At 46.6% G+C, this 461,373-nt stretch carries 345 protein-coding genes, 3 tRNA genes, 1 other RNA gene and 1 riboswitch (2 of these 350 running past the window's edge); of the genes, 205 read left to right on the top strand and 144 right to left on the bottom strand.

From position 1 onward, the window contains the following. The 3 genes from HHL16_RS16950 to HHL16_RS16940 form a co-directional block, all read left to right on the top strand. On the top strand, window positions 1–92 hold the end of the coding sequence (locus HHL16_RS16950; protein ID WP_169426364.1) for a hypothetical protein. 553 nt of this gene lie to the left of the window's left edge; the window shows 92 of its 645 coding nt (coding positions 554–645); its start codon lies off the left edge, out of view; its stop codon occupies window positions 90–92. A gap of 115 nt (window positions 93–207) precedes the next feature. Further along, window positions 208–816 (top strand): Crp/Fnr family transcriptional regulator, encoded by a 609-nt coding sequence (locus HHL16_RS16945; RefSeq protein ID WP_169426363.1) that lies wholly within the window; start codon window positions 208–210, stop codon window positions 814–816. Between the two features lie 267 nt (window positions 817–1,083). Beyond that, window positions 1,084–9,666, top strand: coding sequence for a choice-of-anchor Q domain-containing protein (locus tag HHL16_RS16940; RefSeq protein WP_169426362.1), 8,583 nt, complete (start codon window positions 1,084–1,086; stop codon window positions 9,664–9,666). A gap of 78 nt (window positions 9,667–9,744) precedes the next feature. Here HHL16_RS16940 and HHL16_RS16935 read toward each other — a convergent pair whose 3' ends face one another. The 11 genes from HHL16_RS16935 to HHL16_RS16885 form a co-directional block, all read right to left on the bottom strand. Further along, the gene (locus tag HHL16_RS16935; RefSeq protein WP_169426361.1) at window positions 9,745–10,185 is read right to left on the bottom strand and encodes a DoxX family protein; all 441 of its coding nucleotides are present in this window, start codon (window positions 10,183–10,185) and stop codon (window positions 9,745–9,747) included. Between the two features lie 135 nt (window positions 10,186–10,320). Then, window positions 10,321–10,824, bottom strand: a complete 504-nt coding sequence (gene msrA, locus HHL16_RS16930) for a peptide-methionine (S)-S-oxide reductase MsrA (RefSeq protein ID WP_169426360.1) — start codon at window positions 10,822–10,824, stop codon at window positions 10,321–10,323. A gap of 109 nt (window positions 10,825–10,933) precedes the next feature. Beyond that, on the bottom strand, window positions 10,934–12,232 hold the full coding sequence (locus tag HHL16_RS16925; RefSeq protein ID WP_169426359.1) for a DNA mismatch repair protein: 1,299 nt from the start codon (window positions 12,230–12,232) through the stop codon (window positions 10,934–10,936). Beyond that, window positions 12,229–13,572, bottom strand: coding sequence for a DNA mismatch repair protein (locus HHL16_RS16920; RefSeq protein ID WP_169426358.1), 1,344 nt, complete (start codon window positions 13,570–13,572; stop codon window positions 12,229–12,231). Before HHL16_RS16920 ends, HHL16_RS16925 begins: the two co-directional genes overlap by 4 nt. Window positions 13,573–13,579: 7 nt before the next feature. After that, window positions 13,580–15,994: a Gldg family protein gene (locus tag HHL16_RS16915; RefSeq protein ID WP_169426357.1), complete on the bottom strand. Its 2,415-nt coding sequence runs from the start codon at window positions 15,992–15,994 to the stop codon at window positions 13,580–13,582. Window positions 15,995–16,003: 9 nt separating this feature from the next. Further along, window positions 16,004–16,930: an ABC transporter ATP-binding protein gene (locus tag HHL16_RS16910; protein WP_206022452.1), complete on the bottom strand. Its 927-nt coding sequence runs from the start codon at window positions 16,928–16,930 to the stop codon at window positions 16,004–16,006. A gap of 91 nt (window positions 16,931–17,021) precedes the next feature. Further along, window positions 17,022–18,476, bottom strand: a complete 1,455-nt coding sequence (locus tag HHL16_RS16905; RefSeq protein WP_169426356.1) for a RagB/SusD family nutrient uptake outer membrane protein — start codon at window positions 18,474–18,476, stop codon at window positions 17,022–17,024. A gap of 24 nt (window positions 18,477–18,500) precedes the next feature. After that, window positions 18,501–22,073, bottom strand: coding sequence for a SusC/RagA family TonB-linked outer membrane protein (locus tag HHL16_RS16900; protein WP_169426355.1), 3,573 nt, complete (start codon window positions 22,071–22,073; stop codon window positions 18,501–18,503). Window positions 22,074–22,279: 206 nt separating this feature from the next. Further along, a complete protein-coding gene (locus HHL16_RS16895; RefSeq protein WP_169426354.1) occupies window positions 22,280–23,437 on the bottom strand; it encodes a FecR family protein in 1,158 nt (385 codons plus the stop codon). Window positions 23,438–23,541: 104 nt separating this feature from the next. Then, window positions 23,542–24,141, bottom strand: a complete 600-nt coding sequence (locus HHL16_RS16890) for an RNA polymerase sigma-70 factor (protein ID WP_169426353.1) — start codon at window positions 24,139–24,141, stop codon at window positions 23,542–23,544. A 10-nt stretch (window positions 24,142–24,151) separates the two neighbouring features. Then, window positions 24,152–24,814 (bottom strand): alpha/beta family hydrolase, encoded by a 663-nt coding sequence (locus tag HHL16_RS16885; protein ID WP_169426352.1) that lies wholly within the window; start codon window positions 24,812–24,814, stop codon window positions 24,152–24,154. Window positions 24,815–24,992: 178 nt separating this feature from the next. Between HHL16_RS16885 and HHL16_RS16880 the strand changes: the two genes are divergently transcribed. Together HHL16_RS16880 and HHL16_RS16875 are read left to right on the top strand one after the other, a co-directional pair. After that, window positions 24,993–25,862, top strand: a complete 870-nt coding sequence (locus HHL16_RS16880; protein ID WP_169426351.1) for a hypothetical protein — start codon at window positions 24,993–24,995, stop codon at window positions 25,860–25,862. A 146-nt stretch (window positions 25,863–26,008) separates the two neighbouring features. After that, the gene (locus HHL16_RS16875) at window positions 26,009–27,208 is read left to right on the top strand and encodes an AhpC/TSA family protein (RefSeq protein WP_169426350.1); all 1,200 of its coding nucleotides are present in this window, start codon (window positions 26,009–26,011) and stop codon (window positions 27,206–27,208) included. A 93-nt stretch (window positions 27,209–27,301) separates the two neighbouring features. Here the strand turns inward: HHL16_RS16875 and HHL16_RS16870 are convergent, their stop codons facing one another. From HHL16_RS16870 to HHL16_RS16855, 4 genes are all read right to left on the bottom strand, one after another. Continuing rightward, entirely contained in the window at window positions 27,302–28,789 is a 1,488-nt protein-coding gene (locus HHL16_RS16870) for a RagB/SusD family nutrient uptake outer membrane protein (RefSeq protein WP_169426349.1), read from the bottom strand. Window positions 28,790–28,809: 20 nt separating this feature from the next. Further along, window positions 28,810–31,971 (bottom strand): SusC/RagA family TonB-linked outer membrane protein, encoded by a 3,162-nt coding sequence (locus HHL16_RS16865; protein WP_169426348.1) that lies wholly within the window; start codon window positions 31,969–31,971, stop codon window positions 28,810–28,812. A gap of 796 nt (window positions 31,972–32,767) precedes the next feature. Then, on the bottom strand, window positions 32,768–33,751 hold the full coding sequence (locus HHL16_RS16860) for a T9SS type A sorting domain-containing protein (RefSeq protein ID WP_169426347.1): 984 nt from the start codon (window positions 33,749–33,751) through the stop codon (window positions 32,768–32,770). Between the two features lie 43 nt (window positions 33,752–33,794). Next, a complete protein-coding gene (locus HHL16_RS16855; RefSeq protein ID WP_169426346.1) occupies window positions 33,795–35,006 on the bottom strand; it encodes a tail fiber domain-containing protein in 1,212 nt (403 codons plus the stop codon). 312 nt (window positions 35,007–35,318) lie between these two features. Between HHL16_RS16855 and HHL16_RS16850 the strand changes: the two genes are divergently transcribed. The 7 genes from HHL16_RS16850 (at window position 35,319) to HHL16_RS16820 (ending at window position 52,126) form a co-directional block, all read left to right on the top strand. Continuing rightward, entirely contained in the window at window positions 35,319–36,188 is an 870-nt protein-coding gene (locus HHL16_RS16850) for a lysophospholipid acyltransferase family protein (RefSeq protein WP_206022451.1), read from the top strand. Between the two features lie 155 nt (window positions 36,189–36,343). Then, window positions 36,344–36,982 carry a hypothetical protein gene (locus HHL16_RS16845; RefSeq protein ID WP_169426345.1) on the top strand — a complete coding sequence of 213 codons (639 nt, stop codon included), beginning with the start codon at window positions 36,344–36,346 and terminating at the stop codon, window positions 36,980–36,982. A 117-nt stretch (window positions 36,983–37,099) separates the two neighbouring features. Beyond that, on the top strand, window positions 37,100–38,017 hold the full coding sequence (locus tag HHL16_RS16840; RefSeq protein WP_169426344.1) for a YihY/virulence factor BrkB family protein: 918 nt from the start codon (window positions 37,100–37,102) through the stop codon (window positions 38,015–38,017). A 144-nt stretch (window positions 38,018–38,161) separates the two neighbouring features. Further along, window positions 38,162–49,489 (top strand): right-handed parallel beta-helix repeat-containing protein, encoded by an 11,328-nt coding sequence (locus HHL16_RS16835; protein ID WP_169426343.1) that lies wholly within the window; start codon window positions 38,162–38,164, stop codon window positions 49,487–49,489. Between the two features lie 56 nt (window positions 49,490–49,545). Beyond that, window positions 49,546–50,685: a T9SS type A sorting domain-containing protein gene (locus HHL16_RS16830; protein WP_169426342.1), complete on the top strand. Its 1,140-nt coding sequence runs from the start codon at window positions 49,546–49,548 to the stop codon at window positions 50,683–50,685. A gap of 279 nt (window positions 50,686–50,964) precedes the next feature. After that, window positions 50,965–51,633, top strand: coding sequence for a hypothetical protein (locus HHL16_RS16825; protein ID WP_169426341.1), 669 nt, complete (start codon window positions 50,965–50,967; stop codon window positions 51,631–51,633). A 112-nt stretch (window positions 51,634–51,745) separates the two neighbouring features. After that, the gene (locus HHL16_RS16820) at window positions 51,746–52,126 is read left to right on the top strand and encodes a nuclear transport factor 2 family protein (protein WP_169426340.1); all 381 of its coding nucleotides are present in this window, start codon (window positions 51,746–51,748) and stop codon (window positions 52,124–52,126) included. 16 nt (window positions 52,127–52,142) lie between these two features. Here HHL16_RS16820 and HHL16_RS16815 read toward each other — a convergent pair whose 3' ends face one another. The 4 genes from HHL16_RS16815 to HHL16_RS16800 all read right to left on the bottom strand — a co-directional run bounded on the left by HHL16_RS16815 (window position 52,143) and on the right by HHL16_RS16800 (window position 54,878). After that, entirely contained in the window at window positions 52,143–52,409 is a 267-nt protein-coding gene (locus HHL16_RS16815) for a hypothetical protein (RefSeq protein WP_169426339.1), read from the bottom strand. A 135-nt stretch (window positions 52,410–52,544) separates the two neighbouring features. Further along, on the bottom strand, window positions 52,545–53,567 hold the full coding sequence (locus HHL16_RS16810) for an LLM class flavin-dependent oxidoreductase (RefSeq protein ID WP_169426338.1): 1,023 nt from the start codon (window positions 53,565–53,567) through the stop codon (window positions 52,545–52,547). Window positions 53,568–53,748: 181 nt separating this feature from the next. Then, window positions 53,749–54,213 carry a nuclear transport factor 2 family protein gene (locus tag HHL16_RS16805; protein ID WP_169426337.1) on the bottom strand — a complete coding sequence of 155 codons (465 nt, stop codon included), beginning with the start codon at window positions 54,211–54,213 and terminating at the stop codon, window positions 53,749–53,751. A gap of 68 nt (window positions 54,214–54,281) precedes the next feature. Next, window positions 54,282–54,878, bottom strand: a complete 597-nt coding sequence (locus HHL16_RS16800) for a Crp/Fnr family transcriptional regulator (protein ID WP_169426336.1) — start codon at window positions 54,876–54,878, stop codon at window positions 54,282–54,284. Between the two features lie 258 nt (window positions 54,879–55,136). Between HHL16_RS16800 and HHL16_RS16795 the strand changes: the two genes are divergently transcribed. Together HHL16_RS16795 and HHL16_RS16790 are read left to right on the top strand one after the other, a co-directional pair. Continuing rightward, window positions 55,137–56,099: an ornithine cyclodeaminase family protein gene (locus HHL16_RS16795; protein ID WP_169426335.1), complete on the top strand. Its 963-nt coding sequence runs from the start codon at window positions 55,137–55,139 to the stop codon at window positions 56,097–56,099. A gap of 44 nt (window positions 56,100–56,143) precedes the next feature. Beyond that, entirely contained in the window at window positions 56,144–57,181 is a 1,038-nt protein-coding gene (locus tag HHL16_RS16790) for a proline racemase family protein (RefSeq protein WP_169426334.1), read from the top strand. A 45-nt stretch (window positions 57,182–57,226) separates the two neighbouring features. Here HHL16_RS16790 and HHL16_RS16785 read toward each other — a convergent pair whose 3' ends face one another. After that, complete coding sequence (locus tag HHL16_RS16785) at window positions 57,227–58,123, bottom strand: AraC family transcriptional regulator (protein ID WP_169426333.1); 897 nt, start codon at window positions 58,121–58,123, stop codon at window positions 57,227–57,229. A gap of 101 nt (window positions 58,124–58,224) precedes the next feature. Between HHL16_RS16785 and HHL16_RS16780 the strand changes: the two genes are divergently transcribed. Then, window positions 58,225–59,187, top strand: coding sequence for an NADP-dependent oxidoreductase (locus HHL16_RS16780; protein ID WP_169426332.1), 963 nt, complete (start codon window positions 58,225–58,227; stop codon window positions 59,185–59,187). Between the two features lie 100 nt (window positions 59,188–59,287). Here the strand turns inward: HHL16_RS16780 and HHL16_RS16775 are convergent, their stop codons facing one another. Next, window positions 59,288–60,304 (bottom strand): alpha/beta fold hydrolase, encoded by a 1,017-nt coding sequence (locus tag HHL16_RS16775; RefSeq protein ID WP_169426331.1) that lies wholly within the window; start codon window positions 60,302–60,304, stop codon window positions 59,288–59,290. 77 nt (window positions 60,305–60,381) lie between these two features. Between HHL16_RS16775 and HHL16_RS16770 the strand changes: the two genes are divergently transcribed. After that, window positions 60,382–61,062, top strand: coding sequence for a winged helix-turn-helix domain-containing protein (locus HHL16_RS16770; RefSeq protein WP_169426330.1), 681 nt, complete (start codon window positions 60,382–60,384; stop codon window positions 61,060–61,062). A 48-nt stretch (window positions 61,063–61,110) separates the two neighbouring features. Here the strand turns inward: HHL16_RS16770 and HHL16_RS16765 are convergent, their stop codons facing one another. From HHL16_RS16765 to HHL16_RS16750, 4 genes are all read right to left on the bottom strand, one after another. Beyond that, the gene (locus HHL16_RS16765) at window positions 61,111–61,665 is read right to left on the bottom strand and encodes a hypothetical protein (protein WP_169426329.1); all 555 of its coding nucleotides are present in this window, start codon (window positions 61,663–61,665) and stop codon (window positions 61,111–61,113) included. Window positions 61,666–61,814: 149 nt separating this feature from the next. Continuing rightward, a tRNA-Leu gene (locus HHL16_RS16760) sits at window positions 61,815–61,898 on the bottom strand. A 96-nt stretch (window positions 61,899–61,994) separates the two neighbouring features. Continuing rightward, a complete protein-coding gene (locus HHL16_RS16755) occupies window positions 61,995–62,927 on the bottom strand; it encodes a DMT family transporter (RefSeq protein ID WP_169426328.1) in 933 nt (310 codons plus the stop codon). Between the two features lie 37 nt (window positions 62,928–62,964). Next, window positions 62,965–63,777, bottom strand: a complete 813-nt coding sequence (locus HHL16_RS16750) for a 2,3,4,5-tetrahydropyridine-2,6-dicarboxylate N-succinyltransferase (protein WP_169426327.1) — start codon at window positions 63,775–63,777, stop codon at window positions 62,965–62,967. Window positions 63,778–63,891: 114 nt separating this feature from the next. Here HHL16_RS16750 and HHL16_RS16745 point away from each other — a divergent pair, with 114 nt between their 5' ends. Genes HHL16_RS16745 through miaA form a run of 4 tightly spaced genes read left to right on the top strand, consistent with a single transcriptional unit; the run spans window position 63,892 to window position 67,457 of the window. Then, entirely contained in the window at window positions 63,892–64,458 is a 567-nt protein-coding gene (locus HHL16_RS16745; protein ID WP_169426326.1) for an L-threonylcarbamoyladenylate synthase, read from the top strand. Window positions 64,459–64,502: 44 nt separating this feature from the next. Then, window positions 64,503–65,939, top strand: coding sequence for an HD domain-containing protein (locus HHL16_RS16740; RefSeq protein WP_169426325.1), 1,437 nt, complete (start codon window positions 64,503–64,505; stop codon window positions 65,937–65,939). Window positions 65,940–65,981: 42 nt separating this feature from the next. Beyond that, a complete protein-coding gene (locus HHL16_RS16735) occupies window positions 65,982–66,542 on the top strand; it encodes a hypothetical protein (RefSeq protein WP_169426324.1) in 561 nt (186 codons plus the stop codon). A gap of 3 nt (window positions 66,543–66,545) precedes the next feature. Beyond that, entirely contained in the window at window positions 66,546–67,457 is a 912-nt protein-coding gene (gene miaA / locus HHL16_RS16730; RefSeq protein WP_169426323.1) for a tRNA (adenosine(37)-N6)-dimethylallyltransferase MiaA, read from the top strand. Between the two features lie 305 nt (window positions 67,458–67,762). Here miaA and HHL16_RS16725 read toward each other — a convergent pair whose 3' ends face one another. After that, window positions 67,763–69,295 carry a hypothetical protein gene (locus HHL16_RS16725; RefSeq protein ID WP_169426322.1) on the bottom strand — a complete coding sequence of 511 codons (1,533 nt, stop codon included), beginning with the start codon at window positions 69,293–69,295 and terminating at the stop codon, window positions 67,763–67,765. 128 nt (window positions 69,296–69,423) lie between these two features. Then, window positions 69,424–70,323 (bottom strand): hypothetical protein, encoded by a 900-nt coding sequence (locus HHL16_RS16720; RefSeq protein WP_169426321.1) that lies wholly within the window; start codon window positions 70,321–70,323, stop codon window positions 69,424–69,426. A 127-nt stretch (window positions 70,324–70,450) separates the two neighbouring features. Here HHL16_RS16720 and proS point away from each other — a divergent pair, with 127 nt between their 5' ends. The 4 genes from proS to HHL16_RS16700 all read left to right on the top strand — a co-directional run bounded on the left by proS (window position 70,451) and on the right by HHL16_RS16700 (window position 73,253). Next, window positions 70,451–71,929, top strand: a complete 1,479-nt coding sequence (gene proS, locus HHL16_RS16715; protein ID WP_169426320.1) for a proline--tRNA ligase — start codon at window positions 70,451–70,453, stop codon at window positions 71,927–71,929. 154 nt (window positions 71,930–72,083) lie between these two features. Next, window positions 72,084–72,377, top strand: coding sequence for a CCC motif membrane protein (locus tag HHL16_RS16710; protein WP_169426319.1), 294 nt, complete (start codon window positions 72,084–72,086; stop codon window positions 72,375–72,377). Between the two features lie 65 nt (window positions 72,378–72,442). After that, window positions 72,443–72,757, top strand: a complete 315-nt coding sequence (locus HHL16_RS16705) for a DUF2752 domain-containing protein (protein WP_169426318.1) — start codon at window positions 72,443–72,445, stop codon at window positions 72,755–72,757. 10 nt (window positions 72,758–72,767) lie between these two features. Continuing rightward, window positions 72,768–73,253 (top strand): hypothetical protein, encoded by a 486-nt coding sequence (locus HHL16_RS16700; RefSeq protein ID WP_169426317.1) that lies wholly within the window; start codon window positions 72,768–72,770, stop codon window positions 73,251–73,253. On the opposite strand, the gene HHL16_RS16695 is transcribed toward HHL16_RS16700, so the two are convergent. Continuing rightward, complete coding sequence (locus tag HHL16_RS16695) at window positions 73,250–74,005, bottom strand: RDD family protein (RefSeq protein WP_169426316.1); 756 nt, start codon at window positions 74,003–74,005, stop codon at window positions 73,250–73,252. The two genes, HHL16_RS16700 and HHL16_RS16695, sit on opposite strands and share 4 nt — an antisense overlap. Window positions 74,006–74,115: 110 nt before the next feature. Here HHL16_RS16695 and HHL16_RS16690 point away from each other — a divergent pair, with 110 nt between their 5' ends. The 6 genes from HHL16_RS16690 to truB are packed head-to-tail and all read left to right on the top strand — an operon-like array spanning window position 74,116 to window position 80,253. Beyond that, complete coding sequence (locus tag HHL16_RS16690; protein ID WP_169426315.1) at window positions 74,116–75,075, top strand: stage II sporulation protein M; 960 nt, start codon at window positions 74,116–74,118, stop codon at window positions 75,073–75,075. A gap of 35 nt (window positions 75,076–75,110) precedes the next feature. Next, entirely contained in the window at window positions 75,111–75,905 is a 795-nt protein-coding gene (locus tag HHL16_RS16685) for a DUF4129 domain-containing protein (RefSeq protein WP_169426314.1), read from the top strand. Next, entirely contained in the window at window positions 75,902–77,131 is a 1,230-nt protein-coding gene (locus HHL16_RS16680) for a hypothetical protein (RefSeq protein WP_169426313.1), read from the top strand. The genes HHL16_RS16685 and HHL16_RS16680 overlap by 4 nt, the downstream gene beginning before the upstream one ends. A gap of 35 nt (window positions 77,132–77,166) precedes the next feature. Further along, entirely contained in the window at window positions 77,167–78,147 is a 981-nt protein-coding gene (locus HHL16_RS16675) for a MoxR family ATPase (RefSeq protein ID WP_169426312.1), read from the top strand. Window position 78,148: 1 nt separating this feature from the next. Beyond that, window positions 78,149–79,492, top strand: coding sequence for a DUF58 domain-containing protein (locus tag HHL16_RS16670; RefSeq protein ID WP_169426311.1), 1,344 nt, complete (start codon window positions 78,149–78,151; stop codon window positions 79,490–79,492). A 23-nt stretch (window positions 79,493–79,515) separates the two neighbouring features. Continuing rightward, window positions 79,516–80,253, top strand: coding sequence for a tRNA pseudouridine(55) synthase TruB (gene truB, locus HHL16_RS16665; protein ID WP_169426310.1), 738 nt, complete (start codon window positions 79,516–79,518; stop codon window positions 80,251–80,253). Here the strand turns inward: truB and HHL16_RS16660 are convergent. After that, window positions 80,241–82,541, bottom strand: coding sequence for a BamA/TamA family outer membrane protein (locus tag HHL16_RS16660; protein ID WP_169426309.1), 2,301 nt, complete (start codon window positions 82,539–82,541; stop codon window positions 80,241–80,243). The genes truB and HHL16_RS16660 overlap by 13 nt on opposite strands. A 90-nt stretch (window positions 82,542–82,631) precedes the next feature. On the opposite strand from HHL16_RS16660, the gene HHL16_RS16655 reads away from it, so the two are divergent. Then, window positions 82,632–83,363 (top strand): RNA methyltransferase, encoded by a 732-nt coding sequence (locus HHL16_RS16655; protein WP_169426308.1) that lies wholly within the window; start codon window positions 82,632–82,634, stop codon window positions 83,361–83,363. 250 nt (window positions 83,364–83,613) lie between these two features. Here HHL16_RS16655 and HHL16_RS16650 read toward each other — a convergent pair whose 3' ends face one another. Beyond that, entirely contained in the window at window positions 83,614–84,843 is a 1,230-nt protein-coding gene (locus HHL16_RS16650; protein ID WP_169426307.1) for an FtsX-like permease family protein, read from the bottom strand. A gap of 138 nt (window positions 84,844–84,981) precedes the next feature. Here HHL16_RS16650 and HHL16_RS16645 point away from each other — a divergent pair, with 138 nt between their 5' ends. The 4 genes from HHL16_RS16645 (at window position 84,982) to fsa (ending at window position 87,718) form a co-directional block, all read left to right on the top strand. After that, window positions 84,982–86,283 carry a DUF5103 domain-containing protein gene (locus tag HHL16_RS16645; RefSeq protein WP_169426306.1) on the top strand — a complete coding sequence of 434 codons (1,302 nt, stop codon included), beginning with the start codon at window positions 84,982–84,984 and terminating at the stop codon, window positions 86,281–86,283. Between the two features lie 11 nt (window positions 86,284–86,294). Then, entirely contained in the window at window positions 86,295–86,702 is a 408-nt protein-coding gene (locus HHL16_RS16640; RefSeq protein ID WP_169426305.1) for a hypothetical protein, read from the top strand. A 179-nt stretch (window positions 86,703–86,881) separates the two neighbouring features. Further along, an RNA gene (gene ffs / locus HHL16_RS16635) (signal recognition particle sRNA small type) lies at window positions 86,882–86,981 on the top strand. Between the two features lie 59 nt (window positions 86,982–87,040). After that, window positions 87,041–87,718, top strand: coding sequence for a fructose-6-phosphate aldolase (fsa, locus tag HHL16_RS16630; protein ID WP_169426304.1), 678 nt, complete (start codon window positions 87,041–87,043; stop codon window positions 87,716–87,718). A 528-nt stretch (window positions 87,719–88,246) separates the two neighbouring features. On the opposite strand, the gene HHL16_RS16625 is transcribed toward fsa, so the two are convergent. Beyond that, window positions 88,247–88,633, bottom strand: coding sequence for a hypothetical protein (locus tag HHL16_RS16625; protein ID WP_169426303.1), 387 nt, complete (start codon window positions 88,631–88,633; stop codon window positions 88,247–88,249). A gap of 779 nt (window positions 88,634–89,412) precedes the next feature. Here HHL16_RS16625 and HHL16_RS16620 point away from each other — a divergent pair. Further along, entirely contained in the window at window positions 89,413–90,279 is an 867-nt protein-coding gene (locus HHL16_RS16620; protein WP_169426302.1) for a hypothetical protein, read from the top strand. 654 nt (window positions 90,280–90,933) lie between these two features. Here the strand turns inward: HHL16_RS16620 and HHL16_RS16615 are convergent. The 3 genes from HHL16_RS16615 to HHL16_RS16605 form a co-directional block, all read right to left on the bottom strand. Then, window positions 90,934–91,125 carry a hypothetical protein gene (locus HHL16_RS16615; protein ID WP_169426301.1) on the bottom strand — a complete coding sequence of 64 codons (192 nt, stop codon included), beginning with the start codon at window positions 91,123–91,125 and terminating at the stop codon, window positions 90,934–90,936. Between the two features lie 320 nt (window positions 91,126–91,445). Further along, window positions 91,446–91,751, bottom strand: a complete 306-nt coding sequence (locus HHL16_RS16610; RefSeq protein ID WP_169426300.1) for a hypothetical protein — start codon at window positions 91,749–91,751, stop codon at window positions 91,446–91,448. A gap of 211 nt (window positions 91,752–91,962) precedes the next feature. Then, the gene (locus tag HHL16_RS16605; RefSeq protein ID WP_169426299.1) at window positions 91,963–92,382 is read right to left on the bottom strand and encodes a hypothetical protein; all 420 of its coding nucleotides are present in this window, start codon (window positions 92,380–92,382) and stop codon (window positions 91,963–91,965) included. A gap of 150 nt (window positions 92,383–92,532) precedes the next feature. Here HHL16_RS16605 and HHL16_RS16600 point away from each other — a divergent pair, with 150 nt between their 5' ends. The 3 genes from HHL16_RS16600 (at window position 92,533) to HHL16_RS16590 (ending at window position 97,517) form a co-directional block, all read left to right on the top strand. Beyond that, window positions 92,533–93,423: a methylated-DNA--[protein]-cysteine S-methyltransferase gene (locus HHL16_RS16600; RefSeq protein ID WP_169426298.1), complete on the top strand. Its 891-nt coding sequence runs from the start codon at window positions 92,533–92,535 to the stop codon at window positions 93,421–93,423. Window positions 93,424–93,569: 146 nt separating this feature from the next. Then, the gene (gene smc / locus HHL16_RS16595; protein WP_169426297.1) at window positions 93,570–97,088 is read left to right on the top strand and encodes a chromosome segregation protein SMC; all 3,519 of its coding nucleotides are present in this window, start codon (window positions 93,570–93,572) and stop codon (window positions 97,086–97,088) included. A 99-nt stretch (window positions 97,089–97,187) separates the two neighbouring features. Next, window positions 97,188–97,517: a DMT family protein gene (locus tag HHL16_RS16590; protein WP_169426296.1), complete on the top strand. Its 330-nt coding sequence runs from the start codon at window positions 97,188–97,190 to the stop codon at window positions 97,515–97,517. Between the two features lie 49 nt (window positions 97,518–97,566). Here HHL16_RS16590 and HHL16_RS16585 read toward each other — a convergent pair whose 3' ends face one another. The 4 genes from HHL16_RS16585 to HHL16_RS16570 form a co-directional block, all read right to left on the bottom strand. Then, the gene (locus HHL16_RS16585) at window positions 97,567–98,553 is read right to left on the bottom strand and encodes a YCF48-related protein (protein WP_169426295.1); all 987 of its coding nucleotides are present in this window, start codon (window positions 98,551–98,553) and stop codon (window positions 97,567–97,569) included. Between the two features lie 78 nt (window positions 98,554–98,631). After that, a complete protein-coding gene (locus HHL16_RS16580; protein ID WP_169426294.1) occupies window positions 98,632–99,369 on the bottom strand; it encodes an SDR family NAD(P)-dependent oxidoreductase in 738 nt (245 codons plus the stop codon). A gap of 74 nt (window positions 99,370–99,443) precedes the next feature. Beyond that, entirely contained in the window at window positions 99,444–100,001 is a 558-nt protein-coding gene (locus HHL16_RS16575; RefSeq protein WP_169426293.1) for a Crp/Fnr family transcriptional regulator, read from the bottom strand. A 521-nt stretch (window positions 100,002–100,522) separates the two neighbouring features. After that, entirely contained in the window at window positions 100,523–101,971 is a 1,449-nt protein-coding gene (locus HHL16_RS16570) for an aminopeptidase P family protein (protein WP_169426292.1), read from the bottom strand. 289 nt (window positions 101,972–102,260) lie between these two features. On the opposite strand from HHL16_RS16570, the gene HHL16_RS16565 reads away from it, so the two are divergent. Next, complete coding sequence (locus HHL16_RS16565; RefSeq protein WP_169426291.1) at window positions 102,261–102,989, top strand: hypothetical protein; 729 nt, start codon at window positions 102,261–102,263, stop codon at window positions 102,987–102,989. Here HHL16_RS16565 and HHL16_RS16560 read toward each other — a convergent pair. Then, window positions 102,986–103,624 (bottom strand): hypothetical protein, encoded by a 639-nt coding sequence (locus tag HHL16_RS16560; protein ID WP_169426290.1) that lies wholly within the window; start codon window positions 103,622–103,624, stop codon window positions 102,986–102,988. The two genes, HHL16_RS16565 and HHL16_RS16560, sit on opposite strands and share 4 nt — an antisense overlap. 59 nt (window positions 103,625–103,683) lie before the next feature. Next, on the bottom strand, window positions 103,684–104,589 hold the full coding sequence (locus HHL16_RS16555; RefSeq protein WP_169426289.1) for a transglutaminase family protein: 906 nt from the start codon (window positions 104,587–104,589) through the stop codon (window positions 103,684–103,686). Between the two features lie 94 nt (window positions 104,590–104,683). Here HHL16_RS16555 and HHL16_RS16550 point away from each other — a divergent pair, with 94 nt between their 5' ends. Then, window positions 104,684–104,932 carry a GlsB/YeaQ/YmgE family stress response membrane protein gene (locus HHL16_RS16550; RefSeq protein WP_169426288.1) on the top strand — a complete coding sequence of 83 codons (249 nt, stop codon included), beginning with the start codon at window positions 104,684–104,686 and terminating at the stop codon, window positions 104,930–104,932. A gap of 56 nt (window positions 104,933–104,988) precedes the next feature. On the opposite strand, the gene HHL16_RS16545 is transcribed toward HHL16_RS16550, so the two are convergent. Beyond that, window positions 104,989–105,267: a hypothetical protein gene (locus tag HHL16_RS16545; RefSeq protein ID WP_169426287.1), complete on the bottom strand. Its 279-nt coding sequence runs from the start codon at window positions 105,265–105,267 to the stop codon at window positions 104,989–104,991. A 307-nt stretch (window positions 105,268–105,574) separates the two neighbouring features. On the opposite strand from HHL16_RS16545, the gene HHL16_RS16540 reads away from it, so the two are divergent. Further along, window positions 105,575–106,564 carry a glyceraldehyde 3-phosphate dehydrogenase NAD-binding domain-containing protein gene (locus tag HHL16_RS16540; RefSeq protein WP_169426286.1) on the top strand — a complete coding sequence of 330 codons (990 nt, stop codon included), beginning with the start codon at window positions 105,575–105,577 and terminating at the stop codon, window positions 106,562–106,564. A gap of 9 nt (window positions 106,565–106,573) precedes the next feature. Here HHL16_RS16540 and HHL16_RS16535 read toward each other — a convergent pair whose 3' ends face one another. Beyond that, on the bottom strand, window positions 106,574–106,915 hold the full coding sequence (locus HHL16_RS16535) for a response regulator (protein ID WP_169426285.1): 342 nt from the start codon (window positions 106,913–106,915) through the stop codon (window positions 106,574–106,576). A 130-nt stretch (window positions 106,916–107,045) separates the two neighbouring features. Between HHL16_RS16535 and HHL16_RS16530 the strand changes: the two genes are divergently transcribed. Both HHL16_RS16530 and HHL16_RS16525 read left to right on the top strand, forming a co-directional pair. After that, window positions 107,046–107,390, top strand: coding sequence for a hypothetical protein (locus HHL16_RS16530; protein ID WP_169426284.1), 345 nt, complete (start codon window positions 107,046–107,048; stop codon window positions 107,388–107,390). Next, on the top strand, window positions 107,383–107,718 hold the full coding sequence (locus HHL16_RS16525; RefSeq protein WP_169426283.1) for a hypothetical protein: 336 nt from the start codon (window positions 107,383–107,385) through the stop codon (window positions 107,716–107,718). Before HHL16_RS16530 ends, HHL16_RS16525 begins: the two co-directional genes overlap by 8 nt. 10 nt (window positions 107,719–107,728) lie before the next feature. On the opposite strand, the gene HHL16_RS16520 is transcribed toward HHL16_RS16525, so the two are convergent. Beyond that, entirely contained in the window at window positions 107,729–108,160 is a 432-nt protein-coding gene (locus HHL16_RS16520) for a response regulator (RefSeq protein WP_169426282.1), read from the bottom strand. Between the two features lie 179 nt (window positions 108,161–108,339). Between HHL16_RS16520 and HHL16_RS16515 the strand changes: the two genes are divergently transcribed. From HHL16_RS16515 to HHL16_RS16490, 6 genes are all read left to right on the top strand, one after another. Next, a complete protein-coding gene (locus HHL16_RS16515) occupies window positions 108,340–108,633 on the top strand; it encodes a hypothetical protein (protein ID WP_169426281.1) in 294 nt (97 codons plus the stop codon). A gap of 202 nt (window positions 108,634–108,835) precedes the next feature. Further along, window positions 108,836–109,414 (top strand): RNA polymerase sigma-70 factor, encoded by a 579-nt coding sequence (locus tag HHL16_RS16510; protein ID WP_169426280.1) that lies wholly within the window; start codon window positions 108,836–108,838, stop codon window positions 109,412–109,414. Window positions 109,415–109,494: 80 nt separating this feature from the next. Then, entirely contained in the window at window positions 109,495–110,640 is a 1,146-nt protein-coding gene (locus tag HHL16_RS16505; protein WP_169426279.1) for a FecR domain-containing protein, read from the top strand. A gap of 106 nt (window positions 110,641–110,746) precedes the next feature. Beyond that, window positions 110,747–114,148: a TonB-dependent receptor gene (locus tag HHL16_RS16500; RefSeq protein ID WP_169426278.1), complete on the top strand. Its 3,402-nt coding sequence runs from the start codon at window positions 110,747–110,749 to the stop codon at window positions 114,146–114,148. Between the two features lie 19 nt (window positions 114,149–114,167). Further along, window positions 114,168–115,619, top strand: a complete 1,452-nt coding sequence (locus HHL16_RS16495; RefSeq protein WP_169426277.1) for a RagB/SusD family nutrient uptake outer membrane protein — start codon at window positions 114,168–114,170, stop codon at window positions 115,617–115,619. After that, the gene (locus tag HHL16_RS16490) at window positions 115,612–116,733 is read left to right on the top strand and encodes a TlpA disulfide reductase family protein (protein WP_169426276.1); all 1,122 of its coding nucleotides are present in this window, start codon (window positions 115,612–115,614) and stop codon (window positions 116,731–116,733) included. Before HHL16_RS16495 ends, HHL16_RS16490 begins: the two co-directional genes overlap by 8 nt. Before the next feature lie 102 nt (window positions 116,734–116,835). On the opposite strand, the gene HHL16_RS16485 is transcribed toward HHL16_RS16490, so the two are convergent. Then, on the bottom strand, window positions 116,836–117,003 hold the full coding sequence (locus tag HHL16_RS16485; protein WP_169426275.1) for a DUF1328 family protein: 168 nt from the start codon (window positions 117,001–117,003) through the stop codon (window positions 116,836–116,838). A 180-nt stretch (window positions 117,004–117,183) separates the two neighbouring features. Here HHL16_RS16485 and HHL16_RS25075 point away from each other — a divergent pair, with 180 nt between their 5' ends. After that, complete coding sequence (locus HHL16_RS25075) at window positions 117,184–117,354, top strand: hypothetical protein (protein ID WP_240966204.1); 171 nt, start codon at window positions 117,184–117,186, stop codon at window positions 117,352–117,354. 92 nt (window positions 117,355–117,446) lie between these two features. Then, window positions 117,447–118,280: an SDR family oxidoreductase gene (locus tag HHL16_RS16475; RefSeq protein WP_169426273.1), complete on the top strand. Its 834-nt coding sequence runs from the start codon at window positions 117,447–117,449 to the stop codon at window positions 118,278–118,280. Window positions 118,281–118,283: 3 nt separating this feature from the next. On the opposite strand, the gene HHL16_RS16470 is transcribed toward HHL16_RS16475, so the two are convergent. Beyond that, window positions 118,284–119,681, bottom strand: a complete 1,398-nt coding sequence (locus HHL16_RS16470) for a sensor histidine kinase (protein WP_169426272.1) — start codon at window positions 119,679–119,681, stop codon at window positions 118,284–118,286. Window positions 119,682–119,870: 189 nt separating this feature from the next. Between HHL16_RS16470 and rpoN the strand changes: the two genes are divergently transcribed. Genes rpoN through ligD (HHL16_RS25065) form a run of 8 tightly spaced genes read left to right on the top strand, consistent with a single transcriptional unit; the run spans window position 119,871 to window position 129,336 of the window. After that, window positions 119,871–121,283 (top strand): RNA polymerase factor sigma-54, encoded by a 1,413-nt coding sequence (gene rpoN / locus HHL16_RS16465; RefSeq protein ID WP_169426271.1) that lies wholly within the window; start codon window positions 119,871–119,873, stop codon window positions 121,281–121,283. Between the two features lie 45 nt (window positions 121,284–121,328). Continuing rightward, window positions 121,329–122,795 carry a sigma-54 dependent transcriptional regulator gene (locus HHL16_RS16460; protein ID WP_169426270.1) on the top strand — a complete coding sequence of 489 codons (1,467 nt, stop codon included), beginning with the start codon at window positions 121,329–121,331 and terminating at the stop codon, window positions 122,793–122,795. A 3-nt stretch (window positions 122,796–122,798) separates the two neighbouring features. Next, window positions 122,799–124,421 (top strand): ATP-binding protein, encoded by a 1,623-nt coding sequence (locus tag HHL16_RS16455; protein ID WP_169426269.1) that lies wholly within the window; start codon window positions 122,799–122,801, stop codon window positions 124,419–124,421. Window positions 124,422–124,432: 11 nt separating this feature from the next. Beyond that, window positions 124,433–125,881 (top strand): hybrid sensor histidine kinase/response regulator, encoded by a 1,449-nt coding sequence (locus HHL16_RS16450; RefSeq protein ID WP_169426268.1) that lies wholly within the window; start codon window positions 124,433–124,435, stop codon window positions 125,879–125,881. A 49-nt stretch (window positions 125,882–125,930) separates the two neighbouring features. After that, window positions 125,931–126,713, top strand: a complete 783-nt coding sequence (locus HHL16_RS16445) for a Ku protein (RefSeq protein ID WP_169426267.1) — start codon at window positions 125,931–125,933, stop codon at window positions 126,711–126,713. A gap of 25 nt (window positions 126,714–126,738) precedes the next feature. Continuing rightward, entirely contained in the window at window positions 126,739–127,446 is a 708-nt protein-coding gene (locus HHL16_RS16440) for a DNA polymerase ligase N-terminal domain-containing protein (protein WP_169426266.1), read from the top strand. Then, window positions 127,427–128,413: a non-homologous end-joining DNA ligase gene (gene ligD / locus HHL16_RS25070; protein WP_240966203.1), complete on the top strand. Its 987-nt coding sequence runs from the start codon at window positions 127,427–127,429 to the stop codon at window positions 128,411–128,413. The genes HHL16_RS16440 and ligD (HHL16_RS25070) overlap by 20 nt, the downstream gene beginning before the upstream one ends. Then, entirely contained in the window at window positions 128,410–129,336 is a 927-nt protein-coding gene (gene ligD, locus HHL16_RS25065; protein WP_240966201.1) for a non-homologous end-joining DNA ligase, read from the top strand. The genes ligD (HHL16_RS25070) and ligD (HHL16_RS25065) overlap by 4 nt, the downstream gene beginning before the upstream one ends. A gap of 7 nt (window positions 129,337–129,343) precedes the next feature. Here ligD (HHL16_RS25065) and HHL16_RS16430 read toward each other — a convergent pair whose 3' ends face one another. From HHL16_RS16430 to HHL16_RS16420, 3 genes are all read right to left on the bottom strand, one after another. Beyond that, window positions 129,344–129,634, bottom strand: a complete 291-nt coding sequence (locus HHL16_RS16430) for a PLDc N-terminal domain-containing protein (RefSeq protein WP_169426265.1) — start codon at window positions 129,632–129,634, stop codon at window positions 129,344–129,346. 130 nt (window positions 129,635–129,764) lie between these two features. Next, on the bottom strand, window positions 129,765–130,343 hold the full coding sequence (locus HHL16_RS16425; protein ID WP_169426264.1) for a DUF4142 domain-containing protein: 579 nt from the start codon (window positions 130,341–130,343) through the stop codon (window positions 129,765–129,767). A gap of 40 nt (window positions 130,344–130,383) precedes the next feature. Beyond that, window positions 130,384–130,851, bottom strand: a complete 468-nt coding sequence (locus HHL16_RS16420) for a PA2169 family four-helix-bundle protein (RefSeq protein WP_169426263.1) — start codon at window positions 130,849–130,851, stop codon at window positions 130,384–130,386. 207 nt (window positions 130,852–131,058) lie between these two features. On the opposite strand from HHL16_RS16420, the gene HHL16_RS16415 reads away from it, so the two are divergent. Next, a complete protein-coding gene (locus tag HHL16_RS16415; protein WP_169426262.1) occupies window positions 131,059–131,382 on the top strand; it encodes a DUF6496 domain-containing protein in 324 nt (107 codons plus the stop codon). A gap of 86 nt (window positions 131,383–131,468) precedes the next feature. On the opposite strand, the gene HHL16_RS16410 is transcribed toward HHL16_RS16415, so the two are convergent. Then, window positions 131,469–131,939 (bottom strand): low affinity iron permease family protein, encoded by a 471-nt coding sequence (locus HHL16_RS16410; RefSeq protein ID WP_169426261.1) that lies wholly within the window; start codon window positions 131,937–131,939, stop codon window positions 131,469–131,471. Window positions 131,940–132,050: 111 nt separating this feature from the next. After that, window positions 132,051–132,695 carry a ferritin-like domain-containing protein gene (locus HHL16_RS16405; protein ID WP_169426260.1) on the bottom strand — a complete coding sequence of 215 codons (645 nt, stop codon included), beginning with the start codon at window positions 132,693–132,695 and terminating at the stop codon, window positions 132,051–132,053. Window positions 132,696–132,758: 63 nt separating this feature from the next. Then, window positions 132,759–132,861: riboswitch (TPP riboswitch) on the bottom strand. 297 nt (window positions 132,862–133,158) lie between these two features. On the opposite strand from HHL16_RS16405, the gene HHL16_RS16400 reads away from it, so the two are divergent. Together HHL16_RS16400 and HHL16_RS16395 are read left to right on the top strand one after the other, a co-directional pair. Further along, entirely contained in the window at window positions 133,159–133,665 is a 507-nt protein-coding gene (locus HHL16_RS16400) for a hypothetical protein (protein WP_169426259.1), read from the top strand. A gap of 222 nt (window positions 133,666–133,887) precedes the next feature. Further along, the gene (locus tag HHL16_RS16395) at window positions 133,888–135,528 is read left to right on the top strand and encodes a hypothetical protein (RefSeq protein WP_169426258.1); all 1,641 of its coding nucleotides are present in this window, start codon (window positions 133,888–133,890) and stop codon (window positions 135,526–135,528) included. 5 nt (window positions 135,529–135,533) lie between these two features. On the opposite strand, the gene HHL16_RS16390 is transcribed toward HHL16_RS16395, so the two are convergent. From HHL16_RS16390 to HHL16_RS16360, 7 genes are all read right to left on the bottom strand, one after another. Then, the gene (locus tag HHL16_RS16390; protein ID WP_346766845.1) at window positions 135,534–137,834 is read right to left on the bottom strand and encodes a BamA/TamA family outer membrane protein; all 2,301 of its coding nucleotides are present in this window, start codon (window positions 137,832–137,834) and stop codon (window positions 135,534–135,536) included. Continuing rightward, complete coding sequence (locus tag HHL16_RS16385) at window positions 137,824–142,896, bottom strand: translocation/assembly module TamB domain-containing protein (RefSeq protein WP_169426257.1); 5,073 nt, start codon at window positions 142,894–142,896, stop codon at window positions 137,824–137,826. The genes HHL16_RS16390 and HHL16_RS16385 overlap by 11 nt, the downstream gene beginning before the upstream one ends. Window positions 142,897–143,072: 176 nt before the next feature. Beyond that, complete coding sequence (locus HHL16_RS16380; RefSeq protein ID WP_169426256.1) at window positions 143,073–144,191, bottom strand: lipase family protein; 1,119 nt, start codon at window positions 144,189–144,191, stop codon at window positions 143,073–143,075. A gap of 88 nt (window positions 144,192–144,279) precedes the next feature. Further along, entirely contained in the window at window positions 144,280–144,465 is a 186-nt protein-coding gene (locus HHL16_RS16375; RefSeq protein WP_169426255.1) for a hypothetical protein, read from the bottom strand. Window positions 144,466–144,521: 56 nt separating this feature from the next. Further along, complete coding sequence (locus HHL16_RS16370; RefSeq protein WP_169426254.1) at window positions 144,522–145,001, bottom strand: NUDIX domain-containing protein; 480 nt, start codon at window positions 144,999–145,001, stop codon at window positions 144,522–144,524. Window positions 145,002–145,020: 19 nt separating this feature from the next. Further along, a complete protein-coding gene (locus HHL16_RS16365; protein WP_169426253.1) occupies window positions 145,021–145,959 on the bottom strand; it encodes a magnesium transporter CorA family protein in 939 nt (312 codons plus the stop codon). A 140-nt stretch (window positions 145,960–146,099) separates the two neighbouring features. Further along, a complete protein-coding gene (locus HHL16_RS16360) occupies window positions 146,100–146,306 on the bottom strand; it encodes a YqaE/Pmp3 family membrane protein (protein WP_169426252.1) in 207 nt (68 codons plus the stop codon). A 44-nt stretch (window positions 146,307–146,350) separates the two neighbouring features. Here HHL16_RS16360 and HHL16_RS16355 point away from each other — a divergent pair, with 44 nt between their 5' ends. Further along, the gene (locus HHL16_RS16355; RefSeq protein WP_240966199.1) at window positions 146,351–146,956 is read left to right on the top strand and encodes a DUF1415 domain-containing protein; all 606 of its coding nucleotides are present in this window, start codon (window positions 146,351–146,353) and stop codon (window positions 146,954–146,956) included. A 15-nt stretch (window positions 146,957–146,971) separates the two neighbouring features. On the opposite strand, the gene dapF is transcribed toward HHL16_RS16355, so the two are convergent. Beyond that, the gene (gene dapF / locus HHL16_RS16350) at window positions 146,972–147,763 is read right to left on the bottom strand and encodes a diaminopimelate epimerase (protein WP_169426251.1); all 792 of its coding nucleotides are present in this window, start codon (window positions 147,761–147,763) and stop codon (window positions 146,972–146,974) included. Window positions 147,764–147,767: 4 nt separating this feature from the next. After that, window positions 147,768–148,643, bottom strand: a complete 876-nt coding sequence (locus tag HHL16_RS16345) for a nucleoside phosphorylase (protein ID WP_169426250.1) — start codon at window positions 148,641–148,643, stop codon at window positions 147,768–147,770. Between the two features lie 63 nt (window positions 148,644–148,706). Between HHL16_RS16345 and HHL16_RS16340 the strand changes: the two genes are divergently transcribed. The 5 genes from HHL16_RS16340 to HHL16_RS16320 all read left to right on the top strand — a co-directional run bounded on the left by HHL16_RS16340 (window position 148,707) and on the right by HHL16_RS16320 (window position 154,162). Then, window positions 148,707–148,777 (top strand) — tRNA-Cys (locus HHL16_RS16340). Window positions 148,778–149,069: 292 nt separating this feature from the next. Further along, window positions 149,070–149,579 (top strand): AraC family transcriptional regulator, encoded by a 510-nt coding sequence (locus HHL16_RS16335; RefSeq protein ID WP_240966197.1) that lies wholly within the window; start codon window positions 149,070–149,072, stop codon window positions 149,577–149,579. Between the two features lie 74 nt (window positions 149,580–149,653). Beyond that, complete coding sequence (locus HHL16_RS16330) at window positions 149,654–150,079, top strand: response regulator (protein ID WP_169426248.1); 426 nt, start codon at window positions 149,654–149,656, stop codon at window positions 150,077–150,079. Window positions 150,080–150,168: 89 nt separating this feature from the next. Beyond that, window positions 150,169–150,627 carry a response regulator gene (locus HHL16_RS16325; RefSeq protein WP_169426247.1) on the top strand — a complete coding sequence of 153 codons (459 nt, stop codon included), beginning with the start codon at window positions 150,169–150,171 and terminating at the stop codon, window positions 150,625–150,627. Between the two features lies 1 nt (window position 150,628). Further along, window positions 150,629–154,162: a chemotaxis protein CheB gene (locus HHL16_RS16320; protein WP_169426246.1), complete on the top strand. Its 3,534-nt coding sequence runs from the start codon at window positions 150,629–150,631 to the stop codon at window positions 154,160–154,162. 154 nt (window positions 154,163–154,316) lie between these two features. Here the strand turns inward: HHL16_RS16320 and HHL16_RS16315 are convergent, their stop codons facing one another. The 18 genes from HHL16_RS16315 to HHL16_RS16230 all read right to left on the bottom strand — a co-directional run bounded on the left by HHL16_RS16315 (window position 154,317) and on the right by HHL16_RS16230 (window position 175,766). After that, window positions 154,317–154,958 (bottom strand): hypothetical protein, encoded by a 642-nt coding sequence (locus HHL16_RS16315; protein ID WP_169426245.1) that lies wholly within the window; start codon window positions 154,956–154,958, stop codon window positions 154,317–154,319. Further along, window positions 154,955–155,533 carry a hypothetical protein gene (locus tag HHL16_RS16310; protein WP_169426244.1) on the bottom strand — a complete coding sequence of 193 codons (579 nt, stop codon included), beginning with the start codon at window positions 155,531–155,533 and terminating at the stop codon, window positions 154,955–154,957. Before HHL16_RS16310 ends, HHL16_RS16315 begins: the two co-directional genes overlap by 4 nt. 6 nt (window positions 155,534–155,539) lie before the next feature. Then, window positions 155,540–155,752: a hypothetical protein gene (locus tag HHL16_RS16305; protein WP_169426243.1), complete on the bottom strand. Its 213-nt coding sequence runs from the start codon at window positions 155,750–155,752 to the stop codon at window positions 155,540–155,542. 73 nt (window positions 155,753–155,825) lie between these two features. Beyond that, the gene (locus tag HHL16_RS16300; protein ID WP_169426242.1) at window positions 155,826–156,524 is read right to left on the bottom strand and encodes a hypothetical protein; all 699 of its coding nucleotides are present in this window, start codon (window positions 156,522–156,524) and stop codon (window positions 155,826–155,828) included. Between the two features lie 373 nt (window positions 156,525–156,897). Beyond that, window positions 156,898–157,782, bottom strand: coding sequence for an RteC domain-containing protein (locus HHL16_RS16295; protein ID WP_169426241.1), 885 nt, complete (start codon window positions 157,780–157,782; stop codon window positions 156,898–156,900). 494 nt (window positions 157,783–158,276) lie between these two features. After that, window positions 158,277–158,975, bottom strand: coding sequence for a hypothetical protein (locus HHL16_RS16290; RefSeq protein WP_169426240.1), 699 nt, complete (start codon window positions 158,973–158,975; stop codon window positions 158,277–158,279). 62 nt (window positions 158,976–159,037) lie between these two features. Beyond that, on the bottom strand, window positions 159,038–159,292 hold the full coding sequence (locus tag HHL16_RS16285; RefSeq protein ID WP_169426239.1) for a hypothetical protein: 255 nt from the start codon (window positions 159,290–159,292) through the stop codon (window positions 159,038–159,040). Between the two features lie 420 nt (window positions 159,293–159,712). Beyond that, window positions 159,713–159,889, bottom strand: a complete 177-nt coding sequence (locus HHL16_RS16280; protein WP_169426238.1) for a hypothetical protein — start codon at window positions 159,887–159,889, stop codon at window positions 159,713–159,715. A gap of 481 nt (window positions 159,890–160,370) precedes the next feature. Next, a complete protein-coding gene (locus HHL16_RS16275) occupies window positions 160,371–160,547 on the bottom strand; it encodes a hypothetical protein (protein WP_169426237.1) in 177 nt (58 codons plus the stop codon). A 354-nt stretch (window positions 160,548–160,901) separates the two neighbouring features. Further along, a complete protein-coding gene (locus HHL16_RS16270) occupies window positions 160,902–161,231 on the bottom strand; it encodes a DUF6572 domain-containing protein (protein ID WP_169426236.1) in 330 nt (109 codons plus the stop codon). Window positions 161,232–161,523: 292 nt separating this feature from the next. Next, the gene (locus HHL16_RS16265) at window positions 161,524–162,123 is read right to left on the bottom strand and encodes a hypothetical protein (RefSeq protein WP_169426235.1); all 600 of its coding nucleotides are present in this window, start codon (window positions 162,121–162,123) and stop codon (window positions 161,524–161,526) included. Window positions 162,124–162,372: 249 nt separating this feature from the next. Continuing rightward, window positions 162,373–163,086 (bottom strand): hypothetical protein, encoded by a 714-nt coding sequence (locus tag HHL16_RS16260; protein ID WP_169426234.1) that lies wholly within the window; start codon window positions 163,084–163,086, stop codon window positions 162,373–162,375. A 4-nt stretch (window positions 163,087–163,090) separates the two neighbouring features. Then, complete coding sequence (locus tag HHL16_RS16255) at window positions 163,091–163,348, bottom strand: hypothetical protein (protein ID WP_169426233.1); 258 nt, start codon at window positions 163,346–163,348, stop codon at window positions 163,091–163,093. Window positions 163,349–163,438: 90 nt separating this feature from the next. Further along, complete coding sequence (locus HHL16_RS16250) at window positions 163,439–163,927, bottom strand: hypothetical protein (protein ID WP_169426232.1); 489 nt, start codon at window positions 163,925–163,927, stop codon at window positions 163,439–163,441. A 357-nt stretch (window positions 163,928–164,284) separates the two neighbouring features. Then, window positions 164,285–164,584 (bottom strand): magnesium and cobalt transport protein CorA, encoded by a 300-nt coding sequence (locus HHL16_RS16245; protein ID WP_169426231.1) that lies wholly within the window; start codon window positions 164,582–164,584, stop codon window positions 164,285–164,287. 3 nt (window positions 164,585–164,587) lie between these two features. Beyond that, a complete protein-coding gene (locus tag HHL16_RS16240; protein ID WP_169426230.1) occupies window positions 164,588–171,664 on the bottom strand; it encodes a DUF6443 domain-containing protein in 7,077 nt (2,358 codons plus the stop codon). Window positions 171,665–171,700: 36 nt separating this feature from the next. Continuing rightward, on the bottom strand, window positions 171,701–175,579 hold the full coding sequence (locus tag HHL16_RS16235) for a DUF5977 domain-containing protein (protein WP_169426229.1): 3,879 nt from the start codon (window positions 175,577–175,579) through the stop codon (window positions 171,701–171,703). A 28-nt stretch (window positions 175,580–175,607) separates the two neighbouring features. Further along, on the bottom strand, window positions 175,608–175,766 hold the full coding sequence (locus HHL16_RS16230) for a hypothetical protein (RefSeq protein WP_169426228.1): 159 nt from the start codon (window positions 175,764–175,766) through the stop codon (window positions 175,608–175,610). Between the two features lie 613 nt (window positions 175,767–176,379). On the opposite strand from HHL16_RS16230, the gene HHL16_RS16225 reads away from it, so the two are divergent. The 11 genes from HHL16_RS16225 to HHL16_RS16175 all read left to right on the top strand — a co-directional run bounded on the left by HHL16_RS16225 (window position 176,380) and on the right by HHL16_RS16175 (window position 193,018). Next, window positions 176,380–176,949, top strand: coding sequence for a sigma-70 family RNA polymerase sigma factor (locus tag HHL16_RS16225; RefSeq protein ID WP_169426227.1), 570 nt, complete (start codon window positions 176,380–176,382; stop codon window positions 176,947–176,949). 79 nt (window positions 176,950–177,028) lie between these two features. Beyond that, window positions 177,029–178,225: a FecR family protein gene (locus tag HHL16_RS16220; RefSeq protein WP_169426226.1), complete on the top strand. Its 1,197-nt coding sequence runs from the start codon at window positions 177,029–177,031 to the stop codon at window positions 178,223–178,225. Between the two features lie 233 nt (window positions 178,226–178,458). Further along, a complete protein-coding gene (locus tag HHL16_RS16215) occupies window positions 178,459–182,232 on the top strand; it encodes a SusC/RagA family TonB-linked outer membrane protein (RefSeq protein ID WP_169426225.1) in 3,774 nt (1,257 codons plus the stop codon). A gap of 10 nt (window positions 182,233–182,242) precedes the next feature. Further along, window positions 182,243–183,748 (top strand): RagB/SusD family nutrient uptake outer membrane protein, encoded by a 1,506-nt coding sequence (locus HHL16_RS16210; RefSeq protein WP_169426224.1) that lies wholly within the window; start codon window positions 182,243–182,245, stop codon window positions 183,746–183,748. A gap of 34 nt (window positions 183,749–183,782) precedes the next feature. After that, entirely contained in the window at window positions 183,783–184,754 is a 972-nt protein-coding gene (locus HHL16_RS16205; RefSeq protein WP_169426223.1) for a hypothetical protein, read from the top strand. Window positions 184,755–184,766: 12 nt separating this feature from the next. After that, window positions 184,767–185,441 carry a sigma-70 family RNA polymerase sigma factor gene (locus HHL16_RS16200; protein WP_169426222.1) on the top strand — a complete coding sequence of 225 codons (675 nt, stop codon included), beginning with the start codon at window positions 184,767–184,769 and terminating at the stop codon, window positions 185,439–185,441. Window positions 185,442–185,548: 107 nt separating this feature from the next. Beyond that, window positions 185,549–186,469 (top strand): ABC transporter ATP-binding protein, encoded by a 921-nt coding sequence (locus tag HHL16_RS16195; protein WP_169426221.1) that lies wholly within the window; start codon window positions 185,549–185,551, stop codon window positions 186,467–186,469. Window positions 186,470–186,477: 8 nt separating this feature from the next. Beyond that, window positions 186,478–188,823 carry a Gldg family protein gene (locus tag HHL16_RS16190; RefSeq protein WP_169426220.1) on the top strand — a complete coding sequence of 782 codons (2,346 nt, stop codon included), beginning with the start codon at window positions 186,478–186,480 and terminating at the stop codon, window positions 188,821–188,823. Between the two features lie 11 nt (window positions 188,824–188,834). Then, entirely contained in the window at window positions 188,835–190,175 is a 1,341-nt protein-coding gene (locus tag HHL16_RS16185) for a DNA mismatch repair protein (protein ID WP_169426219.1), read from the top strand. After that, the gene (locus HHL16_RS16180) at window positions 190,172–191,671 is read left to right on the top strand and encodes a S41 family peptidase (protein ID WP_169426218.1); all 1,500 of its coding nucleotides are present in this window, start codon (window positions 190,172–190,174) and stop codon (window positions 191,669–191,671) included. The genes HHL16_RS16185 and HHL16_RS16180 overlap by 4 nt, the downstream gene beginning before the upstream one ends. 30 nt (window positions 191,672–191,701) lie before the next feature. Next, window positions 191,702–193,018: a DNA mismatch repair protein gene (locus HHL16_RS16175; RefSeq protein ID WP_169426217.1), complete on the top strand. Its 1,317-nt coding sequence runs from the start codon at window positions 191,702–191,704 to the stop codon at window positions 193,016–193,018. A 59-nt stretch (window positions 193,019–193,077) separates the two neighbouring features. Here HHL16_RS16175 and HHL16_RS16170 read toward each other — a convergent pair whose 3' ends face one another. Further along, a complete protein-coding gene (locus tag HHL16_RS16170) occupies window positions 193,078–196,263 on the bottom strand; it encodes an ELWxxDGT repeat protein (RefSeq protein WP_169426216.1) in 3,186 nt (1,061 codons plus the stop codon). 530 nt (window positions 196,264–196,793) lie between these two features. Here HHL16_RS16170 and HHL16_RS16165 point away from each other — a divergent pair. The 10 genes from HHL16_RS16165 (at window position 196,794) to arsN2 (ending at window position 207,369) form a co-directional block, all read left to right on the top strand. After that, window positions 196,794–197,393, top strand: a complete 600-nt coding sequence (locus tag HHL16_RS16165) for a TetR/AcrR family transcriptional regulator (protein WP_169426215.1) — start codon at window positions 196,794–196,796, stop codon at window positions 197,391–197,393. A 5-nt stretch (window positions 197,394–197,398) separates the two neighbouring features. Continuing rightward, window positions 197,399–198,790, top strand: coding sequence for an aldehyde dehydrogenase family protein (locus tag HHL16_RS16160; RefSeq protein ID WP_240966195.1), 1,392 nt, complete (start codon window positions 197,399–197,401; stop codon window positions 198,788–198,790). Window positions 198,791–198,837: 47 nt separating this feature from the next. After that, a complete protein-coding gene (locus HHL16_RS16155) occupies window positions 198,838–201,600 on the top strand; it encodes a carboxypeptidase-like regulatory domain-containing protein (RefSeq protein WP_169426214.1) in 2,763 nt (920 codons plus the stop codon). A gap of 18 nt (window positions 201,601–201,618) precedes the next feature. Further along, complete coding sequence (locus tag HHL16_RS16150) at window positions 201,619–202,893, top strand: parallel beta-helix domain-containing protein (RefSeq protein ID WP_169426213.1); 1,275 nt, start codon at window positions 201,619–201,621, stop codon at window positions 202,891–202,893. Between the two features lie 26 nt (window positions 202,894–202,919). Beyond that, entirely contained in the window at window positions 202,920–204,017 is a 1,098-nt protein-coding gene (locus HHL16_RS16145; RefSeq protein ID WP_169426212.1) for an SO2930 family diheme c-type cytochrome, read from the top strand. A gap of 58 nt (window positions 204,018–204,075) precedes the next feature. Then, the gene (locus HHL16_RS16140; protein WP_169426211.1) at window positions 204,076–204,405 is read left to right on the top strand and encodes a metalloregulator ArsR/SmtB family transcription factor; all 330 of its coding nucleotides are present in this window, start codon (window positions 204,076–204,078) and stop codon (window positions 204,403–204,405) included. A 59-nt stretch (window positions 204,406–204,464) separates the two neighbouring features. After that, window positions 204,465–205,310 carry an arsenite methyltransferase gene (locus HHL16_RS16135; RefSeq protein WP_169426210.1) on the top strand — a complete coding sequence of 282 codons (846 nt, stop codon included), beginning with the start codon at window positions 204,465–204,467 and terminating at the stop codon, window positions 205,308–205,310. Between the two features lie 62 nt (window positions 205,311–205,372). Next, the gene (arsB, locus tag HHL16_RS16130) at window positions 205,373–206,470 is read left to right on the top strand and encodes an ACR3 family arsenite efflux transporter (protein ID WP_169426209.1); all 1,098 of its coding nucleotides are present in this window, start codon (window positions 205,373–205,375) and stop codon (window positions 206,468–206,470) included. Beyond that, window positions 206,470–206,883, top strand: coding sequence for an arsenate reductase ArsC (locus HHL16_RS16125; protein WP_169426208.1), 414 nt, complete (start codon window positions 206,470–206,472; stop codon window positions 206,881–206,883). Before arsB ends, HHL16_RS16125 begins: the two co-directional genes overlap by 1 nt. 54 nt (window positions 206,884–206,937) lie before the next feature. Then, window positions 206,938–207,369, top strand: coding sequence for an arsenic resistance N-acetyltransferase ArsN2 (arsN2, locus tag HHL16_RS16120; RefSeq protein WP_169426207.1), 432 nt, complete (start codon window positions 206,938–206,940; stop codon window positions 207,367–207,369). A 136-nt stretch (window positions 207,370–207,505) separates the two neighbouring features. Here the strand turns inward: arsN2 and HHL16_RS16115 are convergent, their stop codons facing one another. Next, window positions 207,506–209,005, bottom strand: coding sequence for a peptide MFS transporter (locus HHL16_RS16115; protein WP_169426206.1), 1,500 nt, complete (start codon window positions 209,003–209,005; stop codon window positions 207,506–207,508). Window positions 209,006–209,199: 194 nt separating this feature from the next. After that, window positions 209,200–210,504 carry an O-acetylhomoserine aminocarboxypropyltransferase/cysteine synthase gene (locus tag HHL16_RS16110; RefSeq protein WP_169426205.1) on the bottom strand — a complete coding sequence of 435 codons (1,305 nt, stop codon included), beginning with the start codon at window positions 210,502–210,504 and terminating at the stop codon, window positions 209,200–209,202. Window positions 210,505–210,693: 189 nt separating this feature from the next. Between HHL16_RS16110 and HHL16_RS16105 the strand changes: the two genes are divergently transcribed. From HHL16_RS16105 to HHL16_RS16085, 5 genes are all read left to right on the top strand, one after another. Then, window positions 210,694–211,233, top strand: a complete 540-nt coding sequence (locus tag HHL16_RS16105) for a sigma-70 family RNA polymerase sigma factor (RefSeq protein WP_169426204.1) — start codon at window positions 210,694–210,696, stop codon at window positions 211,231–211,233. A 70-nt stretch (window positions 211,234–211,303) separates the two neighbouring features. Continuing rightward, on the top strand, window positions 211,304–212,302 hold the full coding sequence (locus HHL16_RS16100) for a FecR domain-containing protein (protein ID WP_169426203.1): 999 nt from the start codon (window positions 211,304–211,306) through the stop codon (window positions 212,300–212,302). A gap of 12 nt (window positions 212,303–212,314) precedes the next feature. Further along, the gene (locus HHL16_RS16095; protein WP_169426202.1) at window positions 212,315–215,701 is read left to right on the top strand and encodes a TonB-dependent receptor; all 3,387 of its coding nucleotides are present in this window, start codon (window positions 212,315–212,317) and stop codon (window positions 215,699–215,701) included. A gap of 22 nt (window positions 215,702–215,723) precedes the next feature. Continuing rightward, window positions 215,724–216,563: a DUF4397 domain-containing protein gene (locus HHL16_RS16090; RefSeq protein ID WP_169426201.1), complete on the top strand. Its 840-nt coding sequence runs from the start codon at window positions 215,724–215,726 to the stop codon at window positions 216,561–216,563. Between the two features lie 14 nt (window positions 216,564–216,577). Then, on the top strand, window positions 216,578–218,275 hold the full coding sequence (locus HHL16_RS16085; protein WP_169426200.1) for a hypothetical protein: 1,698 nt from the start codon (window positions 216,578–216,580) through the stop codon (window positions 218,273–218,275). Between the two features lie 31 nt (window positions 218,276–218,306). Here the strand turns inward: HHL16_RS16085 and HHL16_RS16080 are convergent, their stop codons facing one another. From HHL16_RS16080 to HHL16_RS16070, 3 genes are all read right to left on the bottom strand, one after another. Further along, a complete protein-coding gene (locus tag HHL16_RS16080; protein ID WP_169426199.1) occupies window positions 218,307–220,106 on the bottom strand; it encodes a cytochrome c peroxidase in 1,800 nt (599 codons plus the stop codon). Between the two features lie 130 nt (window positions 220,107–220,236). Beyond that, entirely contained in the window at window positions 220,237–221,679 is a 1,443-nt protein-coding gene (locus HHL16_RS16075; RefSeq protein ID WP_169426198.1) for a hypothetical protein, read from the bottom strand. Between the two features lie 157 nt (window positions 221,680–221,836). Then, the gene (locus tag HHL16_RS16070; protein WP_169426197.1) at window positions 221,837–222,241 is read right to left on the bottom strand and encodes a hypothetical protein; all 405 of its coding nucleotides are present in this window, start codon (window positions 222,239–222,241) and stop codon (window positions 221,837–221,839) included. Between the two features lie 171 nt (window positions 222,242–222,412). On the opposite strand from HHL16_RS16070, the gene HHL16_RS16065 reads away from it, so the two are divergent. Then, a complete protein-coding gene (locus HHL16_RS16065) occupies window positions 222,413–223,354 on the top strand; it encodes a hypothetical protein (RefSeq protein WP_169426196.1) in 942 nt (313 codons plus the stop codon). Window positions 223,355–223,427: 73 nt separating this feature from the next. On the opposite strand, the gene HHL16_RS16060 is transcribed toward HHL16_RS16065, so the two are convergent. Both HHL16_RS16060 and HHL16_RS16055 read right to left on the bottom strand, forming a co-directional pair. After that, on the bottom strand, window positions 223,428–223,997 hold the full coding sequence (locus HHL16_RS16060; RefSeq protein ID WP_169426195.1) for a dihydrofolate reductase family protein: 570 nt from the start codon (window positions 223,995–223,997) through the stop codon (window positions 223,428–223,430). A 76-nt stretch (window positions 223,998–224,073) separates the two neighbouring features. Beyond that, window positions 224,074–227,223 (bottom strand): glycoside hydrolase family 2 TIM barrel-domain containing protein, encoded by a 3,150-nt coding sequence (locus HHL16_RS16055; RefSeq protein WP_169426194.1) that lies wholly within the window; start codon window positions 227,221–227,223, stop codon window positions 224,074–224,076. Between the two features lie 513 nt (window positions 227,224–227,736). Between HHL16_RS16055 and HHL16_RS16050 the strand changes: the two genes are divergently transcribed. After that, a complete protein-coding gene (locus HHL16_RS16050) occupies window positions 227,737–233,235 on the top strand; it encodes a T9SS type A sorting domain-containing protein (RefSeq protein WP_169426193.1) in 5,499 nt (1,832 codons plus the stop codon). 80 nt (window positions 233,236–233,315) lie between these two features. Here the strand turns inward: HHL16_RS16050 and HHL16_RS16045 are convergent, their stop codons facing one another. From HHL16_RS16045 to HHL16_RS16005, 9 genes are all read right to left on the bottom strand, one after another. Beyond that, window positions 233,316–234,632 carry a DNA mismatch repair protein gene (locus HHL16_RS16045; RefSeq protein WP_169426192.1) on the bottom strand — a complete coding sequence of 439 codons (1,317 nt, stop codon included), beginning with the start codon at window positions 234,630–234,632 and terminating at the stop codon, window positions 233,316–233,318. A 9-nt stretch (window positions 234,633–234,641) separates the two neighbouring features. Continuing rightward, window positions 234,642–235,928, bottom strand: a complete 1,287-nt coding sequence (locus HHL16_RS16040; protein ID WP_169426191.1) for a DNA mismatch repair protein — start codon at window positions 235,926–235,928, stop codon at window positions 234,642–234,644. A gap of 11 nt (window positions 235,929–235,939) precedes the next feature. Beyond that, window positions 235,940–238,255, bottom strand: coding sequence for a Gldg family protein (locus HHL16_RS16035; RefSeq protein ID WP_169426190.1), 2,316 nt, complete (start codon window positions 238,253–238,255; stop codon window positions 235,940–235,942). A gap of 6 nt (window positions 238,256–238,261) precedes the next feature. After that, the gene (locus tag HHL16_RS16030) at window positions 238,262–239,188 is read right to left on the bottom strand and encodes an ABC transporter ATP-binding protein (protein ID WP_169426189.1); all 927 of its coding nucleotides are present in this window, start codon (window positions 239,186–239,188) and stop codon (window positions 238,262–238,264) included. A 34-nt stretch (window positions 239,189–239,222) separates the two neighbouring features. Next, window positions 239,223–239,984: a hypothetical protein gene (locus HHL16_RS16025; RefSeq protein ID WP_169426188.1), complete on the bottom strand. Its 762-nt coding sequence runs from the start codon at window positions 239,982–239,984 to the stop codon at window positions 239,223–239,225. 15 nt (window positions 239,985–239,999) lie between these two features. After that, complete coding sequence (locus HHL16_RS16020) at window positions 240,000–241,448, bottom strand: RagB/SusD family nutrient uptake outer membrane protein (RefSeq protein ID WP_169426187.1); 1,449 nt, start codon at window positions 241,446–241,448, stop codon at window positions 240,000–240,002. A gap of 9 nt (window positions 241,449–241,457) precedes the next feature. Continuing rightward, entirely contained in the window at window positions 241,458–244,862 is a 3,405-nt protein-coding gene (locus HHL16_RS16015; protein WP_169426186.1) for a SusC/RagA family TonB-linked outer membrane protein, read from the bottom strand. Between the two features lie 301 nt (window positions 244,863–245,163). Next, a complete protein-coding gene (locus HHL16_RS16010; RefSeq protein ID WP_169426185.1) occupies window positions 245,164–246,339 on the bottom strand; it encodes a FecR family protein in 1,176 nt (391 codons plus the stop codon). A 51-nt stretch (window positions 246,340–246,390) separates the two neighbouring features. Further along, window positions 246,391–247,023, bottom strand: a complete 633-nt coding sequence (locus HHL16_RS16005; RefSeq protein WP_169426184.1) for a sigma-70 family RNA polymerase sigma factor — start codon at window positions 247,021–247,023, stop codon at window positions 246,391–246,393. An 84-nt stretch (window positions 247,024–247,107) separates the two neighbouring features. On the opposite strand from HHL16_RS16005, the gene HHL16_RS16000 reads away from it, so the two are divergent. Beyond that, window positions 247,108–247,314 carry a hypothetical protein gene (locus HHL16_RS16000; RefSeq protein ID WP_169426183.1) on the top strand — a complete coding sequence of 69 codons (207 nt, stop codon included), beginning with the start codon at window positions 247,108–247,110 and terminating at the stop codon, window positions 247,312–247,314. A 471-nt stretch (window positions 247,315–247,785) separates the two neighbouring features. Further along, a complete protein-coding gene (locus HHL16_RS15995) occupies window positions 247,786–251,277 on the top strand; it encodes a M43 family zinc metalloprotease (protein WP_206022450.1) in 3,492 nt (1,163 codons plus the stop codon). A gap of 231 nt (window positions 251,278–251,508) precedes the next feature. Here HHL16_RS15995 and HHL16_RS15990 read toward each other — a convergent pair whose 3' ends face one another. The 6 genes from HHL16_RS15990 to HHL16_RS15965 form a co-directional block, all read right to left on the bottom strand. Then, window positions 251,509–253,116 carry a SusD/RagB family nutrient-binding outer membrane lipoprotein gene (locus HHL16_RS15990; RefSeq protein ID WP_169426181.1) on the bottom strand — a complete coding sequence of 536 codons (1,608 nt, stop codon included), beginning with the start codon at window positions 253,114–253,116 and terminating at the stop codon, window positions 251,509–251,511. Between the two features lie 31 nt (window positions 253,117–253,147). Further along, window positions 253,148–256,291, bottom strand: a complete 3,144-nt coding sequence (locus HHL16_RS15985; RefSeq protein WP_206022447.1) for a SusC/RagA family TonB-linked outer membrane protein — start codon at window positions 256,289–256,291, stop codon at window positions 253,148–253,150. A 186-nt stretch (window positions 256,292–256,477) separates the two neighbouring features. Beyond that, entirely contained in the window at window positions 256,478–258,052 is a 1,575-nt protein-coding gene (locus HHL16_RS15980) for a SusD/RagB family nutrient-binding outer membrane lipoprotein (RefSeq protein ID WP_346766844.1), read from the bottom strand. 11 nt (window positions 258,053–258,063) lie between these two features. Beyond that, window positions 258,064–261,501: a SusC/RagA family TonB-linked outer membrane protein gene (locus tag HHL16_RS15975; RefSeq protein ID WP_169426180.1), complete on the bottom strand. Its 3,438-nt coding sequence runs from the start codon at window positions 261,499–261,501 to the stop codon at window positions 258,064–258,066. 58 nt (window positions 261,502–261,559) lie between these two features. Further along, on the bottom strand, window positions 261,560–262,582 hold the full coding sequence (locus HHL16_RS25340) for a FecR family protein (RefSeq protein ID WP_169426179.1): 1,023 nt from the start codon (window positions 262,580–262,582) through the stop codon (window positions 261,560–261,562). A 71-nt stretch (window positions 262,583–262,653) separates the two neighbouring features. Then, on the bottom strand, window positions 262,654–263,208 hold the full coding sequence (locus HHL16_RS15965) for a sigma-70 family RNA polymerase sigma factor (protein WP_169426178.1): 555 nt from the start codon (window positions 263,206–263,208) through the stop codon (window positions 262,654–262,656). Window positions 263,209–263,422: 214 nt separating this feature from the next. On the opposite strand from HHL16_RS15965, the gene HHL16_RS15960 reads away from it, so the two are divergent. Next, on the top strand, window positions 263,423–264,259 hold the full coding sequence (locus tag HHL16_RS15960; RefSeq protein WP_169426177.1) for an ion transporter: 837 nt from the start codon (window positions 263,423–263,425) through the stop codon (window positions 264,257–264,259). A gap of 107 nt (window positions 264,260–264,366) precedes the next feature. After that, a complete protein-coding gene (locus tag HHL16_RS15955) occupies window positions 264,367–265,413 on the top strand; it encodes a TlpA disulfide reductase family protein (protein WP_169426176.1) in 1,047 nt (348 codons plus the stop codon). A gap of 17 nt (window positions 265,414–265,430) precedes the next feature. On the opposite strand, the gene HHL16_RS15950 is transcribed toward HHL16_RS15955, so the two are convergent. Next, a complete protein-coding gene (locus HHL16_RS15950; RefSeq protein WP_169425027.1) occupies window positions 265,431–265,661 on the bottom strand; it encodes a hypothetical protein in 231 nt (76 codons plus the stop codon). Here HHL16_RS15950 and HHL16_RS15945 point away from each other — a divergent pair. Beyond that, entirely contained in the window at window positions 265,558–266,484 is a 927-nt protein-coding gene (locus tag HHL16_RS15945) for a DMT family transporter (protein WP_169426175.1), read from the top strand. The genes HHL16_RS15950 and HHL16_RS15945 overlap by 104 nt on opposite strands. Window positions 266,485–266,551: 67 nt before the next feature. Here HHL16_RS15945 and HHL16_RS15940 read toward each other — a convergent pair whose 3' ends face one another. Then, complete coding sequence (locus HHL16_RS15940) at window positions 266,552–269,470, bottom strand: choice-of-anchor J domain-containing protein (RefSeq protein WP_169426174.1); 2,919 nt, start codon at window positions 269,468–269,470, stop codon at window positions 266,552–266,554. Window positions 269,471–269,847: 377 nt separating this feature from the next. Between HHL16_RS15940 and HHL16_RS15935 the strand changes: the two genes are divergently transcribed. Beyond that, the gene (locus HHL16_RS15935) at window positions 269,848–270,513 is read left to right on the top strand and encodes a DUF1345 domain-containing protein (RefSeq protein WP_169426173.1); all 666 of its coding nucleotides are present in this window, start codon (window positions 269,848–269,850) and stop codon (window positions 270,511–270,513) included. Window positions 270,514–270,530: 17 nt separating this feature from the next. On the opposite strand, the gene HHL16_RS15930 is transcribed toward HHL16_RS15935, so the two are convergent. Then, window positions 270,531–271,391, bottom strand: a complete 861-nt coding sequence (locus HHL16_RS15930; protein WP_169426172.1) for a hypothetical protein — start codon at window positions 271,389–271,391, stop codon at window positions 270,531–270,533. Between the two features lie 210 nt (window positions 271,392–271,601). Between HHL16_RS15930 and HHL16_RS15925 the strand changes: the two genes are divergently transcribed. After that, window positions 271,602–272,897 carry an esterase-like activity of phytase family protein gene (locus tag HHL16_RS15925; RefSeq protein WP_169426171.1) on the top strand — a complete coding sequence of 432 codons (1,296 nt, stop codon included), beginning with the start codon at window positions 271,602–271,604 and terminating at the stop codon, window positions 272,895–272,897. A gap of 35 nt (window positions 272,898–272,932) precedes the next feature. On the opposite strand, the gene HHL16_RS15920 is transcribed toward HHL16_RS15925, so the two are convergent. Further along, window positions 272,933–273,310, bottom strand: coding sequence for a helix-turn-helix domain-containing protein (locus tag HHL16_RS15920; RefSeq protein WP_169426170.1), 378 nt, complete (start codon window positions 273,308–273,310; stop codon window positions 272,933–272,935). A gap of 120 nt (window positions 273,311–273,430) precedes the next feature. Here HHL16_RS15920 and HHL16_RS15915 point away from each other — a divergent pair, with 120 nt between their 5' ends. Further along, complete coding sequence (locus HHL16_RS15915) at window positions 273,431–274,183, top strand: SDR family oxidoreductase (RefSeq protein WP_169426169.1); 753 nt, start codon at window positions 273,431–273,433, stop codon at window positions 274,181–274,183. Window positions 274,184–274,277: 94 nt separating this feature from the next. On the opposite strand, the gene HHL16_RS15910 is transcribed toward HHL16_RS15915, so the two are convergent. Beyond that, window positions 274,278–276,173: an endo-beta-N-acetylglucosaminidase H gene (locus HHL16_RS15910; RefSeq protein WP_169426168.1), complete on the bottom strand. Its 1,896-nt coding sequence runs from the start codon at window positions 276,171–276,173 to the stop codon at window positions 274,278–274,280. A 438-nt stretch (window positions 276,174–276,611) separates the two neighbouring features. Here HHL16_RS15910 and HHL16_RS15905 point away from each other — a divergent pair, with 438 nt between their 5' ends. Then, window positions 276,612–278,372 carry a hybrid sensor histidine kinase/response regulator gene (locus tag HHL16_RS15905; protein WP_169426167.1) on the top strand — a complete coding sequence of 587 codons (1,761 nt, stop codon included), beginning with the start codon at window positions 276,612–276,614 and terminating at the stop codon, window positions 278,370–278,372. 35 nt (window positions 278,373–278,407) lie between these two features. On the opposite strand, the gene HHL16_RS15900 is transcribed toward HHL16_RS15905, so the two are convergent. The 3 genes from HHL16_RS15900 to HHL16_RS15890 all read right to left on the bottom strand — a co-directional run bounded on the left by HHL16_RS15900 (window position 278,408) and on the right by HHL16_RS15890 (window position 285,942). After that, entirely contained in the window at window positions 278,408–279,505 is a 1,098-nt protein-coding gene (locus HHL16_RS15900) for a terpene synthase family protein (protein WP_169426166.1), read from the bottom strand. 307 nt (window positions 279,506–279,812) lie between these two features. Next, window positions 279,813–282,926: a DUF5107 domain-containing protein gene (locus HHL16_RS15895; protein WP_169426165.1), complete on the bottom strand. Its 3,114-nt coding sequence runs from the start codon at window positions 282,924–282,926 to the stop codon at window positions 279,813–279,815. A 28-nt stretch (window positions 282,927–282,954) separates the two neighbouring features. Further along, window positions 282,955–285,942 carry a glycoside hydrolase domain-containing protein gene (locus HHL16_RS15890; protein WP_169426164.1) on the bottom strand — a complete coding sequence of 996 codons (2,988 nt, stop codon included), beginning with the start codon at window positions 285,940–285,942 and terminating at the stop codon, window positions 282,955–282,957. 351 nt (window positions 285,943–286,293) lie between these two features. Here HHL16_RS15890 and HHL16_RS15885 point away from each other — a divergent pair, with 351 nt between their 5' ends. From HHL16_RS15885 to HHL16_RS15865, 5 genes are all read left to right on the top strand, one after another. After that, window positions 286,294–289,269, top strand: coding sequence for a TonB-dependent receptor (locus HHL16_RS15885; protein WP_169426163.1), 2,976 nt, complete (start codon window positions 286,294–286,296; stop codon window positions 289,267–289,269). Between the two features lie 18 nt (window positions 289,270–289,287). After that, a complete protein-coding gene (locus tag HHL16_RS15880) occupies window positions 289,288–290,808 on the top strand; it encodes a RagB/SusD family nutrient uptake outer membrane protein (RefSeq protein WP_169426162.1) in 1,521 nt (506 codons plus the stop codon). Window positions 290,809–290,896: 88 nt separating this feature from the next. Then, window positions 290,897–292,258 (top strand): aryl-sulfate sulfotransferase, encoded by a 1,362-nt coding sequence (locus HHL16_RS15875; RefSeq protein WP_169426161.1) that lies wholly within the window; start codon window positions 290,897–290,899, stop codon window positions 292,256–292,258. Between the two features lie 21 nt (window positions 292,259–292,279). After that, on the top strand, window positions 292,280–293,281 hold the full coding sequence (locus tag HHL16_RS15870) for a c-type cytochrome (RefSeq protein ID WP_169426160.1): 1,002 nt from the start codon (window positions 292,280–292,282) through the stop codon (window positions 293,279–293,281). A gap of 363 nt (window positions 293,282–293,644) precedes the next feature. After that, window positions 293,645–294,715 carry an AAA family ATPase gene (locus HHL16_RS15865; RefSeq protein WP_169426159.1) on the top strand — a complete coding sequence of 357 codons (1,071 nt, stop codon included), beginning with the start codon at window positions 293,645–293,647 and terminating at the stop codon, window positions 294,713–294,715. A gap of 61 nt (window positions 294,716–294,776) precedes the next feature. Here the strand turns inward: HHL16_RS15865 and HHL16_RS15860 are convergent, their stop codons facing one another. Then, window positions 294,777–295,622, bottom strand: a complete 846-nt coding sequence (locus HHL16_RS15860; RefSeq protein WP_169426158.1) for a S1-like domain-containing RNA-binding protein — start codon at window positions 295,620–295,622, stop codon at window positions 294,777–294,779. A gap of 429 nt (window positions 295,623–296,051) precedes the next feature. Here HHL16_RS15860 and HHL16_RS15855 point away from each other — a divergent pair. The 4 genes from HHL16_RS15855 to metQ all read left to right on the top strand — a co-directional run bounded on the left by HHL16_RS15855 (window position 296,052) and on the right by metQ (window position 299,891). Further along, window positions 296,052–297,301, top strand: a protein-coding gene (locus tag HHL16_RS15855) for an IS3 family transposase (RefSeq protein ID WP_169426157.1) whose coding sequence is annotated in 2 segments (ribosomal slippage) — window positions 296,052–296,412 and window positions 296,412–297,301 — 1,251 coding nt in all. Because the reading frame shifts where the segments join, the coding sequence is not laid out codon by codon here. 94 nt (window positions 297,302–297,395) lie between these two features. Beyond that, window positions 297,396–298,424 carry an ATP-binding cassette domain-containing protein gene (locus HHL16_RS15850; RefSeq protein ID WP_169426156.1) on the top strand — a complete coding sequence of 343 codons (1,029 nt, stop codon included), beginning with the start codon at window positions 297,396–297,398 and terminating at the stop codon, window positions 298,422–298,424. Then, window positions 298,417–299,070, top strand: coding sequence for a methionine ABC transporter permease MetI (metI, locus tag HHL16_RS15845; RefSeq protein WP_169426155.1), 654 nt, complete (start codon window positions 298,417–298,419; stop codon window positions 299,068–299,070). Before HHL16_RS15850 ends, metI begins: the two co-directional genes overlap by 8 nt. Before the next feature lie 17 nt (window positions 299,071–299,087). Further along, complete coding sequence (metQ, locus tag HHL16_RS15840) at window positions 299,088–299,891, top strand: methionine ABC transporter substrate-binding lipoprotein MetQ (RefSeq protein ID WP_169426154.1); 804 nt, start codon at window positions 299,088–299,090, stop codon at window positions 299,889–299,891. A 31-nt stretch (window positions 299,892–299,922) separates the two neighbouring features. Here the strand turns inward: metQ and HHL16_RS15835 are convergent, their stop codons facing one another. Then, entirely contained in the window at window positions 299,923–301,884 is a 1,962-nt protein-coding gene (locus HHL16_RS15835) for a hypothetical protein (protein WP_169426153.1), read from the bottom strand. Between the two features lie 30 nt (window positions 301,885–301,914). Continuing rightward, window positions 301,915–302,439: a DUF4303 domain-containing protein gene (locus tag HHL16_RS15830; protein ID WP_169426152.1), complete on the bottom strand. Its 525-nt coding sequence runs from the start codon at window positions 302,437–302,439 to the stop codon at window positions 301,915–301,917. A gap of 279 nt (window positions 302,440–302,718) precedes the next feature. Here HHL16_RS15830 and HHL16_RS15825 point away from each other — a divergent pair, with 279 nt between their 5' ends. The 14 genes from HHL16_RS15825 (at window position 302,719) to HHL16_RS15760 (ending at window position 315,734) form a co-directional block, all read left to right on the top strand. After that, the gene (locus tag HHL16_RS15825) at window positions 302,719–303,042 is read left to right on the top strand and encodes a DUF4870 domain-containing protein (protein WP_169426151.1); all 324 of its coding nucleotides are present in this window, start codon (window positions 302,719–302,721) and stop codon (window positions 303,040–303,042) included. An 89-nt stretch (window positions 303,043–303,131) separates the two neighbouring features. Then, a complete protein-coding gene (locus tag HHL16_RS15820) occupies window positions 303,132–303,542 on the top strand; it encodes a hypothetical protein (protein ID WP_169426150.1) in 411 nt (136 codons plus the stop codon). Between the two features lie 29 nt (window positions 303,543–303,571). Beyond that, window positions 303,572–304,117 (top strand): hypothetical protein, encoded by a 546-nt coding sequence (locus tag HHL16_RS15815; RefSeq protein ID WP_169426149.1) that lies wholly within the window; start codon window positions 303,572–303,574, stop codon window positions 304,115–304,117. A gap of 10 nt (window positions 304,118–304,127) precedes the next feature. Next, window positions 304,128–304,874 (top strand): hypothetical protein, encoded by a 747-nt coding sequence (locus tag HHL16_RS15810; RefSeq protein WP_169426148.1) that lies wholly within the window; start codon window positions 304,128–304,130, stop codon window positions 304,872–304,874. 47 nt (window positions 304,875–304,921) lie between these two features. After that, window positions 304,922–305,938: a hypothetical protein gene (locus HHL16_RS15805; RefSeq protein ID WP_169426147.1), complete on the top strand. Its 1,017-nt coding sequence runs from the start codon at window positions 304,922–304,924 to the stop codon at window positions 305,936–305,938. Window positions 305,939–305,948: 10 nt separating this feature from the next. Next, window positions 305,949–306,620, top strand: coding sequence for an SMI1/KNR4 family protein (locus tag HHL16_RS15800; protein ID WP_169426146.1), 672 nt, complete (start codon window positions 305,949–305,951; stop codon window positions 306,618–306,620). A gap of 73 nt (window positions 306,621–306,693) precedes the next feature. Continuing rightward, window positions 306,694–309,039 (top strand): hypothetical protein, encoded by a 2,346-nt coding sequence (locus HHL16_RS15795; RefSeq protein ID WP_169426145.1) that lies wholly within the window; start codon window positions 306,694–306,696, stop codon window positions 309,037–309,039. A gap of 12 nt (window positions 309,040–309,051) precedes the next feature. After that, window positions 309,052–309,699 carry a hypothetical protein gene (locus HHL16_RS15790; protein WP_169426144.1) on the top strand — a complete coding sequence of 216 codons (648 nt, stop codon included), beginning with the start codon at window positions 309,052–309,054 and terminating at the stop codon, window positions 309,697–309,699. Window positions 309,700–309,726: 27 nt separating this feature from the next. Continuing rightward, window positions 309,727–311,427, top strand: a complete 1,701-nt coding sequence (locus tag HHL16_RS15785; protein WP_169426143.1) for a CocE/NonD family hydrolase — start codon at window positions 309,727–309,729, stop codon at window positions 311,425–311,427. A 5-nt stretch (window positions 311,428–311,432) separates the two neighbouring features. Next, window positions 311,433–312,572, top strand: coding sequence for a hypothetical protein (locus tag HHL16_RS15780; protein ID WP_169426142.1), 1,140 nt, complete (start codon window positions 311,433–311,435; stop codon window positions 312,570–312,572). A 31-nt stretch (window positions 312,573–312,603) separates the two neighbouring features. Then, entirely contained in the window at window positions 312,604–313,881 is a 1,278-nt protein-coding gene (locus tag HHL16_RS24865) for a hypothetical protein (RefSeq protein ID WP_206022445.1), read from the top strand. After that, window positions 313,878–314,321: a hypothetical protein gene (locus HHL16_RS15770; protein ID WP_169426141.1), complete on the top strand. Its 444-nt coding sequence runs from the start codon at window positions 313,878–313,880 to the stop codon at window positions 314,319–314,321. The genes HHL16_RS24865 and HHL16_RS15770 overlap by 4 nt, the downstream gene beginning before the upstream one ends. Window positions 314,322–314,435: 114 nt before the next feature. Further along, window positions 314,436–314,945 carry a GNAT family N-acetyltransferase gene (locus HHL16_RS15765; RefSeq protein ID WP_169426140.1) on the top strand — a complete coding sequence of 170 codons (510 nt, stop codon included), beginning with the start codon at window positions 314,436–314,438 and terminating at the stop codon, window positions 314,943–314,945. Window positions 314,946–314,969: 24 nt separating this feature from the next. Continuing rightward, entirely contained in the window at window positions 314,970–315,734 is a 765-nt protein-coding gene (locus tag HHL16_RS15760; protein WP_169426139.1) for a hypothetical protein, read from the top strand. Between the two features lie 68 nt (window positions 315,735–315,802). Here HHL16_RS15760 and HHL16_RS15755 read toward each other — a convergent pair whose 3' ends face one another. Further along, entirely contained in the window at window positions 315,803–317,242 is a 1,440-nt protein-coding gene (locus HHL16_RS15755) for an alpha-L-fucosidase (RefSeq protein WP_169426138.1), read from the bottom strand. A gap of 194 nt (window positions 317,243–317,436) precedes the next feature. Between HHL16_RS15755 and HHL16_RS15750 the strand changes: the two genes are divergently transcribed. The 16 genes from HHL16_RS15750 (at window position 317,437) to HHL16_RS15675 (ending at window position 344,851) form a co-directional block, all read left to right on the top strand. Then, complete coding sequence (locus tag HHL16_RS15750) at window positions 317,437–320,670, top strand: S41 family peptidase (protein WP_169426137.1); 3,234 nt, start codon at window positions 317,437–317,439, stop codon at window positions 320,668–320,670. Between the two features lie 89 nt (window positions 320,671–320,759). Then, the gene (locus tag HHL16_RS15745; protein ID WP_169426136.1) at window positions 320,760–320,984 is read left to right on the top strand and encodes a hypothetical protein; all 225 of its coding nucleotides are present in this window, start codon (window positions 320,760–320,762) and stop codon (window positions 320,982–320,984) included. A 476-nt stretch (window positions 320,985–321,460) separates the two neighbouring features. Then, a complete protein-coding gene (locus HHL16_RS15740) occupies window positions 321,461–324,019 on the top strand; it encodes a zinc-dependent metalloprotease (protein WP_169426135.1) in 2,559 nt (852 codons plus the stop codon). Between the two features lie 251 nt (window positions 324,020–324,270). Then, window positions 324,271–324,852, top strand: a complete 582-nt coding sequence (locus HHL16_RS15735; protein WP_169426134.1) for an RNA polymerase sigma-70 factor — start codon at window positions 324,271–324,273, stop codon at window positions 324,850–324,852. Between the two features lie 54 nt (window positions 324,853–324,906). Further along, the gene (locus HHL16_RS15730; RefSeq protein WP_169426133.1) at window positions 324,907–326,085 is read left to right on the top strand and encodes a FecR domain-containing protein; all 1,179 of its coding nucleotides are present in this window, start codon (window positions 324,907–324,909) and stop codon (window positions 326,083–326,085) included. A gap of 242 nt (window positions 326,086–326,327) precedes the next feature. After that, entirely contained in the window at window positions 326,328–329,849 is a 3,522-nt protein-coding gene (locus HHL16_RS15725; RefSeq protein ID WP_169426132.1) for a SusC/RagA family TonB-linked outer membrane protein, read from the top strand. Window positions 329,850–329,860: 11 nt separating this feature from the next. Beyond that, entirely contained in the window at window positions 329,861–331,333 is a 1,473-nt protein-coding gene (locus HHL16_RS15720) for a RagB/SusD family nutrient uptake outer membrane protein (protein ID WP_169426131.1), read from the top strand. A 14-nt stretch (window positions 331,334–331,347) separates the two neighbouring features. Beyond that, window positions 331,348–332,859: a TlpA disulfide reductase family protein gene (locus tag HHL16_RS15715; protein WP_169426130.1), complete on the top strand. Its 1,512-nt coding sequence runs from the start codon at window positions 331,348–331,350 to the stop codon at window positions 332,857–332,859. A gap of 327 nt (window positions 332,860–333,186) precedes the next feature. Next, a complete protein-coding gene (locus HHL16_RS15710; protein WP_169426129.1) occupies window positions 333,187–334,599 on the top strand; it encodes a TlpA disulfide reductase family protein in 1,413 nt (470 codons plus the stop codon). 81 nt (window positions 334,600–334,680) lie between these two features. After that, complete coding sequence (locus HHL16_RS15705) at window positions 334,681–336,606, top strand: M1 family metallopeptidase (RefSeq protein WP_169426128.1); 1,926 nt, start codon at window positions 334,681–334,683, stop codon at window positions 336,604–336,606. Between the two features lie 87 nt (window positions 336,607–336,693). Further along, window positions 336,694–337,245 carry a sigma-70 family RNA polymerase sigma factor gene (locus tag HHL16_RS15700; RefSeq protein ID WP_169426127.1) on the top strand — a complete coding sequence of 184 codons (552 nt, stop codon included), beginning with the start codon at window positions 336,694–336,696 and terminating at the stop codon, window positions 337,243–337,245. Between the two features lie 65 nt (window positions 337,246–337,310). Next, window positions 337,311–338,360: a FecR family protein gene (locus HHL16_RS15695; protein WP_169426126.1), complete on the top strand. Its 1,050-nt coding sequence runs from the start codon at window positions 337,311–337,313 to the stop codon at window positions 338,358–338,360. 71 nt (window positions 338,361–338,431) lie between these two features. After that, window positions 338,432–341,704 carry a SusC/RagA family TonB-linked outer membrane protein gene (locus tag HHL16_RS15690; RefSeq protein ID WP_169426125.1) on the top strand — a complete coding sequence of 1,091 codons (3,273 nt, stop codon included), beginning with the start codon at window positions 338,432–338,434 and terminating at the stop codon, window positions 341,702–341,704. A 36-nt stretch (window positions 341,705–341,740) separates the two neighbouring features. Then, window positions 341,741–343,549: a RagB/SusD family nutrient uptake outer membrane protein gene (locus tag HHL16_RS15685; RefSeq protein ID WP_169426124.1), complete on the top strand. Its 1,809-nt coding sequence runs from the start codon at window positions 341,741–341,743 to the stop codon at window positions 343,547–343,549. A gap of 28 nt (window positions 343,550–343,577) precedes the next feature. Beyond that, entirely contained in the window at window positions 343,578–344,414 is an 837-nt protein-coding gene (locus tag HHL16_RS15680) for an endonuclease/exonuclease/phosphatase family protein (RefSeq protein ID WP_169426123.1), read from the top strand. A 257-nt stretch (window positions 344,415–344,671) separates the two neighbouring features. After that, window positions 344,672–344,851, top strand: coding sequence for a hypothetical protein (locus HHL16_RS15675; protein WP_169426122.1), 180 nt, complete (start codon window positions 344,672–344,674; stop codon window positions 344,849–344,851). Between the two features lie 67 nt (window positions 344,852–344,918). Here HHL16_RS15675 and HHL16_RS15670 read toward each other — a convergent pair whose 3' ends face one another. The 7 genes from HHL16_RS15670 to HHL16_RS15640 form a co-directional block, all read right to left on the bottom strand. Then, window positions 344,919–345,680, bottom strand: coding sequence for a LytTR family DNA-binding domain-containing protein (locus HHL16_RS15670; protein ID WP_169426121.1), 762 nt, complete (start codon window positions 345,678–345,680; stop codon window positions 344,919–344,921). After that, window positions 345,661–346,680 carry a histidine kinase gene (locus tag HHL16_RS15665; RefSeq protein WP_169426120.1) on the bottom strand — a complete coding sequence of 340 codons (1,020 nt, stop codon included), beginning with the start codon at window positions 346,678–346,680 and terminating at the stop codon, window positions 345,661–345,663. The genes HHL16_RS15670 and HHL16_RS15665 overlap by 20 nt, the downstream gene beginning before the upstream one ends. Further along, window positions 346,677–347,114, bottom strand: a complete 438-nt coding sequence (locus HHL16_RS15660; RefSeq protein ID WP_169426119.1) for an organic hydroperoxide resistance protein — start codon at window positions 347,112–347,114, stop codon at window positions 346,677–346,679. Before HHL16_RS15660 ends, HHL16_RS15665 begins: the two co-directional genes overlap by 4 nt. Window positions 347,115–347,127: 13 nt before the next feature. Then, a complete protein-coding gene (locus HHL16_RS15655; protein ID WP_169426118.1) occupies window positions 347,128–347,901 on the bottom strand; it encodes a DUF1223 domain-containing protein in 774 nt (257 codons plus the stop codon). Between the two features lie 18 nt (window positions 347,902–347,919). Beyond that, a complete protein-coding gene (locus tag HHL16_RS15650) occupies window positions 347,920–348,942 on the bottom strand; it encodes an alpha/beta hydrolase (RefSeq protein ID WP_169426117.1) in 1,023 nt (340 codons plus the stop codon). A 34-nt stretch (window positions 348,943–348,976) separates the two neighbouring features. Then, a complete protein-coding gene (locus HHL16_RS15645) occupies window positions 348,977–349,393 on the bottom strand; it encodes a DoxX family protein (RefSeq protein ID WP_169426116.1) in 417 nt (138 codons plus the stop codon). Between the two features lie 175 nt (window positions 349,394–349,568). Then, window positions 349,569–350,360, bottom strand: coding sequence for an alpha/beta hydrolase (locus HHL16_RS15640; protein WP_169426115.1), 792 nt, complete (start codon window positions 350,358–350,360; stop codon window positions 349,569–349,571). 239 nt (window positions 350,361–350,599) lie between these two features. Here HHL16_RS15640 and HHL16_RS15635 point away from each other — a divergent pair, with 239 nt between their 5' ends. From HHL16_RS15635 to HHL16_RS15605, 7 genes are all read left to right on the top strand, one after another. Continuing rightward, the gene (locus tag HHL16_RS15635; RefSeq protein ID WP_169426114.1) at window positions 350,600–351,862 is read left to right on the top strand and encodes a thioredoxin family protein; all 1,263 of its coding nucleotides are present in this window, start codon (window positions 350,600–350,602) and stop codon (window positions 351,860–351,862) included. A gap of 294 nt (window positions 351,863–352,156) precedes the next feature. Next, window positions 352,157–352,735 (top strand): sigma-70 family RNA polymerase sigma factor, encoded by a 579-nt coding sequence (locus HHL16_RS15630; RefSeq protein WP_169426113.1) that lies wholly within the window; start codon window positions 352,157–352,159, stop codon window positions 352,733–352,735. A 65-nt stretch (window positions 352,736–352,800) separates the two neighbouring features. Beyond that, the gene (locus HHL16_RS15625; protein ID WP_169426112.1) at window positions 352,801–353,994 is read left to right on the top strand and encodes a FecR family protein; all 1,194 of its coding nucleotides are present in this window, start codon (window positions 352,801–352,803) and stop codon (window positions 353,992–353,994) included. Between the two features lie 151 nt (window positions 353,995–354,145). Then, window positions 354,146–357,769 (top strand): TonB-dependent receptor, encoded by a 3,624-nt coding sequence (locus HHL16_RS15620; RefSeq protein WP_206022443.1) that lies wholly within the window; start codon window positions 354,146–354,148, stop codon window positions 357,767–357,769. Window positions 357,770–357,791: 22 nt separating this feature from the next. Beyond that, on the top strand, window positions 357,792–359,207 hold the full coding sequence (locus tag HHL16_RS15615; protein WP_169426111.1) for a RagB/SusD family nutrient uptake outer membrane protein: 1,416 nt from the start codon (window positions 357,792–357,794) through the stop codon (window positions 359,205–359,207). Window positions 359,208–359,231: 24 nt separating this feature from the next. Beyond that, window positions 359,232–360,326, top strand: a complete 1,095-nt coding sequence (locus HHL16_RS15610; RefSeq protein ID WP_169426110.1) for a TlpA disulfide reductase family protein — start codon at window positions 359,232–359,234, stop codon at window positions 360,324–360,326. 12 nt (window positions 360,327–360,338) lie between these two features. After that, complete coding sequence (locus HHL16_RS15605) at window positions 360,339–361,547, top strand: redoxin domain-containing protein (protein WP_169426109.1); 1,209 nt, start codon at window positions 360,339–360,341, stop codon at window positions 361,545–361,547. A gap of 99 nt (window positions 361,548–361,646) precedes the next feature. Here HHL16_RS15605 and HHL16_RS15600 read toward each other — a convergent pair whose 3' ends face one another. From HHL16_RS15600 to HHL16_RS15590, 3 genes are all read right to left on the bottom strand, one after another. Continuing rightward, window positions 361,647–364,088: a TonB-dependent receptor gene (locus HHL16_RS15600; RefSeq protein WP_169426108.1), complete on the bottom strand. Its 2,442-nt coding sequence runs from the start codon at window positions 364,086–364,088 to the stop codon at window positions 361,647–361,649. A 116-nt stretch (window positions 364,089–364,204) separates the two neighbouring features. Further along, window positions 364,205–364,774: a dihydrofolate reductase family protein gene (locus HHL16_RS15595; protein WP_169426107.1), complete on the bottom strand. Its 570-nt coding sequence runs from the start codon at window positions 364,772–364,774 to the stop codon at window positions 364,205–364,207. A gap of 142 nt (window positions 364,775–364,916) precedes the next feature. Then, entirely contained in the window at window positions 364,917–366,743 is a 1,827-nt protein-coding gene (locus HHL16_RS15590) for a T9SS type A sorting domain-containing protein (RefSeq protein ID WP_169426106.1), read from the bottom strand. A gap of 355 nt (window positions 366,744–367,098) precedes the next feature. Between HHL16_RS15590 and HHL16_RS15585 the strand changes: the two genes are divergently transcribed. Continuing rightward, on the top strand, window positions 367,099–367,500 hold the full coding sequence (locus tag HHL16_RS15585; RefSeq protein ID WP_169426105.1) for a hypothetical protein: 402 nt from the start codon (window positions 367,099–367,101) through the stop codon (window positions 367,498–367,500). Between the two features lie 16 nt (window positions 367,501–367,516). Here the strand turns inward: HHL16_RS15585 and rocD are convergent, their stop codons facing one another. From rocD to HHL16_RS15560, 5 genes are all read right to left on the bottom strand, one after another. After that, entirely contained in the window at window positions 367,517–368,752 is a 1,236-nt protein-coding gene (gene rocD / locus HHL16_RS15580) for an ornithine--oxo-acid transaminase (protein WP_169426104.1), read from the bottom strand. Window positions 368,753–369,028: 276 nt separating this feature from the next. After that, the gene (gene ispE, locus HHL16_RS15575; RefSeq protein WP_169426103.1) at window positions 369,029–369,838 is read right to left on the bottom strand and encodes a 4-(cytidine 5'-diphospho)-2-C-methyl-D-erythritol kinase; all 810 of its coding nucleotides are present in this window, start codon (window positions 369,836–369,838) and stop codon (window positions 369,029–369,031) included. 30 nt (window positions 369,839–369,868) lie between these two features. Further along, window positions 369,869–370,480 carry a bifunctional nuclease family protein gene (locus tag HHL16_RS15570; RefSeq protein WP_169426102.1) on the bottom strand — a complete coding sequence of 204 codons (612 nt, stop codon included), beginning with the start codon at window positions 370,478–370,480 and terminating at the stop codon, window positions 369,869–369,871. 92 nt (window positions 370,481–370,572) lie between these two features. Beyond that, window positions 370,573–371,538, bottom strand: a complete 966-nt coding sequence (locus HHL16_RS15565; protein WP_169426101.1) for an electron transfer flavoprotein subunit alpha/FixB family protein — start codon at window positions 371,536–371,538, stop codon at window positions 370,573–370,575. Window positions 371,539–371,583: 45 nt separating this feature from the next. Next, on the bottom strand, window positions 371,584–372,327 hold the full coding sequence (locus HHL16_RS15560; RefSeq protein WP_169426100.1) for an electron transfer flavoprotein subunit beta/FixA family protein: 744 nt from the start codon (window positions 372,325–372,327) through the stop codon (window positions 371,584–371,586). 129 nt (window positions 372,328–372,456) lie between these two features. Between HHL16_RS15560 and HHL16_RS15555 the strand changes: the two genes are divergently transcribed. From HHL16_RS15555 to tilS, 3 genes are all read left to right on the top strand, one after another. After that, window positions 372,457–372,771, top strand: a complete 315-nt coding sequence (locus tag HHL16_RS15555) for a hypothetical protein (protein ID WP_169426099.1) — start codon at window positions 372,457–372,459, stop codon at window positions 372,769–372,771. A 139-nt stretch (window positions 372,772–372,910) separates the two neighbouring features. Further along, a complete protein-coding gene (locus tag HHL16_RS15550) occupies window positions 372,911–374,317 on the top strand; it encodes a S41 family peptidase (protein WP_169426098.1) in 1,407 nt (468 codons plus the stop codon). 30 nt (window positions 374,318–374,347) lie between these two features. Then, window positions 374,348–375,694, top strand: a complete 1,347-nt coding sequence (gene tilS / locus HHL16_RS15545) for a tRNA lysidine(34) synthetase TilS (protein ID WP_169426097.1) — start codon at window positions 374,348–374,350, stop codon at window positions 375,692–375,694. On the opposite strand, the gene HHL16_RS15540 is transcribed toward tilS, so the two are convergent. Together HHL16_RS15540 and HHL16_RS15535 are read right to left on the bottom strand one after the other, a co-directional pair. Next, window positions 375,691–376,338 (bottom strand): rhomboid family intramembrane serine protease, encoded by a 648-nt coding sequence (locus tag HHL16_RS15540; protein WP_169426096.1) that lies wholly within the window; start codon window positions 376,336–376,338, stop codon window positions 375,691–375,693. The genes tilS and HHL16_RS15540 overlap by 4 nt on opposite strands. Before the next feature lie 66 nt (window positions 376,339–376,404). Next, window positions 376,405–376,878: a 23S rRNA (pseudouridine(1915)-N(3))-methyltransferase RlmH gene (locus HHL16_RS15535; RefSeq protein ID WP_169426095.1), complete on the bottom strand. Its 474-nt coding sequence runs from the start codon at window positions 376,876–376,878 to the stop codon at window positions 376,405–376,407. A gap of 204 nt (window positions 376,879–377,082) precedes the next feature. Between HHL16_RS15535 and HHL16_RS15530 the strand changes: the two genes are divergently transcribed. Further along, window positions 377,083–377,156 (top strand) — tRNA-Arg (locus tag HHL16_RS15530). Window positions 377,157–377,464: 308 nt separating this feature from the next. Beyond that, on the top strand, window positions 377,465–377,908 hold the full coding sequence (locus tag HHL16_RS15525) for a hypothetical protein (protein ID WP_169426094.1): 444 nt from the start codon (window positions 377,465–377,467) through the stop codon (window positions 377,906–377,908). 60 nt (window positions 377,909–377,968) lie between these two features. Here the strand turns inward: HHL16_RS15525 and HHL16_RS15520 are convergent, their stop codons facing one another. Further along, on the bottom strand, window positions 377,969–378,961 hold the full coding sequence (locus HHL16_RS15520; protein ID WP_169426093.1) for a hypothetical protein: 993 nt from the start codon (window positions 378,959–378,961) through the stop codon (window positions 377,969–377,971). A 184-nt stretch (window positions 378,962–379,145) separates the two neighbouring features. On the opposite strand from HHL16_RS15520, the gene HHL16_RS15515 reads away from it, so the two are divergent. Beyond that, a complete protein-coding gene (locus HHL16_RS15515) occupies window positions 379,146–379,529 on the top strand; it encodes a Rid family hydrolase (protein WP_169426092.1) in 384 nt (127 codons plus the stop codon). Between the two features lie 48 nt (window positions 379,530–379,577). Here the strand turns inward: HHL16_RS15515 and HHL16_RS15510 are convergent, their stop codons facing one another. Then, on the bottom strand, window positions 379,578–380,027 hold the full coding sequence (locus tag HHL16_RS15510; protein ID WP_169426091.1) for a VOC family protein: 450 nt from the start codon (window positions 380,025–380,027) through the stop codon (window positions 379,578–379,580). A gap of 218 nt (window positions 380,028–380,245) precedes the next feature. Between HHL16_RS15510 and HHL16_RS15505 the strand changes: the two genes are divergently transcribed. Beyond that, window positions 380,246–380,815 (top strand): dihydrofolate reductase family protein, encoded by a 570-nt coding sequence (locus HHL16_RS15505; RefSeq protein ID WP_169426090.1) that lies wholly within the window; start codon window positions 380,246–380,248, stop codon window positions 380,813–380,815. Window positions 380,816–380,881: 66 nt separating this feature from the next. Here HHL16_RS15505 and HHL16_RS15500 read toward each other — a convergent pair whose 3' ends face one another. After that, complete coding sequence (locus HHL16_RS15500) at window positions 380,882–381,268, bottom strand: DUF1801 domain-containing protein (RefSeq protein ID WP_169426089.1); 387 nt, start codon at window positions 381,266–381,268, stop codon at window positions 380,882–380,884. 287 nt (window positions 381,269–381,555) lie between these two features. On the opposite strand from HHL16_RS15500, the gene HHL16_RS15495 reads away from it, so the two are divergent. The 21 genes from HHL16_RS15495 (at window position 381,556) to HHL16_RS15395 (ending at window position 416,287) form a co-directional block, all read left to right on the top strand. Continuing rightward, a complete protein-coding gene (locus HHL16_RS15495; protein ID WP_206022442.1) occupies window positions 381,556–382,503 on the top strand; it encodes a Dyp-type peroxidase in 948 nt (315 codons plus the stop codon). A gap of 96 nt (window positions 382,504–382,599) precedes the next feature. Continuing rightward, entirely contained in the window at window positions 382,600–383,193 is a 594-nt protein-coding gene (locus HHL16_RS15490) for an RNA polymerase sigma-70 factor (RefSeq protein ID WP_169426088.1), read from the top strand. Window positions 383,194–383,311: 118 nt separating this feature from the next. Further along, window positions 383,312–384,535 (top strand): FecR family protein, encoded by a 1,224-nt coding sequence (locus tag HHL16_RS15485; RefSeq protein ID WP_169426087.1) that lies wholly within the window; start codon window positions 383,312–383,314, stop codon window positions 384,533–384,535. Between the two features lie 312 nt (window positions 384,536–384,847). Next, a complete protein-coding gene (locus tag HHL16_RS15480; RefSeq protein ID WP_169426086.1) occupies window positions 384,848–388,276 on the top strand; it encodes a SusC/RagA family TonB-linked outer membrane protein in 3,429 nt (1,142 codons plus the stop codon). An 11-nt stretch (window positions 388,277–388,287) separates the two neighbouring features. Continuing rightward, window positions 388,288–389,799, top strand: coding sequence for a RagB/SusD family nutrient uptake outer membrane protein (locus tag HHL16_RS15475; RefSeq protein ID WP_169426085.1), 1,512 nt, complete (start codon window positions 388,288–388,290; stop codon window positions 389,797–389,799). A 10-nt stretch (window positions 389,800–389,809) separates the two neighbouring features. Continuing rightward, on the top strand, window positions 389,810–390,511 hold the full coding sequence (locus HHL16_RS15470; RefSeq protein WP_169426084.1) for a DUF4843 domain-containing protein: 702 nt from the start codon (window positions 389,810–389,812) through the stop codon (window positions 390,509–390,511). A 37-nt stretch (window positions 390,512–390,548) separates the two neighbouring features. Further along, the gene (locus tag HHL16_RS15465) at window positions 390,549–392,093 is read left to right on the top strand and encodes a PKD-like family lipoprotein (protein ID WP_169426083.1); all 1,545 of its coding nucleotides are present in this window, start codon (window positions 390,549–390,551) and stop codon (window positions 392,091–392,093) included. 25 nt (window positions 392,094–392,118) lie between these two features. Then, window positions 392,119–393,048: an ABC transporter ATP-binding protein gene (locus tag HHL16_RS15460; RefSeq protein WP_169426082.1), complete on the top strand. Its 930-nt coding sequence runs from the start codon at window positions 392,119–392,121 to the stop codon at window positions 393,046–393,048. A gap of 14 nt (window positions 393,049–393,062) precedes the next feature. Beyond that, window positions 393,063–395,357, top strand: a complete 2,295-nt coding sequence (locus tag HHL16_RS15455) for a Gldg family protein (RefSeq protein ID WP_169426081.1) — start codon at window positions 393,063–393,065, stop codon at window positions 395,355–395,357. A 12-nt stretch (window positions 395,358–395,369) separates the two neighbouring features. After that, window positions 395,370–396,704: a DNA mismatch repair protein gene (locus HHL16_RS15450; protein WP_169426080.1), complete on the top strand. Its 1,335-nt coding sequence runs from the start codon at window positions 395,370–395,372 to the stop codon at window positions 396,702–396,704. A gap of 10 nt (window positions 396,705–396,714) precedes the next feature. Further along, on the top strand, window positions 396,715–398,049 hold the full coding sequence (locus tag HHL16_RS15445) for a DNA mismatch repair protein (RefSeq protein WP_169426079.1): 1,335 nt from the start codon (window positions 396,715–396,717) through the stop codon (window positions 398,047–398,049). A gap of 184 nt (window positions 398,050–398,233) precedes the next feature. Then, on the top strand, window positions 398,234–398,788 hold the full coding sequence (locus HHL16_RS15440; RefSeq protein ID WP_169426078.1) for a sigma-70 family RNA polymerase sigma factor: 555 nt from the start codon (window positions 398,234–398,236) through the stop codon (window positions 398,786–398,788). 84 nt (window positions 398,789–398,872) lie between these two features. Next, entirely contained in the window at window positions 398,873–400,039 is a 1,167-nt protein-coding gene (locus tag HHL16_RS15435; protein WP_169426077.1) for a FecR family protein, read from the top strand. 231 nt (window positions 400,040–400,270) lie between these two features. Continuing rightward, on the top strand, window positions 400,271–403,654 hold the full coding sequence (locus tag HHL16_RS15430) for a SusC/RagA family TonB-linked outer membrane protein (protein ID WP_169426076.1): 3,384 nt from the start codon (window positions 400,271–400,273) through the stop codon (window positions 403,652–403,654). A 12-nt stretch (window positions 403,655–403,666) separates the two neighbouring features. Next, window positions 403,667–405,142, top strand: a complete 1,476-nt coding sequence (locus HHL16_RS15425; RefSeq protein WP_169426075.1) for a RagB/SusD family nutrient uptake outer membrane protein — start codon at window positions 403,667–403,669, stop codon at window positions 405,140–405,142. 17 nt (window positions 405,143–405,159) lie between these two features. Next, a complete protein-coding gene (locus tag HHL16_RS15420; protein ID WP_169426074.1) occupies window positions 405,160–405,870 on the top strand; it encodes a DUF4843 domain-containing protein in 711 nt (236 codons plus the stop codon). 22 nt (window positions 405,871–405,892) lie between these two features. Next, on the top strand, window positions 405,893–407,425 hold the full coding sequence (locus HHL16_RS15415) for a PKD-like family lipoprotein (protein WP_169426073.1): 1,533 nt from the start codon (window positions 405,893–405,895) through the stop codon (window positions 407,423–407,425). Between the two features lie 96 nt (window positions 407,426–407,521). After that, a complete protein-coding gene (locus tag HHL16_RS15410; protein WP_169426072.1) occupies window positions 407,522–408,454 on the top strand; it encodes an ABC transporter ATP-binding protein in 933 nt (310 codons plus the stop codon). A 17-nt stretch (window positions 408,455–408,471) separates the two neighbouring features. Then, window positions 408,472–410,778 carry a Gldg family protein gene (locus HHL16_RS15405; RefSeq protein ID WP_169426071.1) on the top strand — a complete coding sequence of 769 codons (2,307 nt, stop codon included), beginning with the start codon at window positions 408,472–408,474 and terminating at the stop codon, window positions 410,776–410,778. After that, the gene (locus tag HHL16_RS15400) at window positions 410,778–413,471 is read left to right on the top strand and encodes a hypothetical protein (RefSeq protein WP_169426070.1); all 2,694 of its coding nucleotides are present in this window, start codon (window positions 410,778–410,780) and stop codon (window positions 413,469–413,471) included. Before HHL16_RS15405 ends, HHL16_RS15400 begins: the two co-directional genes overlap by 1 nt. Window positions 413,472–413,485: 14 nt before the next feature. Continuing rightward, the gene (locus tag HHL16_RS15395; protein ID WP_169426069.1) at window positions 413,486–416,287 is read left to right on the top strand and encodes an insulinase family protein; all 2,802 of its coding nucleotides are present in this window, start codon (window positions 413,486–413,488) and stop codon (window positions 416,285–416,287) included. A gap of 82 nt (window positions 416,288–416,369) precedes the next feature. Here the strand turns inward: HHL16_RS15395 and HHL16_RS15390 are convergent, their stop codons facing one another. Then, the gene (locus HHL16_RS15390) at window positions 416,370–417,086 is read right to left on the bottom strand and encodes a 2OG-Fe(II) oxygenase (protein WP_169426068.1); all 717 of its coding nucleotides are present in this window, start codon (window positions 417,084–417,086) and stop codon (window positions 416,370–416,372) included. A 106-nt stretch (window positions 417,087–417,192) separates the two neighbouring features. Further along, window positions 417,193–418,191 (bottom strand): WG repeat-containing protein, encoded by a 999-nt coding sequence (locus tag HHL16_RS15385; protein ID WP_169426067.1) that lies wholly within the window; start codon window positions 418,189–418,191, stop codon window positions 417,193–417,195. 208 nt (window positions 418,192–418,399) lie between these two features. On the opposite strand from HHL16_RS15385, the gene HHL16_RS15380 reads away from it, so the two are divergent. The 3 genes from HHL16_RS15380 to HHL16_RS15370 all read left to right on the top strand — a co-directional run bounded on the left by HHL16_RS15380 (window position 418,400) and on the right by HHL16_RS15370 (window position 420,909). Beyond that, window positions 418,400–419,110 (top strand): RNA ligase family protein, encoded by a 711-nt coding sequence (locus HHL16_RS15380; protein WP_169426066.1) that lies wholly within the window; start codon window positions 418,400–418,402, stop codon window positions 419,108–419,110. Beyond that, window positions 419,094–420,197 (top strand): AAA family ATPase, encoded by a 1,104-nt coding sequence (locus tag HHL16_RS15375; protein ID WP_169426065.1) that lies wholly within the window; start codon window positions 419,094–419,096, stop codon window positions 420,195–420,197. The genes HHL16_RS15380 and HHL16_RS15375 overlap by 17 nt, the downstream gene beginning before the upstream one ends. Window positions 420,198–420,318: 121 nt before the next feature. Beyond that, the gene (locus HHL16_RS15370) at window positions 420,319–420,909 is read left to right on the top strand and encodes a c-type cytochrome (RefSeq protein WP_169426064.1); all 591 of its coding nucleotides are present in this window, start codon (window positions 420,319–420,321) and stop codon (window positions 420,907–420,909) included. A gap of 75 nt (window positions 420,910–420,984) precedes the next feature. Here the strand turns inward: HHL16_RS15370 and HHL16_RS15365 are convergent, their stop codons facing one another. From HHL16_RS15365 to HHL16_RS15350, 4 genes are all read right to left on the bottom strand, one after another. Beyond that, on the bottom strand, window positions 420,985–422,475 hold the full coding sequence (locus tag HHL16_RS15365) for a flotillin family protein (RefSeq protein ID WP_240966184.1): 1,491 nt from the start codon (window positions 422,473–422,475) through the stop codon (window positions 420,985–420,987). A gap of 25 nt (window positions 422,476–422,500) precedes the next feature. Continuing rightward, complete coding sequence (locus tag HHL16_RS15360) at window positions 422,501–423,070, bottom strand: NfeD family protein (protein ID WP_169426062.1); 570 nt, start codon at window positions 423,068–423,070, stop codon at window positions 422,501–422,503. Window positions 423,071–423,250: 180 nt separating this feature from the next. Then, on the bottom strand, window positions 423,251–423,544 hold the full coding sequence (locus tag HHL16_RS15355; RefSeq protein WP_169426061.1) for a hypothetical protein: 294 nt from the start codon (window positions 423,542–423,544) through the stop codon (window positions 423,251–423,253). Between the two features lie 37 nt (window positions 423,545–423,581). Beyond that, on the bottom strand, window positions 423,582–423,785 hold the full coding sequence (locus tag HHL16_RS15350; protein ID WP_169426060.1) for a hypothetical protein: 204 nt from the start codon (window positions 423,783–423,785) through the stop codon (window positions 423,582–423,584). 364 nt (window positions 423,786–424,149) lie between these two features. Here HHL16_RS15350 and HHL16_RS15345 point away from each other — a divergent pair, with 364 nt between their 5' ends. Further along, window positions 424,150–424,587 carry a DUF2147 domain-containing protein gene (locus HHL16_RS15345; protein WP_169426059.1) on the top strand — a complete coding sequence of 146 codons (438 nt, stop codon included), beginning with the start codon at window positions 424,150–424,152 and terminating at the stop codon, window positions 424,585–424,587. On the opposite strand, the gene HHL16_RS15340 is transcribed toward HHL16_RS15345, so the two are convergent. Further along, complete coding sequence (locus HHL16_RS15340; protein ID WP_169426058.1) at window positions 424,588–424,950, bottom strand: hypothetical protein; 363 nt, start codon at window positions 424,948–424,950, stop codon at window positions 424,588–424,590. A 76-nt stretch (window positions 424,951–425,026) separates the two neighbouring features. Here HHL16_RS15340 and HHL16_RS15335 point away from each other — a divergent pair, with 76 nt between their 5' ends. From HHL16_RS15335 to HHL16_RS15325, 3 genes are all read left to right on the top strand, one after another. Then, the gene (locus tag HHL16_RS15335) at window positions 425,027–425,875 is read left to right on the top strand and encodes an NAD(P)-binding domain-containing protein (RefSeq protein ID WP_169426057.1); all 849 of its coding nucleotides are present in this window, start codon (window positions 425,027–425,029) and stop codon (window positions 425,873–425,875) included. 364 nt (window positions 425,876–426,239) lie between these two features. After that, entirely contained in the window at window positions 426,240–426,926 is a 687-nt protein-coding gene (locus tag HHL16_RS15330; RefSeq protein WP_169426056.1) for a hypothetical protein, read from the top strand. Window positions 426,927–426,966: 40 nt separating this feature from the next. Beyond that, window positions 426,967–427,923, top strand: a complete 957-nt coding sequence (locus HHL16_RS15325; RefSeq protein WP_169426055.1) for a T9SS type A sorting domain-containing protein — start codon at window positions 426,967–426,969, stop codon at window positions 427,921–427,923. Between the two features lie 115 nt (window positions 427,924–428,038). Here HHL16_RS15325 and HHL16_RS15320 read toward each other — a convergent pair whose 3' ends face one another. Then, window positions 428,039–428,839, bottom strand: coding sequence for a hypothetical protein (locus HHL16_RS15320; protein WP_169426054.1), 801 nt, complete (start codon window positions 428,837–428,839; stop codon window positions 428,039–428,041). 361 nt (window positions 428,840–429,200) lie between these two features. Here HHL16_RS15320 and HHL16_RS15315 point away from each other — a divergent pair, with 361 nt between their 5' ends. The 9 genes from HHL16_RS15315 (at window position 429,201) to HHL16_RS15275 (ending at window position 440,989) form a co-directional block, all read left to right on the top strand. Continuing rightward, window positions 429,201–429,524, top strand: a complete 324-nt coding sequence (locus tag HHL16_RS15315) for a DUF6686 family protein (RefSeq protein ID WP_169426053.1) — start codon at window positions 429,201–429,203, stop codon at window positions 429,522–429,524. A 30-nt stretch (window positions 429,525–429,554) separates the two neighbouring features. Next, on the top strand, window positions 429,555–430,631 hold the full coding sequence (locus HHL16_RS15310) for a DUF2891 domain-containing protein (protein WP_169426052.1): 1,077 nt from the start codon (window positions 429,555–429,557) through the stop codon (window positions 430,629–430,631). Window positions 430,632–430,754: 123 nt separating this feature from the next. Continuing rightward, complete coding sequence (locus HHL16_RS15305) at window positions 430,755–431,312, top strand: sigma-70 family RNA polymerase sigma factor (RefSeq protein WP_169426051.1); 558 nt, start codon at window positions 430,755–430,757, stop codon at window positions 431,310–431,312. Window positions 431,313–431,353: 41 nt separating this feature from the next. Further along, window positions 431,354–432,391 (top strand): FecR domain-containing protein, encoded by a 1,038-nt coding sequence (locus tag HHL16_RS15300; RefSeq protein WP_169426050.1) that lies wholly within the window; start codon window positions 431,354–431,356, stop codon window positions 432,389–432,391. A gap of 19 nt (window positions 432,392–432,410) precedes the next feature. Next, window positions 432,411–435,956, top strand: a complete 3,546-nt coding sequence (locus tag HHL16_RS15295; RefSeq protein WP_169426049.1) for a SusC/RagA family TonB-linked outer membrane protein — start codon at window positions 432,411–432,413, stop codon at window positions 435,954–435,956. Between the two features lie 18 nt (window positions 435,957–435,974). Beyond that, complete coding sequence (locus HHL16_RS15290) at window positions 435,975–437,354, top strand: RagB/SusD family nutrient uptake outer membrane protein (RefSeq protein WP_169426048.1); 1,380 nt, start codon at window positions 435,975–435,977, stop codon at window positions 437,352–437,354. Between the two features lie 40 nt (window positions 437,355–437,394). Then, window positions 437,395–438,477: a TlpA disulfide reductase family protein gene (locus HHL16_RS15285; RefSeq protein ID WP_169426047.1), complete on the top strand. Its 1,083-nt coding sequence runs from the start codon at window positions 437,395–437,397 to the stop codon at window positions 438,475–438,477. Window positions 438,478–438,485: 8 nt separating this feature from the next. Then, entirely contained in the window at window positions 438,486–439,745 is a 1,260-nt protein-coding gene (locus HHL16_RS15280; protein ID WP_169426046.1) for an amidohydrolase family protein, read from the top strand. A 122-nt stretch (window positions 439,746–439,867) separates the two neighbouring features. Then, window positions 439,868–440,989, top strand: coding sequence for a T9SS type A sorting domain-containing protein (locus HHL16_RS15275; RefSeq protein WP_169426045.1), 1,122 nt, complete (start codon window positions 439,868–439,870; stop codon window positions 440,987–440,989). Between the two features lie 74 nt (window positions 440,990–441,063). Here HHL16_RS15275 and HHL16_RS15270 read toward each other — a convergent pair whose 3' ends face one another. The 4 genes from HHL16_RS15270 to HHL16_RS15255 all read right to left on the bottom strand — a co-directional run bounded on the left by HHL16_RS15270 (window position 441,064) and on the right by HHL16_RS15255 (window position 449,606). Beyond that, the gene (locus HHL16_RS15270; protein ID WP_169426044.1) at window positions 441,064–442,506 is read right to left on the bottom strand and encodes a SusD/RagB family nutrient-binding outer membrane lipoprotein; all 1,443 of its coding nucleotides are present in this window, start codon (window positions 442,504–442,506) and stop codon (window positions 441,064–441,066) included. Between the two features lie 10 nt (window positions 442,507–442,516). Further along, window positions 442,517–445,768 carry a SusC/RagA family TonB-linked outer membrane protein gene (locus HHL16_RS15265; protein ID WP_169426043.1) on the bottom strand — a complete coding sequence of 1,084 codons (3,252 nt, stop codon included), beginning with the start codon at window positions 445,766–445,768 and terminating at the stop codon, window positions 442,517–442,519. Between the two features lie 410 nt (window positions 445,769–446,178). After that, entirely contained in the window at window positions 446,179–447,684 is a 1,506-nt protein-coding gene (locus HHL16_RS15260; protein ID WP_169425026.1) for a hypothetical protein, read from the bottom strand. A gap of 338 nt (window positions 447,685–448,022) precedes the next feature. Continuing rightward, entirely contained in the window at window positions 448,023–449,606 is a 1,584-nt protein-coding gene (locus tag HHL16_RS15255) for a DEAD/DEAH box helicase (RefSeq protein WP_169426042.1), read from the bottom strand. A 375-nt stretch (window positions 449,607–449,981) separates the two neighbouring features. Here HHL16_RS15255 and aspT point away from each other — a divergent pair, with 375 nt between their 5' ends. From aspT to HHL16_RS15215, 8 genes are all read left to right on the top strand, one after another. Beyond that, a complete protein-coding gene (gene aspT, locus HHL16_RS15250) occupies window positions 449,982–451,679 on the top strand; it encodes an aspartate-alanine antiporter (RefSeq protein WP_169426041.1) in 1,698 nt (565 codons plus the stop codon). A 36-nt stretch (window positions 451,680–451,715) separates the two neighbouring features. Next, entirely contained in the window at window positions 451,716–452,282 is a 567-nt protein-coding gene (locus HHL16_RS15245) for a sigma-70 family RNA polymerase sigma factor (RefSeq protein WP_169426040.1), read from the top strand. An 82-nt stretch (window positions 452,283–452,364) separates the two neighbouring features. Next, window positions 452,365–453,432 carry a FecR domain-containing protein gene (locus HHL16_RS15240; protein WP_169426039.1) on the top strand — a complete coding sequence of 356 codons (1,068 nt, stop codon included), beginning with the start codon at window positions 452,365–452,367 and terminating at the stop codon, window positions 453,430–453,432. Between the two features lie 6 nt (window positions 453,433–453,438). Then, on the top strand, window positions 453,439–457,050 hold the full coding sequence (locus tag HHL16_RS15235; protein ID WP_169426038.1) for a SusC/RagA family TonB-linked outer membrane protein: 3,612 nt from the start codon (window positions 453,439–453,441) through the stop codon (window positions 457,048–457,050). Between the two features lie 17 nt (window positions 457,051–457,067). Further along, window positions 457,068–458,504, top strand: coding sequence for a RagB/SusD family nutrient uptake outer membrane protein (locus tag HHL16_RS15230; RefSeq protein WP_169426037.1), 1,437 nt, complete (start codon window positions 457,068–457,070; stop codon window positions 458,502–458,504). Window positions 458,505–458,524: 20 nt separating this feature from the next. Beyond that, the gene (locus tag HHL16_RS15225) at window positions 458,525–459,658 is read left to right on the top strand and encodes a TlpA disulfide reductase family protein (RefSeq protein WP_169426036.1); all 1,134 of its coding nucleotides are present in this window, start codon (window positions 458,525–458,527) and stop codon (window positions 459,656–459,658) included. A 244-nt stretch (window positions 459,659–459,902) separates the two neighbouring features. Next, a complete protein-coding gene (locus HHL16_RS15220; protein ID WP_169426035.1) occupies window positions 459,903–461,036 on the top strand; it encodes a TlpA disulfide reductase family protein in 1,134 nt (377 codons plus the stop codon). A 121-nt stretch (window positions 461,037–461,157) separates the two neighbouring features. Beyond that, window positions 461,158–461,373, top strand: partial view of an MFS transporter gene (locus HHL16_RS15215; RefSeq protein WP_206022440.1) — the start only. Its footprint extends 1,224 nt past the window's final position; 216 of the gene's 1,440 nt are visible here — the first part of the coding sequence; the start codon lies at window positions 461,158–461,160; its stop codon lies beyond the right edge, outside the window.

The following is a 461,373-nucleotide window of genomic DNA, read 5'->3' as shown; positions in this document are numbered from 1 at the left end:
TCCAGAATAACCTGTACCTGAAGAAAGAAATGATCGATAAAAAGAAGGTAGCAGTGCAGCTCGCGAAATCCAGAAAAGTAAAACCATTATAAATATACAGGCAAATCAAAGCCTTCCGGTTCGAAAGAGCTGGAAGGCTTTGTTGTATTGCCCGGTCCCGGTCCGATTGATTTTGTTTGATCGAGGATAGTATGTTACTTTCGGTCTATGAGCCCTGTTCTACGCCCATCCTCTGAAGAACTGCAACCTTTGCTAGACCTGTTCAATTCTCTGCATCCTATTGGCAGGAGAGTGGAGGTTTACCTGCAGAAAAATCTTTATTGCAACTCCGTGAAGAAAGGAGAGCTGCTGGTGAAAAGCGGGGAGATCTGTGACAGCATCTATTTTATCAAAAAAGGTGTATTGCGTGGCTTTATCGAAGAAGACGGAAAAGAAGTCACCACCTGGCTCACGGTAGAGAATGAGGTAGTTGCTACCATCACCGGCTTCTTACTCCGTAAACCAACGATGGAAAATATTCAGGCCATCGAAGATTGTGAATTGCTGGGCATCCGGTTTGAAGACCTGAACCGGCTATACCTGAAATATCCCTCTTTCAATATTGTGGGAAGAAAGATCACGGAGCTCTATTACGTGTATGCAGAACAGAGAGCTTATATCACGCGCCTGCATGATGCTGAAAAGAAGTATGAGATCTGCATGGAGCTTTACTCCCATTTTCTGAATCGTATTCCATTGAAATATATCGCTTCCTTTCTGGGCATTACCATCGAAACACTTAGCCGGGTAAGGTCAAGAGCATCCGGAAAGAAATAAACCGTTCTTCCCTTCCATTTATTATTTTGATCTGAATCAAAAAAGAGGGGCATGCCAGCCTTTTCCGGATGAATGAGTATTGCTCTGCAATCCTTTACTGGCATCGGTTTCAGAGACCTACCGGAAAAACACCTTTTTTCGGGAAGCCCTTCAGGCATCCGCCACTCCATTTCAATATCATATTACATCGCTTTTCTTTACGTAACCTTTTGCATTATGTAAATCAATAATGCATCCCCTTTTAACCCCTGGAACCCTATTGGAAAAATGGAAAAGATATTCCACAGACTACTCATTACTGCACTGCTTGTTGGACTGACTGTAACCCTTCAGTCACAAACAATCCGTTATATAAAATCAGGAGCTGCAGGAGATGGAAGCAGCTGGGCAAACGCCTCCGGCAATTTTCAGGCAATGATCAATGCCAGTAATGCCGGTGATGAAGTGTGGGTGGCTGCGGGTGATTATCAAACAGCCAGTAATGTGCCGTTGGTAATGAAAGAGGGAGTGAAGCTTTATGGCGGATTTCCCAACACCGGCAATCCCGGCATGGCGGCCAGAAATTATACTGCCAATACGAGCCGTCTCATCGGTAACACCCGCATCATGGGCGGTCCCATGTTCAACAGAGTATTTCAGAATATCAATAATGGTTTAACTGCTGCTGCTGTACTCGATGGGTTTACTCTCTATAACGGATACACCAGCGGCAATGGTGGTGGTATGTATAATGAAAATGCATCACCCACTGTTCGCAACTGTATTTTTACAGGCAATAAAGCAGATTCAGATGGAGGAGGGATGTACAACCATATATCCAGCCCTGCGATCATCGATTGTATTTTCTCCAATAACCTTGCCGGCGCTGAAAATATAGGTAACGGAGGTGGTATTGGCGGTGTGTTTTCCACTGCTGTTATCACCAACTGTGAATTCAATAATAACAGGGTTGGGCATGGAAATCAGTTTTCCGGAGGAGGAGGAATGTTCAATAATCGCTCCACTCCTGTACTCACCAATTGCAGGTTCAATGGCAATAATGCCTATGTGGGAGGGGCTGTTTATAACAATGCTTCCAATCCTCAATTTATCAATACCAGGTTTTCAGGAAATACTGCCTCATTTTCCGGTGGAGCTGTTCATAATTACACCAATGGGATACCCTCATTCAAATACTGCATTTTTGATGGCAACAGTACAGCACAGGGCGGAGCTATCAACAGTGAAAGTTCAGGCGCTGATCTGATCAACTGTCTTTTCTATGGAAATAGTGCAGAGTACGGAGGTGCATTGAGAGGCCTGCGTTCTGCTTATGGTATACTCAACTGCACCATTACCAGCAATACAGCAACCATCAGAGGTGGTGCTATTGAAAGCTCGGAGCTCATTCCGCCCAATGTTCCGGATAATCTGGTTATCCGCAACTCTATCATTGCAGGTAACAGCAGCGGACTGGATCTATACAATAACTGGGGGAAAGTGATAAACAGTCTGATACAGAGCATGACCCCCAATTCAGGCAGTATTGTCAAATTCACATTTTCCAATAATGTGGATATGACGCTTGATCCGCAATTCATAAATCCCTCCGATGCTGATGGTGCGGATAATATCATAGGAAATTCGGATGATGGATTGAGACTGCAGGCTATAAGTCCTGCCATTAACATGGGAAGCAATGCCGAAGTGCCTGCTGATCTCACTTCAGATATAACAGGGGCGCAACGCATACAAGGCAATGTGGTGGATATCGGTGCTTATGAAAGTGTGCATACTGTTTTCTGCGGAAGCACCACCCTGTATGTTGATGGCTCGAAACCTGCATCAGGCGAGGGCGGCAGCTGGAGCACAGCATTCAGAACGCTCGGCGAAGCACTGGATCGTGCAAGAACCTGCCCTAACATAAATACCATCCTCGTAGCGAGAGGTACATACTTTCCTACAGGTGATCAGAGTGGTACAGACAGAGATATGAGCTTCCTCATTCCGCAACGTGGTGGAATAAAAATTTATGGAGGTTACCCGAATGGAGGAGGAGCAAGAAACTATCAGCAGAACCCAACGATCCTTAGTGGTGACATTGGTGCTTCCGGAAATAACAGCGACAACAGCCATCATATCATTGTAATGACGGGTACTTCTTCCGGTGCAGATAGTGTGGTGATCGATGGATTCACCATCACAAAGGCTAATGCGAATGGAGGCCATGTGTTTTATTACAACAGCATCAATACGCATCAGAATGAAGGTGGTGCAGTATTGTTCCGGCAGAATAACAATATCGGAACAAAGCTGGCGCTTCGTAATTGTACAATCACCGGCAACAGTGCCAAAGAGTGGGGAGCAGGCGTGTACTGCATGGAGTCTTCTGCACTGATCAGCAATTGCGTGATTGCAAATAATTCTGATGTCAATAATGGTGGCGGCTTATTTGCCTACAAAACAAATGATCTTCGTTTATCGGGCTCTTTGATTACCGGTAACAGTGCTGTAAACGGGTCGGCTATCTTTTCTCTTGAAGCAACAGTTACAGTAGTGAACTGTACCATTGCTGCAAACGTATCAGGCATCAACAACTCCGGATCTTCCAACTTAAATATACTGGGATCGATACTTTGGAATAATGGCGCCAATAATATACAGAATAGTGCTACCCTGAACATCAGCTACAGTAATGTTCAGCAGGCAAGCGGCGTGTATGCAGGTACAGGAAATATCAATGCAGATCCAATGTTCAGCAATGCAGGTAACCCGGCAGGAGGTGATGGAAACTGGGGTACTGCTGATGACGGGTTTACATTGAAGGTGGGAAGTCCGGCTATTAATGCAGGCATGCCTGATATCATCAGTCTTCCGTTAAGCATATTTGATCTATCCGGTCAATCCCGTGTAATGGCTGGCAGAACAGATATGGGTGCATACGAAAGTACATTCATTGCATGTGGTGAAACTTCCAATGTGATCTATGTGGATGCTTCCGTAGCGCAATCAGGAAATGGAAGCTCCTGGAATAAAGCGGTCAAAACGTTGGCCGAAGCATTTCTTGCAGTGAATACCTGCCCAGCCATCAATACCATTATGATAGCGCAGGGAACCTATTATCCAACTGCAGGGCTTGACAGAGAAGCAGCGTTCATCATCCCGTCAAAAGGAAATCTGAAAATATACGGAGGGTATTCTTCCGGTGGCGGTACCCGTGATATTGAAAATTATCCCACCATACTGAGTGGGAATATTGGCGGCGGTGGCAATACAGATAACAGCTATCACATTATGGTGATTGCAAGTATCAATGCAGCTGCAGATAGTGTGGTTGTCGATGGCCTGGTTTTCAACAATGCCAATGGGAATGGATCAGGAAACACTACGTATAATGGCCTTGCCTATAGCCGTGATATCGGAGCAGGTTTGCTGGTAGCAAACTCAAACAGCCATTCAAAGATAATGATCAGAAACTGCTGGTTCCATGGCAACAGGGCCAGACAGGGAGCGGGGATATTTGTGCTGGCATCATCACCATATATAATCAATTGCAAATTGCAGGGAAATGTATCCACTGATAATGGCGCAGGCATGAGCAATTATTTTGGCTCCGTTCCCACGCTCATCAATGTATTGATCAGTGGTAACCAGGCCATGTTTGGTGGTGGGGTATTCAATGATAACAGCAGCCCGGTGTTCATCAATTCAACTATTGCAGATAACTATGCGGTGAATGCAGGCGGTTCCTTTAATCGTGGAAATGGAGTGAATGTGATCTTCCGTAATTCCATTGTCTATGGTAACAGGGACGCAGCAGCTGCTCCTTCCAATATATACAATAATTCCGGTGGTACGGCCAGTTTCAGCTACTCTATGCTGGAATCTGCAACCGGAACATGGGAAAATGCTTCAGGCAATGATCATGGAAACAACCTGTTTTTTGAACCGAAATTCATCAACAGGAACGATCCCACAAATGGCAATACGCCTAATACTGCGGGCAATTACAATTTGCTGAATTCCAGTCAGCTTATTGACGGAGGAAACAATGCTTTATTGCCTTCCGGCATTGGTACTGATCTTGCAGGAGCCAGCCGTTTTCAACAGGGGGCGGTAGATATGGGAGCTTATGAAAGTCCCTTCGTTAACTGTCTCATGTTTGAGGCAACTGTTACCCCAATCAATATCAAATGTTTTGGAGATAAAGGGAGTGCAATGGCTACTGTAGTTAAAGGAACGGCTCCATTCAAATACAACTGGAGCAATGGAGCGAAGACTCCAACAATCAGTGATTTGCCGGCAGGAAATTACTCCTGCATGGTTATCGATGCCAATGGATGTGCTGTTGATAATACAGTGACTATTACTGAACCGGCATCTGCTCTCGATGCAACTACTGAACAAAGCAATATCAAATGTTATGGAGGGAGTACTGGTACAGCCAAAGTAATTGCATCAGGTGGTACAGCGCCATATGTTTATAGCTGGTCCAATGGCAGTACTGCAACAGAGTTGACCGGGTTATCCGCCGGAACCTATACCTGTACTATTAAAGATGCCGCAGGTTGTGTGATTACGAAAAGCCTCACCATTACTCAACCCGCAGCGGCGCTTTCTGCTGCTACCTCCCAAACAGATGTGTTGTGCTATAATGGAAGTACCGGTATTGCTACGGTTGTCGCAGCAGATGGAACAGCCCCTTATTCTTATTCCTGGTCCAATGGGGCCACCGCGCCCTCAGTATCATCACTGACCGCGGGAATTTACACCTGCAACATCACCGATGCTGCAGGATGTACGCTTGTAAAAACTATTACGATCACCCAACCTGCTGCAGCACTTACTGCTTCAGAAACTCATACCAACATCGCCTGCTACAATGGCAATACCGGTATTGCAACAGCCACTATGAATGGAGGTGTGGCTCCTTACATTTATAACTGGAGTAACGGAGGTTCAACCCAAACCATCAATACTCTCCCTGCCGGAACATACAACTGTACCCTCACTGATGCCAATGGATGTACGGCATCAACAACAGTAACCATTGTTCAACCTGCATCAGCGCTTGTAGTTGATGAAACGCATACGAATGTAATTTGCTTCAATGCCAATACCGGAAATGCAGAGCTGACTGTAAGCGGTGGCGTTGCTCCATACAATTATCTATGGTCGAATGGTGCTGTGAGTAGTACCATCAACAACGTGAAAGCCGGTACTTACACCTGCAGAGTTACCGATGCTGCCGGATGTACTGCGGATAAAACAATCATTATAAATCAACCTGCTTCTGCCATCACTGTTCTTGCCGCCAAAACTGTTGTTGGTTGCTTCAATGGCAACACCGGCGCCGCTGAAGTGGCTGTGAGTGGAGGCCTTGCTCCATATCAGTATGCATGGTCTAATGGTGCAACAGGGCGTCGCATTATAAACCTGACAGCAGGCGTGTACACCTGCACCGTTACAGATGCATTGGGTTGTACTTCAGTAAAAGTCATTACAATTACTCAACCATCCTCTGCATTGAGTGCAACAGTTTCCCATACAGACAATATTTGCTTTGCCGGAAATACCGGTTCGGCAACAGCAACCGCGAGCGGTGGTGAAGCGCCTTATTCCTATAGCTGGAACAATGGCAGTACGGCACAAACCATTAATAATTTATCTGCCGGAACTTATTCCTGCACAGTTACCGATGCCAATAGCTGTACAGCTACAGTGAATGTGGCGGTTGGTCAACCTGCATCTGCACTGAGTGCTACCAGTGATCAAATCAACGTGAACTGTTTCAATATGAATACAGGATCAGCAATGGTTGTTGTGAGCGGGGGCGTTGCGCCATATAGCTACACATGGAACAACGGGAAAATAAGTTACCGCATCGATGATCTGCATGCAGGTGCTTACTCCTGTGTTGTGAAAGATGTGGTCGGATGCTCGGTTACGATCAACTTTGTCATCACTCAGCCAGCAGCTGCGCTGACGCACACATTTGATCAGACCAATGTTTTGTGCAATGGAAACAATACAGGTGCTGCAACTATTACAGTAAGTGGCGGCACTGCACCATATAGTTACAGTTGGAACACTGCTGCTTCGGGATCATCGGTTAGTTCACTTACAGCAGGCAGCTACAATATTCAGGTAACAGATGCTAATGGATGCACAACCGGCAGATCATTCACCATTACTGAGCCTGCTACGTTGAGTGTACAGACAATTAGAAAAACAAATGACTATTGCGGATCTGGTACTGCAGGATCAGTGATATTACAAGGTAATGGTGGCACTGCTCCTTATTCATACATGTGGTCAAACGGAAGCAATGCAGCTTCTGTCAGCGGTCTGTCTGCCGGTACCTATTCCTGCCTGATAACAGATGCGAATAGTTGTACCGTGAATACTTCTGTAAATATTTCCAATCAAAGTTTCAGTGGCAACAAAATTTTTGTAGACAATTCTGTGAGCACATCAGGTGATGGCAGCAGCTGGTCGCAGGCAATAAAAGAATTGAGCGATGCCATGAGTATCGCAACAGTCTGCACCGGAATTGACAGCATTCTGGTTGCAAAAGGGACGTATACACCGGTAGGTTCTTCAGGAAGCCTCGACAGGAACAGCGCATTTGTGATCAGATCAAATGGCGGACTGAAATTATTCGGCGGCTATCCCTCGGGTGGCGGTGCGAGAAATATTACATCGAACAAAACCATATTGAGTGGAGATATTGGTCCCGCGGGATATATGGGCAATGTATACCACGTAATGGTGATCGCCGGTATTTCAGCAGCCGCTGACAGTATTGTAGTGGATGGATTTACTTTTACCCAGGGATTTGCAACCGGCAACAACAGCTACGTATACAACGGTGTGACACTCGCACAGTACAATGCCGGCGCCATCTATCTGCACAATACAAATCATCTTGCCGGCAAGATCGCACTCAGAAATAACAACTTTACAGATGTGTCATGCTCCAATGAGGGTGGATCCATTCACAATGATCAGTCATCACCTGAAATAAGCAATTGCAGGTTCTCTCAGAGCGTAGCCTGGCTGAGCGGCGGCGCTATTGCCAACTACAATGAATCCTCTCCCATCATTTCCCGCTGCGAGTTTGAACAGAATGAAGTGGTTTATGCTGGTGGTGCGGTTCACAATACACAGAATGCCAATGCCAGGATCATCGACTGCAGGTTCCTGAGCAATTTAGCATCAGCAGGTGGTGCCATCTCCAATTTTAATTCAAAACCTGCCATCATCAATTGTTATATCGCCGGAAACGCAGGCAGTGGTGAGGGTGGCGGCGGCATGTACAACGATAATTCAACTGTCAATATCCTCAACTCCTTCTTTATCGGAAATATTGCTGTTCAATTTTATGGTGGTGCAATGCAGAATTTAAATCATTCCATTGTGCAGCTTAGCAATTGCACCTTGTATGGTAACATTGAATTCGGATCTGCTACCATTCATAATTTTGACAGCGATCTCAAAATAACCAACAGCATCGTTACCGGCGATGGCACTGGAATAAAGTCCAGCAACTCCACTGTTGCTGTGAATTATAGTACTGTGTCTTACTGGAGTGGTGGCGGAACAGGTAATCTTGCTTCCAATCTTGATGTGAAATTTGTTGCACCTGGCTGGAGCAATAACAACAGACCATTTACACATGGTGATTACAATCTCAGTGCCTGCAGTCCTGCTATTAATACCGGAACAACAGATACAACCGGATTGAATCTTCCGCTTACAATTATCGGCGGAACGCCCCGCGTGCAATTAGGCAGAATCGATATCGGCGCCAGTGAAGCCAACGCGATAGTGGATTATAATAAAGCTACACTGCCAATGGTGACCACTACCACAAAAGCATGGCAGCTGAATGATGGCACTACTTGGTACGGAACAGATTGCCAGACCCTCATCGCTTCCATAACCGGAAGAGGCGCCAATCCCGTCGGTGGCCATACCACTGCTGCTGTTGAGCTGCTGGCTGCTAATCTTCCCCGATATGTAAAACGTTCCTATGAGATCGTTCCGGAGAATAACGGCAGCACTGCAACTGCTTCGATGGTACTGTATTTCAAACAAGCTGAATTCAAAGAATACAATACCGTGAATGCCAATATCAGGCATCCGCTTCCTGATACAGATGATCCGGATATGAGTGCCAATAATGCCAATATCAGGATACGAAAAGTTTCAGGCGGCGCTGAAACCACCATCACTCCTCAGTTTGCTTTCTGGAACGCATTTGCCGAACGATGGGAAGTTGGATTCGATATTACCGGCTTCAGTAAATTCTACGTATTCACTGAACCCAAATCGCCACTGCCATTGAAGCTCATCAGCTTTACTGCAAAAGCAGAGAAATGTATTGCTCATATTTACTGGACAACTGCTGAAGAATCCGGTGTATCTCATTTTGAACTGGAACAAAGTACTGATGGCACTTCATGGGCACCTGCTTCAATTATCCCTGCAAGAAATATCATCGGAGAAAATAAATATGAATTGCAGATCAATATCAATGCAGCGCTGAATTTCTACCGGTTGAAAATGGTGGACAGAGATGGTACCATAACATACAGCAAGATCATCAGACTCAATGCTCCGGCAGGTTGCAGTGATCAGCCGATCAGGCTCTATCCAAATCCTGTAAGAGAAATACTGTACCTCGAAAATGTACATGCAGGTGATCTGTACAATATTTACGACAATGCAGGAAGGCTTGTGATGCAGGGCAGAATAACAAAAGCTTTGCAGGATATCAGTGCAACAAGATTAATCACCGGAACTTATACAATCAGTATTGTGAACAGAAATGGTGAACTGAAGGCGATCAGGTTTATGAAGAAATAATTTCCTCCACTGATCTTACCAAAAAGAAGGCCCTACACCAAAAATGTAAGGCCTTCTCTTTTTATTACCCAGATTAAATTATCCTGGAAGCAAAGCCGCATCCACACTCCATTTGTAATAGCTTACTTTACTCAATACAAGTGCGGCGCCTGTGAATACGAAAACGGGATATTGAAAAGGAGCGTAGATGCCCAGAAAGATCATCATGCAGATACCGAATGTCAGTGTCAGCAGTGCACTGCCCATCGCCATCGATTTGGTTTTGAAACCGAGTATGAGGCAAATGCCGAAAACAGCTTCAGCAGCAGTGGCAATGCCGCCCATGATACTCGCCAGCGGTCGGCTGAGGAACGGCAATATGCTATTGGTGTAAATGGTGAAATGATCCCAGTCGCCCCAGGCAACGTTTGGTGCTCCGGGCTCACCGAAAAGTCCTAAGCGATCCATTACAGGAAACAGAAACCCTACACCAAGCGCTATTCGCAGAAATAGTTGAGGTATACCCGATGCATTTGTCATGGATAAATGATTTATAGATCAAATCTAACTAAATCCTGATTCGTTGCCGTATTCATTTCTACCCAAAAAAATTGCTGTAAGCTATATCCTTGCGGCACAGCTTACAGCAAAACAATGATCTGCTGATATGTTATGTTATTTCTTTTCAGCCGTCAGTTGCCATTCGGGGCGAACATAATGGCAGGTATATCCAAAAGGATGCTTTTGCAGATAATTCTGATGCTCTTCTTCTGCATCCCAGAAATCCGACGCTGCAGTAACTTCCGTTACAATCGGGCGTGGGTAGATCTTTGCTGCGTTCAGTTCTTCTATGAGGTCTGTAGCTGTTTTTTGCTGTTCCTCATTCAGATAGAAGATAGCCGAACGGTAAGAAGTGCCGATATCGTTCCCCTGCCTGTTACGGGTGGTAGGGTCATGAAGCTGAAAGAAGAACTCCAGTAATTTTCGATACGATACTTTGTCTGCATCGAATCCAATCTTAATTGCCTCTGCATGTGTACCGTGGTTGCGATAAGTTGCATTGGGAACATCGCCACCGGTATAACCTACGCGTGTTTCTGTAACTCCGGGAAATGCTCTGATCAGCTCTTCCACTCCCCAGAAGCAACCTCCGGCCAGTATCGCAGTTTGGTTTGCCATATTTGATGTATTTGCATAATTAGAAGCATCATTCGTGCCATTGGTTGAAACTGGACAGTTTAGCAGGATAACTGCCAGAACGCTGCATTTACAGGAGAATATTTGCCAATCAGCGTATCATGTCCAGTATCTTTTCGTTCCGAATGATGATCATGCCATGCCGGTCGCTGGTAATTCCTTCAGTGAGCTGGTAGGTATACCTCGGAACCGTCCCTTCCATTTTTGTTGGCAGATAGGCGAACTGCAGATTCGAATGGTTTTGTTTCAATGCTTCTCCCACTTCGATTATATGGGTGGAGATGATGAAGAAACAATTCCTGTACTGTGCAAATGCCGTAGTAACTGCTAATGTAGCATCATAGGCATCTTTTACATTGGTGCCTTTGAACAGCTCATCGAAAATTACTATCAGGTTATGCCCGTTGCTTACTTCGGTGGCTACATTTTTTACGCGAAGCACTTCTGCATAAAAATGACTGTACCCCATATTGAGGTTATCCGAAACATTGATCGAAGAGAACAATCCATCCCGCACAGAAAATTCCAGATCAGCAGCTGCCACCGGAAACCCAATATGGGCAAGGTATACAGCAATGCCGAATGATTTCATGAAGGTAGATTTTCCTGCCATGTTCGCGCCGGTAAGAAACAACACATTGTTATTGCTGTGGAGAGACAAGGGATTGGCAACTGCCTGAGCAATAGCCGGGTGCCAGAGCGCAGCAGTTGCAAATCTGTTATCTGTTGCGGGTAATGCTGTTGCATATTGTAATCCTCTTTCACGTGCAACTGCACTTACATGAATGAATACATCGAGCTGATACACGCAGTTCAGAATGATCTCCATCTCCCGTTGCATTGTCTTTCTCAACAGAAGATCGTAACCAGACAATTCCAATACAGAAAAAGAGCCAGCATCCTGCTCTTTTGAAATCCAGCTGAGGCGCGGATCTTCGAGGATCTTTCTGGCGGGCTCCACCAATGGCAAATCGATATTCCGTATCAGTTCGCGAAGGGTATTGAGCATTTCGACAGTGCCTGATAACCCAGTTTGGATCTGTTCAAACTGCTCATCGCGCAGAAACGATCCCATCCATTTCTTACGGAGCAGGCCTATAGTTGCTGTAACGGAATTTCCGGCAACAGCGCTGTTAAGATAATTCTCAACAACGCTGAACGGGGTATGCCGGAAAGGAAATTGAAGCTGCTTTTCATGGAAATACCTGAACAGCTGGCTGCGCTGATTAATGGAACCGGGATCGGTTAAGGGTTTATGGAAAAACTCATCGAGCAGGCGTTCGCCTCCGGCTGTGTGAACTTTATTGAACAGACTATAGATGGAGTGAGGCCTGAACTTGCCAAACAGATTCAGGTCGTCCTGCGTTTGCTTGTCGCTGATAAAGCTCATACAGTAGGTTGTTTTTTGATCCCGGCGTTGAGAATATCTATGATGCCTTCGTTTTGAATAATGATCATGCCATGCCTGTCGTTGGTGATGCCTGCTTCAAGCTGATACGTGTATTCAGGCTGATTGCCACGCATGCGCGTCGGCAGGTAAATGAACCGCACGTTGCTGCATTGCTGCTTCAATACATCCGCTGCTTCCACAATATGGGTGCTGATCACAAAAAGACTGTTCTTCTTTCCTGCAAATGCTGCCGTGATCTCGATGGTGGCTTCGTATGCATCCTTCACATTGGTGCCTCTGAACAATTCATCAAAAACGATGAAGAGGTTTTTGTTGCTGCTCAGTTCGCTGGCCATCTTTTTTACACGCAGTACTTCTGCGTAAAAATGACTGGCGCCCATGCCGAGATTATCCGGCAGATTAATGGTAGTGTAGATGCCGTCGAGCACGGAGAATTCCATCGATTTCGCTGGCACCGGAAAACCCATATGCGCAAGGAATATCGCAATGCTTAACGATTTCATGAAGGTAGATTTACCCGCCATATTTGCTCCGGTGAGAAAGATCACATTCCCTTCGGGCGTAATGCTGATGTTGTTGGGCACTGCATGTTCAACCTGAGGATGATACAGCCCTTCGATTGTCAACGTATGCTGATCGCGTGGTAGCGCCTTTGGAAATGCATAACCTTTCTCTTTTGCAATAATGCCGATGCTGATGTACACGTCGAGCTGATAAACAAACCGAAGGCATTTTTGCATGGTATCACGATGCCGGAATCTTAACAGTTCATCATACATCGCCATTTCGTGCGGCGAAGGTTTTTTTCCTGATGCATTCAGAATGCCCGCGAGATCCGGTTCGTCCAGTAGTTTTGTGATGGCTTCTTTCTCTGAAAAGTAATCTGCTGAGCCTTTCTCCGGAATTGTCTGAATAAATTTCCGGAGTCCCTGCAGAATTTCGATCAACGCCTGAATCCCTTTGTGCAGCATGGTTATGGCATTCTCACGTGCAACGAGATCAGTGAACTTTTGTGTGATGGATAATTTCTCGGCAGACAATCTTGTTCTTTCGTCGTTGTTGTCGAGATAAGGTTCTGCCGAATCGAAGAGCACAGATTGAAAAGGAAAAGCAATTCCCGATGCACCAAAATATTGGAAGATGGCTATACGGCGGTTTATCGCTTCATGGTCCGACATGGGGTACCGGAACATCTCTTCCAATACCGCTGCGCCACCTCTGGTGACGCAGCGATTGAAATTATCGTATATCGAGTTGTCGGATTGCCTGCTGAATATGCGCAGATCTTCCAACGTTTGTTTATCTGTTGTGAATACCATCGTACAATTATTTCCTTTTTCTCCTGATGAGGAATACGCTTCCGCCGATAAGCAGCAATGCAGGCAGTACCCAGATGTACAGGATGCGGCACAGTGCCACCTGTTTCAGTGTCAGGTTGATGCGCTTGTCTTTTCCTTCAGGCCGTGAAGCATCGATCGGGAATTCGCCATTACTTAGCCAGCTGAATAAAGCTGTGTTGAAAGCGAAATTGGCCGTGCGGATGTTGTAGCGCGACAATTCTGCATTGCTCATGAAATCTGCATCTCCGGTGATGATGATATGTTGTTCCAGTCCATTCAGTTTTCTGCTAAGACTCAATGCAGTTGGCAATGCGCCCCTGGTATCTCCATCGGCAGGCGAATAGGAAACGGTGGTTTTCTTCGATGCGTTCTCTCCGTCTGGCCCTCCTCCGGCAGCCATTGCCGGAATAGCCATGGCTACGGCTCCGGGCCCGTCAGCAGTTGGTTCTGCGCTTTCCACAATTTCGAGATCGAGCTTTTGCTTTCTGTTCCAGCTTTGCAGGCTGTCGCTGAAAAGCAGTGGTTTTGTTGTCCAGCCCGGCACTTCGGTGTATGTCAATGCAGCTACTCCCGGCATGGTAATGGGAAGACTATCAGCCGCTTTCAATGCAAGTTGTTTGGTGAAAGTGTTGGCAAATGGTGTAGGTGCAGTAGTGATCAGATCAGGAGAAAAATCTTTGCTCTGCTGTACTATCTGGCCTTCCAGCATTTGAACTCCCAATGGCTGCAGAAGCGGGTTGAGTATGGATTGTCTTCCGGGTTCGCCGGCTATCAGCAGGTTTCCGCCTCTGGCGATGTATTGCTGTATTCTGCTTAGCGCTGCATCACTGAGTGGTAACTTGGGATCTGCAATTACCAATGCAGAAATATCGTTGGGAATATCACGTGTTGAAAGAGAAATGGTATCTGCATCAAAACCCTGATTGATCAGAGAATAGCGGAAGGTTTTCAGATTGGTCAGCGTTCTGTATTGCCTGTCGCCCATCTTTCCGATGCTTCTTTCAAGATGCCCTGTCGCAAAGGCAACTTTCGGAAACTTCGTATCGAGCAGACGCTTGAATGCAGCAGCCACTTCGGTTTCCGACGGCCATACTCTTGAATCATCGAAAACGCGCAGCCAGGTTGTCTTATTTTTCCATTTGAGTTGCATTACATAACGGTTCATCTCTGGTTTGAGATCGATCTCTTTTCTGATTTCGCCGGGTGATTTGATCTCACTCAGTTCAACTCCGTTGGTTTTGGCATACTGTTCTGCTATTTCTTTCAAACTCTTTCCGGGATAGCCTTTCAGCAACCATGGATTGTCGTATGCACTGTCGTAGTATGGTATCGTTTTTAAATGAATATCAGATTTGAAACGCATGTATGGCTCCCAGTTCTGCAGCACCTGATTGTAAGATTCCGGCGCTCCCAGGTACCAGTGATTTCCGAGCAGGTTGTTGTAAGCAGTTATTTCCAACGGCTCGCCTTTCATTTCGGCGATGATCTTTTGCACATTAGGGCTCAGTGTTCTTTTTTGAGTGCTCGTAGCATCGTAATAACCAATGAAACCGGGTATGGTGCTGAGATAACCGATGAAGAGAACAGAAGCAACGATAGATACGTATCTCAGGATCCTTACTGATAAAGGTTTCGACTCCATGCCTCCTTTCAGTTTCAGAATGCTGAATCCTACGAACATGGCAATGATCAGCAGAAAGTAGATCACATCTTTGGTGGTGATCAAACCTGCCAGCATCTTGCTGGTTCGCCCACTCATCGATAAGAAGTAAGTGATGTTGCGAACAAATTCTATTTTCTGCCACAACGTGCCGATATAACTGAGAATGCCGATCATTACGAATGTGCAGATAGCTGCAACGATCTGATAGGTTGTGAGGCACGACATGAAGAGTCCGATTGCCGAGTAAGCACACAACAGCAAAAAGAAACCTAACATGGCTGTCATTAACATGCCTGTTTCCGGAGACTGTATCTGGAACATGCCCGACAACAGAAAGATGAAAACGATGCCAACCATCAGCAGGCTGTAAAGCACCATCGACAAGTATTTGCCGAGAATGATATGTCTTACTTTGATGGGAGATGAATACAGTAATTTGATAGTGCCACTGCTGGTTTCACGGCTGATAAGGCTCATCGTAAGCAATGGGATGTACAGGTACAGATTCTGCATCACATTATTGAACAAACCACCGGAGCCGAGAAATATTCTGTCTGTAAGATTGGCCATGTAGTCGAGCGCCCTGCCTCCGATCTCCTGTTGCATGGCAAGGTCTTCCATGGAACTGAGATAAACAATGCCGCACTGAATCAGAAATACGATCATCAGAAACCAGGCAATAGGGGAGTAGAAGAGTGTTCGCAATTCTGCACCCGCAACTCTGAAAATAGTTTTCATGGAGAAGAATTATTGGGTTGATTGATTGGATAATTGTTTGAATACTTCGTCGAGGGAGGTTTTGTCGAGTCCGATCTCGCGCAGGCGCCAGCCGTTGCGGACGCTGGTCTCCACTATCTTTTCGGTGATGTCCTGATCGCCGGTGAAGTATAGCCTCACCTGTCTTTCTTTCAGAAAATCTGCTTTGGTGATGCCGGGGATTGCCAGTAGTTCTTCGGTGGATGGCGGATTCTCCAGATGGAGCAGCACACTGTGCGGTTCTACGTAGTTGTTGAATGCATCCATACTGTCGGAAAAAACAATGCGTCCGCGATCGATCATCCTGATCTCTTTGCAGAGTACCTGCACTTCGGTCAAGATATGCGAGGAGAAGATCACTGCACGATCGCGTGCGATCTCCTTGATGAGCGAACGAACTTCTATGATCTGATTGGGATCGAGTCCATTGGTTGGTTCGTCGAGCACCACCAGTTTGGGTTTGTGTACGATGGCTTGTGCAATACCTACACGCTGACGATAACCACCTGAAAGATTTCTGATCAGCCGGCTGCTGAAATGTGCTATGCCACAGCGTTCCATGGCTTCTTTGATGGCGGGTTCCATGGTTGCTTTCGTCATTAACCGAAGGCCGGCGCAATAGCGGAGGTATTCAACTACTGTAAAATCCATGTATAGCGGCGGATTTTGCGGAAGAAATCCGATCTCGCGTTTGGCGAGATCGGGTTGTTTACGCATATCGATACCATTGATAAAAACATTTCCTTCAGTTTGGTTCAGGGCGCCACAAAGGATATTCATGGTGGTGCTTTTTCCTGCGCCGTTGGATCCGAGAAGCCCGGTAATGCCGGTTGGTCCGATCTCCAGGTTGATATCACGGATAGCCCAGGCGCTGGTATATCTGTGAGATAAGTTTTCCAGTTTAACGATACTGTTCATAATTGGTTTTTTTTGAAGAGGCATGGCAATGGCATGCCCTGCAGCCCCTTGTGCATGGCTGTTTCTGCTCCGGATTTTGTATGGTGATTACTTATGGATTGTCTGCCATTTCAGGATTGGTGTCGATGATGAATCTTGGGAATTTCATCACCAGCCTGTTTGGTTGTTTCAATGTATAGGTAGATGTGGTTCCATCTGAATTGTACATCGTATGGGTGAATGTAATGGGCGCAAAGAGGGGATCCTGACTGAGCCTCCGCATATCGAACCAACGGTAACCCTCACCTGCAAATTCTCTGGTTCGCTCGTCGATCACGAATCTGATCAGAGCTTGTTGATTGCCTGCAACCGTGCCCGGAACGGCATAAGTGGCGGGCGTCATTCTGTTTTTCCGAAGCATTTCGAGGTCGGCTACTGCGCCACCAAGGTCATTCAGTCTTGCTTTGCATTCTGCTCTGAGCAGGTAGAGCTCAGCCAGCTGCAGCCCCCAGCGGGAATACGATACGCCGTATTTTCTGATGCGCCCTGCTGCATTGGTGGCATTGTTGGGATTGCGATCGGTATAAAACAACAATCGGAAATCGCCCGGTGTAAACAGCGCCTGTGCTTCGGGCGTGAGCACCAGTCCATTGTTGCCGGTAACGTTTCCTACGTAAGATCCGCTGTACCAGACTTTGGAGAGTACCGCCTCGCGGACATCATCTCTGATCTGTCCGGGTGAATTGGGGCCACTCGTATTGTTGATGGGCATAAATGCTCCATTAGGCAGGAACGTTTGGTTGTAATCGTAGAAGCTGGTTTGTCCATTTGCTGTAACATGGCTCACTGCATCGTTCAGGTAGGGCAGCGCTTCGTTGAATTTTCCCATGAACACATATACTTTTCCAAGCAGGCCTTCTGCTGCAGGTTTAGACATGCGTGTTACGATATTCGGTTTTGCAGCAAGATCCGGCAGCGCTTCCTTGAGGTCTTTTATGATGAAGTCATAGAACTCTTGCACGGTACCTCTTGGAAAAGTTTTTGTGTTTACATTCGGTTCCGTGATAATTGGGAAGCCCGGATCTGTGCTTGCTGACACTGCATTGTAGGGTTTGCAGTAATAATTGGCCATATTGAAGTTGCTCCATGCCCTTGTGGCGCGTGCTTCTGCACGAACTCTTTTTTTATTGGCCTCGCTTCCGTCAGTGGAACTCATCACTTCATTGATCACTTTGTTCCAGGTATACATTTGTTCGAGGTGGGCAGAAAGTGTAAACGGACTTTGCTGAGGCAAAGTGTAAATGGAATCCTTCCATTGAAAGAGCCGGTCTCTGATAATGCCAAAGTTGATAAAGAATGGAGTCTCTGCAGCCACTTCATCACCCATTAGCTGCGCTTCGCTCCAGCCGCCGGTTGAAGTATAGTAGTATGCATTATTGTTCATGAGCTTGTCGTAGTCGTCGGTTGTCTTCGCAACACGATCGCCCAACGGAACAATTTCGAGCCAGCTTTTTTTGCAGGAGCTGGTTAATGCTGCTGTTGCCAGTAATAATATGATGTACCTCATGGTGTAGAGTTTTGAAAAGATGAATCAGAATGTCAGGTTCAGGCCAACGCTGTAGTTGTGTTTGGATGGTGGTATGCTTCTGTATCCACCGGTAAAGCTTACGAATTCAGGATCAACACCTTCCTTGTTTGCTTTCCAGATCATAAAATTGGTTGATTGCACATACACGCTTGCCCGCTGGATCTTCAGTGTTGAAAGCAGTTTTGAAGGCAGCTCATACGAGAGAGTGATATCTCTGATCTTGATATAATCTGCCTTTGCAATATTTACATCTGATTTCTCATAGTAATCGGTTTTTCTTCTGCTCCACGCAATACCCTGATCTGTGATATGGGCAGGGATGATGGTGTGGGCTTCGTCTCCGGGTTTCTTCCATCTGTCCAATAAGATGGTAGTGTAGTTTGCACCGCTGAACGAAGTGGATGTTACCATTCTGTCTGTATAGAAACGGCTTACATCTTTTCTCATCACTGCTCCGAAATTGTAGACAAGATTTACTGCCAGTGAAATTCCTCTGCTGGAGAATGTGTTGCTGATACCGCCATACACAGGAGGTAAGGTAACGCCCATGTAATACACGTCTTCCAGTTTTGCAATTTCGGGATCTGAGGAAATGCTTTTGTCTGATAGAACAATCTGCGGGTCGCCCTGATTGTTGAGCCCTGCATTCTTGTAGGCCCAGAGGGCATTGAGGCTGTAGCCGATCACTTCTCTGGCGTTAATTCTTGCCTCGGCAGAATTTGCCCAGGATCCGGGGATTGCATAGTCGATCAATTTGTTTCGGTTGTGACTAAACGTTACACTTGTTGTCCAGCTGAAATTTTTTCGGCGGATATTCTCCGAACGAAGATTGAACTCGAAACCCTGATTTCTCAATGAACCGATGTTGCCGGATGTGCCACTGAAACCGGTGAAACGATTCAAGGGAACACGTCCCAGCAGGTCTACGGTTCTCTTGTGGTAATAGTTTATGGAGCCGCTGAGTCTTCTGTCGAAGACGGAGAAGTCTGCGCCAATATTAAGGGTGCCTGTTCTTTCCCATGAAAGATTTTTGTTGGCAATTCTGTCGATGGCGAAAGCCTCTCCTCCGATGAAACTGCCATCGAAATGCCCTTGACTGATAGAGCTGATTACATCGCGCAGTGTGGCTGCTCCTACAGTGGGGGAATTGCCTGTAATGCCGTAGGTTGCTCTGAGGCCGAGATCATCGATCCATCTTATGGGTTCCATAAAGGATTCTCTTCCGATTTGCCATTTTGCACCGAAGCTGTAAGACGGTTTGTTTTGCATGGAGATATCGTTGGCAAACTGGTTGCTCATATCCTGTCTCCAGCTTGCATCGATGCTGTATTTCTGATTGAAGGTGTAACTGGCGAGACCGAAATAAGAAATGAATCTGGTGCGTGCTTCGTTCAATTCATAGGGCGTAATCCAGAGGGAACCCCAACCGGTTACTGTTCCCGGAATGCCGGCTGCCAGTTTCTTCAGATCGAGCTGCGGCGCTGTGTTCAGCACTTCATCATACCCGAATACAGCAGTTGTGGTGCGGGTTTGAAGACCTTCGTTCGCTTCCTGTCCGGCCTGCAAAGTGAGGCGGTCTCTGCCGGCTCTGAGACCAATATCGTAGATAAGCTGGTTTCTCACTGTCCAGTTACGCTGGTCATTGCTGCCGGATGTTAATCTGCCTCCTGTAGTTGGCACCAGGTATTCCGGAATATCATCAACAGTAGGAGCAATGGTGAGTCCTACCAGTTGTTTGCGTTGATTGAATAATTTGTTGTCTGAATAATATCTCACCGTACCGGGAGATTTCTGATAACCATATGTTCCGTTGAAACTCAGCCCTTCGATAAGTTTAACGTTGATGTTGGCGGTAACATTGATGCTGAGATTATTGTTGTAAGAGCTTTGCAGCTTCTCTTCTTCTGCAGGATAATAATCGAGGTTGATGCGGCTGCGCGAAGCGTAATCGTTTCTCAGCGAATCGGACCATCCGCTGAGGTAGCTCATCGGAAGTCCGTTGCCATCACCATCTGTGAATAACTGATAAGGGATGAAATCGCTACCCACGGTTATTGCGTTCTTTGCACTGCTGATCTGATTTACCAGTGATGTGCTCACCTGCAGTTTTACTCTGCTGCCGAAATTCATCGACTGATTAAGGTTCAGTTTATATGCATCGTTTCGTTCACCGGGGCGATTGCTTTGAATACCGGTATAACCGAAAGATCCGTAAAACGAATAGTTCTGATTGCCGGCAGAAACAGAAAGGGTATGGTTGGTGGTGAGTGCGTTGCGGTAGAATCTGTCTCTTATCTGAGGAAAATTGTCGATCGAAGCGAGACTATCCAGTTTGCGATTGCCTTCTGCATCGGATAGAATGCCGCGATGCATATCGTAGAGGATCTGATCGTGAGGAGCGATAGTGCTGTAGGTAAGGCTTTCCCATGGAACGGCCACCGGGTCGAAGGTTTCGCGGGCAGTCTGTATATATTCTTTGCTGTTCAGATAACGTACTGCACCGAAATCCGGCCTGCCGGCGAAATTGAAGAACCCGTTATAGTTGACGGATAACTTCTGATTCTTATTGCCGTTTTTGGTGGTGATCACAATTACGCCATTGGCGGCTCTTGCACCCCAGATGGATGCTGCAGTAGCATCTTTCAATACAGTGATACTTTCGATATCATCAGGGTTTACTGCGCTGTATTCGGCAACAGGTACACCATTCACAACATACAGCGGATCTGAAGTAAGCTGAATGCTGCTGCTGCCGCGAACGATGCTTTTTCTCGTTGCGATTCCGTTGCCATTTCCGTTGTAAGATTCGGAGCCAACACCCGACTGCACCTGTAATCCGCTTACCTGTCCTTCGAGACGGGCAATGATGTCCATCGTGCCGATGCGTTTGGTGAATACTTCCATATCGGGTTTGCCGAATGAGCCGGTGGCTCTTTCTTTCCGCAATTCCTGATAGCCGGTATTGTATACAACGATGGCCTCCAGTTTTTCTACCTTTTGTTTCATGATGATGTTCATGTAGGTGTCCATTCTGGCAGCCACGGTAACGGTTTCGTAGTTTACGCTGGAGAAAATCAGCGTATCACCATTGCGTGTATTGTGCAGCAGAAAATAACCATGACTATCGGTAACAGTCAAAGCGCCGCTTCTTTTGGCAAAAACAGTTATGCCGGCTATCGGAGCGTTCTTCTGGTCTCTCACAATGCCTTTGATTTCATCAGCGGGAATGGGAATTTCCACGGCTGCCGGCTCATTCAATGGAACTGCAACAGCAACTTCAACGGGTTTTCTGCTGATGAATACAGTAGTTCCCTGAATTTCAAAATCAAGCGCCTGGCCTTTAAGCGTAATTTCCAGCGCGGCCCGCACAGGCGTATTTCTGAATGCAACCGTTACCGGAGATGTCATTGCAAGATCTTCGTTGCTGTAAAAGAAACCATATCCGGTTTGTGCCTTTATGGCTTCCAGTACTTTGGCAATCGGCACGCGGTGGCCGGACCATGTAACCGTTTGTGCATTTGACTTTGCACTGAGTTGCAGTACAGATGCCAGTAAAAAGATGGCGGTCAATTTCATAACTAACAGCGTTTTGGTGGGACCCCTTCTCTTTAAATGGTTTTGAAAAAGCAGGGGTTGGAGGAAATGCTTTGGTTGCATACCTTTACTTGGTTTAAGTTTAACAATAAGCAGTTGCGAAATACTCTTTGCGTTAACATTAATCGAACCGGGGACAGGACGCCAATCTTTGCTCCCGGTTTTTTTATGTTACCTGCAGTCTGTGATTATGGTTGTATCAGTATTTTTCTGTTGTTGATGAATGTATATTTTATGCCGGTAGTGCCGGCGATTCCTTTTAACACTTGTGTGAGTGTTAATGAACGACCGATATCTCCGGTGAAAGTTTTAGCAGGCATTGTACCTGAATAGTCCACTTCTATATCGTACCAGCGCGATAACTGACGCATCACCGTTTTTACATTTGCATCCCTGAAAGAGAACCATCCGTTCTTCCAGGCAACCACTGCATCGGTTTGCACCGTTGTTGGTTTTGACAGTCTGGAAGATGCATCACCACTGTTTTTCACGGCAATCTGTTCTGATGGCTTCAGCAATACATTTTCGACTTTCACACTGCCTTCGAGCAGAGTTACCTTCATGTCCGATTCATCGTCATAGGCATTGACGTTGAAATGAGTTCCTAACACCGTGATGTTGGTATTACCCTTCTTTACGATGAATGGTTGTTTTGGATTCTTCGCCACTTCGAAGTAGGCTTCGCCGGTAACTTCCACATCTCTCGATGTGCCTGAGTTGCTGGTAAAATATTTTACAGAAGATGCAGAGTTGAGCCAGATTCTGGTACCGTCTGCCAATTCGATATTCACTACTTTACTGCCGCGGGGATTTACCAATGTGTTGTATCGCTGCTCAGTTGCTTCACCATTATACACTACATGGCCATTCTTGTCTTTTGTAATAGCTACGCTACCTTGCTGTAATGCAGTAAGGCTGTCGAGCAATACAATAGAACCATCAGCCAGCTGAATATGCGCGTTGGTGGAATTGGGAGCAGGTACGTCGATCTTAGTTTGTACAATTTCAATAGGTGGCTGCTGTCTGTTGAACAGGGTGAAGTAGAGCGCCGCCATCAATACCAATAAAACAGATGCTGCTGCAATCCAGCGCAGACGGCCTTTCCGGCGGATAGGAACAACCGGCGCATCTTCGGCTGATTCAAACAGATTTTGGAAAAAGAGCTCTTTCTTCGCTTCCGGAAATTCATGTTCTCCGCCACTGTTTTCCCAGACGGGTTGTAACAATAGCATCACCTCATCCTGCAGAGCAGGCTCCAGCAGCAGGCCCATCAGTTCAGTTCGCTCCCGAGCATTCAGTTGTCTGGATAAATGCTTCGCGAACAATTCTTGTAATCGTTCTTTCATGCTTTGATCAATTCAGAATAGGAAAAGTAAAATGGTAACAGCAGACGTTCAGTAACTATAAGAGTCTGCACAAAATCGAATGGGGGAGAAAAAAATAAATTTTTCTACAGAGCAGTCAATTCCCAGATAATGAGAATGGCGATTGCCTGTGAACCATATTGTTTGCCGATTTCGGAACGCAGAAATTTAAGTGCATTGGCGAGATGAGACTTCACCGTTTCGAAGCCAATGCCCATGCGCTGGGCAATCTCTTCATATTTGAGTCCTTCTTCGCGGCTCAGCAGAAATACTTCCCGTTGGCGGGGAGTGAGCTGTTCAACCAACGATTGGATAAAATGAGTGATCTCTTTGCTCAGCAAGGGTTTGCCGGCTTCATCCACCGGTGTGCCCTGCTGTTTCAGGTGTTGAAGCACCAGTTCTTCCCTGGCCACTCTTTGCAGGCTGCGATAGACTTTGCTATGTGCAATCCGGTGGAGGTAGGCATTGAAATTTTCAATTTCATGGAGGCGGTGGCGGATATTCCAGATTTCGAGAAATACATCCTGCACTATGTCCTCCGTTACTTCGTGTGAGTTGGTTATTTTAAATGAGTAGGAGTAAACCCGGCGCTGATACTGATCGAACAGTTGTCGGAAGGCCAGTGAATTTCCTTCGGCAACCTGTTGAAGCAGCAGCGGTTCATTGTATGGTGGGGTTAGATCCAAGTACCCGAAATTAGAGGTTTTTTGTTTTTTTCGCCAGCCATTTCTGAGTGGCTTCCACCAGCAGGGGAATCATTTCCTTTTTGCCGGCTTTGAAAGAATGGTCTGCTCCTTCGAATTTCACCAGCGTGGCTTTTTTCAGTCCATCACATACTTCCTCCATCATATCGATATTGGCGAGGGTATCGCGTGTGCCCTGCAGAAAAAGCATCGGTACTTTTACCTGTTGCAGATGTTCTGCTCTGTCGATGCCCGGTTTGCCCGGTTGGTGCAGCGGAAAGCCGAAGAAGATAATTCCTTTTACATCCTTGCGCGGGTTGGCAGAGAGGTATTGGGACGACATCCTTCCTCCAAATGATTTGCCTGCTGCAAATACAGGAAGCTCCGGATACAGGGCAATGGCTTTATCGATGGCGGCTTCGATGGTCTTATGGGCAACAGCCGGAGAATCCGGTCTCTTCTTTTGTTGCTCTGCAAAAGGAAAATTGAAGCGGAGTGTGGCAATGCCGGCCGCTGCCAGTGCAGCCGATAAATTTTCCATGAACACATGCTGCATTCCCGCACCTGCGCCATGGGCAAGCGTTAGGATGCAGGTTGGTTTCGACGGAGCCACGAGAATGGCCGAGACTTTACCTATTTCAGGTGATACGGATATGCTGATCGATTTCGTAGGCATGATTGTTAACTTTTCAATACAGTGGAAAGATAAGTTAAACAACAGAGCTGGCCTGCAAAACGATGAACAAATTGATAATGCCCTCTGTTGAAGAAATCTGTTCCATGCAGCTACGCAGGACAGGATTTATTTTTTAATATTGACAGATCTAAAAAAGCATCTAAAAAACCGGATTTATATGAAAGTTGCACTTGTTGGTTATCAGGAACAGGCAAGGTACTCAGTTGGAGTTACCAATGATGAAAGCCGCGACCTGCTTACGTTTCTCGCAGGCAAAGGACTCGATGTTACTGCAGTGGTTTGGAACGATTCAACTGTTCAGTGGAAAGAATACAATGTGGTGATCATCAAATCACCCTGGGATTATCATGAAAACTTAACCGAATTCATCGAATGGCTCGATATGCTCGAAGGGCTCCATATCAAAGTGCTGAACCCTGTTGAGGTGGTGAAATGGAACAGCAACAAGCGCTACCTGCTGGAGATTGCCGACAAAGGGCTTAAAGTGATCCCGTCTGGTTATCTCGAAAAAGGTTCTACTTTCGACGGCCGCTACTTCGATCAGTTCAATACAGATAAGCTGGTAATTAAGCCTTGTGTGAGTGCCGGCGCAAAAAATACGCTGATTATCGATAAGGCAGATTTGGCTGAGAGGACAAACGAAATTGATGCCCTTATCGCAGAAGAAGATTTTCTGGTGCAGCCATTCATCAAAGAAATAAAAGAAGGGGAGTGGTCGTTTCTGTTCTTCAATGGTGCATACAGCCACAGCGTTTTGAAAACACCGAAACAGGGAGATTTCAGAGTGCAGCACTATCATGGTGGAAGCATCAGCTACCCTGCACCGCAACAGGATTACATCACTCAGGCAGCTGAATATGTTGCGGCAGCACCGGCTCAAACACTGTATGCGCGCGTGGATGGTGTTATCAAAGATGGTGTGTTTCAACTGATGGAACTTGAAATGATTGAACCATACCTGTATTTCGATGGAGACAACGAAAGACTGGAACGATACTACAGCGCACTGATCGCATTAACAGCATAGATAAAAACTTATGCTAATAATAGAAAGCCTTCCAGCTCTATGGGAGGCTTTTTTTATGGTCCATTGCCCCGTCGGTTATTCCGCACCACTCTTTATTTCAGGCGAAGTTTCATCGCCTGAAAAAAACCAAAACCAACCGGTGTATTATGAAATATCTTTTTCTCATAAGCCTGTGCCTGCCTGTATTTGCTGTTGCACAGAAAAAACAATCTGCAGCAACGTTCACCCTCGATGGCAGCATACAACAAGCAGGAACGTTGAATTCTTTCATCTATCTGCAGTTCAAGCAAAACGGAGTACAGCAACTCGACAGCGCTGTGATAAAAAACGGGAAGTATTCTTTCAAAGGCAGGATTGCTTACCCCACAAAGGCTGTGCTTTATGTTGCGGTACCTGATACCACTAAAACGTATTATGATCGTACCCGTTTGCTCAAACCATACGAGTATAATTTTTACCTGGATGCAGGTAAATTGCAGATTGAAACTGCCAATACACTGCGCGCTTCAACTATAAAAGGATCTGCATCACAAGTGGATGCGGACCTGCTGGAACAACTGCTGCAAGTACCTTCCCGCAGAATGGACAGCATCTATCGGGTAGAGGGTAAGGCCGCTTACGATAAAAAAGATTCTCTCGGAATTGCAGCCTATCTCAAAAAATTGTATCAGGCAGAGGATGAGAAAGACTCCATTCGTTGGCGCTTCATGGAAACACACGCAACATCCGGCATTACGCTCGATTTGTTGATAGATGAAACCCGTTCTTTCCTCGATCCTGCAAAAGTAGCTCCTTTGTTCAGCCGCATGCAGCCTGCATTACAGGCTTCCGCCGAAGGCAAGGCATTTGCAAAACGCATTGAAAAAGCGAAGCTTACCGGAGTGGGTGCCGATGCGCCTGATTTTGTGCTGAACGATTCAACCGGACAAGCCATCCGCTTTTCTCAGTACAAAGGAAAACTGGTATTGCTCGATTTCTGGGGCAGCTGGTGCTGGCCCTGCCGCATGAGTAATCCGCATCTGAAACAATTGTATGCCGAATACAAAGAGCAGGGATTTGAAATAGTGGCGGTATCTCATGAACGAGGTGGATCGCTGCAACAACAGCAACTGAAATGGAAGAAAGCCATTCAGGAAGACGGCCTTCATTGGGTGAATCTGATGAACAACGACGGAACGCATCCGGATGATGTAACGAAGCTATACGATGTAACCGCTTTTCCTACCAAACTGCTGATTGGCCGTGATGGCCGCATTATCAGAAGGCTTGTTGGCAATACCACCACTAAACAGGATGCGCTGGAACAATTGATCAAAGAGCATCTGGCAGAGCCGGCTAAGAATTAAGTGCCGGCTAAAAAAATACAGACAAAAAAAGAGCCGCCCGCAGATGCGTGGCGGCCTAGTCTACACGAGAAAAATATATCAGAGGGTGTTATCTTATCTCCATCCTCCATTGGAGGTATTCTTGCCATCTGCTTTTGCTACAGTACCAAAAGTATAGTAGGGTGGTTTTTCACCGAAGGTCTGCAACACTTTGGCAGGCAGCGGAAGATGCAATGGTGTTCCTTTCTGGAGTAAATCGAGTTTGCGCATTTCAAAGTACTGCAAGCCAATTCCGGTGGTGTACAATTCCACGAATCTTTCGTGGTGAATGGCTTCCACCAGTTTTGCGAGGTCGGGCGCAACAACAGGCATTTGTCCTCTGGTAACACGCGTGCCTGTATTGATAAGCGTTGCCGCATCGTTCAATGCTCCTTTATATGCAGCGGCTTCGGCTTTCAGCAGTACGTTCTCCGCAGCAAGTATTACTGGTTTGGGGCCAATGGCGTTTACATAAACATCATCATATCTTTTTGATCTGTAGGTAGAGAAATGATAATAACCGCGACCGGCATTGAACCAGTTGGAAGGCACAAACTCAAAGTCTGATTTCAAACGCTTGTCTATTGGGTTGGTAGATTCAGGTGGGCGTGGAAACGAAGCGCTGTTGTCCCAGTGTGCGGGCTGTGTTACGGGGTCCATCATATTTACGGTATACATATCCGTCATGCCCCATCCATTTGAAGTGAGGTAATCGCCTGCTTCATCATACCAGTTTACTGCACCGTCCATTATTATTGTAAAATCACTGGTGATACCAGCAGCTGCATATGCCTGCACTTTGGTCCAGTCGACAGCGGCCAGGTCAGTTTTGTTTCTTGGCACATAAGAAAGAATCCTTGCTGCCAGGGTGTTGCATAGTTTTTTAAGGTCATCATTGCTGTAATCGTCAGCAGTGCCCAGCCATGCAGCGGGAATTGTAAATTCGGTAGCGCAATATTTAATGGCAGTATCGAGATAAGCAACAGCGGCTTTCGATACCTCCAGATAACCTACAGCCTTGGTAACTGAAGGCTCCACTGTTTTTTTCTCATCTACCAGAAATGCTTTGTCGAACAGCAGGGACAGATTGCCATAAGCAACACCCTGAATGAACTTTGTAAAAGCGCGCACTTTTTCATTGCCGCCTGCTCCTTCAACGTTTACGCCGCTATCCACAGCAAAGTAGATCAGTGATGCTGTGGTGATTGCTGCATACATTTTATTGAAAGTGTATTCTGTAAGGCCTGCATTCGAATAGGTAGGTGAGTTATCCCAGCTATTGTCTCTTGGTTCGAACGACATATCGCGCAAGCCATAGTTTCCCCAGGAGCAGGTTACATTATCCGCAGCAGTAGCCAGCATATTCTTCATGCCGGCAGCAGCATTCTCTCCATCATATACGATGGTGTAAAGGCCGCTCGACAGATTCTCCAGATCCGCACCGGTTTTGTATACCTTTTTATAATCAGGTTGATTGGGGTTGGCTACGTCCAGTTCGCTCTTAGAGCAGCCTGCGGCCAAAGCAATGAAGCACGTCAGCAATATTATATTTATCTGTTTCATCGTTGTTAAGTTTGCAGGTGTTAGAATTCCAGCGTTAATGAGAATGAATAGTTGCGATAGTTGGGGTTCGCATAGATGCCATCATATGGAATTCTGATAGAACCGATCTCAGGATCATACCCTGAGTAATTGGTAAACGTCAGCAGGTTTCTTCCTATCGCTCTGAAATTTGCACCTTTGAAAATATTTTTTCCATTGAACAAATGATTCAACGCCTTGCGTGGGATCGAGTAACCAATGGCCAGCTCCCTCAGTTTCAGATAGCTTCCATCTTCTACCCAGTATTTGTTGGCATCGTTCTTATCGTACAGGCCGGTTGCCCAGTAGTCGTATGCTTTCTTTTTATCCGGAGCTACATTGGTCATGTCCATTCTCTGGCTAACATAGTTGAATGCGAGCCTTTGCTCCTTACCATTGTAGATGTCTCCGCCATTTTTCCAGTCGAGCAGAAAATACAGCGTAAAGTTTTTGTAGTTGAGTGTATTTGAAATACCCATCATGAATTTTGGATTGCCATCACCGATCTTGCCATACCAGTCGGCACCGTTTTCTTTCAGGCGAACCGGCAATTCATTGGGAGTTCCCTGAGATCCTTTGGGCACTACATAACCATCGGAGTTCACTTCATAATCGCCGATGCCTTTGCCGGAAGGAAGTTGCTGGGCCATCTGATCGAGCGTGCGTACAAACTGATAGCCATACATGGCTCCGTATGTTTCTCCTTCTTTGATCCAGATCATTTGCTGATCGCCCAATGAGGCGGAGCCCAGCAGATAAGGCGCTCTTGGCAATGAAGTGATCTTTTGTCTGGTACGTGAGAAAACGATGTTGGAGTTCCAGGAGAAGTCCTTTGTTTTTATCCAGTTGGCACCGAAAGTTGCTTCAATGGTATTCGACTTTACGGTACCTGCATTTTGATATTGTGAAGAAAAGCCATCGTTCAGGAATGTGATCAACGGAATGTTGAGGAACTGATCTTCCGTAACTGAACTGGCGTAGATCAGTTCGAGATTGAATTTGTTGAGGAATCCAACGTTCAATCCTACTTCATTTTCTGTGGTCTTCGATGGTTTCAGATTGGTGTTCCCCTTTTGTCTGGGTTCTGCTTTGCCATTGGCAAGAGAGTAAGTTTCATAATGCCAGTCGAAGCCAGGTCTGATACCGGAGATACCGCGTGCTGCACGGATCTTCAATTCATCAATTCCGTCGATATGGAGATCCTGACTGATGCGGTAGGCAGCTGATATTCTGTAGTAGGGATTCCAGCGGGCATCACTGCCGAACAAAGAAGATCCGTCGTAGCGGAACATTCCATCGAGCAGGAGTTTCCCTTTGTAATCCACACCGAGGATGGCAAAATAGTTTTGTGCCTTCTCGGTTTCTTCATAAGAGTTGGTGCTGATGTTTTTCTGGTCGAAGTTTTTGAAGTTTTCTATCCCGGAGATCTTGAACTTGCTGCCCGACATATAATCGTAACTGTACTTCCGGCTTTCATACAAATAGGAGAGTTTTCCTTTCAGGGAGAAATCTCCGAAATCGCCGCTTAGATTTACTGTTACCTGCGTATTCTGATTATTGGTTTTGGAATTCGCTACGGACATGCCTCCGTCTGTGTACGACATTTTATTGTTGGCATCTGTTCCGCCGGATTGAGTCCAGAAATCTTTGGGAGTGATGATGGTGTATTTGTAGTTCTCCATTTCAATCGAATGGGAAACATCTACATTCGCCCACTTGGTGAGCCTGAGATTCATGGCAAAGTTTCCGAGCCAGCGATTGGTTTTCTCATTTCTCTTTCTTTTGTAGAGATCGTATAATGGATTGGTAGCTTCCTGAATAAACTGATTGGAGCGCAAATAATATGGCTGGCCATCGGGGTTGAGACCGCCGAGGTCTACATCGCGCTCCTGGCGTGCGATAGCGTAGAAGATGCCACCTGCATTGGCTGGTGAAAGTCCATCACCGCTATTGTTTGTGCCGGGGTATTGAACGCTGCGGAGAATGTACAGATTAGACATGCTGAACTTCAGCCAGGGAGTGATTTCCTGATCGAGATTGAATCTGATGTTCTGTCTTTTATAGCCATTGGTTAAAGCGATTACACCGCGTTGCGCATTGTTTTCGAATGAGGCGTAAATATTGTTCCTCTCTGTTCTGTTGGCAACCGAAACGAAGTTGGTGTAGTTGTAGCCACGAACGAAGAACTCCTTCTGCTGGTTTCTGAAAACACCGTAGGGATTGTCTAAGTAATGATCATCATCTATCTTTCTATCTCCTTTGATGCCCAGATTGAACCCGGCTCCCATGTAATCTCCGGGATAGGTAACACCATCATATTTGGTATATCTTCCTTTGGCGCTTTCCCAGTCGCTGGCCAGTTTATAAGGATGTGCATTGGCAACTTTCAGTTCGCTTGCCAGTTGCTGAATGCCATATTCATTTCTAACAGTGATGGCCGGCTTGTTGGCCGCTATGAATTTTCCGCGTTTGGTAATGATGGAAATAACGCCATTGCCTGCTCTCGATCCATACAATGCAGATGCGGCGGCGCCTTTTACTACTTCAATGGATTCAACGTCGTCTGAGTTTACGTCTGCGAGAGATCCGGTCATAATAACTCCGTCGATCAGAATCAATGGTGATGAGCCTACGTTCAGGTTGTTATCGGCTCTCAATTGTATGTCCAGTGATTCTCCAGGCATCCCTCCGAATGAAGTGGCTTTGAGACCTGCTACTTTACCGGTTAATGCAGAGGACAGTGAGTTGGGTGGAACGGCATTGAGTTTGTCTGATGTGATCTTGGTTACCGAAACCGTCATTTTTGCTCTGGAAGTAGCGCCGGCAACGCCTGTTACAATGATCTCCCCTAACACAGATTCATTCGATTTCAGGCTTACGGTATACGTAGTGTTCTGATTTATTTTTATGTCCTTTGTTTCATAACTCACACCGGAAACAGACAACACATCTCCCGGATTCACAGCAATGGAAAATTTGCCATCTGCATCGGAGGTTGTACCGGTTTGTTTTCCTTTGATGATAATGGAAGCGCCTCCAATGGGGTTTCCCAATGCATCAGTTACCTTTCCGGTAACTGTTTTTGTTTGTGCGTAAATATTTCCGGCAAACAGCAACGCCAGAAACACCAGCACACAGTGAAGTAATCTGAAATTTTTTCTCATTGTCAGTTTTGTTTTAATTGAATAACAGTCGTGAAATGCTTCGCAGCATTCAGGGAAATATGGAAAAAATGTAAATGGGCCTTACGAATATGAAATAGGAATATCACCTGCATGGAACAGCCATTCCAGCAAAAGCCGGTTCACAGAACAGTGCTCACCAATGATATTGGCTAAAAAACTTTGGTAATCATGGCATACTGCGTGCGCAGCTTAGAAGAAATATCAACGATCTTCTGCTTATCTCTGAAACAGGAAAGCAGTTTGTTGAGCAGGCTGCAGAGGCCTTCTCAGATCTAGGGTACATGATAAGATTGTAACTCTAATGTACAGATTATTTGGTAAAAACAAGGATAGGTAAAAAATAATTCCGGCACATAGTGTTATGCTTTTTTTTACTATGGGTTGCCTTTTTTCTATGATACGTAGCATGTGTAAAATGAAGGGGATAATGATGCAGTGGATATTTGAAGTCTTTTGAAAGCCTTGTCAGTTCTGGCGTTGATGGAGATTGATTGATGAATAATTGCTGAAGGATAGGAGACGAAATTTGCAGATACACAAATATTAATGGCCAGGAACCTGATCGATGAAACGCCGTTTCCTGTCTATAGAAGGATGGATGTTTAGGCGTTCCGGAAGTGATTTTACAGGATAACTTTATTGGTTGCTATTTTGCACTTTTTCAGGCAGAGGCCGTAAGTGCTACCCTTAGAAAAAGGCGGTGCAATTTTAGTATCGCACCGCCTTCGGCAAGAAAGATTATGTAGAAATTATCATGGTCTGCTATGATGTTCTCCTATCTGATCAGCAATTGACTGGATGTCTCTTTGCCGTCTGCTGTTTTGATCCTCACCAGGTAAGTTCCCGCAGGAACTGAAGTCAGATGATATTGTTCCTGATATCCTTTCCATGTTTTAACCATCATGCCTCCCGAAGTAAATACAGAAACCTGAACAACATTACCGGAAGCTACACCTGCAATGCTGAAATACGATTTTGCCGGGTTTGGTAAGATGGTCATCTGATTGCTCAATCTTCCGGGAGCAACAAGCACTATTTTGGAAATCGTTTGTCTGCCGTCCAGATCGGTTTGCCGTATACGGTAGTACAATGTTCCGGCATATCCGGGACGATCGGTGTGCTGATACGTACTTCTGTTCGATTGATTGGTGGCAGGTATGCGGGCGGCAGCTACAGTCCACTGCTGCGCATTGGTGCTTCGTTCTACATCGAAATGACTCACCTGATATTCCTGTTCGGTGATCCATTGTATGTTCACTGCATCTTCTTTGCGCGATGCAGATACCGATACCCATTGCAATGGGAGTGCAGCTGATGCGGCAAGTATCAGCTCGTTCACCGGCAGATTGGTTAAGCCCGTTGCATCCACGAAATTATTGGTGGCATCGGGTGTACTTGTTCCTGCCAGTTGCCAGGCACTGCCATTCCAGGAAACCACTTTCAGGGTTGATTCGGCCAGCCCATTCAGCTCGCTGTCCGCATATGGAAACCGGATGTTTCCACTAAAAAGAAATGGTGATGGCGCTATCAGAAAAACCCTGCTCACATACGGATCTGTAAATGTGTTGGTCACCGTAGCATTTCTGTTGGCTGATGTATTTGTTAGCGTTACAGGTGATGTAGGATTGAACAATAACCCGTTAAATGAAAACTGAGTTCCCGCATTGATCACCAGTTGTCCGTTCCCGACCACTATTTGCTGTGCAACGGATGCATAACCGGTTGAAAGCAATGCAAGCATTATTTGAATAATTCGCATGTTGATTTTTTTTACACATGAATGGTGTTGCGATCAGGGTGCTCTATCTGGCAGATGCGGAACGGCGCTTTCTGCCCAGCATCAATCCGATCCCAACTCCTGCAATCAGCAGGAACAACGGAATGGACAATCCTGCCTGTTCGTTTTTGCCCGATGCAACAATTTTTTCAAGTGCAGTCAATCGTTGCTGCAGTAATTCATTTTCCGAAGCCAATGTCTTCATGTGTTGTGTATGCAGGTTCGTTCTGGCATCGAGGGCCTGAATGCCTGCGAGTGCAACTCCATCCGCATCCACTGTGCCGATGGCTTTTTCATCGGTTCCCAATCCGAATGCAGCATAGAAGTCCTGAGCAGTAGGGCCGATATGTCTGATCTGATCATTTTCAGTTTTGTAGTTCCAGCTTTTGATCGGCAGTCTGCAGATCCTGGCCAGTATATCATTGTCTGAAATATCCTGAAAATTGCGTTTGCGATGCACATCGGAAGTATTGGTCCATACGCCACTTGTAGAGAGATAAGCTCCGGTGGAGGTGGAGATCACTGCATTCGACTGGCCCCAGTTGCTGACACTGGCACCCGACTGAAGGGTAACGCCTGTACTGAGGTTGGATGCAGTGAATATGCGGAAGCCACCAGATACACGCCAGTTAGCGCTATGGTTAACTCCTGCTCTGAGTGTGTCTACAGTTGAGCGATCGGCAAATACAAAACTTCCCTGCCTTGCATTGGTATGTGCATGATAGCCCATCGCCACGGAAGCCGCGCCACTGGCCGTGTTTTGTTCACCTACAGCGAAGCTGGAGACCTGCGCTGCCACACATCTTTTACCAAAAGCAACGGCGTTATCTGCAGATGCTCTGGTATCTTCTCCAATTGCCAGAGACCATGATCCAATATTGGCATCATCCCAGAAAGTGCCTGTGGTTTGTCCTGCACGGAATGCCGCTTTTTCAGGATACCAAAGCATTCGCGTACCCGCACCTTCTGCCAGAATTTTTCCGGGATTTCCATCGAAGTCTCCGCCAACGAACAGCCCGCCATTTACGTGCAAGCTCATGCGGGTATTGAGTGAGGCATCGCGGAATGCCGCTAAAGTATCCGGTACCTGCGCACGAAGCAATGCAGGAATCAAAAGCATCGCCATCGCTAAAGTGCCAGCCAGGCTGCGATATTGTCTGAAGTAAGCGTTTCTGTTAGGTTTTGCTGAAAGGGCTTTGCGGAATTGGCCGCCATCAAAGCGTAGAGTGTTGCACATAAGCATCAATTGTTTGTTTTTGAATCGGTTTTTTTTACGGAATAACCATTGCCCGGTGACCGGACAACAATACGTATCGCTACTTCAGACTTCAGAGAAAGAAAACAGGACTTACCGATTGTGCAGGGACAATCTTGTGAAAACGTGTAAAAGGACAGGGAAATGAATTCGTTAAGGAAGTGCTATAAAGTTATAAAAAAAGACTGAGTGGAGGCATAATGCATAAAAAAACTGTCCCCGGATTTAGGGTATACTGTCTTCAGGTAGTCTCATATGTATACCGGTTTTCAAACCGGCATTCAAGCTCTGAAAATGAAACAAACTCTGCAGGTATTTGGATATAGAAGTGTGTATGGCCTTATTTATGTGGCGAGTATGATACCTATGTCTGCGCTGTATTCCATGGCCTCTTTTGCGTATTCCCTTGTGTATAAGGTGATCGGATACAGAAAGGCAATCGTAATTCAGAACATTGCGCGGTCATTTCCCGAAATGCGGTACAATGAGATCTGTGGCATCGTTAAAAAGTTCTACGTTTCTTTTGCCGACTATTTTGCAGAAATTATCAAAAGTGTGTCCGTACCGGTTGAAATACTCGAAAAGAGAATCGTATTCGAGAACCTTGAACTCATCGACAGGCATGTGAATGAAGGACGGAATGTGATTGCCTGCCTGGGCCATTGCGGCAATTGGGAGATGCTGAATTTTATGCCGTACAAACTTGATCATCCAATGTATGCAGTATACAAACCGCTGCGTTTCGGGATGATGAACAGGCTGATGATCAAGCTGCGCGGGCGTTTTGGCATGAAGCTGATCCCCGACAGATCGGTGATCCGGCATATGATCACGCAAAAATCATCTCCTTCCGTCTATCTTTTTCTGGCCGATCAATGCCCGCGGATAACAGAAGATAAATTCAAATTCGAATTGCTGAATCAGCAAACCTATGTGTTTTCGGGCATGGAAAAACTGGCGCGGGCCAGCCATTCGGCAGTTGTATATCTGCATATAACGCAGCCTTCAAAAGGACATTACACAGTTAGATGCGTGCCTGTTTGCGAGGCTGCGGAGTTGGCAAAAGAAACAGCCATAACAAAACAATATGTGGATCTGCTGACTGAGAATATCAAGGAAGCGCCCTATGGCTGGTTATGGACACATAAGCGTTGGAAAAGATAAGGCTTACAATTCATCGGCATAATTCAACAGGTCACCAGAAATTCCCATGCCCGGCGCAACTCATTATACATTTTTGTACCCTGATGGTTTGGGATTTATCCCCCGGCAATAGGGGATAAGCCGCTTAAAATTGTTTAATAATTAAACGAAAAGACATGAAGAACTTACAGGTACTTGGCTGTCTTCTGGTGTTGCTGGTACAGTCGCTTTATGCAGGTGTTGCAGGAGAAGGAGAGTATAAACTGGTTAAGAAAGATGAAGTGATTTCTCTGTATGAAAGATGGATACCAGACGGACAGGGTGAACAGGTGCGCGAGATCAAAGCCGTTTTTACAGTGCGTGCAGATGTAGATGCAGTGATCAGTTTGCTCACCGATCAGACAAAAGGAAAAGAGTGGAATATCAATGCCCGGAAATACAACGTGCTGCATGCAGGCAGCCGCACCAGCTGGATCACTTACACAAGATACAGCATCCCATGGCCAGTGGGCGACCAGGATTGCTGCCTGTCTTATTCTGTGCAAAAAGACCTCAGCAAATCCCTCACGGGCAGCATCCATTTTGAAAGCGTAGTGAACAATCAGTTTCCGGTTACGGAAGATGTAACGCGCATCACCGGTACCAAAGGGAAATGGCAACTGGAAGATGCGGGAAACGGGCAGATGCGCGTATCGTATTTCGTATCCACCAACCGCAGCAAGAAAGTGCCCCGCTGGATCTCGGACCCCATTGTAAGGAATAATCTGTTTACTACTATGAGCTCTTTCAGAACATTGCTGGAAAAACAAAAGTAGCAGACACTGTCCGTAATTTGAGCAATTCATTCCCCACTAAGTCAGGCGGTATCGTTTTTGAATTCCCATTGTGCATAATCGATCACACTCAATACAATGGGACTCAAAGCTTCGATAATGAAAATACTCAGTTGCCTGAAACTCGCATTTAAAGGCTGGGACAGCCGAATGCCATTTGCCAGCAGTGCAGTGATTGCGTATTACACCATCTTTTCGCTTCCCGGTTTGCTGGTAGTGATCATCAATATTGCCGGATATTTTCTTGGACGTGAAGCAGTAAGCAATCAGCTGACCACTGAACTCGGAGGATTGATCGGATATGAAGCAGCCGCATACACGCAGAATATTGTTGCAATGGCCAGCAGGAGCAAGGGATCGACATTATCATCGATTATTGGCATTGCTACGCTGCTCTTCGGAGCCACCGGAGTTTTCGTAAATGTGCAACAGATATTCAATAATATCTGGGAGATCAAACCAAAGCCGAAAGGCAAGTTCATTAAGCTGATCCGCGACCGTCTGTTATCTTTCGGACTGGTACTGGCACTGGGTTTTCTGCTGCTGGTATCTTTACTGTTATCCACGCTGCTGAATATTTTGAGCAGATGGATAGAGCAGCATTTGTCGGAAACTTTCCTTGTGTTTTCTACAGTGCTCGACCTGCTGTTGTCGGTAGCTACCATCACCTTTCTTTTTGCTGCGATGTTCAAGTATCTTCCGGATATCAAAATCAACTGGAAGACCGTGCTGCCGGGAGCACTGCTCACTTCCATCCTCTTTGAGATCGCAAAATTCACCCTTGGTCTGTACTTCGGAAAAAGCCAGCCGGGCACTACCTACGGTGCTGCGGGAAGTGTGATTTTGATTATGCTCTGGGTGTCTTACTCGGGATTGATATTGCTCTTCGGTGCAGAATTCACGCGCGTATGGAGCAGCTATACTGGCGTGAAAGTGCCACCATCTGAAGTTGCTGTAAAAACGGATGCCGCACATGCTACAGGACTAGGTAAAAAAGAAGAGAAGAAACCTTCCTGAAATGGCCTCTTTAGTATTTCCCACATCGTATAGAATAACTACTACGATAGAATCGAACTTCATCTATGAATGGAATTTTATATTACTCATAGTTTTATATGTTGACTTGATTCAACCTCGTCTCACTAAAACTATCAGGTTCATATGAAAGCCAAAGCCAGTTTATCCCGGCAGGTCAAAGACCGGCCGGTGCAACCATTATTCTATTCCTTCATCTCAAAAACAACAGTTCTTTCACTTCTTTTGCTGTTTTGTGTTTGCTATGGCAGAGCTGCTGATTTTCTCGTAACCAATACGAATGAATCAGGGCCCGGTTCACTCAGGCAGGCCATTACAGATGTAAATGCAGCTGGTGCAGGGCCACACACTATCAAATTTGCAGTGTATGGTCAGATCACCATCCTCACTTCTCTTCCACAGATCACACAAACAGTTACCATCGATGGGGACAATAAGATCACCATCAATTCGAGTGGTACCAACGGCATTATCAATCCCTTTGATATCAAGGCCGACAATGTGGTGATCAGGAATTTTAAACTCACCAATAATGGTGATATCGATTTCTTCATCCGTGCCAATACAAACGGTGTACTCATCGAAAATATCCGTACAAGCAGCAATACGGGTAATTACCTTAACGCGCTTTTGTATGTGGAAGGCAGCTCCAATGGGCTTACCTTTCGCAATATCTGGTGCTCTGATGTAGAACCGGCCGGCAATGCGTACAACGGTAGGGCTATTAATTTCGTTGGAGGCACGCATACTGCACTGACGATGGACAATATCCATTTGTCGTCCCAGAACAACGCAAGGGCGGGTGAAGCAGTGGTGTTCAGGGATGCAGCTGTTAATGGATGGAACTTCACCAACAGTACCATCCGTGGGTTTCAGAATGGTGTTGTGTTAAGCAATTCCGGCGGAGTTGTAGAAACAGCCAACAATATTGAGCTGAATAATATCACCATCGATTCTACTTACAGTGGTGTTGCCATGGGTTTTTATTCAAACCTGGTAAGTACCGATGTGAGGATAAAAAATTCAACCATTGATCTTGATGTACCGGCCTCAGGTGATGAAGGCGATGCAGGCATCCGGTTTGCGAATACTGCCGATGGCATCACCCTTGAAAATCTTACATTAAAGGACATCGATATCTACAGCATCTGGTTCAATGGTCTGGCAAGCAATGTTACCATGGATCAATGCCGCATCACTCACCCGGCTCCGGGAGTTGGTTATGGTGGCCACTTTGTGCGTTTTGAAAATACGGCCAGCAAGATCACCATCAAAAATTCCGTATTGGATGGCGACAGAACGGGTTCCACACAGGAGGCAGGAGCAGGGGTTGTATTCGTTGGCGCTGCCAATGATATTTTACTCGATAATGTTCTTTTCAATGAATTTGATCAGGATGGTGTGAATGTAAACGCCGCCAGCACCAACTTTCAGGTAAATAATTGTAAATTCACCAATAACCTCGATGGCATTGAATTTTACTCGAATGCACCACGCAGCAATGTTGATATTGTAAACTCTACCTTCAAAGGAAGTACAAGGTCTGGTATTGTTGTACAGGCTGGGAATGCTACTTCAGATATTGATCTTACCGGCAATACCGTGATCAACAATGCCAATCATGGAGTATGGATCTATGGCGAAGCCAATGTTTCGGATATACAGATCACCGGTAACGTGATCCACGACAATGGAGGAGCGGGCATTAACAATGATGCAACCAGTAAAGTATTTATCTCCAATAACTCCATCTACAATAATGCTGCAACCGGCATCAGACTGGTTTCAGGAAACTGTACCTACACTAATGCTGCAGGTAAAACGCCCGTACTGGTATCTTCCACCAGCCTCGGAGGCGGACAATACCAATTGCAACTGACCATTCCCAATATTGCTGCAGGCGCACAATATACCGTTGACATATATGCGAATGATGCAGGTACTTCAGCTACCAGCGGTCAATACTTCGTAACCAGTATCACAGGACTTTCTGCCGGTACTTCTACGCAAACCATCACGTACAATGCTGGTCCGGGTGCAACTGGAGTTGGCTTCTGGACAGCCACATTGCGAATACCCGCCAATAACTGCGGCACTTCAGAATTCAGCAACAGCATACCGCTCGGTATAAAAGCGCCTGCCTGCATCACCAATGGCATCGTTGGATGGTACCGCGCCGATATGGGTGTGAATGGAATGGCATGGGGTGATATCAGCGGCAATGGAAATAATATGACGATTGTGGGAGATCCCGATGATACCACCGCACTCGTGAACTTCAATAAAGCATTCTACTACGATGGCAACGATGGGCACAGAGTGCCTGCCGGTGCTGTAGTTTCGACTGATTACACCATGATGGGACTCGCCAGACTCGAAGGAAGCCAGAACGGCCGCGTATTCAGCAGCTATTCCGGCAACAAACTCTTCGGCTGGTATAACAATGGCGAAAATGGACTGCACATCGAAGGATGGCTGAAAAATCCTACAGCCATCACCAACAATACAAAACTGTACTCACTGAAAAGATCCGTTACCGGCAGCGGCCCTTACGAATTCAAAGGCAATGGAGTACTGCTCAACTCTGGAGCTGCTTCCAATGGCACTGCATGGGGGCTCGATGTGGGTAGTTCGGTTTTCAACGATAACAGTAAAGTGTTTGTTCCGGAAGTATTCGTATTCAACAGAGACCTTACTCCGGTTGAAATACAAAGACTGGAATCTTATATGGCATTGAAATACGGCATTACGCTGAACAATGGCCTTACAGATTATATCGCTTCCGACGGTACTACGATAATGTGGTCTGCTGCTGCCAATACCGGCTATCAGTATCACATTACAGGTATCGGTAAAGATGATTGCACCATGCTGCATCAGAAACAATCACTGAGTGCAGATACCGGCATCATCACGCTTGCATTGGGTAATGCAGTGATGTTATCCAATACTGCCAACACCAACGTGGTAACTGCTGATAAAACATTCTTCTTCTTTGCAGACAATAATGCATCCACCAATCTGGCCACTGTCGTTGCTGGCACCAATGTGAATCAACGGATGGCGCGTGTGTGGAAAGTGCAGAAGTCAGCAGCATGGGCAAATCAGAACATCACGCTGAAAGTGAAAGGCATGAGCGCCAGCAATTACCTGCTAGTTAGTATGGATGCAGGCTTTGGCACCATCACGCAGGAACTGCCTTTCGATGCAAATGGTCAGGTGAGTCTCAACTCTTCTCTGTTGCCCAACGGTGCTTACTTCACCATCGCCGGCACCATCAAAGGGCCCGCCAATGTGAATGCAGGGATCGCACTCTGGTTGCGAGCCGATGACGGAACAGCCAATGGCGCTGCCTGGAATGATGTGAGCGGAAACGGAAAAGGTTCTGTACAATCGGTTACAGACAAACAGCCTTCGGTACTGCCTTCTGTGATCAACTTCAACCCTGTGTTGAAATTTGATGGCATCAACGACAATATGTTCAGTCCATCTTTATTCACCGGACCTGGCGTAAACAATGCCCAGATCTATGTTGTGAGCATTAACGATGAAATAAAACAGGCAAGCCTTTTTTCTGAAGCAACGAGCAACGGACAAGCGGTGAATGCGCATGCTCCATGGAGTGATGGCATCATGTACTTCGATGCTCCTTATACCTACAGGGTGCAGGGAGCGTGGGGAGGAACTGTGGGCTCTCCTTACCTCTGGTCGTTCCTTCGCACCCCATCTTCCATGAATGGGAGCAGGAACAGAACTACAGTAGCGAGCTATGCCGGTCCGCTGAATGCCATACCCGGGAATAACAGTCCCTTCCTGATTGGCTCCTGGCCTGGTGGAGGTTTCTACAATGGCAAATTTGCCGAGCTGATCGTTTACAACAATTCAGCCACTGCCTCCAATACACAACGCCAGCAGATTGAATCTTATCTGGCATTGAAATATGGATTCACCTTATCTCCTGCAACTCCGGTTGATTACCTCGCCAGCGACGCAACCAAATTCTGGGATGCTACCCGCAACAATGGATATAACCTGAATATTGCGGGCATCGGTAGAGATAATGGAAGCACACTGTTGCAAAAACAATCAGTGAGTGCAGATGATAAGTATCTCACCATTGCACTGGGCAATTCCATCGCGGCAAGCAATGCTGCCAACTCTGCAACTATTGCAACTGACCGTTCTTTCTTCGTTACAGGTGATAATAACGGTGCTAAGCAATATTCGGTAAACGTAACCGGCATTACCGGTGTGAATGTGGCCCTGGGACGTATCTGGAAAGTTCAGAAAACCAACTGGACCGATCAGAATATTACCTTGTTCATAGATTCATCGTATGCAACTCCACGTTACCTGCTGATCAGTACAGATGCGAGTTTCGGGGCAGGTGATATTGCATTGCCTGTTACAGGAAGAACCATTACGCTTAATACGAATCAGCTTGCAGACAATACTTATTTCACATTCGCCAATTCGCTCAAAGGACCGGGTGGGGTAGTGAATGGCATCGGTGCGTGGTATCGCGGAGATTATGGTCTTACCAGAAAGATGTGGGAAGATTATAGTGGACGTGGTATCAATCTTTCATCACCCTTGCCGGGCCATAATCCGGGAGTAGCCGGCACGGGAATGAACTTCAACCCAACAGCTACGTTTGCGCCGCCGCAATATTTTGGAGGCGGAAATAATATCGATCCTGCTTTATCTGTATTGGGCAATGGCAATATGAATAATATCGCCGTGTTTGGCGTATCATCGATGGCTGTTGCAAATAATGGAGCGCTGTTCGATCAGATGACCACCAATGCTTACCCGGTAATTGCAAGCATCCATAATGGAGGCAATGCTTTCTGGGATGCGCCATATGGCTGGAGACAAACAGCACCATGGGGCGGAACGCTCAACACACCTAATGTGTGGAGCTTTGTGAAGAGCCTGGATAATATGAGCATTTCACGCGACCGCAATACGCTGGTCACCGATAATATCCACAGGGATTATGGAGTGAACAATGGAGGTAACTACTCTTCCAACATCGGTGTATACCACGGTGTGGAATATTTCACCGGAAATATTCCCGAACTCATCATCTATAAAGACATCACCAATGCGGGAATGCCTGCGGCAGACAAGCTTCGCATCGAATCTTATCTCGCCCTCAAATATGGTGTTACCCTTAATCTCTCAGGTGTGACAGGTTATGCAGCTTCAGATGGTTCGATCTACTGGAATGCAGCCGGCAACGGAGTTTACAACAAACGCATCACCGGCATCGGGCGCGATGATCTCTCCGATCTCAATCAGAAGCAATCATTCAGTGTTGATAAAGGGCTTGTGACAATAGCACTGGGTAATAAAGTTGCAGCAAGCAATGCGGCCAATACCGCCGTGATCACCAACGACAAATCTTTCTTCGTGATCAGTGACGACGGAGCGGCTGCCAATTACCTCACACCGGTTGCTGGTCAGGCAGGCATTACCAAACGCATGACCCGCATCTTCAAAGTTGACAAAACCGGCAACTGGAATGATCAGGATATCACCCTCCGACTCAATAATGGAAATGCCGGTACTTACCTCATCGTTAGTACCGATGCAGTGTTCGACGGAGCAGATGCGAAGTATGCGCTGAATGCAGACAGCACTGTAACACTCAACACCAGTGCGCTTGCTGATGGGGCTTATTTCACATTTGCTAAAGACATAAAGGGACCAAACGGCGTGAACGATGGTCTCAACTTCTGGATGCGTGCCGATGATGGCAACACATCCGGAGGAGCATGGACAGATTTTGCAGGATATGATCATAAGGCATTGCAGCCTGTGATCGCCTCACAGCCAACAGTAGACGCCAAAGCCATCAACTTCAACTATGGATTGAAATTCGATGGAACCGACGATTTCCTCGATATCAACACCACCCGTGTTGATCCTGATAACTCCACCATCTTCGCAGTAGGGTCAGGATCAGGATATGGCACAGGCCGCGATCTGGTGAGCAGTGGCGCAGTAGGCTCGGCCTATGGTATGGAATTCAGAATGGTGAGCACCGGCCTGCTTCAATATCTCGAAAACAATGCAAGCATCGGTTCGGTAACAGGTGTACTCCCTGCAATCGACAACAGGCCTTACCTCTGGAGTGCAACACAAAACAATAGTGCCAATGGGCTGAAGCTCTTCCAGAATAACAGGTTCGATGCGCAGGCTACTGTGTCGTTAAGCGCTGCTGCTACTGCCAATCTGGTATCTATCGGATCGCGAACCATTGCTGCAAGAGGGTTGTACTGGTATGGCAATATCTCTGAAGTGATCGTGTACAATCGCGTACTGAGTGATGCTGAACGCCAGTCGGTAGAATCATACCTTGCACTTAAATATGGTATCACCCTGTATCAGACGCCGGGCCTCAGTTATCTGGCCAGCAACGGAACTGTGTACTGGAATCATACCACCAATGGCATTTACAATAAACGGATCACCGGTATCGGTAGAGACGACAGTACTTCACTGAATACAAAACAATCGCTTTCAGTAGACACTGGTTTTGTAACGCTGGCACTGGGTGCTTCCGTTGCCGTTACCAATGAAAGCAATACCAATACTATCACCAACAACAAGTCGTTCTTTGTATTTGGAGATAACGGATTGAGCGCATCCAACTTCACTGTTACGGTTAGTGGAAGCGCCAATGTAACCCGCCGTATGGCAAGGGTTTGGAAGGTGCAGAAAACGAACTGGAACGATCAGAACATCACGCTCAAAGTGAAACCGCTCGGCGTGGACAATTACCTTCTGATCAGTACAGATCCGAACTTCGCTACCATCAATCAGGAGCTGCCTGTTGCGGCAGATGGAACTGTTACCCTGCCTTCTTCCCTGATGGCGGATGGCATTTACTTCACTTTTGGTGCTCCGCTGAAATCACCCGGTGGCGTGCCGGGCCATGCTGTCTGGCTGCGTGCAGATGTAGGAACGTCAAGCACTGTGAACAATACATTGGTGCGCGACTGGAACGATATGAGCGCATACAGCAATGTTCTTTCACAAACCAACACTGCTGTTCAGCCCCTCTGGCTTAACAATACTGCAGCCAATATCAATTTCAACCCTGTGATGAAGTTTGGTGGTACAGGTTATGTAATGACCGGTAAATCCATTCTGAATACAGGAACCTATACCGGCGCAGCAGCCTTTGCCGTAAACAGTCAGGAAACTGCCCTCAATGCAGTTCTTTTCAATGAGCTGGCACTGCCTTCCGGTTCCGGGTTCAATTTACATGCAACATGGGGCGACAATGTGGTGTATTGGGATCCTGCATTTCCGGCCAACAGACTTACCTACAATGCAGGTAATGTAAATGGTCAGATAAATATCTGGACTGGTCTCAGTGACATTTCACTGGCTGCCAATAAACAGGAGATCCTTAAGAACGGTACCAGTGTGGCAACCGGGAATAACAATTCAACCTTCACGGGTAACAACAGTCCGCTCAATGTCGGCTTTGGTTTCAATGGCCGCTATCCTGAGGTGATCGTTTACACTTCCGCGTTAACTGCAAACGAACGCCAGAGAGTGAATACCTATCTGTCTGTCAAGTATGGCATCACGCTCAACAACGGCAATACAAACTATCTCGCCACCGATGGCTCTACTGTTTGGGATGCGGCAATCAATGCAACGCATAAGAACAATATCGCCGGAATCGGTCGTGACGATGAAGAGATACTCAGGCAAAAACAATCACGCAGCATCAATGCAGGCCTGCAGGTAGCTATCGGTTTGGGTAGTATCGATTCAACCAATACTGCCAATGCCAATGCTTTCACGAATGATAAATCTTACCTCATATGGGGGGATGATAATGGTGCCGTTAATTTCCGAACAGCCATTACCGGTACAACACTCGCCAATTATCGAATGGCAAGGGTTTGGAAAGTGCAGGAGACCGGATCCATCGGTGATGTGCGCGTGGCGATACCTGCCAACGCCCTCGCAAACCCAGGTGCTTCCTATATTGTAGTAAGCAATGATGCTGTTTTTGATGGAACGGATGTGCTGATAAAACTGGCGCCCACCACCATCGACAACAAAGTTCATTATGCTGCCACTGTCGATCTCGCCAATGGACAGTACTTCACATTCGCGAATGATCTGAAGCTTCCCGGAGGCGTACCCGGAAACACACTGTGGCTGCGTGCCGATTATGGCACTTCTTCTGCGGTGGATGGAACACCTGTCAATGAATGGAACGACTTTGGCGCAGACATCAACACTGCTTTGCAACCAACTGCTGCCAATCAACCGGCCTTTGCAAACAACCTCGCTGCCAATATCAACTTCAACCCTGTGCTCACGTTCAATGGCACCAGCCAGCGAATGACCCTCGATGGCACCAAACTGCCACTGGGCACCGCGGGCAGAACCGTGATCGCTGCAACACGCAATGCTGCCATTGCAAACAGAAGTGTTATCAGCTGGGGAGATCAGAGTGCCTCCGGTAACGGAACCAGGTATACGATGGAGATCGGCGGAACACAACGTTCTGTTGAAGCATCCAACAGCCGCTATGGAAATATTGGAAGCAATACGCTTGTTCCCGGCATTACCCTGTTCTCCAATGCCGCCGCTTCCACTACTGCAGCCACACAAATCAGGCTGAATGGTGCAGGTATCACCAACTCACTGATCACAGTCGGTAACCAGAACATCAACACGGCATCGCAGCCTCTTGCCTTTGTCGGCGACAATGCCATGAATGGAGGAGCCAGCTGGTGGTACAGCGGATCGATGGGTGATATTGTGGTATACGACAGAGCGCTCAACGCTACGGAACAACAACGTGTTGAAAGTTATATGGCCATCAAATATGGTGTTTCACTCAGTCAGGCTGTTGCTACCGATTATCTCGCAACCGATGGTACCTCCATCTGGGACGCAACTGCCAACACCATTTATAAGAACAGCGTCACCGGTATCGGCCGTGATGATCTCGAAGGGCTTACTCAAAAGCAAAGCCGCAACAGCGATACTACGCGTATGCGTGTAGCCATCGGTCTGTCTGCGCTTGCAGAAACCAATACCGCTAATGCAAACAACTTCACTTCGGATAAGTCTTATCTGATCTGGGGTGATGACAATGGCGCGGTGAGTTTCAAAACTGCAATGACAGGAGTATCCAATGTAAACTACCGCATGACGCGGATCTGGAAAGTGCAGGAAACAGGTACGGTAGGAGAGGTGGAAGTGGCCATTCCGTTCGATGCGCTGCCAAACCCACGCCAGTCTTATCTCGCAATAAGCAATGATGCCAGCTTCGATAACAGCGATACTTATATTCCGCTGTACGATATCATGCTGAATGGCAGAAAGCACTGGGCTGCAAAGGTTAACTTCAATACCAATCAGTATTTCACCATCGCTGCATTCATCAAGTCGCCGGGCGGAGTAGGCGCCACCAATCTCTGGATGCGTGCCGACCGCGGTATCGCCAACAATACAGATGGCAGTCCGGTGGATCTCTGGATCGACTATGGCAACGAAGTGAACAATGCCACTCAGACAACGGCAGGCTTCAGACCGGTGTACAACAACAATGCAACCGCCAATATCAACTACAATCCGGTACTCAATTTCAATGGAACCGATCAGAAACTGAACCTGGATGTAACCAAACTGCCGCTGGGCAGCGCTCCCCGCACCATGATCGGTGTAGGAAGCCTCAACACCATTGCAGGCAATCATTACATCATCGGTTACGGTACTGCAGCCCTCAACAATGGACAGGGCTTGCTCAGTCTCGACGGAGGTACAGCCATGTACACGGGCTATTCCAATGAGATCTTCACGGGGCCTGGTTTCTGGCAGGTGAACAAACCGAATGAAATGTTCGGCTCCTTTGCCGGATCTGGTGGAACTGCTTCACTGTACAGTAAAATGAAACCGATTGTTACACCGGCCAACAGAGCATGGGTAACCGGCAGCACGGCTGCATCCATAGGTGCCAGCTCATGGGGTGGACCGGAATACTGGAACGGACCTATCACCGAAGTGATCGTGTTCGACAGAACGCTGAGTGATGTGGAACGTCAGCGCGTATCTACCTACCTTGCTATCAGGAATGGTTATACGATGGATCAGACAACGCCATACCGCGATTACCTCAACACCAACAGTACGGTGATCTGGAATGGCACAGCTAATGCCACGCATAGCAACAACATCGCGGGTATTGGTCGTGATGATGTGGAAGGTCTGAGCCAGAAGCAGGCGAAGAGTGTGCAGCCGGGAGCCATTGTGGCGATCGGTCTCGGCAACATCGCTTCGGATAACCTGTCGAACAACAGCAATTTCTCGAATGATACATCCTATATGGTGTGGGGCAGCAACTCCACGGCGCTTACCACCACTGGCAGCAACCTGCCGGCACTGTTCAGTCAGCGTCTCACACAGCAATGGAAACTCAGTCTTTTCAATTTCAATAATCAGATACAGCCTGTTGCCATGGAGTTCGATCTCACAGGCATAACGCATAATGGTAAGAATGCAAATGATTTCACCCTGCTGATCGACACCGATGGAGATGGTGATTTCACAACAGGAAGCATTACGCAGATCGCCGCAGGCGCTTATGCTGGCAATAAAGTGAACTTCGGCAATGTGTCGGTACTCAGCCACAATGCAGTGTTCACGGTAGCTGTAGGGCCGAAGTCGCTCAGACTAAATGCCAAAGCCATTCTGCAGGGCGCATGGAATGGAAGCTCTATGAGTACGGCGTTGAAAGCTGCATCTGTATTGCCTGGCACCGATCCGTACGGACTCGGAACCACTCCTTCTGTAACACCGAATGCAACAACTGCACAGGTGGTAGATTGGGTGAAAGTAGAATTGAGAGAAGCTTCCAATCCGCTTACGGTGATCGATTCAAGGGCGGGCTTCCTGCTCAGCAATGGGGATATAGTGGATAGCAGTTATGCGGCACCGTTATCATTCTTCAATGCACCTTCGGGCAATTACTACGTGGTGATCCGTCATCGCAATCACCTGGGAGTAATGTCTGCCGCTCCGGTCGATTTCAGTACCGGTACCGGAACTATCGACTTCACAAAATCTACCACAGTTACCTATGGCACACATGCACGTAAGGATCTGGGAGGTGGAGTGATGGCGCTCTGGGCAGGGAATGTGAATGCAGATCAAAGCATCAGGCATTCAGCGGCTCCATCGGATGCTACGCCTGTTGCGAATGCGGTACTCAATCATTCCGGCAATACAGCTGCATCGCCTGCTTACACCGGATATGTGGATGTGTACAGTCCGTTTGACGTTAACCTCGATGGCAGGATCTTCTACACTGCCGCGCCATCGGATCATGCGATCATCATCAGCAATGTGAAAACGCATCCGGCCAACGCATTCGGCATAACATCTTACATCATCAGAGAACAATTACCATGATAAACAGACCGGGCGGAAATCAAACGCCGCCCGGTATTTCTTAAATCTGATTATTTATGAAAAGAATTATAAAGAACATATCACTGCTTGCAGGTCTGCTGTTGATATTTCATCAGTTGCAGGCGCAGATGCTGGATGTGACTGTACAGAATACTGGCGGCAATAAAGTGCAGTTCATGGGAGTGGCCACTGCTCCGGGTTTCAGCACAGCGCCTAACAATGCATGGGGGCCGATGAACATCACCTGGCGTATCCCGAAAACTGCTGCTGTTCCGGCTCCGACGGTAGCGCCGCCTGCCACCACTCCCGAAGTAACGGGTGAGTCTACGGCATTCACCGGAGGATCCCCGCGCGATGCCTTCAATGCAGGAACAGATCTTGCGATGTTCGATCTTACTGCTTTCGGATTGGCCGATGATGGTTACTGGTACTTTCAGGTAACAGGTACAACAGAGAACGTGCAGGATATCAGCACAGGCAATACTGTTTTGTTGTACGAGTTCACGCTCCCGGCCGGATGGAAATGCCCGTCCTGTGTGGAAATAATGCTCACCGATGTTGCAGGTTTGCCCATAAGCACTGCCTCATTCATAGACAATACAGGTTTGGGAAGAAATGTACTGAACCTCGTTGCCAATAATGCTCCGCTTCCTGTAAGGTTCATCAGTTTTGAAGCAGCCAGAGCAGGGGATGATGTGAAGCTCAACTGGAAAGTGGCGGATGAAAGAAATGTAAGCGGATATCATGTAGAACGCAGTGCTGATGGCCGCAACTGGACTCCCATCGGTTTTGTACCATTCAATGCTTCGCCTGCGCCGGAAAAATTGTATAGTCTCACGGATCCCGATCCGCTGAGCACCATCAATTACTATCGCATCCGTCAGCAGGATCTGGATGGCAGACAACAATACTCCGAGATCAGGTTTATCCGCTTCGACAGACAGGAGCTGGAAGTAAGGCTCTATCCTGTACCGGTTACCAGCATACTGAAACTGAATATTCAAAGTCCGGTGAATGCCAATGCAGTTATCAGGGTTACAGATCTGCTTGGCCATACAGTGCACCAGAGCAAAACGCAGCTGGTGAGAGGAGGTAAAACGGAAGAACTCAATCTCAGTACACTGCCTGCAGGTTCATACTATGTGGAAGTGATGAGTGCGACGTTCAAGTGGACGGGTAAATTCATTAAGAAATAAGTACAGACAGCAATTCATACAAGTCTGTCAGTAAATGGAAGGTGCCTCAATTGGGGCACCTTCCATTTTTCTCTACAAGTATCATATTAGCCGTAATATTACCTTCGCGCGATTCCATTATGCAACGATTGCATAAAAGAATTGATCTTAACGAAAAAACAACCGATGCGATATCCCCTAACCCCACTGGCAGTAATTTGCTGTCTTATCTTTTCCAGCTGTGTACAACACGGATATTTTCAAAGTGGCCTGCATGGCAGTAATCATAACTATAAAGCAATGCCCCTTACGGCAGACAGTATGAAGTCGGCCACCTACGTGAGTGTTCATGTAATGCAGGGGCTGGCCAATGTGCGGCCACATGATGCATTTGGAGGAGGAAGCCTCTCTATCCATCGTGCACATAATTTCGGATCGTTTCAGGGTTTCTATGCTGCGAACGCCACCATCGGAGGCTACAATGTAAGTGATGGATACAGGCAGGGCGAGAATCCCAATCAATATTACAAAGGAGGAGGCAGGTTCTTCGGAGGTGTGGGTGCATCGGCAGGCATCAATGGCGTATTGCCGTTAGGAGATGCGGAATGGCGCTACCTGGGTGCTGAAATGTCGTGGCAACAGGAGTATGGAGAATATTACAAATTCAGAAAATCACTGCCCGATGCTGCGGTAAGTTATATCGACCGGCACAATCATTATATCACCTGGGGTTTCAATACAGAAATGCTGGGCAGAATATCAAAAACTCTGGTGGGTGGTTACAAAGCAGGCTACTATACCAGCATCAATAAATTATATCGAACCGACGGAGCCAATACACTCAGGCCGGGATGGTTCTCTCAGACACTCCATCTGGGAACACCGCGCCATACTTTTCATGTTCAGATGAATGCCGGTACCAAGATGCTGGGATTCAATATTGGCGCGAGTTTTATGGTGGGGAGGTAATTAGTGCAGTCCGTAACAGATAATAAAACACTTAACTGAGCAAATTGTTTTACCGAATATACTTTTGGAGGGGAGGAGTAAATGCAAATAGCTTTGCGGCAAAATCATAACCATGCAAACTGCAGCAACCAACCCTGGCACAGAAGCCGAAAAACAATTGATTCTGCTCACACTTAACAATTACCTCGAAGGCCGTCCGGCAATAGACATCGAAAGAATGCGGGCCGCCTTTCATCCCGGTGCATTTATCAGAACTGTAATCGATGGAAAATTGGTTCAGTGGGCGCTGCCGGATTACCTCGACCTGGTTGCGAAGGCAACTGTACAGGAATGCCTGCCCGAACTTCTTTCATTTACATGGGATGGAGATACCGGATCAGCACTGGTGCGATTGACTTTTGATACCTTCCGGTTCATCGATCGGTTTAATCTGATTAAGCTGGATGGGAAATGGTTCATCGTAGATAAGATCTCTTACAGACAGGAGTTGTAAATTCAGCTGTATTGGCTTATTCGTTCTGTGCCTCTTTTGATTTCCGTTTTCTCATACTGTAAAAGCTATACAGGAATACTGCTCCTATGATTAAACGCGGGCCATTGCCTGTACCGGCAATACTGTGATAGCTGTCTGCAAAAGAAGGGAAAAACCAGTCGATGATATATCCGCTGCATCCCAGCAGGAATAAGGGAATTCCTACGATGAGCAGTAAAACCCTAATCAGAAAATGATACTGCTTCAATTCGGGTGAATGACTGTTTCTGAATTTTACTTGCATAGAGGAGCAGCGATAGAATAAATAATTTTGATCCGGATGCGCGGCTAAAATAAAAAGCCTTCATGAAAGTGAAGGCTTTTTATTTTAGGTGTTCAGGACTGGATCATAGTGCACGCCATTGAGCGCAACAACGAATCATTTCCATCCTAATCCTGGCGCAACATGCTGCAGGATAGAAGACAGCACATGAACATTATAATCAACTCCTAATGTATTGGGAATAGTCAAGAGTACGGTATCTGCTTCCTGAATAGCCTCGTCTGCGGCCAGTTCTTTGATAAGCTGATCCGGCTCTGCTGCATAACTTCTTCCGAAAATGGCGTTTCTGCCCGGCTCGATCATCCCAATCTGATCAGTGCGGTTGGCTTCCTGTCCAAAGTAACGGCGATCCTGCTCATTTACGATGGCAAAAATAGACCGGCTTACCGATACTCTCGGTGAGCGTTTATGACCTGCTTTCTTCCACGCTTCTTTGTATAATCTGATCTGTTCGGCCTGTTGTATATGGAACGGTTTACCGCTTTCGTCGAACTTCAGCGTTGAGCTTTGAAGGTACATGCCATTTTCAGCAGCCCACACGGCAGTGGCATTGGAAGCTGCGCCCCACCAGATGCGTTCGCGAAGGCCTTCCGAATAAGGTTCCAGCCGAAGCAGCCCCGGAGGATTGGGGAACATTGGATTAGGATTCGGTTGAGCAAACCCGATACCCTGAAGTTTATCGAGAAACTCCAGTGCCTTACGGCGACCCATATCCGAATCTGCTTCGCCTTCTTCCGGTTCGTATCCAAAATAACGCCAGCCGTCAATTACCTGTTCGGGCGATCCTCTGCTGATACCCAGCTGAAGCCTGCCCTGCGAAATGAGGTCTGCAGCGCCGGCGTCTTCCACCATGTACAGCGGGTTTTCATAGCGCATATCAATTACACCTGTTCCGATTTCGATGGTGCTTGTTTTGGCGCCGATGGCCGAAAGCAATGGGAAAGGCGATGCCAGCTGTGCTGCAAAATGGTGCACGCGGAAATAAGCGCCATCCAACCCAATTGATTCGGCTGCTACAGCCAGGTCGATGGACTGCAGCAAGGTGTCGCTTGCGGTTCGGGCTTTGTAGGAAGGGTGATTGGCCCAGTGCCCAAACGAAAGAAATCCTATTTTCTTCATATGTTTTCCTTCAGGTAAAATAATAACGATTACATGCCCTTATGAGATTGGCCGGTGACCGGACAAATTCGTAACCGACAGTAAAGGTGACTGACTATAACAACATAAACAAAGGAATGTTACGGGAAGGGAAATATTTGTATATGAAGAATAGCTCCAGTAAAGTGGTTTCAGAGCAGGATCACTGTTTTCGTGGCAGAAAAGTGGCGTGGAGGGCGAGAAGCTTCCATTCGCCTTGTTGTCTTACATAGGTTTCGGTAGTGCGTTCCCACAGTTCTTCGGGTGCAGCGCCTGCACCGCGAACGATCTTAATGTGCACGAGCGCCGTGAGTATGGCTGTATTTTCATCAATGATCACCTGCTGGTCTTGTGGTGCAAATTCGGGAAACTGCAGCGCAGGGTTCAAAGCAAAGCCGTTGATGAATTTATCCTTGTTCCATAGCTCGGCAGTGGCGGAGGTAAAGATGAAATTACTTTTCAGTGATTCGGACAAGGGAGCACCATTCTTGTCTTTAACAGCTTTCATGATGCTGCGGTGTAATTGAATGATCGTTTGTTGCATGGTAGTGGTTTCATTTTGTGCATGAAGTTGGGATCCGGACAGGAGCAATAATGAAAGGATGAGGGCCGGAATGGCTTGTTTCATAACTATCTTTTTATTGATGTAAGGTAAGCCGGCCGTGGGAGTTGGTTCTATAACCCAGGTTATAATCGTTACACAGTGGTATTGATTTTAGCAAGCCTTTTGCGGATCCTGCTGAGGGAAGGTTGCCTGATGCCGATGTAGGAAGCCAGATGATAGAGTGGTACGCGCTCCAATAAGTGTGGATGTGTTTTGGTCAGGTTGATGTATCGTTCGGCAGGCTTTTCGAGCAGCAACATTTCACTGCGTAGTTGTGAGGCGATATAGAGGTTTTCTGTAGCAATACGTGCAAATCGTTCCCAGGCAGGGCTATTGGCAAACAGATATTGCAGATGTTTGTAACTGATGGTTATCAGTTCTACATCCTCCAATGCTTGTATCCATTGTCTGCTGGCAGTTTGTGTAAGAAAGCTATGGTAGGCTTTGGGCCATTGACCTTCCACATAAAAGGCTGTGTTGATCTCTTCACCGTGCGCCAGATAATAAGAGCGCAGTAATCCTTTTACTACAAACCCTATTTCACGGTATACTTTTCCCTCTTCTACAAAGAAGGTTGATTTTGTTAATGATTTGAAGCCAAGGCCCGGCTCACACAATTGCCAGTCTTTTTCCCCGATGGGACTGATCTTATTGACTGCATCGCGAAATATTTGAAATGGTGTAAGCAAAATGGCAGTTTAAGTAATAAGCATAACCACTTTTCATTGTCGATGTTCGCAAGAGTCAACATTAAACTTTTCGCAATGCAGATACCGCCCCTGCGGGTGTTAGTTTCAGCGACCCTCCCCGGAAAAAGTGTTCTTGCGCAGTTGGATCAATTTCAGCAAATAAACGGTTAACATCGGTGCGAGATCCTGTAGCAATAGTTGATACATTCACACCATTAAAAATATCCGGTTGTACACAACCGGTTTTATGTATTCGAAATGCTGGTATTAAACGATCAGGAAATTGCAGGTCTCCTTTCTTTAGAAGAAGTGATAGCCACCGTGGAGGCGGCGCTCATTGCCTATGAGCAAAACAGTTGTCTCGTTCCAAAACGCATGCACATCGATTGGGGAGAAAATACTTTCCTATCCATGCCCTCCTTCTCCGACACACATTTTGGTACCAAGCTGGTATCTGTTGTGCCCGGAAACAGAACCAGGCAACTGGCTGTAACCAATGGAGCGATGCTGCTGAACGATGCGCAAACCGGTTTCCCATTGGCCATTATGAATGCTGCAAGGCTGACAGCGTTACGTACCGGGGCATTGGGAGGAATAGGGGTTAAGTATATGACTCCGGCTGATATTGATAGCATTGGTTTAATTGGTTGTGGTGTACAGGGTATTCAACAGGCTATTTTTGCCTGTGCTGTAAGGCCTGTGAAAAAAATATATTGCCTGCAACGTTCTGCTGCAGGTATGGAGGCTTTCACCAAAGCGTTGCTGGAACAGTTCCCTTCAGTAGAGGTAATACCTTGCAACGATGCAATCACTATACTGCAACACACCAATGTGATTATTGCCGCCAGCCGTTCTGCTACTCCGGTTTTACCGGATGATGCACACTTGCTGCTAAACAAACACTTTATCAGTATTGGATCCTATAAGCCCGACATGCAGGAATTACCGGATCATGTTTTTCGTTTGTCCGGTAAACTGGCTATCGATTCTGTATTTGCGAAGATTGAAACCGGCGACATTATCAATCCGCTTAAAAAAGGAATTTTACAGGAGCAGGATGTGTTTACCATCGGGAAACTCTTAACCGGTGAAGTGAAGATAGACGTAACTGCCACTACCGCCTACAAATCAGCAGGGATGGCCCTTTTCGACCTGTTTATGGCTAAGGCATTATACGAAGCTGCCAATGCGCGGAATATCGGTACCAACATTCCTTTTTAAGTTGATCTTATCAAAACTTACATCCATCATTAATCTCAGGTTTGATGCAAACATTACTTAACAACTTTCAATGGGAAGCACCTGCCCATTGGTTAAAGATCGAAACGATAGATATGCATACAGGTGGTGAGCCACTTCGTGTTTACATATCCGGATTGCCCGCTGTAGAAGGCGTAACTGTCCTCGAAAAAAGAAGATACTTCAAAGAACACCTGGATTTTATCCGTACCGGTACCATGTGGGAACCGCGTGGTCATGCTGATATGTATGGTGCAGTGATCTCATCTTCCGCAGATGCAGATTTTGATGTTTTCTTTCTTCACAATGAAGGCTACAGCACTATGTGCGGCCACGCTATCCTGGCATTGACCAAACTGGTATTGGAAACCGGTATCATTAAGAAAGACGGGAAACATCCTGAGCTTACCATCAATGTGCCGGCAGGTAAAGTGCATGCCCGCGCTACAGTGGAGAATGGTAAAGTAAGTGATGTGAGTTTCCGTAATGTGCCTTCATTTTTATATTTGGCTGATCAGGAAGTAACTGTTCCCGGCATCGGAAATGTAAAGTTTGATGTGGCTTACGGAGGCGCTTTTTATGCATTTGTAGATGCCGATAGTCTGCACCTGGGTCTGGAGGCTGCGCATTACAATCAACTGATCGATTACGGACGCAGGATCAAATATGCAGTAATGGACAACTTCAGTATAAAACATCCGTTTGAAGACGACCTGAGTTTTTTGTATGGTACCATCTTCACCGGAAAGGCACTGGAGAAAGAGCATCATAGCCGCAATGTGTGCATCTTTGCCGAAGGTGAGGTAGACCGCTCTGCTACTGGTTCTGGTGTTAGTGCACGCGCAGCATTGCATCATGCAAAAGGGGAATTAAAACTCAATGAAACCATTATCATAGAAAGCATTACCGGCAGTACCATGGGGGTAGCAGTGAGAGAGCTGACCACCTTTGGTCACCATAACGCAGTGATACCCGAAGTGAGCGGAACTGCTTTCATTACAGGACGAAATACATTTTATTTTGATCCGGAAGATCCGTTTAGAGAAGGGTTCATTTTCAGATAGATTGAATATGAGAATCAGGTAGTATACCGATACTGGCATTCGAACTTATTGTGTCAGATTTGTGTCGGCATTAGTGGGAGAAAGCGGTAAGGCCCTCTTGGTTTTTCTGAATGCCGTTGGGCTCAATCCTGTATGCTTTTTAAAGAATCTGTTCAGGTGACTTTCGTCCGTAAATCCCAGTTCCTGCACAATTTCACTTACCCGCATTTTACTATACAAGAGGCGGTTCTCCACCAGCTTCATTTTGTAGCCGGCAATATATTGCTGAAGACTTTCGCCCAAATGTTTCCTGAAGTATTCATGTATATAACCTGGTGAGATATTGAAATGGGCTGCTATTTTTTCCGCTTTCAACTGATCGGGAGAATAGATCTGTTCATGGATATAACGGATCATTGCTGCAGCGTGATCATTCCTGGGGGTCGCTTTCCCGGCATTGATCATCCATATATTCCGGGCCACAATGGTGAGAACGGTGTTGACGAGCTGCTGGATTACTTCGCGGTAATATTCATGCTGGTTCACCAGTTCTCCTATGAGCGCATCCATCAATCCGCCGATCAGCGGTTTGTCATTGGCGTTATGCAGAATGCAACCAGGTAAATGGTAATTGCACTGGAGAATGTATTCCATCTTTTGGATCCAGTTGCTCATCATGCTGTGTACATCCTTCACCTGCTGCGCTTTCAGGTAGGTGTCATTGAACCGGATGAATAAAAAAGTGGTCAGTTCCCTGACGTCGAATGAATGCGCATGTTGCGGCAACAGAAGAAACAGTGTGCCTTTCGAGTAATTGAACTGATTTTCCCCCACATGATGCACTCCGGATCCTTTAAGGATATACACCAGTTCAAAGTAGGTGTTTTTATGAATGCCTACAGGACATTCATTGAGTTCCATGTATTCGATCTCGTAAGGTTCAAACAGATTTTGTATCAGCATCCCTTTAAAAATACATAATTAACCCCGGGTTATACAACAGTTTCGGCATATTTCAGGGGAATTTTGGACCATCATATCATTCATAATAAAAATATACGTCAATGAAGGCTGTTGTATTGACCGCTCCCGGTGGACCGGAAAATCTTGTGCTGCAGGATATTGCAATACCCGATATCAAAGAAGATGAAATACTTGTAAAAGTAAAAGCCATCAGTATTAATCCGGTGGAAGCATTCATCCGGAGTAATGAGACCTTCCTCCGGATGATCTTACAGCTGGATAAGAACGACGATAAGCCCTATATCCTTGGCTGGGATATTTCGGGAGTAGTGGAACAAACCGGTAAAGGAGTCACCCGTTTCAGAAAAGGCGATGAAGTATTTGGAATGGTAAAATTTATTGGTCACGGAAAGGCCTATGCGGAATACGTTGCATCTCCTGAGAGTCACCTGGCACTTAAACCAAAAAATATTTCACATAAAGCGGCAGCGGCCGCTACGCTGGCAGCCCTAACAGCCTGGCAGGCACTGGTGCATCATGCCCGTATCAAAGCCGGTGAGAAAGTGCTGATCCATTCGGCAGCGGGTGGGGTAGGCCATTATGCCGTACAGATCGCCAAACATTTCGGCGCCTATGTGATCGGCACTTCCAATGCTTCCAAAAAAGATTTTATTCTGAGCCTCGGCGCCGATGAACATATCGACTATTCAACACAACGCTTTGAGGAGCTGGTGAAAGATGCGGACATCGTGATAGATAGCATCAGGGATGTCGGGCATATTGAGCGCTCGCTCAAGGCAGTGAAATGGGCGGGCAGACTGATCAGTTTGTCGGCCTTCCCCGATGAACGGATCTACAGGGATGCTTTGATGAGCAGGAAATTTTTGTACAGAATGGAAGTGGCGTCCGATCAGGAAGACATGGAAGCAATTGCATCACTACTCGAAAAAGGGCAACTTCGTTCGCATGTGTCGAAGACCTTCCGGTTCGATGAATTGCCGAAAGCGCATCGGCATATCGAAACCGGACATACGCAAGGAAAGATCGTGGTTAAGATGGATTGATAACGCGCCGTTGTCCAATCTTCAGTTAGCAGCAGGCATGCAAGCTGATGACTGATTGAACAAAATAACGCCTCCGCTTTTCTAACGGAGACGTTCTTGTTTATTGCCGCAGGAAATGCAATATTTCCCTGTACAGTTCAAACCGTTCTTTTTCGAGATGAATGATATGCGTGCCATTCGCCAGTACTACATATTTTTTATAGGGAGCATTCACCATCTTTGCCATCAGTGTGCCATAATCTGCATTGCCCGGACCGTCGTCGTATTCTCCTCTGATCAATAAGGTCGGAACTGTGATCTTCGCAGGATCGTAGTAAGGTTTGTTGTGCGCCATTTCCTCGATATCCTGCTGTGCCCCCGACGGAACCATTATACTGTCTTTATTTTCGCCGATGGCCAAAGGGTCGGAAAGTGGCCAGTCTTTTTCGAAATGCTGCAGAAAATCTTTTTCCAGCAGGCATTCCTTTCCGCTGGGTGTCCAGCTTTTCAGTACCACCAGCAGATCGCGGGGAGTCTTCTTTACATAAGTGTAATTGAATTGCTGTGCCATTGAGGAATCTGGGGTAGGAGTGAGTGCAGAATACAGGATCAGCTTTTCTAATTTACCGGGGAATTTTTCTGCATAGAGGGCTGCTACAGAACCACCCCAGGAGTGACCAATGAGGTATAACCTGGATTTGCCGGTTCGCTTCAGAATAAAGTCCACCGCTTTGTCTACATCCTGATAGATATCTTTCGCTTGTCCGATGGCGTTACCCTGTAATTTCTTCGACCTCAATTCCGGATACCGGTCTGAGCTTCCATAGCCCAGATAATCGAGTGCATATGCATCATATCCATTGGAAGATAAGTTATTGAGCCATGAGACACCGCTTAGTTTATAGCCGGAAGATTGCGCTGCGCTGATATAAGATCCATGCAGGATAAGAACGGGCAATTCTTTTCCAGACTTGTTTGGCTGTTGATTCAGCAATGCGATCTGCAGTCCGGGTATGCGGCTTTCAGTTTTAAGTATGGTGTATGTAACAGCAGGTTTGCCTGCCTGTAGTGAACGTTGCTGCGCTGTTGAATGAAAAAGGCACAACCAGGTACAGGTAAACACTAAGAGTTTTCTCATGTCGTGTATATTATATTTCAAATTTCTGAAATCGCTACCTTTAACAGTACAGTCTCCAATGAACTGTATCTGTAAACATGGATAAAGACATACAGCAGGTCACTTCCTTAATCGGCGATCCGGTACGTGCCAGTATTTTATGGGCCCTCACCGATGGCAGGGCCTACACGGCTACAGAATTGTCTGTTACTATCAATACATCACCGCAGAACATGAGCATGCATTTGAGCAAGCTGATCAAAGGAGAATTGCTGACGGTTGAAAGTCAGGGCAGGTATAAATATTACAGAATTGCAAAACCTGAAGTGGCGCATGCGCTGGAAGCAATTGCCTGTCTGGTTCCTGAGGACAAACACAAGAAGAAAACTATTCAGCCGGAAGAAAAGGCCATCCGGTATTGCCGCAGCTGTTATGGCCACCTGGCCGGTAAAGTAGGTGTGCTGGTGAATGAAGCATTGCTGGCACAAAAGATCATTCAGCCGGTTGATAATCTCTATGCTGTAACAAAGAAAGGAGAGGCCTTCTTTGCCGATCTTAAAATCGATATTGCATTGCTGCAAAAACAGCGGCGTATTTTTGCCAAACCCTGTCTCGACTGGAGTGAACGGAAACATCATCTGGCAGGCAGTCTGGGCACTGCATTGCTCAACAGCATGCTGGAGCTGGATTATTTCCGCAGATCGAAAAACTCACGGACGATACTTGTTACCGGCAAGGGACAAACGCAGTTGTTTCAAAAATTGAAGATCTCGGTATAAAAACCCGGAGATCCACTCTTATCCCGATGAGAGGCAGGCAGTCTTTATTCAATGAGCTGTTATATTGAATATCCTGCTTATCTCAGCATACGACTTATGCTGCAACTCTTCAACACTATATCCATTAAACTGCTGCTTATTGATAGTGTTCATGCCGAGTCTCTCTCCTGGAGCGCTTTTGATAACTACTACCCTGAATGCAATGTCTGCAGCACCGGGGTCGATGTTGTCGCTTCTGCTTAATCTTAAAACAACGGCACCTGCCTGAATACCATACAGCAAGTAGCCTGAAGACGGACTTATGACATAAGATAAGGGCAGGGCAGTCCAGGGTTGGCCGGTACGCAATGCTCCATACACAAGCACTGCGCCGTTATTGATAATATTTGCATCGATCTCAGGCATTGCCAGTTGTGCAATCTGGTATTTGATGCCAAACTGTGTTTCAGCCGTCCAGATAATTCCGCTTGCAGGAAAGGTTTTCGATACTACATTGGCATTGTTTGGAGGTCCGGCAGGGCCGGTATCTCCCTTTTTGCATGAATAAAGAATTGTTGAGAGGATGAATGCTGTTAGTACAGCGCGGTAAATTGTGTTTTTCATGTTTGCAGGTTTTATTGTCAAAGACATTACTTCTGCAAAATTTGAATTAATAGTTGTCGGTGGAATGCTACAGTTAGCGATTGACAGAAATGAGTGAGCAAAGGGTGAAAATGAGAAAAGCCTCCACAAACTGTGAAGGCTTTTCGTCGTGCCCAGGACTGGATTCGAACCAGCACACCCTTGCGAGCGCTGCGACCTGAACACAGTGCGTCTACCAATTTCGCCACCTGGGCAGGTGTTAAACCGTTGATTCAAAGTTACTTGAACGTCGCGGTCATCGTGTTCGGGGTTGCAAATATAAAACTAATATTGAACCCGCCAAAAGTTTGTCAGCTTTTTTGTTGGGATGTTTTCCATCCTATCAGTAAAACTCCAATCACCACAAGGGTTGTACCGATTATCTGCTCTAAAAATATTTTTTCTCCGAGTATCCAGTATGCCTGCAAAATGGTGGAAACCGGTCCGATTCCGGAGATGATCGCCACATTATTCGAACCAATCTTTTTCATTCCCAGCGAAATCAGAAACGATGGTATCACGGTTGCGAAGATCGCCAGTATCAACCCATAGATCCAGGCGCTGCCTGCAGTATTCCGCAGCTGCTCAAAATTGCCTGCAATCAGAAAATGCAGGAATATTCCCACGGTGGCAGCAAGCATCGCATATGCAGTGAATCTCGCCGCTCCGATAGATGGAATGATCTGCCCACTGCCCGCGATATACACCGAATACGTAATGGCGCAGAGGAAGATGAGAAAACATCCCCAGAAGAAATTCGGACTGCTTGTATCGAGCTGAAGTTCGCCTGCAAAGGCCAGCCCGATGCCAGCATAAGTGAGCAGCAATGCTAACCATTGCAGCTTACTGATCTTCTGCTTGAAATAATATCCGTTGATCAGTACTGCAAATGTTGGATAAAGAAAAAGTATCAGCCGCTCCAGTCCTGCAGACACATACTGCAGTCCCATGAAGTCGAAAAGGCTGCTGAGGTAATATCCGAATATCCCCAATACAATCACGTAAAGCCATTGCCTGCGTGAGAGGGGTGGGTTTTCTTTTTTCTTCGCCGCCAGTATAGCCGTTACTCCATAGAAAGGCAATGAGAACAGCATGCGGAGCGTGAGAAGGGTAAGCGCGTTTATAGCAACATGAGCGAAGGCCACCTTTATGATGATGGCCTTCGTTGAAAATAATATTGCTCCAAGGAATGTGATCGCAAATCCTGCGAGCGTAATCCCTTTATTTTTTTGTAATTGTTCCATGTATAACACTGAGGGATAGCTGCCGCAGTTCCTGATTCTATACTGATACGTTGAAATCTCTGAGAGCGTCGTTCAGACTGGTTTTGAGGTCTGTACTTGGTTTGCGCTGACCGATGATCAGTGCACAGCTCACTCCATATTCTCCGGCAGGGAATTTCTTGGTGTAAGATCCGGGGATCACCACGCTGCGTGCAGGGATGCGGCCTTTGTATTCAACAGGCTCTGCTCCGCTCACATCGATGATGCGTGTGCTCTGAGTGAGTACCACATTAGCGCCGAGTACCGCTTCTTTTTCAACTCTTACGCCTTCTACCACAATGCAACGGCTGCCGATGAATGCACCATCTTCAATTACTACTGGTGATGCCTGCAGTGGCTCCAATACTCCACCGATTCCAACACCGCCACTCAGGTGAACACCTTTTCCGATCTGTGCGCAGCTGCCCACAGTAGCCCAGGTATCAACCATTGTTCCTTCATCTACATATGCTCCGATGTTTACATATGATGGCATCAGTACTACGTTCTTGGCAATGTATGCTCCGTAACGTGCTACTGCGTGAGGTACTGCTCTTACGCCGAGATCTTTGTAATTTTTTTTCAGGGCCATCTTGTCGTAAAATTCAAATGGCTCCAGCGTCCAGGTTTGCATGGTCTGCGTAGCAAAGTACAGCAGTATGGCCTGTTTCACCCACTCATTCACTACCCACTCATCTCCGGACGGAGATGCTACACGAAGCCTCCCTTTATCTACTTCTTCAATTACTGCCCTTACTGCATCTGTATATTTATTCTCTTTTACAAGTTCCCTGTTGTTCCAGGCTTCGGCTATAAGGCTTTGTAAGTCCATGAGTGAGTTATTTTCTGCAAACTTACTGATTGGCTGCCAAATAAAGTACAGCGAATAACCCTTACAGCCGCTTCTGCCTTTTGGCGCTTCTCGATGATGGATTACATTTGCACCATGGAATTCAACCACGACGTGGAAAAATGTCTCGAAACCCTCCATAGCGGAGGTGTGATACTGTATCCTACCGATACCGTATGGGGTATCGGCTGTGATGCCACCAACAACGAAGCTGTAAAAAAGATATACGAGATCAAGAACAGACCCGGTTCCAAAAGCATGATCGTGCTGCTGGCCGATGAACGCGATCTGCTGCAATACGTTGCCGCAGCTGATCTCGCCATTTTCGATTATCTCGATAATGTTCAGAAACCTACCACCGTTATCTACGATGGCGCTATCGGGCTGGCCGAGAGTCTGGTGAATGAAGATGGCAGCATCGCCATCAGAATTGTAAAGGAAGATTTCTGCAGGCATCTCATCAAGCGCTTCCGCAAACCGATCGTAAGCACATCGGCCAATCTCAGCGGAGAGCCCACTGCACCTAGTTTTGCTGCCATCTCGCCTGCTGTTGTAAGTAAGATGGATTATGTAGTGAAATACCGCCAGAACGATATAACACCGACCGTTCCTTCTTCTGTTGTACGATGGAACAATGGAGAAATCACTGTGATCAGGCCCTGACACAGTTTTAGCCTTTAAGTTTCATTTTTTTACATTTGCATCGTATGGATATTCAATGCTCGGAAAAGGAATTGTTCGTTTTTAAGAAGATCGCCCATGCTGCCGCAGACCTGGGAGTGCCTGCCTATGTGATCGGCGGTTTTGTGAGGGATAAGATCCTCGGACGAAAAACGAAAGACGCAGATATCGTCTGCGTGGGCGATGGCATTACCCTCGCGCACAAAGTGGCCGAGCGATTTCAGCCCAAACCTTCCGTGGCATTCTTCAAAACTTTCGGAACAGCACAGATAAAAGTAGAGGATTGGGAAATTGAATTTGTAGGCGCCAGAAAAGAAAGTTACCGCTATCATAGCCGCAATCCCGAAGTGCAACCCGGCAATCTGAAAGACGATCAGGATCGCCGCGATTTCACCATCAATGCCCTCGCCATCAGTCTCAATGAAGAAGATTATGGCAGGCTCATCGATCCGTTCAATGGCATGCAGGATCTCGAAGCAAGGCTTATCCGCACACCGCTCGATCCGTCGCAGACCTTCAGCGACGATCCGCTGCGCATGATGCGCGCTATCCGTTTTGCCAGCCAGCTCGATTTCACTATTCATCCGCCCGTATTCCAGAGCATCAAAGATAATATGGAGCGCATCCGCATTGTATCGCAGGAGCGCATCACGGATGAGTTGAATAAAATTCTGCTGAGCAACAAACCGAGCATCGGTCTCGATCTGCTGTATCAGAGTGGATTGCTGCATATCATCTTCCCGCAACTGGTAGATCTGGCAGGGGCGGAATATGTGGATGGATTTGGACATAAAGACAATTTCTACCACACACTTCAGGTGGTTGACAATATCTCTAAGCATACCAGAGATCTCTGGCTCAGGTGGGCAGCGCTATTGCACGATATTGCCAAACCGGCCACCAAGAAATTCGAGAATGGCCATGGGTGGACCTTCCACGGGCATGAAGTTGTAGGAGGAAGGATGGTGCCGAAGATCTTCACCAAACTCAAACTCCCGCAGAACGAAAAGATGCGGCTGGTAAGAAAGCTGGTGGAACTGCATCTGCGCCCCATTTCGCTCACCAAAGAAAATATAACAGACTCTGCTATACGAAGATTGCTTTTCGATGCAGGAGAGGATATCGAGTCTTTAATGATGCTCTGCGAAGCAGACATCACTTCCAAGAATAAACAGAAAGTAAAGCGGTACCTCGAAAATTTTGAACTGGTGAGGGCGCGCCTGCACGATGTGGAAGAAAAAGACCGCATCCGCAACTGGCAGCCGCCGGTAACAGGGGAGATGATCATGGAAGTTTTCGGATTGCCGCCTTCCAAACCTGTAGGTGATCTCAAAACAGCTATCAGAGAAGCCATCCTCGATGGGGAGATTGAGAACAATTATGAAGCTGCCTATCGCTATATGATGGAAAAAGCCGCCGAAATGGGGCTTACACCCACAACTCAGGGGGGTGAGAAAATATAGAATATTATCTTATTTTTGGAACGATCATTATACCAAGATATTATGGCTGTACTTAAATTCAGGGTTTATTTTGAAGAAGACGATAGCATTTACAGGGACGTTGCGATCAAGCATACGCAATCATTCCAGCAATTGCACCAGGTAATACTGAAGTCGTATGAGTTCGACAGTAAACATCAGGCTACTTTTTACAGAAGTAATGATAACTGGCAACGCGGTCGCGAAATCAGTTTCGCCAAATACGACAAGTCTTATCAGGTAGAACCCCTGATTATGGCCGATACCACCATCGGTTCCGAGATCAAGAACCCCAATCAGAAGTTCATTTACATTTACGACTTCGTGAAGAACTGGAGTTTTCTCATCGAGATGATCGGCGTTACAAAAGACGAGAATGCCAAACTCGAATATCCTGCAGTGATCAAAACAGAAGGCATTGCTCCTTCACAATATGGCACCAAAGGTCTCATGGGCGATAAGCTCACAGAAGTGGAAGAGAAATACGATCTGCTGCTGGGCGCCGAAGGCTTTGGTGAAAAGAACGAAGATGGTGAAGACATGAGCTCCGGTGAAGAAGGTGGCGAAGCAGAAGGGGACGATTAACACATGGCCAATAAAAGTATCATCATTATCGGCGGGCCAACCGCATCCGGCAAAACAGCACTCGCCATTCAGCTGGCCCGTCACTTCCATACAGAAATCATCTCTGCCGATTCCCGGCAATGTTACCGTGAAATGTCCATCGGTGTTGCAAAACCTTCGGAAGAAGAATTGCAGCAGGCGAAGCATTGGTTCATCGATACCCATTCCATTCACGACGATGTGAATGCGGCTACCTTTGAACAATATGCATTGCAGAAAGCCGATGAGATCTTTCAGCGGCACGATGTGGCCGTAATGGTTGGCGGAACCGGACTATACATCAAAGCCTTCAGTGAAGGCCTCGATGATATGCCGCCTGTAGATGCCGCACTGCGTCAGCAACTCAATGAAACTTTTGAGAAGAACGGACTTGCATGGTTGCAGCAACAGGTAGCCGAACAGGATCCTTTGTATTACAGCAACGGAGAAATTCAGAATCCTCAGCGAATGATCAGAGCGCTGGAAGTAAAACTGCAAACCGGAAAATCTATCCGTGAATTCCAGCAGCAGAAAACTGTTGTAAGGCCATTCAATATAGTGAAGCTGGCCATCGATCTGCCGAAGGAAACATTGCATCAGCGAATCGATCATCGTGTTGATATGATGATGGAAGCCGGACTGCTGAACGAAGTGCAATCACTTCATCCGCATAAACATCTGAATGCATTGCGAACAGTTGGCTATTCGGAGTTGTTCGATTACCTGGATGAGAAAATTTCGTTGGAAGAAGCGGTGCTGGCCATCAAAAAAAATACGCGTTATTATGCCAAGCGGCAGATGACCTGGTTTAGGAAAGACAAGTCTTTTCAATGGTTCGAAACCGGCGATGCAACAGCGGTTACAGCCTACAGCGAAGCAGCTGTCAACCCAATGTGAACAAAAATTAATCCGCGGTTATTTCGTACCCGAAAAAGGTTTTTATAACTTGTAGCGCGAATTCGAATTCCCATATCAATTTCAGTTTCAACGATTACTATACATTACGGCTTGCAGTGCAATAAAAAGTTAAATGCTAAAAATAAATAATGTTTTAGCCGACCTTTGTATTACGCGAATCTCAGGTGATTTTATGTATCCGAATTCAAGAAATTACCAGTCTATGAGATTTAAGTGAAGGGTTAAGGTTTTAGTAAACCTTACAAATCAAAAATCCCGCTTGCCATAGCGGGATTTTGATTTTATCAGATCTTGATTCCAAACGTTAGCCACACATTGCTTGCTCTTTCTCTGAGCGTGGCGAATGTGTTGGCTTTGTCCTGAAGCCGGTATGGAAAATCAACGTTCTTATTTATTTGATGAACATAAGTAACATCAACAAAGAATCCTTTGTGGCGGTAACCAAGGCCACCACTCAAACTCATTTTGTTGGCCTTCAGTTCCGTGTCTCTGTAAGGGTTCATGTAATACGCAAAACCAAGTCTTGCCATCACTACATTGAACTTTAATTCTCCACCCACCTTGAAGTTGAATGTTCCTTTGTAAATGTTTTTGGTAACCTCATTCACCGCTTTGTAATAATCATCGCTCTCTTCTTCTGCAGGCTTGAATTTGGGTGAACCGTAAGTAACGTACTCGATATCTGCTGTTATGAATCCTTTCTGTTTTTTTACATCCTGCTGAGATCCGAACAGGTAAGAACCGCTGATCATGAATCTCCATGGCGAAGTGAAATTGTATTTTATCTGTCCGGATGCACCGTTGTAATAATAGTCTGAATTAACGCTGTCGATGCCTGGTTTGGGGGCGAAGAGTTTTTCGAGATCGGTCACCATCTTGGCATCGAGGTTATCGCGAAGGCCATAGAATGTAGGTGTGTGAATGGCTGCACCAACTCTGAAACTGGGCGCAGGAGCGTAGATAAGACCCAGTTTTACATTTATACCAACTCCTTTTACGGAAGTGTTTTGTTCGTAGCGGCTGAAGTTGAAATTATTGTCCGGGTTGTTGGTGGGATCCGATTCCGTGAACGTGCTCTTTCTTTCGTAATTGAGAATGGGGATGCCCACGCTTCCTCCGATAAAGAGTTGGTTGTTGAGATTGGCGGCATATCCCATGGCTATTTCGGTGACGCCTCCGGTTGTAACGGTCCTTTGTTCCTGAAACACCGCATCGAGGTACTCCGGACGGCCGATTACCTGCTTTTGTCCGCCAATGGTGGCCGTATCGATCAGATAAGTATAGACGGCCATTTTGGTGCCGAGAGACAGGCTGGATTTGTACACATCATCTATAGCAACTCCCGATCCGGCAAATTCTTCCGCAAAAGCTTCCGAATAAGAACTATGATCGTTCAGACCTCTGTAGTAGGTGTTATTGTTGAAATTGGCTGTTCTGCTGACGGCGATGCTGAATGCCGAGCTGGTGGTTTTGCTGTACGGGTTCTGCATTCCGATCACAAAACCTGTTGTTCCCAGCTGAAACTTGTTCAGTTTATCGCTGTTGACATTGGTGCCGCGGAAATCTCCTTTGGTTTTGTAAAACCCATATCCCGGAGTCATCACAAATTCACTGGTCTTGTACAAACCTAAACCCGCAGGGTTTACATAGATTGAACTGATATCTCCGCCGAGGGAACCCATTGCACCACCAATGGCCTGCTGACGGGCTGTTCCGAAAGAAGGGTTCCATGACATGCGTAGCGCATCTTCCGGAACCTGTGCCAATGCAGGTACGCTGAGTGCAAGGAAGATGGCTGTGTAAGCGTGTTTTTTCATAATCGTAGCTGTTGCTTGTTGAGCAATCCTTTGTGGGTATCCAATAAAAAGGAGGAATCAGAATTCAAGCTAACTTAAATCTTGGTTCCTCCTGGTATAGTTCGTTTATGCTGATCAACCAGTAAGTATTAGTTGCGGCTGGGTCTGCTTACAGGACCGCCACCACCGCCGCCACCTGTGCTTCCGCCACCTCCGCTACTGCCTCTGCCGAATGAGCCTCCACTATTGTTGGTGCTCGGAGAAACAGGAGGATTGTAGCTTCTTACAGGACGGTCGTAGCCGCCTCCACCGCCATTGTACCGGCCATTACCACTGCCTCTGTTGGTATTGTAGTAAGAGTTGCGGCCCGAATTGTTGGTAGAAGCACGGTTGCTGTTGTTATATACACTGATGCCTGAAGGCATGGTATAAGAACTGCGGCTACCCTTGCCGTTGTTGATATAGTTGTTTCTGTTATTGTAACCACCGGTGTACGTATTCATATTGAAATTGCGTACTCTGTTGTATGCGCCGGGATTGGTTTTCGGATTTACGATAATTACACCGCCACCACAATAAGGGTTGTAGTAGTTGTTCCAGTAGTAATAGTTGTTCCATCCGTGGTTCCAACCGGTGTAGCCGTACCATGGATTATAGAAACTATTGTACCAGGGATTCATACCAGCGCCATAGAAACCACCGTAACCAAATGATAAGCCGGGGCTGTAGCCGCCATAACCGCCATATCCGTAATCGTTCCAGTAATTATCGAACATGCTCCAGCGATAGGGGTTGCGAACCCTCATGCGCAGGTAGGCATCATCGGGATAATAATCATCATAATATGTATCGTTGTTACGGCTATTGTATCGGGAGCTTTGCCTTTCTCTGACATCCACGTATTCGTCTCCGCCGCCGCCGTTTGCGACTTTCTGATCCTGGCCGGGAGAATAGTAAACGTCATCGGGGGTTTGCCCAGACCGGTATACGGAACAGCTTGTAAAGCCAACGGCTACAAATGCTGCTAATAGGATTAACCGGGACTTCATGATTGTGATTTTAACGTTTTACAATGCGAAGTGCTATTTTTGCTTTCTTCACAATTTAAAATTACAATAAATTGACCGTGACTACCATTAAAATGTTGCGGGGGGAGTGTTAAAAATAACTAGAATTATGAGCAAAGAGATCACTAGTAGAAGCGAAGACTACTCGAAATGGTACAACGACCTGGTTGTTAAAAGCAGCCTGGCCGACCACTCTTCCGTGCGCGGATGTATGGTGATAAAACCTTATGGGTATGCCCTCTGGGAAAACATGCGCGATGCATTGGATAAGATGTTCAAAGACACTGGTCACGTAAATGCATACTTCCCGTTATTTGTGCCGAAAAGCCTCTTCGAAGCAGAAGAAAAGAATGCAGAAGGTTTTGCAAAGGAATGTGCCGTTGTTACTCACTATCGTTTAAAAGCCAATCCCGATAAAAAAGGTTCGCTGATGGTAGATCCCGAAGCGAAGCTCGAAGAAGAACTGGTGGTTCGCCCAACCAGTGAAGCCATCATCTGGAATACTTACAAAAACTGGATCCAGAGTTACCGCGATCTCCCCATCCTCATCAACCAGTGGGCAAACGTGGTGCGTTGGGAAATGCGTACGCGTCTCTTCCTCCGCACAGCAGAATTTCTCTGGCAGGAAGGGCATACTGCACATGCTACCTCGCAGGAGGCTGTTGAAGAAACAGTGAAAATGCTGCACGTGTATGCAGACTTCGTTGAAAACTGGATGGCCGTTCCCGTTATCAAAGGAGTGAAATCCGAAAGTGAGCGTTTTGCCGGTGCACTCGATACCTATTGCATCGAAGCGCTGATGCAGGATGGTAAGGCGCTTCAGGCCGGAACCTCCCACTTCCTCGGACAAAACTTTGCCAAAGCATTCGACGTGAAGTTCTCCGACAAAGAAAACAAACTCGATTACGTTTGGGCTACCAGCTGGGGTGTGAGCACCCGTCTGATCGGCGCACTCGTAATGGCACATAGCGATGATGATGGTCTGATACTTCCTCCTAGAATTGCTCCCCTTCAGGTAGTGATCGTTCCTATTTATAAAGGAGAAGAGAGCAAGGCGGTGATCAATGCCAAAGGCCAGGAACTGGTGGACAGTTTCAAGGCTGCGGGTATCCGGGTAAAATTCGATGATAACGATAATTCAAGACCCGGTTGGAAGTTCGCCGAATACGAAATGAAGGGTGTTCCCGTTAGAATAGCCATCGGTCTGAGAGACCTCGAAAATAACGTGGTAGAACTGGCCCGCAGAGATACGAAAGAGAAAACAACTGTATCACTCGACGGACTCACAGAAAGAGTGGTGGGACTGATGACGGAGATCCAGCAAAGCATTTACAACAAGGCGCTTGAATTCCGCAACAGTCATATCACACGCGTGGATACCTGGGAAGAGTTCCAGAAAACACTCACCGAAAAAACAGGTTTCCTGAGTGCGCACTGGGATGGAACTCCCGAAACCGAGGAGAAGATCAAGGAGCTTACCAAGGCAACTATCCGCTGCATACCACTTGATAATGAGCAGGAAGAGGGTAAATGTGTTCTCACCGGCAAGCCCAGCAAACAGCGCGTTCTGTTCGCTCAGGCCTATTGATCTAAATCAAGTTTTCGTGATGGGAGGTTATAAACCCTTGTGAGTTAATATTTTTTAACATATCAGTTTTTTTCTTTTTCTTGTACCCCAATATTCAAAAACCGCCTATTAAATGGAAAATTTGAGTCAAACCCCAAGCAACCAACCTAAAGCAATGTTGCCTAACGCAACAGCAGTGCTGGTATTAGGTATCTGTTCAATTGTATTCGGATGTTTTTACATCGGCCTGGTACTCGGTATCATCGGTCTGGTGTTAGCTAACAAAAGCCGTAAGATGTATAGAGAGAACCCCACCATCTGGGATGGCTACAGCCAACTCAATGCGGGATGGATCATGAGCATCATCGGTATCGTACTCGGTGCCATCTATATCGTGTACGTGATTGTTATGTTTGCTATTTTCGGAGCATTCATGACGAGCTTCTGGAATATGAGTCAATACAGCTAATTGATAAAAGGTGACTGCTGCCGGCCTCAGTCGGTTTCAGTCACCTTTCTCTTTCAAAAGATCCCATGTATACCTGGCTGGAAAAACATATGTTCCCCTGTTTCTACAAGCAGTTCTTCGGAATCGATTGTCCGGCATGCGGTTTCCAGCGTTCCTTCCTTGCCGCTCTGAAAGGCGACTTCACCGAAAGTTTTTTGCTCTATCCCCCTTTACTCCCTGTTTTAGTACTGTTCCTGCTCATTCCGCTCTGGCTGATTAGTAAAAGAATCGTCAGCAAAAAGTTCCTGGTTACTTATGCCTGGTCTGTGCTGGCTGTAGTGATGCTTAGTTATGTGATCAAGATGATTGCGCTGGCATTTCATACGCATTCCATTACTTAAAATACAATCTATGGAGCATGGTCAAAACAGCCTGCTGGATCTTCAGGTAGATCAGCAGTGCGCAGCTTATTTGCTTGAAACTGCGAAGTGGAACAGATTCCTTGCTATCGTGTGGTTCATTCTTTGCGGACTGATGATTGTTTTCGCACTCTTTGCCGGAACTATGTTTGCCGCCATGTTCAGAACAATGCCGGGCATGGAAAATGCAAGCGGAGCGCTCGGAGCATCGGCCAGCATAATTATTACGGGGGCTTATCTTGTAATGGCCGCTTTTCAGCTTATTCCCAACATCTTCAGGTACAAATTTGCCACTCAGGCTATCAATGCCGTGCGCAGTAACGATCAGGCGCTGTTCAACCGCAGCATCAATAACCTGCGGATCTATTCCAAATTCTGGGGAATCGTTACCATCATCATCATTGCCTTCTATGTGGTGATCTTCATCATTGCCCTGGTAGGCGGAGCAATGGTCAGCCGCGGAGGTTTCGGGAATTAACGGCTCGAATAATAGTTGTAATCTTTCAGCAGGGTATGCAGAAACTGGTAAGAGTCTTCGTCGCTCTGCAGGTTCAGCTTGGCCTTGATACGGTCTGCTATGCGCATGGCCATGGCCATATCGTTGCGCGAATTGATGGTACCCAGTATGCCTTTCAGGGTGTTGATGTCTTTATCCGTCATCTTCATCACTTCGGGGTAACGGGGTTTATAAGTTACTTCTACTTCCTGAAAAATAGTATCGTGGATGGAAGTAACGTTGCGCGTATCTATGAGAATGGTGCCTGCAAGCAGATCGCCGATCCGTTGGGATTTGGGGGTGAGCAAGGTTACCAGTATGCCGGTAAAGATCAGCGGAAAGCACCACCAGGGCAGCAATTGCGCAAAAGCCATCAGCATAAAACCGAAGGGAGAATCCACCAGTCTGAACAGCCAGCGGATGAGATACTGGTTGATGCTGGGCGTTCCGCCATCTTCAGCAATCACTCTGATGCCGATGGCCATCTTACCTAAACTGGCTCCATTGAAAAAGATCTCGCTCAGCAAATGATACAGCAGATAGGGCAGCAGAGCAATGGAATATACCCACGAAAAACTTCCGCCGGCAGCAAAACCTGCCACCGCTCCCATGATAAAGAGGTATATCACACAGGCCGCTCCGTCGATGATCCAGGCCAATAACCGCTTTGCAAACGGAGCTACCGCTATCTCCACTTCTAAATTGAAACCTGTATCGAGTTTGAGTATTGCCATAAACATTCACATCAACAAACAAATAAAACGATAAAATGAATTACCGATTGTAGCGTTCTAAGATTTAACAACTATATTTATTCCGGCATAAATTTATAAACTTCTGACCCGTGAGAGAAGGCCTTTTTCTAAAAAAGAATGTAGAAAAGTGGAAGCAATACCAATATAACCAGAATGCTGACCCTGATGAAACCGCCAAACGTTTCACAGAACTGGTTGATGACCTCGCGTATGCAAAAACTTTTTATCCGCAAAGTAAAGTCACCCAATACCTGAATGGGCTGGCCTCGAAGATCTATCTGGCAATTTACCGAAATAAGCGGGAACAGGGATCACGCATTCTCCGTTTCTGGAAAACCGATCTCCCCCTCGTTGCCTATAAGCACCGCCGCGAACTCTTCTGGAGTTTTCTCATATTTACCGTGATGGCCGTAATGGCGGCCTTCTCCGCAGCGCACGACGACAGCTTTGTTCGTGGTGTTCTCGGCGACGGATACGTAGACATGACCGAAGAGAATATTTCCAGCGGCGATCCATTTGGCGTGTACAAAGATTCCGGGAGAATGAGCATGTTCGTAAGCATCGCCATCAACAATATCCGCGTTGCCTTTCTCGTATTTGTAGGTGGACTCTTTCTCAACCTCGGTTCTGTATGGCTGTTGTTCACCAACGGTGTAATGGTGGGAGCCTTTCAATATATGTTCTTTGCAAAAGGATTGGGCTGGGACTCCGTGCTGGTGATCTGGATTCACGGTACACTGGAGATCTCTGCCATCATCATATCCGGCGCTGCAGGCTTCATTCTCGGCAACAGCATTCTCTTTCCCGGAACACGCAAGCGGCTCGAAAGCCTCAAACAGGGCGCCAGGAACGGCGTTATACTTATCATGGGCCTGGTGCCGGTGTTCATCGCTGCGGCCTTCCTCGAAGGTTTCATCACCCGCCTCACACATATGCCCAAATGGCTGAGCATTTTCATTCTCGCCGTTTCATTTATTTTTATCATCTGGTATTTTGTGATCTATCCCGTAATGGTCAACAGAAAATCACAAGCCCCCGAATTGCAGTAGCCACCATGTTTTCATCGCATTCATATTCTATAAAATTGTTCCGTTGCCTGCTGGTGGCGGTTTTGCTGATGGCTGTACCGGTTGTGCATGCACAGGAGAATACCGATACAACGGTGCTGGCTCCTGAAGTAGACCTGGCGCCTGTTACGGACGAAGAAGTAACCGAAGCTCAGGAGGAAGAAGAAAAAGAAGTGGAGGCCTGGCCACCTACTTTCAGGCAGGTGCCCGATTCCACAGCAAAAAGAATACGTTCACAGAAAGATTTCGAATACGCCAACGACCCTGCATACTGGACACAGAAGAAAAGAAAAGACCGAACATTAAAAGAGCCGACATTCCGCAAATCACCCGAACCTTTTCTCAATTTTTCGGGAATGTCTGGTCTGGTGAGAATTCTGATCATCGCCGGATTCTTTATTCTGCTGGCCTTTCTCGTATACAAACTGTTAGGCAATCGCTGGCCATGGCAGCTCAAAGAAGCTGAACTGAAAGAAGAGGAAGAAGCGGCAGCCGACGAAATGCTCGATCCCAACAGTCTCGAAGCGAAGATCAAACAAGCTGCGGCAGCGAAGAAGTTTCGTCATGCTATCCGCTACACATATCTGCTTACATTGCGAAACCTCGATGCCAAAGGCTGGATTCAGTATCAGGCCAAAAGCACCAACTCCAGCTATGTGAACCAGGTGAGACAATTCGATCCCAAAGGAGTATTCGCTTATCTCACCAACGTGTACGATTACGTGTGGTATGGAGAATTCGAACTCAACGAAGAACAATTCAGCAAAGTGTACAAAGATTTTCAGTCATTCACTAATATCCCTAACCATTGAAACCTGCAATAACATATCAATGGTACTTGTTGTTCCTGCTGGCCGTGGTTACTTTGGTCAGTTGCAATAAACAATCAGAAAAGCGGCTGGACCCACGCGTTACCCTTTTCAGGAACGATAAGATTCCCTACGGTACCTGGTATGCCTACAATAACCTGAAACATATTTTTCCGGATGCAGAAATTGAGGTGAACCGCAAGCAGGTAGCTACTTATGCGCTCGCAACAGAAACAGATAAGAAACTGGTTCTCGAAGGATCGCGTTACGAAGCGATGGTGATCATCTGCAAAAGTTTCACTCCAAACGAACAGGAGGCAGGGGCCTTACATGCCTTCATCCGCAAAGGCGGTCACGTGCTGGTTTCTGCCAGCAATTTCGGCCAGGCCCTGCTCGATACCATGCGAATGAGTGCATCAAACGGGTTTTCGGTAACAGGTGAAGGACCCAAAGGCGTTACCATCGATAATCCTGTTACCAATAAAAGAGATTCATTCTATTATCCCGGCATTCCTCTCACCGGATATTTCTACAATATCGATTCGAGCATCACCACCATACTTGGGCGCGACAGTGAGGGCAATCCCAACTTTGTGAAATTCGATCACAAGAGCGGAGGATCGCTGCAAATGCATATTGCACCACTGGCCCTTACCAATTTCTTTTTGCTGCACAAACAGAACAAGAAATATTATGATGCAGTGATGAGTTACATCCCTGAAAACGTTACTCTCGTTTACTGGGACGATTACTTCAGAGTAAAAAAACGTGAGGAAGAAGAAGACAAACAGTTCTCCGCACTGGGCTGGCTGCAAAAACAACCCGGACTTGCCATGGCATTCTGGCTCACGCTGCTGCTGGCGCTGATCGTTTATCTCTTCGAATCCAAGCGCAGACAGCGTGCCATTCCGCTGCGCAAACCACTGAAGAATGCAACTGTGGAATTTGCACGAACAGTGGGCAGGCTTTATCTGCAACGCAAAGACAATAACAATCTCGCCCATAAAATGGCGGCTATCTTTACCGACAGGGTTCGCCGCCAGTTCAATGTAAGAACCACTATGGACGATGATTTCATCACAAAGCTCGCCCACAAATCAGGATACGACAAGTCGGCACTGAACAATCTGGTGTACCAGCTGAAATACGCACAGGCGCATCCTGAAGTGAGCGATCTCGAATTGCTCGAACTGCAAAAGCAACTCGATCATTTTTATCAAAATACCTGACAAACCAATACATTCATTCAAACGACCTCAAATACATGGAAGAGAATAATATTTTTGAAAGCCGCACCGATCTGGGAATTCTTCACCAATCGGTTCATACCCTCAAAGCGGAGATCGGTAAAGTGATCGTAGGGCAGGAAGAGATGGTGGAACTGTTGCTGGCTGCAGTGCTCGCCGACGGTCACGTACTCATCGAAGGGGTACCCGGCGTAGCAAAAACATTAACGGCTAAACTGCTGAGCAGATGTATCTCGGTTGATTTCTCGCGCATTCAGTTCACACCCGATCTGATGCCGAGCGATGTAATCGGAACTTCCATCTTCAATCCCAAAGACAGCAATTTCCATTTCAAGCGCGGCCCCATCTTCAGCAATATCGTGCTGATCGATGAGATCAACCGTGCCCCGGCAAAAACTCAGTCCGCTCTCTTTGAGGTGATGGAAGAAAAGCAGGTAACTGTAGACGGACATAGCTATGCACTGGAATCTCCTTTCATGGTGGTAGCTACCCAGAACCCCATCGAGCAGGAAGGAACTTACCACCTGCCCGAGGCGCAACTCGATCGTTTCCTCTTCAAAATACTGGTAACCTATCCATCACAGGAGCAGGAGTATCAGGTGGTGATGCAGCATCACCAGAACAACCTGAACGATATGATCACTCAGGTAGGAGCGGTGCTCAGCGGTGCGCAGATCGAATCGCTGCGTCAGCAGGTACGCAAACTGCATGTAGAAGCTAAGCTCATCAGCTTCATCACTCAGATAGTGCAGGCAACGAGAAACAACAAATCCATTTATCTCGGAGCATCACCACGCGCAAGCATCGGCATTCTCAATGGAGCCAAAGCGCTGGCGGCTATCCGTGGCCGTGATTTTATCACGCCCGAAGATGTTCTGCATATCACACCTGCAGTACTTCGCCACAGGCTGGTGCTCACTCCAGATAAAGAAATGGAAGGAGCAGATACAGATGATGTGATCCGCGATATTCTCCAACAAATTGAGGTACCCAGATAGTATGATCAAGCGTCTCATACAACCTTTGTTCTTCGGAAGGCAGTTCTACTGGGCATTTGCAGCCATCGTGCTGTTGTTTGTGCTCAGCTACAACTGGCCCGTGCTCTATCTTGCAGCGCGGTATGCACTGCTTTTTTTCACAGGCCTGGTTCTGCTCGATTTTCTGCTGCTCTTTGTGCGCAAACAGGGCGTGCAGGCAAGCCGTGATATGGCCGACAGGTTCAGCAATGGCGATGAAAATACTGTGAAGATCAGGCTGAAGAATCAATACCAGTTCCGTGTATCGGTTAAGCTCATCGAAGAACTGCCCGTGCAGTTTCAGAAGCGCGATTTTCTGCTGAAAACCTCACTGGGCAGCAGAGAGGAAACCGTACTGCAATACAAACTGAGACCAGTTGAACGGGGCGAATACATCTTCCATTTTCTGAACGTGTTTGTAAAAACGCCACTTGGTTTTGTTATCAGACGCTATCAGGAAGGGGGAGAAGAAACGATGGTGAAAGTGCTGCCTTCTTTCTTAGCCCTCCGTCAGTTCGAACTGCGTGCCATCTCCAACAACCTGGCAGATGCAGGCAACAGAAAGATCAGAAAGATCGGCCATAGCCTTGAGTTCGAGCAGATCAAGGATTATGTTACCGGAGATGATATCCGCAGCATCAACTGGAAAGCCACAGCCCGCCGCGGCGGCCATCTGATGGTGAACAATTTCTCCGACGAAAGAAGTCAGCAGGTGTACTGCGTAATCGATAAAGGACGTGTGATGAAAATGCCTTTCGAAGGCATGAGCCTGCTCGATTACAGCATCAATGCCGCACTGGTGATGATGCGCGTGGCGTTGCTTCGTCAGGATAAAGCCGGCATGATCACTTTTTCCGATACACTCGGACAGTTTCTGCAGGCCGATCGCAAAGCCGGACAAATGAACACGGTGCTCGAAACGCTCTACAATCAGGATACGCAGTTCCTCGAATCGGATTACGAAAAACTATATGCGCTGGTGCGTACCCGCATCACGCAACGCAGCCTCATTATACTCTTCACCAACTTCGAATCGGTATCGGGCATGCAACGTCAGCTGCCTTATCTGCGCAGCATCGCACGCAATCACCTGGTGCTGGTGGTATTCTTCGAGAATACAGAACTGAAGCAGCTTACGGAGCAGAAAGTGAATAATATCGAAAGCCTCTACATGCGTACCATCGCCGAAAGAATGGTGTACGAAAAGCGGTTGATTGTGAAAGAACTGCAGCAGCATGGCATCTCCACCATCCTTACCACGCCGCAGGCTCTCACCGTTGATACCGTAAATAAATACCTCGAACTGAAAGCGCGGCAGGCTATTTAACCGGTGATTGTTATCTTCGCCGCATGGAATCTACACCGGTAAACGTATTTGAGCAGGGACAGGTATTGCTGATCAATAAACCATTAACATGGACTTCCTTCGATGTGGTGCGCAAAGTGCGCAGTCTTATCCGCATCAAAAAGGTTGGGCATGCAGGTACATTGGATCCGCTGGCCACCGGGCTGCTCATTGTGTGCACCGGCAAGTTCACCAAACGCATCAACGATTACATGGCCCGCGAAAAAGAATACACGGGTACCATCACGCTGGGCTCTACTACACCTACTTTCGATCTGGAAAGTGAACCCGAAAACTTCAAAGAATACAGTCATCTCACGCATCAGCAATTGCTCGATGCTACAGTGCCTTTCACCGGCGACATTCTGCAGGTTCCACCCATTCATTCCGCTATCAAAAAAGATGGCAAACGCCTGTACGAAATGGCGCGCAAGGGGCAGGAGGTAGTGCCTGATCCAAGAGCCGTTACCATCAAAACATTTGAACTTACAGCGGTTGAGCTGCCTGTTGTGCATTTCAGAGTGGTCTGTTCAACGGGCACCTATATCCGCAGTCTGGCAAACGATTTCGGTGCAGCGCTGGGAACAGGCGGACATCTCAGCAGCCTCGTACGCACGCGTATCGGCGACTTCACCCTCGATCAATCCATGACCATGGAGCAGGTAGCAACTTATATCGATGTAGTAAAAACGCAGCAGGCAGATCAGGCTGAAAACAATACTTCAACCGATCAGAACGGATAACCGATTCCCAATTGAAACTGTCCGCTGCTTAGTGTGAGATTATGGAACCATCCGGAGTTGATGTTCGAATATGCCGGGTTCTTCAGTTTGTATGCCCAATCCAATCTGATAAGGAAGAAATCAAAATCGAAACGAAGGCTGGTACCTCCGCCAACGGCGAGGTCTTTATACAATCTGCCAATCTGGAAACTGGCATCGGAGATCACACTCTTTGATTTTGGATCGGTTTCGTGGCTCCAGATATTTCCCATGTCGAGGAAGAGTGCGCTGGCCACTTTGATACCTGCAACTGTGGTAACATTGAAGCGATACTCCATGTTGAATTCCAGCTGCATATTGCCGAACCGGTCGATGGCCACTGTATCGCCCTTTGCTTCGTACAAAGTAGACGAACCGGGACCGAGCCTTCTGATCTGCCATGCACGCATGCTGTATGGTCCACCTGCGGTGAAGGCTTTGAAGAAAGGAAGGTTGTATTCTTTCACTATCACACCACCAGTATCGGTTTTGCCATATACGAAGCCAACGCCGCCATAGGCGCGGAGTGCCAGCGACGATCTGCGGAAATTGATATAGTGTTTTATCTCGGCATCCATCTTCACAAACCGGCGGAGGGCGCCGAGCTCCAGCGATTTGATCATCCCGAAAATAGCACCGCTCTCTTCAACGCGCGCACGCAGTACAGTAAGTTTCGGACCTCTCTGAATGGCTGTGCTGGCACTTAGTACCTGGCTGATGATCATACCATCATTGAAGGCAAAACGATAGGCCGGAATGATCTGCTCGAACTTGCGGAGGCTATCCGTTTTCACCACACTGGTATACTCGAAGTTGAGCGGAATGTATTGCCAGTTGATCCTCCTTCTGGGTGTTTCGGAATTGCCGCGGAGGCGTCCGCTGATCCATTCATAACCCCAGCTTGCCTTGAAGCTCGGCACCTTGAAGAATTCCCTTCGGTCGGTATAGCTGGCTTCGAGCGCGAGCACCGTACGGGGATTAACCACCCTTTCCTGATTGAACCTGAAAGGAACAATGAATCTGGGGAAGTTGATATTGTGCGCAAAGCTGGCCTGCAATGTCTGCACCAGCTGAGTTCCCAGCTCTATGCCGAAACGTGCATTGGTACTGGTTTGTATGGCTTCGCGATAAGCGTTTCTGTTGAGCAGTCTGAAGTTTACACCCAGTCCGAAGAAGCGGCCGTTGGATAAGAAGTCGCTCACGTTGCGGCTGGCCTCGAAATCGGTGGTAAGGCTCTGCTTCTTGTTGGGATAGAGTCTCAGTGTGGCATCGAGCAGGGGAACGGAATCGTATCGTTCCGTCATGGTAAGATCTACATTCGACCAGGGCCCCAGCTGATTGAAATTATTGATGGTTCTGTAAAACCGCCGCTGTCTGTACAGCGTGCCCGGATGCAGCGAAATATTATCTGCAATGAAAGGCAGCTTGAATTTGCGGGAGTTGTAGTAGAATTTGTATCCGTTTACAGTGGTGGTATCGCGTCTCGACTCGGTGGAATCTTCGAGAATATACAGATCGGGATACACCGATACATTGCCGATATAGAATTTCGAGATCTGCGTACTGTCTTTCGCTGGTCGTTGCTTAAAAACCACATTGATGGTGGGCTTGTCGCGTTTTCTGCGGAGTGAATCCAGCAGTCGTACCTGCTCGAACGGATCGAGGCTGGGATCGATCAGCGCCGCTACAACGGTATCTACCTGTGCGTATACACTTTCGCGTGTGATCTTGTAATAACCGTTATCGCGGAAGCTGGTAAGCAGGCGGTCGATCTCCTGTGAGATGGCTTCGATGGAATAAGCATCGCCTTTTTTCAGTTTGCTGTTACGGATATTTTCAATGGCCAGCGCCTGCAGTTCGGGCGTGGTAAGGGAGTAGCCGATAGAGTCCATTGTCAGCTGAACACCTGGTTCTACCTTGAATGTGATATAGGTGCGATGCCTTTTCTGAACCGTTCGGATGAAAAAAGTATCGGTGATAGTTGAGTGAAAATAGCCCATCGATTTAAGCAGGGCAGTCATGAAAACTTTGGATCGCCCGATATTGAGCGTATCGAATGCTGGTGGACGCACATAGGTTTTGAAAAGACCGCCATAAGAGATCACACGAACCTTGAGGCTGTCGTCGAGCTGATTCTGGAGCTTGTTGGAGAGTTCCCGCTTTTTGTACATGGGCAGTTTGCCCTTTACCTCGATATTGGTTCTGTACACAAAAGTGCGGCCGATCTGGTTCTTTTTTACGATGGGTATGCAACTTGTAGCCAGCATCATACACAGCAGGCCGAAAAGTACCCACCGTGATAACTTCACAAAAACATTAACTTGCTGGCCGGATAGCATCATCACAAAAATCGAAGCGCAATGTTGGTTAAAACGCAGGTCAAATATATTCAAAGTTTAAGCCAGAAAAAATTACGTGATGAAGAAGGCGTATTTGTAGCTGAAGGACCTAAAATTACAGAGGAACTGCTGGCAGCCGGAAATGTTGACCTGGTGCAGTTATTCGCAGAGAACAACTGGATTCAGAAACAGGCATTTTTGCCGCAGGATGCAGTACAGACGGTTACTTCAGACGAACTGCAACGCATTTCTTTTATGCAGACGCCCAATCAGGTGCTGGGCATTTTCAGAAAACCTGTATTTCCGCCGGCTTTGCTGCTCCGGAATAAAATTTCGTTAATGCTCGATACTGTGCAGGATCCGGGCAATCTGGGAACCATCATCCGCTGCGCGGATTGGTTCGGCATCCAAACCGTTATCTGTAGCCGGGATTCGGCCGATGTATTCAATCCCAAAGTGGTACAGAGCACTATGGCCGGCATTGCGCGGGTGCATGTGGTGTACGAAGATCTGCCTGAGTTTTTACAGAAACACGCCGATATACCGGTGTACGCCGCTACGCTGAATGGCACGCCATTGCCGCAGTTGAAGCAGGTGAAGGAAGGAATTCTGCTGATCGGGAACGAATCGAAAGGCATCAGAGAAGAGCTGCTGGAGATGAGTCAGCATAAAGTAACTATTCCAAGAATTGGGCAGGCCGAATCATTGAATGCCGCTGTGGCCACGGGCATTATCCTTTCCCATATTGTATAGAGAACCTAATCCTGATTATTTATTCCGGTAATTGACCTTCCAGGTAACTGGAGTATCCTCGATATCTATTGAGTTTTCCTGATAGTGTAAGGTCCATAAAGGCTCATCCGGAAAGTTATTCATCTGAAGCCAGCATTCTTCTTCGGGGTATGATGTAGTAATATAGACTGCTTTCTTCCCGACAGCAGCATTCCAAATAAGTGGTTCAAACTGTAAAATGTCAATCTTTCTTAACATACATGCTCTGGTGTTACCTGAACTGAATAGCACGTACTGGTTGAACACGCTTAACAATAATAGTAGGAATCAGCAGCACCAAAAAGCAGATCAGGAAAGTGCCTGCATTCACCAGCGCCACCTGCCACCAAACAATATGCACTTCAATTTTGGAGATGTAGTAAGCGTCTTCAGGTAAGGTAATGAGGCTGTATCGCTGCTGCAGCCAGCAGATCACCAGTCCGATGAGATTGCCGAACAGCAATCCTGAACAGATGATCACGGCTCCGTGAAAGAGAAATATTTTCTGAATCATCCAGTTGCTGGCGCCAAGCGCTTTGAGCAATCCCACCATGCGGATGCGTTCCATCACAAGGATCAGCAAACAGGTGATCAGGTTGAGTGTGGCAATCACCACCATAATTATCAGTACAATGGCGATGGTCTTATTCTGCAACCCAAGCCAGTCGAAGATATTAGGGTAGAGGTTCCTGATAGTAGTGCCACGCATGCCCATGGGCAGAGCAGAGATGATCTCGTAATTCACCTCATCCATTGCGTTGTAATCGTTCAGCATCAGTTCGTAACCGCCGATCTGATCGGGCGCCCAGCCATTGAGGCGTTGCAGCAGTCGGAGATCGCCGATGGCGATCATCTTATCATATTCTTCGATGCCGGTTTTGAAAATGCCCGCCACCATTACTTTTCTTGCACGCGCAGGAGATCCGGGCTGAATGAAATACAATTGCAGAGAATCGCCCGCCTTAAGGTGAAGCCGGTTGGCAGTGAATTCCGAGAGATTGATCTCTTTGGCGTAACTGCTGTCGCCAAACTGCACCCATCTTCCCGAAACCAGAAACTTGCCGAGATTATTGAAATGATAACCGGCTTCTACGCCTTTGATCAGTACACCTTCGATGGTTTCTTCTGTTTTCAGAATGGCGCTTCGCGTAGCAAATGGCTGCACCGATGTTATCTGTGGAAACTGCTTTGGCAGATTGGTAACCGAATCGTTCTTGAAAATGGGCGCTTCTTCCGCAATGGATACCCGCGCGCCGCCGAATCCCTGAATGCGGATATGTCCCCAGAAGCTGAATACTTTCTGGCTGATCGTTTCTTTGAAGCCATTGGTGAAGGCGAGGGTGAGTATCATCACCGCCACACTGATAATGGTGGCACCCACCGATAACCTGATCACGAAACGTGAAAACGATTTCTGGGTATTGAATGCAACTCTTTTGGCGATATAGGCGGCGACGTTCAAAGCGGAATGTGTTTTGTACCGGAACCCTTTTCCGGGTTCGGCGCCTCAAAAATAGCCGCTGCGTTCAAATCTGGCGAAAGTTTTTTCTTTATTTATGTTAACATTGTGTCCAGTACATTTATTCAATAAATAGCCAGGATGATGAAAACCTTGTACCTGCTCTGTTGCATGCTGATCTCTGCCAGTCTGATGGCACAGATTCCTGATGCTGTATATTCGTCCAATATCAAGTCTGTACAGCTGTTCCGGAGTGGCGATCAACTGGGATATCCCATCATCCGCCTTAACAGCGGTGACAGAGTAGAGCTGCATTTCGACGAGATCGGGGGAGGAGTGAAGGCCTATTCTTATACTTTCCAGCTCTGCAATGCAGACTGGACGCCCGCCCTGCTCAGCCAGTTCGATTACATGCGGGGGTTTATGCAGCAGCGCATCAATACCTACAGAAGCAGCAGCATCGCATTTACAAGATATACGCATTATCAGGCGAGCCTGCCCGATCAGAATTGTTATCCAACCCGATCCGGCAATTATATCGTTCGCGTTTTTCTCAATAGCGATACCAGCAAGACCATCATCACCAAACGATTGCTGGTGGTGGATGAAAAAGCCAGTACGCCTGCGCAGATTCAGCAACCATTCAATGGCCAGTATTTCAGAACCGGACAAAAAGTGCAGTTCAAAGTGCAGCTGAGTGAGGGACTGAATGTATCCAATCATCTGCAGCAGATAAAAGTGGCCATACTGCAGAACTACCGTTGGGACAATGCGCATGTGAATCTTCGTCCATCATTCTTCTCACGGAACATACTTGAATACAACACCGAGCAGGATGCCATCTTCCCCGCAGGAAAAGAATGGAGATGGCTGGATATGCGCAGTCTGCGATTCCAGAGCGACCGTATCCTCAATGCAAAATATCTTCCCAACAGTACGGAAATATTCATGCGGCCCGATGCCGACCGAAGCAAACAACGATTCAATTTCTTCCGCGATGTAAACGGCATGTACACCATCGAAACAACGGAAAGTCTCAATCCGCTCTGGCAGATCGATTACGCAACGGTGCATTTCGCATTCGCTCCACCGAACAATATGCCATTCCCTGATAAAGACGTATATCTATTCGGACAAATAACCGACTACAACCTCAACGATTCCGCGAAAATGGTTTTCAATGAGGAGAAAGGCATGTACGAAACCAGTCTTTTTCTGAAGCAGGGATATTACGATTACACGTATGTAACCATCGATCGCAACGACCCCAAACGTCAGGCATCATTCGATTTCACCGAAGGCAATTATTGGGAGAGCGAAAACGAATACCTGATACTGGTATACTTCAGACCAATCGGAGGCAGAGCAGATGAACTGATCTGCGTGGGAAGAGTAAATTCCTATACCGGAAGACAAGGCATAATGCGAGGACAGAGCTACTAAAAATATCAAACATGAAAATTATTCTTGAGCCGGGAAACGGTGTGAACTTATTCAGATTGGGCAATAAGATCGATATATACAAGAGTATATACGCATATGAATTTATACCAGCTGAAGATGATGATGAGTGGGATGGATACGACTTTTTCGATGGCGGTGTAGAAGTGAATGTAGACAAAGAATCCGGAGAGATCGTTGCCATTGCGTGCCGCGACAATTGTTATTACAACGAGGTGAACCTGATCGGATACAATTTTGCATCTTTTCTCAAAATGATCGATCAGCCCGAAGCCGAACTCACCAAAGAAGAGATCTGGTTAACAGATGATGAGTTGCAGACAGTAGTTGAAATAGACGAACTGGAAATTCAGGTTTGGGTAAATTCAGAGGGAAATATTGCCATGATATATGTTGGCTGATACGCCATTCGGCGAACAGAATTTACAATTCTGTGGCAATTGCCCTTGAAATGCAGTGTGGCTGTAATGCAGGCTGCATAAAGGTTTCAGGCTGATTGAAGAAAAAAACTCAGCATTGATTTTCAATATTTTGATCAATTGTGTGCTGAAATCAATTGATTTCTCCCTATCTTTGCGGCCGGCAGGTCTTACACGACCAGCTCCTGCTGAACCCCCCCAGGACCGGAAGGTAGCAAGGGTAGGCGGTTGTAGCGGTGCGATGTAAGTAATCTGCCGATTTTTTTTTCTATATTCCCTCCAATTTATCTCCGTACACAGATATCAAAATTGAATCCGATATGAAATTCTTCATAGATACAGCAAACATTGCACAGATCAAAGAAGCACACGATCTTGGAATTCTCGACGGCGTTACTACCAACCCATCTCTGATGGCTAAAGAAGGTATCCGTGGTGAAGAAGCAATTGCTCAACACTATCTCGCAATCTGCGAGCTGGTAGACGGCGGCGATGTTAGTGCTGAAGTTATTTCTACAGACCTGGAAGGCATGATCGAGGAAGGTAAAAAACTCGCTGCCATCCATCCGAATATTGTAGTGAAAGTTCCGATGACCAAAGACGGTGTGAAAGCGCTGAAATGGTTCTCAGACAACGGTATCAAAACAAACTGCACACTGGTTTTCTCTGCAGGTCAGGCAATTCTGGCTGCCAAAGCAGGTGCAAACTATGTTTCTCCTTTCATCGGCCGTATCGACGACAGCAGCTGGGATGGTGTACAACTGATCGAGCAGATCGCGCACATCTACAGCCTGCAGGGTTTCAAAACTGAGATCCTCGCTGCCAGCATCCGTAACCCGCTCCACATTGTGAAATGTGCAGAGGTTGGCGCTGATGTTTGTACTTGTCCGCTCGATGCAATCCTCGGTCTGCTGAAACATCCGCTGACTGATATCGGTCTGGCTAAATTTGTTGAAGACGCTAAGAAAATGCAGGCTGATACAGCTGCAGTAAAATAAATTCAAACGGGCGTCAGGTATCTGGGGTTAAATGCACCTTGTGCCTGGCTCCTGAAAGGGCAAAGTGAACGTTGGTTCGCTTTGCCCTTTTTTGTTGAGCCGGTTTACCGTCGAGGTGGGGGTTGGTTAAATTGGGTTTTGATTTGGGGCCGTGCCGGGATATGCAGAACCAGTCCTACAACCAGGCCGGACAGGGGTTACCTCCGATGGGGCTTTTGGGGAAGGGGGATTAAGCGGTGGTGCAGAGCCGGACGGTTGAGCAACCTGGTCGAAGGTCCTGGTCAGCATATCCCGCTCCCGGCCCCGGTACCAGCTGAGTGGGCATCTGGTGGAATCCCTGTTTTTAGATTTTTGCATCAATTTGAGAGGGAGGGAGGAGGGGGCTTCTGTGCAACGAGCGGAGTAAAGGCGGTTTTGCTGCTGCAAATACTTCGCGGGTGTCCTGTCTCTCGGTCTCGCGATTGACTTATATTTCTTCGCCGCTGGCGATGTTTTGACGGTTTGGTGTTAGCTGATCTTGGTTTCTAATTATCCTGCAAGCTTGTTGCCGATCGGTATAACTCTACAGGCTGCTTCTGATGCTTCCGGTTCCGGCGTCTTATCCGGGCAGATGATCAGTAAGTCCTTCAGGGCAATCATTCGAAAATGCCCGTTGGCGGCGAAACCGCGTTTCATCAGCCATTTCCCTCTGAATCGGATATAAGGAATATGCGTATCGCGGCCCGGCAGATAAACGCGGCTGGTGCTGAACCTGCGGGAGTACGGAACACCAATAAAATCATGCTGAATAAATACGGATAGAACCGAGCGGAGTTGCTGAACAGCCTCCAGCATTGTTTGAAATTGCGCTTCGTTGGCTGCTTTCTTACCGATACTGATATTCTGAACGGCTTCTTGTTGAGCATTCTTTAACATAAATAAAGAGTTTCATTAGGTTAAGAATAACTACGGCTTAGGGCGGGTTGGGCCGGTAAGGCCATTTTTGTATGTGGCTCTTTAGCACGCAGCTTAGGCTGCGGCAATATTTTTCATTATTGTAACTGGGGCAGGTCAATGGCTGCTTACAGAGGGAGTGCATTGCAATGGCTTTCGTAATACAGCATAGGAATGGATCATCAATCAGGGATGAATTCAGTACAACCGAAGACAAAAAACTGAGGAAGGTAAGAAGGGAACCCTAAGCTGGGGGAATGAATACAACTATAGGGTTGAACCTACCTTACTCCTTTGCAAAACTGGCTTCTGACGGCCCCGCCTTTCGGCGGCCACACCACAAAGGAGCAAAAGTAGGCCCAACCCTATAGTCGTTAGTATAGAGCAACCGGGCGCTACATTTGATCTTGCGATGTGGTTAATTGTCAGAATTATTTTGCAAGACGTTTATGTATAAGCGCACTAAATCGTACAGCTAAAGTAGATAGAAAGAAGAGCATGGCAGCGGGAAAAATAACGCCAGTTTGCGTTTTTTTTCCCGCTGTTATTCGGAGATAATTTTGTATTGGGCTTAACAGAGCTCTTCCGCAATTGCCCGCAATTCCATATCCCGCAATGCAGGTATTCCCGGAAAGGGATAATCGCTGTTTTAAGTAACCACAAATGCAACACCGATACAGGTTTTAACATCTTCTGAATATTTATCGCTGCTTCTCTTTATTAGATTCATATATCATTTCCTAATACATAAACCTTACGTTATGGCTATTCAAACAGGAAAAACAAAATTCACCGGCAACCTCGGCGGTGACCTCATCGGCTACTATCGAAACGGAAAACATTGTCTGCGCAGCATGCCTGAGCATGTATCACAAACTGATGCTACACGCAGTGCAGCGAAGGCATTCGGAGATGCAAGCCATACCGGCAAGCTCATCCGCCAGGCATTAGCGCCATATCTCAAAGGAAAGAAAGATGGCAGCCATGTAAACCGCCTCAACAAAAAACTCATCGAAGAAGGTGTAGAAGGATTACGTGGTTTTCGTTTCAATCAACAAACCCGCATAGCAAATTTCGTATCCTCCCATATGCCCGACACTGACAATATCCTCCGCATCAGATACATCCTACCTCCCAGGCTGTTGCGTGTTACGCATATGGAGATCAAACTTATTGCCATGAGGATCGATCTGGCAACAGGCAAAGTGAATAACCTCAGGGAGCATGCGTTCACCCATGAATTTACAGCAAAGAATGAAGATAAGCCACTGGAAACTCCCCTGCTATTCGATGCGAATGTTCCCGGCAAAGGCACACTGATGGTAGTGTTGCAGGCCAATCCTTATCAGGGCAAATATCCTTTGTACGATAAAAGATTCCACTGTACGGAGATCATCAAGGTAGAAGTACCGCCTATAGATACGCTCAGCAAAAAACAGCGCAGACAACTTCGTTACAAACAACGTCAGCAACAGCAGCAAAAACAACAGGTAAAACAACCTGCCTCAAACGCAGTACTGGCACAATATTCGCGGCAATCTGATAGTGAAGAAAGCATGCAGCAGATACCTGATGCAATACGCAACGGATTATCTCACGATACTCGTCTGAAAGAACAAAGAGAATAGCACATTGCTTTCTCTCAGCACTTCGTTGAATAATTAAGCGAAGCATTTTAGGGCGAACCGATTCAATTTTTCTCTCCGGAGCAAGCCTCCAAAAACCCTTATTATCTCAACCATCGTTTTTTGATCTATTCCACCCGAAATCTTCCCGAAATGTCATTGCATTCATCATCCATTTTACTCCAACAGCTGCTGTATGCATCATGCAATAGCAAAGCTGTCCTTCCAAACACCTCCGCAAAGACGTTCACCTCAATTCCAGCTCGCTTCCAGATCAAGTCCACGTCATATCCACGTTGCTCCGGACCTCACTCAGTACTTACTCTCTCCTTACTCCGTTAGTGCTTCGACTCCTATTCATGGTCTATCCATGGTTATAGTATGGTATGCTCGTGGTCCGCAGGCATAACTCTTCTTCAGAACGGCCATTGCCAACAACAAAACTGCCGGCTGAATCTGATTCAGCCGGCAGTTTTGTTGTTTAATAAGTTCTTTAAACAGACTTTACTAATATCACTTTCATATGTCATTTCCCCAGTTAGTTCGGGGGTTATTTTTTGAGAGAGTTCCATACTAAGTTAATTTCTTCTATTGACGCAGCTTTCATTGGTTAATACTTTGGTTATTTGAAGTCTCCCTGATCTTTGATGTAAAACGCTATTGCCGCGATTCGGGTAAGAACGGCTTCTCTAACACTAACTTTCCTTCGAACCATAGTTCAATTAGTTTGTGACCACGCTTCCTGGCCTCATCAATCGTAAGTAATCTTTCGCCAGAAATTTTGCGGCTCTTAGGGCGCTGCAACTCTTTTTTTAGCGGAGCGTGTTTCTTGTTAATATTTGTTTTCATAAGACCGGTATTTTTCTAGTTATACAATTTTTTTATATTCAATAGAACGTAGCTTCAGAGCTATTTTCGGCGTTTTCTGCGCTCTTGAGAACCCTGAGGTTTCACTATTTCCTCTACAGTTTTTAAGAACATCGGGATCCGGCAATTTTTTCATAAAAATTGTTATCGCCTGTCTCTTTGTAAAATTCTCTTTCAGCACAGTAATCACCACCACGCTATCTATATGGGATGTTCAATTGATGCACCTTGTGCTTGGCTCCTGAAAGGGCAAAGTGAACGTTGGTTCGCTTTGCCCTTCCTTGTTTAGCCGGTTTAAATCATTACTTGCTGACGAGATACTTCGTTACAGCAAAATCGCTGACGATGATCTCGTGGAGGAGATCCAGATAAGCTACTGAGTATTTTTTTCTGAAAGTGGCGCAACGGTAGTTCTTTTGGCGCCAGTTAGGGAAACTGCAAAGCCTGTGAGTGACTCTTTTTTCTGAAAGGCCTGAAAAGAGATCGAAAATGTCGTTGATAAACTTCAGGGCAGTTTGGGCCAGTCCCTGGTTTTTGATAAAAGATGCAATTGCTGAGATGTGTTCAATAACACGTCGATGGATGGAGACTTCTTTTCTGCGGACCATTTTTCATAGAGTTTTAGCGCAAGCTCTCTTCCTTCCTCTACCGTTAGCTTTCTATCGGTAGAAAGTTTGAGCCGTTTAACGGACTGCAACTCTTTTTTCAGAGGAGCTTGTTTCTTGTGGATATTTGTTTTCATAGATCATGTTTCACCGAAATTACATCTTATTTATATTCGTTCAAATTTTTTTATTCCGCTGTAACCCTTGCCCCGCGCTAGTTTCGCCTTCTTTTGCGTCCTTGAGAACTCTGAGGTTTCATTATTTCCTCTACAGTCTTCAGTACATCAGGATCCGGCATTTTTTTCATAAAAATTGTTATCACCTGTCGCTTCTCAGAATTTTCTTTCAACACTGCAGTCACTACCACACTATCCGCAGTGAATGTCGAATCGAAGATCAGATTGCAGCCCTCGAACCGGCCTCCTGTGCTGCTGAATTTTATTTCCTTGTCGGAGAGTGGGAGCCATTGTCCGCTGGCAAGTTTTGCATCTACATTGATGTAATTGTAAACGCCTCCTTTTTTGAGGCTGTCTGTGTAAAGATGAAAGGCGATGCTGTCGATCTTTGGTTGCTGCGCACGCAGCTGAGCAAAGCCTGTGAAAAAAAGTACGGTTGTTATGAGGATGTATTTCATATGTTCAATGTTGCGCGGCTACAAGTTAGCAAATTTAAAGGGAGCCGCCCGCCTGTTCTCACTCAGACGGCTTCAGCAAGAAACGGGTTGCCACCTCTCTGCAATCGGCTCAAATTTGTATCATCATTCATCAACAAAAACCTTTGGTATATGTTACTGAATACAAAACTTTACGAGCCATTGACATCTGCACAGCATCAATACGAAACCATTGCGAAGGCAATTGAATACCTGTACGAACATTTCAGGGAACAACCCGATCTCGAAGAAGTGGCGGCGCAGGTGCATGTAAGCCCTTTCCATTTTCAGCGCATGTTCACCGACTGGGCTGGCATCAGTCCCAAACGTTTCATGCAGTTTCTTACAGCCGATTACCTCAAACAGCGGATGCGCAATTTCACCAGCATCGCCGATGCAGCAGATGATGCAGGCCTCAGCAGCCAGAGCCGCGTATACGATCTATTTGTAACCCTCGAAGGTGTTACACCGCAGGAATACAAAGAAAGCGGGGGAGGAATTACCATTGCCTACGGATTTCATGCAACGCCATTTGGTGAAGTGATCATCGGCGCTACCAACCGTGGCATCTGTCATCTTCATTTTGTACCGGATGGTCAACATCAAATGGCTATCGCGCAATTGCAGGCGAGCTGGGAGAATGCAGTACTGCTTCATCAGCCGCAAAGGACAGCAGCCTATGTGGAAACGATTTTCCATTCATCCGGTAAAAACGAAAAACTCCACGTATTGGTGAAGGGCACCAACTTTCAGGTGAAAGTCTGGAATGCATTACTGAAGATCCCGGCCGGAACCGTAACCACTTATCAGGATGTTGCCAGAGAGATCGGCAGTCCGCGCGCCATGCAGGCCGTAGGATCTGCTGTGGGCGCCAATCCCGTTGGTTTTCTCATTCCATGTCACCGTGTGATCCGCAAAAACGGCGCACTCGCCGAATACCTCTGGGGTCCCGAAAGAAAGAAAGCCATTCTCGGATGGGAGCTCTCAAGAGGCATTATTGTGCCCGAAACGCCCATTTTATAGCCATTTCCGCTCTTTTTATCCCCATGAACTGCACAAGTGAAGTAATGGTGCATAAGTAATTACCCCAAAAAAAGCAAGGATCAAAACCCGCACGTATTTTGTACCTAAATGCTGTTATATTTGCTGTCCTTTAAAAAAATTGACACGTGCGATTAAAGAGTTTAGAAATTAAGGGCTTTAAAAGTTTCGCGGATAAAACCGTGCTGAACTTCGATACCGGTATCACGGGGGTTATTGGCCCTAACGGATGCGGAAAGAGTAATATCATCGACTCCATCCGCTGGGTGATCGGTGAGCAGAAGATCAGCCATCTTCGAAGCGAAAACCTCGAAAGCCTGGTTTTCAATGGCTCCAAAACCCGCTCTGCCAGTGGGCTCGCGGAAGTAAGCCTTACCTTCGAGAACACCAAGAATCTCCTCCCCACGGAATTCAACACTGTTACCGTAACACGTAAATTCTATAAGAGCGGCGAATCTGAATACCGCCTGAACGATGTTCAGTGCAGGTTGAAAGATATCCAGAACCTCTTCATGGATACCGGTGTGAGTACCGACAGCTATGCCATCATCGAGCTCGGCATGGTGGATGAGATCATCAAAGACAAGGAGAACAGCCGCCGGCGCATGCTGGAACAGGCCGCCGGAATCACCATTTACAAAACACGTAAGAAAGAAGCCAAGCAAAAGCTGGATGCCACTGAGCAGGATCTCAACCGTATCGAAGATCTGCTCTTTGAAATCAACAACCAGCTGAAGAGTCTGGAAAACCAGGCCAAGAAGGCTGAAAAATATTACGAGATCAAGAAAGAGTATCGTGAATACTCCATCGAGCTGGCAAAAGCCTCCCTCGAAGGATTCAACCTTACCTACCGCGATCTCAACCAGCAATCTGAAACTGAAACCGATAAGAAGATCCGACTCGAAGCCGTGATCGCCAACGAAGAAGCCGGCATCGAAGCAGAAAAAGTAGGTTTCATCGAAAAAGAACGCGCCCTGCAAAGCATGCAGCACGAGTTCAACGATCTGCTGGGCGCTCTCCGCACCAAGGAGAACGACAAAAATCTTGCTTCCCAGAAACTCAATTTCCTCAAAGAAAGAGAGGCAAGTCTCGTTGAGTTCCTCGACAAAAGCGAAGGAACCCTCAAAGGCCTCGAAGAGAGCATCGAATTCACCAAATTGCAGGTAGAAGAAGAAGAAGGCAAACTCGAAGGGCTGCAACAGCAACTCGAAGACCTGAAAGATTCTTCCGAAGAGAAACGCAGCATCTTCGATCAGAAACGTGTGCATGTAGACGGTCTCCGCAGCGAGAACCTCAGCATGCAGCGCAATCAGTTCGAGGCCGAGAAGAAAGTAGCCGTAGCGGATACTTCCATCAACAACCTGCAGAACAGCATCGCGCAGATCGAAGAAGAGAAAGAAGCCCGCCGCAGTCAGCTTAAGCAGCTCGAAGAAGAAATGATGACGCGTGAGCAGGAACTCGAAAGCCGCAAACGCGATCTGCAGCAACTGCAGGAGCATCACGAGCGTACCAAAGAGCAGATTCTGCAAACGCAGTCCGAAATGGAAACACTGCGTCAGCAACTCGCCGAAGAAAACCGCAAACTCGATAGCAAACGCAACGAATACGATCTGCTGAAAAGCCTCATCGATTCGATGGAAGGTTATCCTGAGAGCGTGAAATTTCTCCATAACAATCCCAACTGGAACCATACTGCACCCATTCTTTCCGATATCATCTATGTAAAGGAAGAATACCGCGCAGCTGTGGAGAACGTGCTGGAACCGTACCTCAACTACTACGTGGTGAACAACCTCGAAGAAGGTATGCAGGCCGTTCATCTCCTCGACAACAATAAAAAAGGGAAGGCCAACTTCTTCCTGCTCGATAAGCTCGCCCATGGCAGCGAACAGCACGGAGCACCCACCGATACCATCCCTGCCATGCAGGTGATCGAAGTGGATGCACAATACCGTCAGCTGGCCGAGCACCTGCTGGGCAATGTGTTCATCGCAGAGAACGAATCTGCCCTGAACAACAGCAACGGCGCAGTGATACTCGAAAAAACCGGTAAGTATGTAAAAGGGAAATTCTCCCTCACCGGTGGTAGCGTAGGGATCTTTGAAGGAAAGAAGATCGGCCGTGCCAAGAACCTCGAGAAATTATTCGAAGAGATCCAGGCGCAGGAAAAGATCGTGAACGAGTTGAAAGCCGGCATCCAGGCCAAGCACAACGAAGTGATCGGTTACAACGAGCAACTGAAAGAAACCGCCATCAAACAGGCGCAGGAAGATATCAACCGCCTCACCAATCAGGTGTTCTCATTGCAGAACAAGATCGAGAGCCTGCACGGATTGCAGAGTTCTTCGCAGAACAGAATGGAAAGCCTGCAGGAGAACCTGCAGAACACTTCTGCTTCTATCGAAGGAACCCGCAACGAGTGGATGCAGCTGGTAGACAAACTCAATGAGATCCGCGAAACATTGCGCGTAGCGGAAGAAGAATACAAATATGCTGAAAGCCAGTACCAGCAGGCTACTGCATCGTTCAACGAATTCAACCTGCAGGTAACCCGCCAGCATAGCCGCATCAATCAGCTGAAGCAGGAACTGGAGTTCAAAGGCAACCAGCTCCGCGATCTCCGCACACAGATCGAAAGCAACAACACGCAGCTGAAAATGACTGCCGAAAATATCACCGAGAATGAAGCCGTACTCGCCAGTGCAGAGAATGGCCTCGTGGATATGATGCGCAAAAAAGAAGAAGAAGAAAAACGTCTCAACGAAGCCGATCAGGCTTTCTATAACATGCGCAATGCGCTCAATGAGAAAGAGTCCGAGCTGCGCGCCAGGAACAAAGAGCGCGAACAACTCGAACACCTGCTCAGCGAGATCAAAGACAAGCTCACCGAGCTGAAGCTGCAACTCGCAGGTATGAAAGAAAGGCTGAACGTAGAGTTCCGCATCGATCTGGACGAGATCATCGATCAACCCAGATCAACAGAAATCCCTACCGAAGAGCTGCAGGAGAAATGTGATCGCATGAAGAAGCGTCTGGAAAACCTCGGCGAGGTGAACCCAACCGCTATCGAAGCCTTCACCGAAATGAAGAAACGTTATGAGTTCATCCTCGAACAGAAGAACGACCTCGTAACTGCCAAGGAAAGTCTGATGCAAACCATTCAGGAAGTAGAAGCCACTGCCAACCAGCAGTTCCTCGATACTTTCAATGCGGTGCGCGAGAACTTCCAGAAAGTGTTCAAGGCGCTCTTTACGGAAGACGATACGGCGGATATGATTCTCGTAAATCCGGAGAACCTGGCCGAAACAGGAATCGATATCGTGGCGAAGCCCAAAGGCAAACGTCCAAGCTCCATCACACAGTTGAGCGGTGGTGAGAAAACCCTCACTGCAACAGCGCTGCTGTTTGCGATCTATCTCATCAAACCAGCTCCGTTCTGTATTCTCGATGAGGTGGATGCTCCGCTTGATGATGCCAACGTTGGCAAGTTCACCCAGATGATCCGCAAGTTCTCCGAAGAGAGCCAGTTCATCATCGTAACGCACAATAAAATGACCATGAGTGCGGTGGACGTTATCTACGGGGTAACCATGCAGGAGCCGGGCGTGAGCAAGCTGGTACCGGTGGATTTCCGCGGTCTCAATTAAGTTACTAACGTTTACATATAGATCGTGATATAGAAGCCCGTCATTGCACGGGCTTTTCTTTGCACAGCAAAAAAACATCATTCAGAAAGCAGTACGATAATGAAAACAATACTCTTACTGGTTCTCTCCAATATTTTCATGACCATCGCCTGGTATGGCCACCTCAAGAATACCAATGTACCACTCTGGAAAGCCATCATCGTAAGCTGGGGCATTGCCTTCTTCGAATATTGCCTGATGGTGCCCGCTAATCGCTGGGGCTTCACCAATGGTTTCAATGGGTTTCAGCTGAAGATGACGCAGGAAGTGATCACGCTGGTGGTGTTCACTGTTTTTGCAGTGGTGTATCTGAAAGAGCCCTTCCACTGGAAATACCTGGTGAGCTTTGCGTTTCTGCTGGGAGCGGTCTACTTCATGTTCAAGAAATAAAAAACGGGCAACCATTGGCTGCCCGCAATATGTTTTGCTGAGTATGTTTTTAATAGATCAGCTTAGACACTTTGCCATCTCCGGCAAGGAAAACAGATCTGCCTGTTTTGCTGCGTTTCACCGCATTGTAGCTGTCTTTTGAAATCTGCGTCCAGTGCATGCCGATATCACCTGAAATATCTACACCTGTTGTACCGCAGCAGATGAGCTGTCCGGCAGCGATGAATTCAACACCGCTCATGTATCCGCTGGGTGGAGCAACCGGCGTGCGGAACGAACCAGGCTGCGACAGTTTAAACATCACACAGTTGCCGGCAGTTTCCTTTGGAGCCATATAATCTCCGCCTACCACAGCCACCTGATCTTTGTAGATGGCAAATGAATATGCACCGGTGGTTTCTTTTCCTTTTGCCATTGGCAGTTCCACTGCAGAACCGGGTTGCAGCAATCTGGAGATGGTGCCGCCGGATACTGCGATGAATTTATCTTTTCCCTGTAAGATGATATTGGTGCCGCTGGCTGCAAAGAATGCTTCGCCTTTTTGTACATTGATGGCATCACCTTTATAGGGTGCCCAGGAGTTGCCGCCATCTTTTGTAACGCGGAGATATACCTGTCCGTTTATCGGATCTCCCACTACAATGCCATTCTTCGCATCTGAGAAATCCATGGCATCCAGAAATACGCCTTTAGTGGTATCGGTGAAAACAGTTGTCCATGTTTTACCGCCATCAGTTGTTTTGAGAATATTGCCGGGTTCGGCCACTGCGATGATCACGGCTGTGTTCTCATCGAATGCTTCGATGTCGCGGAATTCGCGTTTTTCAAATCCGGGTACTGTTATCCAGTTCCAGGTTTTTCCTCCGTCGAGGGAACGGCCTACTGTGCCGCCGCTTCCGCTCACCCAAACGATATTGTCGTTCAGCACGCTCAGTCCGCGCATGCTCGATTTAACGCCTGTAGCAACGGTTTCGATAGTCTGTGAAAATACAGAACAGGATAGGAGTAAGCTAGCCACTAACAATCTGATGCGCATAATGCAAATGATTTAGAAGAACTAAAATAAGCATTATTTACTGTAACGGTAATCCCCGCAAACCAGTAGAAATTTTCACTACCAGGGAATCTCTCCTGTAACCGGGTTGTATTCTTCGCTGAAGAATTTTCCTGTTGGACCGTTTTCATCCACTATGGCATACTTCACAACTCTTGCAGCTGCATCTTCAACAGTGCCTGTACCTCTGTGATTATTGAAATCGGTTTTGGTGAAACCTGGGTCTACAGTATTTACTTTGAAGGCAGTATCGCGCAGGTCGTACGCCAGTGTGATGGTATACATATTGAGCGCAGATTTGGACGGAAGATAGGCTGCGCCTTTCAGGTCGTAGTACGCAAAGGCAGGATCGCTGTGCAGTGTGAGCGAACCCATGGCAGAGCTTACATTCACGATGCGCGGAGCAGGTGCATTGCGCATCAGGTCTACAAAAGCCTGTGTAACGCGGATCACACCAAACAGGTTGGTTTCAAAAACTGTCTTTACCGTTTCGATATTCACGTTGGTAGCGCTTTGCGGGAATCCTCCGGACATGCCTGCGTTGTTGATCAGCCCATCCAGTACTTCCGTTTTCTGTCCAAGTATTTCGCGTGCTGCTTTCACGGATGTTTCATCTGTAACGTCGAGCTGAATCACTTCGGTATTGGAGTATCCTTCTGCCCTAAGTTGTGCTGCTGCTTCCAGCCCGTTCTCAACACTGCGGCTGCCGAGATAAACGAAGTATCCAAGTTGCAGTAGTTGACGTGCTGTTTCTAGTCCGATGCTTTTGTTGGCTCCTGTTATCAGTGCGTGTTTCATTTGTATCATTTTTAATTCGATACAAAGATGAAATGGGGCAGGAAGAAAAAAATTACCATATGGTAAATATCATTTCACCGGATATTCCTTCTGATGCGGCTCAGTGATGTTTGTGTGATACCCAGATAGGAAGCGATATAGGCCAGTGGGATGCGATTAGCCAGTGTGGGATATTTCTCCAGAAACTCGGTATAGCGGGTAGTGGCGTCCTGTGAAACCAGCGGACTTACTCTCGCGAGCTTTTCTGCCAGCGCTTTGGTGATTATCTTTTGCAGCATAAGATCAAAACCAACAATGGTTCGGGTGATCTCTTCCCAGTCCTTATTGGTAAACAGCACCATTCTGCAATCGGTAGCAGCCTGAATGTACTCCGACATGGGAAACCCATCTGGTTTGAAGATGAGGTGATTCTCTTCGATAAAGATCTTGGTGATCTCATCTCCTTTATTGGTGTAGCAGCAAACCCGCAGAATGCCTTCGATGATAAAACCTACCTGCCTCAGTTCTTTCCCCGCTTCCGCAAAGTAGTCTTCTTTACGGAATGTTTTCTCAAAGCCCTTTTCCGTTATCAGGTCGATCTGTTGCTGATTAAGGCTTCCGAAGCGGAGAAGGAAATCGATAAACTCTTTCATGAGATGAAGGTAGGGCAAATTCAATGGCGTAAAAAAAGAAAGCCTTGGCTGAGTAATCAGCTAAGGCCTTTTTGTTTCAGTCGATCTGCAAATAAATTTTCCTAAGTATTGGATCTTTCGGTCGAGTGGCTGTTAAAAAAGCCGGGGTTTTAAGGATATCGACTGAGTAATTCAACGGATGATGGAACAATTAGATTTTCACTGATATTGAACACGGTCGGCGGTTTTCCAGGACAATTAGGTTTCCTATAGGGTTTTATGCTAAAAGGGACCAGGTTACTGTACTGTGGGATATTGGTTTACGTGTGCACTTTTCAGTGATATTGGACAAGTTGGATGGATTCTGAGGATATTCAGAAGGATATTAGATGGATTCGTTTAACAAAAATAACTAATGCAAATTTCTTGACATAGCGCAATAATGCCCTTTTTTTACTGTTCAGTTATTACGTTAACAATAGTATAAAATACAAATTTGCCTTCAGAATATACGATGATAATATTCGTATAATTACGATTGTTTAGAAACCTTTCTTACCAGATTGAAGCGGAGGAAGCACAAAATTATCGAACACACTCTTCTCTGCAATGGTCTTTTCTATCTCTTCTGCCTTACGGGGAGCATTACGTGACAATAATTCATAATCCTTCTCCCTGATGAGAATATCGTCCTCGATGCGAACCGCAATGGTCCACCATTTGGGATCGCAGTTGCTGTTCTTCGGAATGTAAATGCCCGGCTCGATAGTAATTACCATTCCTTTTTTGATGAAACCGTAACTGCCACGGTCGTGCACATCGAGTCCTATATGGTGTCCGAGTCCATGGGGATAGTATTTTCCGGCTTCCGTTTTGTTCTTCGCGATGCCGAGTTTTACCAGTCCGTCGAGGATCACTTCGCGGGATACTTTGTCGAGATCCTGCCAGCTTGCACCGTCTTTACTGATCTTGAATGCTGCTTCCTGCGCTTCGTACACGAGGTTGTAGATCTGTTTTTGTTCAGCCGTGAATTTGCCGCTGGCTGGGATGGTGCGGGTTACATCGGCAGTATAGCCGTGGTACTGAGCGCCAACATCCATCAGCACCATGCGGTTTTCTACGCGGAGATCGTTGTTCTCCTGATAATGGAGTACGCAGCCATTATTGCCTGCACCCACTATGGAAGGATAGCCTACTTCTTCAGCGCCGTATTTTTTATGAACAAACTCATGCAGTCCCTGAATTTCGCGTTCAGACATATCAGCCCTTACTGCCTTCATCACTTCTACTTGTCCGTTGCAGGAGATTTCCACGGCTTTGCGCAACAGCAGCATTTCTTCTTCTGTTTTGATCTCGCGGAGCTGAGTGGTGAAATTAAAGTACGGTCCGGTTGCGAATTTCGCTTTATCGGCATCGGTGCCAGTAAAACCGGCCTTTGTTTTGAACTGATTCATCAGCGTGTACAGCCCGTCGCCCTTGGTGGCTTTGAGATCGATATCGGCAGGAAAGGGGGCCATGATGATCTGTTTGCAACCTGCAAAATTGATAGGAAAGTTGCCGAATTCAGCGGCATTATAAGCATGCGAGAACTTCAGTTTCGATTTGGCGCCTTCCACACCCAGGCGGATGCCTGTCCACTGTTCGGCCGTAGCATCGCGGCGCTGCACAAACAACAGCTCTTTATAGGTGCTGCCATCTTCGGCGCGTTGAGGTTCTTTAAAAACCAGCAACACCGAATTGGGTTCGGTATATCCTGAAAAATAATACAGATCGGGATTGGGATGATACACATAGTCCACATCATTGGAGAATTTTCTAACGGGATAAGCGAAAACCACCGTTACCGAGCTATCGGGCATCAGCTGGCGGAGGGCTTCTCTTCTTCCTGCATGGAAATCGGCAGAAAGATAATCCTGCGGAAGATTATTTTCCTGAGACAGTGCAACGCTTGCCATCAGCAGCAAGGTCATAACAGATAGGCATATACGCATATGTATGATTTGAAAAGGTTCAGTTAGTATAAATATAACGAAAAGAAAGCCGTGTTGCCACTGCTATACGTAGGTGGCAGAAGTGCAGTCTAGCAGGCCATTACAGCAGTTGAGCGGTAGACATTGAAGGGACAACAGTGGTTATCCTCGTATTAGCCATGCTGCTGAACGTATTTATTATTCAATTCATCGTATTTTATGCAGGATTTGCGGAGTACAATTACTGAAATATTAAATGTGTACAATATTTGTTGCAAGTTCAACGCTTTTGTACTGTAACGAAAGAGCAGTGAAAAATCAATTATATCAGGTGATATCAGTGCTGACGGTCGTGGCTTATTTTCTGCCCATTGTGATCGTAGCAATCAGGAAACTGTGGAAGGAAACTCCTTTGATGCTTTTTGCTCTTTACTGGGCGGTTGGCGCAACGGTGAATCTCTGCGACCTGCTTCCCGGCATTTCAGAAAACGCCATGGTCAACATCAGCGTTATTTACAATATGCTCGATATGCCCATTGTGATTGCCATCATCTGCTTCACCACAAAAATCAGGGGCATCAGAAATCTCACCAGAGTGGCGCTACCCATTTACCTGCTGGCATTATGTATAAATCCATTTATTCAGGGCTTCAATTTCGATGCGCTGAAATACTTGCTGGGCGTGGGTTTGATATTGGTTCACCTGATCATTATCTGGGATGTTGTTTGCCAGCTGAGAAAACTGCAGCATTCCAACCGCGAAAAAGCCATGCTGCTGATCAATGCAGGACTGCTTTTTCAGTACGGAACGTATGTGATCATTTATATCTTCGATTACTTCTATACGCAGGTCTCGAATACCACAGATAACTATATTCTGTACTATATCTCCAGCATTGTAGGTGTATTGGTTGGCAGCGTTGCCTACCTCATCATCAGAAGAACCGAAGCCGGCAGAATCCGCAGCCGAAACAGCGATATCGATCCGATGGACGAACCGCGTAAAAAGGAAGCAGACTCCTTCTTCTCCGCTTACTAATTATTGCTGCCGGAATATTTACCTGTATTGTAAGATTGAATGATGGCTGCTGCAAATGCCGCATTGCGCAGCATGTTCACCATATTATGTATCAGCAGTCCCGCATTGATGGGATTGTGAATGGTGATGAAGTAAAAAAAGTTGCCCGCCAGATAGAGCAATGCACCGGTCACCATCCAGAACTCTACCCGGTTTTGAATGGGCTCGAAGTTTTCGGCCGTGATCCATTCCAGATAAAAGAACATGATATAACTGATCAGCAGTATCACAGAAATGCCACGGATGCTGCCAAAGAAAGAAGTTCCCCACTGAACCCATGCGATACATGCCATTACTGCAAAAATGCCCGAACCTGCCATTACCCATCGCAGATTGCGCTTCTTCTGCAATACGATATACATGAAAGTGCTGAGCAGCGCATACTCCAGCAGTACAAATACAAATGAGATATGAAACTGAATGCCGCGAATGGCATTGAGATCCTGCAGGCGGTCCGAACTGAAGAGGAGTAAAGAGTAAACCAGTATCAGCCAGTGAACATGCTGTAGCCGCTGCGGCCGCAGTACAAGAAAGAGCACAGGAATAACCAGTGTAGACCAGGAGGAAATGATTCCTGTGATTTGGGTTACAAGCATGTTAGCGGCAGAGGGTTGAAACAGTAATTTACTAATTATTCTGTTTCAGTCAAGCCCCCTTACAGGTCAATTATAGCAAATGCTTTTTCACTGAGGTAGGGACCACCGGGATATTTCGCCGTATAATCGAGGTTTATCCAGTATTGACCATCCTGTTCGTGATAGAAAATATTTTCAATCGGCTGATCGCTGAAGAGGTGAATGATGGCCTGCTGCATTCTTTCAAATGCTTTATCATCTCCCACATATAATTCAGGATAGAGATGCCCTTCGGTGAGCACCATTCTGCAATGTCCGCCAATGGCCTTGAGCGCTGAGGTCATCAGTATGGTATGATCATCGCAGTCGCCTCCCATTCCGTTGAGAATGGTTTCGCGTGCAGTGGCGAAGTATTCATCGCGCTGCGAATCGGACACATATTTGAAATTGGCATTGATGTATTTGAACAGCGAGAGCTGCCTTACAATAGGGCCGTATTTTGTGTGATAATCGTCGAAGAATTCGAGTGAATGCTGTACAGAGAAATTGCGAACAATGGAATCCTGCGAATCTACTTTCGATTGTAATGCCTTCACTGTTTTGGTGAGCGGGCCTTCGAAGAAACCGGGATTTAAAATGAGGTCGGTTTCCTTCTGTCCTTTTCGTCCCCAGTTCTGCTCTACCATGGTTTTGTAATCGCTCATGATGCTTTTGAAACCGTATCCGTTGGTGAGCTGATTGTACAGCAGCACCAGCACCAGCAGTGCCACAGCGGGAATGAGCAGAAAGCGAAATAAACGAAGTATCAGCCAGGTGAGCACAGCAGCTACAGCGATGGAAATGGTGAGATCGAGGTTCCAGTTTCCGATCATGATGGGCGGAATATACCGGTTGATCAGCGGAGCCAGGGGGAGTACCGTAAGCGCGCTGATGATCACCAATAGCCATTTCTTTGTAGAGCCGTACTTATCCTCAGGATAGTTCATTGAAATATTTTATATGACGATCGGGAAACGATATATTGCAATATAGAACGGAATTTGTGGGTAGAGATATTTTTACCAATTAAATCTGAATTGTATGCACTTTTTATGGTTCATTCTGATCGGCGCCATCGCCGGATGGCTCGCTGGTCTGATCACTAAAGGCGGAGGTTTCGGATTGCTGGGAAATATTGTAATCGGAATCGTAGGAGCAGTAATTGGTGGATGGCTTGCAAGAACACTGAACATCAGTGTTGGCGGAGGTACATTCGGCAGTCTGCTGGTTGCCACCGGAGGAGCAGTGGTATTGCTCGTTCTCATTGGAATGCTCCGGGGCAGCAGATAAAATTGATTACATAGAAATGAAGTGGCAGCGGGGCCATAAGACCCCGCTATGATTTTTTATTCATCATCCTCTTCGTAGTACGCATCTTCATCGTTGTATACGCTCTGCCATTCCTGCACTTTATCGTCACTCAGTAATTCCAGTATATCGAAAATGGGATCATTCTTTTTCTTCCATTCCATAACCGGACTTTCTGCGTAGCGCGTAACGTACAGACAATGGTCCGTATCAACAGTAATCTTGATAAGGGTAACAGGACTATCTTCTTTCTCCTGTACCAGGTAATAACAGCCAGTCTCTAACAGAGCATAAGAATACATACGGATCTCCTCCACTCTTTTAAAAGTTTACAAAAAAAGAAGAATTAATGGTAGTAAGTCAGTTGGCTTCCCGTTTAACCGGGGGTAGAATTTAATGAGCCTGGTAAGGCGAAAAAACGTAGGTTGGTTTGAGCGATTTCCACAGGATCAGGTCAGGTCAAATGTAAGACAATAATAGATTCCGAAAAGCACCAACCATCTACCGCTGGTAAATTTTAGAAATTGTTAATTTTTCGTCCTTGATTATCAGTTGTTTACCGATTTACCGCATTTAGAAAGTCAGGTTCAGCTATATTTGCGCCTGCTTTAATGTAAGAAACCTATGCGAATAGCCATCAATGGGATGGGCAGAATCGGTCGCCTGCTTTTCCGCCGTCTGGTTAACCACCCCGAAATAGAACTGGTTGCAGTAAATGACATCATGGAACCTGCCAACCTTGCCTACCTGCTCCGTTACGATTCGGTTTATGGTACATTTCCGTCGTCTACTGTGCTGGAAGACAATCACTTGCAGGTAGATGGAAAATCCATCGCCGTATTCCGCCAGCCGGATCCCTCCAAATTGCCCTGGAAAGAGCTGAAAGTAGATGTGGTGCTCGAATGTACCGGCATGTTCAGCAACAAGGCCGGAGCCAGTATCCACCTCGAATCGGGAGCCGGAAAAGTGCTGTTGTCTACAACCGGATCAGCCGACATTCCGCTGATGATCTATGGCTTCAATCAGCATGCCCTCAGCGCCGATACCCGCATTATTTCGCCGGGCGGCTGCATGACCAATTGCTCCACTCACATTCTCTATATCCTCAATGCCATTGGCATCGAATCGGTTCAGCTGAATATTCTGCATTCCTACACATCGCGTCAGGCGTTGGTAGATGCACCACATAGTCAGTTCCGCCGTGGCAGAGCCGCCGCAGAGAGCATCATCCCTGTAGAAATCGATCTGCAAACATCGCTGGAGAAACTGTTCCCCATGATGGGCGGAAAGATCGCTGCAGTTTCCACCCGCGTACCCGTAGCCAACGGAGCACTCGCAGATTTTACGCTGCAGCTCAGCAATAAAGTGAGCAAAGAGCAGATCAATCAGCTCTTCCGCACAGCCGCAAAGAACGAGTACAAGGGCATTCTCGAATACACGGAAGATCCGCTGGTATCGCTGGATATCAAAGGCAATACCCATTCTGTGATCGTAGACGGAACCCTCACCACCGTAGTAGGCAATCACCTGAAACTGATCACCTGGTTCGATAACGAATACGGCTATACGAGCCGCATGATCGACTGGCTCAGCTACATGAAACAACTGGGATAACCATTGTTTTTACAACTGATGATCGAGATCCGAGAATGAAATAGGCTTGGTAAGTAAAGTGTATTGCACCCCTTCGATATGGGGCGCTTCAGGCTGAAATCCGCTCATGAGATAGAGCTTCAGGTCTGGATTTATCTGCATGAAATACGCAACCTGTGCCCAACCTGTACCGTCTGGTAAATTGTTGTCGAGAAAGAGAATATCGGGGAGAAAGTTTTTCATAGCTTTCACGCCATCTCCCAGTGTATGGGTGATTTCTACGAGATAACCGCGCCGGAAGAAATACAATTGCAGCAGGCGGCAAAGGTCTTGCTCATCGTCAATGATCAATATTTTTCTGCGGTTTCCCAATTCTCCTTTATTGAACTAACGTAATGTTGGCTTGTTAAGTTGTTCGATGGTGGTCAGCATTTATTTCTTCAACAGGTAAGGCACTGTTTTTTAGTAGAAAATATCGTTCCAGTAACTAAAAATCAACAATATGCCCGAAGCAGCAGAAAGAACGGAAACCGACCAGTTGGCAGATGATGTGATCGGTCTTGCCCAGACTTACTACAAACTCACCATGGTGAACGCTGCCAAAAAATCATCTACCCTCATTGCATGGGCGGGCGTATGGCTGAAAATAGCCAGTCTATGGGGGCTCGCAGTTTTCTTTCTCGGTCTTGCATTCGCGTACTGGTTGGGGAAGAAACTCAACGATCCCGCACTTGGCTATCTGCTAACCGCTGCATTGTTTGTATTGCTCGCTGTTATTGTAGTACTGGCCAGAAAACCAATTTTCAACTGGATAAGAAATAGCATCATCCGCAAAATATATGAGTAAGCAAAACATACAATCCTACGATGATCTGCTGCGCGAAGAAGCGATGCTGCGTCGTCAGCTGGCCTTGCAGCAGGAAGTAGTGGCCGAAAAATGGGCCGTGATGAAACAACAGGTAGCGCCAGCTGCAAAGCTGATCAGCACCGTCGGCAAATTCACATCAGGTGGAGGAAAAGGACTTATTGCAACCGGCCTGAACCTCGCACTGGGACTGCTGCTCAGAAAAACAGGCGCACCCATGATCAGAAATCTTGCTACAGGTTATGTAGCAGAAAAAGCAGCGGGTCTGTTGTCAGGATTATTCAAAAAGAAAAAAAGAATATCGCAGTAGCGGGTAATGGTTATGCAGGAACTGATGCTGTATTGAACCAGTAATTGCGTAATTCGCGGATTACATTCACCAATGCCTCAAAACTCACGGGCTTCACCACGTAAGAGTTGGCGCCTGCTTCATAACATCGTTTAATTTCATTTTCATTCTTTGCGGTAGTGAACACTACCACAGGAATCTTCCGCAGCTCAGGATGCTGCTTTATTTCTTTCAAAACTTCCCTTCCGTCTTTTTTCGGCAAATTCAGATCGAGCAGTATAAAACCCGGATAGTTCATATCCAGTGTTTTGTTTTGCAAAACTTTGTCGAGGTATTCCATCAATTCGATGCCGTTCTCCACAAATTCAAGTGGATCTGTAAGACCGTTCTCTTCAAATGCTGTCTGGAGGAGAAAGCGGTCATCTGCATCGTCTTCCGCAATGAGGATAAAGCGCTTTTGCATGTGGGTTTGTAACGTTTACACTAGAATAATCCCCATGAAGATAAAAAAATAATGGCGGAATCTCCTCAGTTGTTCACTGAATTGCCTGCACAATACATAACCGGCAACAGGTATGGTTTTTTTATAGATAGAGCAGAGCACCTCATGTATCTAAATGTTGAACCATTAAAACAAAATGTATGAACAAGCAAGAAGATCCGAAAACGCAGAGCGGTCAAAATCCGAACAAGCAACAGGATAAGAATCAGGGTAATCATGGTAATACCGGAAATACCAATGAGAATTTCGACAAGGGCCACAAGCAGAGCGGTTATCCCGAAAAGGAACCCAGGCAGAAACCAGATCAGAGTGGCCAGCAGCCTAAGGTTACCAATGAAGACAACGACATCACCAACTCTGATAAACCCGAAATCGATACGCCCGTGCAGATTCCTGAGAAGACAGAGAAAAAGATTCCGTCTGGCGGAAAATAATTCAAGGAAAGGGCTAACTGAATTACAACAGCAATAAGGCGGTATATCTTCTGTGAAGAATTGAAACCGTGCAGCAAGATTTTGGGGCGGTCGATGATTGGTTGAAAACCCCACCGGAAAGGTGGGGTTTTTTGTGCGCGTTTATTATTGGTATTTTGTAAATTGGCCGGAAATTGACCTAACACTAACCGGCTTGCACCCCATGGCTGAATATGAGTACCTGCACGATCATGAGCTGGCAGCGAAGCTGTCAGAAGGCAGTGATGCTGCATTTGCCGCCATTTATCAACGCTACCATCTCAGACTCTTTCTCTTTGCATTCAAAAAACTCGGCAATCGTGAAGAAGCCAAAGATGTGGTACAGGAAGTATTCACCAAACTCTGGAACAGGCATGCCGACTATAACATCAGCACTTCACTGAGCAGCTATCTCTTCACTGCTGTTCGCAATGCAGCCTTCGATCTCTTTACACATAAAAAGATCGAAGCAAAATACATCGATTCACTGCAGCATTTTCTCGATAAAGATCCTGTTGCCACCGATCATCTCGTAAGAGCACGGGAGATGAGTCTACAGATCGAAAAAGAAATTGCCGCGCTTCCTCCACGCATGCGCGAAGTATTCGAGCTGAGCAGAAAAGAACATCTCAGTCATCTGGATATTGCAGAGAAACTGCAGATCTCGGAATCCACTGTAACCGGACAAATCAAAAAAGCCTTGCGCATACTGCGTTTGCGGCTCGGAAGTTTATTCCTGTTCCTGCTCTTTATGCAATCCTGAAAAAATATTTTCCAACCTCATACCCCCTGCATGCCAGTTAACCGTCACATCAATTACCAGTTTAAGGAGGATACTTCAATATGAAGACAAAAGATGCAAATGACCTTCTGGAACGTTACAGGGCAGGCAACTGCACAGAAGAAGAGCTACGTTTACTCCGTAACTGGTTCGATACCCTGGGGGAAGAGGAGAAGGCGGAGTTTTCAGCCGCAGAGTTGAACAGCATATCTACCGAAATGTGGAGCGCTGTGCAGCCCCGGAGAAAACAATCCGGAAAGCTTCGTCGCATCAGTTATGTATCTGCTGCCGCAGTGGTGGCCCTGCTGATTGTGTCTGTTTTTGCTGTGAGACTTTTTATGAAGCAGCAACCGGAAGTGCCGAAGGTGGCCATAACAGAACAATTGACCGACACAGCTTTTGCTGCTGCGCCCGGTTCACAACAGGCAACACTTACACTGGCAGACGGAAGCATCATCTCACTCACCGATGCAAAGAACGGCGCCATCGCAGAACAGTCTGGTGTATCCATCTCCAAAACAGCTGATGGAGAACTGGTGTACACCATCACTGCAAATGCAGCTGCGCAAAACAATGCGTGGAATACCATCGCCACACCGAGAGGCGGACAATACAAAGTATTGCTTCCCGATGGCAGTGTGGTATGGCTGAATGCAGAATCATCCCTTCGCTATCCTCCCGTATTTGCAGGAAGCGAAAGAAAAGTGATACTCACCGGCGAAGCTTATTTCGATGTGAGTGCGCACAAAACCATGCCCTTTGTAGTATCCACCAGCAAACAACAATTGACCGTGCTCGGCACGCAATTCAATATCAACGCGTATCCTGAAACAGACAACACCATAACAACTTTGCTCACAGGAAGCGTAAGGGTAGCCCTTGCAGACAGTACCGGTACGGCTACGCTGAAACCAGGGCAGCAATCATCGGTAAACAGTACCATCAAAGTAGTAACAACAGATCCGAACGATGCCATCGCATGGAAGAGCGGATACCTGCTGCTGGAGAATGAAACATTTGAAGTGATCATGAAGCGGATAGCGCGCCGCTATGATCTCGATATCATCTACCAGACCAAACCAGCAGCATTGCAACTCGGCGGACGCATTTCTATGAACCGTCCACTCGAAGAAGTATTGCAGGCGCTGGAACTGGGTACACACCTGCATCTTAGAGTATCAGGCAAACAGCTCATCGTTTCGGAATAAAATACTGCTGTTCCACAGCCATAGGGATCAAACCAAATCCTTTGTTCATCATTGTTCACAACACGTTGTGCAGCCATCGCGCTGTACAGGTAAACTTCTATTGCTTATGAAATTGATCTTTTCGCTTTTGCTGTTCTGCACCCTGCAGGCCGGCGCTCATGCAAATGCCCAGAGCATTACCCTTCACATGAAGCGCGCAAAGCTCCAGGCTGTTTTCAAAGAACTCTGGACGCAGAGCGGTTACGACTTCGTGTACGATAAAGCCCTGCTGAAATCCGCAACCGAAGTGGATATCAGCGTTTCCAACGTTTCGCTCGAAACAGCGCTCGAAGCCTGCTTCGCATCACAACCACTCACATGGGAAATAAAAAATAAACTCATCATCGTTAAAAGAAAAGAGGCGTCAGCCGTTACTGCTCCGCAGGATATCGATGTGCGCGGTCGCGTGCTCGACGATAAAGGCGATCCTCTTGCCGGTGCTTCCGTAAAATCGAAAAACACCGGCGCTACTGTAACTACCGGTACCGACGGAACTTTCGTGCTCAATAATATCGATCCGAAAGATCAACTGGAGATATCTTATGTTGGATACAAAACCATTACGCTGTCTGCTAAAGCTGATCTCGGCACCATCAAACTCGCACTCGCCAATGCCAAACTCGACGAAGTGGTGGTAGTGGCTTATGGTACACAGAAAAAACAAGGCCTCACAGGAGCCATCTCTTCTGTGAATACCGAGCAACTCGGCAAACAACAGATCACTTCCGTAACGCAGGGATTGCAGGGGCTCACCACTGGTGTGCTGGTGCTCAATTCATCTGGTCAGCCAGGTACTGCACCTGTTATCCGTGTGCGTGGCGTGAGTTCTATCAATGCTTCTTCTTCGCCATTGCTGGTGGTGGATGGTATTCCTTACGATGGAAATATCAACACCATCAATCCTGCCGATGTAGAATCGATGAATGTTTTGAAAGATGCGAGCGCTGCTTCGCTCTATGGATCACGCGCAGCAAATGGGGTGATCATGATCACCACAAGAAAAGGTAAAGCAGGGCAGGAGCCTGTCATCAATGTTACTGCCAGCTACGGTATCAGTGAACGCGCTATCAAAGAATATAAGTACATCAGCTCTGAGAACTATATGAAGCTTGCCTGGGAAGCGCAGAAGAATTTTGCGTTATCATCCGGCATTACTGCTGCAGGCAAATACGCCTCCGATAACCTGATCACAGGAAACAGCTATGGATTGAAATACAATCCATACAATGTGGCTAATCCCATCGATACAAACGGCAATCTTGTTTCCGGAGCATCGCTGCTCTGGGATACAGACTGGGAGCGCGAAGCGCGCAGTTCCAGCATCGCCAGAAAAAATGTTGGAGTAAGCTTCGCAGGCGGCAATGAAAAGTATCGCTACTTTATTTCCGGCAATTACCTCGATCAGGATGGCGTAGTGCTTAAGTCGAACTACCGCCGCTTCACCACAAGATTCAATGGCGATGCCAATCTCAAAAGCTGGTTGCGGGTAGGTATCAATACCACTATCGCATCCAGCAAGGATAACACACCGCGTCAATCAGGAGGTCCATACAGCAACGCTGTGCAGTTCTCGCGTCTGGTGAGTTCTATCTATCCGCTCTACAGAAGAGATGCGACAGGCCAGCTGGTGGATGATGCTGCCGGCAAACCCATCTACGATTACGGTAGTGGTGTAGCCGGACAAACCATCAATGCTTCGCGCCCGACAGCGGCAGCGGCAAACTCAAACGCCATCTCCACGCTTGTGCTCGACAAGAACACCGGCTCTGGTTTGCAAACATCTCTCAACGCATTTGGTGAGATCAGTTTCACACCTCATCTGAAATTCAGATCGAATATCGGTGCAGACCGCTTCTACACAGAAACTCTCGGTTACACCAATCCACTCTACGGCGATGCAGCACCTGTAAAAGGAAGAGTGCGCAGAGATCAGTCATTCACCAGCTCTTGGACATGGAACAATATGCTCACCTTCGATAAAACCTACGGCGATCATACATTCGGAGCCATGGCCAGCATGGAAGCCTACGACCTCAACGTGAGAACCACTGCAGTAGGCACCACCGGATTTCCGGTGCCCGGTCTCGAAGAAGTAAGTGCAGGTGCTACCAAAGAAACCACCGAATCCAATACACTCCGCAACAGACTCACCAGTTATCTCGGCAGGCTCACCTATAGCTACGACAACCGGTATTTTTTTGAAGGAACATTGCGTACAGACGGAAGTACCCGCTGGAACAAAAGCAAGCGCTGGGGCGTGTTCTATGCACTCGGTGGATCGTGGGTAGTGAGCAACGAAGCATTCATGAAAAATCAGCACATCTTCGATCAGCTGAAACTGCGTGCTTCTTATGGCGAGCTTGGCAATCAGGCGCTTTCCGATTACTTCCCTTACCTCACCGTATACACCACTGGTTACAATGATCTTTCTTATCCCGGCATCTACAATGCTGCGATCGGCAATGATAATCTCAGCTGGGAAAAACTCGGTACATGGAATGTTGGACTGGATATGGCCTTCCTCAACAACCGCATCGATCTCAGCATCGAATATTTTTACAAGAATACTTTCGACCTCATCTTCACCAAACCCAAAGCAGGTTCTACAGGAGTGCAGGGTATTATCGACAATATCGGTAAACTCCGCAACAGCGGTATCGAATTATCCATCAACAGCCGCAACATCGTAACGCGCAACTTCAAATGGAATACAGGCTTCAATCTTACCACCGTTAAGAACAGAATTGCAGCGTTGCCGCAGCAGTACATCATTTCAGGCAACAAACGTCTCGAAGTAGGAACCAGCTACAACGAGTTCTGGATCTACGAATGGGCGGGCGTAAACCCCGATAATGGTAAACCGCAATGGTATGCCGATGATCCTGCGAACCCCGGAAAAACTATTGTGGTGAATCAACTGGGCGCATCCGGAGGATTGCCTGCTGCAAGAAGATCTTATCAGGGAAGCAGCATTCCAAAGATCACCGGCGGTTTCTACAACAGTTTTACGTTGCAGAATTTTGATCTCTCTTTCCTTTTCAATTATGCGTTCGGAGGCAAAGTGCTCGACACCGATTATATCAGACTGATGCATGGATTCTCCCGTCTCGGCGCTTCGCTCAGCACCGATATCATGAGCCGCTGGCAGAAACCCGGAGATGTAACGGATGTTCCTAAACTTGGTTTCGCTACCAACGAATGGGATGGCAACCCCAGCACACGCAATCTGTTCAGTGGCGATTATATCCGTCTGCGGAACGTAACACTTGGTTACACGCTTCCTGCAAGTGCATTGCGCATGAGCAATAACGTGATCAAATCTTTCAGGGTATTTGCACAGGCAGATAACTACTTCACCTGGACTCGCCTCAAGAAGGGCACTGATCCTGAGCTCAGTATCGATGGTACCACCAGCAACAGTTCATCTTCCTTCAAAACCATCAGCATTGGCATCACGGCCGGTTTCTGATCAAAAACTGCATTACGTTATGAAAAAAATAATTCAATCACTTTGTTATGTTGCAGTGCTGCTGCTGTTCAGCTGCAACAAGAATTTTCTCGATGAACCACAGCCTGCAGGTTCGGTTACTGAAGATGCGGTGTATGCTACTGAAACCGGTGTGCGTTCATTTTTCAACGGCATCTATCGTAACCTGAGAACGCAATGGAGCAGCCCTTCAGATGTGTACGGCATTGTATCGGTGAACCTGGCACGCGAAGTGAAAGGCTTCGACGTGAGCATGCCGAATGGTGATACCTATGTGAACGACTACGTGCATAATTTCAGGCTGGCCACTTTCAGAAGAAGCAGTTTCACCTGGAATTTTTTCTACAGTTTCATCAACTCTGCCAATACATTGATCGGAGGTGTGAAGAAGAGCACAACACTCTCTGCCACTGCAAAAACACAGTTCGAAGCGGAGGCCCGCGCCTTCCGTGCATGGTGCTATTTCGAGCTGGCACGCGAGTTCGCGAGGTCTTACCGTGAAAACCCCGATGGTCCGGGTTTACCGATCTACACCGAGCCAACCACTGCCAGCACAGAAGGGAACCCCAGATCGAAACTGTCTGAAGTATACAAACAGATCACCGACGATCTGCAGTTTGCAGTAACCAATATCCCTGTAACCCGCGCCAATGGCGGACTGAAAGATATCATCAATGTAGATGTAGTGAAAGGATTGCAGGCAAGGGTATTCCTCGAAATGGGAATGGCAGATGCCACGTATCTCAATAAGGCGATCACTGCTGCGCAGGAAGCGCGCGCCAATTATCCGCTCAATGCAGCAGAGCTGGCCGGCACCATCACATCGGACTTCGCTACCAAAAAAGAAGTGCTCTGGGGATTTCCGCAGGCAGCAGATCAGACCATCTACTACGGAACGCCATCCACATTTTATGGTGTTTCAGGTATCGGACCATTCAACTTTTTTGTAGACAGCAACTTTGTGAAACTGTTCTCTGACACTGATATCCGCAAAACCAAATTCGTAGTGCCCGGATCAAACACCGGCCTCACAAAATGGAAGACCATCAAGTTCGGCAATACCACCAATTTCAGTGATTTTATTGTGATGATGAGATCGCCGGAGCTCTGGCTCATCGAGGCAGAAGCAAAAGCCAGATTGAATGATCCTACAGCCGGCGACGCATTATTCGCCGTGCAGCAGAACCGTGACCCTAATGCAGTGAAATCCGGAAATACAGGTGCGGCGCTGATTGCAGAGATACTGAAAGAAAAAAGAAAAGAACTGTTTGGTGAGATCGGCATCGGCTTCCTCGACATCAAACGTGCAGGATTGCCTCTGAAACGCAGCGATGGCCATCCGCTCAACGGCATTATCACTATCGCGGCGGATGCACCTGCATTCACTTTGCAGATTCCTCAGACAGAGTTTGATGCCAACAAATCATTAAAACCAGCTGATCAGAATGAGTAATCGAAAATATATCGGCAGCATTGCATTGATTGTTATGCTGTTTTTTCTTCCTGCAATTGGCTTTGCACAACAGCAGGGCTATAACATAAAAGGAAGCATCGGTAAGTTGTACAACGGGCAAACGATCTGGTTAACATTCAGAGAAGGAAAGAACTATGTGCATGATTCAGCGATCATCCAATCCGGCAAATACGCCTTCAGTGGTTCATTGAACGATGGTGCTGCAGCAACGCTCACGCTGAAAGGGCAGGAGCTGAAATTCTTTCTGCGCAACGAAGCCGTTTCCATCACTGCAAAAGATTCTTTGCAAAAGGCCGTTGTGAAAGGCGCCAGTCTGAATGCTGCATACAAAAAATATGATGCGTATGTTTCAAACGCAGAAGAAGCCATCGCGTCGGTGAGCAGGGATTATCGCAATGCGCCTGCATCACAGCAGCAGGATGCAGAATTCCGTGATGCGCTCGATAAGCGATACGCAAAAGCTGTTGCAGAGAAAGAAGCAGGGCAATTGAAATACATCCACCAGAATGGACATCCGTATTTCAGTATGATGGCATTGAAAGAAATGCTGGCCCGTGCCGCTGATATTCCTGCCATCGAAGGAGCATTCAATACACTGGATGCCGATACAAAAAATTCAAAGGAAGGAAAACAACTGGCTGCTGAAATCGAATCGGCGAAGCTGACAGCTATTGGCGCCATCGCGCCTGAGTTCACTCAAAATAACGTAGACGGACAACCCGTTAGTCTGTCTGCTTACCGTGGCAAGTACCTGCTGCTCGATTTCTGGGCCAGCTGGTGCGGTCCCTGTCGGGCAGAAAATCCCAATCTGGTTAAGCTCTACGAAACCTATGAGCATAAGGGTTTCACTATTCTGGGAGTTTCGCTCGACAGGCCCGGAAAGCACGATGCATGGGTGGAAGCCATCAAAGCAGACAAACTTGTCTGGACGCAGGTTTCCGATCTTCAGTTCTGGAACAATGCCGTGGCTAAACAATATGGTGTAAAATTCATTCCACAGAATTTGTTGCTCGATCCCACCGGAAAGATCATAGCGAAGAACCTTCGCGGAAAAGAACTGGCGGCAAAACTGCAGGAGCTTTTTTCTCAGTGATTCTTTAGTTAGTGATTAACATTTCAAACACAAAAGCCAGGCTATCGACAGACGCCTGGCTTTGTAGCTTCAAATTACCCGTTGTATATGATGAAAAGAAAATCAGTCCACCCTACTTGGTTTACCTACTATAAGACTAATAATAAATAACGCAAGAAACAGGAAGAATAAAATTTTGGCGATCCCCGCTGCACCTGCTGCGATACCACCGAATCCGAAGATGGCGGCTATGATCGCTACTACCAGAAAAATAACTGTCCAGCGTAACATAGGCTTTGTTTTATTTCAACTGTTTAAAATATTGTGCCAGCAGACTGTGTGGAAGTTTACTATTTGTAACTCAATAAGAATACGTCTATTGGGGAGCAAATAAAAGCCTCCTTCCTCATCCTGAGCAATTTTTTCTCATCAGAATGAGTGGGCTGATGCCGGTATGCAATCAGTCGGTCAATGATGATGATGACCATGTACGAAATTCCTGGCCACCAGACTACCGATAAACAGTGCCATGCCCACAAAGAAGCACACCTGAGCAATGCCCTGAATATGAGTAGGAACTCCGGCAAAACCGAGAACTCCACCAACGATGGCGATCAGAATAAAGATTATCGACCAACGTAACATATGATTGTGATTATACTTGATTAGCCGGAAATATTGTGCCAGTCTCGCCACAGGTATGGAATTTTCATACCTCATTGAAACAGAATTCTATGGCAAAATCATCTGCTGCCATTTCGGCTGAAAAGAAGGCGCTGAACCAAATTCAGCTCATCATCCGGGAAGATTACACAGGTTCGGGAAAGCTCAAAAACAGGGTGGCTGTGATCACCGGCGGGGATAGTGGTATTGGCCGATCCGTGGCTGTTCTCTTCGCGCGCGAAGGAGCCGATATCGCCATCGTGTACAATAGCAGCGATAAGGATGCTGCAGCAACAAAAGCGCTCGTAGAAGCTGAACATAGTACCTGCCTCGTTATCAAAGGAGATCTCACTGAAGAGAAATTCTGCAGAAAGATGATCCGCGACGTACACAAACATTTCAACAGATTATCCATACTCGTCAACAATGCCGGTACGCATGAGCCCGATGATGATTTCATGAAAGTGAGCAGCCGTCAGTTCCATCACACCTTCGATGTAAATATGTATCCTTTCTATTATTGCTCTCAGGAAGCGCTGAAGTTTATGGATGCAGATGGATGCATCATCAACACCGCGTCGGTAGTGGCTTTCAGAGGAAGCGATCACCTGATCGATTATGCAGCCAGCAAGGGAGCTGTAGTGGCTTTTACACGTGCCCTCGCAAAGAATCTCGCCGGCAAAGGCATCCGTGTTAATGCAGTGGCGCCGGGGCCTGTTTGGACGCCGCTCATTTATGCCAGCTTCTCCAAAAAACATATCAGTGAATTTGGCAAGAAAACGCCGATGGGGCGTGCAGGATTTGCTTATGAGCTTGCACCTGCCTTTCTGTTTCTTGCATCAGCAGATGCCAGCTATATCACCGGACAAGTGATCCATGTAAACGGAGGTGAGATAGTTGATTGATGTTTATCTGTTGTGCACAGGGAAGTAGAGATAGAACACAGCGCCGTTGCCTACCGACCCGGAGGCAGATACATTCCCTCCGTGATTGATCATGATGCGCTGCACCATGGCAAGTCCGATTCCCTTACTCTCGCGCTGCGGCGACTCCAGCTTTTCAAATATGCCAAAGATCCTCTCCGCAAATTCATTGCTGAAGCCCATGCCATTGTCGGTTACGCTGATCTTATAGTACAATGTGCCGCCGAATACAGAGAATAATTTGTCGCTGATGGATTTGCCCACCGTTTCTTCAAACCGAACGGTTATCAGCGGCGGTACATCGCGGCGGGCAAACTTCAGAGAGTTGTCGATCAGCTGCTCAAATAATATCACCAGCTGTGCCGGAATTCCTTTGATGATGGGAAGACTATTGATCACCGAAAGACTTGCATGCTGCATGGTAAGCCTTGCATCAACATGCTCTGCTACTTTGAACAGCACGTAGTTGAGGTCTGCATCCTGCAAAGCTTCTTTGTTGGTGATCAGATTGCTGTACATGGCCATGTCTGCCGTGAGGCCATGCATATGCTCTGCAGTAGTGTTGATCTTATCGAGCATCACACGCATTTCATCGGTAAGGGTAGAACTATGTTTGGTGAGCAGTCTTGTGGTAAAGGTTTGGATCTTCCTCAATGGCTCCTGCAAATGATGCGAGTGGGTATGTGTAAGCTGCTCCAGCTCTGCGTTTGCGCGGTTCAGTTCTCCCACCTGCTTCTGCAATGCCTGCTGAAAAGTTAATCGCTTCCGCATTTCTTTATTGATGAAGAGAAAGCTCAGTATAAAAATGATGGTAGCAAATACGAATATCGCATACAGCAGTTTCGGAGTAAGCTGCTGCGAGGAATCTTTCTGAATATTCCGGAAGAGCAGCAGGCTTCTTTCTTCACTTTCAATTTTTCGCAGTACATCATTGTAATCGTTCATCAGCACTTTCGACTGAAGCATCCTCAGATCGAGATTGCTTCGTTGTTTAAGTGCTGCCTTGTTTACATTGGTGCGTATCTGGCTGAGCCTTTCCGATACAATACGTTTGAGGTTATTGATATTGATCTGCTGCTTGTTGTTGTCGAGGGTGAGACTGCGCAGGCTGTCTATGAGTGTATGTATATGTGATCCACGGGTGATCAGTGGTTCAAGCATGCTACTGTCGCGCGTGAGAATGAATCCGCGCTCACTGCCGATGATATCTTTCAGTGTGCCGTCTACACGCTCCAGAATATAGAGCTTCTCATACGTATGCTCCACTTCATTGGAATAACGTTGTGCATTCATCAGACGCTGATAGAACATAACTGCCAGCACTGTGAGTATCACAAACGAGAGGATGAAGGCTGTGTAGATATATTGAAATCGGAATTTCATGGAGATCATTGCTCTTTTTGTGGAATATATTCTACAGGTTCAATTACTACGCCAAAATACGACGATAAAATTTGATTTCGCTGAAAGGCTGTATGCACAAGCATTATAACTGCATTAAAAAGAAAATGCATAAAAAAACATTTTTTGGTTTAAGCCTTGTTATATAAGCAGTACACCTAATCGATTGCCATGATCTATCAACATCTTACTCAGAAACAGCAGGTGCGTATACTGCCGCAGCAGATTCAGCTGCTCAACCTGTTTCATCTGAATACGCTGGAGCTGGAACATCGCATTCAGCAGGAGCTGGAAGAGAACCCGTTGCTGGATGAAACACCTGCAGATGAACCAGACTCAAAAGAAGAAGCAGAAGCCGTACAGGATTTTGCAGACTGGGAGGAATTCGGTTACGACGATATTCCCGATTACAAAACCGAGTACGCCAATTACTTCTCCGGAGAAACCATTCCCGATAAACCACTTGCTCAGGTGAACGATTTCCGTCAGCAACTGAAAGAACAGTGCCGTTTATTGTTAATGGACGAAAAAGAGTACACAAGAGCCTGCTATCTCATTGATTCTCTCAGTGAAAATGGCATGCTCGATCAGTCTTTGAGCTCCCTGGCCGAGGATATGAGTTTTAAATTTGGAAGCTGGATCGAAAGTACCGAACTTGAAAGGCTGCTCGCCGTGATACAGGGGCTCGATCCCGCTGGCGTAGGCGCCCGCGATATCCGCGAATGCCTGCTTTTGCAGCTGACAAGAAAAAATACCAATCGCCCCGATGTGGCCGCAGCCATTCGCCTGGTGCAGGATCATTTCACCGATCTCAAAAACCGCCAGCTCGATAAAATTATGGCCGGCATCGGCCTCGAAGAAGACGAGTTGCGCATTGTGCTCGAACTGATCGCAGCCATGCCCATGCAGCCCGTAGCCTCCGTAACCGAAGAAAACGGAAACCTCAATTATATAGTGCCTGATTTTATAGTAGCGGTTGAAAGTGATGTGATAGAAGTATCACTGGCACGTCAGCGTTCATCTTCCCTCCATATCAGCAATACCTGGATGGAATCTGTGAAGAGCCAGTGCAACAAAGAAGACAAGGCAACGGGCCAATATCTCAAGAGCAAGCTGCAGGCAGCCGAATGGTTTATTTCGGCTATTCAGCAACGTGAAAGCACCATGCTCCGCGTAATGCGTACCATCGTGAAATGGCAGTACGAATATTTCAAAGAGGGAGACCCGTTACTGCTTCGTCCCATGATTCTGAAAAACATTGCACAGGAAGTAGGCGTAGACATTTCTACCGTAAGCCGTATCACCAGCAATAAGTACGCAGCCACCCCATTTGGAAACATATTGCTGAAAGATCTTTTCTCCGAAGGGCTCGCCAATGAGCAAGGGGAAGTGGTAAGCAACCGCATCATTCAACACGCTCTCGAAGAAGCGATTAAAGCGGAGGATAAGAAAACGCCGTTTACCGATCACCAGCTTGCGGTGATCCTCGCGGGAAATGGCTACAAAATTGCTAGAAGAACTGTGGCGAAATACCGCGAACTGCTCCGCATTCCAACCGCTCAGCTAAGAGCGATGTGGGGTTAGGAAAACAGATTAAACCATACTAATCAATCATAAAACCTGCCAGCTATGCCAAAAGTCTTAGTCATTGACGATGATCGCGATATTTGTTTTCTGATGAATAAGTTCCTTACGAGGCATGGGTATGAAACTCTGGAGTCTTATTCTCCCAAAAAAGCCCTCGAGGTGCTGGATGAAACTCAGAACATCGATATCGTTCTCTGCGATTACCGGATGGAAGGAATGGATGGAAAAACCATCCTGCTGAAGATCAAGGAAAAATATCCTGCCATGCCTGTGATCATCATCACCGGATACAACGATCTTAAAACTGCCGTGGATGTAATGAAACTCGGCGCATACGATTATGTGACCAAACCGCTCTATCCCGAAGAAATACTCAATACCATTCAGACCGCTTTGCAGCTGCCTCCCGAAATGCAGACCGTTGCAGCATCTTCCAATGGTACCACGGAGGCCACCGCCAAAATAAAGAAAGCCAACAACGGAAACGGTGGGTATATCTTCGGAAACAGTCCGGTGTTTCAACACCTGATCGATCAGATCTCACTGGTAGCACCCACCGATTACAGCGTGATCATATACGGAGAGAGCGGAAGCGGAAAAGAAGCCATTGCACAGGAGATCCATAAGAAGAGCAAGCGCAGCGCTTTTCCGTTTGTAGCCATCGATTGCGGCTCTCTCAGCAAGGAACTGGCAGGCAGCGAACTCTTCGGCCATGAGAAGGGCGCGTTTACCGGCGCAATCAATCAGAAGATAGGTAATTTTGAAGTAGCCAACGGAGGCACTATCTTTCTGGATGAAATAGCCAATCTGCCCTACGATATTCAGGTATCGCTGCTTCGTGTGATTCAGGAAAGAAAGATGCGCAGAGTGGGAGGAACCAAAGACATCGATCTCGATGTGCGCATCCTCATCGCCAGCAACGAAAAGCTGTGGGATGCAGCACAGAAGGGAAGATTCAGAGAAGATCTTTTCCATCGCTTCAATGAATTCACCATCGAGCTGCCGCCACTTCGCCAGCGAAAAGATGATATCATGGTATTTGCACAGCACTTTCTCGAAAAAGCAAATGAAGCATTGCAGAAAAATGTGAAAGGCTTTTCTCCGGAAGTGGAAGACATCTTCAAAAACTACGTGTGGCATGGCAACCTGCGCGAATTGCGAAACGTAGTAAAAAGATCGGCCCTGCTCACCGATGGCGATCTGATTGAAGTACGTAGCCTTCCATTCGAGATCAGCAATTACAGAAAGCTTCAGTTCGAGAACAACGGAGAACAATACGTGGGCGCACCGCCTCCGCAACAGATGGCTCCCGATACCATGCGAACCGTTCGCAGGCTTCCTTTCGAGAATAGTCTCAAAGAAGCCAGCATCGATCTCGAATACGAACTGATTCTGAAAGCCCTGAAAGAGACCAATTTCAATAAAAGCAAGGCAGCGAAGTTGTTGAACATCGATAGAAAAACTCTGTACAATAAGATAAAGCTCTATCAGGAACTTAATAACAGATAGCCTATGAGACGCGAAGAACCCATCGATAATATCCCACGACTGAAAATGATCAAGAATAACGATGATCCGGAATTGACTTCGGGTAAGACCGGGGCAGAAGTTCAAAACATCAGAGAAGTCTTTGATGACATTGAAGGTCTCCTTTTGTTTGGTACCTGGCAGTGGGATGCTTTTTCAGGAAAGGTCACCTGGTCAGACGGAATGTACCGCATACTTGGTTACGACAGAGAATCTACCCAGTTGCGGGTTACGGATGATTTTTACCTGCATCACCTCGATTTCGACGAAGCAGCCCAATTCAGAGAGTTCAGGGCAAGGGCTATCGCAGATAAAACACCTTTTGAATATACCTACCGGATCACCACCAACGATAACCGTTCGCGTGTGATCACCACCAAGATGAAATTTGTGTACGATCAGAATGGACAGGTGCTGAAAGGCGTGGGCTTCAACAGAGACGTTACAGAAAAAACGCAGATGCTCCGCGACCTGATGCACTACAAAAAAATGGTGGAGCAGAAAGAAGAATTCCTCAATATCGGAACCTGGGATTTCGATCTTCATACCGACAAGCTCAATATGTCTGATGGCATGATGCGGCTGATAGGCCTCGGTGCAGGCCAGCCAGGCGAATTGCCGGACCTGCTGGGCTTTTACCGGCTTTATCTTACAGCCAATGACAACCGAAAGTTGGTAGATGTGGTGTACAATGCCGACAGGGAAGAAACCTATGTGCGCCAGTCGGCCATCACAACAGGTACCGGAGAAACAAAAATGCTGGAGACCTTTGGCAAGATCCAGCGCGATGCATTGGGCAATCCCATTAAGATCGCCGGCATTACACACGATGTAACCAAACTCAAGCAATACGAGCAGGAACTCGAAGTAAAAGTGGATGAGCTGAACCGCTCCAACCACGAACTCGAAGAGTTTGCCTATGTTGCTTCACACGATTTGCAGGAGCCATTGCGCAAGATCAGCACTTTCGGAGAAAGACTGCAAACCCGTTGCGGCGACCAGCTTTCTGAAGAAGGCATAGCCTATCTCAATCGCATACTCGCCTCAGCAGAGAATATGCGCGGACTGATCAATAACCTGCTCGATTTCTCACGGGTTACCAGAATGCAGCATGCCTTTGTAAAATCCAATATCCGGCAGATAATATTGCAGGTTCTCGAAGAACTCGATCTCAGTATCGAAGATTCGCATGCCATGATAGATCTGCAGGCAATGCCCGAAATAGAAGTGATACCCGAACAGATCAAACAATTATTCAGGAATCTGCTCTCCAACGCACTTAAATTCCAACGGGCGGGTATTCCGCTGCAAATCAGTATCAGCCATCAATTGATGAGCAGAGAAGAGAAAGAAAAACAAAAATTAAGACATTCCAGAAGATACCATAAGTTCATTGTTACAGATAATGGCATTGGGTTTGAAGAAGAATATGCTGAAAGGATCTTCCAGCTGTTTCAGCGATTGCATGGGAAGTCTGAATATCCGGGATCGGGAATCGGACTGGCCATCTGCCGGAAGATCGCAGACAATCACCACGGAATGATCTCTGCCAGCAGTCAGCCCGACCACGGCGCTGCATTCACCATCATTCTGCCGGATACACAATAACACATTACCCGATGCTGATCATTCATGAACCGGTACGTATACTCATCATCGACGATGATGAAGATGATTTCTTTCTCACCAGCACCCTCATCAAAGAAACCGGTGGCAACTTTGTAGTGCAATGGAGCAAAAACTACAAAGAAGCCCTCGATCATATCTGCCATAAACGGTTCGATCTTTACTTCATCGATTATTTTCTCGGCGCACGTACAGGGCTCGATCTGCTGAAAGAAGCCCTGCAAACGCATTGTGAAGCGCCCATGATTCTGCTTACCGGCAAAGGCAATCACAAAGTGGATCTCGAAGCCATGCTTGCCGGCGCTTCGGATTACCTTATCAAAAGCGATCTCAATGTAGAAAAGCTGGAGCGCAGCATCCGGTACGCACTGGAAAAAGCTAAAACTCTCAAAGCCTTGCGGGACAACGAACAGAAGTACCGCAGCATCTTCGAGAAATCGAAAGACGCCATCTTTCTCGCCGATACCAGCCTTCAATTCTTTGCTGTAAATAATGCCACTACGCAGTTGCTGCAATTCAGCGCAGAACAGCTCAGCGCGCTTACGCTCTACGATTGCATGCCCAACAAACAATCCGTTGCATTGCTCGGAAAACTGCTGGCAGAACATGGCGAGGTGGAAGATCTTGAAATAGAATTGCGCAACAGCCAACAGCAGGAACTGCATTGCATTTTTTCCGCCACATCCGTTGAGCGGCCCGATGGTACAAAATATCTCCAGGGCATATTGCACGATATTACCTCACTCCGCAAAGCAGAAAAAAATCTGCTGATGAGTGAAAAGCTCGCAGCCACCGGCCGTCTCGCACGAACACTCGCGCATGAGATCAGAAATCCGCTCACCAATATTCATCTCTCGCTCGATCACCTGCGGCAGGAGTTACTGTCCGAAGATCATCTGAATTATCATCAGATCATCCTTCGCAATGCCAAAAGAATCGGCGCCATCATATCGGAATTGCTCGATACCGCCAGACCCACTGAAATTATCCTGCATAACAACGTATTGCAGGATATACTCGACGAAAGTGTGGGGGCAGCCATGGACCGCATTCAGCTGAAACAGATTCAGCTGAATATCAACTATCCCGAAACAATGGTTGAAGTGGCGGCCGACAAAGAGAAGCTGAAGATCGCTTTCCTCAATATCCTCATCAACGCTGTGGAAGCCATGGAAGAGGGAAAGGGCGTGCTCGACATCGATCTCAATATCCTGCGCAATCATTACGAAGTGAGGATCAGCGACAACGGTATTGGCATCCCTCCCGAAAACCTGCACAGGTTATTCGAACCCTGGTTCACTTCCAAACGGAATGGCCTCGGACTGGGGCTGGCAGCCACGCTCAATATTTTGCAGGCACATCAGGCGGGAGTGGATGTTCAGTCTACTCCCGGCTGCGGCACCATGTTTGTACTCACTTTCCGTAAGCAGAAAATTGAGTAACTTACTATACTCTCCCTTAGGCCGTAGCTCATAAAAAAACCTACTTAGTATGAGAGCAATCTGGTCGGGCGCTATTGGCTTCGGGCTGGTCAATATTCCCGTAAAACTCTACAGTGCTGTTGAAGACAGTGGCCTTGATCTCCATATGCTCGATAAGAAAGATCACGCCAGCATCAAATTTCAGCGTATCAATGAAAAGTCGGGCAAAGTAGTGCCATGGGCCAACATCGTGAAGGCCTATGATCTCGACGGACAGTACGTGGTGCTCGATGATGCAGACTACGAAAAAGCGATGCCCGAAAAAACCAAGCAGATAGAGATCGCCTCCTTCGCGGAAGAATCTGAAATCGATTCGATGTTGTTTGAAACTCCCTACTACATCGAGCCCGAAAAACAGGGCGCACGCGCATATGCATTACTCTGGTCTGCCTTATACAAATCAAAACGCGTAGGTCTCGGAACATTTGTACTCCGCACCAAAGAAACCATCTGCATCGTGAAAGCAGAAAAAGGCGTGATGGTGTTGCAGCGGCTTCGCTTTCAGCAGGAAGTGAGAAGCCATTCCGATCTCAATATTCCCTCACTCACCTCCACCACCGTAAAACCAACAGAGTTGAAAATGGCCATGAGCCTGATAGATCAGCTCAGTGAGCCATTCGATATTTCTGCATGGAAAGATACCTACTCTGAAAAACTGATGAAGCTCATCAAAGCAAAAGCGAAGGGAAGAAAGATTACCACACCGAAACTGAAAGTGGTTCACTCGCGTTCAAGCGATCTGATGGCACAACTGAAAGCCAGCCTGGGTTCGAAGAAAAAGAAAGCCAGCTGATCTGTTCATCATAAACTGATCTCTCATGCTGAAAGAATATAATGCTAAGCGTAATTTCAAGAATACGCCGGAGCCATCGGCACGTAAACACACGATGGGCGATCATTTCCGGTTTGTTGTGCAACGCCACGATGCAACCAGACTGCACTACGATTTTCGGCTCGAACTGGGCGGTGTGCTCAAAAGCTGGGCAGTTCCCAAAGGTCCTTCCATGAATCCCAACGATAAGCGATTGGCAGTGCATGTGGAAGATCATCCTTCGGATTACATCACTTTCCATGGAACAATTCCCGAAGGCAATTACGGAGCAGGAGAGGTAGAGATCTGGGATAAAGGAAATTTCATTCCGGTGAATGCGAATATCGAACCCATTTCCGAACGGCAGGCATTGCAGGCGCTCAAAAACGGAGAACTGAAATTTGTGATCCAGGGAAATATACTTGCCGGAGAATTCGTGATCGTCCGATTGAAAGATGATGATAAGAACTGGCTGCTCATCAAACACAAAGATGAGTATGCTGTGAAGACTGTTTTCAATCCAGAAAAATTCAGAAAAGACAAACCAGCAAAAGCCACGAAGAGCAAGGCCGGCAAAGCAGCTCCGAAAGCTGCTGCCAAAGCGCCGCGCAAGTCTGCATCCAAAACAGTCCGTAAGTCAGCCAGCAGAGCCACTTCCAAATCCGCCCCGAAAAAGAAAGCAGCCACACGAACTTATGCCGGTAAAAAAAGCTGATACCGCCAAGGCCAACAAAGTTGACAATACCCGGAAATACACGCGGTACATCAAACCCATGCTGGCTACGCTCGTTGATGAACCTTTCGACGGCCCCGACTGGCTGTTCGAGATCAAATGGGATGGATACCGCGCTGTGGCTGAATGGCAGGATAAAAAACTGAAACTCTATTCACGGAACGGACTTTCGTTCATGCAGAAATATCCGCTTGTAGTGAGCGCTATCATGCAACTGAAACACAACTGTATTCTCGATGGAGAAATAGTAGTGACTGATGAAAAAGGAAGATCCCGTTTTCAATTGCTGCAGGAGTACGACCAACATCCGGAGCTTCCGATCCGATATTACATTTTCGATCTGCTTTCGCTGAATGGCGAAGATATTCGTCATCTGCCACTGATCAACCGGAAGGAACTGCTGCAAAATCTATTATCGAAGTACAAGGGAGACATTCTACAGTATTCCGATCATGTGGAAGCAAAAGGTAAACAGTTCTTCAAACATGCTGTGAAGCTCGATATGGAAGGCATCATAGCAAAGAAAGCCGACAGTGAATATGAGGCAGGCACGCGTACACGCAACTGGCTCAAGATAAAGAACCATAACAGTGAAGAAGCCATCATTGCCGGATACACGTCTCCCAGAGGCAGCCGAAAATATTTTGGTGCATTGATCCTCGGAAACTACAAACGCAACAAACTGCAATACATCGGGCATACAGGTACAGGTTTTACATTTTCCACACTCAAAGAAATGTATAACCAGATGCAGCAGCTGAAGCAGGCTGAGAGCCCGTTTGAAGAAAAGATAAAAGTAAATGCACCTGTTACCTGGCTCAGGCCAAAACTGGTCTGCGAAGTGAAGTTCACCGAGAAAACGCGGGAGGGGATACTCCGGCACCCGGTATTCCTCGGACTTCGAAGCGATAAATCAGCCAAAGAAGTGATCAAAAACAACGACAAATGAAAGCATCCACAGAAAATACATCTGCACTCGTAACGGTAGATCGCCATCAGCTTACGTTGAGTAATGTGAACAAGATCTATTTTCCCAAAGACAAGATCACCAAAGGCGATGTGATCGCATATTACGATATGATGGCGCCCGTAATTCTGCCTTATCTCAAAGACAGGCCGCTGAATCTTTTGCGTAATCCAAATGGCATCAATGAAAAAGGATTCTATCACAAAGATGCCGGCGAGAATACGCCCAAATGGATCAAGACCTATCCTGAATTCTCCACTTCTTCCAATAAAACAGTGGACTATATCGTCTGCAATAACAAGGCAACGCTGATCTATCTGGCTAATCTGGGTTGCATTGAAATGAATCCGTGGAACTCCACCACACGCAGTCCGGAGAAACCTACTTACCTGATCATCGATATCGATCCGTCACCTAAAAATACTTTCGATCAGGTGATCACAGTTGCACAGGCAGTGGAAGAAGTGTTGTCCAGAGCAGGCGCAGTCACTTATGCCAAAACCTCTGGTGCAACAGGTATTCACATTTACATGCCACTTGGCAATAAATACGAGTATGAGATTGCGCGTGAGTTCGGAAGGATAGTAGCCACGATGGTAACGGAGATGTTACCCGGACTCACTTCCGTTGAACGATCGCTCAAAAAACGCGGCAATAAGATCTATGTGGATTTTCTGCAAAACTCAAAAGGACAAACACTGGCGTCGGCTTACAGCATTCGTCCACGTGAAGGCGCCACTGTTTCAACGCCACTTCTCTGGAAAGAAGTAAAGGCAGGATTGCATCCCAGCCAGTTCACCATTCACAATATCGAAAAGCGGGTAAAGAAGCTGGGTGATATTTTTTACATGGTACTGAAAGAAGGAAATAATCTGAAGACCTGTCTGAAGAATATCGAAAAGTAGAAAGAAATCATGTAACGATCTTTCCTTTTTTCTGATGCATCATGTAAAAAAGCATTCCTCCCATAACCGGTACAGATACGGTGAGGATGAGCCAGAAGGTTTTCTGAAATCCTTTGAGATCATCGGCGAAGATCACATCCCATATTGACCATATCCAAACAATTCCTGCTACGATAAATCCGAAGTACATGATGTATTCACCATAATAGTAGTCTTTCTGCATCATGGATAATCCTAAGAAAATAAGTATGGTGCTGATGATGCCGATGATAAATCCCGTTTTGTTTAGAATTTTCATATGTAGCCTTTTGTGTACCGGTACTAATGTTATGCCAGGAGCATTGAACAAACAGGGCAAAAAAACTGAAGGGGCTGGTAGAAACCAGTCCCTTTTCTATAATCCAATGTGCCTTGGTAAAATGTTCAGTTTACTTTTTGATCCTTGTATTCATGGCCATTAATTTATCGTGGTGCGTTCTGATCTTCGGGAGTACGATATTGATCCAGTTCTGAATATCCGGATCGGTTACTGTGCCGAGCGCTGCTTCATAATCGCTGATGGTTTGCTGGTGTTTCTCCATCAGTTGGCTGGTCCACGATTTATCGAACTCTGTCGGTTTTTCATTAGTGAGTTTCTGCAACTGATCTTTGGCTGCATCAGTCAGTTCTGCAGGGATGCTGATGTTCTTTCTGGAAGCGATGGTTTTAAGATCGTTCAGCGCGGCAGTGTGATCATTCACCAGCATCTTGGCTATTTCTTTTATTTCCGCATTGGGAGATTTTTGTACAGCCAGTTCTGCCAGCTGAATTTCAGCGAGGTTGCCGGATGCAGCGTTCACCACAAATTGTGCATTGTGCTCGCTGGTGTCTGTATTGAATTTCGCTTCATTCTGTTTCTCTGCTCTTTCTTTGCTTTCGGGCGACTGACGTTGTGCAGATTCGCCACAGGAACTCAGTATTGCCATTGAGAGAAACAGACCGATAGAAATATAAGAGAGTGCTTTCATATTATATGCTTTTTTGAACAATTGATTTAGTGTTTGTGTTTCAGATAGCTGCCCGCATATTACGGTACTTTTTGATCAGATCATGTGACTCTTTGAGGGTGTTTTTTTGTTTGGTGATGAGAAGCCTGACGTTGGCACCGGCAGTTGCTTCATCTTCAAGTGCCTGCTGATATGCTTTCTGAGCGGCATCTTCACCGAATTCGCAACTGGCCAATACACTATGTCTGTCTTTGCCGGTGAATGTTGCTTTTACACCCATCCATGCACGATAGATCTTTCCGGATGCAGTGGTACCATCTTCAACCGGATCGCCTCCTGTTTTTCTTACTTCCTGCGCCAGCTCTGTTTTGTGTTGCTGGCTTTCGTTGATCATTCTTCTGAAAATTCCTTTGAGGTCTTCATCGGCATCCTTTACTTCTTTGATGGCGTTTTCATATCCATTTATTCTGTCGTTGTTGATTCGGATGAGGTCGTTGAGAACATCCGCCAGGTCCTGATTATTTTGCATAATGTTTGTTTTTGCGTTTGTAATATGAGTAAGATTAAAAAAATGATACCACCGCTCAATTTGTTGGGATGCAGGTGTGGTGTAGAGTTTGCTACACGCTCTCCGTTTGCATATGGTGATAAAGCTGAACCGGGGCCTGGCACAGGAATTACAGCAAATAATCTCAGTTGCATGAGAAAAATATTTATTGACTAAAACATTTACATCATGCCCAGCTATTCAAAAGGCGCTTCCAAATCTGTGGAAAGCGCTATGAAAAGAAAGAACAAAGGAACATTGCGCAGCGGCCCCGGAGGAAGGGGCGGAAAAGTAACCAGTGATAAGCAAGCCATTGCTATCGGATTATCTGAAGCAAGGGAGAAAGGTGCGAAAGTGCCTCCACCTAAGAAAAAAGCGGCATCGAAGAAGGCTGCTACAAGAAAGTCTGCGACGAAGAAATCCGCTACAAGAAAAACGGCCGGAAAAGCTGCGCCACGCAAGAAAGCTGCTCCTCGCAAACGCGCTGCCAGCAGTTCCAAGCGCAGCATGTAAGATCGAATGGCATAAGTATTCTATACAGGTAATCGCTATGAAGACTACCATAAAGCTGTGTCTATCTTCGCGGGAAGAGACACAGCTTATTTTTTATTGACCACTGAAGGGCTGTGCTTCAGTTTTCGTTGCTGGTTATCGGTGGCTTCGTCGAGGCTGTGCGTAGCGTGCAGGTTGGTTTCTTTTTCAGCCAGTTTAGACAGCTTTATGTAGAACTTCTTGATCACTGCGAGCTCTTCTTCCGTGAGATCTTCAATATCCACCAAACGGTTGCTGGCGGCGGCGTTGCAGGCGATCAGCTCATTCAATTTAAGTTGAATGGCCGTTGTATCTCTGTTCTGCGACTGCTGAATTACAAATACCATCAGAAATGTGATGATGGTTGTTCCGGTATTGATCACCAACTGCCAGGTATCGGAGTAGCCAAATACAGGGCCGAGCAAGGCCCATATGATGATCACCACAAAAGCGGCGAGGAAGGCATATGGACTACCAGTTGCTTTGGTGACTTTAGAAGCGATGCGTGCAAAACGTTTTGATTTATTATTCTTTTTCATGACAGAACTTTTGAAGTGCAATAAAAAAGTCAGACCAAACTGATCTGACTGTTTCTCTATTCAAGCCCATAACCTATAGCGAGTTGAGTGGATAGTTGGCGGATGATGAAACTATGCTTCTTCTTCCTGTGCGGCTTCCATGTTGATATTGTTCTCTGCAATACTGGTAAGCGTTTCATCGGCGGCTTTTTCTTCCTCAAGCGTCTGATGCAGCAAGGAGGCTATTTTTTCCATACCGAATGTTCTGGCGAGTTGGGTGAGGCAGCCGTAAGAGGCGATCTCATAATGTTCTACTTTTTGTGCAGCGATAATGATGCCTACATCGCGGGTAAAAGATCCTGCTTCTGTATCAGCAACAATGCTGTCGGCTTCTTTCTTCAACCCATCCATGGCATCACATCTTTTGGCTTTTGCCTGTTTGCCCAGTATATCAAAAACCTTTTCAAGCCTTTTTACATGGGTTTCTGTTTCTGCCTGGTGATCTGTGAGCGCATCTTTGAGTTCTTCAGTAGTGGCAGCTTTGGCCAGTTTATTCAATGATTTTGCCAGTAGCTTTTCAGCATAGTAAATGTCGCGCAGCTGATCGATGAACAGTTTGCTCAGCATTTCATCCATCTTTGGAGCCTTCGTTGCTGAGTTGTTTGCTGATTTCATTTCGCTACCTGGTTTTCCGTTACTCCTTGATTTTGCAAGTGTAGTGTCTTTACCGTTTTCTGAAGAATGCGAAGCTTTATTGGCTGAATTTTTCTTTTCCATTTGAGATTGTTGATAAAATAAATAAGTGGAAGACAAGCCTCCGCTTTCACGGAGGCTTGTACATATTTTCTCCTTGTATCTTCCTTCGCTGGCATTATCCAGATCAGGTTCTTTCAGGTTTACTCTCAGATCACTTCTTGCGTTGTGAACACCCTGGTTGAAAGAGAAATTATGCTTTACACAATCATTAAAAATTCAATGCCACGGCTGCTTTGGAGACTAAGTAACTGTACTTACATCAGTTACATTATTTATCTCAAAGTGGGGTGTAGATAGTTGTCTACGAACAAGTGTGCATTACTGTCACAATGCCATTTTTTACGGATACAGATACCAGCAAAAGCAGTACCACTGTAATGAGCATATTCCTGTATCAGGCACTGTTAGCTTCGGAAAATACCATTTAGTGGTAACTCAAAAGATTGGGCATGCCTTTTGAAAAGTATACACTAAAGGAACGGTTATGGTAAGTGAAATTCAACAACTGGATTTTCTCCGGGATCGCATCCATGAGATCCGGAGTGCATTATTTGCCAACACCAGCAATGAAGCTTTTAAATTACCTACCTGTATCATTTCCGCGCTGAATATAGACAATGAAGGACAGGTTTGTTTCTTCATTCACCGCCCGGATTTATATATGGAAGAGTACGACATGGAGTTTCCTGCAAAGCTGGATTTCTATCGCAAAGGCAAACCATTCTTCCTGAAGATATCAGGACTGGCGCAGATTGTCGCCGATAAAGATGAAATGCTCAACTATATCGGATTGCCTGGCAACGTAGATCTTCCATCTCTGTCGAAACTACTGCTGGTAAAAGTAAAAGTGGAACATGCCGAGTATTTTGAATCGAAACACAAACACCACCGGCAATGGAACAACTGGTGGAAAGAGATGTGGCACTTCTTTTCGGGAACCAAATCAACACCACGTCCACATCACGCTCTAAACCTTCGGCCCGCGGCATAATTTTACGCTACTCAATTCCCTTGTCGGGAAAAATATCCTGTGTAAATTGCCACTATGGCAATCTGATGCCTGCCAATGGCAGCAGCGATATTGTACTGCCGGTTTGACAACCTAATTGTCTGCAGGATTCATCAAAATTTAATCTTTTCTGGCGGCTATGATGCCAACGATAAGCCCGGAGGATGGCCTTCTCCGGGTATTTTTTTACCTTATCTTTTACCTATGCTGTCGAAGAAAATATTTACCTGGATCATTGTGCTGTTTGCTCTTATTGCCGTGCTCTTTTCAGGATGGAGTTACTACAAGAAGCACTATCTGCGGTCTACTTTGCAGGATGCCGTGGATGGAAAATCCAGAGGTATGTACGCCATCGTATTCGATAAACTAGATATCGACGAAGTAGGAGGTAATTTAACGGTTACACAATTGCAGCTGCAACCCGATACGGTTCGTTACAATGAATTGGCGCATTCTGCCAATGCACCATCCGTAATTGCAAAACTTGATTTTCCTTCCATGAAAGTTACGGGCATCAAAACGCCGAAGGTGTTACTGCAAAAAGAAATTGTAGCAGGGAAAGTGCTGATCGAAAATCCACAGATAGAAATTTTCTTCACCAACAAAGGCGCGGATTCACTCAAACGTGTTCCTGATAAAGAAATGTATGAGCAGCTGCTGGGCAATCTTGTAAAGATTGCTATCGATACAGTTTCGATTGTAAACGCCACCGTTATCACGCGAAACCTTTCCGATGGCAAACAGCTGATGCAATTCGATAGTGTGGCCATCAATCTCTATAACGTTGCTGTAGACAGCATACACAGCAAAGACACTACGAGATTCATCTTTTCAGAATATGCCGAACTGCTTTGCAAATCGGCCAGCTGGAAGGATAAGAAAGAGTTATATGATTTCAAGCTTCGTGATATCGATTTCAATACCCGCGGCCAGCGTGTGGGTATTGCCAAATTTGATATTCAACCCCGGCTATCCGAAACAAAGTTTTTGCAGCAATTCAAATATGCCACCGACAGATTCGATATCAGTCTAAAAGATATTCGACTGGTGAATCTGAATATGGCTTCGCTCATGCGCGAATCCTTCCAGGCAGATTCAATGATGGTGGGAGGAAGCCAGATCCGCATCTATCGCGATATCTCTTATCCCCACGATGGCCGCAATCGCCTGAAAGATTTACCACATCAGCAACTCATGACACTTGCACTTCCGATGAACATTAAGTTTGCAAGCTTCAGCAACAGTTATATCGAATACAAAGAACGCAATGCAAAAAGTGAAAAGAGCGGGAGTGTGCAATTTCATGCGGTGAGTTTGCAGGTGAACAATCTTACCAACGATACGGCAGTATTGAAAAAGTCACCTGTATGTACGGTGCATTTTCAATCGAAGTTTCTGAATCAGGGGCCACTTAAAGCGTCGATACGTTTCTATCCGCTGGATGCGCAGGGCAAATTCAGCATTGAAGGATCGCTCGGCAGCATGCCGGCAACAGCCGTGAATGTACTGGCAGTTCCGATGGGACTAGCGAAGATCGAGAGCGGCACTATCCGCAGTCTGAAGTTTGCGTTTACAGGAAACGACTACCGGACTGATGGCCCCGTAACCATCCTCTACGATGATCTGGATGTGGCCCTCCTGAAAAAAGATGAAGAGGACAAAACCCTCGATAAGAAAAAGCTCGCCAGCTTTGTGGCAGGCATCGTAATCAAAAAATCAAACCCCGGAAGGAAGGGAGACGTGAGAACAGCGCAGGTGCATTTCGAGCGCGATACGCATCGTTCTTTCTTTCATCTCATTTGGAAATCTATCTTCACCGGTGTGAAAGAAAATGTAGGGATGTAAGTGGCTTAGAAAGGATATCCGATAGCGATATTGAATACGAGGTTGTCTTTCCTCCAACGGCTGTCTCCAAGCGTTACCTTATCAATTACCCAGCGGTTGCCTTCGGGCAGCCATGGTTTGCGCAGCGGGAAGGCTACATCCAATCTCAGTACAAGAATGGACACATCTACACGAAGACCAATACCGGCGCCTACTGCGAGTTCCTTGATGAAATTTTTCGTGAACTCTGCGCCGATCTTTTGTTTGTTGGGACGATAGAGCCAGATATTGCCTGCATCCACGAAAGCTGCGCCACTGAAGATGCTGTATAATTTGGTTCTAATTTCGGTATTCAGTTCCAGTTTGATATCACCGCTCTGATCGAGCACCAGATCGTGTGTTACGTCTTTGTAGGAACCAGGGCCTAACGCACGCGTGCGGAATGCGCGGATACTGTTGTTGCCTCCGATGAAGAATTGTTTCACATAGGGCATCTCACGCGAGTTGCCATATGGATATCCAAAGCCCACCAGTATTCTGTTTGCCCAGGTGCTTTTATCTCCAACCCTTCGATATACGCGGAAGTCTGCTTCCGTTTTGATGAATTGGGAGAACCCTTTTCCGAAGAGCTGGGAGGGTTTATCCGGGCTGCCGCCTCTGGAAATCAATCCGGCTACATTGCCCGCCACATCGATGGTTCCGCTGAAGTACAGTGCATTGATATTTCGGCCTTCAACAATGCCGTTGTAGGTGAAGTTATAAGTGGAACCAAGTATGAATTGTTTCTCGATCACTTTTGCCATCGGCTGGCTGGTGTCTGCACCTGCCTGATACTCCGGACTCACGTACAGCGGCTGCACATAGTTTACGCTGATGGGGTTGAGGGTATGTTCCTTTCTGCTCGTTTCTTTCCAGGTGTATCCGTAAGATGTACGGAACGAATTCATGGTATAGAGCCTTGCCTTGTTCAGCAGATCGTAAGCCAGTGTGATGGTGGTTCTGGGAACGAAGCCCCCTTTCTTTTCGATCTGCCAGAACGGAATCAGAAAACGGGGGAAGGCGAGCGATGCTTCCAATCCACCGCGATATACGTTGTATCCTTTCTGTGCGGCACTGTACTGCACTTCCGCACCACCATATGCACTGATGGTAAAGAGTTCTCCTGCCCGGAAAGTGTTTCGGTTCCTCCAGGAAAGAGTGAGTTGTCCACCTGCAAGGTTGTTCGATTTTGTAGTGCCTGTTACTTCGAGCCTCAAAGATTTTTTAGGATTGGGCGTGAGGTAGTAGAATGCATTGAGTTGAGAGAATGGTCCACCTGCCACTTCAAACCGGTTCTTCACAAATTTGAATACGCCGAGGTTTACCAGTCTGGACAGGGAAAGATTATGCGCTTCACGATTGTACACGTCGCCCTGCTCGAACTGCATAGACTGCAGGAAGAGTTTCGGCTTGTAACGTTTGGCCTTGTCGTAGACATAGTAGCCGTTGTAGAGTATGGCGTTCTTCTTACTGGTATCGTCGGTGTTGGTGGCGTTCAGGCGGTAATTGGTGTAGAGATACACATCTTTGATGGTGTAGAGTTCGCGCGCATTCTTCGGTGTGTTGTTTTTCAGTGTTACGTAGAGATTCACTTTGTGACTGCCGATGGTGCTGTCTGCATCGATGAGCAGAAAATCCGGACTGAAAAAGTAGAAGCCATTCTCTTTCAGCATAGCATCGATGCGTGTGCGTTCATCTTTGATCATTTCGAGATTGAAAGCCCTGCCCGGTCTGAGCAGACTTCTGCGTGCAGTACTGCGGATATTGCTTCCCACAAAGCTGAGACTGTCTGTGTCGAACTCCACTTTGTTGATGGTGTATTGCGGCGCTGCCTGCACTTTGTACACAGCAGTGGCTTTTCTGTTCTTTACAATGGTATCGAAAGTAACGGTACTGCGGAAGTATCCGCGATTGTCGAGTGTGTTGGCGAGGATGGCTGCATTCTTTTCGAGCGACACATCACTGAGTACAACAGGAGGCTCACCGAATTTGTATTTCAGTTTGCCGAACATGCTGGTTTCTTTTTTAGGATTGCCGGCCAGGTTGTAGGCCAGCAGCCGGATGCGCATGCCCAGAAATTTTCGGTTGGGCCTTGGGCGGGTAAGCGCTGTGAGATCCGATTCAAGTACTTTACGTTCTTTTCTTTTTAGGGTCGGTCCTTCTACTTTTACCGTAGCACCAACATAAAGGCTTTCTCCCGCAGGCAATTTTTTTGTATTGCTGCAGCTGGCCAAACTCATGATGAAGATGGCGAAGCCCAATGCCTGTATGATCTGTTTATTGTTCACCCGGTTCTTGTGTATTTGGTTTCGATTCGGCAGGGTTGTTTTTTTCCGCCGCTTCTTTCTCTGCTGCTGTTTTCCTTCGCTGCTCACGTTCCGTGCGCTGTCTTTCTCTTTCTTTCTTTGATCTGAAAATATTCCGGAAGCGGTTGTAGTCGAGTGTGATAACAACACCTACGCCCGTTTCGATGATATATCCTTCGAGTACGCCTTCGTACTGGTTCTTGCGGTAGGCGCGCAGCATGTATCGCCCGTCGTTGCTGAGTTTGTAATCGAGCGCCACGTTCTCGGCCAGGTTGGTGGCTTCGCGGTTGGCATTCGGATTCTCCAGTGCAAAGTTGCTGCCAACGGTTACGGTCAGGCGATCGTTGAGCAGTTTTTTGGAGAAGTTTACATTGAGATCGGTGCGGTTTCTCTTTTCTCCGGTGGTGTAATCTTCGGAAGATGCGAGATCGAAATTGATATCCACTCCCGCGATAAGATTAGCTGCCAGTGCATTCAGTTGTTCGGATAAGAGTTTGCTCACGCTCTGGCGGGCGAAGCCTTCGGCCGTCATGGCGCTGTTGCCGGAGGCAAATGGATTATCACCAATGAAGTGATTGAGCAGCAGCAGGGCAAACACCTGCTTGTTCATCTCGGCAGATTCATTGCGGAGCTCCGCCAGTCTGGAGTTCGCTTCGGAGATGATGCTCTTGTCTACATTATAGTTTTTGTCTTCGGGCAGTTTGATGTCGAATTTGATATCGGGTTTCATCAGCTTGCCGGTGAGCATCAGGTTCACTTCGAAGGGCAGTCGCTGACGATACATATTCCGTTTGGTATCGGTTACATCTGTAAGTTGTTTTTCCACCAGATCGAGAGGAGCGGTGTTGGCGATGTACAATGCAGTGATGTTCACATCGGCCATGGTTGGCTCTCCCTGCCAGGTGATCTTACTGCCTTTCTGGATAAGGAATTTCCGTTTGAGGAAGTTCACCGATAGGTCGTAGCTGCCTTCGCTGAGTTCGTAGGTGCCGGTCATGGAGATCTTTCCGCTCGGATCGATGGCAGTGGAGAGATTGGCTTCTCCCTTCACTTTCAGCAGATCGCCATTGGCTTCGTCTACAATGAGATTGAAAGTTGCATTCTTATCTACGGTGAGGTTCACGCTCACGTCGAGATTGCGGATGGTAGATGTGTTGAGGGAATCGTAACCGGTGTTGGCGAGCAGCGAATCCAGTGGAATGCTGTCGCGGTCGATAAATCGAACGATACCTTCTCTGTCCTGCACCGCCGGATCTTCCTGCGGAAGAATTACAGTGAGCTCGGTTTTATCGTTCACCTTAACTGTTCCGTCTACGATCGGATGCAGATCGGTTCCTTTGATATTGAGCCGGCTGTCGAAATAGAGTTTGCCGAAGTATAGTTTGTTGTCTTTTTTGGTGGTGTTGAGCGCCTGAAAATTATCGGCGTCGAACGTGAGGCCGAAACGGAATTTGGTATAGTCGGTGGTGAATACCGTTCCATCGAGTACGGCTTTGTTGTTCACCGAATCGGTGATGGTGAAATTACGGAATGATACCCCTTGCGGCGTAGCCCTGATGCTCTGCTGATCGATGTTGATATAGCTGTTCATCAGCGCAGGCATCAGCTTCGCTTTGTCGAACATCAGTTGTCCGGATACGGATGGTTTGCTGGCAGTTCCTGAAATGTCGAATGCACCGTTGACTGTACCTGATGAATTGCGGAGGTTGCCCATCGTTAACCCATCGATGGTTCGGAGTTGCAGGGTACGGATATCGAGGCGTGCCTTGAACGTGCCATCTGCATTGGGGTTGGTGAAGTAATTTCCTTTCACCTGCAAATCGTTACCCTGACCGGTAAGCGTGATGTCCGCTTCGTAATTGTTCTGTTCGGGATTGCTCACCATCAGCTTCAGGTTACCGAGTGTGTCTTTGTTGAAGCTGGCATTGTCTACGGTGAGATCGCCGATGAACTTCGGCGATTTCATGATGTCGCTGACTGTAACATGCCCATTCAGTTCTCCGTCTGCGATGGCGGAATCCGGCTTCACAAAGTGGAGCAGGGTACTGATGCGGAATTTGGAGAAGTCTACATCGAGTGGCTGTCCGGGTTTATCGCGAAGCGTTGCAATCAGCAGTCTTTGTTCTCCTTTGCTGATATTGAAATTATCAGCGAATATATTGGTGCTGTCGATAACGATTTTGTTGTTGCGGTCTACATTCCATGGTTCGGAGTTGAGCAGCAGCGAATCTGGCTTCAGAGAAAAGAGGTAGCTGCCGCCGGGCTGCATGGCAAACAGACCTTCGAGATGGTAATTGGTAAGGTTTTTCTTATTGCGGGTATTGATGGCGAAATCGATATTGTTATGGGCGATATCTGCATCGATATTGGTGTTGTAGATATTGAGGCTGCTGCCGAGACTGAACCTGTCTACTGTGCCGCGGGCCTGCAGTACATTATTTTTTGTATCGGCCGTTAAACGCAGGCCGCTGATATGATTGGCGCCGTAAGTAAGTACCGGAATTTCGAGCAGTGCATCGATGCCTCCGCCTCCGGAAAAATGACCATCGAGGTGAATGCTGTCCAGCGCTTTGAGATCAGGCAGCAGCATCTGCCACTGTTTGGAATTGTTGACTACAGCATGTATCCTGAAATCATAATTGGAATCCGCTTTCACGGAATCGGGCAGTATATCGAAGTATGGATCGATCGTCCTCTGGAAAATAGTCCCCGCCTGTGTAAGCCTGTACCTGCCGTACATGCTGGCATTGATGAGACTGCTGTTGAGTGTGAGCGCCTGCCCGGTATCCGAAACGCTTGCATCGAGACTGATGGTGTCGATGCTGTACCGGTCTGCGCTATCGAGCAGGATGCTGCGTGTGATGTAGAGTTTGCCAATAAGGCTATCCGGATTGGTACTCGCGAAGTTGCCGGTAAGATTTCCCCGGTACACGAAGTTCTGCGGCGTGAGACCAAGTTCTTTTGTTTTGATGCTGTCGATCTGAAGATTGAATTTGCCCGCAGGCCATTGTCCTGCAAGACTTCCATCAGCATTCAATCTGAAATGGATCGGTTGATTCTGTATGCCCGCGTTGATAGTGAAGAGCTGATTGTCTAAACTGCCATCGATATCGAATGCACGATAGGTATAGCCTTTGTATGTGGCGCTGTCGATCACTCCCCTGATATTGGCAACCATGGTTTCGGGTTTGCGTCCATGCCCCTGCGCATGCAGATGCAGCGTGGCTTTGCCGAGATCGGGTTGTTTGAGTAAACGTTGAAGGTCGAGTGATTGGGTGCTCAGGTTGAGATCGTATTGCAATCTGCTGGCATCATCCGGATACTGTACGGTGCCTTTAACAGCGGCTGAGCCGAGTGAAGTGCGCAGCTTCAGATCGGTACGCATACGCTGGTAGGTTCCCGCGAATGATCCGCTGAGCTGCATACTCGCGGGCAACGTAATGTTCGAAGGCAATGTGTTTTTGGGAAGTATGCTGATGATGTCTTTGTCCGAACTGCTCAGCTCGCGGATAACGAGATTGCTTTGCAGTTTTTTTATATCCGGAAGGCCTTTGATAGTACCGCTGAGATCGGCCCGGGTATTGCCGAGGCCGCGTATTTTGAGATCATCGATATTGAGATCGTTCACAGCGCCACGCATTTTGCCACTGAGATACCAGGTGGCATTGGGTGATGTGAAACCGGGTGTGGTACTGAGCATGGGTGCGAAAGTGAGCACATCGCGCACCAGTACTTTTCCGTTTTGTATATCGAGGTTCAGTTTGAGTTTGCCGATGTCCTTGCTGAGCGATGCGATCGATGGATACTGAATGGCAATGTCTCTTTCGAGATGAGTGCCGGGAGTTTCGATCACCAGGTTTTTGAGATAAGCCTGTGTGCCCGTGTAAAGGAAGTTGGTGCGGAGTGTGTTGAGACGGAAGTCGCGTTCCTGCAAACTGCCTTTGGTTATTTTGCCGGCGATGGAATCGGTTTGATACCATACGTCGCTGGCGGCGAGGGTAAGTTGTTTTACATCGAGGTGCATGTAGTCCATGCCGGTCTTTGTGCGTGGGCTGCCATCATCATCGAATTTGATATTGTTGTTGGCGAGATCGAGGTTCTGTACGGCGAAGATCCATCCGCTTTCCGCGATGGCTTCGGCTTCCTGTTTTACTTCCTTCTTTACAATTTTTGCTGCCGGTTTCTTACCGAGCCGGATAGCTGCTGTTGTGCCAAGCAGTTGCAGTTTGCTGAGTTCGATGCGTTGTTTTCCGAGATCGAGTTTTTCTGCGTCTACGTTGAGGTTGCCGAGGTTGAGCAGGGCATAGAGCGCAGATACATCATTGCCATAATTGAGGTAACAATCTTCGAGCGATACGCGTTTTACATCGAGGTTGAATGCAGGTGGAGTCTGTGCATCTGCAATATCTTTTTCGGGAGGTTCAGATTCGAGCAGCGGTTTGCGCTGCGCGATATTTGCCCGAAGTCCTTTCAGTTTCAGCAGCGGTACTGCATAATTGTTATGCGTAGGATCGAATGTTTTGATATTGGTTTCGAGCTGCGCAAATGAAACCACCATGTCGTTGCCGGTAACAGTGTCTTTGAATGTTGCACGGATATCTTCGAGTAGCAAATGATCGAGATTCATTTTCAGCGAGCTGGTATCGGTGCTCGGTGCAGATGGTGTTTTGGATGCGAAGGCATCAACGATGAACTGGAAATTGAATGCTGTATCCGGCAACGTACGTGTTACATTGGCATTTACCTCCTTCAAATAAATATCCTGAATAGATATTTCTCCGGAGATCAGTTTCCACATATTCAGTTTTACGCGGAGCTGTCCGGTATAAAGCAGGGTGTCTTTCTGTTTGTCTTCGATGTAAACTTTTTCGAGCAGTACCGAACTGGGGATGCGGATGAAGAGTTTATCTACCTCCACTTTCGTGTTCAGTTTTTTGGAGAGCCAGCTAACGGCTCTATCCTTTACGAAGTTTTGAACCGGAGCAGTTTGAAGCAGGATGAATACGATCACGATAACGCCCAACAGAATGAGGATCGTCTTCAAAACGATCCTTCCGATTTTCCTGACCCAGAAAAAAAGCGGTTTGGGCTGCTTCACAAATTACGTGTATTGGTATCCTTTAATTATTCAAAAACTAATCCATTTGCATTTGATGCAAAGCATATTCTACGGGGCTGGGTTGAATAAGGGCAGTGAAAACGTGGAGTTTATGCTACAATCTACGGGTTTTTTCCATAAATCTTCTGCGTCAGCAGGTAGTAGGGCCATAATCCGTGATGGATAAAGATCCGGTTGCCACTGTCGGGATATTTCTGCAGGTATTCGGCATCGGGTTGCAAAACAATGGGTACGCCGGCTCTCGTGAAATTTACGGTGGGGGCGTAGTCGGGCTGTTTCAGTTGCGGCATGGCCTTTTTTATCTGCGAGCCGATGGTTTTTCCGAGGTATTTGGTGAAAACGCGTTGCGATTTGCTGGTCTTGCGGTTCATTCTTCCGTATACCCGTTTGAGGTAGAGCCTTACGAGGAAGCTTTGTTTTTTCAGTTGTTTTTCTACGTCGGTAAATGGATTGAGGTTGTTGAAATCGCGGAGGGTTTGAATGGAGAAGGGTGTTTCGGGTACCCAGTCCAGTGCATTCACAATGGTGAAGCCCCATCCGTTGCGGGTGATGTGATCGTAGTCGTATCCGTAATAGAGATTGCCGGGTTTGGGTGCGGCGCTGTTGTAACTTTTTATGATGAGATCGGCCGGCAGATGTCCTGCTTCTTTTTCGTAATGCAGATAAGACCGAAGAAGAAAGGCGAGCGCTCCACCCTGACTATGACCTGTTACAATCAGCTGTTTCGTGTGGTGCTCACTGTTGAAGGCTTTGATCTTTTGCATCATTTCGGGGGCCATGGTACCAAGACCGATGGTCCAGCCCACGTGTACAGTGGCTTTGGGATCAGCAGCGAATTTATAATTGAAAACGGTACTGTCGTTCAGTTGAACGGAACCGGTTGCGGGCACCATGGCGCTGTAAAAGTTTTCGAGCCAGCTGATGGATTTCTGCGTGGTGCCTCTGATGCTGATCACCATGATGGATCTGCTTTTGTTGGTCCAGAGTTCCCATCTGTTATCGAGTGGACCTGGGTTGGAGCGAAACTCCATGGTGTATTGCTCCGGCGCGGGGAGGCTGTTCTTCTGAACGGAGTCTACCTGCCGGGAAGTGATGCGCAACATTTCGAGGTATTCCTCTTCGTCGAAGCCGGATTTGAGATCCTGTGCTGTGGACTGCAGGAAAGCAGTAGCCAAAAAGAGCAGAAGCACTGCCCGTCCGATGAAGGATTGCCGTTTCATTTGCTGCGCTGATTTAGTTATGGGACTGTTCAACTAAAGTAGCACAAAATTCCAATCAAACGGCAGATTTACAGACTGTTCTGTGTTATTATTTCTTTGAATGCGGATGTTTGTTACTGTGAGGCTTTTTGTTGTGCGTGGTATCATCTCCCTTGAACTCCTGTTCTTCCCCTTCGCGGCTGTCGAGATTGTCTTTATTCTCAGGCCTTTTTACTGATGGATTGGGCTGTTTGGGCTGCGATTGCGGCTTCGGTGTGTTTGTTTTCTTCAGCATAACCACTGTTTCGGATATGCCTGAAAACCTGATGCCAGCAGTGTGGGGATATTATGCTACCATTTCCCTTCGAGATAGCCCTGCTTTACCATGGTGGATACGATCTTGTCGATCGGCAGGGTAACATCTTCCGCAGAGAATGTATCGAGGCTGATATACCGGAACGATTCGCTCTGTCCTTCAGCGAAATATTGCTGCATATTGCCGGCTTCGAATGGCTCCGATGCTGTGCGAACGGGCACCTGCACAGGTTCCAGCGCTTCAACGAAATAGTAGATAGAGATGATCTGATCGCCGGGTTTGAAGACGCTTTCCTGATAGAAGTCGGTGGTGTAGATATGATCGGTGACTTTTACTTCGAGATTCATTTCCTCTTTGAATTCCCTCTTGAGGCAATCGCGTGTGCCTTCTCCGAATTCGAGTCCGCCACCGGGAAATTTGGTGAAGTATGCGCCACGGATCAGTTCATCGGCTACCAGAATTTCTTTGTTTGGTGTGAGCAGGATACCGTATACTCTGATATTGAAGCCAGCCATAAACTTGCAGGGAATGAGGTTAGAATATTTTTTTCTTGAGGAAGAAGTATCCGATTGCGAGGGAGATCACAATGGACAATCCTACCGGAATATAGAAGGCGTAGGGCGAATTGGCGTATGGAATGGGCACGTTCATGCCGTAGATGCTCGATACCAGTACCGGCAGGGTAAGTACGATGGTGATCACTGCCAGCCGCTTCAATACCTGGTTCTGGTTATTGGCGATGATGCTGGCGAATGCATCGAGCGTACTGCTGAGGATGTTGGTATAGATGTTGGCCATCTCGAGGGCCTGTGAATTGTCTACGATCAGATCCTGCAAAAACTCTTTCTCGGTTTCGTTGAGTGCAAGGAAATTGGTGCGCTCGATCTTCATCAGCAGCATTTCGTTTGCGCGGAGCGCAGTAACAAAATACACCATGCTCTTCTGAATACGCATCAGTTGCAGCAGCTCTTCGTTACGGTTGGCGGCATAGAGTTTCTGTTCGAGTACATTCCTGCGCTGATTGATCTCTTTCAGATGCTCCATGTAAGTCTGGATGATCTTCTCGAAGATCTTCAGCACCATCATCTTTCTGTTGTCTGGATGACGGTTCTGGAAAGTGTGCAGGAATTTTTTGATGGCGCCGTTCTCGAAAGAGTTTACCGTTACAATCTGATTGTGGGTAAGGATGATACTGATGGGGATAGTGATGTAGAAAGCATCGCTGTCGTTGAAAGAGTTGTTCTCCGTGGGCGTTTTGATCACAATGAGCTTCACGTTGTCGTCTTCCTCGAAGCGGGTGCGTTCATCGATATCGAGCGAGTCGGTAAGGAAGTCGAGGGGAATATCGATCTCTTCGGAGAGCTCGGAGAATTCCTCCTGCTTCAGTGGCGGCAGAATATTCACCCACGCGCCATTTTCAGGCTTGTCGATCGCAACCGTCTGATGGTTGATATTTTTGAAGTATTGTATCATCGGCGGCGCAAAGGTAATCTTGCTAATTGAAACGCAATACTATTTTTTACTACTTAACAAGCAGGAAACAATGGGATGATTATCAGTGAGTGGTGCTGAAGGGTAAATGGGTATTGGCAGTGATGGATGTGCGGCTGAGATCAGCGGCGGCCGGCGGCCTGGGTAGCCCGGATGATCCGATCGGCACGTCTGTCTTCCCGTGCATTCTGCAGGGAGATCACCGCCCAGATAGCAGCAGGGATCCAGCCGATCAGGGTGATCTGAAGCAAAAGGCAGAGAATGCCGGTAAGTATACGGCCTCTCAGCAAAAAGGAAAGCCAGGGAACAAGTATTGCGATGAGTGTCATAATTGTACTTGGGTTACCAATAATCTGTCGCATTACCTGCTGCTTTGTTACAGCCAGTACTTGCGTTTTTACCCGGAAAGGATAGTAGCTTTGCCGCCATGAACATGCAGCCCGATAAGCAAAAGGTGATTGAGCAGACCCTCAACTGGATCAGAGAGGTAGTGATCAAATGTAATTTCTGTCCATTTGCGGCAAAAGAGGTAAAACGCAACAGTATTCATTATGAAGTGATCATGCAGGCAGACCGGAATGCTGCTGTGGAAGCTTTTCTCCGCGAATGCAAACGCCTGGATGCCGATGCGGCTATCGAAACCACGCTGCTCATCTTCCCCCAATCTTTTGGTGGTTTCAAAGAATATTTGGAGCTGGTGAAGTTTGTAGAACGCGCAGTTCGCAAGAACGGTTATGAAGGAGTGTATCAGGTAGCTACTTTTCATCCTGATTATTTCTTTGCAGGAGCGCCGATGGATGATGCGGCGAATTTCACCAACCGAAGCATCTATCCCATGCTGCATATTCTGCGCGAATCGAGCATTGAAGCGGTGCTGGAGAAATATGCCGAGCCGGAGCGTATCCCCGAAGCGAATATGCGTTTTGCAAGAGAGCACGGAGCAGCTTACATGAAGATGCTCCGCGACAGTTGCTTATAATTTCAGTGAATTTTACTACAGATCGGGAACGCTGATGGTTCCTGCAAAAACCAGTTCTGCGGGTCCGCAGAGCCATACGTTGTTGAAGGTGTCTTCTTCGATTCTGTCGAATTCTACGGTGAGTCTTCCGCCCTTGGTGTGCACGGTTACGTCGTTGAATCCGCGTTCATTGTGGTAGCAGACGAGTGCAGCCGCAGTAACGCCGGTTCCGCAGGAATAGGTTTCGTCTTCCACGCCGCGTTCGTAAGTGCGAACGATTATTTCATCGTCTTTCTTCTGCTCAACAAAGTTCACGTTGATGCCTTCCTTTGCAAACTGATTGCTGTACCGGATATCCATTCCTTTTTTATAGACATCGAGCTCCATTACGTCGGATACGATTTTCACGTAGTGGGGAGAGCCGGTATCGAGAATGAAATCGCCGTGATAATCTTTGATGCTGGCTACGTCTTTCATCTTGAGGCTAACGGTGCCATCATCATCGATCTCGGCATCGTGATCGCCGTCGGCAGCGATGAATTTGTAGAGTGGTTTGCGGATGCCCTGATGCCAGGCGAATTTCACCAGGCAGCGGCCGCCATTGCCACACATGGTGCTGGGGCGACCGTCGGCATTGTAGTACTTCATTTCAAAGTCGTACCCGGCGCGGGTATTGAGCATCATCAGTCCATCTGCACCAATGCCGAAGCGGCGGTTGCAGATCCAGTTTACCTGTTGGTTGGTGAGAGCGTCGTATTGTCCGTTCCGGTTGTCCAGGATCACGAAGTCATTGCCTGTGCCCTGGTATTTGAAAAACTGTAAGTCCATGCTATTATAACCCTTTAAGAATGTCAATTGTTGTGGTGATCAATTTTTCCATGTTGCTGGCCGCATCTTTGGAAAAGGTCTTGTTTACCCGGTTGGCCACAATGGCGCTGAGGGAGAGGCAGTGATGCCCTAACAGTTTTCCTAATCCGAAAATAGCGGCAGTTTCCATTTCAAAGTTAGTGATCCGATGCTGACCAAACGAATATTCTGTGAGGCGATCGATAAGATCGGGATGGCTGAGGCCGAGACGAAGCACACGGCCCTGTGGTCCGTAGAAACCCGGACAGGTAACCGTGATGCCATGATGGAAATTGTTCACGAAATGTTTCAGCAGGCTACCCGCGCAGGAGCTGATGTATGGTTGCGAAATGCGGTTACCCAACTGGGTTTGAGTGATGAAACTCTGCAGGAGCTGTCTTTCTTCTTCATTTTCTTCAAAACGATAGAAGTTGAGCAGATTGTCGATGCCGAGCCCGTGCGTGCTGGCCACCCAGCTGTCTACGGGAATATCTGCCTGCAAAGCGCCGGAAGTTCCGATTCGGATAATGTTGAGGGCGGTATGTTCGGGCCTGATGGTGCGGGTTTTGAAGTCGATATTCACCAGGGCATCGAGTTCGTTGAGCACAATATCGATATTATCCGGACCAATACCGGTAGAAATAACAGACAATCTTTTGTTGCCCACATAGCCGGTATGGGTTACGAATTCGCGGTGTTGCGCGCGGTGTTCAATCCGGTCAAAGTGGCTGCTGACCTTGCTTACACGGTCGGGATCACCCACGGTGATGATGGTGTGAGCGAGCTCTTCAGGTAAGAGATCGAGGTGGTAAATGGCACCTCTTTCGTTGATAATCAGTTCAGATTCTTGAATTGTTCCCATAAAAAAGTATCGATAGTTCTTGGCAAATATCCGATAATTATCATACTTTTGCACTCCCTCAACGGTTCCGTGGCCGAGTGGCTAGGCAGAGGTCTGCAAAACCTTTTACAGCAGTTCGAATCTGCTCGGGACCTCAGAAGAGAAAAAGGATCACCAATTGGTGATCCTTTTTTCATTTTATACAGCTTTACATTAGAAGCTTGATCTTCAGGTAAGAGGGGCATGTGTAGAAAAGAATTCCGTTTTCGCTGGAGGTGTCCTGCTCAACAAAAGGCCCGGTTACTATAAATTTCACCTACCTTTCTGATACAGAATCAGTAAGCGATCATGCCGGGCCTGTATCAGCATCTGGCATAATATTTAACTGAAATAAGCAAAGCTTAGATGTATTTATATATTAAGAATATGGTTTGCGTACGCTGTATAATGGCAGTAAGAAGCGTACTGGAATCCCTTGCTATTTCATATACCTGCATTGAATTGGGAAGAGTGCAACTCACAACAGGCCTCAATGTATCCGATCTTGACAGACTGCGCATATCATTACAGCATTATGAATTGGAATTGATGGAGAACTCCAAAAAAGCGCTCGTTGAGCAAATAAAGATAAGTATCGTAGAGTTGCTTCACTCCTCTGATGGGGAAGGGGCATTGAAACTTTCCGTGTATTTGAGCAAAAAGTTTCATCACGACTATACCTTCCTGTCTAATGTTTTCTCCTCTGAAGAAGGAAGTACCATAGAAAGGTTTTACATTTTTAATAAGGTGAAACGAATTAAAGAACTGCTGGTATACGATCACCTGACAGTAAAAGAAATTTCTTTTCAATTGAATTATAGCAGTGATGCACATCTTTGTTCGCAGTTTAAGAAATTTACGGGGGTAACTCCCACTATGTTCAAAAAGAAATGGGAATCTGAGCAATGTGCCTTATAAATCTGCATTATTCAATGAGTTCATTTTGAGGGTATCCCTTAGCTATATTCGCTAATAACCGGAAATAATACATCATGCCAGACTATAAGCGTTTATTGATTATTGATGATGACTATGATGATAGCATCCTCTTTATGAATGCCGTTAAAGAGGTGGATGATACAATAGTATGTTATGAGGCCAGAGATGGCCGGCAGGCATTGGAGATGCTGAATAATATTGATAACCCCTTACCGGATTTTATTTTTCTGGATCTTAGAATGCCAGGATACAGTGGTGAAAAATGTTTAATTGAAATAAAGAACCGCGAAAGACTTAAAAATATACCCGTGATTATTTATACCACATCAAAAAATGTGGAAGAATCAATACAATTAAAGGCTATGGGAGCCTGTCATTTTATGACCAAACCCAGGAACTCCGCCGAAATTTATTACATGGTTTCCATTGTATTGGAAGAAGAATGGGATTCGTTCAAAAACAAAAATATCTTACAGTAACCTTGCTCAGAGGGCATTTAATGACTGCTGTTACAGCTGATTATGACACTTTTCAAATAGCAGTTCAATGTTTCTTATATTTAGCCTAAATGAGTACATACCACTTTCATCTTTTACTTGCGGATGATGATAAAGATGATTGCCTGTTTTTTAAAGAGGCTTTGGAGCAACTTCCTTATTCCACGGAGCTGAAAGAGTTTCATTTTGGTGATCAACTCATGCAATGGCTAACTGGTACTGAAGGCCTTCCTGATGCGCTTTTCCTCGACCTTAATATGCCGCGGAAAAATGGATTCCAATGCTTATCGGAAATAAAAAATCATGAAAAACTTAAAGCGCTCCCTGTTATTATACTTACGACCTCTTATGAAAAGGAAATTGCTGACAGACTTTATGCAGGAGGGGCATCTTTCTATATTCGCAAGCCACCTGTGTTATCAGCATTGATCAAAGCGCTGGATGAAGCGCTAACATTTATTGCTAAGCACACGCTCAGTCAACCCGACAAAGAAAAATTTGTACTCACCGGCAACCTTAATAAGCGGTGAAATGAAAAAAAATACTACCAGAATCACACAACCCGCAAAGAGCGCTAAAAGAAAGGCATCGCCTGCATCTAGTACTCCGTCCTTTCCTATAGTTGCCATTGGAGCTTCTGCGGGTGGACTGGAAGCCATCAATAAATTGCTGCAGAATCTTCCCCCGGATACAGGTATGGCTTTTATCTACGTGCAGCATCTTAGTCCTGATCACGAAAGCATGTTAAGTTCCCTGCTGGCCAAAAGTACCAAAATGAAGGTGCAGGAGGTGAAAAATGGCATGACAATAGCGCCTAATAATTTATATGTGATACCTCCTGATAAGGAAATGAAAGTAACAGACGGGTATATGCGGCTATCACCCCGCCCGAAAAAACCAAAGTTCAATTTACCCATCGATAAATTTTTCACCTCGCTCGCTTCTGCGCATAAAGAAAATGTAATAGGTATCATTCTTTCCGGGAGCGCTACAGATGGTACGCTTGGCCTGAAGGCAATCAAACAGGAAGGCGGCTTAACCATGGCGCAGGATGATTCTGCAAAATTCAGCAGCATGCCGGAGTCTGCTATAGCGGCAGGCATCATTGATCTGATTTTGTCTCCCGATAAAATGGCATTGGAGCTGGCGCAGATGAGTCGTCATCCTTTTATAAGATCCAATGGCCATAAAGAGATTAGAAAAGATGATATAGACGATGATAGTCCTGATCTGAAAATGATCCTTACGCTTTTACAAAAAGCATCCGGTGTTGATTTCAGGCTGTACAAAATGAACACCATCAAAAGAAGGATCTCACGCAGGATGGTATTGTATAAGCTAAAAACACTGAAAGAATATGTAAATCTGTTAATCGAACAAAAGGGAGAGACGGACATACTTTTTCAAGACCTGTTAATTACCGTCACCAATTTTTTCAGGGATGCAGAAGCCTGCACTTATTTAAAAGCCACCTTATTGCCGCGTCTGTTTAAAAATAAGTCTCCCGGCGACGCCTTGCGCATCTGGATCCCGGCCTGCTCTACCGGAGAGGAAGCTTACTCCATGGCCATGATCATACTGGAAATGCAGGATAGTAAATTCCAGAGTATTCCTGTACAAATTTTTGCTACCGACCTGAATGCCCAGGCCATTAGCAAAGCCCGCATAGCCATTTATTCCAAACAGGAAGTTGAAAATGTTTCTCCAAAACGTCTTCAACGTTTCTTTACCAGATCGGATGGGGGCTATCGTATAGCTCAATCTGTGCGGGATATCTGTGTGTTTGCCCCCCATAATGTTCTGAGCGACCCTCCATTTTCGCGTATTGATCTGGTCAGTTGTTGCAATCTGATGATCTATTTTGATACGGCTGCGCAAAAAAGAGCGATGGCAACCTTTCATTATGCTTTGAACCCAGATGGATATCTCCAGCTAAGCAAAACTGAAACCATTGGTGGCTCCACGGAGCTTTTTGCACATCTCAATAAAAAGTTTAAGATCTATTTGCGGAAGAAAACATCCCGCAACTGGATGCTGCCTCCCAAAGAGACCCGATATACCGAACAGCCTGCCCAGCAGCCAGGAATAAAAAAATTGACAGGAAATACCATCTACCGGCCTTCAAAAGCACTGTCTGCGGAGGCGACCAGCTTTATTAATACTATTGATTCGTTATTGCTTTCCCGCTATGTGCCCGCCAGTGTAGTGGTTAATCAGCAACTGGATATTTTGCAGTTTCGCGGCTTAACAGACCCCTATCTGGCACATCCTGCAGGTAAGGCTACGTTGAATGTATTAAAAATGATACGCCCCGAAATTGCCTTTGAGTTGCGCAATGCAATTACGAAAGCCTTCAAAACAAAGCAGCTGGTGCGTAAACAGGGAATTGAAATAAATGGAGGTGCTGCCATCATCACCCTGGAAGTGTTGCCCCTGACTTCAGAGTGGAATGAATCCTTGCTGCTGATCGTTTTTATGCAACAATTGCAGGATGAAAGACTGGTCAAAGGAAAAAAGGAAACAAGTGCAACCCAGAATAACCGGAGAATAAAAAAACTGGAAGAAGAAATAGCTGCTTATCAGGACGAACTGCGGATGATGTCGCAAAATCATGAAGCAGCGATGGAAGAATTGCAAAGCGCCAACGAGGAAGTGGTGAGCAGCAATGAAGAATTACGAAGTATCAATGAAGAGCTGGAAACCTCCAAAGAAGAAATTCAATCTGCCAGTGAAGAACTTGCCACCTCCAATCAGGAACTGCAGACCCGCAATGAACTGCTTAACGAATCTTACCTGTATTCCGAGGCGATAATTGCTACCATCCATGAACCGATGATGATTCTCGACAAACAACTTCGCGTCAAAACGGCCAATAAGGCATTCTATAAAAAGTTTGCTGTAAATGCAGGTGCCACTGAAGGAATATGCCTGTACGACCTTGGTGATAAACAATGGGACGTTCCTGTTTTGCGGGCAATGCTGGAGGATATCCTGCAAAAAGGTACATCCTTTTATGATTTGGAGATTGAACAGTCGTTTCCGGGTATCGGGAAAAAAATATTACGCCTGAACGCCAAGCCTATCATACAACCTACACATAGGGAACAACTTATTTCGCTGGCTATTTACGATGTTACAGAGATCATTACGGTACAGCGGAATGAAAAAAGAATGCTGGAAGATCGGATTGATGTACAAAAGAAAACTGCTGAGGAAAGCAAGAAAGCAGACGATCATATTATACAGGAGCAAAAAGTACAGTCCCATAAATTTGAGCAGGCAGTTCAACTTAGAACAGAAGAACTGCACCAGGCCAATGAATTATTGGAAGAAAAAAATAACTCTTTAAAGAGCATAAATAAAGAACTGGAAGCATTTGCTTATGTTTCAAGTCACGATTTGCAGGAACCCTTGCGAAAAATACAAACATTTGCTCATCTGATCACTGAAACAGAAAGCAAAACCCTTTCACCCAAGGGGAAACATCACCTGGACCGAATGATTATTGCATCCGGACAGATGCAAACGCTTATTGAAGATCTGCTTGCTTTTGCCCGTATCAGTATCGGCGAAAGCCAGATAGAAACAATTGACCTGTCTCCAATAATGGAATCAATAGTTATTTCTCTTAAAGAAGTTATTGATGAAAAGAAGGTAACCATGGAAGTGAAAGAAATGTGTAAAGCGAGAATAATACCATTTCAATTTCAGCAACTCATGCGCAATCTCATAAACAACTCCATCAAATTTGCCTCCCCCTCAAGGTCTCCGCATATTATTATAGAAGCCACCCTTGCTAAGGGTAGCCAACTAAACATCAAAGATCTGCTGCCTCAAAAAAGTTATTGCCATCTCAGCATTACAGATAACGGGATAGGTTTTGAACAGGAGTTTGGCGAACAGGTTTTTGAAGTATTCCAACGGCTTCATAGCAAAGAAACTTATCCGGGAACAGGTATAGGACTGGCCATCGCAAAAAAAATTGTCGAGAATCATCATGGCATTATTACTGCCACCAGTGAATTAGACAAGGGAGCCCGTTTTGATATATACCTGCCGGGATAATAGTTCGTCTGCAACCATTGAATCATCTCCAGCCTAACCGGCTCACCGATACCCTCCGTGTAGCTTAGCGAGAAGCTTAGGCGCCTTACGGCGCCCCATATACGAGAAAAGTATCACCAATTGGTGATACTTTTCTCGTTATCAGCCATGCTGGTCAGGCAAGATACCTCTTGCAAAGCTCGTAATACTTTAGCCTGTCCTGCAATCCATTGAATCCTCCGTTGATTCTTTCGATTATCCGTTTCATTTCATCACGCAATGCTTCATCATTCAACCCTTTAGAGATGGAGAATATCCAGCAGGCTGAATGCATGCCTGCATAGGGATCGGTTCTCACCAGTTTTGCCCATTCCTGTTCTGATTTGTTGATGCCAAACTTTCGGTCCATCCAGCTCGCAAAAAGAATAAAGTTGCTTTTGCCCGTCATTTGAATAGGCCCTGACCCTCTGAAATCCCATCCATCCATAGGTGCAGTATTACCCATTCTGCCATTGTAAACCTTTATGGCCAGCTTCTTCGGTTGATACGCACAGTTTAATGCTTCCTGTAATGTTCTGAATCGAAGTGGCCAAACCTCCATCAGTCGTTTGGCAGTATAATTGAGGTCTTCTTCATATTGGCGGAACTCATTCGATTCATGCAGCACATTAGCAAGAAATTCATGTAATACTAAAGTGCTGATACCATACAACGGACAAACCTTGTTGATCACTTCTGCCAATGTACCGGCATCAGGGCAGCCTGTCTTCCAGCACACGCGCTTCAGCGCAATTGCTGAAATGAGTGGCGTACTCATGGCTCAAAATTTTGCCATGGTCGTATTGCAGCCCTGTTTTGCCGGATCCTGTTTCCAAACCAGAAGCTGAATGTAACAGTAACAGCGCTACCTGCCCACACATACCATGGAACTCCTGTTTTTCTGACCATCTGCCGGTGTTGCAGCCGTCTTTGCTGCGCAGCTTCATTCAACTGAAATGCCTGATCTGTCTGTGAGGTGCTGCGTTTCCGCAAACTATCCCGCCCGGATAACTGTTGAACAGAGCGTTCCTTCCTTTGCTCCCGCTCCCTGATCTTGCGCGTTGTTTTAACAACCTTGTTGCCACCTCCGGAAATCAGACTGTCTTTTCGGGGAACACTGAATTCAAGAACCTCTTCTTCAATCAGCCTTTCGATGCCATTATCTGATCTGGAAACAGCCGCCATATTGGTGAACTTCACCTGTGATGATTCCTGTAATTTTTTTTGTGCAGTATTTTGGGCTGCACTCACTGTACGTTTGTAATCAGTAAACTGATCTTCCGTTGCACGTTGCACCGTTCTGCAACTGAACAACAGCAACACCAGTACTGATGTGATGAGGATCGTTTTCATAACTGATTAATTTTTTGTTTTTGAATTTTGCCGGTACAGCCATCCGAAAATGCCGGCCACGATAGCGCCTTGCAACTGGCCGATGTAATAGGTGGCTATTTCCTTATTTTGTTCGGGTAATCCTTTGAAGAAAAGGAGAAAGCCGATGGCGTTGAGGGTAACAATGCAGATCATGGCAATAACCACCTGTACCGATACCTTGTTTATTTTCTCCCACATCGTATAGATTTATTGGGTGAAAGAATCATTGAATTGCTACTAACCGAGCCTGTAACCGATCAGCCTGCGTCAATTAAGCCACGGCACTTTCTGCATGAATCACATTCAGCGGGTTGTGTTTTTCATCTTTCAGAATATACTTTTTCCCGTTCACATCCTGATAGAACTCGATGCACAGCACCATCAGCAATGCTTGTTTTGTGTTGGCAGTAAACTGATTCTCGATGTCCGGAATGGCAATCTCTGTTTTCCCCAGAAGGATATAATCAGACTGAGCTTCAGTTACAATCCTGGTATTGTTGACAAGATCCAGTTCAACTACTGCCGTCACAATTCTTACATGCGAAGCAGATTTTGTGGCTGATACTTTTTTTACCGGGATGAATGGCTGCACTTTTACAGTGAGCTTTCCGCTGCCTCTGTCAGCAGTAACCGAATACACTGGAAAGAAGATGTTCTCAAGTCTCGACATGGTATTGAACTCGAAACCTTTCAGAAGGCTCAGGTCTCCTTTGGCAACCTGCCGCTCACCGCGGTCACCTATCGGATCGCTTTTGAGTACTTCCATCATTTGCTTCAATAAACGCCCTGGCAGTGTTTTGCCGGCACTGGCATTCTTTATCAATTCCTTGAGGGCATCGCGAAGTTGTGTACAAGCCTGAGCAGCATTGTCGAACTCCTGCATGTTCTCGCGGGTGCGATCAAATTGACTATCAGACATAACTCTTTCTTTAGTCAGCTTCTTTGAGCTGACAGATTGATTCTTTGCCATAAAAAATGATTTTAAAGTGAATAAATGGTTGACCGGTTCAACTATGATGATTCCTGGAATGTGTAGAAATGAAGAGACGATGCGACTGCCTGTGACCAGAAGCAACAACAACGTGGGCTCCCACCAAAAATGCTGTGTAATGGCACCGTACTGGCTGAAAACCCCTTGAAAACAGCAGAAAAAGCGCTGAAGAATGGCTGAATAATGGCTGAAATCATGCTCAGCGATGGCTGGCTGAAGGTTGGTTTGATAAAGTTGCTGACCTGTGCGCATAAAAAAATCGTTGTGAGCACAAAACTGCGTCGCTCACAACGATTCGTTTTCATAGGTGTATACGAGTCGTATAAAGTTTCTTACCCTTTAACTTTTTCTTCTAAAGCTTTCCGTACCTGGACTTATCTGGTTTTTCAGTCTGATTATCGTAACTCTGGAGTAAACAAGTTCTCATCTGATCGGTGTATTTAGTTGGTTCAAGTTTACGCAACTTCAGGTGGTATATAAAGTCATAAATAGAATTGTAATTGATCTCCACATTGAATATGTTACAGATCACAGTTGCCAGCGCTTTGATTTCGCAATTACCTCCGTTAACAGCACGGGTAAGATATACTGCGTAGATCACTTCCATTAGTGCACTCTTACTGGCAGTCCAGGTTAACCCGGATGCCGGGGTGGCCCTTGAGTGCTTCTCCTTAGACGATTGAAGCTGCACCAGCTGCTCATGCAGATATGTCCTGAACAAATTATTGGCTATTACTCTTGCAACCAGCAAATCTTTAGGAGTATTGAAACTGGGGTCTGTCCCACATATCAGATGTTCCGGAGATGGCTCTACATCCTGCTGTCCCCGCAAAAAATAAATATTGTCGAGGTAGATGCTGTCGGCACTGTAATAACAACAGAACTGATGATTTTTTTTGAAAAAACGTCTGATATGATTCAGTTCTTCTTCCAGATAAAGCTGTTCTGTCTCAACATCTCCCTTCGGCCAGGAATAATGAAGGCGGTATTGCAACACATGAAAAAGATATTGGCTCACAAACTGTGGCTTTATGTACCTGAAGAAATGTATTTCCTGATCTCTGGGAACATTGCGATAAGCTTTCAGGTGCTTTCGTAAAATGCGAACGTGTTCGAGGCAAACGGGAATGGCAGCTTTGGATTGAAGGAGAGGAGTTGATTGGGTTGCCTTTGTTGCAGCCAGTTGCTCATGGAGAGTACTGAGCAATAGCTCGGAGGATTGTAATAGAGATTGCATAAAACAGGTGATTTGAATTAGGAAATGATGATGCTATCATTGCTACTCGAATGTCAGATACCTGCTGCTAATCCTGGGGCTGGGTATGTATATACAGTTTTTTGAGAACCTGAGCACAAATTTGATCCGGATGTAATACAAAAAATGTTTGCTGCGGCAGAGAAGGCGTCTTTTTTGCTGAATACAGGTAAAATTTACCTATTTCGTTCAGAATCCTGTGTCGCACAACAAATATGAACAGAAAAGAAATATAAACAGAAGTGCCGTTAGGGGAGAATGGGTAATATACCGGATGTTTTGGATTTCATTAACGATGTTAGTTTCAAATAGGGAATAGGGGTTGTGTATCGCTTACTCTAATTACAGGGAATTATGCTACGGCGTTGCAACAACAAGTCGGTTTTGTATAAAACATTCTGTCTGCGATGGCAAACAATTTCTCTATCTCATTGCATAAATAAATAATGTCGGCATTATCAACCTGCAGGTCTTGCTTATACCGGTAATGTATATATGATTTCTTCAGTAGATTTATCCGGGCCCTTTCTGCCGCTTTGAATGGTAAAAACAGTAGCAGCATCCTGATAATAAAAACGCGCATGTTGCAGTAATCTGTCCAGATTATGCGAGCCTACTTTAAAACCAACTGCTGTTTGAATCAGAAAGATCAATAACTGCTCTGCCACCTGGTGTAAACAGAATGCAGCCATTCCATATTCTCCCAGCCTTTGCTGGGCCTTTGCTGTCTGGTAAAACGTGCCAGCCCGTTTATACCATAGGTCAGAAGCTGGTATTCCGGTTGAAGCTGCCGGGCTTTCGTTGGTTGCAGCTGTGCTGGCATCAGTTGCCTGATAAAGTAACTGATCCGATCCCAGAATGCTGGCAGAGAATTCACTCTTTATAGCCACCTGATGTGAAAATTGTTCGGCAGACAACAGCAGAATGGTAGTGGGTATTATATGTCTGCATTTTTGCTCGATTTTTTCAATGGTAACAGCCCGGTATTGGCCAGCGCTTTTCCCTACAACCAACAGATTGAGTTCAATAGGGTTTTTCATTTCAAAGTGTCTGTCTCTGAAAACAGAGTAGGGGATATGGTTTTGATCAATGTAGGCGAGTAATACTATCTTTTCTGTTGCGAGAACTTTGTGAATGGCGTTGACTACCTTATGCAGTATAGGATGTGATTTCATGAGAATTTTTTTGAATGATTGGTATAGCGTTTATGCAATCCATCCAAATTCCCTAGTGCGATCTATTTTAGCGAAATCGCATAGGCTGTACCAATCAGCGTTTCAATTCTCTTTATGAAATCAATCATAAACCATTTGTCTCCTCTGTCGAGCTCGCCATAACTTTCTGTGATCAGTGTTTCCTTCAGCTGCGCAAGTTCATGTTGAACCTCTTCGGCAGGTTGACCGTTGAAGAATTGTTGTAGGTTTTGTTTCAGGTCTGCCGGAATGGAGATAGGAGATAAATCGAAGTTTGTCGTAGATGCAGTTGAGTTCATAAGAATAGTTTAAATGAATGAATAGAGTGGAAATAAATAGGCGTGGGTTAGTTTCTACCTCAACTGAGGGCTACGACACCCTTAACACGAATAGAAACGCCCACGCCATATGGTGAGCGATTTACTCTGTTTCTCGTGTTATTGAAGGTCGTAGTTTCAGTAGAGAGAAAAAAGTAAACACGCTATAGTGACATTATGGTCGGAAGAACAACTAAGAAGAATTAAACCGTCTTTTATTCATAAGGCAAGAATTTTCGATTGTTCAATTACTATAAACAAATATAAAAATTATTCAATCAAAAACCCTGCACAATTTTAATATTGTGTACAATTATTCTTTACCGTTAGTAGTAGTCTTGTTTAGTGTAATACCGGATGACGCAACAAAAAAAACGGGACTGTTTAGCCCCGCTTTTTCATTTATGGTTTATCTCTGCGAAGTTCAGGAGGCCAATATATAACCTTGCTGAGCATTTCTTCTACCTCAGCGTGCTCTTTAGGAAACATAGGCCCATCGAAAATCTTTAGCGAATCAGGATAAACCACCACGGTGTAACCGAGTTCTTCAATTCGTTTAAAATGTTCATTGTTTTCCATACAATAAATTTACAGTTTTTTTTTGATCAGATAACCTCCATAATTTACCATCGTATTGAAATTATCCACAAACTGGTAGCTCTTACAAAGAGTAAGCCCGAAAATGTAAACTCATAATGGTCATGATGCATATTCTCATGTGATTTCCCTTACAACAAAAAACGGTGTTTTTTTTACTAGTCGGGTAGCAACTTTTTTTTAAAAAATATAACCAGGATCCACAACCGGTTTAAGCAGAAGAAAATTATCCGTGTATGTTTTAAAATAGAACGTAGAGCGATAATCAGTTTATAATTTAAGCCAGCAGCAAAGCTGGTAGCAACTATTGGCTGTTCCTGAAATCATTGTATTCATGAAAGAGCAGGCAGGTTTATGAATCCGGAAAAATAAGCAGCGTGTTGAGAGGCGTAAGGTAACAATAAATGATAGGCAGCCAGAGCAGTGCCAAAAAAAGCGGGACCGTATAGCCCCGCTTTATCGTTTATGATTTTTTCTCCTGTAGTTCGGGAGGAAAAAATATTCCCTTACTGAGCATTTCATTCGTTGTAGCCAGCTCTTCAGGAAACATTGGTCTTTTGAGCAGCTTCAGCGACGCAGGATAAACCACAATTGTGTAACCCAGTTCTTCCAGCCTCTTAAAAGGATTCTTCTCTTTCATACAATAAATTTAAAATTTCTTACCAGATAACCATCATAATTTTCAGTACCATCGAAGTGTATGCAAAGTTATAACCGATTCTTAATTTACTTGTTTTAACAGGCTGTTTCCTTGCTGGATTTTGGTCTTCTGTTCCTATTTATTTCAGAAGATAATGCTCACATTAGTCGTTTAGGGAAAACAAAATACATTACCAAAACAAGGATTAAAAAGAAAATAATAAACATTTCCACAAGGAAAATAATCCTCAGATAAACCCTACCGTTATTCTACCAGTACCTGCTCATGATCCATCTTGCTTTATAAAATATCCTATAATAAATTTCTAAACAGATCATTTATATAACACAGCTGTCAGTCATTCATGTTTAAAATTTTATTTTGAAATTCATATCCACTGGTATTTAAGATTTGTTTTACAGCAGTAAAGAAAACGACAGCATTTTTGTTAGGTTCATACTTATTTACAAGGTGTATTACTATTTGCCTACCTGCTGCATTGGGGTATTGCTCATAGAGATTTCCATTTTCTATAAACTCCAGGTAAACATTTATCTTATTTTGTAATGCAAGTAAGTGTTCATGATCATTTTCCCAAGACAATTCGTCCGAAATAGTAAGAACAACATTTCCCAATAGATCAATGCTTATTGCATCGACAATTTCAAGGTTTAATATTGACATTTGCACACATTTATTAACGTTTCCCCTTTGGAATAAAATGAGGGAAGGAGATAGGTGGTTTTACGATTGGGGCATCCGGTACATTATTTATGTTTATTGGTCTAATAAAATTTACCTAGGTTAGTAGTATCTCATAATTGTATACAAGGTAGGTCAACCGAAAATATTTGGCTTGTAGATTTCTCTGTAAGATTAAATTGGGGGAGCGTTTTTTCAATAGACGTTCTCCCAATTTAGAGCGATTTAAAGAGCTTATACTTTACCAAAAAGGATAAACTGATTTCATTTCATACTACCATTTTTGATTAAGATAGGAAAATTCGATTCTTAACTTATCAGCTTTTACAGGCTGTTTCCTTGTTGGATTTCGGTCTTCAGTTCCTTTACAGAAAAACAGCATGTCTCCCGTAAATATGATTTTTCGCTTTTTAGCATCATACTCGAAATTAAGTCGCTCCGGGCTATATTCCACACAATCATCATCCCGATGATACCCAACTTTCACATCTGAATCTCCTGTTTCTCTGGTGTCGAGTATTCGTTTCAGTCCCTCCGACTTCAGATCAAATATCTGATAGTAGTCAAATTCCCGATAGTTGTAATAACCTCCAACCATCAGACTTCCATTGATGTCGATGAGTTGATTGATTTCAATCGGAAGCAGGAATAATTCATTTTCACTTGTGAATAAAATGAATGAGTAATTGCGTTGTAGTATATTAGGGGCAGCGTTGAATAAAATAACTTTATAAACAGTAACTCCCAATTTTGAAAGATCTGTTTTCTTTAATTCAAATGAATAATCCTTTTGAAGGATTTGCGCTTTGAACCATTGTTTTAAGAATGCTTCATCGACTGTGACGCTCTTATTGAGTTCAATTCTGGCAACCACTGAATCGAAAATGTTTACCGTAGAACTAATTGTCGAAACGTAGTTGGGATTTTTTTGCGGTTGTTCAGAACATCCCGCTATTGACAACCCCAGTACAATGAAATAATTGTGACTTATCATTGATGATATCTGTGTTCAATAATATTCTTGATCAGGGTACTGAAGTGAGAGGCTTATGGTTCGTATATTCCGCCTCTTTGTGCTCCTATTCAAGATCTACCTCAAGAATCATCTGTTTCGTTTCGGGTATTACCAGTCTCCAATTTTATAATGTCCAATAGGTATAAATCTCGAACTATCATAATATAGCGGAATTTCAAACTCCATACCTCTTCGAATCATTTGGATGAGTTTAGGCATGGAACCTTTTTTTTCTGGCAATTCTATCCAGTTCATTCCATCCGAACAAAAAACAATGCCAGTATGATCCCGCCCAATTCTTTGTTCCTCTTCACTCTGATCTTTCAGTATTATATACATACAATGCGGCTCTGTTTCAGCAACTCCGTTTAATCTATATTCATATATTTTTGCCTTTCCCATTTTATGAACATTCTTGTCATAAGATCTAATAAACTTAATGATTGAATGATTCATCACTTTTGTATAATTCCCAGAGTAAAAGTATAAATCCATTAGGTTGATACTGTCAGGGTTATTCAGGTATTGGACACAACCACTATTCACATAAATTTCTTTTTGCTTTTCAAAGCCGGTAACCATCGACATGGCCGAATCATAATTAATATTTTCGTTATTATTGATTCTCTTTAAGAGTTTCTCCAAAGGTTCTTTCATGAATTTTATATCAGAAGGAAGTTTCGACTTGCTGTCTTCTCTTATAGGTTTTACTATGAAGCAATTAACAATCTTAGGGCTTTTGATATTTTTATTACTTTTTTTGTTTCTATTATCGGTGCAACTATTATTTAACAATATTATTAGTAATAGTAAAGACGACATAAATCTAAGGTTGTACATAGTTTTCCCTCTTGGGTATTTGTGCGTTTTTGATCATATTAGTAATTGATGCACCATAGTCTTGTCCATATTTATTGGCTCCTTTCCCATTATAACCATTAACTGCCGAATCCCAGCCTTTAAATGAAAACGTTTTCGCTCCTGTTTTAGGATCATATTCTATTCCTCCTTTAAAACCTTTTGTTGCTAGAATTTTTATCCCCGCATTTAGTGCTTCTCTTATTTCGTTAGTTATATTATTCAAAATAGTGCCCTGTTTTCTATTTCACAAGTCCAATAGTCTGACAGTTTGCATGGTTAATATCGATATCTGCTACTAAATAATATTAGTGTTTTAGAATGTCGGATAGGCTTTAAAATCATATTCACCAGTTCGCATTCGATAAACTATACTTTCAGGATTAATAACCAGCCCAACTTCTGCTTTTTGATTTTCTCCTAATAATTCTCCAACCCTTTTCTGATCTTCATTAATTTTCCACACCCACCAATCTTGGGACACTTTTATTGTAGGGTTTCCATAGTCGCCACTATCTCTAAACAGGATATGATCAGTTCTTCCAACATCTGGTATATTACCTATTAAATTCCAATACCCCATCTTAACTCCCAATTTGGTAATACAATGTGCATAAAACTCCACCTCTCCACTAATGACATCATTTAAATCGGGATTGGAATCAATTGGATATGAGTTTTTGAATACTCTGATTACATCACTGTTTAATTGAGTAATATCACTAATAATGTACTGAAAATATTTCTTTTTATTACTGTTTACTTTAGCAGAAAATACATCACCTATTTTAGTATTTGTTCTCATAGTTCTGCTGTTATTCTCTTAGTAATTGGAGGTACATCAAAAATTCAAATATTACTGGATGTGAAATTTCTGAAGCAGATAATCTTGTTATTCCATACCAAAATGGAGAATTTGGATAAATTTTCTTCTTTTATAAGAGTTTGTTCTTCTTTGTCCTAAAATTAAATATGCCTGGTTACATGATAAAGTTGCCGAACATGCCTGTTCATAAATGCGACAAAGAATACAGGATAAAAGAAAACTGTGATCAATCTCAATATATAGCCTCCTGTAAAACCACTTTTGGAGGGCGTATATAAGACCACAGTTCCTTACTTTCTCAGAAATTCCAAGGAATTAAGTGATTTAAGAAGCCCGCTACTGCGAGCTTTGTTCTTGTAATTTCTCTTTCGTTTCGGTTATTTTTTGCTTTAACTCTTCTGAGGTATAAAAACCTTTAGGATATTTGATATGATCTTCTTCAAATTCAGAAAATCTATCCGAAACAGTGCTTAACTCCGAAAATGCTTTCTTTTCAATATCAGTAAGGGTATCAAGATCAATTTCTAAATCATAAGAATAGTAAAATTCATCACAAAAAACCTTGTCACTAATATTACCTGACAAATACATATCCATTAACTGATATAATCTTCGTTTATCGTTCTTTTCAAACATAGCTTATTTTTTTATTGCAGGCAGAGAACCCAAAGGCTTTTGGGTATATTTAAAGTGCATTATTGTATTAGCTCCTTTATCGTATAAAACCTCTACATTATAAAGCTTGCCATTCTTCCACATTTGTGAATAATGCATTAGTGCCATTGTACCCTGTGGATCTTTAACTACGGACATTGGAGCTTTTATTATTTCATCCATAGTCTGTATTGGAATAGCCCTCGCTTTATCAGCCATTCGACTTGCTGCCTTACCAGTAAAGTTAAATAGTTCTTTTCCCCCCTTAGCGGCATCAGCCACCTCATCTACATGCTTTACAACATCTGCAACTTCATCAGCATGATTTAATACTTTTCCTGCTTTATTGAATTTCCCAAAATACGGAACCACACCCAATAATCTCTGTCCATCTGAAATCTTGTCACCGGTAACTAAATCTTCTCCTGTTCCAGCCTCAATTATACTCTTTGCCTGGCCAACAATAGGAATAAAATCCAGGACCAGGGATATGCCCAGCCCTATGGATGGATTGCTACTATTGGGTTTAATCGCGTTTTCTGGTACTTTCACCTTAAATTTATCTCCAGCAGGTGATTCTCTCCATCCCCATTTGGTGCTGTAATATGGAGCAGCTGGTTCAAGCCCATCCAGGTCAATTGCATTAGGCACTTCATTACCCGCAAATTGATAAGGAGTATAATAAGGATATTCAGATGCTAATCTATCTTCACAGAAAAACCTCCCTATCTGATTATCATAAAACCGATGTTTGTAATCATACCATTCCAATCCATTTCCATCGGAAAATTCTCTTGCCTGCAATTCATACCCATTGTATTTGATCCTGTTATCAAGCCTTCCTGCAGCCTTCGAACTAATCCCCGCCATCGTCAACCCGTACGGATAATAATGGGTTTCTTCCGACATCGGCCCTGTAAAATGCTGCACACTCAGGTTATCAAAGAACACATCCCAGTTCTGGGTTTCATTACTTACATAAATATACAAAAATCCATTCTTTGATATATTTACCGTGCCTGGGGCAAGCGTCGTCAATACATCTGCATTTCCAACGGGCATCGCCCCGCTTCCTGTACTCACATATTTCAGTTGTTCATCCAGCAGAATCCAGTTCAGATAAGCTTTCGGTTTTGCTGGAGGGGTAGGGTTATTGTTCGTCCGGAAACTATTCAACACGCCCAACAATGGACTATTACTGGTATTATTCAGCTGTGGCAGGGTGCCTTTTGTATCGCCGGATACTCCCACAACTCCACCTGCCAGCACACTAATGAGGTCAACAATCGGATCGCTCGTAGATCCGGCTGAACCGCTTCCTCTGTAAAACGATTTCACTGCAAGATCTATCCTATCACCACTCATTACTTTCAACACCAATGATGGGCCTACTTTCTGCCCACTACCATTTACTCTGGCCAGTGAATCATTGGGATTAGTGGTGTTGTCTGCCGGGTAACCTCCTGGCACAGCAGACTTTGGATAAGCCGTTTCGGGTATCTTGAAGAACAGCGCATTTTCTTTGTTTCTGTAGGCCGCTTCCATAGTGGCCATATATGCGGCTGTATCCTTTTGCTCAGTCAGCACCACACGAACATTGCCCAAATGATCTTTCAGGAAATAATCATAGAAATATTTGTAATCATTGCTGCCATTGAGGTAATACTGTTTTGCATACCGGAGGCGGCCTTCCTCGTTCCCAATAAACTGGAGGGTGTCGTTTTCGTAAACGGAGCTTCCGAGATATAAGGTTGTCTTTACAGGAAGACCAGTTTCCTGCACTGTCTTTTTCAATTTTGCACCGGTGGCATCATAGGTATAAGTGATGGTGCCTTTTACGGCGCCACCGGTTGTGCGAACGGTGATCACTGCTGGTAGATTCAGGTGATTATAAACGATGCCATTATTGCTGCCATCGCCGATGTCTTTATTCCTGTCGCGGATCATGTTCCCATTGCCATCATAAACATAATCAACAGCGGCAACTGTTTTGTTATTGCCGAGAGCTGTCATATACAACTGTGAGCTTCTGAAATCTCCCAGTTTTGTTGTTACATCATTGTTACGATCGATTACATTTTGCAGCTTATTACTGTTATTGTAGGTGTACAGCAAACTGTCGATAGTCGCACTGCCACCGAGTTTCCAGCCCCGCTGGCTCATCGACAGGATATTTCCATTGGGATCATAACTCATGTCTTTGAGGGTAAAATCCAGGCCAGCGGAAAGGTCAAATGCTGCTCCGGTATATTGCGTAAAGTTTGCTTTCAGTATGCGATTGGCAGCATCGTATCCGAAATCATACCTGCGTTTTTCACCGTCGCCTTTGCTTTTCCATACTGTACCGGAAATATTTCCATTATACTGAGCTGCAGAATAGGATTGGTTGCCGATCAGGTTATTGTTGGTCTTATCGTAACCAAGATCAAAACCAAAGTAATTATTCTGATGGCTGTCTTTTGCATACGCCCTGTTTGCTCCCAGCATCCAGCCACGGATATTGTATTCGTATCGCATTGAATCAATCACAGGAGAGCCCAATGATTTTTTGACGAGTTGGCCTAAGGCATCATATTCGTTGCTGGCGATCAGCTGTTCGGATTTGGTAACTACTTTGCCATTTATGTTACTGCTCACTGTTTTACGAATGGTAAGCAGCCTGCCCAATGCGTCATAATCCATTTTGGTTACAATTACATGGGGCTGGGGATTGGGAGCAGGTTTCTGTTGTTGCTCTACAATTACCAGTGGTTGCCCACTCCAGCTGTATTGAGTTGTAATAGCAATCGATGCCCCGGTAATGGTTTGAGACCGGGTTTGTATCAGCCGGCCTTTATCATCGTAGAAGTTTGCAGAAGCTGGCATATAAGCAGGCGTTTGATCCAGTACTCTGGTAAGCCCTCCGGTAGCCAGCCCCTTGGTAACATTCGATTTTGTTACAGTTTGCGCAAATGGAAATTGTGTATCAGAGGCAGGTAAAAAGTAAGTACTGGCATAACTGATATCAAAGTCTTTGATGGCAGCTGGCAGGCCGGTCATTTGTGAATAATCATCAAAATAGGCACGGGTTAACTCATCGAAAGTCTGCCCACTCAGGTTAGGGTAACCAACGATGCTGTAAGCCTGCGTTTTATGATAGCTCCTATTTTGAGCATTGGTCCACAATCCGGTGCTGTATTGCCGGTTCAATTGATCGTATAGAGAATAAAGCCATTTAGATTGACTGCGCATCGACGAATCCTGCGTGAGTACAATCCTGTCTCTTGCATCATACACCATCCATACTTCCCCGGCGCCTGGCACTTTCTTTACAACCATTCTGTTCCGTTCATCGTATTCATAGCGGAAGCAGAACTCATTGAGTATGGAGGCTGTCAGCGACCAACTACTTGTCAGGAGCATTTCAACTCCTTTGGGCTGGATAACAAGTCTGAGATTGCTCAGATCATCATACACATAGTAGGTGCATAACCATCCGGAATGCCCGGTAGATGGAGTTGCCGAAAGCTGTACTTTTTTCAGTATTACTCTGCCATCCTTGTCCTTGTATTCAATTGACTTTTGTTTATGTTCGTCGGCAGTAACAGTTTCATATAAGGTTCCTGCGGCGTACATCGAAGTTGAACTCACAACATTGCCTGAGTTGATTCTCCAGATACGCACAGAATCTGACAGGTCGTTTGTGAGATATTGAGTACTGATGCTTCTACGTGTAGTAGCATCAGCATTCGATTCGCTGCCAGCCCAACTATTTCCGGCAGCATACACTTCTGTTACTCTGCTGAGAGGTGATGGTTCGAAATTGGTTTTGCTATAGAAATAGTTTTCTCCGGCGAATTGCTGTTTATTGAATGCCGAATCCTGCTGAAATGGATTGTATTTGAATATGCCATTTGTGATAGATGTATTTCCACCCGCATTGTTGGCAGCAAATGGAAGGTATTTATAGGTTTCTCTTCCAAACGCATCATACACTACCGGCGTTACCAGATCGATAGCTGTTCCACCGGTTATCATCGATCCCTCTTTAATAACTGTCTGCAAAGGCCGTCCCAATCCATCGAAGTATTGTGTAGCCTGTTGCACGTTAGTATAGTCCCGCAAGGTCACATCATTGGGATCAACTATTGGGGCCCTGGGAGACCATGTTCTGATAAGATTGATTGCTACTGATGGGGAGTATGCTGCAGGTGACTGCACGGGTGGAGGTATGATGGAAATAGTAATGAACGCACTGATGGCAGTAATTCCATTGCTTGTTACTTTTCTTCTGAAAGAAATAGCTGTACTAATACTACCCGGATCGTAATCTTTGGCAGTTGCCCCACTGATTACATTCCAGACAACATTGTCGGTTGAGTTCTCCCACTGGTAGGTATATACGCCATTGCCACCACTTGCTGGAGCGCCGCCTACTATTCCGGGGCTCGTACCCGCAATAATTGAAATGCTTCCAGGCGAAAGTTCTCCAGGTAGTAACGTTGGAAATACGGTTATGGTACTCACATTACTACTCTCCGTTACTGAATTGCTGGTCACCTGCCGGCGATAATAGGTAGTGGCGGTAAGATTGCCCGGTGTGTAGTTTTGTGCTGTAGCTCCACTTACATTGGTCCATGTGCTGTTATCAGGAGAAGACTGCCATTGATAAGCATAGGTACCATTGCCACCAGCGGCCACAGTTCCGGAAAGTTGACCGGGAGATGAATTGTAATTGATCGAGAGGGTGACAGGAGTTACGCTGCCTGCCTGCAACTGCGGATATACTGTGATTGTGCTCACATTGCTGTTTACCGTCACGGTATTACTAGTCACCTGCCGACGATAATATGTAGTGGCGGTGAGATTGCCCGGTGTGTAGTTTTGTGCTGTAGCTCCACTTACATTGGTCCATGTGCTGTTGTCAGGAGAAGACTGCCATTGGTAAGTATACGTTCCGTTGCCGCCAGTTGCCACCGTTCCGGTTAGCTGACCTGGTGTAGTGTTGTAATTAATCGAGAGGCTTACAGGCGTTACACTTCCAGCCTGCAACTGCGGATACACTGTGATAGTGCTCACATTGCTAATTACCATTACTGTATTGCTGGTTACCTGCCGGCGATAATAAGTAGTAGTTGTAAGGCTGCCCGGCGTATAGTTTTGAGCTGTTGCTCCACTTACATTGGTCCATGTGCTGTTGTCAGGAGAAGCCTGCCATTGATAGGTATATGTTCCGTTCCCTCCTGTAGCTACAGTTCCGGAAAGCGGACCAGGTGAAGTATTGTAATTGATCGAGAGGCTCGCAGGTGTTACACTACCAGCTTGCAATTGTGCATACACAATAATGGTACTTACATTGCTACTCAGCGTCACAGTATTGCTGGTCACCTGTCGACGATAATATGTAGTGGCGGTGAGGTTGCCCGGTGTATAGTTTTGCGCAGTTGCTCCATCAACATTGGTCCATGTGCTGTTGTCAGGAGAAGACTGCCATTGGTAAGCATAGGTTCCATTGCCACCAGTGGCCACAGTACCGGAAATCTGACCGGGAGATGTATTGTAATTGATCGAGAGAGTAGCAGGTGTTACACTACCTGCCTGCAATTGTGGGTACACCGTGATAGTGCTCAAATTGCTGTTTACCGTTACAGTATTGCTCGTTACCTGGCGACGATAATAAGTAGTGGCTGTGAGGCTGCCCGGTGTATAGTTTTGAGCCGTTGCTCCACCGACATTTGTCCATGTGGTATTATCAGGAGAGGACTGCCATTGGTAAGCATAGGTACCATTGCCACCAGTGGCCACAGTTCCGGAAAGTTGACCGGGAGATGAATTGTAATTGATCGAGAGGGTTGCAGGTGTAACACTTCCAGCCTGCAATTGGGGATACACCGTGATAGTGCTCACATTGCTGTTTACCGTTACAGTATTGCTGGTTACCTGCCGACGATAATAAGTCGTGGTGGTGAGATTGCCCGGTGTATAGTTTTGAGCCGTTGCTCCACTGACATTGGTCCATGTGGTATTATCAGGAGATGACTGCCATTGATAAGCATAGGTGCCATTGCCACCAGTGGCCACAGTACCGGAAAGTTGACCGGGAGATGAATTGTAATTGATCGAGAGGGTTGCAGGTGTTATGCTGCCTGCCTGCAATTGGGGATACACCGTGATAGTGCTCACATTGCTATTTACCGTTACAGTATTGCTGGTCACCTGCCGGCGATAATATGTAGTGCCTGTGAGGCTGCCTGGCGTATAGTTTTGAGCCGTTGCCCCACTGATATTTGTCCATGTACTGTTATCAGGAGAAGACTGCCATTGATAACCATACGTACCATCGCCTCCTGTTGCTACTGTGCCACTTAGCTGACCAGGTGAAGTATTGTAATTGATCGAGAGACTTGCAGGTGTAACACTACCTGCCTGCAATTGTGGATACACAGTTATGGTACTTGTATTACTGCTCACAGTCACAGCATTGCTCGTTACCTGTCTACGGTAATAGGTTGTTGTGGTGAGATTTGAAGGCGTATAGTTCAGAGCCGTTGCTCCACTAACATTTGACCATGTGCTGTTATCAGGAGAAGACTGCCATTGGTAAGCATAAGTGCCGTTGCCGCCGGTTGCTGCAGTGCCACTAAGCTGACCTGGAGAAGTGTTATAATTGATAGATAGAGTAGCAGGCGAAATAGTCCCTCCCTGAAGAGCTACGGCCTGAACATTTACTACCACCTTATTGGATACAACAACAGAACCATTTTCATAAGTGAGTAACTGATAATAAACAGTTGCAGATAATGCCCCCGGCACATATCCGGATCCGTTAGTAGCTCCTGAAATATTCGACCAACTATTATTACCATTGGGAGAAGATTGCCACTGAAATGTGTAAACATATGGATATTCACCTGAGCCTCCGCTAGGGTCCGTGGCAGTAATTGGTGCTGGTATTGAACCACTGGCAATGGTCTGGGTAGTTGGAGAAACCACGCCCGATGATAAGATTTGCCCCATGCTGATAACAGGAAGGCTACAGAAAATCATCACCCCGATAATATATTTAAGAAGATTCTTTGCCATACAAATAAGTATTAAAGCATGCATTCGAATAAGGTATTAGAGCCCATCATTTGCAGAGATGGTGTAATTGGTTCCGGGATTCAGCGTAACATTCCCGGTAGTAACACTGGTTTGCCCAACCGGCTTGCTCCAACCTTGTAGTCCCACTATACCATATACCACAAACGTATTGGTATAAGCAGCCGTCACTTTAAAACGCAATTGGTAAACTCCCGGTAATACAGAAAAACTCACACTGGAGTTATTGGATGCAGGAAATGCCTGTGTGTACATTACACTGCCGTTTTGCAATAACTCCACAGTAGAGCTGGGTATAGTACTTGTCGTAAATTCATTTATTAGTGTAATCTGTATCGGTTGAGGTGTACAGGTACCAATTGAATCTGCATAGTGCTGGCCATTGGCCTGAAGATCCGCGGTTGCTTTCTGATCTGCATCTGCCTGACTTATGATAGAAATATGTTTACCTGCCGGAACCAGATAAGAAACTACTGAACCAGGAACTCCACCAGGGCAATCACCTTTGGTAAAATTGGCGCTGATAGCAGCATTCTTATAAAATAACGGACCACAAATCTCTTCCTTACCCAGGTAATTGTAACAGATTCGCTTGACTATGTTGTTATCCTGATCTCTGATCATTACCAACCTGCCTTCACCATCGTAATCATAAAATATGCTGTTGCCCGAAGGATCGGTCTGCACTATCATATTGGCTTTCCCGTTGTACAGGTAAGAGGTCATCGCTGCATTCGCAGGATATAAACGCAGTTCATCGATCGCGCCGGTTCCGGTAATCGCAACGGAGCTTTGCCCCGTGATGGTATGCTCAAAATAGGTCCAGCCATTGATTGTTTTACCTTGAACTGTACCGGTAGTTCCTGCAATAGCGTACGCTGCCGCATTTCTTGTCCAGTAGGAAACGATGTATTTGTTACCTGGCGATAATCCGGACCTGGTAATGTTATTGGAACCTGTCAGCAGAAAATAATAAGTGCCGGTTCTTGCTGTTTCTGAAGATCCACGGGAAGCAGCATAGATCCAATTACCGGTTCCCTCCGTATCGAATGAAGTATAGGCAATTTCTGTGCTGTCAGCATTTTCGACTTTTGCAATGGGTAATGTTTGAATATATCCCCAGATGAAAGATGTCTGGAATTTTGCTCCACCGGTTTCATTGGAATATAACATCAGATTGCCTTTATTATCATAGCCCGTAAACTGTTTACGGACCTCAGCATTGGCAGCGCCGATCTTCTCTTCCATTGAAATTGGCTTTATCAATGTATTGCTTTGCCAGAACCCAAAGTTTGTTTTGGACGATCGTAGAAAAACGGGTTGTTGTACGCCTTTGTATTGTTGCTGTTCCACCAGATAAGAAAGTTGATGTCTGTTGATCATGGTGGTATAAGGTTCTGCTCCGGCAAAGTCAACCGGAAATTTAAACTTGAATACCATAGTATCTCCCATGCTATTGATATCGCTTTTTTCAATCTGCAGGCGACTGGTATTGGACTTGTATTTGAAATTGTTGGTGTGAGTAACAGGATTAGCCGGAGAAGCCCCAAAATCTTTCTCTACAATTCGCGTAACAAGGTTATGATAGTGATACATTGCATAGGATTGTATCAGCGTTATCATTTTGCCAGACAAATTGTAGAAACTAAAAGTGCAATACTGCCCAATGCTTCTGGCAGTATCTTTATTAGCATCAGTATTATATTGATACGCTGTAGATTTTCTGAGATTATTGGCATTATCGTACACTTCAGTTGTTAATGGCAATCCTCTTTCATCCTCACGGCTGCTGTAACGATACAATCGCATAAGCTGCTGATTGAAGTTAGTAGTGGAAACTTCCGGTGAAACCTTGTAAGAATCATTGCCAAGAAAATAAGTGTCTGCATTTGTCTCCGGATTGGTGAACAAATGCCTGGTATACCCTTCGCCGTTGATTTCTACCACTTCCTTGTAGGCAATATGTGATTCCTTGTAGTTACCAGCTGTTGCGATATTGTTATCGCTCAGCCTGATCATCCGTTCATTATTTGATATGTAATCCAGGTAATACACTCCGGATGTGGTAAGCAAGCCACTGGAAGGATTATTGGGATTCTGATTGTAGGAGTTTATATACTTGAATGTTGTGGTAGTACCAGGAGTATTTTTGATCTCCCTGATCCTGGCTCCGCCAGCTATTCCATTTACCTGATCCCATACCGGCGTTATGCCGGAGCTTACTTTCCTTTTCAATGCTTTGGAATAAGTATTGCCCTCGAAAGTAAACTGTGTAACACCTCCCGTTGGATAGGTAATGGTATGCAGCATTCCATAGGAAACATAATTAGTATCGGACAGACGGTAAGCTGAAGGATTTGATGGATCGCTTTCGTATTCCGTGGAGGAAGCTGCCGGAGCCAATACCAGATCGGTATTGCCGTTCCGGCCATTGTAATATCCCCACAGATCTATGCCTCTCGTAAGAGCTGAAGGTAAAGAGCCAGTGTTTTTGTATGTGAAGACAAATTTGTCATAATCAGGATAGTTGGCGGGAAAGGGAAGGCCTCTGTTTCTTTGTATTTCTTTCAGAAACATGCGATTCCCATAGTATTCATAAAATAGGTACAATACTCTGTCTTGCTTATAGGTTCCGTATTGGTCCAGACTCGTAAAATTGATGGAGGCTAATCGCTGCGTATACATATTTCTGATCACGCTTCCAAGCGTAGTATTGCCTGCAATAATATCCGAGGGGTTTCCATAAAACTTGGTATTCAGGTCTTTTTCGGCGTAAGAAAATTCTACTTTTTGCAGGCGTGTAACTATTTCTGTGAGATAGGCATGTTTTATCAGTGATAAATAGACAATATCCCGCGTGTTCTCGCTTACCACTGTGTTGCCATTCTGTTGCACAATGTTGATAGAGTGATTGCGAAATAATTTCAACTCCATAAACCCTGCCGGAGTATCTTGCCCGACCTGCGAGTCGAAGAGGCTTTTGATATAATTATAATCAGAAGTGGAGTAGTTCTGGTAATTGAATAGAATTTCATTGCCATCAGGCGAAACTGCTTTGGTGAGATACCATGCATTGATCTGTCCCCCTTTTCGATCCGGTCTGCCCGGGATCTGGGTGGAAGCAAAGCCAATCTCCAGCGTTTTGAACGATCCACCAAAATAGAATGTATATCCATCATCAGAAGTGATCACAATTCTGCTGTATAAGCTGTCATTTAAGCTGTTCACTGTGGTAGTTACAGCTGCAATTGTTGTGAGAAAATCATACTGGGGCTTCAGGTCTTTAAGGTCTACTTTATAATTTCTGTCGCCTGTTACCTGCACTTTGCCGGTGTTATCCATAAAGAACTTCCCTGAATGACCGAGGAAGTTAAAACTGAATACATCCGGAATATATTCGTAATTGAGGTTGTAAATCGGATTGTTGATATCGCTGATAAATCCGATAGTTCTGATATGCTCAGCTGAATAAGTTCCCTTTCCGCTCTGCTGCCCGTAGATATAACCGAAATTGGTATTGGAAATTTCAGCATTGGGATTGTTCTTGTCATCAGGTACTCCATTGACCACTCTCGTAATTGCTCCTCCTGCTATGAGGCTCCAGTTCAATCCTGCAACACCTGCATTTTTATTAGGCACAAAACCGCTGGCATCGTAAGAAAGTGCAATAGGAATATTGAGTCCGTTTTCATTAATTGAATGAAGCGGAATAGATATCTCCGGCACTCCTGTGTAATAATTAACGTTGTAGGTTCCGTATTTGCCCAGTGTTGCAGCATCCGGCGACATAATATTCGGAACCGGATTGAAACTGTTCTGTTGTGCCTGCAATTCGATGGTGGTAATTATTGCCAACAGCAGAATGGTGATTGCCTTCCGGACCAATAATCTATCCATCCCTTGAGCAATGAATGAAAATCTTAAACTAAAATGTAAAAGGTTGGTGTAATTTTTTAGCATGTTCGTATTGATTTTCCCGGTTTTCATTTTGAGCAAAATCTTTTTCTTCCGGGCATAGATTGCCCAGCTGTACAATGGTTTCTTGCTCAGCATTATTATATACAATGCGATGCAGCTCTTTCATTGAGCTGTGCTCTTGCCAGTAATTAAATCTTAACCAGAGTGAGTATTAAAGATCCCCTGATCCTGATGTTCAGGCCTAGGTACACAATGAGTGTGACCTGCCTGGATTGAAGTCAAATGCAGAATACCGCAGATGTATCCTACATCATGAAACTTGCGGAGAGACCTTCAATTTTGAGATGGGCTGATAAACAGGTGAACAATTCGTTTTCCAGGGTAGTGTGCCTAAAGCATTCCAGAAAACCAGAGAGAGAAAGTAACTAACTGACGTAAATCACAAAGGCGATTTTGTAAATGGCGTCAACTATGAAAAGCAAAGTCGAAATGTTCTCACGGTTTGGTTTAATGGTTTTGCTATGAAAAGTTAATGAAAAAATATATAATAAAACAACACTGTTCGCAAAAAATAATACAGAAGGAATTACCCGGTCCTGCCGGTTCGTTTGCTGAAAAATACCTGTCGAAACCTGAAGCCGAAGAATATGAAGTATTAATAATAGCTCTAATGGGTAGTCATATTTTTGCGCCTCATCTGATTTTTTTGCTATAGTTTGTGGACATTAAATGAATTACAATCATTGGTGCCCTGCGAAAAAAATAGCGAAAAAGAAATTATGCAACGCCTGTTCGAAGGCGATGAACAAATGTATCGGCAGGTATACAACCAATACTGGAAGCGGGTTTACGGGGTTGCGCTCAGTTTCCTGAAGTCAACCCAACTTGCACAGGATGCCGTACAACTGGTGTTCGTACGCTTATGGGAAAAGCGCCACAAACTCAAAGACGTTGCTCATTTCGATGCATGGTTTGCAACATTGGCCCGCAATACCATTATCAATGCGCTTGAAAACCGGGCCTTTCAGCTCGCTGCCGGTCCGGCAGATGATCTTACTTCTCCTGATTTTCTTACTCCCGGTTATTTGCTGGAATACAAAGACGCCGTTGCCATGATAGACGAAGCGGTGGCAACCCTTCCTCCCCAGCAGTCTGCTGTATTCCAGCTTAGCAGGGAACAGGGATTAACCTATACTGAAATTGCACAACAACTGAATATAGCACCGGCTACAGTGAAAAGCCATATGGTGCGCGCACTCAATACCATCAGGGAATATATTCGCCTGCATTCCGGCGATGTTTTTCTCACTACCTGGTTGCTGTCCTCTATCCTTGAATATTTTTTATAGTACTCACTGCACCTGTTCCTTTTTGTAACCTGTCTTATGTACTTACCGGGGTCTTTTCAACGCCCGTTAAAACCTTATTATGGGATCACCTGACGTATTCGCACGCTTATTGGATAAGTATCTCACGCAAACCATTACTGCTGAAGAGCAGCAGCAACTCTTTGCGCTCATACAAAGTAAAAAGCATACATCGGAACTGGAAGCAGTAGTGGCAGAAGCCCTTGAAGACGATGCTTTCGATGTTGCAGATGATCCCGTTTTACGCGATCTCATTTTTGAACGCATCCTGCAACAAAGAGAAACGCCGGTTCGCCGTATTCCGCTCTATCGCCGCTGGGCATGGGCTGCAGCCGTATTGCTATTGCTTGGCGGAGCCACGTATTTCTATTTCTTCACCGATAAGCACCAGCAGTCTGGTATTGCTGAACATAAAGACGATCATAACAATATTCAACCCGGCTCCAATAAAGCGCTCCTTACCTTATCTGATGGTACTGTGATTGTACTCGACAGTGCAGCCAATGGCGCCATTGCGCAACAGGGCAACGCATCTGTAACCAAGCTGCCCAATGGTGAAGTGCGGTATGAGGTAAACGGCAAAGCTACCAGTAAAGTAATGTTGAATACAATGACCACTCCCAACGGAGGTCAGTACAATCTGGTGCTTCCCGATGGATCGAAGATCTGGCTCAATGCTGCTTCTTCCATCACTTATCCCGCTGCATTTACAGGGAACCAACGTCAGATAAAGATCAGTGGTGAAGTGTATATGGAGATCGCAAAAGACAAGAGCAGACCTTTTATGGTTGATGTAGATGGAAGATCGGTTGTTCAGGTGCTGGGAACCAGTTTCAATATCAACTCTTACACCAATGAAGGAAAGATCAAAACAACATTGATAGAGGGAAGTGTGAGAGTGAGCAACCACGCAAATAACAATCGTACCCAGGCTGCTGGTGTGATGCTTCGTCCGGGACAACAAGCCGTTATCACTGCCAGTGCAGAAGATATCAGCATCCGAACCGCCAATACAGATCATGTACTGGCATGGAAAAATGGCTTCATCAATTTTGAATCGGTGAGCTTTCAGGAAATCATCCGGCAGATAGAACGATGGTACGATATCGACGTACAGGTGGAAGGGCCAATGCCTGCTGTAAAAATAGGAGGCAGAATGGACAGAGGTGTACAGCTTTCAGACCTGACGTTGTTCCTCAACAATTTTGAGATCCGCACAAAACTTGAAGGCAGGAAATTAATACTGAGTCAAAAATAAAAACAATAAAAGCAGGATCTGAAACCAACAGATCCGGAGAAAGACGCTTGCCCAAGAAAAAGCCGGAAGTGCTTGCAACACTGCCGGCGAAAAAGCTTGGGTAACGAAAATAAAATAGTCGTCTCAGACTGGTTATCACATCACCCAAACTACGCGAAAGTATGCAAAAAATGGCTGTTTTTGGCCGGCCTGCCCGTGGGGGCAACCGCCTGTTAACCAAAACTCTGTTAGTTATGAAGCTAACCGTATTCTTCCTGACCGTAGCCCTGATGAATGTTTCGGCTGCGGCTATCTCCCAAAACGTGGACCTCTCGGTTAAAAATGCTCCGCTTAAACAGGTATTCACCCTGCTGCAGCAAAAAACAGGTTTCTCTTTTTTGTACGCACATCAAACGCTCAAAGAAGCGCAGACCGTTACAATCGATGTGAAAGACAAACCACTCACCGAGGTGCTCGACGAGATCCTGAAAGCACAGCGATTGACTTACGTGATCAGAAGCAAAACAATTATCGTTTCTCCGCTTTCTTCACTTGCACTTCTTTTTGATGGAGCACCTCAAATATCCGGAGCCCGCGACATGGCTGCGCTCATTCCGATCAGGCTCAGGATCCTCGATCAGGATTACAATCCGCTTTCCGGCGCATCCATCTCGGTAAAAGGCGCAAAAAACTCAGGAGTGTCAGATGCACAGGGAATGATCACCATCAACGCAGAGATTGGTCAAACTCTCACCATTTCCTATGTTGGCTTCAACAGCATTGGCATCAAAATCACTTCGGCCACCACAATGCTGGTGGTGTCTTCACAAAACAAACCTGTTTCGTCGGGCACCAATGCTGCGCTGAACACAATAAGAAATGGCCTGCTCACCGGCCAGACCATTTCTATCAACGATGACTGCTTTTACATTCCCCTTTCCAAAAAAATGGAACTGATGGAAGAAGCAGTAGTGTACAATGGCTATCAGAAAATAAAACAGAAATACCTCACAGGTTCCGTTACCTCCCTGAAAATGGATTCTGTTCTGCAACCGGGTTTGAACACAGTGGACAAGATGCTGGAAGGCCGGGTTCCCGGTCTCACCTTCATGCAAAACTCAGGACAGGCGGGTGCTGCACCCAAACTGCGCATCAGGGGAACGGCTACCTATCTCGGCTCCAGGGAACCTCTGTGGGTAGTAGACGGAATTGTTCGCACCAACCCCATTCCAATTCCGGCAGAAAGGATCAACGATCCGGATTTTGTAAACCTGCTTGGCAATGCCATCTCCGGAATAAATCCTTACGACATCGATCAGATCGATGTACTGAAAGATGCAACTGCCGCAGCCCTCTATGGTGTAAGAGCAGCCAATGGTGTTATTGTGATCACCACCAAGAGAGGAAGGCCAGGCCCTCCCGTCGTAAACTACAATGTAACAGGAACCTATACCCGCAGACCAAGATATACGGACAGAACTATTTTCATGATGGATTCCCGCGACAGGATCGACGTATCACGCGAAATGATTGAGAAACACCTGCCACTGCGCGGTGGCGCCATGGAAGCCTATGAAAAGGATATTGTGGAGTATTACAACGGCAATATAGATTTTGAAACATTCAAACAAAGAGTAAACAGGGCAGAGGCTGTAAATACAGACTGGTTGGGCAATACGATGCAGGATGTGTTTGCCACCAATCACACACTCAGTGTATCAGGCGGAACCAATTCCGCTTCCTACCGTGCCTCTGTTGGATACCGCACCGAACCGGGCGTGATCAAAAAAGAAAAAAGTGATCTTTACACCGGCATGCTGAACATGCAGATGAATTACAGGAAATTCAAAGCAGAATTCAACATTCAGCTGAGCAGGGAGAAAAGAAAATATACACCCCAGGAAGTAGGTCTGCTCAACTATGCTTATGGTACCAGCAGGGCTATTCCACTCTACAACCAGGATGGCTCACTCTACTTTTACTCAACCGTCAACTCCAATGTGTTTGTGAATGATTTCAAGGATATCAAATCCATGAACATTGTGAACGAAATGGATCAGACCGGCGAAACCGTCGAAAATAACGAGTACAATGCCAGCGTAGATCTCAGCTACGAGATCGCCAAAGGGATCCAGTTCAATACCAAGCTGGCATATACCGGTGGCAACTCCGCTCACGATATCTGGTTTGCAGGCAACACCGAATGGGTAACTGAGCAAAGAAGGATCTCCTACATGGATGGTGTGTATCAACCTATTTCGGATGAGATCCCTTTCGGTGGCGAGCTTCGTACCGAGAATGTGAGGAGGCAGAACTATCTCATCAATGGCCGCCTCAATTTCAGCAGGTTCCTCGATCTGCGTCACAAACATCAGCTCTCGGTGGAAGTTGCTGCAGAGCTATCTTCCAACCAGGCCAATACATACACAGTTAAAAGCAGGGGATATTATCCCGACCGGGGACTTAGTTTCGCAACCATCGACCTGAGCAAGTATCCAGCCTATGCAGGTTGGTTGTCGAGGCAGGGCAAACCCGGTATCCAGGATGCCAGGCAGAACGCTGTTCGTCCTTATCTCACCGCCACCTATATTTTCAATGAACGATATGTGATCACTGCCAATACAAGCCAGGAGTTCTCCAATTCATTTGGTACAAGAAGCAATGAAAAATTCCTGCCCACCTGGGCATTGTCTGGCAGATGGAATATTCATGAAGACCTTCTGCGCAATCAACTCTGGATCGACAATGCAGCACTGCTGTTCTCTTTCGGCGTCCGCGGGAACATACTGCCCGGACAAACGCCTTATACCATTTTCCAGAAAGGTCCTGTCGACCCTTACTACAATGCTCCCTCTTCTACCATTACATCATTTCCCAATCCTGACCTTGCCTGGGAAAAAACTCACGACTACAATGGATCACTGCAGTTCTCTATCCTCAAAGGAAGGATCAACGGATCCCTTGGTTATTTCTACAACAAAACCACCAATGCCTTCCTGCAAAAGAGAGTCTCTGCCGTTAATGGGGTACCTGCAAATGTGTACGTGGTGAATGGAGGAACATTGGAAAATCAGGGAGTGGAACTGAGCCTTAATTTCAAGGTTATCGACAATCTGGGCGGAGGCAACAGAAAGGGATTCATGTGGCGGCTGGATCCTCAGCTGGGACAGGTATTCAACAAACTCATCAACAACAATCTGAGAAGCCGCAACGTAATGGTAGATGCTGCATCGCTCACTTACGAAAATTTCCTCAGTGGCAGTGTACCCGTCAATGGAAAAGCTGTGAACACATTCTATTCCTATCGCTTCAAATCGTTGGATCCGAATAATGGATACCCTGTATTCTATGGAGCAGAAGTGGACAACAAAGCAGCGTTGAGCGAGAAATATAATAAAATATCGAAAGACGAGATCTACAATATCATGATGGTAGAGTCTGGCAGAAGGGAACCTGTTTTGCAGGGAGGGATCAATAATTCTTTCGTATGGGGAAACTGGACACTCAACCTGACTCTCACTTACAGCATCGGCAACAAGATCAGATTGCTGCAGATCGCATCCGGCAAATATGGCACGTTCCGGCCCGGCTCGCAACAAAACCTGCGAAAGGAATTCATTGACAGATGGCGTTATCCGGGAGATGAGAAATTCACCAATATCCCCGCCATACAGGGTGCTCCGGGCGCATCCAACGCCGACGATTACGCCTGGTGGCTAAACCCTCCCTATAATATAACTACTGCCTTTGCCAAAGACTACTATCAGATGTATGATTTTTCGGACCTGCGTGTAGTAAAAGGCGATTACCTCAAGCTTCAATATGTTTCGCTGAGCTACAATTTCGCTGAAGCGATGTGCAGACGATTAGGGATCAAAGGCGCTACTGTGCGGGTTACCGGCACCAATCTGGCCACTTTTGCAGACAAAGCCCTCCGCGGACAGGACCCATCGCAAACAGGCTTTGCTGACAATATCAATCTTTCAATCAGACCGGTATATGCGATCAACCTCAATCTCAGTTTCTAAAATCAACATTATGCATTCAGCTACCAACAGGATATGGATACCTTTGATTTGCATACTGTGCATCAGTACCCTCTCCTGCAAAAAATTCCTGGCCACCTATTCCCAGAATAACAGCTTTATTGAAACAACATCCGATCTGGATGAGATACTGGTAGGAGACGCTTACCTGGATCACTATAATATTTCTACGCCCGACATGCTGTATACCATGGACGATGATGTTAATTTCAACATCCCTTCCTCTCTTGTTAAACAGTATTATGCTCCGGGATTTTATGGCTGGCAGGCACAGCCAAGATTAAACAGCGAAGGGCAGCTCGATAATACTGACCGCCATTTCAACCTTTTGTACAGCAGGATCGCGCGCATTAATACGATACTGCTGAATGTAACAGCACTTAAAGAGAAAGGTCAACCAGAAAATGTACTGAACCGCATCTCGGGAGAAGCCCATTTTCTGCGGGCACTTTATTATTTCATGCTGGTGAATATCTATGGAAAGCCATACAAACCTGCTACTGCAGCCACTGATTTTGGTGTGCCACTTAAAACAGAGGCAGCTATCAAAGAACAGTTTGCTGCACGGAGCAGCACCAAAGAGGTATATGAGCTGATGGTTGCTGATCTCCTGCAGGCAGAGAAAGAACTGGCCGGAGCCAATGAATCGTCCACCATCCGCGCCAACCAGGCGAGTGCGCAGGGATTGCTCTCCAGGATCTATCTCTACATGGAAGATTATCAAAAAGCAGTTCAGTACGCGGACCTCGTGATCAACAAACAACAGTATCAGCTCACTAACCTGAATGTTCATCCCACAGACAAGGACTTCATAAAAAAGTATTCTCCTGAAGTGATATTTACTATGGGTTCAAACCGGGTTGGCGCATATATGGCATCAAGCATGGATATACCGATCATTACTTCTTACAAGGTTTCTGATGATCTGGTGATGGCATACTCACAGAATGATCTGCGCAGGCAGGTATTCTTTAAAACTAACAGCAGAGGCGACATAAGAATTTTCAAAAAGAGAGAGTCCGAGTATTCCGCCATCGACGATGTTTCTGATTGTTACTTGATCCGTTATGCTGAAATCTACCTGAACAAAGCAGAAGCGCTGGCCGCACTGGATCGTTTTGAAGAAGCCCGCAACACACTGCAGTACCTCAGAAAAACCCGGTTCAGACCAGATGAAGTACCGGTAAGTAACGCACAGGGAGAAACCCTTATCAACGAGATCAGAAATGAACGCAGGCTCGAACTCTGCTTTGAAGTTCATCGCTGGTTCGATCTTCGCCGCTATGGTGTGAACAGCAAATACCCTTTCAGCAAAACGATCAGGCATCGCAATGTGATCTACACAGCCAACGGGTATATAGAGAGTGGCTATTTTGAACTGGGCCCGTATGAACAGGACAAAGCGGCTTATATCGTTCCCATTGCCAACGATGAGATCGAGTTCAATCAGGGAATGCTTACCAATGAACCAAGACCCGATCGGCCGGTAAAACATTAACAGCTTCCATCTTTCATCTCAATTACACATCATCATGAAACTGCAATATATCCGCATAACCACGCTTTACACAACAGCGTGCATACTCATAACAGGCCTGTTGTTCACCACGGGCTGCCGCAAGGAGAAAGCCCCCGAACCCAGCAACCTCGATAAAAATTATTTCGTTGTTGAAGATAATCCCAATGATCCCGTTGATCATGCGATCTTCGAATTCTATAAAAGCACCGGTATTCCCGGCTATTGTTCAGATACGATCTACAAGGAAAAGGTCAGCAGGGAGAATGAGCACCCTGTACGATATAAATACATAACACTGTCGTTGTCCTATACTCCTTTGGGAACCAGTTATCTGAACACGATGCCGCTCACCTCACGCGAAGGGATACCTGCTTTGCTGAACCTGCTGAAAACGGAAGTGATCCCAAAACTGCCGCCGGTTCGCCTCTTTCCCGCTATCCTTTTTCTTGATTCATTCTCTGCTTATTTGAACACCAACGTTCAGATCTCACAAGGCTGGACGGCACTCATGGGCTTCAATTCACTTGGGGTAGTGGCAAAAGATGTGGAAGTAATGAGTACGGCCGAAAGAAAAATATATGCAGCCAGCATCCTCGCAGGCATAGGAGAAAAAAGGATCAACGACCTGATGGCCACCCGCGTACTGAAAGAATTTCTCAGCATTTCAAGAGAAGCCACAAAAGACATGCTTCCAAATGATCTGGATATATATATCGGATGGCCTTTCATGTTATTTATGCCGCCCGGCTGGGAACCTCCTCCGCAGGACCTGGGATTTCTGTTCTATCCCCAGATCAGTGTTTACGGAATGCTGGTGAATAATACGCTCATGCAAACAGATGATATCAGAGGATATCTAACAGCCGTATTTTGCTACACTAATGAAGAATTTGCCGCGCTTCATGCCAATGAAACCCTTGTACTGAAAAAGTTTGGCATCATGAGGAATTTCGCCAAAGAAGCCGGGTTTAAAATACCTGAATAAAAATCCTGTGAAATGATGACCACCATTCCCCAATATAAAACTGCACCTTTACATCTCTTCCATTACCAGTTCACCAGCATAGTTCATAACTGGACCACACACCTGCAGTATACTTCCTGGCAGATCACCAGAAACAAACAGGTAGCAGAAGACATTGTACAGGAAGCATTCCTGGCACTCTGGCAACAAAGGGCAAAGATCATCCCCGAAAACCCGGTGGGCTGGCTGATCAAGGTAGTTACCAACCTTTCAGTAAGGTATATACGCGACAGGAATATTCAGGTGCGCATACACAAAACCCTGAGTAACCACAATAATACACACTGCACTCATGTGGAGGAGCATCTCATCGGAAAGGAAAAGCATATGCTGCTCAAACAAATTTTCAATCAGCTTCCTTCGCAGCAAAAAACGGTGCTGCTACTCAGTAAGGAGAAAGGGTTGAATAGAGCTGAGATTGCCGCATTTCTGCAGCTTTCTCCCAATACAGTGAAAGTGCACCTGAACCGCGCGGTGCAATTCATGAAAGAAAATCTCACCTGTATTTGCATAATTCTACTGCTCTTTATCTGCAACAATATTTTTTTCAAAAAGAGTAATACAAAAGACGAACTCATGGAATTGTTCAATAAGAGATATCAGAGCAGTATTATCACGCAGGTCGCAAACAATTCAATAAAACTATAATAGCAGTCTGATTTAAGAAAGGCTGAAAAAACAATCGGATCGATACAGTTTACTGTACCGGTCGGGCCGGCCTATGCTCTTACCTAATATTCAAAAACACTCATTGCATGATCTTAAAAACAGAAAACCTCTCGCACCGTTATGGTAGCAGCTGGGCCATCCGCGATATCAATATCGAGATCGCATCCAACGGCATCATTGGTTTGCTGGGCTCCAACGGAGCCGGCAAATCCACTACCATGAATATCATTTGCGGAGCGCTCAACCAAACTGAAGGGAATGTATTTATCAATGGAGCTGATATTCGCAAAGAACCTGAGCTTGCAAAAAGATCCATCGGATTTCTCCCACAGACGCCACCGGTATACCTCGATCTCACAGTAGATGAGTACCTCACTTACACGGCCGAACTGAGACTGATTGAAAACAGTAAGATCAAAGCTGCCGTAGATGAGGCAAAGGAAAAAACAGGCATAACCCATTTCAGCAAGCGGTTGATCAAAAACCTGTCTGGCGGCTATCGCCAACGGGTAGGCATATCCCAGGCCATCATTCATAAACCCAAACTGGTGGTAATGGATGAGCCCACCAACGGACTCGACCCCAATCAGCTGATAGAGGCCCGAAAACTGATCAGGGAAATTGCACAGGAAAGAACAGTATTGCTTTCTTCCCATATCATGTCTGAGATCCACCTGCTCTGCAAAGAAGTGATCATGATCGAGTCCGGAAGGATTGTGTTCTCCGACTCAATGGATGCCTTCAACAATTACATGCAACCGCAAAGTGTACTGGTGCGTTTCGCCAACCCGCCAACCGTTGGTGAAATACTGCAGATACAAGGCATCACCAAAGCAGAATACACTACAGACAAACAGGCCCGCATCTTTTTCGACGGAGAAGAAGATATTACCGAAAGGATCATCAATGCAGGTGTGCAGAAAGACTGGCGCATCCGTGAAGTGAACTTCGAAAAAGGCTTACTGGACGACATCTTCAAACAATTATCCACTCAATCCCATCAATAAGTTCAGCCATGCGATTAATATTCAAAATAGCGAGAACCGAACTCCGGAACCTTTTCTTTTCTCCGGTGGCCTGGTTCCTCACCATCATCTTCTTTGTGATCTGTGCGCTCTATTATACCAACTTCGTTACAATGTTAGCCAACTGGCAGGATTCCCTTCTGCGCACAACCCCCTCGTTCAAAGAATTTCCAATGGGCATTACCAAAAGTGTGTTCATGGGAATGGATGGGAATGGCTTCATCGGCAATATCTTTTCCAATCTGTATCTCTTTATTCCCCTGCTCACAATGGGACTGATCAACCGGGAGTTCAATAACGGTACAGTGAAGCTGCTTTATTCCTCGCCCGTACAACTCAATCAGATCGTTTGGGGAAAATACCTGGCAATAATGGCCTACAATATGTTGTTGCTGAGCATCATGCTCCTCTTTATGATAGTAGGCGGTTTCAGCATCAGAAATATCGATTCGGGACATTTGGCAACCGGCCTCATCACTTTCTATCTGATGGTATGTTCTTACACAGCCATCGGCATGTTCATGAGCAGCATCACCAATTACCAGATCGTATCTGCCATCGCCACATTCATTCTGCTTTTTCTCCTGCAACGTATAGGAGGTCTCTGGCAGGAATATGATTTTATCCGTGATCTTACCTACTTCCTCGCCATCAACGGCCGAGCTGAAAGAATGGTTGAAGGCCTCATCACTTCGCGCGATATTATGTACTATGCACTGCTCACCTATATGTTCGTAACCTTCAGTTATCTGAGCTTGCGCCATGGAAGGGAGTTAGTTTCGAGAGGAAAAAAAGCAGTGCGTTACCTCACCGTATTTCTTTCTGTAATGGTAGTGGGCTATCTCACCTCCAGACCCGGTTATATCGCTTACTGGGATGGTACCAGAACACAGGCAAATACCATTACTGAAAAAACGCAGGAGATCATCAGCACCATGAAAGATGAGCCACTGGAAGTTACACTCTATACCAATCTGCTCGATCCGGGACAAGGCTTCGGAAGAACCAGACCCAGCGCACGCAATACGTATATCTGGGGTTTCTGGGACCAGTTCATCCGCTTCAAACCCAATATCAGATTCAATTATGTGCTGTATTACGATGTGGTAGACGGAGACAGCACAATGTACAAACGCATGCCCGGTATGACACTCGATTCCATTGCACGGGAATATGCCAAGATGCACGAAACAAATCTCAGCTGGTACCTCAAACCGGCCGAGATCAGAAAGCAGATCGACCTGCAGCCGGAAGGAATGCGCTCCGTCATGCAATTGAAATATAAAGGCAAAAGTATTTTCCTGAGGATGTATGATGATCCCAAATACTGGCCTGATGAAAACCATGTTGCTGCTGCGCTGAAAAGATTATCCAACGACACCATTCCTAAAGTATACGCCACCACAGGCAACTACGAGCGAAGCATTCATAAACTGGGTGAAAGGGAATTCAATTTCTACTCTATTCAGAAACAAAGCAGAGCCGCTCTCATCAATCACGGTTTTGAGTTCGATACCCTGAACCTCAGCATACAGGATATACCTGCAGATGCCGATGCGCTGGTACTGGCCGATCCCAAAGTGATGCTGAACGATACTATCAAAACACGCCTGAAGCAATACATTGATAAGGGTGGCAACATGATGATACTGGGAGAGCCAGGCAAACAACAGGTGCTCAATCCGATCATCAACCCCATGGGTGCAGACCTGATGCCAGGCACCATGGTGCAGATCTCCAAACATGAGACCCCTGATAAGATAACACCATTTGTAACCATGGACCATACCGGGCTGCTTCAACAAAAGAACGCTTTCAGCATCCTGGCCAGAGAGGGGTTGAAGAATGGGGATTCCACCAAAATACTTCACCCTGGCGCGGCTCCGATCTCGTATGGCGATAAAGGTTTCAAAGTAACACGACTGATGGTATCGGGCCCTAAGGGATTGGCATGGGTAAAAGCAGGCCATCTGGTAACAGACTCGGCGGCACCCGTTATGGTGGCCAGTGAAGGCGATTACAAACTGGATTCATTTACTGTTGCACTGGCACTGAGCAGGCAGGTAGGGAATAAACAACAAAAGATCACCATTGCAGGCGATGCAGACTTTGCTTCCAATCTCAGGATCAATTCACAATTCCTTGCCGGTAACTATCTGAGCTGGCTCACAGATGAAGCATTCCCTGTTCATATATTTTCCATACCGCCAACAGACACACTGCTGAGCATCAGCCTTACCACTGCACAAACACAAAAGATCATTCTCGTCTGGATCTTACCTGCCGCCATTCTGATCTTAGGCACAGTGATCCTTCTCAGGCGTAAACGACAATAACACATCACACCATGTACCTGTTAACAGATGAACAAACGATCGAAGATCTGCGGATCTTCGGAAAGCGGGATAGCCAGGGATTGTTCGACCTCTACAATCATTCACATACCCGTGGCGCAGAAATAGTATTGAAAGAGATGTTCACCAAACCGTTGAGTGATCAGCAGGAGATCAACCGCAGAAGCAATATCATCAGAAGTTTCGCCGGCCTGAACATGCGCTTCCCTTTTGAAAGTGCCTTATTCGATATGGCAGAAAAATACCTGGCTGCAGCTGACGAACAAAAGAAACAAGGTTCGCAACATGCCGTGCTCAGTGAAAGAGAGATCAGTAATGGAGTAACTGCATTGATCGGCCTGGTACAACAGGTAAAATCTTTCATCGGATCAAAGGAGATTGTAGCCATGGACTCCTGGGCGATGGAGCGGGAGGCGATTGCCTCCCTTCTTCAGGACCCGGCCTTTGAACCGGTATTGCGCGAACAGCAAAGAGCGAAATTGTCGTATGCCGCCATCACGGCATACGACCTGCTCTTCCGCCACCGTGAACGCAGCAAGATCGAACAGCTGCTGGCAAAGATCTACCAGCTGGATGTATACCTTTCCGTAGCAAGGGTAGCGCAGGAAAGGAAATTCGTTTTCCCCAAAGCGTTAGAAAAAGGCAAAAGCATTCTCCGCCTCAAAGGAGTGTATCATCCGGAGCTCACGAAACCGGTGAGCAACGATTTTTCGATGCATCCGGATCATAATGTGGTTTTTCTAACCGGCGCCAATATGGCCGGCAAATCCACCTTCCTGCGATCTGTGAGTACTGCCGTGTATGTGGCCCATATCGGATTTCCGGTGGCTGCTGAGGAAATGGAATTCTCCGTGCTGGATGGCATTTACACTACCATCAACCTGCCCGATAATCTGGGCATCGGCGCCAGTCATTTTTATGCCGAAGTACTGAGAGTAAAGAAAGTAGCAGCAGAACTGCAGTCCGGCAAATCACTCTTCATCATCTTCGATGAAATGTTCCGCGGCACCAACGTGAAAGATGCACATGAAGCCACCGTAGAGATCACCATTGCCTTTGCAGCAAAGAAGAACAGCCTGTTCATCATCTCCTCCCATATTGTGGAAGCCGGTGAACGATTGCAGCAGATTCCCAATATCGGGTTTCAGTTTCTGCCTACGCGCATGAATGGCAATATCCCCGAATACACCTACACGCTGGAGAGTGGCATCACAGCAGACCGCCATGGCATGATCATCATCCGCAATGAAGGGATACTCGACACTTTGAAGAACGGCCGCAAACGGGCGCCCGTAAAGAATCTTTTCAAACAAAAAAACACAGTAGAATCATGAATACGTTTTTGATAGCAGGTGTTTGCACCATCCTCGCAACCTGCAGCATAGGAGCGGTAGCTCAATCAAGCCATCTGCCGGATTCATTGCCGGAACTCACCAAAGAAGGGCTGATCAAGGATTACAGGCTGGCGATGGATATTCTCATAAAACAACATCCGAATCCTTACAAGTTTGTTGACTCCATCACACTCAACAAAAGGATCGACTCGCTGCTGCAAAAAGCAGCAGCACAAAAGGATGTATTTGCCTGCATGCAATTCTCGCCCATTCAGCTGATACGCGATGTGCATACGAACTTCAACTTCTCCGAGCAGAACACACGTGATGTGGTCAGCAACACCAATTTCTTTCCGTTTCCGGTAATCATAGAACGCGGAAAGATTCTGGTGAATATCAAAGGAAGTACCATTCCGTTTGCTTCGGAACTGGTGAGCATCAACGGCCAGCCTGCAAAGGATATCATTGCATCCATGAGTGCTTCCACTTACAGCGATGGTTTTATCAATACCGGCACAGACAGGGCATTCGGTAATTTTCAGATCTCCCGGAGTATGCGCCAACACAACGCGCAACAATACGAGCTTGAATACATGGAGCCTCAAACGAAGGTGGTGAAGAAGATCAGCATGCCGGCGCTGTCTGCTTCTCCCGGCTTCCATACTACGCGGCAGGCTGTATTCCCCGTGAATCAACTGGCCCGCACTTACTGGATCTTCAGCAGTTATGATGATGCGCGTAAAACAGGTACGCTCACAGTAAATTCTTTCAACCTGCAGGAGGCGTACGCATACAAAGAATTCAGTACTTTCTTCAAAGAAGTGAACAAGCGCGGATTTCAGCATGTGATCATCGATATCCGAAACAATGGCGGCGGCAATCCGGCGATCTCGGCATTGTTGTATTCTTTCCTGTCCACCCAGTCTTTCCCGAATATTTACAACTACCGCACAAGATTAATCGATATTTCCTATCCTGAATATGCGGTGGCAGACGGACAACGAAAACTCAGTGATGAAGATGTCCGCAACAACAGGAACTTCCTCTATCAGCGTTTCAATAAAGACAGCATATCCGGCCGCTACATTGGCAATGAACGCCTGAAAGAAGGAATGCTCGAAAATTATCCTCCCGATAAAGATGCATTCAAAGGAAAAGTATGGGTGCTCACCGGAGGTGGAACAGTGTCTGCCGCTACTTATTTTGCTACACTGGTGCAAAAGAACAAACGTGGACTGATCATCGGAAAAGAGACCGGCAGCGGAGAGCAGTCCACCACAGCGGCGTGGTTTCTCAATTATCTGCTGCCTAATACCAAATCCATTCTCACGGTGCCCATGGCAGAATTGTTCTTCTTCAATTCAACAACAGACAATGGCCGCGGCATTCTGCCCGATAAAGAAGTGCCGATGGACAAATATCTTTCCTATATCCGCCAGACAACAGATCCTGAATTAGCTTATGCGATGGAGCTGATAGGGCAGGAGATTCGATAAGTCTGATCCCGTACAATTCAATCAACAATTATGAGTTTTAATATCGACAGGCAAACACTGGACGAACTGAACCTGCTGGGTAAATTCAGACAGGGATCTGTGTACCATCTGTTCAATGAAGTGAAATCGCGTGGGGGAGAACAACTCCTCGACCAAATGTTCCGCAATCTTCTGCCCGATGCAGCCAGCATCAATCAACGCAGCAGCATATTCAGTTTTTTCCAGCAATCGGGCCTGAGTTTTTCCTTCGATGTACAGCAGATCAGCATCATGCGGGAATACCTCGATACCGGTACCGGAAAGAGTGCTTTCTCCACTGTCAGCAGCATCATCACACAGAAGCTGCTCAGCAAACTCACCCGTGATGAACGATACAAGAAATCTGTGCAGGGGCTGCAGGCTACCATCGTTACATTGAACCGATGTTATGATATGCTGGAAGTATTGCAGCAAATGAAGAGCCCAATGGCAGACCGCATCAACCAGCTGCTTCACCTGCTTTCCGACAAACAACTGGAGAAACTGCGCAATACGGATATCTATGCAGACCTATCGGTAACAACACTGGCGCAATACGATCACCTGCTGAAAAGCCGCTTCCCGGCTGAGATGGACAACCTGTTGCAATTCATCTATGAGCTTGATCTCTACATTGCCGTGAGCAATGTAGCGCGCAAAAAAGGATTTACCTACGCGAAAGCATTGGCGCCGGAAATGAATGTATTGAAGGCTTCCGGACTGGCGCATCCCTGCATCGATAAAGCCATTGGCAATGATATTGTGATGCATGAAAACTCCAATGTAATTTTCCTCACAGGCGCCAATATGGCTGGCAAGAGTACGCTGATGAAATCGATCGGCATCGGTATCTACCTCGCGCATATGGGTTTTCCGGTAGCTGCATCCGGTTTCGAATTCTCTGTGCGTGAAGGAATGTATTCATCCATCAATGTGGCTGATAATATCGGACTTGGCTACAGCCATTTCTATGCAGAAGTGGTGCGGGTAAAACAAGCCGCCGATGCGGCCAGCAGCGGTAAACGCCTTATGCTGATGTTCGATGAGCTGTTCAAAGGCACCAATGTAAAAGATGCTTACGATGGCACGCTCGCAGTAACAGAAGCATTTGCTGAATATCAGGATTGCCTGTTCATCGTATCTACACATATCATTGAAGTGGGAGAGGCATTGAAAGAAACGGATAATATCCGGTTCAGGTATATGCCCACCATCATGGACGGTGCCAGACCAAGGTATACATATGTACTGGAAGAAGGCATCACAGAAGACCGGCAGGGGATGATGATCATCAGAAATGAAGGGATTCTGGAGATGCTTAAAAACTGATAAAGAATGATCAGACCCGGGCCCCTTCAATGTTGGATGAAGGGGCCCGGGCATATGTATCATTTCACAAATCTGAATTGCTGTTCAATCGAATTACCTGAAATAATGAAAAAATAAACACCTGAGGGCCACCCGTGCACATCTACCTGAACAGTTGTGTTGCCTGCTGACAACCGACCTGCGTGCTGGTACATAACCCTGCCTGCATTATCTATCACTTTCCAGTTGAGTTGTTCTGATCGTTGCAGATTGATCGAAAGATTAGCCTGATTTACTACCGGATTAGGATAGAGACTAACAGCGATCGGACTTTTTACGGCCAGCGCGATGGTCTTCGACAAGGTCGATCGATCATCCGTATCCAATTGCCTGAGGCGATAGTAAACTACCGGAGCGGACAATGCTGTTACATCCCGGTCAGTAAAATTATACTGATGCTCGCCCGGTGTATTGAATGCTGTTACTGTGCCTATTTCGGAGAACTTCCGTTGATCTGTACTTCTTTCTACAATAAACCGGCTGGTGTTTGCTTCATTGGTGGTTTTCCAGTGGAGCAAGGCATCCTCCTTGTTCAGGCGGCCTGAAAACGACAGGAAGGTGAGGGGCAGGATACGTATATCGGCAATTGCCCAGAGTTCTGTATCATTACCGGAAGCACTTACAGAAGCAAATAGTGTGTTGCCAATTTGCAGATAGTCTTCATAAAAAGCACTGCCGTATGGATCAATATCCTGTATCATGGCTGTTCCTGCCGCTGTGCCATCGCTATGCCACATTTCCTCACCGTGTACACCATCATCGGCAATGAATATTATCCGGTTATTTACAGTCAGCAAGCGGGAGGAAAAACTAACTGCGTCGTTTATTCCGGGGTTGATGTCTTTCACCATCACTGTTCCGGCAGCAGTACCATCCGATTTCCATAATTCCGTACCTGTTGCAGCAGTATAAGCCACAAAGAAAAGCTGATTGCCGGCTGCCAGCAGATTGCCTGGCGCAGCACCGGAATTATCCTGAGTGATCTCTTTTACGAGTACTGTTCCGGATTGTGTGCCATCAGACTTCCATAACCCCGAAGCACCAGCGCTGTTATGGCTGGCAGTGAAGTACAGGGTGCCATTCCAGTTGACCAGACTACCGGGACTGCTGTTGTCTGCACCGGGATTGATGTCTTTTACCATAACAGTGCCTGCTGCTGTTCCATCACTCATCCATAGTTCACTGCCTTCAGCATCAGTATAGGCTGTAAAGAAAACTGTATTATTCACGGCTGTAATTGAACCGAGAGATATTCCGCCCAGACTGTTGGTGATGTCTTTTACAAGCGTTGTGCCTGCTGCCGTGCCATCGCTTTTCCATAATTGCGAAAACCCGTCATTGAAAAACAACGTACCATTTACGTTGGTGAGGTTTTCCGGTTCGCTTCCGGCAGGAGATGTTTTTATGAGTAGGGTGCCTGCGGCAGTGCCGTCTGTACTCCATAACTCAGATGCAGCACCATTGTAAACTTTGAAGAATAAGTGATTGCCGGCTACCTGTGATTGAGCAAACTGTGTATTGTCAGCACCTGTTGTAATATCTTTCACCAATGTAGTGCCGGCAGCAGTGCCGTCTGTTTTCCATAATTCGGTCCCATAGTCGGGAGATAAAGCAGCAAAATACAAATAGCCGTTGATCACTCCCAGCAGATCGGGATCAGAGGAACCTGTTCCGGGATTGATGTCTGTTACAAGGCTGGTACCGGATGATGTGCCGTTGCTTTTCCACAGCTCTCTTCCGTTGATTGATTCGGTAGCTGCAAAGAAAAGAGTGCCATTGAGGTTGAAAAAATCTTTCGGTATACTGCCTTCTTTAAAATGAGTGTTTGTTACCCTTATAGTTCCGGCTACAGTGCCATCACTTTTCCATAACTCAGTACCGTTCATATTATCTTCTCCCTGAAAAAGAAGGGTGCCGTTTGCATTAAAAATACTGCCGGACAATCCATTGTTTATGCCGGGGTAAATATCTTTCACCATAATAGTGCCTGCTTCTGTACCATCCGATTGCCATAATTCAGCGCCGGAAGCAGCAGTGTGAGCGCTGAAATACAACGTGCCGTTCAATGCAGCCAGCGAATTAGGATAGGTATTGCTGCTGCCTGGATTGATATCTTTCACGGGCACGGTACCAGCCACAGTTCCATCAGTTTTCCAGAGCTCATTACCGAGGTCTGATCTTTCAGCAGTGAAATACACGGTGCTGCCAACTGCCGTAAAATAGGAAGGAGCGCTGCCTGTAACGCCTGGTTGAATATCTTTCAACAGAACAGTACCTGCTGTGGTGCCATCACTCTTCCATGCTTCTTCGCCATTGGCATTATCAGTGGCTCTGAAAATAAGCATCCCATTTGCAACAACCATAAAATCTATAGATGAGCTTGCGGTACCTGGATTGATGTCTTTCACCAGCACAGTGCCTGCAGTGGTACCATCCGTTTTCCATAATTCACTTCCCGCGGCCGGAGAGACAGCGCTGAAATACAATACCCCGTTCAGTTCCGTGAAATTCAGGGGAAAGCTGCCGGCGATGCCCGGATTGATTTCTTTCAATAACACTGTACCGGATTCTGTGCCATCCGATTTGCCCAGCTCCGGTCCAGTGCCGGAAAAGGTACCGGAGAAAAACAAGGTATTGCCGATGGCTTTCATGGTGATGATGTCGCTGCTGGCTGCGCCTGGCAGGATATCTTTTACCATTATCGTACCTGCTGCCGTGCCATCAGATTTCCAGAGCTCCGTTCCATGTGCTCCGTCAGTGGCTTTAAAATACAATACTCCATTCATGTCGGTAAGCGACTGCGGATAACTGTCCCCGGTAGGGTTGATATCTTTTACCATAACGGTGCCAGCTGCAGTTCCGTCGGACTTCCATAATTCAAATCCATTGACCAGATCATTGGCAACAAAATAGAGGGTATTGCCAACAACTGTAAAGAAACGAAGGCTGCTGCCGGGGTTTCCTGTTGCGATGTCTTTTACCATCATGGTGCCTGCTTCGGTTCCATCAGTCTTCCATAACTCATCACCTGCGTTGTCTGATCCGGCAAAAAAAGTTGTTCCGTTCATCATGACGAAATTATCAACCCTGATACCCGGTGCGGGATTCATTTCGGTATTGATGTTCTTAACGAGGGTGAAACGTTGACTATATGCCAGAGGAGAAACAACTAAAAGAAAGCCTATAAGTAAGTAAAAATTTCGCATAACACAATTGCTTTATGATAGCGAATGTATATGCTTATACTTTCTGAAAATGGAAGTGGTTTACATTATTAAGGGTAAAGTTGAATTATACTGGTAAATGAGTATAATCTTTATCCCTGCTTACTTGTAGAAGATCGGAGAGGTGTTGTGCTGTGATGAAAATATTGCTGTCTGCAGTCAGGTAGAACGATCTGATAACGTGAAGAGGTGTTGAAATAGTATGAGTCCGATAGATTTCTTCAACAATTTTTAAGTGATGCAAACAAACTGGTAATTATTTATTCCCTTTTGAATGGCAGGTTTTCCGAATTTAGTAATCATCCTTTTGGGGCAACCACTAGTTTTGCGGCCTTTCCAACAACAAATGAACAAGGTACTGTCGCACAAGATAGTACCTGGCAAAAGTATGGTTGCCAATCCGGGGGTATGTTCTCATGTTATTTCCCTGATTTGATTTTTCAACTTTTTTATTTAAAAGTTTGAAAAATCAAAAAAAGATTTCTAACTTTTAAGAGCCATTGAATTCAATTATGACAAAAAAGGAAGCACTAAAACAAAAGATCCGTGAAGCGGCCCTGCAGTGTTTTACAAAATACGGTCTGGAAAAAACAACACTGGATGATATTGCAAAACTGATCGGGCTGAACAAAGCATCACTCTATTACTACTATAAAAACAAAGAAGATCTTTTTGTAGAAGCGGCACTGGCAGAAGGCAGAACATATATCGAAGCACTGCAACAGAAAACAGTAAAGAAGAAAGGATTGGAAGCGCAGATCTGGTTCTATCTCGATTCCCGCTTCAAATATTATGTGAATGTGCTGAATGTAAGTAAAATCTCTCCCAGCATGCTCACTAAAATGCTGCCCCGCTTTTTTGAACTGTACGAAGATTTCAGAAAACAGGAACAGGAGTTTCTCACAGTTATCCTGAAAGAGGCCATGCAGGAAGGCGTAGTGGCAAAAGGCAATCCAGGCAAGATCGCATCCCTGCTGATCGATATCAGCGATGCTTTGAAACACTATGAAGAACAAAAATCCATTTTGAAAGGAAGCACCTCGGTGGAATATGCAAACAGCCTGCAGAATATCAAACACCTGGTGTCCATAATATTTCATAAGCCTAAATAAAACAGATGGAAACGGTAACCCCACTGGCAGCCCATGGGCTGAACAATATGCGTCGCTTTTTCGAAAGCGGTGGTAGCATTGGATACCGTTTCAGAATGCAACAGCTGGTGGCGTTCCGTGATGGGCTGATTGCCCATGAAGAAGCATTGTACAGCGCATTGTACAGTGATCTGAGAAAAAGCAAAGCAGAATCGTTTCTTACAGAATTCAGCCTGCTGCTGTCCGAGATCAGACTGGCCATCAAAAAATTGGCTGCATGGATGCAGCCCGAACGGGTAAAGACCAACCTGCTCAATTTCCCCTCCTCCAGCAAGATCTATCCGCATCCTAAAGGAGTGGTTCTGATCATTGGCGCCTGGAATTATCCGCTGCTGCTGGGTTTGGTACCTGTGGTTGGGGCGATAGCCGGCGGCAATTGCATCATCATAAAACCTTCCGAACATGCTCCGGCAACTGCAGCAGTGATAGAGAAAATGATCAGACAAATCTTCCGTGAAGATCATGTGCGTGTAGTGCAGGGAGAAGGAAGAATAGTGGTGCCTGCAATGATGGAATCCTTTCGCTTTGATCATGTTTTCTATACCGGAAGCGGCAATGTTGGGCAATCCATTTATGAACTCGCCGCAAAAAAATTAGTGCCTGTCACACTGGAGCTGGGAGGGAAGAGTCCTGCTATTGTTGAAAAAGACGCAGCCATTGCTGTCAGTGCGCGGCGTATCGTATTCGGAAAGTTCATCAATGCAGGACAAACCTGTGTGGCACCTGATTATCTGCTGGTGCAGGAAGATATTCTGGAACCCTTTATCGATGCGCTGAAAGATTGTATCCGTAATTTTTTTGGAACAACTGTGCAGGATAGTGCTGATTATGGCCGCATCATCAATCTTCAGCGGTTCAATGCACTTGTATCATTATTGAAGAATAGCAGTGGCGAAGTGGTCACGGGTGGAGGGTATGATCCGGCCCATCTGTTCATTGCACCAACAATCATCAGAAACGTTTCACCGGATGATGTGGTGATGCAGGAAGAGATCTTCGGCCCTTTATTACCCATCATTTCTTTCCGTACAAGAGAAGAGGCAATGGGTATTGTTGATCAGCATGCCAATCCACTGGCCTTCTATCTGTTCACCACCAATAAACAGACAGAAGAGCAATGGCTGCAAAGCAAAGCATTTGGCAATGGATGCATCAATAACACCATTATGCATCTGGCCAATTCAAACCTGCCTTTTGGCGGAATTGGTCAAAGTGGTATCGGCGCTTACCGGGGCATACATGGTTTCAGGGTGTTCACGCATGCACGTGCTGTAATGAAAACACCCCTGTGGTTCGATCCGGCGATGAAATATCCGCCCTACAAGGATAAGCTGAAGTGGTTAAAGCGATTGTTCTAAGATCAGTCAACGATAGGTCCTTTCTCCCTAACTGCTAAATAACGCGTATGAAAAAACGATTGCTTGCATTATTGATCCCATTGGTATGCGCTGCCGGGTCCGTACATGCACAACGCCAGACCATCACCGGCGTAGTTACCAATGCCGAAACACAACAGCCATTACCGGCGGTATCTGTATCTATCAAAGGCGCCACCGGAGGTACATACACGGACGATCGTGGCCGTTTCCGTTTTACAGTGAATCAGCATTTCCCACTCACCATTGTTTTCTCTTCCATCGGGTTCGAATCAAAAGAAATGACGTTGCAGCAACCGGGTAATCTCACCGTTGCCTTGAATGCAGCCTCCACACTCGGAGAAGAAGTGGTGGTGAATGCAAGCCGGATGGTGCAACGTAAACTCACTGCTCCGGTTACCATCGAGCAGCTTAGCCGGAAAGAAATTCAACTCTCGCCCCAACTCAATTACATCGATGCATTGCAGGGATTGCGTGGTGTGGATGTAACCGTATCCAGCCTCGGTTTCACCAGCATTACAACCCGCGGCTTCAATACAAGCGGTAATACGAATTTTACGCAGATCGTGGATGGAATGGATAATCAGGCACCCGGACTGAACTTCCCGCTGGGATCTGTTATCAGTCCCACACAACTGGACGTTGACAATATCGAATTGCTTTCCGGCGCATCTTCCGCATTGTACGGATCACGCGGCTTGAATGGTACCATGGTCACCAGCAGCAAAAATCCTTTCAAGGACCAGGGACTTAGTTTTCTGATCACACAAGGCATAAACCATATCAATGGTAAGAAGTATGGAGATCCTGTGAAGGCCTCTCCTTATTACGACTGGAGTTTGCGCTGGGCACAGAAACTCAGTGAGCGCTTTGCCTACAAAATGAATTTTCAATATACAAAGGGCAACGATTGGGTGGCCACCGACTCATCCAATAAAAGCGGGCCCGGATCAAAGTATACAGATCCCAATTACAACGGCATCAATTATTACGGAGGAGCCACATCGGTAGACATTGTTCCTTTTATGCAGGGAGCACTGCAAGCGGATCCTTCACTGGCTCCATTGATAGAACCTTTTTTGGCGGCAAACCCCTCTTACTATGTTGCCCGTACCGGGTATGCAGAATATGATTACCTCAATAACAACGCTTATTTATTCAAAGGCAATGCAGAGCTGCGTTACAAGCTTTCAAGTACAATGGAGCTGATCGGTTCCGGTACATTCGGCACAGGAAATATTGTGTACACGAACGACACCCGTTATCAGATCCGTGGATTCAAAGTTGGTCAGTACCGGCTGGAGCTGAAAGCCAATCACTGGTTTGTACGTGGATATGCCACTACCGAAAACTCAGGCCGCACGCTGCTTGCAGGGCCTACTGCACAATATCTCAATGAGGCCTGGAAGCCCAGCTACAACGAAAGTACAGGAGATGGATGGTATCCTCAATACACCATGGGCCTGCTCACTGCAATGGCCGGAGGTGCTGATCTGCAGGCCGCGAATCTTGCTGCCCGCTCTTTTGCGGATGAGGGGAGAGTAATGCCCGGTACCAGTACCTTCAACAGATTAAAAGACAGCATTGCCAACAGACCTATTTCGGAAGGCGGCACTTTATTTCTCGACCGCTCAAAATTGTACAATGCCGAACTGCAGTATAATTTTTCAGAGCTGGTGAAATTCATGAACCTCATCGCGGGAGTGAATTACCGACTGTACCGCCTGAACAGTAAGAACACTTTATTTCCGGATAATGATAAACCCATCAATGTAAACGAATGGAGTGTTTATCTCCAGGCATCGAAGAAACTGATCCACGATAAACTTCAGTTGAGTGCATCTTTCCGGTGGGACAAAAACTCCCTGTTCTCCGATGCGAAAGTAACTTCCAGGCTGAGCTCTGTATTTGAAGTGAACAGGAGCAACTACATCCGTTTCTCTTATCAGAATGCCTATAGTTTTCCGAGCAATATCCAGGCATTGCAAAACACGCTCAACGGTTATAACAGTTATTCTTCCGGTGGCTCCAATTACCTGCTGAATGGCGTATATCATTTCGATCAGTATGCACCTTATACTTTGGAAAGTGTGCGCAAGTATCAGCGTAGCAACGATCCTGCGGTGCTGGAGAAGTTTGCCTACGACGGCATCAAACCTCAGAGTGTAAATGCATTTGAATTGGGATATGCAACCGTGATCAATAAATTCATTCTCATAGATGTGCTGGGATATTACGCCACATGGAAAAACTTCATCGGTTATGCCAACGTAGCCAATTCGCCCGGTACCAATGATGTTGCCGCGTTCAAAGACCAAAGCAGGCATGTGATTTACAATATAGCTTTCAATGGCGCGGAAGGAGTGAAAACCTATGGCTATGCGGCCAGCATCAGCATCGACTTTCTGGGAAGCTTCAGATTCAAGGCCAACTATTATTCTGATCATATCGATAATAAGAACAACAAGCAGGTCAACAATTTCAATGCACCCGATTATCATATCAATTTCGATTTGGGCAATATGGGCTTTGGCCGTAAAAAGGAATGGAGTTTCAATACAACGCTTCGGTATAAGCCCGGCTATTTTTATGTAGTGAATGGCGGTGGCGGACAGGGCAACGTTCCTGCCTCTGCTGTGATGGATGCACAGATCAGCTACAAGCTGCTGAAAGCGCATTCCGGTATCCGTTTGGGAGGAACCAATATCACCAACAAATATTACTCTACAGGTACCGCCAACCCGATGATCGGGGCTACTTATTACATCACATATGCGTACAATATTTTTTAATAACGAATATCAACCATAATGAACAACCTGAAACCTATTCTTGGTCTATGCTGTTTGCTGCTGTTGATGGCTGCATGCAATACAGCGCCTGACACAAAATCATCTTACAAACACACGCTTAGCTTTGGTCCTGGTGAAGAAGCCAAAATAACTGAAGCATTCCTCACCATTAAAGACAGTACCGACATATTGTTGAAAGAAGGGAAGTATCAGTTCGATAACCTGAGCCTGGCCAATGTGAATCATATCCGGGTGAGGGGAGAAGGAACGGAAAAGACCATACTCGATTTCTCTTCGCAAAAAACAGGAGGAGAGGGCATACGGGTTACTTCACTGATTGGTTTCACCATCGGCGATATGACCATCCGCGACTCCAAAGGTGATCTCATCAAGATCAATAAAAGCCGTAATGTAGTAGTGGCCGGTCTGAATGCTGTTTGGAAAACGGCTGATTCTACCAGCGGCGGTTATGCCATTTATCCCGTGCTCTGCAAAAATGTGCTGGTAGAAAACTGCTATGTGGAAGGTTCTTCCGATGCAGGCATCTATGTAGGTCAATCGGATTCTGCCGTTATCCGCAATAACAAAGGAGCAAAAAATGTAGCTGGATGTGAAGTGGAAAACACTACTCATGCAGAAGTATACGATAACGAATTCTACAACAACACGGCAGGTTTTCTGGTTTTTGATTTACCTGGTCTCTCACAAAAAGGTGGCCATATCAAAGCCTGGAACAATCATATCCACGATAACAATTTCAGGAACTTTGCCAAAGCCGGCAGTTTCGGAACAGCGTGGGGTGTAGGCAATGCGCCTCCCGGCAGTGGTGTTATCATTCTGGCCACTTCGAATGTGGAGATCTTCAATAACAGGATCATCAATAACAATACGTCGGGTATCATCATTGCATCGGGCTTTACTGTGGATGATAGTGCAGTGCACAGAATCAACGATCAGTATTTTCCTGTTCCTGCGCATATCAGCATTCATGGCAATACTTTCCAGATGGCTGATGCATTCCCGCAACCTTTGCACGAACATCGTATGGGACCCATGTTCGTTGCTGTTGAAGAGACACTCCGCAAGATCGATCCTGCCATTAAAAGAGTGCCATTCATTTTTTACGATGGCGTTAGTACCAATGTGCTCAGCAATGGCAGTGCAGTCAATCCCGATAGCCTGTGCATAGGACAAAAGGAGCCCAACGCATTTGTAAATGCCAACTTCCTTACAATGTCCAATCCGGCAAAGTGGAAGCCTGATACAAATATTACTCCCTTTGTCTGTAAGTAATGTTCTATACTTAACCAGTGACTACAATGAAAAAAACGTATTGGGTGAGCGGCGTTTTGATGCTGATAGTAATGGTTGCTGCAACCCTTCAACAGGGTTGTGGCAACAACACCAATAATAAAACAGCAGCAACTGCGGAACAGGGGTTTGTTTTTCTGGAACAATTGGCCGACTATGGTTTCTTTTCCGGCGAACTGAAATCATTGAATCCGATAGCTGCTGTAAGACACTATGAAATTGTTACGCCTTTGTTCAGTGATTATACCGTCAAAGACAGGTTCATTGTTCTTCCTGCCGGTAAACAGATCAGGTATGTTGCCAAAGGAATACTTGATTTTCCGGATTCCACTATCATCATCAAGAATTTCGCTTACAGGAATAAAGCGGGGGAGAAGGTAATGATAGAGACACGCCTGCTGGTAAAAGATCCGTTGGATCACCGCTGGAAAGTGATGGATTATTTGTGGAATAAAGAACAGACTGCAGCAAAGAAACATATTACCGGTGCAGTGCTCCCAATTGCATTGGTGGATGAAGCGGGGAATGAAGTGCATACGAGTTATCAGGTACCAAATGTGAACGATTGCAAGCGGTGCCATAACAATAACAATCAGCTGGAACCCATTGGTCCCAAGGCCCGCAATCTTAATTATGTTGTACATGGGCAGCAAAACAATCAGTTGGCTGAATGGGCAGCAGCCGGTGCGTTAGCTGGATTTCCCAATTCCGATAGTGTGGATGTGTTGCCTGATTGGAAAGATGCCAAAAGGTTCACCCTCGATCAACGGGCACGCGCCTACCTCGATGTCAATTGTGCGCATTGCCATAGTGCAGGAGGTGATGCCTCCAATACCGGATTATTTCTGGAGTATGAACAAAAAGACAGGTTCCATGTCGGTATAATGAAAGAGCCTGTTTCTGCAGGTGGTGGTGCAGGTGGACTTAACTATGATATAATCCCCGGTGATCCTGAGCACTCCATTTTTGTTTACCGGATGAACAGCGTAGCGCCCAATATTGCCATGCCGGAACTTGCGCGCTCAGTGATTCACAAAGAAGGTGTTGCATTGATCACGCAATGGATCAGGGAGCTGGCACCGAAACAAAAACAGACGAAGAAGTAATAGTCAATTCAAAAAAATATTTGCAGTTCCGGAAGTATATCGTAATATTGCGATAGATATGGGTCTTACAAAATCAGAAATATTCACGGAAAAGCAGAATAAGCTGGCGCAGATGATGAAAGCATTGGCGCATCCTGCACGCATCGCCATCATTCAGTATCTGGTGAAGGCGCAGGCATGTATCTGTGGTGATCTGGTGGAAGAACTCGGTCTTGCGCAGGCAACTATCAGTCAACACCTGAAAGAACTTAAAAACGCAGGACTGATCACCGGAACCATTGAAGGAACCAGCGTTTGCTATTGCATCGATCCCAAAACATGGAATCAGTACCGTGCTGCCTTCGATTCATTCTTTGTTGCTTACGTAAACAAAGACGGATGCTGCTAAGGCATTTTTTTTGCCCTGATTAATCGCAATATTGCAATAAACCAATAATAAGAATTGTTATGCAAACAACTGAGCAAATAAAAGAAATGGTAAGGCAGAAATACAGTGAGATTGCCTTACAGGATAAAACAGACAACGCAGCATCCTGCTGCGGTTCCGGTTGCTGCTCCATCGAAACAGCCAATATAATGACGGACGATTACACTCAGCTCGAAGGCTACTATCCCGATGCGGATCTTGGATTGGGTTGTGGGCTGCCCACTCAATTTGCGAAGATCAGAAAAGGAGATGTGGTGATCGATCTGGGATCAGGAGCCGGCAACGATGCCTTCATCGCCAGATCCGAAACCGGAGAAACAGGAAAGGTTATCGGCATCGACTTTACTCCTGCCATGATTGAGAAAGCCAGACAGAATGCAGAGAAGCTCGGATTTCACAATGTAGAGTTCAGACAGGGCGACATCGAAAATATGCCTGTATCCGCAAACACCGCAGATGTGATTGTGAGCAATTGCGTACTCAATCTCGTACCCAACAAAGATGGAGTGATCAAAGACATTTTTCGTGTGCTGAAACCCGGCGCACATTTCAGCATCTCCGACATTGTGCTGGAAGGCACATTGCCTCCCGCAATTCAACAAGCTGCTGAAATGTATGCCGGTTGCGTATCGGGCGCCATTCAAAAGCAGGTATATCTCGAACTGATCGAAAAGAACGGGTTCACCAATATTACCATTCAGAAAGAAAAAGCAATTGTGATCCCTGATGATATTCTCAGCGGGTATTTGTCAGCAGAAGAGATCGCTGCATTCAGAAAAGGGAACACAGGCATTTACAGCATTACTGTTTATGCAGAGAAACCAAAAGATGCAGGCGCTTGCTGTGCACCTGGCTGTTGCAGTTAATCCTTTAAAATCAGTTTCGGCTGCGGTCATTTCATGATCGCAGTCTTAGTTAAAAAATATGTATGAGCGCAAACAACTGCAATCCTGCCACTGAAAGAAAACGTCTCGGTTTCTTAGACCGATATCTAACCTTATGGATCTTCCTCGCCATGATCATTGGAGTGAGCGTAGGCTATTTTATTCCGGAGTCTTCGGCATGGATCAATGCGTATTCATCAGGCACTACCAATATTCCGTTGGCCATTGGATTGATATTGATGATGTACCCACCACTGGCCAAAGTGAGATATGAAAAATTAGGAGAAGTATTCAGGAACACAAAAATACTGGGTGCATCGCTGTTCCTCAACTGGGTTGTGGGGCCTGTGCTGATGTTTGTTCTGGCCATTCTCTTTCTGCATGATCTTCCGGAATATATGACTGGCCTTATTCTGATCGGTCTTGCCCGCTGTATTGCCATGGTAATTGTCTGGAACGAACTGGCAGAAGGCAACCGGGAATATGCAGCAGGACTTGTTGCGCTGAACAGCATATTTCAGGTGATCTTTTTTAGCCTGTATGCTTACATCTTCATCACGGTGCTGCCTCCTTTATTCGGACTAAAAGGAATTGCAGTGAATATCACCATCGGCCAGATTGCAGAAAGTGTTGCCATTTATCTCGGTATCCCTTTTACGGCAGGTGTGCTAACAAGAATAATACTGATAAAACTGAAAGGAGAAGAATGGTATCAGCAGCGGTTCATCCCGGTTATTTCTCCGGTTACGTTAATCGCGTTATTGTTTACCATCATTGTTATGTTCAGCCTCAAAGGACAACTGATTGTGAGCATACCGATGGATGTAGTGCGAATAGCCATTCCTCTGGTGATATATTTTGTGATCATGTTCCTGGTAAGTTTTCTCACAGGAAAATTCCTTGGCGCTGATTATTCAAAGAATGCCTCCATTGCATTCACTGCTGCCGGTAACAATTTTGAATTGGCGATAGCAGTTGCGATCGGTGTTTTTGGCATCAACAGTGGCCAGGCATTTGCCGGTGTTATTGGGCCGCTGGTAGAAGTACCTGCATTGATTGCCCTTGTAAATGTGGCTTTCTGGCTTCGTAAAAAATGGTACGGTTCTGAAAATAATGCTGAAGTTTTAAAACAACCCTCATAATGAAAAAAGTATTGGTGCTTTGTACAGGCAACAGTTGCCGCAGTCAGATTGCAGAAGGATACCTCCGTTATTTTGGCGGCAGTAAGGCCGAAATCTATAGTGCAGGTGTAGAAACACATGGTGTAAATCCCAAAGCCATTTCCATCATGGCCGAAGATGGTATCGATATCTCAGGCCATACATCCAACAACATTACAGAATATGCCGGAATAGATTTTGATTATGTGATTACAGTGTGCGACCATGCAAAAGAAAGATGTCCTTTCTTCCCCTCCAAAGCACAGCTGTTCCATGAGAATTTTCCTGATCCGGCAAAAGCCACCGGTACGGAGGAAGAGATCAAACAACAATTTCTGCATGCCCGTAACCTGATCAAAGAATACACAAAAGCCTTTGCTGAAAAGTACCTGTAAGCCAGCTGATTTTTGCTTACATTTATTTACTTATCAACGCTGAATAATTCTGGTATGCACGTTTCCGAAGCCACACCGCAGATGCTCCCTGAAATCACCGGACTATTGCAGTCTCAATCTCTACCTGTAGAAGACCTGTCAGAAGATCTGAATGGTTTTTTAGTGGCAACCGATGGTGGTTCGCTTGTTGGCGTAATAGGAGTGGAGATATATGGAAACTATGGACTGCTCAGGTCAATGGCGGTGCATCCCGATTACAGAAACAGGGCAATTGCCGCAGCATTGGCAGAGGCATTGGAATACCGGGCGAAGAATGCCGGTGTGAAAGCTTTGTACCTGTTAACGGAAACAGCACAGCATTACTTCACTAAGAAAGGATTTTCAGTTATCACGCGCGAAACTGTACCTGATGAAGTAAAAAAATCAGCCGAGTTTAGTCATGTTTGTCCGGTGAGCGCTATCGTGATGACCAAACAACTCATTTAATACCTGATTTCAATTCAATAGAAAGGATCACCAGCAGGCGATCCTTTTTTCGTTTTTCATAACAACACATCTCTGTCCTTTCTTTGAGGGTAATACAGGCACAAAAAATATCATTGATCGAAGTAATATCTACGCGTTATTGCTGCGGCATCATCTTCAGCAGTTTTTTGGTCAGCAGGAAAAGCGTCAGCGAAGCAATACCTGTCATCAATACAAAGAACATAAAGAAGTCGTACAGGTTATTGATGGTATATCCCAACACATAAGTGGCTTTTCCGTTTGCAGGATACAATGCACTCAATACACCAGCTGTTTTCTGTGCCGCAGCAGTGGCCAGAAACCAAACAGCCATCAGCAGTGATGCAAATTTCAGAGGGGCCAGTTTATTCACCAGTGATAACCCGATCGGCGACAAACACAGTTCCCCGGCTGCATGCAAGGCATACATCACTGTAAGCCAGATCATGCTTACCTTAACGCCGGGATGAACATTTTTTACACCTTGTGCAATCCACAGGTAGCCGAGTCCAAGCAATAGAAGCCCGATGGCCATCTTCGCAGGAGAGGAAGGTTGGCGTCTTCCCATCTTCGTCCATAACCACGCAAATAACGGAGCGAGCGATACCAGAAAAATAGAACCAAAAGACTGGAAAAGGCTCGGAGGAACTTCCCAGCGCAGAAAGCCTAAACGCCTGTCTGTTTGTTCATCGGCAAAGAACACCAGCGATGCACCAGTTTGCTCAAACGCGCTCCAGAAAAAGATCACAAAGAATGCTACGATAAAAATTACGGCCACTCCGCGCTTCTCTGCTGCAAGCAGGCTTTTATCGGAAAAAATAATTGCTGCGATGAAGATGGCCGACCCAAGCAGCAGCCAGGGCAGAAAGCTGATCACTTTTGCATCGAAATACAATAACGCAATCATCAGCAATACGTAACCGGCAAGAAAAGTTGTAGCGAAAACTTTAGACGATACGATGGCCGGCGCTCCGGCTGGTTTTGTTCCCAGCAACTTTCCTTCCGGATCTTTAATATGTTTGTTGAAGAAGAAATGAATGATGATCACACTCAGCAGCATAGCGCCACCGGCTGTTAGAAATGCCCACCTGAAATCTGCAGGATTGCCGGTATCACCGGCCAGCGAACAAAGTATCGGACCTAATGCGCCGCCAATATTGATGCCCATGTAGAAGATGGTGTAGGCCACATCTTTTCTGCTGTCTTCTTTTGTATAAAGCTGTCCAACCAGTGTAGAGATATTGGGTTTGAATAATCCGTTGCCCGATATCATGCAACCCAGTCCGCTGAAGAACAACAATCCCGCGAGCTGTGGATTGGTGATGTAAAGTGAGCCTGCAAAAAACAGAATGATCTCACCGGCTGCCATCATCAATCCACCTGCTACGATCAACCGTTTATTTCCCCACCATCTGTCGGCAATATATCCGCCTACAAGCGGTGTGAGGTAAATGAAACCAGTGTAACTGCCGTACAGGTTGCTTGCAAAGGCTTTGTCGAAGAGTAAGGCTTTGGTCATAAAAAGCACCAGTACGGCCCTCATGCCATAGAAACTGAATCGCTCCCACATTTCGATGGTAAAAAGGAGATATAGGCCACGCGGGTGCTTATTGTTCATAATGCATGTTGTTTGGGTTGTCGGGGATTGATATGTATCTGCTCAAATATCATTTTAGCATCTGAATAGTAATTCGCTGTTATTACCCAATGCTGTTCCGATGTTGACCGGGTGTATCCGTAAATGCAAAAAGCAGAAGGATCGCTCATGGGCGATCCTTCTGCTTTTCCACAACTTATTTTATCAGGACTGATCTATTGCAGGGCTTTTTTGAGCGCTGCCGATATATCCTCCTTGATATCTTCGATATGTTCAATACCCAGCGACACACGCAATAAACCCGGTTCTACTCCGGCTGAGCGTTGCTCTGCTTCAGTCAGCTGCTGGTGCGTGGTGGTAGCCGGATGTATGATCAGGGTTTTGGCATCTCCCACATTGGCGAGGTGACTGATCAGTTGCAGGTTGTTCACCAGTTTGTCAGCAACCGCATTGCCACCTTTTACTTTGAAGGATAACACGCCACCAAAACCATTGCGCAGGTACTTCTTCGCAAGCGTGTGATATTTGTTATCTGCCAGTCCCGGATAATTTACATACTCCACGGCTGGTTGCGCCTTCAGCCATTCGGCCAGTGCCAACGCATTGTCCACTGTGCGTTGCACACGCAGACTCAGTGTTTCCAATCCCTGCAAAAAGAGGAATGAATTGAATGGAGATAAGGCAGGACCGAGGCTGCGCAGTCCGGTAACTCTTGCACGGATGATATAAGCGATATTTCCGAAAGGACCATCCGTTCCGAATATGTCCCAGAATTTAAGGTTGTGATAAGCTTCATCCGGTTCTGTGAAGTAACCGAATTTGCCGTTGCCCCAATTGAAATTGCCGGCGTCTACAATCACGCCACCGATGCTGGTTCCATGTCCTCCGATCCATTTGGTAGCAGCTTCTACAATTACGTTGGCGCCGAAATCGATCGGGCGGCAGAGATAGCCTGCGGCTCCGAATGTATTGTCGACGATCAATGGTATCTGATGTTTTTGTGCGATCTCCGCCAGCCTGTCAAAATCTGGAACGCTGAAAGCCGGATTCCCAATGGTTTCCACGTAAATGGCTTTGGTGCGATCGTTGATCTTTGCTTCAAAGTCCGCAGGGTTATCGCCGTCTGCGAATTTCGCTTCGAATCCCAGTCGCTTCAAACTTACCTTGAACTGATTGTAAGTGCCGCCATAGAGATAGGAAGATGCCACGATATTATCTCCCTGCTGCAAGATATTCTGCAGGGCCAGAAACTGGGCCGATTGCCCGGAAGCTGTCGCCAATGCACCCACACCACCTGCCAATGCCGCAATGCGCTTTTCAAAAACATCGGTGGTTGGGTTCATGATGCGCGTATAGATATTGCCGAACTCTTTCAATCCGAAGAGATTGGCTGCATGTTCTGCGCTGTCGAATGTGTAGGAGGTTGTCTGATAAAGCGGTACCGCTCTTGATTTGGTTACGGGATCTGGTGTCTGCCCTGCATGCACCTGCAGTGTTTCGAATCGGAAGTTTTGCGACATGATGGTTGATTTTATTCCCTATAAATTTAGTGGACTAATGGCATATAAGAGAAAAAACGGTAATGTTTTTTTTGAAGCGGCATTCTCAGGCTGGTCCTGGTAAACAACAGTCAGTTGTAAAATTTCGGATAGCCGCTTTCTTAACATTACGGTAATAATTGTTGAGTTCCTTTGCAGCTGATTCAGCCAATGACCTCCCGCCCCCCACACGATACGAATTCTCTACAACACCAGGAACTGTCCAAATTATTTGAACAGCTCTTTCTATTGACCAAAGACAGGCTGTATCATTTTACCTGGAAACTTACCCGCGACCCATCCATTGCAAAAGACATTATTCAGGACTGCTACCTTAAATTATGGCAGAGGATACACACCATCGATACCACGGAGGATGTGCTGCCTTTACTTTTCACCTATGCCCGCAACGGTGTAATTGATAATCTCAGGAAACTGGCTACCAGTGAGCAATACAGCCGGCAGCAGCAATTGAATGAGTCCGAAACGGCAGTTGTTATTCCGCGCTGGATGGAAACGGAGGAAGAAGTGTTGAATCTGAAGTTATCCATCGGGCAGCTTCCCACCAGACGAAAAGAAATCTTTACACTCGTAAAGGAAGAAGGACTTTCTTACAAGGAAGTAGCAGCACAATTGCGCATCTCCGTTGCCACTGTTGAAAAGCAGATGGGGCTTTCCATGAAATTCCTTCGCGATACACTGAAAGGATAGATTGTTACCAAATCATTAACTCGGTTTTTTGCTTACCGGGTATTGCTCATTCATCCGTGATATCATACGAATGGAAAAAGCTTTACTGGAAAAATTCATTGAAGGAGGCTGTACCCCGGAAGAAGCCAGACAGGTTTCCCAGTGGTTGCTGGAACATCCTGATGCGCTGGATACCATCCTGAACAATACCTGGGCGGAGCCCGTTACAGCGCTGATGCCCGCTGATATGGAATCTTCTCTGCGCGTGTCCCTGCCTTTGCAGACTACTGGCACAACTGCGGAAGCTCCGGTGTATCAGCTGCCGCATAACCGTTCGGCGGGCAGGTACCGCTGGTATGCTGCTGCGGCGGTGGTATTGCTGTTAGTGGGTGGATGGTGGATGGCGCGGAGTCTGAACAATGCAGACAACAGTGGTACCAATGCATTGGTGACGGTAACAGTACCGGCAGGAAAAATGTATAAGCTTACATTGCCCGATGAGAGTACTGTGTGGCTGAAAGGCAATACGCAGTTAAAATACGATGCGAAGCAATTTGGTATCATCACCCGCCATGTGGAGCTGATGTCCGGCGAAGCATTTTTTGATGTGCAGCGGAATGCTGAGCATCCATTTGTAGTGGAGCAGGGTGGTGTTCGAACTACAGTATTGGGAACTTCTTTCAGTGTGAAAGCTGCCACTGATAAAAATGCTGCTGTGATCACAGTGGCAACGGGTAAAATTTCGGTGAGCCATCATACAAAGGAGCTGGAAGTGCTTACACAGGGCCGGCAGCTGGTGGTGAATGCGCAAACCGGCCACTACACTGTATCGCAGGTGCCTGTATGGATGGCTTCTGCATTCAAAGATTCAGTGGTACAGCTGAATGCTGCCTCATTCGGAGAGCTTCAGCAGGCGCTGCAACAATTCTGCAACATACAACTGCAAACAAACCAACAGCAGGTAAAACAACAACGCTACACCATACAGTTGAACAGGAGTACGCCGGTAAAGGATCTGATGGATGTACTCTGTTTGCTCAACCAAAATCAATACCACAGGAAAAACGATTCCACTTACATCATTTATTAACTAATCGGCATTATGGAAAAGATTGTACTTGAACGGAATCGTTCAGGCAAGGGCTCTTTTTGTGTATTCATTGTATTTTTCACGCTGCTATGCGGGGTACTCACTGCACAACAAAGGCTGCAAACTCCGGTAACCATTACGTTTCAGCAGCAGTCGCTGGCACAGGCGCTTCGCCAGTTGCAAACTGCAACAGGGATGGCCATCACTTTTACAGAAGCAAGTGTAAAAAACTATCAGATAACTGCACAAACTTTTACGGCCACACCACTGGCAGGAATTTTTCAAACACTACTTCAGAAAACCAACCTTCATGTGAAGGAAAGCGGCATTTACCTGGTGATAGTACCGGTAGAAAACCCTGCAGAAAAACCTGCCGGTACCAAACCAGGCACGCTCCGCGGCCGAATTGTGGATTTTGAAACAGCGCAACCGCTTGCCGGTGCTACGGTTCAGCTGGAAGGTAGCGATCTGCATACTGTTGCTAATGAAAAAGGGTATTACAGTTTTAAGAATATCCTGCCGGCGAAGTATACGTTGCTGGTGAGCTATGCAGGTTATCAGCGAAACAGTTTTCCGGATGTTGCCGTGGAAGCAGATAAAACTGTAGTGTTCGATATCAAGATGCTGGCAGCAGGCTCCCTGAAAGAAGTGGTGGTGAATGCCAGTGCGCAACGCATTAAAGCTGTTTCTTTCTCTACAGAAAAACAACTGATCGGCGAAATAAGAAGTGCCAATTCTGTTGTTTCGGGCATTTCCAATGAGCAGATCTCTAAAACTGCTGACCGAAGTGCGGCGGAGGTGGTAAAGAGAATTGCAGGTATAACAGTTACAGATGATCGATTCATTGTTGTGCGCGGTATGAACCAGCGTTACAATATAACGTATCTGAATAATAATATTGCTCCGTCCACGGAGTTGTATAGTCGTGCGTTTGCGTATGATCTGTTGCCTACCTCCATCATCGACCGCATTCTGGTGTACAAGTCGCCAACAGCGGAGTTGTTTGGCGACTATGCAGGCGGTGCAGTAAAAGTATTTACCAAGAACGCCAAACCCGTACGCCATCTGGATCTTGGCCTTCAGCTCTCTTATCGGGAAGGCACCACCGGAAAAGATATGGTGAGTTACAAAGGCAGTAAAACCGACTGGCTGGGATTTGATAACGGCCTGCGCAAGCTGCCTGCTGAAGTGGGTGACATGCGGGACGGAAGCGGCCTCATCAACCTGAAACCTTTGCAGGAAAAAGTGAAAGGATTCAATCCTGACTTTACGCTTTACAAACGTAAAGCCATGCCCGATATGCAGTTCTACCTGAATTTCTTCGACAACTGGAAACTGGGCAAATGGCGTTTGTACAATCTTTCTTCTCTCACGTATCAGCTGGATAACCGCAACTATTCCATCTACCGCCAGACTGGGTATTACAACAGTCAGGACTACTTTACTTATTATACTGAGCACGACAGGCGGGGATATGAGCAGCAGGCTACACAGATTGCACGGGTGAATCTGTTAGAAAATTTTACGCTTCGTTTCAATAACCGGCATTCCATTGTGTGGCAGAATTTTTTACTCAATGAGGGCAGAAGCCAAACCAGTTCAACCATAAAGGAAAAGAATACAGGCAGGGCATATATTGGGCAACGCTTCAAAACCGTGCTGAATAGTTTTCAGCAAAGAACCCTGTATACCGGCAACCTCAATGGCAGTCACTATCTCAGAGCAGACAGCAGCCTTAGTGCCAACTGGAATCTTGGCTATACCTTCTATCTCGATAACCGGCCAGACCAGCGGAGGATGAACTATAGCACCATGTACGATGGCAGGGGTACTTACAATGCTGAATATATGACACAAGATCTCCGCTGGATGGCCGCAGGCTCCAATAGCAGTGGTCCGATTGATCTGCTGAATGGGATGATGAGTCGTTTCTTTCAGCAAAATCATCAGCATACCTACAATGCGGCAGTTGATTTCGGATATGTTGTAAACCGTTTTCTGGAAGTAAAGGCAGGCAGTTATAACCTGTTTCGTACCCGGAATGTTGCACGCCGTTATTTTAAAGTGAACCGGTATGGTACGCAGGGGAGAACTCTTTATGAGAATGATCAGAGTGAGGCTTCGAATGCCCGTGTCACCAATCAGGAACTGATCCGGTGGAAAGAGCAAGATCTGCCGTATATCTGGAATGATAAATATTTCAGGAACGACGGCAGTGGGCTGGAAGTGTATGACGGTACTACGCCTGCTGATGCTTACTTAGGCAGCGAGCAGAACAACAGTGGGTATGTTATGACCGACTGGAAATTTTTTCACCAGCGTCTCACCGTCAATGCCGGTGTGAGACTGGAATACAACAGGCAGCGGGTTTCTGCTGCCATCAGTGCCGGAGGATTTGTGTTGCCGGTTTCTGCGGATCTCAAAAAAACATCGTTGCTTCCTTCTTTCAATATCAACTGGACGGCGCTGCGCCAGTTGACTATTCGTGCCGGATATGGCAGAACGGTGAACAGGCCCGACTTCAAGGAGCTGAGTCCATTTTCAGACATTGATTATGTGAACCAGGAAGAAATTGCGGGTAACCCAAAACTGCTGGCATCTACCATTGATAATTATGACTTGCGGCTTGAGTGGTATCCTTCAGGTCCGGCACAAAATGAATTGTTCAATCTCGGTGTGTTTTACAAGCATATCAACAATCCGATTGAACGTTTCCGTGATGAAAAAAATGCCTATGATCTGTCGGGTTATACTGGTATCACTTACAAGAATCCTCAAAAGGCTGTGGTGTATGGCATTGAAGCTGAGATCAGGAAGAGCCTTTCTTTTATTCCGGGAAATATTTTCAGGAGACTGTCTGTTAACCTGAATGGTACGCTCATCAAAAGTGAAGTGAGCAATAAGGAGCCCAAACCTACCAGTACATTGGTCATGGGATCTTTCAGTGGCAGGCCATTGCAGGGACAAGCGCCTTATGTGATCAATGCCGGATTGTATTATGAGAATCCCGGAACCGGAACCAGGTTCGGTCTGATCTTAAATGAAAGCGGCACCAATGTTTATGCTGTGAGCCTCCGCAATTTGAATTCGATCAAAGAGGAACCCGGTCTCGAGTCCGGCATTCTTTCGATGCGGCCTTCCATTCTGGAACTGCCCCGCCGCATGCTTGATCTTTCTTTATCGCAACGTCTGTACAGATCGCTTCAGGCGCGGTTCACGGTGCAGAATCTGCTGGATAAACCGGTTCGCCTGGCCGAAGACAATAACGATAACTATAAATACGAGTATGAACATCTTATCAAAAATGAAGCTGGTGTGCTAAGGCCTACCGGCGATAATATTTTCTTACAATACAATACAGGGAGGTTCTTCAACCTGTCTTTCACCTATGCATTTTAATCACCTGCCTCAAAATATCAGCATGAATAAATTATTGGTTGTTGCATTACTGCTATTGCTGACAGCCTGCAGTAAAAAGGAGATCAACAAGCAACATGATCTCAGCAAAGTAAGTTTTCACAATGCCTCGGTGGAACTCACCACTATGCTGGGTAATTCCGGTACCGGTGAAATGGTCACTATTCTTTGGGATAAAACAGAGCCTCCTTACCGTGATCCAACTTCGTCTTCTCCGGATGTTATACCCGCGCCTTACTTCAACAAAGGTATCGGGCCAACGGGTAGTCTCAATCTCTGGCTGTTTCCCAATTCTGATTACAATTCAGAGCAGCCCTGGGTTTCATATGGTACTATGCGGGCGGGTGCACATGTTTCGGGGCTCACTGATACCGGCACTTTTAAACTGCTGGAATCGCCGGTGATGCTGGAGCCTGATAAGTATCATTCCATATACTTTACTGATAGTGCAGGTATTTACAGTCTGATCAATGCGACGGATGAGCAGCAGACACCTGTGAATGCCATCCGTATCAGGCTGGCGCATATGAGTCCGTCCAATGATACGGTGATGGTGAAAGTAGGAAAAGAAAACTTTGCTGCATTTACAGCAGGTGTGCGATACAGACAGGTAACTGCCTATGAAAATGTACCGCTCGATGCTACGGGAAGGATAACGGTTCGTATATACGGCAGGCAGGACGAAAGCACAGTGTTGGTCCGTTCGTTCTTTGAAGCTGTTCCCGGCAGATCGTACACGCTTGTTTTCAAAGGATATACCAAACCGGTAACGTATACAGATAAAAAGGGAGCGGTGGTGAGTTTCAATAACAACGCATCGTTGCTCATCGAGAAAATGTTCTAATAAAAAGTATCATCATGAAATATTTCATTCAAAAAATAATGGCGGGGCTGGTGTTGTCATCTTTACTGATGTACGGCTGCAAAAAAGTAGCCGCTGATGAAGAACGCCTGTTGAACATGCCATCTCTGGTTACAACCACAGCTAATCTGTACGGAATTGCGCCGGCGGTGGGCAACGCGGACTATTATCATTATGACTATAAAAGAGAGTTTGTTACCGGAGATACTATGGAACTGGCAGGGAATCTTTTTCCTGCATCAGTGACAATCACTATCGGAGATGTTCCGGCAGTTATTGCAGTGGTAAAAAGGTGTGATATATCTGCACGTCCCGATCTGCCGAAGGTTCCGGGCGACTTTATCAAATTTGTGATCACTCCCGAAATGGGTTTAGGAGAGAATAAAGCGGTAGTGATAAGCGCCAACGGGCAATCCATGCTGGCGCCATCTATCAAAATTCTGAAGGTGGCAACGGCAAGCGCACAGACGGATACTACATTGCGGGTAGATTCACTAACGGCCTTCGATATACCGGGGCTTGGCCGCTTTGATTATCCCTTTCTTACATCAGGTGGTGTTGGCAGAAATGGTATGCTCTGTTACAGTAATAAAAAAGGAATATATGTGCTAAAGCCCGGTGCTGCCGATCCGGTCCAGATCATTTCGAATGGAACCATATACGGAGATCCCGATGATCAGTTCAGATTCAACACCATCAGGGCTTCGGCCATGAGCTGGGACGAACGATATGTGTATCTCTGCGGAGAAGTAACGGATAATGGACCGAATAATCCGGATGTAGGAAATGTTCCCGGCGCAAGGGCATATGGTGTTACGCGATTGTATAAATATGACCTGAGCACCAATCAGCTCATTTTGATGAATCGTTCTTATTTCGGAGGATTGGGATACAATGGAACAAGGAACTGGACTTATGCACTGCCTCCCGGACTCACGCCTACAGGATCACTGGCACAGGCAAACATTGTGGTTAGTAATATCCGGCCTGCGGCTGATGGAACTTTGTACTTAGACAATACGCATATGTTTACCGCCAGTGAATCTACCATTATTGTTTCTGTTTTAGATAATAATGGTATGGTGCATACTTTGTTTAGCAACGACCCCAGAATGCCGGCTAAATACACTGCGGGCATTGAAAGCATTTTCTTTAATCCTGTAACACAAGTGGGAATAGCAGGATATTATAACGTTCCTTCCAACAAAACAAAGGGCGTTGCTTATTATGATTTCAAAGGTGAAGAACCATTGGCTACTTACCCTAATGATATTGAGTTGATCACCCTGCGTCTGTTCGATACCAGCAGTGTTACAGGCTTGGGAACCGGACTGAAACCTGAGATATTCAATGAAGATTTTTATGGTCATTTGTTCTCTTACAATCATGTGATGCTAAGTACAGGCGACTGGATAAAGGTAGGAGGAAGGGTAAATCTGAATGCAGTGAATCTCGAAAAGAAGACGAGTTATCTCTACGCCGGTCTCGAGATCAACGGAAATTCAGTGGATGATATTACGAAAGACAAGTTGCAGTCGCATACCACCGGTTCGGCCCGTTATGTTGATTTCAAAGGAGTCTCAGTATTGGGGACGGATGAAAAAAATAATATTTATCTAATTCGCCAGCCAGATCCGTTCCTTGGAAAAGTTCCGGGGAATATCTGCAGGCTCTATAAATTACATAAGCCCTGAGCGATGGACCGAAGTGCAGACAGTGGACTGTTTATTTTTCATCGGTGAGCGCTTTCATAAACGCTATTACCTGTTTAATTTCTTCGGGTGTTAAATTCAATGGATCCGGCGCCAGGGATTGATTGTCGATCTGTACTCCCTGTCCGGCCCCACCTCCTTTGTTGTAGAAATCCATCACCTGCTCCAGCGTGCTGTATGCGCCGTTGTGCATGTAAGGGGCTGTAAGCGCTATGTTCCGCAAGGTTGGGATCTTGAATGCATATTTGTAGAGATCAGTCTTTCTCAGATTGTATTTGCCTAAATCGCCATCGATTGTTTTGGAATTCGGATGAACAGGTACGCCCAGCACTTCCGTTTCTATTTCCCTGAACTCCGGAGGAATGGCGCCGTTGAACAGCGGCATGAAATGGCAGCTTCCGCACTTTGCTTTACCCATATAGAGATTGAAACCCTTCACCTGATCTGCGTTCAGTTTGGTGCTGTCTCCGAGCATGTATTTGTCAAATGCAGATGAAAACGGACGCAGCGAACGGATATACGATGCAAGTGCATTCAGAATATTTGTTGCGTTTACAGGTGTTGCTTCAACAGCAAACGCTGTGTTGAACTGTGCCGCATATTGGGCATTTGCAGACAAGGTTTTAGCCGCTTCTGCCAATGAACCATGCATCTCATCTTTATTGCTGATCACGTCTCTGGCCTGATCTTCCAGATATTTCACTCTGTTGTCGTAGAACAATGCAGGCTGAAGACCGGCATATACAAGCGTAGGTGTATTGCGAAGCAATGAATTGGATCGGTCGAATGTTGAATTTGTTTTTACTCCATCGGTAAATGCTTTGTCCGGCTGATGGCAAGATGCGCAGGACCGGCTTCCATTCTTCGACAGAATGGGATCATAGAACAATTGTTGTCCCAGACTTATTTTCGATGGAGACGATTGATGCGTGCTGAATGCTGTATAATAATCGGCATCATAGGCCGCATAATCGAACAGGCTTTTGGCTGTTGTTTTCAATGGCCTGTTATTGCCGGGTAATTGAACCTTTAGTTCCGCGGCACAAGTCAGCAACGATCCGCTGATGGGGTTGGCGAATTGCTGGATAAACTCCAGCCGGTTAAAAGTTATGAAGTTATTATTGGTGAGCAGGTAATCAGCTGCGCGTTGTAAGGTTTGTCTGGTGTATGCAATGATACTTGCTGCGTCTTTGTTCTGATAGAAACTCAACACACTGTCTATCGACTGATAAACCGTGCGAACCTCCATTATGCTGCTCTGCACAAGCGGTGCATCAAAACCCGAAAGTCCGAGACTGGTAGTTCTGAACAGTTCATCTCTTATTGCATCGAATATCTGTGGGTTAGCGAATTGCTGTTGTTGTGTGAGTGTTTTGAGTCGGCCAAGACTGCCGATCAAAATATCTGTTTGTCTGATCAGTTCAGATTTGTCTGATTCTTTATCGCATATCAACGCTTCTATCACCTGCAGTCCTTCAGGTTGTTCCGTGATATGCGGATCGTTTTCATCGACTGATTCAATAGGCGGACCATTCAGCGATTTGGCTGTTTCGGGAGTATAATACGCTGCAAACAGTTCAGTGGTTTTGTACTTGTTCCGGAGTGCAATAAATGCCTCACTGATTTTGCTGCTGTCGTATGGTGGAGCAGTTACCAGCGATTTGAAATATCTGGCAGATTTATCCATGCTGTCGATGCCGGCAATAAAATAATCCTTCACAAGCTGTTCCGGTGGCAGTTTACTTTTGTTCTTGCATTGAAGCAGGCAAAAGGAGAACAGAAAGAAACCGGAAATGATACATGCTTTTTTCATATGCTTAACGTAGCGTCTCAATGTTTGTGATAAACGCAGCAGCGTTCTTAAAAGAATAACCTGATGCACTGTTGTTGATACAGTGCATCAGGAAAATATAGATGGCTGAAATCAGCAGTAACAGGGATGATTATCTTGGAAGACCCTTGATGAGTATCACTTCACTGCCCTGATTTTCTGATGCGCGTTTGGTGCCTTTGTCGGCATTCTTGAACGCATCGGTTTTCCAGGTGTGCGGTTGAATGCACAGTGTGAAAGTGTTTGGCACGCCGATTACATCAGAAATATCCACCAGTGATCCATATTCCCAGTTGCCTTTGGCAGCGGTAGCTTTGAATTTGGGATCGTCGCGTCTGTGATCGAGTTCGAACACAACTTTCAGTTCTTTGGAAGCGATGTTGTACTGATAGATATAAGCATCGTGTGTTTCATCACCATAAGAATTGGCGTCTTCCTGAATATACACGTAGTTCTGTGTTACGCAGATATTGTCGGGATTCTGGAAAGCTTTGGCAGGGCCGGTCTTTTCATCACCGTCGAGAATGCATTCCAGTTTGCCTTTCAGGGGATTGGCTGCGTCGAGGATCAGACGGTACACTCTTCCTTTTACAGTTCTTGAGTTGTCTGCATTTTCTCCGGTAGCGGCTTGTCCGGTTGCGTTGAAGTAAATTTCTCTGGACTGTGCTGCGCCTCCTTTTTTGTAATCGACGTCTTCTACACGCCCGAACTTAATGGCTTTCAGCGGATCTACCTGATCCTGTATCTGAGTGCCGGTAAGGGTTTTGTAGTTTTCGATCTCTACGAATTCCACATCGTAAGTGGAGCCGGTACGGATATCTGTTTCTTTCTGGTTGCCGTCTGTACGTTTCAGCATGTACTGTTTGCCGTTGTCGAGATTGCCAACGGTGTTGGATACGTACATCACTACCTGTCCACCGGTTTTGGAATCGTCGTCTTCTCCAATGATGATAACGGTTTTGCCGGGATATGCATCCTTATTCAAAGGCACGGCATTTTCGCCGCTCCAGTGGCCCAGGCCGGCTGTAGCGGTGTTGCTTTGAATACCGGTTGCTGCAGGATCGATCTTGTGCACCTGTGCTTCTGTGCTGCTTTCGCCTACGCAGAGGTAAAAAGGACCAAAACCATTTTCTGCAACAGTAGCCATGGTTCCGGAACAAAGTCTCCACTGGCCTGCATCTGAATTGAGCAGGTATTCTCCTTTAACAGGTTTAAACGTTTTATCGAAAGTGATCTTTGACAGAGAGTAATTGTCTTCATTATTTACCAGCATTACATAACCTTCACCATTGGGGTTTTTGATGGTACCCGATCCGTCGGCGCTGCCACCGAATACATAACCTGGTGATTGTGCGAATACGTCTTCGCTGCTGAAAAGAGTAAACAGTTCGAGGTTATCGAAACCGCTTTGTTTTTTGATCAGGGCAGGAGTGATGCTGTGGTTCTTGAATTCGATCGGTGACTTGGGTTCTTCTTTGTTATCGCTTTTCTTACACGCATAGAATGCAATGGCCGATAATGCCGTTGCCGTAATGATGGTTGTCGTAATTTTCATTAATGGAGATTTTCGGCAAAAGAATATTATCGATTTGTCTAATGCATTAATAGAATGTAAAGAAATTGTTGTGCTTTTCAGAATTGGTTATCTGAAAAGGGATAGACATTTACCGTCTATCCCTTTTTGTTGAAGTATAGCAAATGCAATGGATGGTCTAGGGATTGATCTGAAGTGTAAACTCATCATAATCATCTCCGGCATAATACATGCCTTCAAAATTCAGATAAGTGTAGCCGGCCATCTGGAAGTACAGTGTAAGATAGTAGTCGCCATTGGCATATTGTCCCTGGTCGAGGATAGTGGCATAGCCATTCAGGTATCCATAATAATCCCAGTACGGAGTGTAGTAACCTGAAACAGGGGTAGGCTTTACTGTATAGGTAACTGTTTGACCTACACTCACTATTTCTGGTCCAATAATGTTGAGATTGCAGCCATCGCAATGCTGCGCCTGCGCGTAGGATGCGCCGGACAATAGCAGAACCAGTATGAAACTGATTTTCATTAAAGGGTTGCGAACAACTTTCGAAAACAAAGGAGTGGTGATGTTCTTTTTCATAATGAAAGGTTTGATTACCACAATAAGTTAATAGCTATCCGGCTTGCTTATTGTTTACTATTGGCCATTGAGTCAACTATCTTGACTGGCCGATATGATATTTGTCAAATCAATCATCTCATTTACATATCCTATATTTGCGCGCCAGCCCATTCACCCTCAATCAATCAAATGATGAAAGCTCTGATTCTTTTCATTGGAGTGGCAGTTTCCTTTGCTGCCTGCGCTCCAAACAAATCTTCCCGCGCGCCATTCATGATGGGAGAAGAAAATTTCAAGGATGATGCGATCGCTAAGTTAAAAGCAACCAAAACCGTTTTCTTCTATCAAAAAGAGAATGGTGTTGCGAATGATTCCCTCGAAAAAGCCATTTCTGAAGCATGGACGCTGACCCCCATTATTTTTGACGATTTCAGCAATGCAAACAAGTACGCAGGCAACCCTGCCTATTCCTATTTTGTGATCGAAGGCGTAAAAACTACCGTCAGCAGATCGAATGGCTTCTCTTACTCAAACATTCACTACTACCTCGCTTTGAACGTTTTCAAAGAAGTAACAAAGAAAGGGAAAGTGGTTACCGATGGACTGTACCGTATAGAACTGTTCCCCAATTTCGAATCTATGATGATGGGAGACAGAGGGAAGAAGGATGAGGTGATCGACAATCTCTATGCAAAAGGACAATTCTACAACTGGAGCCCGGTATCGCTGAAAGCCTGTCTGGCAACATCCAATACCAATCTTACGAATAAGAACAGACCATGGTTGTTTCAGAATATTAAGGATGCAAACTTGTCTCAGTTGCTTTCGCACGATACGCTCTATGTTCCAAAACGTTTGCTGATACAATACAACAGCTTCACCGGAAAAGAAAAGGATAAGGAAGAGAATGTGTTCGGCAGCTACAGATACAAATACAGGTTGTGTACGGATGCTGAACTGTATCAGATATTCGAGGTAGAAAAAAGAGGCAGGTTCTTATTTGAATATGTAAAAAGTTCAACAGATAAATTTGTTACAGTGTACGATCTGAAAGAGAAGAAGGCTGTATACAGACATTATGCACCAATGAGCTATAATCTTAAAGGCAAGGATGTTTCTTTCATCAGGTAACATTCGAATCCATAAAGCTGAAAGGGCGTAGCAATCGATGCTGCGCCCTTTCTTAATTACATCACTACCCATGTTATTTTTGGAGAGCTGCCGCCCGGAATTTCGATGCGATACTTCCGTCATTCAGTACTTTCTGATCTATCAGTTCCAGTTGCAAGCCTTGCTGCCATTTTGTTGTATCCAAAAACCGCCTTCCTTCTCCTGCAAGAATTGGCTGATACACAAAAATGAATTCATCTATCAGTCCAAGTTCTGTCATTTGCGTAGGTAAGTCTACACCGCCGGTCATGATATGTTTTCCTTCCTGCTGTTTCAATGCCAGTATCGTTTCTTTAAGATCCCCGTGGGCGATGCGTGAATTGCTGTCTCCGGTGTTTTTCAGCGACCGGGAAAAGACAAGCTTTGCCTTACTGTCGAACTGCTGTGCAAAATCGATCATGGCTTTGGTGGGAGCGGAACCTTTCTTTGCGATATCCGGCCAGAAAGGAACCATCAGTGCAAAGGTTTTACGGCCATATACAAGCAGATCGAAATCCTGCATTAGTTCCGTAAAGTAATTTTGAATATCATCTCCTCCGTTAAATTTGGTATGGTCGCAACAGCCGTCTAATGTTAGATTGATGGCAAAGATCAGTTTCCTCATATCTTCATTTTTGGGTATGAAGCAAATTATGCAATTTATCGACCAGGTTGGTATCGAACTTTTTTCTATGGATTCATTATCGGATAGGTTTTATCCAATAACTGTATTGATAATCTTTAAAAGGAATTCTGTATTGCTCCAACGGCTGTGAATACCAGCTGTCGATGCCCTGAACACCGCTCTGCTGCAGGTCTACATGCATAAAGATCCTATTACGTTTTACCAGTTCGCCTGAGTGATACTGCTTTTTATCGGCTTCAGGATCGAGATCGTCGAGGCTATACGGAAGTGCAGAAAAATTCAACAGACTGTCTGCCATTTCAAAACGCAGGCCTTTGCCCGATTTGTTGGTGAGTGAAACCCATCGAACATCTGTTTTGTTGCCGCTTTCCTGCGGGCGGGCGTATTGGAAATACTGATCGTCGATTGATTGCGTATAGATGCCAACAAAACTCGCTGATTTGCGATCCCGGTAATTCTCCCAGGGACCACGGCCGTAGAACTGAATCTGATTGAGTTGCGGATTGAGTTGCAGATCATTTCCAATGCGGAAAACAATAGGGTGTTTACCTCCCAGTGCCGTAAACCGGTTTTCTACTTTGATGCTGCCATCGCCAAACACAGTATATGTTTGCGCTGCACCTGCATCGCCATTCACCAGTTTCTTTGTGAAGATGATCTCATATCCTCCCATAATTTCCTTTGTGTTTACGGTTAATGCTGTGCCCTGCTTATAAGCATTTCTCCAATTGCGTAAACTGTGATTGTATCCGGCGCCAATATCGTTATCGGTTGGAGCCCTCCAGAAAGATGGTTCAGGACCTTGCAATAATAGCTGTTGTCCGTTTACAGTGTATTGGTTCAGCAGCCCTTTTTTCAAATCGAATTGGCAGCTGAAGTTCTTGCCTGTCAATACCAGGTGGCCATCTTTTTCTGAAGATTTGATGGGGCCTGCTTTTGGAGGAGTTGTTGTAAAGGTCTGATTACTGAGTAAGAATTGTTCTGCAGCAATTGTATATCCTTTTTCGAGAAAGGGTTCAGCTGCTTTGAGTGTATAGCTGATGTTGAGGAAATATTCGTGCTGATTTGAAAAGGTATCATTGAATGGAATATGTATGGGAAGCACGCTGCCGGGTGTAATGTTGAGGTCAGTGATTTTTCCGGTTGCTACAGAACGCCCACTCTGCAATAGTTCCCAGTTCAGTTGAACATTCTTCAGGTCTCTGAAGAAATAGTTGTTGTGAACTGTAAATTGTTTGCCGCCAGTGTAGCTGGTTTTGATATGCTGGTATATTTTCTTTACTTCAACTGCCATGGGCGTTAATCCACGATACGCAGTAACCACACCTTTCACACAGAAATTATTATCGCTGAAATTATTGTCAACCGGGCCGCTGAGCGGAAAGTCGCCACCATAGGCCATTATACGTTTGCCATTCTTTACGGTGTCGATAGCCTGATCGATCCACTCCCAGATAAATCCTCCCTGCTGGTAGGGTGTGTTTTCGATATTGTCCCAGTACTCTTTGAAGTTGCCGAGACTGTTTCCCATGATGTGTGCATACTCGCTCATGATCATCAGACGATCGGGGTTTTGTTTGGAGTATTCAACCAGATAAGCAGGCTCAGGATATTGGGGAACTATCATGTCTGTGTTGTAATCCTCTTCCGCACGTTCGTACTGAACAGGACGTTTGTCTTTTTGTTTCAGCCAGTCGTAGGCGGTGTACATATTGGTGCCGTTGCCTGCTTCATTTCCTAAACTCCAGATGATAACGGCCGGATGATTTTTATCGCGCTCGTACATGCGCTGAATTCTGTCGAGATGCGGCTTCAGCCATTGACGGTCGTTGGCGAGTGTGTATTCGAGATCGTAGTACCTGCCATGTGACTCGATATTGGCTTCGTCTACCACGTAGAGTCCGTATTTGTCGCAAAGCTCCATCCAGTAAGGATCGGGAGGATAGTGAGAATGACGAACAGCGTTTACGTTCAGTTTTTTCATCATCTCCATATCCATTTCCATATCTGCTTTGGTGAGTGTGTGCCCGGCAGTAGGATTGTGTTCGTGTCTGTTCACTCCCTTCAGCAGTACGCGTTTGCCATTAACGAGCAGGTTGCGGTTGCTGATCTCGATATGCCGGAAGCCAACCCGTTGCGGAATTACTTCGAGCACTTTGCCGTCTTTGTTTTTCAGCGTAAGGAATAAAGTGTAGAGGTAAGGGATCTCCGCCGACCAGGTATGTACCGAAGGCAATTGTTGCCTGAACTGAATTTTGGCAAGATAGTTTCCGAGAACGGACTGAACGCCGCGGGATACATCTTGCAGTACTGTGTTGCCTTGCGCATCCTTAAGTTCCATTTCAACAGAGAATGTATCGGGACTGCTGTGCAAAGTCTTTTTGTCGATCTTATAGCTGTTGATGGTTGCATCGATCTGCAATTCACCGGTGGTGTAGTTGTTGGATAGGTCTGCACTGATATTGAGATCCGCGAAACTCAATGATGGAGTGGAGTAGAGGTATACATCGCGTTCGATGCCGGAGATGCGCCACATATCCTGACATTCGAGATAGCTGCCGTCGCTCCAGCGGTACACCTGCAGTGCGATGAGGTTTTCGCCTGCATGAACATAACGTGTGATATCGAACTCTGCTGCGAGTTTGCTGTCTTCGCTATAACCCACTTTTACGCCATTGACCCAGATGAAGAAGGCAGACTTCACGGCGCCGAGGTGAATGAAAACATGGCGGCCATTCCAGTTGGAGGGCAGGTTGAATTTTTTGCGATAAGAGCCAACAGGGTTGTTGTGTTCGGGGATATCGAACGGAGGATTCATGCGGCTGCCAGTTTTTTGTCTGCCTGCAAATTCGTAGGGCTGGTTAACGTAGATGGGGAGGCCATATCCGTTGAGTTCCCAGTTGGCGGGCACTTTGAAGTTGTTCCAGTTTGCATCGTTGAAGTCGGTACGATAGAAATCGGTGGGGCGTTGTGTGGGGTCCTGCACCCAGTTGAATTTCCATGTGCCGTTGAGGGATAAAAAGTTTGCGGACTGCTCTTTTGTATTGTTTGTTGCCAGTTGCCTGTTCTCAAAGGCAAAGAACGACGCCCTCATGGGGAGGCGGTTGACGGAGGTGATTTCGGGAGACAATAATTCCGATGGAATAGATTGTCCGAAAAAATAACCCGGTAATGCTGTAAGCAGGCTGGCAAAAAATAGTTTCATGGTTGCGTAAGTAGGTGCTTCATTAAAAGTTGCGCTAAAGGTAGCCGGTTATGGAAGCAAATGGGCCACGGGCGAAAGATTTCGCACAATCGGTTGCATTGGAGTCGAGGTAGGGAGACCCTTGAAAGTTCAATGCGTTGAAAATTTAAGCGGGTTCGAAGAAAGTCGGCGGGTGCCCAGTCGATCGCGTCGCGAGCAAATGGCACCCGCAAAGTAAAATTCGTCTTACATTATTTCTTGCAGATCTGTAAAAAGGCTGCCAGTACGGGGGACGTAGAGCCATCATGCATCATTTTCTATTGGCAGGTGTGCATAAGAGTAAGAGCGTTGTTGTGTTTGCTGCTGATTTTATCAGGCAAAATCTGTTTGTAGTCGTACGCCTACAAAAACTTTAAACTCTTACTACGTTCTGTCAGTTACAAATGATTTTTCTTGCCGGTTAATCCGTTCTCTATCGCCGATAGTGCGACTTGCCTATTCAATTATCCTTTTAAAAATAAAAAGTCCAGGCTAATGACAAAACTCTACTTCGTCATGGGCAGGCACGTGAAGTGTGTCTGTATCTTTCTTTTATTGCTGTTTGTGGGCAGCGTTATTTCCACTACATCACAGGCACAGGCCTATATTCATTACAGTAAGATCTTCGCCAACAATGGTACTGATGGGTTGAGTGAAATGGTTCTCGATGAAACAGGTAATGTTTACCTGTTGGGAACAGTGGCGGGTTCGTCACTTCCGGTAACCATTCCTGAATATACCGGCGGTACAGGTAGCAGGGTGATGTTGATGAAAATTGCACCAAACGGCAACCTTATCTGGAGTCGTTTTTTCCCTGTTGGTGCCAATAGTACAAAAATGGTTTACAGCAATGGTAAGCTGTACATGATGGGTACAACAGCCCTGAGCACCATGCCCGTTACAAACGGGAGCACCTGGAAAGGTTTAATAGATGTGCTTTATACGATGGTTGATGCCAACAGTGGGGCTATCCAGGCCATGTCTTACCTGGGCGGAAGCAGCAATGATAATATCGGGCATAATATTGCTGTGGAAAATGGCTTTGTCTATCTTTCTTATGCTACCCAATCTACAGATGTATATGTCACAACCGGCCCGGCGGCTGGCGGTTCGTATGATCATATAGTTCAGAAGCTGCGGCCTGATGGCAGTATTGTATACAGCACTTATACGGGAAAAAAAACGACCGGAACGCTCACTGCCGGGCTGACAGATATGGCGGTAGAGAACGGAGTGGTTGTACTGGGAGTTGCGATTGATCAAAACAGTAATTTCCCCAGCACTAATGGTAGTACATTAAAAGGCGCAGGTGACGTGGGTTTCGTGAAACTCAATACTGATGGAAGCGTCAATTACCGTGCAATAGTAGGCGGATCTGCCGGGGAAGGTGCTATCAACCTGGAATTAAAAAACGGGGAAGTGTATTTTTCAGGTATCACTGTTTCTGCTGACTACCCTGTTACTGACGGATCAAACTGGACTGGCTCAGGGAGAGGCCACTATTTAACTAAGCTTGGATCTTCGGGAAATATTCTGTACAGCGGTATTCAGGCTGGTGTTACAACCGGTTCGTCATTGGCCGATATATTGCTGGACAATGGCTCTGTTTATATGATGGGGTCTAATTCCAGTATGCCTTCTACAGATCCTGTAGTGGCTACAACAGATGGTTCAACGGGAGGTAATTACCTGATCCGCCTGAATGCGGCCAACGGACAAAAAATATTTGCTACTAAGTTTGGTATTGCCAGAGCATCTGTTTCTGGTTATGGTCTGGCATTGCTGACCATATCCAATGGAAGAATACTGGCGATGACTCCGGGTAATGCACCGATCACTCAGGTATCCACTGATGGATCCGGAAGCCAGGCCAACGGTGGTAGTTATCTCTCTGTGTTTTCAACTGAAGGAAAACTAACATTTGCAACATGGTATCTTGCTGGCGTATCTAATTCTTCAGCTGCTTTCTACAAAGTGGAAGGGTTCGGTAATAAAATATATGTGGCCGGGTCTCCCACTTCAACCAGCACTGCTTTTGTTCCGGTAACTGAACCTTTTACTGGAGTAATGAGTAACAGTGACATGCAGTTGTTGGGGTTCACTATTTGTCCACCCATGCCCACGCAGAATGATATTGCTCCGCTGAGCCAGAGCATCTGCGCCAATGGCTTTACACAACAACTGACCGGTAACAAGGTGGCTTTCACCTCTGATCAGATGCCCAAACTGAAGGGGCCTGGCGGTGAGTTTTCTCAGATGGATATTGAAGCCCGTTATCAATGGCAGGTAGCCGTTTCTGCATCCGGCCCATGGAACAATATCGGCGGGGCAGGAACCAAAAAAGATTTCTCTCCTCCTTCACTGGCTGATACGCGTTATTACCGCAGGCTTGTACTTCCTCCGGCCAGTTGCGGAGAAACACCTATAAGTACTTCGGCAGTTGCAGAAGTGGTGGTAGGTGCCAATGTGAGCCCAACCATCAGCTCAATTGTTTATAATACCTGCGCAGGAGCGCCTATTAATATAGCAGCTACTGTTGCGGGCGGTGCAGCCCCCTACACCTATACATGGGACAATGGTATTGGAAGCACTACCAATACTGCTACTGTTACACCTGCTTCTAACAGTGTGTATACGATCTCTGTAAAAGATGCGAATGGTTGTGAGCAGAAGGGGCAGGTGATTGTGAATGCGTACAAAGCCGATGCAGGACCAGATGTAAGCAGCTGTGCCGGAAAGCCGGTACGATTGGGCGTTCCGCCTCCTGCAGGACTTGCGGGAGTAACCTATGCATGGACGCCTGCAACCGGACTGGATAATGCATCCATTGCGCAGCCACTGGCTACGCCTGCAGCTGCTACAACATACAATGTGCAGATGACCATTCCTGTTACCACTGGCGGCACCTGTACTACCAATGATGATGTGAATGTTGGTGTGGTAGCCGCTCCGGCCAGCTTTGCTGTAGCAGATCTGGTGATCCCTAAAAGCGGATCAATTACCGGTACTTTGTCTACACCTGCCGATGCCGGGTTCACTTATACATGGTCTCCGGGTACTTATCTCAATACAATGAGCGGTGCTTCAGTGACATTCAAATCAGGTGCTGAGGTTCCTGTTCCGAATCCTGTTACGTATACTATTACCGCCACCAACGGAGCCTGTTCTTTCACTGATAATGCTACAGTAACTGTACTGGTGGCCAATGCAGGGGAAGATATGTGCGGGCCACGCACAGTAGGTGAGCCGGATGCTATTCCGACTATCACAGGTAAAACATTCTCCTGGCAGGTGGTATCTGGTACAGGCACCATCACCGGACCGACCAATACAGCTCAGACCACTGTGTCTGCTTCTCCGGCAGGATCGCCTACTACTTACCGTTTGACTGTTACCCTCAATGGAGTGAGTGCAATTGATGATGTAGTGGTGGGGGATTGCGGTTCTGCAGGCTGCCCTGTAACTAAAATTGATGTGGTGGCAGATCAAGGTTGTGCCAATACTGCGTTAGGGCCTGTGAAACTGGTGGCATCGCCTTCAACCCTCGATCCTGCAAAATGGAAGTATTCATGGTCTGCTGTTCCTGCGGGCGGTATCTCTGCTACAACAGGAGCAACAGTAACCCTTACTGATAATATTGAAAGAGATATTACGCTTACTGTTACAAGTGTAGCCAACCCTGGTTACAGCTGTACAAAAACCATTCATGTGAATTCGCCTTCAGCTACACTGCCGGTGTTCACAGCACAGGATCATTCAATTTGTCCGGGTACCACTGTAAACCTCGGGCAGGCATCAGTTGCAGGTTACAACTATAGCTGGACGGAAATGAATGCAGCACAGCGTAATATTTCCAACCCATCAGTTACACCAACTGTTACAACCAAATATATCGTTACTGTAACTGAAGCTGTAACAGGATGTCTTGTTCGTGATACGGCCTCTGTAATTGTAAAAAGTGTGGTGGCCAATGCTGGTCCGGATATTACCAGCTGCAGCAATACAGTGCTTCAGCTTGGAACACCAGCAAGACCTAATTATACCTATTCATGGACGCCGGCAATAGCCAGTTATCAGGATGGTACTACCAATACTTCTGCACAGCCGAAAGTGCTGGTAACTACTTCACAGGATTTCACGGTTCGTGCAACAGATACTGAAACAGGTTGCTTTCTGGATGCTACGGCGCATATTGTGGTTGACAACAGCAATACGGTTCCTGCGATGACCAATCCTACCATTTGCCGTGGTACGGGTATAGAGATCGGTGGAGCTCCTGTAGCCAATGCTACTTATGCATGGTCACCAGCTACGGGGCTGAGCAGCACAACAGTGGCGCAGCCAATTGCCAGTCCCACCAGCACACAGGTGTATACAGTAGTGGTCACTTATTATGATGGGAATAATGTGGCCAGTTGTAGCAAGAGTGGTAGTGTGACAGTAACGGTGAACGGGCCGGCTATCACTGCCAGCGATGCTACTGTTTGTTCTTCAGCCGCACCATATGTTATCAATACCACTCCATCAGGAGGAACTGCTCCTTATACCTACCTGTGGAGTCCTTCGGTAAGAATGGTGAATGCTACAGTACAGAATCCAACACTGGCATCCAACCCAACAGCACCGGAACGCTTTGATGTTGTTGTGACAGATGCGGCAGGTTGCAAGGCTACCACATCCGTACTGATCACTCCAACGAATGTTGCTCCGAAAATCAATGCGCCGGCTCAGGTTTGTTTAGGCAGCAATATTCAGCTGGGAGATGCATCCAATGCAGGAGCTATCAGCTGGACAGTAACACCTGCACTAACTTCCGCTTCGTCGATAGACAACTATTCTTCAGCCACACCGGTATTTACACCAGTAGCAGGGGATTTGAATAAAACTTTCACATTCACCTGTTCTGAAACAATTGGAGGTTGTACCAACAGTGCCACTGTAAATATTACTGTAAGAGGCTTTGCAATGCCGGCCATTCCAACACAGACCATTTGCCAGAATGCAAGTACTACAATCGGAGTACCTGCTATTACGGGAGTTACCTACAGCTGGCTGCCTACAACAGGCCTTGCTGATCCAGCTGCTTCAATTACTACTGTGAGCAATGTAACCGGCAATACAACGTACACACTTACAGGAATAGATGTTACAGGATGTATGGTTAGCACCAGTGCAGTGATCGGCGTAAACGCTACACCCGCACCAACCGTTACAGTGCCCGATGTAGTAACCAGTGTGGGAGTTCCTGCACAGGCATTCAATCCGCAGATCAATCCTGCTGCCGGAACATACACGTATACATGGACGCCCGGCAATAAAGTGAGCAATCAATATATCAGCAATCCTGTTCCAACGGAAGCCAAAGAAGGAACTACAACCTATACATTCTCCGTAACAGATGCAAACGGATGTACGTCCAGCACACAGGCGCGACTGCGTGTACAAAGCATCAACATACTTCCTGTAACACTCAGCAGCTTCACTGCCACTGCTAAGAATTGTGGTGTAACTGTTAACTGGAAAGTAGAGTCTGCTTCCAACTTCTCACATTTTGTAGTAGAAAGAAGCATCGCAGGCGGCAACTGGGTTGCAGCTAAAAAAGTATGGTACGAGTACAATCGAACAAACTATTCTTTCCAGGATGCAGAACCCGGTAACGGACGTTGGGCATACAGACTGAAACAGGTTGATATCGATGGCCGTTATACATACAGCACAATAGTGATGGCAGAAGTGAAATGCAATAGCCAGCAGTCTGCGATGAAAGTGTATCCGAACCCCGTAGCGAGCTATGTGTATGTGAGCAGCAGCAAACCTGTGAAAGCAGTAAGATTGCTTTCACTTACAGGAAGCCTGCTATTCAGCAAAGACATCTATCAGAAAGCTGTTTCTGCTGTTCAGATTCCATTGATTAATCTACCTAAAGGTGTTTACATTCTTCAGGTAATTGCACAGGATGGAACCATGCAGCCAGCTAAACTGGTGAAGGAATAGATAGCCACAGATAAAAACAAAACAGCCGCTTCCGGAAAAGGAAGCGGCTGTTTGTTTTTTATCATTCTCTGTACTTCGGATCAGGCGTTGATGAGATCGAGAATGCCTTCGTTCCGAATGATGATCATTCCCTGTCTGTCTTCCGTAATTCCTTTTTGCAATTGATAGGTGTATTGAGGTGTTTTGCCTTTCATGATCGTTGGCATAAAGGTGAACTGTATATTGCTCAGTTGCTTCAGCGATTCTCCCACTTCAATGATATGGGTGGATACAATGAAGAGGCAGTTCTTATATTCTGCAAATGCTTCAGCAACGGCCAGTGTTCCATCGAATGCGTCTTTCACGTTAGTGCCTTTGAAGAGCTCGTCGAACATGAGCAGCAGGTGTTTCCCGGTGGCAGTTGCTTCGGCAGCATTCTTTACACGCACCACTTCTGCATAGAAATGACTGTACCCAAGTTGAATATTGTCCGCAACGTTGATGCTGGAACAGATGCCGTCTCTGACGGAGAATTCCATTTCATCCGCAGCTACCGGAAACCCCGCATGTGCGAGATACAGCGCAATGCCGATTGATTTCATCCAGGTAGATTTTCCCGCCATGTTTGCGCCCGTGAGGAACATCATATTGCTGCCGGATTTCATTTCAATGTTGTTGCCTGTCGCATTGCTGATGCACGGATGTTTAAGTGCTGCTGCTTTCAGCATATTCGCAGAGCGGGGCAATGCCCGGGCCCAGCCAAAACCTTTTTCTGTTGCCACATTGGCAACGGCGATGTACACATCCGTTTCTGCAATGAAACGGAGAATGTCCAGGATAGCTTCGCTTGCGCGGTTGTGCAGCAGATGATCGTATCTGGCGATAGTGGCGATTGAAATGGACTGATAAATGTCTGTTTCAAGCAGCGGTTGCAGCTCTGGCGAATGCAGTATTTCCCGGATGGATTCTATTCTTGCATCAAATGGTCCCCGGATGGTTTTGAGATCAGCCGCAAAAGCAAAACATTTCTGCAGTGTAACGATAGTGGCCTGCAAGCCCTGTATCATCGCTTTGTATCGCTCATCGCGCGTGATGGAGGACAGGGTTTTCTTCATCATAACATTGAGCCATGTTGCCGGTAAAGTGCCTGCACTCCCTGCTTCGATATACTCGCGCATATGCGTTACCTGCTTTGCATCGAAAGGAAAATTCAGGGAATGCTGCTGAAAGTAGCGGAATATGGCTGTGCGGTCATTGATGATATGTTCGTTTGTCAACGGAGTGCCGAACATCTCATCGAGCAGCTGTTCACCACCACGGGTTTTGACAGTATTGAAAAGATGGAACACAGAACCCTGTCTGAATTTCCCGGTCAGATTCAGTTCGTCCTGCGACTGTTTATCGATTGCAAAATTCATATTGTTATTTTATTCTTTCTTTCCGTGTTTCAGTGTTTCGAGTATGCCTTCGTTGCGAATGATGAGCATGCCATGCCGGTCGCTGGTGATGCCTTCTTCGAGTTTGTACGTGTATTGCGGATGTGTACCATTCATTACAGTTGGCAGATAGTGAAATCCGATATTGGATTTTTGACTGAGCGCTGCTGCTGCTTCCACAATATGTGAAGAGATGATGAACATGCTGCTGGTTTTGCCGGCAAATGCATGCGTAACAGCTACTGTACCTTCTTCCGCATCCTTTACGTTGGTGCCTCTGAACAGTTCATCGAACAATACAAAGAGATTCTTGCCAAGACTTAACTCGGTGGCGATCTTCTTCAGTCGCAATACCTCTGCGTAAAAGTGACTGGCTCCAATGCCGAGATTATCAGGCAGATTGATGGTGGTGTAAATGCCATCCATCACGGAAAATTCCATGGCCGAAGCAGCTACGGGGAATCCCATGTGCGCGATGTACAATGCCGTACTGAAGCTTCTGAGGAATGTACTTTTGCCGGCCATATTGGCTCCGGTGAGAAATACGATGGTCTTACTGCTGTTCAAAGTGAGACTGTTAACCACAGGATCTTTCAGTGCTGGATGATACACCCCTTCGATCTTCAGCAGATTAGTTCCTTTTGCATGCACAAGGGGGAATATGAATTTTCTTTTCACAGCAACCTGTGCCACCGAAATGCAGGCATCCAGCTGATAAATGAAATGAAGCACTTCTCTCAGTGTTTGTTTTTCCTTCTGCCGGAACAGCAGGTCGTATGCCGTTACCGCTGCATACGACAACCGGGCTTTCGCCTGCTCGTTGAACACCGGCAGCATAGCCGCTGTTCCGAGAATGGAAAGCAGGCGGCTTCTTTCCTTTTCAAGACCTGCAATCTGTTTCAGATCGCCATCGATGGCAAAATGTTTTACCTGCTGTAAAAGCGTTATCACTGCCGCCACGCCATTGCTGATCTCCTTATCGCCCATCACAGATTTCTGTGAGGCGTTATCTTCAGCATCCGACAGGTATTTTTCTGCAATATCGAGCGTGCCGGCATCGAAGGGAAATGGTATGGCGAGGCGGGCAAAGGCAGCTATGATGGAAATTCTTTGTGTGATAGCTTCTGCATCGGACAATGGATGCCTGAACATTTGCTGCAGCAGCGATTCGCCGCCACGGGTGCAGGTATTGTTGTAGATCTCGTAGATGCCCGGTTGATCGCGTTTGGAAAATAACCGGAGGTCTTCGATAGTTTGTTCATCAGTTTGCAATAACATGAGTCATGTTTTTATTTGCGCTTTCTGCGGATCAGCAGAATAATGCCGGTCAATAAAATGAGGGATGGGAGGATGTAGACGAAAACAGGCTTCAGTATTTTTCCTCCTGTTTTTCCGATTCTCATGAACTTGTCTTCCGGAAATGCTGAAAGATGATATACGGGATATTCGTTGTTCATTATCCAGCTGTAACCGGCATTGAATAATTTCTCGCCCATCGATCTTCCGTTAGACATGAAGTCTGCATCTCCCGTAACAATGATCCGTTGCTCTTTCCCGTTGATCATTCGGCTCATTTTTATTCCCGTGATATACCTCTCTTTTTTGATGTCTCCTTCCTGCGGCGCAAAAACCGGCGCTGCAGAATCTGCAACCAGATGCCCGTTCTCTATCCATCTGTCTTCCTTTGCTGCCGCATCGAGAATAGGTTGGATTTTGAAACCTCCGGTGCTGCTGTAACTCAGGTTAACTGCGCCTTTATGGAAAACATTCATTGGCGGGGTATGCAGCATACGGTAGACGTACAGCGGCAGTTCGTTGCCTAGGTTTGCGCCGGTATCTGTGATGCGGCCCTGGAAGAAATCTGGCATCTCATGTTTGTTGAGGGTTACGATGGTTCCCTTATCTGCCGTAACGCCGATCCTTTCCAGTAAGGGCTGCATTATTTCCTGCTTGCCAGGCTCTGCATACAGAATGGCATCTCCTCCCTGATCCAGCCAATGAAGTATCTTGTTGCGTTCGACGCTGTCTAAAGCTGCTCTCGGATCTGCCACTACGAGTATGCTGGTTTTGGATGGGATATCGTTGGTCTGCAAATTCACCGTATCGATATTCACTCCTTTGTTGAAAAGGCTTCCTCTTGAATCTTTGGAGGAGGTATGATTGGAGTACTCGCGTTCTCCTCTTCTGAACGGACTCCTTTCAAAATGCCCGGTAGTAAAAACCAGTTCAGGAACGGAATCCCGCGTCAGTCGTCTGATGGCGCCCGACAAATGATTCTCGTGCGGCCATATCTCAATGTCGTTGTAGGTTCTGAGGAATGTTTTCTTTTGTTTGTATTCGAGCTGCATCACAAGGCCATAGTCTTCTGATTTGAGATCGATCTTTTTTCTCATCTCTTCCGGCGACTGAAAGAGCGCGCGGTTAACGCCGGTGAATTCTGCATACTTGTCAGCTGCTTCGTGAAGATTCTTTACCCTGAAATGTTTGATGTAAAGACTGTCTCCATCCATTGCATCGTAGTAATATTCGTAAGCGAATTCGATGTTGGGATAAAAGCGGGTAACGCGTTCCCAGAAATCGCGGATGTATTTGTTACGGTGTTCGGGAAGACCGGCCATCATGTTCTTGCCTAACAGGTTATCGTACAGGGTAACTTTCAAAGGGGAGCCGTCGAGCTCCTTCAACACCGCCTGTGTGGCGGAATGCAGCGTGTTCAGCTGACGTACGGTAACATCTGCGTAGCCGATATAGCCAGGTCTCGAAGTGCAGTATCCGATTGCCAGGGCAGCAACGAAAACAGTCAGGTAGCGGATCGTGGAAACCCGCCAGTGCTTCGATTCCTGTGTGCTCTTCAGTTTAATGAGAGTGAAGCCAATGAACAGGCAGATGATAATGAGGAAATAGCAAATCTCACGGGTGGTAATGAGGCCGGCTACCATCTGATTGGTTCGGCCCGATATGGAAAGGAACCAGGTAAGATCCCTTACAAAATCATACTGCTGCCAGAGGTCCTGAATGGCATACAGCGCAAAGAATACAACGAATGTGATGATGCCCGCCACTATCTGATAAGCTGTTACCGATGAAATAAAAAGGCCGATGGCCGAATAAGTGCATGCTAATAAAAAGATGGCCAGCAATGCAGAGAGAAACCATTTGTATTCTGCATGTGCAATGGAGAAATATCCGGTTAGCAGAAACAATGCCACACAGGTGATCAGTACCAGATTGAATGCAACGAGTGCCAGGTATTTGCCGAAAACAATATCGCGCGTACGAATGGGGCTGGAGTACAATAGTTTGATGGAACCGCTTTGTATTTCCCTGTTGATGATGCCCATGGTGAGCAACGGGATAAAGAGGTATAACTTATCGATCATCTGGCCATAACTTTTGGCGAATATCTCCCAGCTCAGGCCGGCAGTGAATCCCAGCCAGTCGGGATCAGACTCCTGCATTACCTGCTGCATACGGGTGTACTCTTCGATGGGTACTACAAACTGCCAGGCGCATAACACAAAGAACACTACAGTGAGCAACCATGCGATAGGGGAATAGAACATATTGCGCAGTTCTGCCTGCGCCACTTTGAATATGGTATACATTGGTTTTTACAGTTGAGCGTGGTGAGACAATTTTTTGAAAACATCGTCGGGCAACGACTTCTCCAGGCTGATCTCCAAAAGGCCCCAGTTGTTTTCTATGCTGGCAGCAACGATCTGCTGTGTGATCTTAGAGCTGCCGGAAAAATACATCCGGCAGCTGTCAGGGGTAAGGGGTTCTACTCTTGTGATGGATGGGATCTTCATCAATTCTGTGGCAGCAGGCAGAAATTCCATCTTCACCAGAATGGTCTGTGGCTGGGTATAGTTGTTGAAGGCTTCCATCGAATCTGCGAATACGATCCTGCCTCCTTCGATCATGATGATCTCGCGGCAAAGCAGATTTACTTCAGAGAGCACATGCGACGATAATAAAACGAGGTGGTCTTGGGCTATATCCCTGATGAGGTTCCTGGCCTCGATCACCTGATTGGGGTCCAGCCCATTGGTGGGCTCGTCCAGCACCACCATGGCGGGTTTATGGATGATGGCCTGCGCAATGCCCACGCGTTGTTTGTATCCTCCCGAAAGGTTCCTGATAAGCCGGGAACTGAAATGCGTAATGGAACAGCGCTCCATGGCTTCATTCACTGCTTTGTTGATATCCGCTCTCCCGATAAAGCGTAATGCTGCAGCATAAGTGAGATATTCCTTTACAGTGAAATCGCCATACAGCGGAGGTGTCTGAGGCAGAAATCCAAGTTGCTTTTTTACACCTCTGGGGTCTTTGCTTTTGCTGATGCCGTTGATGATAACTTCCCCTTCGGTTTGATTCAGCACACCACAAATGATATTCATGGTAGTGGATTTGCCGGCTCCGTTGGAGCCAAGCAAACCCACTACACCATTCTCACTGATGTCGATATTGATATCCCTGATAGCCCAGGCACTGGAATAGCGGTGGGAGAGGTTTTCTACTTTTAATAAGGTACTCATGAAATCGATTCAATTTATTGCTGAGGTTGAACAGTTAAAAATACCTGAGCACAGTAAGCTGTTGAAGATTGGCGCCTGTTGCTCCTGGCTTACCTGTAAAAACAAGGGACCATGTTTTGAAGAGGTAAGGATTACTCTGCGTATACACATTGATGTTATTTGCTGTGTATGCAGCCAGCAAATTACCTGTGGTTGCATCGTGCACTTCAAATATGTAGCTGGCAACCGATCTGTCCGCAGGAAGCTGAAGCATGGCCGATGTTTCTTTGAAGTTGAGCTGGCTCACCAGCGAACCCAACGGGTTCCCTTTGATGTTTATGCTTACCGGTTGCGCACTGCTCATATTGGCAAAGCGGAGATAGGTGAGGCTGTCTTTGCCGGGAGCCGGAATGTTCTCTTCCATCAATACATTTTCAGCTCCTTTGTTTCCGTTCACGAGGAACATGCTGTAGGTTTTTCCTTTCTCCAGTTTCAGGTCTCCGCTCCATACCGGGATGCTGGCCGGCAATGTATCAGGCACGGAAAAGAACGAGGCGGGCTGATTGGCCTGCTTCGAATATATGAGCGCGCGGTTGCGTGGACGTATCTCCAGTGCAGTGAGATAGGTAATGGGATGTTTGCCGCTGAGGTTGGCCCTCACCGAAACGCCATTTTCGAGTGCGTTGAAGAGTACCAGTGTTGCCGGATTGTCTTCATTCAGTGTCGATTTGGAACAACCAGCTGTAATAACTGTCAGCAACAGACAGACCATTGCCATTCTGCCTGCATTCATAAAATGATGATGTATGATTTGCATAATTGTTTTTTGATGTTATTGATTTTGCACATCTGTATAACCTGGATTCTGCTGAAGGCGGCTGTTGTCTCTGATATCGTTGGGAGGGATGGGATACAATAGCTGATAGTCTCCGCTCCAGGGTTGTTTGTAGGTGATGGAAGACAATACGCCGGTGGCTTTTCCTGTACGCCTGAGATCGAGCCAGCGATGCCCCCATTCTGCAAAAAACTCCAGCTGCCTTTCTGTGGCAATGGCAGCAGTTACGGCTTCAGGAGCGAGGTTGTCCGGCAACAGATTTACACCGGCTCTCTGCCTCAATACATTCAGGTCGGCAATAGCAGCTGAAGTGTTGGAAGGCGAAAGCAGCATGCGGGCTTCAGCACGGATAAGATACAGTTCTGAAAGGCGCATCACTGTATAATACTCGTTGGGCGCTGCCCCTGAATTGGCGGCACCTATCTTGTACTTGTTGGGAAGATAGTATATGCCGGACTGTGTTATCCAGGATGCTTTTCGTTTATCATTTGCAGCAAAACTGTTCACCAGACTTTCTGTGAGGGAGAACCTCATTTTAATGATGTATCCTTCGGGTGTTGCATTGCCGAAAAAAGAATGTTGTACGGTCTGCTTCAATTGAAGAATAGCCTCCTTGCTTGTTTTCAGAAATGCATTGGCCGGATCGGGTTCGAGACCGAAAATGCTGGCTTCTCCAATCACTTTGTCCGCACTGGCAATGGCGCCCGGATAGTTGCCGGTATAGAGATAAACTCTGGCAAGCAGCGCTTCGGCAAACCATTTGTTGATGCGCACTCTTTCTGTTTTGCCCGCACTGAAATCCGATTGCAGCAGGGGAATGGCTTTCTGAAGATCGGCAACGATCTGCTCATATACTTTGGCAGTACCACTGCGTGCAAGCCTCGCCGTTTTATTGAAGTCGGTGGTGAGCACAATGGGCAGATCACCAAAAAAGTTCACCAGATAGAAATAAGCGAATGCTCTTATCGAAAGCGCTTCGCCGTTGAGCTGATTTCTGGCGCTGTCTGTAAGATGTTCAGATTTCGACGCTTCAATGCCTTCCAGAATGGCATTGGCATCGAAAATGGCTCTGTAGGCTGAGCTCCAGAGTGCATTGGATGGAGCAGCCGAATAGATGGTTAGTTTATTGGCATTGATGAAAGAATAGTCGGAGTTGGCCTGACCGGCAAGGAGATCGTCCGAAGACAGGCCGCCGAGAATGGTGCATAGTCCCGAAGAGAAGGTCTGTTCGGCAGTCATGGAAAAGTTCTGCGAACTGAAGCCGTTCACCATTTTGCTGTACAAACCAGCCATGGCCCAGTCTGCTTCTTTGTTGGTGGCAAAGATCTGTTTGGTGGTGATGGTGTCAACAGGTTCTGGTATCTCTATCAGTTTTCTGCAGCCGGTGGTGAGAAATGCTGTAAGCAGCACTGGCAGCATCTGAAATAAATATCTTTTGGTGTGCATATAGCCGTTTTAGAAATTAAAGGAAAGGGTGGTGGTGATCACTCTGGAAATAGGAGTGAACCCGGTGAGGTTCTGCACTTCGGGATCGATGCCTTTGTAGGAAGTGATCACAAAGAGGTTCTGCGTTTCGGCAGAAAGTCTGCAGCCCTGCATCTTTATTTTTTGCAGCCATCTGGAAGGCAGGTCGTAACTGAGGCTGAGGGTATTCATTCTCAGATAAGAGCCATCTATGTAAGCGCCATCTGAATCACGGATGGGACCGAGGTTGCCATTGGTAGTGTATCTTGGATAGAGCGCTTTATCTCCGGGTTGTTTCCAGTGATGGTCTCTTACTTCATCGGGCAGCACCAGGTTATTCATTCTGCCAACCGCGAGATCGATGAACGGATCGATGGCAGGTTGCTTTTTGTAAATGAAATTCACATAGATGCCGAAGTTTTTGTAGCTCGCACTGGCGCCGAATCCTCCTTCGAATTTTACTGCACGGTCGAATTCTATGTAGCGGTCGTCATTGTCATCCTGCGGTACCGCGCCACTTCCGGTATTGATTCTTCCATTCTTGTTCCTGTCTTCAAATGTATAGGAGCCGGTGAGCGGATCGATGCCTGTGTAATGAAGCAGATACATGGTCGTGAGCGGTTTGCCGATCACAAATGTGCTCGCATAGGTAGAGTATTCAAATCCGGGATAGGATGCGAGCTTGTTTTTGTTGCGGCTGAAGTTGGCGTTTACGATTATGTTCCAGTCTTTGGTCTGCAGTACACGGCCGCTGAGCGACAGTTCAATGCCTGCATTCTGCACCACTGCCGGCCAGTTGGCTGTTACATTGGAGAAGCCGGTATAGGAAGGAGTATTGATGGCCGTTAGTTGATTGCCGCTGCGGTTTCTGTACCACGCAGCATCGAAGTTCAGTTTGTCTTTGAAGAGCGAAAGGCTGGCAGCCACTTCGAGTTTTTTGGTGGTCTCCCAACCAAATGCGGGGTTGATGGAACCTGCGATATGAAAGCCGGGAGTGCCGTTGTAATCGAATAGTTTCTGGCTGAAGCCAAGGTCGTAAGTGCTGGCCCACCGGGTAATGTATCCGTAGTCGGTACCGCCATCTTTTCCGGTAACGCCATAGCTTCCACGAAATTTAAGAAAGCTGACCCATGCAGGCAGAATGGGTTTCAGCCATTCTTCTTCAGAAGCGATCCAGGCAAAACCTGCCGATCCGAAGTTGCCGAATTGCCTTCCGGGACCAAACCGCGAAGAACCATCTCTGCGTGCACTCAGGTTAAGAATGTATTTGTTATCCCAACGCAGATTGATGATGCCATATGCCGCACTGTATTTGTAATCGCCCTTGGAATCCACTGCCATTACCATGCCTGCATTGTTCACGCTGCGCATGAGGTTGTCGTTGGGAAAGCCGATGCCGATATTGGTAATGCCTTTTGCATTGGCCTGCTGAATGGTGGCTCCTGCCTGAATGCTCAGACTTGCTTTTCCGAAAATGGTAGCGTACTGCAGCTGAGGTTCAAGCGTCCAGTTATTGTTATGCGAATTGCCGAAAGACGCTTGTGAGGGTCTTGGAAATGCAGGGTCGGAAGCAGCCTGGGGCACCAGGTAGGAGTTGTTGTTTTGCGTGGAGTTCAGGCCGGCCATAGCCGAGAGCGTAAGGCTCTTCACCAGTTCATAACGAACGTTGATGCTGTTGGTGATGAAGGTAGATTTGCTTTCACTCGGTATTTTCAGTCCATTGAATTTGAAATTGCTTTCATAACGGCCTCTCCATGGTACGAAATTGAAATCTCCGTTGGCATCATAAATGTCTGGTGCATTGGGCGGAAGGAATGTTACATCTCCAACATTGTATGCATTCACGTTGGTTAAACTGAGTGTGCTTACCGCATCTACCTGAAATTTTCTGTTGAGGCTGGTGTGGTTGATGTTGAGGGAAAATCCTCCGGCAATATTTCTGCTGCCATTGTTCATGATCTCTTTTCTGTTGCGGTAGTTGGCAGAGATGGAGTAAGTGGTTTGAGCTATTCCTCCCGATATTCTTGCATTAACGGTGAGGGTGTTTCCGGTACCGATCAGCTGGCGTTGCCAGTCGGTATACTTTGTGGGATCCCAGATGGTGAGATCGGGGGCATCGTATTTGTCCGGGGTAAGTCCATCGTTGCGATAGGCTTCGCGTCTTACAGCGAGATAGTCGGGTGTATTCAGCAACCTGGCTCTTTTGGGCGTGGTGAGAATGCCGTTGTTGATGGCCATGTTGAAGCGGGTAGGTCCTGCTTTGGCTCTTTTGGTAGTGATGAGGATCACTCCGTTGGCGCCGCGTGAACCGTAGATGGCCGTGGCATCTGCATCTTTCAATACATCAACACTTTCAATGTCGCGTGGATTGAGGTACAATAACGGACTTTCGCCGGGAGTATTTACCAGTCCGCTTTGTATGGCTCCTGTGGATACTTCTCTTTTGGTGTAAGTGCCAATCTCAAGATTGGTGAGAGGTATGCCATCGATGATGTACAATGGTTCAACAAGCGCACCTGCATTGAGTGAGCTGCGGCCTCTGATCTCCACTTTCAATGGGGCAGCGGAATTGCCTGATAGGGTAGTGATAGACATGCCGGGCACTTTCCCTTCGAGCGCCTGCAAAACGTTCATCACTGGTTGGCGCTCTATGTCTTTTGATTTGATGCTGGTGATATTGCCGGTGGCAAATCGTTTGGAGGTTTTTCCGTATGGGATTATCACCACTTCGTCCAGCAAAGAATTCGACCGTACTAGCCGGAGGGCCAGGTTCTGTTTATGGGCAATCAGCATATGGCTGCTGCCGCCGGTTGCGGCATTGGCCGATTGATTGCGCGATTCTTTTTTATCCGGCGCTACTGCAGTGAATCTGTCGCCATCGAGTCTGATAGCGATGGGACTGAAGCCTACTGCTGAAATGTCGAGTATTTCACCGGGCTTAACATCGAGTGCAAAAGCGCCGTCTGCGCCGGAGGTGGTACCTCTGATAGTGCCTCTTATTCTGATGCTTACATTGGTGATGGGCTGATCGTCCGCATCCATAACATGGCCATTTACGGAAGGTGCATCGATGATGATGCGTTCGAACGGCGGATTCGCTGTTTCCTTTTGAGTAAGGATGATAGTTTTATCCTGAATGATAAAACCAATGGGCTGATTGCTGAAAACGAAGTTCAGCAATTGCTGCAATGGCATATTGTATGCAGCGATGGAAACAGGTTTGGTGTTGCTGAGAACTTCCTTGTTGTAGAAGACCACAAAACCGGTTTGTTGTTTGATGGCATTGAACACATGCTTCAATGGAATGTCTTTTCCGCTGATGGTAACATGCTGAGCAGCGCCGGTAGCGTGTACCTGTAAAAAAGCAAGGGTCAAAAGCAGGGCGGTTAATTTCATAACCAGCAGAATTTTAGTGAAGGGGCTCGGTTTTTGCCGCTGCGCCGAAGGCAAGGGAGGGCAGCAACCCGACCCGAAAGCAGTTTTTTGCATACCTTTAGGTAAGTTTTGGTTGTGAACAATAAGGAATAGTCGCCTCGTTGGGACCAACAAAATACCAGCCGGGAGTGGTGCAAACACTTCCGGTTTTTTATTGGTTCCGGTAAATGAAAAGAAAGGTTTAATGGCAGCCCGCATTTACGGCTGTGTCGATTATGATAACAGGTTTGTCATAATGGCCTTTTGGATGTTGCGGAGAAGATCATTGCGGAAGTACAATGAGTTTTCTTCCTTCGAGCCGGTAGTGGATGCCTGATTTTTCGAGTGCTATCAGCACACCGTCCAGCGACATATTCCTCGTCATTTCTCCACCGAACATTACTGCAGGAACATTTTTCTCATACACTACTTCTATATCGTACCAGCGTTCTATCTGATTCATCACTTCTTTCAGCGAAGCGCCTTCGAAATTGAAGATCCCTTTCTGCCAGGCAGTGACCATATCCGTATCGGCATTGTCCACTACACGAACCGCATCGGTTACCTGTGCCTGCTGGCCTGGTTTGATGATTATGCCGTTGACTCTGATGCTGCCGTTGAGGAGGGTTGTATTCAAACTTTTATCGTTTGCGTATGCGCTTACATTGAATCCGGTGCCCAGTACTTCGATCTCTGCTTTGTTGCGAGCGTTCACAATAAAAGGTTGCTGAGCATTTCTGGTTACCTCGAAAAAAGCTTCTCCATCGATCTCCACTTTTCTTTCCTTACCTGCAAATGAGGTGGGGTAACGGATGGAGCTTGCTGCATTCAGCCACACATGCGTGCCATCGGGAAGCGTCAATTCAAATTGCCGTCCTCTGGGAGTGGACATGGTATTGTAAACGATCTCAGGTGTTGTTGTTTCATCTGCATTGTAGACCAATCTTCCGTTATCCATAGATACGGCGGCACCATTCTGTGTGGTGAGAGGGCCATTGGAGAGACTGTCGAGTACCATCTGCGAACCGTCGGCCAGCGTGAGGATGGCGCCTGATTTTCCGGGAGCGATCTGCATGGCAGGCGATTGCCTTGTGCCGGCGAGTTGCCTGCTGCTGTTTCTGCCGGTGTAGAGATATACTGCTGCCGCAAGAGACAGCAGTATAGCAGCCGCTGCTGCAGCACGCCAGGTACGCCAGAATGGGATACGCGGAATCTGCTGCTCATCATCCGCTTCTTTCATGGCTATTTCTTCATGGATGGATTGCAACAGGTGCTGATCGGCTTTGTCAGCAAGATCGGGTAGCGCTGCAACAATGGTTCCGAATTCATCCATAAGGCTTTCCAGTTGTGCCTGATCCAGGGTCTGCAACCAGTTGCTGAATGCCTCTTCTTCTTCCGGCGTTACCTGCCGTTGTGCGTATCGCGATAATATTTCGTTCTTGTTTAGCATAGCTGCCATTATAAAACGATTGGGAAAGAGGAGAGGGGACGGCCAGCAGAAAATTTATTTTCAGCGATGCAGTGCTGTAATGATCAGAGCGCCTACAATTGCAGGCATGTCGCCCTTTTCAGCAATATAGGTCTTGAGAAACGACCTCGCTTTCTGGAGCTGCTTTTTTACCACATCTCTGGAGAGGTTCAGTTGGCCGGCGATCTCATCGATAGATAAACCCGATAATACGCTCATGGAAAAAATGAGGCGGCGGCGTTCGGGTAGTGCGGCAATGCCTTTTCTGGCGATGGCCATGTATTCTTTCAGTTGCAGTTCATCCCAGGTGTGCTGATCTGCGGATGGTTGCAGGCTTGCATAATTGCCGATATGGGCAGATTGGATCTTCTGAAGTTTCAGCAGATCGAGCAACCTGTTCTTTGCCATTCGCTGGAGGTAATATTCGAGATGGGCAATACCTGCAAGATCTTTTCTTTTAGTCCAGAGTTTGATAAATACATCCTGAAGAATGGAGTTCAGCAGCTGTTCGTCGGATCGTGTAAAAGGAAGAAGAAAGAGTCTGATCCTGGGCTCATAATAATTATATAGCGCGTCAAATGCAGCTTTGTCGCCTGATTCCAGGCGTTGGAGCAGTTGGGTTTCTTCGTATGAGCCTTTCAATTGCAATGCTGAAAAAGTAATTAACGATTGCAAACTATGATAAAAAAATAAGGATTAGCTTACATTTGTGGATTAATCATGTGATCGGAGATCACGTCAACAGGTTAATTGTATACTATGTCAAATGTTGAAACATACCATCAGGATGCCATCAAAGCGCTGGAAACAGGCATGCTCAATGAAAAGCAAAAACAGTTTGTAGAGAGCATCCGCAGCTTCGATAAGAAGCAATTGAAAAAGCTGCCGCTGGCGCAATTCAAATGGATGAAGGAGATTGCGAAACTGGTTTCGAAACCGCATCCGGGTGCGGGATCAGTGGATTAAGCAAACCCTCAGAAATAACCGCAATTTGTTGCCCGGATCCCCGCTCCGGCAATTACGATAATCAATAGTAAAACCCGTTCAGTCCGAGCGGGTTTTACTATTGATGCCCTCACAGCACAGGTCTTCGAACAAGTCTTCAACATCCATTGTACCTCAATGTTATAACCTCAAGTGTAGAGGTCCGATATAGGTTACCATAAAGTAGGAGTAGAGGTGTATTAATTGGGAAGAGAAAAAAATGGAAATACTTTCAGCGTCGTTAATATCAGTCCTCCGGAGACCGAGACGAACACATCTTTCAATTAATAACCAAAACCTCATGCTATGAATCTCTACGATTTGTACTTGCCTTCTATTGCCCACCGGCGAAGCCGGCTTACCTCTCTAATATCAGTCACCTTTCTATTATTGCTCCTCAGTTTGATACCCATGTTTGCATCAGCCCAGAACCCCTGCAAACAAAGCGAGGTAATGAAAGCTTACTATCAGAATAATCCAGCGGAAAAAGTGAAGGCTACCCAGCTGGATGCATTCACCGGAGATCTTGTAAAAAAGATTCAAACCGAAGGCTTCGGCTCCGGCCCCGAATACACCATCCCTGTTGTATTCCACGTATTCGGCACCGATTTTATTTCCGGCCCCGTTAACGAGCAAACCATCATCAATGCACTGAAGCAGGTGAATGATGATTTTCATGGTCTTAACGACGATTTCAACAGCATCGATCCTTTGTTCAACAACATCAAAGAAACGATGAATGTGTGGTTCAAGCTGGCACAGCTCGATCCCAGCGGCAACCCTACCACAGGCATCAATTTCTATCCTGTTGAAAAAGGATTCGGAAACGGCAGCGGCTATGATAACAAGATCAGGCAGTATGCATGGGATAATAAAAAGTACTGCAACGTGTACATCATGCTCGATATGTACGATGATGGCGATTACTACAACTCAGGCGTAGCCTGGTATCCAAGCCAAAGCATGACGGACAACAACACGGCCCGCATTGTGTACAATGGCCGTTATCTCTTCGGCAACACCAACAAAGAATTCTCTTCAACGCTCTCTCATGAGTTCGGTCACTGGCTCAATCTCGCACACTCATTTGAGGGCGGCTGTACCTATCCAAACGATCAGGTGGACGATACACCTCCTGAGAATGCCTCTGTAGGCGAATGCCGCGGCACCAAGAACTGTTTCAATCAATTCGTGAATGGTGAAAACTACATGGGCTATACCGGCGCATCCAAACAATGTTACAAGATGTTCACACAAGGGCAGGTAGCCCGCATGCTGGCTGCTATTCAAAGCGGCCCGCGCTCTCCGTTATGGCAACCCGCGAATCTCACTGCAACAGGTGTGAACCTCGATCCCACCACACCACGTGTGCTCTGGTTCGGCGATCGTTTTGTTGAAACTTTCGTGAACGACGGAAGCATCAACAACTCCCTCAAAATCCGCCTGGTGAACAAAACATTTGCCGTTACCAGCGGAAACCTCGTGCAGGGAACGCATTACACGGCAGCTAATCTCCCTGCCGGACTTACCATGCAGGTAACTGTGAACGATGCTACCAATGCAACCATCACACTGCTTGGAAATGCTACAGCACATGCGCAGGCAAATTCCATTTCAAATGCCACGCTCACATTCCTGAATGCGGCAATCACCGGAGGATTATCTGGCCTCACCAATCCTACCAATAACAAACTGTCTGTACTGTTCAGTGATCCTTACACCAGCTATTGCATACCCGGTGTGAACTTCGGCTCTTATTCAAGAATCACGAATGTGAAATTCGGAACCATCAATTACAATTCTGTACAGGAAGGTGTTTCCGATCTCACCAATAAAGTGGTCACCAATCTTACCAAAGGTGCAGTGCAGCAACTGAAAGTAACAGTGAATATTCCGAATGCATCTGCAACATCACCGGATGTAAACCGCATCCGTGTATGGGCAGACTGGAATGGTAACTTTGTATACGAGACCGGTGAGCTGGTTGCCAATCAGGAGTTCAATACCAGCGCCATTGCGGCTTCCGGACCATACACCTACACCACCAACATCACGGTGCCATCAACAGCCGTAACCGGTAAAGTGGGCATGCGCGTATTGGTGCATTACAAAGCAGGAACTTTTGGAGATGATCCATGCGCATCTGTAGAAAGCGGAGAGTTTGAAGATTATGGTCTGAATATCCTCGGAACCAATAATCCTTTCAAAGCCGAATTTTTGCAGGATAAAGCGCTGGTGGCATTGTCGGAAGGCGTAACCTTCTCCGATATCTCAACAGCTGCACCCGGCACCACCATTACATCCTGGCAGTGGTCGTTCCCCGGAGGAACTCCTTCGTCGTTCAGTGGACAAACACCACCGCCGGTTATCTATGCAACACCGGGTGTGTATTCTCCTTCGCTGACGATCACCAATTCATCAGGACAATCACAGACGTTCACCAAAACAAACGGCGTTACTTCGAGATTGTCTTATTGCCAGCCAACTTATCGTTACGGCGGATATGTGTACCTGAGCAAAGTGCAGTTCAATACCATCAACAACAGCACGGCTTACAACAATATCACCGATTACTACAGTACCATCAGTACCAATGTAACCAGAGGTCAGACGTATTCGCTGGCAGTTACTGCAACTGATCCGAACTTCAGCACCGGGGGATCTACCTCCAACGACAACTGGCGCATCCGCGTATGGGCCGACTGGAACTACAACTCCGTGTACGATGCGGGAGAACTGATCGCCAGTCAGCAGTTTGTTCAGAAGAATATGCCTTCGGGTGTGCTTACTGCAACAGTACCTGTAACTATCCCAACCAATGCCAGTCTCAACAAAGTGGGTATTCGTGTGATGGTTCATTTTGTATATCCCGGAAGAAATGAAGGGGATGGTCCATGTGATGAAATGGATAGTGGTGAATCTGAAGATTATGGTCTGGTTATTCAGGGTAGTGGCGGAGACATCATCGCTCCTTCGGCGCCCACTAATCTGGCTGCATCGAATATCACCATGAATTCCGTGCAACTCAACTGGACTGCTTCCACCGACAACGTTGGAGTAACAGGTTATGATATTTACAACGGAACAACACTGGCAGGAAGTTCAACCACTACCAGCTACAATGTAACCGGCCTGACAGCTGCTACCAGCTACACTTTCACTGTAAAAGCAAAAGATGCAGCAGGAAATATTTCCGCAGCAAGCAATGCAGTAACTGCAACCACCAGTTCAAATACAGCAACGTATTGCGCAGTTACCAATGGTTCTGCAGGGCAATACGTAACCAAACTTGTATTCGGAAGCATCAGCAATACCACCACGTTTGCTACCAATGGTTATGGCGATTACACAGCCATGACAGCAACAGCAAGCAAAGGAAGCACCGTAAATCTTGCAGTAACGTTGCAGGCATTATGGGCAGGATCGAGAGCTGCTGTATGGATCGACTGGAATCAGGATGGCGACTTCACAGACGCCGGCGAGCAGGTGCTCAATGCATCGGGCGCCAGTGCATCTGCATACAGCGCTACGGTTACGATTCCTTCTTCTGCACTCACCGGTAAAACACGCATGCGTGTTCGTGCAGAATATGGTCTCAGCACTATCAGCTCATGCGGCAATGGCTGGCATAGCGAAGTGGAAGATTACTCCGTAAACATCAATAGCGGTGCGCCGGGAGCATCAGAACAGGCTAATGCAGAAAACAAACTGCAGGGCGTGTATGTGTATCCTAATCCGAGCAACGGATCGTTTATGGTGCAGGTTCCGGCCAGTGCAACCGACGCAGAAATCACAGTGTTCAATGCTACAGGAGGAATTGTAAAAACTATCAATGCCAAAAACAAAACGTATATCAGGGTTGAGCTGCAGGCGGTTCCGGGCGTGTACTTCGTGCGCGTAAGGAATAACGGTAAAAGTTCTACTCATTCGATGGTGATCAGATAATTTCACCGGAGAAGATTACAAAGCAAAACCCCGCTCAGATGAGCGGGGTTTGTTTTTGATCGCTGAAAATGCGCTGCATTTCATCTGTAATTACCAGTAACATCAGAAAGCTTTTGCGCTAAAAAGTTGGGGGAGTTGCTATGGATTCCCGTTAGCGGATTCAGTTGTTTAGAAAAGCAGGACTCGCCCAATGGTCCGTCCCGCTTGCAAAAGGACCCGCTACAGATCAGATTAATGAACTACATCCCACCAGAATCGGCTGCCACCGTTGTCTTTGGCGGGTTGCAATGTGGAAACAGCTTTTTCAACTGCTGCGCGATTCACTGCATATTCGTTACCAGGATAGAAAGAACGACGAACAAAATCTTCTGTGCTGATAGCTCCGTTACTGTTATTGATCACAACAGGGAAGAGTTTGGGATAACCGGTACGGCGGAACTCGCTCCATGCTTCCTGTCCCTCAGGGAACATCGCTATCCATTTTTGTGTAAGTATGCGTTCGATCTTGGTTGCCTTTGTAGCGCCATCATCCCACTTGATGGTAATGGTGCTGAGATGCGGGCCGGAAGTAACATCGTTCTGACCCGCTGTGATTGCTTTAGGATCTAAATACGGTTTAGGTTTGGCTACTGCGTTATTGAGATATGCATCTGCCAGTGCATCGAGTTTGTATTGAGCAAATGACTGTTTGATGCCATTGTTGTAATTGGTGTTTGCATCGCCTGCGCCGGCAAAGCCGAGTACTGCCGCTTCTGCTCTCAGGAACCATACTTCGGCTGCTGTCATCAGCTGGATCTTGCTTTCAAGCGGAGCCAGATTGGAGTAATCAACATAACGCGCTTTCGCATCGATATTGATGCCATTTCGGATTCCTTTGAATTGTCCGGCCACTGCAGGATCTGTTGCTTTCTGGAAGTATTTCTCCAAACGTGGATCATTGTAGCCACCCATTATAGACTCAACCGGTGCAGCCATACGCGTATCGTTCCATGAAGATGCGATGGTGTTCAGCGGATGTGTAGTGGCTCCGATGTTTACATTGAAGTTATCTGCAGGTACTTCCAGCAAACCACCTGCATCGGCCAGTGCTGCTTCAGCTTCTGTCTTTGCTTTGGCTGCATCGATGTTGGAGATACGGATGGCCAGGCGGAGACGCAGGCTGTTAGCCAGTTTCAGCCATTGTGAATATTTTCCGCCATACACCAGATCGGATTTTGCAAAGAGTACGCTCGCTGCATTGTTCTTGATTGGTGTGAGAATGGCGATGGCTTCTTTCAGATCTGCAAAGAATGCGTAGTAAGCATCTTTCTGGGTATCGAAATCGATGCCGCCTTCAGCATTTGGCTGATTGTATTTGGTGTAGATGATCGGTCCATAGATATCACTCACTCGGTGCATGCCTTCTACCTGAAGGATCTTTGCCAGTGCATAGGTTTCAGGGAACTTCTCTTTGGAAAAGAGTCCTGCTTTGATGCATGGGTTCATCACGTTGTAGTAGGCTGTTGTCCATGGGGCTGTGATCCATCCGTCTACGAGGTTGTAGTTGGCATTGTTGATATTTCCGCCAAACGGAGTGGGGGCCATCATGTATCCGCCGAATACATCGCCCAGCAGGTTTTGCTGTAGCTGAAAAGTAGGTACAGGGAGATACAGGTATATGCTGCGTTGTGCCTGTTGCAGCTGCGCTGCCACGATAGCGAAATCTGCTTCAAGATCTTTATCGGTTGCACCGTAAGGATCTTTGTTGAGCGATTCAAAATTCTTGGTACATCCACTGAGGCTGAGGGCTGCTGCCACCAGTATCAGGGAGCCGGTTTTCTTAAATGCTTTATAGTTCATAAGTCATTTTTTTAAGTTGTTCTGCTTGTGGTTAGAGAGTGGCTTTCAGATTGAGACCAAAGCTGCGTGTAGCTGGCAATCCGAAAACATCTACACCCTGCACGCCGTTGCCTGTACTCATGCTCAGCTCAGGATCATAAGGCGCTTTCTTGGAGAAGAAGAAAAGATTGCGTGCTACAAATCCGATCTTCAGGTCTTTGATGATACCGGGACGAATAGGAACTGCGTATCCGATAGCCAGTTCGCGCAGACGCACATTGGTGGCATCGTACATATAGTATTCGGTGATACCGGCACGGCCGCCTACTGTTCCGTAGAAAATACTGGCAGGGATCTTTCCTGAGAATTTCTCTCCGTTCTGTTTGGTTGCTGCAATGTCCACTCCGCCATTGTCACGCGCATTGGCTGTATTTTTAGATACGCCGTACTCATCGAGCATCGCTTGTGTAATGCTCATTACCTTTCCGCCGAAACGGCCATCGATCAGCACATTCAGGGTGAATTTCTTATAGGTAACGGTGTTGTACCATCCCAACATGAATTTCGGAGTAGGATTACCCAGGTACTGCAATGCACCGGTTTCTGCGATGGGTTTGCCATTGTCGTTCACGAGAATGGAACCATCATTGGCACGTTTGAATTTAACGCCGTAGATATCGCCGTAAGAACTTCCTTCGTGCAGCTTGAGTGCATAGCTGTTCACGTTGTCGCCTTTTGGTGTGATGGTGTAATCACCTTTCAGTTGCGGCGCCAGTTCTATCAGCTTGTTTCTGTTATGGGTGAAGTTGAGGTTGGAATTCCAGGTAAGGTCTTTTTGTTTGATGATCTGGTATCCGATCGATGCCTCGATACCGGTGTTCTGCACATCGCCTGCATTGATGTAAGAGTTAGGATAGAGATACCCTGCGGAGATCGGGAAATCGAAGTACTGATCTTTGGTATGTGAATTATACCAGGTGAAATCGAAGTTAAGACGGTTGTCGAAGAATCTCCATTCTGTTCCGATTTCGATAGATGTTGTAAGCTCTGGTTTTAACGGTCTGCCGAGGAAAGGTCCTGATGTGTTGGACGTGAGCTGTCCTGATCTCACTGCGTTCACAGGAAGCGTTACGAATGGCTGCACATCATTACCCACTTTCGCATATGATACGCGCACTTTGCCATAATCGATGAATGATGGCATTTTGAAAAGATCACTAACAATGGTGTTCAAACCTGCTGAATAGTACAGGTATCCTTTCTTCACATTAGGCGTGTAAGCAAGTGTAGACGACCAGTCGTTACGCGCTGTAAGATCGAGGAATACTTTTTCACTCAGATTGAAACCTACGGTTCCGAATACTGATTGCAGTTGTCTTCTTACTCCTGTGTTATAGATTTTTGCAGAAGGGCTCAGATTGATATTACCGATATGGAACTGATTGGCGAAGGCCAGATCGGCATCTTTTGAGTCTGCAAAATTGCGATCCTGTTTCAGATCGGTGATGCTGGTACCTGCGGTGAAGCTGAATCCGATCTTTTCGGTCAGCTGTGTGTTGCCGAGTACCAGTACATCGCCATAGAATTGCGTACTGCTCATATAATCGTACACATAGCGGCCATTGGCATCTGCGATGGTGGTTTGAGTACCGGCGTATGCTTTCTGCTCATACTTATCCCAGGCTTTGTTTACGTTGCCACGGGCTTGTACTGTAATCCAGTTGTTCAGTGCATATTTCAATGCGAGTGACGCAATGAGATTGTCTTTTTTGTTTTCTGTTCCGTTTCTGTTCAGGATCCAGTAAGGATTCTGCTGCGAATCCTGCCCGTTCAGCTTCTTGTCGAAATTCTGAATCCACCAATCCTGCATGAACATATTTCTGGTAGGAGAGAAGTACTCGTAGTTGTTCTTGTACTGCTGAAAATCGAGCCCGCGTGGGAACAGGTACAAACCTGTGATGGGGTTGAAGTACAGGCCGGAAGATGGACGATTATCGGCATTCTGCGTAGTCATCAGCACATTCGCGTCGATGGTGAGTTTATCATCGAGCAGTTTGGCTGTTTCACGGAAGTTGAGGGTATGCTGACCATACTTCGTATTCGGAACAACACCTTTATTGGATGTGTTGGAATAAGAAAAGTATGTCTGTGCTTTTTCGTTGCCTCCTGAAATTGCAAGTGAATTGATCCAGGTAGTGCCCGTGCGATAGAAATCTTTTACATGATCCGGGCTGCTGCCTTTATCGCCCCAGCTGTACAGGTTTTCAGGGCCTGTTTGTTTGTAGCTGTATTGAAGTTCGGGGCGATAAGCTGCTTTGTCGAGCGTGAAGTCCGAAGAGAAATTCACTCTGGTTACACCTGATCTTCCTTTTTTGGTGGTGATGATGATCACACCATTGGCAGCCTGGCTTCCGTAAAGAGCAGAAGCGGAAGCGCCTTTGAGTACGTTCACGTTTTCGATATCATCGGGGTTGATGGTGCTGAGGATATCGCCACCATCGCGGCCTGCAGAGTTGGAGTTGGGACCGCCGGACTGACCCCAGAGATCGCTCGGCTGTGCAGCCGTGAAGTTCACAATAGGAATACCATCGATCACATAGAGTGGCTGGTTTTCACGAATGGATTTTTGTCCGCGCAGTACCACGCGTACAGATCCACCCACCCCTGAAGCACTTCTGTTGATCTGCAAACCAGCCACTTTTCCGGATAAGGAATTGATTACGTTCGCATCTTTCACTACCGAAAGATCCGCGCCCTTTATCTGTTGTGTTGAATAAGTAAGATCCTTGGCCTTGCGCTGGATACCCAATGCCGTTACCACCACTTCATTCAGGCCTGTCACTGTTTCGGTGAGCACAATATTTACAGTGGCTGAACTGCCTACTGTTTGTTCTTTGGGTGCAAAGTTCACTGAAGAGAATACTAATACATCGCCTTCTTTTGCTTCGAGGCGGAAAGCACCGTCTGCATTGGTTTGTGTGCCTTTGCCGCTTCCTTTTACGGTTACTGAAATTCCCTGCAAAGGATTTCCCTTTGCATCACGCACTGTACCCGTTACTTCTTTGCTCTGAAAGAAACCGGGTGAAGTGATTGCTGGCACATAAGGACTGGCAGCATTCGCATAAGCATGTGGAGCCGTCATAGAAATGAGTGCTGTAAATGCACACATTCTTATAAGGCCTTGGTTGATTTTCATACTTGCCCTTTTATTGGTTAAAAATGGTTTTGAAAAAGGTTCAGGTACAGGCAAAGCAATTCCCTTTAGCAGATGCTATTATTTTTTACCTGTATATGTGTAATGATAAACCGGCGTCGCTCAGCCGGTGGCAGAGTAGATGTCGTGTGAGTGAAGCAGTAGTACTACCTCTATGTTAAATTTTTTTTACCTCATATCCCACCATAATGGAGTGCCGCCATTATCGTTTCCTTTGAGGAATGCCTTGGCTCTTTCCACCGCTTTGGGATTGGTAATGAATTCGATCTGGGGAAAGGGAAGACGCCGGATAAATTTCTCTGTAGGTATAGTGCCGCCGCTATTGTTGATCACCACCGGAAATAATTTCGGATAACCGGTGCGGCGGAACTCGCTCCATGCTTCCTGCCCTTCGGGATACATGGCGATCCATTTCTGTGTGATGATCTTTTCGAGTTTTGTTTGCGTATTGGCGCTTTCATCCCAACGGATGGTGATGGTACTCAGGTGAGGATTGCCGGCAGGTATATTGTTCTCGCTGTTGCGGGGATCGGTATATGGAGCGGCTTTCAGCGTATTGTTTTGCAGATACTCATTCACATTGCTCAGATTGTATTGCTGGAAGGATGCAGCTACACCATTTCTGTAATTCTCTTCTGCATTACCCGCTCCGGTGTAGCCCAGCAAGGCGGCTTCGGCTTTCAGAAACCAGGCTTCGGCTACCGTCATGAAAGTGATCTTTTTCGGAAGTTTTGCCAGCTCCGAAAATCCGGAGTATTGTTCTTTTGCAAAGATCTTGATACCCTGACGAATACCGTGGTATTCATTGCTGCCATTGACGGGTACAAAATAAAGCGGCAGTCGCGGATCGTTGTAGCCGGTGAGTATCGACTCCATGGGAGCGCCCATCCGCAGATCGGCCCAGGTATAACACATGATGTTCAGCGGATGCGTAACAGGCGAAATGTCCACTGAAAAAATATCATCCTGCTCTCTCAGTATTCCCATGGGATGATTGAGCGCTGCCTCTGCTTCACGTTTTGCTTTTTCTTTGTCCACTCCTGAAATGCGGATGGCCAGCCGCAGCCTCAGTGTATTGGCGAACCTGATCCATTTGGTGTAATCGCCTTTGTATACCAGGTCGAATGGCTTGAAACGCTGCTTTGCTCCACTGTTCACGAGATTGGTGAGTATTTTGGTGGCGCTGTCGAGGTCGTTGAAAAAGTAATAATAGGCCTGCTGCTGCGAATCGTACTCTACGCTCTGATCCATATTGGGCTGGCCGTAGTGGCTGTAGATGATGGGACCGTAGATATCGCTCAGGCGGTGCATGGCCTCTACTTTCAGTATCAGCGCCCATGCGTAGAAATCGGGAAATTTGCTGCCGGCTTTGTTTTGCGCAAACTTGCAGCTCTTCATCACATTGCCATAGGTAACATTCCATGGGTTGTTGTTCCAGTAGAAGATCAGTCCGTAGTTGGCATTGTTGTTATTGCCTTCGAATGGCGTTGGAGGCATCATGTATCCGCTGAAAATGTCGGCGTTCAGATTCTGCTGCAATTGTGCAACAGGAGGATCGTTGTAGATAAGCAGATTCAGTTGTGCCTGCAGCAATGGCTCGCCCATCAGGCGGTTGCCGGCCTGCAATTCTTCTTCAGTGAACTCGTATGGATTGGTGTTCAGTTTCTCAAATCTTTTAGTACAGGCAACTAACAGCAGTGTTGCTGCGAGCGCCATCCATACTATGTGTTTACTTCTTTTCACAACGCATGTTTTTAGATTCCCAATCGCAGGTTGAGGCCCATGCTTCTTACCTGTGGTATGCCAAATACATCCACGCCCTGCAGGCCATTGCCTGAACCCATCGATACTTCGGGATCGAAAGGTGCGTGCAGTTCGAAAAAGAACAGATTTCTGCCAACCAATCCCACACGCATGTTGCGCATCCATTTCCATTTCAGCGGAATACGGTAGCTGAGACTCAACTCACGCAGGCGTATGTTGGTGGCATTGTACATATACAGTTCGCCGATACCGGCCCTGCTGCCAACGGCAGTGTAATAGGTTTGTGCATCCATTTTTCCGGGGAAGGACCCACCGTCTTCTTTCACGGCATTGATCACTACGCCGCCATTGTCGCGGGCTTTGGCAGTGGTTTCGCTTACGCCATACCAATCGAGGATGGCCTGTGTTACACTCATTACCTTTCCTCCAAAACGCCCATCGATGAGAAAACTCAGGTTGAAGTTTTTGTAGTCCACACTGTTGTTCCATCCCAATGTGAAATCCGGATTGGGATTGCCTACTTTCTTGGACCAGGCATGCACTTTCAGCCGTCCCTGCTCATCGATCACATATTGCCCTTTGCTGTTGGTGACCAGTTCTTTGTTGGAGTAGATATCGCCCCATGAGCCACCTTCCTGAATAAAAGAGCCATACATATTCACGCCGAAATCCGTCAACACAAATAAGTTCTCCGGACCTGCACCCGATGCTGTGGCAGTGCTGAGTGAGATCACCTTATTCTTGTTGGTGGCAAAGTTGATGGTGCTGGTCCAGTTGAGGGTACTGGTGCGTATGGGGATGGCTGTTATCACCGCTTCCCATCCCTGATTCTGGATATTGCCCAGATTAAGGTAGTAGATATTGTATCCCGATCCACGCGGAGCGGGCACTTCCATATACTGTTTGTAGTTGTTGTTCTTGTAGAAAGTGATATCGGCTGTGAGACGGTTTTTGAAGAAGCGCATCTCTATGCCGGTCTCGATGGATCTGTTGTCTTCCGGTTGAAGATACACGCCAGGATACGGCGCACGCTGATTCAACACTACGCGCGGCACTCCTGCAATCTGTTGCCTGATGAATGCAGAGGGTTTGCTCGAATAACTGGCAATATCATTCCCCACTTTTGCATAGCTCAGCCTGGCTCGAAAGAAATCGATTGGCTTTGGTAGTTTGAATATATCACTCAATATCACGGATAATCCTGTTGAGTAGTACAGAAATCCTTTACCGGCTGTTGGTGTAAAAGCAAATGTGCTCGACCAGTCGTTACGCGCAGTGATGTCGAGAAAGATCTTATTGCGGAAACCCATCTGAATATTGGTGAACAAAGCCTGCAATTGTTTCTGTTCCACATAGAGCTGTGCATCCAGTGAAAGCGGACTGATATTGGACTGCGTGAATTTGTTGGGTATTATCAAACCCGGTTCTGCATTGGGGTTAGAGCCATTGTAGTCGCGTTCATGTGCCTTGGTATCGGTGAAGCTGGCGCCGATATTTCCGGCGAGATGCAGCCATGGGTTGATCTTTGCATTGGCATTGGCCATCAGATCGGCATAGAATTGTGTATTGGTTTCTTTTTCCAGCGTGTATCTGCCGTTACCTCCGGATAGCACGATCTGTGTACCTGAATGGGCCTGCAGCTCGTACTGATCTTCTGATCTGTCGTAGCTGATGCGGCTCTTGAAACTCAGCCAGCTGTTCTGCTGCCAGGTGAGTGCGAGGGTGGTCATGCTTCTGAAACGCTCGTCTTTGCGGGTGTTGCGGCGGAGCGCCCATTCGGGATTCTGCTGATCGTCCTGACCGATCCAGCTGTTGTCGTGCCGGATATTCCACCAGTTCTGCATCTGCCTGCCGAGTTCGGCATCGTAATATTCGAAATGATTTTTGTAGTAATCGAAATCCTGTCCGCGCGGAAACAGGTACAGGCCTGAAATAGGACTGTAATACAATCCGGACGAAAACCGGTTATTGGTTTGCTGGGAGAGCAATGAAACAGCAGCGTCGATCTGCAATCTGTTCTTCAGCAGTTTCAATGTCTCGCGGATATTGATGGTATGCCGGTTGAAACGCGTGGTAGGAATGATGCCTTTGTTGTTGGTGTTCGAATAGGAAAAATAGGTCTGTGCTTTTTCTTTTCCTCCACTGAAAGAAATAGTATTGGAAGCGGTGTTGCCGATGCTGAAATATTTTGTTACATGATCCGGTGCACGAACAGGATTGCCCCAGCTGCCAAGTGAACCGGGTTGTTGCCTGCCTAAACTGTCGGTGGAAGGTGTAATGGTTTGCTCGTAACGGTATTGCAGATCGGGCAGCAGCATAGGTGTTTCGATAGTGAAATCCGATGATACATCGATCTTGTATTTGCCCGGTTTTCCTTTTTTGGTGGAGATGAGGATAACACCGTTCGCAGCCTGACTGCCGTACAAAGCCGCTGCGGATGCACCTTTCAGGATGCTGATGCTTTCGATATCGTCTGCATTGAGGTTGGAAATGCCGTCGCCGCCATCGCGGCCGCCGGTGAAACTGATATTGTTGGCCTGCCCCCAAACGTCTGCGGGTTGCGCAGGTGTGTAGTTGGCGTAGGGCACACCATCAACAATATAGAGTGGCTGGTTTTCGCGGGTGGATTTGTTGCCGCGCAACACCACACGCACAGAACCTGCAACACCGGAAGCATTTCGGGTGATGGTCATGCCGGCTGTTTTGCCGCTGAGCGAATTGATGAAGTTGGGGTCTTTGGCAAGCACCACATCATCACCGCCCAATTGCTGCGTGGAGTAGGGCAGCTCCCGCGATTTCTTCTGCAATCCCAGTGCTGTAACCACCAGTTCGCTGAGCGACTTGATATTTTCGTGCAGCACTATATCCATTTCGTAGGCAGCAGTGGCCGGCACTTCGATACTGAGGTAGCCGATGGAGCTGAATACAAGAACATCCCCCGGAGCTGCGAACAGCTCGAAAGACGCATCAGCATTGGATTGTGTGCCTTTGTTGGTATTCCTGATCTGGATGGTAACGCCGGCAAGCGGATTACCTTTGCTATCGCGCACTGTTCCGGATACCAGTTTTTCTCCCGTCGATTGATCCGGAAGGTCCTGTGAGGGAATCGTATTGCTTTTGTCTGGCGAGCCAACGATAATTCTGTTGCTCACGCGCGTGAACTTCAAACCGGTTTGTGTGGAAAGCATCGCCAGTACTTCATCGATAGGTGTTTTGATGCAGTTGAGCGACACTTTTTTCTTCAGGTTGAGATCGGTTTTGTCGTAGTGAAAACTGAGGCCCGATTTGATGAAGATATCCGTCATCACAAACTCCAGGCTTTTGTTCTTCACCTGAATGGTTATTTCGATGGGGCCTTGCGGTTGTTGTTGCAGGCCCATGGCGCTTGAAATTGTATTGAGACTACCTGTAAGGATAAGGTTCAGCATTAACCCCAGGGATACAAACCATTTCAATATGCATGGTCTAACCCTCATATCAAATGGTTTAGTGTTTGTTTACAAGAAATACTGTGTCCTTTTTTACAGAGTAAGTCAGTGAGGTAGCGATACAAAGCGTTTCCATTACGTCTTTCAGGCTTTCATTTCGGAAGATGCCTGTGTAATTCCAGGTTGTTTTGCTGCTATGGTTGAGCACTGTTACACCAAAGTGGTTGCCGAGCCCGGTTTGAATTTCATCGAAGCTGGCATCTTTAAAAATGAGGTGTCCTTTTTTCCAGCCATACACTTCTTCTGGTTTTGCGAAAGATGTTTTTTTGAGGCCTGGCTGCAGGCGATTGAAGCTGACCTGTTCGCTGGGATTAAGTACCAGCGACCCCGCCCGGTTGCCGGATGTATTGAGGTGATCTACTTTTACTTTTCCGGTGAACAATGCCACGGTCACTTTATTCTCTGCAGCATATGTTCTGATATTGAAAGTGGTGCCCAGTGCAGTAGTGGTGAGTGGATTGGTGTACACCACAAACGGGCGACCCTGCTGCTGTGTGGCATCGAAATAGGCTTCGCCTTCTTCGAGCCAGATGCTGCGTTCGGTATCGCTGAAATGTTCCGGGTAACGCAGTTTGCTGCCTGCATTGAGCACAATGCTGCTGCCATCTTCGAGTCGGATGGTATCGCGTACCATACGCGGAGTAACCACTTCCACAGAACCGTTGATTACGGTGCGGGTGGCTACTGATGCAGGTTTAGCAGGTTCCGGTGTTCCGGCGATCTCCACTGATGGGGTGCTTTGATTGTACCAGTAGAGGCCGGCCGTAACAAGCAATACAGCCGCTGCGGCAGCAGCAATGTACCAGCGGCGCATGCGGCGAACCGGTATTGCCGGCGCCAATGCCGTATCGATGGTTGATTTTATGTCGCTGAGTTGCAGGCGGAGTTCTTCCTTACTGATACTGCCAGACTCATGCTGATTGATGCCGTTGAACCATTGTTCTACCAGCTCAGCTTCTTCGGGGGTACAGAGTCCCTGATTGTATCGTTCCAGCAGTATTTTTACCTGTTCTATGTCCACCTGATCGGTTTTGAATGTAAAGTAGTCGTGATAAAAAGGAAAAGGTACTATGCCAATTCATACTTTTTTATTCACCACAGAAATAAGAAGCTGAAACTCAGTATCAACAGAATGAGTTTAAGCTTCACATACATGGAGCGCAATATTTTCAGCGCTTCGGATATCTGATTTTTTACCGTTTGCTGCGACAGTCCCAGATGTGTGGAGATCTGTTCTATGGAGAGGTGCTCGAACCTGCTGAGCATGAAAATCTCTTTCATGCGGTCGGGCAGGTGATTGATGGCCTCGAACAGATCCTGCGTTCTGGATTTGTTTTCTACCGTTTCTGCAACGGAATGGGGCTGTACATCGAAATGTTCTATCAATTGGTACAGGTATTTCCGGTAGGTAGCATTCTTTCGGTAGATATCGATGATTCTGTAGCGCGCTGCCTGAAAGAGATACGCTTTCAGGGAATGCTGCAATACAAGGCTGTGGCGCTTTTCCCAGAGGCCGATGAATAACTCCTGCAATACGTCTTTGCTTAGTTCTGCACTGTCGAGTTTGCTGCGTATAAATAGGTATAACGTCTCGCCGTAGCGTTCATATATGGTATCGAAGGCAGCGTAATGATCGTCTTTGATCATTGATACCAATTCGTTATCTGAATAACTGGCGGGCATTAAATTACAAGCAATGATTATTTTGGTTGGACTTCCTTATTAATAATCCCATCAGAAGGATTATTGTAATGAAAGTAAGAAGAAAAAAGTTGATATTTTTTGATTTTTGACTGCCGGCCAGAAATGGAAGCGCCTTGCGCGTCTGCATAAACCAACTATGAATTGCGTAAATTCATATATGAAATCGAATCAGTCAGACAAATCGCCGGCTAAATGGCAGCAGAGGGTGCATGAGATCATCTACGAATCGGAGAAGCCCGAAGGGAAGGCATTCGATATTGCATTGCTGGCCTGTATTCTCATCAGTACACTGGTGGTGATACTGGATAGTGTGCCCAGCCTCAACCAAACATATGGCAGGTTGTTCAATGTGCTGGAATGGATCTTCACGATATTATTTACCATCGAATACATTCTGCGACTGGTTTCGATAAGAAAACCGCTGAAATATGTTTTCAGTGCATTTGGCATCATCGATCTGCTGGCCATTGTTCCCAGTTACCTGAGTGTGTTTATTGCAGGCACCCAGTCTTTGATGGTGTTGCGTGCACTGCGGCTGCTGCGGGTATTCAGAATTTTCAGGCTGGTGCATTTTCTGTCGGAAATGCGGTTCTTGTCGGTAGCGATGCTCAACAGTCTCCGCAAGATCGCCATCTTCATATTCTTTGTGCTCACGCTGGTGGTAATACTTGGGTCCATTATTTATCTGGTAGAAGGGCCCGAAAGTGGCTTCACCAGTATACCGCAGGCCATTTACTGGGCTATCGTAACCATCACCACAGTGGGGTATGGCGATGTAACGCCGGTAACGGCTCTGGGTAAGTTCATTGCCAGTTTTATAATGCTGCTCGGTTACGGAATCATTGCCGTGCCAACCGGGATAGTAACCACAGAAATGGCGATAGCAGCCAAATCGAAAAAGACAGGGCACAATGCCTGCCCATCCTGCAGCAGAGAAGGGCACGATGTGGATGCGCGTTTTTGCAAGTATTGCGGAAGCGCATTGGAGGTGTAAAAACTTTTCTTCATCAACGATTCACCCGAAAGATCAAAGCCGGTGCTTTATTGCAGGAATATTCCTGAAATAAAATCTTTTGAGCGGTGAAAACCATACTAACCTTTATGGCAACCTTTATCGGTTGCTCACTGTTTGCACAACAGCCATTCGTAATCAAAGGAAAGCTGAGTGGTCTTACAAATCCTGCCAAACTGCGGCTGCTCATTACGAAGCCCGGCGGAGCTATCAAAGATTCCGTAATTACCCGGAATGGGGAATTCACATTCAGCGGACAAATCGATGAACCGCGCAGGGCATATTTATCGCTGGAGTCTGTATCCTCAGAGGCCGTTGCCAGTAAAGACAGGCTGCAGTTCTTTGCAGAACCCGGTGAAATAGTAGTGAAGGGCAGCAGTTCAATAGCCAATGCAAGCATCAAAGGAGGAAAAACAAATGATGAGTTTCAGGAGTTGCAGCAAAGCCTGCAACAACTGAAGGAAAACGGAATTGGTGCCAAAGGCAGTAAAGAACAGCAGGCAGATTCGCGGGGACTTATACTGCAGCGTCAGATAGAATTGAGGGATAGCTTCATTCTCCTGCACCCCGGATCGTATGTGAGTCTCGATCTGGTTGCACAGAAATGGCTCGCGGGCAATCTTTCCGAACTGGGTAAATATTATGATGCGCTCAGTGAAACAATGAAATCATCCCATACCGGAAGGGCGATCCTGCAGGTTGCACTTACAAATCGCACAGGATATATGTTCCCCGATTTCAGTGTGATAGATCAGGATGAGAAAACAATTGATCTGGCTTCGCTCAAAGGCAGGTATGTATTTGTTGATATCTGGGCAAGCTGGTGCAAACCATGCAGAGCAGAAACTCCCGGTATTCAACGTGCGCTCGAAAAATTCAGGAGCAGAAACTTCGATGTATTGAGCATTTCCTTAGACGCCAACCGGGCAGCCTGGCTGAAAGCCGTTAACGACGATAATATGCGCTGGCAACAAGGCTGGGATATGTTGAGTTTTCAGGGAAAGATTGCTTTAGAGTTTGGCATCAACTCAGTTCCCGGCAGCTTTCTGCTCGATCCACAAGGGCGGGTGATTGCCAGGGATCTCCGTGGGGAAGAGCTGGACAGAAAGCTGGAAGAAGTATTGGGGAAAAACTAAGCAGGATAGTTAGCGGTTCAGTTTTCTGGGGTTTCCGAAAAATAAGAGAACTTCAGTACTTGCAATAAAAGCGGGATATTTGCTGGCTTTTCTTTTGCAACAGGAATTTTTTTTGAGTAAGAAATCTGAAACCGAAAAACGAAAATGGGAGTTAGAGTTAAGGGGTATTTGCTGGCGATATTATCTTCCGTATCATATGGTTTGATTCCGCTGTTTGTGCTGCCGATAAAGGCCGCAGGCTTTCCCATGGATACCACGCTTTTCTACCGGTTTATCATTGCTGCATTGTTTATGCTGGCCTGGCTTATCTACCGCAAAGTATCCCTGAAAGTTAGCGGGGGTGAGCTGCTGATACTGATCGCACTCGGCGTGCTGTTCTCCCTGAGTTCGCATTTTCTGTTTATAGGATATGATTATTCCACACCCGGTATCGCTTCCACTATTCTGTTTGTATATCCGGTGATTGTTGCGTTACTGATGTGGATTTTCTTTAAGGAGACAATCAGCAGGCTTACGGTATTGTCACTCTTCATCGCCATTGCCGGGGTATTTGTATTGAGCGCAAAGGAGTCGGTTACGAATATCAATTTTCCGGGCATCTTCTTTTCGTTATGCAGTGCATTCTTCTATGCTATTTACATTGTGCTGGTGAATAAAGGGAGACTGAAAATTCCGGGTATACTCATCACTTTTTATTCGATGTTGTTTTCGGCTGCGTATTATCTCTGCAAGATTTCCATTACGGGAGATGTGAAAGTAGTGCCGGATGGAGAAATGATCATCAATATTGCTGTGTTTGCATTTGCAACGTCGGTGATCTCCATCACAGCATTGGTGGCTGCCATTAAACTCATCGGATCTACGCCCACTTCCATCATGGGGGCGATGGAACCGGTAATCGCCGTAGCGATCAGTGTACTGCTGTTCAATGAAAAGTTCACGCTGAGTCTGTTTGCAGGGATTGCGATGATCCTGTTCGGAGTGATCACCAATATTGTAGCAGACAGTAAGAAGGAAGCTGCACAACTGAATGAATCGCCTCAGCAGGCGAATGAAAATATCGTTCACTAACTACTGAAAAGCAAAAGGACCGCAATGAAGCGATCCTTTTTATTACTCCTATCTATACATTATTTCTTTATTTGAGTTTTACCACTTTGGTGTCATTTTTTCCTCCGTTATTTCCCTTAACTGAAATAATATATACTCCTGCTGGTTTTGCTGTAATGTCTATGTACACATAATTCCAGCCAATGGGCATGCGCATTTCCTTTCTCCAAACAGTGCGGCCGTTTGTATCTGTAACGGTAACGGTGTAAGTGGCATCCTTTGCAATCAGCGTTTTAAGATGCACGCTGCTGTAGGTTGGATTCGGATAAGTGAACAGTTTGGTAACGTTGTTGCTGGTATTGCAGATTTTCAGGTTCACTGTTTTGCCTGCACTGCCGGTGCACCCGTCTGCATCCGTGTATGTGTACAGAATGGAATGTGATCCTACATTGCCTTCAGTGATATTCCATACATTGTTATGGATAATTCCGCCCGTGAATGTTCCTCCCGCAGGGGTGGCTGCAAGTTGTACGAATTTTTCTTCCATACAAATTTCAGACGGAATGGAGAGCGTAGGCGCTGGCGCATCTTTGAGTATCAGCATTACCGGTTCGGAGTAGATACTCTTGCATGCACCACCGATGGCCACTCTGTAGCGGGTTCTGTCCACTGCACTGGTAACAGCGGATACTGTATAGGAACGCTGATCGGCTCCATTGATGTTAACCCAGTTCGATCCTTCTTCTTTCTGCCATTGATACGAAAGTGCATTGCTTGCAGTAACTGTAAACGTAGCGTCCTTTTTAGGACATACTCTCTGTTCTACTGGTGCAACTGTAATGGCAGGTTGCTTTGTATCTGTAACTGTTACAGTAAAACTGCATTGAGATTGATTGCCGCAGGCATCGGTGGCAGTTACGGTAACGGTTGTTGTTCCGAGTGGGAATACAGTGCCTGTTTCATGAGATGTAACCACTGTTACCGGCCCTCCGCAATTGTCGGTAGCTGTCACGGAAAAATTAACTGCGGCCGTACAGGTACCGGCAGTTGTGGTGGTGATATTGGCCGGACAAGCGATTACCGGCGCTGTCTGATCGTTCACGGTAATGAGCTGTGTACAGTTGCTTGCATTTCCTGCCTGATCCGTTGCTCGATATGTTCTGGCGATGGTATATCTGTTGGCGCAGGTTTTGTTGCTGATCACATCCGAAACAAATGATACTGTTACATTGGAGTAATTGTCGGTTGCCACAACGGAGCTGGTGTTCACTGGAGGAACTTCTCCCGCACAACTTACGGTTACCGGAGCAGGACAGGTAATCTTTGGACTTTGTACATCATTCACGGTAATGGTGAATGAACAGGTTTTGGAGCCGCAGGTATTGGTAGCCTTCAGTGTAACGGTTGTAACACCTATATTGAAATTGGACCCGCTACCTGTACCCGAGCCGCTACCAGTAGTAGCGCCAGTGAAAGTGTAACTGACATCCGGCGTGGGCAATCCTATTGCAAATGCTGTTGTGTAATATGCTCTGCCGTAGCTGGCATTGGTGCTATTGTCAACCGAGAAATTTCCAGGGCAGATCATTGCAAGACCAGGATTCACAATCAGTGTAGCAGTGGCTGTTTTAATACATCCGTTCACGTTGGAAGTAAAGGTGAAAGTAACGGTTACAGGCGCACCGGTTGTATTCACCGGAGTTCCGCTGATGCTGCCGGTTCCGCTTTCGGGGATGCCGCCTACTTCGGTGGTTTTGTCACGCGTCCAGGTAAAGGTGGCGCCACCCGTTGAATTGGAAGGAACGATTGCTGTGATCGGATAACCGCCGCAAACAGATTGACTTGCGGGAGACACGGTTGTAATTCCGGGATCAACCACGGTAAAGACGGCGCTTTTCGAATGAGCACATCCGTAAGGGTCTGTAATATCGTAATATATCTCCTGGGTTCCCACTGATGGATCAAACTGATCTCCGGTTACACCCGTACCGTAGAAAGAACCTCCTGCCGGTGATGCTGTTGCAGATAAAAATATGGGGCTGCCTTCATAACAAATCTGATAGTCGTTGAAGGTAATAGGATTGGGAGGGCAGATTACTGTAATTACCACATACTGTGTTCCGAAGCAACCACTTTTATCGCTTACAGTAACGGCAAAATTGAAAGTGCCGGTTGCAGTAGGTGTGCCGGAAATAGTGCCGTCGCTGCTGAGTGTACATCCCGGAGGCAGCGCTCCTGCTGTGATGGCATAGCTGGGAGTTCCAAGACTACCCGTTTGAGAAAAACTATGTGAATATGCCACACCAGCTTTGCCTGTAGGCATTGATAGGTTAGAGATGTTTATGAGCGGACAGGAATAAGGAGTGTATTGAAACTCATCGATGCCGATATAATCACTGTTGCTTCCGTTAAGTCCTCCGTCTGTTACGAAATAACGGAATCCGATTCTTCCTGATACAGGAGCCGCGAGGCCGGAGATGGTAATGATGTATTTTTTCCAGTTCTGTGGATAGCTTGTAGCATCGAGAGATGCATTTATAGCCATCAGTTGTGTATTGAAATCACCTACGCTGCCGGCGTCTGTTCCTGTATTGGTGCTGGCTCCGTTTGTACTGAAACGAACTTCCAGCCTGTCCGGCCGGGAACTGCCTCCGTCGCGTTTTCTTGTATAAAATGTGATCACATCGCCATTGCGGAAAGTTCGGTTGGGCGTAAGCAGCCAGTTGCTGATGTTACCCAGAATGCCGGTACTGTTCTTGCCGACGCCGATGTAAGCATTTGCACTTCCTGCAAATGCATCGAATGCGCCGGACGCAGCAACAGGCGTTCCCTGAGCCCAGTTCTTACCGGCAGGAGCACTGTTGTTAACCATATACCATCCGCTAAAGATCAGTTGGGTAACATCGTCGAAGCCTTCTGAAATAGTCTGGGCCTGCGTTCTGTTGAACAGAAATAAAACTGATAAGAAAAACGAGAGAACGAATTTTCGGGTAGAGTTAAGGGTCATAAGTGTTCAGGTTTTTTACATGAGTTGCCGGCGCAAAGATTCCCTGTGGCTGATGGTTGCAGCAGCCAATTCAGGTTAGGCTTTGTTCAGCAGATGATCTCAATAAATACCGGGGTGGAGGCGGATGAGAAATCAAACGAATTAGCTCAGTGGAAATTGTGGGTTTGGTTTCATAATTGGGTTAGGGTAATCTGGCGCAATGCTAGCAAATTTTTATGGATCCTGCCAGCCGGCTTACGAATGTGGCGTTTTATTTGACGATTGCCAGGAAATTGCCCCTTTTGCTGATCGTTGTTTCGTTCTTCGGTTGTGGTAAGCATTCATGACGCTTTCAAATGTTGCCGGCGTTCATATGCAATTGTTTTTATCTTTGTGTTATGAGTCAAAACTACTTTGTCCGTTCGCATCCATTGCAGCGTGTTGCTGTTGGTGCTGTTTTTTCGGGTATCGTATACTTTCTCACACGGCAGATGCATCTTCCGGTATTGCTGCGCGTGATGTTGATCTGGGATGTATTCTCACTCATTTATTGCCTGCTTACCTGGATGCTGTTCTGGTCTCACGATGCCACCAAAATAAGACAGGTAGCCCGCAGAGAAGATGGCAGCCGCACCCTCGTGTTCATTCTCATATTGCTGGCCTGCTTTGCCAGCATGCTGATGGTACTGTTGCTGATTCTCTCCAAAGAAGCGAAAGAAGTAAGTTGGTACCTGCCGGTAGCGGTAGCAGGTATTCTGCTCTCCTGGTTTATGGTGCATACCATCTTTACCATTCACTACGCCTATCTGTATTATGATGATGCAGAAGGAAATGTGGAAACGCATGCAGGCGGACTCGAATTCCCCGAACCGCATGCCCGCCCGGGGTACCTCGATTTCGCTTACTTCGCTTTCGTGATCGGCATGACCTTTCAGGTATCCGATGTAGTGGTCAATAGGGCAAGACTACGCAGGGTAGTGCTGCTGCATGGGTTGTTGTCGTTTGGATTGAACACGTTTGTAGTGGCGCTTACCATCAACCTTATTGCGGGCCTGAGAAATTAACAGACTGCGTTCAGGCCTTATTCTTCTTCCTCTGCCTTATCGATGCTGTATTCTCCATATTCATTTTTGATGTAATCCTCATAAGTGGAGTTCAGCAGAAAATCGTCACGGAATTTTTGTTTCTTCTCAAACTGGAAATCTTTGTAGCTGTGCATTTTCCCGTTGTACAGGATTTTATCGGGGAATTCATAGATATGTGCTGCGTACAGCGCAGGCTTAGCGCTGTTTTCAATTATCAGCAATCTCAGGTTGTAGTATTTATTGTTCCTTGCCACGGTATCGCCTGAATTAAATGTAACACTCATACCGTTGGACGTCTCTATCTGAATGGTTCTGTCTTTCAGCTCCCATTCGTAAGAACATTGATTGAATTCCGCGCTGATGCGGAATGCGTATTTCGGAGCGCCATACTTTTTTGTAAATGCTTCGATCAGAGATTTGCGAAGGTTTGCATTTTGCAGTTCGCTTTCGGCATAGTAAGCAATAGGCTTTTTGTTCTTATCTGTGAGTGCAGCGAGAGAATGGAAGTACATCTGCTGAAATCTGGCTATGCTGTCTGTTTCGGGACTTTTGTACAGATAGCCAAAATCCTGTTGCGGAACCTGCAGGTCCATAGCATCTGTGATGGTATTGGAGATCTTGTACCGAAGCATGGAGTCCGTGAGCTTTCCATCGCGGACGCTGTCGTACCGGATGCCATCTTCGATCATGAGACGTTTAGAGAATAACTGAGGGATGTCTTCTGTGAACTGAACAGATTCGAGGTCGAATGCTCCGTTCCTTTCTGCAACGGGCGCTTTGGTGCTGCCGAAATCGCAGGATGGAAAGGAGATTGCTGCAATGGATAAATAGCCGAGTACTTTAGTGAATGTCTTCATAGTGGTGTTATTGCTATCCGGTTAATTCCGCATTATACTGCGTATTAAGCGTTAAAGGTATCATCAATTTAGAATCTATCGCTCAAAAACGCAGTATGTTGCGTATTTAAGAGTTCTTTTTCTGCCTCCGCTATTAACTTACCATTATGTTTCCCTGGCTCCATTTTCCGCTACTCCACAATCATTTCTTTTGCAGAAATCTTACACGCTATGCGTTTCAAAAGCTCTCTCTATCTGCTTCCACTTCTCGCTGTTGCTGCATGCGACAAAAAATCTGACAATAAAGAAGAAAATAAACCTGTGGTCTATCCTGCCATTGCAGACGACAGACATCCCAAAGTGCTGACAACCGTTCAGGGAAATATCACTTTGTTCAATGGTGGATATGGTTCATCCATGGCACAGGACCCTTCAGATAAAACACTTTTCTATTTGCTTACAGACCGTGGCCCGAATGTACCGGAGGCCGCCACCGGCAGCATCATGATCGCAACACCCGATTTCGTTCCGCAGATCGGGAAGTTCAGACTGAAAGGAGATTCGCTGGTACTGGAATCGTCCATTCTGCTGAAGAACAGCGCAGGCAATAACCTCAACGGATTGCCCAACCCTGCCAATGCAGGCGGAACAGGGGAGAAACCTTTCGATATCAACAACAATCCGCTTTCACCGAGTGAAGACGGCATCGATTCTGAAGGCATGGCCCTCGCTCCCGATGGCAGCTTCTGGATCAGTGATGAATACGGCCCGCATATCATTCACGTTGATAAAAATGGAAAAACGATCGAGAAGATCAATCCGTTTACTGCCGGTAGAAAATTGCCGCTGGTACTGGCAAAACGCCGCCCCAACAGAGGTATGGAAGGATTGACCATTACGCCTGACGGAAAAACACTGGTAGGCATCATGCAGTTCCCGCTGTACAACCCTGGTTCTGCTGCCATCAGCAATTCACTGGTGATTCGCATTGTTACTTTCGATATTGCCAGCGGCAATACCAAACAATTCGTGTACATGATGGATAACTGGAATCTCCAGGCAGTAAGTGAAATCGCAGCCATCGATAACAACAATTTCATTGTGCTGGAACGCGATGGAAATTTCCCTACCGAAGCCAACAGAAACACCGTGTTCAAGAAGATATTCAAGATCAATATTGCCGGAGCAACCGATATCTCCGATCCGGACAATGGCGTTAATGGTAAACTGATCAACGGAAAAACAATCGAAGAGCTGAAAGACGCTGCCACACTCGCTGCCAACGGCATCACACCGGTAACGAAAACACTGGTAGCCGATCTGATGACTGATATCACCACGCTTTATCCGCACGATAAAGCAGAAGGTCTGGTGATCATCAACCCAGGCCTGATCGCAGTTTCTAACGACGATGATTTTGGCATCACAGGAGCCAATCAGGTATACCAGCAGAAAATACTAACAGGTACAAATAAGGTGGATAGAAACAGTGTGTACTTCATCAAACTGAAAAATCCTTTGTACTAGGCGGTAGTCAATACATTGATGAAAGTGAGGGTAGGCTACTGCTTATCCTCATTTTTATTTTCTGTCTGATGTTTGTGTGTTTGTCCCCAATCGCTGAGCTGGTCGAGTATCGGCGTTAATCTGCAGGCTAATTCAGTAAGCTCGTATTCCACTCTGGGTGGCACTTCTGCATACACTACTCTTTTGATGAGACCATCCTTCTCCATGGCGCGGAGTTGCAGCGTGAGCATACGTTCCGTGATGAGTGCATATTTCTTTTTCAGATCGGTGAAACGCATTTTCTGGTTTTTGAGAGAGCTCAGAATCTGCAGTTTCCATCTGCCTCCGATGATATGGATGGCATAGGTGAGATCACAGTCGGTGATCACCTGTTCGTTGCGGGAGTATGTGGAGTTTAACTTTCTGTCGGCCATTACTTACATTTTTGTTCGTAGCGTACAATCGTTTCCTGATGGCATAAAGTTACTGGTGCTGTTTACTTTTACAAACAATTATTCACTCAGTGTAATTGTCTGTAAAATAAAAGGAGCATCATGGATCTTTATCTCAAAGGTAAAACAGCCGTAGTAACCGGAGCCAGTCAGGGTATCGGCCGTGCCATCACCAAAGAATTGGCCAACGAAGGCGTTACCGTATTAGCTATCGGAAGAAATGCAGATCTGCTGCACAGTCTCAAAGAAGAAATCATTACAGCAAAGGGCGCAGCGCCTGTATTGCTGATTCAGGATTTTCTCGAACCCGACGCGCCTCAAAAAATTGCGGCCACTGCCATTGAAAAATTAGGATGGGTAGATATTCTCATCAACAATGCAGGCCGGAGCCAGCCAATAGAAGTTACAGGATCTGAAGAGGTCTGGAAAGCCGCCATGACGCTCGATTTCGAGCGGCCCAGGCAACTCACGGAAGCACTGCTTCCTCATTTCATGGAAAGAAAACAAGGCGCTATCCTGAATCTGGCGAGCTCCTATGAGCTTCGCTCCATCAATGGGTCGGCCGTGGCCAAGGCTGCGATTGTTTCATGGTCGAAGGCTTTGTCTGCTCAGCTCGGACCATATGGGATACGGGTGAACAGTCTTCAGCCCGGATTGATCGATACCGAAAATATCCGTCGTTTCTTCACCAGTGAGGAGCGGAAGAAGTTTGCAGAAGCTGAAATTCCACTCGGCGATTTCGGACATGCAGAAGATATGGCTAACATGGCTGTATTCCTTGTATCACCCCGTGCAGGCTACATCACAGGAACTGTTTCGGTAGTGGACGGAGGGATGAAGCATTACCCATTCTGAGTACCAACAGCGCAAATAATTAAAGAAGGCCGCTACCGGAAATCCGGGCGGCCTTCGCTGTTCGACTGCTTATGGGAAAAAGGATCCTGAACTACTACCTGATTACAAAACTTCCTTTGACAACTTTTCCTTTTTCATCGGTGATGCGATAGAAATAAACACCGGCACTCAGATTGGCTGTTGAGAGACTGATTGATTTATTTCCAGACCGCACAGACTGCATAGGTTTACCGCCTGCATTGTAAATCATCACTGTTGCCGAACCTGCATTCATTGGAAGTGTGATGTTGATATTTGCTCCACGTTGCACCGGATTCGGATAAACCAGCACGCCTGTTTTTTCAGCTTCCCGCTCCGCAACGGAAGATGAAGTAAGTGCAAATGTTGGTGAAACAGATGCACATGCTGCCGGGAACTCAGTGCTCCAGTTGGCAGTGGTCATATTGGTGAAAGTGCCTGTATGTCCATGCCCTGTGGTATCCTGCGCGGTGGTGCCGGATCCGTCGGCATGCCCCATTCTCCAGTATGCTTCGAGGCTGGTGCTGGTTGGACTCACATAACATTTGCTGGCGATCTCGGTGGCCGTCAATGCTTTTTTCCAGACACGGATCTCATCCATACCTCCGCTGAATACTCTGGCCAATTCATAGCTGTAACCAATATTGAAAGTGCTGTTGGCAGTAACGGAACCGGTTTGAGCCATGGAGGCATCGAGGTTTCCGTTTACGTAAAGCTTCATGGTGGCGCCATCATAAGTAGCTGCGATATGGTACCAGGTGTTTGTACTGAATGATGTGGCTGATGCCAGCTTTCTCTGTGTACCTCCAATGTTCAGTACAAATTGCAATTTGTTATTGGCGAGTGATGCATCTCCGAATCGCAGCAGGGCTGTATTGCTTCCCGATTCAATGCCCATCACTGTAGAAATGTAAGGGAAGGCCGATTTGAATGCCGCCGGTTTCACCCATCCTTCAAACGATAAAGCAGTTCCACTGAGGTTGATGGTGCCTGCATTGAGATATTGATTGGAGCCGTTGAAGGTCAGGGATTTTTTCACGCTTGCGGGCGGCGTAACTACCGGTGGCCATGGTTGCAATGTACCGGTGAGTTTGGTGCTGTCGTTGTACAGAGAGGTGGAAATGGCCGACAGATAAGTGGTTTCGTTGTAGCCATGCAGATCGTAACAGAGGTAGACTCCATAACCATCGGTGACTGTACGCTGTGCATTTGTTTTGGCGGTGGATTGGCTGGTGTTGCTGATCCAGGTAGCGGCAGGACCAAGATTGGGTTTGCCCAGTGGTGGAACGCTCGGCGCTGAGTAAGTGCCATAGCTGGCATTCCAGCTGTAGTTGGCGTAATCGCCTACGCGGCTTCCGTTCCATGAAAGCCTCGATGCAGCAGGACCATAATAATAAAATGAAATGATCTTGGATGGCATCAGCGAACGCAGTTCCTGCACCAGCATCACAAAAGAGCTGTCGTTTGCGCCGGGCCTGCCATTGGTGCCGTATTCTGCATACTCATCGTCGAAGTCGATGCCATCGAGGTTGTAGGTGGTTACGGCATTGGCCAGCTGTGTAGCGAAATCCCTCGCTGCTGCTCTGCTGGTAAAATTGCAGATGCCCACTCCCTGATGATTGCCCAGTACATCGAGCAATACCTTGATGCCTTTGGCTCTGAGTGGCCTGATGGATGTAGCCGTATCACTCAGTACCGTAGTTACATTGGGGTTGAAGGAAAGAACCGCTTTGCCCAGGCCTGCATCGTAATTGATATTGGCTGCAAAGATGATGGCGATATCGAATAGTTGTTGTCCTCCGTTCTTCAACGTATATGCGCCAACGTTAAGAATGTTGTTGCTGTTCACTTCCACATAACAAACATTCAGTGGACCCGACTTGGGTGTTTGTGCCTGTGAGCTGATGAAGAAGAACATTGAAACGATCCATACAATTGCATAGCAAAACATGCCTGGTAGATTTTTTTTCATATCGGCTTGCGTTTATGTTAACAATAAAGAGACTAGAAAGAAGGCCATCCTTTCAGCAATGGAAAGGAGCTTTGTTTCTCTGGCTATGTTTTACCCGTAAGTGCAGAGGGAGGGGTTACCGGCTATAATTTGATGGATAGGGGCAGTGGGCTGGTAAATGACTGGCGGGAAAGAAAATGGTACCTATCGGGTTGGAAAGAATCCGGGAGACTGACCGCCTGCGGGAAACGATTTGATTTTCAGCTTGCTACGATACCCGCATACATCCAATCAAAAAATATAGTTTCAGAATGGGTAAAAACCGCATATGGTCGTAACGTCAAATATGGCTGCAGGCCTTGAACAGCGGCAGTTTTTGTGTAGTTTTGAAGTAGTTGAAAACCCGGCCCTCTGCACCCTGATCGTTTCCAATCATTCCATTAACCTGAAAGTGTTCCTATGGGCTTCATTTCCAGATTGAACCTCCTTTATACGAAATTCGTAAAAGCCGGTACGGAGGATATTGCTGATCCTGAACAAATCTTCAGGATCGAACTGGTAAACAAACTAAGTCTGCTTGTTGCAGTACTGATGGTGCCAATTGTAGTGACTGTACTTAGTTGCGTAATTTTTACTCCATTCTTACTCGCCTGTTTCATCATTGAATACCTGATCAATCTTTCAGTGCTTCAATGGAATAAATTGAAGAAGCACCGTACGGCCAGTTTGTTCTTCTATTTCAATCAATGTTTTTTCGTAGCTTTTTTCGGCATCCTGTTCGGCGGGGTGCAATTGCAGTTTGCCATTATCTTTCTGGTTTCCATCATCTTTCTGATCGAGAGAGATAATAAGATCCGTACTATCTGTTACCTGCTGGCAGTACTCGATCTGGCTGTATTGCAGCTGGTGTATTTTTATGGGGTTGAACCTGCACCCCTGAGTTTCAATTCTGAATTTGTGATTCAGAGCATGGTAATTGGAGGTGTGATGGTGATCCTTTACTTCCTCAGCATTCCTTACCGCCATGGCAATGATCTGCGCTTTTCGCTGGTGAAAGAGAATCAGAATACACAACATTATACGGCCAATATCGCGCATGAAATGCGCAGCCCCTTAAACTCCATGAGCATCTGGGTAGAGAAACTGGAACATGAGCTGCAGAAAAAAGAAATGAACAAACAGACCCTTGCACTGATTGCCACCATGCTGAAGACAGGCACCAGAAATGTGCAGGGGATCATCAGCAACAGCCTTTCGCTGGCAGAGATCGGTGCCGGTAAGAAACCGGAAAATGTGATGGAACATTTTATGCTGAAAGAGTTTCTGGTAGATCTGATTGAATTCAACAGTGTGCTGGGCATTCAGCGGGAGATCAGTTTTGTGCTGAATATGGATAAGATGCCCGCCATCATTGTATCGGACAAGAACAAGATTGCGCAGATATTGAATAATCTTTTCTCCAACGCCATTAAGTTCAGTAAGAAGAAAACAAAGGTGCAGCTGATCGTGGAGCCGGTTCCTGCACGCAGGGCATGGTCTGTAAAAGTGATCAATCACAGCAATAGTTCGGTGAACGTGAATATGGAAGAGATCTTCTCGCCTTATGTTTCCTGCAATACCAATTCGCATGTGCCGGACAGTACAGGGCTGGGTCTCTTCATCACCAAAGAGAAAGTGCATGAACTGGGAGGTGAGATCACCTTCACGAAGAATATACAGGAGAATACAGTGGAGTTCACCGTGATATTTCCACTGATGCTGGGCAAACTCGAAATGCTGCAGCAGGGAAAACTCACAGAAGAAGAGATGGAATTGATCCGCCGGGTGCTGCCCGGACAAAAAGTGCTCATTGCCGATGATGATGCCATCACGGCGCGTGCAACGGGAGAAGAGCTGAACCGGCTGGGCATGATCCCTTCCGTTGTAAGCAGTGGCAATGCCATGCTGCTGCGTGTCGCGGCAGATAAGCCCGATGTAATTATCATGGATTATCATATGCCGGGTCTCCGCGCAGAACAGGCCATCGTACAACTGAAAGAAAATCCCGATACAAAGAATATCCCTGTAATTGTAACCACCGGCGCAGTTTACAATCATAACGGTTTGAATGAACTGCTTGAGCTCGGCGCCGATGATTATGTACTCAAACCAATAGAGATCAAAAACTTTCTCGTAACTATCTCCCGCATTATTCACAACAAAAAAATAACCGTGAGCTGAACGCCTTTGCCGGCGCCCAACTCACGGTATGCAGGTTAAGAAAGGGTGGTTTCTTTCCAGATGGAAACAGACCGTTTATACCTTTGTGTAAATACCTGCCATAGCCAGCTGGCCTGCACGCAGCGGTCGAGGCCAACGAGGTGCCTGCGCATGATGCCGGAATCAACATCCTTTTGATTGGCAATCGCTTTCTTGATCTGATGCACTCCGTTGAGATAATCTTTCAGCAAGGATCGGATAATGCCTGCGCAATGATCGATCACATTGTTCAATCCATAATCCGGATTGTTCAATGCCACTGCCATCAGCAGATTGGAATCGGCATTGTTGTCGATCACTTCTTTCTCGAATGAAAAGAAATCGTTCATGAGGGCGCCGATCAACGCGGTAGACCGATGCACTCTTTCGAGTGTTTCATTCAGTCCTTTTTCAGTTAGCCATTGCCAGTTCAGGAAATCGCCTTCTGCGTATTCGATGAATTGCACAATATGTCCCATGCCCGATGTGCAGTAACGCATGTTCACATATTTTTTTACGGAGAGAATGCTGCCGAGTTTCACGCAGCTGCAATCCTGGTGTGTTACCTCGATGTACTTCGAGAAGCAGGGGAGGAATCTGTTGAACCAGTCTTCCGGTGAATGCTGCAACACTTCGCCCAGCATTTCGAGGTTGGCCTGTTCAACAGGATCGTTGCCGGCATCGTCGATAAACGGTGGGTGTACTTTCGACATCCGCTGTATCATTGTAGATGCCTGATGGCGATCTTCTACAGCCAGATACTTGAAGAGGTCTCTTCCCATGATGTCGTTCAGATAATAACCGATGGCGAGATTCTTCAGCATGGTTTCCATACGGTGTAGTGTAGCTGCCGGATAGAGATACAAAGCACAACTGATGTAGTGCTCTGCATTGGGCAGCCAGATGCCATACCTGTCGCAGAATTCCTTTGCCGACCGGGAGAGCGTTTTGCTTTCAGGATGCGGAGAGAAACTGGCGCAGAAAGCATTCAGATCGAATTGTGTGAAGTTGAAAAGTTCCTGAAGAGAAAATGCAGCATGGCCTCTCAGGGCTTCGTAATCTCGTTGGATGGAAACAATACGCGAAGCAACCTGAACAGCGTGTTCATGTTTCATGACATAAGGTTTGGTGATAATAATAGTATGTATGTATGCAGAACGGCACGTCCGCTTCAGCATGCGAAGCGGGATGCAGTTTGTATCATCAAAAGGGAAGGACTATTTATTGCAGAGGGAGAGTACGTTGTTTTAAATTTCTGAAATATCAGTGAAAGAAAAATGCATAATAATTTGGAAAAGAATTGTGCTATTGCTGCTCTGAAGTGTCTATGGAATGCGGTAAAAGAAGGGAAAAAAAGAAGCCGCTCTGATGATAGAACGGCTTCAACAATTGTGCCACAGGGCTCAACCTCTGTACGGAAACTTAGAAAACTCCGGAAACTTTCAGTGCTTCCAAAATTCTTACGTTGGCATTTTTTTCTGCATCAGGTAAAGGCTGCTGATTTTCTTCAAACAGGGCTTTGCTCCAATGCAATATTTTATTATCGGGATATTGTTTGGCCTGTTCATTCAGCCACTGCGTACCACGATCTGATTGCTGCAACTGACGGTAAGCCCATGCTGTTACAAAAGTATTAGCGGGTTGGAAGTTGCTCACTGTATTGTCGATGCGTGGCTCAAACCGGATGATCTGTTGCAGCAACTGATCGGCTGCATCGTTCTTCCCCGTGGCGCGATTACATTGATAACTCATGAAATCTTCCAGTCTCGTATCGATGTCGGCTTCATAAGGTTTGCCTACTCCCAGATTCTCCGGCCATTGCTTTGCCTGAGATATGAATTGTATTGCCTTCTTGTAATTCTTCTGCTGCATCGCCTGCACAGCCTGCATCAGTTTTGCTTCGCGATACAACTCTCTTCCGTCTGTAGCCCCTTCGAATGGGATGATGTTCAGTTTGCTCAGAACTGCATCCGAAGCCGCGTAGCGCTTGTTCAGCAGCAATGCTTTTGCATAGAGCATTCCCATGATGTAATGCCTGGGATTGGCTTTGTAAAATCGTTCCGTAACTGGTAAGGCCTTATCGTTTTGCCCGTTACGGATATAGTGCTCTGCCAGTAATTTCTGGTAACGCCATTGCGGATCGATAGACGCTGCCAGCTGAAGATCCTGCGCTGCCTGTTCCGGATGGCTGGTATTGTTCAATGCAGCCCGCACTGCATACAGCGGTGCAAAGCCTGTGCTGTTGCCGCAATTGTTGAGCAGCTGCATCGCTTCTGTTTTCCTGTTTCTGTCGAGATAGATGAGCGCGAGATGATAATCCAAAAACCAATTGCTCTGCTGCCTGCGCAACGCTTCGATTACGCCCGCGGTCTCCGAACGGAAAGGGAATGCCAGCCTGAGATCGATCGCTTCTTTTTTGATTGGCTGCTTTTGCAGGAAGGCCAGCCAATAGGAGGCTTCAACGGAAGCCGGACAAGCAGCGAAAACCTTTACTGCATCTTCTTTTTGTCCCGCGTTGTAATACCAGATGCCCAGTTCGAGATAAGTTTCAACAGGCAACTCGTTGCGGATCTGATCGCTGAATTGTTGCTTATCCGACTCCTGATTGCTGCGCAGGTATTTTTCAAATCCTGTGAAATGATTCAGGATATCCATGCTCAGGAGCTGCGTGAGAATACTGTTGTGTTTGTCTGTTTGTTTTTGCTGACGGTAGATCACTGCCTGCAATTGCAGTGCATCGATATTGAAACGATTGTAGTCGACTGCTTTTGCTGCGTAACCCAATGCCTTGTCAGCATTGTTTTCGCGCAGATAGATTTTGCTGAGTTCTGTGTAGGCTGCACTACGGTATTCTGTTGATAACGTAGCAAGATCAAATCCATCTTTCGCATCGATGGTATTTCCGAGCGCAGTATTGATCAGTCCGTAATAATAATTGGCATCGCCCGCGTGTGTATCTATGCTGAGCGCTCTGGTGATCAGTTCCAATGCTTCTGTGTAACGGAGATTGCGATAGAGCAATGCCGCCATTTTCACGAGAGCAGGAAAATAATTGTGATCGTTCTTCAATGCCTTCTGCAACAGCTCTTCCGCTTCGGGATATCTTTTCTGATCCATCGCTTCCTTACCGAGCAGGTACAGTCCGTAAGTGGAGGTCCAGTCGAAATCAGCAGGTGTTGTTACCGGGCGACTGAGTACATTGGCCTGCGGAGCAGACTGGTACTGCAATTTGTTCGTTCCTAATGTAACGGTCAGCTGGTCCGCGTTTGCAGCGACCTGAATGGAATCGGCGAATGTCTGCAATGGAGACAGCTGCAGATTTTTAGTGTACACTGTTGTCTCGCCAGATTTTACAATCAATTGATCATTGACAGATGCGGCAGGAGAGAAATATATTTTCAGCCATCCTTTTTCGTACTGTACATTCAGGGCGCCTTGTTCATTGGCTTCCACCATGCCTTTTGTTTTGTGCACGGGATACCAGTATTCCGTCCAGGTATCGGTGGCATAGGGCGCGAAGCTGCGGTGCTTGAAAGGTGTGTAACTGCTCTTGTCGGCGTTCTGGTTGAAGAGCCTGCCGGATTGCAGTTCTACGTATTGTCCATCTGTGTCGGTGAGCAGTTTCTCCCAGATCATACCCTGACGTGAGAGTCCCCAGATCCAGATCTTCTTGCCTGCTTTATCATCGTGTGTTCCGTATCGTACCATACCGAGATCATCATCGTGCCAGTAGGCTCCTGAGAAGCCGGTGTACTTGCCGAAGACATGGTACGATTTATATCCTCCGAAATCATTCTGTTCGTAAAATGACTGATTCTTTCCGTTTGTTTTATTGATGGGCCATGCTTCGGCTTCTCCATTGTGACCGATGTAGCGATTGCCGGGATAGATGAACTCCAGATTGCCGCTGGCTTTCAGTCCGGCATTCATCCAGTGGTAGTAAGGCTGCTCCACTGATGTTGCATTGTACCAGAACGATTTTGTGGAGAACCATGCTTTGTCTTTAGGAAGCCTGATCTCCATTCTCCAGTTGCTCCGGCTCAGCAGATCGAGTACACCGATGGTGCAGCTTACGCTTCCGTCTTCATTGCGTTGCACTGCGTAGTCTACTGGTGTAGCGCAGTTGGGCGTATGGCCCATGATGCCGCCGTAGTTGGCTTCGAGGCCACCGCTGGTCCATGGTCCGCGCATAGCGATATCCCGGAACTTCACTGCGTGGTTGTAATAGATGAAAGGCCTGCCCGATGACTTCTCGATGGCTGCCCAGATCTTTCCACCAATCTCAGGAAGGATCAGCAGTTTGATGAAATCGTTTTCCAGTTCAATCACTTTCCATTCTTTCTGTATGGGCTTATCGGTAAATCCATCGTACCTGAAATAAGGATACACCGCACTCAGCAGCGGAACAGGATTGGGATCGCTGAACGGATAGGTGGGAAACGATTGTTTGTATTCCCTCACAGTGGCAGGCTGTTGGGCAGATGTAATAGATCCGCCCAGCAGCATGGCCATGCAGAAAACGAATTGCTTTTTCATATGGTGTAACAATATGGAGTAACCGAAATTATTTTTCTTTTACGATCAGCAGCCAGCCTTTGTTCTTCTCAACAGGAATGGCCTCCTGAATGCCGAATGTTCTTTCCGGTTGGAACTTTGAAATGGCTGGAGCAATGATCACTGCTTTGCTTGCATCGATGCCGAGTTTGTTCCAGTCGATCTGCAATTGAACAGTGGTATCTGCATCCGCCCAGCTCGCGATGGAGATCAATGCAGTTCCATTCTTTTTGTACACGGTTACCGGAACTTTGGCATGATTGGTCTTAACGGGAACGTTGGGGCTCCAGTAACCGATCATGTTGCTGCCTTTGATGCCGAACTCATCCCATGTTTTCCAGATGGGGCGAGGGTCAGCATCATCGCTCCAGGGCATGCGGTTGGTCATGCCGTAGATCATGCCGCGCCATGGGTTGCCGCCATCCTGCAGCATTTCGCCCATTAGTCCAAATGGAATACCGCTTACTTCGGTGAGGAAGAAGTCTTCGCTTCCTTTTTCGTAATCGAAATATTCCCCAAACCAGAGGCGGTTGAGGTAAGGGAAATGCTCCATGTACAGATTGGCGCTGTTGTTGAAGCCGTCGCTCTTGTTGTATTGATTGGCAGAGTGCAGATCGATGATGCCGGGATGGCCATCTTTCGTGAGCACACGTTTGATGCGTTTCATAGTGATGCGATCGAATGCTACATCATCGAGATAGATGCCATCGATGCCTACATTCTGCACCAGCCAGTTCATGCCTTCTACGTAGTAATTATGCCAGCGGCTCATACCACTGTTGATGATCGCAGCGTCTTTGATCTCAGGAACAAACCAGGCAGCGATATAATCATCGCCGATATGCTCCTGCAGCCAGCTGAAGCCACCACCTTTGCCGGGTGAATAGATCTCATGGCCGAGACTGCGAAGCGGGAATGTTTCGTAAGCGTGATTGCTCAGTTCGCGAACGGTGTTGTAGATCTTTACCTTCAATCCTTTTTTATGTGCTTCATCGATGTAAGCTTTCATTTTCTTATGCTCGATGAACGGATAGTTGATCCATGGATTGATTGGATTGGCATGGTGGATATTGATCACTGTTGCACCAGTTGCTTTGATGCTGTCGATAGGGAAGTAGCGATGATAGAATCTTGTATCCCACTGCGCATCTGTATTGATGGTATGAAAAGGTGTTATCAGCAAGGTGAAGTTGTAATAGAGTACGTCTCCTTTTTTCATGCTGCGCTCACCGCTGTAATTGTTGGCAAGAATCGAATTGCCTTTTTGTGCAATGGTGATGCCTCCTTTATTGCCGTTGCCCCATGAGCTGGGAAGCAGCAATGGTTTTTGCAGGTAGAAATTGGTATTGAGTGGACGTACATATTTTTCGTCGCGCAGTGAGTATTGCAGTCCGGCGTTTACGTTACCGACCCATGCACCATCCTGATTCTTTTGTGCAACATCCCATTTCCAGTCGATCTGGTCAGGACGGTAGCCGCCTTTCTGTCCCAGTCCCATGGCGTATTTCGCCACTTCTTTGGTGAAAGGAATATGTAAAGTGATTTCTTTCAGATCGATATCCTGCAAAGCAGCAACCTTCACCGAGTAAGAAACAAAGCCGTCGAATTCGAGTGAAGCATCTACATCCACCTGTAACGAATCGTTGCTGTTGCTGGCTTTCCACTGAACGGTGCCTGCTTCTTGTTTGATGAACTGAACGCCGTTGTTGCGGAGCTTGAAATCCTTGCCATCTGATTTGCGTGTGAAATGGAAATGGATTGGTTCTGTGGTCAGCGGAGTTGGCTGATCGGTATAGCCGGTCATTTCCGGAGTGAAGAAGCTGAGGATCTGTTTAGGGAAACCATCGGCACCGAGTTCTACTGTCCTTCCTAATAATTTAATGGTGTTGTTCTGCACCTGCAATGGTGTGTATGGAGCAATCACTGCATTGTCCTGTGCCAGTGTGCTGTTCAGCCATTTCAGTCGGGTTTGTTTCCATGGCTCGTTGATGCCACCATCGGCAAGCATCTTATTGTTTACTGTGAGTGTGATATTGATGGTGTATGGCTGCATGCCTTTGGCCTGCACAGTTGCCTGTCCTTTGTAGATGCCCGGTTGAAGATCTTTCGGAACATCGATGCCGCACCAGAGCGCCTGTATATTATTTGCAGGTACATTCACTGTTTTGGTGAGTGGTCTGGCTGCATAATCTGTTCCATTGGTATTGATGCAGCTGCTATTGCCGGCGGCAATTTCCGCTCCGGTACTGCTGCGGAGTTTGCTGAATTGCACCGTTACATCATTCAATTCTTTACTGGCATAGATGCCTAACTGATAAGCGTAGAATTCGCCTCTTGCTGCTTCACCCGCGAAATTGCTGGTGAGTCCTTTTTGAATCCAGCGATAGGGAAGACGGTCGTTCATTTGAATGGGGAACTGTCTGTCTTCAGGGAACACCACAAAATCGCTGCGCTTGCTTTTGGTCAACAAAGCTTTTGTTTCTTTCTCCGTAGCAATCACACGCATCGGATACAGGCTGTTGAAGCTATCTATTGATTGAATGGTACTTACAATTGTGTTGGGTGCAGTCTTCGCATCAGCCTGCTTCAGCCATGCTTCGGAAGCTGTATTTGCCGGTGTGAGATATACACCTCTGGGGTAATTGGAGCGGCCTTCATTTCTGTAAGGCATGTAATAAATATTGTAGCTGCCCTTGCCTGAAACCGGCTCGAAGAAGATCTCTCCCGATTCGTTGTTCAGCAGTCCGGTTTTTACATTGAGTATCTGGCGTTGAGTAGCGGCATCCTGCACTATAATGCGTTTGTTCTGCGGAGCGGCATCGGCTCTGCGCCAGGGGATGATCACGCGGGCCACTTTGCCCGTTCCGTTGAACTGAACAACGGCGCGGTGATTGCCTAAAGAATCTGCATCCCAATTCGATCCACTGGAGTAGCGAACCTGGGCATTGGCACAAAAACCGAATACTGACAAAGCAAATAGCAAACCTGTTTTTCTCATGGTTAGTTTCGTTGAAGCATTAAATCTAGGGATATAAATCTGATAATCAGTCTGCAAACGTTTGTCTGAATTTTGCTTATCAGTAAGCTTTTACCGCAGGCTCCGGGGCCGTTTCCTCAAATAAGCCGGATTTAGGGCTTTTGGCCGCAGGCTGAGAAAAAATAACGCAAACGTTTGTGCAGGGCTATGCAAACGGTTGAAAAGCATCAAGTAACAGTAAGGCGTATACGAAGATGGATTGCTTGTACCTTCAAAACATCTACATTTATATTGAAAGTATTTCGGCTAAAACTGCTTATTCAAAACGACTGCACAATGAAATCAATGGTTGCAAGGCTTCTAGCCCTATTAATGTTATTACCGTTTCTGGGACTGGCCCAAACGGATACCAAAGAGATTACCGGGGTTATTAAAGACGCCAAAGGGGAAGGGATCCCTGGCGTTACGGTAAAGATCCGCGGTACTGCAGGTGGGGTAACCACCGATGCAAATGGCAAATTCTCTCTTAAAGCTCCCAAAAAACAAATTACACTTCAGATCTCTTCCGTTGGCTATGTTAGTCAGGAAATACTGGTGGGCGACAATACCAGTATCACTGTAAGCCTGGAGGCTGAAACAAAGAAAATGGATGAAGTGGTGGTGATCGGATACGGTACGGCCAAGAAAAAAGACCTTACCGGATCTGTCAGTTCCATTTCAAAGGATCAGATGAATATTGGTGGCATCACCTCCAACGCAGCGCAGGCCATTCAGGGCCGTGCGGCGGGTGTGCAGGTTGCCCAGACCAACGCTGCTCCCGGTGGCGAGACCATCATCCGTATCCGCGGCGGAAACTCCATCAAATCTTCCAACGAACCGCTGTATGTGGTGGATGGCTTTATCTCCTCAACAGGTAAAGACATTAGTCCTAACGACATCGAGGATATTGAAATCCTGAAAGATGCATCTGCTACTGCTATCTATGGTGCCCGTGGCGCCAACGGTGTGGTGCTGATCACTACAAAACGTGGTAAGAAAGGAAAGCCCGTTGTGCAGTACGATGGTTATTATGGATTTCAGAAGATCCTTCGCAGACCTAAGCTGATGAATGCCAAAGATTACATGGCAGTAACCAATGCAAAGGCTGCTGAACAAGGCAACCCGCCTGAGTTCTCCCAACAGGAACTGAATAATGGTGTGAATACAGACTGGTTCGATCTGGCTACCAGAACAGCCAGTGTACAGAGTCACGACTTCAGTGTGAGTGGTGGTGGTGAAGACAGCCGCATTTTCATGAGCGGTAACTATTTCGATCAGATAGGTGCGTTGAAGAGAACCGATTACAGCCGTTATTCAGGTCGCATGAATGCGGAGAAAGATTTCGGCAAAAAGCTGAAAGTGGGTATGAGCCTGTACGGTGCAAGATCGCGTTCTGCTTATAAAACCTATGATGGAAACATCGTTCCTTCGAATGTATTGTACGGTCTGATGTTCACTTCTCCATCCATTGCTCCATATAATGCAGATGGTACTTATCAACGCCGCAAGGGCCGTGATAACCCGCTGGCATGGCTGCTGGAACCAACCAACGATCGTTTCACCGACAAGCTCAATGCCAATGCCTTTATCGATTATGAGCTTATCAAAGGCCTCACACTTCGCGTGAATGCGGGTACAGAAGTTGTAACCACCAAGGAAGGCAACTACGTACCTACCACACTGGTACCTGGCGAAAAAGTAAAAGGTCAGGCTACGCTCATCGACTATAAGGATGTACGTAACCTGGTAGAAGCGTATCTCACCTATAAGAGATCATTCGGTGATCACGACTTTACACTGATGGGCGGTCTCTCGCGTCAACGCGATGTGCTCGAACAACATTACACACAGGTGCAGAAATTCACCAGCGATAAATTCCTGTACAATAACCTTGAAGCAGCTGCTGAAAGAATTGCAGCGAAAAGCTATAAGCACGAGGATAATCGCGCGGCTTTCTATGGCCGTCTCACCTATGCGTTTAAAGATAAATACCTGGCCACTTTCACGTTGAGGGATGAAGGATCAAGCTTCTTCCTTCCCGACAACTCCTATGGTTTATACCCTTCAGCAGCAGTTGCATGGCGTCTCGATGGAGAAGAGTTCATCAATAAACTGAACCTGTTCTCTACTCTGAAACTTCGTGTGGGATATGGAACTACGGGAAATGACCGTCTTTCTGCAAGAAATATTCCGTTTCAACTTTTCGGACCTACCAACGTTTCACTGGGCGAGGGAAGTCAGGCCTATGGCGGCATGTATGTAGTGAGAGCTGCCAATCCGGGCCTCGGATGGGAATCGAACGGACAGATCGACGTTGGTCTTGATATGGGATTTGCCAACAACCGCATTATGGCAACAGTAGATTACTACAGAAAGAAAACAACCGACCTCTTCATAGATCTTCCGTTAGGACAATGGTGGGGCTTCAGCAGTTATACTGCCAATGCGGGAACTGTGTTGAACCAGGGTATCGAGCTTTCCATCAATACAGAGAACTTCAATACCAAAGAATTCAGGTGGAATACCAACTTCAACGTTGCATGGAATAAACAGAAAGCCACGAGTCTTGGTGGAAGCAAGAGTATCATTACACAAACTGCCAATCCTGATGGATCTGTACCTGCCGCCGATTTCACAAAACTTGAAGTGGGTAAAGAGTTGAGCATGCTCTTCGGATATGTGTACGACGGTGTAATTCAGGAAGGAGAGAAATATGCAGCGCAACCCGATTCCAAGCCCGGTGATCCTAAGTTCAGAGACCTGAACGGAGACAATGCCATCACTGCCGCCGACCGCGACTATCTCGGCAATGCCAATCCACACTGGATCTTCGGCTTCGGCAACGATTTCAGCTATAAAGGTTTCGACCTGAGCATCTTCTTCCAGGGCGCATGGGATTTCAATCTCTACAACATGAACAGGCTGCTGATGGAAACCTACACTGGTGTAGATGCCCTGAGACGCTGGACGCCACAGAACACTAAAACAGATGTTCCAAGAAACGGCTACTTCACTTCCAAATATGGCGGCTACATCAATTCCCGTTTTGTAGAAGATGCTTCTTATCTGCGTTGTAAAATGATCACACTCGGATACAATCTTCCTTTATCGAGAATGGGAGTGCTGAGCAAACTCAAGGGCATCAAAGTATACGGATCGGTACAGAATCTCTTTACCGTTACCGGTTACACAGGTACAGACCCTGAAGTGAATACAAGAGGAGGAGAAAACAACCTCGCTGCCGGATTGGATTTCAACGCATATCCATCTTTCCGCACTTTCACTTTTGGCCTGAAAATGAATTTCTAGTTCTTCAAATCAGCTTATATGAAACTCTTCAAAATAATATTGCCCGCTGTTGTGCTTATGTCGGCTGTTTCCTGTAAAAAGTGGACAGAGCCTAAGTTTTACAGCTTTCTTACAGAACAGAATGCACTGAAATCAAAGGATGATGCCATCGCATTGGTGAACGGTATCTATGCCAGATTGAAACAGCCCAGCGGTATCAGTGATTCTTATCAATACTATGCAGGCTTTCAAATGGCCATCATGGATTTCACCACCGATATCGGCCACTCCAGCCAGTCGGGTGATATCTCATTGTTGTCAGAAGCCCGCTGGTCTCCCACCAACAAATACACCAGCTTTGGCTGGCAGCATCAGTACAAACTGGTGGCTGATGCAAACATTGCGTTGCTCAGTATCCCAAAAGTTGAAAAGATAGGTGACGCAGAAAGAAAACAATTCACCAGTGAAGTAAGATTCCTGCGTGCGCTCGGTTATATGGATCTCACCGATGCTTTCGGACCGGTTATTCTGGTTACGGAAGCCGATATGGAAAAACCGGATTACACTTCAAAACCAGCCCCGTCGCCGGTTGCAGAGATCAACAAACTCATCATTGCCGATCTGGAATACGCAGCAGCCAATCTGCCGCTGAACTACAAGAACAATCCGATCTATCCAACCAATGATGTTGGTCGTGTAACAAAAGGCGCTGCGCTTGGACTGCTCGCAAAACTCTACCTGCGCGAACATCAATGGCAGAAAGTAGTTGATCTTACGCAACAGATCAAAGACCTCAATCAGTATGAATTGTTCCCTTCTTATGCAGGTCTTTTTGCAGAGAGCAACAAATGGTGCAAAGAATCCATGTTCAGCGCACTGGCCGATGCTCTCAATGATGGAACCGAATTGATGAACCACTTTGGTCCTATCAGTCACCCCATTATCACAGACCGCTGGCAATATTATGCTGTATCCTGGAGCTTCTGGAATTCATTTGCAACAGTAGATGAGCGTCGCGAAATGTTCTTCTACAATTACAAGGGTACAGACGATCTGCAATATATTCAGCCAATTCCCGGACAGCCCAATCCTCCGGATGGCTATTACTATCTGCCTGATGTGGCTACCAAAAAATATGCAGATCCAGCAGGTTCAAAAACATATTACGACGGACATGGTATTCCCATTCTCCGTTATGCAGATATGATCCTCAGCCGTGCCGAGGCGCTCAACGAGCTGAATGGTCCGAATGCAGAAAGCATTACGCTGATCAACTCCGTGAAAGGCCGCTCCAAAGCGGTGTTGCTGGGCAATGCATCCACTTTCACCAAAGAAACTTTACGCGATGCTATTCTGCAGGAGCGTGGATGGGAGTTCTTCTTCGAGTGCAAACGCAGAACCGATCTCATCCGTATGGGCAAGTATCAGGAAGTAGTGAATGCTTACCTCAAATCCATTGGTAAAAAAGAGGTGATCGATATCAATAAGCACAGATATTTCCCGTATCCGCAAACACAGGTTGATATAAATCCCAATCTGAAAAACGATGGCAGGTTATAATCCATATAGGCGGTTTTACATTCAAACGAACACCAGGCGAAGAGGCAATCGGCTCTTTGCCTGGTGCCGTTTTGGTATCGTCACATTTTTGTTCGCTGTTTTGCTGAATGCATGTTCCGATAATTGCTCAGATAAACTCATCGACATCAGTCTAAGTTCACCTGCAGGTAACTCCATGAAAGTGGAAGCCCTTGTGCATACGGCAGACTCCATGAATGCCTGGGTTGAATATTGGGAGAAAGGACGCGAATCACAGATCTTCAAAACACCGGTTTCAGCAAATCGCAAAGAACATAAAATCGTAATCACCAATCTGCAGCCGCAGCAGGCTTATGTTTGCCGCATTGTAACAGCAACAAACAATTGCGAAAGCAAAAGCCGCAACTATGATTTTAAAACACCTGCAATGCCGGTGTGGATACACGATTACTTCAAAGTGATTTGTCCGGATTCATCGGTGGTGCCAGCCGCATTCAGGGATGGTTACATGCTCATCTACAAACGTGAAACGCCGGGCATTGCTTTCATCATCGATCCGAAAGGACAGATCGTATGGTACCATCAGGTGAATGGAACCGGTTTTAAGACCGCACACTTCACCAACCGTCAATCTATACTCTGCATACTCGGCAACGAAAGTTTTCAGACGAGTTATGGCAATCAGATACTGGAGCTGTCTCTCTCAGGCGATACCTTGTTCAATCAGCAAACACCTGTTGTTCATCACGAAGCAATTCTGAATAACGACAACAATATCGTTACCATTTCTACCGAAGAAAAAATATTGGACCTCTCTGCAAAGGGCGGTGGCAAACGCGATACGGTAAAAAGCGATGGCATCATTGTACTCGATCGTCAGGGAAAAACCATCTGGAAATGGACTGTATTCGATGCGCTCGATCCGCTCAGTGATCCGCAGATCCTGAAAGACAAGAGCGACTGGATGCATGCCAACAGTCTCAGCATCGACAAAGACGGGCATTACCTGCTCTCTTTCTACAACAACGGACAGATCTGGAAAATCGATTCCAAAACCGGAAAACTCATCTGGAAATTCGGAAAGGGCGGCGACTTCAAAATGCCCGAAGGCAGCGTGTTTGATAACAGCCATGCTGTGCACATCAATGCTAAGAACCAGCTTATGCTGTTCGATAACGGAACCGGCAAACAGCTGTCGCAGGCATTGGCCTTTACCCTCGATGAATCCGCAAAACAGGCAAGTCTTGCCTTACAGGTGAAACTTCCGCGCGATGTGTACAGCGAGCGAATGGGAAGTGCCTATCTCATCAACGATACTACCGTACTGCACACCTGCTCCAAAAGAAATACTGTTGTGCTCACCAACCTGAGCGGAAGATTTCTGTGGGCGATGAAAACCGGCATCATGCCTTACCGTGTGGAATTCATTCCTGCGAAAGACCTGGAGCCATTCATTGTGAAACCGAAGTAGACATCTAAACTAATTGCACCAATGAGAAAGTCGTATACAATATTGATCGCATTACTTGCAACTGCTGTACTTGTTCAGCAGTTTGCATGCGGTGTTTCTGCAAATGAGGGAGCGGAGAAAAAGGCCGAATCAAACCCTGCAGATGAATATGTTTTCGTTGACTCCACTGCCATGCCGAACGACAAGTTCGGAGAGCTGGTAAAATACGGCCGTGAGCTGATGACCAATACCGCTTACTATATCGGTCCGGAAGGAGTGAATGGAAAGTATCTCGGCAATAAGATGAACTGCACCAACTGCCATCAGGAAGCAGGCACCAAACCGTTTTCGTTCAATCTCATGAGCTCGCACGAAAACTATCCGCAGTATCGCGCGCGCGAAGGCAAAGTGCTTACCCTGGCAGAACGCGTTAACAACTGCGTGATGCGTCCGCACAACGGAAAACCGCTGCCGCTCGACAGCAAAGAAATGGTGGCTTTTCTTGCTTATCTGAAATGGATCAATTCCTACGCACCCAAAGCAAAGCCATTCAAAGGTTCGAAAAATATGGAAGTGGCGCTGCCGGTTGCCGCGGCCGATCCTGCACATGGAAAAGTTCTGTACGAGGTGAATTGCTCACGCTGCCATGGAAAAGAAGGAGAGGGGTTGATGCGCGAAGACAATGTTACTTACGTATATCCTCCGCTCTGGGGAGCGAAAAGTTATCAGCCGGGATCTAGCATGCACCGCATCATCAAACAGGCGCAATGGCTCAAAGCCAATATGCCTTACGATAAAGTGTCGCTGGGCAAAACATTCCTCTCAGATGAAGAAGCGATGGATATCGCAGCATTTGTGAACAACGATCAGTTGCATAAACGCCCCGGTGTAAGCAGTTTCGATTATCCGCATGTGGAAGAAAAAGCGATCGATTACGATCGTGGTCCTTTTGTAGATACGTTCTCTGCAGAGCAACATAAGTTTGGTCCGTATAAACCGATTATCGAATACTGGAAGTCAAAAGGCTGGAAGCCTTCTTACTGATCACTTTCCGATGGTCTCAAAAAAATATTCTCCGAAAGTTGGCAATAATCAAAAATATTTGCCAGCTTTGCACCTTCAAAATATTAATAACATGCTGTTCAATCAAACACATATCAAATCGAACTACAGCCCTTTGGGTGGGTATGAAGTTTGCGCGGCATGTTCTGCTACTGGAATAAGTTAATACAACGAATTCTCTATAAGACAAACCCCGCAAGCATTGCGGGGCTTGTTGTTTTATATCGTCCCCGAATTTACTCTCCACTATCATCCATTAAACTTTGGGTTATGCGCACTCTTGCAATGAAATAGTTAATGCAGTTTTTCTGAAAGAATCAATCTGTTGACTATTTAAAAATAAGTATGGACAATATAAATGCACAGAAAGTGCTAACAGCGGGCGATGTGTTTTCCCGCCACTTTCTGGACCCCAGAGCTTTGTATCTGCACTATTTCAATGCAGTGCCGAGCATTAACTATATCTATGGCATCGATGGCGAAAAGTTGTTTACTGCCATGAAAGAAAAATTCAGTACTTCAATCCGTGATATCCACCAGTATCGCAGATACACAAGAAGGAAAAAGAAATACGAGTTCAGCGAAACAGTGCTGATCCTGAACAACAACTGTATCCTTGAGCTGCGCGAAACTGTTTGTGGCATCCTGCACAACGGTTTACAACCTGAATTTCTCGAAGAGATGACCGTCTTCGTGAATGAATTCAAGGAACGCCAGCGCAGACAACCGCTGGAGATCAACCTGGTTGTGCAAAACAGTTATGGCATGGAACTGAAAGCCATGGAGATCAATCGCACCAAACTCGATATCGATCTTTACTATGAAGATGATTTCAAAGAAACCGATGAGATCATCCGAACGAGGCTTAACCGGAAAAAGGACAAAGGATTGGTGCTGCTGCACGGCCTTCCGGGTACAGGCAAAACAACTTACCTGCGTTACCTGGTTGGCAAGATCAAAAAGCGGGTATTGTTTCTGTCGCCCGCCATTGCCGGCAATCTGATGAACCCGGAGTTCATCGAACTGCTGGTAGATAATCCCAATTCGGTGCTGGTGATCGAAGATGCGGAAAACATCATCATGGACAGGCGGTACAATTCCGGATCAGCCGTTTCCAATCTGCTGAATATTTCAGATGGATTGATGGCCGACTTTCTGAACGTTCAGATCATCTGCACTTTCAACAGTTCTGTTACCCTCATCGATAATGCACTGATGCGAAAGGGTAGATTGATTGCCCGCTACGAATTCGGCAAACTGAGCAAGGAAAAAGCCCAGCGGCTCAGCAATCATTTGGGTTTCAAAACCGAGATCCAGGAACCGATGACCATTGCGGAGATCGCTAATCCGAATGAGAAGGCGCAACCTGTTGTACGAACTGAAGTGATCGGTTTCAGAAGAAATCTTACCAGCTGATAAAACAAAAGCCGGATTGTGAGATCCAGCTTTCTTATTGTTGTATTGAAATAATTACTGATTAGTCTTCTATCTGCTTGATGCCTGTTTGTGTGAATTCGATCTTGCGGTTCTTGAAAAGCCCGCCGGTAGTCATTTTGAAGGTTTTCTTACTCATGCCGAAGAACTCGTAGATGTCTTCCGGACTGGATTTATCGTTGTAAGGAAGATATCCATTATTCTCCTGCAGCAGGCGAAGCACTTTGGCGGTTTCGTCTTCCACACGTTGGTAGCCAGGTTTGCCGATGGCCACATCGATCTTGTTGTCTTCGAGAATATTCTTGATGTATCCTTTGATGCGATCCCCTTCGGTGATCTGCTGATAGATATCATTTCTGTGCAATACGCCGGTGTGCTGATTGTTGATGATCACCACATAGCCGATATCGGTTCTGCGATAAACCAGCAGATCTACCTGTTGCAGTTCTTTTACAGTGAGCACATCATTGCTGAGGAACTTATCGATTTTTTCAGTAGCAGCTGCGCGGCCTGTCTGTTCGTCGATATAAATGAGTACGAGGTATTCACCACCTACGCGCATGCCCATGCGCTGCTGCGATTTGGGAACGAAGAGGTCTTTCATCAATCCCCAATCCATGAAGGCTCCCTGAGTAGTAACCGATACAACCCTGAGTTTAACAATCTCGCCCACAATACCCAGCGGGGTTTGTGTGGTGGCGATCAGGCGATCTTCGGAATCGTGGTACACAAATACTTTTACATCGTCGCCCACCTGCAATCCTTCGGGAATAAAACGTTTGGGCAGCAGCACAACATCTTTGCCTTCTCCGAGGTACATGCCGAAATCGAATGAACGGGCCACCTTTAATGTATTGTAGTCTCCAACCCTGATGTTGCTTTCTGCCATTGATCTGTTTTGTGCAAAGAAACGCCAAAACCACCATCCAGACTAAATTTCAGGGCAATTCTTTCCGGTTTTGACGGTTTAGTGGCATGTTTTTGAACGGCTCTCCAGGCTGAAACTGAGGCTGGTATGCATAAATGTTAACAATTCTCTGACATTCTGATTTTGGCTGGTTCATTTATTACCCTACTTTTGCGGTGGACTTTTAGAAAAAGAAATGAGCACTAACTTCAATATTACCCGTAACTGCAATGCAGTCACTTCTTCTCCGAAGATGAAGATGATGATGTATTGCTGCTGGACAAACAAAACCGGTGTATTGGGTAAATGACAGTTATATCAACAATATTGAACTCGTCCCCGGTACATTCTACCGGGGATTTTTTTTACAGTGTCTCGTCCTGAAAAAAGTTGACTATAAATTGTTCAATAATGAAACAGGTACGAGTTAAATTGAAAGTAAGTGTCCCCGTAGCACGGTACAGCGAAAGTTTTAAAAGGCAAGTAGTGCGTGAGTTTGAGCGCGGGGGCGTGAGTAAGGACGCACTCCAGGTTAAGTACGGGATTAAGGGAAAAAGTCGGGTTCTTGATTGGTGTCGGAAGTATGGTAAATTTGCCTATGAGTCACCTTCAAGTATTGGTCGTCCCATGAAAGATCCTCAAAAACAACGAATCAAGGAATTGGAAAAGCAACTGGAAGCAGCAGAGCTGAAGTTAAAGGTTTATGATAAGCTGATCGAAATAACTAATCGGGAGTTGGAAACAGATGTCATAAAAAAAATCGAGGCCGAGTTGTCCAGGAGTTGGCAGCAGAAAAAGAAATAAATCTTACGGCAGTTTGCCGGCAACTAGGCTATAGCAAACAGGCTTATTACAAGTCGATTCGTAACAGGCATTTAAAAGCCTGTCATGAATCGGTAGTAAAAAGTAAGGTATTGGCTATCCGTGCACAAATGCCCCGTTTGGGAACCAGGAAATTGTATAAGATCCTAAAGCCTGAATTGCAGAAAGAACAATTAGGTTTAGGTCGTGACAAACTTTTTTCGTTATTGCGCAGCACAGGCTTGTTAGTCAGTCGAAAAAAGCGGTATGTAAAAACAACAGACTCCCGACACTGGATGCGTAAGCATCCCAACCTGTTAAAAGGCTTGGAAATAAAACGTCCTGAACAGGTCTGGGCCGCTGATATAACTTATCTGAGTGTAGGTGCTGGTTATTGCTATTTGCATTTACTCACTGACGCTTATTCCCGAAAGATAGTGGGTTACAATGTAAGTAAGGACCTCTCTTCAGGACATACCGTAAAAGCCTTGCAGGATGCAGTCAGGAGTAGACAATACAAAGGGAAGTTGATCCATCATTCAGACCGTGGTTTGCAATACTGCAGTACTGCCTATGTGAACCAGCTGAAATCAAGTAAAATATTGATTAGCATGACTGAAGATGGTAGCCCCTATGATAACGCTCTGGCTGAGCGGGTTAATGGAATATTGAAAGACGAATTTGGGTTGGATGAAAGCTTTGAAGATATTGAACAAGTAAACTTACAGGTGCGTCAGGCTATTTATTTGTATAACGAAAAAAGGCCTCACATGAGTTGTGAAATGCTAACTCCCAATCAAATGCATCAGCAAAGAAAAATCAAATCCAGAAGCTGGAAGAAAAAAGCACCTGAGCTTTAATTTGCCCAAGTGCTTATATAGCTTCGATTTTTATAATCAGTCAACTTTTTTTAGGACAAGACACAGGTTTATCAATAGTTAACGGCATCCATCCATGATTCAGATCAGGAATATATCGAAAACGTTCAGGCAGAAAGATCAGCCATTCAAGGCGCTGGACAATATCAATCTCCAAATTTCAGAAGGCGATATCGTAGGCATCATCGGAAGTTCCGGTGCGGGAAAGAGCACGCTGATCCGATGCGTGAACCTGCTGGAAAAGCCAGATACCGGACAGATCATCGTAAACGGGATCGATCTTACGGTGCTGCCTTCAAAGCAACTGGCTGCGCAACGAAAGAAGATCGGAATGATCTTTCAGCATTTCAACCTGCTCTCATCGCGCACGGTCTATGGCAATATCGCATTGCCGCTCGAACTGGATAATGTGCCGCAACATATCATCCGCGAAAAAGTTACGGAACTGTTGCAGATAGTAGGATTGGAAGAAAAGGCAAACGAATATCCACGCAGTCTTTCCGGTGGACAGAAACAAAGAGTGGCTATCGCCCGCGCACTCGCGAACGATCCTTATCTGTTGCTCTGCGATGAAGCAACGAGTGCACTGGATCCCGCTACCACGCAAAGCATTCTGGAACTGCTGCGCGATATCAACCGGAGATTGAAACTGACTATACTGCTCATTACGCACGAAATGGATGTAGTGAAATCGATCTGTAACCAGATAGCAGTGATCGATCACGGAAAGCTGGTAGCAGAGGGCACTTTGGAGCAATTGCTCACAGACAGAAATCATCCGGTGATCAACCGGTTCATCAATACAGGTACTATCACATTACCCCATGAAATTTATATAAACATGAAACAGGAACAGGCAGAAGGATTAACCCCGCTCATAGAACTGGAGCTTACCGGGAACATCGCCTTCGATGAGTTGATCGACACGGTGTACAACAAATTCAAAATCCCTTACAAACTGATCAAAGCAGATATCGAATATCTCGGAAGAGCCAGTTTCGGGAAACTGCTGTTGCATCTGAAAGGAAACAAAGAAACCAACGACAGAGCGGTAGAGTATTTCAACCAGCGTAAAATAAAAAACGAACTGAAAGGATATGCTTGATACAACGGCCCCGCTTTTACTGAAAGGATTATGGGAAACCATTTTCATGACTTTTACTTCCGGCTTCTTCGGATTTGTATTGGGACTGCCTGCAGGCATCCTGCTCTTCTTAACCAGAAAGGGACAACTGCTGGAAAACGGAGTTTATCACCGGACCATGTCGGCAATGGTGAATGTGTTCCGGTCTATTCCCTTCATCATCCTTATTGTGTGGATGATCCCATTCACACGCGCCATAGTGGGCACTTCCATTGGAGTTTGGGCTGCACTGGTGCCGCTGAGCATCGGAGCTGCGCCGTTCATAGCGAGGCTGGTAGAGAACAGTTTGCTCGAAGTACCACATGGTTTAATTGAGACTGCCAGAGCAATGGGTGCAAGTCCGTTTCAGATCGTAACTAAAGTGTTGCTGCCAGAAGCATTGCCCTCGCTGATCAATAATGCCACCATTACCTTGATTACGCTGGTGGGATATTCAGCCATGGGCGGTGCAGTAGGAGCAGGTGGATTAGGACAGATCGGTTATCAGTACGGATATGTGGGCTACGACCACTTTATCATGAATTCGGTATTGGTATTGCTGGTGGCGTTGGTGTTCATCATTCAGTTTGCAGGCGACCGCCTCTCGAAAAAGTTTAATCACAGATAAATCATAAACAACAAACAATGAAAACGTTTCAATTTATAGCGCTGGCTGCATTGGTGTCACTCGCATCCTGCGGAGGCGCCGCCAGTAAAAGCGACCCCAATCATATCAAAGTTGGCATCACTTCCGGACCGGAGCGCGAGATTGCCGAGGCAGCAAAAAAAGAAGCAAAAGAAAAATACAACCTCGATGTGGAGCTGGTTGCCTTCAACGATTATGTAGTTCCCAACGAAGCGCTGAATCAGGGTGATATCGATGTGAATGCATTTCAGCATGTGCCTTATCTCGAAGCACAATCGAAACAGCGCGGATACAAACTGGCGGTGGTAGGCAATACATTCGTGTATCCGATTGTAGCTTATTCGAGAAAGATCAAAAATATCAGCGAACTCGCAGACGGCAATACCATTGCTATTCCCAATGATCCTACCAATGGCGGACGCTCATTGCTGCTGTTGCAGAAAAACGGATTGCTGAAACTGAAAGATGGAGTAGGGCTTCTTCCCAAAGTAACGGACATCGTTGAAAATCCGAAGAACCTGAAGATCCTGGAGATCGAAGCGCCTCAGCTGCCGCGGGTACTCGACGATAAAGAAGTGGTGCTGGCCATCATCAACAATAACTTCGCAGCTCAGGCCGGTCTCGATGCAGAAACCGGATTGCTGAAAGAAGAAAAAGAATCTCCTTACGTAAATGTGATCGCTGCCAGGCAGGATAACAAAGACGAAGAGAAAGTAAAGAATTTCGTAAAAGCCTATCAGTCCGAAGCTGTAGCGCAAGCCGCAGCAAAGGTTTTCAAAGGTGGCGCTGTAAAAGGCTGGTAATATTTTTTAAGGACAAGACTTGAGTTTGTTCTCAGACAAGACTGCTGATGAACAGATCCAGGTCTTCTTCTTTTCCCAGTCCTAGTTTTTGCTTCAATCTGTATTTGGTCATGCGTACGCTTTTGGGTTCCACGCTAAGTAATCGCGCTATGTCCGAATTATTGCGTTTCAGCAGAATGTAGGAGCAATATTTCAGGTCGAGGTCTGTAAGTTTATTGTCCGATTTCTCCCTCAGAGTTTTGTAAAAAGCAGGATGTGTTTCCGTAAGATCTGCTGCTACTTCTTCGAATTCGTTATCGATATGTTTTTCCTGCTTCAGCAGTTTGCTCAATTCCGAATCCCTATGTAACGGGTTTTTGTGCTGGCTCAGATGTTCCTTAACGCCTTTCAGGATCTTGTTTTTTTGCTCTACGTGCAATCTTCCTGCGATCACTTCCTTCTGCAGAATTTCCTTTTGTGCCAGTATCACCTGCTGTTCGGTTTGAAGGCGGGCGGTTTCTTCAGCCTTGAGTTTCAGTTGTTCTTCCTGCAATTGTGCATGCAGTTCCGCATTGCGTTTCTCCGCTTCCAATGCAAGGTTCTCTTCGATTTTGAGTTGAGCGAGGAGGTCTGCTTCTTCTTTATCTTTTTTCAGCAGCTCTTCGCGCTGCATGGAGTAGCGTATCTTGAAATGATAGGAGCGGAACATAAATATCAGCACCGTCAGCAATGCAAGTCCGATCCCGGCATAAAGATATTTTTGCATCCGGTGCAGGCTTTCTTTCTCTTTCAGGAACTTGATCTCCTGCTCCTGTTCTTTCGCCTGATATTGTGCTTCCAGTTTTTTGGCTGTGTTGTTCTGTTCTGCATCGAATACTTTTTTATAGTCTTCTATGAACAGCTTCTGAAATTGCAATGCTTTGGCATAATCCTTTTTGCGTTCCGCCAGTTCTGCGAGATCGTGATAGACATTGGAACGGATATCGTAATCGACAGCGGCTTCGTTGGGAATATCGAATAAGGTCAAAGCCTGCATCAGATAGGTTTCTGCCAGTTCGTAATCTCCGTTTCTTTTGGCGTCTTCATTCATTAATCCAAAGGAGGCTGCCTGCAATCTTTTGTCTTTGCCTTTGGTGGCATAGTTGAATGCGAGTGTTGCATAATGCCGCAAAGAATCTGAAGTGGTTTTCGACGGTGGGAAATGCCTGCTGTATGCATCCGCCATATTGATGCAGGGAATAGTGATGAGCTGAAACATATTCATGTACTGCTCATTTTGCAGGAATGTATTGATGGATTGGCGATATGCATTCAGACTGGAATCGAGCAGTTGCCGATCCTTTTCTCCGCCCTTCTCGAAATGATCATGGGCCGCCGTGGCCACTGCCTGCCACGATTCACAGATATTGTTGGGGTTGCCGCTTTTGATGGCTGCGTCCAGCGCAAGATGTGCATACTTACCCGAATTGACGATATCTTCCCAGCCGGCAAAAATGCCGAAGAGTGCGTAGTAGATCGACGCTTCTTCTTTCCACTGACCTCTTCCTTTAATATAATTCAATGCTTTGAGCTGTGCACTGACTGCCTCCTTTGACGCATTTTCATAATCGAGCTCCCGCCCTTTTCTGTACCAGGCCCAGGATAAGGCGATGGGGTCTTTGCTTTTTTCTGCAAACATCAGGCAGCTGTCTGTATCGCGATGAGCTTTTTCCGATTCCTGCATGCGCAGATAAACTGCCGACCTGCTTTCGTATGCATAGGTCTGGCTGATGGGATCCTTCAGTTTATTGGCCAGCGCCACGGCAGCTTCAGTGAGTTGAAGCGCTTCTTTTGTATCGTAAAACCGAACTATATCAGAGAGGTGGCTTTGGATGCGCACTTTCTCTTCATCACTTATTTTCCCCTGTTTGAGCAGGCTGTACAAACTATCGGTATACCGGTTCTGAGCGCCGGCCTGTTCAGGTGAAGTCAGCAGCAGCGTTGTAAAAACAATAAGGATGGAGAATATCTTCATGTATCGATACGATTAATGGTATGTATGTGGCTAGTCCCAGGTTTTCATCCAATCGATATATTGCTGCGCATAGAACGGGCCGTTCAGCAGCCGGATGATCGGTTCAATAATTTCAGGGTCCATATCCGAATCACTTACAGACCAGGTGAGAAAGACCTCCCTTTTTGCCAGTGAGTTGAAAAATCCTTCCTCTTTCAGTTTGGCCAGCACCGAAACAGCCAGCTCCCTGAGTTGGCGGCTCCGCTTTTCTGTACCGACCGTTTTTTGTGCAGCATGGCGGAGCTGCGCACTGATCTGATTGAACTCCTTTTCTGCTCCCTCCATCTCATACTTCCATTCAGCGGGTTCGAACTGGTAATAGGCCCAATCGTCTTTGTCGCCCCCTGCTTCGAGGTGCTCCAGTGTGTTGGCAGACGGACAAAGTGTGATAGCATCTTCATCGCTGTACAGCGCAAATGCATACAGCTGCTCCCCGCCACAGCGGTCTGCCAATTCTGCAAAGGCCTTGCGTGTAGCGGTTTCTATGGCCGCTGATAAAATAGCTACTGATTCCATTTTTCAGGTTTTGATTGTAACAATGGCGACTACAAACTTAGATTTTTTTGAATCTCAGTTTATGCTTGTAGACACATTGTAGACGCTCTGTTTCAACGGTTGTAGACGCTTTGTGTCTCCGGAAATTTGGAATCGCCTCCGCGCTGTTACAATTTTGTGATACCCGGTTACGGGTAGTTTACGCACAAGATAATTATGTAATATGAGCATTCCAACACCCCAATAGATTTCAGCAGACGACCCCGCCCTCATTATTTACTCTTACATAAACAAAAAGACATGGACAAGAAAACACAATCAATCGTAGCCTACATCACAATCATCGGATGGATCATTGCATTGCTTCAATACAATAAAGAAAAAGATCCGGCCGTTCGTTTTCACCTGAAACAATCGCTCGGTGTAATGATTCTCGGAATTGTTCTTGGCATTGCGCTGATGATAGTTACCATGATCATGCCGGCGCTGGGCTTTTTAGGATTGGTGAATCTGCTGGTATTGATCCTTTGGATCTTCGGAATCATCAATGCAGTGAATGGCGCTCAGAAAGAATTGCCGGTGATCGGAGCTTTTGCAGACAAAAATCTGAATTTCATTAATTAGGTCACAATAGCAGGCCCATTATTGTAATGGCAATCATGGGCCTGGCTTGCTTTTCAGAAGATATGTGCAAAACGCCTGATGCAGAACAGATGAATCGATACAATATCACACACCTCGATGTGGCCTTTCTGCTGAACTTCAATCAGAAGATGAAGCAATACCAGCAACTCGCCGCGCTGCCTCCTGAAATAAACACCCAGGGAATGCTGATACAGTACACGCTGCAACAACTCGATAGCATACATCCCATACTTGCAAAGGTGCTGGATGAAGAACTGCAGGCGGGCAACAGTATAAGCGCCGTTGCCAACTGGAGTGGCGGGCCTGTATATTTCAATCTGCTATTGCCTTTCATCCGAAAGCACAAAGCAAAAAATCTGGATTATCTGCTGGTGAAGCATGTGCCTTATTCCGATGCGCCTCCTCAAATGCATTATCAACAATACACCACACCGCTGGAACCTTCACAATTTCTGACAGCGGATCTCAAAAAAAGTTGATCGTACCCAATTCAAAAAATAATCTCTCTATGAAAGCAATCGAGAAATACATCGGCCAACTGAGTGAGAAAGATCAAAAATATTATCGCCACTGGCTGAAAGAATTGAATGAGTCGCAAATCGAATCGCTGGGCAATCTCACCGAAAAGCTGGCACTCGCAGGCGCTAGCAGACCACTGCAATGGGCATGGAGTGAAATAAATGAAGGTATTCCGCAGTTCGCCCGTTTCAGATTTTTGCAGGAATTATACATGACAGCTTACGACGTAAACGGGAATGTAGACTGTGCGCACGACTTCGATGCCACTATCGGAAAAGCCTATCAGCAATTGACAGCAGCCGCAGGCAAAGAACAATTGGATCATTTCCTCCGTAGTTATGGCAAAGGGCTGCTCTATCAGCTGATGGGTGTTTTCGACGAAGGAAATGTCGAATCGGAACGGGATGGCTTCAGCTGGAGACTGATGAAAACAAATCCGGAAACCGATGAAATGCTCAAAGGTATCGACGGACTGCACGAAGATTTCATGGAGTTCGATCAGGAAATAACTCCACCCAATATTGAAAACCATTAATTGGTGATATATGTCTCAAACTGAAAATATCATTCTCTATCCGGAGCCTTCGGCTATATTCAAAGATCCGGCACTTGCGCGCTACTTCAAACCACTGCTGACGCACACTGTACAGGTTAACAATACATCTTACCAGATTCATCTCTTCAGCAGGGATGGATTGATCTGCAAAGAAGAACCCGTCTACCAATATTCAGAAAGCTATTGTTTTGGATTCAGGTACAACCAGGGCAGGTATGAATTTCTTGGAGACCTGCAGGTATTCGAGGAAACGGGAAAGCTGCCTGCACTTCATCAGTTCTTGCAACAAGACTTCGATGCAAAGAAAGATGAATACCTGAAAAACAAAACCACTGTAAAAGAATATCTCGAAGCCATTCGGAAGGAGCTGGGAGAGGCATCCCGTTTCGGCGAATTCATCTATGCCGAAATTTATGCCCGCTCGTTTTACAGCTATGAATTTACGAAGTACTATTTCCGTAAATACGGCGTCCATCGACATATTTCTGTAGTAACGGAACAATGGGCAAAGAATACAGATCCGTTTCTGCTGGACGAAGCAGATGCACAGGATATGCTGGAAGAATGGCTCGAAGGTTTTGAAGAAGACACGGAAAACGAATACGGCATTACCACCGGCATGTTTGCCGGAGGAACCGAAAGCCGCCGCTTCACGGCTCTTGCCGGAAGCAGTGTGGTATTTGCTTTGCTCGATGCAGAAAAGGATATCGTCTACATGGTTGAATATACTTCCTGATAAGGTTTGAGAATTAGTGCAAGCTCTTGATGTATAAAAACTATTCAATGATTCTTAATAAAACACAATGGGATCAGTTCATTGACGGCTATCATGTAAGAGGCGGAGCTATCGGCTTTGATAACTCCCGTTATTGCTTCATACTGCAACAGCCAGATAGCGAGGTAGAACTAGATGAAATTCCATTGATACGGCTGCTCTACGTTCGAATGGAACGTCCACCCGAAAGGCGTTTCTTCAGAGTTGGGTTCTCCGGTGTGGAGTATGTCAGCATCGCAGCTGGAACTACCGGTGGCATCGATGAATTCATTGGAGTAGACATGCGCGGAACAATAATGACGTACAATGATGTTGTTGACAAAGTAGGATTGGAAGACCCCGGCATCACCACCCGATGGCGTCACGACCGGAGTGCTCCGGTAAATCGTGTGAAACGTGTAAACGGAAAACTGTACGCCATTTGTCAGGACAGACGTATTCTCGAACGCAAGGGAACCGGCCAGTGGAACGAGTTTCCCGCCCTGGAGCGGCCTGCGGAAAGAATTAGTGGAGATACCAAAGTGATGATGCACGACTTTGGATTCTCCGATATGGATGCTTTCAGCGAAACCGATCTCTACGCAGTGGGTGGCGGTGGTGATGTTTGGCAGTACAACGGATCCGCATGGCGTCACTGCAACTTTCCATCAAAGGAATCGCTCGAAACCGTTTGCTGTTCCGGCAATGGAGAAGTGTATGTCTCCGGCACAATGGGATCGCTTTGGGTTGGCCGTGGAGATGAGTGGACACGCATCACTGAAGGGAAATACATTGTTTCTTTCAACGATACTGTCTGGTTTGCCGGCAAACTCTGGCTGGCCAACGATTACGCGCTTTACACACTCGAAGGCAATGTTATTCTGCCGGCAGATGTAGACCCTTCAGTACAGCTCACTACCGGAAAGTTGAGCCTGTCCTCCGATAACAGTCAGTTGCTTTCTGCCGGCAAACATGGAGCGTCGTTGTTTGATGGAACCAGCTGGCAGGTACTTTTCAATGCGCTTGAAATAAACACAAATCAATAATGATCCGACGATGAACCCACTATTGCAAATACAAGAACAATTCGGTTTTGCTTACCCTTCATTATATCACCAGCTGTATGCAGATGGCATGCTCGATTGGGGAACTTTCGGTCCGGAATGGATCACCAAACAATTTCCGGAGCTTCGGAAACGCCCGCCACTGCTGCTCTTTGCCAATGAATTTGAATTGATGCCCATTAAGGATATTCAAAGCCAGCTCGAAGAATTTGCTGATCCTGACTATTGGATGAACATAAACCCGGCATTACATTTTATTCCCTTCGCACAGAATGGCGCAGGAGATATGTTTTGCTTTTTGCAGGAAGAAGGCAATCAGGAAAACATGCCCATCGCATTTCTCTGGCATGATGCTAACCGGGCAGTTTGCAAAGCAAAGAACCTGCAGGATTTTATTTTCCGTTCTATGCTGGAAGCTGTAGCCGATATTGAAGAACCTGAATATGGCCTTTTGGAAGAAGAAAATTTCCGGGAAGACCTCGGTAATTTTTTGAGCAGCCATCAGCCATATCTAAGCCCCCGGCAATATCAAATAATAGCTGCGATTTATTCCAAAGACAAGAACCGTAATCCGCTGATTAGCGAAGAGGAGCTGGAAGATATCATCCAAAAAGAAATCGCCTGGGATCGCCTGGATACAACATTTCCGTACCAGACCAATTAATGATCAGTTATCAGTTCGTTTGCATTAGTCATCGAATCGCATATCCCAAACCGAATTCTAATAAAAGGCAATCATGAATATACCTGAACTCATTCTTCATTTCATCCAAAGCAAAACAGTTGCAGGCCCCATGCTGCTGCCTTTCCATTATCCGGCACCGGAACATTGGATGGGCTTCCAGAGTGCATTCCGCTATCATGGCCTTACCGGAGAGGATCTTACCTCCACCAAGGCCGGCGATTGGCAGCCAGGCTGGTATGTGATTGCATTGAATGGCCTCGATGATCCGTTCTTCATTGATCTGGAAGAAGAAGCAGCCGGTTTTCCTGTGTATTATGCGGAACATGGTGCTGGTGTATGGAAGCCGCAGCTGGTAGCACAGGATATCGTCAGGTTTGGCATGTTGCTTACAGGCCTGGAAGCGTTGAAGAATGATGCTCAGGCGAGTCTTCAGTATATTCAACTGATGCATCAGTTCGATGAAAATTCACCCAATCCATTCTGGGTGGAAGTTTGTGAAAGCCTTGCGGAAAAGCCGGATGAAAACGAAGAGGAGAGTGGCAATGGGTCTGATCCTGCACTATGGACAAGAGGGCAATTGATACTGATCGATGCAGGTGCCAATAGAGTGAAAGTGGCTCAGTATCTCAGAAGGATCTGGCATATTGGTCCGCAGGAAGCGCTCGCCCGTTTATCGGAAGCAGAGTTGACACTGGCCGACGGCTATATCGCGCACCTGAAAAAATACGAGACTGATCTGCTGCAATTAGGCGCCACCATTGAACTGAGGACGGAAGCCAACCAAAATGTACGTGAGTCCATTATCATCGATGGACAACAAGCATGGCTGGTTCCCATGGTGATGCTGATGGCGCAGCTTCCCGAAGATTCGATCATCCGAAAATATCAGACGGATCGTTACACTACCGAAAGAGCCATATGTTTTGAGCAGGATACTGTACTCGATACCCTCGATCTCGATAATCCGTTCAGCACCTTAAAGCCCGATTGGATGGAACGATATGTGGCCGCCGTTGATGCGAAGGATGCAGCTGCAAGGCAGCAGCTGGACGAAGAGTACGAGCGTCAGGCGATCTACATGGTTTTTGTTGCGGGCAATCTTACTGTCAAACGATACATTTCAAACACCTGCATCGACGGAGCGGCAGGCCTTGTTGTACTGGGTAACCTGAATTGTGAGAACATCATTGTTGGCGGACAGGAGATCTATGTGCAAAACAATCTCCATGTAAAACAGCTGTATTGGGGCGAATATAATCATGGCAACCTCACTGTAAAAGGCAATATGGAAGCAGGCGTACTGGTTCAGTCTGATTACGGTGTTTCAATTGCAGGTGCGCAGCTGATCGGCCATTATTTCGATGACTGCAGATTCGAGTCGGACTCACCGCTGGCCGATATTTTCTGTGAAGAAATTTTATCACAATCCGGCGGCGGTCTCATAAGCCGCCTCAACAAAATTGAAATGTTGAACAGGCTCTCCAATGGCCTTTCTGTATTGAAGGAGAACGACAATAAAACAAAAAGGATTTTTGACAATTATGATTGCAACATTGAAAACCTGCTCACATTCACTCAGCTCAAACTGGTGACCACCCCACATTTTTTGTTTCATGTAGAAGATGTGATAGTGGTAGCCAACAGAGAGAATGATGAAGAAGGATCACTGCATTCAATACTGCTGCGGCAAGACAATCAACGGGTATTCATCTACGCGAAACGCGAGGAAGAGAAAAAATCGTTCATGGATAAGCTGTTCAACAGACCTCATCAAAGCGCCCGGTATCATTTGAAAATAACATGGAAAGCGCCGGATGGTGAATGGTATGAAATGGATCACCAGACACCGCAGGAAGAACAACAGCTGCTTCGCAATTTCTGGCCGTTGACATTACAGGCAATGGAAGAGATGGATCAGCTGACGGCGCAGGACATTGAATCCTGTCAACAATTGATTCAGCAGATTATCACCCCTTCAAAGATCAGTGATTATCTCAGCAAACCCATTGTCACCGATCTTTACAATGATTATTACAACAGCGACCGGATGGGGTATTGGAGCGATGAACTGCATTTTTCCTTCAGGCAAAATATCAACAATAACAAAGGCAGGATACAAATAGTGATGCCCCGGCCGGCGCACCAGTTGAAACTCTTCCCGTCTGTAACTGGCAACTATGATATCAGAGGCTATCAGTACGATCTGGAAACAGATGGGCACAACAATCAGTCGGTGTCTGTCCGGTATTTGCCACATGATGTGCGGGGGAGTTATCAGCTTACGCCGCTCGATGTTCATCATTACAAGAAAGCGCTGAATCTCTGGCGTTATTTTGAAGAGCAGTTCCCTGCGGACAACGAACGATTTGAAAAAGGCGAATGGGATGCCAGCAGATAAATGAAAATCTTTATGAAATCTTTGATCAGGATCACCAGTGCATTAACCTTGATGGCATGCTGCATTCAATTGCAGAGCCAGGCACAATCTGTAACTGCCGGACAGGTAAAATCGGTGAGGGGGCATCGTTTCTCCATTTCCGGGGACTTCAATGGAGATGGAAAGCACGATACTGTCAAAGAAGTATTTCTCAGCAAAAAAACAAAACAGGAAGCCGCAAAATGGTATAAGGGATTGAATGATGATGCAGCCCTGAATAAAGTATTATCCCAGAAGCCAGTACTGATGCTGGTTTCAGACAATCGTCAAACCGATACATTGTTTATCGGAGACAACCTGCGACCACTTGGTTTCCGCTATCTGAAGAACGAAGGGGATCTCGATAACGATGGAGCCGATGAATTAAGTTACGTGATCGATGCCGCGGATTACTCAAATATCAATGTCTGCTTTATCTTGTCGGTGCGAAACGGAAAATGGACTTACCGTTATAGTTTCGATATTGCAGAAAACTGGTTGCCATCACTGCCCTGCAACAATAACAAGGAGAAAACCTTTGATCTGATAAAAAAGATTGGAAAGAAACAGATCAGGGTTCGAACCTATGATGCAGATACAGGGGAAGCAGAATTTAATGTAGTAGACCTTTCGGAAATGTAACTTTTCAGTGTTAAACAATACAAAAGAATGAAGCATCTTTTTTTGGCGGCTTGCATAGTACTGGCATCTCTTGAAGCTGCATTTTGCCAGCAGGCGCCGGTTGCTGACGATAACTATGTAATTCAGGACTCTGTACTGATCACCACCAGAAGCGGCATCGACATTACAGCGATCATTGTGCGTAATAAGAATATTACCACGCCGGTTCCGGCTGTGCTGTTTTATACCACTTACTACCAGAGTTTTGCGGATGCGTTCTTTGGAAAGAAATCTGCCGAAAGAGGTTATGTGGGAATTGTTGCATACGCCCGTGGTATCAGAGCCAACCTCAAAAACTACACACCCTTTGAGCACGAAGGCACAGATGTGTACGATATCATCGACTGGATCAGCAAGCAAAGCTGGTGTAACGGAAGCGTAGGAATGTACAGCGGAAGTTATACAGGTTATGCGCAATGGGCTACTGTAAAGAATATTCATCCTGCACTGAAGACCATCGTTCCGCAGGTAGCTGTGATGCCGGGGTATGATTTTCCCATGGAGAACAATGTACCTCTATCGCATATCCTCAGCTGGAGCAACGATAATATTTACAAGAACAAACGGCTGCCAAACAGCCTGCCCTTCGATTACTTCAACAACGGCACAGCCTACAACAAAATGGATAGTCTGGCAGGAGTGCAGAATCCAATTTTCCAGCAATGGCTTTCACATCCTGCTTATGACAACTATTGGCAATCGATGGTGCCCACTCCGGAAGAATATGCAAAGATCAATATACCCATATTAACCACCACTGGTTATTATGATGGCTCGCAGATCGGAGCGCTTCAATATTTCAGACTGCACAATAAGTACAATAAAAAGGCAAATCATTATCTGGTGATTGGTCCCTGGGATCATAGGGGTGCACAACGCAAACCGGCAAAGAACTTAATGGGATATGAAATTGACAGCGTAGCCAATATCGACTTGATGGAACTGGCTTATCAATGGCTCGATCATATTCTGAAAGGCGCTCCCATGCCCGCAATCCTTGAAGATAAGATCAATTATCAGGTGATGGGCAGCAATGAATGGATACACGCACCCAGCCTGGAAAACATCAACAACGATACGCTCACTTTTTACCTCGATAAAAAATCATTGTTGCCGTACAAGCCCGGCCAGTATAGCTATGAAAAACAAACGGTGGATTTTAAGGACAGGGAAAATCAAAACAATTATTACACTCCTAACATTGTTTTTGATTCGCTCGATGCGGGCAATGGGCTGATCTTCTCCACTGCGCCTTTTGGAAATGCAATCACCATCAATGGTTCATTTGGCGGGCAACTGTTTGCGAGCATCAATAAGAAAGATATGGATGTGTCGCTGGCGCTGTATGAGCTGATGCCAAATGGCGGATACTTCTTTCTTACGCGGTATGTTGGGCGTGCGAGCTATGCAAAAAACAATCGCAAAAGGCAATTGCTTCAACCGGGCAAAGTGAGCAGCATTCCCTTCTCCAATACAAGATTTGTCAGCAAGAATATCGGTGCAGGATCGAAACTGGTAGTATTGCTGAACATCAACAAGCATCCGTTTGAAATCGTCAACTATGGATCAGGAAAGGATGTGTCTGCTGAAACAATCAAAGATGCGGGTGAGCCGATGCAGATCAAATGGTACAATAACAGTTTCATCACTATCCCGGTGAACGGGGGCAGTAATGAAACAAAAAAATAGCAACTATGGAGCGTTCGGAAAAACTGAAGCAGATCATTTCAAAACTCGAAAGGAGTTTGCTGAAAGCGCAGGAAACAAACAACGATATGTTGTTCCAGACAGCGTTCTCCTATAGTTTTATCGATCCTGAAAATACGCCGGACAGACAATTGAAAACGCTGGAAGATCCACTGGAAGGCGTGGCTGCGATGCTGGAGCTGATTGAGCATTTCCCTGATAATCATTACTTCTACGAGCCGGATTACCTCGGCCTGTACTTTGAGCATTATCGGGGTAAGGGATACGAAGAACTGCTGCTTCAATCGGTAGAACGTTGTCCAATTGCATATACATTGCACCTGCTGCACGGAGTTATCAATGATACAACGGGCCCGCATTATGCTGCTGCACGCTCATTGCTGAACCGGATTGCGCAAGGCGAGAAATATCCTGCTGCCATCAGAGCGGATGCTGCGGAGAGGGTAGCTCATATCGAAGAGCAGGAAAGACCTTTGGATTTAAAAAACGTTCAGTACCAGATAGTGAGTTTGCAGGATGCTATCCTACGGTTCGATCTCGAAAACATATACCTGCGGGAAGAAGATAAACAATCTGCTTTCGATCCGGACACACTCGCAGACACCTACGCCGACCCACTGGTAATTGTGTTTGATGGCGACACCGAATTGAAAGAAGACATTCGCCTGAGTTCCGATATGTTGCGCAGCTTGTCTGAATTTGGTACACCGCCCGTCAGCGATTTTCACAAATTGCTGCTTGGAAACCATGCATATCAGAATCGCATTCTGATCATCAACGGAAATCTTACAGTTCCAATAATCGATATGCGAAACATCGATTGCCTGTTTGTTTTCGGAAACGTAGAATGTGAAAAAATCACTTTCTACGAACATCATACCACATGGATAAAAGGAAACCTGTCGGCATCCAAGGCCATACTGGGATGTGCTGACAGCGACGATGATGGCTTTCTCGAAGAAAAAGGGGCCAGAGCCGCCCGTGTATCGGGAGCAGCTTTTGCTCCGCGCGTGCAGACATGGTATATGCGGTTAAGCCATCTGAACTGGGCTGCAGGCAGCGGAGATGAATTTGCCGAAGATGAAGTACTCGAACCTGAGCAACACTTAACCGATAGTATCTGGTAAACATACCGAAAGGGTAAACTAAAATAAAAACATGGATACAGGTGTTTCAACTATCATACGGCAATTGGAAGAATGCATTCAGAAAGCACACCAATCCGGCAATAAATATGATTTCATTGATCCGGCATATCCTCTCTGTGAGGAGCTCGAAGAACTAGAGAATCCGGCGGAAGCTATGGAACCTTTGTTCCGCTTGATAGAGAGCAGCCCGGATATTGATTACGGAGGCCCCGGACCAATCGGTCAATTCCTCGAATCGTTTGATGGCGGGATCTTTGAAGAAAGCCTGCTGCAATCACTGCAACGAAAGCCCACACTGTATACATTAAGTCTGCTCGATACGCTACTGCAGGATAGCAACGATCCACGTCAGGCTCACTATCTCGATACGATGCGTGGCATTGCTGTTAATGCAGCCCTGCCTGATAATATCCGGCAGCAGGCTACGGAAAATTTACAATACGCAGTGGTGAACCTCCACGCATGGGACGATACGCTTAAAGAAAAATTTGCCGCTGTAGAATCTATGCTCGAACAAGCTGAGCAGCAATTGGAACAACAACGAAAATCACTTCGTGCGAATGAACCGCGGCCGCCCATGGAAACCGTCGACTATGATGGCATCCGGTTCAAAGTGATTACACGCAGCGAGGCTGCGGCATATCTTCCCAATATCACTGATATTCCCGGTGTAGACCGTTTGTATGATGTATGGGATGAATGGCGTTTCCCCACCTGGCATGAGAACGCTTTTTTCTTACTCGCAGAAACAGCTGTTACAACTGAAAAGCTCCGGCTCGATTATGCTGTGCCCGGAACCGAAGGCATTACTGTACTCGGTTTCATCTTTCTTCAAAACCTGCAGGTAGCCTCATACATCATGGCTTTCGATACAGACAATTCACCTGCATTGGTTGTGCATGGAAAAGTGGAATGCCCGTGCATCCATTTGTTTGGCAACGTACATTATTTCGGAGGCACCGTAAATACAGAGCTGCTCTGGACAAAGTACAATCATGGCGAGTTGTATATCGATGCAAACATCAATGCAAAAGTGATTCTCGCAGATGATATGAGCGTATTCATTCGGAAAGCCGGAGAAATAGGCGCCACTATCAGTTTAATGGGGATGAACATCTACCTCAATACCGGTAGTGAATGGTTGCAGCAACCTGCCACACATAGCATCGAAGATGTATTCCGGGCCGAAGTATGCATTACGGATGAGGAAGGATTTGCAGTACTGAAAGAAGAAGGCCCTGGCAATGCGATCGAGTATATCCTGCAACATAAATCCTTACTTAAATGACCTGGAAACTTATTCTTCTTGCCATCATAGTGCTGGTGTGTGTGGTGTTGTTCACATCCTGTTACGGCACCAGAAAAACGCTGCTGTTTGAAAACAGGGTATACCATTGGAAAGTGTACTACGTAAAGAAATCCCATTTCTCTGTTGGCACTTACAGCCACTTTGAGGTTTTGTTCAAAGACCGCAAACTGATACTCCCCAAAGAAGTGACCGATAACAAACGTGCGATCAGCGAATTCGTCGCTGCCACCGCTATCGATAATCGCAGCAGTCAGTTCGGGACTGTGATCGTAACTTTTGAAGGCGAGTTCATCAACGATGCAGGAACACCTTACCGGGCATTCATAACGCTGCACCTCCGACCTGGCAAAGGAGATGAGCTGGTAGTGACCAATCCCTGCACCGGCAAAGAAGCCATCATTACTCCGGGTGCAAATTAATGAGGCCAGCAGTAGTAACCGCGTGCTGCAAAGGCTTTCAAAGGTACAGCATCAAAAAGTTGGTGATAAATTTATTGAAGGAGGCAGTATCTTGCAGTACCAACCAAACATTGCATGTATACAATTTCACTGATTACCGACGCCGATATTGCTGCTGTTACAACAGTGATCAACAGCGCATATGAAGGCAAACCCGGATCAAAAAGCTGGACCTCCGAAGGCCATCTCGTGGAAGGACAAAGAACCAGCGAATCGCTGCTCAGCGATCTCATCCAAAAGCCCGGTGTACGCATGTACAAATGCTGCGATGAGCAATCGACAGTACTCGGATGTGTATTGATAGAAGAGAAACCTGAAACCCTCTACCTGGGCATGCTCTCGGTATCCCCTGATGCGCAGGCCGGTGGAATCGGCAAATTGCTCCTGCAATTCGGCGAAAACTTAGCGAAAGAAAACAATTACTCCACACTCACCATTACCGTGATCGACGTTCGCGCAGAACTGATCGATTGGTATCGCCGCAAAGGCTTTGCTCCAACCGGTAACTGGGAACCTTTTTCCAATAAATCATCTTCTGCAAAAGGCGATTTCGGTTTCATGGAATTGCAGAAGCAATTGCAGTAAACAGTTTTTTTCTACCTTCGGCCCATGGCAAATCCACAGAACTCAGAAGTTGAAGTGACCTTCATCAATGAAGCCACAGGTGAAGTAATGGGCGCTACCAAGCTGCCGTTGGAGCAGCTTCCTGCAGCATTCGACAAACAGACCACGCTGACCATTTCAGGAAAGAAGTGGGAGATCGCGAAAGCAGATCCAATCTATGCGTCGGAGTTTTCACAGACCGGAAAACTTACGCTGCGAATGGTCAGCATCGATCATCTCGATCCCAACAAGATCCGTTTTTCACTTCCTACCATATCGAATGAATTGCCGGCACTGACAGATATTTCCCTGTTCGATGATTTTACATTGGAGCTGCGCGAAGACGATTGGAGGCAGGTTGAATTTCTGCCGGAAATATTGCTTCCGCTGATTCAGGTTGAATTGGTGTCGGTAGGAGCGGTGTTGTTCCCCGATGGGAAAGCCCCTGAACTTCCTGGTTACGGCGCCATCCATGTAAGAGAGATCAACCGCAGTAACCTCGCGCTTAACTTTGAGAAGTTCTGTGATGCAGCAGGCATCAAAGAACGCGGCGCTATTACCTTTGCCGGCAATACAGGGTATGTGCAGGATGGATTTGCTTTGCGTTCAGCTCAGTTCACTTTCTACGGAACTTTTACCAATGGCATCATCAGAGAATTATGCCTGCAAAATTTCGATGAAGCGAGCGAGGGGTTGCTGAAGCTCGCTGCAAAGAATGAATTGGTACTCATCGATTGGTGCAAGGCTAAACTTGTTTCTAAAATAAACTAGTTGATAAAAAATCAAAACGCCGGTCCACTCAGAATGGACCGGCGTTTTGTATTATGTGAAAGGTGAACTTAATCGAGTTCGCCGCTCTTCATCTTTCCTTTCGATTCGGTATTGGCATTTGCTACTTTTCCTTTCAGGTCAACCCTGATCACTGTTGCAATGGCATCCGGTGCAGTAGCAGGCAGGGAGATCACGAGATCCTTTGCTGTAGCCGTTTTCACTGATTTTCCTCCCAGTATTTTTGCACTCACTACTTTGTTGGTGAGTCCGGGGATGGTGAGTTTGCCATCTTTCGGCCACTCGAATACAGAGAAGTAAAGAGTAGTGTTTGCGCCGTTGTCTTTTCTGGTTACTCTTCCCCATTGCACAGGTGCGAGCGGGCTTGCTTTTGTAGCATGGATGGCTTCCTGATTGGTCTTCATCCACTTGCTGATCTGCTGGAGGCGGTCGATGGTTTCATGCGGAAGGCTTCCATCTTCTTTGGGTCCGATATTCAGCAGATAGTTGCCGCCTTTGGATGCAATGTCCACCAGGTTGCGGATGAGCGTTTCTGTAGATTTCCAGTTATTGTCCCAGCTTTTGTAGCCCCAGCTGCCGTTCATGGTCATGCAGGTTTCCCAGTCTTTGCCATCGAGTTCGGCGAGGCTTGGGATTTTCTGTTCGGGCGTTTTGGTGTCTCCGGGGAAGTTTGGGCGCTTCAGCCTGTCGTTGGTGATGATATTGGGCTGCGTTTTAAGTGCATCCTGCAACTTGATGGCAGCTTCATCAGTCATGGCAGTGGGTGTATCCCACCAGAGTACGGCGATGTCTCCGTAATTGCTCATCAGCTCTTTCACCTGTGGTACAGAAACATCATCGATATACTGATCGAATGTTTTTGTTTCCTGTATGGGATCCCAGTGTCCGCTATGATCTTTGGTATATGCATCGATCTTTGCGGAGTCGGGGTTGGGCCATCCCTCGCGCATTTCCTTTCTTCCTACAGAGCCGCCGGGATTGTTCCAGTCCTGCGCCTGCGAATAATAGAAGCCGAGTTTCACACCATATTTTTTACATGCTTCGGCAAGAGGCTTCAGCAGATCTTTTTTGTAAGCAGTGGCATCGGTGATATCCCATTGGCTGGCCTTGGAATCGAACAGTGCAAAGCCATCGTGGTGTTTGGCGGTGATCACTATGTATTTCATGCCTGCCTCTTTCGCCATCTTTACCCATGCATCGGGGTTGTACTGAGTGGGATTGAAAGATTTTGCACGTTCCTGATATTCTGCAACAGGTATCTTGCAACGGTTCATGATCCACTCCGCACCACCTCTTGCCTGATTGTGACCATGATAAACGCCGCCCCACTGCGAATAAACGCCCCAGTGAATGAACATGCCGAAACGGGCCTCACGCCACCATTTCATGCGTTTGTCTTTCGCAGCATCGGGCCTGGGCGCCTCCTGTGCTCCTGCCAGATTCGCTGCAAGCAGCGCTGCCAATACGATGGAATATTTTTTCGCGGACATAGCCAAAAGATTTTGATAATGAACCTGCAACTAAAGCATAAATATAGTGTCTTTGAAATGGGATATTGGCTTATCATTCAACGATCTTGACCCGGACGAATTCATTCATCACGGGTTAATGCCCGTTAATACATAAATGAAACTGTTCAGACCATATCTTTTCTTACTTTAAATGAAGAAAACCAACTAAACACATGCGAAACCTACTATCTATGCTCTTTTTGCTGGGGTTATACACTTCGGCTCAGGCACAGGGCAATGCCCTATGGCTGCGCTACCCGGCTATTTCCCCCGACGGTAAATCGATTGTATTCGGCTACAAAGGAGACATCTATCGTGTGGATGCAACCGGTGGTGTGGCTACTCCGCTCACCATTCACGAAGCGCACGACATGATGCCCATCTGGAGTAACGATGGAAAGCAGATCGCTTTTGCCAGCGACCGCTACGGCAACTTCGATGTTTTTGTAATGCCTGCAACCGGTGGAACACCCGTGAGACTTACGTCCAACAGCTCCGCGGATTATCCCTACGATTTTTCCAAAGACAATAAATTCGTGCTTTTCGGAAGCTCCAGAAATGCTCCCGCTACCAGCGTGCGTTTCGCTTCCAGAATGTTCCGCAATCTGTATCAGGTTCCTGTAACCGGCGGAAAGTCGATACTGGTGAGCGCTGCAGGCATGGATGCTGCCAAATACAACAGCGATGGATCGCAGATCATTTTTGAAGACAGGAAAGGATATGAAGATCCATTGAGGAAACATCATACCTCTTCCGTAACGCGCGATATATGGGTGTTCAATATCAAAGGAGGCACCTATAAAAAAGTATCTGACTATAATGGAGAAGACCATAATCCGCTTTTCGCAACGGACGATCAGGCTTACTGGCTCAGTGAGAAAGGTGGCGGCGCTCAGAATATTTTCAAAGTATCGCTCAGCGATCCTGCAAAATCGGAGCAGCTGACAAAGTTCAAAGATCATCCGGTGCGTCATTTGTCGAAGTCTGCTAACAACACGCTCTGCTTTACTTACAATGGTGAGATCTATACGCTGAACGAAGGTGGTCAGCCAAAGAAAATAGCCGTAAGCATTTTCAACGACGGACGCGAAGCGGTAGAAAAGAACGTTCGCATCAACGGCAACGTAACCGAATTCTCATTGAGTCCTAACGGAAAAGAAATTGCCTTTGTTACACATGGTGAAATCTTCGTAACCAGTGTGGAAGGATCACAAACAAAACGCATCACCAATACGCCACAGCAGGAACGAATGGTAGAATGGTCGCCCGATGGCAGAACCCTTATCTATGCTGCAGAGCGTAATGACAACTGGGATATCTACACCAGCACCCTCACGCGCAGTGAAGAGCCTTATTTCTATGCATCCACTGTACTGAAAGAAGAGCTGCTGCTCGGAACAGCGGCTGAAGAGTTCAATCCAAAATATTCTCCCGATGGAAAAGAAGTGGCTTACTGGGAGAACAGAAATATTCTGAAAGTATACAATCTTGCTTCCAAAAAATCACGCACACTCATTCCGCAGGGGCGCAACTACAGCTACGCCGATGGCGATATCGATTTTGCCTGGAGCCCCGACAGCAAGTACCTGCTCGCACCTGATGGTTATTTCGGATTCAGCGCCGGCAATGTTGTGATGATCAAATCCGACGGAACAGGTTCCATGTTCTATCCGGTGAAAAGCGGATTCGGAGAAGGCAATGCCAAATGGGCCATGAACGGAAAAGCCATCACATGGAACAACTATAAGGAAGGCCGCAAGTCGCTTGCATTCCAGGGTTCAAGGGAAGTGGATATCTACGCCATCTTCTTCGATCAGGAAGCATACGACAGATATCAGCTCAGTAAAGAAGATTTCGATCTGCTGAAAGAAAAGGAAGAGCGCATCACCAAAAACAAATCTGCCGGTGATTCGGCAGTGAAGAAAGCAGGAGAGAAGCGCGATTCGGCGCTCAAAACCTGGAGCCCCGATCTCAACGATCTCGAAAGCCGCATGCTGAAACTGAGCATCGCCAGCGCTACTATTTCCGATTATGCCATCACACCAGACGGCAGCAAAATATACACGCTTGCATATGTAGAAAAAGGATTCGATCTCTGGGTAACCGAGCCGCGTACCAAACAAACCAGGCTGCTGGCCAAACTGGGCAGTGGTGGAAGTGGCATGGAGATAAGCAAAGATGGGAAAGCTGTATTCCTCAACAATCGTGGCAGCCTGATAAAGGTGGATGAGACCGGAAAAATCTCGCCCATCAATATCAACACCGAAATGATTGTGAACAATGCCGCCGAGCGCGATTATATTTTCAATCACGCATGGCGTCAGGTGAAAGCGAAATTCTATGATCCCGCTATCCATGGCGTCAACTGGGCGCAGTACAAAAAAGACTATGCAGTTTTCCTTCCGCATATTTCCAACAACTACGATTTTCAGGAGTTGCTGAGTGAGATGCTGGGAGAGCTGAACGGCTCACATACCGGTGGAAGATACAGTCCACAGAATCCGAGTGGCGACAACACTGCCAGCATCGGTGTTCTCTGGGACGAAACCTTCACCGGCAATGGAGTGAAAGTAGGAGAGGTGATCAAAGGCGGGCCGCTGTACAAAGCATCGAGCAAAGTGCGCGCGGGTAACATCATCGAGAAGATCGACGGGGTAGCTATCACTCCACAAACAGACTGGGATCAGTTGCTGAACAGAAAAATGGATCAGGAGATATTGCTGAGTGTATTCGATCCTGCAAAAGGCACAAGATGGGATGAATCGGTAAAACCTATCAATGCAGGAGATGAAGCCAACCTGCTCTACAAACGCTGGGTAAAGAAAATGAGTGATATGGTAGACAGTCTCAGCGGTGGCAAACTCGGATACGTACACGTGCAGGGAATGAACGATGGCAGTTACAGAACTGTGATCGATGAAGTGATGGGCAAACACCGCAACAAGCAGGCGCTGGTGGTAGACACGCGCTTCAACGGTGGCGGCTGGTTGCACAACGATCTCAATACATTCCTGAGTGGAAAATCGTATTTCACATTTGCACCACAGGGCAACAGATTGCCGGTGACTGAACCGGTGGATCGCTGGTCTAAGCCCAGCATCGTGATCATGGGAGAAGGCAATTACAGTGATGCGCATCTTTTCCCTTATGCGTACAAGAACAATGGAATCGGCAAACTGGTGGGTATGCCGGTGCCCGGAACTGGAACTGCAGTGTGGTGGGAGACTCAGATCGATCCTACGATTGTGTTTGGTATTCCGCAGATTGGTGTGATCGGAAAAGAAAACCGTCCGGTTGAGAACCTTCAACTCGATCCGGATATTCTTGTGCCGCTTAATTACGAAGCGTTCCTTTCGGGTCGCGATCCGCAGCTGGAAGCAGCTGTGAAAGAATTGCTGAAGAAATAGAAATGTCTATGCATAATCAGGAAGGCGCTCCGATAATTTCGGAGCGCCTTTTTTATGGGCAGGTTGTACATTTGCCGCAAGCAAACAATATGGAAGATTATATAATTGTAGTGAACCGCGTGGAAGAGTTGCAGACCATCCGCGACCAGCAGGAGTTGGAACTGATTTTCGAGCGGGCCCGCCGCACCATCATCGGTGGCTGCGAAGTGGTGCTGGTGCGTGAAGACCGTTCGGGCAACCAGCAACCCTTTGACCGTTTCTCCAATGAACAGGATTTTGAAGAATACCGCAACCGGGTTTTCAGGTTCCTGTAAGATATATCCCGGTAAGCCCGGGATTTTTTATAACTGCCATCCATCCGATTTTCTTTCTGAAAAAAAATAAGTGCATGGGCATGGCCTTCTTTCCGGGGCGTCGATTTCACATCGCAACTGCTCTTGTTTGTAATTCAAAAAACGGCGTTCGTCCATAAAGGTGATTGGGTATCTGAAATGCCCGGCGCTGCATACTACTTCCCGCAATCGTGTTACTGCTGCAATGAACCCCTTATCTGTACTGTGTTTCAGAAGATATGTGATGAACGGCCGCAGGAAAAACGATGCTGATTCCGTCTCATATCTCCGGCAGAAGGTCAATTGATTGTTTTATCACAAAAACTTCCATGTATAAGTGCTTATACAAACCGTTGGAGTAAAAAAGAGAAGTGATTTACAATAATTGATTAACTCTGCACACGCATGAATAATGCGAACATGAAGTTGTTTTTCTGATTCCTAAACTTTTAATTGCAATGACAAGATCATCTAGTCTGAGACATTGGTTGTATACCGGAGTGCTGGTATCTGCCAGTACGGTTGCGATGGCTCAGCAACGCCCTGGAAAGAATGGCCAGCCGCCAGCGACTCCAGGCAACGCACCTGCTATGCCAGCCCCCGCGAAACCGGGCCCTAAACCCTACAGTGAAGTGGTAGGAAAAGCCAAAACACAAAAAGGACTTTTCCTGGTACACAAAGTAGACGACCGTTATTTATTCGAGATCCCCGATTCACTGTTCAACAGGGAGTTTCTGGTAATGACACACGTAGCCAGAGCTGGTGTTGATCTCAGAGGAAGCAATTCCATGAGCGGATATGCAGGTGACGAAGTGAATTCGAATGTGATCAGCTTCGAGAAAGGACCCAACAATAAAGTGTTCCTGCTCAAGAAATCGTTCTCTGAATTCTCCAGCGATTCTACCCGTGAAATGTTCATGGCTGTTACCCGTTCCAACATGCAGCCTATTGCAGCCAGCTTCGATGTGAAGTCAGCGGCATCCGACTCCAATGGCGTAGTGATCGATCTTACCGATTATATTTCCGGCGACAACGACATTCTGCATTTCGACAACAACGAGAAAGGCGGATGGAAACTCGGCGGATACCAGCCAGATAAAAGCTATATCAGCGAAATCAAATCTTTCCCGCTCAATACGAATATCAAAGCGGTAAAAACATATGCACGCGCAGCTGGCAACCCAATGATGGGACCAATGGGCGGCGGCCCTGGCGGCGGTACCGTTACTGTTGAGCTCACTACTTCTTTTGTAGTGCTGCCAAAGGTTCCGATGCAGGCACGTTACTTCGATCCACGCGTAGGTTACTTCGCTGAAGGATACACAGATTTCGATCAGAATCCACAAGGTGTTAAGAAAGTGGTGATGGCTAAGCGCTGGAGACTTGAGCCAAAACCTGCGGACATCGAGAAGTACAAAAAAGGTGAACTGGTTGAACCAGCTAAGCCGATTGTGATCTACATCGACCCTGCAACTCCTGCTAAATGGGTTCCATATCTCATTCAGGGTGTGAACGACTGGCAGAAAGCTTTCGAGCAGGCCGGTTTCAAAAACGCCATCGTTGCTAAAAAAGCGCCCACTCCACAGGAAGATCCTACCTGGAGCATGGACGATGCACGCAACTCCGTGATCGTTTACAAACCATCTTCCGTTCCTAATGCCAGCGGTCCAAGTACAGCTGACCCACGTTCCGGAGAGATCCTCGAAACACATATCAACTGGTACCATAACGTAATGGAACTGCTGCACGACTGGTACATGGTACAGGCATCAACTGTAGATCCACGTGCACGCAAAAACAAATTCGACGATGAACTGATGGGGCAACTGATCCGTTTCGTATCTTCTCACGAAGTAGGCCACACACTTGGTCTTCGCCATAACTTCGGCAGCAGCTCATCTGTTCCCGTAGAAAAAATGCGCGATAAGAAATGGGTAGAAGAAAACGGACATACTCCTTCTATCATGGACTATGCACGTTTCAACTATGTAGCGCAGCCGGAAGACAATATCTCCGAGAAAGGTATTTTCCCTCGCATCGGCGATTACGATACATGGGCAATCGAGTGGGGATACAAATGGTTCGACAACAAATCTGTTGATGAAGAAACAGCCATCCTCGCCAAACTCACTACCGAAAAAGCAAGCAACAAACGCCTCTGGTTCGGAACCGAATCAAACCCCGATGATCCACGTTCACAGAGCGAAGATCTCGGCGACAATGCCATGCTCGCAAGCACCTATGGTATAAAGAACCTTCAGCGTATTCTGCCTGAGTTGCCCAAATGGACTGCAACTCCGAACGAAGGATACAAAAGTCTTTCTACCATGTACGGTCAGATCACCGGCCAGTTCAGCCGTTATATCGGACACGTTTCTAAGAATATCGGCGGCATCATGGAGACACCTAAAACTGTAGAGCAGGCAGGTGTTGTATATGAGCGCGTATCGAAAGAGCGTCAGAAAGAAGCAATGGAATGGCTGAAGAAAAATGTATTCACTACTCCAACATGGCTGTTCAACAAAGAGATCGCTGAAAAAACAGGTGTAGATCAGATCACCCTGGTTGGCAGACTGCAGGATATGGCGCTGGAGCGTTGCCTCAGCAGCCGTACTTACGACAAACTCATTGCCGGCGAAGCCGAATCAGGAGCTGCTGCTTACACAGCATCGGATCTCACAACAGATCTCCGCAATGCAGTATTCACCGAGTTGAAAACACAGAAGCCGATCGATATCTATCGTCGTAATCTGCAGAAGAACTATGTGAGCAGAATCGGAAAGATCCTGAATCCTCCTGCTGCTGCACCTTCAGCTCAGGGAAATCAGATGGGTGCTATGTTCGGACCTCCTCCTGCAGTGAGCGACAGAAGCGATGCATTCTCTATACTCAAGTCTAACATGAAGCAACTGCGTTCCGAGATCAAAGCCGCGCTGCCTGCAACTGCAGACAAAGCAAGCCGTGCTCACCTCGAAGACCTGGTTGAAAGAATCAACAAAATGCTCGATCCTAAATAAGGAGCAATATAATCAGCCGCCGATACCATGTATCGGTGCATAAAGGACAGGCCTGCATTTGCGGGCCTGTTCTTTTTAATGCCTGTTTAACTTCTTCATTAAATCGTTCATCACACAAACGATTGCGCAATGAAAAATATCTACCAAACGATATTCCTCAGCTACGAAATCAGCCTTTCCCCTCAAAACTTTTATCTTTACTGATAAATAATGCAGAATTGATCCTGCGACCCCTACATAACGAAGTGATCTTGCTGCGGCAACTTTCAGAGAACCACGAACCGGCATTCAGGCAACTCTACGAAGGTTATGCTCCCGGCGTTTATGCTGTGGCGCTGCAACACCTCAAGCTGCCTCATCTGGCTGAAGATATCGTGCAATCTGTGTTTCTCAAGCTGTGGGAGAATCGCTCAGAAGTCTTATCCATTCAACATTTCGCTTCCTGGTTTTATACTATCACCCGCAATTCCATTATCAGCGCACTCCGCAAGCAGGGGAGTATCGATACGTATCGCAACTACCTCAAAGAGCGGATGGAGATCTCTCACGACAGTCCTGAACTGCAATTGCTCAAAAAAGAACAGGTTACGCTGATCAGGGAAGCTGTGGCGCAACTTAGTCCTCAGCAACGTACTGCTTTTCAGTTGCAGCGCGAAGAAGGGCTCAGTTACGAAGCCATCGGCAAGCAGATGGGGATTGCCACCAATACGGTGAAAGTGCATTTGTACAAAGCCATGGAATCTATCCGTAATTATGTGATGCAGCACAGTAAAGACAGCATTGCGGTTGCCTGTCTGCTTCCCTTTTTGCTGATGGATAAAAATATTTTCTAAAAAAATGTTAAACGCGCTAATACTTTCTTTGAAGTGGCGCGACTATCAATAGGTATGTCATCAACGCCTGCATCATATGACCAGCTGATCCATCAGTTTGTCACGGATCATCTGTTACCCGAACAAGTGGACCAGTTCTTTCTTTTTCTGGAGCAGGAAGATTTTCGTGCACATTATGGAGAGCATATCGATACAGAGTTGCTGAAAACTGCTTTTCATGGTTGGGCAAACAGTCAGCAGGGAGATGAATTGTATCAGCGGATATTGAGACAAGGCGGCATTGGCAATCAAAGTATTTCATTGACCCGAAAACCATTCTACAATAAGGCGTGGTTCCGCTATGCCGCAGCAGTACTGGTTTTGGTGACGGCGGGTATGCTTTATCTGATGAACAGATCGCAGCCGGCATCAGTTCCTTCGAATGAGATTGCTGAACAAAAGGAACTGCCTGCAAAACCGATTCTGCCAGCAGGCAACAAAGCAGTGCTTACGCTTTCCAATGGTCAGCAGGTAAGTTTGGAGAATAATGCAGCAGGTACCATCAACGATGGTTCCCTGGCTATTCAGCAGGTAGACGGGCAGCTGATCTACGGCAAGAACAGCGTGGCAGCCGATGTAACAAATACCATCACTACGCCTAATGGAGGACAGTACCAGTTGCTGCTATCCGATGGCACCAAAGTATGGCTGAATGCCGGCAGCAGCATTACCTATCCCGCTGCATTTACCGGCAGCACCAGAACAGTGAGCATCAAAGGAGAAGTTTATTTTGAAGTAAGTACCGATAAGAACAGGCCCTTCATTGTGAACACTGTGAAAGACCAGATCACTGTACTCGGAACGGCTTTCAATGTAAATAGTTATTCCGATGAACCTGCCACCAAAACCACACTGGTGGAGGGTTCTGTGAAGGTGAACGAGCAGCTGCTCAAACCCGGACAGGCGAGTGTAGATGGAAAAATCATTGCTGCAAACGTGCAGCAGGATATCGCCTGGAAGGCAGGATATTTCGACTTTACAGGTCTGCCATTCGACCAGGCCCTGCGTCAGCTGGCCAGATGGTACGACTTACAAATAGTGTATCAAAATGAAGCTCCCCGCGATCTTTTGAAGGGGAAGATGGAACGCAATATGACCTTAACCGATGCAATTGCCGGCCTGAACGGTATGCTTGCCAATGTAAAAGTCAGGCTGGAAAACAGGACCATCCTTGTGAAGTCCATACTCAGGTAAAACCTCATCTTACAAATTCGATCAGTATAGCCGCGTCTGTGCTGAAACAAAAACCGGGAATGCTGCAACATCCCCGGCGAACGTTTCGGGATAGCGTTGAAAAACCTTTGTCTGTAGTTTATTCATCAACCCAAAACTGTTACAAAAGTATGTTATTGACTGCTTATTGTAACCGGCGGTCTTCTGCTATGCTGAAAAACCGGCAGAAGTCTCACTGGTTCATCATTAAAACTTTGCGAGTTATGAAACTAACCGCATTGCTGCTACTGTTGTTCTGTTTGTCTCTCAGTGCCGAAACCTCTTCCCAGACCGTTACATTTTCAGGAAAGAATGTGCCGCTGGATAAGGTATTGTCTGTAATCGAAAAACAGACCGGCTATGTGGTGATCGGAAGTGCTTCCGGCATCAGCAATGCTGAGCGCATTACACTCGATGTGAAGAACATGGAGCTTCAATCTTTTCTGAATCTCGTATTCGGACGCAGTTTCGATTTTGAGATCAGAAGCAAAACTATTTTCGTCAAAGAGAAGCCTGCAGCAAGAGCCAGGCTGTTTGATGCAGAGAATCTTTTTGTAGCCAAAGAGATTGGTGGTTTTGTGCAGGATGGCGCCCGTAAACCTTTGGCCGGAGCTACCGTAAAAGTAAAAGGCAAATCCATTACTGCCATAACCTCCGACAGGGGGGCTTTCAATATCAGGGCCGAGATTGGCGATGTACTCGAAGTAAGCTTTGTGGGATATGCTGCTGTGGAGGTAAAAATCACTACCGTATTCATGGTGATAACACTGCTTCCCGAAGTAACGGTAATGGAAGAAGCCACCATCGTGGTAAATACCGGTTATCAGAAGATCTCCAAAGAACGCGCTACCGGTGCTTACGATGTGGTGAATAAAGACATGCTCACTAAACGTCCCTTCTCCGATCTCTCTTCAACCCTGATGGGAATGGTGCCGGGAATGCAGGGCAAAGAAAAATCCGATGGTACATTCAACTTCCTCATACGCGGCACCAGTTCTATGTACGCCAATGCCCGGCCATTGATGGTAGTGGATGGATTTCCCATCACAGATACTGCCTTCAATTCTATCAATCCCAATGACGTTGAATCTGTTACCGTTCTGAAAGATGCGGCTGCAGCTTCTATCTGGGGTGCCAAATCTGCCAATGGGGTGATAGTGATCACCACAAAACAGGGCAGGGCCTCACAGGGATTGAAAATGGAAATGAATGTATTTACACGCATCGGCAATAAAATCGATCTCGATCAGGTTACGAGAACTGCATCCACTGCTGATTTCCTTCGTTTCGAGGAACTCGCATGGAAAAACAACTGGTATCTCTCCAAATTCGCCGGATCATTCAATCAGCTGAAAACATCTCTCACCCTGGCACAGGAATATCTCTATGCACAGGAAACCGGAAAGATCAGTCTGGATGCGATGAACCGCGGACTCGACAGTCTAAGAGGAATCAACAACAGAGGTCAGATCGAAAACCTGCTGCTGCAACGCCCTGTACTTACTCAATACAGCCTCAATCTTTCGGGAGGAAACGAAAAAACACGTAGCTACGGATCATTGATGTACGAAAAGAACAAAGATGGTTTTGTAGGCAATCAATACAACCGTTACATGCTCAACTTCAATAATCAGTACAGACCCAATAAAGTGCTGAGCTTTTTTGTTGGAGCTACCATGAGTTATACCGATCAGAAAGCAAGCGGCGCTACGATCGATGAGATCGAGCAGCTTTCTCCATATGAAACCCTGCTGAATTCAGATGGAAGCTACAGTGTGAATCTCAGAGGATTGAACCGCGAACTGGCAGCCACATTGCCCAAGACCGGCATGCCTTATAACGACTGGAGCTACAATCTGCTCCGCGAAGTGCGTGGCCGCAAATTCTCCAGTCAGGACCTGAATGCAAGACTGCAGGCAGGCCTTACACTCAACCTTATGCGTGGTCTCAGCTTCGATTCCAAATTCCAGTATGAAAAAAGAAATACAGATTACAGCAAATATTACAGCGAAGAAACCTACTTCGTAAGAGACATGGTGAATTACTATGTTGAATATAATCAGGCAACCAAAGCCGTTACCAAACAGCTGTTTCCCAAAGGAGGCATTGAAACACCTTATCAGTTTGGCAACAACTGGTACAGCAATACAAAGCTGGATGCATATGTGTTCAGAAATCAGCTGAACTTCGACAGAAATATCGGCAAACGCCATCAGATAGTGGCCATCGCTGGTACGGAAGTAACGCAGAGTAAACAGGAATCACGAGGCAACCCATGGCAGTTCGGATATTTTCCTGACAAAAATCTCAGCTCTGTGCCCCCATTCGGATTTGGCAGTGCAGGCAACACATTCAAGAATATCGTGGGGTCTTCAGGTGTTACACTTCAGGGAGGCAATACCCTGCTGTATTACAGGCTTGAAAGATATCTGTCGTTTTACGGCAATGCATCTTACACTTTCGATCGCAAGTATACCATTTCAGGAAGTGTGAGAGGCGATGGATCGAACTACATCACAGAAGATGCCAGTCGCCGCTGGAGTCCCTTCTGGTCGGTTGGTGCAAGTTGGCAGGCAAGCCGCGAGAAATTCCTCGATAAAGTTTCTTTTGTGGATGCACTTACTATGCGCGCCACCTATGGCCGGAATGGTAATGCCATCACTACCATTTCAACCGAACCCTTGCTGAATATGAGTTCTGGCATCAGTGCCACCACTGGCACCATTACTGCTTCGATACTCGATTATGGCAACCCAACACTGAGGTGGGAAGTAACTACCACTACCAATATCGGAATTGACTTTGCACTTTTCAAAGGCAAAATTACCGGTAAGATCGATTACTACAATAAGAAAGGATCCGATCTGGTTGGTTTGGTTACCCTGCCTACAGCTACAGGTACATCGAGCCAGCGTTTCAATAATGCGAAGATGGAGAACAATGGTATTGAGCTTTCACTTGGAACAAGGTTGACCATCCCCGGCACTAAGTTCGAGTACAATACCCTTGCTACCTATGCGTACAACAAAAACAAGATCACCGATCTGTATTTTCCATCCGTATTTGGTTTCAACATGCTCGAAGGAAATGCATTTGTACAGGGGCGTCCCATTGCACCGGTATATTCCTACACCTATCTCGGCATGAAAGATGGTGAACCATATGTGGCAGGAGTGAAAGGTGTACCTAATCGTTTTGATGATCTGGCATTGCATAACAGAGGGCTTGGTCTGCAGTACCTGAATTATGAAGGAACCAGCATTCCGCCACACACGCTTACATGGCTGAACAATTTCAGGTACGGCAATTTCGGCCTTACTGTACTGTTCACCGGAACAATGGGCGGTGTGTATCGAAATCCTATATTCAACTATGGTACAACGGTAGGAAGCGGCAAAACATTTGTTGACCGTTTTGTTTCAGATGTTTTTGCTGGGAACCCCGACATTCCTTCATTCCCTGTTGCCAATGACGCCGGCTCTTATCGCTGGAACCGCTATGCGCCCAATCTGGAAGGGTTGATCGAAAGTTCTTCTTACATCGAATGGAAAGAACTGATGATCGATTACTCACTGCCAGCGCGTGTGATCAGAAAAGCAGGCATCAATGGATTGAGAGTATATGCACAGGCCCGAAATCTCGGCCTCGTATACAAAGCCAACAGCAAAGGATATCATCCTGAATGGCTGCCAGGTACAAACAGACCGCTACGTACAATCACATTGGGTTGCAACCTTCAATTCTAAAAAAGGAGATCATGAAAAAATTATCCATCATAGTAGCAGCTACAGCATTGCTTTCCGCAGGAGGCTGCAAAAAATATCTGGAAGAAGAACCGAGCAGGGTTGCTTCCATCAAAAGTGTAGATCAGCTGGAGGCATTGCTCAACAATGCAGGCAGGTTCGTAACAGAAAATAATTATACTTCCACCTGGTCAACCGATGATGCTGAAATCCCGGCTTCTGCTTATAAGGCAAGTTCAGGTCAGTTCACTCCGGAAACTATCTACAGTTATCTTTTCACTACCGATCAGATGCAGAACAATATGGCATCCGATCCGCTGTGGAGCGGTGAGTTTTCAAAGATCTTCAATGTGAATCTCACGCTGTCGTATATCGATAAAGTGTCTGGTTCAGAAGAAGCAAAGCAAAGATTGAAGGCTGATGCGCATTTCATCCGTGCTTATTCCAACTGGGTTCTGGCAAACTATTATTGCCTTCCATACACAGCTGCCAATGAAGGTTCCAAAGGATTGCCGCTGAAGAAAACCATCGGATACACCGAGTCTCTGAAACGCGCTACACTGAAAGAAACCTATGATTTCATTCTGGCCGACATTGCCGAAGCGCAGAAGACCAATGTGGACGATGTAGATCCCAAAGCACCCTGGCGTGCAAGCAAAAAAGCCATTGCTGCATTTCTCAGCAGGTATTATCTTTTCCTTGGCAATTACGACAAGGCAATTGAGCAAGCTGATCTGGCGCTGTCTACCTCCACAGTGAAACTGAAAGATTTCAAAACACTGGCAGCAGGTACGCCGGTGAATTATAAGAATCCCGATGTGCTCATCAATTTCTCAGAACTGAACGACTGGACTGCCGCCAAATACTATTACTGGCCCGAGTTCTTCTATCTCCGGTTTGCATATACGCCGGGATGGTGGTATCTGCCAAGCGCTTCGCTGGTATCGCTCTACGATCAGTCGAACGACCTTCGGTTCAAGTGGCTCATGTTTCCGCAGGGAGGAAGATATTTCTCTCCCGGAACAGCTAACCTGTACCGTTATGGGATGTTTCAGGACATGAGTTATCTGCCATCTGCTCCCACGATTGCAGAAGTACTGCTGAATAAAGCAGAAGCACTCGCAAGAAAAAACGATGCTGCCGGAGCCATGAGTGCAGTAAATCTGCTGCGCGATAAACGAATGAACACTGTCAGCCCTCTTGCTGCTTCCACCAAAGAAGAAGCCATTCAGAAAGTGCTGGAAGAGCGCAGAAGAGAAATGCCTTTCGTTATGCGATGGTACGATATCCGCCGTTTCAGTGTAAATGATTACCCTGCAGACGATGTGGTTATAACGAGAAACTTCTTCCAGATCAACGGATCTGTAGTTAATACGGAAGTGCCACAAACCTATACTTTGCCTGTCGGCAGCAAACGCTATGCTGTTCCCATCAACGGAGTTGAGCTCGATGCTGCAAGAGGACAATTGGAACAAAACGATTACTGATAAATTTCACGCACATGAAAAATAAAATGCTTATCCGCACTATCGCCGGTCTGCTTACCATTCCTGTAATGATGAGTGGCTATGCACAGGAGAAAAAAAATCCTGCACCGGTAGATCCCAAACTGATCGCGAACATAAAAAAGCAGGTGGAGAAATATCCCGACAGCCTGCCTTTGCACACTGAATACATCAAGGCATTCGAGCTGAATAGTCCGGTACTGAAAGCACAGTACGATAAATGGATGAAGCAGTTCCCGACATCATGGAAAGTGCCTTACGCTATTGGTGCTGCTTACTACAATAAAGAATATCCTGAAGCATCACCCTATCTTAAAAAGGTGGCGGAAATGAATCCGAAGAAAGCAGAAGTGTGGCAGATGCTTTCTATCGATGCAGAGCGCTGGGGTAACGAAAAGCAGGCGCATGAATACATGGCTAATGCAAAGAATGCTGCTCCCGATGATCCATCCTACGCATTTTATTATGCGATGGATTACGAACATACCGATCCGAAGCTCTGGAGGGAAGCACTCTATGAACTGGCCAACCGTTTCCCCGATAACGAGCGTGGCGCTCAGGGATTGTACTGGCTTGCCACAAGAACAACCGATCAGCAGGAGAAGCGCACTGTTTATGAAAAACTGCTGCAATTGTATTCTCCGCTGAAATTCAACTGGTCTGCCAGCGGCGCTTCGGGCCTCTACGATTTCTATCTCAGCAGCAATGAGCCTGCGAAAGCACTGGAACTCGCTACCAGACTGAATGCGAAAGAAGAATGGAAGAGCAAAGCAACGCTCGCCCAAACTTTGCTGCAGGCAAAACAACTGAAAGAAGAAGGGAAGAATTATGAAGCGCTGTTGCTGGTAAAAGATGTGAAAGCGCCACGATATTCCGGTGCTTCGGAATTCATTGCATTGATCAAAGCCGAGCTGGCGGATGCTTCCGGTGGAACAAGAGCTGCCTACGACAGTCTGCTGGTGATGCAGGCAAAAACACCGGGTGATCAACTGCAGCAGGCGATCAACAAATATGCAACGAAGCTTTCACTCAGCGCAGCACAGGTAAATGCTGATATCGATAACCTGAGAAAGAAAAGCACGTATGCGGCTCCTGCATTCAGTCTCGATATGTACACCGAAAAACGCAAAGCATCGCTTGCCGATTACAAAGGCAAAGTAGTGTTGCTCACATTCTGGTTCCCTGGCTGTGGCCCATGCCGCGGTGAGTTCCCGCACTTTCAGGAAGTGGTGAATAAATACGATAATAAACAACTGGCCTATCTCGGCATCAACGTATTTCCTGAGCAGGATGGTTATGTAGTTCCCTTCATGCGTGGAACCGGTTATACATTCACACCGCTTCGATCTACAGCGGAATGGGCATGGGATGTATACAAAGTGCGTGGCCAGCCTACCAATTTCCTCATCGATCAGGAAGGCAATATTGTGTATTCCAATTTCATGATCAACAGCAATAATCAACGCATGCTTGAACTGATGATTGAATCATTGCTGAAAAAATCATAAACTGTTTCCTTACCATTTTTAATGCACCTAAGTAGGGTTGTTTTAGAAAGATCCCCGGTCTGTTGGCCGGGGATTCTTTTTATGTATACTGGCTGTTGAAAGGCTGGGAATAGCCTGAAAATGGCTGATTACTGCCTGTGTAATGGCTGCGGAAGTGCTGACCTCCCGTTTAAAACCGCCTGAAAAGCGCTGAAAAAGCGCTGTGAAAGCGCTGTCGCATGTATGTTTTACACTATCTGAAAATAAATAGCCACGGGCCTTCACCCTTTTTCCCAAAAACAGGCTTTTATCTGTAGCAGGTTCTCCATTCACCAAAAAAACTGAATTATGAAATCAGTGCTCCGCTATGTTATGCTGATGGGCCTTGGCCTATTGCAGCAGTCCGCTCACGCTGCTCCTTCCGATCCACAGACTGTAATCAAAGCCAGAAACCCTAAGGGGGCGATGGGCATGCAGGATGTTATGTTCATGAAAAGTGCCGGTGCATCCCAGTTGATCAAACTTCAAAAAGTGGGTTCGGCGATGGATTTCTGGACGGAAAACCTTCCCGCCATTTCACAGATTGCCTACGTAAACGATCTGCCACTGCTCATCAATGCCGGAGATAAGATAGACCTGGATCTCAAAAGGATACCATTCAAAGATGGTGTACTCGATCACTATGTAATCCCCGATCTGAGTAAAGTTGCTTCCCGTGTGAGCCTGCCTTATCGCATCGACAGCATTCTCAATATCAGCAGAAAAAAGTTTTCTACCATGTCGTTTGCTGCATTCAGCAACTGGTATGCAGATCGTGTGAAGCAGGTGAATCAGTTGATTAAGAAAACTGCTGCACTCAATGAATCAAATACAGCACTGCTGAATGCATTTATGCAGATGCGCAAACTCAATCTGCGTGTGGCTTATCTCGATTCGAGCAAAGCCACCGATCTTCCCGCCGATACAAAACAATGGCTGCTCGAAGGTCAGGATCTGCAAAACGAAAACCTTGCCCTCATCAGCAGTGAAATGCTGTTGAGCAATTATGTACATCAGTTGCTGCAGGTAAAAGGAAAAGATGAAGCCAACTGGTCATATGCAGATCAGTGTAAGTGGATGCTGCAAAATGCAAAAGCAGACCGCCTGAAATTCCTGTTCGTATCACATAGAGTGCTGTCTGAGTTCCGCTTCAAAGGCATCACTCCTGAATTTGCAGCACTGTATCCGCTGATCAGGTCTTCCTTTTCCGATAAAGCAGCTATAGAACATATGGCACAGCTGTATGGCGACTGGCAGAAAGTGCTTCCCGGTAAACCCGCGAAAAACTTTGCATTGAAGGATGATAAAGGCAATACACATCAACTCACTGATTACAGAGGAAAACTGGTAGTAGTGGATCTCTGGGCTACCTGGTGCGGCGGATGTGTGAAGGCACTTCCTTATTTTCTGCAACTGGCCGATAAGTACAAAGACAGCACAGGCATTGTTTTCCTCAACATATCCTTCGATAATCCCGACTCTCCTGAATGGATGGATTTTCTGAAGAATAAGAAAATGGAAAGTTATACCAACCTGAATCTTCCTTTCAAAAATGAACATGAGCAAGCCATCATGTTCAGGAGCGCCGATTATCAACTTATTGGCGTTCCCCGTTACATGCTCATCGATAAGCAGGGGAATTTTCATACACCTTATGCACCAAGCCCTTCAGAACCTGTGTTCGAAAAGCTGGTGAATGAATTCTATCAATCGGGCAAGTAGTTTTCTCATCGTCATATTTCCTTTGCCCTGTCTGCATTTCAGGCGGGGCAGTTTTTTGAAATACCGGAAACCAATTGTACTATGTTTAAGCAGCTTCTAAGTTGTTGTTTGCTGAGCGGCGCATCGCTGATGGCCATTGCACAAAGCGGGAATGAATACAGTCCTTCAGAGACTTTTAAACCCAATAGCTGGCTGGCCAGCTCGGCCACAAGAACAGCCACCGGAAGGCCGGGAGCTGCTTACTGGCAGAACCGGGCAGATTACAAGGTGACGGTGAGTTTCGACACGCTAACGAGAATCATTGCAGGTAAGGTTTCTATTCAGTACTTCAATAATAGTCCGGAAACATTGCCTTACCTCTGGCTCAAGCTTCCTCAGAACCGCTTTCGCAAAGACTCCAAAACAGCAGCCCTCACTCCGGTGAACGGAACAAGGTTCGGTGTTCAGGAGAATACAGATGGATTTTCGATCAGCAAGGTCTGGACAGGAGATCCAAAAAAGAACAGCGACAGCAGTCTGTATATGATTACGGACGAATACATGAAAATCAATCTGGCTGCACCTCTCAAGCCCGGAACATCTGTTTCATTGGGGATGGATTTCTCTTTCCTGCTTCCACGCAATGGTTCGGATTACATGGGTGTGCTGAATACAAAAAACGGAGCTGTTTATCAGGTATCACAATGGTTTCCGAAAATATCTGTCTATGACGATATACTGGGATGGAACATCTTTACAAACGGCTACTACATAGAACCCGGCAAACTCGATTACAGCATCACTGCGCCGGCTAACCTCATTGTTCAGGGAACCGGTGAGTTGATGAACCCTGCCGAAACGCTTACCGCCAAAGAACAGCAGCAATTGCTTCGTGCAATGAAAAGTGATTCTGTAATAACCATCCGTTCAGCCGGATCTATACAACAGCCCCGCGACGAAGGAAAGAAAACCCGCACATGGCGATTCCATGCAGACAATGTGGGCGATGCCATGTGGGCGGCCTCCGCAGCTTTTATCTGGGACGCCGTAAAAGTGGATCTGGGCGGCAACCGCACTGCCACTGCCATGACACTCTATCCCGTAGAATCCAGCGCAGCTGCATGGAGCAATGCCACTGCACACGCCAAAAAAATACTGGAATATTACTCCAGGCAATGGATACCCTATCCCTACAAAACAATGGCCGTGATCGGTGGGGGAGTAACCGGACTCGCCAGTTGCGGAGTTTCCTTTATTCAATATACGTCCACATTCGGGTCGAATGGATTATGGTCCAAACTGAATCATGAACTGGGACATAGCTGGTTCAATATCATGATCACCGGAAGCGCCCGCCAGAACTGGATGTGCGAAGGACTCAATTCTTTCATCAATGATCTCAGTGGCAAACATTTCAACGAACCGGCAGCATTCACCATCAAGGACGCCACAAGCTGGGTAGCCCGTACAAAAGAATTTCAACCGCTCACCGAACCATATGAACTGATTCTCTACGATAATTTTGCATTGCATGCTTATGTAAAGCCTGCACTGGCGCTGCATCTGCTGCGTACACAAGTATTGGGTTCAGAAAAATTCGATGCTGCATTCAGAGACTATATGCGCACCTGGGCATTCAAACATCCCAGCGGAGAGAACTTCTTCCGTTTCATGGAAGATCATTGTGGTGAAGATCTCAGCTGGTTCTGGAACGGATGGTTCAGAAATAACTGGAGGCTCGATCAGAGCATCGAAAAAGTGGAATACCTGAACAACAGTCCGGATAATGGCGCCTATATCACCATAAAGAACAGAGATAAAATGGCCATGCCCGTTGAAGTGGAAGTGCAGGAAGAAAACGGCAAAACAGCGCGCATGCGCCTGCCTGCGGAGGTGTGGTCGAAGCACAGGGAATGGACATTCCTGTATGCCAGCACTTCGCCCATTGTACGCATCAAACTCGATCCGGACAGGAATCTGCCTGATTACACCAGAAGCAATAATGTATGGGAAGGAAGCGGAAAGTAAGAATTGTTGCAACATATACAGGTAACAATCTCTTAATCTTGTCGTGAATCTATCCGGGGTAAATTGCGCCGGTAATACAATTTGGTTATGGACAGGGCATTGATCAGTAGTATTCAAAGCGGCTCCGAAACTGCTTTCCGCCAGGTGTATGATACGTTCCACCAGAAATTGTACGGGTATTTTCTGCAAAAGACCCGCAGTACCGACCTCAGCGGTGAACTGGTTCAGCTCACCTTCATCAAGCTCTGGCGTTTTCGCGCCAACCTCAATATCGAATTGCCTGTATCTCCCCAACTATTCCGCATCGCAAAAACCAGCATGATAGATCTGCTGCGCCAGAAAGCGGCATTGCGCATTGTTTCGCTCGAAGTGGTGCCGCAACCTGAAGAAGTGGAAGAACCTGCTTTGCTGGAAGGCGATGATCCGCTCGAAGTGATCCGCGAATCTATTTCCCAACTTCCTCCCGAACGCCGCAGGATCGTTGCATGGCGTCTCGAAGGTCTCACCAATTCTGAGATCGCCCATCAGCTTCACATCTCCAAAAAAACAGTGGAGAACCAACTCAACCGTGCATTGCGCGATCTTCGCAAGTTCAATGCAGAAGCCTCACTCGTGGCATTGGTGCTCACTCTGTATTAACTGATTGTTACCAGTGGGTGCAAACTTTCAGCAGCATCGTAATACTGGTGTATACGGATGAAAACATGGAAGTAACAATTGAACTGATCAGAAAATTCCTCGAAAACAAATGTACCCGTGAAGAAGCGGAACTGGTGTCGGCATATCTGACCGAACATCCTGATGCAATGGATCAGTTGTTGCCCGTAGCCGAGTGGGAGCAAACGCCCGCTGCACCGCAGGTAGAGGAAACTGTTGCTGAGCAGTGGTATGCAACTATCAGAAATGAAATGCCGGGTGTGGTAAAACCTTTGTTCAGCAGAGGGTGGATGCGTGTTGCTGCGGCTGTTGTGCTGCTGGCCGGCGCTTTTTCTTTGTACCGGTTGCTGCTTCCGGCAACACAGCAACAGCGTGCTGCAATGCCTGCAGAGGCAATTGCTGCAAAGCAAAAGGAGCAACATATCAGCAACAATAGCAGCCAAATAATTACGCATATTCTCGAAGATCAGTCGCGCGTTGATCTGTCGCCCGGCAGCGAAATTGTTTTTATGCAGCCGCTCGATAGCAACAAGCGCGATATACATCTCGAAGGCGAAGCCGTATTTCATGTTGCCAAAGACAAAGACCGTCCCTTTACCGTATACACACATAAATTTTCAACTACAGCGCTGGGAACCGTATTCCGTATCAAAGCCATTAACCATCAGAACCTGAGCTCCGTGAAACTGATCAGCGGTAAAGTGGTGGTAAAGGATCTCGGAAAAAAATCTGTTCCGGTATTTCTTCATCCGGGTGAAGAATGCAGGTTCAGCAACAAAGACAACCGTTTATTGCTCAGCAATGAATTCGAAGAAGAGGTTGTACGCGTACCGAAGATATCCATGAAACCCGCCACACGCCCGGCTGAGAACAATGAGATCAGTTTCAGCAACAGTGCACTCGAAGAAGTGCTGCTGAAACTCGGCGATCTCTATCAGGTGACTATCGATGCCAGCCAGGTTTCACTGACAGGCAGAACATTCACCGGATCATTTGCCAAAGATCAGCCCATCGAAGATGTGCTGTCTACCATTGCTGCACTCAATAATTTCAAAGTGCTGCATCAGGGCTCAGTGTATACATTGGGCAACCCTTAAAATCAAATTAGTCTGCCATAAAAAAATCTCCCGAAGGGGAGCAGGCATTGTATTGCTCAAAACAACCTTGTATGAAACAAATGTATCGATACTTACAACCAATCAGTCTGCTGCTGTTGCTGCTGGTGACCCAGCTTGCCATGGCGCAGGAAAAACAACCCGCCGTAAAAGGTATTGTCAGCAATCCGAAAGGCGAACCGCTCGAAGGCGTTTCTGTAATGGTGCAGGGCAAAGGAGAGTCCAATCCATTCAGCGCTTCAACGCAAACCAATGATAAAGGATTGTTTGTTTTCAACGTACTTCCCGAAGGTGGTCCATACGCTTTCACCTTCACATATGTGGGGCACGAAAAGAAAGTGCTCTCCGGTTATCAGTACAGGAAAAATGAAATGATCACTATCGCCGTGAAGCTGCAACCTGCTGCTTCTTCCATGAATGATGTGGTGGTAGTTGGTTATGGTACACAGAAAAAAGTAAACCTTACAGGGGCTGTGGATCAGGTGAGTGGCGATGTGTTCGACAACCGCTCTGTCCCCAACAGTTCACAGGGATTGCAGGGTGTGCTGCCCAACCTCAATATCATTATGGGTGATGGTAAACCTATTCAGTCGCCCTCGTTCAATATCCGCGGTAATACTTCTATCGGACAGCAGGGCAGCGCCCTGGTGCTGATAGATGGGGTAGAAGGCGATCCTGCAATGCTGAATCCCGCAGACATCGCAAGCGTTACTGTTTTGAAAGATGCAGCATCTGCTGCCATCTACGGTGCAAGAGGTGTGTTCGGCGTGGTGCTGATCACCACCCGCAATGCCAGCAAAGACAAAACCAGCGTAACCTACTCTGCCAATTACAGCATCAAGCAACCCACCACTGTCCCTGATTTTGTTACTGATGGCTACACGTTCGCCAAAATGTTCAATGAATCCTGGACGGCCTGGAACGATTATTCTCAAACACCGCAGAACGTAAACAAAACTGTTAAGTTCTCACCCGCTTATCTCGCAGAGTTTGAAAGACGCTCCAAAGATCCCAGTCTTCCCAAAACAGAAGTAGGAGCCAATGGTGAATACGTGTATTACGAAAGCACCGACTGGTACAAAGAACTCTATAAGAACCGCAACAGCTCCATGGAGCACAATGTTGCTTTCAGCGGAAGCAGCGGCAAGAGCAGCTTCATGGTTACCGGCCGTTACTTTGGTCAGGAAGGATTGTTCCGCTACAATTCTGACGACTACAAAATGTACAACTTCCGCGCCAAGGGATCTATTCAGCTCTATCCCTGGCTCACGATCGATAACAATACCGACTACTCCAACATGACCTACCATAACCCGCTCAACGTAGGCGAAGGTGGAGGTATCTGGCGCAATATCGGAGACGAAGGCCATAACATGGCTCCCATGTTCAACCCCGACGGAACCCTTACCTATTCTGCAGCCTACACCGTGGGCGATTTCTGGTATGGCAAAAACGGCATCGATATGACGCGCAGAGTGATCCGCAATACATCGGGTTTCACTGCCAGTTTTCTCAACAACAAACTGCGCATCAAAGGCGACTTCACCGTGCGCAATACAGATAACAACGAAAAGAGAACACGTGTACCGGTGCCGTACAGCCGCAAACCGGGAGTGATAGAGTATGTAGGAACCAACACTAACGATCTGCAGGAGACCACGCGCGAAACACAATACCTCGCTTCGAATATCTACGCAGAATACGAAACGAAGATCAAACGCGATCACTGGCTCAAAGCCATGGTAGGTTACAACTACGAGCAATCGACCTACAAAATGGTAGAAGCCAACAGAAATGATCTCATCAACAGAGATGCGCAGGATATCAACCTTGCACTCGGTCAATCCATCACCACCAAAGGTGAGTATGAAAGATGGGCCATCAATGGCGGATTCTTCCGTGTGAACTACGGTTTCAAAGACCGCTATCTGCTCGAAGTTAACGGCCGCTACGATGGCAGCTCCAAATTCCCTTCCAATGAGCGTTATGCTTTCTTCCCATCCATCTCTGCGGGATGGAGACTGAGCAACGAAAACTTCTGGAATGTACCGCGCACCATCATCACAGATGTGAAGATCCGCGCCAGCTACGGTTCGCTCGGTAACGGAAACATCAGACCTTATTCATTCCTCGAACAACTCAGAATTGAGCAGTCAGGAAGAGTGCTCAATGGTGTTCGTCCTCAAAAGACCGGACAACCGGGCGTGATCCCCGATGGCCTTACCTGGGAAACCGCTACCACGCAGAACCTTGGTCTGGATATGGCTTTCCTCTCCGGTCGCCTTTCTTTCTCCGGCGATGCTTATATCCGCAATACGAAAGATATGTTCACGCTCGGCATGCCACTGCCGAATGTATTCGGAACCGATGTGCCTAAAGGAAACTATGCAGACCTCCGTACCAAAGGCTGGGAGATCTCACTTGCATGGAGAGATAAATTCAATGTAGCATCAAAACCATTGTCGTATCAGATCCGTGTTATCCTCTCCGATTATCAGTCTGAAGTAACCCGCTTTAATAATCCCGACAAGAAACTCACCGGAACAGATAACTATTACGAAGGACAAAAACTCGGCGAGATCTGGGGATTTGTAACCGAAGGATATTTCACTGAAAAGAATATCGGCGATGCCAAATACATGAAACTGTACAAAGGCTCTACCAGCGGACAGTTCAAGCCCGGCGACATCAAATTCAAAGACCTCGATGGAAATGATACCATCAACACAGGAGCGAATACCGTATTCAATCCCGGCGATAGAAAAGTGATCGGTAATTCAACACCACGTTATTCATTCGGCATCAATATCGATCTCGACTGGAATGGTTTCTTCTTCTCTACTTTCTTCCAGGGCGTAGGCAGGCAGGATTGGTGGCCCGGCAAAGAAGCAGCAACATTCTGGGGACAATACAACCGACCATACAACAAGATCCCCAAATGGCAGCTCGGCAATATCTGGTCTGAAGAAAATCCTGAAGCATACCTGCCAAGATATCGTGGATATTCGGCGCAGAGTGGTGGAGCAACATTGGCAGAGCCTCAGACGAAATACCTTCAGAATGTAGCGTACATCCGTATGAAGAATATTCAGGTAGGATACAATCTCCCTGCAAAACTGATCGGTCGCATCGGCATGTCCTCTGCGAGATTCTATGTATCGGGAGAGAACCTCTGGAGCTGGTCTCCGTTCTATCGCATCACGCGTGATCTCGATATCGAGAACACCACCGAATCGGACAGAGTGCTTACAGACGGAAGGAATGGTAACGGAAACAACTATCCGATGCTGAAGAGTGTAACCTTCGGTCTGTCGGTTACCTTTTAAGAAATTGCTTTGATCAACATCATTAACAACAAGAATATGAAAAGATATTATTTCCTGCTGCTGGTATCGGGTGCATTGGTAACAGCATGTACCAAGCTCGATCAGGTACCGCAGGCCACGGCTTCGAGGGAAGCAGTGTTCAGCAGTGAAAAAGGACTGGAAGTATATGCCAATTCGTTTTACGATATCCTGCCCGATGCAAACGCCATCATCCGCAGCGACGAAATGAGTGATTACGGCGCACGCAGCCAGGCTCCTGATTTTCTGCGCGACGGATCATTCGGGCCACGCCAGAGCAGTGGCTGGGACTGGAAGCCGCTCCGCAACATCAACTACTTTCTGGAGAACAACAACAATGCGAATGTGCCTGCAGACGTACGCACACACTACAATGCCCTGGCCCGTTTTTTCCGTGCCGTATTCTACTTCGAGAAAGTGAAACGCTTCGGTAATGTGCCCTGGATCAGCCGCACTATGCGCATCGACGATCCATCGCTGTTCAATGGCCGCGACTCACGTAAAGTTGTGATGGACTCTGTGCTCGATGATCTCAACTATGCAGTCGCCAACCTGAGAGCGACAGACGATAAAACGCGCAGCCTCATTACACGCAATGTGGCGTATGCATTCAAATCGCGCATCTGCCTGTTCGAAGGAACATTCAGAAAATACCACAACACCGATGTATTTGCGAAAGACCTCGGCGCTACTGCCATCGACTGGCTCAAAGAAGCTGCCAGTGCAGCAGATAAAATAATAACGGGAGGAAGTTATTCACTCAACAGTGGCGGCCTGCTGAGCAGCGCGTACCGCACACTCTTCATCAGTCAGAAGCCGGTAGCCAATGAAGTGATACTGGCTGCGGTAGTAGATCCTGCACTCGGAGTATTCAACGATGCCAACTGGTGGTGGACGAGCGCCACATACGGAGCGCGTCTCAGCTTCACCCGCGACTTTGTAAACACTTACCTCAATATCGATGGAACGCCATTCACCGGCAAAGCCGGATACGAAACCATGGTGTTTGCCGATGAAGTGAAGAACCGCGATCTGCGCCTGCAGCAGACCATCCGCATGGGCGATTACAAAAGAACCAATGGCGGTAAACCTGAAGTGGCGCCACCGGTATTCTCCTACACGTACACAGGATACCAACCCATCAAGTTCTGTCTCGATGATGTATACTTCGATGGAGGCAGCCGCAACGATAACAGCATTCCCATGATCCGTTATGCAGAAGTGCTGCTGAACTACGCAGAAGCAAAAGCAGAGCTGGAAACATTGGGAGAAGGAAGTTTCTCAGACGCCGACTGGGCAAAAACAATCGGAGCGCTGCGTCAGCGTGCGGGCATCACAGGTGGCTTAACAGCCAAACCTGTTGCAGCAGATCCTTATCTCACTACGGTTTATTATCCGGGCCTCAGCGCCGTTCTGTCCGAAATCCGCCGTGAGCGCGGCATTGAGCTGGCCTTTGAAGGATTCCGGTTCTACGATCTCATGCGCTGGAAACTCGGCAAGCTCCTTACCAAAACATGGAACGGATTCTATGTTCCTGCAATCGATGTACCGATGGACCTGAATGGCGATAATATTATGGATGTTAGTTTCTATATTGTAGAGCCACCTAAAGAAGCGCAGCTCAAAGGTGTAACGTATATCAACGTTGCAGAAAAACTGCCAAAAGGTGAACTGAATCCACAACGCCTGAGTGAAGGAACCAAAGGTCAGCTGATCTGGCTGAACAATATTTCAAGATCATGGGACGAAGAGAAGAACTATCTCTATCCCATTCCTGAAGCAGACCTGCTGATGAATCCGAAACTCGGTCAGAATCCAAAATGGTAATTTCAAAATCAATAACAATCATTCCCTGATGAAAAGAATTACAGCCATCGCAACCTTGCTGATTTTACTGAGCACAGCGTTGCAGGCGCAGCAGATACGCATAGCGAGTTACAATCTCCGTTTCGATAATCCGAGAGACAGCGGCAACCTCTGGGTGAACCGTCAGCCTGTGATCAGTGCGCTGATACGCTTTCACAATTTCGACATCTTTGGTACGCAGGAAGGCCTGCGCCATCAGCTCGATACATTGGGGGCTTCGCTCAAAGCCTACACCTGGTACGGGCTTGGCCGCGATGATGGCAAATCGGCGGGAGAACACTCCGCCATCTTCTGGAAAAAAGAAAAGTATACACTGCTTGGCAAAGGCGATTTCTGGCTGTCTGAAACACCTGAGAAACCAGGACCTGGCTGGGATGCAAAGCTCAACCGTATTTGCACGTGGGTGCAGTTGCAGGATGTGAAGTCGAAGAAGAAATTCTTTGTATTCAATGTGCACTTCGATCATCAGGGTGTGAAAGCAAGAGAGGAAAGCGGTTCGCTGATTCTGCAGAAGATCAAAACCATTGCCGGCAATGCAGCAGTGATGCTCACCGGAGATTTCAACGGCGATCAGAAAAGCGGATGGTACCTCAATATCGCCAATTCAAAAACACTGCGCGACACTTATCGCGATGTGAAAGAACCTTATGAGAACAATGCTTCTTTCAATGGATTTGGAAGGCAGTCCGATGCCAACGGCATCATCGATCATATTTTTGTGACCAAACATTTCACTGTGCAACGCTGGGGTGTGTTAACGGATACCTATCACGGAAAATTCCCTTCGGATCACTTTCCGGTGATGGCAGATGTTACATTGAAATAAGTCCTGGGATTACAGATAGAAACTCATTTCTGGCTGATACATTCAAAAAGTCGTTCCGGTTCCGGGGCGGCTTTTTTGTTGAAATGAACTATAACATTTTCTTCACCTGTTCGTGCATGTAAGTACAGGCCTGCGTTCCATTGAATCGTTTGCATTTCATTAATAAACCGCTAAGTTTTCTTTAGTAAACTTCTGCACGCCATTTGATTCTATACCATCAGTACTTCAACATTCCTTTACAATATAAATTATAGGTTATGAAAACCCTGATATCTGTAGTAGCCCTGATACTGATTGTGGCAATTGGAATCGCCAGTTTTGTTTTCTTCCAATATGGCGTGTACAGGTTGTCTGCATTACTCACCATCTCCAGTTTCCTTGCAGTAAGCGGCTGGATTTACTACCTGATCCCTAAGAAAGAACATTTATTTCAGTAGAAGTATATAGATAAGATGTGTTAATTGTTGGTCCCGGTGCGCGCCGGGACTATTTTTTTGCAGTAGCTCATCGTTCGGACAACCAGCTGAGAAAAGCCGTTGATTTTTCTTTGCCGATCAGCAGATCATCCGGTGCCGGCACCTGCAAATGCACCAGCAACTTCCTTCCATAATAATGCTCTACTTCTTTCACTGCGCTGAAGTTGATGATGTACTGCCTGTTCAATCTGTAGAATTGCGAAGTTGCTAATTGCTCCTGCAACTGGTCGAGCGATTGCTGCACTGCGTATGTCTGTTTCTGAAAGCTCATGATCTGCGTGCTTTCGTTGCGCGAAAAGAAGAACGCGATCTGATCTGTGGGGATCGTTACGTATTTGTTGTTCTGGAAAACAAGGAAACTCTTCTTGCCTTCTTCTTTGCCGATTTTGCTGAAAAGAATACTGAGATCTGTCTGGTTATTTCGCTGGAAAAAATTGCCCAGCGCTTCCACTCTTTCGATGGCTTTCTGAAGATCTTCTTTGGAGAAGGGTTTGAGAATGTAATCGATGCCATTGGCTTTGATAGCATCCATGGCATATTCGCCATAGGCCGTGCAGAAGATAACCGGACAAGCCAGTTTCACCGATTTGAAAATATCGAAGCTGATGCCGTCTGCCAGCTGCACATCCATGAACACAAGATCCGTTGAATGGTCTTTGCTGAAATATCCGATGGCAGTTTCCACACTTTGCAGCTGAGCTGTAATCTGCCAGTCTGGCCTGAGCTGACCAATCAGCGCTGCCAGCGATTTTGCTGCTTTTATTTCATCTTCAACGATCACGATCTTCATAGAGCAAAGGTAGTTTTACAGTGAAGTATTTTTCCGTAGGAGTGATTTGAATTTCTTTACCCGCGAGATGCTGGTAACGTTGATTGATATTGTCGAGCCCGATGCCGGTACCAGCCTCCGGGTTGCGTTTGAGCTGCAATGTGTTCTCCACTACGAGATTGTTCCCTTCTGCAAAGATCCTGATCTGCAATGGCCGGTCGGTACTCACGATATTATGTTTCACTGCATTTTCCACCAGCAGTTGCAGCGTGAATGGAGGGATGCGGCAGTTATCCAGTTGCGGCTGCAATTGAATAGCTATTTCAAGTCCTTCTTCGAAGCGGGCTTTCAACAGAAAAATAAATGCGTTGAGTATTTTCAATTCTTCTGAAAGCGGTATCAGGTCCGATTTACGGCTTTCGAGCGTGAACCGGTAGAAGTCTGATAGTTTCAGAATAAATTCAACACTGTGTTTGTCGTTGCTCTCCACCATGTACTTGAGCGTGTTGAGGCTGTTGAACAGAAAGTGTGGATTCACCTGCTGACGCAGCAGTTCGTACTGCGCTGCCAGATTATCCATCTTCGATCTTTCCAGTGCAATGCTCACCTGCTGGTTGTGGTAATTCTGATATAGCAGGTGTATGAACATATAAAAAGTGAGGCTGATGAGAATACCCCGTACTTCAATCATCAGCATGGTGGCACCGAAATCGAGATGGCTCAGTATCAGCTGTTGCAAATAAGCCAGCATGAACATCAGCAGTATGCCTATGCCCAGTGTTTTCATCAGTCTGGTAACGGAGAATCCTTTCGCCAGGTCTTTCGATGAATAGGCAGGCAGCATGTATACGCTGTAGTACCAGACAAAGATGGAGAATATGAAGGTGATAGCGGAGTTCGCGAGCATTTCGTACAGATTGAAATGCCGCGATACCAGTTGGGGAAGCGCTATGATGATGGCCAGCAGTAGCGAGCTTCCCCAAATGATCGTATGAGATATTTTGAATGGCGGTGGTTTCATGAATGTATCGAAGATAGTTGTATTTCTACATTGATGTTGCCATTGGTGGCTTTCGAGTAAGGGCAGGTACGGTGTGCGGCTTCAATCACAGACCAGGCGGTGGCTTCATCCAGTCCGGGCAGGCTGATATTCAGTCTTGCCTGCAAAAAATAAGCATTGTCTGTGGTGCTGAGATCTACTTCTGCATCTACGGCTGTTTCCTGTGGCAGCCTTATTTTCAGCTGATGTGCGGCTATGTTCATGGCTCCGATGAAACAGGCAGACCAGCCTGCTGCAAACAATTGTTCAGGGTTGGTGCCATTGCCGGTGCCGGGTGATGAGAGTTTGATATCGAGTTTTCCGTCAGTGCTTTTGGCGGAACCGTCACGGCCTCCGATGGTATGTGTTTTACCTGTGTACAGTACCTTGTCTGTTGTTCTTACCTGATTGTTCATGATTGTAATTTTATTAGTTGATCATTGATTTTGTTGCTGCGATGATCTGCCCATTCTTTTTATTCTGTACAAAGGCGATCAGTTCATAATCTGCATTGCTGAAACCTGCGGGAGCTTTTATCCGGAGCCTTCCTTCAGGTTTACCTTCTTCCTGTATCAGTTGTCTTACGATCTGAACATGCGGAAGCATCCGGCCTTCATTCTCTCCGGCTGTTACTTTGCTGGACCCTTTTTTCTGTACCAGTGCGAGCAGGATATTCTTTCCGGAAATATCGCCATCGAATTGATAATGCAGTTCGATCTGATGATTGTTGTGCGTTGCATGAAGCGTGATACTGTAATCAGCTGCTTTGTTCAAAGCCTCATTGATGGCTTGTACGCTGGCTTGTGCATTAGAACCTACATGCTCTTTTTGTCCGTTTACAATCATCTGTGGTGTGTAGATGGTTTCCAGTCCCAGCCAGCTGGCATATTGCTGTTGCCTGATGGTGTAAGCCCTGTCACTGAATGTATCTTTCCATCCCTGATGATCCCAGTAATCTACATGATAGGAGAGGATGTAAAGGGGAGCATCGGTATTGTTCTGCTGCAACTCTTCAATCAGCAGATCCGCCGGCGGACAACTGGAGCAACCTTCCGAAGTGAATAATTCAACCACTGCGAATGGTTTTCCTGTTGCGGGTTTGGGCTGCATATCAGGTTGTGATGGCTGTGCCATGGTGCAGGATGCATACATGAATACCGATGCAAGGGCGATTGGTTTGGAGAGCTGTTTAATGATTTGCATATAAATTGTTTTGATTGTTTATTTAGCTAATGCTGCTGCTTCGAGAATGGCATTGGCGAATGCCAGCGGAGCTTCCTGGGGAGGATTGTGTCCGATGCCGCCAGGTAAATTGTGATGCACATACGGGCCTTTGAATTTTGCGGCATATACCGCAGGATCCGGATGTGGCGCGCCATTGGCATCGCCTTCCAATGTTACGGTTGGCACTGTGATGGCGGGAAATGTGGCGAGTTGCTTTTCCAGGGCATCGTATTTTGCTTCACCTTTTGCAAGGCCGAGACGCCAGCGGTAATTGCTGATCACGATGGCCACATGATCCGGATTATCGAACGATTGAGCCGAGCGGTCAAATGTTGCATCTGAAAACTTCCATTGCGGAGATGCCGATTGCCAGATCAGTTTGTTGAATGTCCGGCGATTGGCTGCATATCCTTTCTCTCCGCGTTCTGTGGCAAAGTAGAACTGATACCACCAGCTGAGTTCTGCCTGGGGCGAAAGTGGTTTTTGATTTGCCTGCTGACTGCCGATGAGATACCCGCTTACAGAAACAAGCGCCTTCACCCGCTCTGGTTTCAGAGCCGCTACAATATCCACCGTTCTTGCTCCCCAGTCGAATCCGCCGAGTATGGCTTTATCGATATGCAGGGCATCCATGAAATCGATCAGATCCTGCGCAAGGGCCGCCTGCTGACCATTGCGTGGAGCAGATGCCCGGAGGAAGCGGGTAGTTCCGTATCCTCGCAGATAAGGAACCAGTACGCGATAACCTTTTGCTGCCAGTATCGAAGCCACTTCTGTATAACTATGAATATCGTAAGGCCAGCCATGGAGCAGTATTACAGGCTCTCCGTTTTCCGGTCCTGCTTCTGCGTATCCAATATCGAGGATGGCTGTTTTTACCTGTTTGATTGTATCGAAGGAAGAGGATTGTAAAGCGGAGTTGTTCTGCGCATCTGCAAACTGATTGACTGTAAAAAAGATGAAACTGAATAAGGATGCGGTTCTCCACCAACGGCTGCTATCGGTCTTACTTTGTTGCATATGAAAATTATTTGTAGTGATGGTATTTTGTTAACTAAGCTCTGCGCGGTTGTGCAAAGGCAATTTCCTTTCTGCGATAATCCACAGGATAAAGTTTTCTGAACAGGGTGTAAGTAACTGTTACGATAACAGCTGCCACAATCGCATCTGCTGTTGCTGCAAATCCAAGTACAGCCAGTTTGGAGAAGAAAGCAAAAATGATATCGAAGAATACACCGGCAAATACCCATTCTTTCAGTCGGAGCAATCGGTTGGGAATTAACAGCACTGCTACTCCTGCGAGTTTGGCTACTCCGAGTATGTAAATGAAATGAGCAGGATAACCGAGCTGCAATGTGATATCCCATACGAGCGCATTCTTTGTGAGTTCGCATATGCCGCTGGCTCCAAACCATAAACTTGTTAGTGCGATGCCTGCATAGAAAAAAATGGTAGTTGATTTTGTGCTCATGTTGTATCTGTTTATTGTTGTTTGATAACACAAAATTGCAGCGCACAATTCCCCTGATTAAACATTATCCCGTGAAGTGGACAGATTAACCGGTGAACCGGACAATCAGGTACGGGCAATAAAAAACGCATGCACCGGTTGGGTGCATGCGTTCGCCTTGCATATATCTTATCGGTTACTTAGGTTGCTGTTGAAGAAAGGTCTCCACCAATTGTGCTGTGATGGCGGGTTGCGTGCTTCCTTTCTGGTAAGCGCAGATCTCGCCGAGCAGTTCTCCATGAATTCCGGGCAGGATAACCAGTTGTCCATTTGGCAGCAGCTGACTCAGTTCAAGCGCATGTGCGGCGGGAATGCCATCTTTATCGCCTGCCATGAACAATGCCGGGGCCTGAATTTTACGCACTGTTTCATCAGGAATATCGGAGAATGCTTTCATTCTGGAAACATCTCTGTTGAAGCTGGCCAGTAATGCTTTTGGATCGTTGTTGGCTTTGAGGAAGGCATCCTGCAAAGGTTTCGGCATATGGTTCAGCGTGGCGTGCTCGAAACCATCGAAGAAGCCGGCAGGCATCGCTGCGCGTTTGGTGAGGGCAGCAACCAGCACCAGTTTGTTCACCAGTTGCGGATTACGGATGGCGACCTGCATGGCTGTGGTGGCGCCATTGCTGAATCCCATAATGTCTGCACGTGCAATGTGCAATTGTTTCAATAATTCCGCAACATCATCCGCATCCTGCTCAAAGCTGAGGGGACGATCGATATCCGCCGTATGACCATGCGCCTGCAGTTCGATGGCAATTACCTGATGGTGTTTCGCCAGCAGCGGCAATATCCTCCCATACGTGCTTTCGATGGTAGATCCGCCGCCATGCAGCAAAACCAGAGGTGTGCCCTTGCCGTGGACCTCATAATACAATTTCAATCCATTTACATTGGCATATCTGCCAGGGGAAGTCTGTGCATTCATAGTTGAACAATTGAGTAGAATCAATACTAAGTTAATGAGGAAAGCCAGTTTTTTCATGTGTGGGAAATTGTTTCGGCAAACTTAGTTTTCTGCCATCGTTTAGATGGGGGGTAATTGCGACTGCGTACGGTAGTTTTGCGTCGAAATGCATTCATCTTTTCAAGATCCAAACTTGTGGGGGCAAAACCGAAAGTAAATTGTATGTTTATCCAAGCTTGTTGTAACACCAAACGAAACAAATGAAACGCACGAAACAACTCACCCTCTGTTGCCTGACGGCATTGCTCTGCTGTCTGTTCTTTACTGCTTCTGCACAGGAAACCGGAATTAAATTCGAACATGGCCTCAGCTGGAAAGAGATCAAAGAGAAAGCGAAACGTGAGAACAAATTCATCTTCATGGACTGCTTCACCACCTGGTGCGGTCCCTGTAAAATGATGAGTAAAGACATCTTCCCCCAGAAAGAAGTAGGTGATCTTTTCAACGAAAAATTCATCAACGTAAAAGCGCAGATCGATCAAACCGACAAGGATAATGAAGAAGTGAAACGCTTCTACGAAGATGCGGCTTTCATTGCCAAAGAATTCAATGTGCAGGCTTATCCCACCTTCCTGTATTTTACGCCCGATGGTAAACTGGTGCATCTGTTTGTGGGATCAACAAAGGAGGCGAAAGAGTTCATCGACGAATCGGTTAAAGCATTCGATCCGGCTACTCAATATTTCACACGCATGGAAAAGGAGATCAATGCAGCAGCAGGTAATGCCGATGCGTTGAGAAACCTTGCCATGGAAGCAAAGAATAAATATGATGGCATAAATGGTGCAACGCTTGCCGACGCCTATGTGAAAAGTGAGAAGAATATCTTCACCAAAGACAACCTCACTTTTCTGGATGAAATTGTGAAAAGCAGCAAGGGTGCAGGTTTCAGGGTTTATCTCGATCAGCCTGAAAAGGTGGATGCCATCATGGGAAAAGGATATTCGCAAATGAAGATCTCTCAACTGATCTTCATGGATGAAGGCGCTTACGACTGGCTCAATTCAAAAGGTACAAAAGAGCTGGAACCTGTTCGTAAAAGCATCACAGAGAAATATCCGGAGCATGCCGGTGTACTGATGGCGAGATTGAACATCCTTCATCTTCAATACAGCAAAAAAGGAGAAGAGCTGGTGAAGGCTGTAACTGAGTTGCTGAAGAAATATGGCAAACAGACATATCCTGCGGAACTGGCCAGTTATGCAAGATCAGTAGCGATGCTCAGCAACGATGCTGCAATGCTGAAGCAGGCATTGGGCTGGGCGAAAATGTCCACCGAAAATGGAGATGCCGGTCACCTGGCAGTATATGCTTCTCTACTGTACAAATCAGGTAAGAAACACGAGGGGATCACCGAAATGAAAAAAGCAGTGGCGCTGATCGGGAAAGACGAAAAGAAGTCGTTTATGCTGAGCTTCTGCCAGAACATGCTGGAGAAAATGGAGAAAGGGGAATCGATCTAAGCAACAAATTTTTGAACTGATTCAATAGGAGCGGCCTCACTGGCCGCTTTTTGCATAGGTGCCGGTCCCATGATCTCAATAATTGAAAATCAGGCTGCCAACCTGTTCCGGTGTTTTTAATTCCTCCCTCTTCTTATTACTGAATTTTTGTATTTTTATCCTGTTCAATCATCTCAACCTTTCCCTTTACGCAGACGATCCTGTGTGATGAAAATTTATGAACCTTACCCGCCTAAATAAACCAAACAACCAGAAGTATTAGTGCCTGCTGAGAACCTACATAATGAAAGGGAATTGCTGATCAGAATTGCAGATGGAGATGAAACTGCCTTTGCTGCAGTGTTTCATCATTATACAGCACGCCTGCACCTGCATGTAACCAGCATCGTTCGATCTGCCGCCGTTTCGGAAGAGATCATTCAGGAAACGTTTCTGCGTGTCTGGCTGAACCGCGATCAACTTCCGGGCATCGAGCATCCGCGGTCCTGGATCTTCGCCATCGCTTCGAATATCTGTTTCAATCACCTCCGTGCTCAATTGCGTACCGAGAAGCATCTCCGGGTACTGGCAGGGAGTGGAAGCGAAGTGGCGCCGGAGGCTCCGGCCAATGCGGAACTCAAAGAGATCCGGACAGCTATTCATGATGCAGTGGATCATTTATCCGGCCAGCGAAGACTGATCTGGCAGCTTTACCGCGATCAGGGACTGAAGCAGGCCGAGATTGCCACCCAACTCAATATTTCTGTTTCTACTGTCAAAAATACCATTGCCCAATCCCTCGAAATCATTCGCAAACACATGCGGAGCAAAGGTTTCTGGATTCCACTCTGTCTGCTGGAAGCTGTGCTGAAAATTTCTTCCAGAATCGGATAGTACCTTTTCCTTCTATCGGTTACTAAGTAATCAGGGCCGGAATTTCCGGTTCTCAATCTACCCATATGCAACAGCAAAGAACCAGGTATCTGCTGGAACGATATATTTCAGGTAAGCTGAGTGAAGATGAATGGAATGAATTGCAGCAGCTCTCTGAAACGTCTCAACTGCAGGTGCAGGAGACCATTCAGCAATGGCTCGAAAGCCGCGAGGCAGATACCGCCTATGATGCAGTAAACTGGCAACCCGTGATCGATAGGATCACCACTGCCGACAAGCAGCAGGGGCAGGCCACTGCGAAAGTGGTTCCGCTCTTCAAAAGAGCGTGGTTCAGGTATGCAGCCGCAGCGGTTGTTCTGGCAACCGGCATTGTGCTTTTCTGGCCTTCATCGAAGAGTGATAAAACGCAGATTGTGCAAGAGTCTAAGCCGGTAAAGCGCGATGTGCCACCGGGAAAGAATGGCGCCATTCTCACGTTGGCAGATGGTACGCAACTTGTGCTCGACAGTATGAACAATGGCCAGGTAGTGATTCAGAACGGCACGCATGTAGTGCTCAACGATGGCGAACTCAATTACTACACTGCCGACAGAAACGATGGTCAGATGGTGTACAATACCATGACCACACCTCGAGGCCGTCAATACAATGTAACACTGCCCGACGGTACAAAGGTTTTTCTAAATGCAGAGAGCACCATCCGCTTCCCCACGGCCTTTGCAGGCAACGAACGCAGGGTGGAAGTAACCGGCGAAGCCTATTTCGATGTGGCGAAGAATGCAGAGAAACCATTTAAAGTGAGCATCAATAACGAGATGGAAGTAGTGGTGATGGGAACGCGCTTCAATGTGAATGCCTATGCCGATGAGCCGATGATCAGCGCTACACTGATCGATGGAAGTGTACGCGTGGTGCACACTTCACCGAGGGGAGTGGCTTACATACTCAATCCTGGCCAGCAGGCCAGTCTGAAAACTGCCGATGCACAATCATCGTTGCAGGTGAAAGAAGTAGACCTCAGCGAAGTGACTGCCTGGAAAGACGGAGCCTTTGTTTTCAACGATGCCGATCTGCGCGCTGTGATGCGTCAGCTCGCCCGCTGGTACAATGTAGAAGTGGTGTACGAAGGCAATGTGCCACATGGAGAGTACAGAGGTAAAATCGGAAGAAGTCTCAGCCTTGTCGATGTGATGGAAGGGATCTCCGAGAAAAAACTGAATTACAGAATTGAAGGAAATAAGATCACCATATTACCCTAACCAAAAAAAATTGCCATTCACAAACTTGTTAGCTGACTGAACAGAAAAGAAAAAACCGGGTGCAAGATTGGAAGCCTTTGCCCGGTTCTCATTCTGGTAAGATCATAATTAGTACGACTGCTTATTCACTTAACCAAAACATTGCAAAAGTATGCAATTAAATGCTGTTGGGCGAAGGATTATATCCATGCCCGGAAACCTGCAGGAGACTGCAGCCCCAATGCATCCCTCTTCCGTTACGCTGTATGGCGGCAAGGGATGTGATACCGAAACTGCCATGGTGGAAGATAGAGGCGTACACAGAAGTTTTTATCGTTCCATCGATGGAACAACTGTGAATGCGATGAAGCTGATGATCATTTTTCTGCTGGCCGTTTTTCAGGTGAATGCCTATACCTCGGCTCAGACTGTTTCTTACTCAGCCCGGTCTGTATCTATTCCGGTAGTACTGAGTGCCTTCGAAAAGCAGACAGGCTATCTTTTCTTCTTCAAAAAAGAAGACCTGAATACCGTTAAACCGGTTTCAGTAGACCTGAAAAATGTTCCGCTTACCGAAGGCCTCGAGGCACTGCTGAAAGGTCTGCCGCTGAAATTTTCCATCAAGGGAAATACCGTTTTCATCAAAGCCGCCGATGTAGGCAGGATTATGGTGTACGGCGAAGACCCTGATCTGAAGCCCATTTCAGGAAGAATTACAGACAACAAGGGAGCACCTATTCCCGGTGTAAGCATTACGGTGAAGGGAACCAGCCGTGCCACCACTACCGATCTCAATGGTAAGTTCTCCATGGAAGTCCCTGATGATGCCGTTCTGGTTATCAGCAGTGTTTCTTACGAATCGCAAACCATCAACGTTAAAGGAAAATCTTCCTTCGATATTTCTCTCAAACAAAAGATCTCCGCCCTCGATGATTACATCGTTGTAGGGTATGGCTCTACCAAAGTAAAGGACCTCACCGGTTCTGTATCAACGGTGGATGTGAAAGAGATCAAAGACGCCCCATTCGTGAGCATCGATCAGGCGCTCACCGGAAAAGCTGCAGGGGTGCAGGTTGTGCAGGCCGACGGTTCACCCGGTGGTGTGGCCAAGATCCGCATCCGTGGCGGTACCTCACTCATGGGAAGCAATGATCCGCTCTACATTGTGGATGGAGTGCAGGTGCAGATCCAGAACCGCTATCTCCAGAATATGGCCGAAGCCGTGAACCCCATTGAAAGGTTCGGACAGGGAGATGTGGACAATTCTGTATCCGGATCCTTTGCGCGCGGCCTCAACAGTCTTGCCGGCTTGAACATCAACGACATTGAAAGTATTACTATCCTCAAAGATGCATCTGCAACTGCCATCTATGGTTCACGTGCTGCCAATGGCGTAGTGATCATCACTACCAAAAAAGGCAAGAACAACCAGAAGCCATTGCTGGAAGCGAATTATTATACGGGCGTTACTACTGCCATCAAACAGAAATTGCTGAACAAAGAACAGTACCTCACCGTTCTGAAAGAAGCGGCCACCAACCTCAATGAAGAGAGAGTGAAACGGGGATTGGCGCCATCCGCAAAAGCCAATAACATTCTGAACAATCCAGGTTTTCTCGGCGATGCGGATACAGACTGGCTGGGACTTGTGCTCCGTACCGGCATCACACAGAATGCAGACATCTCCGTTCGTGGCGGTGGAACCGGATCGCGCTACTACACATCACTGGCCTATCAGAAACAACAGGGTGCAGTGATGGGAACAGACTTTCAGCGCATCTCCGGAAAGATCAATCTCGACAATGAGATCACTTCCCGCCTCCGCGTGATCGCCAACCTCGATTACGGATTCACCAAGAACAATATCACCAACGGTATCTACACTCAGGCGCTTTTTGCACCTCCCACACAGAGACCCTACAATGCAGATGGAAGTGTGAATCAGTTCACCGGAAACACCATAGGAACTTATGATTACGTTGGATTCCAGAATCCAATGGCATTGCTGCAGGGAAAGAATGAAGGCAAGACCTCTGCATTGCTCGGATCACTCGCAGCCGAACTGGAGATACTCAAATCACTCAAGTTCCGCAGTGTGGTCTCTGTGAACTATACCAATTACCATCAGCTGAACTATATTCCCAGTTCTGCCATGATCTCTTCTCCCAGCGGTATATCTGCCTCTAATGGAGGTACCGGTTCTCAGTCGCAGACCGAACAAACCAACCTCTTCTATGAGAACACGCTTACATGGGATAAAGAATTCAATGAAGATCATCGCCTGAATGTAGTGGGAGGAACCACCTGGCAGAAAGATCGCTTCAATTCTTTCACAGCCAGTGCGCAAGGTTTCCCTGACGATAAATTTCTCAACAATCTTTCATCAGCTGCCATTCCGCTGGCGCCAACAGGTACATCCGGACAAAGCTCCCTGCTGAGCTTCTACATGCGCGCCAACTACTCGTTGATGGATAAATATCTCTTCACTTTCACCGGGCGCTCTGATGCCAGCTCCAAATTTCCGAAGACCAACCGTGTGGGATATTTCCCTTCCGGTGGTGTGGCATGGAGATTGTCTGAAGAGAAATTCCTGAAAAAAGTAAAATGGCTGGATGAGCTGAAACTGAGAGCCAGTGCAGGTTTGACGGGGACGCAGAATATCGGCGACAACTTGTTCTATACCCTCTATACTCCGGGTTCTTACAACAGGCAGAATGCCATGATCCCTACACAGCTAGGTAACGATAATATCAAATGGGAATCAACCCTGCAGAAAGACCTGGGGCTTGACTTCACTCTTTTCCGCGGCCGCCTCAGAGGCGCTATCGGCTACTACGAAAAGAAGACCGATGGATTGCTGATGGCCACCGTGGTACCACCATCTTCCTCTTACGGAAGTGTGATAGCCAACCTGGCTACCATCAACAACAAGGGGCTTGAAATAGATCTGCGTGCAGACATTATCCGTGGAAAAGATTTCCGCTGGAATGCTGCCGTGAATATTTCAGGCAACCGTTCCAAAGTGCTTGACATCGCTGCCGATTTTACTGACCCTGCAGGAAACCCTGCCGATGCAGAATACAATCTGGGCAACAGCATCGTACGAAAGGGTGAACCTATCGGCCTTTTCTACGGAGCCCGGTTCAAAGGCCTCATCAGAGATCAGAAACAGCTGGATGCATATAAGGTGGTGAACCCTTACTACATTTATTTCACACCATATCTGGGAATCGGCGATGCCGAATATGAAATGGATGGCGAAGGCAGTTACAAACGAGATATAATCGGCCATGCACAACCGAAATTCTTCGGCGGCATTACAAACACTTTCGATTACAGGAACTTCAACCTGATGGTGCTGTTCACCTACTCATATGGCAACGATGTGCTGTATCTGGCAGATGCGCAGAACAAATATGTGGAAGGTTATACCAATCACGGCATCAAGGCAATGGACAGATGGACGCCCACAAATCAGAATACTGACCGGCCCAGGTATGTACTCGGAAGCCAGTCCTACGCCTACACTTCAAGCAACGATGTTTACGATGCATCTTACATCAAACTCAAATCGATTGTGCTGAATTACAGATTCGGTCAGCAGTTGTTGCAGAAACTGAAAATGAAGGACCTGTCTGTGTATATGTCTGCCTCCAACCTGTTTGCGCTGACTTCCTATCCGGGCCCTGACCCTGAAGTGAGTGGTGATCCGTACAGTCTCATCAATGGCAGTACAGACAGCGGCACATTCCCTACAGTTAAACAATTCACCGCAGGTGTAAGGATCGGATTTTGATCATTCCTAAAAAACAGAATCAATGAAACAACTCAGATATATAGTTCCGGTACTGGCAGTGGCCATCGCCAGCTGCAATAAAGAGCTGGGCAAGTTGCCGGAGAATGCCAAGGTTGATGGCAATACCATCATCGACCAGAAAACAGCAAGAACCGGTCTGAATGGGGTGTACTACCAGTTTGCCAGTGTAAATTCAGACAGGCAAAGCACCACCAGATGGGGCAACAATGCAGTGCAGCCCGGCTTTTATGGAGGTCAGATCGTGTATGGATATGGAGATGCAAATGAAGAACTCAACCAGTACAGGAATACGGATGATAAATTCTGGTCGTACAGCTTCGGCATCGTGAATGCAGCCAATGGCGTTATCTCGGCAGTGGAAGCTTTGAACGATAATGCTTTCACAGACAATAACAAGAAGAACATACTGGCAGAAGCCCGCTTTCTCCGTGCCTACGGGCATTTCAAGCAGTTCAGCTATTACGGCATGTGGTGGGATCTGAACAGCGACAAAGGCGCATTGCTCCGCGATAAACTGGTGGTGCTGGGCAATATTCCCAAAAAGCGCAGCACAGTGGCCGAGACCTATAAATTCATTCTCGATGATCTGGATTATGCCATTGCAAACGGTCCGGAACCCACGCAGAATGTATATGCATCCAAATATGCAGCCATGCTGCTGAAAATGCGCGTGCTCATGAGCCATGGTCAGGCTGCAGATTATCAGCAGGTGATCAGCCTCGCCGATCAGATTATCGGAAGCAACAAATATGAACTGGAAGCGAAGCTCATCGATATATTCCGTGTGAAAGGATTGAGCAGCAAAGAAGTGATCCTCGGCATCAAACCTCAGGTTAATCAGGAAGCTTACTATTACAACTACAGCAGACAGTTCTGGCCGGGAGCATCCAGCATGTATGTTGCATCTGCCGAATTCAAAGCAATGTTGCAGAATGATCCGAGGGGTACATGGCTTGTTGGTTCAGAAAACCCTGAACGTGAGAACTCCTGGTACTTCCTGAAGTATATCGCCGAAGGCGGCAGTCCTTCCCAGACCACAGAAACCGGCTATGCTATGCGCCTTTCAGAAGTGCATCTGCTGAAGGCTGAAGCTATCGCCAGATCTGGCGGTAGCCTCACCGATGCAAAGACCATCCTGAAAAATGTGATGTCGCACGCACAGGTCACCAACTTCACGGAGGTTGACAATGCAACCACATCCGATGAAGTGATCAAACAGATCTATTTCGAAACTGTTCGCAATCTCAGTGTGGAAGATGGCATGGAATGGATGGCTCTGCTTCGCCTGCCATTCGCAACTGTTCAACAGCAGAAGCCAAGCATTACCGATAAGGTGCAGTACATTCAGCCAATTCCACATGATGAGCTGATCAACAATCCAATGTTTGGCGATCAGAATCCGGGCTATCAGCGCTAGTAAACCTTAACAAATACAGACGCCATGTTAAATGCAAAGCAAACAAGTGTAGCAGCAATGCTGATCTCATTCGCATTTGCCTGCCAGCAGCCTGTTGAAAAAAAAGCCAAAGCATCACTGGATGCAGACATAACCGGTCTCAAAGATTCGGTAGTGTATATTTCAGGATTGCAGGATAATGCTGAAAAATCAGATACCGTTAAAGTAACCAACGGAAAATTCCACTGGGAAGGCAACGTAACAGATCCGCGCAAAGTGTATATCAACACCAGCGAGCGATACATGGAACTGTTCATGGAGAATGCGCCCGTTCAGATAAAGGGCACGTACGATTCTCTCTACTACGCAAAAGTAACGGGCTCTGCTGCGCAGGATGAGTTTGTTGCATTCGACGAATCGCTGAAAGACCTCAACGATCCCATGTATGCACTCTTTCCAAAACTGCACGAAGCAAAAGATGAGCAGGTGAAAGCTGCACTCGAAACACGCATCGATTCTTTCCGCACAGCCAGGCGCGAGCGCACGAAAGACTATATCCGCAAACATCCTGCAAGTGCAGTAAGTGTGGCGCTGATCGAAGACATGGCCGTGATCGGAGAATTCGCTCCGCTCGACAGTCTCTACAAAGTACTCGATGCAACAGCGCAGCAGACCTACACCGGAAAGAAGCTGGCGCAACGCCTCGAAGTGCTGAAACGCAGCGCCATCGGGCAACCCATCAAAGACTTCACACAGAACGACAAGAACGGAAACCCGGTAAAGATCTCATCATTCAAAGGGAAATATATACTGGTAGATTTCTGGGCAAGCTGGTGTGGACCCTGCCGCGCAGAAAATCCGAATGTGCTGCTGGCCTATAACAAGTACAAAGGAAAAGGCTTCGATGTACTCGGCATCTCGCTCGACGATAAGGAAGATAAATGGAAAGAAGCCATCGAAAAAGATGGCATGCCCTGGACGCAGATCTCCGATCTCAAAGGTTACAGAAATGAGATTGCAGAATACTACGGCATCCAGGCTATTCCGAGTACTATGCTGCTCGATGCCAACGGAGTGATCATAGCGAAAGACCTCCGCGGAACTGCGCTTCATAACAAACTTGCAGAGATACTGCACTAAACAAAAACAGTCATGATCAAGCAAATAACAATTCTGGCCGGCATGGCCCTCACACATCAGCTGGCAACAGCACAGCTGAAACCCTTCACCATCGAAGGAACCATCAAAGGCGATCATAAAGGATACGTATATCTCAGTTATGGCACGGGTTCGAGATCTTCTCAACTCGACAGTGCACAGGTAAAGAATGGCAGATTCAGTTTCAGGGGAGAATTACCGCATGCAGTATCTGCCGGAATCTTTCTCAAAATGAGCAGGGTATGGACGGGCAACGAAGATGCAGGCAATGTTTACATCGAACCCGGCAATATGAAACTCAGTCTGGTAAAAGGTGATCTCAGACATGCAAAGCTCACCGGCTCTGCAGCACAGGCTGATGATGATCGGCTGGAAGCAGCTACAGCAGCGGCCCGCGTAAAACTTGAACCGCTCAGTAAAGCATTCTCCGCGCTGAATGAAAAATATATTGCTGCCATGAGGGCCAAAAAAGATGAAGCCACATTGGAGAAGATGAAAAAGGATCTGGATGCCATCAAAACTAAAATGGAACCGTATCAGGAGCAGATCTCAGAAGAGACCATTCAGTTCATCAAAAAGAATCCTGACTCATGGGTTACTGTTAACATGATGCGCTTTTACGTAAGTCAGATGAAAGTAGATGAAGGCGAAGCAGTATACGCAGCCATGCCTGCCGATAAACAGCAAAGCTCCCTCGGCAAAGAACTGAAGAAAGAGCTCGAAGGCATGCGCATGGGATCTCCCGGCAGCACTGCATTTGTGTTCAGCAAAAAAGATATCAATGGCGAAACGATCGATCTGGCCAGCCTCAAAGGCAAATATGTACTCATCGATTTCTGGGCCAGCTGGTGCGGTCCCTGCCGCAAAGGCAATCCGCATCTGAAATCGCTCTACGGAAAATACAAGGACAAAGGCTTCGAGATCATCGGTATTTCTGATGACGACAGCGATCACAATGCATGGAAGAAAGCAGTGGAGAAAGATGGCATCGGCATCTGGAAACATGCGCTGCGTGGTCTGGATATGGAGAAAGCCATGAAGGGCGAAGAGAACCCCAATGATATCAGTGATAAATATGGCATTCATTCGTTGCCTACCAAAATACTGATCGATCAGAATGGTGTTATCATTGGCCGTTACGGCGGTGGTGGTGAAGATGATGATGCGATGGATAAAAAACTGAAAGAGATCTTCGGAAGTTAGTAATGTTCATGTTCCATCATACTTGCGAGTTTTCAATGCGAACGGCCCCTGATGAAGGGGCCGTTTCTTTTGTACAGGTGCGTGAATTATAGACGGTTGTTATGCTCCTTTGGATCGCGATCTCACATCATCATTCTCTATTTTCTTCTTCTCTTTCGCTTTGAACATATTCCCGAATTCCCAGTTCACGGTGAGTCTGAACTGACGCAGGTAATAGCGGTATCCAACATCCGATCTGAAATTGGCTGCTGCCGTATAGATCGTCTGCGGAATGTATTCGGAGAAAGGATTGATGGCTGTTGCCGTAAAACTGAGTTTGGGTTTTTGCAATTCTTTCTTCACGGAAAATGTGTAGCTGTACTGATAAGAATCGTGCCCCTGCAATGTGATGTCGCGCGTGGTGTATTGCCCGAATGCCTGAATAGTGTAGCGTTTGGGCAGTTTGAAGCTTACATTCAGATCGAAGTCTGCGGCCCATCCTCTGTTGAGAATATGCAATGCATTGCTCGAATAATCGATATTGTTGATGTTCACATTTCCGTTGAGGGTCCACCAGCTGTTGAGGGTAGCGGACGACGAAAGGTTTACTCCATATAATTTGTATGCCGCCAGGTTTTGCTTGCTTACTTTGGAAATGCCTTCAGCATTGGTCTCTGTATAATCTACAATAGAGTTGTCGGTGAGTTTCCAGAAGAACGAAGTGTTGAGGAAGAATTCGCTGCCCTTATTCCATCCATATACCAGCTCTGCCTGATGCATGGTCTCTGGCTTGAGCGCAGGATTTCCCTGATACTGGTTCTTGGGATCGCTGGCATCGAGGTTGGAATTGAGATCCCAGATATACGGGCGCGTGAGGCGCTGCGTATAACTGAACGATAACTGCTGCTCATCGTTGAACTTTCTGGTGATGGTTGCGTTCGGAACAAAGTTGGTGAACTGACTGCCGAAGGGATTTTTCTGATCCCTGAATTCGCCATGCAGGTCGGTTCTTTCAACACGCAGCCCGGCTTCTGCATACCAGTTGGCATCGAGGTTCGATTTGATCAATGCATAAGCTGCCAGCACATCCTGACGATATTTGAATTCATCCGTGCGCGATGCAATGGGTTGCAGTCCGGCATCGCTTTGCGGATCACCTGCCAACACATGGTAATTATTCTGCACGTTTCTGAAGATGGCTTTCACACCGGTTTCGATAGTGAGCCTGTCGTCGTCGAGAATGGGATGTGTGTAGTCTGTCTGCAATGTCCATTCTGTATTGCGGGTATCGTTTCCGTTGAATTCTTCGTAGTTGTAGCTGCCATCCTTCTGCGCTGATTGCCAGATATGGTAAGGGTTTCGGCTCTTCGATGGAGAGAACTGAGTGAGGATGGTGAGCTCCTGTCCGGTTTTTTTGAACTTACGGCTGTACGATAGATTGATGTCACCACCGAAGTAGTTTTCTCTGGAACGCGCATCCTGAAAATAATGTTCGATGCTGTTGCCTGCAACATCGCGTACAATGGTTTGCTGCTTTCTGTCGGTGGGCCATTTGCCGAACCAGGTATTGGCACCGAAGCTGAACTCGGAAACAGAATCGGGCGTGAATGTGATAGCGAGATCGCCGGAGCCGTGTGGTGCGACGTTATCGCTTTGCATTTCCTGCCAGAGGTTCAGATCGTCTTTCCCGTTTTCGATCTGTGTACGATCGAGCAGCGATGATTCTTTGATGCGCAGGCGGTGCAGGTGACCGTTAGCCATTACATTCCACTTGCCATTGCTGAATCCCACGCGTGGATTGATCACCTGTTCCATATTGCTGCCACTGAGTTCCAGCGCACCATTGAAACTTTTCTTTCCTTTTTTGGTGATGATATTTATAACACCGGCTGCTCCTTCCGCATCATATTTTGCAGATGGAGTAGTGATCACTTCCACCGATTGGATGAGATCGGCAGGCATCATGTTCAGTGCATCTGCGGCATTGCGGGCCATCTGACCGGAATACTTTCCATTCACCAATATTTTTATCTTCTTGCTGCCGCGCATGCTTACATTGCCTTTGGCATCTACATTCAGCACAGGCGCTTTGCGCAAAACATCGGCTGCTGTTCCGCCTTTATTGGTGGCGTCGTTGCCGGCATTGTAAATGAGTTTGCCGGGCTTCGATTCAATCAGTTTTTTTCTGGAGCTGACGGTAACTTCAGCAAGGCTCACGGCAATGGTAGACAGGGCAATGGTTTCAGGAAGTACAGGCTCCTGAGAATTATTCACTGCAAAGGTTATCTCAGTTTTCTGATAACCGATGGCAGTGAGTACCAGTGTGCGCAAGCCGGTTTCTGAAACAGGTATGCTTATATGCCCGTCATGGCCGGAACTGCCTGAATAAACAGTCTGCTGTTTTTCGTTCAGCAGCAATATCGAAACATTGGCCAGTGGTTTTTGCGAAACAGAATCGATGATGCGGCTGCTGAGCCGGTAATTCACCTTCTGGCCATTTTGTGCATTTGCATTTAGTGTGATGCAGCAAAGGATCGGCAAAAAATAAAAAACAATTCTCATGTGATACGGTGTACAATAAGGTTAGTTCTACAAAACTTAATTATAACACGTAAAACTACCTACACCCCTAACGTAATCCGTAGCGAAATGAGAAATTCTCTTACGAATTCGGGAAGTTAATGATGAACGGTAAAATGCAAGGCTTCTACACCACATGGGAAACGCTTGCTGTCGTTAAGTTTCAGCGGAATGCTGGAAATGCCTTTGGGGAAGATGTTGATGCCGTCGCCGAGGATCATCGGGTTAACAAAGAACCAGTAATCATCGATGAGGTTGTGTTGCATCAATTCGCGGCCGATAGACGGACTTCCGAATATGATGATATTCTTTCCGGGTTCTTCTTTCTTTTTGCGGATCTGATCGATCCAGTTGTTGTTGAGTACGGTACGTTTGATGTCGGGAGCAGATGTAAGCGTTCTGCTCACAACGAGTTTTTCTACTTTTTTGTACCAGGCTGAATGCTGACGGTCGTGCAAAGTGGCATTGGGTTTATCGGCGGCTGTGGGCCAGTATGCCTGCATCATATCATACGTAACTCTGCCGTAGAGGGCGGTGTCGGCTTCTTCAGTAAATTCATTCACGTAATCGAACATGGTGTCATCAATTTTTAACCAGTCCATTTCTCCGTTAACGCCTCCGGCGTATCCGTCCATTGAAGTATGCAGGCTCAGAACTATTCTTCTCATGTAAGTTGTTTTTATTGGTTGCTAAGTTGGGGCTTTTTGTTGGCAATGGCCGGTGCCGTCTGCGTCAGATTCAGGGTGTTTTGCGCATTAAAAAGGGTGCATGGTTTTTGGCCATACACCCTTATGTCAATTACTAACCAAACTATTTAACCTGCAGTGGCAGTACCTGTTTCAATGATTTTGCAGAGTGCTGCAGCATTATCTGGTAGCGTCCCGGTGGTATGCCCGACAGAGATAGTTGAATAATGCCTGAGCTGTATTCTTTTCCTGTTCTCAGTTGTTTGCCCTGCATGTCTATCAGCGTCCAGCTGATGGGCGCCTGCTGCCAGCTGGCAGGCAAGGCGATACTCGTCTGTGCTGAAGCAGGATTGGGGAATACACTCCATTTGCCATCGTCGCTGGTATTGTTAACGATGCGGATAACGGAGTATTTGGCTGTGCCGTCGAGGTCGATCATTTTGAGTCGATAGCTGATGATACCTGCAACTGCTTTATCATCCAGCAATGAATAGTTTTTTTCAGGAGCAGATCCGGGCTGTGCCGGTACTGTTCCGATAACGTTGAAATGCACACCGTCGGTCGCGCGTTCGATGGCGGTTTCTTTGAAATTGGATTCGTCGGTGGTGGTCCATTTCAATTGCACTCCGCCGGTTTGTTTTTCTGCCGTGAACGATTTTATTGTTACAGGAAGCGTGCCTGATACAACGGTAGTAGTGATTTGCGACACATTATTGGAGAGATCTGCTTCGGTGATATTACCCGAACCTACGGTTACCGTATTGGTAATACTGCCGCCCACAGGGATGGCATTCACATGTCCGTTGATGGTAAGAGTGATTTCATTTTTTGCGGCAACATTCAGCGTACCTGTCAGTACATTTCCGGGTCCGATGGCTAATCCGCTCACTGAATTGAAAGCAGCTCCATGCAGGTCTACAGTAATGTCAGAGACGGTTGCAATATAACCCGCAGGCAGCACATCATTGAGGCTGATGCCTGTTACATTACCAGCTGTTCCATTAGCAATATTGATCCTATATGGGATAGTAGTGGAAGGCGGTGTATGAGTAACCTGCAACGGTGCTGTTTTTACCACACTGATATTACCGGGAGTAGTAATGAGAATGTTTCTTACTTCGTGGTTATTGATAGAAGCACCGGTAGACGCTGCAAAGCCGAGTTTCAGCAGTGCAGGTGGAGGCGAGGCAAGTACCGTTGGGCCGAAAAGGGTAACAAATGCTCCTGACTGACTGGTTTTCCATCTTACAGTCAATGTGAAATTGCCGCCACTGGGAATTAGTTCAAACTGTAGTCTTCTGTAGAACTGAGTTGCCTGATCGGGTCTGGTGGGTGTAAGCGTATTGTAATCTATACCGCCATTGTCACCGGCACCTGCATCAGATGCGATGATCTGATTGCCTGTAATATAGGAGTAGGTTGGTGCAGGACCTCGAAGTGCCACCGCATTTGCTCTTTGTCCGGGGCCTCCATTTTTCCCGTTAACTGTACTGGAGAAGTTACCAAATTCATCTACTCCAATACCGATATAACCGCCACTCAAACCTGGTGAGGGGTTGGTAGTGTTATTGGCATAACCTAATGATCCACCAACACCGCCAATAGTGAATGGAGCAGCAGTGGCATCGAAGAGAAAAACTGAAAAGCCATCCGCACCGCTTCCACTGGATCTCCAGGCTGTATATTCAAAATCTACCAATGCTCCGAGTGAGGAAGGAAAGGTAGAGTTTACAATTCCATATCCCAACTGATTGGTGGTAGCAGGGGTAAGTCGTAACCAACCCTGACCAACAGGATCAGGGTTTCCGGAAGTCAGCATGGCATTACCACCTAATGTAACGCCCGCAGATGAAGAGCCCATGAATGTTTCGCGTATGGTGAACTGTGAGAAAGTACAGGTGGATGCCAACAGCAAAGTCAGCAATGATAACAAGTGTGTAGTCGTTCGCATAGTGTGGTATTTTCGTTTTCATAATGGAAGGCAGGGGCAATAGAAATCCATTCGGCTGCTATGCCGTGAATGTGGAATACTGTGAACAGGGAATAAATGGAGTAGGAAGGGGAGCGGGAAATTGGATGTAACTTGTTACAACTTAAAAATAGTGAAAGAAATTCATATGTGTTCGGGCGCAGGTTACCGCATGGCGGTGTTAATCTGATAAAAGGAAAACCGAAAGGCTGATAGGACTAAGAAACTGCGTATGAGTGCAGGTGAAGGGGGCGATTGCAATAGAAATCTTATGGGGCTAATTGGAAGGAAAATGTACTTTTGCCGGAATCAAAAGGCGCCTAACCGTCTAATAATTATGAAATACTCGCAATGGATCGGCATTCTGGCAGCTATCACACTGGTGATTGCCTGTTTTATTCCCTGGGCTTATTATCCTGATGTACAAAAAGACTTCACCGGTTTCTTCTCTGAGAACAACCAATATGGAAGACCGGGGAAATTCTTCATTGCCTTTGCCGTGCTTGCCATTGTATTCTTTCTGCTTCCTAAAATATGGGCCAAACGCTGGAACCTGCTGATCAATGCCATTATTGTGGCATGGGCCATTCGCTGCTATCTGGTGTTCTCGGCTTGCTATAATGGTATTTGTCCTGATAAGAAATCAGGCCTCTGGCTGGTGGTAGGTTCGGCATTTGTGATGCTGCTGATGGCAGTATTTCCCGATACCAAACTTCCCCAGCAAAAGAAGAACGGCTAGAAGCCGCTACAGGCGCTTAGTTCAGCGCCTGTAAACTCTTTCCGATAATCTCCACACATTCTTCGATCTGAGTGGCATTGATCACCAATGGTGGCGCCAGTCTGATCTTATCGCCATGCGTTGGCTTGGCGAGCAGGCCGTTCTCTTTCATGGCCATGCAGAGTTTCCATGCAGCATCGGGGTCTTTGTGATCGATCACGATGGCATTCAGCAATCCTTTTCCGCGAACGAGTTTGATGTAAGGAGATTTAAGTTCCATCAGTTTTTTGCGAAGCAGTGCTCCCATGGCTTCTGCATTGTCTGCCATCTTTTCTTTCTTCAGCACGGTGAGTGCAGCGATGGCAACTTTACACGCGAGGGGATTGCCTCCATAAGTTGATCCGTGTTCACCGGGTTTGATGGTGAGCATGATGGGATCATCAGCCAGTACGGCTGAGATGGGCAGCGCGCCTCCGCTCAATGCTTTTCCGAGAATGAGTATATCGGGTTTTACATTTTCATGATCGCAGGCCAGCATCTTTCCTGTTCTGCTGAGGCCGGTTTGAATTTCGTCGGCAATGAAAAGCACGTTGGCATCTGCGCAATATTGTTTGGCGGTGGAGAGGTAACCTTCGTTCGGTACCACCACACCTGCTTCCCCCTGAATAGGCTCTACGAGAAAGCCGGCAACGTTCTTATCTTTCAATGCTTCTGCCAGTGCAGGCAGGTCGTTGAATGGAATTGATTTGAAGCCCTGCATAAACGGACCGAATCCATTCTTCGCAGTGGGGTCGGAGCTGAAGGAAATGACGGTGGTGGTGCGGCCGTGGAAATTGTTTCCGCAAACGATGATCACTGCTTTATTCTCCTCCACACCTTTCACTTCATATGCCCAGCGGCGTGCCAGTTTAAGCGCTGTTTCCACCGCTTCAACGCCGGTATTCATCGGCAGCACTTTGTTGTATCCGAAATATTCGGTGATGAACTGCGCATACTCACCCAGCAATGCACTGTGAAATGCACGGGAGGTAAGCGTAAGTTTCTGCGATTGCTCTATGAGTGCTGCAATGATATCAGGATGGCAATGCCCCTGATTTACGGCAGAATAGCCGCTGAGGAAATCGAAGTACTGTTTTCCGTCTACATCCCATACGTGTACACCTTGGCCGCGTTCGAGCACAACAGGTAGCGGATGATAATTGTGTGCACCGTATTTTTCTTCCAGAGAAAGAAAATGCTGCTCTTTGGCAGAAGCGAAGTTTGTTGCTTGCATAAGAAAGTATTTGAGATGTATTCAGACCGAATACAAAATGAACAATGAGATTGAAATAATTGAACAGGGAGTTACGATCCGGCGCTGATCAGCTGCCGGTACAAAGCCATTAACCTCGATGATTGAGCAGATCGAGATTGAGATGTAAGAAAGATGATATGAGGGCTTTGAGTCTGATAATTTTCAGATTTGATGCAAAGCTACGAAAAAAAGGGGAGTGGGGCAAGTTAAGGATTCAGCACAGTGCCGGTATGGTTCGGGAATCAATCAATGCATTCAGGGTAAAAGAAACTGTCTGTAAGTTGCAGGCCAATCGATAGCAGGCAATTGTTTTTTGGGGAAGATGCCGAAGAAGCAGCTTCCACTTCCCGTCATCGATGCATAGATGGCGCCTGCATTGTACAGTTTATCTTTGATGGCCTGCATCTCCGGATAATGATTGCAAACCGGCGCTTCGAAATCATTCACCAGTGTATGGCGCCATTGCTCTACCGGTTGCTGAATAATGGATGCAAGATCTGCTGAAGCCGCTGCCGGTTTGATCTGCGAAAATGCCCATCCGGTATTCACATGAATGCCGGGATGTACCAGCAGGAAAGAATAATTTTTCAGATCAGGCGAAACAGGTGTAAGTTTTTCTCCGCGTCCGGTTGCGAGGCAGGGTTTGTTGACAATAAAAAAAGGACAATCACTGCCGAGCTGCAGTGCATATTCCATTAGTTTTTCTTCTGCAATACCGAGCTGATACTTTTTATTGAGCAGTTGCAGCATGAAAGCACCATCGGCAGAGCCGCCGCCTAGTCCGGCGCCCATGGGAATATTCTTATGCAGTCCGATACTTACAGGAGACAGTTCCGGATGATGTTGCTTCAGCAGCTGCCATGCTTTTACACAGAGATTTTTTTCGGGATCACCGTCGACGGGAATGCCGGTTACTGCAAGATTGGTTTCAGTTGCGCTGAGCACTTCGAGCACATCACGAACTGGAAGTGGGTAGAATATGGTACACAGATCATGATATCCGTCTGGTCTCTTACCGAGTACCTGAAGGCCCAGATTGATTTTGCAATTGGGGAAGTTGATCATGAGCGATGTATCGGAATTTGGCGGATGGTATTACCGCCCTTTTTTTCTGCTGTTGATCTCGTCGCGGATAGCGATGGCGCGGATATAATCTTCCTGCTCCAGTACTTCGTTGAGTAAAGTGTGCAGTTCGTCGAGGCTCAGGCCTTTCAGGTCGTCGTTACCACTGCTGGTAGTGCCTGCGCTTGTTTCTGCTGCCACTGCTTCGCGGGGAGTTTTCTTTTTGCCGGAAGGATCTTCCATGAGAATGCCGGCGCTTTCGAGAATGTTCTCGTAAGTATAGATAGGGCATCCGAAACGAACGGCCAGTGCCAGTGCATCGGAAGTGCGGGAATCGATTTCTACAGTATCGTGCTCACTTACGCAGATGAGTTTGGAATAGAAAATGCCTTCCTGCAGATCGCAGATCACGATCTCCTGCAAGTCAATAGTAAAAGCATTCATGAAATTTTTCATGAGATCGTGCGTGAGGGGGCGACTGGGATGCATTTTTTCCAGGGCAACAGCAATCGCCTGGGCTTCAAAGCCTCCGATCACAATCGGCAAACGGCGAAGGCCGTTCACTTCTCCCAGCACTACAGCGTAGGAATGAGTCTGTGTTATGCTATGTGATAGTGCAACTATCTCCAACTCTATTTTCTTCATAACGGAACACGAAACTAAGGCTTTTTGTCCAAAAAAAAAGCGGTTGCAAAACAACCGCTCTCCTTGATTCTGATATTGTTCAGAAATGGTTTTTATGCCATTCCTTTTACTTTTTTAGCTGCTGCGATGATCTTGGGCATTACTTCAAATGCATCGCCTACGATACCGTAGTCTGCTGCTTTGAAGAATGGCGCTTCCGGATCTTTGTTGATCACAACGATCACTTTGCTGCGGTTTACACCTGCCAGATGCTGGATGGCTCCGGAGATGCCTACTGCGATGTAGAGATTCGGTGCGATAGCCAGACCCGTTTGTCCTACGTGCTCGTGGTGCGGACGCCAGTGTGCATCGGCAACCGGGCGGCTGCAGGCAGTAGCAGCGCCGAGTACATGGGCCAGATCGGTGATCATTCCCCAGTTCTCTGGGCCTTTCAGACCACGGCCGCCACTCACAACGATCTCTGCTTCGCTGAGCGGAATTTCGCCGGTTACTTTATTAACGGCAGTTACTTTCACTTTCGGTGTTTCTACAGTTACATTGAGGGCAGCCACTTCTGCAGTGCCATCGGCAGTTTCAACTTTGTAAGAGTTGGGGTTGAGTGCAACAATTTTCAGCGGAGTGCTGATAGCGATATTCGCGAAAGCTTTACCGGAGAAAACGGTTTTCTTCACCACAAATCCGTTGCTGGTATCGGGCAGGGCAACTGCTCCGCTCACCAGACCGGCTTTCAGCTGAGCGCTCAGGCGTGGAGCGATGGCTTTACCGTCTACATTGTTGCTGAAGATCACCACATCGGCGCCGGAAGCCTTTACTGCTTCAGCGATAGCGTGGGTATATGTTTGCGCATCGAAATGATCGAGTGCGGCATTGTTTACATGGTGGATCTTTTTTACACCGTATTTGCCCAGTGCGGCGAGATCTTCTTTAACGGATCCCAGCACGATGCCTTCGGCTGTGGTTCCCAGTTGGGCGGCAACTTTAGCGCCATAGCTCATGGCTTCCAGTGCAGCTTTCTTGATATGGCCCTCGGCCTGGTCTATGAAGATTAAAACTGACATATCGTTGAATTGAAATTGAGGTAAAAGAAATTGTTTGCGATCGGCTTAGATGGCTTTGGCTTCTTCGTGAAGCAGTCTTACCAGCTCTTCCGGATTGTCGGCAGAAACCAGTTTCACGCCGGCCTTCGCAGGTGGCAGTTCAAAGCTAACGATGGAAGTGAGTGCATCCACAGCAGTTGGTTCAACCACTTTGAGAGGCTTGGTACGTGCGCCCATGATGCCTTTCATGTTAGGGATGCGTTGTTCTGCCATTCCTTTCTGGCAGCTTACCACAACGGGTAATGCTACTTCGCAGATTTCTTCACCACCTTCAATTTCGCGGGTGATGGTGGCAGTAGTGCCATTGAGATCGAATTTGGAAGCCAGTGAAACATAGGGGAGACCCAGCAGTTCGGCTACCATGCCGCCGATCGATGATCCGTTGTAGTCGATGGTTTCGCGGCCGGTGAATACGAGGTCGTATCCGCCGCTGCGGGCTACTTCGGCAATCTGGGAGGCGATATAGAAACTGTCGTGGCTGTCGGCATTTACGCGGATCGCTTCGTCACCACCCAGGGCCAGGGCCTTGCGGATAACGGCATCGGCGTCGGCTGTGCCAACATTAACGAGGTGCAGTACAGTGGAAGGATCTTTTTCTTTCAGCTCGATAGCGCGAACGAGTGCATACCACTCATCGTATGGGTTGATGATCCATTGAACGCCATCCTGTGCAAATTTCGTATTGTTATCAGTGAAGGCTATTTTTGCCGTTGTGTCCGGCGTTTTGCTGATACATACTAAGATCTTCATTAGCGAAGTATTTAAGATTGTATTAAGTTGTCCAGAGAATGGTTGTTTATGCAACCAATGCTTCTACAAATATAAGTGCCGCAAAGATAGTTTTAAGAGGATTAGTAAAAATTTAATTGTGAGAAAAAGATGGATCGACTCCAAAAACTGAAAGAGATGCTGGCTTTGAGTCCGGAAGACAGTTTTCTGAACCATGCACTGGGTATGGAATTGGTGGGAATGGGGCAGGAAGATACTGCCCGTGGGGTTTGGGAAAGGCTGCTGACACGCGATCCGGGCTATGTGGGCGCATATTACCAGCTGGCGAAACTGCTGGAAAGGGCAGGTGAGCGGGGTGCAGCCCTGGAATGGTACGAGAAAGGGATGAAGGCTGCTCAGGCAGCGGGCGACAGGCACGCGATGAATGAGCTGAGAATGGCATATGATGAATTGGTGGATGAGTAAACAATGGAAAATGGATAGACTTTGAAACAAGTAACATTAAGGTCACGAGTTCAACTCTCGTCCCCGGTATGAAAGTGCAGGTTCAATTCCTGTCCGGGTACATTAAGTAGTTGAAGGATGGGCCAAATCAGCTAATTCTATGATGAGGCAAATCAAAACCGCTTTTCTTTTCTTATTTCTTCTTTGCATTTTTGAGACTTCCAACGGACAGGTGCAGACCGGAAATGCAAACATCTCCCGTAAAGAAAACCTGCAATCCGATTTTACCTGTTTAAGGGATGCATTGCAGGCCGAATACCCATCGCTCTATCGATTTACTCCCAAAGAGAAAATGGATCAACTGCTCGACAGCTGCTACAATTCCCTCCGAAACTCCACCACCGATCTTGAATTTTACAGATTGACCAAATTTGTGCTGAGCGCAGCACGTGATGGCCATCTCGGATGCACTCCTCCTGATTCTCTGCTGAAACATATCAGGGAAGACGTTAAGTTCTTTCCGGTACGGCTTCACTTCGTGCGCGATAAAGCCTATGTGATCGGAACAGCTGATAGCAGTCTCCCGGCAGGTGCAGAAATCATTTCCATCAACAATCAACCTGTCAGCCGCATTCAAAACGAATTGTTCCGGTTCATTGTTTCAGATGGTTTTTCGAACACGAAGAAATTGCATGTACTCGATAATTATTTCTACTTCTATTATTTTCTGGTGAAGGGATCATCTCCATCCTTCGATATAAAATACAGTACAGAAGCGGGTTCTACGGCTTCAATAAAACTGAGCGCTGTTGCTGAACGCGATATTCCTCCGGCCATCGATATCCTCAACAGAGAGAAATTACTCGATCTGAAAATCACAGAAGATAAAATTGCAATTCTAACCATCAGAACTTTTGATGAAGACGAAATGGCTCAGGCCGGACTTGTTTTCTCCACTTTCCTGTACGGTGCATTCAATCGGATAAAGGAAGAAAAAATACATAAGCTGATCATCGATCTGCGCGGAAACGGTGGAGGTAAAGATCAATACGGCTCAATGTTGTATGGGTTCCTCACCAAAAAAACATTCAACTACTACAGATCTCTTACTGGCTCCAATCCCGAAAAATACCGAAAGACCGGTAACGGATATTATGAATTCGATAAAGATTGGCATTCCAATCTTAAGTTGCAGAAACCTGCATCGGTTAATTACAATGATGCCCTGTGGATTCTTATCGATGGAGAGAGTTTTTCTGCCACAGCAGAGTTCTGTACAATCGCCCGCAGCCTCAATCGTGGGGTATTCGTTGGTGAAGAAACGGGCGGAGCATACATTGGAAATACTTCCGGTGAACAAAGAGAACTAACTTTGCCCACTACAGGAATGAAAGTACAATTCGGATTGTGGCAATACCATATGTCTGTTACTTCAAACCATATTTTTTCAAGAGGCATTATGCCGCATCAGGAGGTGTTGCTTTCTGCAAACGACCTGCTGCAAAAGCACGAAAGCCAAATGGAGCATGCCATCAGACTGGCGCAGAAGTTAAAGTATAAACCTTAGCCCGCGAACAATACAACTCATTATTGAATTATGGATCTACAGACATCATTTGAGAAATTTGTGAAGCAGGAGAAGCTGTTTTCCAGAGACAACCGGCTGCTGCTGGCTGTTAGTGGCGGACTGGATTCTGTAGTGCTCAGTGATCTCTGCATTCGATCAGGATACGATGTTGTGCTGGCTCACTGCAATTTCCAGCTACGTGGCGAAGAAAGTGAACGTGATGAACAATTCGTTCGTGCACTGGCATCGAAATACAATAAGCCCATTCTGGTGAAGCGTTTCGATACTGCCGCCTATGCGGAAAAGAACAAACTATCCATTCAGGTTGCGGCGAGAGAACTGCGTTATTACTGGTTCTATTCTCTGCTGGAATCTTCAGGGGACAACAATCATCCCGCTGCTCAATATATTCTCACTGCACATCATAAGGACGATAATATCGAAACCCTGCTGATGAATTTCTTCAAAGGCACTGGAATCGCAGGTTTGCGGGCCATCCTCCCAAAACAGCAGAAACTGATCAGGCCATTGCTTTTTGCCGGTCGTGCTGAATTGTTGCAATACGCGCAGACCAATAACCTGCAATGGGTGGAGGACAGTTCAAACGCATCTGATAAATACACGCGTAATGCTATCCGGCACAAACTGATTCCACTGGTGCAGGAATTGTATCCGCAGGCGATCGAAAACCTTGGCGATAATCTTCAGAGATTCCGTGAAATTGAAATGTTGTATCAGCAGTCCATCAACATGCATACAAAGAAACTAATCGAAATAAAAGGCAGCGAAGCGCATATCCCTGTGCTGAAACTGGCAAAGGTTGAACCGCTCCACAGCATTCTCTACGAAATAATCAAGACGTATGGATTTACCTCTGCACAAGTTGCAGAAGTGGTCGCTTTGCTGGATAGTGAAACCGGGAAATATGTTCAATCGTCCACCCATCGTGTGATCAGAAACCGCAACTGGCTGATCATTGCTCCGCTGGCTGCCGAAGAAGCAAAGCATATTCTTATCGAAAGTTCCGATGAATCTGTTCCCTTCGCAGAAGGAAACATTTCGCTGAAACGTCTACCCGCTGCCGGTTACAGCCTGAACAACGGAGCCCGAATTGCTGCACTCGATGCAAAGCATGTGCAATTCCCGCTCATTTTACGCCCGTGGAAAAAGGGAGATTATTTCTACCCGCTGGGCATGACGAAAAAGAAGAAAGTTGCCCGCTTCTTAATCGACCTGAAGCTGAGCGCTACTGCCAAAGAAAAAGTATGGGTAGTAGAAATGAACAAAAAAATTATCTGGATTGCCGGTCACCGAATCGACGATCGTTTCAGGATCGGCAATGCAACAACGGAGATCCTTGAGCTTCGCCTTGATTAGAATTTAGCTGCGATCCACGACTGCACTTTGTAGATGAATTGTTCCAGCACATTGTAATCAGAGAAAGCATATCCCATTACAATAATGAAGAGAATTCCATACAACGCGCCCCATATGTGCGCGGAGTGATTGATATTGCCGCCACCGCGTCTGTCGAGATAGCTCGATACAATCAGGTAAAGCGCTCCGAAAATGAAACCGGGAATATAAAGTCCGGGTACAAAGATCAGGCCCATACCCTGCAATGGGCTCAGCGTAATGCTCGTGAAGATCACGGCTGATACTGCGCCGGATGCACCGAGACTGCGATAGCCTGAATCATCTTTGTGTTTGGCATAGGTAGGCAGGAGGCAAAAGAATAGGGATGAAATATAGAGCAGCAGATAAAAGATCTTCCCTTTTTCTGCAAATAATTCGATGAAATACTTTTCAGTGATCTCTCCAAACATATACAACGCCCACATATTGAAAATAAGGTGTGCATAATCTGCATGGATCAGTCCGCAGCTGAAGAAGCGATACCACTGTTTGTTGTAGGTAACAGCAGGAGGGTAGAAGATAAGATCGTCATACACTTTCTGATTGGTGAAAGCTGTAAAAGAAACGATGGCAGTAATGATAATGATGATCAGCGTAATGCTCATTGAATAACTGTTATGAAACAAATCTACTTAAAAAGTAGAATAATCAATGAGCGGTGTTGCGGAGGGTTATTTATGATGATATTTCTCGTTGCGGATGATGGTGCATGCCCGGTAGATCTGTTCTGCCAGTATCAATCGTACCAGCTGATGTGGAAATACCAGTTGACTGAGGCTCCATTGGTAATTGGATCGTTTCATTACAGCTTCGTCGATGCCGTAAGCGCCGCCGATGAGGAAGATCACATTCTTTACTCTGTCTGCTATCCGGGCTTCGATGAACTGTGCCAGTTTTTCGGAACTGAATTGTTTGCCTCTTTCGTCGAGGGCAACGAGGTAGTCGTCTTTCTGCAACATGCCGAGAATGATCTCTCCTTCTTTTTTCTTAAGATCGGCTTCACTGAGTGTGGCTGCATTTTTTGGTCCGGGTATAATATTCCACTGAACAGGATAATAATTGGAGATCCGGTTGGTGAAATCTTCAATGCCTGAGAGTACGTAGGGCTCGTGTTTTTTTCCGATTGTCCAGAACTGGAATTTCATGGCGCAAAAATAAATGAAAAAAATACAGTGGAGGAGGATAGGCTAAAGGCCTTGTCCCGCAAGGGTTTTAAGGGATGAAGCGTGAATGTATACAATTAGAAATCAGAGAGATTTGAAAAAAAATTGAAAAACTGCTTGTTGAAATGTAGAATTCCCTTATTTTTGCACCCCGCTGATGAGATAAGAAGTCAGTGAGAATCAAGAGGCTCTGTAGCTCAACTGAATAGAGCATCTGACTACGGATCAGAAGGTTTCAGGTTTGAATCCTGACAGAGTCACAAAAAGGCAAGATGCGAATCTTGCCTTTTTCTATTTTCTCCGCATCCCACCTGCGTTGTGCCAATTTCCCATATCATCTTCTCTCATTAATTATTTCCCTCATCTGCAATTATCTTTTCGTTTTCAGGAAGCAGTGCATTTAGATCAACGAGGGAGCGGACTGTTTTTCATCCGGCATATAAGCTGCATTGGAGGGTTGTTGTTAAATGCAGATTACTAAAAAAATACGTCGAATTATACCGGGCAAAAACTTGCATACAATCTAAAGACTTTACATTTAGCAACAGAATCATAATCAAGAACCCTTATGTACAACCCCGAAACTTATTTCAGTAAGGAAGTTTTAGAGAGAGTGTTGCAACAATATGACTGGCCGGAAAAGTATGAGTTGATTAAATCACCTCCTTCTTCGGTCATAGTCAGATTTTCCAGATGTACTGTTGTATTTGTTGAAGGGTTTGATAGCAATATGAGGGCTTTTTTTCTCAACAAGGATACCGGAAGAAATGATATGCAAGGCTGTCTGCAGGTTTATGATGCAGTGAGAGCTTTGGAACTTACTCATCATTTAACAGAAGCAGATATTACGCTGTTAGAAGGGGCAAAATCACTACCTGTTTTCCCTTCACTTGAAAAAGTAGAACAGGGGCTTAGAAATCTTTGCATTCACTTGCAGGTATATCTTCTTCCCTGCATTCAGGGAAATTTTGATTGGGTGAGCGAATATAACCGGCAATATCCGGAAAGTTAAAATGAAACGACTCCTGTATACCGAAGTAACAATAGCCGCCGTATTGTAATAGCCGTTCATTTATCCGGCAATCGCCAGATACAATCCTTCTTCCTGCTCTGATAGATGTGGATATCGGGTAGTTTCATACGTGGACCAAACAATGTTTCCTTTCATAAGATGTTTTAACCCGCTTACAAACTTCTTCAACTGGTCATTTAAGGATGGTTCTATATTGTAGATTTCCTTTTCCAACAGCAGAAATGCCCGTATAATATCATCGTGCATTTCCACAGTTGCATGTATGGCGTCCTGAATAGAAATACCATGTTCCCGTTGTAGAATAGTTACCAGGTTGAAAGTAGCCTGATTAGATTTATCCATTTCCTTGCTGAGAGAGAAAAGATCGTTCGAATAGCATATGGCATTACGGGCATATTCCGTGAGTCTTACAATTTCGGGATGATCATACATTGCTAATGGAAGATGCAATTGAGCAGTTAATGGAAGGGAGTCTGTAGCAAGATTCGCTGCACCGAGAAACTGTCGGATTTCGCAATATTCTTTCAACGAGGGAAGTTGTTGATTGCTCAATTTTTCGAATTGCCACCAACCTCCACGGAACATATCACGAAATCCCTGGATGATGCGTTGTTGAAACCAATTATCAGAACGGGCACACATTCTTTTCCAGATATCAGCTAATCCTTTTAATAATGGATTAGTGGGTTGAAATACCGGTTCCCCTTTCGTTAACAGAATTTCCATGAATTGAGCTTCAAATGCTATCAGGTCTTCTTTTCCCATTTTACTGGTCTCATCAAGGTCATCGTCAAGAAGGAACAACAATGAATTCATATCACACCATGCGGCTAGATCTTCAAAATCTCCATAAGGATATGATCGTGCAATCATAGTCGCAAAATTTTGACTACAGTAATGCAGGTATTGTTCGCCATCTGTCAATGAAAATTTCAGCAGGAATTGTCTTGTATGTGAATCAATTCTTAGCTTATCATCATGCAGGGTGGTATGGAAGGGGCACAGCAAGGCCGGAATAGTGAAAAGATGCATAGCAATAAGGTTTTAGCCAGAATTTACAACAAATGCAATAATTCTGAAGTATACCGGTAATTGTATACCCTTATTGTCAAAGCAATATTTCATGTAGTCTGCGAAAGCCACCGATACTGGTATCCCCGGATTTATTTCCTTACTTTAGAAATCCAACGATCTTATCAGCAACAATAAACCTACCATGATTATTCAGCACAACCCGCAAAATGTATTTCCTCCTTACAATAATTACAGTCATGCCATAGAAATCAAAGATGATGCAAGGCTACTCTTCATCAGTGGATTGAACGGTTTCCAGCAAGATGGCCGTACCATGCCGGAATCTTTTGAAGAGCAGGAGGATCTCATCTGGCAACACATAGGAACAATACTGCAATCCGCTGATATGGATTATCAGAATGTGATTTCTATTCGTACTTACCTCGCCGATCCATCCTATGATGAAGCGAATATGGCGTTAAGAAAAAAATATATGGGATCGCACAAGCCAACCTTAACTGTTATCTGTTGCCAGCTGCTCGAAACAAAATGGAAACTGGAAGTAGAAGTGGTGGCTGCAAAATAAAACCACTCTATTTGAGTGTACGCGTTCAGTTGCCTGATAAATAGTTTGCTATCGGCCAATCTCTTCCGCCAAACCAATCAGCAGTCCGTCTTTCGATCGGATATAGCAAAGCCGGTATATGTTTTCATATTGCACTATTTCGCCAACAAGCCGGGCACCTTGTTTGGTAAGCCTTGTTACCAGCTCGGCGATATCTTCCACAGTGAACATTACTCGAAGATATCCAAGCGCATTCACGGGTGCAGTTCTGTGATCGGAGATAACAGGCGGCGTAATAAATCTTGAAAGCTCCAACCGGCTGTGGCCATCGGGAGTGATCATCATTGCAATCTCAACACGCTGATCTCCCAGTCCGGTAATGCGGCCAGCCCATTCACCTTCGACCGTACCCCGGCCTTCGAGCTTCAGTCCTATCTCTGTGAAAAATGAAATAGCTTCATCCAGGGATTCTACAACAATCCCTACATTGTCCATTCGCAATAGTTTACTTTTAGACATAGTGTTCTCTGTTTATCGATGTGTTTGTATAAATAACTGTCTTATTAAAGCAGCACATGGTTTTCAATGCTGTGAGTTGCACAGCATGTAAGCTACATCAGATGTTCCATAGGCAAATCAATATGGTCAGATCCGCCCGCTTATTGCCGGAGTTGCACCCTGTATCGGTATCCCATCTGGCTTAAATTTGGGTAATCACTTCACTTTAAAACAGCAATATGAGAAAGATCAGAATCTTCGAGCATATTTCTCTTGATGGCGTTATCGAGCACGATAAGAACTACACTTATGGTGGATGGACAGGACCTTATCGCACTCCTGCCGGAATGGGTATGCTGCTTGAATCCTATGGCACAGGTTTCGACATGCTGCTTGGCCGTAACACCTACGACGAGTTTTTGGGATACTGGCCAAATGCCGGTGACTTTCCGATGTCCAATGCAATCAACACCGCCACAAAATTTGTGATTACGCACAGGCCTGAGAGCCTTGAGTGGGGACCAGTAAAGGGGATAAGCGGGAATGTAATTGAGGAGCTTCGCAATCTGAAGTCTACCGATGGTCCTGATCTGGTTATTTGCGGCAGCATATCACTCACCTCTGTATTGCTCGATGCAGGATTGGTAGATGAAGTTGTTCTTATTGTATATCCTGTATTGCTGGGCAAAGGCAAACGCATTCTTTCAGATAGCTATGACGCGCGTGCACTTGAGTTTGTGAGTACTAAAACCACGCCAACCGGTGTACTGCTCAATACTTACCGCCATCTGGGGGCATTGCAAAGTTAATTGCGGTTTATGTTGGCAGTTGATCAGAACTGCTCTGCAACTTTATTTGACTGATGATCCGATACTTCAGACTTTTTTGAAGGAGCTATCCAATCTGATGGCTTCTTTCAGCAATTTTATTATGGGAGCATCATCGATTTCCTCCGGTGTCTGATAGATCTTATAAAAAACCTGCTTGTTGGTTCCGTGCAGCAGAAAGCCATCTTCATCGGCTAGCTTGTTCCCATGCCAAAACCCCAGCAGCACTCCTTTTTTGATGCCACCACCTGGAATAGTGGAGGGCCAGATGATGCAGATACCTTTGTTGCCATAAAAGAAAGGAACATTGTATGATATTTTCTCCCTGCAGTATTCAGGGAGTGTCTCGATAATTATCTGCCGTAACACATCCACTATTATTTTCTCTTCTTCAGGAAGAAGAGAAAATAATTCAACAAGATTTTTGATTTTCACACGATTTGTTTTTGCCATCCTGGGTTATCGTTATCCAAATATAACACTACATACGATCAGGTGATACCCACTCGACATTGCTTTCGTTCAGGCATGAAATGTACAGTTTCAGTTCAAATCAACACTTGTATACTCTTGATGGGCATATCCCTGTATTTGTCGTCAGGAATGGTGCGGAAACGCCAAACACTATCAGCCAGCAGCCTTTAGGGATAAAGTGCGGGATAATTATACTTTATTCAAAGTGTAATTATTGCCTATTTTTACTCCCGGTATAAATTCAATACATGGCAGCAAACCAACACACTATCCAGGCGCAAAACGTAACGGACTATCCCAATAACAACACCTGGTTTCTGGTCTGGAATTTTAAGGAAGATAAATCTGCAGAACAGATAAAGCCCGTGTTCCAGCGTTTGTGCGCTTTAGTGATCAATATCAATAATTCAGCCCTCGATCGTTTTCCCAATTCAAAAGCAAGTTGTGTGCTGGGTATCGGTTATGATGCGTGGTTGCTGCTCGATTTGCCTAAGCCATTACCAAAAGAACTTAAAAATTTTGAAGCCATAACGGGTAGCAAACATACTGCTGTAGCTACCAAGGGCGATCTGCATTTTCATATCCGTTCCGATGAGAAGAGTTATGCTTACGACATGGCTGCACTGATCTCCGGCCTCATGAACGAAATCGCCGATTGTGTGGTGGAAGTACAGGGCTTTCGTTACCGGGACAGCCGTTCCATACTCGGCTTTGTAGACGGAACCGAAAACCCGCATGGTGCGGAACGCGATTATTTTGCCATCATCGATGAGCAGGATCCTTCCTACAAAGGAGGAAGCTACCTGTTCGTTCAGAAATATCTGCACAACCTGAACGCGTGGAAATCATTAACGGTAGAGCAACAGGAAAAAGTGATCGGCCGGTCGAAGGAAGATGATGTAGAAATGAGTGATGATGTAAAACCTGCCAACTCACATATCGCACTCGCCAATGTGGGGGACGACTTCAAAATTGTACGCGATAATATGCCTTTTGGCAACGTGGCTTCCAACGAAATGGGTACCTACTTTATCTCTTACGCCAGCACATTCACTACTGTAGAAAAAATGCTCCACAATATGTTCATCGGCGATCCTCCGGGAAATTATGATCGCATACTGGATTTCAGCACTGCACAAACAGGCAGTTTATTTTTTGTGCCATCGATGGATATGCTGGATGCAATGGCGGGTTGAGTGGTGGCTTCGCCTGCTATCATCCGCTAAAATAATCTCCCTTCTTCTGCGTTTTTTTAGTATAGTTGCAAATAGTTCGCTAATACCTGGTTTAGGTTGTCTGATTTTATACACCATAACGAAACTGAGCTTGTAGAACGAATTGCTTTGGGAGACGAACACGCATTTAAACTGGTGTTCCAACACTACTGGCCCCGTGTCTACTCGGTTGCACTCATATTTGCCAAATCCCCTGAAGTTGCGGAAGATGCTGCTCAGGAAGTATTTGCCAATATCTGGGTGAAGAAAGAACTGCTCAGAGAAGTTAAAGAATTCAAAGCCTACCTGCTCACCGCTGCCAGAAATCATATCCTCAATAAATTGCGCAGCAGGGTTTTTACCGGTACTTTCGATGAATACCTCAAAGAATATTTTGCCGATTCTCTTTCCGATCCTGCCGCCAGCCTCGAACTGAAAGAAGCTTCCAAAATCATTGAAGCCGGCATCAACCGGCTCACTCCTCAACAGCAAAAGGTTTTCAAATTAAGCAGGTTCCAGGGATTGACGCATGCTGAAATAGCAGCTGCCACAGGCCTTTCGCAACGAACAGTGAAAAATTATATGGTGAGTGCGATTCTCGCACTTCGCAATTATCTCGATAATTATTCTTCATCGGTGGCAATCTTCCTCTGGATGTTGCTCTTTCTGTAAATAATATTTTTCGCAGACCAGGGTCCTATGGTTTCTTCTTTGTGTCTGTATAGAGGGAACATTTGTACAAACCTGTTATTTCAGTGCCCAAACCTTTCCTACCAATAAAATAGTGAGGATGACATTTAATGACCTTCTGCAAAAGTTTATCAGGGATGAACTGTCCGGAGATGAACTGGAAGTTTTTCTGCAACTGGTGCGCGATCCGGCCAATGGCATTCTGTTGGATGCCGCTGTTCGCGAACAACTGGAAGCTCCCGTGTTCACCGATCTTACTGCCGGTCTGGATATCGAAGAGCAGTTCAGAGCTGTGCTGAAGAAAGCCAACGCAGACAACGCTGCTGATTTTATCGACCCTGCAGAGATCAAACGTACTGGTTTTCTGTACCGATGGATAGCAGCAGCTGCTGTTCTGCTGGTGCTGGCCGGCGCCGCAACATGGTGGTGGCAGACAGGTCCTCAGCAACAGACGGCAGCGGTTACTCCTTCGGACATTACACCGGGAACGTCCGGCGCTATTCTCACCCTGGCCGATGGCACAAAGCTGGTACTGGACAGTCTGGGCAATGGATTGGTGGCTACGCAAAGCGGCACCAGAGTTGAGCTGGTTGATGGAAGGCTCAGTTACCTGGCAACTGCTGCTGATGATGGAGCGCCTGCTTACAATACCATGTCCACTCCCAAAGGACGACAGTTTCAGCTGAAGCTGCCCGACGGAACTGCAGTATGGCTCAATGCTGCCAGCTCCATTCAGTTCCCTATTGCATTTACCGGCGATGAACGCCGAGTGATCGTTACCGGCGAAGCATATTTCGAAGTAGCGCAGAACGCCAAAAAACCGTTCATAGTTGAACTCAACAATATTGAAGAAGTGCAGGTGCTTGGAACCAGTTTCAATATCAACGGGTATATGGACGAAGGCCTTGCCATCACAACCCTGTTGCAGGGAGCAGTGAAAGTTACTCCCATGGGCATCGCTGCTGCACTGAGTGAAGAGAAACGGCAGGGACAAGTGCTGAAGCCAGGCCAGCAGGGGCTTGTAAAGTCATCCGTTTACGATCGTGGGCAACTGCTGGTACAGGATGCCGACATCGATAAAGTGATGGCATGGAAGAATGGCATCTTCAATTTCGAAGGCGCTTCACTCAGGCAGGTAATGAAACAACTCGAACGCTGGTACGATATCAGTGTAGTGTATGAGAATGGTGTAACAGATGTATCGTTCATCGGAGAGATGAGCCGCAACGTAAACCTCGGAGAATTGATTCAGGCACTGCAGGCCATGAAACTGGGAGTGAATCTAAGACTGGAGAACGGAAGAAAACTGATCATATCGCCTTAATCAAAGCATTACCATTTAACCTTTTCTCATAATCAGGAACTGACGGAATTAAAAACCGTTACGCGTGGAAGGCGTAACGGCATGGCATCGTTTTCACGAAGCAGTTCCGGCTATTCAAACATTCGTAACGAGAATCTTTTACTTAACCAAAACTGACGCGAAAGTATGCAAAAAAATGCTTTACGTAGCTGGGAAAGGTATGTGCATTCCGATCATGGATCGGGTACCTCCCAGGTTTTAACCAAACTACTGCCCAGGTTGAAACTTTCTTGCAACAGGTTTCAGGGGCCTGGCAGAAAAATCAAAACCGTAATGAAATTAACAGCCCTGATTTTATTGCTTGGATGCCTGCATGTATCTGCAGGCACCCGATCACAAACGGTATCGATTTCGGGGAAAGATCTGCCGCTAACAAAAGTTTTCAATCTCATCAAAAAGCAGACAGGCTATACCGTTTTCGGTAAATCGAGCCTGCTCAGGCAATCGGACCCCGTTACTGTTTCCGCTGTAAATATGCCACTGGCGCAGTTCCTCGAAACTGTAATGCAAAATCAGCCGATCGGTTACAGATTGATCGACCGCACCATTTTTCTGGTTGAAAAATCTATGGCTGTGAAAGCTGATAAACCGAGGATTGATGATAAAGCGCCACCCGACTGGGTGGGCGAATCTGGCATCAGGCAGGTACTCACCGGTATTGTGGTGGGAGAGAATAACAATGCTGTTGAAGGCGCCAGTATCAATGTGAAAGGAAAAGGCACCGGTGTTAGCACAGACAGCAAAGGGAAGTTCACCATCAGCGCAGAATCAGACCAGGTGCTGGTTTTCTCGCATATCAACTTTCACTCAAGGGAGATCAAAGTGAAAGATTTTCCTGCCAATGGAAGGGTAGTGCTGAAGCAGAAAGAAGCCACTCTTACAGACATTGTTGTGACAGGATACGGCAATGTGCGCAAAGAAAGTTTCACCGGTACCTACACGCAGGTTACCAAGGCCGATCTGCAGAAAGTAACTGCCAATAACCTGATCGGTGCATTGCAGGTGTTCGATCCTTCGTTCCGCATCATGCAGAACAATATCATGGGCTCCAATCCGAATGTGCTGCCGGAATTCTATATCCGCGGCCAGTCTGGTTTTCCCGGCATGAAAGAACTCGATAAAATTCAATCCGGCAGTTCTTCCACATCACAGTTTGCGTTGAAGAACAATCCCAATACGCCCATCTTCATCATGGATGGTTTTGAAGTATCGGTTGAAAAGATCTATGATATGGACATCAACCGCATCAGCAACATCACCATTCTGAAAGATGCGGCAGCCACAGCCATGTATGGCTCCCGCGCTTCCAATGGCGTGGTAGTGATAGAAACTGTATTGCCTAAACCGGGTGAGTTCCGTGTGAATTACAATGGCAACTATTCCGTTACTGCTCCCGATCTCAGCAGTTACAATATGATGAATGCACAGGAAAAACTCGACGCCGAATTTGCTGCTAAGATCTATGAACCTGCCATGGCTCCCACAGATCCGGGTTATGAGTCTGGTATGATCGAGGGTTTGTGGAAGATGCAGCAGAAAAAAAACGAAGTGCTGAAAGGAGTGAATACCTACTGGCTTTCGCAGCCGCTCAGTACCATGTTCAATCACAAACACAATGTATACATCGAAGGCGGCTCACAGGGCATGCGTGTGGGCGTCGATCTTAAATACGATCAGCAGAATGGTGTGATGAAAGACTCTTACCGTAAAAGAATGGGAGCGGGGCTTACACTCCAATATCAGACCACCAAACTGCAGTTCCGCAATCAGATCTATTTCGATGCAGTGAATTCCGAAGAATCGCCCTACGGTAAATTCAGCGACTATTCCCGTTTGCAGCCTTACTTCAATATGTACGATGAGCTTACCGGTAAATACGCGAAAGAGCTTCCCAACTACAATAACAATAGTGTGCTCAATCCCATGTATGAATCTACTGTAGGCAATTTCGACAGAACACGGTATAAAGAATGGACGAACAACTTCACGGCCAACTGGTTTCTTACGAAGTTCCTTTTCATCAAAGGACAGTTTGCGCTTGAATACAAAGATTCGGATAACGACCGTTTCATTTCTCCTGAATCTTCTGTTTATGCGAGAGGCGATCTGTTCACCAAAGGTGAGCTCAATCAGACCTCTACGAAGAATATCAGCTGGAACTCGAATGTATTTGCTTCCTACAACAGAAATTATGATGTGCATAATCTGAATGTATCTGCCGGCGTGAATGCAAGGTCTGTACGTTCCGAGTTCACTACATCCACCTACAAAGGATTTGCCAACCGAAATTTCAATTCTCCATCGTATGCGTATGAGATTTCTCGCAAACCCGAACTGAACGACAATATCACCCGTCTCATCGGATCCTTTGCCACGTTGAATTACAGCTACAACAATATCTATCTCTTCGATGGTTCTTTCAGAATGGATGGCTCTTCTGAATTTGGCACCGATAACAAATGGGCGCCCTTCTGGTCGGTAGGCGCAGGCGTGAATCTGCACAATACGCATTTTCTCAAAAGCAACAGCGCTATCAATATGCTACGGCTTACTGCCAATATCGGACAAACGGGTAAGTCTAATTTCTCTCCCTACATGGCGAGAAACACGTATCAGATTATGCTCGACGACTGGTATCCTACCGGTATCGGCAGCAGCCTCACCTACATGGGCAATAACAAACTTACATGGGAGAAACAGGTGAGCTGGAACCTGGGCGCTAACCTCACTTTGTTCAAGCGGTACAATGTAGAATTGAACTACTACAGAAAAAGAACTTATGATCTGATCACGGATGTATCGCTGCCATCATCTTCGGGATTCACGGTGTATCGCGACAATATCGGAGAAGTGCTGAACAAGGGATTCGAAATAAAGACCAGCCTGAACCTGATCAATCAGAAGAATTTCAATTTCACGCTGATCGGCAATATGTCGCACAACCGCAACGAGATACTGAAGATTGCACAATCGATGAAAAGATACAACAACCGCATCGATGAATATTACGATGGATACAATACCAGCACCGATCCCGCATTGGTACTGTATTACAACGAGCAGAACGCAAAGTTCGCGAAACCGATCATGAAGTATGAAGAAGGCAGTTCGCTTACCACCATTTATGGCATGCGATCACTGGGCATCAATCCCGCTAACGGGAAAGAAGTATATCAGAAACCAGATGGCAGCATCACCTACGACTGGAACCCCGCTAATCAGCAACCCATCGGCAATACAGAGCCCTGGGCGCAAGGATCGTTTGGGTTGAATGCGAGATATAAGCAGTTTACGCTTTTCACCACTTTCATGTTTGAATTCGGCGGAGATCTATACAATCAGACTTTGGTGGATAATGTGGAGAACTCCAATCTCGCCTATTACAATGCAGACAAACGCGTGCTTTCTGAAAGATGGCAGAACCCCGGCGATATATCTACACTGAAAGATATAAAAGACAGATACCTGGTAACCAGACCTACTTCACGTTTTCTGCAACAGAACAATACAGTTGTTTTCAACTCTCTTTCATTGGGATACGATTTCGATGCGGCCTGGTTGAAAAGGAAATTCGGCATGAGCTTCCTTAGAACCACGCTGCTGATGAACGATGTAGCGCGTTTCTCTTCCGTAAAAAGAGAGATGGGGCTCAACTATCCCTATGCGAGAACATTCACGCTTACCATCAACGCATCATTCTAAAACGCTTGTTTATGCAATCAAAACAATATTGGAAACTATTGTTTCTGCTGCCTGTGCTGCTCAGCATGAGCTGTAAGAAATTTCTGGATGTGAACTCCAGCAATCAGGTGCTGGAAGAAACGATGTTCAAAGACGGAGCCGGCCTTCGTGTAGCTGTGAATGGCGTGTACAAGCTTTTGTCTTCTACCGATCTCTATGGCAGAAACCTCACTTACGGAGTAGTGAGCGCTATGGCCTACAACTACGATATCAATAATGTGCCCTACGACAGCCGCGAAGCGGCCCGCTTCAACTGGGATGTTTCTTCTGCACAGGACAATATGGAACAGATCTGGCAAAGCGCCTATCGCACACTGGCCAACTGCAACAATGTTATTCAGGCGGCGGTATCGAAAGACACCAGTTTTTTCGCCGAAAGCGCCAACGAAAAAAATATGATCCTGGGCGAGATGTATGGCATCAGAGCCATGATACATTTCGACCTGCTGCGGATATTTTGTCCTGCCCCCGTTACAGGGTATGCCGGCCCTGCTATTCCATACGTAACCAAATATCCCGATCCGCAGCCCGTAAGAGTGAATATGGCTGACGCTTTCAGCAAGATAATCGAAGACCTCAATCAGAGCCGAAACCTGCTCGGCAAGATCGATACCGTTTATCTGCGCAGGGTAATGACCAATAACGTAGGAAGAATCAAAACACCTAATTCGTGGGTGAACCTTACGCAGGGCGACTTCTTCAATTTCAGGGCAGAGCGGATGAATTACTTCGCCGCCACAGGATTGCTGGCCCGTGTGTATATGTACAAAGGAGAGTACGAACCTGCTTTCCAATATGCGAAGATCGTGTACGATATCCATAAGAGGAATTGGTTTACCTGGACGAACTCCATCTATCAGGGACAGATAACCGATGTGGACTACATCTATACCAAACGACCCGAAGAACTGATACTCAGTTTTTCAAACGGCCAGAGCTACAATACATTCGATGCGCAGATAAACAGTTCCGGCATGGCTAATCTGAACTTCAGGATTCCGCCCGCTTACATGAACAAATTGTTCGAGGGTGATATGGATGATTACAGAATCGTTGGCTGGTACAACCGGTATGGCGATCAACGATACATCACCTGGATGCGGCCCAAAGGCAACTCCTACAATGCCACCAATACTGCAGCCTGGCAGGGACCCTTACTGCCGGTGATGCGTTTCTCCGAAATGTATCATATACTCATCGAGTGTTACGCCAGACAGGGAAAAGTTTCGGATGCCGTTGCCCTTTTCAATACACTTCGTCTCAACAGAGGTGCAAAAGTGAAGATCAGCGAGAGCATCGGTACAGAGGACCTGATGAATAAACTGGTGAACGATATCATTCGTGAAAACCTTACCGAAGGCCAGACCTTCTTCATGTTCAAAAGACTGAACAGAAATATTTTCAACGGAGACTCAGAGATCATCATGTCACCCCAGGACTGGTATGCTCCTTTACCATTAAGCGAAACAGCCTATCTCCTTTAAAAGCAGCGTTATGAAACTATTCAGAAACACTATAAGTATAATTGCCCTGCTCGCGCTGATCCAATCCTGCAAGAAGGATGAAATAATGCATTACGAGAGTGGCGACTATGTTCAATTCAACAAGAGTGTAACAGACTCTTCCATGTTCTCCTTTCTGGCATTGCCGGATGATAACGAAGCGAAAACTCCCCTCGTAATAGAGCTGGTGGGCAAACCTTCCGGTAAAGACAGGCAATACAAAATATCAGTGGCCAATGAGCTGAGTACCGCCACACCAGGGCATTACAGCCTGCCTGCTTCTTTCACGCTGAGAGCAAACAGAACCACCGACACTGCCTGGCTCACCGTTAAGAAACTGCCCGATCTGAAAGTGAAACCCGTTCGGCTGGTACTGAGGATCGAATCCACCGATGAGCTCAAATTCGGACAGATAGATTATTGCGTATCCATACTCAATATCTCCAATGTAATTGCAAAACCCGATTGGTGGAACCAGACAGTAGAATGGTACTATCTCGGCGAATATTCCGATAAGAAGTTCGCGCTCTTTATTCAGGTAACCGGTTTGTCTGACATCAACTCCAACGATATCTATCAGGTACGCTATTACACCATGAAACTGAAGAACTATCTGTTGCAGGAAAAAGATGCAGGCCGAACCGTATACGAAGAGAACGGACAGGAAATGACCGTTGAAATGATCGGCGGATAGTCGAAAACCACTAATTCAAAATTGCATGAAACAGTATATGAAACTATGGCTGCCCCTGTTGTTTGCGATACTCGCGGTGCAGGCCTGTTACAAAGACAAAGGACATTACGATCTTGTCGATTACAATATGATCAAAGAGATCAAGGCGCCGCAGGCTCCTCCCGTAATTCTGGGAGATACATTGAAAGTGAACCCTGCCATCAGCTGGAAATTTCCAGACAGGGACACACTTGCCTTTGAGTACGAATGGAGACAGGTAGACTCGGTTGTATCCAGAGAAAGATACCTGAAATACACGCCTGATATTTCTGGTTATGTAATGATCTATCTCTACGTTAAAGAAAAAGCCACCGGCATTGAAACCCGCTATGCCATGCAGATCCAGGTGGTTTCTCCATACAAAGCAGGATGGTTGTTCCTGCTGAACAATAACGGCAAATCCGGACTGAGCTTCGTGAGGCGCGATGCGAAAAAAGATCCCAATAACGTTACCTGGTATGAATACAAGTATTATCCCAATCTCTACGACAATATGTTTCCGGGTAATCCGCTGGGAGATAATCCGCAGAAACTGATCACGCGTGCATTCACTGATTATTCAAAAGACGAAGTGCTGGTTCTGCAGGGCAATACGCCTGTATTTCTCAATGGTGATGATTTTTCCAAAGTGCTGTCGTTCAGAAATTCTTTCCCTGGTTCCAGCTTCCCCAATGGTGCTTATCCCCTGAATTTTATCGACGGAGGCACCGTGAACTACATGCATGGTTCGGATGGAAAGATGTACTGGAAGCGCAACACACGGATGATGGGCGGCATTCACGATGGCCTGTTCATCGATGTGCCTATCTACTTCGAAGGTGGTGGTGCGCATATTTCTGAACTGGTCGAAACTGCTTACGACAGGTCGGAGATCGTATATCTCTACGACGATCAGAACAAACGGTTCGTAGGGCTTTACTCCACCAATGGCGATAACAGTTTCATCGGGGGGAAGATGTACCTGCGTGATGCAGACGGAGCAACGCCTCCAGCCGGATGGGTGAGCCTGAACAATCAAACCGGCTACACGCTGAAATATTGCGGCGATTATTCCAATGGCGCTTACTTTATGAATATCATCAAAAACGATGCTACCGGCCAATACATGATGCAGAACTACCGCCTTGCAATGAGGTATACTGCTATCGATGTAAGCGAACACAAACAGGAAGTATTTGCAGGCAATGGCATCGTAAGCGACAATACCGTTTATCACCGGATCTTCAATTCTTCTTACCTCTTTTTCGGAGAAGGCAGCAAATTGTATTTCTATGATGTGAATACAAAACTCATTACGCTTTATCACGATTTTGGAACGGGCCGCATCAAAAAGATTGTTTCCGATGCTGCATCCGGAGAGATCGGCATACTGCTCGACAACGGAAGATTCTCCATCTGCAGTCTGAAGAACGAAGTGCTGGGCGCTCCAAACCCCGGACAGACGGGCATTCTGTTCACCGTGCCCAATGTGGGTAATGTGGTGGATCTGGCCTGGAAGTGGGGATCTTATTTCGAATACTCAAACAGAAGATATCCCGGTTAATCTAATCCCTCTATAACTATTACATATGAACGAGTCTATTGTAAAGGTAGAAAACCTGTCGCACAGGTACAGTGTGCAATGGGCAGTAAAGAATATCAACTTCGAACTAACCAAAAACGGAATTTACGGATTGCTCGGCGCCAATGGCGCCGGCAAATCCACCATCATGAATATCATGTGTGGTGTGCTGAAGCAAACGCAGGGTGAGATCTATATCAGAGGCATCAATATGCGGCTCGATCCGGTGAAAGCCAAACAGCATATCGGTTTTCTGCCACAGAAGCCACCGCTGCTTTCGGATCTTACCGTAGAAGAATATCTGGAACATGCTGCGCATATGCGCCTCATGGAAGAAAAAAAAGTGAAAGAAGCAGTGGACGAATCCATGGAAAAAGTGGGCATCACCCATTTCAGAAAAAGACTCATCCGCAATCTGTCCGGAGGTTATCAGCAAAGAGTGGGCATTGCACAATCGATTATTCATAAGCCCGGTTTTGTGGTGATGGACGAACCTACCAATGGCCTCGATCCCAATCAGATTCTGGAAGTTCGCAACCTCATCAGAGAAATTGCAGAAGAAAGAACAGTAGTGCTTTCCACGCATATCCTGCAGGAAGTGCAGGCGCTCTGCAACAATATCTGGATGATCAATCAGGGCACTGTTGCCTTTGCAGGATCAATGGAGGAATTCGACAATTACATCATGCCCAGCACCATTGTGCTTTCCATGGCTGCTGCGCCTCCCATGGAACAATTGATGGCCATACCCGGTGTACTGAATGTGATGTTCCTCGGTGGCATCAAATACAAAATTCAGTACAGTGATGCGTATGATACCATGGAAAGGATCATCGAAACAAGTGTTCAGCAGAAGTGGCGCCTGCTGGAAATTTCACTGGAGAAAATGTCGCTCGAAAGCGTGTTCGCCGCACTGTCAACCAATAAATCTGAGTAAACCCTGAAAATATTATGAAACCAATTATCAAGATAGCAAAGGCGGAACTGAAGCAGTTGTTCTTCTCACCGATAGCATGGCTGATCATTGTGATCTTTGCTTTTCAAACCGGGCTCGTATTCAACGGCATTTACACTGGCATGATGCGCAGGCAGCTGATCGGCTGGAAACTGTGGAGTGTAACTGCCAGCACATTCGGCGGTATACAGGGAACCTTCACTATCGTTCAGCAATACATCTTTCTCTATATTCCGTTACTCACCATGGGCATCATGAGCCGCGAATTCAGCAGCGGTTCCATCAAACTGCTGTATTCATCTCCGCTGAAAAGCAGGCAGATCATTTTCGGAAAATACCTCGCTCTGGTAGCGTATGCATTTGTGCTGATGCTGGTACTCGCAGTGTATGGCATCTATGCGGTCTTTACCATAAAGGCAGTTGATATTCCACTGATCCTAACCGGACTGCTGGGGCTGTTCCTGCTTACCTGTGCCTATGCTGCCATTGGACTGTTCATGAGCTCACTCACATCCTACACGGTGGTGTCTGCCATGGGAACGCTGGGCATCTTTGCTGTGCTCAACTATGTAAAATCAGTAGGGCAGGATGTGGAGTTTGTACGCGATATCACTTACTGGCTGGCAATTTCGGGCCGCAGCGATAATTTCATTGCAGGATTGATCACCAGCGAAGACCTGCTGTATTTTCTGATCGTGATAGCACTCTTCATCGGCTTCAGTGTGGTGAAACTGCAAAGCGGACGACAGAAGAAAGCATGGTACATCACGTTCGGCATGTATGCAGGCATTTTCGCGGGAGCCATGATGCTTGGATACTTCAGCGCCAAACCCAAACTGATGACCTTCTACGATTCCACAAGAACCAAGACCAACACACTTACAAAGAGCAGCCAGGAAGTGCTGAGCCACCTGAATGATGGACTAACCATCACCACCTACTCCAATATGCTGGATGAGAATTATTGGATTGCCATGCCAGATCAGTACAAGTATGATGTGGATAGATTCCGGCAATACATACGTTTCAAACCGGGCATTAAACTGAAGTATGAGTTCTATTACGAAAAGAACGGGAACAAACAACTTGACAAACAATATCCAACGCTCAATAGCGATCAGCTGATGGACACGCTGGTCAAACTAAACGATTACAAATTCCCGATCTATCCATATTCCAAATACAAACCGGAAGCGGATCTGTCCAGTGAACGATTCAGGTTTGTGCGGAGCATGAAAAGAGAAAACGGAAAACAAACCTACCTGCGTGTGTACGATGATATGATGAGATTGCCGACTGAAACGGAGATCACTGCTGCCATCAAACGACTGGTGATCGACAAACTGCCTACCGTAGGCTTTCTCACAGGGCATGGAGAAAGATCGAGCAACGCAGAAGAAGATCGTGGCTACAATATGTTTGCGCAGGAGATCACTTTCCGTCATGCATTGATCAATCAGGGATTCGACTTCGAGAATGTTACACTCGATAAGGAGATACCGGCTCATATCCGTGTATTGCTGATCGCTGAACCGAAGCGCGCGCTGTCGGCCGATGAAATGAAAATGCTGCAGCAGTATATCGACAGGGGAGGCAATATGATCATTGCGGGAGAGCCCGGCCGTCAGGATGTGATGAACCCCATCGTAGAAAATATCGGTGTGAAATTCATGCCCGGAATGCTGGTGAAACCCAGTAAGAAATTTCAGTCGGATCTGTTGCTGCTTACTCCAACAAAGCAATCGGAGAAGATTGCATTCCATTTCAAATCGATCCGGGAGATAGAACAGCTGCTTCCCATGAAAACAGCCGTAGGGCTGGAATATGCAACCAATAAGGGTTTCGATGTAGTGCCTCTTTTTACCAGCGATTCTTCCGGCAGCTGGAATGAACTGGAAACCAAAAACTTCATCGATGATACAGTATTGCTGAACACCAGGGCCGGTGAAGTGGAAATGCCCTATACAACAGCCATTGCCATGTCGAGGAAAGTGAATGGCACGGAGCAGAAAATAATTGTGGTGGGCGATGCCGATTACCTGAGCAACGGGGAGCTGATGATGAGCCGCAAAGATATTTCTCCGGCGAATTTCAATTTCATCAGCGGTTCGTTCTTCTGGCTTACCAATAACGAATTGCCGATCGATATGCGCCGCCCGCATATGCCGGACAATGCGTTGAAGATGAGCAAGACGGCCTGGACCGTTTCGGGATTCATGTTGAAATGGTTATTCCCGATTGCACTGATGTGCTGCGGAACCATCATCTGGCTGAGAAGAAAATCCAGATAAAAACAGCGTACTATGAGTTTGATAATCGACAAACAAACACTGGACGATCTGAATATTTTTGGCAAGAGGGATAACGATGCCGTATATGCCATTTTTAATCGTACCCATACCCGTGGTGGAGCCGGAATACTCGAACAGTTATTCCGGTATCCCCTTGCCAATTTAGATGCCATCAAATCGCGCAGCAGTACCATCCGTTTCTTTCTCGCACAACAGATAAAATTTCCGTTCAGGGGAGAACTGTTGGATGCTGCTGCAAATTACCTCTCTGATACCGACGAGCGAAGCCGGATGTCTGCGCAGGACAATACACTGAGCAGGAAATTCAATCAGGTGATCGGCGCCGATACCGGCAATCAGCAATTGATGAAAGGCATCGCTTCGATAATCGAGATTTTCATATTGCTGAAGCAGTTCGTCGATACAGTGAATGAAGCTGCGCTCGAAACGCCGTATGCAGCTGAGATCAGCGCTGTGAAGCAGGTGTTGTTGCAGCAACCATTTGAACAACTGTTGCAGGAAAAGGTACCCGTAAAGATCGACTACGAAAAGGCGGCGGACTACGACCGGCTGCTTCGGTTTGTTCATATCGAAGATGTGAAAAAGATACTGGAGGCAGTGTATATGCTCGACGTGTATATTTCCGTTGCCTCGGTAGCAGCAGCAAGAGGATTTGCTTTTGCAGAACCGGTAGGCAGTGAGGAGCATGTGATGGAGATCGAAGGGCTGTATCATCCTAAATTATCTGAACCAATCGCGAACGATATAGAGATGAAGCCGAACTCCAATATCGTGTTTCTTACCGGTGCAAACATGGCCGGCAAATCTACCTTCATGAAATCCCTCGGTATTGCTGTGTTTCTTGCCCATGTGGGGTTTCCGGTGCCTGCTTCGCGCATGCGGTTCTCAGTTTGTGATGGTTTGCTTACAACCATCAATCTGCCGGATAACCTGAACATGGGATACAGTCATTTCTACACCGAAGTATTACGCGTAAAAAAAATGGCTGCGGAACTGGAGCATGCGAAAAATCTCTTCATCATCTTCGACGAGTTGTTCAGGGGAACAAATGTGAAAGATGCATATGATGCTACCGTTGCTATCACTTCCGCATTTGCGAGCCGGCCTAATTGCATGTTTGTGGTATCAACGCATATCATGGAAGCCGGAGAAAAACTGATGGAAGAATGCAGCAATATTCAGTTCGTTTACCTGCCTACGCTGATGAATGGCGACAGACCTGTGTATCCCCGAAAGCTGCAACAGGGCATCACTTCAGACAGGCATGGTATGGTGATCATCCATAACGAAGGCATTCTGGATATACTGCGGAACGGACAATATTAAATGAAGAAGCATGAGTTTTTTAATAGACAAACAAACTGCCGATGATCTTAATCTGCTGGGCAAATACAAACCCAATGCGATATTCGGCATGTTCAATAAAGTGAAAACGGCTGGCGGAGAACGGTTGATGGAAAATTGGTTCCGGCATCCGCTTACCGATGCCGATGCCATCAATCAGCGTTCAGCGATGTTCAGCAGATTCGGTGAAATGGCCATTGAATTTCCTGCTTCGGGCAATGCTGTTGAAGTGATGGAGAACTATCTCAACTCAGGAGCGCCGGGTAACCGGTTTGCTGCTCCCGTTTCAGTGATGAGCAAACGGGCTGCACATACTCTGGGACTGAATAAAGAATACCGTCAGTTTGCGGAAAGCCTTTGCGTAACCATTGAAGTGCTCAATAAATTTCGTGGTTGCTTTAATGGAATGGCCGATAAGCACAGGGATATGTTGTCTGGTGTTTTTGGTGAAGCCTGCAGCATTCTGAATAATGCTGAATTGAAATGGCTGCGCGAAGAAGCAGGGAAAAAGGAGTTGCCCCTGAGCAAGATCCTCCGGTACGATAATGTTTTAAGATTCCATCTCAGAGCGAAACTGGAAAATGTATTGCGGGCTATTTATCTGCTCGATTGCTGCATAGCAGTTGCAGCTACAGCCGGAGAACGGCAATTGGTGTATGCACATGCCTTGCCGAAGGAGCGCAGCTGCATCCGCATCGACGATTGCAGGCATCCGGGAATAAAAAAAGCGGTGGGGAATTCTGCCGATATGCACCATCACAGCAATGTGCTGTTTCTTACAGGGGCCAATATGGCGGGTAAGTCAACTTTTATGAAATCCTTTGCCATAGCGGTTTTTCTGGCGCATATGGGATTTCCTGTAGCTGCCAGGTCGATGGAGTTCTCTGTGCGTGATGGAATTTATACGAGCATCAATGTTCCGGATGATCTGGAGCAGGGCTTCAGTCATTTTTATGCCGAAGTGCGCAGGGTGAAGATGGTGGCGGAGACAGTTGCCGCAGGAAAACATATGCTGATCATTTTCGACGAGCTGTTCAAAGGCACCAATGTAAAAGATGCTTACGATGCTACACTGGCTGTTACGGAAGCGTTTGCTGCTTACAGAAAATGCTGCTTTATCATTTCCACCCATATCATCGAAGTAACTGAGCCGTTGCGGGAACGTTGCAGTAATCTGCAGTTTGTGTATTTGCCAACGATCATGGAGGGGCAGGTGCCGAAGTATACGTACCGGCTCAAAACCGGTGTAACTGAAGACAGGCATGGGATGATGATCATCGAAAATGAAAGGATCATCGATATTATCCGTAAGCCGCAGCTGCAATAAAAAGGAGAGATCAATAAACGGGTCCGGGTCTGCATAGATGCAGGTACGGACCCGTATTGTTTCTGCGAAAAAATACGGGAATATTCAGAAGCGGGTGAAGGCGGAGAAATAGTGCATCATCATAATTCACCAGCTTTCCTTAATATTGTAGGGATAACTGCTTAATCCCTAACCTCAAGACCTGATGGTATTGGAACCGGACATCATTATAGCTTTTAAAAGAGGCGATGGTACTGCTTTTGAACAGGTTTATAAAACTTACTTCAAACGGCTTGCTTATTTCGCCAACAAGCTCATCGGTGATCCGGAGCAGGCAGAAGACATCACTACGGAATCCCTGCTGAAATTATGGGATCGCCGCCATCAGTTCGATAATCCTTCACATATAAAATCCTGGCTTTATATTACAGTTCGCAATGCCTGCATCAATTTTATGCAGGAAACAGTGCGGCATAGCCGGTCTCATCAGGAGATCAGTTACCTCAGCACACATGAAGAGGAAGACATCGACCGGCACCGCATCGATGCGGAACTGATCAATGAGATCCATCATCAATTGCAATTTCTGCCCGCTCAATGCGCTCAGGTATTTGAGCTGATCTACTTCAGGGGCAAGAGCACCGTTGAAACAGCCAACCTTCTCCAGACCAGCACCAAGAATGTGCTCAACCAGAAACTGAAAGCCATCAAATTGTTGAAAGCGCAGCTGCTGAAGCGCGGATTGTTCCTGTTTTTATAGGCATTCAAAAAAAAGTTTGGCATCAGCGATGGAAAAACCTTTTCCTGCCTGTATTAGTATTAAAACCCCAGCTCAGAACAAACAATGGCCAGTAATCCGTCCATAGAAGCGTTGCTGATAAAGCAACTTGATCAACCCCTCACGATGTCCGAACAGGCCATCGTAAACCAATGGCTGGAGGCATCGCCCGCGAACAGCGCGTTGTACGAGAGCTTTCAGGACAGGGAGTTGCTGGAGAAAAAACTCAGCGCGTTCAATCAGTTCGATGAAGTGGCTTCCTGGGAAAAGCTGGTTGCTTCAGGCAGGTGGACGCCGGAGCAGGAAAGCAAAACCGTTTACAGTATCATGCGGAAGCGCTGGCATTATGCAGCAGCCATCTTTATTCTTTGTATCGGAGCAGGTATCTTCTACCTGTATCTTCAATCGGATAGTGCAGCAACGGCGAACAAGCCTGAGCTTGTAACCACACCAACCGAGATTCTTCCCGGAAAGAATCAGGCCATCCTTACGGTAGGAGATTCAACCATTCTTTTGAGTGATAATAAATCGGGCATCGTTGCTGAGGATAATGCTATCGAGTACAACGATGGAGAACGCATTGCACAGGCAGGCAGAATGATCACACTATCCACACCCCGTGGCGGACAGTATCAGGCCGTACTGCCGGATGGAACCAAAGTGTGGCTGAATGCTGCATCATCTATCATCTTCCCTTCAGGCTTCAATAAAGAAAGAGCAGTAAAGGTTTCGGGTGAAGTATATTTTGAAGTAGCACAGAACCATCGCGCTCCGTTTATGGTAACAGCAGGCAATACGCAGGTGCAGGTACTGGGCACCAGCTTCAACATCAATGCGTATGAAGAAGAAAGAGCAGTGAGAACAACACTGGTGGATGGAAGTGTACGTGTTTTACCCCTGTCTGAAAATCAGCGCAACGTGGTGCTGAAGCCGCTGCAGCAGGCTGTTTCAGCCATGAGTGGCGAAATAACAGGAGTGTTCAGTCCGGATATTGCCAGCATCCTTGCATGGAAGAGAGGCTTCTTCAGTTTCGACAATGCCGACTTTGAAACCGTGATGCGTCAGCTTGAAAGATGGTATGATATCAAAGTGCAGTACCGTGGCGCCGTGCCTACAGTAAAACTAATGGGGGAACTTGACAGAGCGATTCCGTTGACGGACGTTCTCAGGTATCTTTCCCGCCTCAATATAAAGTTCGAGAAAGAGGGCAGAACACTTACAATTCTGCCGTAAACCAACACTATGAGATGGCATTAAAAAACGAAACCGGAAGTGTTTGCACCACTCCCGGCAGAGTTTGAGTTTATTAACCAGAACAGGTCTCGCAAAAGACTGCTTATTACATCACCCAAACGTACCAAAGTTATGCAAAATGTGGTTTCCTTCTCCCGGAGTTGGGGGAAATCCGTTGCGCGCCGGGGACTGCTTCCGGCCGGGCGGAGATTAAAGCCAATACTATTAGGTATGAAACTAACTGTACTATTTCTGACTGTCGCTTTCATGAATGTAAGCGCCAACAGCTTTTCACAGAACGTCAGCTTTTCGGGAAGCAATGTTCCGCTCGAAAAAGTTTTCAATGAATGCAAAAAGCAAACCGGGTACAGTTTTCTTTACCCCAGTTCATTGCTGAGCATTGCACACCCCGTTACAATCTACGCGGAAAATATGCCGCTGGAGCAGTTTCTCAAAGAACTCTTCAGAACGCAGCCCATCGGATATGAGATCAATAACAGATCCATACTGCTGTTTGCGAAGCCTGTTGTTCCCGCAATCATTAATCCTGCAGCTAATCAAAGTATTGATGCAACGGCTCCGCAGGTGAATGCATTTCCGGTGAAGATCAAAGTGATCGATTCACTGGGTGTTCCCATGCCCAGAGCTTCCGTAATGGTGAAGAACAAAAAGATCTCCAAAGTAACCAATGCAGAAGGGATTGCTGATCTGCAGGTTGATTTCGGAGATGTGATAGAGATCAGTTATGTGGGGTACGAAACAGTAACATATACTGTCAGAAGCATAACGTCTGTAGTCTATATCAATCTGAAGTTGTCAGATAAGGGAATGGATGAAGTGGTGACCGGTTATACCAGACTCAGAAAGGAAAGCTTCACCGGTAATTCCATCCGCATAACACAGGAGGATATTCAGAAAGTGGGCAACAGAAATGTGATCAGCGCCCTGCAGATATTTGATCCGTCTTTCCGCATGGAAGTGAATAATATCATGGGCTCCGACCCCAATACATTACCGGAATTCTATATCAGGGGCCGTTCCGGTATTGGTGTAAAGTCGCTTGATCAGGTGGATGTGTCTCAGGCAGCGTTGAGCAACAATCCTAATCTTCCCATTTTTATTTTAGATGGTTTTGAAATACCCGTTGAACGTGTGTATGATTATGATATCACTCGCATTGCCAGCGTTACCATTCTCAAAGATGCAGCTGCTACTGCCATCTACGGATCACGTGCTGCCAATGGTGTGGTGGTGATACAAACTGTAGCACCCGTGCCGGGCAAACTCCATGTGGACTACAATATGCTGACTTCACTGAGCATGCCTGATCTCACTGATTACAACCTGATGAACGCTTCTGAAAAACTGCAGGCAGAAGAGCTGGCAGGCTATTATAAACCAGATGGTATCACCAATCCGGCATTCCTCACACAAGAGCTGCTGGCCAAAAGAAACCAGATCAATCGTGGCGTGAATACTGACTGGATTGCTCAACCTCTTCAGAATGCGCTCAACCAGAAACATTCGCTGGTTTTTGAGGGCGGCTTTGATCAGCTGAGGTTCAGCGCCAAACTGGCGTACGATGTTGAAAAAGGAGTGATGAAAGGATCGAAGCGTGAACGCAAAAGCGCTGCCCTTCAGATCGATTATCGGGTAAAGAATTTTCAGGTAAGGAACGATTTCTCCTATGATGTGGTGGACGCACGCGATTCTCCCTACGGCGATTTTGCCGCCTACACAAGAAAGAACCCGTATGATGAAGCTTATGATGCCGACGGAAAACCTGTAAAGACTACAACGCGATGGCGTTACATGGCCGAACCGCTTTCTCTGGTGAACCCATTGTATGAAGCGTTGATGACGCAAAACTTCAACACCAACGGTTATCATGCCATCACCAACAATACTGGTATCAGCTGGAAACCATTCAGTAAACTGACAGTACGCGGAGAAATAGCGCTGGGACGAACTTTTAAGAGATCGGATAAATTCATCGATCCTGCATCGGGCACACAGGTGGGCGTTGATAATATCGGCCGCGAAGGAAAACTCAACATCGGCAGAACCGACGAATATTCTTTCAATACCAATATCTATGCAAACTATGTGAACAATATCGGAGGGCATAACATGAACTTTTCCGGTGGTGTGAACATAAAGGAGAATAAGGGTACACAGGTTTCGGAATTCTATGCTGGTTTCCCATCCGGACAGCTGAATTCTCCCAACTATGCTTCCGTGATGGAGCGCAAATCCGCTTACGTTGATAATATCACCAGATTGTTCGGCACCTTCCTGGCACTGAACTATACGTACAGGGATATCTACCTGCTTGATCTGTCCGGCAGGGTGGATGGTAGTTCCAGTTTCGGCGCCGATAAAAGATTTGCTCCCTTCTGGTCTGCAGGTAGCGGCATCAACTTCCACAACTACAACTTCCTGAAAGGAAATACAGTTTTCAACAGAGTGAAACTGACAGGCTCTTTCGGGCAGTTGGGAAAAACAAATTTCCCTCCCTATGCTGCTAAAGGAACTTACATAGTTCAGCAAGCCAAATACAGCACAGGTGCAGGTGTGCTGCTGAAGGCCATGGAAAATCCGAATCTTACATGGGAGATCACCAATACCATTGATGTGGTGCTTGATCTTGGACTGTTCAGAAACAAGCTGAACATCAATCTCAACTGGTATGATAAGGTTACCAGAGATCTGGTGAATGATGTTGATATGCCGCTTTCATCGGGCTTTCCCACGTACAACGACAATGTGGGTAAGATCAGGAACCGCGGCGTTGAATTAGGAATGAGATATGATGTGATCAGAAAGAAAGATTTCTATTTCAATGTGTCTCTCAACTTTGCATCCAACAAAAATACACTCGTTGAATTGTCCAATTCTCTCAGACGTTACAATGAGCTGGTGAATCAGCAGTATGATGGTTTCAACGATGCATTGGCAGTATTGCAGAGTCCTGATATTAAGAAACGTTATTCCACTGCGCATACAAAGTTTGTTGAGGGCGCTTCAGTGACTTCCATTTATGGCATGCGTTCACTGGGCATCAACCCGGCAGATGGGAAAGAGATCTATATGCGCCCCGATGGTACTATTACCTATGTGTGGTCAGCAGGTGATCAGGTGGCAATAGGTGATGCAACCCCAAAAGCACAGGGAACATTTGCCCTCAATGCTGTGTATAAAGGCTTCTCACTCTATGTTGCCTGCATGTATCAGTTTGGCGGACTGGATTACAATTACACGCTGCTGAGCAAAGTGGAAAATGTGGACCTCTACAGTAACAATGCAGACCGCAGGGTGCTGTCGCAGCGCTGGCAGCAGGCCGGCGATCTTACGCAGCTGAAAGATATATCTGACAGGCTCTATCTTACCCGACCTACTTCCCGCTTTATTCAGAGGAATAATCAGGTGAGGCTGAGTACACTTACGGTGGCATACGATATTCCGCAGAAGAAAGTGGCCAGGTTTGGACTGTCGAGATTCAAGGTTCAGCTCACCGGCAGTAATCTCGCAACCATTTCTTCCATACAACAGGAGCGTGGGCTGCAGTATCCCTTTGCCCGCACATTTGAATTGTCATTAAAAGCCGCATTATAAAAGTTGCTGATCATGAAAAATATCACCCTACTAATTATTATCATTTCTTCCTTCACCGGATGTAAGAAATGGCTGGATGTACAACCTTCTGATCAGATAGTGGATAAGGAATTGTTCAGTGAATCCCTGGGCTTCCGTCATTCGCTGAATGGTGTATACATTCAGGCTGCCGGCAAAGATCTGTTTGGCAAGAACCTGAGCTGGGGTCTCAATACTGCCTACAGTCAGGAATATGCTGCCGGCAAAATGGGTACCGAGCAGTACCTCGCCTATGAGTTTGATAAAACGAATGCAGGCAGCCAGGCCATCATTGATGGCATCTGGAGCAGGGCATACAACAATATCGCGAATTGCAACAAACTGCTGAAAGAAATTGAATCATTGCCTGAAAGTGGATTCATGGCGGGCCGCTCAGAGCGCAACCTGATCATGGGAGAAGCAATTGCCATGCGTGCGCTGATGCATTTTGAAATGCTTCGGCTGTATGCGCCCGCACCTGCAAAAGAGCCGAACGGGAAATATCTTCCATATGTGAATACTTATCCCGCAAAGCTCAATCCACCGATTGCTACCACTGCAGTGATTGATCAGATCACGGCTGATCTTGAAAAAGCTCAGTCACTGGTTGCAGAGAATGATACCATCGTAAACAGTTCAGGCCTGTCGGCCAAACTGCCCTCCCAGATAGCGGGTTTAGGGAATGGATCGCCCCTGACTGCCTTTTTTACTTTCAGGATGCACAGGCTTAATTATGCAGCCATTCACGGATTGCTTGCGCGTGTATACCTCTATGCAGGTAACTATGTAAAAGCAAAGCAGGAAGCAAAATACCTGTATGAGAATTTTGGTCCACACGGAAGATTGAAATGGTGGGAGTTCACTTCGGAATTCAATGCAACCACCGGCAGCGTCAACAGGTACAGCAAACTGGCAAATGATATTCTGTTTGCTGCTTATGATGCAGATCTTATCACCAACCTCGCAGCTTCCAATCAGGGCAGCTACCGGCTTTCGCCTGATGTGAGCGAATGGTTCCCGGCTTCTGACCGTGATTTCCGTTCAGGATTTATCAGTGAAGCGCAGACCGATAATGAAACACAGAAAGGAAAGATAACGGATAAATGGCTGGAGAGCCGTGCCATTCAGGCAGAGGTGAAAGCACAGAATACCATTGTGCCTGTACTCAGAATGAGTGAAGTGTACTATATATACAGTGAGACCTTGTTCAGGGAGGGGCAGAAGACTGAAGCGCTGGAAGTACTGAACCAGGTAAGGAATGCAAGAGGGAAGCTCTCCACCTTCTCACAGACAGATGAGGAATCGTATTATCAGGAACTGCTTGCCGAGTACCGCCGTGAGTTCATCAATGAAGGACAAACCTTCTTTGCCTACAAACGAATGCAGCGAAACCTGATGCGCGGTACACAGACGATTGTGCTTGATAACCGTTTTGTATTGCCGATACCTCAGAACGAGCAGATTTTCTAATACCGGAAAAAGACTCCATGAAAAAGACGATCACCACAACAATATTCGCAGGAACAATTGCTTCACTGATGCTTTTCGCTTCCTGCAAAAAACAGGAGATAGACCTTTACAGCAGCAGCAGGTATGTGCAGTTTGTAACAGGTATTCAGGATTCCATTTCGTTTTCATTCTTCTATTATCCCGGAAAAGATGAAATACAGATTGCGCTGCCTGTAAAGCTGGTAGGGAAACTGTTTCCGCAGGATCAGACCTACAGCATCGAGGCTGTTTCGTCAGAAGGTACCGTTACTTCAGCCAACTACAGCCTACCTGTGCAGACATTCAGAAAGTCAGCAGTACTTGATACGGCATGGGTGACTGTGAAAAATACCCCGGAGCTTGAAACCAAAGATCTCAGGCTTGTATTGCGCATCTCGGAAAATAAGAACATCATGCCGGGGCAGACAGAAGCTACGTATAAGATCATCCGCATCACTGCCAGAGTGAGCAAGCCTGTGTGGTGGGATAACAACATGAACATGTATTATCTCGGCAGATACAGTGAGAAGAAGTTCCGCACGTTCATGGAAGTGACCGGTGTGGGCGATCTGGCACCATTGGATAATAATCAGCGACTGATCTATTTTCTGCAGTTCAAATATTATCTGATTGAACAAAAGGAAAAGGGTACACCGGTGTACATGGAAGATGGCGCCGACATGCTCAGTACTGTTCCGTTGCTCGGCTAATCATTCAACCAAACTGACTACAATGAAAACCAGTTATATCATTCGTTTGCTGTTGCTCGCTGGTCTGTTTCTGCAATTGTCCTGCATCAAAGACAATAGCAATTTCGATTACAAAAAAGGCAATCCCGTAAAAATCACTTACGGCATAACACAAGCTCTTGTTGCTGTTATTGATGAACCACTTACCATTAAACCTGAACGGATATTTGAAGTGGCAGGTAAAACAATCAATGACTATGATCATGAATGGTATCTGGATGGAAAGCTGATATCCAGAGAACCCGATCTTGTGTTCAACGGAGTGAAATCAGGCTTTGTATATCTCCAGTATCACATGATCGATAAAGAATCCGGGCTCCGGTACACTCCCGGAGATCCCATTGGCATGACAGTGCTTTCTCCCTACGAAACCGGATGGGCCATTCTGTACGAAAAAGACGGTGTATCCGAAATTGCGCATGTGCGCAAAACTGCCACGGGATACCGGGATCAGCTGGCACTTTACAAAGACAAGAACAATGGTGAAAGTCTCGGTAGCCATCCTCTCCGCATCAAGGATTATTTTGTAAATGGTGGAAGAGCAGTGGCGGTAATTCAGCAGGGTGGACAGGGATCGGTAGAGCTTGATGGGCTGAACTATGAAAAGAAACTGCAGGTGAATGCATCCTTTGTGGGCGGCATGCCGTCAGGACTGAAACCTGTGAATGCAGGCTTCTACGAAACGGCGGATCTGCTGGTGAATGAAGATGGAAAGCTGTATGGACGCCTGTTCCAGAGCAATCCCATTGCGTTTACGGTTCCCTGGCTGAATATTCCGCTGGAAGTGAACAAGGGCATGAAGATCAAACATCTCTGGGATGTGTGGACCGGCAACTCATACTATACAGTGATGTATGATGAACTGAATAACAGGCTGCTCTATGCATCGCTGAGACTGGTGCAGAACCTGACTTTCGGAGCAACGCTGAAGATCGATACATTTCCTCCGCCACCTCCTTACATGCCGGCACTGCCGGGCTATATCAACCCATCCTTATCACTGACAGGTTACGAGTATATCTGGGGAGGAACTTTCAGGGACGATAATATGCTGAACACTGTCTGCACATTCCTTGTGCGGGACAAGGTTACCGGTGAAATGTATGTGCAGCCATTCGGTTTTATGACCATTATCGGTATTCAGGTTATCCATACACCAAAAATGCGACAAACATTCACCGGTAAACAATATCTGAATGCTGCATCAAAATTTGTGGCCATCAAGATGAGGGATTTTCTCTTCTTCTCCGGAGGTTCTAATAATGCAGCTTTGTACTATTATGATGTAACCCTTGGCGGAGCTACCAAATTGTATCATACACTTCCTGCATCCATTACGGCGCTGACGCAGAGTGACGATGGTCAGCAGCTGGCAGTTGGCCTTGCTGATGGCACTGTGATCTTCTATGATATTTCCAATCAGGCGTTGCTGAATGGAGCGCCGGTGGAGCTGCATCGCGTATCGGGATTGGGCCGCATTGCCGATATCACCGTAAGAGGAGGTACTCCGATTTAGAAAATAACCAGTAACACATAACGCATTTCACTGCTGAACGCCTGTACTATACGGGTGCAGGGGAATCTTTTGCTCAAAAAAAACAAACAGTAAATAATGGCCGAATCTATTGTAAAAATCGAAGGGCTTTCACACCGGTATAGTGTGCAGTGGGCCGTTCGTGATATCAACCTGGAGCTGAACAAACGCGGCATCTTCGGGTTGCTGGGTGCAAACGGCGCCGGTAAATCAACCATCATGAATGTGGTATGCGGCGTGATAAAACCTACCAGGGGCAGCATTTTCATCAAGGGGATCGATATTCAGAAAGACCCTGTAGCAGCGAAAAAATTCATGGGATTTCTGCCACAGCAGCCACCGCTTCAGGGTGAGTTCAATGTAGAAGAATTTCTCACCTACGCAGCCGGCATCAGACTGGTACCCGATAAGGATATTCCTGCTGCCGTTACAGAGGTGATGGAAAAATGCAGCCTCTCGCATATGCGGCAACGTTTGATCAAGAACCTTTCCGGTGGATACAAACAGCGCGTGGGTATTGCGCAGAGCATCATCCATAAACCTGAGTTTGTAGTGCTCGATGAGCCTACCAACGGGCTCGATCCCAATCAGATCCTTGAAGTAAGGCAACTGATCAAAGAGATCAGTGAATACTGCACCGTTATCCTTTCCACCCATATTCTGCAGGAAGTGCAGGCGCTCTGCGATCATATCTGGATGATCAACGACGGCTCCGTAGTATTCTCAGGAGGCATCGAAGAGTTCGATAATTACATCGCTCCAAACTCACTGCTGATCACATTTCTGGCGAAGCCAACGAAAGAAGAACTGCTGGCTGTGCCAGGTATAACCGGTGTGGAAGAACTGGATGGTACGAAGGTGAGGGTGAGGTTCGCAGCATGGCCTGAGTCGGCCGAAAAACTGATCGAAGCCAGTATGGCAAAACGCTGGCGCCTGGTGGAGATCAATCTCGAGAAGAGCTCCATGGAAGACATCTTCATTGAATTGTCAGGCAAACAATCTAAATCCTAACCCATAAGTAATACAAAATGAAAGTAATCTGGAAAATAGCAAAGGCGGAATTACAGGCTATGTTTTATTCGCCTGTAGCCTGGCTGATACTCATAATTTTTACATTTCAGGTTGGGATGGTGTATACCGGCCTCTTCGATGGATTGATGCGCGCCGTTACCATGGGGTACATCAAAGTGAATGTTCCCATGAGTCAAACGCTGAACATCTGGTCGTCTGCCACAGGTGTTTTCAATCAGGTACTCAGTTATCTGTACCTGTATGTGCCATTGCTCACCATGGGCGTGATCAGCCGTGAGCTGAGTACAGGCAGTATCAAAATGCTGTACTCCTCACCGGTTACCACCAATCAGATCATATTCGGCAAATACCTGTCTCTGCTGGTGTACGGACTGATACTGATGGGCGTGCTGACAGTATTCGGTTTACATTCTGCCATCAGTATAAAGAATATAGATTTTTCTGTGATCCTGTGTGGCATACTGGGTATTTTTCTGCTGTTCTGTACTTATGCTGCCATCGGATTATTCATGAGCTCACTCACATCCTATACTGTTGTGTCTGCCATGGGTACGCTGGCGTTGCTGGCTGTACTGTCCTATACCCGTACGCTCTGGCAGGATGTTGAAGGTGTTCGGGAGCTTACACATTGGCTGTCAATTTCAGGAAGAGTGGATTCTTTTGTACTGGGCATGATCACCACCGATCGTATGATCTACTTTGTGCTCATCTCGGTTATGTTCATCACATTCACTGCCATCCGCCTGAATTCCATGAGGCATAAAAGTTCTTTCCTGGTATCGTTCTCCAAATATGCAATGGTGCTGGTAGCTGTATTCGGTTTGGGTTATCTCACTTCCATGCCACTGTTCAAAGGATATTACGATGTTACGCGCACCAAGGTGAACACGCTTACCAAATCCAGCCAGGATGTGCTATCCAGGCTGGGGAACGATGATCTTACCATCACCGCCTATGCCAATATGCTGGATAAGAATTTCTTTTATGGACTGCCAGCCATGTACATGTTCGAAAGACAATTATTTGAACAGTATACCCGGTTTAAGCCGAGAATTAAAATGAAAACCGAGCGGTACTATGAACTGGTGGCCAATCCTATGATGGATAAACAATACCCCAACATGACCGGCAAGCAGCGAATGGATACAACAGCTAAACTCATGAACCTGAATTTTCCTATCAAACCTTATGAAGAGATCAAACAACAGGTTGATCTGTCTGGTGAGAAATTCCGGTTTGTGAGACTGCTGCAGAAAGGAGATGGCAAGCAAACATTCCTGCGCATTTTTGAAGATAATCAGGTAATGCCTACGGAACGTGAGATCACGGCAGCTTTCAAGCGCCTGGTAATGGATCTTCCTACCGTTGGTTTTGTAACGGGGCATGGAGAACGTCAGAGTACTTCGTTTCAGGATCGTGGGTACAACCTCATCGTGCAGGAGAAGAGTTTCCGTTATGCACTGATCAATCAGGGCTTCGACGTAAAAGATTTTACCCTGGCCAATGAAGTGCCGGATGATATCAGAATCCTCATCATTGCCGAACCGCGTTCTGCATTCAGTCAGGAAGAGCTGGACCGCATCAGCCGTTATGTAGAAAAGGGAGGTAACATGATTGTGCTGGGCGAGCCCGAAAGCCGTGATCGCGTGAACCCGATCATTGCACCACTGGGTGTGCAGCTGGAACCTGGTGTGCTGGTGAAGCCTTCCGCAAAATACCAGACCGATCTGCTGATGGCAAAACCTACGGCGGCGGGCGTTTCAGCTTCCATGTATCTGGATGACCTGAAAAAAAGAGCAGGCGTGGTAACTATGCCGGGGGCAAGTCCTTTGTCAGTGAAACCTGCACAGGGTTTTGAATCTACTGTGTGGCTTACCTCTGACTCCACCGGCTCATGGAATGAACTGGAAACAACCAATTTCATTGATGATAAAGCAGTGCTCAATGAAGGGGCAGGAGAGAAGAGTGAACCATTCCCCACAACAGTGGCGCTCAGCAGAAAAGTGAATGGAAAAACGCAGAAGATCATCGTAACCGGTGATGCAGACTGGATCAGTAATGGCGAGCTGGGTGCACAGCGCTATGAGCTGCCTGCTTCCAACTTCAATCTGATACTGGCTTCCTTCTACTGGTTGTCTGATAATGAAGTGCCCATTGATATGAGCAGGCCCGACCCCACCGATACTACCGCTACCACCAGTGCAGGTGTGTGGACAGCCTTCAAAATCTTCCTCAAATGGATACTGCCCGTAGGGCTCCTTGCATTCAGTTTGTTACTGTATATCAAAAGAAGAGGTAAATAATGAGCTTCATTACAGACCAGCAAACGCTGAACGACATCAGCATTTTCAGCAAAAGTGGAAAGCCTTCCATCTATGCGTTCTTTAATCAGACCCATACGGCAGGGGGCGCGGAATTACTGGAGCAGATGTTCCGCGCTCCCCTGTCAATCAGGGAAGATATCAATCGGAGAAGCGCCCTATTCCGTCATTTTCAGCAAAAGAAAATTCAGTTGCCTTACCAGCCGATCTGGTTCGATGCAGCCCGGCAGTATCTGGAGAATTCGGATGCGCGTACACGACTAACGCATGAGGACAATAGCCTGAAGCGGAAGCTTACAACGCTCATCGGTTCGGATACCGGATATCAGTTTGTAGTGAATGGAGTGGATGCAGTTTCGGAGATCGTAACATCGGTGTTTGCATTCATTCAGTCCGATGAGCCGAAAGGCAATGCTGATCTCGAAAAGGAAACGGCGCTGGTGTTGTCGAAAATGGAACATCCAGAATTTGCGCAGGCGCTGCAACTGGCGGCTGCAAAGAAAAGATCGTTTGAAGATACGGCGCTGCTGGATAAACTCTATCGGTTTACCCTGCGCGACACCGTTATGAAACTGATGCACTACTGCTACCTCATAGATGTATATCATTGTGTAGCGAATGTAGCTGCAAAGCTCGATTGCTGCTTTGCCGAAGCAACGGCAGGCATCTCGCAGCTGATGCTGCGCAATGCGCGACATCCGTTGGTGGAAAATGCAGTGGGTAACAATTTCGAGTTGTTGCCAGGACAGCAGGTGGTGTTCCTGACCGGAGCGAATATGGCGGGTAAATCCACTTTCATGAAAACCATCGGCATCTGCATGTATCTCGCGCATATGGGATTTCCTGTACCGGCAGCGGCCATGCAGTTCTCGGTGCGTGATGGTATTTTCACTACCATCAATCTTGCCGATAACCTCAACATGGGGCATAGCCATTTCTATGCGGAAGTATTGCGCGTGAAGAATATCGTAGAGCAGGTGAGGCAGGGCCATAACCTCTTTGTGATCTTCGACGAATTGTTCAGAGGCACCAATGTGAAGGATGCAGGGGATGGCACCATCGCCATCACGCATGCATTTGCGAAGCAGCAGCAAAGCCTTTTTGTGGTATCAACGCATATCATCGAAGCGGCGGATGAACTGAAAAAAAGCTGCAACAATATCCGGTATGTATTCATGCCAACTTATATGGAAGGCTCCATACCACGTTATACGTATACCCTTCAGGAAGGCGTAACGGCAGACCGCCATGGCATGCTGATTATTCAGAATGAAGGTATGCTGGATATGCTGCAAAACGCTTCAACAACACCGGCATCCGCTGTGCAGGCAACATTTCAGACAGACAATCAAACCCTCGAAGACCTGAACATACCCGGCAAGTACAAACAGAATTCCATCTTCAGTCTGTTCAACTCTACGAGAACCAGAGATGGTGAACGTTTGCTGGATCAGCTGTTCATGCATCCGCTTACCGATGCCAGCACTATCAATGAACGATCTGCCCTCTATGCGTTTTTCAGCCGGCAGACGCTGGCATTTCCTGTAAGCTCCGCAAGGTTTGCACAGATGGAAGATTATGTAAAGGATCGTCCGTATGATGGTGCATTGCAGCTTTTCTTTCGCGGAGCAAGGCGGCAGGCGCTGGCCATGATGGGAGTGAAAAAAGAAATGGAACAGGCAGTGGAAGGATTGTCTGCCACCATGGAAGTGTTTGCTGCTGTCCGGACATTTCTCCAATCATCGTGGACAGCCATTGCACCTCCGTCATTGAAAAAAGCGATCGGTGAAGTGTTGAATTTCCTAAACGACCCGCGGCTGCAATTGAACAAGTACGGCAATGCAGCCGGTTACTCATGGAGAGAACTGATCCATTTCGAAATACTGCTCTTCAACAAAATGAATAAGCTGGTTGCACAGTTGCTTCATTTATTGTATGAGCTGGATGTATATATTGCTGTAGGCAATACTGCCCGGAAACTGGGGCTTTCTTTTGCTGCTGCTCTTGAAGGAGAAGGGAATGAATTGCATATCACCGGTGGCTTTCATCCTGCCATCACCAATGCAAAAGGCAACGATATCAATTTCGGAGCACAACAGAATTTTATGTTCCTCACGGGAGCGAACATGGCCGGTAAATCTACTCTGATGAAAACTACCGGTGTATGTGTGTACCTCGCTCATATGGGCTTTCCCGTTCCTGCCCGTGAACTGCGCTTTCATCCGATGGAAGGATTGTACACTTCCATCAACGTGGCCGATAATCTTAACATGGGGTACAGTCATTTCTATGCAGAAGTATTGCGTGTGAAGCATATTGCCCAACAGGTTTCGGCACAAAAAAGATTGTTCGTGATGTTCGACGAACTGTTCAAAGGAACGAATGTGAAAGATGCATATGATGCCACACTGGCTTTCTCGCAGGCATTCCATGCTTTCAACCGCTGCCTGTTCATCATCTCCACGCATATTGTGGAAGTGGGCACAGCGCTGGGCAGCAATACAAAAGGTGTTCAGTTCAAATTCATGCCAACTGTGATGCAGAACAATCTGCCTACATACACCTATGCCATTGCAGATGGCATTTCAGATGATCGCCATGGCATGGTGATCATCAGGCAGGAAGGCATTCTGGATATGCTGTCGGAAATAGAAGAATATAACACTCATCTATAAGTGATATGAAGATTATGAAACTACAATCGAAAAAACTATTGTATACCGCCTGTTTTCTGATGATCGCGGCACTGATCGGCGCCTGTAAAGAAAAGGTAACGCCGCTTCCCGGAGATACCGCTGTGCGCACAGGCGTGCTGCCCAACGGACTTACCTACTACATCAGAAAAAATGCGGAACCCCGTCAGCAGGCCTATCTCATGCTGGTGAACAAAGTGGGCTCACTGATGGAAACGGATGAGCAACGCGGCCTCGCGCACTTCACTGAACATATGGCTTTCAAGGGAACGAAACATTTTCCGAAGAACAGTCTGGTTGATGCGTTGCAGAAAATGGGCGTTCGCTTCGGAGCCGATCTCAATGCCTACACAGCATTTGATCAGACAGTGTACAAACTGGATATTCCACTGAGTGATACTGCTTCCCTGAATCGCGGCATTCAGATACTACGCGATTGGGCGGGTGGTGTGGAAATGGTGAATGAAGATATCGAGTCGGAAAGGGGCGTGATACTCGAAGAAAAACGTATGAGGAAGGGCGCCAGTGAGCGCATCAGCGAAAAAACGCTGCCCATTCTGCTCAACAATGCAAGGCATGTGCAACGCCTCCCTATCGGAACGGAAGAAGTGCTGACTACTTTCAAACCGGATGTATTGCGCAGGTTCTATGCAGACTGGTACCGCCCCGATCTGCAGGCCATCGTAGTGGTAGGAGAGTTCGATCCGGCTGAAATAGAACAGCAGATTAAACAACAGTTTGCCGATCTGGTGAAACCTGCAGGAGCCCCTGAACATACCAGACATGCTGTTGCTTTGAATGGCAAAAAAACATTTCATGTGGTGCGTGAGGAAGAGATCAAAACAGTATCGATGCAACTGTATTGCAAAGACACTGTATCGCAGATGCGGACTGATGAAGATCTTCGCAACGGTATCGGTACGCAGCTTTTCAATACCATGCTGGGCAAACGCATTGCGCAACTGCAACAGCAAAGCGATCCTCCGTTTCTGCAGGCAAGTGCGGGTATCGGCCCTATTGCCGAAGGCCTCGGAGGCCCAACAGTACAGATCAGTTTTTTACCCGGAGATATTGAAAGAGGATATACTGCACTGATGACGGAATTGTATCGTGTAAAAAAATATGGATTTACTGAAGAAGAACTCAGGCGTGCAAAGATTGCAGTGGGCGAAGCGCAAAATATGCGCTACAATAACCGCGAAAAGATCAGTTCAGAATCCTATGCCAATCAGTATGCACAGGCATTCATGAACAATATACCTACGCCTTCTGAAGAATTTCTCAATAAAGCCATCCGGGAACAGCTGGAAAAAATTACACTGTCATCGATCAGTCAACAGATCGATCTCTTCTTCGATCTTCCGGATCAGGACCTGATTCTGCTGGCGCCAACCGATGAAAAGATGGCACTGCCAACTGAAACCGACTTCAAAAACTGGTCAACCAACATTGCCGGTAGCAAGATCGAAAAATACAAAGAACCCGAAACCCTGACCGATCTTCCACGCCCCACTGCTAAACCCGGCAGTGTAGTGCAAACTGCAAAGCATGATGAAATCGGCGTAACCGAATGGACACTCAGCAACGGCGCGAGAGTATTGCTGAAACCAACCCCGGTTCAGGAAGATAAAATACTCATCAACGCCTTCAGCTTTGGGGGAACAGCATTGTATGATCAGCAGGATTATGATGCAGCTTCTCTCGCAGCGCCCATCACATTGCAGGGTGGGGTAGCAGGACTAGACCCGCAGGCTTTGTCTGCCATTCTCACCGGTAAAATGGTGCAGGTGCAACCATTTATTGCAGAATACACGGAAGGCATCGGCGGAGGCAGCAGCAAAAAAGATTTCGAGACTTGTCTTAAACTCATCCATCTGTATTTCACGAAGCCCGGTCTCAATGAAGCTTTAGTGGCCGGCATGCTGCGCAATTCCAAACTCGAACTGGAAAAACGAGGCCAGACACCCGGAAGTATTTTTTCGGATAGCGTGAATGCATTCCTCTCCGGCAATCACTGGCGCAAACAGCCGATGACGGTGGCCAGACTGGAAGCAGTGAAACCTGCACGCGCTGTGGAGATCTTCAAAGAACGTTTTGCAGATGCAGCCGATTTTACTTTCCTGATCACAGGAAGCTTCGAACCGGATGCCATCAAACCATTGGTGGAACAGTATCTGGGCAGCCTTTCTGCACTCAATAAAAAAGAAACAGTAGTGGATATTGGTCTCCGTTACCCAGACAAAGACCACACTATTGAAGTGAAGCAGGATCTCGAAAACAAAGCCACTGTGCAGGTGGTGATTCCCGGAACGTACAAAGGAACCCCCTGGGAGAATGTGCAGCTGAATGCGCTGCGTACCATACTTCAGTACCGCATCACCGATCACCTGCGCACGCAGGAAAGTGCTACCTATTCACCCTCGGTGAATATACAGAAAGCAGTATATCCAGATCCCCGTTATGCTTTCAGTATCGGATTCAGCTGCGATCCGCTGCGTGCAAAAAAGCTGGTGAACGAAGTGAAGCAGGTATTGAATCAGCTGGTGCAGCAGGGACCAACGGAAGATGAGTTGAATAAGTTCGTTGCGGAGAGTCGGGCCAGCATCACTAAAATGGCGGGTTCCAATGAGTATTGGCATACCGTATTGCTGACCAGCCTGCAGAATGGATATGATTTAGCCGAAGCGAACAGTATTGAAAGATATTTAGGCATGCTGAACAAAGAGCGACTGACAGTTGCAGCAAAAACTTTTATTTCTCAGAAACCCTTTATGGATTTCTATCTACTGCCAAAGTAGGGCCATGATCAATTGCAAAAAGGATGTCTGCTGATGGTTGGTTTCAGCAGATGTCCTTTTGCTTTTATGATTGGTGCAATATTCAACTTAATCCATCATGAAAGATAATGCCGAGGCTATGTCTGTAGCCGCTGTGCAATGGACTTACGCCATGTTTCATATTCACTCTGTAATAGCCTTTGCTTCCTTTTGCCGGCCGGAAGTTGGTAGTGAAGATGATCATATCACCCCTGTTGGGTTTTAGTACGTTTGCTTTCGATTGTGCTCTGGGTATCTGTTCGGTGATCACGAATTCTCCGCCGGTATAATCTTCATCCACCTGATCGAGCATGAATACCATTTGCATGGGGAAGAATACCTGTCCATACAGATCCTGATGCAGTGTGTTGAATCCACCTGGCCCATATTTCAGAATGAGGACAGTTGGTTTATCCTGCCCGTTACTATGGCAGAGGGCCTTCATTTCTTTGTGTGTAGACGGAAAATTAGTTTCCAGATTCAGTTCGTGCATCCACTGATTGGCAACGGGAGCAATTTGGGCGTATACGGTTTCTCTCAGTTGAGTGATGATTTCGGGTAATGGATACCGGAAATACTTGTACTCTCCGAGTCCAAAACGGTAACGCTCCATGGTGATGGTTTTGCGGTAGGTATTGTCTGCGTTGTAATCTGCGATCAGCGATTCGCACTCTTTGGGAGTCAGTACGTTTTTTACAATGGTAAAACCTTTGTTGTGGAGTTCGGTGGTAATGGCCTGCCAGTTCTGAGCAGCCAGCCTGTTTTCGATATTATCCGTCATTGTTGTAAATATTGCGGATAAAATTACCGGCTGCATTGCTGCTGAAGAACCCGATTCTTGCGGCTTTGTACGAACAGAAAAAATTCAACGCCAATGGCTGTCAGCCTTAATTGTTGTATTCAAAATCTACGCTGAAATATGGTTTGCCATTTTCGCCAATAAGTACCCGCTGGCTCTTATGCTGATAATAGTTATTGATGGTAACAGAAAAAATATCGAACCGCCTGTTGTCGATGGTGAGTGTGCGTGTGTGCCGGAAATCTGAAAATTTATTCTCGATCACTTTACCTGAATTGATGATATAGTAATTGGCTGTTTTCTTGTTATCGATGCTGTCTGCAGTGAAACCGATGTATTCAGGCATAATGTACAATCTGGAATACTGCTTGCGCGGGAAAACGATTGCTTTGTTCGCATCAGTCACATATTGCTCCGGGCCAGTTTTTGCAATAACGTAATAGGTTTGTTTTGCAGGAACCCAGGTAGCGGAAATGTATCTTACACTGTCAGCGTTGTTCAGCATAAAAGATTTTGTTCTGGCAAGGAATAATCCGATAGGTTTTCCTTTCCCGTTTTCCTCCACTTCATTGATCTGAAAATAACCGGTAGCGTCCACTACATGATATTCTTTTGATTTGTTTCCATGCTTTTCCATGAACAATAGCATCACCTGTTCCCTCGACCAGCCGAAGTTAGGGCTGTTGGCCATATTGGGGTCGTAAGGCATTACGGGGCCGCTGTTATTCTGATTGCCAATCGTCTTTTTATTAACGAGCTGAAAGGTTGTTTTTGAATAGTAATGAAACTCGTTTTCTGAAACAAATACTACCAGCCATTCACCCGAACTGGCCAGTGGCGCTATTGAAATGGCGGGGATAACGGGTTTGAGGTCTTTATCGAGCAGTCCGTAGCGCGATTCTTTTTCTATCAGGTAGCCATTGAGCTCTTTATTGAAAAAACCAACAGACTGGTATTGCGGGGTCAGTTTCAATTCGCCTTCTGTATTGCAAAGTCCGAATTGTCCATTCTGATTGTAGGGGATCAGGTATTGTGCGTTGGAGATGGAATTCATGCACAGGAGCAGTATTACGATTATAGTTTTCATATGTTATTCCTGGGTCTGCTATTTCATTAATGGTACGTGATCTGAAAGGAAGGTACGGAATTTCCCGTTTTACAGTTATTACCTATCTTTGCATCCACTTGTAAATTCTGCAAACATTGAGCCATGTAATTGATCAGGCATATTAACCATTCTACGATCGCAGCGCTGCTGCGACAGGTATTCTATTGCTGATTAAAAATTACACAACATGGCTATTTCACAAAAATATGGCCGCACCTGGCATTTTCCTTTTTCACCCGGCACCACCAGCGACGATCGCATACAGCACGATTACTGGAATGTGATACAGGCGATCCCCCGCATTGTATTCACTGAAAAGCTGGATGGAGAAAATAACTGCCTTTCAAAATACGGCGTGTTTGCCAGGTCGCATGCGGCACCGACAGTGAGTCCGTGGACGGCCACCATACGACAGTACTGGCAGAGCATTAAAAATGATCTTGGAACACTCGAAATATTTCTGGAGAATCTGTACGCCATTCATTCGCTGCGTTACAGAAAACTCACGCATCATTTTCATGTGTTTGCCATCAGAGATAATGGTCGATGGCTGAGCTGGGAAGAAACTAAATTCTATGCAGCCACACTGGATCTGCCTACTGTTCCTGAAATCAGTATCATAGCCACACCGCAGAACAGGTCTGCGTTTGAAGCAGGTGTGCTGGATATAGTTGCAGGCGCGGGAGCTTATGATCCGGTAAACGCACTGGATGGAACAATCGCCACCATGGAAGGGCTGGTGGCGCGCAATGCAGACTCGTACAGTACAGATGATTTTGCAGAGAATGTATTCAAATACGTAAGAAAGGGGCACGTAAAAACAGACCAGCACTGGACCCGCAACTGGCAACGTGCCGGATTAATACAAGAAGGAGGTGTATATGTGGACCATCAGTAACAACAAACAATGGGAGCATCTCGAAAAGCATTTTCCATGGATAGCAGACATGCGCGAAACACCGCAGGATCCTGTGTTCCATGCCGAAGGAAATGTTGCCATCCATACTCAAATGGTATTGGATGCTTTGCAGCAGGAGCCTGCTTATCTGGCTATGTCGCCACAGGAGCAGGAAGTTCTCTGGGCCGCCGCTTTACTGCACGATGTAGAAAAGCGCAGCACCACTGTGTTTGAGCCCGATGGAAGGATCAGTTCGCGCGGGCACGCAAGAAAGGGTGCACAAACAAGCAGAAGAATTTTATATAAGGATACTCCAACGCCTTTCCATATCCGCGAACAGATAGTGGCGCTGGTACAGCATCATAGCCTTCCGCTCTGGTTGCTCGAAAGGCCAGATCCGCTGAAGCTGGCCATACAAACCAGCATGGAAGTGAATACCAGCTGGCTGGCACTGCTGGCGCGCGCAGACATGAAAGGAAGAACGGCAGCTGATGCCGGTGATATGCTGTACAGGATCGATTGCTTCGAAGAGTTCTGCAAAGAGAACGGATGCTGGGGTGCCATGCGAAGTTTTGCTTCTGATGATGCACGCATGCATTACCTGCACTCGGAGGAACAGTATCCCGATTACGTGCCCTTCGATGAACCTGTAATGGAGGTAGTGATGATGAGCGGCCTCCCCGGAGCAGGCAAAGACACTTATATCCGGAAACACTTGAAACACCTTCCGCTTGTTTCGCTGGATGATATCCGCACGCAGATGCGTATTGCACCAGACGATAAAACCGGTAATGGAAAAGTGATTCAGCATGCAAAGGAAAAAGCAAAAGAGCTGTTGCGCAGCAGGCAATCATTTGTATGGAATGCCACCAACACTACCAGGCAAATGCGTTCGCAGCTGATCGAATTGTTCATGGCCTATAAAGCTGCAGTGCATGTAGTTTATCTGGAAGTTCCTTTTGCGCAGCTGATGATGCAGAACAAATCGAGAGAAGCAGTGGTGCCGGCTAACGTGATCGATAAACTGGCCAATAAGCTGGAAGTACCGGCACTCACCGAAGCGCACCGGGTTACTTATATCGTGTAACGCTACCGTATGGGTTTTCTGCGATTCATGCAGCAGTTTCAGCGATTGAAACAATTGCAGTTGCATAAAAGCAGATAATGTTCTTTATTCGCAGTTGTTATTCAATTTAAACCCTAACTACATGCGCAAATCAGTTCTTTTTTGTTTGCTTCTGGCAGCTGTAATATCAGGTATTGCCATCGGCTGTAATTCAGCACAAACAGAAGAAACAGCGGCTGCAACAACTGCCATCAGCAAGGATAGTCTCATCAGAAGAGGGGAGTATCTGGTATCGGTGATCGGTTGCGACGATTGTCATTCTCCCAAACGGATGGGACCGAAAGGTCCTGAACTCATTCCGGAATTACGTTTGTCGGGCTTCCCGGAAAAAGGACAGCTGCCTCCTGTTGAACCAGCAGCACTGAATAAAGGCTGGGTGCTGATGGGACCCGATCTTACAGCAACTGCAGGCCCATGGGGAATAACCTATGCATCGAATATAACCAGCGATTCAACTGGTATCGGAGGATGGAAGGAAGAACAATTCGTAAAAGCGATGCGCGAAGGAAAGTCGAAGGGATTGGATGGTGCGCGTCCTATCATGCCACCCATGCCATGGCAGAACCTGTCGAAATTATCCGATCACGATATCAAGGCGATGTTTGCTTATCTGATGTCGGTGAAAGCGGTGAAGAATGTGGTGCCGCAACCGGTACTCAATCAACCAAAGTAGATATGTATCGATCTGAAATAAAAATCGGCCCCGGTGTAATACCTGGGCCGATTTTATTATGTGGATGATGCATCGTTACTCTTTGGTTTCCGTTACCGCAGGCTGCTGCGGATCTTCGCCTTTGAGATAATTGGGAAGATTGAGGCCGGCCATATTGAACAGATCGTTCAATGGTGGTACGGTTTTCATCATGCCGGATACAAAGTTGGAAGTGGAAGTTCCGTTCTCTCCGTTTCCGCTGCCGGAATCCCAGACAGTGATCTTGTCGATCTTGATATTCTTCACAGCTTCAACCTGTGTGCGAACCAGCTCAGGCAGTTTTTCTATCAGCAATAACTGGAAAGCTTTATTGGCATCGCCACCGGCTGCAGATACTACCTGCTTGTAACCTTCAGCCTGTTTGGTAAGAATTTCGTAGAGACCATTTGCTTCGGCCTGCATCTTTGCGAAGATGGCATCTGCTTCACCTTTCGCATTTTCACGAATGGTTTCAGCCGCAGCCTGTGCTTCGATGATGGCGCGTTGCTTCGCAATCTCTGCCTGTACTACAATGTTGGCAACCTGTGTGGCGCGCTCTCTGTTGGCACGCGCATCTTCTGCTTTTTGTTCTGCAATGTAAGAGGCTTCCATCGCTTTCGCCTGCTGCACTTTCTCGGCAGAGATGGCAATGCGAAGCGCTTCGGCTTCCTTCTCTCTGCGCAATGCTTCTGAATTGGCGATAGAGATCTTTGCTTCGTTCTCACCCTGGATGGCGATGGCGTTGGCTTCTGCTGTCTTAACGCGGGTATCGCGCTGCGCTTCTGCCTTACCGATAGTTTCGTCTTTTACGGCAGTGGCGATGCTGATCTCTTTGTCCTTTTGTGTGATGGCGATCTTTACATCCCTGTCTCTGTGCGTTTCCGCGATCTGAGTATCTTTCTCCCGATCTGCAAGCGCTTTACCGGTTTCACCGATCTTCTCCTGCTCCGCTACGCTGATCTTGGCTTCGTTGATGGCTTTGGCTGCCGCTTCTTTACCGAGTGCAGCGATGTAACCGGATTCGTCTTTGATATCGGTTACGTTTACGTTGATGAGTTTGAGGCCGATCTTCTTCAGCTCACTGTCTACGTTCTTGGAAATGTTCTCCAGGAATTTGTCGCGGTCGGAGTTGATCTCTTCGATGGTCATGGTAGCGATTACCAGACGCAGTTGTCCGAAGAGGATGTCTTTCGCCAGTTCCTGGATCTGCTCAGGATTGAGGCCCAGCAATCTTTCCGCCGCAGTGTTCATATTGTCTGCTTCGGTAGAGATGGCGATGGTGAACCGGCAGGGAACATCCACACGGATATTCTGACGGCTCAGTGCATTGGTGAGATTGGCTTCGATGCTCAACGGCTTCAGATCGAGAAATGCATAATCCTGGATCACGGGCCAGATGAAGGCGCCGCCACCATGGATACATTTTGCGGAACTGCCGCCGGTACGGCCATAGATCACTAATATTTTGTCGCTCGGACATCGCTTGTAGCGCGATATCAATGCCATGATAGTTACAAACAATACAATGGATGCAACTACGATAATCATAATTGGGGATAACATATAGGGGTGCTTAAATTTTTTCTACGATAAGGATATTTCCATTTTCAATTTTCACTATCCGCACAACAGAGCCGGAAGCGATCTTGTCGCTGGCGGTCATGGCTTCGAGCTCACGGGTAGAGCCTTTCACGCTTACCATCACTTTGCCTTTGCCGCTCATGTTGCCGGGAATGGTGAGGTACACTTCTGCAGTTGCATTGAGCGTTTGCGTTATGTTGAAACTGTTGTCCTCGGCGAGTTTCTGAATCTGCCGGATCACCAGAAAGAAAACATATACAAACAGCACACCAACGGCCAGCGCAGCAATTACCAGCCAGGTGGGACTTTGAATGCTGCTGTACAGCGAAATGCCGGCCCAGCTGAAGCCAAGCAGAAAATTGATGAGGTTACGCAGAGAGAAGAGTTCGAATGGCGTATCGGTATCATGGCTGCCGGTACTGTCGAAGTCTGCATTCAGTCCGTCGTGGCCATCGGCACCGGCGAACGTCATAACTGTCTGGATGAGAAAAATGATACTAACGGGAATCGCTACCAGCCAGAACAGTTTCAGCATGGGAGGGAGGCTTTGCAATATTTCCATTTGCAAGGTATTAGGGGTTTACGATCGGGCTGGGCCGGAAGATAGCGATTTTCGGCATATCTTCTGAAAACAGCACTGCGTTTAACTGTTAGTAGTGTCTGAAGCTGAAAAGTTTCAGTGAAAGAATAAAAAAAGACGCTTCCGAATTGGAAGCGTCTTGCTTATCAATCTTTTGATCAATTAAATTGGTTTGATACCACTGAAGAAGTGATTGAAGCCGATACCGATATTGGCCAAACCAATACCGAGACCAGCACCTACCAACGTAAGACCTGTGCCCAGGTTCAGCAGTCCACCGCCGAGTCCGGTTCCGAGGCCTGCAAGGCCAACACCGAGACCGCCGCCAAGTGCAGCGAGACCAGCGCCGAGGCCTGTACCCAGACCATTCAGTCCGAGGATATCGCCAACAGCACCACCATTGGTAAGTAAGATTTCATTCTCCGTCAGTTCGAGAAATTGAGTTGAAGTGAGCATATGAATAGTTTAATTGTGGTGAATAAAGCGGGTGTGATTAATTAGTAGGGAATCTCAGTCCGGCAAGGAATGCTGCCATACCGGTTCCGTTCACGGCCATGAATGTTGCATGACCTGCAGACATTGCTGCATAGGCTGCACCTACAGCGGCCATGTAGCCAGTGTAGTTGACAGTGCTTGAGCTTGTGCCGTCGAGTCCGGGAAACAGTATAACAGTTCCGCCTCCATTAATGACAGACATTTCTTCAGTTGTCACAGGAGTAAATTGATTAACGCATTTCATTTCCATATAGTTTATGTGAATAATGCGGTTTACCAATTAAATTTCTTTTTAATTCGTAAATAATCCTAACCACTATATAGCTAAAAAATAGCTGTAGGGTTTAATGCAAAAGCTTAATACAGGATGGGGAGTGTTTCCGGTAACAGCTTACCTTAAACGTTGAGCAGATGTTTATGCGAGGCATCAATTCTGTGTATATCAAGCGTATGAAATACCATATTATGAAGTAGTGTGCAGATAGAACCTGTCGATCGGGCCATCAAAAATACCGATGAATCAGACCGTCATCATTCGCTAACTTACAACATCAAATAATCCGAATATGAAACAGTTTCTCCTTCTGACCGTGCTTTCGTTTTTCACTGCTGCGGCTGCATTCAGCCAGCAGGGCGATCAGATACTCGGTCAATGGCTCAGTGAAGAAAAAGATGGAAAGATCGAAGTGTACAAACAGGGCAGCAAGTTTTTCGGCAAACTGGTTTGGGCCGATAAGATGTATGAAGCCGATGGCAAAACCTCCCGCAAGGATGTAAAGAATACGGATGAATCCCAACGCTCACGTCCACTCAAAGACCTGATTCTGCTCACCAATTTCGTGTACGACGATGGCACTTACGTGGATGGAAAGATCTACGATCCCAAGAGTGGCAAAACCTACAGCTGCAAAATGACGCTGAATGGAAATATGCTCAACATCAGAGGATACGTGGGGCTTCCGATGTTCGGCCGTACTTCAGTGTGGACGCGGGCTACCAAATAATCAATCTCTTCCTGCAAGTCTGCATGGAATGGTGAGATCTTCGGAAAGATAGTAAATGGAGCAAAGCCGATGATAGCCGTCGGCAACCACCAGTCTGGTGTCGCGCACAAGCAGCACCGGCGACAGTTTACCACCTGCTTTCACTTTTGCAATATTCTGTTTTACATGGATATTATCTTTCGGAAGCAATGGCAGTCCGCTTGCACGCAGAATATCCTTGGCCTTCTTTTCGATAGTGGGTTGCTGTTGCAGCTGCTTAACCAGCTCTTCCGCAATCTTTACAGGATACAACAGTTCCAGATAATCTTTTGCAGCGGGATAATCGTGATCCTGTGGATCGGCAAACCAAAGTTTCTTTTTCATGTTTTCTGTTTGCATTAAAGTTAGGCAAAATACACTCCGTCAATTCTTCCTACATTTGACACAAACCATTTAGATCATGATCGCATTTATAGGAATGGGACTATTGGGTTCCAATTTTACAAAAGCATTGCTGAAGCGCGGAGAGAAAGTGCAGGTGTGGAACCGCACATTTGAAAAAGCGAAAGCGCTGGAAGCAGATGGCGCCAAAGCATTTGAAAATATCGAAGATGCAGTGCGTGGCGTAAAACGCATTCATATCACTTTGTCGGATGATGCCATTGTAGATGCAGTGCTGGCGCAGGCTGCACCGGCATTGGAGGCAGGTGCAGTGATCATCGATCATACCACTACATCGGTGGAAGGCGCCGTTAACCGTACACAAAGCTGGGCTGCAAAAAATATTACTTACGTGCATGTACCCGTGTTTATGGGTCCGGCCAATGCACTCGAAAGCAGTGGCGTGATGCTGATCTCAGGCTCTCCCTCCATTGCAGCCAATGTGCTTCCGATGATTGAACCTATGACGGGCAAAGTGCTGAATCTGGGCGACAAAACAGGTCAGGCTGCAGGCATCAAACTGCTGGGCAATATGTTCCTGCTCACACTCACCGGAGGTTTCTCCGATATGCTGGCCACAGCCAAATCGATGGGCATTGCATCATCGGGCATTACGGATCTGTTCAAAGAATGGAATCCCGGTGCGATGGCGCCTGCGAGGCTTAACCGACTGCTGGCTGCCGACTACGATAATCCTTCATGGGAATTGCAGATGGCGCGCAAAGATGCGAGGCTGATGATAGAAGAAGCAGCGCGCGGCAACAGAACACTCACCGTGATACCTGCCATTGCTGATGAAATGGATAAATGGCTGGCGAAAGGATTTGCACATAAAGATTGGTCTGTGATTGCGTCGGACAATCTCTGATCACCACATCGATCACTCCGCGTTTTCTAATATCATTCTAATAATCATACCCGCATAAGATCAGTGTTTCTTCAACGAGTCCGTTTGATGGAACACTGATCCTTCGCAAGTTTTCATGATCTCCAAAAACAAACTGAATCGCAGGACCGAAGTATAATTTTCGATTGTTATTCGAATATACCCTTTATATTTGCCGCGTTAATATCTGTTGATACGGCAACCATCATGCGATAATTCTCCAGCCGTTCAATAGTTCCCCCCACCAGACGAGTTCAATCTGACAAGTAGCAAATGTCACGTATGCCTGAGCAGTTAGTTCTTACACAACTACTGACGTCGTTTTTTTTAACCATTGATATTTGCTATGAAAAAACAACTATGCATCCTCGTGGCATTGTTCGCAGTAACAGTGCTCAATCTGAATGCCCAGGTGGGTATCGGAACTACTTCACCTGATCCCAGTGCTATACTGGATGTTACCTCCACCACCAAAGGTGTATTGCCGCCTCGCATGACGAGTGGGCAGAGGTTGGCTATTACAACGCCGGCAGATGGCCTGCTGGTGTACCAGACCGGTGCAAATGCCGGCTACTGGCTTCGTCTTGCCGGTGCCTGGGTTCGCCTGGCTACCGGTGATGATCTTACAGGTTCCGGTGCAGGCTTTGCCTCCAGTACAACCGGAGCTGTTGTTGCTGTATTACTTGGTGGGACCAAGGTGGAGCTTCCAGACTACAAAAGCCTGGGGGCCGATATCACAGCGAATGCAACCAGTGATGTGTTCACTGTATCAAAAGCCGGCCGCTATCGTATTTCCTACATTGTGAACACTACTGCTGCCTTGCTGATGAGCAGCCGTATTACAATCAATGGCACACCAAGCATTCCGCTTACATTCAATCCCTTATTGTCTGTGAGCACGTATCAGGCGGAAGCCATCGTAACACTTGCTGCAGGATCAACCATCTCTCTGGAGCTGTTTGGTCTGCTTGGTGTTGCCGTGCTGATGAATAATGCACAGGGTGCAGCCCTCAACATTCAAAGAGTAGACTAAGCTTGTTGGAAATTTTATTCATTCATTTAAAATTCTGACAATGCGATACCTATTACTTTGTTTATGCAGTGCATTAACAGGCCTGCAGGGATTTTCCCAGCTTGGAGTAGGATCGGGTCAAACATTGTTCATCGCGAATGGCACTACATTCTTTGTGGACAGTCTTGTTCTGATTCCCAACGCCAACACCAATATCAGCAATACCAATCTTACGCACGACGGTGCTTTTATTACAGGCCCAGGCGGCACAAAGAGCATTACGCGTGTGTACAGGTTCAGCAATCCCATCACATTCACCGGTGATGCCGGTATTGTGTTCGACGATGCTGAGCTCAATGGCAATCCCAAAGCGTCTTTGCAGATTGCCTACAATTCAAATGGTACGTGGACTACCACCAACAACAGCACGGTCAACGGAAACTTCGTTTCCTATCCTGCTACTGGTGGCAGCATCTACAATCAGCTCACTGCTATCGTCAGTGGTGCTGTACTACCGGTAACGTTCACTCGTTTTACTGCTACCCGCGAGGCTCAGCATGTTCAGCTTAACTGGGCAATGGGCGATATCGATGGCCTCACCGGTTTCGATGTCGAATACAGCAATGACGGAAGAAACTGGAGCAATGCCGGCAGGGTACCAGCCATTCCGATGCTGCACGATTTCAGTTATCAGCATCGCGATCTGAATTTCACGCAGCGTTACTACCGCATCGTAGCCAACGAAGCCAGTGGCCTCCGTACCTATACCCGCCTCCTGGGCGTGCGTAATGGTGGAGAAGCCAATAGCGTGAATATCATCCGTAAAGGAACCAGCACGCTGCTGTACTTCAACGGAACTGTACCAACTTCGGTGCAGGTATACGATATGAATGGCCGACTGCTGATGAACCGCGGCGTTCAGCAGCAACAGGTGGAGATAACGGGAGTGGCATCTGGCACTTACATTATTCACTATATGGTGGATGGCCAGAAATTCGCACGCAAGGTTCAGTTATAATCATATGTATACTGTTTTAGTTTAAGGGAATCCCCGGTATTGTTCCGGGGATTCTCTTTTTTAAACAAAAGGCCCGTCGATCAGACGGGCCTTTTGTTTAGGATGGTACTGCTTTTTATTTTGCAGGTCGCATATTCAGTTTCATTTCATCATCTCCCGGATGAGTGTTATCCCACTCGTACCACTGAGATATTTTCAGTGAAGTTTTGCTGAGTTCTCTAACGGTCATTACAGCAGGAGGTGCATTCAGATCTCTCTGATTGTAGATCTGGAACTTTCCACTTTCCGTAGCATGCCATTTCCAGTTGTTGACCTGTAACATTGCCAGTCCTTTATCTTTATATCCTTCCATAACCATTGTTCCATAATTGCTGAAACGAACGTTTATGCTATCCGCTGTTTCAGGATAACTTTCCTGCCAGTTCTCTTCTTTCAGTATATACCATTTCTGATTGATATTGCCGGTGCGTTCATCAGTGGCCAATACCGGCTCTTTGGTAGTAGTTACGGGAACTGTTCTTTTGCTATCTTCTTCAGTTAAACGGAAATCGATCTTGTTGCCATTGAACCGGATGCCGCCTGCGAAACCGAATCCATCTATATTGATGGAGTCACCGGATACGGTAACGTATTTTCCATATGCGATTGGATAGTTGGTATACGCCACTACGTAGGTACTGTCTGCAAAGAACTCTACAAAGGTGGTGGTGGATGATGCAGGTGCTTCATCCGTACCGGTTGAAGCCGTAGTAGGGATCAGTTGCTCAAGTACTGAAGTGGGAACGGTCCATTTGCCGGTGAGATTTACTTTCAGGTCTTCTCTTGAAGTGTCTGGTTTTGGTGTTGAATCACTTTTGGAACAAGATGCGATCAATGCTGCTGCCGTAGCAAGCATCCATAGGGATGTACTTTTCATTTACAGGGGTTTGATTATTAAAGATGCAACAGCAAGGTAGTCGTTTTCAGGTAGTTAAGCCGGATGTACTAACGCAATATTGTAACCGATTTTTCGTTCACGGCATCCATTGTTTCTATATTGTTCGGTTGGCATATTTTTTTGCTTCGTTCGTATACAAAATTGATCGTTTCGCAGAATTTTTCCGGCAATTGATATTTGGTAATTTCTTTTCCGCGCTGTTTTTCAGCCACTGATAGTTGCCTGATTGGGAACTTGTTAGCCAATCTGCCCCCCTGCAATTTCCCGAATGCGAAAACCGTTTTTCCTGCAATAGGAACATCCACCTCCCGGTTCTGTACCACCTTTAAAATAAAAAGCTATGTGCAATTTCAGAATGTGGTACAAGTCGGAGGAAGATGTGTATGTATTGCAATGCGTAGACTGCAATACTTATCAGGTGAGATACAGGAATGCCGCTTTCATGTTCGACACTTTTACTTTCACGCTCTTCATAGAAGTAGTAGCCAATCTTTACAGCAGAGTGCTGAACAAGGAAATTGAAGCGCCCGTTAATGTGCCCACTTTCAATCAGGGAATGGAAATGCTTTTCGATAAATCTGCTCTCCGTCAATTGCATTACCTGCTCGACGGCGCCGATACGGAAATGAAAGCAGCCCAGATGACCAGTCTTTTTTATTATTGACAGACTGCCACCGTTGCTTATTTTTACCGGATGAAACTGAAATTACTGCTCCTGTTGCTGCTGACTCAGCAACTTCATGCCCAATCAGGAAAACAATTGTTCAGTAAAGAAGTGGCCGCTAAACTGGCCAGCCTTCCCATCCATTGCATCGGACAGGAATGGCCCAATAAGACCAGCCATACTTCCGACTCGGCCACAGACCATGTATTGCTTCCGCATCAGTTGCATCCTGTATTCTATGGTTGCTTCGACTGGCATTCTTCCGTACACGGGCACTGGATGCTGGTGAAACTGCTGAAGACCTTTCCCGATATGCCAGACAGGGAGAAGATCATCGCCATTCTCGAAAACAGTTTTCAGCTGGAGAAGATGAAAGAAGAAGCGGATTACTTCTCCAAATTCAAAACATCTCAGTTTTACGAACGCACCTACGGATGGGCATGGCTGCTCAAACTCGATGAAGAACTTTATACCTGGAACGATCCGCTCGGCAAAAAATGGTATGCCAGCATGCAGCCGCTCACACAGAAGATAAAAGAACTGTGGATGGCATATCTTCCCAAACAAACCTATCCCAATCGTACAGGCGTGCATCCGAACACTGCATTCGGACTGGTGTTCGCGCTCGACTGGGCCAATGCCCTCAACCAGCCTGAGTTTGCGGCCCTCATCAAACAGCGCAGCAAAGATTATTATCTCTCCAATAAACATACACCTGCTTATCTCGAACCCGATGGAACTGATTTCTTATCGCCCAGTCTCGAAATAGCAGACCTGATGCGCAGGGTATTGCCCAAAGCAGAATTTCTTGCCTGGTTCAAAAACTTCTACACCAAAGAAGGGCTCGACAATATCACCAAAGTGCCGCAGGTAAGCGACCGCACCGATTTTCTGATCGTTCACCTCGATGGACTGCATCTCAGCCGTGCCTGGTGCATGAAAGGCATTGCATCGGTACTGCCGGCCACTGATCCGCTGAAGAAACGTTTTCAGCAAACTGCCAATGCGTTTCTCGAAAGAACATTGCCGCATGTAACATCCGGAAATTACGGCGGCGACCACTGGCTCGCGTCATTTGCGGTATACGCCATATTCGAGAACAGATAATTCAACATCCTTTACAGATAATTGAAAAGCGGCACCAGTGGCCGCTTTTTTCATGCACACACGATTGTTTGTCCATTGGTGAACACTGATATTCGATTTTCTCTTTACATTTAGCCAGCTTTCATGGCCGGACCGCTGCTACATACTGCTCAATGGGTTTCTTTCTGCGAAGGAGACCAGACCGCTTTTCTGCAATTGTACGAAGCGCATTACAACCTGCTATTCGTATGGGGCGGTCGATGGGTAAAGCAGGATGGGGAATGGATCAAAGATCAGCTCCACGATTTTTTTCTCTACCTCTGGGAACACCGAAGCAACCTGAGCCGCGATATCAATGTGAGATCGTACCTGCTCACTGCCTTCAAAAGACATCTCATTCACGGATTATCCAAAAACAAATTGGTGATGAGTCCGGCTGAAACGCTGGACCTGCCTGCGCAATCAGACGCGGGGGAAACCGAACTGTTCACCGAACAATTCGGAAAAGTGGAGCGGGCCATGCAGTTGCTGAGTCCTGCCCAGAAAGAAGTGGTGCAGCTGCGCTACATGCAGAATATGAGTCTGCAGGAGATCGCAAACCATAAAAAAGCCAGTCTGCGAACCGTGTACAATCTGATGCACAGGGCGCTGGTGCACCTGAAAACCGAATTACTGAAAAAAAACTTTTTTTACCTGTGGTAAATCCGTGAAAGATTTGCCTCTGCTCAATACAGAAGCCGACAATGGAACAGATTACAGTGGAATATTTGCTTCAACAGAAATCCTTTCTGCAATATTGCTTACAGAGCGATGATGCGGCTGTAAGGCAGTGGGAGCAATATCTGCAAGCGCATCCCGAAGAGGCTGCTGTAGTTCACGAAGCGGCTTCGATTGTAAGGGACAGTGCATTGTACATGCAGGCAGAAACGCTGAAACCCGCTGCTGTCGATCGTTTGAGACAATCGATACAGGAGGAGGAAACAGTTCAGCCGCCTGTAAGAAAAATGCTCTGGAAGCGCATAGCAGTTGCAGCCGCCATAATCGGCATCATAGCACTGGTTTTGTTCTGGATGCTGCCGGCAAAAAAAGCACAACAGCCAATTGCAGCGAGATCGAAGATGGTGATCACGGCAGGCGACAGCAGCTACAATATCCCCGCGAGAAAAATGCTCGCATTGCAGGATGGATCTTTCGTACTGCTCGACAGTGGCGCCAGTATCCGCATCGACCCGGCATTCGGAACCAGGGAGCGCCGCGTGTATCTCAGCGGAACAGCCTGGTTCAAAGCGGCAAAGAACAGTCAGCATCCCTTCCGCGTGATTACGGGAAATATCCGTACCACCGCACTGGGAACGGCTTTCAGAGTAGATGCTTCGCAGGGTGCAGCATCTGTGCAGATAGAACTGGAAGAAGGGAAAGTAGCCGTAGAAAGAATTTCGTCAGCCGGTACCGAATTGCTGGCCACACTGATGCCTTCTGAAAGCATCAAAGTGTATCAGCAGCAAAACCGCACCACTCAGAAGTTACCCTTTGCAGCAGACAGGTTGCAGGCATGGAAAGCACAGGAAATCATCTTCAACGATGCGCCTGTTGCAGATGTGCTCAGCCAGCTGCAGGTGCTCTATAATCAACCTATCCTTCTCGAAGATACGCTGCTGAACGGGGCTACGTTCACCGGAAGATTCGGGCATGATTCGCTCAGCACTGTGCTGGATCTGCTCTGCTTCTCGCTGAACAAAAAGTACCGGACTACAGCAGATAACAAGATCCTGATTTATTAGATTCTAAACCAATGCTGCTATGATTGCATCTCCGACTGCAAAACGGATCCGCCTGCGCGTATCCCAACGCATCTGCACTTTCTCACTGGTAGCCCTGCTTTCCGCAGGTATGCTGCCGGGTACTGCTGCTTCATTATTTGCCCAATCCACTCAGAAAGTGGCCGTGGACAATATGAATGTTGAAAAGCTTTTCGCCACACTTGAAAAGCTGTACAATGTGCGGTTCTTCTATTCGCGCACTACCATCAATCAAACTGAAAAGATCAGTATTCCTTCCAAAGAACGCACGCTCGACGAAGTGCTGTCCTATCTCGAAGAGAAATACCAGTTCGCTTTCAAAAAGAGCGGAACCATGATTGCCGTGAGCAAAAAAAGTTCCGGTAACGAAAAAGACAGTAACAGAAACGCTGCACAGGAAATCCGCGGCCGTGTGGGGCTTTCAGAGAACGATAAGATTTACTACGCCGGTGGCATAACCGTGTATGTAGAAGGAGAGAAGAACGGCGCAGTAACTGATGAAAAAGGTTACTTCATCATCAAAACCAAAAAAGAGAATGCCGCTCTGGTGATCTCTCTCGTAGGATACGAAACAAAAAGAGTGGAAGTGAATGGCAATGCATTTGTATCTGCCACACTCACGCCTGCTGCCACTGCACTTTCAGAAGTAACGGTTGTAAGTTCAGGATATCAGACACTCGCCAAGAAAAATACTACCGGTGCATACGGAACCATCACATCAAAAGAGATTGAACGCCGCAGCAGCCAGAGCCTCGACAGAATTCTGGAAGGCGCTGTTCCCGGCCTTACGGTGTATCAGGGTTATCAAACCGTTGGCGGAACCAGAGTACAGGGCATCGATATGCAGGTGCGCGGAGGCAGTGCCATTCAGTCCGACAGAAACAGTCCACTGATTATTGTGGATGGGTTTGAAGTAACACGTCTCCCGGACAATATGAACGAAGTAGAAAAGATCGATGTACTCAAAGACGCCGCTGCCAGCAGCATCTGGGGTTCCAAAGCCGCCAACGGCGTTATCGTGATCACCACCAAACGCGGAAAGGACGGCAAAAATTCTATCAACTATACCACCAATCTTTACTTTACACAAAGGCCGGATTATGGTGCGCTGCGCAGAGCATCATCCAAAGACATGACTGGCTGGGATCTCGAAGCCTACAATAAAGGATGGTTGTATGCTGATATGTACAAAGGCAGAGCCTCTGGCTATACGCCTATCTACGATGCCATCTTTCAGTTTGAAGATAAACTGATCGATTCTGCCACTATGCTCAGCAAACTCGATGCTATCGGAAACCTCAGCAACAGGCAGCAGATCCGTGATCTGTTGTTGCGTACCGGCATGCGTCAGAATCATTATCTGTCCCTCTCAGGCGGTGGGCCCAAATACCGATACATGATGTCGGGTAGTTTTGACGATGATAAATCTGTTTACATTGGAGAGAAATCACAATCTGTTCAGCTCAATACCCGCAACGATTACGAAGTAGCCAGCTGGCTCAGGTTGCGTGGTGATATGAACGTATCGTTCGACAAAGACAATGCCGGTGCCCATATGCGTTCCGAGCTCTACAATATAGCTCCCTATCAGATGATACTAGATAACGCGGGCAACTATGTGTATGACTATTCCAGATTCAACAAGGTGATGAACGATAGCCTCATGAAGAACGGCTATTTCGATAACGGCAAAAACCTGTTGCAGGATGCAAGGCTTGCCAACGATGTTACCAAAAGCTTTGGCGTGCGTACCAGACTTGGTTTTGAACTGAAACTGGCGCGCGGGCTCACCATCAACAACGATTTCATGTACGATCGTTTTCAATCCAGCAACAGAAACCTCGTGGATAAGAACTCTTCTTCAAACCGCATTTTCATCAATCAGTTCACAGCTATCGACAAGGGTACAAAGAAGATCACCAATCTGATACCCACAGGAAATTATATCAATCAGTCAGAAGTTGCTACCACTAACTGGAGCAACCGTTTTCAGGCCAACTACACCAATCTTTTCAAAGGGGTGCATTACATAAACCTGTACGGTGGTATGGAGATCAAGAGTACACGCAGAGATGGTTTAATCAGCAGGAAATTTGGATTTGATGAAGAAATGCTGAGCTGGCAGAATATTCCCAACGCAAAGCAACTGGTAGATGGTAGAATAGAATGGTGGGATGGAAACTTTATGCCTACATATGATGCAACTACTGTTGAAAAATTCTCCAATAACGAAAACAGATTCATGTCGTGGTTCTCTACTGCGGCTTACACATACGACGACAGATACACCGTTACTGGAAGTCTTCGTTTCGATGAAAGCAACCTCTTCGGATCTGATGCCAAATACAGAAGAACACCGTTGTATTCAATTGGCGGTGCCTGGAATATCGACAAAGAATCTTTCTTCCATTCTCATATTATCAATACGCTCAAACTGCGTGGTACATTCGGTTTGGGAGGAAATGTAGATAACTCCGGTACGCCATTGCTGGTAGCCAGCAAAACATTCCAGAGTACGCTGAACGATTTCAGACTGAGGCAGGTTAGTTACAATCCGAAATTAAGATGGGAGCGTACCGAAACTATCAACCTTGGTGTTGATCTCAGCATGTGGAATGGCAGACTGCAACTGGCATTGGATGCGTATCGCAAAAGAGGGTACGATCTGCTCGGCACATTCGTGATCGATCCTACCAATGGATTTACATCAGCGAAAATCAATGCTGCTGCTATGACCAATCAGGGTATAGAAGCCATCATTACGGCCAGCATCATCGATAACAAAGATTTCAAATGGACCAGCCGTTTAAATTTTGGTTACAACAAAAACAAGGTTACCAGCAATAAAGTGAACGACAGCCGTCCGGAGATCAACCGCGTTTCAGGATCAGTACCATACGTAGAAGGATATGCGAGAGAAACACTCTGGAGCTATAAATGGGCGGGTCTCGACGATCGCGGAAACCCACTTACCTTCAACGAGAAAGGAGAGAAATCCAAAGTGGTGGATATGAGTTCACTCGTTGCCAGCGGCAGCTACAGACCCCGCTACTCCGGTGGATTCTCCAACACCTTCAACTACAAAGGATGGTTCGCCAATGTATTTCTGGTATACAATTTCGGTAACGTGATCCGCATGGAAATGCCGGATGGCAACCCTTACACCATGAGTACGAGTCTGAATAATCAGGTGGGCCGCCGCTGGATGAAACCCGGCGATGAAGCACATACCGATATCGTAGGCATGATGATCTCTTACGACGATTTCTATGATGGCCGCGAACGTGTAGCACAGCGATCTACCAACAGCGTGATATCGGGCGACTTCATCAGACTTCGTGAAATTCAGCTGGGCTATTCATTGCCTTCGTCACTGCTGAAACGCACGCCATTCCGAAGCATTCAGCTGATTGCGCAACTTAACAATGTGGCGATGTGGAAGAAGAACAAAAATGGCATCGATCCGGAATTTGTGGATCCGGTTTCCGGCACGCCGTATCTGCCGCCTGCTACCATTCAGACACTCACCCTCCGTGTAGAATTGTAATCATTAAAAGAAGCAAACATGAAACTGTCTAACTTATCATACTTATTTCTGCTGCTGCTTGTTGCAACCGGTTGCAGTAAATTCACTGATATCAAACCCAAGGGGTTTCTGCTGCCGAAAACAGTAGACGACTATCAGGGATTCATGAATGATATCGTACTGGCCAATGCCGGCTATCTCAATAATGAATTTATGACGGACGATCTCCGTTTCACCGACGATTTTGCCGCATCACAGAGCATCACCAGACAGGGCAGGTCTTATTTCTGGGACAAAGAAATTCTGCGCGCCACCGAAGACGATGCAGAGTGGAACACGCCTTACAATATGATCTACTACTGCAATCTGGTACTGGAGAATATCGATGCTGCTACCAATGGCACACAGGAGCAAAAAGACCTGGCGAAAGCCGAAGCGCTGGTGCATCGCGCATTCCAGCATTTCCATCTGGCCAGCAATTACGGAAGAGATTATCAGGCTGCCACTGCCTCCACTGATCTGGCAGTTCCGCTGATGCTGAAACCCGATCTCGAAGCAAAATCCAGCAGAGCTACTGTTCAGGAAGTGTACGATAAAGTGATCACCGATCTGAAAGCAGCGCTGAATATAACTGCACTTCCGGACTTCGGCAGAAACTATGTGCATCCCGGAAAAGCAGGCGTACTGGCCATTCTGGCGCGCGTGTATTTCTTCATGGGAGATTACAAAACGGCAGCTGAATATGCAGATGCCGCATTGGCGAAGAACAATACCCTGCTCGATTACAATACTTTCAAATTTACAAGCGCTACCAATCCATTCAGTGGCGTAACCGGTCGCCCGGCTGCAGAATTGAATCCTGAAAACCTGTTTTCAAGAACCAATAGTCAGGGTAATATTTTCAGGGTATTTCTGATTGGTGACAGCTTGCATCGGGTATTGGGCGAAAAGGATCTTCGATTCTATTTCAACTTTGCTTATCGTACAAGAGGTGGAGCTGCTTCTCCATTCCCCAATTATCTCGAAGCGCTTCCCAACTTCAGCATCGGTGTTCCGGAAATGATGCTGATAAAAGCGGAATACCTCGCGCGCCAGGGACAGACAAATGATGCAATCAATATCCTCAATACACTGAGACAAAAAAGATTCAAACCCGCGGATTATGTTGCACTCACTGCATCCAATGCAGAAGAGGCGCTGGTGCGCGTGCTGGAAGAACGCAGAAGAGAGTTGTTCTATCATGGCATTCGCTGGTTCGATCTGAAACGCCTGAACAGAGATGATCGTTTCAAACTCACTATTGCACGCACGCACCCTGCAAAGTCTGCAACACTGGAGCCGAATTCTCCGCGATACGTGTTGCCGATACCTCCGAAGGTGGTAGATCTCAATCCGAATATCAAACCCAACGAAAGATAATCTGCGCGCAGCCGGGAATAACTGATCAAAAACTGAATCGATGAAACTGTTACGAAATAGCCTTGCATTGCCTTTGATGCTGTGTTGCATTGCGCTCAGCGCTCAGCAGAAATCAGTAATCAGATTTGAGTCGGATGCGCATGCCGATGGTGTTAAGCTCACGCTCATGCGCGAGTGGCCCAACCGGAAACTCATGGATACCGCTCTTATCCGCGATGGAAAACATCAGTTCAATGTGTCGGATACATTCCCGGCTGTGTACTCTGTGAATAGCCGCAAGCCCTATCTGCATGCGATTGTGTTCATGGAAGGCGCCGATGCCGGCGTTGAGTGTAGCCATGAAAAACTTACGGTGAAATCCAGCGCCATTCAGCAAAAGATGAATGAATTCCTCGCCTCCATAAAGCCATATGAAGAAGAGTGGAGAAAGATTGGTGAACGATACGGTGCTGCAAAAGACATGGAAGAGAAGATAAAGATCGGAAAGGAAATGGATGCTCCTGCTGAAAAAGTAATGAGTGGGAGAGAGCAGTTTGTTGTGCAGCATGCCCAGGACCTCGCGGGCATCTGGATGGCTTATGAACAGGCGAATCTCTGGCGCGAGCCTGCACTGGAGAAACTGGTGTCTGCATTTCGCAAACAACCCCGCACGCAATTGCTGGCCAATTTGCTCGAAGGCAAGTTGCAGGAGTTTGAAGCCAATCGCATGACCGGAAAGAAAGCGCCTGACTTCACACTGGCAGATATCAACGGCAATACTGTTTCGCTCGACAGTGTGCTGCAACGCAATCAATATGTGCTGCTCGATGTATGGGCCAGCTGGTGTGCTCCCTGCCGCGCTACCAACCGCAGGCTCGCTCCGCAATACGATGAACTGAAGAAACTCGGCATCGAACTCATCTCCATTTCAGTTGATGAAAAATTACCCGACTGGCATAAAGCCGTTGCTGCCGATAAAATTCCCTGGACGCAACTCGTTTCTGCTCAGGGCATGAAAAGCAAGGTGGTGGCTGATTACAAAGTGAAGGCACTTCCTGCAACATTCCTGATTGGCAAAGATGGAACCATCATTCGTCAGCACATTGAAATCGATGATCTGAAAAAACTGGTTTTATCCAGATAAATACCTGTATGAAGAAATTGACATTATTCCTGTTCAGTCTCGCTTTTGTTTTCGCAGGTTCTACTGCGACGGCACAGGTTGCAAATAAGATCCTGCTCAGCAATGCGACCATCATCGATGGAGATGCAAAAATTGCTCCACGTAAAGGATCGGTACTGATCGAAAACGGCATCATCAGCAAGATCAGGTTTGGCAAAACCATCAAAACGGGTAAGGATGTTACTGTGATCGATTGCTCCGGTAAGTTCATCACTCCGGGCATGACGGATGCACACGTGCATCTTGCCACCCTCGATCTGAGTGATATGCAAAAAGCACGCAAGATTACAGACAGTATCCTGTACAATCTGTTGCGTCATGGCATTACTACGGTGCGCGATATGGCTGGTGATGCGCGTTTCTTAAACGTACTCAGCAAATCTGCTGAAAAGGAAAATCTGCATTCTCCGTCGATCGTATATGCAGCGCAGTTTGCGGGACCTGAGTATTTTGAAATGATGAACCGCGGACGCAAAGGAACGGATGGAAAATCGCCCTGGGTTCGCAGCATCACCGATACTTCCGATATCCGCAAAGCAATTGCAGAGGCAAAAGCCTGCGGGGTTACAGGTATAAAAATTTATGCGGAGTTAAGTGCATCGCTGGTACAACAGATCACTAAAGAAGCGCATGCACAGGGATTGCTGGCCTGGAGCCACGCTGCAGTGAATCCGGCATTGCCATTGGAGATTGCGGAGGCTGGTGTGAACAGCATGTCGCATGCAGGAGATCTGTTGTTTCAACAATTCCCTGCCGGCACTGATCTCACAAAAGTGTGGGGAGCCATCTACAAAGGCCTGAAGGCAGATTCTGCACAGATCTTTCCGGTATTGCAACAAATGAAAAACCACCATATCTATTTCGATCCAACCCTGTTCCACAATCTGAACAACAAACTGACGAATGCGGCTGTGATTGCACGATGGGCAAACCGGCTGGGTGTTCAGATGGTGGCAGGCACCGATTGGGTCTATCCCACTACGAATGAAGCTGTGCCACTGATGAATGAGTTGCAGCACCTCGTATTGGATGCGGGGCTGAGCAATGCCGCAGCCATTCAGGCGGCTACACTGAACGGCGCAAGAGTGAGCGGGTTTAATGATCGTGGACTGGTACGTAAAAAAATGCGTGCCGATCTGCTGGTGCTCGATGCCGATCCGCTTGAACATACCAATGCGCTTTTTTCTCCATCCATGGTGATCAGAAAGGGAAACGTCATTCGTTTTTAGCTCACTGTTAGCACAGGGTATCTGCTGTTGTGTTGAACAGGAAACTATGTACTGATCGGTTCTGAGTTTAGTCCCGCATACTTTTTCACACCGATATTCGTTATCGGGGCTAAACCCTACTTATGATCAAAAATTTACTCCGTTTATTGGGTATTTTCCTGCTCTTTATTTCAAGCTCTGCCAGCGCTTCAGACAAACCTGCTGCTGTTACTTCCCTGAGCATCACTACAAAGCAGTTAAGAATAAGCTGCGACAGCCGTGCTGTTGAAGTTACTTCCGTAACCGGGGGCACTGCTCCTTATTCTTATTTGTGGTACGATGGAAATACATCCAACCGAAGCAGTGGGATTACCATCACCGGCAATTACGCTCTAACCATTACTGATGCCATCGGCAACAAGCTGGATACAGTCTTTGCAGTGGCTGCGTCCGTTGTTTCTGCTGAAATTATCCAGACAGATGTGAGTTGCTATGGCAAAGCAGATGGCACAGTGAAAGCAATACTTCATAATGTGGAAGACTCCATGCTTTATTACAGTTGGGAGGGAGGACCAGATTACATCTACGTAACTGATACGTTGGAGTTATCAGGGTTGAAAGCTGGTTATTACACTTTCAGGATGGCAGAACTTGCCTGTTCAACTGCTGTGGATATCATCATCAATGAACCACTCCCTGCATTTGAAGTAATGGCAACTCCCGATGGACAGGAGATCTGTTCCGGCACAAGTACAAATATGAGTCTGAGCTCGAATGAAACAGGTGCGAGCTTCAACTGGACCTTTACCAGCTATTCAGCCACACTCACCGGCGGTAGTGATGGATCTGGCAATGTTATTGGGCAGACACTTACAGGCGATGGCTATGCAGAATACTCCGTAACAGCTACCAAAAACGGTTGCAACAGTGCGCCTCTGAGAGTGCTTGTAAATGTAAAACCTGCTTCCGATCCCGGTTGCGGATCAGCATCGAAAGCAGTGGGAACTGCTAAAACAAACAATGCATTGAGAGCAGTACCTACCGGCGGCAACACACTGGCGATAACGGTGAAAGCTGCTGAGGCCCAGCCTGCCAATATTGTTGTGTACGATATCAGCGGTCGACCGGTACTTTCTTTTCAACGCAACCTGAGTGCGGGTAACAATAGCATTTCAATTCCTACAGACCGCCTTCGCAATATCGTTTACATCGTAGCGGTAAAAGCAACAAAATTCAAAGAGACCATTCGTGTGAAAGTTCGGTAAGAACAACTCATACATAAAAAAGTGAAGGGCGCCACTTTCGGGACGCCCTTCTTCGTGTTTGAAAAGATATTTGCCTAGAACTTATCCCAGAACAGTTTAACATCTACTTTGTCTCCACCGATTGCTGCGGCAGCGGCTTTGTAGGCTTTGTTGTTGAGGGTTTGCTCATTGGATGGATATGTAAAGCGGGTGGGGAAACCAGACTTTGGAGAAGTTGGCGGAGCCAGAACGGGGAAGTCGAGTCTGCGAACTTCCGTCCAGGCTTCGAATCCGCGATTGTACATCGCCAGCCATTTCTGCGTACCGATCTTTTCTTTCCAGGTTCCGGTTGCTGTAGTATAAGCTACATCGGGTCTGGCGAGATAGATGTCGGCTTCTGCATCGGTTCCACCCCAGTATTTGATGCTGGCCCTGATCGCATTTTTGTAATGATCTTCAGCAGATCCGGCAACATTGTATCCTCTCTCTTTGGCTTCTGCACGGAAGAATTCCGTTTCAACATAATCCAGCAGCATCGATGGGAAATCGATGGCTACCATCTTGTTGCTTGCTTTTGCAAAGAGTGCGAACGTATTGGTTGAACCGTTTGTTCCTCCTACATATGCATTGTTGTCGTTTGGTCTGAAATATTGTTTCAGCCTGGGATCGCTCAATGCATTGAGTTTATCGATCATGGTAGCGCTGGCAATGAAATCCTGACGTTTGCTCTGCACCAGGTCTGTCCAGATAGGATTTTGGTTTGGTGTAGTGCTCTGGTATTTGAAGATGGCATTGTCTGCTACAGTAGCGATTGCTTTTGCATCTGCTGCTTCGACGGCTGCTTTTGCTTTTGCATCGTCCAGATCTGCAATCAGCATTGCCATGCGGATCTTGAGTGAGTTGGCAAATTTAGCCCACTGATCAATCTGATTGGCGAATGTGCCGCCACCATACACGAGATCCTGATTGATGTCGAATCCTTTCTCTGCCGGATTGAGTGCAGCAATGGCTGCATCGAGTTTTGTGAGCAGATCAGAGTAGATGGTTTTTGCATCATCGTACTCAGGGAAGAGATTGTTTACATCGAGTGATTGAGAGTAAGGCACATTACCATAGGTGCTTACCAGAACAGACCATGCGTACACCTGCATGATATCTACAATGGCTGCCTGATTGGTTTTGGTACCAGGTGTTATGCCGGCTGTAGATGGAATGAGGCGTTTGCACTCTTTGAGGTCGGACAGTACATCTCTGTAGAGCGTTGTCCAGAAACGACCCGGAATATTTCTGGTGAAGAAATCGTAGTTGGGTTCGTCTGTGTAGGTAGTGGTTGTCCAGTGTTGAACTACCAGCCTGTACACGTTGGTATTTACGTTGCTGCTGGTGAGCACATCGGTGAGGTTGCGCACTGCATTGGAAAAGAGAGGAGCAGCAGGCACCTGAGATGGCGCTTTGGTCTGCTTGTTGTAATCCTCGATATTCTTTGTGCACGATGCCATGCTCAATGCAGCTATCGACAATATTGCTAGTTTTTTCATTGCTGCAGATTTAGAATTTCAGTTTAAGATTCACGCCAATTGTGCGGGTGGTGGGATAAGCACCACTCTGAATACCCTGAGCATTACCTGCTGTGAGGTTCTCTTCAGGATCTGCATATGGCAGGTTCTTGTGAATGATCCAGAGGTTTCTTCCGATGAGCGATACATCGATTGCTTTGAACACTTTTGTTTTTTCGATGATCGAATTCGGAAGTGAATAAGTGATATTCATTTCTCTCAGTTTCACATAGCTGGCGTCGTATACGAAATTCGCAGCCGGATTGTACGTGTATCCGTAATAACCGGATTTGATGTTCTCCACTCTCTTGGTATTTGGTTTGCCGTCGGCTGTTACACCGGGAACAATCAGACCACCACCTTCAGACAATGGCGCACGTTTTGGCTTGCCGAGGTCGTTGTCTCCAACTGTTTCAGCAAGCACACCTGTTGCAAGGCCATAGTACATATCGAGTGAGAATACATCTCCGCCTTTACGAATATCGATCAGGAATCCGAGCGAGAAATTCTTGTAGCGGAAAGTGTTGTACATACCACCTGTCCAGTCGGGATTCACATTTCCGATCACGTTGTTGGTGGTGGTAGTTTGTACATAGTATCCATTTGAACCAACGAGCTTCTCGCCGTTCGCATGGCGCTCCCATGTTTTGCCCTGAATGGTGCCGTAAGGCTGACCAACAGTAGCATTGACGGTTACACCACCCTGGAATGAACCGATCTGCAGATTGGATGCACCTTCGTTGAGCGACTCAACAAGGTTTCTGTTGCGGGTCCAGTTCAGGTTAATATTCCAGCTGAAGTCTTTGGTTTTGATGGGCGATCCGAACATGCTCAGTTCCCATCCTTTGTTTACGATTACACCGGCGTTTACATATTTGGCAGTGTAACCGGTAGAAGCTGAAGTGGTAACCAGACTGATCTGGTTTACGCTTCTTGTATGATAGTAGGTAACGTCGAAGCCTACACGGTTTTTGAGGAAAGACATTTCCACACCAATTTCCTTGCTCTTTGTTCTTTCAGGCTCCAGGTTCTCGTTGGCCTTGTTGTCTGGAAGAGAGAACATAACAGCGTTCTGGAAGTTGGTATTTCTGTCGTATGAATTGTTGGTGGCACCTACAGGAGCACTGTTGCCTACTTCTGCATAGTTCAGTCTCAGCTTACCCAGCGAAAGCCATGGAGCGTTGATGAAATGAGAGAACACGAAGCTCGATGAAACAGATCCGTAGTTGTATGCATTCTTCTTAGCTGCAAGCGTGGAAGAACGGTCGCGGCGGAACGATCCATCCAGTGTGAGGAACTCTTTGTAGGTAAGGGTAGCATTCGCGAAATAGCCGTCCACTGCTTGTTTCTGCGATTGCTCAACCGGGTAAGCGATCGGATAGAGCGAATTCAACAGGAAGTATCCTTTGTCTTCTACCAGACCGCCATTGGTGATGGCGTAGCTGCTCTGCACATTGTTCCTTCTCAGGTTGGTTCCGATCACTGCACGGAGGTTGATGTTGTCTGTAAGGTCTTTGTTCAGGTTGGCCATCAGATCGTAGTTGTACTCCTTGAAGGTTCTCTCGAAACGGCTGTAAGACGATACAGAAACGCTTCCCACTGCAATGCGCTCTTCTTCGAGCTCTGAATAAGAATCGAGCGATACGCGGCCCAACAGGTTCAGCCAGTCTGTTACATCATAGCTGAGGCTGGCGGTTCCGAAGTAACGGAGACGGGTATCGGTCTGATAATTCTCGTTACGGATAAAGTATGGGTTGTCTGTGTAGATAGGGTAGAGACCATCAGCCTTGGTGGGATCAGCCCAGTTCCAGGTGATGTTTCTGCCTGTTCTGTAATAGGCATCTTTCAACTCTTTTACATCAACGTTGGTTTGCCACCACTGGCGGAAACTCTGGTTGATATTGTATTTGCTGTAACCGGTACCATAGCGGCCTTTACCATCGATCTTACTGATGTTGAGGTTGGCAGTTACGGTAACTTTATCGGTTGGTTTGTAAGAAGCACCTAAGTTGATGAGGTTCTTCAGCAGGCGGCTGTTGGGGAGTACACCTTTTTCGTCGTTGCGGGTGTAACCCACTTTGAACAGCATTTTATCGCTGCCACCATCGAGGAATACGCTGTTGTTGGTGGAGATGCCTGTTTCGAAGAAAGTGGTAGGGTCATTGGCTCCTGCTACCCATGGCCTTGCCTGTTTGTAGTTGGCGCTGGTAGAGTCGAAGGAGGTCCAGTCGTACACTTTCAGATTGGGATCGAAGCGTGCGCCGTAAGAGGCATCTTCGGTAGTAGGCACAATCAGCGCTTTGGTACCTGTTCCGAATGGATCTCTCCACCAGAACTGGGTATTGGGCGAACCGTCTGCCGTTTTGCTGTAACCACCCTGCTGATAGCCGGCACCATATTCTCTCTGGTATTTTGCGTAGGTGTTCTTGTCGATCTTGCCGAATGAAACACCTGAGTTAACCACAAGCCCCAATCCTTTTTTTGCCTTTTTGGTGGTGATCAGTACCACACCATTGGCTGCGCGTGAACCGTAAAGGGCTGTGGAAGCGGCGCCTTTCAGAACTGTGTAAGTCTCAATGTCATCAGGATTAATATCAGCTGCGGCATTACCGTAATCGTAGCCGCCACGACCATTGGCCTGGTCGTCCGATGTTGTTCTTCCTTTGTTCGATCCGTTGTTGTTGGAGTTGTCTACAGGCACACCATCGATCACAAACAAGGCCTGGTTATTGTTGAGCAGCGATTTTGTACCACGCACTATTACGTTGGTACTCGCACCCATGGCATTACCTTGTCTGATCTCAACGCCCGATACGCGGCCGGAGAGGGCAGAAGCGAAGTTGTTGCCACGGCTTTGGGCTACTTCTGCTCCTGATACCTGTTGAGCGGCATAAGGAAGCGTGTTCTTGCTTCTGCGAATACCCATCGCAGTTACAATCACTTCCTGCATGGATTCGTCTGTACGTTTTAATGAAACGGAAACATCTGTTTGTTCTCCCAGCGTGATTTCCTGCTTTGCATATCCTACAACATTGATCACCAGTACATCTCCCGTTGATGCGGTGATAGTGAAATTGCCTTGTCCGTCTGCAGTGGTTCCTTTTTTGGAGCCCTTGATCTGCACGGAGGCATTGGGAAGGGGATTGTTACTCTCGTCTGTAACTCTACCCTTGATCGTCCGGTTTTGTGCATACGCCAGCGTTGCGCATAGCAAAATGCACAAGGACATTAGTAGACTTCTCATGACCTTATTTTAGTTTGGTAAATAAAGAAGCATTACCCACAGCATTGGGCAATGCGGGTTTCGAAAAGTTTTCAGGCTTTTAAAATTTAACCGATAATGATGTTTGATTTTGGGTGAAATGCTGAGGGAGGGAATAGCAGCAGTTCATGCAGATTCAGGCAGCAGCTATCGCAGCAATAATTGGGTTTTCTCATGTGACTTTAGTTATGTGTTCCGGTACCAAGTTAAAGACATAATTACTTTTTTGTGATTTTTTTTTGCAAAAAAATTTTACACTGATCAACGTTTACGCAGTAATCGATGCCGAACGTACATTTTATGACTACTGATTTGCCTAATGCAGAGAGCGTTGCATATGCAAAAAAAAGAGCGCACATAAAGTGCACTCTTTTGAATGTTGAAACAGTGTATTATTTTTTCTTTTTGCCCTTGGCATTCAGTCTTAACTCCCTGTCTGTCTTGATGTTCTGAATGGCCTGAATGTAACGCTGGAGCTTGTTTCCGCCGATGCTGATATCGGGTCCGGGCACCGGTTTTCCAACAGTATCGAGCAGAAAACTCATGTCGGTGCCAAGCTGCAATTGTGCTACGCCATGGCATCCCTGACATCCTCCCATGCTGAGTTTTTTCCCCATATACACAATGTTGTTGCCGCCATCGTGCGGCGTATGAATACCGCTGCCGCGGAAGTCGCCCAGTGTTTGATCGGACTCCACTACATAGTTGGCTAAGAAGAAACTGAAGGATCTTGAGTCGTTGGTGGGATTGCCCTGTACACCGGTGAGCCGGTAATATTGCCAGATCGAATTGGGATTTTGCAGCTTCAGCAGTTTATGCGCTTCCGCTGTAGATGCATCTGCAATGGCGGGGATTGGATGAAAACGCGGATAGTTGATCATCAGTCCAAGACTATCCCCTTTGCTTCCCAGCAGCTGATAACCCATATTGCTTTTCTGTACATCCACATGCTCGAAAGTTGCAAATACAAAATTGGGATAGTTCTTTGTTTTGTGAATGATGTGCAGGCCAATGAGCAGATAAGTCTGATTGAGCGAAACAGTTACGCCATTCGACGCTTTTTCAAATATCAGCACCTTTCTTCTGAAGAACTTAGTAGTATCATCGTTAGGTGTTATAGGGCGCCATGCTGTTTTCACTTCAATGGCTCCGTCGTAAGTGCCGGCATTGCCGGGTTTGGGCGTTCCGCCGCAAGGCAGTACCACCACACGTTCTGTATAATCGAGATTGCAGTTGAGCAACGGAGCACCGGGATAATAGCGGTTGTATTTCTGCAGGTTGTCGGCTGTTCTTGTTGTGGCTGCAAGCAGACTGTCTTTTGTTGGATAGTTGGTGCGGATATAATCATACTCATCTCTGTTGCATTTCGCCTGATACAACACCTGATATTTTTTACCGTAGGTATTGGCGAATGCATAGAGATCGCAGGAACCGATCTCGTTGTTCTCATCGAGACAATGGAACACCTGCGTATCCGTATGCGGAAGCGGAAGAGGCGGTGTGCCGAAATCATAGAACGGCCTTGCATCGAATGGTTTTATCGGATTGTTGAATGGACGAAGCTCCGTTCGGTGCGCATACGTTTCCCATACCAGCGGCGTTGCGGGGAATGGACTGGGATCATTGGCATAATTCCAGCCAAGGGCCGGCATGCCGCGCTGCGACTGCGTTACGTACCAGGTGGAATTCCAGTTGAGCGAAAAGAATTCACTCCACGCAAATGAGCAAAGCTCTTCGGGTGTGGATTGATTGGTAGGAAGATCCTGCGGTACAGCTCCTCTGAATTGTATGTTGAACTGAAACGGCGCTTTGTCTGCACCGTCCGCTTTTTTTACAAAGCTGCTGACGAATAATCCGGCTGCAAAAACTATCGCCAGTGCAATGATGGTCTTTTTCATAGCATTGATATTGGTTAAGTAGTTTGAATTGCACAACAGATGCCTTCAGTGATCATAAAAAAAATCACTGTGTTGCATAAAGAATGGATACAGATAACAGGGAATAAAAATGGTACGGCATCCTGAGGATGATGCTACGTAATTCAGCGTCTTATGGAGAGGGGAGTTGTTTTTTGCGATGCAGCAGCAAGCTACAATAAGTTTCTTAAATATAAAATATTATTTAATATGTGTAACCGCAGTTGCAGCGGGCGATTGCCGGGGTACAGCAACAAAAAAAGCTGCATAACGCAGCCTTCTTTGTTGAGTATTATTTGAATAAGTTCTTTGATGAATGCTTATCCGTTATGGTTGTTCCGGGATTGATTGTTTCCCCTGAATCCATTTCTGTTTTTGTTGTGCTGATTGAACGGTTTGTTTGCCGTGTTCGTGTTCTTCTGCGAAGATTGCTGGCCACTTCTCTGTTGCTGGCCATTCGATTTGTTCCATTTGTTCGATGCCTGATTCATCATTTCGTTTTCAGCATCGAGCAGTTCCTGCCAGGTTTTAGGACCATTGTCCTCCAGCTGCTGATGGTTTGCCTGCTGTGGCCTGCGCTGTTGATTGGGTTGCTGAAACTTAGACTGGTGCTGCTTTGGCTGATTATGCTGCCTTTGCTGCGATGGTCTTGCACCCTGGCCGTTGCCTTGTTGCTTTCCTTTCTGCTGCTTGTTTCTGATGTCTCTTGTGCCGGGCTGATTCTTAGCGAATGCAGGGGCGGTGGAAACTGTTTCTTTCACAATAGGAGAACCGAATTTGAAAGGATGATCTTCCACTACAGGCACTGATTTTTTGATCAGCTTCTGAATATCGCGGAGGAACTCTTTCTCTTCATGATCGCAGAAGGAGATGGCGAGTCCGCTTGCACCTGCTCTTCCCGTTCTTCCGATTCTGTGCACATATGTTTCAGGCACATTCGGCAGATCGTAGTTGATTACATGCGATAACTCTTCCACATCGATACCACGCGCGGCGATATCGGTTGCTACCAGCACACGGATCTCTCTTTCTTTCAGCAGCTGCAAAGCACGTTGCCTTGCGGACTGCGATTTGTTTCCATGAATTGCTTCTGCACGGATGCCTGCATTTTCGAGAGCCTTCACAATTTTGTTGGCGCCATGTTTGGTGCGGCTGAATACGATGCTCGCTGATATCTCAGGATTCTGCAGAATATGCACCAGCAATGAGTTCTTATTCTTCTTGTCTACAAAATACAATGATTGCGCTACTGTTTCTGCTGTAGACGCAACTGGTGTAACCTGCACTGCAACCGGGTTGCGGAGAATGGTATCAGACAGCTTTCTGATCTCTGGCGCCATGGTGGCTGAGAAGAAAAGCGTTTGCTTCTGTGCAGGTGTTCTGGCAATTACTTTTTTAACATCGTGAATAAAGCCCATGTCGAGCATGCGGTCTGCTTCGTCGAGTACGAGAATCCTGATCTTGCTGATATCAACAATACCTTGCTGCATCAGATCCATCAGACGGCCCGGTGTAGCAATCAGTACATCGGCGCCTCTTCTGAGTTCGCTTACCTGTGACTGTTGTGATACACCGCCGAAGATCACTACCTGACGGATATTGGTATATTTTCCGTATTCTTCAAAGTTCTCCTGGATCTGCAATGCCAGCTCACGAGTTGGTGTAAGCACCAGTGCACGGATACCTTTAACAGGTTGAGTGGCTTTTTCCTCTGCCAGCAACTGAATTACCGGAATAGCAAAAGCGGCCGTTTTACCGGTACCTGTTCTTGCACAACCAAGCACATCTTTCTGTTGCAGTATAACGGGGATAGATTGTTCCTGAATTGGTGTGGGTTCAGAATAACCCTTGGCTGCCAACGCCTTCAATATAGGCGCTGCAATAGCTAATTGTTCGAATGACAATGATGTAAATTTAAAATGAATAAAGATGGTAAGCTGCCGATGCTAGCGGCACATTACCCGCTTACGATCTTTCCTTGCCGATGTTGAATGAAATCAAAGTGGGACTTAACAGGAGGGAGATTGTAAAAATCGTTGCAAAGATAGGGCTATTCTGCCGAATGCCCGCTCTGATGCAGTTCCCAGGCTTTTCATTCAACGTTTTTAAGTTTGCAGAACCGCTGTAATGCAGTACCACACCCGCTTTACAGTCGCGATAAAATATTTGTTAATAATATTGGATAAAAATGTAATTTGTTGATAATTACACCGGGCAGCCCTGCCGGCATCCCCTTCGCTCTCCCCTGACCGTGGCATTTTCAACTAAATCACTCACACATGGAATGGCTGAAAGAAACGCTTCGGCACTATCCGGAAATTGCCGTATTCTTTACACTCGCTGTTGGCTTTTATATTGGTAAGATCAAAATCGGCAAGTTCACATTGGGAACTGTAACGGCTGTATTGCTGGTAGGCATTCTGGTAGGGCAATGGGATATTCAGTTAACAGGTTCCAGCAAAGCCATTTTCTTTTTGCTGTTTCTGTTCTCGATGGGATACAGCATTGGTCCACAGTTTTTTCAGGGACTGAAAAAAGATGGATTGTCGCAGGCGCTCTTCTCCGCCGTTATCTGCATCAGCAGTCTTGCACTCGGATATGTACTTGCGTTGCTTTTCGGATTTACTCCCGGTACAGGAGCAGGGCTACTATCCGGTGCCAACACCTGCAGCGCCATCATTGGTGTGGCAGGAGACTCCATCAGCAAACTCGATATCACGGAAGGACTGAAAAAAGAGTGGACAGACCAGATCGCTGTTGCCTATGCAGTCACCTATATTTTCGGAACAGCAGGCACTGCCTGGTTTCTCTCGGTGATCGGCCCGATAATACTCGGCGGTAATGTTGCTGAGAAAGCCAAAGAGCTCGAAGCCGAAATGGGCACCAGTGGAGAAGAAGGAGAGAACATCACTACAGCATACGATCGTGTTGCATTCAGAGCATACACCGTTACTAAAGAATTATTCAAAGAAGGAATGACGGTACGTGGTCTGGAAAATTATATGCTGAACCGGCATAAGCCGCTCTATGTGCAACGCATCAGAAGAAAAGGAGAAGTGATAGAAGTGAGGCAGGATACCGTTATTCAGCAGCACGATGTGATTGCTGTAAGTGGACAAAGAACGCAGATCGTAGGTGCTGAAGAATATCTGGGAGAAGAAGTGATCGATCCCGAATTGCTGAGCTTCCCCATCGAGGTAGTGAATGTAACCGTGTCGAAGAAAGCTATTGTTGGACATACCCTCGCATCCTGCAGACGGAATGATTTAGTGCATGGAATCGGCATACGCAAATTGCTGCGTTCGGGCATAGAGATGCCGGTAACCAATCGTACCACACTGGAGAAAGGCGATGTACTCGAACTGGTAGGTGCGAAAGAAGATCTCGATAGTGCTGTGAAAGCCATCGGATACAAAGAGAAATCAGGTATCGAAACTGATATCGTGTATGTAGGTCTCGGCATAGTACTTGGCTCGCTGTTTGGGGCACTCACGGTAAAAGCAGGCGATATTCCGCTCAGCATCAGCACCAGCGGCGGATCGCTGATCGCTGGTTTGTTCTTCGGATGGCTGCGCACGCGCAGACCGGTATTCGGCAATATCCCTGCACCATCAGTTTGGTTGTTGCAGAAACTGGGATTGCATATGTTCATTGCAATTGTAGGCATTTCGTCGAGCAGCGGATTCATCAAGGGGCTGGAACAGGAAGGCATCAATCTTTTCATTGCCGGTGTTATCCTCAGCATACTGCCGATGCTGCTGGCGCTGTATCTGGCGCGATATGTATTCAAATTCCATCCTGCAGTTGCGTTGGGCGCCTGTGCGGGGGCACACGATGAATCGGCTGCGTTACTGGCCGTACAGGATGCCGTAAAAAGCAAGATCCCTGCATTGGGGTATACCGTCACTTATGCAGTAGCCAATATATTGCTCACTATCTCCGGCGCTATCATTGTGATGCTGTTGTATCATTCGTGACAAGTTTTCTTGTTACATTTACAGCCGCACTTTCACTTGGAAGCACTTTGGACAAATATCAGCACTGGCGAAATTTCCGCATATGAACAGCTGTACATCAGCCTGTACAAGCGGTTTTTCAATTATGGCAGAAAATTCACAGCCGATATTCCCATGCTCGAAGATGTATTGCAGGAAGTATTGCTCACAGTATGGATGCAGCGTGAGCGCATCCCTGCACTGCAAAACCCGCATGCCTACTACTTCGCCAGTTTCCGGAATGCGTTGTTCGCCCGGCTGAAGCAGGCGCAGAACATGATGCCTGTGGCGAGTGTTTCGGAAGAGATCGACTTCTCAGCAGATCATTTCATCATCAATAAAGAATGGAATCAGGAGATGCAGCAAAACCTGCTGCGTGCCCTGAATTCACTCACACCGCGCCAGCGGGAAGCCATATACCTGCGTTTCTATGAAGGCTTCTCCTATGCCGAAGTTGCTGTTGCACTGGGCATTACAGAGAAAGCCACTTATAAGATCATGGCCCGGGCATTGCTCCAGCTCAGATCTACCATGAACCTGCCTATACTCACTGTACTGCTGCTATTGAGGCAGTTGCCGGTGTAAGGCCTTTCCTTCCCAAAAAATTCAAAAAAAAACTTTGCCGGCGGTGGGGTAATCCTTTCCGCTGCTTACTCATTCTGTTTGTATGCAGGATCATGATCATTTTTCTATGCAGGATTTTCTCTGTGATGAAGCGTTTCAAAACTGGGTATTGCATCCCGATGCTGCCAGTGATGCTTATTGGGAACAGTGGATGGAACAACATCCGCAACAACGGCCTGCCATATTTCAGGCCAAAGCTTTTCTGCGCGAACTCCGCTTTGTGCATCATTTGCCGGAAGAAGGAACTGAAGAGCAATCGCTGAAACAGGTGTTGCTGCGGATCGAAGAGATTGAGCGTGCGCCTGTGACCCGACCAGCATTAATCCGACGGATATTCAATATGTCACTTTCCGGAAAGATTGCCGCAGCCTGCCTCTTTGTGTTGCTGCTGGCCGGCTATTTTCTGTTCATACATCCATCCCGAAACGAAAAACCGCAACAGTTTGCTACCAGCTTTGGGAAACAGCAACAGCTTACGTTGTCCGATGGATCGTCTGTTGTACTCAATGCAAATTCATCCGTTACACTGAAGAAACCGTGGTCGGACAATGTACCGAGAGAACTCTGGCTCACTGGTGAGGCATTTTTCAAAGTAGTGCATAGAAATGCCGACTCAACACAAATTCGCGAAGCAGACCGTTTTCTGGTTCACACCGATGATCTAACCGTGGAAGTGTTGGGAACAGCATTCAATATCCGTAACAGGAGAGGCAAAACAGAAGTGATGTTGCAGCAGGGAAAGATCAGTGTGCGATTCAACGACAGCTCGAAAGCTCCTGTGGTACTGCGTCCTGGTGATCTGCTGGTGTATGATCCGGCAGAAAAAGAAATTTTGCAGCGCACTGCTTCTCCTGAAAAATATGTGGCCTGGAAAGAAAAGAAACTGCTGCTCGAAGATCCTTCTGTAGCGGCCATCATCGCTTATCTCGAAGATAATTACGGTGTAACGATCCGGCTCGACGATCCGCAACTTGCCACCAGAAAGATCGAAGGTCCCATTCTGCTCGATAACCTGGAGGATCCACTTTTCATTCTCTCCACTGTTCTGAATATCGACATCCAACGAAACGATTCGCTGCTCATATTTAAAACCAAACCAACTAAACACTAATTGCTGATGAAGACTGCCTGCTCCAGATTACTGATACCGCTATTGCTGCTTTGTGGCCTCGGATCAGATCTAGCTGCCATTGCCCAACAACGGGCCGTTCCACTCGCCGATGCAATACGGCAGGTTACCAAAACCTATCATGCACAGTTTGTGTATGACGAGCAATTGTTCAGTGGAAAAACCACTGACGTGCAATTGCCAGCTTCCCCTAAAATGCCTTTGGAAGAAGTTCTGAAGAAACTGCTCTATCCGCATGAGCTGGTATTTCTTTATGTGAAACCAAACTATTACACCATCGTTCCTAAAAGCCAGGTTGGTGCTTACGTGCAGATTAGTGCGCAGCCGCAAAATGCAACTGCAGCCGACATTTTATTGCTGAGCAGATCTGTGAAGAACGGATCAGGCCAGCCATTGGAAAGTGTGTCTGTAACCAATCTCAGCACTGGTAAATCCGTAGCTACCGATCGCAACGGAACGTTTACCATCATGGCCGCACCGCAGCACCAGATTCAGTTCTCACTCGTAAGCTATCTTACAGAAACGCATACTGCTGCATCGATAACAACAGCTGGTGTGGTGATGACTGAAAAATCGAACACACTCACCGATGTTGTGGTTACGGGGTATCAGACCATCTCGAAAGAGAGAAGTGCCGGAGCTTACGTGAAACCGAATATGGACATCATTAAAGACCGATCCGGAAGCATGAACGTGCTTCAGCGGCTGGATGGGCTGGTTCCCGGCCTTGCTGTGAACAATGCGCCATCCGCATCACAAAACCCATTGCTGATCCGCGGTCTCAGCACCATTGGATTGCCGGACCCCAACGCTTCTTCGCGTTACATCGCTACAGACCGTAATCCGCTCTTTGTTGTGGATGGCATTCCCATGGAGGACCTCAGTACCATCAATCCGCAGGACGTTGCAGATATTACTGTTCTGAAAGATGCCACTGCCGCCTCTATCTGGGGCTCTCGTGCCTCCAATGGTGTTATTGTGGTGGTTACCAAACGGGGTAGCCAGCAGGAAAAACTGAAAGTGCAGTATGATGGCTTCGTCAACTTTCAGGGCAGACCCGATCTGGATTACATTCCAACACTGAACAGCCGTCAGTTCATTCAGGCCGGACGGGAAGCCTTTAATGATGTGCTCAATCCCTGGAATAAAATTGCTGCCTATCAAAGTACTGCCAGCGCAGGTGTGCCGGTTCACGAAAGGATCCTCTACGACAGTGCCCGTGGCATCATCAGCAAGGAACGTGCAACCGCGATGCTCGACAGTCTCGGCGGCATCAGCAACCTGCAACAGATCAAAGACCTTTGGTACAGGGATGCCTCGCTGATGAACCATACCCTTTCGATGTCTGGCGGGGGACGTATCTGGAGTTTCTACGGATCGCTTGCTTATACCGATACACGCTCCAACAGACCGGGTGAAACCAATGATGCATGGAAGGCTTATCTCCGGCAGGACTTCAATTTCAACAAAAGAATTTCTGCCTATCTCATCACTGATCTCAGCACTACCAGCACAACTTTCAAAAGAAACATCAATGTAGACAGCCGCTTCTATCCCTATCAGTTGTTCCGCGACGCCAATGGCAATAATCTGAGCATGCCGTACATGCAGATATTGTCTGATTCTGTGCTGCAGGTATTTCAGAACAGAACCAAAATCAATCTCGATTACAATCCATTGGATGAATTCAATTATGGTTACACAAAAGATGAAGTGCTGAACAATCGCCTGATCGGTGGAGTAAGTATCAAACTGTTGAAAGGATTGAAGTTCGAAGGTACTTACGGCTTCATCAAATCTGCCGGCAGGACCCGTCGCTACGATGATATCAAAAGTTACGGCAGCCGTGTTGAACTGGCTCAATTCACGGTATCGCCCAATGCTACATCAACCCCTGTGTACTATCTGCCCGCAAACGGAGGCAAGTACACAGTAACAGGAACCACCAGCCGAAATTATACCATACGCAATCAACTTGTTTACGACAATGCCTGGAATAACAGGAAACATCAGCTGACCCTCCTGGGAGGACAGGAAGCCCAGGAACAGCTGATGCAATCCAATTCAAATACAGTAAGGGGATACAACGAAACCCTGCAAACCTATGGCCTTGTCGACTACCTCACGCTCAATTCAGTGGGGCTCAACAATCCGGTAATGCCCAATAACGGCAGCAGCAAAAGTGTGCTCAGCAACGACCTGTACCGCGAATCGGAAGCACTGGGCCGCATCACCAGCTGGTATGTGAATGCCGCTTACACCTTCAACAAAAAATATGCGCTCAATGCCAGCTGGAGGATCGACAAGAGCAACCTCTTCGGATTCGACAAAGCTGCACAGAACAAACCTGTATGGAGTGTGGGAACCAAATGGCTGATGAGTGAAGAAACCTTCATGAAAGATATTCAATGGCTCGACCGCCTGAATATACGTGCCACTTATGGCATTACAGGAAACTCACCAAAGCCGGGTACAGCCGCCTCTTTCGATATCCTCGATGCGGTGAAGAATTCACTGATGCCGGGAGGTGTAGGGCTTCGCATCGGTACGCCTGCCAATGCAAGCCTAACCTGGGAAAGCACCCGCAACTTCAATGCCGGCGTAGATTTTGCCATCATGGACAGCCGCATCAGCGGAAGCATCGACTGGTACATCAAAAAAACAGGCAATCTTATCGGCGAACTTCCTGTGAACGGATTTTCGGGTTATTCGAGTGTGGTAGGTAATTTCGGAAATCTCCAGAACAAAGGGATCGAGATAAGCCTCAATACCGTGAACGTCAGCAACCGGAATTTTAACTGGTCAACCATCTTCACGCTCGGCTATAATAAGAACACCATTACGCAGATGAACAATATGGCGGCCCTGAAAACCGGACTGGACCTTATTCAGAGCCGGTTCCTCACCGGATATGATGCCTTTGCCATCTTCGCCTACCGTTATGCAGGCCTCGATACAGCCGGCGATCCGCAGATTATGCTCTCCGACAAAAACATCACCAAAAACAGAAATGCTGCAAAGAAAGAAGATGTGGTTTTCAAAGGAACTTACCAACCCAAATGGACAGGAGGACTTTCCAATCAAATCGGCTGGAAACAATTCTCACTCACCATTAATGCCGTATACAATCTTGGGCATGTAATGAGAAGGGATGTGAACAGGTTCTATGCAGGCAGGCTTGTTGGCCCCAATAATATGAATGCCCTGGGTTTCACCAACCCGAATCCTCATGCAGAATTCGATCAGCGATGGAGAACGAAAGGAGATGAAGCATATACGAATGTTCCCCGCTACATGCAGCGAACCGATCTGAACCTTTCATCCAGAGATACCGACTACTACCGTTATGGAGATATCAATGTGCTGGATGCTTCTTTCGTGAAGCTGCGGGATATCACACTTGCCTGGAGTATTCCTGAACAACTGATGAAAAGGTTCAGGGCAGATGCGCTCACTTTCCGGTTGCAGGTGTCGAACATTATGCTCTGGAAAGCCAATGATGCAGGTATCGATCCTGAATTCCATGATCCCTTCAATGGAACGCGGGTACTGCGATCTAATCAGGGAACTATTACCATCGGCGCTCATCTCAGTTTCTAACAGCAAAATTCTGAACAATGAAATGTAAAAAAATCTCAACATATCTCTGGCTGCTGCCGGTAGTGCTGGCACTGGCTTCCTGCAAAAAATCTTATCTCGAAGTAAGTCCCAAAGGCAAACTGATTGCAGGGGCAGTGGCAGACTACGATCTGCTGATCAATAATCTCGATCTGATGAATATCTCCGCCACATCACAGGTATTGATGGGCGATGAAATGGCTGCGGTAGATCCGCATTTCAGTGGAGCAGATCCCGGTACGCAACGTCGGTTCCGATGGGAAAAAGATATTTACGAGATCAATGAAGATGCAGCAGAGATGCAGCCTATGAAAAGCATCTATCTCTACAACAAGATCATTACGGAACTGCCGGCAGCTACCGGAGGGCCTGAAGCGCTGAGAACAAAAGTAATGGCAGAGGCAAAGGCAATGCGCGCCTGGACTTACTTTCTGCTCATCAATTATTACGGCAAGCCCTATTCCGCTCAAGCTGCATCAGATCCCGGTTTTCCGATTGTGACTGATGCACGTGTAACCGATACAAAATATACACGGGCTTCCGTGCAGGCAGTGTACGATATGATAGTGAAAGATCTTAACGATGCCATTCCTGACTTGCCCGTAAAAACTGCTCACAGATTGCGAATGAGCCGTGGTGCCGCGGAAGGATTGCTGGGAAAAGTGTATGTGTTCATGGGCAAATTCTCCGAAGCGCTGCCATTGCTCACTTCAGCATTAAGCAGAATGGCAGAGGCAGAAATTCCGGTGAAACTGATCGACTACAATGCTGGCTTTGCGCCGGGCGGTATTTTTCTTCCCATCAATTTATTTGGGCCATCCTTTCCGTTGAACACGAGCAATGAAGAAAATGTTTTCGTGAGGCAGTTTTCCAACAACTGGTCGTTCATTAATTCGGAGATGGTTATCACAGATGCGATGGCCGATCTGTATGCACCGTCTGATCTTCGGCTTCGATTCTTTTCCAATATGCCCTTTCCCAGCGGGGCAGCCTATCCAGGAAAGATGCTGAGAAGAATGGGCCCCATTGGTGTGCAGACCGGAGTGGTAGTACCGGAGCTTTACCTGCTGAGTGCAGAATGTAAAGCGAGGCTCGACGATCTGCAGGGAGCTGTAACAGACTGCGAACAGCTTCGCAAAAAAAGAATGCCGGTTGCTGACGCGCCTGTTCCTCCAACTGTTGCAGCAGATAAGATTTCACTGGTGAAATTTATTCTGGAAGAAAGGCTGCGCGAATTCTCCTGTATGGGGTATCGTTGGTTTGATATGCGCAGGCTCTCTGTGGATGCCTCATTCAGCAATACTGTTGGATACACGCACACGCTGTTTCAGGCGGATGGCTCTACCAAACAATATACACTTCGTCCGGAACGCATGGTACATCGGTTTCCGCAGAAACTGATGGATCAGAATCCTGGTATGGAAAACAATCCCTGAATCATTTAACAAGCATACTCATGAAAAAGCAACTGATTGCATCCTGTGCATTGCTGATGGTATTTCATCTGGCAACCGCACAAAATCCCTTTACCATTAAAGGAAAACTCTCAGACATTCAACAACCGTCCAAAATGATGCTGACCTATCGAAAGAACGGGCAGCGAACTGTCGATTCGGCCTTGATCACCAAAGGCAGTTTTATGTTGAAAGGAGACCCAGGCAGTGAACCGGTAATTGCTACACTCACTGTAAAATCACTCGATGATGATGGCAGCTGGTCGGTACAAAAAGTAAGGCTCACCGATCAGCAGGATCTCTTTCTCGCGAAAGGAGCTATCAAAGTGAAAGGAAAAAAGATGAAGTCTGCCACCATCACCGGAGGCGACTCTCAAAAGGAATTCAACATCCTGCATCAGCGCACTGCTACGCTGGATGCAATGATGGCCCCCCTTGTAGATTCTTCCCTGAAACTGTACGCAGCAGGAAAATCTAATGAAGCACCCGGCCTGGGCGTCGCCGTTCGTGAGATCCGCAGCAAGATCAATGCAGAAGAGGAAAAATTTGTGAAAGACTTCCCCGATTCTTATGTAAGCCTGATGCTTGTTGAAGAAAGAGCTTCCATCATCAGACCTGCTTCTTTCGAGCCGCTGTATACTGCACTCAGTGCACGATTGCGCAACACAGAAAAAGGAAAGAAGATGGGCGATAAACTGGCTATTGCAAAGAAGATCGATATTGGTCAGCCTGCCATTGCTTTCACTCAAAACAATCAGCATGGAGAGCCTGTTTCGCTGGCATCACTCAAAGGGAAATACGTACTGATCGATTTCTGGGCCAGCTGGTGCGGTCCTTGTCGTGCGGAAAACCCTAATGTGCTGAAGGCATACAAGAAATTTCACGACAAGAATTTCGAGATCATCGCCGTTTCTCTGGACGAAAAGAAAGAGCCTTGGCTGGCTGCCATCGAAAAAGATGGTCTTCCCTGGATCCATGTGAGTGATCTGAAAGGATGGAAGAATGAAGTGTCTGTTGCGTATGGCATCACGGCTGTACCGCAGAGTTTTCTGCTCGATAAAGAAGGAAAAGTGATTGCGAAGAATCTTCGTGGAGAAGAATTGGAAGCCAAATTGAAACAGCTGATAGGAGAATAAATAAATGTCATAGGAAGCAGAGCCTGTTGCATATGATGGCAACAGGCTCTGCCTTTTTCAAGACTCAGAATATTTTTTCGTTCCGGTATTTCCGCTTTTATCGGTCCAAAATAACCGTTGGTATAATTGAGCCTCCTTTTGGTACGCTCAGGCATTTTTATTGCTAAATTTATAACGATGCACCGTGTTGGTGACAACACCTGCATCAGCGGAAAAAATCCCTGAACATTCTAATTGGATACTCATGAAAAAAACTGTCATCATTTCCTGCTCGCTGCTACTGGCCTGCGGCGTGGCCATTGCACAGCAACCATATGTAATAAAAGGACATCTCACCGGTGTTACCAAACCCTCCAAAGTAAAACTGAGTATCATAAAAGGCAGCCAGCTCGTTGCCGACTCGGCCATGGTGGAGAATGGAAAATTCGAACTGAAAGGAGATGTGGGTCCAGAACCTGCGAGAGCCATCCTCACACTGAGATCGCAAAATGCCGATGGCAGCTGGACTTTACCCAAAGACGCCAAAATCGACAGACAGGAACTTTATCTTGAAAAAGGAACATTCACCATAAAAGGCAAACTGCTGGAAGATGCCATCATCACCGGCGGCAAAACACAAAGTGATCTGGCACTCCTCAACAAAAGATTAGCTGCCGGCAATGCAGTATTGAAGCCACTTACAGACTCCATCGTTTACTACGAACGCAACAATCGAAAAGAGGACGCAGAACGCCTCCTGCCTGCGTTTCAGGCCGCGCGTAAAGAACGTACAGCCATTGAAACAGCCTTCAGCAAAGAGTTTCCCGATTCTTATCTCAGCCTGATGATTGTAAAAGATCAGGGCTTCATCATCGACGTACCCGAATTTGAGCCGCGGTTCAATGCACTGAGCGAACGCGTGCGCAATACGGGTGAAGGAAAGAAATTTGCAGAGAGACTCGCTATTGCAAAACGGACATCTGTTGGTCAGCATGCGATGGAGTTTACGCAGAACAATACCAAAGGCGAACCTGTATCACTTGCTTCGCTTAAAGGAAAATATGTGCTCGTCGATTTCTGGGCCAGCTGGTGCGGGCCTTGCCGTGCGGAGAATCCCAATGTAGTAAAGGCGTACAAAAAATTCCATGAAAAGAATTTCGAGATCCTGGCTGTGTCGCTCGATGATAAGAAAGAGCGCTGGCTCGAAGCCATCGAAAAAGATGGACTCACCTGGATACACGTAAGTGATCTGAAAGGATGGAAGAATGAAGTGGCCGAGTCGTATGGCATCAAAGCAGTACCTCAGAATCTGCTGCTGGACACAGAGGGAAAGATCATCGCCAAAAACCTGAGCGGTGAAGAACTTGAAACCAAACTGAAAGAAGTGCTGGGGCAATAACCCATCATTCTTATCAAACTTTCAGAAATGATATACAGCCTGCCGGAGTTATCCGGCAGGCTTTTTTATTGCAGGTACTTTGAATCATTTCCAACGGGCATTGCGTATATTTAATATCGTAATGTCCCCTGAGCAAGTACATACATCCTCCAACAAATGGATGGTGCTGGTGACAGTGGCCTTCGGCACCTTCATGGCCACGCTCGATAGCAGCATCGTGAACATTGCCCTTCCTACCATCCGCGCAAAACTCGAAACAGGCGATAACATAGAATGGATCGTACTCAGTTATCTGCTGGTAACCACCAGTACGCTGCTGATAATGGGACGATTGTCT

This window comes from Pseudoflavitalea sp. G-6-1-2 (genome assembly GCF_012927185.1).
Taxonomy (GTDB): Bacteria; Bacteroidota; Bacteroidia; order Chitinophagales; family Chitinophagaceae; genus Pseudobacter.
This window is presented reverse-complemented; position numbering and strand designations above follow the sequence as displayed.

Coding starts and splice junctions, on each gene's coding strand:
- HHL16_RS16945 (WP_169426363.1), top strand. CDS start 208: ATGAGCCCTGTTCTACGCCCATCCTCTGAAGAACTGCAACCTTTGCTA.
- HHL16_RS16940 (WP_169426362.1), top strand. CDS start 1,084: ATGGAAAAGATATTCCACAGACTACTCATTACTGCACTGCTTGTTGGA.
- HHL16_RS16935 (WP_169426361.1), bottom strand. CDS start 10,185: ATGACAAATGCATCGGGTATACCTCAACTATTTCTGCGAATAGCGCTT.
- msrA (WP_169426360.1), bottom strand. CDS start 10,824: ATGGCAAACCAAACTGCGATACTGGCCGGAGGTTGCTTCTGGGGAGTG.
- HHL16_RS16925 (WP_169426359.1), bottom strand. CDS start 12,232: ATGAGCTTTATCAGCGACAAGCAAACGCAGGACGACCTGAATCTGTTT.
- HHL16_RS16920 (WP_169426358.1), bottom strand. CDS start 13,572: ATGGTATTCACAACAGATAAACAAACGTTGGAAGATCTGCGCATATTC.
- HHL16_RS16915 (WP_169426357.1), bottom strand. CDS start 15,994: ATGAAAACTATTTTCAGAGTTGCGGGTGCAGAATTGCGAACACTCTTC.
- HHL16_RS16910 (WP_206022452.1), bottom strand. CDS start 16,930: ATGAACAGTATCGTTAAACTGGAAAACTTATCTCACAGATATACCAGC.
- HHL16_RS16905 (WP_169426356.1), bottom strand. CDS start 18,476: ATGAGGTACATCATATTATTACTGGCAACAGCAGCATTAACCAGCTCC.
- HHL16_RS16900 (WP_169426355.1), bottom strand. CDS start 22,073: ATGAAATTGACCGCCATCTTTTTACTGGCATCTGTACTGCAACTCAGT.
- HHL16_RS16895 (WP_169426354.1), bottom strand. CDS start 23,437: ATGAAAGAACGATTACAAGAATTGTTCGCGAAGCATTTATCCAGACAA.
- HHL16_RS16885 (WP_169426352.1), bottom strand. CDS start 24,814: ATGCCTACGAAATCGATCAGCATATCCGTATCACCTGAAATAGGTAAA.
- HHL16_RS16880 (WP_169426351.1), top strand. CDS start 24,993: ATGAAAGTTGCACTTGTTGGTTATCAGGAACAGGCAAGGTACTCAGTT.
- HHL16_RS16875 (WP_169426350.1), top strand. CDS start 26,009: ATGAAATATCTTTTTCTCATAAGCCTGTGCCTGCCTGTATTTGCTGTT.
- HHL16_RS16870 (WP_169426349.1), bottom strand. CDS start 28,789: ATGAAACAGATAAATATAATATTGCTGACGTGCTTCATTGCTTTGGCC.
- HHL16_RS16865 (WP_169426348.1), bottom strand. CDS start 31,971: ATGAGAAAAAATTTCAGATTACTTCACTGTGTGCTGGTGTTTCTGGCG.
- HHL16_RS16860 (WP_169426347.1), bottom strand. CDS start 33,751: ATGCGAATTATTCAAATAATGCTTGCATTGCTTTCAACCGGTTATGCA.
- HHL16_RS16855 (WP_169426346.1), bottom strand. CDS start 35,006: ATGTGCAACACTCTACGCTTTGATGGCGGCCAATTCCGCAAAGCCCTT.
- HHL16_RS16850 (WP_206022451.1), top strand. CDS start 35,319: ATGAAACAAACTCTGCAGGTATTTGGATATAGAAGTGTGTATGGCCTT.
- HHL16_RS16845 (WP_169426345.1), top strand. CDS start 36,344: ATGAAGAACTTACAGGTACTTGGCTGTCTTCTGGTGTTGCTGGTACAG.
- HHL16_RS16840 (WP_169426344.1), top strand. CDS start 37,100: ATGAAAATACTCAGTTGCCTGAAACTCGCATTTAAAGGCTGGGACAGC.
- HHL16_RS16835 (WP_169426343.1), top strand. CDS start 38,162: ATGAAAGCCAAAGCCAGTTTATCCCGGCAGGTCAAAGACCGGCCGGTG.
- HHL16_RS16830 (WP_169426342.1), top strand. CDS start 49,546: ATGAAAAGAATTATAAAGAACATATCACTGCTTGCAGGTCTGCTGTTG.
- HHL16_RS16825 (WP_169426341.1), top strand. CDS start 50,965: ATGCCCCTTACGGCAGACAGTATGAAGTCGGCCACCTACGTGAGTGTT.
- HHL16_RS16820 (WP_169426340.1), top strand. CDS start 51,746: ATGCAAACTGCAGCAACCAACCCTGGCACAGAAGCCGAAAAACAATTG.
- HHL16_RS16815 (WP_169426339.1), bottom strand. CDS start 52,409: ATGCAAGTAAAATTCAGAAACAGTCATTCACCCGAATTGAAGCAGTAT.
- HHL16_RS16810 (WP_169426338.1), bottom strand. CDS start 53,567: ATGAAGAAAATAGGATTTCTTTCGTTTGGGCACTGGGCCAATCACCCT.
- HHL16_RS16805 (WP_169426337.1), bottom strand. CDS start 54,213: ATGAAACAAGCCATTCCGGCCCTCATCCTTTCATTATTGCTCCTGTCC.
- HHL16_RS16795 (WP_169426335.1), top strand. CDS start 55,137: ATGCTGGTATTAAACGATCAGGAAATTGCAGGTCTCCTTTCTTTAGAA.
- HHL16_RS16790 (WP_169426334.1), top strand. CDS start 56,144: ATGCAAACATTACTTAACAACTTTCAATGGGAAGCACCTGCCCATTGG.
- HHL16_RS16785 (WP_169426333.1), bottom strand. CDS start 58,123: ATGCTGATACAAAATCTGTTTGAACCTTACGAGATCGAATACATGGAA.
- HHL16_RS16780 (WP_169426332.1), top strand. CDS start 58,225: ATGAAGGCTGTTGTATTGACCGCTCCCGGTGGACCGGAAAATCTTGTG.
- HHL16_RS16775 (WP_169426331.1), bottom strand. CDS start 60,304: ATGAGAAAACTCTTAGTGTTTACCTGTACCTGGTTGTGCCTTTTTCAT.
- HHL16_RS16770 (WP_169426330.1), top strand. CDS start 60,382: ATGGATAAAGACATACAGCAGGTCACTTCCTTAATCGGCGATCCGGTA.
- HHL16_RS16765 (WP_169426329.1), bottom strand. CDS start 61,665: ATGAAAAACACAATTTACCGCGCTGTACTAACAGCATTCATCCTCTCA.
- HHL16_RS16755 (WP_169426328.1), bottom strand. CDS start 62,927: ATGGAACAATTACAAAAAAATAAAGGGATTACGCTCGCAGGATTTGCG.
- HHL16_RS16750 (WP_169426327.1), bottom strand. CDS start 63,777: ATGGACTTACAAAGCCTTATAGCCGAAGCCTGGAACAACAGGGAACTT.
- HHL16_RS16745 (WP_169426326.1), top strand. CDS start 63,892: ATGGAATTCAACCACGACGTGGAAAAATGTCTCGAAACCCTCCATAGC.
- HHL16_RS16740 (WP_169426325.1), top strand. CDS start 64,503: ATGGATATTCAATGCTCGGAAAAGGAATTGTTCGTTTTTAAGAAGATC.
- HHL16_RS16735 (WP_169426324.1), top strand. CDS start 65,982: ATGGCTGTACTTAAATTCAGGGTTTATTTTGAAGAAGACGATAGCATT.
- miaA (WP_169426323.1), top strand. CDS start 66,546: ATGGCCAATAAAAGTATCATCATTATCGGCGGGCCAACCGCATCCGGC.
- HHL16_RS16725 (WP_169426322.1), bottom strand. CDS start 69,295: ATGAAAAAACACGCTTACACAGCCATCTTCCTTGCACTCAGCGTACCT.
- HHL16_RS16720 (WP_169426321.1), bottom strand. CDS start 70,323: ATGAAGTCCCGGTTAATCCTATTAGCAGCATTTGTAGCCGTTGGCTTT.
- proS (WP_169426320.1), top strand. CDS start 70,451: ATGAGCAAAGAGATCACTAGTAGAAGCGAAGACTACTCGAAATGGTAC.
- HHL16_RS16710 (WP_169426319.1), top strand. CDS start 72,084: ATGTTGCCTAACGCAACAGCAGTGCTGGTATTAGGTATCTGTTCAATT.
- HHL16_RS16705 (WP_169426318.1), top strand. CDS start 72,443: ATGTATACCTGGCTGGAAAAACATATGTTCCCCTGTTTCTACAAGCAG.
- HHL16_RS16700 (WP_169426317.1), top strand. CDS start 72,768: ATGGAGCATGGTCAAAACAGCCTGCTGGATCTTCAGGTAGATCAGCAG.
- HHL16_RS16695 (WP_169426316.1), bottom strand. CDS start 74,005: ATGGCAATACTCAAACTCGATACAGGTTTCAATTTAGAAGTGGAGATA.
- HHL16_RS16675 (WP_169426312.1), top strand. CDS start 77,167: ATGGAAGAGAATAATATTTTTGAAAGCCGCACCGATCTGGGAATTCTT.
- HHL16_RS16670 (WP_169426311.1), top strand. CDS start 78,149: ATGATCAAGCGTCTCATACAACCTTTGTTCTTCGGAAGGCAGTTCTAC.
- truB (WP_169426310.1), top strand. CDS start 79,516: ATGGAATCTACACCGGTAAACGTATTTGAGCAGGGACAGGTATTGCTG.
- HHL16_RS16660 (WP_169426309.1), bottom strand. CDS start 82,541: ATGATGCTGGCTACAAGTTGCATACCCATCGTAAAAAAGAACCAGATC.
- HHL16_RS16655 (WP_169426308.1), top strand. CDS start 82,632: ATGTTGGTTAAAACGCAGGTCAAATATATTCAAAGTTTAAGCCAGAAA.
- HHL16_RS16645 (WP_169426306.1), top strand. CDS start 84,982: ATGATGAAAACCTTGTACCTGCTCTGTTGCATGCTGATCTCTGCCAGT.
- HHL16_RS16640 (WP_169426305.1), top strand. CDS start 86,295: ATGAAAATTATTCTTGAGCCGGGAAACGGTGTGAACTTATTCAGATTG.
- fsa (WP_169426304.1), top strand. CDS start 87,041: ATGAAATTCTTCATAGATACAGCAAACATTGCACAGATCAAAGAAGCA.
- HHL16_RS16625 (WP_169426303.1), bottom strand. CDS start 88,633: ATGTTAAAGAATGCTCAACAAGAAGCCGTTCAGAATATCAGTATCGGT.
- HHL16_RS16620 (WP_169426302.1), top strand. CDS start 89,413: ATGGCTATTCAAACAGGAAAAACAAAATTCACCGGCAACCTCGGCGGT.
- HHL16_RS16615 (WP_169426301.1), bottom strand. CDS start 91,125: ATGAAAACAAATATTAACAAGAAACACGCTCCGCTAAAAAAAGAGTTG.
- HHL16_RS16610 (WP_169426300.1), bottom strand. CDS start 91,751: ATGGTCCGCAGAAAAGAAGTCTCCATCCATCGACGTGTTATTGAACAC.
- HHL16_RS16605 (WP_169426299.1), bottom strand. CDS start 92,382: ATGAAATACATCCTCATAACAACCGTACTTTTTTTCACAGGCTTTGCT.
- HHL16_RS16600 (WP_169426298.1), top strand. CDS start 92,533: ATGTTACTGAATACAAAACTTTACGAGCCATTGACATCTGCACAGCAT.
- HHL16_RS16590 (WP_169426296.1), top strand. CDS start 97,188: ATGAAAACAATACTCTTACTGGTTCTCTCCAATATTTTCATGACCATC.
- HHL16_RS16585 (WP_169426295.1), bottom strand. CDS start 98,553: ATGCGCATCAGATTGTTAGTGGCTAGCTTACTCCTATCCTGTTCTGTA.
- HHL16_RS16580 (WP_169426294.1), bottom strand. CDS start 99,369: ATGAAACACGCACTGATAACAGGAGCCAACAAAAGCATCGGACTAGAA.
- HHL16_RS16575 (WP_169426293.1), bottom strand. CDS start 100,001: ATGAAAGAGTTTATCGATTTCCTTCTCCGCTTCGGAAGCCTTAATCAG.
- HHL16_RS16570 (WP_169426292.1), bottom strand. CDS start 101,971: ATGCGTATATGCCTATCTGTTATGACCTTGCTGCTGATGGCAAGCGTT.
- HHL16_RS16560 (WP_169426290.1), bottom strand. CDS start 103,624: ATGCTTGTAACCCAAATCACAGGAATCATTTCCTCCTGGTCTACACTG.
- HHL16_RS16555 (WP_169426289.1), bottom strand. CDS start 104,589: ATGAACTATCCTGAGGATAAGTACGGCTCTACAAAGAAATGGCTATTG.
- HHL16_RS16550 (WP_169426288.1), top strand. CDS start 104,684: ATGCACTTTTTATGGTTCATTCTGATCGGCGCCATCGCCGGATGGCTC.
- HHL16_RS16540 (WP_169426286.1), top strand. CDS start 105,575: ATGCGAATAGCCATCAATGGGATGGGCAGAATCGGTCGCCTGCTTTTC.
- HHL16_RS16530 (WP_169426284.1), top strand. CDS start 107,046: ATGCCCGAAGCAGCAGAAAGAACGGAAACCGACCAGTTGGCAGATGAT.
- HHL16_RS16525 (WP_169426283.1), top strand. CDS start 107,383: ATGAGTAAGCAAAACATACAATCCTACGATGATCTGCTGCGCGAAGAA.
- HHL16_RS16520 (WP_169426282.1), bottom strand. CDS start 108,160: ATGCAAAAGCGCTTTATCCTCATTGCGGAAGACGATGCAGATGACCGC.
- HHL16_RS16515 (WP_169426281.1), top strand. CDS start 108,340: ATGAACAAGCAAGAAGATCCGAAAACGCAGAGCGGTCAAAATCCGAAC.
- HHL16_RS16510 (WP_169426280.1), top strand. CDS start 108,836: ATGGCTGAATATGAGTACCTGCACGATCATGAGCTGGCAGCGAAGCTG.
- HHL16_RS16505 (WP_169426279.1), top strand. CDS start 109,495: ATGAAGACAAAAGATGCAAATGACCTTCTGGAACGTTACAGGGCAGGC.
- HHL16_RS16500 (WP_169426278.1), top strand. CDS start 110,747: ATGAAATTGATCTTTTCGCTTTTGCTGTTCTGCACCCTGCAGGCCGGC.
- HHL16_RS16495 (WP_169426277.1), top strand. CDS start 114,168: ATGAAAAAAATAATTCAATCACTTTGTTATGTTGCAGTGCTGCTGCTG.
- HHL16_RS16490 (WP_169426276.1), top strand. CDS start 115,612: ATGAGTAATCGAAAATATATCGGCAGCATTGCATTGATTGTTATGCTG.
- HHL16_RS16485 (WP_169426275.1), bottom strand. CDS start 117,003: ATGTTACGCTGGACAGTTATTTTTCTGGTAGTAGCGATCATAGCCGCC.
- HHL16_RS25075 (WP_240966204.1), top strand. CDS start 117,184: ATGATGATGATGACCATGTACGAAATTCCTGGCCACCAGACTACCGAT.
- HHL16_RS16475 (WP_169426273.1), top strand. CDS start 117,447: ATGGCAAAATCATCTGCTGCCATTTCGGCTGAAAAGAAGGCGCTGAAC.
- HHL16_RS16470 (WP_169426272.1), bottom strand. CDS start 119,681: ATGAAATTCCGATTTCAATATATCTACACAGCCTTCATCCTCTCGTTT.
- rpoN (WP_169426271.1), top strand. CDS start 119,871: ATGATCTATCAACATCTTACTCAGAAACAGCAGGTGCGTATACTGCCG.
- HHL16_RS16460 (WP_169426270.1), top strand. CDS start 121,329: ATGCCAAAAGTCTTAGTCATTGACGATGATCGCGATATTTGTTTTCTG.
- HHL16_RS16455 (WP_169426269.1), top strand. CDS start 122,799: ATGAGACGCGAAGAACCCATCGATAATATCCCACGACTGAAAATGATC.
- HHL16_RS16450 (WP_169426268.1), top strand. CDS start 124,433: ATGCTGATCATTCATGAACCGGTACGTATACTCATCATCGACGATGAT.
- HHL16_RS16445 (WP_169426267.1), top strand. CDS start 125,931: ATGAGAGCAATCTGGTCGGGCGCTATTGGCTTCGGGCTGGTCAATATT.
- HHL16_RS16440 (WP_169426266.1), top strand. CDS start 126,739: ATGCTGAAAGAATATAATGCTAAGCGTAATTTCAAGAATACGCCGGAG.
- ligD (WP_240966203.1), top strand. CDS start 127,427: ATGCCGGTAAAAAAAGCTGATACCGCCAAGGCCAACAAAGTTGACAAT.
- ligD (WP_240966201.1), top strand. CDS start 128,410: ATGAAAGCATCCACAGAAAATACATCTGCACTCGTAACGGTAGATCGC.
- HHL16_RS16430 (WP_169426265.1), bottom strand. CDS start 129,634: ATGAAAATTCTAAACAAAACGGGATTTATCATCGGCATCATCAGCACC.
- HHL16_RS16425 (WP_169426264.1), bottom strand. CDS start 130,343: ATGAAAGCACTCTCTTATATTTCTATCGGTCTGTTTCTCTCAATGGCA.
- HHL16_RS16420 (WP_169426263.1), bottom strand. CDS start 130,851: ATGCAAAATAATCAGGACCTGGCGGATGTTCTCAACGACCTCATCCGA.
- HHL16_RS16415 (WP_169426262.1), top strand. CDS start 131,059: ATGCCCAGCTATTCAAAAGGCGCTTCCAAATCTGTGGAAAGCGCTATG.
- HHL16_RS16410 (WP_169426261.1), bottom strand. CDS start 131,939: ATGAAAAAGAATAATAAATCAAAACGTTTTGCACGCATCGCTTCTAAA.
- HHL16_RS16405 (WP_169426260.1), bottom strand. CDS start 132,695: ATGGAAAAGAAAAATTCAGCCAATAAAGCTTCGCATTCTTCAGAAAAC.
- HHL16_RS16400 (WP_169426259.1), top strand. CDS start 133,159: ATGGTAAGTGAAATTCAACAACTGGATTTTCTCCGGGATCGCATCCAT.
- HHL16_RS16395 (WP_169426258.1), top strand. CDS start 133,888: ATGCTGTCGAAGAAAATATTTACCTGGATCATTGTGCTGTTTGCTCTT.
- HHL16_RS16380 (WP_169426256.1), bottom strand. CDS start 144,191: ATGAAACGGCAATCCTTCATCGGACGGGCAGTGCTTCTGCTCTTTTTG.
- HHL16_RS16375 (WP_169426255.1), bottom strand. CDS start 144,465: ATGCTGAAGAAAACAAACACACCGAAGCCGCAATCGCAGCCCAAACAG.
- HHL16_RS16370 (WP_169426254.1), bottom strand. CDS start 145,001: ATGGCTGGCTTCAATATCAGAGTATACGGTATCCTGCTCACACCAAAC.
- HHL16_RS16365 (WP_169426253.1), bottom strand. CDS start 145,959: ATGATACAATACTTCAAAAATATCAACCATCAGACGGTTGCGATCGAC.
- HHL16_RS16360 (WP_169426252.1), bottom strand. CDS start 146,306: ATGACACTCATCGCAATACTTGTTCCCTGGCTTTCCTTTTTGCTGAGA.
- dapF (WP_169426251.1), bottom strand. CDS start 147,763: ATGGACTTACAGTTTTTCAAATACCAGGGCACAGGCAATGACTTCGTG.
- HHL16_RS16345 (WP_169426250.1), bottom strand. CDS start 148,643: ATGGGAACAATTCAAGAATCTGAACTGATTATCAACGAAAGAGGTGCC.
- HHL16_RS16335 (WP_240966197.1), top strand. CDS start 149,070: ATGGCAGTAAGAAGCGTACTGGAATCCCTTGCTATTTCATATACCTGC.
- HHL16_RS16330 (WP_169426248.1), top strand. CDS start 149,654: ATGCCAGACTATAAGCGTTTATTGATTATTGATGATGACTATGATGAT.
- HHL16_RS16325 (WP_169426247.1), top strand. CDS start 150,169: ATGAGTACATACCACTTTCATCTTTTACTTGCGGATGATGATAAAGAT.
- HHL16_RS16320 (WP_169426246.1), top strand. CDS start 150,629: ATGAAAAAAAATACTACCAGAATCACACAACCCGCAAAGAGCGCTAAA.
- HHL16_RS16315 (WP_169426245.1), bottom strand. CDS start 154,958: ATGAGTACGCCACTCATTTCAGCAATTGCGCTGAAGCGCGTGTGCTGG.
- HHL16_RS16310 (WP_169426244.1), bottom strand. CDS start 155,533: ATGAAAACGATCCTCATCACATCAGTACTGGTGTTGCTGTTGTTCAGT.
- HHL16_RS16305 (WP_169426243.1), bottom strand. CDS start 155,752: ATGTGGGAGAAAATAAACAAGGTATCGGTACAGGTGGTTATTGCCATG.
- HHL16_RS16300 (WP_169426242.1), bottom strand. CDS start 156,524: ATGGCAAAGAATCAATCTGTCAGCTCAAAGAAGCTGACTAAAGAAAGA.
- HHL16_RS16295 (WP_169426241.1), bottom strand. CDS start 157,782: ATGCAATCTCTATTACAATCCTCCGAGCTATTGCTCAGTACTCTCCAT.
- HHL16_RS16290 (WP_169426240.1), bottom strand. CDS start 158,975: ATGAAATCACATCCTATACTGCATAAGGTAGTCAACGCCATTCACAAA.
- HHL16_RS16285 (WP_169426239.1), bottom strand. CDS start 159,292: ATGAACTCAACTGCATCTACGACAAACTTCGATTTATCTCCTATCTCC.
- HHL16_RS16280 (WP_169426238.1), bottom strand. CDS start 159,889: ATGGAAAACAATGAACATTTTAAACGAATTGAAGAACTCGGTTACACC.
- HHL16_RS16275 (WP_169426237.1), bottom strand. CDS start 160,547: ATGAAAGAGAAGAATCCTTTTAAGAGGCTGGAAGAACTGGGTTACACA.
- HHL16_RS16270 (WP_169426236.1), bottom strand. CDS start 161,231: ATGTCAATATTAAACCTTGAAATTGTCGATGCAATAAGCATTGATCTA.
- HHL16_RS16260 (WP_169426234.1), bottom strand. CDS start 163,086: ATGTCGTCTTTACTATTACTAATAATATTGTTAAATAATAGTTGCACC.
- HHL16_RS16250 (WP_169426232.1), bottom strand. CDS start 163,927: ATGAGAACAAATACTAAAATAGGTGATGTATTTTCTGCTAAAGTAAAC.
- HHL16_RS16245 (WP_169426231.1), bottom strand. CDS start 164,584: ATGTTTGAAAAGAACGATAAACGAAGATTATATCAGTTAATGGATATG.
- HHL16_RS16240 (WP_169426230.1), bottom strand. CDS start 171,664: ATGGCAAAGAATCTTCTTAAATATATTATCGGGGTGATGATTTTCTGT.
- HHL16_RS16235 (WP_169426229.1), bottom strand. CDS start 175,579: ATGGATAGATTATTGGTCCGGAAGGCAATCACCATTCTGCTGTTGGCA.
- HHL16_RS16230 (WP_169426228.1), bottom strand. CDS start 175,766: ATGAAAGAGCTGCATCGCATTGTATATAATAATGCTGAGCAAGAAACC.
- HHL16_RS16225 (WP_169426227.1), top strand. CDS start 176,380: ATGCAACGCCTGTTCGAAGGCGATGAACAAATGTATCGGCAGGTATAC.
- HHL16_RS16220 (WP_169426226.1), top strand. CDS start 177,029: ATGGGATCACCTGACGTATTCGCACGCTTATTGGATAAGTATCTCACG.
- HHL16_RS16215 (WP_169426225.1), top strand. CDS start 178,459: ATGAAGCTAACCGTATTCTTCCTGACCGTAGCCCTGATGAATGTTTCG.
- HHL16_RS16210 (WP_169426224.1), top strand. CDS start 182,243: ATGCATTCAGCTACCAACAGGATATGGATACCTTTGATTTGCATACTG.
- HHL16_RS16205 (WP_169426223.1), top strand. CDS start 183,783: ATGAAACTGCAATATATCCGCATAACCACGCTTTACACAACAGCGTGC.
- HHL16_RS16200 (WP_169426222.1), top strand. CDS start 184,767: ATGATGACCACCATTCCCCAATATAAAACTGCACCTTTACATCTCTTC.
- HHL16_RS16195 (WP_169426221.1), top strand. CDS start 185,549: ATGATCTTAAAAACAGAAAACCTCTCGCACCGTTATGGTAGCAGCTGG.
- HHL16_RS16190 (WP_169426220.1), top strand. CDS start 186,478: ATGCGATTAATATTCAAAATAGCGAGAACCGAACTCCGGAACCTTTTC.
- HHL16_RS16185 (WP_169426219.1), top strand. CDS start 188,835: ATGTACCTGTTAACAGATGAACAAACGATCGAAGATCTGCGGATCTTC.
- HHL16_RS16180 (WP_169426218.1), top strand. CDS start 190,172: ATGAATACGTTTTTGATAGCAGGTGTTTGCACCATCCTCGCAACCTGC.
- HHL16_RS16175 (WP_169426217.1), top strand. CDS start 191,702: ATGAGTTTTAATATCGACAGGCAAACACTGGACGAACTGAACCTGCTG.
- HHL16_RS16170 (WP_169426216.1), bottom strand. CDS start 196,263: ATGCGAAATTTTTACTTACTTATAGGCTTTCTTTTAGTTGTTTCTCCT.
- HHL16_RS16165 (WP_169426215.1), top strand. CDS start 196,794: ATGACAAAAAAGGAAGCACTAAAACAAAAGATCCGTGAAGCGGCCCTG.
- HHL16_RS16160 (WP_240966195.1), top strand. CDS start 197,399: ATGGAAACGGTAACCCCACTGGCAGCCCATGGGCTGAACAATATGCGT.
- HHL16_RS16155 (WP_169426214.1), top strand. CDS start 198,838: ATGAAAAAACGATTGCTTGCATTATTGATCCCATTGGTATGCGCTGCC.
- HHL16_RS16150 (WP_169426213.1), top strand. CDS start 201,619: ATGAACAACCTGAAACCTATTCTTGGTCTATGCTGTTTGCTGCTGTTG.
- HHL16_RS16145 (WP_169426212.1), top strand. CDS start 202,920: ATGAAAAAAACGTATTGGGTGAGCGGCGTTTTGATGCTGATAGTAATG.
- HHL16_RS16140 (WP_169426211.1), top strand. CDS start 204,076: ATGGGTCTTACAAAATCAGAAATATTCACGGAAAAGCAGAATAAGCTG.
- HHL16_RS16135 (WP_169426210.1), top strand. CDS start 204,465: ATGCAAACAACTGAGCAAATAAAAGAAATGGTAAGGCAGAAATACAGT.
- arsB (WP_169426209.1), top strand. CDS start 205,373: ATGAGCGCAAACAACTGCAATCCTGCCACTGAAAGAAAACGTCTCGGT.
- HHL16_RS16125 (WP_169426208.1), top strand. CDS start 206,470: ATGAAAAAAGTATTGGTGCTTTGTACAGGCAACAGTTGCCGCAGTCAG.
- arsN2 (WP_169426207.1), top strand. CDS start 206,938: ATGCACGTTTCCGAAGCCACACCGCAGATGCTCCCTGAAATCACCGGA.
- HHL16_RS16115 (WP_169426206.1), bottom strand. CDS start 209,005: ATGAACAATAAGCACCCGCGTGGCCTATATCTCCTTTTTACCATCGAA.
- HHL16_RS16110 (WP_169426205.1), bottom strand. CDS start 210,504: ATGTCGCAAAACTTCCGATTCGAAACACTGCAGGTGCATGCAGGGCAG.
- HHL16_RS16105 (WP_169426204.1), top strand. CDS start 210,694: ATGACCTCCCGCCCCCCACACGATACGAATTCTCTACAACACCAGGAA.
- HHL16_RS16100 (WP_169426203.1), top strand. CDS start 211,304: ATGGAAAAAGCTTTACTGGAAAAATTCATTGAAGGAGGCTGTACCCCG.
- HHL16_RS16095 (WP_169426202.1), top strand. CDS start 212,315: ATGGAAAAGATTGTACTTGAACGGAATCGTTCAGGCAAGGGCTCTTTT.
- HHL16_RS16090 (WP_169426201.1), top strand. CDS start 215,724: ATGAATAAATTATTGGTTGTTGCATTACTGCTATTGCTGACAGCCTGC.
- HHL16_RS16085 (WP_169426200.1), top strand. CDS start 216,578: ATGAAATATTTCATTCAAAAAATAATGGCGGGGCTGGTGTTGTCATCT.
- HHL16_RS16080 (WP_169426199.1), bottom strand. CDS start 220,106: ATGAAAAAAGCATGTATCATTTCCGGTTTCTTTCTGTTCTCCTTTTGC.
- HHL16_RS16075 (WP_169426198.1), bottom strand. CDS start 221,679: ATGAAAATTACGACAACCATCATTACGGCAACGGCATTATCGGCCATT.
- HHL16_RS16070 (WP_169426197.1), bottom strand. CDS start 222,241: ATGAAAAAGAACATCACCACTCCTTTGTTTTCGAAAGTTGTTCGCAAC.
- HHL16_RS16065 (WP_169426196.1), top strand. CDS start 222,413: ATGATGAAAGCTCTGATTCTTTTCATTGGAGTGGCAGTTTCCTTTGCT.
- HHL16_RS16060 (WP_169426195.1), bottom strand. CDS start 223,997: ATGAGGAAACTGATCTTTGCCATCAATCTAACATTAGACGGCTGTTGC.
- HHL16_RS16055 (WP_169426194.1), bottom strand. CDS start 227,223: ATGAAACTATTTTTTGCCAGCCTGCTTACAGCATTACCGGGTTATTTT.
- HHL16_RS16050 (WP_169426193.1), top strand. CDS start 227,737: ATGACAAAACTCTACTTCGTCATGGGCAGGCACGTGAAGTGTGTCTGT.
- HHL16_RS16045 (WP_169426192.1), bottom strand. CDS start 234,632: ATGAATTTTGCAATCGATAAACAGTCGCAGGACGAACTGAATCTGACC.
- HHL16_RS16040 (WP_169426191.1), bottom strand. CDS start 235,928: ATGTTATTGCAAACTGATGAACAAACTATCGAAGACCTCCGGTTATTT.
- HHL16_RS16035 (WP_169426190.1), bottom strand. CDS start 238,255: ATGTATACCATATTCAAAGTGGCGCAGGCAGAACTGCGCAATATGTTC.
- HHL16_RS16030 (WP_169426189.1), bottom strand. CDS start 239,188: ATGAGTACCTTATTAAAAGTAGAAAACCTCTCCCACCGCTATTCCAGT.
- HHL16_RS16025 (WP_169426188.1), bottom strand. CDS start 239,984: ATGCAAATCATACATCATCATTTTATGAATGCAGGCAGAATGGCAATG.
- HHL16_RS16020 (WP_169426187.1), bottom strand. CDS start 241,448: ATGCACACCAAAAGATATTTATTTCAGATGCTGCCAGTGCTGCTTACA.
- HHL16_RS16015 (WP_169426186.1), bottom strand. CDS start 244,862: ATGAAATTAACCGCCCTGCTTTTGACCCTTGCTTTTTTACAGGTACAC.
- HHL16_RS16010 (WP_169426185.1), bottom strand. CDS start 246,339: ATGGCAGCTATGCTAAACAAGAACGAAATATTATCGCGATACGCACAA.
- HHL16_RS16000 (WP_169426183.1), top strand. CDS start 247,108: ATGTCAAATGTTGAAACATACCATCAGGATGCCATCAAAGCGCTGGAA.
- HHL16_RS15995 (WP_206022450.1), top strand. CDS start 247,786: ATGAAAGCTTACTATCAGAATAATCCAGCGGAAAAAGTGAAGGCTACC.
- HHL16_RS15990 (WP_169426181.1), bottom strand. CDS start 253,116: ATGAACTATAAAGCATTTAAGAAAACCGGCTCCCTGATACTGGTGGCA.
- HHL16_RS15985 (WP_206022447.1), bottom strand. CDS start 256,291: ATGAAAATCAACCAAGGCCTTATAAGAATGTGTGCATTTACAGCACTC.
- HHL16_RS15975 (WP_169426180.1), bottom strand. CDS start 261,501: ATGCTGAACCTTATCCTTACAGGTAGTCTCAATACAATTTCAAGCGCC.
- HHL16_RS15965 (WP_169426178.1), bottom strand. CDS start 263,208: ATGATCAAAGACGATCATTACGCTGCCTTCGATACCATATATGAACGC.
- HHL16_RS15960 (WP_169426177.1), top strand. CDS start 263,423: ATGAAATCGAATCAGTCAGACAAATCGCCGGCTAAATGGCAGCAGAGG.
- HHL16_RS15955 (WP_169426176.1), top strand. CDS start 264,367: ATGGCAACCTTTATCGGTTGCTCACTGTTTGCACAACAGCCATTCGTA.
- HHL16_RS15945 (WP_169426175.1), top strand. CDS start 265,558: ATGGGAGTTAGAGTTAAGGGGTATTTGCTGGCGATATTATCTTCCGTA.
- HHL16_RS15950 (WP_169425027.1), bottom strand. CDS start 265,661: ATGGGAAAGCCTGCGGCCTTTATCGGCAGCACAAACAGCGGAATCAAA.
- HHL16_RS15940 (WP_169426174.1), bottom strand. CDS start 269,470: ATGACCCTTAACTCTACCCGAAAATTCGTTCTCTCGTTTTTCTTATCA.
- HHL16_RS15935 (WP_169426173.1), top strand. CDS start 269,848: ATGAGTCAAAACTACTTTGTCCGTTCGCATCCATTGCAGCGTGTTGCT.
- HHL16_RS15930 (WP_169426172.1), bottom strand. CDS start 271,391: ATGAAGACATTCACTAAAGTACTCGGCTATTTATCCATTGCAGCAATC.
- HHL16_RS15925 (WP_169426171.1), top strand. CDS start 271,602: ATGCGTTTCAAAAGCTCTCTCTATCTGCTTCCACTTCTCGCTGTTGCT.
- HHL16_RS15920 (WP_169426170.1), bottom strand. CDS start 273,310: ATGGCCGACAGAAAGTTAAACTCCACATACTCCCGCAACGAACAGGTG.
- HHL16_RS15915 (WP_169426169.1), top strand. CDS start 273,431: ATGGATCTTTATCTCAAAGGTAAAACAGCCGTAGTAACCGGAGCCAGT.
- HHL16_RS15910 (WP_169426168.1), bottom strand. CDS start 276,173: ATGAAAAAAAATCTACCAGGCATGTTTTGCTATGCAATTGTATGGATC.
- HHL16_RS15905 (WP_169426167.1), top strand. CDS start 276,612: ATGGGCTTCATTTCCAGATTGAACCTCCTTTATACGAAATTCGTAAAA.
- HHL16_RS15900 (WP_169426166.1), bottom strand. CDS start 279,505: ATGAAACATGAACACGCTGTTCAGGTTGCTTCGCGTATTGTTTCCATC.
- HHL16_RS15895 (WP_169426165.1), bottom strand. CDS start 282,926: ATGAAAAAGCAATTCGTTTTCTGCATGGCCATGCTGCTGGGCGGATCT.
- HHL16_RS15890 (WP_169426164.1), bottom strand. CDS start 285,942: ATGAGAAAAACAGGTTTGCTATTTGCTTTGTCAGTATTCGGTTTTTGT.
- HHL16_RS15885 (WP_169426163.1), top strand. CDS start 286,294: ATGTTATTACCGTTTCTGGGACTGGCCCAAACGGATACCAAAGAGATT.
- HHL16_RS15880 (WP_169426162.1), top strand. CDS start 289,288: ATGAAACTCTTCAAAATAATATTGCCCGCTGTTGTGCTTATGTCGGCT.
- HHL16_RS15870 (WP_169426160.1), top strand. CDS start 292,280: ATGAGAAAGTCGTATACAATATTGATCGCATTACTTGCAACTGCTGTA.
- HHL16_RS15865 (WP_169426159.1), top strand. CDS start 293,645: ATGGACAATATAAATGCACAGAAAGTGCTAACAGCGGGCGATGTGTTT.
- HHL16_RS15860 (WP_169426158.1), bottom strand. CDS start 295,622: ATGGCAGAAAGCAACATCAGGGTTGGAGACTACAATACATTAAAGGTG.
- HHL16_RS15850 (WP_169426156.1), top strand. CDS start 297,396: ATGATTCAGATCAGGAATATATCGAAAACGTTCAGGCAGAAAGATCAG.
- metI (WP_169426155.1), top strand. CDS start 298,417: ATGCTTGATACAACGGCCCCGCTTTTACTGAAAGGATTATGGGAAACC.
- metQ (WP_169426154.1), top strand. CDS start 299,088: ATGAAAACGTTTCAATTTATAGCGCTGGCTGCATTGGTGTCACTCGCA.
- HHL16_RS15835 (WP_169426153.1), bottom strand. CDS start 301,884: ATGAAGATATTCTCCATCCTTATTGTTTTTACAACGCTGCTGCTGACT.
- HHL16_RS15830 (WP_169426152.1), bottom strand. CDS start 302,439: ATGGAATCAGTAGCTATTTTATCAGCGGCCATAGAAACCGCTACACGC.
- HHL16_RS15825 (WP_169426151.1), top strand. CDS start 302,719: ATGGACAAGAAAACACAATCAATCGTAGCCTACATCACAATCATCGGA.
- HHL16_RS15820 (WP_169426150.1), top strand. CDS start 303,132: ATGAATCGATACAATATCACACACCTCGATGTGGCCTTTCTGCTGAAC.
- HHL16_RS15815 (WP_169426149.1), top strand. CDS start 303,572: ATGAAAGCAATCGAGAAATACATCGGCCAACTGAGTGAGAAAGATCAA.
- HHL16_RS15810 (WP_169426148.1), top strand. CDS start 304,128: ATGTCTCAAACTGAAAATATCATTCTCTATCCGGAGCCTTCGGCTATA.
- HHL16_RS15805 (WP_169426147.1), top strand. CDS start 304,922: ATGATTCTTAATAAAACACAATGGGATCAGTTCATTGACGGCTATCAT.
- HHL16_RS15800 (WP_169426146.1), top strand. CDS start 305,949: ATGAACCCACTATTGCAAATACAAGAACAATTCGGTTTTGCTTACCCT.
- HHL16_RS15795 (WP_169426145.1), top strand. CDS start 306,694: ATGAATATACCTGAACTCATTCTTCATTTCATCCAAAGCAAAACAGTT.
- HHL16_RS15790 (WP_169426144.1), top strand. CDS start 309,052: ATGAAATCTTTGATCAGGATCACCAGTGCATTAACCTTGATGGCATGC.
- HHL16_RS15785 (WP_169426143.1), top strand. CDS start 309,727: ATGAAGCATCTTTTTTTGGCGGCTTGCATAGTACTGGCATCTCTTGAA.
- HHL16_RS15780 (WP_169426142.1), top strand. CDS start 311,433: ATGGAGCGTTCGGAAAAACTGAAGCAGATCATTTCAAAACTCGAAAGG.
- HHL16_RS24865 (WP_206022445.1), top strand. CDS start 312,604: ATGGATACAGGTGTTTCAACTATCATACGGCAATTGGAAGAATGCATT.
- HHL16_RS15770 (WP_169426141.1), top strand. CDS start 313,878: ATGACCTGGAAACTTATTCTTCTTGCCATCATAGTGCTGGTGTGTGTG.
- HHL16_RS15765 (WP_169426140.1), top strand. CDS start 314,436: ATGTATACAATTTCACTGATTACCGACGCCGATATTGCTGCTGTTACA.
- HHL16_RS15760 (WP_169426139.1), top strand. CDS start 314,970: ATGGCAAATCCACAGAACTCAGAAGTTGAAGTGACCTTCATCAATGAA.
- HHL16_RS15755 (WP_169426138.1), bottom strand. CDS start 317,242: ATGTCCGCGAAAAAATATTCCATCGTATTGGCAGCGCTGCTTGCAGCG.
- HHL16_RS15750 (WP_169426137.1), top strand. CDS start 317,437: ATGCGAAACCTACTATCTATGCTCTTTTTGCTGGGGTTATACACTTCG.
- HHL16_RS15745 (WP_169426136.1), top strand. CDS start 320,760: ATGGAAGATTATATAATTGTAGTGAACCGCGTGGAAGAGTTGCAGACC.
- HHL16_RS15740 (WP_169426135.1), top strand. CDS start 321,461: ATGACAAGATCATCTAGTCTGAGACATTGGTTGTATACCGGAGTGCTG.
- HHL16_RS15730 (WP_169426133.1), top strand. CDS start 324,907: ATGTCATCAACGCCTGCATCATATGACCAGCTGATCCATCAGTTTGTC.
- HHL16_RS15725 (WP_169426132.1), top strand. CDS start 326,328: ATGAAACTAACCGCATTGCTGCTACTGTTGTTCTGTTTGTCTCTCAGT.
- HHL16_RS15720 (WP_169426131.1), top strand. CDS start 329,861: ATGAAAAAATTATCCATCATAGTAGCAGCTACAGCATTGCTTTCCGCA.
- HHL16_RS15715 (WP_169426130.1), top strand. CDS start 331,348: ATGAAAAATAAAATGCTTATCCGCACTATCGCCGGTCTGCTTACCATT.
- HHL16_RS15710 (WP_169426129.1), top strand. CDS start 333,187: ATGAAATCAGTGCTCCGCTATGTTATGCTGATGGGCCTTGGCCTATTG.
- HHL16_RS15705 (WP_169426128.1), top strand. CDS start 334,681: ATGTTTAAGCAGCTTCTAAGTTGTTGTTTGCTGAGCGGCGCATCGCTG.
- HHL16_RS15700 (WP_169426127.1), top strand. CDS start 336,694: ATGGACAGGGCATTGATCAGTAGTATTCAAAGCGGCTCCGAAACTGCT.
- HHL16_RS15695 (WP_169426126.1), top strand. CDS start 337,311: ATGGAAGTAACAATTGAACTGATCAGAAAATTCCTCGAAAACAAATGT.
- HHL16_RS15690 (WP_169426125.1), top strand. CDS start 338,432: ATGAAACAAATGTATCGATACTTACAACCAATCAGTCTGCTGCTGTTG.
- HHL16_RS15685 (WP_169426124.1), top strand. CDS start 341,741: ATGAAAAGATATTATTTCCTGCTGCTGGTATCGGGTGCATTGGTAACA.
- HHL16_RS15680 (WP_169426123.1), top strand. CDS start 343,578: ATGAAAAGAATTACAGCCATCGCAACCTTGCTGATTTTACTGAGCACA.
- HHL16_RS15675 (WP_169426122.1), top strand. CDS start 344,672: ATGAAAACCCTGATATCTGTAGTAGCCCTGATACTGATTGTGGCAATT.
- HHL16_RS15670 (WP_169426121.1), bottom strand. CDS start 345,680: ATGAAGATCGTGATCGTTGAAGATGAAATAAAAGCAGCAAAATCGCTG.
- HHL16_RS15665 (WP_169426120.1), bottom strand. CDS start 346,680: ATGAAACCACCGCCATTCAAAATATCTCATACGATCATTTGGGGAAGC.
- HHL16_RS15660 (WP_169426119.1), bottom strand. CDS start 347,114: ATGAACAATCAGGTAAGAACAACAGACAAGGTACTGTACACAGGTAAA.
- HHL16_RS15655 (WP_169426118.1), bottom strand. CDS start 347,901: ATGCAAATCATTAAACAGCTCTCCAAACCAATCGCCCTTGCATCGGTA.
- HHL16_RS15650 (WP_169426117.1), bottom strand. CDS start 348,942: ATGCAACAAAGTAAGACCGATAGCAGCCGTTGGTGGAGAACCGCATCC.
- HHL16_RS15645 (WP_169426116.1), bottom strand. CDS start 349,393: ATGAGCACAAAATCAACTACCATTTTTTTCTATGCAGGCATCGCACTA.
- HHL16_RS15640 (WP_169426115.1), bottom strand. CDS start 350,360: ATGAATGCACAGACTTCCCCTGGCAGATATGCCAATGTAAATGGATTG.
- HHL16_RS15635 (WP_169426114.1), top strand. CDS start 350,600: ATGAAACGCACGAAACAACTCACCCTCTGTTGCCTGACGGCATTGCTC.
- HHL16_RS15625 (WP_169426112.1), top strand. CDS start 352,801: ATGCAACAGCAAAGAACCAGGTATCTGCTGGAACGATATATTTCAGGT.
- HHL16_RS15620 (WP_206022443.1), top strand. CDS start 354,146: ATGCAATTAAATGCTGTTGGGCGAAGGATTATATCCATGCCCGGAAAC.
- HHL16_RS15615 (WP_169426111.1), top strand. CDS start 357,792: ATGAAACAACTCAGATATATAGTTCCGGTACTGGCAGTGGCCATCGCC.
- HHL16_RS15610 (WP_169426110.1), top strand. CDS start 359,232: ATGTTAAATGCAAAGCAAACAAGTGTAGCAGCAATGCTGATCTCATTC.
- HHL16_RS15605 (WP_169426109.1), top strand. CDS start 360,339: ATGATCAAGCAAATAACAATTCTGGCCGGCATGGCCCTCACACATCAG.
- HHL16_RS15600 (WP_169426108.1), bottom strand. CDS start 364,088: ATGAGAATTGTTTTTTATTTTTTGCCGATCCTTTGCTGCATCACACTA.
- HHL16_RS15595 (WP_169426107.1), bottom strand. CDS start 364,774: ATGAGAAGAATAGTTCTGAGCCTGCATACTTCAATGGACGGATACGCC.
- HHL16_RS15590 (WP_169426106.1), bottom strand. CDS start 366,743: ATGCGAACGACTACACACTTGTTATCATTGCTGACTTTGCTGTTGGCA.
- HHL16_RS15585 (WP_169426105.1), top strand. CDS start 367,099: ATGAAATACTCGCAATGGATCGGCATTCTGGCAGCTATCACACTGGTG.
- rocD (WP_169426104.1), bottom strand. CDS start 368,752: ATGCAAGCAACAAACTTCGCTTCTGCCAAAGAGCAGCATTTTCTTTCT.
- ispE (WP_169426103.1), bottom strand. CDS start 369,838: ATGATCAACTTCCCCAATTGCAAAATCAATCTGGGCCTTCAGGTACTC.
- HHL16_RS15570 (WP_169426102.1), bottom strand. CDS start 370,480: ATGAAGAAAATAGAGTTGGAGATAGTTGCACTATCACATAGCATAACA.
- HHL16_RS15565 (WP_169426101.1), bottom strand. CDS start 371,538: ATGTCAGTTTTAATCTTCATAGACCAGGCCGAGGGCCATATCAAGAAA.
- HHL16_RS15560 (WP_169426100.1), bottom strand. CDS start 372,327: ATGAAGATCTTAGTATGTATCAGCAAAACGCCGGACACAACGGCAAAA.
- HHL16_RS15555 (WP_169426099.1), top strand. CDS start 372,457: ATGGATCGACTCCAAAAACTGAAAGAGATGCTGGCTTTGAGTCCGGAA.
- HHL16_RS15550 (WP_169426098.1), top strand. CDS start 372,911: ATGATGAGGCAAATCAAAACCGCTTTTCTTTTCTTATTTCTTCTTTGC.
- tilS (WP_169426097.1), top strand. CDS start 374,348: ATGGATCTACAGACATCATTTGAGAAATTTGTGAAGCAGGAGAAGCTG.
- HHL16_RS15540 (WP_169426096.1), bottom strand. CDS start 376,338: ATGAGCATTACGCTGATCATCATTATCATTACTGCCATCGTTTCTTTT.
- HHL16_RS15535 (WP_169426095.1), bottom strand. CDS start 376,878: ATGAAATTCCAGTTCTGGACAATCGGAAAAAAACACGAGCCCTACGTA.
- HHL16_RS15525 (WP_169426094.1), top strand. CDS start 377,465: ATGTACAACCCCGAAACTTATTTCAGTAAGGAAGTTTTAGAGAGAGTG.
- HHL16_RS15520 (WP_169426093.1), bottom strand. CDS start 378,961: ATGCATCTTTTCACTATTCCGGCCTTGCTGTGCCCCTTCCATACCACC.
- HHL16_RS15515 (WP_169426092.1), top strand. CDS start 379,146: ATGATTATTCAGCACAACCCGCAAAATGTATTTCCTCCTTACAATAAT.
- HHL16_RS15510 (WP_169426091.1), bottom strand. CDS start 380,027: ATGTCTAAAAGTAAACTATTGCGAATGGACAATGTAGGGATTGTTGTA.
- HHL16_RS15505 (WP_169426090.1), top strand. CDS start 380,246: ATGAGAAAGATCAGAATCTTCGAGCATATTTCTCTTGATGGCGTTATC.
- HHL16_RS15495 (WP_206022442.1), top strand. CDS start 381,556: ATGGCAGCAAACCAACACACTATCCAGGCGCAAAACGTAACGGACTAT.
- HHL16_RS15485 (WP_169426087.1), top strand. CDS start 383,312: ATGACATTTAATGACCTTCTGCAAAAGTTTATCAGGGATGAACTGTCC.
- HHL16_RS15480 (WP_169426086.1), top strand. CDS start 384,848: ATGAAATTAACAGCCCTGATTTTATTGCTTGGATGCCTGCATGTATCT.
- HHL16_RS15475 (WP_169426085.1), top strand. CDS start 388,288: ATGCAATCAAAACAATATTGGAAACTATTGTTTCTGCTGCCTGTGCTG.
- HHL16_RS15470 (WP_169426084.1), top strand. CDS start 389,810: ATGAAACTATTCAGAAACACTATAAGTATAATTGCCCTGCTCGCGCTG.
- HHL16_RS15465 (WP_169426083.1), top strand. CDS start 390,549: ATGAAACTATGGCTGCCCCTGTTGTTTGCGATACTCGCGGTGCAGGCC.
- HHL16_RS15460 (WP_169426082.1), top strand. CDS start 392,119: ATGAACGAGTCTATTGTAAAGGTAGAAAACCTGTCGCACAGGTACAGT.
- HHL16_RS15455 (WP_169426081.1), top strand. CDS start 393,063: ATGAAACCAATTATCAAGATAGCAAAGGCGGAACTGAAGCAGTTGTTC.
- HHL16_RS15450 (WP_169426080.1), top strand. CDS start 395,370: ATGAGTTTGATAATCGACAAACAAACACTGGACGATCTGAATATTTTT.
- HHL16_RS15445 (WP_169426079.1), top strand. CDS start 396,715: ATGAGTTTTTTAATAGACAAACAAACTGCCGATGATCTTAATCTGCTG.
- HHL16_RS15440 (WP_169426078.1), top strand. CDS start 398,234: ATGGTATTGGAACCGGACATCATTATAGCTTTTAAAAGAGGCGATGGT.
- HHL16_RS15435 (WP_169426077.1), top strand. CDS start 398,873: ATGGCCAGTAATCCGTCCATAGAAGCGTTGCTGATAAAGCAACTTGAT.
- HHL16_RS15430 (WP_169426076.1), top strand. CDS start 400,271: ATGAAACTAACTGTACTATTTCTGACTGTCGCTTTCATGAATGTAAGC.
- HHL16_RS15425 (WP_169426075.1), top strand. CDS start 403,667: ATGAAAAATATCACCCTACTAATTATTATCATTTCTTCCTTCACCGGA.
- HHL16_RS15420 (WP_169426074.1), top strand. CDS start 405,160: ATGAAAAAGACGATCACCACAACAATATTCGCAGGAACAATTGCTTCA.
- HHL16_RS15415 (WP_169426073.1), top strand. CDS start 405,893: ATGAAAACCAGTTATATCATTCGTTTGCTGTTGCTCGCTGGTCTGTTT.
- HHL16_RS15410 (WP_169426072.1), top strand. CDS start 407,522: ATGGCCGAATCTATTGTAAAAATCGAAGGGCTTTCACACCGGTATAGT.
- HHL16_RS15405 (WP_169426071.1), top strand. CDS start 408,472: ATGAAAGTAATCTGGAAAATAGCAAAGGCGGAATTACAGGCTATGTTT.
- HHL16_RS15400 (WP_169426070.1), top strand. CDS start 410,778: ATGAGCTTCATTACAGACCAGCAAACGCTGAACGACATCAGCATTTTC.
- HHL16_RS15395 (WP_169426069.1), top strand. CDS start 413,486: ATGAAACTACAATCGAAAAAACTATTGTATACCGCCTGTTTTCTGATG.
- HHL16_RS15390 (WP_169426068.1), bottom strand. CDS start 417,086: ATGACGGATAATATCGAAAACAGGCTGGCTGCTCAGAACTGGCAGGCC.
- HHL16_RS15385 (WP_169426067.1), bottom strand. CDS start 418,191: ATGAAAACTATAATCGTAATACTGCTCCTGTGCATGAATTCCATCTCC.
- HHL16_RS15380 (WP_169426066.1), top strand. CDS start 418,400: ATGGCTATTTCACAAAAATATGGCCGCACCTGGCATTTTCCTTTTTCA.
- HHL16_RS15375 (WP_169426065.1), top strand. CDS start 419,094: ATGTGGACCATCAGTAACAACAAACAATGGGAGCATCTCGAAAAGCAT.
- HHL16_RS15370 (WP_169426064.1), top strand. CDS start 420,319: ATGCGCAAATCAGTTCTTTTTTGTTTGCTTCTGGCAGCTGTAATATCA.
- HHL16_RS15365 (WP_240966184.1), bottom strand. CDS start 422,475: ATGATTATCGTAGTTGCATCCATTGTATTGTTTGTAACTATCATGGCA.
- HHL16_RS15360 (WP_169426062.1), bottom strand. CDS start 423,070: ATGGAAATATTGCAAAGCCTCCCTCCCATGCTGAAACTGTTCTGGCTG.
- HHL16_RS15355 (WP_169426061.1), bottom strand. CDS start 423,544: ATGCTCACTTCAACTCAATTTCTCGAACTGACGGAGAATGAAATCTTA.
- HHL16_RS15350 (WP_169426060.1), bottom strand. CDS start 423,785: ATGTCTGTCATTAATGGAGGCGGAACTGTTATACTGTTTCCCGGACTC.
- HHL16_RS15345 (WP_169426059.1), top strand. CDS start 424,150: ATGAAACAGTTTCTCCTTCTGACCGTGCTTTCGTTTTTCACTGCTGCG.
- HHL16_RS15340 (WP_169426058.1), bottom strand. CDS start 424,950: ATGAAAAAGAAACTTTGGTTTGCCGATCCACAGGATCACGATTATCCC.
- HHL16_RS15335 (WP_169426057.1), top strand. CDS start 425,027: ATGATCGCATTTATAGGAATGGGACTATTGGGTTCCAATTTTACAAAA.
- HHL16_RS15330 (WP_169426056.1), top strand. CDS start 426,240: ATGAAAAAACAACTATGCATCCTCGTGGCATTGTTCGCAGTAACAGTG.
- HHL16_RS15325 (WP_169426055.1), top strand. CDS start 426,967: ATGCGATACCTATTACTTTGTTTATGCAGTGCATTAACAGGCCTGCAG.
- HHL16_RS15320 (WP_169426054.1), bottom strand. CDS start 428,839: ATGAAAAGTACATCCCTATGGATGCTTGCTACGGCAGCAGCATTGATC.
- HHL16_RS15315 (WP_169426053.1), top strand. CDS start 429,201: ATGTGCAATTTCAGAATGTGGTACAAGTCGGAGGAAGATGTGTATGTA.
- HHL16_RS15310 (WP_169426052.1), top strand. CDS start 429,555: ATGAAACTGAAATTACTGCTCCTGTTGCTGCTGACTCAGCAACTTCAT.
- HHL16_RS15305 (WP_169426051.1), top strand. CDS start 430,755: ATGGCCGGACCGCTGCTACATACTGCTCAATGGGTTTCTTTCTGCGAA.
- HHL16_RS15300 (WP_169426050.1), top strand. CDS start 431,354: ATGGAACAGATTACAGTGGAATATTTGCTTCAACAGAAATCCTTTCTG.
- HHL16_RS15295 (WP_169426049.1), top strand. CDS start 432,411: ATGATTGCATCTCCGACTGCAAAACGGATCCGCCTGCGCGTATCCCAA.
- HHL16_RS15290 (WP_169426048.1), top strand. CDS start 435,975: ATGAAACTGTCTAACTTATCATACTTATTTCTGCTGCTGCTTGTTGCA.
- HHL16_RS15285 (WP_169426047.1), top strand. CDS start 437,395: ATGAAACTGTTACGAAATAGCCTTGCATTGCCTTTGATGCTGTGTTGC.
- HHL16_RS15280 (WP_169426046.1), top strand. CDS start 438,486: ATGAAGAAATTGACATTATTCCTGTTCAGTCTCGCTTTTGTTTTCGCA.
- HHL16_RS15275 (WP_169426045.1), top strand. CDS start 439,868: ATGATCAAAAATTTACTCCGTTTATTGGGTATTTTCCTGCTCTTTATT.
- HHL16_RS15270 (WP_169426044.1), bottom strand. CDS start 442,506: ATGAAAAAACTAGCAATATTGTCGATAGCTGCATTGAGCATGGCATCG.
- HHL16_RS15265 (WP_169426043.1), bottom strand. CDS start 445,768: ATGAGAAGTCTACTAATGTCCTTGTGCATTTTGCTATGCGCAACGCTG.
- HHL16_RS15260 (WP_169425026.1), bottom strand. CDS start 447,684: ATGAAAAAGACCATCATTGCACTGGCGATAGTTTTTGCAGCCGGATTA.
- aspT (WP_169426041.1), top strand. CDS start 449,982: ATGGAATGGCTGAAAGAAACGCTTCGGCACTATCCGGAAATTGCCGTA.
- HHL16_RS15240 (WP_169426039.1), top strand. CDS start 452,365: ATGCAGGATCATGATCATTTTTCTATGCAGGATTTTCTCTGTGATGAA.
- HHL16_RS15235 (WP_169426038.1), top strand. CDS start 453,439: ATGAAGACTGCCTGCTCCAGATTACTGATACCGCTATTGCTGCTTTGT.
- HHL16_RS15230 (WP_169426037.1), top strand. CDS start 457,068: ATGAAATGTAAAAAAATCTCAACATATCTCTGGCTGCTGCCGGTAGTG.
- HHL16_RS15225 (WP_169426036.1), top strand. CDS start 458,525: ATGAAAAAGCAACTGATTGCATCCTGTGCATTGCTGATGGTATTTCAT.
- HHL16_RS15220 (WP_169426035.1), top strand. CDS start 459,903: ATGAAAAAAACTGTCATCATTTCCTGCTCGCTGCTACTGGCCTGCGGC.